This window comes from Stutzerimonas kunmingensis (genome assembly GCF_900114065.1).
Lineage (GTDB): Bacteria > Pseudomonadota > Gammaproteobacteria > Pseudomonadales > Pseudomonadaceae > Stutzerimonas > Stutzerimonas kunmingensis.
In genome coordinates, this window is record NZ_FORS01000001.1 from 223,538 (window position 1) to 672,199 (window position 448,662).

Consider the following 448,662-nt stretch of genomic DNA (forward strand, 5'->3'; position numbering starts at 1 on the left):
CCAGGTGGTGATGATCGTCGATCCGCTGGACTTCGCCGGCTGCTGGAAAGTGCCGGATGCGGTGTTCGACCGCGAGGATGCCGATCACTACGTTTATCAGCAGGCCTCACGCTGGGGTTACTACATGCGCTACTTCTCGCCGCGTTCGCTGTTGCGCAATGCGCAGACGGTCAAGGCGCAGCGGGCCAACGAGATCGAATGGGACCCGTTGGTGTTCACCCGCCACGGCGACGGGCCGCTGGAGCCGCAGGGTGATCGCGGCCTGTTCTACGACAAACCGGACGCGCTGGATGACAGCTGCTTTGTCGCCCTGGGCGAGCTGTCGAAACGCCTGAAGAACGAGCAACGCCAGCTGCTGGTGGTTTCCACCCCCCTGCACCCGCAGTGGAAAGCCAAGGTCGATGCCGATGGCAGCTTTCTCGCCCGCTTCGACGCCAAGCTGAACGCCGCCATCGCCGGGCATGACGGGGCTCAGTATTGGAACGCCGATCGCGAATGGGTTGCTCCACCGGCCGCCTTCGTCGACGCCATTCACCTGCGCTGGTCAGCCGTGCATGACTTTTCCGCAGCACTGGCCGAGCAACTGCAGGAAGCCAGACAGGAGATGGTCAGCAAGGCGGGGCTGGCCAGAAACGGCGCGTACGACGCGCCCTGATCGACAAGCGAACCGCTGGAAGCGGTGATGGTCCGAGAAAGAACATACAAACAAGAACGTAAGCCAGGAGTTGAATCATGCATTCTCGTTCTTTGCCGTGCTTGTGCCTGCTCGCCGCAACCATCACCGCCCCCGCCGTCAGCCATGCGGACATCCTCGCCATCAAGGCGGAGAACGACATCATCGCCTCGGGCAGCGATGGTCACTACACCAACGGCCTGGAAGTCATCTGGGGTTTCGAACCGGACGACCAGAGCTGGACGCGGCGCTTCGCCGATCTGCTGCCCGGCTGGTCGGGCAATGCCGTCGACAACGTCGCCTACCGCTTCGGCCACCAGATCTACACGCCAGAGGAAATCGAAACCCGAAATCTAATCGAAGACGACCGCCCTTACGCCGGCCTGCTGTTCGCCGGAATGTCGATGTTTTCCGACACCCAGTACGACGGCTGGCGCGCCGCGCAAGGGCTGCACCTGGATGTCGGCATAGTTGGCCCGGCGGCGGGCGGCAAGCGTTTGCAGCGTGCCGTGCACAAGGCAACCGACAGCGACGAGCCCAACGGCTGGGATAACCAGCTGGAGAACGAACCCTTCGTCAATCTGGGCTATCAGCATCGCTGGTGGCTGCAGGAGCGCTTCGCCGGGCTGGAGCTGGAATACGGCCCGAGCGTGGGCTTCGCCCTCGGCAACCTGTACAGCTACGGCTCGGCCGGGCTGGGCCTGCGCCTGGGGCAGAACCTGCAGCGCAGCTTCAGCATCCCGGCAGTGACGCCGGCGCAAAGCGGCAGCCAGTTCTTCCGCCCCGGCGGCGACTTCGCCTGGTACGGCTTCGCCAATGTCGAAGGCCGCTATATGGCGCACAACATGCTGCTGGACGGCAACACCTTCGAGGACAGCCATTCGGTCGATCGCCGCGAGTGGGTCGGCGACGCCAAGCTCGGCGTGGCACTGACCTGGAGCCGCTGGCAGCTCGCGTTCGCCAGCGTCTGGCGCACTCGCGAATTCCAAGGCCAGCAGGAACACGACCAGTTCGGTTCGATCACCCTCTCCACCGCGCTCTGACCCACTGACGGCGGGCATCGCGCCCGCCGGTTCAGTTACGCGAGATGCCGTGCTTGCGCAGCTTGCGATAGAGCGTATTGCGACTGATCCCCAGCTGTTCCGCCACCCGACTGACCTGCCAGTGCCGTTCGCGTAGCACCGTGAGCAGGGCCTCGCGCTCGGCCGACTGCAACGGGTCACGAGGTGCCTCGACCTCGCCCATTTCGGCCGGCAGCACGGCAAGCACGTCGTTCAGCCCAATGCGCCCCTGCTCGCTCAGCGCGACCAACGTGCGCAGCAGATTGCGCAGCTGCCGCACGTTGCCCGGCCAGCTGTAGCGCAGCAAGGCTTGCCGCGCGGCCGGCTCGAGACAGATCGATTCGCCTTGCGCTTCTTCCGCCAGCAGGTGATCGAGCAGCGCAGCCTTGTCGCTGCGCTCGCGCAACGGTGGCAACGCAATCATCAGCCCGCCAAGGCGGTAATACAGGTCTTCACGGAACGCGCCGCCGGCAACCAGCGCGCGCAGGTCGTGATGACTGGCGCTGATCAGGCGGATATTCAGTTCGGTCGGCGCTGCAGCCCCCAGCGCGGTGACCTTGCGTTCCTCCAGCACCCGCAACAAGCGCGTCTGCAGCGCCAGCGGCATGTCACCAATCTCGTCGAGAAAGAGAATCCCGCCGTTGGCCTGCTCCAGCTTGCCGACCATGCCCTCGCGCCGCGCGCCGGTGAAACTGCCGCCGCGATAGCCGAACAGTTCGCTTTCGATCAGCGTCTCGGGAATCGCCGCGCAATTGAGTGCCACGAACGGCCGACCGGCGCGGCTGCTGGCGCGATGCAGTGCGCTGGCGAATGCCTCCTTGCCGGTGCCGGTCTCACCTTGCAGCAACACCGGCACGTCCCGCTCGAGCACCTTCAGCGCACGGCTGAAACCGGTGCGAATTGACGGATCGAGCAGACACAGGCCCGGCACATCGGCCGGCTCCTGGCGCGGCGCAGCAACCACGCGCAGCTGCGGCCCGCGCAGCTGGCAGAACAGCCGCTGACCGTCATGGGTATGCAAGGGCCAGCAAGCCCCCGGCTGCGGTCGCGCACGCTCCAGCAACTGATCCAGACGCACATCGAGCACAGTTTCCAAGGGCCGGCCTAATAGCGCCTCGCGGCTACTGGCGAGCAGGTTGAGCGCGGTTTCGTTGATCGCGGTGATCCGTCCCTCGCCATCGAACGCCAGCAGGCCTTCGCTGAGCAGGCCGATGTATTCGGGCTGGGCATGGAAGCGCAGCAGGTAGTTGCCCTCGCGGTGCTGCAGGAAGAAACAGCTTTCGATGAGCTTGGCCGACAGGTTGGTCAGCGCCATTGTGTGAAAGCGCCGCTGGCGCGACAGGTCTTCGCGCGCCGACGACACATTGAGTACGGCAAGCAAACCGCCTTCGGCATCGAACACCGGGCTCGCCGAACAGGTCAGCGCTGCGTGCCGGCCACGGAAGTGCTCGTCACGCCGAATGGTCAGCGCCTGGCGCTCCAGCAGGCACAGGCCGACGCCATTGGTGCCCTCGGTCGCCTCGTTCCACACCGCCCCGAGCCAGAGCCCGGCGCGCTGGAATTCCGCGCGCTCGGCCTGATCCGCCACGCTGTCGATCACCACGCCGCTGGCGTCGGTCAGCAGTACCGCGTGGCCGCTGCTGCCCAGCTGCTGGTGCAGGCTGTTCATTTGCCAGTGGGCGACGGCGATAACTCGGTCCAGCCGCTCGCGATGCTCATTGAGCCGCGGACTCTCGATCACGCAGGGCGCGCGCGGGCTGGTGGGGTCGAGCTGATGCTGCTCCAGGCAGCGACGCCAGGAACGCGCAATGGCGGGATCGGCAGCCGGGCCCTGGCTGGCGGACGTGCCGTCACCGAAGCTCAAGACCTGATGCGCGTGCTGACTGAGGCGAGAGGTCATTCTTGTTGTTCTCCGCGATGTTTCGAGGCGGTTTCGCGCCCAGCATAGGCCAATCGCCCGGCCGCCGCATGCTGTGCCACGACTGGTACAGAGTGTCACCCCCGCCGCGCCAGGGATGGCACAGCGCAGCCTCGACCGGGCAGTCCCGATACGACTCCAAGCCAGATACGACGCGGCGCGCCGCTTGCTGGCCCGCCGCTTGCTCTGCTGCAAGCACGGTATCCCCGTGAATAACAACAATGACCAGGAGAACCACCATGTGTCCCAGCAACGACGTTCCCTTCGATCTGAAAACCGATAACGGCAGCGACCTCGGCGGCGACAGCCAGGCCAGCGTCACCCGCACACCTACCGAACAACTGGCCGCCTGGGTCGAACGCCTAGGCCAGCGCCTGGCGCAACGCGACGTCGATGGCACGCTTGAGCTATTCGCCGACGACTGCCACTGGCGTGACCTGGTGCTGTTCAGCTGGAACCTGATCACCCTCGAAGGCAAGACCGACATTCGCGACATGCTGGAAAGCCGCCTGGAAGCCACCCGGCCGGACAGCTGGAAGCTCGAAGGCGAAGCGAGCCTGACCGACGGCGTACTCGAAGGCTGGATCAGCCTGGAAACCGACGTCGCCCGCGGCAAGGGTTACGTGCGCCTGAAGGACGGCCTGTGCTGGACGCTGCTGACCACCATGCGCGAGCTGAAGGGGCACGAGGAACCGCTCGGGCGCCGTCGCCCACTGGGCGCCGAACATGGCCACGGCCTGGCCGACAAGCGCAACTGGCTGGAAAAGCGCCGCGACGAGGAAGCCGCACTGGGCATCACCGAGCAACCCTATTGCCTGGTGATCGGCGGCGGCCAGGGCGGCCTCGGCCTCGGCGCACGGCTCAAGCGCCTCGGCGTGCCGACGCTGATCGTCGACAAGGCCGAGCGCCCCGGCGATCAATGGCGCGGACGCTACAAGTCGCTGTGCCTGCACGACCCGGTCTGGTACGACCACATGCCCTACCTGCCCTTCCCCGACCATTGGCCAATCTTCACACCCAAAGACCAGATCGGCGACTGGCTGGAGATGTACGCCAAGGTCATGGAGCTGAATTACTGGGCGAAAACCGAATGCGTGAAGGCAAGCTTCGACGAAGTCGAGGGCCGCTGGACGGTCGAGGTCCTGCGCGACGGCAAGCCGATGACGCTTAAGCCCTCGCAGCTGATCCTCGCCACCGGCATGTCCGGCGTGCCCAACGTGCCGGTCTATCCGGGTGCGGAGACCTTTGCCGGTCAGCAACATCATTCCAGCCAGCACCCTGGCGGCGACGCCTGGCGCGGCAAGCGCGCGGTGGTCATCGGTGCCAACAATTCGGCTCATGACATCTGTGCGGACCTGGTGGAGAACGGCGCGGACGTCACCATGGTGCAGCGCTCCAGCACCCATATCGTGCGTTCCGACACGCTGATGGAAGTGGTGTTCGGCCCGCTCTATTCCGAGGATGCAATCGAAAGCGGGCTGACCACCGACAAGGCCGACATGCTGTTCGCCTCGATCCCCTACAAGGTGCTGCCGCAGTTCCATCGCCAGGCCTTCGAGCAGGTCAAGGAGCGCGACAAGTCCTTCTACGATCGCCTGGCCGCGGCGGGCTTCATGCTCGACTTCGGCGATGACGAATCCGGTCTGTTCCTCAAGTACGTGCGCCGCGGGTCGGGGTACTACATCGACGTCGGCGCCTGCGAGCTGATCGCCGACGGCACCATCAAGCTGAAAAGCGGACCCGGCCTCGGCGTCGATCACATCGAGCCGGATGCCGTGGTACTCAACGATGGCAGCCGCCTGCCGGCCGACCTGATCGTCTACGCCACCGGCTACGGCTCCATGAACGGTTGGGCGGCACGACTGATTTCCCAGGATGTTGCCGACAAGGTCGGGCGCTGCTGGGGCCTCGGTTCCGGCACCACCAAGGACCCGGGCCCGTACGAAGGCGAACTGCGCAACATGTGGAAGCCCACCCAGCAGCAAAACCTGTGGTTCCACGGTGGCAACCTGCACCAGTCACGGCACTACTCGCTTTACCTGGCACTGCAACTGAAAGCGCGTTTCGAGGGGCTGGATACTTCGGTCTACAAGCTCGCACCGAGCTATCACCAGGGCTGAAGCCACATCGGCTAGCTCGAATGAAACAGGCCCGCATCAGCGGGCCTGTTTCGTAGTCAGCTCACCATCGCCCAGAGCAACAACCATCATGTTCAGCACAGGCAGAGCCAGGCAAGGCAGCGCCAGTTATCGGCTCCGCCAAGCTGCGCTGGCCGCCACAGCACATGGGGCCCGAGCTGCCGCCCAGATCAGGAAGAACACCCGCACCTCTCATTTGCCACACTGCGATAGTTGTAACGGCAACAGGCGATTGACCCAGAGCAGGCCGCCAGCACTATGTGTATGAGAAGCCACTCGCCGCCGCACGCTGCCTGTATCATTCCTGGCCCTTTGGCTTCCGCTTGCCCTGAAGCCCGACAGCAACCTCCATTGGCGCACGCCAAGCACGCATTCGGAGAATCGCGCTTCATGTCCCGGCTGGATCTACAGAAACTCACGCTGCTGCTGGCACTCGTCGCCGGCCTGCTGACCTTCGGTAACAGCTTCTTCGCCGGCTACAGCTCACAGCGCGATCAGTTGTTCGAGCAGACTCTGGAGGCAAACCGGGCCTATGCGCGCAAGCTCGCCGACACCACCGATCAGTTCTTTCTCAATAGTCGTCGCGAGCTCGCCTACGCGGCAGAGGTGCTGTCGACACGCTTCGCCGACCCAAGCGCGCGGGACAACGAGACCGAACGGCTCAAGCTCAAGAGCGAGCAGTTCAGCCGGGCCGTGATCGTCAGCGCCGCCGGGGAGATCGTCTCGGCCTCACCGGAAAGCACCGGTCTGGTCGGTCTCAAGGTCAACAGCGTAGGCGCGACACGCGCGCTGAAAGAGCGCAAGCCGCTGACCAGCGATCCTTACGTTGCCACCGACGGTACCTACCTGATCGCGGTGACCCACCCCATCTTCGCCCCCGATGGCAGCTACCTCGGCTATATCAGCGCCACGCTGTTCCTGCGCGAGCGCAACGCACTGCACGGCCTGCTGGGGGTGCATTACTACCGCGACGGCTCCTACCTGTACGTGGTCGACACACAGGGCCGACTGATCTTCCACGAAGACGGCAAGCGGGTCGGCCAGAACGTATCGAGCAATGCGGTGGTCCGGCAGGTGCTGTCGGGCCAGGAGGGCAGCCAGCGCGTCATCAATACGCTCGGCGTGGACATGCTCGCCGGCTTCGCGCCCATGCAGAGCACCGGCTGGGGCATCATCGCCCAGCGTCCGACCGCAGCCATCACCGCGAAGCTCGAACAACTGGCGCGGACCACGCTGCTCAACGCGGTACCGTTCACGCTTATCTCGCTCGCGGTGTTCTGGTGGCTGTCCATACTCATCTCCCGGCCCATTCGCGCCCTGGCCGATACCGCCGAACACTGGGGCGCACCGGAGGCAGCCAGTCGTATTTCGATGGTCAACTCCTGGTATTTCGAGGTCTCGCGATTGAAGGTCGCGATGCTCGCAGGCGTCTCCCTGCTACAGCAGAAGATGGGCGCAATGGAAGCGGCGTCCATGACCGACCCGCTGACCGGCCTGCGTAACCGCCGCGGCCTCGAGCTGGCCCTCAAACAGTTCGACCTGCTCGACCAGCGCTACGCGGCAGTGACGCTGGATATCGATCACTTCAAACAGGTCAACGACCAGCACGGCCATGACGTGGGCGACGCGGTGCTGCGCTTTCTCGCCGAAATCATGAAGGAATGCTCGCGCCCCACTGACGTGCTGTGCCGCATGGGTGGCGAAGAATTCCTCATGCTGCTGCCCGAAACGGACGCCAGCGGTGCGGGTATCGCCGCCGAGCGCCTGCTTGCCCGCCTGCGGCAAACCGCAAGCCCGACCGGCGCACCGATAACAGCCTCCATCGGCATCGCCTGCAGTGACCGCTATGCGTCCTCCGACGCGACTTTCAAGGCCGCGGACGAAGCGCTGTACCAGGCGAAGAGAGCCGGCCGCGACCGCGTCGTCCTGGCCTCCGCCTGAGCGCCGAGCAGCCGCCAGAAGTGCCCCCCCGAGCCGCTTGGCAGCCGCCGCTCATCTGCGCTGCGCGCGGCGCTGGGTGCCTGCCGCCGCTCGCTCGATCTCACCTGCGCCCACTGCGCCCTGTCGCAACCAGCGGTAGCGCACAGCAGTTGAGATTACCTTCTATTTGATAATCGTTTTCGTTGAGATTAGGATGCCCGCCCTCGCTACCTTCCCTCAAGGATCATTCGATGCGGCGCCTTCTCCTCCCGATGCTCGCGATTCCCGCCCTCACCTGCCCTGCCATGGCTTCAGCCAACGAGGAACCGCCTGCTGAACCGCTGGCACTGGAGGAGATGCAGGTTACCGCCTCGGCCGAGCGCGCCGACGGGCCTGTGCAGGGCTACCGGGCAACCCGCTCGGCCAGCGCCACCCGCACCGACACCGCGATCCACGAAACCCCGCAGTCGATCAGCGTGGTGCCAGCGCAGGTCGTCGAAGACATCGGCGCAACGCGCCTGGAAGATGCGCTCGATTACGCCGGTGGGGTGGAACGTGGCAACAACTTCGGCGGCCAGGGCCTGACCGAATTCCTGGTGCGCGGCTTCAGCACCCAGGAGTTCTACCGCAACGGCTTCGCGGTGAACCGTGGCTATCCCAACATGCCCGACGCCAACACGCTGGAACGCATCGAAGTGCTGCGCGGCCCGGCCTCGATGCTGTACGGTCGCGGCGATCCGGGCGGCACCTTCAACATCGTCAGCAAGCAGCCGCAGGCGGAGCGGCGCACGGTGCTCGGCAGTCAGGTGAACACCGATGGCCTGCGCCGCGGCACACTGGACACCACCGGCGCACTGGACGAGAGCGCCGCGTTTACCTATCGCCTCAACCTGGTCGCCGAAGGCAGCGACAGCTTCCGCGATCACGTCGAAAGTGAGCGCTACAACATCGCGCCAGTGCTGCGCTGGCAGCTCAGCGACGACACCGCGCTGATCCTCGAAGGCGACTATCTGCACAACCGCCACCCCATGGACCGTGGTCTTACCCGCTACCCCAACCAGGCCGGCGACCTGTCGCGCGATCGCTTCCTCGGGGAGGAAAGTGCCGGCAAGCTGACCAACCAGAACGCCACCACGCAACTGCGCCTGGAGCACCAGCTGGACAGTCAGTGGATGCTGCGCGGCGGCATCCAGTACCTCGACGGCAGCCTGGACGGCGGTGCAGTGGAGAACAACGGTCTGGCCAGCGATGGTCGCACGGTAGGCCGCAACTACAGCGAGCGCTGGCTGAACTGGAATGACCTGGCAGTGCAGGCCAATCTGGAAGGTCACTTCGATGCCGCGGGTCTGGCCCACACACTGCTGCTCGGTGTGGAGTTCGACGACTTCAACTACGACTCCCAGATCGATCGCTCGGGTGGTGCGACCAGCGACTTCCCGCTCGACCTCTATGATCCGGTCTACGGCCAGCCGCTGCCGGCGCTGACCCGCACCACCACCTACGATGACGAAAACCTGAAGTCCTACGCTTTCTTCCTGCAGGACCAGATCGCCCTCACCGAGCGCCTGACAGCGCAGGTCGGCGCGCGCCTGGAGCGCTTCGAGCAACGCTACGAAAACAAGCTGACCCCCACCGGCAGCTGGGACCAGGCGCACAACGCAGTTTCCCCGCGTTTCGGGCTGATCTACGACCTGACCGAGGAGTTGGCCGTCTACGCCAATACCTCGCGCTCGTTCAAGCCCAACCGCGGCGCCGACCGCAGCAGCCAGGCGTTCGACCCGGAAAAAGGCATCGCCCACGAAGTCGGTATCAAGTACGAGCTGCCGGAGCACGACCTCAGCGTCACCGCGGCGCTGTTCCACATCACCAAGGAAAACGTGCTGACTAGCGATCCGCTCGACAGCAACTATCAGGTTGCTGCCGGCGAAGCGCGCAGCCGCGGCTTCGACATCAGCGTGGCCGGCAACATCACCCCGCAATGGCGCGTGATCGGCGGCTACGCCTACGTCGATGCCGAAGTCACCGAAAGCACCAGCGCATCGATGCCGACCGGCACGCGCCTGGCCAACGTGCCGCGGCACAGCTTCAACCTGCTGGATACCTACGAATTCGCCGAAGGTCCGCTGGCCGGGCTCGGCGTTGGCATGGGCGTCAAGTACGTCGGCGACCGCAAGGGCGGCGCCACCAGCACCGCGTTCGACATGGACGCCTACACCACCGTCGACCTGCTCGCCTACTACCCGCTGACCGAACGGGTTCGCCTGAACCTGAACCTCAACAACCTGTTCGACGAAGAGTACGAAGAGCGCGCCTGGGGCAACATCTGGGCCTACCCGGGCGCCCCCCGCACCCTCCAGGCCGGCATAGCGATCACGCTGTAACGAAGAAGGGCGCAGCCTGTATGGCTGCGCCCCTTGGCTCCCCCTACCTCGGCCAACTGCGGCCGGGGCTTACGGATTCAACTCAGCAGGCGCACGCGTCAAGCGACCTTGAACCGACCAACGAGCTGCTGTTGCTGCTCGGCCAGGCGCGCAAGCTCCAGACTGGTCATCGCCGTCTGCTCCGCACCGGCGCTCACCTGAATCGCGACATCGTTGATCTCGACGACGTTGCGAATGATGTCTTCGGCCACCGCGCTCTGCTCCTCCGCCGCCGTGGCAATCTGCAGATTGCGATCACTGATTGCAGAAACGCCGTCGGCAATCTCCGCCAGCAACTCCCCGGCACGGCCGAAGTTGCTCGAGCCGGTCTGAGCCTTGGCGAGCGTCTCCTGCATCGAGCGCGCGGCCCGGTCAGCCCCGCTCTGGAGATTGGCAATCATGTCCTGAATGCTGCCGGTGGATTCCTGCGTCTTCTGGGCAAGTGTACGCACCTCGGACGCAACGACAGCGAAGCCGCGGCCATGCTCCCCTGCTCGCGCCGCCTCGATAGCCGCGTTCAGTGCGAGCAGATTGGTCTGATCGGCAATGCCGCGGATCACATCCAGCACGGACGAGATCGAATCACTCTCACGCTTGAGGTCCGCAATGATGCTTGCGGTCTGATCGGCCTGACTCGACAGCTGGCGAATGAGCTCGATGGTGCTCTCGACTTCGGCCCGGCCTTGCGCAGTGTTGGCGTTGAGCTGCTGCGAGAGTTCGGCGGCATCGCTGGTGCTTCTCGCAACGTCACGCACGGTCGCGCTCATCTCGTTTATCGCGGTAACCACCAGCTCGGTTCCCTGCCGCTGGCGATCGATGCTCTGGCTTGTCTGCACGGTCACCGCGGAGGACTCCTCCGCCGCCGTGGCCACCTACGCGGTAGCGTTACTGATCTCGCCGACGATCTGCTTGAGCTCGACGGCCATGAGATTGAGGTTGCGCGAGATTTCGCCAAACTCGTCCCTGCCTTCGTAATGCGCCGTTGCGGTCAGATCCCGAGCGGAAAGCGACAACAGCGCATGATTCACATCCTGCACCGCCAGTTTGATGTTGCGAATGATCAGGAAGGAAAGGCCAGTCACCACCACCAGCGCAATGATCACCGCGGCGAGCGTCAGCCAAAGCGCGTTGCTCGCCTCATCGCGAGCCCGGGCGGCCAGTGTGCCGACATCCTGCGACAAGGCCTGCTCCAGCTCACCCATCAGGTCGATCCGGCTGGTCGCCGTATCGAACCAGCTCTCGCTGTCGATACCCAGGCTCTGCGCGATCGGCACCTCGAAGGCCAGACGTTGCAGACGTGCGACTTCAACGGCGCTCGGCTGCTGCAGTTTTTCGTCGAGCAAACGGATGAAGTGCTCCGAGGCCGCACGACGGAAGCCGTCCATATAGGCTGAGAATTCACCCAGGTTCCGGCTGAAGGAAGCAAGCAACGCCGCGTCGAACCGATCCTGACCGAACACCACGCCCAACAACACCCGTTCGCGCCCGGCCCGCTCCTTCATCTCGACGAACTGATTGAGCCCGCCTAACGCTCGTGCAAGCGTGACATCCTGCACGCTGCGCTCAACCTCGTGGGTAAAGCCGATCAATGCCTTGATGTAGCCGGTAAAGCGAGCACCGGAGTCGACGTTGCTGATGGCGAACGAGTCGATTTGCGAACGTGTTGCCTGAAGCTCATCGAGCGAGGCCAAGACGCTCCCGATCTGCGAGCCTTCCTGTTTGGCAAGCGCCTGCATGGCACTCAACGCTTCGTCAGTCGCTTGCCGCATCCCTGGCAGGCGCCGGGCCATGGTACGTCCCTGGCTCCCCAGATAGACGCCGCTCGCACCACGTTCACGCTGCAATGCGGTGATCAGCCGGCTTACGTTCTGCGCGGCCACGCTGGCCTCGACGGTGCGCTCCATCTGCCTCAGGGTGGCGTAGCTGTCAGCGACATACAGGCTGGCCAGCCACAGAAAACCGAGCATAGGACACGCGAGGATCAAAGAAGCTTCGCGCTCAAGGGAATGTTTCTAAGCATGTGTACCTCAGTGCTCCAGGTCATGGAGTTACGAGTGGCAGAAGGCAGGGTGCGCGCAACCGCCGCGCACCGTTCGGTACGCGCGAGGAAGCGATTTATCGGTTTATTGGTCGGTCGAACCGTGGCGTTGAATGCTGTAGCACGTCGCAGGACGAACGGTCGTTACAGGGCTTATCAGCGACCAGTTTTGAACTGGCACTCATTCTTTCTGTTGCACAGGCGCATAACCCTGACCAAAGTCAATAAATTAACGTCAAGCTAATGCCGGCTATCGGACACTACGCCGAAAGGCAACCGAACAGGTCCAGAACCGTGAGGTTTACCCGGCTTGGCGAGAAGGGGTTATGGGAGCTCGGCTCATACAACGACGCAGTTCTTCCTTGATTGAAAGCCCGCGGGACGAGAAAGGAGGTAATGCAGCTTGAGGTTGATCACGAGGGGATGGTTCGGCAAAACCACCACAAACAAAAAGGGCTAGCCGAAGCTAACCCTTTGATTTCATTGGTGCCGGAGACAGGAGTCGAACCTGCGACCTTCGCATTACGAATGCGCTGCTCTACCTACTGAGCTACACCGGCGCCAGGCCGCGGATTATCGGGGGTTCTGCGGTTGGACTCAAGTCCGCACGCATCGCCCTCGATACTGCAATCCGCATCAGGCGATCAGTGCGGCCGCGACGCAGGCTGGCCGTGGTCGCGTTCGAGGTCGTGCTTGACCTGGCCGGCCAATTGCTCGCCTTCGACGCTGGCCATCGCATAGCCCTCGCGGGCCTTGTCCTTGAGCTTGCCGGTCAGCTCGTCGCTCTTATGGCCCATCAGTTCGTCTTCACGACGGGTCGGTGGGACCGAGGCCGCCAGCAGCGCGCCGAGGGCGATGCCCATGGCGCCCAATGCCAGCGGTTGCTCGTTGAGCAGCTGAGTGAACCCGCCGCGCGCACGGTCTGCGGTGTGCCGCAGGCTTTCCGCGGCGTGGCGGCTGGAGTCGCCGACGCGATGACGGGCATTGCCCAGTGAGCTGGAGGCGCTATGGCTCATTTGCGCAGCCTTTTCCTTGATGCCGGTGCCCTGCTGCTTGAGACCAGAGGCCTTGGCGGCGAGCTTGTCGGTCATCGACGGACCGGTCGAAGCGCTATCGCTGTAGTCCGGGCGGCGATTCTGCCCGGCCATCAGCCACACCAGGCCGACGGAGGTGAGCAGCGTCGGTACCGGATTGGCCTTGACGGTATCGGTGAGGTTATGCAGGAACTCGCCACCGCCGCCTTTGGCGTAACCGAGCGCGGTATCGATCATCTGCCCCGGGGAGAGCTTGCTTTCCAGCGCGTGGACGATGTTGCCGATTTCGGCGCGTTGCTGGTCGATCTCGCGCTCCAGCGTGTCGGGGTCCTTTTGTGCTTCTACGTCTACCTGGTTATGCGTGCTCATGCGTGCCCCCTTACGACTTCTTTATCCTTCTGCAGCGAATGGATGGTGCGGTCGGGTTTGAACGAAGAGGCTTCGAACTTCTTCTTGCCGGCCGAGACCATGATCATGCCGATGACCACTACGACCACGCCGACGATCAACGCGGCGAGCCAGGGTTCCATCATGGTGCTGAGGAAGTAGACCGCCGACATCAACAGGATGATGAAGCCGGCCAGGAGCACCGCACCGCCGGTTGCTACGCTGGCAGCACCGGCCTTGGTGGCACGCAGCGATTCGTTCAGCTCGGCCTTGGCCAGCGCCAGTTCCTTGGTGAACAGCGACGGCACTTCGCGGGTCAGCTGCCGTAGCAAACCGCCGACCGAATTATCGTGCTCGGGGTTGCCGGGTTCGTAAGGCGTATTGAGGTTGCGTTGTTCGTTCATCGATTAAGCCCTCCGTTCGTGCCTTTGCCAGTGCTGCCAACACCGTTGCTGCCCACGCCATTGGTGCTACCCGTGTTCGGCGCCATGCCGGCATTGCTTACGCTGCCGACGGTACTGCCCGGTGCGCCACTGGAAATGCGCGAGTCCAGTTCGGACTGGCTCGGCAGCGTCTCGGCGGTTACGTCTGCCGGCACGCCGAGCGGCGAAGTCGGATGCGGGCGACTGGCGTCGGAATGGCCGTAATCGGTCGTTGGTTCACGCGTTGTGGATTCAGCGCGATGGCTGGACGCGCGGGCGAAACGAGTCAGGCCGAAGCCAAGTGCAACGCTGCCGGCAATGAACAGGCCGGGATTGTTGCGAGCCAGACGGTTCACCTCGCCCACCAGCTCATCGACGCTCTTGCCGCGCAGGTTGTCGGCCAGGTCGACCATGCTCTGCGCCATGTCGGAGACGTAATGGGAAAGGCCAGTGCGATCCTGGTTTTCAAGTTCTGCCGCTGCTGCCTTGGCACTCTGAGCAACCTTTTCCAGCTCATCGGCGGCCGTACCGCGGTAGCTGTCCAGCTGAGCCTTGCCTTGGTTCTTCACCTGTTCGCCGGCTTCGCGCGCCTTTGCCTTGAGTTCCTCGGCACTTGGAGCGGAAGCGGAGCTGCTTGCCTGCGTGGTGCCAGCCTGGCCTGTCTGGCCGGTGGGCTGAGCGGGAGCGCTCGTTGACTGCGCGTTGGCGTCGGTTCTGGCTTGGCCGCCGTAACCTGTGATCTCTTCATCGGGTGTCGTCATTTTGTCCACCTTTATAGGGTCATAGGGTTTGGCCGGATGACCACGGTCCGTGAAGCACAGCAGTGCGGGGTTCCGCGGCTGTGCGATTTCAGTACGCACATAAATGGTGACCGGACCCGAATTTTCGAGTTCCGTGTTTCTGGCCAAGCGGTACCGGGCTTCGAGGACCGAGTTCGGCTATGCCGCACGGCAGGAAGGGAGGACGTGAAACAGCGAGATCTGGTGGCGATCTGCCCGCGATTAGCGCGCAGCCGGCATGCGACTTGGCTTGGGAGGAATGCGAAGGTCGAACAAGCGGAACGGCTGGAATGGCAGCGATGGTGACCATCGGGTCAGCTCGTTGGCGATCACCCCGTCGCAGCGAGCCGACGAGCTGTAATCAGCCAATACCGTATAGGAACGCAAAAACGGGCCCTTGGGGCCCGTTCTTGTTTGGATCGTTTGTCGTTACAGCGGACCGACGCTGGTGCAGCTGTTTGTGGCTTTGGCGTGCTTCTGCAGAACCGGCAGCTGCGGACGGTACTTGCCGCTGCTCACGTCTAGGGACATGGAGTACTCGCCCCACCAGGGACCGGCAGCCCAGTAGGTGCTCGGGATGCAGTTCTGACGCAGGTAGGCCAGCAGGTTGTCAGTAGCGACGATGGCCGAGGGCGAGAAGTCCGGTACGCCGTGCTCACCGATATAGCCGCGCAGCTTGTTCTGCTTGAGCCAGTCGACGAAGGGCTTGACGCGGTTGACGCCAATCATCGGGTCGTATTGCGCGGTCTTGTCGAAGTAGTTGCCCGAGAAATCCTTGTCCACGTACATGTGCGCTTCGTAGACCAGGTTGTTCTTCGGATCACGCATCCACGGGTTGGTGATCAGCTGGGTGTTGTAGTGCGGCCAGTGGAAGGCGCTCGACCAGCGATCACCTGCTACGTAGATCCAGCGCTGGGAGTCGACGGTGCGGATTGCCTGAGCGGCGGCCAGGGCAGCCTGCGGCCAGAGACCGTTGGTGGAGTGCGGCTCGTTCATCAGGCCGTAGCCTTCGACGGCAGGATGGTTGACCACCTGCTGCACGATCTGCTTCCACACCGCAGCGAAGGAACTGATAGGGACTTCGTTGGAACCGATCAGCTTGCCGTAGTAACGGTAGTAGTTGTGCAGATCGAGAATCACCTTGACGTTGTGCTTCTGCGCGAAGTCCAGCGACTGCTTCAGGCGGGCGAACTCCTCAGCGTTCAGCGGAGAGTTCAGCTTGGGCTGGATACGCTCCCAGAGGAACGGCAGGCGAACCAGCGGCATGCCCAGGTCGGAGTACTTCTTGTAGTACGACTCGGCCGGGTAGGTGTAGTTGGTGCCATGCTTGCCCGGAACAACCGACGGGCCGAAGCCTGCGCCGGACAGGTTGACGCCGACCAGCAGCGGCTTGCCGTTGGTGGTGTCAGGTGCGGTAGGCGCAGGCGCCGGTGCCGCTTCTACCGGCGGAGTAGTCAGAGCCGGAGACGAAGGAGTGCTGGTCGATGTGCTGACCACCGAGATGGTCTTCGGATAGCCCAGGGTGGTGCCGTTGATCACTGCACCGTCGAGGAAAACGCTCATGTTGCTGCCGACCAGCTGAGTGCGCAGCACCTTGCGGGTCTGGCCGTCAGCGAGCTTCACCAAAGCGCCAGCCTTGAATGCCGCCACATTGGTGCTGCTTGCCTGGATCGAGAAGCCGGCAGCAGTGCGGAACATACCATTGAGCCAATGGGTATTGGTGTAGTTGTTCAGGTTGCTGGTGGCGATGACCGAAGTGGTCGGTGCAGTCGGAGCCGGGCTGGTAGTCGAAGTTGTAGCCAGCGACAACTTGTTGGGCGCGCCTACGACACTTCCGTTAACTGCCGCACCCTCGAGATAGACGCTCATATTGGCGCCGACAACTTGCACCTGGGTAACTTTGCGGACCTGGCCATCTGCCAGTTTTGCCGACGCACCAACTTTGAAAGCAGCCTTGTTGGCAGCACTTGCTGGAATGGAGAAGCCCGGCGACTTGCGCCATACACCATTGAGCCAATCGGTATTGGTGAATGCATTGATGCTGGTCGAGTGTGCAGCGACGGTAGTCGGTGAAGTGACCGGAGCGGTGGAAGTTATCGGCGCCGTAACGGCCGTACTACCGATGGTGACCACCTGCGGTGCGCCAACCTTGTTGCCGTCCAGCTTTGCACCTTCCAGAAAGATGCTCATGTTGCTGCCGACGATCTGCGCGCGGCTGATCTTGCGTACCTGACCGTCTGCCAGTCGTACCGAAACGCCGGCCACGAACGCGGTGCGGTTTGCCGAGGTGGCCGGGATCGAGAAGCCGGCGCCGGTGCGCCAGACACCGTTCAGCCAATCGGTGTTGGTGAAAGCGTTGATCTTGGCGGAAACCGATACAGCGGCAACCGTGGATGCAGCGGCATAAGGCGTGGTTACAACAGTGACGCCACCCAGAAGAACAGCGGCGGCGATGGAAGCGACGAGTGCCTTGCGGGCACCGGAAAACAGGTTGGTGGACATTGAGTCTCTCCGGAACTTACTACTTCAAAGGCCGAGCCTTTAAAAAGTGACGGGAGGTCGATAAGTCGTGGGGCGTTGCTCTTAAGGAGGGCCGCGGTGTCACAACAAACGAACCGTTCAACAAGAAATTTCCCGCCGTCCACCCCCTGAACAAACCGGCAAATCGTCTTGCGTGGCGGCTTTATAATAGGTTCCAAAAATTAATGGAAATTTTTTTGTCAGTAATAGATCGCCAGAAAAACGCCATATAGAGCAAATAACATTAAGTTGCCATTACTCATATGGCGATAGCTGTCGAATTGATATTACGTTTAACCGCCATAGTTGGTTTCCTGGCGTCAAAATAAGCGTCGGCTTTTTGAACTTCCGAGGTCTTAAGAGGGATTAACCGCTATCGAGCTTGCCGACGAACGGTATATAGCGGAGAAGCTGATAGCCGTCTGTGAGGGATGAGGAACCAGCGGCCGGAAGTAACCGATCTTCGTCGGCATATGGCTGTCGGATGCCTTACCGAACGACGAAACGGAGGCACCATGAGCCATAAGTACAAAGTGGGCGATCACGTCAGCTGGAACTCGGAAGCGGGACGGGTCAGCGGTCACATCACCCGCGTGCACACAGCGGACACCGAATTCATGGGCCGCACACGGCGCGCCAGCCCGGATGCCCCGCAATACGAGATCAAGAGCGACAAGACCGATCATGTGGCGATGCATAAAGAGTCGGCACTCAGGAAGCTGAGCTGAGCATGGCTCAGCCAGCCACGGTGTGGACCATCGGCCACTCGACGCGCTCTCTGGAGCATCTGATCGAGATACTGCGCCACCATCAGATCGAGGCCATCGCCGACGTCCGTCGCTTTCCCGGCTCACGGCGATTGCCGCAGTTCGGCGAGGCAGCGCTGCGCGAAGGTCTGGAAGCGCACGGGCTGCACTATCAATGGATCGAAGAGCTGGGCGGCAGACGGCGACCTCTGAAGGATTCGCCAAGCCTGGCCTGGCGCAACAGCTCCTTTCGCGGCTATGCCGATCATTTGCGCAGCGATGAATTCAACCGCGGTCTGCAGCGCCTACTGGAAACGGCGGCACACCGACGTACGGCAATGATGTGCGCCGAGGTGCTCTGGTGGCGCTGCCATCGTTCGCTGGTTTCGGACGTGTTGAAAATACGCGGCATCGAAGTCCTGCATATCCAGGACGAGAAGCCGCCGGCCGCCCACCCGTTCACCGCCCCTGCCCGCCTGGTCGACGGGCAGCTGAGCTATGCGGAGGGCAAAGGCGAGTCGCTGAGAAAGGAAGTCGGCAGCGGGCAGATCAATCTGGATCTGTAGCGGCCACCGGGTAGTCATTGTGACCACCCCTATGGGGTTGGCTCAGACGCGTTCGATGCGATCCGGGTGGATGACGATGCGGCCCTGCTTGTAAAGACCACCGATGGCCTTCTTGAAGTTGCCCTTGCTGACGCCGAAGCGACGGGCAATTTCCTCGGCCGGGCTCTTGTCGCTGGCATCCAGCGAGCCCTGGTTTTCGTCAAGCTTCTGCAGGATCAACGCCTGCAGCGCATCGGTCGCTTCGCTGCCCACCGGCTGCAGGCTCAGGCTGATCTTGCCGTCGGGCCGCAGCTCCTTGATGTAGCCGCGCTCGCGCATGCCACCACGGAGAAACTTGAACGCCTCGTTCTTGTGAATCAGGCCCCAGTGCTGGCCGTTGATGATCGCCTTGAAACCGAGATCGGTGGCTTCGACGATCAGCAGGTCCACCGCTTCTCCTACCTTGTAGTTCGCCGGGATCTTGTCCAGATAGCGGTCCAGTCGCGCCGTGGCGGTAATGCGCCGGGTGCGCTTGTCGATGTAGACGTAGACCACGCAGTAATCACCCACCTGCAGCGGCCGCTTCTCTTCCGAGTGCGGCAAGAGCAGGTCCTTGGGTAGTCCCCAGTCGAGAAACAATCCGACGCGGTTGATCTCGGCCACCTTCAGACTGGCGAATTCACCGACCTGCACCTTGGGCTTTTCGGTGGTGGCGATCAGCTTGTCCTCGCTGTCGAGGTAGATGAAGACGTTCAGCCAGTCATCCACCTCGGTCGGCATGTCCTTGGGGATGTAGCGGTTGGGCAGCAGGATTTCGCCGTCCGGGCCGCCGTCCAGATAGAGGCCGAAACCGGTGTGCTTGACGATCTGCAGGCTGTTGTAACGTCCGATTGCGGCCATGTGGGCGGTCCCGAATATAAAGGCGGCGATTCTAGCGCCTGTCAGCGTGGCAGTGCATAGGCGATCACCGAATCACCGGCTTTGGTACCCAGCGAGCCATGCCCGCCGGCAACCACCACGACCATCTGCCGACCCGAGCGGCTCTCGTAGGTCATCGGCGTGGCCTGGCCGCCGGCCGGCAGACGCGCTTTCCATAGCTCGCGGCCGGTGCTGACATCGTAGGCGCGCAGGTAGTAGTCCAGCGTTCCGCTCAGGAAGGCGACGCCACCGGCGGTGAGCATCGGTCCGCCAAGGCTCGGCACGCCCATCTTGAACGGCAGCGGAATCGGCGAACGGTCGCGCACCGTGCCGTTCTTGCGCAGCCAATGCGTCTTGCCGGTACGCAGATCGGCGCCGGCCACGTAGCCCCAAGGCGGCGCGGTGCATGGCAGGCCGATGGGCGAGACGAAAGCCTTCAGCTCAACCGCAAACGGCGAGCCAAAGTTCTCGTTGAGGAACGGCTCCTGCTCGGACACGTAGGTCGTCTCGGCATCCTCCCGGGGAATCAGCTTCGCGGTGAAGGCCAGATAGGCCGGCGTGCTGAACACCATCTGCCGCACCGGGTCCACCGCTACGCCGCCCCAGTTGAACACCCCGAAATTGCCCGGATGGACCAGGGTGCCCTGGGTCGATGGCGGTGTGTACCGTCCTTCGTAGCGCAGCGAGTGGAACTGGATGTGGCACATCATCTGGTCGATCAGCGTGGCACCCCACAGATCCTTGCCCTGCAGCTTCGGCGGCTCGTAGGTCAGTGCCGACGCAGGCTGCGTCCTGGCGACCCAGTCACCCTCGGCCGCGCCCTGCGGTGCAGGCACCTCGCGCACCGGCAGGACCGGCTCACCCGTGCGACGGTCGAGTACATAGATGTCGCCCTGCTTGGTCGGCGCCACCAACGCGGGCACCGGACCCTCCTCGGTCTGGATGTCGATCAGGCTCGGTTGCGCCGGTACGTCCATGTCCCAGAGGTCATGGCGCACGGTCTGGAAGACCCAGCGCAGCTGGCCGCTATCCAGATCGAGGGCGACGATTGAGGAGGAAAAACGCTCGCTGTTCTCGCTACGCTTACCGCCCCACTGATCCGGCACCTGATTACCCAGCGGCACATAGACCATATCCAAGGCCTCGTCGGCACTGGAGATGCTCCAGCTGTTCGGGCTGCTTGCGCTGTAGGTCTGCCCGGCGGCGATCGGGGCCGTTTCATCCGGATTACCCGGGTCCCAGTTCCATTTCAGCTCCCCGGTATAGACGTCATAGGCACGGATGACGCCGGACGGCTCGTTGGCGCGAACGTTGTCATTCACCGCTCCGCCGACGATCACCCGATCACGCGCGACCACCGGCGGCGACGTGGAATAGTAGAAGCCTTCCTTCACGTGGGGCATGTTCGCCCAGAGATCCACCGCGCCGTTGTCGCCGAAGCCGGGGCAAATCTCCCCGGTCTTCGCATCCAGCGCGATCAGCCTGGCATCGGCGGTTGGCATGAACAGGCGCTGCCGACAGGCCTGGCCCTCGGTGGCCGGCGGCGCTGCATGGTAGGAAAGCCCGCGGCAGGTCAGGTGCTGGCGGTTGACCGAATGCGGCACCTCGGGATCGAAGCGCCAGCGCTCCTCGCCGGTTTCGGCATCCAGCGCGATGACCAGATTGTGCGGCGTGCACAGGTACAGGCTGTCATCGACCTTGAGCGGGGTGACTTCGTAGGTGGTTTCATCCGGGTCGTCCGGACCGCGCAGATCTCCGGTCTGGTAATGCCACACCGGCTCCAGCCGCTCGACGTTGTGCGGCGTGATCTGTGCCAGCGGCGAGTAGCGCTGGCCCTGCTGGCTGCGTCCGTAAGCGTGCCAGTCGCCGGCCGGCACGGCTTGGTCCATGGCAGGCGCTTCGGCCAAAGGCGGCGGCAGCATGCCCTTGATGTCGTGACTGTCGTGCCCAACGGCGTAAATCGCTGCTGCGCCCCAGAGCACGACCGCCAGCATCAGCGGCAGCGCGGCGCCGCCCCAGGCGCGAAAGCCGAAGTGCTGCCAGCCCAGCCGCTGCGCGATCCAGGGCGTCAGCAGCCACAACCCGAGCGGCGCGATGATGCTGCCGCGCGGCGCCAGTTGCCACCAGTCCAGTCCCACTTCGTACAGCGCCCAACCGAGCGCCCCGAGCATCAGCAGCGCGTAAACCCAAAGCGCCGCGCGGCGGCGCATCAGCAGCAGGGCCCCGGTCAGCAGAAACCCTGCCGCGACGATGGCGAAATACCAGGTACCGCCAAGGCTGACGACCTTCGCTCCCCCTGCAGCGAGCGCGAGCCCGACGATGACGCAGAACACTCCGCTGATGACCACAGCCACGGCCTGTCTCCCTCGATCTTGTTATTCAAGTCACCACACTGCGACGGCCAGCAGGGCTGGCCATCATGAGAGTGGGACAGGCGACGAGCGGGAATGCTCCGTGCACAGGAGCGATTGGCGCAACGTGACTTGGCAAGACGGGGCCGGCAGCCCCGCCAGGCGAGACTTACTGGGTGTCCAGGCCAACCTGAAGCAACTTGCCATTGCCCGCATCGGTCAGCACATAGAGGTAACCGTCGGGCCCGACGCGAACGTCGCGGATGCGCGCGCCGAGGTCCTTGAGCAGGCGTTCCTCACCAACCACGCGGTCGCCATCGAGCTGCAGACGTATCAGCGATTGATCCACCAGCGCGCCGATGAACAGACTGTGCTGCCAGTCGGGAAAGCGCTCGGCATCGTAGAACGCCATCCCACTGACGCCCGGCGATTTTTTCCAGACGTGGTGCGGCGGCTCGGTGCCCTCGACGGTTTCGCCCTCGGCTTCAGGAATCGGCAGCATGCTGTAGTTGATGCCGTGAGTTGCCAGCGGCCAGCCGTAGTTCTTGCCGGCCTGGGGAATGTTGACCTCGTCACCGCCGCGCGGCCCATGTTCGTGGGTCCAGAGCACGCCGCTCCAGGGGTTGAGTGCGGCGCCCTGCTGGTTGCGATGGCCGTAGGACCAGATTTCCGGTCGCACGCCGTCCTGGCCGACAAAGGGGTTGTCCTCCGGCACACTGCCGTCCAGGCCGATGCGCACCACCTTGCCCTGATGCTTGTCGAGGTCCTGCGAGGTCGGCCGCTGATTGTTTTCGCCGAGCGCGACGAACAGGTGTCCCTTGCCGTCGAACACCAGCCGCGAGCCGAAGTGCACCCCGGTAGAGAGCTTCGGCAGCTGACGGAAGATAACCTCGAAGTTATCCAGCCGTGTGTCATCGTCACTCAGCCGGCCACGACCGACCGCCGTTCCAGCCTTGCCCTGCTCACCGGCCTCGGCATAGGTCAGGTAGACCAGGCGGTCCTTTTCGAAGTCCGGCGACAATCGCACGTCGAGCAAACCACCCTGGGAGCGGGCGAAGACCTCCGGCACGCCAGCAAGCGGCTCGGAGAGGCTGCCGTCCAGGCCGATCACGCGCAGGCGGCCAGGCCGTTCGGTCACCAGCATGCGCTTGCCGTCCGGCAGGAAGGCCAGTGCCCAGGCGTTTTCAAGGCCGCTGGCGATCTCCTTGACCGTTATCGGCCCGGCCTCGCTGGAATGACGTTCAGTTTCGGCGACAGCCTGCAGCGAAGCGGCGATGGCAAAACCGCAGAGCGTGGTGCGAATGGCATGGCGCAGCATGGTCTTCCTCTCAGGTGATGATCCGGCGTCGAGAAACTCGCTTTTGCGGCTAATTGAAGACCAGACGGCTCGCTGAGTGGTTGCAAAAACGCTTCAAGAAATGACGGCCTGCAAAAACCTGAACAAATTTTGATCAAATCTGTATAATGCCCGGTTCGACTGATTAAAGGAAAAGCGATCCATGGCCACTAAAACCACCAGCGCCAAGCGCAAGCCCGAACCCGCCACCGAAACCAGCCAGTCCCTCGCTGCGCAAATGGCCGCTTTCATCAAGGCCGGCGGCGAAGTCCAGACCATCCCCAACGGTGTGAGTGGCCAGACCAACGGTCCTTCCCGCCAGATCACCATCAGCAAGAAGTGATCTGAACCGCCTTCGGCGAGCCGGCTTTATCATGGCTCGCCGCGTTCTACCCCCCCCTTTCTCGTCTCCGAGCGCACCATGACCGACCCCGTACGCCTTGCCAAACGCCTCGCCGAGCAACTCGGCTGTTCCCGGCGCGAGGCCGAGCTGTATATCGAGGGTGGTTGGGTAACGGTCGACGGAGAACTGGTCGAAGCGCCTTTCGTCAAGGTGCGACCTGAACAGCGTGTCGAACTGCAGGCCGGCGCTACCGCGAAGGAAATCACGCCTGTGACGCTGCTGCTGCACAAACCGGCCGGGCAGGTGATCGATGCCGACGTCGACAGCACCCGCCGCGTACTGCAGGCCAGCGAGCACTGGAGCGACGACCCCAGCCGCAACGAAGCCCTGCAGCGCCATCTGCTCCAGCAGAACCTGTTGCTGCCACTGGACGCCGACGCCAGCGGGCTGACCGTCTTCAGCCAGCAACGCGAAGTGATCCGCCTGCTCACCAGCACGCGCGACAAGCTGGAGCAGGAATACGTCGTCGAAGTGAGCGGAGAAGCAGAAGAAAACGGGCTGGCCCTGCTCGCCAAGGGCATTGGCCACCGCGGCAAGATCCTGCCCAAGGCCAAGGTCAGCTGGCAGAGCGAAAACCGTCTGCGCCTGGTGATCAAGGAACCCGCGCCCGGCGAAGTCCGCCTGCTCTGCGAAGCCATCGGGCTGACGGTGCTGGCCTGCAAACGCATTCGCATCGGCCGCCTGTCCATGGCCAAACTACCGGCCGGCCAGTGGCGTTTTGTCGGCGAACACGAGCGCTTCTGACCCCGCACCCGCACGCCATCGCCAGCACCGGCTGGCGGAGCACGCTTGCTTTACCTGCCCTGCTGAATCAGTCTTGAGCGGCAATTCGCCACGATGACGCTCTCACTCAAGACAGGACCGCGATGCAGAAACTGATGCTCCTGCTGCTGACCGTTTTCCCGCTGAGCATCCTGGCTGCCGAGCCTGTCGCCGTATGGGCTTACCAACCCTCGCCGCCCTTTGCCTCGGGGCAGAACCCCGGGCTATCCGAAGCACTGGTGCAGTTGCTCAACGAGCACCCGACCAACCAGGACCGCTACGACTTTCAGTTGACCCAGTTGCCGCGCAAACGTCTCGACGCGCGCCTCAAGGGCAAAGAGCCTGGCATTCTGCTATGGGCCACGCCGGACTTCTTTCCCGAGCACCTCACCGCCAGCGCCAGTTGGACCCGGCCACTGCTGTGCGACATCCAGGATTTCGTTTCCCATAAAGACAAGCCGGTCGACTATCACGGCCCGAAGTCCCTGCATGGCCTGCGTCTGGGCGGCGTGCTCGGGCATCTCTACCGGGCGCTGGAAGGCGACATCGACAAGGGCCTGATCCAGCGCGAAGACGTGCACAACGATCTGCAGAACCTGAACAAGCTGCTGAACCAGCGCATCGATGTCGCGTTGATGCCGCGCTCCTCACGGCTGTTCTTCAGCCTCACAGAGGTGCCGGACGCACCGCTGCATGTTTCGCCACGCCCGCTCTATGTCTTCGACCGGCATGTGCTCATGACCGCCAGCCTGCCAGCCGAAACCACGCAGTTCGTGCATCAGCTTATCGCCGATCTGCCGCACAGCGCGCGCTGGCAGACCCTGCTCAGGCGCTACGGCCTGCAAGAGATGAGTGCGCCCTGCCCCAATTATTGAGCGAACGTAAGCGCCACTGGCGAATCGAAGCTGGCACGGCTCATACTGGCGAAAAGAGAACGGAGTACCAATTCAGCCATGAAAAAGGCACTGCTGGTCAGCCTGCTGTTGACCCTCGGCGGCTGCGCCACTCAATCCTGCGACCGCGACTGGAACGACCAGTGTCGTGCAGAGCGACTGCTTTACCAAAACGATTTGATGCAGGCGAAGATTCTGATTTCGATCGGTGACGAAGACAGCTACGAGCTTGCCCAGGCGCTGCTCGATCGCAGTGCGAAGCTGGATCGGCGCGGCGAGACGGAGTTCTATCAGGCGTTGCTGCTGATCCGCCAGGGTCCAGAGCCATCGGAAGTGCTCGACCTGTTGGAGAAGGCCAAGCGCAAGGGCCACCCCCATGCGGTAGCGCTGCTCTACAAGATCTACCACGAGCCGTACCTGCTCAACGAAGCAGACGAGGATCGCGCAGAACGCTACCGCGACGCCTACGGCGAGCTGGATGTCGCGCGCAGCGGCTATCCATCATTCGACAAATCGCTGGCACTGGTGAATCAGCTGGTCGCACCGCCACCGCCATCGGTCCCGTATCAGGCGCCCTGCCCGCAGCACTGTCTGGAGCAGTCCCGCTAGCTACGGGCCGAGGGCCTGCTGTTACCGCTTCAGGGCGCCGGGGTCTGCGATATCCGCGGCTCCTCGTCGCCATCGGCCACCGCACGCGCTTCCTGTTCGGTGGCATAGGGACCGCCGACGATGGTGCCGTTCAGCTCCACCACCCAGCACACGGCCCAGGTCGGGCGCCAGGCCTTGGGTACGTCTTCGCCGCTGAGGTGCTTGATCTGAGAGGTCATGGCTTTTCTCCACTGCTGCTGGGTAAGTCGGCCGCCCCATATCGTCGGAACGACTCCATGTAGGGAAGACCACAGGCCAGCCGCCTTTGCTCGCCGGTACCGACGAAACGGTCCGCCAGCCGAACCCCCGGCGCTGCCGTGGCTCTACAGAACAGCCGCCGACGCTCGAGGAAAGACGATGCGCCCCATTGCCAGCCTGCTCCTGCTGACCCTGCTCTGCGCCGCGCTGTTGAACGGCTGCAGCCGCGCCACCCTGGTCTATCGCAACCTCGACATGGTCGTGCCCTGGACGCTCAACGACTATCTCGACCTCGATAACCGTCAGAAGGACGAGCTGCGCGAACGCCTGCGCGAGCACCTGGCCTGGCACTGCAGCACGCAATTGCCGGAACTGCTGGCCAACCTCGAACAGCTTGAGCGCGAAACTGCTGGCGGCCAGCTCGATCGCCGCGATCTCGAACCACAGTACCGCGACGTCCGCGACGCCATGCACAGCGTTGCCGTGGAGATCACCCCCACCGCAACGGACCTGCTGCGTGCCCTGAGCGACGAGCAGGTCGCCGAACTGCGCAACGCGCTGGAGGAAAACCGAGAGGAGTACCGGGAGAAATACCTGGCTCCGCCGCTGGAACGGCAGATTCGCGAGCGCGCCGAGCGCATGCAGGAGCGTCTGCAGTACTGGTTCGGCCAGTTGAACGCGGCCCAGCGTCAACGTGTGCTGCTCTGGTCTCACGCCCTGAACGAGCAGAACAGCCGCTGGCTGGGCAACCGCGAGCGCTGGCAAGAGCTGCTGTTGGCCGCGGTCGAGCAGCGCCACCGCGCCGATTTCGATGACCGCATCGCGCAGCTGCTGCAGGAGCGCGAGGCGTTGCTGAGTACGAACGATCAGGCCGCGTTGCAGCGTGCCGAGCAGGCCGGATTGGACCTGGTGGCCGACCTCTACAGCCTCGCCGACGAAGGGCAGCGGACCCACCTCAGCGGGCGCCTGGCGCAGCTGCGCACCGACTTCAGCGACCTGAAATGCCTGGCGCCGACAGCCTGATCCCTGGTGGCTTGGGCGGTGAGTGGGTTGAGGCAGGTTCGGATGAACATGGCTGCAAAACAAGGCGCTGCGACGGGTCCTGGCGGGCCATGGCAAGGAGCAGCAACCCAGCATCGGGGCCATGGGCGCCGAAATTGACCAGCTGCATTTACCAGACGGGCTACTGACCGCTCAGCGTCTGGCTGGCGTCAGCAGACGGCGCGCCTCGCGCTGGGCATCCTCGTCCAGTTCGACCAGCCATTGCGGCTTGCCCGCCGCCAGCACAGCCACCGGCAGCCCGTCGCGAAGCAGGATCCGATTTGCCGCCAGGGCCGGCACCCTGGAGCCCGGTAACAGAGTGCCGAGCTGATTGAACGGATCGACCGCGGACACCGCCAGCATCTCGCCGGTCAGCGGCCGCTTGCGCACCTCGCGCAGCAAGCCAAGCGCCTCCGGCAGAGCGAACTGCTCGCCCGCCACCGCCGCGACAAAGCGCCCGCCGCGAATCTCGCCACGGGCTTCCAGCCGATGGTAGACCCGCAGCAGGTCGCGCCAGGGCGGCAACCAGTCCGCTTCACGCGCCAGCAGGCGCCAGCACACCACGCCGTAACGGCGCAGCAGCACACGGGCAATGTGCTCCAGCGCCTCTGCATCGAACGCCGGTGTTCTTGCCTCCTCTTCGCCCGCTCCAGACTTGCGCACCAGTGCCCAGCGGCCGGCGTCGTCCATCCCGCCGATAAAGGCACCACCACGGCTTCGTCGGGCCGTGCGCGAGCGCTTGCTCGCCGGCGCCAGCAATGCGCGCAGACCGGCGAAGCTGTCGGCGTTCACCAAACCCACCGCCACCAGCTCGCCAAGGGCATCCTCCAGTTCGCTGCGCAGCAGATGCGCGTCGTGCTGCAGCTCATCGAAGAACAGCGCGCCCTGGGCGTTCAGACATTCGAACACCCGCTGTGCCCGTGAAGACAGCTCCGGCGCCGGCGCGTCGCTGGCCAGTGCATACCAGGTCGGTAACTGGCGCCGCGGCAGTAGCACGATCGGCGTACCGCGCACCGGCCCGCCGCTGGCCCTGAGTCGCCCGGCCAGCCGCGTCCAGACAATGCGGCCGGAGCGGCACAGCTCGTCCAGCCAAGTGCCGCCATAATCCTTCAGGCGCGCCGGCAAGAGATCGGCTTCCCACGCTGCGGCGGCGGCCTGAAAGCCCTCCAGCTGTTCGACGACCGTGGCCAGCGCCTCGCGCCCCTGCATGCGCGTGGTCGCGGACAGATGCTGCCAGTCAGCAAGAAAGCGCATGAAATCGACACGTTCGACCGGCTCGATCTCCCGTCGCAGGCGCTTGACCGTGTAGCGATGGATACGCGCCAGCAGATGCCGCTCGCACCACTCCTCCTCCACTGCGCCAGCGCTGAAACGCCCGCGCATCACGTAACCCTGACTTTCCAGACGGACCAGCGCCGCCGCGACGGCAGAGGCCGGTAACGCCAGCGGCCGCGCGATCAGCGCCACCGGCAGCGGGCCGAAGCCGCTCAGCCGCGCACGAATCAGCTCGACCAGTACCGCCTCTTCCTCGATTGACTGATCGTAACCGCCAGGCGCCTGCAGATGCGGCTGGAACGGGGCCTGCGGATAGACCGCGCGCAGCAGCATCAGGCGCTCCAGCGGCAACCAGAGGACACGGTCGTGCGCCACCTGCATGCGTGTCGCGCGGCCGCCACGGGCCAGTTCGGCCAGCCATTCGCTCCATTGTGGCTGTGCGGCGGTCTCGGCTTCGGCAATGCAACCGAGCGCTGTAAGCGCCTCGTGCAACTCGTCGGCACTGCGCGCCTCGGGCCAGGCCTCCTCACGCACGGCGGCGATCGCTTCCGGGTCCAGCGCGCCCAGATCGTCAGCCGACTCCGGATCGCTCCAGCGCCGCGCGAGCACCGCCTGGGTGCGGCGCTCTTCCAGCGGCGCATCGTCGAGAAAGGCGTAAGGCCGCGCGCCGAGAATCTCCATGGCCAGCGGCGACGGCGCGGGCAGATCACGCGCCAGCAGTTCGACCTCGCCGCCCTCCATGCGCCGCAACAGCGCGAGCCAGCCTTCGCTATCCATAGCCTCGTGCAGGCAGTCATCGAGTGTCTGGCGTACAAGCGGATGATCGGGAATCTCGCGCTCGCCGATGATGTTTTCCAGGCAGGCAACCTGGTCGGGAAAGACCGTGGCCAGCAGATCGTCGCTCTTCATTCGCTGTAGCTGCGGCGCGACCTTGCGTCCGCCGGCCATGCGCGGCAACGCCAGTGCCGTGGTGGCGATCCAGCGCCAGCGCACACCGAACAGCGGCGCATCCAGCAGTGCCTGGATCAGCACCTGCTCGGCACTGGCCGAATGCAGGTAGCGCCAGACTTCCCCCAGCGGAAAGCTGTGACTGGTGGACAGCGAAAGAATGATGGCGTCCTCGGTGGCCGCCGCCTGCAGCTCGAAGTTGAAGGTGCGGCAGAAGCGCTTGCGCAGTGCCAGCCCCCAGGCGCGATTGATGCGGCTGCCATAGGGCGAATGAATGACCAGCTGGGTGCCGCCGGACTCGTCGAAGAAGCGCTCCATCACCAGCCGCTGCTGAGTCGGCAAGGCGCCAAGTGCGGAGCGGGCACGCGCCAGGTATTCGACAATCTGTCGCGCGGCGGTTTCCGTCAGGCCAAGGGTGCCGGTAAGCCAATCGATGGCGGGCGACAGGTCCACCCTGCCCACCGCCGCCCCCTCAGCCAACCGTCGATCGATCTCGTCACGCAGCCGCGCCACGGCAAAGGACAGCTCGTCGCTGCGCCCTGGCGCCTCGCCCAGCCAGAAGGGAATGCTCGGCGGCATGCCCTGGGCGTCTTCGACACGCACCCGCCCGGACTCGATCTTGAGGATGCGATACGAGGTGTTACCCAGCTGGAACACATCGCCGGCCAGGCTCTCCACCGCGAAGTCCTCGTTCACCGTGCCGATATTCAGCCCCTGCGGCTCCAGCAGCACGGCATAGTCGGCGTTGTCGGCGATGGTGCCGCCGGAGGTCAGTGCGGTCAGGCGGCCACCGCGCCGGCCACGCAGGCTGCGCGTCGCGAGATCACGGTGCAGATAGGCGCCGCGGGTTCCGTGGCGGGTCGTATAGCCCTCGGCGAGCATTCGCAGCAGTGCCTGGAAGGTCGCATCGTCGAGCGCGGCATAGGGCGTCGCGCGGCGAAACGACTGCAACAGCTCATCCTCGCCCCACTCACGACAGGCCACTTCCGCGACGATCTGTTGCGCCAGCACGTCCAGCGGCGCGTGCGGGATCTTCAGCGTGTCCAGTTCGCCACGACGTACGGCGTCGAGCAGCGCGGCACACTCGATCAGGTCGTCGCGGGAGCTGGGGAACAGCCGGCCCTTGGACACGCCGGCGACCTGGTGCCCGGCCCGCCCAACCCGCTGCAGGAAAGCCGAAATCGAGCGTGGCGAGCCAAGCTGGCAGACCAGTTCGACATCACCGATGTCGATGCCCAGCTCCAGCGAGGCAGTGGCCACCAGCACCCGCAACTCGCCGCGCTTGAGCTTCTGCTCGGCGCTCAGCCGCTGTTCACGGGCCAGACTGCCGTGATGCGCAGCGACCACCTCTGCACCCAACCGCTCGGCCAGGTGGCGGGTGGTGCGCTCGGCCATGCGCCGCGTGTTGACGAACACCAGCGTGGTGCGATGCTCGCCAGCCAGTGCCGCGAGACGGTCGTAGACCAGCGCCCAGGCGTCGTTGCTCATCACCGCTTCCAGCGGCACCAGCGGCACCTCCAGCGCCAGGTCGCGGGCGCGGCCATGGCCGATGTCGACGATCTCGCACGGTCGCTCGACGCCGACCAGGAAGCGCGCCACCGCATCGATCGGTTTCTGCGTCGCCGACAGGCCGACCCGCACCAGCGGCCGATTGCAGAGCGCTTCCAGTCGCTCCAGCGACAGCGCCAGATGGCTGCCACGCTTGTTGCCGGCGATGGCGTGAATCTCGTCGACGATCACGCTCTGCACATCGGCGAGCATTTCGCGCCCAGATGCCGAGCCGAGCAGCACATAGAGCGATTCCGGCGTGGTGACGAGGATATGCGGCACGCGCTTGCGCATGGCGTTGCGCTCGGCCTGCGGCGTGTCGCCGGTACGCACCGCGGTGCGGATTTCCAGCGCGGGTAGCCCCAGACGCGCCAGCTCCGCGGTGATCCCGGCGAGCGGCTCCTCCAGGTTGATATGGATGTCGTTGGACAAGGCCTTCAGTGGCGAGACATAGAGCACGCGCGTCGCGTCGGCCAGGCCGCCCTCGGCCAGCCCCTGCTGCACCAGACCATCGATGGCGGCGAGAAAGGCGGTCAGCGTCTTGCCCGAACCTGTGGGTGCGGCCACCAGGGTCGAACGACCGGCACGGATCAGCGGCCAGGCAGCCGCCTGGGCCGGCGTCGGTGCGGGAAAACTGCGGGAAAACCAGCCCGCCACGGCGGGGTGGAAACGGCCAAGCGGATCGACGGATGACGTGGTCATGCCGATGAATATGGTGGCGCCCCGGCCTTTGCACAAGCGACAGCCGGTCGGCGGTCGGGAAACGGCCATGGGATATGGCGGTCAACTTGAAACATCCGCAACGCAACGGAGATGACCATGACCACCACCCCGCTCAGCCTCGACAACGCCATGCAACTGGCCTCGGAAGCCTTCCTGCCCTGTGGTTGCGTGACCAGCGCCAACCCCGAGGACGACAGCTTCGGCTTCACCGTGATGAACGGCAGCGGCGAGGAAATCACCCGCGTGGCGCAGGTGCGCGACTACGCCGACCCGCTGCGCATGGCACAGGTGATCGAGCAGACCCGTCAGGAGCTGATCGACAAGGGTTGCACCCTCGAACCCTGGAGCATGCCGTTCATCACCGACGACAGCGCCATTCCGGAAACCACGCCGAACTACTGAGGAGCGGCCATGAGCGATCACGTGCTGCTGATCACCGGCGCCTCATCCGGTATCGGCGCGGCAACCGCACGCCTGGCAGCGGCGGCCGGCTACCGGCTGGCGCTCGCCGCGCGCTCCGAGGACAAGCTGCAGCATCTGGTCGATGAAATCGGGCCGCAGCGCGCCCTCGCCATTCGCTGCGACGTGACCGATTACGCTGAGCAGCAAGCCATGGTGCAACGCGTGCTCGATCACTACGGCCAGCTCGATGCGGTCTACGCCAACGCCGGCATCCCCGGCAGCGAGGGCGGTTTCAGCGGCGCCGATCCCGAAGTCTGGAAAACCATGCTGCTGACCAACGTCTACGGCGTCGGCCTGACCCTGCGCTGCACCCTCGCTGCGCTCAAGGCCAGCCGCGGTCATCTGCTGCTCACCGGCTCGGCAGCCGGGCGCTTCGTCATTCCCGGCTCGATGTACAGCGCCAGCAAATGGGCGGTGACCGGGATGGGTCTGAGCGTGCGCGAAGAACTGCGCGGCAGCGGTGTGCGAGTCACTCTGATCGAGCCGGGCATGGTCGACACGCCGCTGTTCGACAAGCCGCCAGCCTATGCCCTGCAACCGGAGGATGTCGGCCGCGCAGTGGTCTATGCCCTGTCGCAGCCGGCCCATGTCGACGCTAACGAAATCCTGATTCGCCCGACGCCGCCGGTCGACGGCGAGTAACCTCAGCGTTCATCGCTGCGCTGTTGCTGTTGTTGCAGGCGTCCCGACTCGATGATTTCCGCCCGTCCGGCCCCATCGTCGTGACGATGCTCGCCGGCCCCCCGCACCCGCTGCAGCTGAATCACTTCACCTTTCTCCCAGGCATTTGCCGCCGGATCGACCGTCGGCTGCGGGATCGACTCGCGACTGCGACGGATCGCCTGGGTATCCACGTCGAGACGGTCGTCACGGGCCTTTTCCAGCGCCGGGTCCAACTGGCCATCCGCGGTAAAGCCCATCATCAGCGCCGGAATTCCATAGGGCAGTTCCTTGTCGCGGTCGGTATGCCAGGTGTGCCAGGTCTTGCCGTAGGTGCTGACCACCTGCTCCATCAACTGCTTCTCCGCCACCTGCGGCAGGCCAGGTGCAACCAGCGAGCCGGACTTCACCTCGTAATCGTGGCTGTGCCAAAGCTTCTTCTCGTCCTCGGGCAGTGTCGCGAACAGGCGCGTGCTGATGATGTATTCGACGCCCATGAGCTTGGCATTGCTGCCATTGCCGTCGTAGATCAGCGCCTGCATCAGGTCCTCGTTCACCCGCGTGACGTAGTGGTGCGCCTCCATCTGCCCATCCATGTCGCCGTTGTAGAAGTGAAAGCCGTTGAGGTACGCGCTCACTGCATCCAAAGGCGCCTTGCCCTGCAGCAGCTTCGCGCCAACCTCGAGGGTGCGCGTTTCGGCGCTTTTCGGCGCGCCCGCAGCGTCGGTATAGGACGCCGTATTGTGCTGCCCGCAGGCAGCCAACAGCAGCGCGGAACTCAGAACGAATAACTGTCGCATGGCTCGATCCCCTGCTTTGCTCATACAGAGTGACCAGAGCGCGGCCGCTTTTTCTTCCTGTTCGCCAAGCCGGCCGGCAGAAACTTTTGCCCGCCGCGCCGGGTCGCTATGGGAGGCCGTTTCGGTCGTCAAACCCGAGGGGGACAGCCATGGGAAACCTGGCAGAGCAGCCACATTCGCACCCGGTACTCGCCGAACTCGACCTGTTGCTGCAGCGTTACCGGCAGGTTCGCGCCACCAGCGAGGCGATCTGCATGCCGCTGCAGGTCGAGGATTACGTCATCCAGAGCACGCCGGAAGTCAGCCCGCCGAAATGGCACCTGGCGCATGTCAGCTGGTTCTTCGAGACCTTTCTGCTGTTGCCTTATCTGCCCGGCTACCGGCGACTTAACGAGGCCTACGACTACCTGTTCAATTCCTACTACCAGACTCATGGCCTGCCCTTTCCGCGGGCGCGGCGCGGTGTGCTATCCCGCCCGGGTGTGGACGAGATCTATCGCTATCGCCGCCACGTCGACCAGGCCATGGGCGAACTGCTGAGCAATCCGCCGCGCGAGCAGGCTGCCGAAATCGTCCGCCGCGTCGGCCTCGGCCTGCAGCACGAGCAGCAGCACCAGGAGCTGCTGCTGATGGACATCAAGCACATCCTCGCGCAGAACCCGCTGCACCCGGTTTATCGCGACGATCTCGCCCAGCCCCGGCCCAGCAGCCCCGAGCGCCCGCGCTGGCATGAATACGCCGGCGGTGTGCAGCACATCGGGCATGCCGGCAGCGATTTCGCCTTCGATTGCGAAACCCCGCGACATCGCCAGTTCGTCGAGGATTTCCAGCTTGCCGAACGATTGGTGAGCAACCGCGAATACCTGTCGTTCATCACTGACGGCGGTTATGCCCGCCCGGAGCTGTGGCTGTCGGACGGCTGGGACCTGATCCATCAGGCCGGCTGGAACGCTCCGCTGTACTGGCTGCGCGAGGACGCCAGCTGGTACGAGATGACCCTTGGTGGTCTACGCCCGCTGGACCTGGAGGCACCGGTCTGTCACATCAGCTATTACGAGGCCGATGCCTTCGCACGCTGGGCCGGTGCGCGGCTGCCGAGCGAAGCGGAATGGGAAGTCGCCGCCGCCGACCAGCCATTGCGCGGCAATTTCCTTGAAAGCGACTACCTGCAACCGGTCGCCGCGCCGCCTGGCCATGACGGCCCGAGGCAGCTGTTCGGCGATGTCTGGGAGTGGACCGCCAGCGCCTACCTGCCCTATCCGGGTTTTCGCCCGCTGGAGGGCAGCCTCGGCGAGTACAACGGCAAGTTCATGTCCGGCCAGATGGTCTTGCGTGGCGGTTGCTGCGCCACGCCGGAATCCCACCTACGGGTCACCTACCGCAACTTCTTCCAGCCGGCCATGCGCTGGCAGTTCGCCGGGCTGCGCCTGGCCAGAGGGCTCTGAACATGGCGCTGGCAATTCACTTTCACGATCAGCTGCAACAGCCACACGACGCCTCGCTGCGCGACGAAACCCTCGCCGGGTTCGCCGCGAGCCCGAAATGGGCCTCGCCGAAGTTCTTCTATGATCGGCGCGGGTCCGAGCTGTTCGAGCAGATCTGCCAGCAGCCCGAGTACTACATCACCCGCACCGAGGAGCAGATTCTCGCCGAGGCGGCCAACGACATCCTCGACATCGCCGGCCCTCACAGCGACCTGATCGAGCTGGGCAGCGGCGCCAGTCGCAAGGTACGCCTGCTGCTGGAGGCACTACACCCGACCAGCTATCTGGGCATCGACATCTCCGAGGACTTCCTGCTCAGCAGCACCCAGCGGCTGGCGGCGGACTACCCGTGGCTGGAGGTGCATGCAGCCTGTACCGACTTTTCCAACGAGCTGAACCTGCCGGATGATTTCTCCAGCGAGCACCCGCTGATGTTCTTCCCCGGTTCCAGCATCGGCAACTTCACCCCGGGCGAGGCCGCGGCCTTTCTGCAGCGTTTGCACGATGTGCTGCCGGCCGGTGGCGGCTTGGTGATCGGCGTCGATCTGGTCAAGGACCGAGCGGTGCTGGAGGCGGCCTACAACGACCGCGCCCATGTCACCGCTGCCTTCAACCTCAACCTGCTGCAGCGCATCCGCAACGAGCTGGACAGCGACATCGACCCGTCACGCTTCGTCCATCGCGCCTTCTTCAACGAGGCCGAATCGCGCATCGAGATGCACCTGATCAGCCCCGATGCGCAGGACGTGACCATCGAAGGCCGGCGCTTCCACTTCGATGCTGGGGAAAGCCTGCATACGGAAAACTCCTACAAGTACACGCTGGAATCCTTCGCTGCCCTGGCCGATGCCGCCGGCTTCGACTGCCGCGGTCAGTGGACCGACCGGCGCGGGCTTTTCAGCGTCAACTACCTCGAGCGACGTTGAACCATGCCAGAACGCGCCTCCACCCTGTTCACCCTCGGCCTCGGGTTATTGAGCGCCCTCGCCGCCTTTCCGGCAGCTGCAGAAGATCCCATCCGCATCACCCAGCTCAAGCGCTGCGGCGACCTCTTCGCCGAGGATTCGCTGAGCTGGTGCCTGAGCGCCAAAGGCCTGCCCCGCGGCGGGGTGCAGCTGTACCTCAACGGCGAGCGAGTGGCTGCCGACACGCTCCAACGCGACGGCAAGCAGCTGCGCCTGACCCTAGCGCCGGACGCGGTGCGCAGCGGCCCGCTGTGGCTGGAACGCGACGGGCAACGCAGCAATCCGGTCTGGCTCTCGGCTGGTCGCAGCCAGGTGCTCGCCGCCAAACCCGATGAAGTGGCGCGCAACATGGATGACCTGACCACCTATGTAGACTTGGTCAGTCTGATCATCGAGGAGGATCACGAAGGCCTGGACAAGGCGCGGCAGCTCGCCGAGAAGTACGGCGCCAAGGTGGTCGGCGCCATACCGCCGCTGAACACCTATCAGCTGCGCCTACCAGTGAAAGATCTGACCGAGCGCGACGCCATGGTGCTGCGCCTGGGCAGCGAGGTAGGCGTGGATGCCGTGGTGATCGAGGAATCGGCCGCCGAGAACGACGAGCAGGAAACCGGCAAGACCGCGGATCAGAAGCGTCCGCAGAACCGCGAGTGGGCCGCCAACCGCTTCCTCGATGCGGTGGACTACTACCGCGAACGCATTCCCGCCGGCCAGCGCGCCGGCGAAAAACAGCCGGTGCGTATCGGCATCATCGAGCGTGCGGTGGACTTCGATGCACCGCATTTTGCCGAGTACCTCGAACCCTGCGATCCACAGCAGCAGCGCACCTGCCTCTACGCCCGCGACACCGACCGGCCGGACAATCACGGCAGCAGCGTCGCCGGCATCCTCGCCGCCCATGCCAGCGATGCCCGCGACCAGGGCTTTCTCAGTGCACTGGACGGTACCGGGCCGGGCTTCGAGGTGATCGTCGAGCGCAACTCTGACGCGGGCATCACGGCCAACGTCGCGGCCTCGGTGAATCTGGTGGAGGACGGCGCGCGCATCCTCAACTGGAGTTGGGGCATCCACCGCATCGGCACGGTGGATGTGGAAGGCGAACCGGTGGATTCGCTGCTGCGTTCGGGCATTGCCATGAGCGGCTACGAGGAATTGCTGGAGGAATTCTTCCTCTGGTTGCGCCGCGAACATCCCGACGTCCTGGTGATCAACTCCGCCGGCAATGGCTCGGCGCACTCCGGGCGTGACGACTATCGACTGCCCTCCTCGTTCATCACCGAGCAGCTGCTGGTGGTCGGCGGCCATGAGCGCAACGACCGGAAAAAGGTCTCGGTGGAGCACCCCGACTACGTACGCAAGCGCAAATCATCCAACGTCGATATGCGCGTGGACATCACCGCCGCCGCCTGCACCCGTGCAGCAACTCTCGATCCCGAGCAGCGCGGCGACGTGCACTGCGGCACTTCCTATGCCACGCCGCTGGTCGCCGGTGCGGTGGGTGCGATGCTTTCGGTCAATCCCGGGCTGGAGCCGGATCAGGTGCGCGAACTGCTACGCCGCAGCGCCATGACCATCGGCCGCGACTCGGATTTCGAACCCGCCGAGGCGGATGACCTTACCGCTCCGATCCTGCCCTCCGAGCGTGGTTACCGGCTGGATGATCGCGATGTCGGTCGCTCAGCACGGCTGGACATGCGCAAGGCGCTGGAGCTGACCGTGGAAAGCCTGAAGAACTCGCGCTAGGGTGTTCACTCCATGTCGCCGCACAGCTCGGCGGCACGCAGCAGCGCGGCGGTCAGCGCATGGCGCTCCCATTGCGGCAAGGCGGCCAAACGCGCGCGGAACTCCGGCGGCAACAGCGCTGGCGCCTGCTGCAACAAGGCGCGGCCGCTATCGCTGAGCAGCAGCCACTGGCGGCGACGGTCCTGGTCGTCGCGCTGGCGCTGCAACAGCCCGCGCTCCTCCAGCCGGTCGATCTGCCCGGAAAGCGTGGCTGCGGTAAGGCTGACGCGCCGGCTCAGGTCACTCGCGGTCAACTGCCCTTCGCTAGCCAGCACCTGCAGGATCATCAGCTGCACAGGGCTCAAGCCTCCGTAGCGCGCCAGACGCTTGGCATGTACTTCGGCGTCCTGCTGCAACCGGCGCATGGCCTGAAACAGCGGCATCTCGAAGGCTTCCAGCCCGGCACTATTGCTTTCGTTTAAAACTGTTTCTTCAGTCATATGCGGCTTTTCTTGCGAAAACTAACTTTGACATCAAAGCATTTTTTTGTTTTGGTGTAAAAAGCTGACTGACCTGTTCCCGGCCGCATCGGCGCCGCTGCGCTGATCCGAAAGGCTGAACTTCGCGGGTGACAGGCCAGTCACACTCCCCAACGGCAAAACCGGTAAGGATCTTATGTGTGGCATAGCTGGAGAACTTCGCTTCGATAACCGCCCGGCCGATCTGGCTGCGGTTGAACGCATCACTCAACACCTGACTGCGCGCGGCCCCGATGCGTGCGGTTTCCATAGCCAGGGCCCACTCGCCCTGGGTCACCGACGCCTGAAGATCATGGATCTGTGCGAGGCGTCCGGCCAGCCGATGATCGACTCGGCCCTCGGCCTGTCGATGGTCTTCAACGGCGCCATCTACAACTACCCCGAATTGCGCGCAGAGCTGGAAGGCCTGGGCTACCGCTTCTTCTCCGAAGGCGATACCGAAGTGCTGCTCAAGGGCTTCCATGCCTGGGGCGAAGCGCTGCTGCCGCGGCTGAACGGCATGTTCGCCTTTGCCATCTGGGAGCGCGACAGCCAGCAGCTGTTCATCGCCCGCGACCGTCTCGGCGTCAAGCCGCTGTACCTATCGCGCACCGACCAGCGCCTGCGCTTCGCCTCGTCGCTGCCGGCACTGCTCAAGGGAGGCGATATAGCGGGTGTTTTGAATCCGGTGGCGCTGAATCACTACATGAGTTTCCACGCCGTGGTTCCGGCACCGGACACGCTGATCGCCGGTATCGAGAAGCTGCCGCCGGCGAGCTGGATGCGCGTCGACGCCAATGGCGCGACCACCACCCGGCGCTGGTGGGAGCTGGAATTCGGCGCCCGAGAAGAGGAGCGCAACTACAGCTTCGAAGACTGGAAACAGCGCACCCTGGACACCATGCGCGAGGCGGTGGCGATCCGTCAGCGCGCCGCGGTGGATGTCGGCGTACTGCTCTCCGGCGGTGTCGACTCCAGCCTGCTGGTCGGCCTGCTGCGCGAAGCCGGTGTGGCCGACAATCTGCTGACCTTTTCCATCGGCTTCGAAGATGCCGGCGGCGAGCGCGGCGACGAGTTCAAGTACTCGGATCTGATCGCCAAGCACTACAACACGCGTCATCACCAGCTGCGTATTCAGGAAAAGGAAATCCTCGAACAGCTGCCGGCCGCCTTCCAGGCGATGAGCGAGCCGATGGTCAGCCATGACTGCATCGCTTTCTACCTGCTCTCGCGGGAAGTGGCCAAGCACTGCAAGGTGGTGCAGAGCGGCCAGGGTGCGGACGAACTGTTCGCCGGCTACCACTGGTATCCGCTGGTGGACGGCGCCGAAGACCCGGTGGCGGCCTACCTCGCCGCGTTCCGTGATCGCACGTACGAGGAATATGCCGAGACTGTGCAGCAGCAGTGGGTCCAGGGCGACTTCTCCGGCGACTTCGTCCGTCAGCACTTCGCCCAGCCCGGCGCCGATGCGGCGGTGGACAAGGCGCTGCGTATCGACAGCACGGTGATGCTGGTCGATGACCCGGTCAAGCGCGTCGACAACATGACCATGGCCTGGGGCCTGGAGGCGCGCACCCCGTTCCTCGACTACCGCGTGGCCGAACTGTCGGCGCGCATCCCGGCCAGGTTCAAGCTGCCCGAGGGCGGCAAGTATGTGCTCAAGGAAGCGGCGCGCCAGGTGATTCCTGCCGAGGTGATCGACCGGCCGAAGGGCTACTTCCCGGTGCCGGGCCTCAAGCACTTGCAGGGAGCGACGCTGAACTGGGTGCGCGAGATGCTGCTCGACCCCAGCCAGGAGCGCGGCCTCTATAACCCGCAGGCGCTGGAGAAGCTGCTCGCCGATCCGGATGGTCAGCTCACGCCGCTGCGCGGTTCCAAACTCTGGCAGCTGGCAGCGGTCAACCTATGGTTGAGCGAACAAGGCCTTTGACGTTGGCCGCTGCAGGCACCAGGCCACGACGGCCCCGATAACCCGCTCACGAACGGCTGCGGTTGCCACGCGCCACGGGGGCAAGCACATCGCCCCGCCGCTGCCGGTTCGTGACTTAGCATCAAGGAACGCACCATGCAGAAGTCCCAAGCCTACGGCCAGCGTCTGTTGCGCGGACAGGCTCCGACCTACCAGCGGCTGCAGGCACGCTTCGCCGAGGACGGTCAGGAGGAGCCCTGCGGCCCGGTGATCCTGCATTGCGGCTGGGGTCGCATTCTGGTCGGCCACACCTACTCCGATCCCGCCCAACTCGCTGCCGAACTGCTCAACGAGCAGGCGGGCGAGCGCGATATCGCGCTGTACGTCGCCGCGCCACACCAGGTGCTGTCCTATGCACCGCAGCAACTCTTTCTCGACCCCTCCGATACCCTGCGCATCTGGTTCACCGACTACCGCCCTGCGCAGAAGCGTTTCCGTGGCTTCTGTGTGCGTCGTGCCCAGAGTGAAGCGGACTGGCAGGCTATCAACGGCCTGTACCAGGCGCGCGGCATGATGCCCGTCGACCCGGAGCGCTGCACCCCTCGCGAACAGGGCGGTCCGGTGTACTGGCTGGCCGAGGACGAAACCTCTGGGCAAATCATCGGCAGCGTGATGGGCATCGACCACCACCGCGCCTTCAACGATCCGGAAAACGGCTCCAGCCTGTGGTGCCTGGCGGTTTCGCCAAGCTGCCCGCGGCCGGGCGTCGGCGAGGCGCTGGTGCGTCACCTGATCGAACACTACATGGGCCGCGGCCTGGCCTATCTCGATCTGTCGGTGCTGCACGACAACCAGCAGGCCAAGGCGCTGTACGCCAAGCTGGGCTTCCGCGATCTGCAGACCTTCACCGTCAAGCGCAAGAACAGCTTCAACCAGCCGCTGTTCCTCGGCCCGGGCCCGGAAGCAAAGCTCAATCCCTACGCCAAGATCATCGTCGACGAGGCCCGGCGGCGCGGTATCGAGATCGAGATCAACGATGCCGAAGCCGGTCTGTTCACCCTGACCCAGGGCGGCCGGCGGGTACGCTGCCGAGAGTCGCTATCCGACCTGACCTCGGCTGTCAGCATGACGCTCTGCCAGGACAAGCGCCTGACCCACCGCACCCTGTCCCAGGCCGGCATCTGTCTTCCGGCGCAACAACTGGCTGCCGGCCCGAAGGAAAATGCCGCGTTCCTCGCCGAGCACGGCAGCGTGGTGGTCAAGCCGGTGGATGGCGAACAGGGCATGGGCGTCGCCGTGGACCTGCGCGATGCGACCGAAATGGAAGACGCCATCCAGCGTGCCCGGCAGTACGACAGTCGCGTATTGCTGGAAAGCTTTCATCCGGGGTTTGACCTGCGCATCGTGGTGATCGGCTTCGAGGTGGTCGCCGCGGCGATACGCCGCCCGGCGGAAGTCATCGGAGATGGCCGCACCAGCATCGGTTCGCTGATCGAGAAGCAGAGCCGCCGGCGCCAGGCCGCTACCGGCGGTGAGAGTTCCATTCCGCTGGATGAGGAAACCCAGCGCTGCCTGCGCGACGCCGGCTTCGACTTCGAAAGTGTATTGCCGGACGGACACCGGCTCGCAGTGCGCCGCACCGCCAACCTGCACACCGGTGGCACGCTGGAAGACGTCACCGCGCAACTGCACCCCGAGCTGGTCGACGCCGCCGTACGCGCCGCCCGCGCGCTGGACATCCCGGTGGTGGGCCTGGACCTGCTGGTGCCGGCACCGGACCAGCCGGAGTACGTCTTCATCGAGGCCAACGAGCGCGTCGGCCTGGCCAATCATCAGCCGCAGCCGACCGCCGAACGCTTCATCGACCTGCTCTTCCCGCTCAGCACCGCAGGTTGAGTCTGGCGCGACCCGGCACCAAGCCGGGTCGCCACAGGTCGCTCGTCACTATGGCGGGTCCCGTTCTCCGACATTCACTCCATCCGGTGGCTAAAAAAGCACCGTCAACAGGAGCTCCCATGACCGCAAAACTCCCCGAACCCGATCTCAACTACATGCAACGCGTGTTGCTGGAGATGCTCGCCATCCCCAGCCCCACCGGATTCACCGACACCATTGTGCGCTATGTTGCCGAGCGCCTGGCCGAGCTGGGCATCCCCTACGAGCTGACCCGCCGCGGGACCATCCGCGCCACACTCAAGGGCCGGCGCTACAGCCCGGACCGCGCGGTCGCGGCACATCTGGACACCATCGGCGCCATCGTCCGCGAGATTCAGGATACCGGGCGCCTCGGCCTGGCCCCAGTGGGCTGCTGGTCGAGCCGTTTCGCCGAGGGCAGCCGCGTCAGCGTCTTCACCGATACCGGAGTCATCCGCGGTAGCGTACTGCCGCTGCTGGCCTCGGGGCATGCCTTCAACACCGCCGTGGATGAAGCACCGGTGAGCTGGGACCACGTCGAACTGCGCCTGGACGCCTATACCTACAGCCGCAACGAAACCTGCGCACTGGGGGTCAACGTCGGTGATTTCGTCGCTTTCGATCCAATGCCGGAATTCACCGAGAACGGCTACATCAGCGCCCGCCACCTGGATGACAAGGCTGGCGTCGCCGCGCTGCTGGCGGCACTGAAGGCCATCGTCGAAAGCGGCCGCGAACCACCCATCGATGTACATCCGCTGTTCACCATCACCGAGGAAACCGGCTCCGGAGCCGCCGGCGCCCTGCCCTGGGATGTCAGCGAGTTCGTCGGAATAGACATCGCGCCGGCGGCCAAGGGCCAGGCCTCCAGTGAGCACGCGGTAACTGTGGCGATGCAGGATTCCGGCGGCCCCTACGACTTTCATCTGTCGCGCCACCTGCTAAAGCTCGCCAGCGAGAACGAGATCCCGGTGCGCCGCGACTTGTTCCGCTACTACCACAGCGACGCCCAGTCGGCGGTCGAAGCGGGGCACGACATCCGCACCGCGCTGCTGGCCTTCGGCTGCGATGCCACCCATGGCTACGAACGCACCCATATCGACAGTCTGGCCGCGATGAGTCGCCTGCTCTGTGGCTATATGCTCAGCCAGCCGGTCTTCGCCAGCGACTCTCAGCACGCGAAGGACTCGCTGGAACGTTTCAGCCATCAACTGGAACACGATGCGCAGATGGAGAACGACACCCGCGTGCCGCCCGTCGACACGCTGATCGGTCGCCAGCACCACACCCAGGACCGCGACAGCTGAGCGATTGGCTTACGTGACCAGGCGCCTGCTTCGCGCAGTAGACGCTTGCCGCTCAGCGCGTAACTCGGCAAAGTTAACCGGACAAGGACGTGCGGCACTCTGAAGGCGCCATGTAGAGCCCAAGGAATCGGTACCGTCACATCGCTCTACTAATATGTGCCGCCCATTCGGGCGCGCCTCTTCCGGAACGAAACATGACGCCGCGTTCATGCCTGGCTTTGCTGCTGTTTTGCCTGTCGCTCCAAGCCTGGGCAATCTCGCCCGTCGTGTTCGATTCACCCGACCTGCGCAAGTCACTCGGAAGCGGCACCCTCTACCTCGAGGACCCGGATGGCACGCTGGATGTCGATGAAGTCATGGCATTCGCGGACGAGCGCATGCGCACCGTCGAGAGCGGCCATGTGAACGAGGGCAAGAACAGCTCGACATGGTGGTTACGCGCCAGACTGGTCAACGAGCTGGACGCACCGCTCGGCGGCTTCGTCGAAATCAACTACCCGCTGCTCGACCACATCGAGCTGTTCCTGCAGTACCCCGACGGCAGCATCAGCAGGCAGCTGACCGGAGATCGCTACCCCTTCGCGGATCGTCCGGTAAAGGTCAGCGACTTCTGGTTTCCCGTCGATCTGCCTCCGGGCGAAACCACCCTTCTGCTGCGCATCAAGACCACCAGCACGCTCTACGTGCCGCTGTACTTCAGCAGCTACAACGCCAGCGCGGCCCAGCAACAGGAGTTGAGCGGCATCAGCGGCGCCTTCTACGGCGTGCTGTTCGCGATGTTCTGCTACAACCTGTTCCTCTTCGCCTCGCTGCGCGAGCCGGCGTACTTCTGGTATCTGGTCTACACCCTCAACGTCGGACTGTTCGCGCTCTCCTTCGACGGCCTGCTGGTCAAATGGCTGGCCGACGACGGCGGGCTGGTGGCCATGGGCATCTACGTTCTGATGTTCAGCCATTGCCTGATCGCCATCCAGTTCAGCCGCCACTTCCTGCACACCCGCGAGCTCTTTCCACGGCTCGACCTGGTGCTGCGCTGCACGCTGCTGATCGCCCTCGGCAGCATGGTTTCCGGGCTGCTGCTGGACGTGCAGACCTGGAGCATCCTGGCCAGCATCACGGTGATCGCCGCCTCGGTCGGCCTGCTTGCCACCGGCGCCTTCGTCTGGCGTCGCGGCGTGCGCTATGGCGTCTACTACACGCTGGCCTGGGGCGTGCTGCTGGCCTCGTTCATCCTGGTCACGGCCGGCTCGCTGGGCTTCGAGCTGTTCGGCCTGTACGGCGCCGCGGTGGTCAAGGCCAGCGTCGCTTTCGAACTGATCACCCTGTCCATCGGCCTGGCCGATCGCATCAACCTGCTCAAGGAAGAGGGCTACCGCTCGCGTGAGGCCGCCGAGCGGGCCGCCAGCGAGAATGAAGCCAAGAGCCGCTTCCTGGCCAAGATGAGTCACGAGATCCGCACTCCGCTCAATGGCGTGCTCGGCATGCTGCAACTGCTGCGTGAAACGCCGCTGGACCGCAGCCAGCAGTTCTATCTGGATACCATCTCCAGCTCCGGCAACTCGCTGATGGCGGTGATCAACGACATCCTCGACTACGCCCGGATCGGCTCCGGCAAGCTCAGCCTGGAAGACATCGACTTCGATCTGGAAATCCTGATTTCCGAAACCATCCGGCTGTTCACCGCGCAGGCGCTGGAGAAACAGCTGAGCCTGCACGTAGGCCTGGAGCCCGGCGTGCCGCGACGGATTCGTGGCGACCCCACGCGACTCAAACAGATTCTGATGAACCTGCTGAGCAATGCGCTGAAATTCACCGAGCACGGCCACGTACTGCTCGAAGTCTCCTGCCGTCAGACTCAGGAAGGCACCCGGCGCCTGGTGTTCTGCGTCAGCGACAGCGGTATCGGCATGCGTCAGGAAGTGCTGGCGCAGTTGTTCGAATCCTTCTCCCAGGGCGATTCGAGCACCACTCGACGTTACGGCGGCAGCGGATTGGGCCTGGCGATCAGCAAGGAGCTGGTGGAAATGATGAACGGCCATATCGAGGTGCAGAGCGCACCGGGCCGCGGCAGCCGCTTCTGCTTCGAAATCCCGCTGCAAAGCGCCAGCGATGTGGAAGACCCGCTGAACCACCTGCTCGGCGGCCGCCCGGCGCTGCTCGCTTCGCAGGATACCGAGGGCCTCGAGGCGTTGAGCCATCTGTTGCGGCGCTGGGGCATGCGCACCGAGCGCTGCCAGACCCCGGAATGCCTGCCGGACTACCTGTCGGACTTCACCGCCCCGCCACTGATGGTTCTGCTGGCGCCCTGGCCGGGCAGTCCGGCGCAGTGGCTGGAGCGTCTTCGCCCGCATCTGGCGGCGAATCAGCGGGTGCTGATGCTCTATTCGCCGGTCCACGAGCCGCCACCGCCATCGCCCGGGTTACGTCTGATCAGCCTGGCGCTACCGCTGCAGAGCACGCCGCTGCGTGAGGCGTTGCAGGCGTTATACACTCCAGCGCCTCAGCAGGCTAGCGAAGCGACCGACGTTGCACCAGCAGAGCAGCCACCCCGCGAACCCTGCATTCTGGTCGCCGAGGACAATCCGGTGAATCAGATGGTGGTGCGCGGCCTGCTGAAAAAGCGCGGTTACGCGGTTCAGCTCGCCGACAACGGACGCCAGGCCGTGGACCTCTATCGTCGCGATCCGGAAGCCGTGCAACTGATCCTGATGGACTGCGAAATGCCGGAGCTTGATGGCTTCGAAGCCAGCCGGCGGATACGCAAGCTGGAAGCGGAGCTTGAATTACAGGCCGTGCCGATCATCGCCGTGACCGCCCACGTACTGGCAGAGCACCGTCAGCGCGGCCTGGAATCGGGTATGGATGAATTCATCGGTAAACCTCTGGAGAGCCGGCAGCTGTATGCTTGCCTGGACAGCTACCTGCAGGGCGGCGCGAGCTAACGTCCGCCGGCCTTGTGGCAAACCGGCTCACCCGAAGAAATCCCATGCTCATACCGCACGACCAGCTCGAACCGGACACCCTGACCCGCCTAATAGAAGATTTCGTCACCCGCGATGGCACCGATAATGGTGACGAAACCCCGCTTGAAACCCGGGTGACACGGGTGCGCCGCGCGCTGGACAAGGGGGAGGCGGTGATCGTCTTCGACCCCGACAGTCAGCAATGCCAGCTGGCCCTCAGGCGCGATGTGCCGCGCGAGTGGCTGGACTGAACGCCGCCGCGCGCTTCAGCCGAACAGACCGCTCTCGCGCTCCCAGGCACAGCGCATGCGCAGGTCGCTCTGCTGCGGACTGTGGCTGCCGGTATCGGTTTCCCAGCGAAAGGTGTGGGTGCCGTTGAGCTCGGTTTCCAGGTGCACCACCGCGCTGGTCCAGTACAACTGCTTGAGCAGCTCCTCGAAACGCTGGACCCAGAGCGCCCACTCGTACTCCACTGCGCGGTAGCTGGCACCGAAGTGGATCACCTGGGTCTGGTACAGGCCCAGTTCCTCGTTACGGCAGAAGGAAAACATCTCGCGACCGATGAAGGGCCAGGCCTCGCCCTGCGGCAACGCCTGCACGGCAGCCAGATTGTTCGCCCGGCGCTGGCGGCACTGCTCGGGGTCGGCGGAAGGCCAATCACGGATGCAGCCATAAACGATGGATTCAGACTCCACTCGAAACTCCGAAACGCAGGGATGAACTGGGACGGCGAGCTTTCTAGCACAGCGCGGCGGGCGGGTCACCCGCGGCTTGGGAAGTGGTGAAACAGGCCACAGCCTCGGGACGGTTCAGCGATCCTGATGCCGTGGCCGCAGGCGCATCGCCAACAACGACATGCATGCCGCCATGCCGGTGAGGACCAGGAACGGCATGCGATAGTCACCCGCCAGATCACGCCCGAGCCCGGCCAGTACCGGCGTCAGGCACGCCAGGCAGTAGCCGGTGCAGAGCATCATCGCGGTCAGCCGGCTGACCGCCAACGGAGTATTGGCTTCGTACATCGGCGCGATCAGCGCCAGGGAGAAGGTGCCGTTGAGCGCGACGCCGAGCAGCATGCAGACCACCAGGGGTTGCCAGCTCGGTGCCAGAGCGATTGCTGCCAGGCAAAGGGTCGCCAACCCGCCGCACGCCGCCATGATTCGATGCCGATTGCCCAGCCGCTGCGCCAGCCAGGGCATGGCAAAGGCGCTCGGCAGGCCGATGAGCATGAAACCACTGAAGAACGCATTGCTTTGCAGCAGGCTGTAGCCAACCTCGTGATAACGAGCCACCAGCCAAGTGGCCAGCGCGTAGAACAGCCCCGCCTGAAGGGCAAAGTAGACACTGAGCAACCAGGCCCGAGGCTCCTTCCAGGGCAAACCGGCACGACTCTCGCTGGCGGCTTCCGGCTGATTGGGCAAGCGCGACCAGATCAGCAGCGCAGCCAGGGCCGGCAGCGCCCAGAGCGCCAGGCCACGCGTCCAGTCCTGCCCCATCACCTCGGTGGCCGGCGCCGTCACCACTACGCCGAGGGTGCCGCCGACCGCCATGCTCAGCGAGTACCAGGCGGCGGTCTGGCCCATGCGTTCGAGGAAGTAGCGCTTGATGAAACCGGACAGCAGCGGCCCGGCGACGGCGATCCCGGCGCCAACCAGCCCGGCGGTGCCGATCAGCAGAACGGCGTTGTGGCCGAACAGCCGCAACAGCAATGCCACGCCGATCAGCCCGAGGCACAGCGCGATGCTGCGCTCCAGCCCGAAACGCACGGCCAGCCGCGGCGCCAGGGGGGCGAGCAAGCCCATCAGCAGAACCGGCAAGGCCGTGGTGAGACTGATCAGACCGCGAGAAAGCGAAAGCTCTTCGGCGATGCGCTCGATCAGCGGAGCGAAGGAGGTAATACCTGGGCGCAGGTTGATGGCGGCCAGCACCAGCGCCAGCATCAGCAGCCCGCGGGATGGAAAATTCACAAGCGATCCATAGGGTTACGGCGAAAAAAGCCGGACAGGCAACCCTACTCCCCGCCCCTCCCCGAGGCAACCGCAGCGGCCGCCGAAGCGGCCGGGCAGTCTCAGAGCGCCTTGCTCTTGGCGCGTTTCTTTTCGGCCAGCAGCGCCATCTCGTCGTAGATCGCCTGAGGGTTCTGCTGCTTGACCTTCCAGGCCATACGGCCCTCGTCGTGCGGCAGGATCATGAACTCGCCCTTGGCGACCTGCTGGTGGATGTAGTCAGCGATGTCCGCCGCAGTAATCGGCGAGGACTCCAGCAGCTTGCCGATCTGCGCCTTCACGTTCGGCGTCGGGCCGCGGAAGGAATCCAGCAGGTTGGTCTGGAAGAACGACGGGCAGACCACATGCACGCCGACCTCGGCCTGGCGCAGCTCGGCCAGCAGGCTTTCCGACAGAGCCACCACGCCGGCCTTCGCCACGTTGTAGTTGCTCATGCCCGGTGCCTGCATCAGCGCCGCCATCGATGCGATGTTGATGATCTTGCCCTTGCTCTTCTGTACTAACGGCAGGAACGCCTTGCAGCCCTTGACCACGCCCATCAGGTTGATCGCGATCTGCCAGTCCCAGTCCTCCAGCGACAGCTCGTCGAAGAAGCCGCCGGAAGCCACACCGGCGTTGTTGACCACGATATCGATGCCGCCAAGCTTCTCCTCGCAGGCCTGGGCGAAGGCGATCAGCTGGCTGTAGTCACGCACGTCGCAGCGCATGGTGAAGCCGTCACCGCCCGCTTCGCGGACCATTTTCAGGGTTTCCGCCAGGCCGCCTTCGTTGACATCGGAAAGCGCCAGCTGCCAGCCCTCACGCGCCCAGCGCAGGGCAATCTCGCGACCGAGCCCGGAGCCGGCACCGGTAATCATCATGCGGTTGTGCATCGTTGTGCTGCCTTTAGTTGTTCGGGTAGTGGCAGCGAGTCTAGCGAATGCCGGGGCACGGACCGGCATCCATCAGACTGCTGAATGCCCTTGGCAAACCCGCGGCTCATGGGGCTGACCGCGCGGTTCCGGGCAGGCAATATGGCGGCAGCATGGGCTCGCTATAGCTGCACGAGCGACCTGCGCCACGAATAAAAAAGGGCAGCCCGAGGGCTGCCCTTGTTTCTGCCAGCATTGCGTCAGTGCGCGACGGCACCGGTGGCACCCAGGCCGGTCTGCGAACGAACGAACTGGGCGAAGAAGCGCTCGCGCTCCTCACCGGCACGCTTGGACTTGTCGGTGACCGAGAAGAACCAGATGCCGATGAACGCGGCGGCCATCGAGAACAGCGCCGGGTATTTGTAGGGGAAGATCGCCTCGGCATAACCGAATACGTCGACCCATACAGTCGGGCTGATGATGGTCAGCAGCAACGCAGTGAACAGCCCCAGCGAGCCACCGAACAGCGCACCGCGGGTGCTCAGGCCCTTCCAGTACATGGAAAGGAACAGCACCGGGAAGTTGCAGCTGGCGGCGATGGAGAATGCCAGGCCGACCATGAAGGCGATGTTCTGCTTTTCGAAGATGATGCCGAGCAGTATCGCCACCACGCCCAGGGTCAGGGTGGTCAGCTTGGTCACGCGCATCTCGTCCTCTTCCCGCGCCTTGCCCTGCTTGATCACGCAGGCATAAAGGTCATGGGAAACCGCCGAGGCACCGGCCAGGGTCAGACCCGCCACGACGGCGAGAATGGTGGCGAAGGCGACCGCGGAGATGAAGCCGAGGAACAGGTTGCCGCCCACCGCGCTGGCCAGGTGGATGGCGACCATGTTGGTGCCGCCGACGATGGCGCCGGTCACGTCCTTGAAGTCCGGGTTGGTGCTGACCAGCAGGATCGCGCCGAAGCCGATGATGAAGGTCAGGATGTAGAAGTAGCCGATGAAGCCGGTGGCGTAGAACACGCTCTTGCGCGCTTCCTTGGCGTCGGACACGGTGAAGAAGCGCATCAGGATGTGCGGCAGGCCGGCGGTACCGAACATCAGCGCCAGGCCGAGGGAGATCGCCGACACCGGATCGGAAACCAGGCCGCCGGGGCTCATGATCTGCGCGCCCTTTTCATGGATCTTCACCGCTTCGGCGAACAGGCTGCCGAAGTCGAAGCCAACGCTCTTCATCACCATGATGGCCATGAAAGAGGCGCCGGACAGCAGCAGGACCGCCTTGATGATCTGCACCCAGGTGGTGGCGAGCATGCCGCCGAAGAGCACGTACATGACCATCAGCACACCGACCAGCACCACGGCTACGTAGTAGTCCAGGCCGAACAGCAGCTGGATCAGCTTGCCGGCGCCGACCATCTGCGCGATCAGGTAGAAGGCCACCACGATCAGCGAGCCGAATGCCGAGAGCAGACGGATCTGAGTCTGGCCCAGGCGATAGGACGCCACGTCGGAGAAGGTGAACTTGCCCAGGTTGCGCAGGCGCTCGGCCATCAGGAAGAGGATGATCGGCCAGCCGACGAGGAAGCCGATGGAGTAGATCAGGCCGTCGTAGCCACTGGTGTAGACCAGCGCGGAAATGCCCAGGAAGGATGCCGCCGACATGAAGTCGCCGGCGATCGCCAGGCCGTTCTGGAAGCCGGTGATGCTACCACCCGCGGTGTAGTAGTCAGCCGTGGAGGTGTTGCGCTTGGCAGCCCACTTGGTGATGCCCATGGTGAACACGATGAACACCACGAACATGATGATGGCGGTGTAGTTGGTGGCCTGTTTCTGGACTTCGCCGGTGATGGCATCAGCGAGAAGCACAGGCGAGACTGCCAACAGCAGGGCAGTCATCAGAAAACGCAGGATCATTATTGCTGTGCCTCGTTGAGGATTTCCTGGTTGATGCGATCGAACTCACCATTGGCACGCTGCACATAGACACCGGTCAGGATGAACGCCATGAAGATCACCCCGACGCCAACCGGGATACCCCAGGTGGTCACGGTATTGGCGGACAGCGGAATGCCGAGGATCTTTGGCTCGAAGGCGATCAGCAGGATGAACGCCAGGTAGGCGCTGAGCATGACCGCCGATAGCAGCCAGGCAAATCGGCCACGCTTGGCAACCAGCTCCTGGAAACGCGGATTGGCATAGATCTGCCGGTAAACATTTTCATTGTGCATTGGAATCTGTCTCCACGGTCGCTACCCCCCGGTGGGAGCAGGGGCGGCTACTTTAGGCTTGGGTCGGATGAACACCACCCGACTTTGGTCTGAATGCGGTTCACAAAAACACCCGCCGTAGAGCCGTTCAGCCGCGGAAAATGGGGCGCCGCAACAAATCCACATACAAATAGTGTGGCGCTATGTCGCACATGAGAAACGTTGATTTCAGACATTGCCCGGGCTCGACCAGACTCTCCAACGCGAGAACGATTCTCGGCTGCACAAGGAGACGGGGCCATGCTGAAGACCGTGACGTTCACCCTGATGCACTTCTGCATCGCCTTTTCGGTGACCTATGCACTGACTGGCAGCATCGCCATTGGCGGCCTGGTCGCCACCGTCGAACCGCTGTGCAACTCGGTAGGCTTCTACTTCCACGAGAAGCTCTGGCAGCGTTTCGAACGCAGTCCGGCAAGCAAGATGCCCATCCCCAAACATGCCTGGCTGCACCATCACGCCTGAGGCCGTCGTCATTTCTCATCCTGCGCAGGGATCGAATCCGCAACCGCGCTGCCATAGTGAAGTTGGCTTGCGTTGTGCAGCCGATGCAGTTCTATTGGGACAGGTAGCGCGGGACGCCGTCGCTGCCTTGCCACAGGCCAACCGGGCCTGTTAACGGAGAAGCACCATGCAGCTGTTGTTGCGCCTGACCGCCCTGCTCGCCCTGGTCGTTGCGCCTGTCCACGCCGCCGATCTGACTGTCGAGGAGTACGGCTTCCCGCTGTCCAACCCCTTCGAAGCCACCATCGCCGGTACGCCCATCGAGCTACGCGCCGAAGTGCCGACCGATGACGATATCGACCAGGCCGACTACAACCTGCGTCTGCGTCCCGAACGCGAGTTCACCCTGCCGGACAACTTCTGGCCGGTCAAAAAGCTGCGTTATCGGCTCGCTCGGCAAAGCGGCCCCGCGCCACTCATGTTCATCATTTCCGGTACCGGCGCGCGCTATTCGGCAGGCAAGACCGAAGCCCTGAAGCGTCTGTTCTACGGCGCCGGCTACCATGTGGTGCAGCTATCGTCACCGACCAGTTATGACTTCATGTCTGCCGCTTCGCGCTATGCAACGCCGGGTATCAGCAGCGACGACGCTAAGGACCTGTACCGGGTCATGCAGGCGGTTCGCGCGCAGCACCACAAGCTGCCCGTGACCGAATACCACCTCACCGGCTACAGCCTCGGCGCCCTGAATGCCGCGTTCGTCAGCCAGCTGGACGAAACCCGCCGCAGCTTCAACTTCAAGCGCGTGCTGCTGCTGAATCCGCCGGTCAACCTCTACACCTCGGTCAGCAACCTGGACAAGCTGGTGCAGACCCGCGTCGAAGGCATTAACGACCACACCACCTTCTACGAAGTGATTCTGGAAAAGCTCACGCGCTATTACCGTCAGAAGGGCTATATCGACCTCGACGAGGCCGTTCTCTACGACTTCCAGCAATCGAACCTGAAGCTCAGCGACGAGCAGATGGCGATGCTCATCGGTTCGGTGTTCCGCTTCTCCGCCGCGGATATCACCTTCACCTCCGACCTGATCAACCGTCGCGGCCTGATCACGCCGCCCGAGTATCCGATCAACGAAGGCACCCGTCTGGAGCCGTTCTTCAAGCGCGCACTGCTGTGCAGCTTCGACTGCTACATCACCGAGCAGGTGATTCCGATGTGGCGCGCCCAGTACGACGGCGGCAGCCTGACCCAGCTGATCCAGCAGGTCAGCCTGTACGCGCTGGAGGATTACCTGCGCCAGAGTCCGAAGATCGCCGTCATGCACAACGCCGACGACCTGATCCTCGGCGAGGGTGACCTCGGCTTCCTGCGTCGTACCTTCGGTGATCGCCTGACCCTTTATCCGCGAGGCGGCCACTGCGGCAACCTCAACTACCGCGTAAACACTCAACACATGCTGGAGTTCTTCCGTGGCTAAAGGAATGCTGCTGCCGTTGCTTCTGGCCAGTGGTCTGGCCTTCGCCGAAACGCCGAAGGTGGATGAGGATGGTTTCACCCATCCGCTGCGCAATCTGGAGTTCAATCCCGGCCTGGATCAGCGCGAGTTCGAGCGCGCCACCTTCCAGGCACTGGACGTCTACGATCCGTTCGAGTCGGTCAACCGGCGCATCTACCACTTCAACTATCGGCTCGATCAGTGGGTGATGCTGCCGGTGGTGCGCGGCTATCGCTACGTCACGCCGCGGCCGGTACGCACTGGCGTGAGCAATTTCTTCAGCAACCTCGGCGAAGTGCCGACGCTGTTCAACAGCCTGGCTCAACTCAAGGGCCAGCGCGCGGCGAACGCCACTGCACGTTTCCTGTTCAACAGCATCCTGGGTGTGGGCGGCCTCTGGGACCCGGCAACGCGCATGGGGCTGCCGCGTCAGAGCGAAGATTTCGGCCAGACCCTCGGTTATTGGGGCGTTCCCCAGGGTCCGTACCTAATTCTTCCGGCGCTGGGCCCGTCCAACCTGCGCGACACCACGGGCCGCGTGGCCGATTTCGCCGTCGAGCGGCAGGTGGAGTTTCTGCAGTATTCCGAAACCACCGGAGGCGAGTTGAGCCTGACGGCGCTGCGGGCCGTCAATGCGCGGCATGTCACCAGCTTCCGCTACGGTCAGCTCAATTCGCCGTTCGAATACGAGAAGGTGCGCTACGTCTACAGCCGGGCGCGGGATTTGCTGATAGAGGAATAATCCGCTTTATCGATCGTTTGTAGCGATATTACGCACCCATTGATCGAAGCCACCCACCTACTCTTGGCGAATTCAACCCGAGAGGCATTCGATCATGTCCCAGCGTGAAATTCTTTCCATCACCAGCGGCCGTGCCACGTCCGATGGCGCCGGCGTCAGCCTGACCCGCGTCTTCGGCGGCGCTGCCCCGGAGCGCTTCGATCCGTTCCTGATGCTCGACGAGTTCGGTTCCAACGACCCTGACGAGTACATTGCCGGCTTCCCGCCCCACCCACATCGCGGCTTCGAAACCATCACCTACATGCTCGAAGGACGCATGCGCCACGAGGATCACATGGGCAATGTGGGGTTGCTGGAGAGCGGTGGCGTGCAGTGGATGACCGCCGCGCGCGGCGTCATCCATAGCGAGATGCCGCAGCAGCAGGAAGGCACCATGCGCGGCTTCCAGCTATGGTTGAACCTGCCCTCCCACGCCAAGCTCGGCGATCCGGACTATCGGGATTTCGCCCCGGCCGAAATACCGCAACTCGCCCTGCCGGGCGGCGTGCAGGCCAAGGTCATCGCCGGCGTGTTCAAAGCCGGCGATATCGAACAGCACGGGATCGTGCAGCGGCCCGATACCGAACCTCTGCTATTCGACCTGCAGCTTTCAGCCGAGAGTGCCGTCTCGCCGCAAGTGCCGGATGGCCATCGGTTGCTGCTCTACGTCTATGAAGGGACGCTGCGGGTGGGTGAGCAGGCGGCGAGCAAAGGCCAGTTGGTTCAGATGTCCCAGGACGGCGAACTCAATCTGTCCAGCGAACGTGGCGCCCGGCTGATGCTGCTGGCAGGCCGCCCACTTGGTGAGCCGATCGTGCAGTACGGGCCATTCGTGATGAACAGCCGCGAGGAGATCGAGCAGGCGCTGCGAGACTTCCGGGACGGTACGTTGGCCTGACCTGCACGATCTGCCCGGGAAGACGCCAGGCCTGGCGCAAATGGCAGTCCACTAGACGGCCGAACGCGTCTTCCTCTTTTTATACAAGCTGGGCTCGCCTACCGGGCGGGTCTTGAAGCGGCGATGCGCCCAGAGGTACTGCTCGGGTACCGCACTGACCGCCTCTTCTATCCACTGGTTGATCCGCAGACAGTCCGCCTCTTCACTTTCACCCGGGAAGTCCTGCAGCGGCGGATGGATCACCAGTCGATACCCCGAACCGTCCGCCAGGCGTTCCTGGGTGAAGGGTATGACCCGCGCCCTGCCCAGCCGGGCGAACTTGGTCGTGGCGGTGACGGTCGCCGCCTGGACGCCAAACAGCGGTACGAACAGGCTCTGTTTGCGCCCATAGTCCTGGTCCGGCGCGTACCAAATGGCGCGCCCCGCGCGCAATACCTTGAGCATCGCCCGCACATCCTCGCGCTCGATGGCACTCGCATCACGGTTGTGCCGTTCGCGCCCGCGACGCTGGACGAAGTCGAAAAGCGGATTCTTGTGCTCGCGATACATGCCATCGATGGTGTGCCGCTGGCCGAGCAGCGCGGCGCCGATCTCCAGCGTAGTGAAATGCAGCGCCATCAGGATCACACCCTGCCCTGCAGCCTGAGCCTGCTGCAGATGCTCGAGCCCATCGATCCTGGCCAGACGCTGCAGGCGTGCCTGCGGCCACCACCAGCTCATGGCCATCTCGAAGAAGGCAATGCCGTTGGAGGCAAAGTTCTCCCGCAACAGACGCTCGCGTTGCGCCTGACTCAGTTCGGGGAAACACAGCTCCAGATTGCGCCGGGCGATGTAGCGACGCGAACCGGCGAAGCGAAACATCAGTGCGCCAAGCCCGCGCCCCAGTTTCAACAGAACCGAATATGGCAACTGGACCAGCAGCCACAGCACGCCCAGGCCCAGCCACAGCGGCCAGAAGCGCGGGTGCAGGAAGTACGCACGAAACTGAGGACGGTCCATGAATAGCTCGACAGCCTATGAAGCGGCGCATTCTACCGGCAAATGCCCGCATTGACCGAACCTCAACGCACCAGTGATCGTTCCGCAGGCCCTTGCCGGGTTGCAGGCGGCGGCGCTCCCCGCTATAAGTCCTCGCCATTTACCGCAGCAGACAGACCATGAGCCAAGCCGACCTCACCGATCAGTCCCCAGCCTTCCAGCTCAAGGGCAGCATGCTCGCCATCACCGTGCTGGAACTCGCCAGCAACGACATCGAGCGTCTCGACGAGCAACTCGCGGCCAAGGTCGAGCAGGCGCCGGACTTCTTCAATAACACCCCGCTGGTCCTGGCCTTGGACAAGCTGCCGGAGGCGGCTCGCGAGATCGATATCGCTGCGCTGGTCAGCCTGTGCCGCAAGCATCGTCTGCGTACCCTGGCCCTGCGCACCAGCGAACCGTCCCACCTCGAGGCGGCCGCGGTGCTCGATCTGCCGGTGCTGCCGCCTTCCGGTGCTCGTGAGCGGCAGGTCGACCTGAGCTCGAAAACCCCGGCCAAACCAGCCGAGCCGGTCTATCGCCCGACCCGCGTCGTGACCACCCCCATCCGCGGCGGCCAGCAGGTCTACGCGCAAGGCGGCGACCTCATCGTTCTCGCTCCCGTGAGCCCCGGTGCGGAACTTCTCGCCGATGGCAACATCCATGTCTACGGTCCGCTTCGAGGTCGCGCCTTGGCGGGTATCAAAGGCGACACTTCGGCGCGGATCTTCTGTCAGCAACTCACCGCTGAAATGGTCTCCATCGCCGGCCAGTACAAGGTAGCCGAGGACCTGCGACGCGATCCTCTCTGGGCTGAAGCGGTACAGATCAGCCTCTCTGGCGACGTGTTGAACATCACCCGCCTTTAACGGATACTGCCGCGAATTTTCAAGGACCAAACGGGCAATCCTGACGCTGAAATCGGCGAAAGGTCCCGATTTTTTAAATATTTAGGGTGAATCACCTTGGCCAAGATCATCGTAGTCACTTCCGGCAAAGGTGGCGTTGGTAAAACCACCACCAGCGCCGCCATCGGTACCGGCCTCGCTCTGCGCGGCCACAAGACTGTCATCGTCGACTTCGACGTCGGTCTGCGGAACCTCGACTTGATCATGGGCTGCGAACGCCGGGTGGTTTACGACTTCGTCAACGTAATCAATGGCGACGCAACCCTGACCCAGGCCCTGATCAAGGACAAGCGTCTCGAGAACCTCTACGTGCTGGCCGCCAGCCAGACACGCGACAAAGACGCGCTGACCCAGGAAGGCGTTGGCAAGGTCATCGACGAGCTGGGCAAGAATTTCGAATACGTCATCTGCGACTCCCCGGCCGGTATCGAGAAGGGCGCGCACCTGGCGATGTACTTCGCCGACGAAGCCATCGTCGTCACCAACCCGGAAGTCTCTTCGGTTCGCGACTCCGACCGCATGCTCGGTCTGCTGGCGAGCAAATCGCGTCGCGCCGAGAACGGTGAAGAGCCGATTCGGGAACATCTTCTGCTGACCCGCTACAACCCCGAGCGTGTCACCAAGGGCGAAATGCTCGGCGTCGAAGACGTCGAGGAAATCCTCTCCATCCGCCTGCTGGGCGTGATTCCCGAGTCGCAGGCCGTACTCAAGGCTTCCAACCAGGGTATCCCGGTGATTCTCGACGACCAGAGCGATGCCGGCCAGGCGTACAGCGACGCCGTGGACCGTCTGCTCGGCAAGGAAGTCGCGCACCGCTTCCTCGACGTCAAGAAGCCTGGCTTCCTGCAACGACTTTTCGGAGGCCGCGAATGAACCTTTTCGACTTCTTCCGTGAACGCAAGAAGAAGGAAACCCCAGCCGCGATCGCCAAGGAGCGTCTGCAGATCATCGTCGCCCACGAGCGTGGCCAGCGCACCGAGCCGGACTACCTGCCGGCCCTGCAAAAAGAGCTGGTCGAGGTGATCCGCAAGTACGTCAACATCGACAGCGATCAGGTCCAGGTTGCACTCGAGGACCAGGGCAGCTGCTCGATTCTCGAACTCAATATCACCCTGCCGGATCGCTGAGCGAAACCGGCGTACAGAAACGGCGGCCCACGGGTCGCCGTCTTCGTTTGTGGAAAAGCGAATGCCTCTAAGCGCTATCGAGATCGTCCATCAGGACGCCGCCCTGCTGGTCATCAACAAGCCGACCCTGCTGCTTTCCGTACCGGGCCGCGCCGAAGACAACCGTGACTGCCTGGTGACCCGCCTGCAGGAAAACGGCTATCCCGAAGCGCGCATCGTGCATCGCCTTGATTGGGAAACCTCCGGACTAATCGTGCTCGCCCGCGATGCCGATACGCACCGTGAGCTGTCCCGTCAGTTCCATGATCGTGAAACGGAAAAGGCCTATACCGCGCTGTGCTGGGGCCAGCCCGAACAGGACAGCGGCAGCATTGACCTGCCGCTGCGCTACGATCCGCCGACCAAGCCGCGCCACGTTGTCGACCACGAGCTGGGCAAGCACGCACTGACCTTCTGGCGCGTGCTTGAACGCTACGGCGACTACAGCCGCGTCGAGCTGACCCCCATCACCGGCCGCTCCCACCAGCTGCGAGTCCATATGCTGTCGATCGGGCATCCGCTGCTCGGCGATCGCCTGTATGCCCACGAGCAAGCCCTGCAAGCCCATGAGCGCCTGTGTCTGCACGCCAGTATGCTCACCCTGACCCACCCGCAAACCGGCGAGCGCCTGCGCTTCGAGTGCCCGGCACCGTTCTGATGACGACAAGCGCGCACTTACTAAATGCAGGCGGTGCCGGTGCGCTTATTACCAGGTGTCGAATGCTATAGACTTCGTGACCTTGCAGTCCGGAGTCCGAAATGCGCAAAGCTCTCAACCAAGGCCTGATCGAATATCTGCAGGCGTCCCCTACCCCGTTCCATGCCACCCAGAATCTCACCCAGGGGCTACAGGCCGCCGGCTACCGTGCGCTGGACGAGCGCGAGGTCTGGCATACCGAGGCGGGCGGGCGTTATTACGTCACCCGCAACGACTCGGCCATCATCGCCTTCCAGCTGGGCAGCAAGGCGCTCGTCGAACACGGGCTGCGCTTGGTTGGCGCCCATACCGACAGCCCGTGCCTACGGGTCAAGCCGCAGCCCGAGCTGCAGCGCCAGGGCTTCTGGCAGCTGGGGGTCGAGGTGTATGGCGGCGCCCTGCTCGCTCCTTGGTTCGACCGCGATCTGTCGCTGGCCGGCCGTGTCACCTACAGCCGTGATGGCCGCATCGAAAGCCAGCTGATCGACTTCAAGGTTCCGATCGCGACGATTCCGAACCTGGCGATTCACCTCAATCGGGAAGCCAATCAGGGCTGGGCCATCAACGCGCAGAACGAGCTACCGCCGATTCTGGCCCAGATCGCCAGCCAGGAAAGCCCAGACTTCCGCGCACTCCTCGCCGATCAGCTCGGCCGTGAACATGGGCTGGTCGCCGACGTGGTGCTGGACTTCGAACTGAGCTTCTACGACACCCAGAGCGCCGCGGTCATCGGCCTGCACGGTGACTTCATCGCTGGCGCCCGTCTGGACAATCTGCTCTCGTGCTTTGCGGGCTTGCAGGCCTTGCTGAACGCCGAACCCGAGCACACCTGCGTGCTGGTCTGCACCGATCACGAGGAAGTCGGCTCGACCTCGCTGTGCGGCGCGGATGGCCCGTTCCTGGAGCAGGTCTTGCGTCGCGTGCTGCCGGATGAGGATGACTTCCAGCGCGCCATAAGCCATTCCCTGCTGATTTCCGCCGACAATGCCCACGCGGTGCACCCGAACTACGCCGACAAGCACGACGGCAATCACGGGCCGAAGCTCAACGCTGGTCCAGTGATCAAGGTGAACAACAACCAGCGCTACGCCACCAGCAGCGAAACTGCCGGCTTTTTCCGCCATCTCTGCCTGGAAAACGAAGTGCCGGTGCAGAGTTTCGTCACCCGCAGCGACATGGGTTGCGGCTCCACGATCGGCCCGATCACGGCCAGTCAGCTAGGTGTGCGTACCGTCGACATCGGCCTGCCGACCTTCGCCATGCACTCGATCCGCGAGCTTGCCGGTAGTCAGGACCTGGCGCATCTGGTCAAGGTACTGACCGCGTTCTACGCCAGCAGCCAGTTGCCTTGAACCGCACCGGGCAGGTCTGCAGCACTGCAAACCTGCTCGATCCATCAAGGCAAAGCGAAATCTGGCTCCGTCCACATCAGGCCGATGCGGATCAGGAAAGCGCGCTATCGATCACCAGGGCCACCTTGCCGGACACGGTGTTGCTGGCCAGCGTTTCGAATGCAGCCTCCACATCACCGATGGCAAAGGTTCGCTCCAGACGCGGCGAAAGCTTGCCCTGGGCGAACAGCGGCCAGACCTTCTCTTCCATTTCCGCCAGCAGCCCGGCCTTGTAATCGGCGTCGCGGCTGCGCAGGGTCGAGCCGATCAACTGGATGCGCTTGGCCAGCAAACCAGCCAGATCCATCTCGGCCTTGCGTCCGCCCATCAAGCCGATCATCACCCAACGCCCATCCATCGCCAGCAGCTGCATATTCAATGCGGCGTACTTGGCACCGACCGGGTCGAGGATCATGTCGAACGGACCAAAATCGCGTAGCGCTTCGAGCGAGTCACCACGCAGCACACCACCCTGAGCACCGAGCGATTCGCAATAGGCCAGCCGCTCGGCCGAGCCGACGCTGACCCAGCAGGGATTGCCAAACGCCTTGCACAGCTGGATCGCCGCCGAGCCGACACCACTGGCGCCAGCGTGCAGCAGCACCTTGTCGCCGGCCAGTAAAGCGCCCAGGCGATAGAGGTTGAGCCAGGCCGTGGCATATACCTCCGGGATCACCGCAGCTTCATGCAGCGACATGCCCTCGGGAACCGGCAGCGCATGACGGGCATCGACCACCACCTCCTCGGCCATACCACCGCCAGCCAGCAGCGTGCACACGCGATCACCCACCTTCCAGCGGCTGCGCCCACCGACCTCGGCGACCACCCCTGCGCATTCCAGCCCCAGGATGTCGGTGACACCTGCCGGCGGCGGATAGTGTCCGCCTCGCTGCAGCAGGTCCGCACGGTTGAGCCCGGCAGCAGCCACACGGATACGGATTTCGCCATCGCCGCACGCCGGAGCCGGTCGCTCGGCCCACTCCAGATGCCCCTCGATACCTTGCAATGCCTTCATGCTGCCTCCATAGTGGTTCCTATCTATGCCCACCCAACTGATCGCTCGCTGGCCTTCTTTGACCACCTCAACCATCGGGCTTGTGCTTTCCACCGCCGGACGGAAAACCGAACCGGCGCCTACTTTAGATGGCCTAATATGCGTTATTCCCTAGCCTTACGTCGCCCCCCAGCCATGAAACGTACGCTGACCTGCACCGTTCTCGCCGTCCTTTTCGGCCTTCACGCTTCCCTGGCGATGGCCAAAGCCGTCAGCACGCCGGAGAACTGGGACTACCTGCAACCCGATCGTGACCAGGTCATAGCCAGCCTGAATGTCGTCGAACTGCTCAAGCGCCATCACTACAACAAGCCGCCGCTTAACGACGCGCGTTCGGCAAAGATCTTCGACAGCTACATCCAGATGCTCGATCCCTCGCGCAGCTATTTCCTGGCATCCGACCTCGAAGAGTTCGGCAAGTGGCGCAACCAGTTCGACGACTTCCTCAAGGGCGGCAATCTCGAACCCGGTTTCATCATCTACTCCCGTCATCTCGAGCGCTTGCAGAACCGGTTGAACTACGCCCTGAGCCTGCTCGACAAGGGCGTCGACAGCTTCGACTTCAGCGTCGACGAGGAGCTGCTGGTCGACCGTGAGAAGGCCGCCTGGGCCAAGGACAGCGCAGAGCTCGATGACCTGTGGCGCAAGCGGGTAAAGGACGAGGTATTGCGTCTGAAGATCGCCGGCAAGGAGCCGAAGGCCATCGAGGAACTGCTGACCAAACGCTACAAGAATCAGCTATCGCGCCTGAACCAGACCCGTGGCGAGGACGTTTTCCAGACCTATATCAACGCCTTCGCGCAGACCTACGATCCGCACACCCAATACCTGTCGCCGGACAGCGCGGAGAATTTCGACATCAACATGAGCCTGTCGCTCGAGGGCATCGGCGCGGTGCTGCAGAGTGACAACGAGCACGTGAAGATCGTACGCCTGGTGCCGGCAGGCCCGGCGGAGAAGAGCAAGCAGCTGGCGCCAGCGGACAAGATTGTCGGCGTCGGCCAGGCCAACGATGAGATGGTCGACGTCATCGGCTGGCGCCTGGATGAGGTGGTCAAGCTCATCCGCGGCCCGAAGGGTTCGGTCGTACGCCTTGAAGTCATCCCGGCGAGCAATGCGCCGAATGACCAAAGCAGCAAGGTCGTCGCCATTACCCGCGAAGCGGTGAAGCTCGAGGAGCAGGCAGCGAAGAAGTCGGTGTTGAACCTGGAACACCAGGGGCAGAACTTCAAGCTCGGTGTGATCGAGATTCCAGCGTTCTATCTGGACTTCAAGGCACTGCGCGCCGGGGACCAGAACTACAAGAGCACCACGCGTGACGTCAAAAAGCTGCTCTCCGAACTGGAAGCAGAGAAAGTCGACGGCGTGGTCATCGACCTGCGCAACAACGGCGGCGGCTCACTGCAAGAGGCCACCGAGCTCACCGGCCTGTTCATCGATCAGGGGCCGACTGTGCTGGTACGCAACAGCGATGGCCGCGTAGACGTGCTTGCCGATGAACAGACCGGCGCGCTGTACAAGGGGCCGCTGGCCGTCCTCGTCAACCGTCTTTCTGCATCGGCCTCGGAGATCTTCGCCGGCGCGATGCAGGACTATCACCGGGCCTTAATCCTCGGTGGCCAGACCTTCGGCAAGGGCACCGTGCAGACAATCCAGCCTCTCAACCATGGTGAGCTGAAACTGACCCTGGCCAAGTTTTACCGCGTATCCGGGCAGAGCACTCAACATCAGGGTGTGATTCCCGACATCAGCTACCCTGCCGATGTCGACACCAAGGAAATCGGTGAGAGTGCGCTGCCGGAAGCGCTGCCTTGGGACAGCATCCGCGCGGCGATCAATCCGGACATGAACCCGTTCAAGCCGTTCCTCGCCGAGCTGAAGGCACGCCACGAAGCACGCACCGGCGAGAACCCGGACTTCGTCTTCACCCGCGATCGTCTGGCGCTTGCCCAGGAGCTGATGCACGAAACCACCGTCAGCCTCAATGAAGAAAAGCGGCGTGCACAACAGGCCGATATCGAGAAGCGTCAGCTGGCCTTGGAGAATGCATTGCGCCTGGCCAAAGGTGAGGAGCCACTGGCAAAGCTGGAGAAGGAAGACGAAAACACGCCTCACGCGGAAGCGGACAAACCAAAGCCGGAGGATGATGCCTACCTCTCCGAGAGCGGGCGCATTCTGCTCGATTACCTCGGTCTCAGCTCGGCGATGGCCAAGCACTGAATCGAGTGGAACGCCGCGATGTCATCAAATTGACATCACGACATCGTGAAATGAAAGGGCTGCGTTGCGGCCCTTTTCTTTTCACACCCAGAGACCTCCATGACAGTCACCGAGCAGTTGAGCACGCTGGGACATATCCTTGCTCACGGCGACATCACCACCCTGTTCCAACCCATCGTCTCGCTTTCGGAGCGACGCATTCTCGGTTATGAAGCACTCAGCCGTGGACCATCCAACGGCCCGCTGCACTCCCCGATCAATTTGCTCGCCACAGCACGCCACGCCGGCCGGCTTAACGAACTGGAGATGACCTGCCGCGAAACAGCGTGCCGGCGTTACAGCCAGGGGGCGCTACGCGGCAAGCTCTTTCTCAACGCCTCACCGGAAACGCTACTTGACGCGACCCACAAGCCCGGGCGCACACTCGAGCTGCTGCACACCTATGGGATTTCCGCGGACAACGTGGTCATCGAGCTGACCGAGCAGGCACCGGCCGACGATCTCGAGCTGCTGGACAAGGCGCTTCATCACTATCGCTCGATGGGCTTCAGCATAGCGCTCGACGACCTTGGTGCCGGATATTCGAGTTTGCGCCTGTGGTCCGAGCTGCGACCGGACTATGTGAAGATCGACCGCTATTTCATCGACGGCATCCATCTCGACCCCGTGAAGCGCGAGTTCGTAGAATCCATCCTGAAGATCGCCCGCGCATCGCGTGCCCACGTCATCGCCGAAGGTATCGAACTGCACGAGGAACTGGCGGTGCTGGCCGGCATGGGTATCGATCTGGTGCAGGGCTATCTGCTTGGACGTCCGCTGGAGTTGCCTGCCCAGGACATCGACGAGGTCCTGCCACCCCCGGAGGCCCAGCAGGCGGTCCTGGGCGAGGAGTCCGGCAACCTGTCCGGACTGCTTATCAGACAACCCGCCATGGCCGCAGAACGTCCGGTCGCTGAAATGCTCGAGGCGTTTCGACTGCAGCCGGCCCTGAACTCGATCGCCGTTTTGGACGTTGACGCCAGGCCGGTCGGCATACTTCACCGTAATCTCATTTCCGACGCGCTGCTCAAGCCCTACGCCACCGATCTGCTGGCACGCAAACCGCTTAGCCGCCTGATGAGCACGGATTTCCTCGCCGTCGAGCTCGACCAGTCGTTGCAACAGGTTAGCCGCTTGCTCACCAGCCGGGCGCGCCAAAGAATCGAGGAAGACTTCGTCATCACACAGGCAGGTCAATACCTCGGTCTGGGCCGCGTCATCGATGTTCTGAGGTTGATAACCGAACTGAAGATTCAGCAGGCGCGCCACGCCAATCCCCTGACACTGTTGCCGGGCAACGTACCTATCCAGCAGTGCCTGACCCGCCTGCTGCTACAGCGACGTAGGGCGATGGTCTGTTACGTCGACATCGACAACTTCAAACCTTTCAACGATCTGTATGGCTACGCCAAAGGCGATGAAGTGCTGCTGTGCCTAGCCCAATGTCTGAACGACCGCGTCGACCCACAGATGGATTTCGTCGGCCATATTGGCGGGGATGATTTCATGCTGGTGCTGAGCGGTCACGACTGGGAGCAGCGCATTGCCGACTTGCACAGCGCCTTCGCGCTTCGCAGCAGCGCCTTCTACCAGCCAGAACACCTCGCGGCCGGCTGCTTTATTTCCACCAGCCGTGACGGGCGTAAACAGCGCTATGCCCTGCTGTCACTCTCGATCGGGATCGTCAGCGTGCACCCGGAGCACACTGACCGCCTGGATGCAGGCAGGCTCGCCGCCCTTGCTTCGGAGGCCAAGCGCTTTGCCAAACAGGTGAACGGCCCGAGCTTCCACCTGATCGATGCAGGGCAGCCAACGCAGGATGCCTACAACCCCAGTTGCTCCGCCTTCGCCTTGTAACGATCTGCCTGCTGGGGGTCTGCGGCCAGGCCGTGGCCGCCGGCACGATACAGTTGCTCGAGGCGAACCGCCGCCAGTGGATGCCCTGCCTCGGCCGCCTGGGACCACCAGCGCGCCGCCTCACTGCCATCCGGGCCGTGGGAGGCATCTTCGCTGAGGCTGATGACGCCCATCTGATATGCCGCTTTCACATCTCCCGCCTTGGCCGCCAGCCTTAGAAGGCGAACGCCTTCCAGCTTGGCACCATAGCCGCGCCCGCGGAAATACAGGATATGACCGTAGAAACTCTGCGCCGACACGTCGCCCAGCGCCGCCATCCGCGCGAATTGCCCTTCCATCCAACGCCAGATCTTCGGCTGCTGAACCGCGTAGTGCGACGTCATCAATTTGCGGGCAGTTAAATAACCGAGCCTTGCACGCAGCCTGCCCAGCATCAGAGCTCCTCCGAATAAACGAACTCGAAAACGCGCGCCACTTCTCCCGCATGCCAGGATGCAGCGGCGGCACCGTCCGCCGGCCCCGAGAAGCGTCCCAACCGCGCAGCACACTCGAAAAAGCCCGTTCGGGGCAAACGGCTAGCACCCTGACTGATGACCAGTGCGCTGCGCAACGGGCGCTCCGAGCGGGCGTCCAGCGCAGCGAGGTGCTCCAGCGCGGCGGTAAGGGTTCGCATGGCGGGTGTGGGCAACTGGAGCCGCTCGACCAGCGCACGGTAGGTCACCAGATGTCTCTGCCGGCGAGCGGCATCCAGTTCGGCAAGCAGCGCCTGCCAGTGGTGCCGGCTGATGGATACTGACGTCAAGCGTCGCCCTCCCAGCCGGCAATTTCCAACGCACGTGCCAGTGCTCGACGAATCGCAGCATCGGGTTCGCGCTCTCCCGCCTCGATCAGCCCCAGGTAGGCTGGACTGATCCCCACAGCGCGCGCCAACGCCTCTTGTGAAAGCCCCTTGGCCTCACGCAGAGCGCTCAGCTCGACCAGGGACGGACGTGACTGAGCGCCACTGGGTGCGACATCAGTGTCAACGGCCGATTTGACACCGACCGCATTCAAAAGCGCCTGGTACTCGTCCCACGGCAGTACGGCGTATTCCGGCGAGCCGTCACGCATGATGACCTGTACATTCATCCGTATTTTCCCCAGGCGTCTTCGATCAGATGCGGAATCTTAACAGCCCTTGCCGCTCCTTGAAGCTACCAACCTGCCGCATGCGTTAGTGAATCGGGATAGAGACCGCAAATGCTCATCCGGCACCGACAAACGGCGGCGCTACACACGCCGCTGCTATCAGCTCGGCTGGCCGCCGGCCTTCGGTTCGTCCAACGCAGGCAAGCGTTGAAGCGATGCCTGCCGATCCGCAGTCTGGGCCTGCCTCCAGACCTTGAACGCCTCCAACTCACCAGACCACTTGCGCATTACCCAGCCCAGCACAGCCAGATCGTCGACGAACCCAAGACCAGGCAGCCAATCCGGGATGGCGTCGATTGGCGACAGGAAGTAGAGGAAGCCGGCCACCACAGCAATCAATGCATTAGGACTGATGGCCCGGTACTCGCCACGCCACCAAGCTACGCAAAGCGCCTGTAAAAGTGCCAGATCTTCTCGCAATCCTTTGAACAGCCCTCTTTTCGAAGAGGATTTGCGAGCCACCGCAAAGAGTAACGTGGGGATCTTTCCGCGTTTGATCAGACGCTGCGCGAGCGGAAAATATCGGATGAAATTCCAGGGAGCCTTCATCTGGGTTGCCTCCAGCCTGCGTCATCCCTGACCTCGAGAATGTTATCCACCGAAGCTGTGGATAACCTTGTGAACAGTTTATGGATGGTTGCCGCTAAGGCCCTGTTTACAGGGCCGCCCAACAGATCGGTGTTTTTTTATCCAGCCGCTTAAGGCCTTAAGAATCAATAGGTTACGATCACGCTGAAATTGTATTGAAACATGCCTGTAGGACACGCCGCGATCTATTCCGAATGTGCATAACCGCGGATTGTCAATGCCTTTACAAGCACTTTGACTGACGACGACACAGGGCGTTCGAACTACCGGGGGCTAGGCGTTGAGGGAAGAACGTCCCACGTGAAAATCAAAAAAGAGGTCGATCATTGCGATCGACCTCTCAATACCTTACTGAATGCTGAGCTGCCCACGAATCTTGTCGAGGGTCGCCGAGCCGATGCCGTTTACCTCGAGCAGCTCATCTACCGAGCTGAACGGGCCATGCTCTTCCCGATAAGCGATGATCGCTTTTGCCTTGGTTTCACCGATGCCTCTCAGCTCACGGGAAAGCGTCTCAGCATCGGCAGCATTGAGGTTCACTGGGGCCGGGGCGACAGCCACAGGTGTCGGCGCAGGTTGTGCCTGAGTGGCGGCATAGCCACCGACAGAAAAGCCGGAGAGTACGGCGAATGCCGCAGCGGCAAGAATAGCTTTACGCATAATCACGTCCTTATGAAAACCAAAGTATTCGTTCGCGGGACTTCCTGCTCCGCGTCAGCCAATCTAGTCGCCTGCCAGCTGATGTCAAAAACGAGGTTGCATATTTGCGAACCTCGTCAAGCTCAGCGCATGGCGTTGAACAGATTCAGGCCGCTGATCTTTACATAGCTCTGCTGCGTAGCCTCAAGGATGACGGTCTGGAACGACAGCCGGGACAGCGCCTCTGCGTAGTCCAGCTCACGCAGCTCGGCCTGGACCGATTTGTTAACCAGAGCCACGTCCTCGTTGTCGATCTGCGTTGTTTCGATCACGTTCAGACGCGCGCCGATGTTGCCGCGAGCGGCGTCGACGCTGATCATGCCGTGGTCGATATTGGTCAATGCCACAGCGACTGCATCGCGAACACCACTATTGCTCGTGGTTGGATCTTCCAGAGATGATCGAAGGCTTGCGATAGTATTGAGGATTCCCTGCTTCTCCTTGATTTCACCAGAGCTGGCGTCCGGAATGACCCTGATGGTTTCACCGCCAACCGGAGCCCCGTCCAGATGCACCGTAACGCCTCGGAATACCAACTTGTCGCTCTTGTCCGGATCGCTGTCCATCTTCATATCAGTGGCCAGAGCAGTTTCCGTGGCAGGCGCTACTGCCCTGGGTAGTTGATAGATCGCGTAAGTCCCGTCCGACTGGAACTCAAGTTCGATCCCTTCCTCCGGAAAGCCTTGAATGCCGCTGGAGAACGCCACCTCGTCACTTACCAGCGGTGCCGAAACCGAAAGCGTGCTTGTGCCTGTCGCATCAACCACTGGACCAGCCGACAAGCGGCCTGCATTGGTGACGCTCTCGAAAATGGACTTGCCACTGTCACTTATCGGGATATTCAGCGAACTGGCTATCTGCAACTTGCGCTGCCCCTCGTCCCCTTGATAACTGTAGCTGCCATCTCCAGTGCGCACGAAAGGCTGAGTCTTACCCTGAAAGCCAGAGAACAAGTACTCGCCGCGGGCATTGCGGGTGTTCATCAATGACAGCAGCTCGTCCTCGCGTTCAGTCAGCTCGGCTGCAATCGACTTCCGATCTTCCGCACTCAGGCCGCCATTACCCGCCTGTACAGCAAGCTCTCGCACTCGCTGCAGAACGGTATTAACCGAGTTGAGCGTCACCTCCTCCTGAGTAAGGCTGTTCTTCGCCGCAGTCAGGTTGGCGTTGTACTGACTCAGCACGTTCTGCTGCTGGTCCAGCTGGAGCAAACGCACCGACGCAACCGGGTCGTCAGCTGGCGTAAGAATGCGATTGCCGGTACTGATCTGCTCCTGAGTGCGAGTCGCATTGGCGTAGTTGCGCTGCAGTCCGGCGACGCCGTTATTGAATGCTTGCAGGGTGGAAATGCGCATAAGGCGACCTATTACCTGAAGGAGCTGATCAATGTATCGAACAAGGAGCGGGCAACTTGAATGATCTGGGCCGAAGCGTTGTAGTACTGCTCGAACTTGATCAGGTTGGCGGCTTCCTCGTCCAGGTTCACGGCCGAGAGTGAATCGCGGTTGTCCGTAGCCTGCTTGAGAATCGAGCCCGTTGCTTCGCTATCCATCCGTGCCTGTGCCGTCAGCGTACCGACGCGCTCGACCAGTTCGCCGTAGCCATCGGTAAAACTGAAGCCGGAGCCATTCACAGCCGCATCCACGCCTACTGTCTGCTTCATTTGCAGATCGACCAGCTTCAGCGCATTGCGGTTATCCGAGACGCCGCTCTGGTTGAACGCCATCGCGAAGCTGTCGTTATCCTTCGGCGTACCGCTCAGAGAAAACTCGAACTGGTAATTGGCATCACCCACCACCAGCGAATTGCTTTGTCCAGGCTGGATGGTTGCGGTCGCCGAGTAACTGACCGTCGGCGGCGTAGTGCTGTCGTCCACACTCCGAAATTGCGCAGTGCCACCCGTAATCGTTACGGTGTCCGGCTCGGTGAAAGTAAGCGTCGCTCCATTGCTGCCGAACAACCCCTGCAGTGCCGAAATACTGATCGGCGAAGGCCCGGACGTCATGTCGGGCTGGCCAATCGCACCGGTACCAGCGTTCTGCAAATTGCTTTCCGCGCGTACCGGGGCGGCAAAGGCCAGTTGATCGGCCTGATCCAGCGTCGCCTTGATGTCAGCCGCACCACGTCGCGTAGGCTGCAGGCTGAACTTGTCACCCGCAACGGGCGCCGGGCTGCCAAGAACGACCTGGAAGCCCTGGTCGACTCCAGCTTTGTCGGTGATCGTGAGCACACCGGTCGGCGGAGTGGTGTCCGTTACGTTCATCAGCTGGTTGTCGCTCAGCCGTCTGACTTTGGGGCCGCTCGGGTCGTACTCCATCAGATAGTCACTGGTGGTGAGCACGCTGGGGTCGGTGATGTTCAACACTGGTTGCGCATTGCTGTTTCCGGCAAACGCATTGACGCGCAACTTGGCCAACGCGGGCTCGTTGTAATTGCCAAACAGTGCCTCCCCCACGTCACCTTTCAGATCCAGCCCCTGCCGCAGCTGAGTATTGACCTGATCACTAACGGCCAGCGAAAGGCGCCCCAGGGAGTTCATGGTCGAATCCAGCACTTCCTCTCGATAACGAATCAGCCCGCCGAGTTCGCCACCGGTGATCTGTGAGGTGATGCCCTGCCGCGAGCCACCACTGATGAACTGCACTTCATGACGGTTCGGGTCGCCCTGCCCTGGCACGACCTCAAGCTTGGCTACCGTACTGCCCACGACCAGCGGCTGGCCGCTGCCGATGAATACGTTGAAGCTACTGTCATCCTGAGGTACAACCGTCACGCCGATATAGCCCGATAACTGCCGAACAGCCTCGTCACGGGCGTCGAGCAGATCGTTCGGCTGCTTGCCGTTGGCCGCGGCGATGGCAATAGCCTCATTGAGGCTACCGATGCTGCCTGCCAGACGATTAACCTGATCGGTGATAGCGGACATCTGCTTGTTGGTAAAACTGTTCTGCTCGGAAAGTCGGTCGTATACGGTATTGAAACGCCGCGCCAATCCCTCAGCCTCCGCCAGCACCAGCTGACGCGCCGGGATATTCGCCGGGTCCTCGGCAGCTGTCTGCAAGGCCGAGAAGAACTTTTGCAGCGAAGGCGTGATACCGGTGGTGGTGCCAGCCAGCAATGAATCGAGCTGATCGATCTGGCTTTTGTAAGCCTCGACATCACTGTTCAGCGATGTACTGCTACGCAGCTGGCTGGTCAGAAATTCGCTGTAGGAGCGACGCACGTCTACCAGCGAGGTACCCGATCCAATGTAACCGGCACCGCTGAACTGCGGCGAGCGTGTCGCCTGGCTTGCATCCTGGCGGCTATAGCCAGGCGTGTTGACGTTCGTGATGTTATGTCCGGTGATGGAAAGTTGGGTTTTGCTGGCAGACAGGCCGGAAAGGCCAATGCTCAATAGGTCAGCCATGATTTAGCCTCTGGTCCGCATGGCGGGCACCGAATTCGCGTCGGCAACGGTCTGGTAAGTCTGCATCTTGCGGGCGATCTGGCTGATCTTGCGCGCGTATTGTGGGTCGGTGGCGTAGCCGGCTTTCTGCAGCTCCTTGACGAAGCGTTCCGAATCGCCGGTATTGCTCGCCACCTGAATGGCGGTCCGATAACGGTCGTTGTTTTCCAGCAGGCTGACGAAGTCGTCGAAGCTCTGCTCGAACGAATCATAGGCGCGGAAGCCCGCTCTCTCGCGGGTTGCCGTACCGTTGACGTACTCGGTGGTCATCACGGTAGCCGACTCCCCTTTCCACCCGGTCGCCTTGATTCCGAACAGGTTGTGGCTGTTGCTGCCGTCCTTCTGACGGATCATGGATTTACCCCAGCCGGTCTCCAGCGCCGCTTGTGCGACCAGGAAACGCGGCTCGATGCCCAAGCGTTCGGCAGCCTTCTCTGCCATGGGCAGCATGGTGGCGATGAACTCCTCGGACGAATTGAACCGCGTCTTGCTCGGCGCGTTGGGCGCACTTTTCTCGACACCATTGACGACCAACGGCTTGTCCTTGGGGGGCACGAACGCCGTGGCGGGCTTCCAATCGAGGTCGACCAGAGGCTGCGCACCTTCTGCGGCAGGTTTCTGCGCAGTCGCCGATACATCTGCCACTTGCCGCTCGATCGCCCGGCCTGGTAACGCAAGACGACGCTGATTCAGCAACCGGGAATCATCTCGTGCGGACTCGACGGCAGCGGCCGGCTTGCTCGGCCATGCGGCCCCTTCGGTTTGCGCAACCTGGGCAAACGGATTGTTGCGTGTCGCGGTTTCGGTCTGCTTGCTCAACTGGCGCACCAGTACGTCCGCCAGCCCGATGCCACCGCCTTCCTTCGAAAGACTGACAGACAGCTGCTGGTCATACATATCCTGGTACTGCTTGCTGGCCTGACTGTTCAGCGGGTTGTCTTTGGCCAGCACTTCGGTTGCCGAACGCATCGACTTGAGCATTTCGTTGAGAAACAACGACTCGAACTCCTGCGCAACCTTGCGCACGTTCTCCTCACCGTCCCGATCCTTGCCAACCTTGAGCTGGCTGAGACGATTGAGGTCGTTGTAGCTGCCGCTGTCGAGGGCGCGCGCCCCGCTGCCGAGTCGGTTTTCCATGTCGCTTTCCTTAGATCACGATCAGATCAGCTTGCAGCGCGCCAGCCTGCTTTAACGCTTCGAGAATGGCCATCAGGTCGCTGGGTGCAGCACCCACCTGGTTCACCGCCCGGACGATCTCATCCAGCGTGGTACCTGGGCCGAACTTGAACATCGGCTTGGCTTCCTGATCGGCTTTTACCTTGCTGTTGGGCACGACGACGGTCTGACCATCCGAGAAGGGCTCCGGCTGGCTCACCTGTGGATCTTCGCTGATGGTGACGGTCAGGCTGCCGTGGGTAACGGCGGCAGGCTGCACCCGTACGTTCTGGCCGATCACGATCGTCCCGGTACGCGAATTGATGATGACCTTGGCCACGGCCTGGCCAACCTCTACTTCGAGATTTTCCAGAATCGACAGATAGTCCACGCGCTGACTCGGATCCAGCGGCGCGGTCACGCTGATCGAGCCCCCGTCGAGCGCCTGCGCTACACCCGGGCCCAGCAGGTCGTTGATCTGATCGACGATGTTCTTGGCCGTGGTGAAGTCCGGACGATTGAGGTTCAGCGTCAGTGTGTTGCCCTGATTGAAGCCACTCGGCACCGGACGTTCGACCGTCGCGCCACCCGGGATCCGGCCAGCCGACGGCGAATTGACGGTGATCCGAGAGCCATCTGCGCCACCGGCATCGAAGCCCCCTACCACCAGGTTGCCCTGGGCGATGGCGTAGACGTTGCCGTCGATACCCTTCAGCGGCGCCATCAACAGGCTGCCGCCACGCAGGCTCTTGGCGTTACCGATAGACGAGACGGTGATGTCGATGGTCTGCCCCGGCTTGGCGAACGGCGGCAGTTCGGCATGAATCGACACCGCCGCGACGTTCTTCAGCTGAATGTTGCCACCGGCCGGCACCTTGATACCGAACTGGGCCAGCATGTTGTTGAAGGTCTGCACGGTGAACGGCGTCTGGGTGGTCTGGTCACCGCTACCGTTCAAGCCGACAACCAGGCCGTAGCCGATCAGCTGGTTGCTACGAACACCATGGATGGTCGCGACATCCTTCAGACGCTCGGCATAGGCAGAAGTACCAACGGCGAGCAATCCGAGAAAGACGATGGCTTTTCTAATCATCATCATGTCCTTCAGAACGGCCAAAGCGGGCTAACGAAGAAACGACTCAGCCATCCCGGCTGGCTCGCATCAGCGAAAGCGCCTGTGCCGGAGTAAGTAATGCGTGCATCAGCCACGCGCGTGGAAGAAACGGTGTTATCAGTGGAGATATCGTCCGATCGCACAAGACCGGCAATACGTACAAGCTCATCGCCCGTGTTGAGCGTTAGCCACTTCTCACCTCGCACAGCCAGGATGCCGTTGGGCAACACGTCGGAAACGGTGACGGTGATGGAGCCGGAAAGACTGTTGCTCTGGCCTGCCTGGCCGGAGCCATTAGTCGAGCTGGAACCACCGAATTGCGTATCCAACGAAAGCGGACCGCCATTACGAAGAAGCCCCGCAGCGGGGTTATTCACGCTTACAGCGTTGCCCAAGAGCGAGGTAAGCCCCATCTCCACATCGCTGGCTTTGGAAATCTTCGAGCTGGCATTCTTGCTCGCTTGGGTTCGCTCATTGAGCGTAATAGTAATGATGTCCCCGACGCGAAATGCCTTGCGGTCATCGTAGAGATTGGTCTCGAAGCCTGCCTGATAAATTGCGCCGTTGTTCTGCGCCGCTGGCAGCGGCGTGCGAGGCAGCACCGGTGCATAGTACGGGTCATTCGGTTTCGGCGCAGGAGCAACACATCCGGCCAGCGCCAGGGCGGACGACATCGACACAACGATCAGCAAACGGCTCATAAACACCTCAAGCCATGACAGGCCATCGAAACTACTGCGAGCAGGCACAAGGCGTGCGTGCCCGTATACAACGGCGAACGCACGATCAGAGCTGCTGGGTGACGAACGACAGCATCTGGTCGGCGGTGGATATGACCTTGGAGTTCATCTCGTAGGCGCGTTGCGTGGTGATCATGTTCACCAGTTCCTCAACGACGCTGACGTTGGAGTTTTCCAGGGTGTTCTGCAGCACCGTGCCCAAACCGTTGAGGCCCGGCGTACTCACCTGCGGTGCACCACTGGCGGCAGTTTCCAGGAACAGGTTGCTGCCCATCGCCTGAAGACCTGCCGGGTTGATGAAGTCGGCCGTCTGCAGGTTGCCGATGATCTGCGGCTGCGGATTGCCCACGGTGGTCACCGAGACAGTGCCGTCCTCGCCCACGGTGAAAGTCTGAGTTTCCGGCGGTACCACGATGGCCGGCTCCAGCGCATAACCGTTGGAAGTCACCAGCTGGCCGTCCGAACTAAGGTGGAAGCTACCGTCACGGGTGTAGGAAACCGTGCCATCGGGCAGCAGTACTTGGAAAAAACCGCGTCCGTTGATGGCCATGTCCAGCGGCTGCTCAGTGGTTTGCAGGCTGCCGGTGGTAAAGATTTTTTGCGTGCCGGTGACGCGCACACCGGTACCCAGCTGCAGGCCGGAGGGCAATTCGCTGTCCTGGCTGGACTGACCGCCTGGTTGCCGACGAATCTGATAGAGCAGATCCTGAAACTCGGCGCGGTCCTTCTTGAAGCCGGTGGTGGACACGTTGGCCAGGTTGTTGGAAATGGTGGTCAGGTTCATGTCCTGGGCGGACAGTCCGGTCTTGCTGACCCAAAGTGCTGGAAGCATGAGCTTTCTCCTCGTGCGCCGCCGGCGCCACGCTATTAGCTGAGTTGCAGTACGCGCGCCATGGCAGCCGCGTCATCTTCGGCGGTGCGCATCATCTTTACGTGCAGTTCGAACTGGCGAGACAGCGCCAGGATGGAAGTCATTTCGGATACCGCATTCACATTGCTCGCCTCGAGAAAACCCGAGACGACCCGTACGTTCGCGTCAGGCTCGATAGGCTGGCCATCCTTCAGCCGAATCAGGCCATCAGTGCCCTTTTCCAGCTGCTGCGGATCAGGGTTGACCAGCTTGATGCGATCCACGGTGACCACAACGTTCGGGTCCTCGCCCAGCGCGCGAATACTGATGGTGCCGTCATTGCCGACGTCCACCTTCTCTTCCGGCGGAATCGCGATCGGCCCACCATTGCCCAGCACCGGCATACCGTCTGCGGTACGCAACATGCCAAGCACGTCAATATTCAGGCTGCCGGTGCGGACGTAGGCCTCACTGCCATCTGGCGCCTGCACCGCAATCCAGCCCTCGCCTTCGACGGCGACATCAAGATCACGACCGGTTTCCTGCAAGGTGCCCGGCGTGAAGTCGGTGCCCGGACGCTCGGACATCGCATACACCCGCGCAGGATGACTGTCGCCAAAGACCTGCATCGAACGGGCTTGCTCGAAATCCCGGCGAAAGCCGGTGGTGGAAATATTCGCCAGATTGTTGGCATGGGCCTGCTGGGCCCGCGCATTCTGGCTGGCACCGGTCATGGCCACGTAGAGCATCTTGTCCATCGACATCTCCGAGACGCGAGTTTGACACTTACGATTCTGTTGCAGATGAAAAATGCAAGGCGCGTGCCATCACCGAAAGGAGAACTTAAGAAGCTGATTTATATAGCTTTTACAGAAACGAAGAAGGCCCTTACGGGCCTTCTTCGAAAGGAGCGGCGGAATAATGCCGTCAGCGGCAACCGTTCTTTGCCGCGGGCTATCACCGCAGATTGATGATGGTCTGCGTGATCGCGCTTTCGGTTTCGATGGTCTTGGCGTTCGCCTGATAGTTGCGCTGGGCGACGATCAGATTGACCAGCTGATCTGACAACTCGACGTTGGAGTCCTCTAAAGCACCGGACTGCAGAGCCCCCATAGTTCCAACTCCTGGAGGGTTTCGAACTGGCTCACCGGACTCGAAAGATTGTACCCATTGAGTTTTACCAATTGGTGTTAACCCTTGTTCATTGGCGAAGGTGGCTAACACTATGCGGCCCTGCACTTTTGACTGACCGTTAGTATAACGAGCAAAGATCTGACCATCTTCATCAATTTCAAGACCAGCTAGCTCCCCAGTCGTATAGCCGTCTTGGCTAACCTTGTTTACAGCAAACGCACTGGAAAACTGGGTGGCATTACGGAAATCCATAGTGACGCCACCATCTTGATTTGCAAGCGCGCCATTCCAAGCCCACGCCCCCGTTTCACTATCTATCTTTGCAGGAACCCAACCCCCTGCCGGCGGAACACCAGTGGCACTTATAAGATTAACTTTACCGTCTACTATATTAAATAGAGGCGGAGTAGGAGGCGTCGTAGCAGGGGTGTCCAGATCAGTTATAGCAGACAACTTACCCGCCGTATCAAAAGTCAAGCCCATTGAATAAGGTGAGGTACCACTGGGATCTGACGGATTTCTCCCATCAATCAACACCTCCATTCTCCATGAATTTGCCGCCGGCGCGGGCTGTTTTATGAAGTACTGAGTCAGCACATGGGCATTGCCTTGCGAGTCATAAATATTTGTGGAAGTCGATGAGTTATAACTAGTCGGATCGGAAGGATCAAACGCATTTACTGGCGTCGAGCTTGTAGAGTTCAGGTTGAATACCTGCTCAATATTCGACGTCGGCTTCGGATCTTGACTGCCAGACTGGATGCGCAAGTCACCAATAGTATCTTGCAATACTCCATCAGCATTTACTGTATAGCCTTGAAGCTTATAGCCAAAATTATCAACTATAGAACCTTCACGATCAGTTCCGAAATAACCAGCCCTCGTGTAACTCAAGGCTCCGTTGTTGCTAACTTGAAAGAAGCCCTTCCCATTTATAGCAAGATCAAGTGCATTTTGAGTATAGTTGACATTTCCCTGAGTGAATTGCTGCGCCACACTAGCTAGTTGCACACCGCTACCAACAGCATTTTTACTGACCCCCATCGAAGCCGCATACACATCGGAGAATTCTGCACGCGATTGCTTGAAGCCCACGGTGCCGGCGTTGGCAATGTTGTTGCCGGTGACATTGAGATCTTTACTCGCCGCACGCAGGCCGCTAAGACCGATATTGAAGGACATTGAATCGCTCCTTTGCCGAAGTGCCGGCGGTTATTGTCCGATGACCTGGACTTGAGAAAGCCCGATGCTGCCAACACCGGCAAGGTTGAGCATCAGCTCCCCGCCGTTCTGCCCGAGGGTTACGCTGTCGACGTTAGCCGGCAGCAAGGTATACAACCCCTTGGTTTCGCCCTGATACGTAGCCTGCGCCTCGAATCGATAGGTCCCGGGCGGCAAGACCTTGCCGCTGGAATCCTTGCCATCCCACATGAAGGAGATGTTCCCGGCCTCTTGCGCACCCATGTTCACGCGACCAACCGAGGCTCCGGTGCTGTCGTACACATTCACGAACACGTTGCTGCTCGAGGTCGGCAGCACCAGGCTGGCCTTGAAGGTTTCACTGGTATCGACCACGGCCTTGTCGGCCGGCACGATCACCTTGCGCCCGACCAGGGACGAGGCCTGGAGCGCCTGCGAAGACTGATAGCCGGAAAGGATGGTTTCCATGCTGGAATTCAGTTTCTCGACACCCTCGACGGTGCTGAACTGCGCCAGCTGACCGATGAACTCGCCGTTTTCCTGGGGTTCCAGTGGATTCTGGTTGTTCATCTGGGCAACCAGCAGTTCAAGGAACTCGTTCTTGCCAAGGTCGTTCCCCTTGACCTCGCGATCCTCTCCGAACTGGTACTGCTCGAGTATCGAACTGGTACCGCCAACGCCGCTTGTAGTGCTCATGAATGCGCTCTCGTAACGATCACTGACCCAGCGTCAGCACTTTCTGCAACATGGTCTTGGCCGTATTCATCAGTTCGGCGTTGGTCTGAAACGCGCGACTGGCTGAAATCATGTCGGCCATCTCTTCCACCACATTGACGTTCGGGTAATACACGTAGCCTGCATCATCAGCGGCCGGATGATTGGGTTCGTAGCGCGCCTGCAGCTCGCCCTGATCCTCGACCACACCCAACACCTGAACACCTACGCCCGCCTGATCCTGCTCCGCGAATAGCGACTGGTCGGGCAGGCCGCCGGCCTGCTGAAACACGGTCGCAAACACGGGATGCCGAGCGCGGTAAGTCTGATCGACGCTGGATGAAACGGTTTCGGCGTTCGCGATGTTGCTGGATATAGTGTTCAGACGGGTGCTCTGGGCACTCATGCCACTACCGGCAATGTTGAAGACGCTGCTTAGAGACATGGGAAACTCCTTTACTCGCCGCGCAGGGCACTGATCAGCCCTTTGAACTTGCTATTGAGCAGGGTGAAGCTCGCCTGAAAGTCAACGGCGTTCTTCGCGTAGTTGGATTGCTCGATCTGCAGATCGACAGTGTTCTGATCAAGCGAGGGATGCGCGGGAGTGCGGAAGCGCAAGGAGGCATCGGCAATCTCCAACCCCTCGGCGGCAATATGCTTGTCACTGGTCCGCGTTACCCCGAACCCACCCTGGCTGCGAGCGGACTGCTCGGCAAGCACGCTGCTGAAGTCCAGATCGCGGGCCTTATAGTTAGGCGTGTCGGCGTTGGCGATATTGTTCGCCAGCACTTCGGCGCGCTGCGAGCGAAAACCGAGCGCCTTCTCGTGTAAACCCAGTGCCTTATCGAAACTGATGCTCATGATCTGGCCCTCTGCCGGATACAAGTCTGCTTACGCAAACACCAGCAAAGCTCATGCCACTGAACGCAAACCATTGATTTTATTAGCCTAACCAGAGAACTCTTGGTTAGAGGGCGTCAAAAGCGGCAAGGCTTTACCGCTTTTTTGCCGCACCCGCCATGTTGCATGACGGTTTTCTGCCGCCGGCGTCATGCCGGCTATTTCGCCTTGTAGATGATTCCCGGACTGCACTGGACCATCTGATACAGCTCAGGCAGGCCGTTGAGCGCTTCTGAGGCGCCAAGAAACAGATAGCCGCCTGGGCGCAACGTCGCATGAATGCGCTTGAGAATGTCCTTCTTCACATCGGCGGAAAAGTAGATCAGTACGTTACGGCAGAACACGATGTCGAACTTGCCCAGCGCGGCATAGCTGTCGAGCAGATTCTGCACCCTGAACTCGACCCGCGAACGGATCGCGGGCTTGACCGCCCACCGCCCTGGTGCCTTGACATCGAAGTAGCGCTGCAGGCGGTCACTGGACAGACCGCGAGCAATTGCCAGACTGTCGTATTCTGCCGCCTTGCACGCCGCAAGCATCGCGCCGGACAGTTCGGTAGCCACGATCTGCACCCCGGTTTTCGCCTGACTGGGATTGCTGCGCTCGTACTCATCGATGGACATCGACAGAGAGTACGGTTCCTGCCCGGACGAGCATGCCGCCGACCAGATCCGCAGACGCTGCCCCGCACCAGTCTTGAGCATCTCTGGCAGTACACGACTCTTGAGCACTTCGAAAGGGTAGGTGTCACGAAACCAGAGCGTTTCGTTGGTCGTCATAGCATCGACGACCAATTCCCGAAGCCCGCTACGTGGCTGAGCCTGAATCTTCCGGACCAGATCGCCCAGCGTCTTGATGCCCTGTTGTTCCATCAGCTTGTTCAGCCGACTGGACACCAGATACTGCTTGTTACTGCCCAGCAGAATGCCGCACGTCTTTTCAAGAAACACCCGGAACTGCTCAAAATCCAGATCGACTGACACCAATCAAAGCCTCACCATCATGAGAGAGGAACTAGCCTCAGTTTGCATCCGCCTGCCTGATCCGCTCAGCCACTCGGGCAGCGAGATCATCAGGCTGGAACTTGGCGAGGAAGTCATCCGCCCCCGCCCGTTTCACCATGTTCTGGTTGAACACGCCGGAAAGGGAAGTATGCAGGAGTATATGCATACCTTGCATGCGCGGATCGTGCCGCACCTCGGTAGTCAGGGTATAGCCATCCATTTCCGGCATTTCAATATCGGAAATCATCATCAGAAATTCTTCAGCCGGTTTCTTGCCCTCGTCAGCCATTCGCTTCAGATAATTGAGAGCCTCCCGTCCATCATTCAGCTTGACGACCTCGATACCGATATTTTCCAGGCAACGAGCGATCTGCTTACGCGCCACAGACGAGTCGTCGACGATGAGCACGCGACACGAAAGCGCCCTGGCACGGGTATCGTCATCGACAACATCAGCTGACACCTCTTCGGAGGTCGGCGCAACTTCTGCCAGCACCTTTTCCACATCGATGATCTCCACCAGCTTGTTGTCGATGTGAGTTACGGCCGTCAGGTAATGATCGCGTCCTGCACCCTTTGGCGGAGGCAGGATCGCTTCCCAGTTCAGATTGACGATCCTTTCAACCGAGCTCACCAGGAAACCCAGCGTTCTGTTGTTGTACTCGGTGATGACAGCGAAAGAATTCTGCAAATCCATCAGCGCCGACTTGCCCGTGGCGAGCGACAGATCGAGGATAGGCAGGGTGCTGCCGCGAATGCTCGCAACGCCCCGTACCACCCGGCCGCATTTGGGCATCACGGTCAGGCGCGGGCACTGCAACACTTCGCGCACCTTGAACACGTTGATGCCATATAGCTGCTCGCCTTCGAGACGAAAAAGCAGCAGCTCCAAACGGTTTTGCCCCACCAACTGGGTACGCTGGTTAACCGAATCCAATACACCGGCCATGCCAGTCTTCCTCTCTGCTTGCAGATTATTGGGGCCGAGGACGCGGCACGCCCCTTGCTTTGGTTGGGATATGAACGTCCAAATGACCATTTTCCGGCGCGGCCGGCTACCGTACAGAAACGTGCTGCTATCAATGCTGTGCGTGTTTTCTCAGTTCACCCATGCGTCAACCTTGTCACATCCTCAGCAGCTTATCGACGTGACCGAGCAGTTTCTTGAGCAGACAGTAAGCGAGTATTTAAGCCGCAGCGCTATCGATGCACGCTACGAGGTCGAAGTAGCCAGGCTGGACCCTCGTTTGCGCTTGAATCAATGCGATCAAACTCTCACGACCAGCCTTGGCAGCACCGCTATCCCTGTAGGACGTGTGAGCGTACGGGTAAGTTGCGAAGGCAGCAGCCCATGGTCGGTATTCATCCCTAGCCACGTCCGCCTTTATCGTCAGGTCCTTGTCGCCAGCAGATCACTTCTGCGCGGCACAGTATTGACCGATGCCGACGTGAGCCTTGCCGAGCGGGACGTGTCCATCCTTACTCAGGGATACCTGACAAGACACGACCAGGCGCTGGGTAACAAGCTGACACGGCCGGCTCAGCCAGATCAGGTCATCACGCCTAATCAGCTGGAAATGGCGAAGGTAGTACGCAAAGGCGATCAGGTGGTGATCACGGCCAGGTCGGGCTCGATAAGCGTACGCATGCCCGGCGAGGCGATGGCCGATGGCGTTACGGGCAAACAGATCCAGGTCAAGAACCAACGCTCCGGTCGCACGATCAAGGCCCGAGTGACTGGCCCAGGCCAGGTTGAAGTGGCAATGTAGCATGTCCGCATGCCGCAGTTTTCCAGTGTGTTCGCTGGAAAAAAAGGCTAAAGTTTCCTCCATTGTTGCCGAACACATGGCAAGCGTCCTGATTCCTTCGAGGTTTGCATCATGGTCATCGACTTCAATCGGCCCAACAGTCCACTGAACGCCCCTAACGGGCGCAGCGGCGTACAAGGCAACGAGCGTACTGCCGGCACCCAGCAAGGGCCTGCTAGCGAAGCGCCTAAAACCGACAGCGTCAACTCCAACACTAGCGACACCGTTCAACTGAGCCCTGAAGCCCAGCGCCTGCAGCACGCGGCTGACAAATTGAACGAGCAGCCCGCAGTGGACCAGGAGCGCGTTGAGAAGCTGAAACAGGCGATCGCTGATGGCTCCTACCAGGTTGATAGCCAACGCGTCGCATCCAAGCTGCTCGCGTTCGAGACCCAGCGCTGAACCTGAGCCGACACATACACGCGAGCAAGCCTAGAGCACGAAATGCAAGATACAGCCCTGCTTGAGCAGCTAACCGATGATATCGGCATCGCACGCCAGCTCCTTGAACTCATCGATCAAGAGTTCACCGCACTGGGTGAACGCAATCTGGCGGAGCTAGAGGCGATATTAGCGAAGAAGCAGCCGTTACTGGCACTGCTTGGACAGCATGGCACTCAGCGTAGCCAGTGGCTTGCGGGATTACAGCTGACGCCTGATCGCGCCGGACTTGAAGCGGCCGCAAATAGATCGAAGGACGGTGCGCTTATCCTTGAGCGAGCGCTATCGCTGGAGACAGAGCTTGAGCGCTGCCGTAGCGCCAATGAAAGAAATGGCCGTCTCATCCGAGCCAATCAAAGCGCCCTCGGCGGAATGCTGCACATTCTCCAAGGCAAGGACGATACACCCGGCCTGTATGACAATCGTGGCAGTTCCGCCAAGAACAAGCCGCAACGACCTCTGAGCCAAGCCTGAACGATAGACCGCCACAAGGACGCAACGCGATGGTGACAACAATGCGCCGGAGAGCATCGACCCGTGTCTAGCTTATTCCTCGGCGATGAAGGCCCGCAGCCTCCCAAGGTACTGACGGCGCCACTCGAGATTTACGCCAATCTGCGTCCCCTTCTGGACAACAACACCCCCCTCACGCTTCGCTTCCATGAGCGCAACCAGCGCTACCAGAGTTTTCTGGTTGAAATGAACCGTGAAACCGGCTGGATAGCGCTCGACGAATTGATCCCCAATGACGGCGAGAGACTGCTATTGCAAGGCGAGCCGATTCATATAGAAGGATTCTACGAAGGCGCACGACTCTCCTGGACGAGCGACCAACAGGTTCATACCGGCGAGATTGATGGCGCTCGCTGCTATTGGATCCCAACCCCGACAACGCTCACTTACCATCAGCGCCGCAATGCTTATCGCGCACAGCTGAAAGAGATCACCGTCGCTGCGCAACTCGGCGGCTCAACAATAAGAAAAGCCTTGGAAGGCAGGCTGCTCGATATATCGGCTACTGGCTGCAAGCTGAGCGTAAAGGGCGACCAACAGGCCATCCTTCAAACGGGACAAGTCTACGAGATGATCGCGAAGCTGCCCATTGGCGCGATCCAGACGGAAGTCGAGCTTCGTCACGTGGCCATTGATGAAAAGTCTGGAACTTCGATCTGCGGGCTGCGCTTTCATCGCCTCAGCGGACTGACGCAACGGCAGATTGAAAAGCTCGTGTACCAGCTTCAACGCGACGCACGCCGCGACAATTCCGCCTCACCGTTCGGCTAACGCGCCGCGCAGCGCGCCTTGCCAGACCACCGCTCAGCTCAAGGCTTGTCGCGGAAAAGCGGCACAGCCGAGTCACAAGCCTTGCTATCTGAACGTGATCGCTGTGCGAAATCTTATGGCGTCCCAGGCGAGGTTCGAACTCACAACCTTCCCCTTAGGAGGGGCAAACAAGCCCCTTCCAAATCAAGCACTTACCTTGAAAATCAAGCACTTAGCGTCCCGTTGCATCCGGCTTTGCCAGACCTTCGCGCCCTCGCCTTCGCCGATCACCTGAAGCCGATGGTTCTGCTCTCGCTCAATACCGGTATGAGGCGAGGCGAGCTGTTCAACCTGCGCTGGCATCACGCCAACCTGCAGGCCAAAACCCTGACGGTAGCCGGCGAAGGCGCAAAGACCAGCGAGACACGGCATATCCCGCTTAACGCCGAGGCGCTGGCCACACTTCAGGGATGGAAAGACCAGGCGAGCGGTACCGGCTACATCTTCCCGGGTGAAGACGATAAGCCCATGACGGACGTGAAAACCGCCTGGCTGGAGTTGCTGAAGAACGCCGGCATCGTCGGCTTCCGCTGGCACGATATGCGCCACGACTTCGCATCGCGGCTGGTGATGGCTGGCGTACCGCTGAACACGGTGCGGGATCTGCTGGGGCACGCGGATATCAAGATGACGCTCCGCTATGCCCACCTTGCACCGGATAGCAAGGCGGCAGCGGTTGAGCTCCTCTAGTTGAGGAGAAGTGTCTCGTCTTCGCCTTGGCCCAAGGCCCGCCGCTGGAATCGAGAGAAATCGAACGTAACTCCGAACTCAGGCCCCACCTCTTCGATGTGACCTCCGTAGAGCTTCTCGATCTCTTGCAGAGTCGGCGCCGGTGCGGGCAAACCCTCCGCCATCAATTCGCTGCGCTCTACGATCAAAGGCCAACCAATTTCGGCCGCTCTCGGGATCAGCGAAATCTGTGTGACGGTCCCGGCGTTGTCCCGCGAGACACCAATGCATATAGCGGAAGATTGCAGCAGCAGCTCAAGTTTGCAGCTTTCATCGTACGAGAGCAGATGCGGCGCCAGGCCAGCTAGCCAAACGATACGTTTCCACTCCTGCGGGCACCACAGTACCCCAATCAGATCCGCCACCTTGATCTCGGGGCGCCCCCGAATATTCATCGACGCTTGCTTAGCGGCTTCCTGAACCGCTGACTCCAACGTCTTGGCGATCGACTTGCCTGAAGCGCGAGCCAATAGCTCTAGCAGGTACTTCTCCCTAGGCTCCATGCGGGTCGTAAACGTTTCCGTCTTCTTCACTGTGCCGGTTTTCTTTGCCATGAGACGCCTCCTATCAATGGACGCATCGTAGCCTATCCATGTGTCACGCACCTATTTGACAACATTTGTTGTCACTTATGAAAAGGAGCGCTATAGTTCTGTTGCGGCCGGTACTGGCCGTGACTGTCCAGAGGAAAAACCATGAGCCAACTCGCAACGCTGCAACCGCTCGCAGTCAGCCCTGAAGAGGCTGCTCACGCATCGGGTACAACCAGAACCGCCGTATACGAAGCCATCGCCCGGGGCGACCTGATGTCGTTTAAGGCAGGCAGGCGCCGCCTAATCCTGATTGAGGAACTGCGCGCCTGGCTGAACCGTATGGCGAAGGACAACGCACGATGAGCGCCCGTTTTGAGGCCCTGGAACGGGCCTTCCATCTAATCGACCGCAGCGGCAAAGTCATTGGGTGGCTGGCACTGCCAACCAATACCCGACTGATTGACCTCGAACACCTGCGCCACCTTGGCGCCTCTCGACTGGAGCTAGCGAAATGAATACTGCAACGACCGAAACAGTGGATGAAATCGACGCGTACGACCTGGCGACCTATGCGCGCGAACACGGCAAGTGGCTTGGCTCGATAGCCCGAGCGATCCAGCTCAACTGCAAGCACAAGAACGGCCGCGATGCGCTGGACCTCGCCAACCTGGCGCAGTACCTCGCCGACGATCTGAGCAACTACATGGATTGCGAAGCGGAGCGCATCAAGCGCGTGGAGGGGCTGCAATGAGCCGCATCACTGATCGCGAGGCGTTCGAGATGATCCAGCGCAACACCGCCGTGCTGACGAACGCCGGCAAAGGGTTGGAAGGTATCGGCCGGCTATTGGGCGCCGATGAATCTGAGCATCACCTAAGCGACGACGACCGGAGCAGCCTTGCGTATGCGGTGGCCGCCCTGGGCTCGATGATCTACGCGGCCGCCAACGAAGCATGGGGCTACGCCGCACCGGACAGGGACGAATGGACATGAGAAAGGAAGCAGAGAGGAAACCCGAAGCGGTGCTGCAACACCGCCAGGGGCAAACACATTGGACTGCACCAAGTGAGGACTGAACTATGCCATCACACTCCGCAACCGAGCAAGACCGGCGCCTTCTGGAAGCACTGAGAATTCATCCAGTGACAACCATCGAGGCAGCCAACGACCTGGATATCGTCCACCCGCCATCAACGGTTCGCCGTCTGCGTCGGCGTGGCTTCGATATCCGCACGCAATGGGCCTACCAGGCCACTGAGGCAGGACGGCCACCGCACCGCGTGGGTCAATACGTCCTGATGCAAGAAACAGCGGCCTAGCGGCCATAACGCTGGCGGGGCGCCCTGCCCTGCCGGCTCTAGCACGGGTTCGTTATGGCCAAGAAAAAGCCAAGAGTTAATTGGGGGCCGATGGGCGCGCTATCGCTGCCCAAAGCGCTAATGGCTCAAGCCGATTTCCGCGACCTTTCACCGTCTGCCCTGAAGGTACTCATGGTGCTCGGCTATCAGTACAACGGGCGCAATAACGGCGATCTGGCAGCTACTCACACGATGATGGAGAGCTGGGGCGGGATGGCAAAAGCTACGCTTGCCGGCGCGCTGAAGGAGCTTCAGGAGCGCAACCTGATCACGCGCACTCGGCAGCACAACCGGAGCAGAGACGGAGCGCGCCCGACCCTATTCGCTTTGTCGTGGGAAGGCATCGACGAATGCCCTGGAAAGGATCTTGAGGTGCCCCCCTCACCGGTGCCGAGACGAAAACTGGCCGTGTAATTCGTTTTTTCTAGTTCAATTTTTAGCCCTGACTAGTTCAAAAATTGAACCGCTGTTTTCCTGTTTCGTCCGGTTGTTTTTTCGATGCGCCGTTAGTAGTTCAAAAACTGAACCGTAATCGCACTTTTTGGTGGTTTTGTAGGTTCAAAAACTGAACACCCTTATACATATACCACCCTATACCCAGCTTTCAGCGGGGATTGGGGCGAGGAATCAGAATGACCAACATCGTACCAATCGACCCCGACACCGGGATCATCACCGACCAGGGCGCGCACATCGACGCATTCGGCCAGGCGATGCTGCTCGGCATTTTCTCCGACCTCTGCCAGCTCCGTGATGGTGAGATGGACCAGATCCGGACCATTACCCTGGATGGGATCGCGAAGCGCCTTGGCAAGCTGCTGGAGCGCTACGAACCATGAAGCAGGGAGAGCTCGCACTGTTCGCCAAGATCGCGCCCATGGTTGCCCACTGTGACGGAGCGGTCGCCGCACTGGCGATGTACCAGGCCGATGCCGACCGCGGCGAGCTGGATACCAAGATGCTATCGGGATTCTTGCAAGGCCTGTTCGCTGCCGGCGTGCTCAGTGACGAGGATCTGGCGACACTCGACACCAGGCGCATTCACTGACCCACCAGCCCCCGCCACCGAGCGGGGCTTTAATGCGTCCAGAATTGGACGCATCCCCTGCCGAGCACGTTTCGTGCACCACCCGTGCTCAGCGCGTTGCGATTGGCGAGGCTATCGAGCAGGAGTTGCAAGGTCGGAATCATCGTCCTGCAGAAAGTCCGGAAAATTTTCCGGAGTTACCGAAAGGCGATACCCGCGACCTGGCTGCAAAAGCTGCCGGCTTCGGTAACACCCGCTCAACACCTGTTCAACGTCCGTTGAAACCCAACCCTAACCGGCCGGGTTACTGCTGGGTTTCCACTGTGTAGAAATCAACACACTGTGTCGTTTTCAACACGCGAGACAGACCAACCTGTCCGACTCGGACCAGATCGGCGGTTTCCCAAGATCAAGACCGGGGGTTTCCCACTATCAAGGCAGCGGGTTTTCCCCAGAACTAGGGATATCTCACCGAGACCAAACCGTCTCAGTGAGACCAAAACGGCTCACTCGCCGGGGGTAGGCGCCTCGATACTTCGGGGCTAATAAGCCGGACACCGCGCCCTCAGGTTTTTTCTTATCTCCGCAAAATAATGGTTTTCAGCGACCGTTCGTCAGAAAGTTTCAGAGCTAAATTCTAAACCGTACGGCCCCGGACAAAACCGGAAATTAGCCGAGTTAGGGCTGCAGAGCAGCGATTTACAGGCCTCAAATAAAGCCTAATATGTGTGACATAGCAGTCTACATGACGCTTTGCTTTACATATTGAGGCCGCAGCTATGACCCGCACCATTCCACCGAGAGGCCGCCAGCGTCGCCCGACGAAGGCCGAGATAAATAAGGCGATGGACTTCGTACGGTCGCAGGCAGACCGGGGAAATCTTGACGCCGCAGCGCTACTGATCGGCCTCGATGCATCGCGTAAGGCTCACGAGGATCTGCTGGAGAAAGTATTGGCTCCTGTAATCAAGGGGCTCGACAAATGAAGCTGACGCTCGACCTGCCTATGCAACTGAAGGGGCTCGGCGAATCCGGAGAGTTCTCCGCAGTCGCCTGGGACTACGCGAGGGTAGACCGTCACGGTGACATGATCCTGCCTGGCGCCTTCGATAAGTCGCTGACTGATCACGCCAATCTTGGCTCGATGCCCGCGATGCTGTGGCAGCACAAAGGCGACGAGCCTATCGGTGCGTGGCTGGGCCTTGAAGATACCGGCCAGGGTCTAGAGGCCCACGGGAAGCTCGAACTCTCTATCCCGCGAGCTGCTGAGGCATACGCCCTGCTGAAATCGAGAGCTTTGAGCCTGTCGATCGGATTCCAGGCGAAGGCCTCAGACGTCTACAGCAAGGACGGGATTCGCTACTTCAGAGGCGTCGACCTCACCGAGATATCGCTAGTCAGCGTTCCGGCCAACCCGGGCGCTGTAGTGCGCTCCGTGAAGTGCCTGTCCGACTGCGAATCACCCCGAGACTTTGAAGGCCTGGTGCGCGATGCGCTGGGTCTCTCACGCCGCCAAGCCAAAACGCTCACCGGCCTGGCGTGGCCCGCTCTCTCTGGCCGTGATGGCGAGGAAGCGGAAGAACAAGAGCAAGACTTTGCCGCGGTCGCGGCCCAGATCAAAAACATCACCGCGCTCATTCAAAAGCGCTGAGGAATACGCATGACCACTGAAATCATCACCAAAGCCCTGGAAGAGCACGGCGCCGCAGTTGCAACCATGAAAGACGAACTAACCAAGGGGGTCAAAGGCGTTACGGCACGCATTGAAGATCTCGAGCAGAAGATGGCGCGCCGCGGCGGCGACATTGAGCCAGGTTCTTTCGGCCGCAAGTCCAGTCCGGTCGACTCGTTCATTGAATCGAAGCAGCTGGAAAGCCTCCTAGGTGGAGCCAACAGCACCGGCCGCGTTGTGCTGAGCAATGGTGACCTACCGTCGCTGCGCAAGGCCCTGACCAGTGCAAACGTAGATGTTCAGCCGCAACGCGCGCCCGGGCTGTTCAATAACCCGCAGATTCGTCTCTCCCTTCTGGACTTGCTGCCGGTCGTACCGGTTAACAGCTCATCGTTCGAGTTTATGAGCCTGGTAACGGCTGCAAACGGGGCTGCAGTGCAAGCCACCGAAGGCAGCCTGAAGGCAGAGTCCGCACCAGCCTTTGAGGTGAAGACCGCCAACATCATCACCATCGCGCATTGGGTACGCGCTTCCAATCAGATTCTCTCGGACGCGCCGGCACTCCAGAACCAACTCGATAACCTTCTGCGCTATGGCGTACAAGCAAAGCTAGAAGCGGAGCTGATGAAGGGTGACGGCACTACTGGTCACATTCTCGGTCTTGAGCTGCAGGCCACCGCCTACACCCCGACCGCGACCCACGCTTCTGATCGTGTCGGCCAAGCCCAGACCGCTCTGCAGGCCGCTGGCTGGAACCCGTCCGTCATTGTGATGCACCCCACCGACTGGTTCGCCATCGCTTCCGAGCGCGCCGAAACAGGCAACGGCCAGTACGTGCTCGGATCCCCGCGCGATCCGTCCGGCCAGAACCTTTGGGGCCTGCCTGTCGTGACCTCCCCGGGCATCACTGTCGGCACCGCCCTCGTCATGGACACATCGCAGGTTGCGCTCCTCGACCGCGAGCAGGTCACTGTCATGGCAAGCCGTGAAGACCGGGACAACTTCGTCACGAACCAGACCACCATCCTGGCCGAGGGCCGTTTTGGCCTGGCTGTGTTCGCCCCCGGCGCCGTGCTTAGCGTAGCCCTGAACCCTACCCCGTGAGTTGACGGGTTGGTACCGCTGCCGGAGCGGCCCGCAAGGGAATTCCGGCCCTGGGTAAAGTCGTGAGTCACCAGGCGGACAAAGAACCGCGACAGCCTGCGCAGCACATGCAAGCCGAATGCGAACGGCGCTGGTGGCAGGCAACCAATTCACTTGAGGCAGCTATGAAAGACCTGATTGATTTCCTCGGTATTTACCGCGCCAGGACGCTGCCCAAGGCACTCAAGCACGGCGGCAAGGCATACCACTATGCCCCATCCACAAAGGCCGTCAGCGAGCTCAAGCGATGGCCTGCCAAGTGGTAGAGGGCGGCCCGAAAGCTCAGAGACTTGGCGCTCTGGAAACCGCGCCCTCTCCCATTCGCAGACTTTTGCCTGTTAACGAAGACGTTAACCAACCCGTTAACAGACTAAACACCATCGGTGGCCCAAATGAGTAAATCGTTAGGAACCCTGACGCTCGATCTCGTAGCCCGAACCGGCTCGTTTGTCAGTGGTATGGACAAGGCCGAACGCAGCTCCGAGAAGTGGCGCAAGGAAGTAGAGAAGAACGCGAAGGCAGTCGGCACAGCGTTTGGCGCTGGATCTGCCGCGGCGATCGCAAGCCTCACCGCCATCACCGTATCGACGGTGAACGCAGCGGCTGAGATCAGCAAGCTATCGACCATCGCTGGCTCGTCGTCGACTGAGTTCCAGAAGTTCGCAGCCGGCGCTCAGCTCGTCGGCATCGAGCAGGACAAGCTCGCCGATATCCTGAAGGACGTAACCGACAAGGCCGGCGAGTTCGCGGCAACTGGCGGCGGCGGCATGAAAGACTTTTTCGAGCAGATCGCCCCGCAGGTTGGCGTCACAGCTGACCAGTTCGCCGCCCTATCCGGCCCGCAGGCGCTTGGCCTGTACGTCGACACGCTGGAGAAGGCCGGCGTTAGTCAGCAGCAGATGACCTTCTATATGGAAAGCCTGGCATCTGATGCCACTGCGCTGATTCCGCTACTGAAGGACAACGGCGCAGCCATGAAGGGTTTCGCCGATGAGGCCGAGCGCGCCGGCGCCATCTTGAGTGAACAGACCATCGCGGAAGCCAACAAGCTCCGGGCTGCGATGTTTCTGATGGACCAAGCAACGACAGGCCTAAAGAACCAGATCGGCAGCGCACTGATACCCGTACTGGGCGACTTCGCAGACGGGCTTTCCGGCGTCACTGTGGATGGCAGCCTTGCCGCTACCGTTTCGGAAGACCTGGCCGGATCGCTTCGAGCGGTTGGCAAGGCAGCGGTCGGCGCAGTTGCTGCAATCCACATTGCTGGCAGCGCACTAAAGGACCTGTACGACCTGAACGAGGCGTCGAAGGGTGGCGGTTCCTGGTGGGAGACTTACCTGCCACCGGTACGGATCTACCGCGCCTTCGAGAGTATGGACGAGATCAAGGAGACCTTTAGCGATAGCGTCTCTGGCCTCGACCAGCTTGCGCAGGGTTACGGCGAGTTCCTGAATAAGCTCGACGGCCAGGGCAACGGCGGTGGCGGATCAACCCGGCTGGAAACACTCACCGAGCTATTTAACGAGCTGCAAACCACTATGGCCCCCGGCGCTCTGCCGGCTGCTATCACGAGCACAACCAAGGCCATCGAGAGCCAGGACGAAGCGGTCAAGGAGCAGAACAAGGCGCTTGAGGCCTATCAGCGCCTGATAGCTGACCTGCGAACAGACGAGGAACAGCTAACCGACCAGATGCGCGAGCGCCTGGCTGTGCTCGACGCGATGCAGGGCATCGAGCCTGATGAGCGAATGAAGGTTGCCGGCCGGATCGCGGGCGCAGCTACTGAAGAGGCACCGGAGTTTGGCGGACTAGACGCCACAGTTGGAGGGGCGTTCGGAGAGCTGGCAAAGATCGATGATGCAGAAGAGCAGTTGGCCGAATGGTACGAGCGGCAGCTAGAGATGCTGGAGGGCTTTCGAGCGGATCGCGCGGACCTTGCCGCCACATGGGACGCCGAAGAGCTTTCTTTAAAGGAGGAGCACGAAGCCAAGCTCGCACAGTTGGAGACCGCACGATATACAGCGCAGCTCTCGGCGGCTGAAAGTGTGTTCGGAGATATAGCATCAATCACCAAGCAATTCGCTGGCGAGCAGTCTGGAATTTACAAGGCGATGTTCGTCGCGTCGAAGGCCTTCGCTATTGCGGATGGCATGATTCAAATCGCTAACGGCGTTGCCAAGGCCGCGAACAACCCCTGGCCCGTCAACCTTGGCGCGATGGCCAGCGTTGCGGCGGCTGGTGTAGGTGTGATCTCGAGCATTCAAGCGGTCGGGATGTCTGGTATGGCGCACGATGGTATCGATTCCATTCCCGAAACTGGTACATGGCTGCTGGAGAAAGGCGAGCGCGTCACCACTGCCGAGACCAGCGCCAAGCTGGACAAGACGTTGAGCGACATTCAATCAGGGGGAACTGGAGGACCTACAAGCGTCCAGATAATCAACAACGGCGAGCCAATGACAGCCAGAACCGAACTGGATGGAAAAACGCTGAAGATCATCATGGATCGAGTAAACAGCGAGATCGCCAACGATGGCTCTGTGCATAACACAATCAGCCGCAAGTACGGGCTAGAGACAATGGGGAGATAGGAATGGATCTGGAATGTTTCGATATCGGTGAGCTCGAGCAGAAGCTGCTCCAAGTTGCGACCGAAATTTACGGCTATGACAGGTTTAGACCTGACACGCCTATGCATGAAATCCGCGCGACCGCTGAACAGGCCGGCATGATGTTCGGCCGTATGATTGCCGCCGCACTTCATTCAGGACCGGTCACAGCTGACATCGCGCTCGATATCAGGATCAACGAGCAGCAAGGTAAGGAACGTTTTGTGGCGTCGATTGAGCGACTGCTAGGCCCTGGTGGAGAGCTGCGGTAGATGACGCTCGCATACGGTCGACCAGAGCAAGAAACCATCAAGATTCCGACCGAACTCGCGGTTTTAATCGTGAAGAAGGCGTGTCGATTGGCAGAGAAGCTAGAAAACGAGGCGATCGACCAGATGACCAGGGACGTTCGGCGCGCGCTGCAGCGTGGCACCGACCCGGCCGTTATCGTGAGTCAGATGGGGTTGTGAAAGGCCTACGCCTGCACCCACATTGCACCCATGACGGAGAACCGAGGCAGGCTCTAAATCGCTGAAGACCGCATAGAATCTGGCGTCCCAGGCGAGGTTCGAACTCACAACCTTCCCCTTAGGAGGGGGATGCTCTATCCAATTGAGCTACTGGGACATCACGCGGCGGGCATGGTAACGAGCCAAGCATGATTTGTCATGCGCATCGTAGACCTGATGCCATGCAGCCTCCTACAGCCGAATACACCTCTCACACATAGCAATGCAAATTGCATGACCGCTATTAGCCATCCGTGCAAAGCGCAAGCAATACTCGCCCCACAACAACGCCAACTTATTGATTTATAACAGTTTTTATCCAGATAAACTTTGGCACAGCTACTGCAATAGCTAGGCAAAGTTAACGTGACGCGAAGGATAACGCTCATGATCAAGTCGGCTTTTCTTCTTACTACAGGCTTTACATTTGCCGCCCTGACAGCCTCGCAGCTGCCATCCACCGAACCGCAGCAACAGCGATACGAGCCCTCTTCCCAGTTCTCAATTCAGCGCACGAGCAATTCGGAACGCGCACAGATCACCACCCTCAACTCAGGCGAGGCGAGCGTGCTCACTCAACCGCAACGCTGGGTGTTCTAAGGGATTCAGTTGAGCGCGGATGGTTCCGCAAAAGGAGTTACTCATGTCCAGATTTGCATTGACTTGCTTGCTTCTTACCGCAGCGTGCGGCTACGGTGCCTTCTTGGCCCCCCAAAGCCTGGCGACCTTGGATACCTTGTGCAAAGCAGGACTTGGCATATTCGGAAGCTTATCCCTGATCGCACTCATGATCGGACGCAGGATCAAGTTCGATCCAGTGCTTCGCTAAGACCCCACAGTCGGACGATAATTAGACTGGTTCACAGTAAAGGCATTTTGATAGCACGAGCACTTTACTAATCAGAATATCGACGTACAATTGGCGTCATGAAGCCGTCTCCTAATTTTTAACCTGGCTGACGGAACAGCGAGTACTGGTGGTTGTCAGACCGGTGACTACCCCGGCAATACGCCAGCACGCCCACCTGACTAACCGGTTAATTATGCGCCCTATGAAACAGGCAGTTTATTCCAGCCGTACGGCTGACAAATTCGTTGTTCGGCTTCCCGACGGCATGCGTGAACGCATCGCCGAGGTAGCGCGGAATCATCACCGCAGCATGAACTCAGAAATCATCGCCAGATTGGAGCAGAGCCTGTTGCAGGAAGGCGCACTGGATGAAGATCTGAGCATGCGTCTCGACAGCCCAGAGCTGTCTCTTCACGAGCGAGAGCTTCTGCAGCGCTTTCGCCAGCTCGCTCACCGCCAGCAGAACGCGCTCATTGCATTGATCGCTCAGGACACCGAGCTCGCCAAAGAAGATTGACTCCGGACCAGCCACCAGCTGGAGACAGGTGACTGGCTCCAGCTAACGCTGTCTCTGATTACCCCCTGCTTCCGGCTGCCACTCTCAGGCGGCCAACAAGTCAGCCAGCCGCATCAGTTCACCCCTTCATCATCGTCTTAGCCAATCAAGACAGGCGCGAATGTGCTTCGGACACACGGGTTGCGCCGAATCTATGGTCGACCCAAGATCCGCGCTCGATAAGAAGTTAGAACTTGGATGCAGCAAGGCGCCCCCGTTGCAGAGGCGCCTATACAACTAGCCTACAAAGTTGAGCAGCACCCCGGCCGCAACCGCAGAGCCGATGACACCTGCCACGTTGGGCCCCATGGCATGCATCAGCAGGAAGTTCTGAGGATTGGCCTCCAGCCCCACCTTGTTCGATACACGTGCAGCCATCGGCACAGCAGAGACTCCTGCGGAACCGATCAACGGATTGATCTTGTTCTCACTGAAACGGTTCATCACTTTGGCCATGAAAATACCCGCTGCGGTACCACCGCAAAAGGCAACCATACCCAGCACGAGAATCCCCAAGGTTTTCATCTGCAGGAAGGCCTCGGCCGATAGCTTCGAACCGACTGTCAGACCAAGAGCAATGGTGACGATGTTGATCAGGGCATTTCGTGAAGTATCCGCCAGGCGGTCTACCACACCACATTCGCGCAACAGATTACCGAAGGCGAACATACCCACCAGCGGTGCGGCATCCGGCAGCAGCAAGCCGACCAGCAAACAGAGCACCAGCGGGAATACTATCTTCTCGACCTGCCCGACATGACGCAGTTGCGTCATGACGATTGCACGCTCCTCTTTTGTGGTCATCGCACGCATGATCGGCGGCTGAATCAGCGGCACGAGGGCCATGTAGGAATACGCGGCAACCGCAATCGGACCGAGCAGCTCTGGGGCAAGCTTGGATGTCACGAAGATCGACGTTGGACCGTCTGCGCCCCCAATGATAGCGATCGACGCTGCCTCGCGCAGCGTGAACTCCATACCCGGAATCCCGGCAGCGGTCAGAGCAAGAGCGCCTAGCAGGGTCGCAAAGATTCCGAACTGCGCGGCTGCACCAAGCAGCAGGGTCTTTGGGTTGGCAAGCATGGGGCCAAAGTCGGTCATCGCGCCAACGCCCATGAAGATCAACAGTGGAAAGACGCTGGTCGGTAACCCTACTTCATAAAACAGATGCAGAATTCCGGCACCCTCGCCCATGTTGGCAACCGGGATGTTTGCCAGGATGCCACCGAACCCTATAGGGATCAGCAACAAAGGTTCGAATCCCTTCCGAATCGCCAGATAGATCAGCCCCAGACAGACGAAGATCATCAGCGCCTGCCCTGGCTCCAGATGGTACAGGCCGGTTCCGTGCCACAGCTTGAGCAACTTTTCCATGGGACTCCCCTTAGCCGATGCTCAGCAGACTGTCACCGACCGAAACCGCGTCGCCCACCTTGACGCTGACGGAGGCGACGGTGCCGGCCTTGAACGCACGGATCTCGGTTTCCATTTTCATGGCTTCGAGAATCATCACCAGATCGCCCTCCTGGACCAACTGTCCGGGCTGCACCAGCACTTTGAATATGTTGCCCGCCAGCGGCGCCGCCTGGGTTTCACCAGTGGCAGGCACGGCGGCAGAACCAGCAACCGCGCTGGTAGCGCCGCCACCAGCGCCGAGAGGCTTGATGCCCTCGATATCGCCGCCATCGCTCACTTGTACGACGAAAGATTTGCCGTTGACTTCAACGGTGTAGACCTCCGGCTTGCCCGCCTCTCGCGTTGGTAGATCGCCCCCGGTTGGCGCCGGCTCGAACGCGGATGGGTTTCCACGGTTCTCCAAAAACTTCAATCCGATCTGGGGGAATAGCGCATAGGTCAGCACGTCATCGATCGAATCCGTAGCGAGCTGGATGCCCTTCTCTTTTGCGATCCCTTTCAGTTCGGCAGTAAGTCGATCCATTTCCGGCTGCAGCAGGTCTGCGGGACGACAGGTGATCACCTCGGCCCCCTCCAGCACACGAGCCTGCAGCTCGGAATTGAAAGGCGCAGGGGCCGCACCATATTCACCTTTGAGCACGCCTGCCGTCTCTTTGGTGATCGACTTGTAGCGCTCTCCCATCAGCACATTGATCACCGCCTGGGTACCGACGATTTGCGACGTGGGCGTCACCAGCGGGATGAAGCCGAGGTCTTCACGAACGCGAGGGATTTCAGCAAGCACGTCGTCGAACTTGTCCAGAGCACCCTGCTCCTTCAGCTGACCTTCCATATTGGTCAACATGCCGCCGGGCACCTGAGCCACGAGGATTCGCGAGTCGACACCGCGCAGGGTGCCCTCGAATTTCGCGTACTTCTTGCGAACCTCGCGGAAGTACGCCGCGATTTCCTCGAGCAGCTCCAGGTTCAAGCCGGTATCGCGCTCCGTGCCCTGGAAAATAGCCACCACCGATTCCGTCGGAGAATGTCCGTAGGTCATCGATAGCGACGAAATGGCTGTATCGACATTGTCGATACCCGCTTCTACTGCCTTGAGGATGGCGGCCGTCGACAGGCCGGCTGTAGCGTGGCACTGCATATGGATCGGAATCGCAAGGCTGGACTTCAAGCGCGACACCAGCTCGAACGCCATGTACGGCGTAAGGATGCCTGCCATATCCTTGATCGCCACCGAGTCGGCGCCCATATCCTCGATCTGCTTTGCCAGATCGACCCACATCTCCAGCGTATGCACCGGACTGGTGGTATAGGAAATGGTGCCTTGTGCATGCTTGCCCTGTTGTTTGACGGCACGCAGGGCAGTTTCGAGATTGCGCGGATCGTTCATAGCGTCGAATACGCGAAAGACATCGACGCCATTTACAGCGGCGCGCTCGACGAATTTTTCCACGACATCATCGGCGTAGTGCCGATAGCCCAGCAGGTTCTGGCCTCGCAGCAGCATCTGCTGACGCGTGTTGGGCATGGCCTTCTTGAGTTCGCGAATGCGCTCCCAAGGGTCTTCTCCCAAGTAGCGGATACAGGCATCGAAGGTCGCGCCGCCCCAACTTTCCACCGACCAGAAGCCAACCTGATCGAGCTTGGCAGCGATCGGCAACATGTCTTCCAAGCGAACACGGGTGGCTAGAATGGATTGGTGCGCATCACGCAGCACCACATCGGTTATGCCGAGCGGCTGTTTAGCAATGGTCATGGAAGGAACTCCCTTTCCAGAGTCAACCGCGTCGCGCGCGGTGTTGATGAATCGCGGCCTGGATGGCTGCAAGAATATCCGCATCTGTTTCAGCGCTCGCAAACTGAGCGGCCGCTACTCGAGGCGCCGGCTCAGTGACGAAGCGGCCGGCGAGGTAGGACATCAAGCGAATGCAGAGGATCAACAGAACGAGAAAGGCGAAGACGAAACCGATGCCGAACAGCATGAGTTCGACGCCTTCGAGCAGGAGTTGGCTGGGGGTCATCGGGAGTTCCCTTGTCAGCAGCTCAAGCTGCTTGTTATTCGCTGCGTGGGTTCGGACACGTTTCGCGACACACGAAACGGCCGAACCTTAGCCCGAAACAGCGAAATAAGGCAAACCCCAATAAAGCGCGAAAAGTACCGCTACAGCAGAAAAATGGTCGCCAATCCAAGGAAAATGAAGAACCCGCCGCTGTCTGTCATGGCAGTGATCATGACGCTTGCCCCCATTGCCGGATCGCGCCCCAGGCGCGCCAGCGTCATAGGAATCAGCACGCCCATAAGCGCAGCGAGCAGCAGGTTCAGTGTCATAGCCGCCGTCATGACTACCCCCAGAGACCAGCTGCCATACAGCCACCAGGCCACCGCACCGATCACACCACCCCAGACCAGCCCGTTGACCAGGCCAACCCCGACCTCCTTACGCAACAGTCGGGTCGTATTACCGGTACCCACCTGATCCAACGCCATTGCGCGCACGATCATGGTGATTGTCTGATTACCCGAATTTCCGCCAATGCCTGCGACAATTGGCATCAGGGCCGCGAGGGCCACCAGCTTCTCGATCGAGCCATCGAACAGGCCGATTACCCGGGAGGCGATAAATGCAGTAACCAGGTTGACCGCGAGCCAGGCCCAACGGTTACGGACGGATTTCCAGACGGAGGCGAAGATGTCTTCCTCCTCGCGCAGACCGGCCATGTTGAGAACTTCGCTTTCACTCTCCTCACGGATCAGGTCGACCATCTCATCGATGGTCAGACGCCCGATCAGCTTGCCACCCTTGTCGACGACCGGCGTCGATACCAAGTCATAACGTTCGAAGGCCTGCGCCGCGTCATAGGCGTCTTCATCCGGGTGAAAGGTGACGGGGTCGCTGGCCATCACCTCCGCGACCTGCTTGTCCGGATCGTTAACCAGTAAACGCTTGATCGGGAGCACGCCCTTGAGCACGCCGTCGTAGTCGACCACGAACAGCTTGTCGGTGTGGCCCGGCAACTCCTTGAGACGGCGCAGATAACGCAACACCACTTCGAGACTGACATCCTCACGGATGGTCACCATCTCGAAGTCCATCAGTGCCCCGACCTGATCCTCTTCGTAGGACAGTGCTGATCGCACGCGCTCGCGCTGTTGCGCATCGAGGCTTTCCATCAACTCATGAACGACGTCGCGCGGCAACTCCGGCGCCAGGTCTGCCAGCTCGTCGGCGTCCATTTCCTTCGCCGCGGCAAGCAGTTCGTGATCGTCCATATCGGCGATCAGCGTTTCCCGAACTGCGTCGGACACCTCGAGCAGGATATCGCCGTCTCGCTCGGCCTTGACCAGTTGCCAGACGGTCAGTCGCTCTTCGAGCGGTAGCGCTTCGAGAATGTGAGCGACGTCAGCAGGATGCAATTCGTCGAGCTTGCGCTGCAGCTCGGCGAGAATCTGACTCTCGTCGTAGATCTCACCCTGCTCGCCGTCCTGCCGGTACTCCCCGTCCTCACCGAGCCGACGGCGCTGCAGCAGATCGACCACCTGCGCCAGGCGATCCTGCAGGGTCTCTTGGGGCTTTTTTGCTTCTACTTCTGTCATGGCGCACTCCACCCTGGCCGGGAGCACGCCAGGGAAAATCAATCAATCAGTACGTGATTGGCAAATTGGAAACGTGAACGACTACTGGGTAAGTCCATAAAGAAAGGTTGTTCCACAAACCCTGAGGGGCAGATGCGGGCATCATAACATCGCAATCAGCGGCCCGACGCGCTCAAACACGGCCATCACAATTGCTGCGTCAAAGATGCAGAAAAGCTTGCGACGGAGAAGCCGACATTCTGTCGACGCCTTCACGCTGCGAAGAGACACGAATGTACGAGCAGCTTTTATTGAGTAGCCTGAATGGACAGTTGTTCAGTCATGGAGGACGAGAATGAGAGCACTGTCCATAGGTGTGAGCCTGCTATTGCTATCCACCCCCGCATTTTCAGCAAGCGTATTTCGCTGCATCGACCAATCCGGGCATGTCACCTTCAGCCAGCAAGGTTGCCCGGAAAACCAAAGACAGCAACGGCAGCGTGCAACCAATCCAACACCCAGCTCAGGGAAAGCCGTGCCAATGGCGACCCTCAAGACCAGGAAAAGCCCCGCCGGCGTTGAAGGCGAAAGCCTGGCGATAGTCGCCGAGCGAGATGACGGTTGCGGCAACAGAGTAACCGGCAGCGAACGGCGCAGCGCAATCATCAACAAACAGGTCCGCACCGGCATGACTCGCAGTGACGTCGAAAGCGCATTCGGACGACCGGAGAGCATCACAAGTAGCAACGGGCGGGAACGCCTGCGCTTTCGCAGCAGCAGCGGCCAGGTACGCACCGTCAGCTTCGACGAGTTCGGCTGCGTTCTTGGTAGACGCTAACGCTCGAAAACGAAAAAGGGCCTGCATCGCTGCAGGCCCTTCTCTTGGTTGGCGCACTCAGGAGGATTCGAACCTCCGACCGCTCGGTTCGTAGCCGAGTACTCTATCCAGCTGAGCTATGAGTGCGTAAGTGCTTGTTAGACCAGATCACCGCTGGTGGCTTGAGTGATCCGCATTTCTGCCGATCATTCGAAGTGTGGCGCACTCAGGAGGATTCGAACCTCCGACCGCTCGGTTCGTAGCCGAGTACTCTATCCAGCTGAGCTATGAGTGCGCTGAGCGTGCGCATTATAGGGAGTAAACATTGACGGTCAAGCACTTTGCCGTGGCGCTTTCTTGTATGAAAGCAGGCTGCCGCGAGAACCCTGAACCCTAGAATGCAAAATGGCGGAGAAGGGGGGATTCGAACCCCCGACACCCTTTTGAGGTGTACTCCCTTAGCAGGGGAGCGCCTTCGGCCACTCGGCCACCTCTCCGCAACACGGGGCGCATAATACCCATCTTTGCCCCGTTTGCAAAGCCGAAAATTACAGAAAAATTAGTGGCTTGGTTCCTGATCCTTCTCTTTCTGGATCCGTTGGTAAATCTCCTCGCGATGCACCGCCACCTCCTTGGGCGCATTGACGCCGATACGTACTTGGTTTCCTTTCACACCCAACACGGTGACAGTCACATCGTCACCCACCATCAGGGTTTCTCCAACCCGGCGAGTCAGAATCAGCATTCCTTTCTCCTTAAACGGATTCAGTTCAGTAAACAGTCTGCAAAGATAAATACGGAAAATGTCCGTAAAACATGAAGCTAGAGCCTTTCAACAGGTATTGACCCGCGCGCAGGAGCCTAAAGTTCCTTTTCGCATGACCCAATACGACAGAAGGCGCGGACTAGCGCGCCTTCTGCGAATCATTCCGCAGTATTGCCGGCGGGCGCATCAAGTTCGAACGCAGTATGCAAAGCACGCACGGCAAGCTCGAGGTACTTCTCCTCGATCACTACCGACACTTTGATTTCCGACGTCGAAATCATCTGGATGTTGATATTTTCCTTGGCCAGGGCCTCGAACATGCGGCTGGCTACGCCGGCATGCGAACGCATGCCTACGCCGACGATGGACACCTTGGCGATATCCGTATCGCCGATGACCTCACGAGCGCCCATCTCGGATGCAATGCCCTGCAATACCTGCAACGCATTGTTGTAGTCGTTGCGATGCACAGTGAACGTGAAGTCGGTGGTGTTATCGTGCGCGACGTTCTGCACGATCATATCCACTTCAACGTTCGCGGCGCTGATCGGCCCGAGGATCTTGAACGCCACACCGGGCGTATCCGGGACCCCACGGATGGTCAGCTTGGCCTCGTCGCGGTTGAAGGCGATGCCGGAAATGATGGGCTGTTCCATGGATTCCTCTTCATCAAGGGTAATGAGGGTACCCGGACCCTCCTGAAAACTGTGCAGTACGCGCAGCGGGACGCTGTACTTACCGGCGAACTCAACCGCCCGAATCTGTAGCACCTTGGAGCCGAGGCTGGCCATTTCCAGCATCTCCTCGAAGGTAATCTTGTCCAGTCGCTGAGCCTTGGCCACGACCCGAGGATCGGTGGTATAGACGCCATCCACATCGGTATAGATCTGGCATTCGTCGGCCTTCAGCGCAGCGGCCAGCGCCACACCTGTGGTATCCGAGCCGCCACGACCCAAGGTAGTGATATTGCCCTTCTCGTCCACGCCCTGGAAGCCAGCCACCACAACAACGCGCCCAGCCTTGATGTCGCGCTGGATCCGCTGGCCATCGATCTGCAGGATGCGCGCCTTGGTATGGGCGCTGTCGGTGAGGATACGAACCTGATTGCCAGTGTAGGACACCGCCGGTACGCCGCGCTTGATAAGCGCCATCGCCAACAGCGCAATGGTCACCTGCTCACCGGTGGAAACCATCACATCCAACTCTCGGGCGACCGGCTGATCACTGATCTGCTTGGCGAGATCGATCAGGCGGTTAGTTTCGCCACTCATTGCCGAGACAACCACGACGATATCGTCTCCACCGTCGCGGAACTTCTTGACCTTCTCGGCCACCTGCTCGATCCGCTCGACAGTGCCGACCGAGGTGCCTCCAAACTTCTGTACGATCAAAGCCATTGTTAGCCGCCTAGAGCCCCTGAAGGGCGATCATTAATCAAACAACCCCGAAACCTGCCAAGCACCGACTCAACCAGACCCGCTCGACGGGTGCCGGCGGGACGCAGCACGGTAACTGAATCAAAGCCCCTGCTCGGTAAATGGCACCGCCAGTGCCAGCGCATCATCCAGCTTGGCCGGCTCGCTACCGCCGCCTTGCGCCATATCCGGACGACCACCGCCCTTGCCGCCAACCGCGGCAGCGGCCTGCTTCATCAGGTCGCCGGCCTTCAAACGAGCGGTCAGGTCCTGGGTTACACCCGCGACCAGCACCACCTTGTCGTCATGAACACCGCCCAGAAGAATGACCGCACTGCCCAGCTTGTTCTTCAGCTGGTCGACCAGCGCCAGCAACGCCTTGCCGTCCAGCCCGTCCTGGCGCGCAGCAAGCACGCGCACGCCCTTCACGTCCAGGGCGGAGGTCGCCAGGTCGTTGCCTGCTGCGCTGGCCGCCTTCGCCTTGAGCTGCTCGAGTTCCTTCTCCAGCTGACGGTTGCGCTCAAGAATGCCACCGAGCTTGTCGAGCAGATTTTCACGGCTGCCCTTGACCAGGTTCGCCGCCTCTTTCAGCTGTTCCTCGGCTGCGTTGAGGTAGGCCAATGCAGGTGCGCCAGTGACCGCCTCGATCCGCCGAACACCAGCCGCCACGCCGCCTTCGCTGGTGATCTTGAACAGCCCGATGTCGCCAGTGCGGTTTACGTGAGTACCGCCGCACAACTCGACCGAGAAGCCACCGCCCATGGTCAGCACCCGCACGGAGTCACCGTACTTTTCACCGAACAACGCCATCGCGCCCTTGGCCTTGGCGGTATCGATATCGGTTTCCTCGATCTCCACCGCGGAGTTGCGACGAATCTCGGCGTTGACCCGATCCTCCAGCGCGCGCAGCTGCTCTGGCTTGATCGCCTCGAAGTGGCTGAAGTCGAAGCGCAGGCGCTGACTGTCCACCAGCGAGCCCTTCTGGCTGACGTGTTCACCGAGAATTTCGCGCAGCGCGGCATGCAGCAGGTGGGTTGCCGAATGGTTGAGCGCAGTCGCCTGGCGCACAGATGCGTCGACAGTCGCCTCGACATCCGCACCTACGCGTAGCGTGCCGCCGTCGACGATGCCGTGATGCAGGAAGGCGCTGCCGGCCTTGCTGGTATCGCGGACATCGAAGCGCAAGCCCTCTGCCGCCAGATAGCCACAGTCACCAATCTGGCCGCCGGACTCTGCATAGAACGGCGTCTGATCGAGCACCACGACGCCTTCCTCGCCAGCGCTCAGGCTGTCGACCACCATGCCTTCCTTGAACAGCGCAAGCACCTTACCGGCACCGGATGTGCCCTGGTAACCGAGGAAGCGCGTTTCGCCTTCCACTTTTACCAAGCTGTTGTAGTCCATGCCGAATGCGCTGGCCGAACGCGCACGCTCGCGCTGGGCCTGCATTTCACGCTCGAAGCCTTCTTCGTCGAGGGTCAGATCGCGCTCGCGGGCGATGTCGCCGGTCAGGTCGACCGGGAAGCCGTAGGTGTCGTACAGCTTGAACACCACATCGCCGGGTATGACGCTGCCGGTCAGGCCAGCCAGATCCTGCTCGAGGATTTTCAGGCCCTGCTCCAGGGTCTTGGCGAACTGTTCTTCCTCGTTCTTCAGCACACGCTCGATATGCGCCTGCTGCTGCTTGAGCTCAGGGAACGCATCGCCCATTTCCGCAACGAGTGCGGCGACGATACGGTGGAAGAAGCTGCCTTTGGCGCCCAGCTTGTTGCCGTGACGGCAGGCACGGCGAACGATGCGGCGCAGGACGTAACCGCGGCCTTCGTTGGACGGGGTCACGCCGTCGGCGATGAGGAAGCCGCAGGAGCGGATATGGTCGGCGACGACCTTCAGTGAAGCCTGACCTTCGTTGGCGCAGCCGATGGCATCCGCCGCTGCGTTGAGTAGGCTCTGGAACAGGTCGATTTCATAGTTCGAGTTGACGTGCTGCAGGACCGCACTGATGCGCTCGAGGCCCATCCCGGTGTCGACACTCGGCGCCGGCAGCGGATGCATGACGCCATCGGCCGTGCGGTTGAACTGCATGAAGACGTTGTTCCATATCTCGATATAGCGATCGCCATCTTCCTCCGGCGAGCCGGGCGGGCCGCCCCAGATGTGCTCGCCATGGTCGAAGAAAATCTCGGTGCAGGGTCCGCATGGGCCGGTGTCGCCCATCGCCCAGAAGTTGTCCGACGCGTAAGGGGCGCCCTTGTTGTCACCGATTCGCACCATGCGCTCGGCCGGCACGCCGACTTCCTTGGTCCAGATGTCGTAGGCCTCATCGTCGCTGGCATAGACGGTGACCCAGAGCTTCTCCTTGGGCAGGTTCAGCCACTTCTCGGACGTGAGGAACTCCCAGGCGTAAGTGATGGCGTCGCGCTTGAAATAGTCGCCGAAGCTGAAGTTGCCGAGCATCTCGAAGAAGGTGTGGTGACGCGCGGTGTAGCCGACGTTCTCCAGGTCATTGTGCTTGCCGCCCGCCCGCACGCACTTCTGGCTGGTGGTGGCGCGGGTGTAGGCGCGCTTTTCCAGGCCGAGGAAGCAGTCCTTGAACTGGTTCATGCCGGCGTTGGTGAACAACAGGGTCGGGTCGTTCGCCGGAATCAGCGAACTTGAGGCCACGCGTGTGTGGCCCTTCTCTTCGAAGAAGCGGAGGAAGGCTTCACGGATTTCTGCGCTTTTCATAGATTTCTTCCAGAGGACTGCGGCCGAACGGCTGCAAAACGACACGGCGAGGCGGGACCACCGAAAGCCGGTTCGCAACTACCCAACGGATAGCCGGCAAAGGGCCGCATTATATCGGGCCTGCGCGCCGGGTATAGGGGATAAAGGCGATTGAATCAAGCAATTCGACGTCAGCAACGGCCCATGTTTTCGGCAAATTCGGTGAATGCATTCACCACTACCGGAAGATGCTCGTCATGCAGGTCCATATGGGTAACCAGCCGCAGCCGAGTCGCAGACGTCAGGCGAATGTCACGCTGCGCGCAGAAGGCCGTCAGCGCCGCTGCCTTTTCCCCCATCTCGACATAGATCATGTTGGTCTGCACCGGCTCCACAGCGAAGCCGAGGGCTGCCAACTCATCGCCGAGCTGTAGTGCACGACGATGGTCATCGGCCAATCGCCCGATGTTGTGCTCCAGCGCGTACAAGCCGGCGGCGGCGAGAATGCCGGCCTGGCGCATGCCGCCGCCGACCATCTTGCGCAGACGCCGGGCCTTGGCGATGAACGCCTCGCTGCCGCACAGCACCGAGCCGACTGGCGCGCCGAGGCCCTTGGACAGGCAGACCGACACCGTATCGAAATGCCGGGTGATCTCGCACGCATCGCAGCCGAGCTTCACCGCAGCGTTGTACAGCCGCGCGCCATCGAGGTGCAGCGCCAGCCCGTGACGATGGCTGAAGTCGCGAGCCGCGGCCAAGTAGTCCAGCGGCAGAACCTTGCCATGCATGGTGTTTTCCAGCACGAGCAGGCGACTGCGGGCGAAGTGGAAATTGTCCGGCTTGATCGCGGCCTCGACACGCGCCAGATCCAGCGTTCCGTCGGCTTCCATTTCGATCGGCTGGGGCTGGATCGAGCCGAGCACGGCCGCTCCGCCGCCCTCGTATTTGTAGGTATGGGCCTGCTGCCCGACGATGTATTCATCGCCACGCTCGCAGTGCGCCATCAGCGCCAGCAGATTGCTCATGGTGCCGGACGGCACGAACATCCCCGCAGAAAAGCCCAGGTCGGCTGCGAGGCGCCGTTCGAGCAGAATGACCGTTGGATCTTCGCCATAGACATCGTCACCGGTTTCGGCGGCAAGCATCGCTTCGCGCATTGCTGCGCTGGGCTGGGTAACGGTGTCGCTTCGTAGATCAATCACGGACATGAGATCTCCTCGGGCTCAGGACAAGGCCAACGACGCTACCGCGGCCGCCGTCAGCGCAGCAGGCGCGTATCGAGCACCTTCGAGCCACCACCCAGCAGCGTCTCAGTCATTTCGATGAAGGCGTCGGTGCTGACCGTATCCATGCGCATCAAGCCACGACTGACGTCGTCGAGCGAATGGCGGCCCTTGCTGCGCTGACGGATCTCCTTGTCCAGCTCCTGCAACAGCAGCACGGCACGGGCGGTGGTCGGCCCTGTCGAGCGCTCGGTGCGCAAGCTGTCGACCTTGCGACTCCACTTGGTCAGATGCTCACGTAACGCCTGGTAGCGGTCTTCGCTCATGCCACCGGCGCGACGCACCAGCTCAATGGCGTAGTACTCGGCCAGCCCCTCAGTGATCCAGTCACTGCGGTCGCTGTCCTTGATGCGGCTAAAGACGTGAACAAGCTCATGCACCAGCGAGCTTGTACCGTTCTCGCTGACAATCGGCCGGTCGGCGTGCATGTACAGGGAGTTCGGACCGGACAACCCGCCACGCCACATGGGGTCGCCGGCACCGACGATGAGCAGCTTCGCCGGGTCGCGGGGAAATACATTCTGTACCTGCGGCCAGACGAAGGTCAGCATCGTCAGAATATCCATCCGCCGGACGCCCTCGCCAACCGGCGCCGCGATGGTGACGTCCGTTTCGCCGAGCTTGGCGCGACGGGTACCGAGCTTGCCGGCGAGCATCCAACCGGTCGGCCGGTCGAACAGCCGCTCACGGTTATCCACGCGGAAGCGATTCTTGCCGACACGCGGCCAGCCGGTTTCGATGCTCTTCCAACCCTCGGGCAGCTCGAAGGTGATGCGCGAAACCAGTTTCACACCGTCGACCTGATCGAGCCGGGCCGGCGGCACCAGATCATCGCCACGGAACAGCGCCCAATCACTGGTCATCCGTGCGTCGTAGCGTCCGTTGTCGCGCGGATGGCTGATACGCACGCGGTAGCTGAGACGCGCCTTGCCTTCGGCGGGTCGCCAGGCACCACGCTCCGGCGACGCCTGCAACCACTCGCCATCCGCTACGAAATCGCTGTAGTAGCCGTCATCGCCCAGATTGAACTCCAGGCTACGAACCGCTTCGCCTTTCTCCAGGATCAGTTGCACCTCGGCCTGATCCTCGTCGGGCAGAAAACGCACGTGATAGTCCAGGTCGACCCGCTTGGCCGCGTGGGCCTCGGCGCTGACGAAAAGAACAAGAGCGAACAGCGACAGCAGTCGAACAAGCATCGAAGAGAACTCCATCGGAAACGCGCGGGGTGTGCTGATCTTGAGACGATGCAAACGAGGCTTAGATTCAACCGGCACGGAAAATCAGGTGGTCTTCCCAGTGCTCCTCGGCAACGCTGCCTTCGGCGAGCATCCGGCCCGACTGGGAAATCCGCTCGACGTGCACCGCTTCAGGGTCGCCACAGACCAGGTGATGCCAGAGCGGCAGGTCCTTGCGCTCGGCCACCAGGCGGTAGGCGCAGGTGGGCGGTAGCCATTTGAACTGAGCAGCATCGGAAGCGTTCAGCTGTATGCAGTCCGGCACACTGGCGCGCCGGTTGGGATAATCGCTGCAGCGACAGGTCTTCAGGTCGAGCAGCTTGCAGGCGATACGTGTGTAGTAAACGGCGCCGTCTTCCTCGTCCTCGAGCTTCTGCAGGCAGCAGAGGCCGCATCCGTCGCACAGCGACTCCCATTCCGCCGCATCGAGTTCGGCAAGGGTTTTGCGCATCCAGAAGGGTTCGACCTTGGCCGCCATGACTGTCACTACCGGTAAAAACCGGCAAGTCTAGCCACTGTCAGATATCCGGCCAAGAGCCGCCAGGCGGATGCCGCCGGTAGGAGCCGGCGGCTACATCGAGCGCTACTGCTTGTCGAGCATCTGCCGGTGACTACGCATCTGCTCGAGCATCTGCTCCATGTGCTGGATACGCATGTCGAGCATCTCCTTGGACGGCGCGCCCATCATGCCGCCACCCATGGCGCCCTGCATCGGTTTGCCACCCTGCTTGCCCATTCCGCCGCCGGGCCCGCCCATCGGGCACCCGGCCATGCCACCCATACCGGACTGCATGCTCTGCCAATGCTCTTCGCGAAGTTTCTGTCGCTCCTGCGGGGTCTTCGCAGACTGCCAGGCCTGCCGGTACTCCTGCATCTTCTGCCAATGCTGCTGCCATGCTTCGTTATCGCTGGAGGGCGTCTGCGCGCCGGCCGACATCGCCAGAGCCGCCATTACCGAACCGATCACCAAAGAACGCGTTTTCATCGTCGTCTCCTTATGCATGTACGGTCAGAAGAGCGTAGTTCCGATCCGGCCGACGCATCTTGTCCAGCGTCAGGATCGAGCAGGTATTTACATCGGATCGTTCATGCGCAGCAGCTCTTCGGGCAGATGCTCGATGTAATCATCCTCGGCGGGCGGCATCTGCAGGTGATAACCCTGTGCCTGGAGATTGGCGAGCACCTTGGTGATGTCTTCGCGTGCCAGCTGGCGCTCGGGCGTCAGCACCATTTCGAAGGCCAGCTGCGGCGGCCCGAACGCCGCGATCAGACCTTCGGGGACACGCTTGAGCGCATCGCGCTTTTCGACGTAAAGGTACATTCCGTCCTTGCGTGGGCTTTTGTAGATGGAACAGATGACTTTCATGGTCGTTTTTCCAGAGCATCGAGCAGGGCTTGCCCCATCCGCTCACGGCGCCAGCCGCGCAGCGATTCGGGCAGTTCATAGGGTCCATCGGGGTAGCCGCTCTTGAGCAGCGCCTCGAGCGTTTTCTTGCGCAACATCAGCTCCGGTGCGATATCCAGCGCCTGCGCTTCGCGCTGGCCGACCGCGCGCAGCTTTTTCAGCACGGACGACACCTCCAGGGGCAATGGTTCCGGTAGCGGTGCCGGCCAATCCTGTTCGGGCGTCGCCGCGGCCTCACGGATCATCTCCAGCAGCAATTCACCATCCTGGCGCACGGTACGCGGATGCATGTCCTCGATCCGGGCCAGCGTCACCAGATCGCGCGGCTGGGTGCGCGCCAGCGGCCAGAGACTGGCTTCGCGCAGCACGCGATTGCGCGGTTGGTTGCGCGCACGGGCCTGACGCTCGCGCCAGGCCGTCAGCACCTTGAGCACGGCGAGCTGCTGCGGCTTGAGCCGCCAGGCCTGCTTCACATCACGGTAGGCTTCATCGGGATCGGATTCGCGCTGCAGGTTGGCCACCAGCTCGGCACCATCCTCCAGTACCCAGGCACGCTTGTCCTCGGACAGCTTCGGCAGCAGTGCTTCGTACAATTCGGCCAGATGCTGGGCATCCTCGGCGGCATATTGCACCTGCATGTGGCTCAGAGGCCGCTGCAACCAGTCCGAGCGCGTTTCGCCCTTGGGCAACTCGATGCCGAGTACCGCCTGGACCAGCCGCGAGTAGCCCATGGAAAAACCGATATTCAGGTAACCGGCCGCCAGCTGGGTGTCGAACAGCGGCTGCGGCAGGCTACCGGTCAGACGCAGCAGTACTTCGAGGTCTTCGCTGCAGGCGTGCAGCACTTTCACCACCGCCGGGTCTTGCAGCAACGCGGCAAACGCGGACCAGTCACGTACGCTCAGCGGGTCGATCAGATAGGCACGCCGCCCGTCACCGACCTGTATCAGCCCGGCGATGGGGTAGAAGGTATCGACCCTCATGAATTCGGTATCCACTGCCACATAGGGCAGCTGGCGCCATTCGGCGCACAGGCGGGTCAGATGTTCATCATCCAGAACCCATTGAGTTTCGATGGCCACACGGCCCTCCTTTTCGGCTGACGACCGGCGCACGGCCGAACGAGGCGCGCAGTATATATCGAGCATCCGAGCGGCCGGGGCATTCATGACCGCCACGCGCGCTGGTAGTGTTGACCGATCAATCCGCGTGGAACCGCACCGATGCCACTGGCCCAACTCATTACCGCCGCTGAGCTTGCCCAGCGCCTGCACACCCCCGACCTGCTGATTCTGGATTGCCGGTTCGCCCTGGAAGATCCGGCCTATGGCGAGCGTAGTTACAGGAAGGCGCATATTCCCGGCGCGCAGTTCGCCGATCTGGAAAAAGACCTGTCCGGCCCGGTGATCCCCGGCACCACCGGGCGCCACCCACTGCCGGATCCTGAGCAGTTGCTGACTCGCCTGCGCCAATGGGGCCTCAATGGCGGCAGCGAAGTGGTGCTCTATGACGACGGCCCCGGCGCGTTTGCCGCTCGGGCGTGGTGGCTGTTGCTGTGGCTGGGCAAGCGTGAGGGCGTCTACCTGCTGGACGGGGGCGTAAACGCTTGGCGAGAAGCGGGGTTGCCCATGGAAAGCACCACGCCCGCGGTGCAGCCGGGCCATTTCGACGGCAACGCAGACGACAGCATGGTCGTCAATGCAGCGCGACTGCAAGAACGCCTGCATAGCCCCGAGCTGGCACTGCTCGACGCACGCGCCCTGCCGCGTTTCCTCGGCGAGGTCGAGCCCATAGACCCGATCGGCGGGCATATTCCCGGTGCCGTTTGCGTGCCCTTCAGCGAAAACCTGGGCAGTGATGGTCGCTTTCTCGATGCCGAGCAGCTACGCGGCCGATTCGATCAGCTGCTAGACGGCAAGTCACCGCAAGTTGCAGTGGCCTATTGCGGCTCCGGTGTCACCGCCTGTCACAACCTGTTCGCGCTCTGTCTCGCGGGTTACCCACTGGCCAAGCTGTATCCGGGCTCATGGAGCGAGTGGATCACCGACCCAAGCCGGCCGCGGGCATGATGCCGAGACAAGCCGCTGCGCCCAGCGCGCAGCGTGGCTCGCCAGTCAGAATACGTCCAAGGGGTTTTCACCGAAGTTACATTTGTTTTCACGACCGTTAGTCGTCATCTTTACGAAAAATTGCAATTCATTGTCTTGCTACCTGTCGGAGAAAGTTGCTAGGTTCCGACCCGCTTTCATCCCGGAGTAGTAGAACAATGAAAACAACATGGTTGAAGACCGCGCTCGCGGTAGCCGTAGGCGCCCTGTCCACCCAGGCCATGGCCGCCGGTTTTGCCCTCAACGAACAAAGCATCAGCGGCATGGGCACCTCCTTCGCAGGTCGCTCCTCTTCCGCCGACGACGCCACCACCCTGTTCGGCAACCCTGCCGGCATGTCCCGCCTGAAGCGTGAGGAAGTCAGCTTCGGTATGGCGGCGATTCATGCGAAGACGAAGATCAAGAACGCTTCCGCTGCGACTCCGCAAATAGACGCTCTCGGCGGTGCGCGCCTGCCGCTGAATGGCAGCAACGACGGCGATATGGTCCCGGTTACTGCCGTGCCGATGGGTTACTACGTCAAACCAATCGATGAAAAGTGGGCCGTCGGTGTCGGCCTTTATGTACCGTTCGGCATGATCACTGACTACGAAAACGGCTTCCAAGGCCGCTATCACGGCGACTACAGCGAAGTGCGGGTGATTACCGTACAACCAACAGTCAGCTATCGCTTCAATGAGCAGCTATCGATTGGCTTTGGCCCAACGATCAACCGCATCGACGGCCAACTGGAGAGCGCAGCGCTTAACCGAGCCTCGCCAGGCGTAGGCGACGGCCGCGTCAAAGTGAAAGGCGACGACACCGCGCTCGGCTTCAACGCGGGCCTGCTCTACGAGTTTTCCCCGCAGACACGCGCCGGAATCACCTATCACTCGAAAGTCAAATACACCCTTGAAGGTGATACCAAGCTATCCGGAGCCGGATTTGCAGGTGCTACCGGCAAGTACGACGCCTCTCTTGACTTGGATACCCCGGAGTCTGTGGACGTCTCCTTGACGCACGAACTCAATGATCAGTGGACGCTTTATGCAGGCGCCATGTGGACTCGCTGGAGCCGTTTCGAGGCCATCATCATCGAAAATGACGGTATCCCGGGGCCGCTACAAGGCAGCCTCTCTCCTATCATCGAAGACCAAGAGTGGCATGACACCTGGTCCTATGCGCTCGGCGCCGCGTACAAGCTGAACCGCGAATGGACCCTGCGTACTGGGCTGGCGTTCGACCAGAGCCCTACCAACAATGTTGATCGTTCGCCGCGCATTCCGACCGGAGACCGTACCGCGGTAAGCTTCGGTTTGGGCTGGAACCCGACCGACGACATCACCGTCGATCTGGCTTACTCCTACCTTTGGGAAGAAGACACCAAGGTGCGTCGCGAACACCCGACCAAGGGTGTTTACAGCGCGGACTACGAAAACAGCGCCCACGGTTTCGGCGCTGCGCTCAGCTACCGCTTCTGATGTAAGCGACACAAAAAAGCCCCGGTTCTCCGGGGCTTTTTCTTTTCTACCTTGCCAGCGCTTTTTCCACCGCAGCGATAACCCGCGGGTCATCCGGCTTCACCTTGCTGGAAAAATGCGCGACGACGCGCCCTTCCCTATCGACCACGTACTTGTAAAAGTTCCAGCGCGGCGCTGTTCCGGCCTGCTCTGCCAGCTGGCGAAACAACGGCGTCGCATCGCCACCTCGTACTGGCTGCGTCTGGGTCATGGTGAAGGTTACACCGTAATTCACGTAGCAGACCTCGGCCGTCTCGGCCTCGTCATCGGCCTCCTGGAAGAAGTCATCCGAGGGCACGCCGAGCACCTCCAGGCCGTCGTCCTTGTAGCGTTGATAGAGCGCTTCGAGTCCCTTGAACTGCCCGGTAAAGCCGCAATGGCTGGCGGTATTGACCACCACCAGGGCCTTGCCCTGGAACTGGCTGCACAGATCGACGGTTTCCTTGGAGCGCAGCTTGGGCAACTCGTGCTGCAGCAGTGCCGGGCATTCGGCGGCAATCACCGAGGCGCTGGCAAAGACCAGCGACAGTGCCGCCAGGGGACGAGTGATATTCATGGCCAGTTCTCCGGTCGCGGGCTCACAACGCTACTCCGCCGCCGTGCCCGCGACAATGCCCGCGCAGGCCGAAGCGCGTCCGGTCAATCACAGCTCGGCCAAACTGCAATATGATGTGCCCCAGCCGCTCTTCACCGAACGAGGCCGCATGCATCCATCTCGAGCACTCCGCTACGCACTGACTCTCCTCCTGCTGCCGTTCGGCAATGCCCTCGCAGCACAGGTGCAGGTGGCGGTCGCTTCCAACTTCACGGCACCGATGCGGGAAATCGCCGGCCGCTTCGAGCGTGACACCGGCCACCAGGCCAGACTTGCCTTCGGCGCTACCGGCAAGTTCTATGCGCAGATTCGCAATGGCGCACCGTTCGAGGTCCTGCTGTCAGCGGATGACACCACGCCAGGGCGGCTCGAGCAGGAAGGCGCGGCTATACCCGGTAGCCGCTTCACCTATGCCGTTGGCCGCCTGGTGTTGTGGTCGCCGACTGCGGGCTTGGTGCAGGACGGCCCTGACCTGCTGCGCAAGGGCGATTTCCGCCACCTCGCCATGGCCAACCCGAAAACTGCGCCCTATGGTGCTGCCGCCCTGGCCACACTGGAACATCTCGGGCTCAACGACACCCTGAGCGGCCGCCTGGTGCAGGGCGAAAATATCGCGCAGACCCACCAGTTCGTCGCCAGCGGCAATGCGCAGCTGGGCTTCATCGCGCTGTCCCAAGTGGCGAAGGATGGCCGGATCGCTACCGGCTCGGGCTGGGTTGTGCCCACCGACATCCACCCGGCCATCCGCCAGGAAGCCGTGCTGCTGACCAAAGGGCAAGACAACCCTGCAGCCAAAGCGCTGCTGGATTACCTGGCGCAGCCGCAGATCCGCGCGCTGATCCAGTCCTATGGCTACGGGCTGGAGTAGCAGCATGCCGCTGGACAGCGTGGCCCTGGCAGCAATCTGGCTGACCTTCAAACTCGCCAGCGTGACCACGCTGGTCCTGCTGCTGATCGGCACACCCATCGCCTGGTGGCTGGCGCGCACCACCTCGCGCATGAAGGGCCCGATTGGGGCCGTGGTCGCGCTGCCGCTGGTGCTGCCGCCGACGGTGCTCGGCTTCTACCTGCTGGTGGCCATGGGCCCCAACGGTTTCATCGGCCAGTTCACCCAGAGTCTTGGGCTCGGCACCCTGCCGTTCACCTTTGCCGGATTGGTGGTCGGCTCGGTGTTCTACTCGCTGCCGTTCGTGGTGCAGCCCTTGCAGAATGCGTTCGAAGCCATTGGCGAGCGGCCCCTGGAAGCCGCCGCCACACTACGCGCCGGCCCCTGGGACACCTTCTTCAGTGTGGTGCTGCCACTCGCCCGTCCCGGTTTCATCACCGCCAGCATCCTCGGTTTCGCGCATACCGTCGGCGAGTTCGGCGTGGTGCTGATGATCGGCGGCAACATTCCGGGGCAGACCCGCGTGGTGTCAGTGCAAATCTACGACCATGTCGAGGCCATGGAGTACGCACAAGCGCACTGGCTGGCCGGCGGCATGCTGCTGTTCTCCTTCCTGGTGTTGCTGGTGCTGTATGGCAGCCGGCTGAAGCAAGGGTGGCGCGGATGAACGACGCTACAACCCACAGCGGAATCCAGGCACGTTTTCGCCTCGACTATGCCGACTTCAGCCTGGATGTCGATCTGCAGTTGCCCGGCCGCGGGGTGACCGCGCTGTTCGGTCACTCCGGCTCGGGCAAGACCACCCTGCTGCGCTGCGTGGCGGGCCTGGAGCGCTCAGGCCTGGGCCAGCTGACCGTCAATGGCGAGCGTTGGCAGAACAACGCGCAGAACCTGTTCGTGCCACCGCATCGCCGCTCAATCGGTTATGTGTTTCAGGAGGCCAATCTGTTCACGCACCTGTCGGTGCGACGCAATCTGGAATTCGGCATGCGCCGCGTGGCGGCAGCGGAGCGCCGTGTTGTCTTGGATCATGCGGTGGAACTGCTGGGCATCGATCACCTGCTCGAGCGCATGCCGGATCGGCTTTCCGGCGGCGAGCGCCAGCGTGTCGGTATCGCCCGCGCGCTGCTGACCAGCCCGCGCCTGCTGCTGATGGACGAACCGCTGGCCGCGCTCGACCTCAAGCGCAAGAGTGAGATCCTGCCTTATCTGGAACGCCTGCATGACGAGCTGGATATCCCCGTGCTCTACGTCAGCCACTCGCCGGACGAAGTTGCGCGGCTGGCCGACCACGTGGTGCTGCTGGAACAGGGACGGGCCATCGCTCAGGGCGAGTTGCGCGAGACGCTGGCACGGCTGGACCTGCCAACCGCCTTCAGTGATGACGCCGGTGTGGTGATCGAAGGCGAGATTGCCGGGCACGACACCAGGTATCACCTGACCCAACTGAGCTTTCCCGGCGGTGAAGTGCTGGTCTCGCAACGACCGGAAGCCCTGGGCCAACGCCTGCGCTTTCGTGTGCACGCGCGGGACGTGAGCCTGGCGCTGCAGCGCGCCGAAGGCAGCAGCATCACCAATCTCCTGCCGGCGCGGGTCGAGGCCATGGTCGCGGCCGATACGCCGGCGCATGTGCTGGTCCGCCTCGATGCCGGTGGCACGCCGCTGCTGGCACGCATCACCCGGCGCTCGGCCGATCAGCTGGCCATTACGCCCGGTCAGGCGCTTTGGGCGCAGATCAAGACGGTGGCGCTGCTGGGCTGAGGCGAGTCAAGCCTCGGTCGGTTCCGGCAGCTTGGCAATGACCTTGATCTCGAACTGGAAGCCGTAAAGCCAGGTAACCCCGACCGCGGTCAGCGTCGGATGCGGCGCAGCGCCCCAGTATTCGGGCACGACGCTCCAGACCCGCTCGAAGATCGCCTGCGGATCGACCATGAACACAGTGACGTCGATGACGTCGTCGAAGGTGCAGCCTGCAGCCCCGAGAATCGCGTTCAGGTTATCGAAGGCGCGCCGCACCTGTGCCTCCAGCTCCGGTTCGGGTGAGCCGTCCTCACGGCTGCCGACCTGGCCGGAGACGAACAGCAAGCCATTGGCACGGATGGCCGGGGAATAGCGATTGCGCTCGTAGAGCGCCTGGCGGCCAGGCGGAAAAACAACGTCACGCGGTGTCATGTGCAACCTCCAGCAAGGGTCGGAGCGACCCGATGAATGAAGGCCTCACTGTAGAAGTCGCAAAGCGCTGGATAAACGCGCCAGGTCGCTCAACACTATTTGCATAATCCAAACAATCCGCGGGAGTTCAGATGGACCGTTTCGATGCGATGCAGGCCTTCGTTCGCGTGGTGGAGACCGGCAGCTTCACCAAGGCCGCCGAGACCCTGCGCATCAGCAAGACCAGCGTCACCCAGCAGGTCCAGCAACTCGAGGCGCGGCTTCGCGTCAGGCTGCTCAACCGCACCACGCGCCGGGTCAACGTGACCGCCGACGGTGCCGCCTATTACGAGCGCGCCCTGCGGCTGCTGGCCGATCTGGACGACGCCGAAACCAGCCTGTCCGCCGCCGCGGCAGTGCCCCGAGGGCGCTTGCGCGTGGACGTCCCCAGCCCACTGGCGCGGATGATCCTGATTCCGGCATTGCCGGCCTTTTATACGAAGTATCCGGACATCCAGCTGGACATGGGCGTCAGTGATCGGCGGGTGGATCTGATCGGGGAGTATGTGGACTGCGTGGTACGCGGTGGCGAAATCACCGACCAGTCACTGATCGCCCGCCACGTCGGCGACCTGCGCCTGGGCGTCTATGCGGCACCCGGCTACCTCGAACGCGCCGGCGTGCCGGCACATCCAAGCGAGCTGGAAAACAGCCACCACCGCGTTGTCGGCTTTCTCTGGGCGCGCACCGGCAAACCGACGGCGTACGTCATGCAGCGACAGGACGAGCAGGTTCAGGTGCACGGCCGCTATGCGCTTGCCGTGGACGATGGCAACGCCTGCCTAGCTGCGGGGCTGGCTGGGCTGGGCATCATCTGGCTGCCGGAGTACATGGTCAGAACGCACCTGGCCAACGGCGAGCTGTTGCCACTGCTGCAAGACTGGCGGCTCGATGAAATGCCGCTTTACCTGGCGTTCCCGCCGAATCGACATGTCAGTGCCAAGCTGCGCGTGTTCATCGATTGGGTGATCGAACTGATGGCGCAACATGCGCCCGTGCTCGACCGTCGACCGCTGGCCGACCGCTAGAGCTGCAGCGCCAGCCCTACCAATACCGTGCACTCCACCAGCTCCAGCAGCGCGCCGGCGGTATCGCCGGTGGTGCCGCCGAGTCGGCGCAACATGGCGCGACGCGCCAGCATAAACGTCACCGCAGCCAACGACAGGGCGATCAGCCCGCTGCTGCCGAACAGCAAACAACCCACCGCGACCAGCGCCAGTACGCCCCTCGCCTCGCCATGCGGCAGATTCGCTGCTAGCGCATGACCAAGTCCGTTGGGCCGCACATACGGCGTCAAGAGAAACAGCGCTGGCAGCGCGGCCCGCCCCAGCACCGGCGCCAGCAACAGTGCGGAGTACTGTTGCGCCTGGAGCAACGCCAACAGCGCGCTGAACTTGAGCAATAGCAGAAGCACCAGGACCACCACGGCGACCGGCCCGCTGCGCGGGTCCTTCATGATCTGCAGCGTTCGCTCGCGGTCGCCGAAGCCCCCCAGCCAGGCGTCGGCGCTGTCGGCCAGGCCATCGAGGTGCAGGCCGCCGGTCAGCGCAACCCAGAGGGTGAGGAGCAAGGCCGCCTGTAACAGCGGTGCAGCCCCATCCAGCACAAACGCGGCCAGACAGAGCAACGCGCCGAGCAACAGACCAACCACCGGGTAATACAGCAATGAACGCCCCTGCTGCTCGGGCTCCGGCATTGCCGGCAAGCGGATCGGCAGGCTGGTGAGAAATTGCAGGGCGATCAATAGCGGCAGCATCGGCAGGTCCTATACCTCGACGGCGGCCGGTTCGCCCGCCGGAGAAGCGTTGAGCGGCAGCAACTCACCGTGGGCCACAACCACATCCAGCAACCGCTCCCTTGGCAAGCCGCGCGCACGCGCCAGCAGCAGGCGCATCACGCCGGCATGACAGATGACCAACAGCCGCTGGCCGGCAAAGCGCTGCCCAAGGCAGTCGATGGCAGCCAGCACGCGCGCCTCGAACTGCGCCAGCGGCTCACCGCCAGGCGGCGTAAAACCATAGGGATCGGCCCAGAACAGGCCGAGCGCCTCGGCGCTGTGCTGCATCAGATCGGCGGCGCTACGGCCTTCCCAGTCGCCAAAATGCAGCTCGCGCAAGTCCGGCTCCAGTTGCAGCGGCAGGCCGTGCTGTGCGGCCAGCTCCCGCGCGAAGGCGGCACAGCGTTGCAGCGGCGAGCTGACCAGCACGTCCCAGGGACCGGCGCCAGCAACCGCATCGCGCATCTGCTGCCAGCCACGCTCAGTCAGCGCATCGTCGAGGCTGCCGCGAAAGCCACCGCCCCCCTCGGTCTCGCCATGGCGCAGCAGATCGATGCTCGTGATCATGCAGTTCGGTCCGAAATTTCGGCTTCGACGAACGTCGCCATTTCGTTGTGCAGCGCGCAGGCCTGCTGCAACAGCGGCACGGCCAGCGCCGCACCACTGCCTTCCCCCAGACGCAAGCCGAGATCGAGCAGCGGCACGGCGCCAAGTGCTTCCAGCACCGCCAGATGGCCGGGCTCGGCAGAACGATGGGCGAAGATCAACCAAGGCCGACAGGCCGGATTCAGCCGCACCGCACAGAGCGCGGCAGCGCTGCAGATAAAGCCGTCGACCAGTACCGCGATGCCCAGCTGCGCGCAGCGCAGATAGGCACCCGCCAGCGCCGCGATCTCGAAACCACCCAGTCGGCGCAAGGCTTCAAGCGGCGCGACACAATGCTCGGCGTGCAGCCGAACCGCGTCCTGGATCACCTGAACCTTGTGTCGAACACCGGCCAGATCGAGCCCGGCGCCCGGCCCGACCAGGGTCAACGGCGAGCGCGGCAGCAGCACGGCAGCCAAGGCACTGGCGCTGGTGGTGTTGCCGATGCCCATTTCGCCACCGATGAACAGCTGGGCAGAGCCTTGCGCGGCACGCTGCGCGCTGTCGCGTCCGGCTGCCAGGGCCAGACGCATTTGCTCGTCACTCATCGCCGCTTCGCGAGCCAGGTTGGCCGTGCCGGGGCCGAGTCGCAGATGGCTCACGCCATCCAGTTCAAGCGGTTCCACCGTGCCCAGGTCGATCACCTCCAGCGGCGCGTCCAGGCGCTTCGACAACACGCTCAGTGCAGCCCCGCCGCCGACGAAATTGCGCAGCATCTGCCCGGTCACTGACTGCGGATAAGCCGAAACACCCTCTTCCACCACGCCGTGATCGCCGGCGAACACGCTGACATGCAGGCGCTCGACCTGCGGCCGCTCGCTGCCCTGCATGGCTGCCAGCGACACCGCCAGGGCCTCGAGCTGGCCGAGCGCACCACGTGGCTTGGTCAACTGGTCCTGGCGCGCCAATGCCTGGGCGCGCACGGATTCATCCAGCATGTGGCATGGCTCGTTCCACCACTCGTGCATCAATGCGCTTCCTTCAATGTGCGTTCTTCAATGTGCGTTCTTCAATGTCATGGGCAGCCCGGCGACCATAAAGGTCACCCGCTGCGCCCGTTCCGCCACGGCCTGGTGCAGCCAGCCGGCCTCGTCCACATAGCGACGGGTCAGCTCGCCCAGCGGCACCACGCCGAGGCCGGTCTCGTTGCTGACCAGCAGGATCCGCCCCGGCAGCCCGTCCAGACATTCGAGCAGGGCATCACGCTCCTCGGCGAGCCGCGCCGCGTCGTCCAGCATCAGCAGGTTGGTTAGCCAGAGGGTCAGGCAGTCGACCAGCAGGCAGCGATTCGCGGCAGCCTGCTCGCGCAGCACCCGCACCAGTTGCAGGGGTTCTTCGACCAGTGTCCAGTGCGCCGGGCGCCGCTCACGGTGATGGGCGATGCGCTCGGTCATCTCGCCGTCCAGCGGCTGGCTGGTGGCGATATAGGTAACCGCCAGGCCGCTATCGCCAGCCAGACGCTCGGCAAAGCGGCTCTTGCCCGAGCGGGCGCCGCCAAGAATCAGTTCCAGCATGCTCAGTCTTCCAGCCCGCAGAGCGCGCGTAACCGCGCGGTATCCAGATGTGTCTCGACCAGGTCGGCGAGGCGCTCGATGTCGCGCTCGCGCAGCGCGTGGTAGTCGACAGTTTCCACCGCATCGAGGCCTGCCCAGCGCAGCAGCGCAGCACAGGCCTCGGGGCCTTCGAACAGGCCGTGCAGATAGGTGCCGAGCACCTGCTCGTCGGCGCTGATGGCGCCATCGAAGCGGCCATCGTCGAGCTGCACCGCTGGCTGTTCCAGGGCCGGGCCGCTGCTGACGCCGGCATGAATCTCGTAGCCGCTGACCGGCACGCCGCCCGGTAGCAACCGGCCGGTGACGTTGCGCAACTGCTTGTCCGTCTCAAGAACCGTGTCGAAATCCAGCAGCCCAAGCGCCTCGCTCTCCCCCGCCGGACCTTCCAGCCCGAGCGGATCAGCAATGCGCGTGCCGAGCATCTGCAGGCCGCCACAGATGCCCAGCAATTTGCCGCCGTAGCGCAGGTGCTTCTGGATTGCTGCTTCCCAGCCGTTGGCGCGCAGCCAGGTGAGGTCGGCGCGTACGCTTTTCGAGCCGGGCAGGATGATCAGATCGGCAGGCGGCACCGGCTGCCCGGGACCGACGAACTGCAGGTCGACCTGCGGGTGCAGGCGCAACGGGTCGAAGTCGGTGTGATTGCTGATGCGTGGCAGCACCGGCACCACCACCTTCAGCGCGTCGCCGGCCTTGCCGGACTGGCGCACGTCGATGGCATCCTCCGCTTCCAGATGGAAATCCATCAGGTACGGCAGCACGCCCAGTACCGGCTTGCCGGTGCGTTGCTCCAGCCAGTCGAGACCCGGCTGCAAGAGCGCGATGTCGCCACGAAAACGGTTGATGACGAAGCCCTGAACCCGCGCCTGCTCGCTTTCCGAGAGCAACGCTAGGGTGCCGACCAGATGGGCGAACACCCCACCCTTGTCGATATCGGCGATCAGGATCACCGGGCAATCCACCGCCTCGGCGAAGCCCATGTTGGCGATATCGCCGGCGCGCAGATTGATCTCCGCGGGCGAACCGGCGCCCTCGACCATCACCACGCGATAAGCCGCGGACAGCCGCTGGTGCGAGTCGAGCACCGCCTGCATCGCCACGCGCTTGTAGTCATGGTAGGCGGCGGCATCCATGCTGGTCACCGCGCGGCCATGGATGATCACCTGGGCGCCGATGTCGCTGTTGGGCTTCAAGAGCACCGGATTCATGTCGGTGTGCGGCGCAAGGTTCGCCGCCTGCGCCTGTACGGCCTGAGCCCTGCCGATTTCGCCGCCATCTGCAGTCACCGCGCTGTTGAGCGCCATGTTCTGCGGCTTGAACGGCACGACGGCAACCCCCTGGCGTGCCAACCAGCGGCACAGCGCCGTCACCAGCGTGCTCTTGCCGGCGTCGGAGGTGGTGCCCTGCACCATCAGCGTCGTCATGGATGTTGCTCCCTGAAAAATTGCAGAGCCTGCTCCAGCCGCGCCCAACCAATATCGGTCGGCACGCCGAAGCGCACGCTGGAAGGCTGAGCGAAAAGCCGCGTGAGAATGCCGCGACGGGCGAGAAAGTCATGCAGCAGCGCAGCGTCGTCGCTGACCCACCACTGGAACAGTGCGCAGCCGCCCAGCGGCGCAAGGCCATGGCGGCGTAGCAGGTCGGTCAGACGCTGGCCGTCGCAGTGCAGGCATTCGCGCTGGCGCTGCTGAGCAGACTGATCAGCCAGCAGCACTGCGCCCAGCTGCCGCGTCGGGCCATTCACCGTCCAGGGGCCGAGCAGCCTGGCGAGGGAACGCAACAGGCCGGCATGAGCCAGCACGAAGCCCAGTCGCGCGCCAGCCAGGCCGAAGAACTTGCCGAACGAGCGCAGCACGACCAGTCCCGGCAGGTGGCTATGCGCGGCCAGGCTGTGCTCGGGCGTGCAATCCATGAACGCCTCATCCACCACCAGCCAACCGCCGTAGGCCGCCAGATCGCTGCGCCATTCCAGCAGACGCTGCGGCGCGATCATCTGGCCGGTGGGATTGTTCGGGTTGACCACCACCAGCACGTCGAGCTGATCCAGTGCACGCGGCACGCTGGCCTCGCAGAGTTCGACGACCCGATGGCCGAGGCGGCGCCAGGCCTCGGCGTGCTCGGCGTAACAGGGCGAAACGATGCCGACCCGCGCCAGCCCGCGCAGACGCGGCAAGGCCTGAATGGCACTCTGCGAACCGGCCACTGGCAACACCGCGCGCGCACCGTAGTACTGCCGGGCCGCTACTTCCAGGCCATCTTCAGGCTCTGGCAGACGTGTCCAGGCGCAGCTGGAAATGCTCGGCAACGGCGGGTGATAAGGGGCGATGCCAGTGGACAGGTCGAGCCAATCCGAAAGCGGAATGCCGTAGCGCTGTGCGGCTGCGCGCAAACGTCCACCGTGCTCAAGCATAGAGCCAGCCACCAAACAGCAGTGTCAGCAGCCAGACGCCGACGCCACCCCAGACCAGGTCCAGCGCATGCTCGATATGCCGCGCCTGTGGGGCCTTGCCCCGGCCCAGCTCTGGCCGCGCATGCACTTCACCGTGATAAATGGCGGCGCCACCCAACACCACACCCAGCGCACCAGCCCCGGACGCCATCACCGGACCGGCGTTGGGGCTGTCCCACAGCGGCGCCTGGGTGCGCCAGCAACGCAGCGCGCGGCGGGTTCGCCCGAGCAATGCATAGGTCAGCGCGACCAGCCGTGCCGGCAGGTAGTTGAGCACGTCGTCGATGCGCGCCGCGGCCCAGCCGAAGCGCTCGAAGCGCGCGTTGCGATAGCCCCACATGGCGTCCAGCGTATTGCTCAGGCGGTACAGCACCACACCCGGCGCACCGGCGACGATAAACCAGAACAGCGCGGCGAACACCGCATCGCTGCCGTTCTCCAGCACCGACTCGGTGGCCGCACGGGCCACGCCCTCCTCGTCCAGCTGCGTGGTGTCGCGGCTGACGATCCAACCGACGCGGCGGCGTGCCTCTGGCAGATCATGCCGCCACAGCGCCTGCGCCACCGGCAGTGCATGCTCGCCCAGACTTCGCAGGCCCAGGGCCAGATAGAGCATTACGACCTCCACCAGCCAGCCGACGGTCGGTAACAGGCTGAGCAGCCAGGCCAGCAAGGTCAGCGGTAGCACCGCCAGGCACCAGGCGGTCACCCCGTGGCTGCGCCAGCCGCGCGCCGCAGATCCGTTGAAATGCTGCTCCAGGCGATCGGCCAGGCGACCGAAGGCTACCAGTGGATGTGCCCGCTTCGGCTCGCCGAGCAACGCATCCAGCAGCAGCGCCGCGCTGACGGTGAGGAACAGACTCACTCGGCACCCTGCGCGCAGGCACTGATCAGCGCATGCAGCTGGCGTACGCCGTCGGTCAGCACCGCCGGGCCGGGGTTGAGGATGTCCGGCGACTTGATCTCGTGCAGCTGGCCCGTGCGCACCGCCGGAATAGCCTGCCAGCCTGGCCGAGCGGCAACCTGTTCCGGGCGAAAACGGCGGCCGCACCAGGAGCCGACGATCAGCTCCGGCGCGCGGCGCACCACTTCCTGCGGGTCCTCGATGATGCGTTGCTTGGCGCGCTTGAACGATGCCAGCTCGGCGAAGCAGTCCTCGCCACCGGCCAGTTCGATCAGTTCGCTGACCCAGGCGATGCCCGAAATCAGCGGCTCGTTCCATTCCTCGAAATACACCCGCGGCCGGCGCGGCAAGCCGGCCGCGCTGGCGCGGATGGCATCCAGCCCCGCCTGCAGCTCGGCGATCAGCGCTCGCGCGCGCTCGCCAGCGTGCACCAGCGCACCGAGGGTCTCGATCATGCGCAGGATGCCGGCGATATCGCGCTGGTTGAACAGGTGCACCTCCAGTCCTTCGCGTGCCAGCTCGGCGAGCATGTCGCCCTGGAGGTCGCTGTAGCCGAGCACCAGGTCCGGCTCGAGGGCGAGAATCTGCTCATGCTTGACGCTGGTGAAGCCGCTGACTTTGGGCTTCTCCTTGCGCGCCTGCGGCGGGCGCACGGTGAAGCCGGAGATGCCGACGATGCGCGCCTGCTCGCCCAGCAGGTAAAGCGTTTCGCAGGTCTCTGTGGACAGGCAGACGATGCGCTGCGGCCCCTTGCTCATTTCGCCTCCCAGGCATTCTCGAAAACCAGTTCGTGCAGCGGTCGCGGCGTGGTCCAGCCTTCCAGTGCCAGCATCGGTGCAGGGTAGAACTCATGCACCGGCCCGAGGCAGAGGATCGCCACCGGCTTGGCACCGTCCGGCATGCCGAGCAAGGCGGCCAGCGCGTCGGGATCGAACAGTGACACCCAGCCCATGCCCAGACCTTCCGCCCGCGCCGTGAGCCAGAGGTTCTGGATCGCGCAGGCCAGCGAGGCGAGGTCCATCTCCGGCAGCGTGCGGCGGCCGAAGATATGTTGCTCGCGGCCATCCATCAACGCGGCAACCAGCAGCTCGGCACAATCCTCGATGCCTTCCACCTTGAGCCGCATGAACTCGGCGGAACGTTCGCCGAGCGCCTGAGCGGTGCGCTGGCGCTCCTCACCGACCAGATCGGCGATGGCCGTGCGCAACTCGGCGCGGGTGATGCGGACAAAGCGCCACGGCTGCATCAGGCCAACGCTGGGTGCCTGGTGTGCCGCGTTGAGCAGCCTCGACAGCAGCTCCGGTGCCACCTCGCCGCCGGCGAAATGACGCATGTCGCGACGCTCGCTGATGGCACGATAGACCGCCGCGCGCTCCTGCTGGCTGAAGGCATGCGCGCTCATGGCCGGAACAGCGCCGCGGCGGCTGCCGGATCGGACGGCAGGTACAGGTGGATGTAGGATGCCGTCAGCCGCCCCCGGCGATAGACCGCTTCGGCGGTGCGCTTGTAGTTCGGGCATTCGCCGCGAGCCAGCGGCTCGAGTGGCGACTCCAGCGCTGAATGATGGAAGGTGTGCCCGCGCAGCCGCCCTTCCGGCAGCTCCACTTCCTGCAGCGCCAGGGCGGTCAGACGCTTGTGCATGCGCGCCTCGCCGGGCAGCAGGCCGAGCATCTGCGCGCGCTCGTCGCCGCGATCGGTCAGCCCGTCGAGCAGGTAGAGCATGCCGCCGCACTCGGCGAGGATCGGCTTGCCCGCTTCATGATGCGCACGGATCGCCTCGGCCATGGCGCGGTTGCGCGACAGACCGCGCAGGTGCAGCTCGGGATAACCGCCCGGTAGATAGAGACTGTCCACGGCCGGCAAGCGAGCAAAGCGCAGCGGCGAGAAAAACAGCAACTCGGCACCCAACGCCTGCAGCAGGTCGAGATTGGCCTGATAGAGAAAGGCAAAGGCCGCATCGCGTGCGACGCCGATGCGTACACCCGCCAGCAGCGGTTCGAGCGGCGCACTGGCCGGCGCGGCGAAAGTGACCGGGGCAGGCAACTCGGTGTCCGCACTGAGTGCCAGAGCATCGGCGGCGGCATCCAGACGGGCGTCCAGATCAGCCAGCTCCTCGGCTTGTACCAGCCCCAGGTGCCGACTGGGCAGCTCCACCTCGACACTGCGCGGCAGGGCGCCGTACCAGCGGATCGACTCCGGCAGGCTGTCACGCAGAATCTCGCCATGCCGGGCGCTGCCGACCCGATTGGCCAGCACGCCGTCGAACGGCAGGTCCGGCTGGAAGCTGCTCAGCCCGTGCGCCATGGCGCCGAAGGTCTGCGCCATGGCCGAGCCGTCGATGACCGCCAGCACCGGCACGCCGAAGCGCCGCGCCAGATCGGCCGCCGAGGGCGCGCCATCGAACAGGCCCATCACCCCTTCGATCAGGATCAGGTCGGCCTCGCCCGCCGCTTCCCAGAGCAGGCGTCGCGACTCCTCTTCGCCGACCATCCACAGGTCGAGCTGATAGACCGGCTTGCCGCTGGCACGCGCGAGGATCATCGGATCGAGGAAGTCCGGCCCGCATTTGAACACCCGCACGCGCTTGCCCTGCCGCGCATGCAGCCGCGCCAGAGCGGCAGTGACGGTGGTCTTGCCCTGGCCGGAAGCAGGTGCGGCGATCAACAGTGCCGGGCAGTTTCTACTAGTCATCGCGGCCTCTCATCAGCATCGCAGGGTGGATGACGCTTCACCCATCCACCGACCACGCCGATGGTGGAGGAAACAGACGTCATCCACCCTATGCAACGGTCCGTGAATGCTTTGAGCGCCGGCATCAAAATTCGACGCCTTTTTGCGCCTTAACGCCGGCCTTGAACGCATGCTTGACCAACGCCATCTCGGTGACGGTGTCCGCCGCCTCGACCAGACCCGGCGGGGCGCCGCGGCCGGTGACCACCACGTGCTGCAGCAGCGGCCGCGACTCGATGTCGGCAAGCACCGGCGCCAGCTCCAGGTAGCCGTACTTCAGCGCGATGTTCAGTTCGTCGAGCACCACCAGGCCGATCTCGGGATCGGCCAGCAGCTCGGCTGCGACCGCCCAGGCTTCGCGGGCCTTGGCGATGTCACGTTGGCGATCCTGGGTTTCCCAGGTGAAGCCCTCACCCATCACGTGGTAGCGCACCTCGTCCGGGAAGCGCCGGAAGAACGCCTCCTCGCCGGTGCTGGCCGCGCCCTTGATGAACTGCACCACGCCGACCTTGATGCCATGGCCGAGCGCACGCGCCACCATGCCGAAAGCCGAACTGCTCTTGCCCTTGCCATTACCGGTGTGCACCAGCAGCAGGCCGTACTCGTCCTGCGCCTCGGCGATCTTCTCGTCGATCAGCGCCTTCTTGCGCTGCATGCGCGCCCTGTGGCGATCGTCGCGTTCGCTGGACTCACTCATGCGCGGGCCTCGTCACGCTGCCCGGCCCAGGCGCGCAGGCCGACGAACAGCAGCGCGGCGACGCCGACATACAGCGCCAGGGTCGACAGGTAGCGCGGGTAATAGGTGGCGATGCGGTCGGCCAGCAGCGCCAGCGTCGGCTCCGGGTAGCGTCCGGAGAAATAGAGGAAGCCGCCGCCGGAGAACAGGTAGCAAACGAAGGCGCTCGCCATCACGCACAGCGCCAAGGTCGCCAGGCTGCTGAACTGGTCACGGTGCCAGCGGGCATAGAGGCGACCGCCCAGCCACAGCGAACCGTAGGCCGGCACCAGCATCCAGTAGGCCGGCGACATGCACCAGTCGCTTACACCGGCCCACTGGATGGCGGCGAAATCCAGCAGCGAAGCCTCGAGAAACAGTGCCGGAAACACCCACTTCGGCCGCACCAGCACGCCAGCGAGGAAGAACACCGCCCACGACGCGCTCGGCAGGTTGACGCTGGCGAAATGCTGTCCGCGGGTCATGGCCAACAGCGCAGCAAGCGCAAGGCCGACCAGCAGCTGATATCTCGGGGCAAGCTTGATCATTGCAATCTCCTTCTGTGGGCGCGGGCGACATGCCCGCGTCGCGGTCTTACAGCGCCTGGTAGCGCACGGTCAGGTAAGCGGCCTGTCCGGGCTGGTTGTAGCCCTCGGCGGTTTCGTAGTCGGCGTCCAGCAGGTTGGCGACGCGCGCCTGCAGGCGCCACTCCGGGGTGATGCGGTATTCGCCGCGCAGGTCGAGAGTGGCGTAGCCGGACAGCTCGCGGGTGTTGGCCAGGTCGTCGTAGCGCTGTCCCTCGGCGTGCAGGCTGGCACCGACGCTGAAGGCACCGAGCCGACGGTCGACATTGAGGTTGAATAGCTGCTTGGCCCGGCGCGCCAGCTCGTTGCCGCGGTTGGCCCCGGCGGAGCGGTTCTCCGGCTCCAGCAGGCTGTAGTTGGCGTTCCAGTCCCAACCGAACAATTGGCTGCCGAGCACCAGCTCGACCCCGCGGATACGCGCTTCCTGCACGTTGGCCGGCGCGGAAATGCTGGCGTCATAGGCGATGAGGTCATCGACCACGGTGCGATAGGCATTCACCGCCCAGTGGCCCCAGCCATGCTGCCCGGCAAGGCCGACTTCGAGGCTCTCGGAGGTTTCCGCATCCAGCTCGGGATTGCCGTAGTCGGGGAAATACAGCTCGTTGAAGGTCGGCGCCTTGAATGCCGTGCCATAGCTGATGGTGCCGCGCAACCAGTCGGTCAGCGCATAGCCGTAGCCGATGTTGCCGGTGTCGTGCTGGCCGAACTGCTCGTTGTCGTCACGTCGCAGCGACAACTGCCAGTCATGGCGGCCGAGCTCGCCCAGGTACTGAGCGAAGTAGCCGTCGTTGTCCCGGGAATCCTCGGCATACGGCGTAGTGCCGTTGACCTCGTCGCGCTGGTGATCGGCACCCAGAATCAGCGTATGCCCCGCAGTCAGCTCAATATCGTTCTGCCAGCTGAGCGTGTCGCGACGGCTGTCGAAGCGTGAATAGAACTGCCCGTCCTGATAGGCATCGGATTTGTCTTCGCTGCGCCCGGCCTGCAGCGTCACCAGCCAGGGTTCCAGCGGACTGAAGCGCGCACGGGTGCCGAAGACCCTCGACTCACCATCGGCATTGGCGCCGAAACCGGACGTGCGGGCCCGGTTTACGCTGTCGTAATCGTTATGGGATTTGGCCTGCAGCAGGTTGGCGTCCAGCTCCAGGCAGTTGTCGAAGCGGTAGCCGGCGCTCAGCGTCGCGGACAGGTTGCGATAGCCATCGGCATCCCGTTCGTGGCCACTGGTGTCCGCCGACTTGACGTTGATGCCGTCGGTGTCCGAGCCACTGACGCTCAGGCTGTACCAGCCACGACCGTCACCACCGGAAACGCCGACGCTGCCCGTGTAGGTGTCATGGGTGCCGTAACCGGCCGAGAAGAACGGCTTGACGCCCTGCCCCTGGCCCTTGCGGGTGAATATTTGGATCACCCCGCCGATGGCTTCCGAGCCATACAGGCTGGAACGTGGGCCGCGTACGACTTCGATGCGCTCGATCAGCTCCAGCGGCAGATCCTGCAGGGCCGCGCCGCCGCCCGAGACCGAGCCGATCTTGATGCCGTCGATCATCACCAGCACGTGATCGGATTCGGTGCCGCGCATGAACAGCGAGGTGGACTTGCCGGGCCCGCCGTTGTTGGCCAGCGAAACGCCAGGCACCTGCTTGAGCAGCTCGGGCAGCGAACTGGCCTGGCTGCGTTCGATCCGCTCGCGGTCGATCACGGTCACCGCGGCCAGGCTCTGCTGAGCCGTCTGCGCGGTGCGGGTGGCGGTCACCACCTGTTGCTGGAGATCCAGCGGGGCTGCGGCCAGCTGGCCAATGGAAAGGGGAAAACTGCCGAGCAGCACATAGGCCGCTGGCTTGAAACGGGGCTTGCAAGTCAAGGTACAGGTCTCCGTCGTGCCCACCCGCACGACTGAAAGTCGACGAAGACAGACGGAGGAACCGCAAAAGGAAGTGAATACCGCGAGGGATATGCACCCGCCCAGCGCCCGCCGCACTGTCAGTGAAATGCGACAGGCCGGTCTCCGGGCTTGCGAGCGTACGCCTTGCGGCGTCCCGAAACCGCGCCTTCCCATGCGTTGAGCACAGTGGCTATTAGGGTTTCTCGACTCGCCTACCGTTGCGGGGGCAGCGCCGGAATCTTCGTGAGAATGGACCGGCTTCCCTGTTTCACCCCCTCGCTGAAGAGGGGGCACCTGAGGCGACGCGGAGGTTAGTCCAAGGCCGGGCTTGGCGCAACCGCGGGGTTGTCGCAGCGCCCTGCAATTTCCGCTTGCATCTCGGCGCTCGGAACGGCGGACGGCAAAAGGCTTCGAATGCAACAATGCCAGCAATCAGCCAGGACCCATATCCGACGCCCATGACCAGCATCGTGCAGATTTCAGACACCCATTTCGGTACCGAACAACCTTCCGTGGTCCAGGCCCTGGAGGACCATGTACGCGAACACCAGGCCGACCTGCTGGTGTTCTCCGGCGACATCACCCAGCGTGCCCGTCGCGGGCAGTTCGCCAGTGCCGCCGCCTTCGTGCGCCGCGTGCAGGCCGATGGCGTCGGCGAGACGCTGGTGATTCCGGGCAATCACGACATCCCGCTGTACAACCTCTTCGCCCGCCTGTTCACGCCGTACAGCAACTACCGGCGACACTTCGGCGATGAGCTGGAACCGGTATTCGAGAACGACGACATGCTGGTGATCGGGCTCAATACCACCCATCCGCGCCGGCACAAGGACGGCGTGGTGACGGGGCGACAAGTGGAGCGGGTGGCGCAGCGGCTGGCCGATGGCAACCCGCACAAGATTCGCATCGTGGTGGCCCACCAGCCATTCGGCGCGATGGTGCCGAGCGATCTGAGCAACCTGCAGCACGGCGCCGAATTCGCGCTGCAGCGCTGGGCCGAGCACGGGCTGGACCTGGTCATGGGCGGGCACATCCACCTGCCCTACGTGCTGCCGTTGTCCAAGCAGTACAGCGGTCTCGCGCGGGAGATCTGGATGGTGCAGGCCGGCACCACGCTCTCGACCCGCCTGCGTGGCACCTCACCGAACTCCTTCAACCGGCTGAAGCTGCATCCCGGCGAACAGAAGAAGGTCTGCGTCGAGCGCTGGGACCTGCTCGACGGTCGCTTCGTGCTGGGTTCGCACTTCAACCTGAGCTGGTAACCCGCGCTCGCACGCGAAGCGCGGTCAGCCCACCGACAGGCCGACCAGATAGACACCGGCGAAGCCGATGTTGAAGGCGATGAACAGGTAGAGCATGTAGCGCAGGTAGCTGCCGAAGGTCAGCCCCGGCACCTTGCTCATGGCGACGATGCCCGACGCCGAACCAATCACCAGCAGCGAGCCGCCGACACCGACCGCATAGGTCAGCACCATCCATTCGGCGACACCCATTTCCAGCCCGGATTTCAGCAGCGCTGCGGTCAGCGGCACGTTGTCGATGGCCGCCGACATCACGCCCATCAGGTAGTTGGCCATCACTGCCGGTACCTGGTCATAGATATGCACCAGCCCGTCGAGCACGCGAATCTCCTTGAGCATGCCGACCAGCAGGAGGATGCCGAGGAAGAAGAACAGCGTCTCGAACTCCACCTGGCGCACGTATTCGAGAATCGGATCGGAGTCGTTGTCGTCGCTGAAGAAGCGCGCAACCAGGAACATCACCGAGAGGCCGGCGAGGAAGGTCAGCACCGGCGGGATCTGGAACAGGAAGTTGCCGACAATGGTGCTGAGGATGGTGCACAGGAAGATCAGTGCAATCGCCACGTCGACACCGCGCACATCGTTGCGCTGGCCCTGTACCACCACCTCGCCCTTCATGCCGATCGACAGCATGGCGGCCAGCACCATCACCGCGACGAATGCCGGCACGGCCAGTGCCAGCAGCTGGAGGATCGCTACCTTGCCAGCGAGGAAGATCATCAGCGTGGTGACGTCGCCGGTAATCAGCGCGACCCCACCGGAGTTGACGGAGAAAACCACCAAGGTAGCGAACTTGATGGTCTTCGCCCGATCCAGCTGCAGCGAGAGAATCAGGGTGATGGAGACCAGCGTCGCGGTGATGTTGTCGGCCAGCGACGAGAACACGAAGCAGAAGGTCGCTGTGAGAAACAGCAAGGCCCGCTCGCTGATCCGCTTGGGCAACACCAGATAGATCAGGTTCTCGATCATGCCCTTCTTGTTCAGGTAGGCAACGAAGGTCATGGCCGCCACCAGGAAGATCCACAGCCCGGCGATCTCGGCGATGTTCTCGTTGAGGCTTTCCAGCACGGTTTCGCGCGCCTCGCCCACCGGTGTGAAGATGAACAAGAGCAGCCAGGCCAGGGTGCCGAAGAACAGCGTCACCTTGGCCTTGTTCACGTGGGTAATTTCTTCGAGCACGACGCCAAGCAGCGCCGCGACCGCCAGCGCAATCAGCACGTACGTCAGCAATTCAGGCATATCTCACCTAATGGGAAGTGGGGAAAAAGGGGCTGTGCGCGACCGAACGACGCACGGGGAGGAATTGGGGATGCGCATGGTAGCCAAAGCGCCAGGCGAGCGAAATCACCGCATGTCAAACGGGGAATGTTTCAGCATGTGAGTACGACTAAAGACAGGACGTCTACGACGGGGGTTCTATGCGGATGACGCTCAGGGGTTGCGGGCCAGTTGCTCCTGGTCGAGCACGCGCTTAGCGCCCAGATAACTCTTATGCCAGTAGCCGGCGGTAAGACTGTCCAGGCGTACCGTGCCGCCAGAAGATGGCGCGTGAACGAAGCGGTCTTCGCCAACGTAGATGCCCGCGTGGCTGACCCGGCGCCCACCGCTGGTAGCGAAGAACACCAGATCACCGGGCTGCAATGCGTCGCGCCGTACGGAGGGGCCGCGCAGATTGCTCATGGCCTGAGTGGTGCGAGGGAGCTGGATGCCGGCTGCGCCGCGGTAGACGTAGCCGATCAGGCCACTGCAGTCGAAACCGCTATCCGGCGTATTGCCACCCCAGCGATAAGGGGTGCCGACCAGACCAATCGCACTGAACAGCACGTCTTCAGCGGCGCCAGGTACGGGCTGTTGGTGGACCCTGGGTGTCTGCACGACCGGCGGCGTGGGTGCCTGTCCGGCACAGGCGGTCAGTAGCACAGTCAGAACAACGAGCGTGAGACGAGCCGGATAGTGCATGGCAGAGCGGTCCAGGCAAATGAGCCATCACTCTGCCGGCATGTGCGGGAAGACGCAACCCCCGCAGGTCGCGGGATCAGTGCTGGGCTGTGTGCGGAACCAGATCGGACGCCAGGGCCAGCACGCGTTTTGCTTCCATGTAGCTGGCGCGCCAGTAACGGTCATCCAGGCTGTCGACGCGCACTCCACCGCTGCGGCTGCTGGAGGCGTGGATGAACTGGTCATCGCCGATGTAGATGCCGGCGTGGCTGACCCGGCCACGGCCACGGTTGTTGAAGAACACCACGTCACCGGGTTCCAGCTCGTTGCGCTTGACCACCGGTGCGTCGAGGTTGATCAGCTCGCGAGTGGAGCGCGGCAGCTCGAGACCTGCCTCCTTGCGGAACAGGAAGCCGACGAAGCCGCTGCAGTCGAAACCGCTCTTCACGGAGCTGCCACCGTAGCGATACGGAGTACCGACCAGGGTGAAGCCGCGCTCGAGAATGCTGTCAGCCAGCTGCGGCAGCTGGTAGTCGTGCTCATCGGTAAGCTCTGCCAGCGACTGCTCTTCGCTCTTTTCGAGCGCGTCGAAGTCGAATCCGGCCAGGGGATGGTGTTGCGACAGACGAGGCGCGTCGGCTTGCTGCTCGGTCTGTACAGGCTGGCCGGCGCAGGCGGTCAGCAGGGCGATAAGTGCGAGAGGCACGAGGGGTGCGAAGCGTTGGCGCATGGGCACAGCCGTGTCGGTGATTTCAAAGTGCCGGCGACTATGCCCTCTATCGCTTCGATGATCAAATTCAATCGGACGAAATGTGACGAACCAGCTGCGACAAAACGTCCGCGGCCCTTCCCTGCAGAAGCACGTCCGCCAGCGGGCTGATCTCGGTGGGTTGCAGATTCACCTCGACGACGGAGCCGCCGGCCTGACGCACCCGCCATACCGGCTCGAGGATGTAGCCGAAGCTGGCGGTGGTTCCAACCACCAGCACGGCGTCGAAGCCGACCTGCACCTGTTGCTGCAACGCTGTGAGGGCCGATTCCGGCAGCATCTCCTCGAACAGCACCACGGCAGGACGCAACACCCCGTCGCAAGTCAGGCAACGCGGCGGCAATGGCTGATCCAGCAGCGAAGGCAGTGGACGTCCGTCGACCTTGCCGCAGCCCATGCACGACAGCGGCGCCAGCTGACCGTGAATCTCGATCAAGCGATCGGGCGGACTGCCGGCTCGGCGGTGGAAGCCATCGATGTTCTGCGTGAGCACCCAGGCGCCGGATTTGCGCCGCTGCAGCTCGGCGATGGCGACGTGGCCGGCATTGGGTTCGGCCTGCAGGCAGGCCCGGCCGATTTCGGCCAGGTACTTCCAGCACAACGCCGGATCACGCCGCAGCGTCGGCCCGGATAGCGCCACCTCGATCGGCAGGCCGTCTTCGGTTTCGCCGTTATAGAGGCCGCCGAGGCCACGGTAGGTGGGCAACCCGGAGTCGGCCGACAGCCCGGCCCCGGTGATGATCAGAATGCGTTCGGCGCCGCTCAGCGCCTGGGCGGCCTTGATGATATCCATGAATGTCGCGAACCCGTTTCGGTGGCACTCCCCCGATCGTGCGGGGAGCCGATGGCCGCGTCGCGACCACGGCCATTAGCCTACGAATCGCCGCGCCTGACTGCAAAGGCATTCGCCCCCGCTCAGCCCAGCAGGGCCTGAAAAAGCACCGCGTAGCCCAAAGCACACAACAGCCAGGCCGGCAGCGGGCCGAGCAGCCAGCGCCAGCCCCACCATTGCGGCACGAAGCCGACGCCATGCACGAAGCCGGCGGAAATACCCCACATCACCAGCATCAGCTGCGGGTGACTGTAGCCTCCCTGCCCGTCCAGCATCGCCGCCGGATGGATCAGCAGGACCAGCGCCAGCGGCGCGGCCAGCACTAAAGAAAGTACGCGACCGAACGCGCCGTAGCAGCGCCCCTGCGCGCGACTGCTCACGGCTCGGCGTCCAGGTCCTGAGTGGCTTCCAGCCACAGCGCATTGATGATGCCGAAGCTGCTGGCCAGCAGCACGCCGAGAATCCAGGTGAAGTACCACATAGTCGTCTCTCCTTGGCGGGCGGGCGCGGCGGCCCGCCCGCGCGGTCAGTACAGCCCGTGGGGGTTGGCTTCGATGGTTTTCTGGGTGAGCCGGCCCCACATGCGCCCGTAGCTCCACAGCGTGTAGCAGAGGATCAGCGGCACGAAGATGCAGGCCACAACGAACATGATGCCCAGCGTCTTCTGACTTGAGACCGCATCCCAGATGGTCAGGCTCGAGGCCGGATCGAGGCTCGACGGGAAGACGAAGGGAAACAGCGCAAAGCCCGCGGTACAGATGCTGCCGACGATCATCAGACTGGTTCCGACGAAGCTCACCCCGCCGCTGTTGCGACTGGAACCGAGCAGCGCCAGCAACGCCCCGAGGATGCCCGCGGCCGGCGCGATCAAGGTGACCGGATAGAGGCCGTAGTTGGCCAACCAGCCGACATTGTCCTGGGCCACCTGCTTGTCCAGCAGCGGATTGAGCGCGGCGCCCGGATCGCTGACCGACAGCTGACTGAAGCCCTGAATGCCCAGCGCCAGCCAGACACCCGCCGCGACGAAGCCGAACAGGAACACCAGCACGCACAGGCGCGTGGCCTGCCGCGAGCGCTCAGCCAGCGCGCCGTCGGTGCGCAGCATCAGCCAGGCGCCACCGTGGGCGCTGAGCATGCTCAGGCTGACGATGCCGCAGAGCAGCGCGAACGGGTTGAGCAGCGCGAAGAACGAGCCCTGGTAGGTCGAGCGCATCAGCTCGTCCAGCTGGAACGGCAGGCCGAGGAACAGGTTGCCGAAGGCCACGCCGAACACCAGCGCCGGCACCGCGCCGCCAACGAACAGCGCCCAGTCCCAGGCGCTGCGCCAGCGCGGGTCTTCCACCTTGCTGCGATAGTCGAAGCCCACCGGGCGGCAGAACAGCGCGAACAGGACCAGCAGCATCGCCCAGTACAGGCCGGAAAATGCCACCGCATAGACCATCGGCCAGGCAGCGAACAGCGCACCACCGGCGGTGATGAACCACACCTGGTTGCCATCCCAGTGTGGCGCGATGGTGTTGATCGCCACGCGTCGCTCGTTGTCGGTCTTGCCGACGAAGGGCATCAGTGCCATGGCGCCCATGTCGAAGCCATCGGTCAGGGCGAAGCCGATCAGCAACACGCCGATCAGCACCCACCAGATGAGCTTGAGCACTTCGTAATCGAACATCTCGTATCTCCCTCAGACGCTGCCAGGTTGGGAAGACAGGCCGCTCGGCTGCGCCGACGCCACCAGTGCTTCACGTACGTCCCGTTCGAAGTGATAACGACCGGTGTGCAGACTGCTCGGCCCAAGGCGGGCGAAGCGGATCATCAGGAACATCTCGATCACCAGCAGGAGGCTGTAGAAGGCCACCAGGGCGATCAGCGAGCCCCAGATATCGCCCGCCGCCAGCGTCGAGGTGGACAGATGGGTCGGCAGTACCTCGGCGATCGACCAGGGCTGACGGCCATGCTCGGCGACGTACCAACCGGTCTGCGCGGCGATCCACGGCAACGGCAGGCTGAACAGTGCGAACTTGAGCAACCAGGGCTTTGTCTCGGCATTGCGCTTGATCGATGCCCAGCTCGCCAGGGCAAACAGCAGCAACATCAGAAAGCCGGCGGCGACCATCACGCGAAAGGTCCAGAACAGGCTGAACACATTGGGGATAGTGTCCAGCGCGGCGAGCTTGATCTGCTCCTCGCTGGCATCAACCACATCGGCGGTGTACTTCTTCAGCAGCAGCCCGTAGCCCAAGTCCTGCTTGACCTCATTGAACGCGGCGATGGCCTCGGCCGACTTGTCGCCGCTACGCAGCACCTGCAGTCGCTCGTAGGCGAGCATGCCGTTGCGGATGCGCAGCTCATGCTCGGCGACCAGCTGCTTGATGCCCTTGATCTCCTCATCCAGCGAGCGCGTGGCGATCAGTCCCAGTGCGTAGGGGATCTTCACTTCGTAATCGGTGCGCATCTCCTGCTGATTGGGCAGGCCGAACAGGGTGAAGCCGGCCGGCGCCGGATGGGTGTCCCACTCGGCCTCGATGGCCGCCAGCTTGACTTTCTGCACGTCACCAATCTCGTAGCCGGATTCGTCGCCAAGAATGATCACCGAGATCGTCGACGCCAGGCCGAACACCGCGGCGATGGCGAACGAACGGCGGGCAAAGCCCAGGTCGCGCTTCTTCAGTAGATAGAAGGAAGAAATCGCCAGCACGAAGATCGCCCCGGTGACATAACCCGCGGACACGGTGTGGACGAACTTGACCTGCGCCACCGGGTTGAACAGCAGCGCTCCGAAGTCCACCAGCTCCATGCGCATGGTCTCAAAGTTGAACTCAGAGCCCACCGGGTTTTGCATCCAGCCGTTGGCGATGAGGATCCAAAGCGCCGAGAGATTCGAGCCCAGCGCCACCAGCCAGGTCACCGCCAGGTGCTGCACCTTGGAGAGCCGGTCCCAGCCGAAGAAGAACAGGCCGATGAAGGTGGATTCGAGGAAGAACGCCATCAACCCCTCGATGGCCAGCGGCGCGCCGAAGATGTCTCCGACGTAGTGGCTGTAGTAGGCCCAGTTGGTACCGAACTGGAATTCCATGGTCAGTCCGGTGGTGACCCCCAGAGCGAAGTTGATGCCGAACAGCTTGCCCCAGAACTTGGTCATGTCCTGATAGACCTGCTTGCCGGTCATCACGTAGACCGACTCCATGATCGCCAGCAGGAACGCCAGCCCCAGGGTCAACGGCACGAAGAGAAAGTGATACATCGCCGTCATGGCGAACTGCAGGCGTGATAGATCGACAACGCTTTCCGAGATCATCTCGGCCCTCCCTCGGGGATCAAACCCCGCGAATCAAGCAAATGGTCGGCAACGCGCACCGAACCGTTCTCGGGAATGCTGGGGGCATCGAACCAGACGTTTTTTATGATCATGAGGATCGCGACCTTGGCCAGCACTACCAGCACGACGTCTCGCCTGAGCGATGACTTGAACATGCCTACCTCCTTGCGTGACCGCCCGAGCGCCAGGCGCTCCGACAGCATGTTGCGATTGAAGGCCCCCTTGGGGTGAGGGCCGACATCCGGGCGCGACGCCTGGACTCAATCGCGGCGCCCCGAACCACCCGTGGAAGCTGCTCTGGTTCGAGGCAGACAAAGTGTCCGGCGCACCCTGCAAGCGGGCAACTGCGACAGCCTGCCCCACCCACTCGCGGCAATCTGTGCCAGAGCGGCGCTGCGCTCCAAACAAGCAGTGACACCGGCGAGCGACGCCGGGTCAGGCGCGACGCGATCGCCACACTGCGGCGCCCTGTCGCAGTCATGGCACACGCAGCCAGCGGCGAAACCCGTTGCCGGCCGTGCTCGAGAGCGGGCTCCAGGCGAAGTCCCAGGGCGCCGGCGGCAGCTCCTCCGCCTCGGCGGCGAGCGGGCGGCCGCCCTGGCGCACCCGTGGCTTCCAGTCGAATACATGCTCGCTGTCGCCTCGCCAGCCGAGCACGATGCCGATTGCCGGGCTGTCATCGCTGGCGACCCAACGCGCTGCGGCGGCGAGCATCATGGCCTCGATATGCTCCGGCTCGACCAGCTCGCGGTAGTCGGAGGCCAGCAACCAGCGGCAGACGCCGAGGTGGAAGGTCCAGTCCAGCGCCAGCTGGCAGCCGTAGGCCCAGGTCATGAACTGACGAAAGATCTCCAGTCCCTCTGGCGGGTCAAGCTTGAGCAGCCGCGGGCAGACATCGAACAGCGCATGCCAGTACGGCAGCAACTTGGCATCCAGATGCACGAAGCTGCGGGCGTTGCTGGGGTAGTCGGGAAAAGGCAGCCGATAGCTCACGCGGCTATCGGCGCGGGTGAATCGTTCCATCATGGTCATGGTGAAATCCCCTGAATCGACTGGGCCGTCGGAAGGCTCCGACAGGTAGCCGTCTCGTCCGCTGCTACGGGCGGAAGGACGGCGAATCACGTCAATCAGGAAATTTCAGGGCGCGCGCGGATTCAGTGCCGGCCAGTGGTGGCGCGGGCCATGACGCTCAATCAGCGGTAGCGGAGTCGCCCCTGTCGTGCGCCGCCCCAGCCAGGCCAAGGCGAACAGTGCGACGATGGCGAGGAAAACCGAACTGCACAGTGGGCAGTCGAGGGCATGCTGCGACAGGTCATGTAAATCGGAGGGGAGCGCGTCGAGGCCTACGCCGCCATCATTGCCGGTGACGCAGAATGCGTCCTGCCCCATGGCCAGACCGAAGCCCACATGGGTGGCGTGGTTCAGACTGCAGACAAAGGCATTGAGCAGGATGCAGGTGAAGAGCACCCATACGATCTGCGCACGCTTGTCTTTGACGATGGTCATGTTTGGACTTTACACCGCACGCCTCTGGACGGCGCTGCGCCAAACCGTCGCAGCGGCCTCAGTGGTTAACGGTGAACGCCAGCATCGCCGAGAGCTGACACAGCGGACGGCCACTCTCGCTCTGCCACTGATTGAACGCAGCCTGCACCGCAGCCTGGTCACGCTGGCTGCTGGGAACCTTGTCGACGATTTCCTGCGCCTTGAGCGCGGCTACTACGTCATTGCTGGGGACGAAGGTGTCCTTGCCGGCCATGCGCAACAGGCGCGGCGCCGACAATCCGCCGAGCTGGCTGCCGTGCCTGGTCAGGTAGCGCCACAGGCCGACGATGTCGCCGCTCGGCCAATCGGCCAGCAGGTTGCCGAAGCTGCCCTTCTCTTTCGCCACATCGAGCACGAACTGCGCGTTACGCGGCACGCTCTTGAGCTTGCCGAGATGGCGGATCAGCCGGGTGTCCTGCATCAATCGTTCGATGTGCTCACCGCCCATCAGCACGACCTTTTCCGGGTCGAAGCCGAAGAACGCCTGCTCGAACGCCGGCCACTTTGCATCCACTAGGCTGTGCTTGAGGCCAGCGCGGAAAATGCGCAGGCTGATCAGCGAGAGGTAGCGGTCACCCGAAACGCTGCGCAGTTGGTCGGCGCTGTGGGGCTGCGGCAGGCGGGCCTCCAGCGCCGCGGCCGAGCCGAAGCGGTTGAGGCAGTATTCGTGCAGCCATTTGTAGTCTTGCATGGTTCAGATCCGATGGTGACGGCAGCGGCACAGGGTGCCGGTGACGAGCCGGCCTCGCAAGTCCGCCGCCATCGACGCAGCTGGGCGGCAGCGGTCGGGTGGCGTTCGCGCAGGCTGGTCTGGACGAATATTCGCGGGCAAGCCCGCTGCCGCTGTGAAGCCGGCGCAGGCCGGGTGGCACCGCTTGGTACGCGTCCCATTGCCCTGACGCCAGGCGCAGACGGTGGACAAGCTTCACGTTGTCCACCCTACGAGCAGAACGTCGTTTGCGTGCGAGCCGGCTCAGACGTGCAGCGGGCTCTCGGTATCAGCCGCGCAGCCGCTGCGCCGCCTGACGCAGCATCTGCTCGGTCGCCGTCCAACCCAGGCAGCCGTCGGTGATCGACACGCCGTAGCGCAGCTCGCCGGACAGCGGCTGGCAACCATCGAACAGATGGCTCTCCAGCATGACGCCACGCAGACTCATGTCGCCAGCCAGGCGCTGCTCGATCACCGACTCCAGCACCGCGGGCTGGCGCAGTGGGTCCTTGCCACTGTTGGCGTGGCTGCAATCGACCATGATGCGCGGAGCGATCCCCTGCTTTTCCAGCGCACGACGGGCAGCAGCGACACTGGCCGCGTCGTAGTTGGGTGCGCCGTGGCCGCCACGCAGGACCAGATGGGTATCCGGATTACCGCGCGTCTGCAGCAGTGCCGGATGGCCGAGATCGTCGATGCCGAAGTGCTGGTGTGGATGTTCCGCTGAACGCATGGCGTCGCAAGCGATGCCCAGGCCGCCATCGGTGCCATTCTTGAAGCCCACCGGCAGGTCCAGCCCGCTGACCAGCTCGCGATGGATCTGCGACTCGCTGGTGCGCGCGCCAATCGCGGCCCAGCCCAGCAGATCGTCGAAGTACCCGGCAGCCAGCGGCTGCAGTAGTTCGGTGGCAATCGGCAGACCGGTTTCGAGAATATCCAGCATCAGGCGGCGCGACAGGTGCAGCCCCTCAGCCATGTTGCCACTGCCGTCCAGATGCGGGTCGTAGACCAGGCCTTTCCAGCCGACGGTGGTACGCGGTTTTTCCACATAGGCGCGCATCACCAGCAGCAGCTGATCGCTGACGTCAGGCGCAAGCGCGGCGAGACGCTCGGCGTACTCGAGCGCGGCGACAGGATCGTGCAGGGAACAGGGCCCAACGACGACCAGCAGGCGCGGATCACGACTGTCGAGCACGGCGCGGATGGCGTTGCGGTCGTTATGGATGCGTGCGGCAAGGGCGTCGTTCAAAGGCAGACGCTGGCGCAATACCGCGGGGCTGGGCAGCGGCTGCGCGCTGCGGCGGGCGACGCTGGCCTCGGCGGTGGCGACGGGTTGTTGGGCAAGTACGGTGGCGGATGCATTCATGATCTGGCGGTTCCTTCTGCCGGCGCGGGTGGTCCACGGCGGCGCTAGTCGGGTGTTCGTTCGCGTGCTTTGTGTTCGGCGTCGAAGCGGCTAAATCGCCAGTCGTAGCGGTAATAACGGTCGGTGCGGTAAGTGGTCATTGCGTGTTCCTCGTTGCGTTGGGCCATCGCGTGGCCGAAAAAACAAAACCCCCGGTCGGGTGGCCGACCGGGGGTTCGAAAACTGCTCTGGTGGCGACCCTGCTTGCTAGGGCGCCTGTGGGGTATCAGGCGCGCCTGTGGCTAAACCAATACCCAAAGTAATAACCAGCGGCTGCAACCTGCTGCCCACGAGCGACCACGGCGCGAATGGCACCGGCATCGACAACGTTCAGGGCTACAGGGTTCAGGGACATGCTGATCTCCAGAAGATGACCGAACCATACTCTGCCGGGACTGTGGCTTTCAACCGGCACGGCAAAAGAAAGTGGCTGGCTCGGCCGGGTGCGCCCGATTACAGGCTCATCACATCGACGAAGCGCGGCGTGGCGCTGTCATCGATACGCAGGCTCTTGAAATCAAACAGGTTGCGGTCGGCCAGCTGCGAAGGCACCACATTCTGCAGCGCGCGGAACATGATCTCGGTGCGCCCTGGCGACTTGCGCTCCCATTCCTGCAGCATTTCCTTGACCACCTGACGCTGCAGATTTTCCTGCGAACCACAGAGGTTGCAAGGGATGATCGGAAACCCCTTCATCTGCGAGTACGCCTCGATGTCCGCCTCGTTGCAGTAGGCCAGCGGGCGAATCACCACGTTGCGTCCATCGTCGGAGAGCAGCTTGGGCGGCATGGCCTTCAGCGTGCCGCCGTAGAACATGTTGAGGAAGAACGTTTCCAGGATGTCGTCGCGATGATGCCCGAGCGCCATCTTGGTCGCGCCGATCTCGTCGGCGAAGGTGTACAGCGTGCCGCGGCGCAGACGTGAGCACAGCGAGCAGGTGGTCTTGCCTTCCGGAATCTTCTCCTTCACCACCGAGTAGGTGTCCTTCTCGATGATGTGGTACTCGACGCCGATGGACTTCAGGTACTCGGGCAGCACGTGCTCGGGGAAGCCTGGCTGCTTCTGGTCCATGTTGACGGCGACCACCTCGAACTTGATCGGCGCGACCTTCTGCAGATAGAGCAGCACATCGAGCATGGTGTAGCTGTCTTTGCCTTATAGCTCAAGGAAACCATAGGATTCAGTAAATCCATAATCGCAACCAATTGATTTTAAATAATTTAAGTGAGAAACGCGGTTTACAGAAAAATGAAAAAATGTAAATTTAGTACCTTCTTGATCTCCAAAAACCCTAATCCCCCCCAAAAAACCACTTTCAACCTTTACAAAATCCGAACGACATCAATCCGGCCTTCCACACTGGATGATGAAACCGAGGCTGCTTCGAATTCGTAGGGCGGCCGAGCATCCGATCTATCAATGGATAGATCTATAAAGTCGAAGAGACTGCGATCAGCTAACTGGGAAGGACTTACGTTTTGTAAGCTGTGAAAAATATTTTCTACGCAGCCAGGATTTACTGAATCCCACTCCGCAATCATCGACTTGATTTTTTTCCTCTGCAAATTCTCCTGCGAGCCGCAGAGATTACACGGGATAATTGGATATGCGCTATCGGCAGCGACCTTTGCTATATCTTTCTCGCGACAGTAGGCGAGCGGCCGGATAACTATATTTCTCTTGTCGTCGCTAAGAAGCTTAGGAGGCATCCCTTTCATTTGCGCCTGGAAGAACATGTTAAGAAACAAAGTTTCAACCATGTCATCCATATGGTGACCAAGTGCTAATTTAGTAGCCCCAATTTCCTCGGCAAAACTATAAAGCGTGCCTCTTCTGAGCCTAGAGCAAAGAGAACAAGTAGTCTTACCTTCTGGAATCTTACTCTTGACAACAGAATAAGTATCCTTGTCAATTATATAATAATCAATCCCTTTAGCCTCAAAAAACTCAGGCAATATATGCTCCGGAAAGCCAGGTTGCTTCTGATCCAGATTTACCGCGATAACACTGAATTTTATTTGTGCAACTCTTTGCAAGTGCAGCAAAGCGTCAAGCATTACGAATGAATCTTTGCCACCACTTACGCAGGCCATAACTTTGTCGCCATCTTCGATCATTTTGTAATCTACAACAGCCTTGCCCACATTGCCGCGCAGTTTTTTGCGACGAAGTTCCGCAGCCTTGTTAATCTGAGATGCTTGTTCACCCATCATCATAGATACCATCTTCCGATCAAAATATTTAAAAAATCAACCCACTTTAAAGACACGACCTACCTTGCAATATCCCGCACTACTTGCAAAGGAATGAGATAGCTAGACACTACCAAAATCGGATGCAGAAATAATCCAAGGCAAAGCACAAGATTGAGGCCAGGCACTTAATATACGACATACACCCTTAATTAAATCTATACAGCAGTAACATCTGCCGATGTTTGATCCCACCTATATCATAACAAGATCATGCTTGCGTTTTATAGAAGCGGCTGACCAACGATTGCATTCAGCTTGACTGAGGCGCAACAGAGGAGGATGACAGCACGGAACTCTGCAAGTCACGCGGAGGGGCCGCAGCAGCCTCAGAAACGCGTATGGCGACAGGCAGGCATCATTCATTTGGGCTGGATTCAGGCGGTAGAGATCAAGCCTTCAACGCAGCCTCGATCGCGGCAATGTCAATCTTCGTCATGCCATACCCACCATAGCTAAATGGGAAACTAGCCTGACGTATCAGGCTGGAGACGGCCAGAAGCAGTCAGTCAATCATGCGTTACAGTGATTTTTTGCAGCTCTTTATAGAGCCGTTAGCTGCTGCCACCAATAATCCATAGGGCTGCCAGTCGTCAGACAGTCTTATTCTCGATCAGGCGATTGCCCCGTCGATGACCAGTAGCTCACCGGTGATGGAGCCAGAGTCCGGTCTTCGGATGCAGGACTCCTGGCTTTGCTCACTCAGCGCCGATCCCGGCCATCGGTTCAGTTTGGCCCCAGCCACCGCCCAGAGACCTGAACAGGTCAACCAGCGCAATCTGCCGTTCCGTGCTGATTTGAATTAGTGTGGTCTGGTTGCTAAAGGTGCTGCGCTGGGCGTCAAGATAACGCAGGTAGTCGTCCACACCGCCTTCATAACGGGCCTGGGCCAGCTTGAGCGCCTGTTCGCTGCTGTCGGCGAGCGCCCGCCGAGCCCCCTCTTCGCGGCGCAGGGTGTCAGTGGCGGCCAGGGCATCGGCGACTTCGCGGAAGGCGGTCTGGATGGTGCCTTCGTAGTCGACCACCGCCGCGTCCTGGCGCACTTCAGCGAGGTCCAGGTTGGCGCGGTTGCGGCCACCGGCGAAGATCGGCAGCGACAGCGTCGGGGCAAAGCTCCAGGCCCGCGAGCCGCCATCGAACAACCCGGACAACTCGGCACTGGAGCTGCCCACCGAACCGGTCAGGCTGATCCGGGGAAAGAACGCGGCGCGAGCTGCACCGATATCGGCATTGCGCGCCTTGAGGCGGTGCTCGCTGGCGAGAATGTCCGGGCGCCGTTCGATCAGTTCCGAGCTGGTGCCGGGGGCGATGTCCTGCAGCACCATCAGGTCGTCGCGGGGCGTCGCGGGCAGCAGGCGAGTGGCATCTGGCGTGCCGAGCAACAGGACCAGGGCGTTGTCCGCCTGGCGTAGCTGGCGTTCGGTGCTCTCGCGCTCGGCCCTCGCCTGTTCGGCAAGGCCGACCGCTTCCTGGTAATCCAGGGCGGTGGCGGCCCCCGCTGCACGGCGCTGGCTGACCAGCTCCAGCGAGGCCAGGCGGCTGTCCAGGGTTTGTTCGACCAGGGCCATGCGGCGTAGCGCACCATCGCGGGTCAGGTAGGCCTGGATGACCTCGGCAACCAGGCTGATCTGCGTGGCACGGGTCGCCTCCTCGGTCGCCAGGTAGGTCTCCAGCGCGGCCTCGGAGAGGCTGCGCACGCGGCCGAACAGGTCGACTTCGTACTCCGCGAGGCCGAGGCCGACCTGATAGTTGCTGGTCACTTCCGAGCGCCCGGTCTGCGACAGATCGGCAGGCAGGCGCTGGCGGTTGCCGCTGGCATTGGCGTTGATCGAAGGCAGGCGATCAGCACGCTGGATGCGGTACTGGGCACGCGCAGCTTCGATATCCAGCAGCGCCTGGCGCAGGCTGCGGTTGTTGCTCAGCGCCGTATCCACCGCGCGGCGCAGGTCGGCATCGACGATGAAGGTCTGCCAGTCCAGCGCCTGGGCACGGGTGCCCTCCGCGTCGGCGGCTTGCCAGTGCGACGCGACCGGTGCCTGCGGGCGCTCGTAGGTCGGGGCCAGCGAACAACCCGCCAGGGCGGCGATGGCCAGGGGCAGCAGAGCGCGACGGAGCATGAAGTGAGAGGTCATCGCATTACTCCGCTTTATGCAGGGGATGGTTGTCGGTTTGCTGAGGTTTGGTGCGCAGCAGCGACAGCACCCAGACGAAGAAGATCGGCACGAAGATCACCCCGAGCATGGTCGCGCTGAGCATCCCGCCCAGCACCCCGGTGCCCAGTGCGCGCTGGCTCGCAGCGCCGGCGCCAGTGGCGATGGCCAGCGGCACCACGCCGAGCATGAACGCCATGGAGGTCATGATGATCGGGCGGAAACGCAGGCGCGCGGCTTCGACAGCAGCATCGCGCAGCGAGTAGCCGTCTTCCCACAGGTCCTTGGCGAACTCGACGATGAGAATGGCGTTCTTCGCCGCCAGGCCGATCACGGTGATCAGGCCGACCTTGAAGTACACGTCGTTGGGCAGGCCGATAGCAGTCACCGCCAGTACCGCGCCGAGTGCGCCGACCGGCACGATCAGCATCACCGTCAGCGGGATCGCCCAGCTCTCGTAGAGCGCCACCAGCAGCAGGAACACCACGGTGATGGCCAGGGCGAACAGCATCGTCGCCTGCCCGCTGGCGACCCGCTCCTGATACGACAGCCCGGTCCACTCGTAACCGATACCTTCGGGCAGCTCGGCAGCGATGCGCTCCAGTTCGAGCATCGCCTCGCCAGTGCTCACGCCGGGCGCGGCGTCACCGGCAATGCGGATCGACGGGTAACCGTTGTAACGCGCGACCTGCACCGGGCCTTCTTCCCAGCTCGTGGTGACGAAAGCACTCAGCGGTACCAGGCTGCCGCTGTCGTTGGGCACATGCAGGCGCAGGACGCTTTCCGGTGTCATGCGCTCGGCCTGTTCGGCCTGTACCACCACGCGCTGCTGGCGGCCGGCGTTGGCGAAGTCGTTGATCACCGACGAGCCGAACGCAGTGGACAGCGCGCTGCTGATCGCTTCGAAGCTGACTCCCAGCGTGCGCGCCTGCTCACGGTCGATCACCAGGCGCAGCTGCGGCGCCTCGGCCAGACCTTCCATCATGGCGTAGAGGAACTTCGGATTGCCGTTGACCTTGCCCAGCACTTCATCGCGCGCTGCCAACAGGGCATCGCGGCCAAGGCCGGCGCGGTCCTGCAGGCGCAGGGCGAAACCACCCGAGTTGCCCAGGCCTTCGACCGGCGGTGGCGGCACCGCCATGATCGCGCCGTCATCGAGGTTGGCGAAGTGCTGGTTGACCGCAGCCGACTCGGCTTCCGGCGACTGCGAAGAATCTCGCTCGGACCAGTCCTTGAGCAGCGGGAAGGCAATGGCCGCGTTCTCACCCATGCCGGAGAAGCTGAAGCCGAGGACCAGGAAGGACGTCTGCACGGCCTCGCGGGCCATCAGAAACTCTTCCAGCTCCTCACCCGTGGCCGAGGTGCGCTCACGGGTGGCGCCTGGCGGCAACTGGATGTCGACGATCATGTAGCCCTGGTCTTCCACCGGCACGAAGGATTCCGGCAGGCGCAGGTAGAAGAAACCCATCAGCACCACCACGCCCAGGTAGATGAACATCACCCGCCCGGCGCGCGGCACCAGCTTGCCGTTGAGTTTGGTGTAGCGGCCGGTCAGGGCGGTGAACTTGCGGTTGAACCAGCCGAAGAAACCGGTCTTCTCGTGATGGCCTTCGGGGATCGGTTTGAGCAGCGTGGCGCACAGCGCCGGGGTGAAGGTCAGCGCGAGGAAGCCCGAGAACAGGATCGACACCGCCAGCGACAGCGAGAACTGCTGGTAGATCACCCCCACCGAGCCGGCCATGAAGGCCAGCGGCAGGAACACCGCCGACAGCACCAGGGTGATACCGATGATCGCCCCGGACACCTGCCCCATCGCCTTGATGGTCGCCGGCACCGGCGCCAGGCCTTCCTCGGCCATGATCCGCTCGACGTTCTCCACCACCACGATGGCGTCGTCCACCAGGATGCCGATGGCCAGCACCATGCCGAACATGGTCATCATGTTCACCGAGAAGCCAAGCAGGTACATGAAGGTCAGCGTACCGAGCAGACACACCGGCACGACGATGGACGGGATCAGGGTGTAGCGCACGTTCTGCAGGAACAGGAACATCACCAGGAACACCAGCACCATGGCCTCGATGAGGGTCATGATGACCTTGTCGATCGCCACGTCGACGAAGCGCGAGGTGTCGTACGGCACGGAGAACTCGACGTTGTCCGGGAAGTTGGCCGACAGCTCGGTCAGACGCTGCTTGACCGCCTCGGCGGTCTGGATCGCGTTGGCACCGGGCGACAGCTGCACGGCGGCGGCAACGGCGGGCTTGCCGTCCTGGCGCGAGCCGAAGTTGTAGTCCTGGCTGCCGACCTCGATGCGCGCCACGTCGCCCAGGGTCAGGCGCGAGCCGTCCTGGTTGGCACGCAGCACGATGGCGGCGAATTCCTGCGGGTTGTCCAGGGTACCCTTGACCGCCAGGGTCGCCGTCAGCTCCTGCTCGCTGGAACCCGGCGTGCTGCCGAAGGCACCGGCCGGCACCTGCACGTTCTGCGCGCGGATGGCGTTGTTCACGTCATCGATGGATAGGCCGTAGCCGACCAGCTTCTGCGGATCGATCCACACGCGCATGGCCGCCTCGGAGGCGAAGAACTGCAGCTTGCCGACGCCGTTCACGCGACGGATTTCGTTGTTGATGTTGCGCGCGGCGTAATCGGCCAGCGCCGTGACGTTGGCGTCCTTGTCGCCATCGGTGTAGCTCAGCGTATAGATCAGCAGGAAGCCGGCGGTGGCCTGCTCGGTCTGGATGCCGAGCGTCAGCACGGCCTGCGGCATGCGTGCCTCGGCCTTCTTCAGACGGTTCTGCACGTCAACCTGGGCCAGTTCGGGGTCGGTCCCTGGCTGGAAGGTGACGGTGATCTCGGCGATGCCGTTGGCGTTGCTGGTGGACTCGAAGTACAGCAGGTTCTTGGCGCCGTTGAGTTCTTCCTCGATGACGCTGGTCACCGAGTCGGTGAGCACCTGCGCCGAAGCGCCGGGATAGGTGGCGGTCACGGTGATCTGCGGCGGCGCCACGTTGGGGTACTGCGCCACCGGCAGGAACGGGATGGCCAGCAGGCCACCCAGCGAGATGAACAGGGCGACTACCCAGGCGAAATTGGGGCGCCGGATGAAAAACAGGGACATGAGAGGTTCTCCGGCTTACTGCGCCTGGGACTGTGGAGCGGCTTCGGCGGCATCTTGCTCGCGGGGGATGACCTTGGCGCCCGGACGGATAGCCGCCAGCGAGCTGGTGATCACCTTGTCGCCGACCTGCAGGCCCTCGCTGATTTGCCAGCGCGAGCCCTGCATGGCACCGGTGGTGACCTGGCGCGCCTCGACGGTATCGCCCTCCCCCAGCAGCATCACGCTGGCCTGGCCGTCAGCCGAACGCTGCACGGCACGTTGCGGCACCAGGATGGCGTTCTGGTCGAGCCCTTGCGGTGTGCGCACACGCACGTACATACCCGGCAGCAGCACGCCCTCGGGGTTGTCGAACTGGCCTCGCAGGGCGATCTGCCCGGTGCTGCGATCCACCGAGATATCGGTGAACAGCAGCGTGCCCTTGCGCTCGATATCGGTACCGTCGACACGCAGCGACAGCGGCTGGTCGCTCGCACCGGCAACCTTGCCCTCGGCGATTGCCGCGCGCAGGCGCAGGGCATCGGCAGCAGGCTGGGTGAAGTCGGCGTACACCGGATCGAGTTGCTGGATACGTGCCAGCAGCGTGGCTTCGCCCTGGCCTACCAGAGCCCCTTCGGTGACCTGGGCGCGACCGATACGCCCGGCGATGGGGGCGCGAACCTCGGCATAACCCAGGTCCAGGCGGGCAGTTTCGACATTGGCCTGGGCCGAGCGCTTGTCGGCCTGGGCGCTCTGCAGAGCGGCCTTGGCGTTGTCGAAATCCTGCTGGCTGACGGCGTCGATCTTCACCAGTGGTTCGTAACGGCGAACCATCGCCTGAGCCTGGAACAGCTGCGCCTCGGCGCGAGCCAGTTCACCTTGCGCCCGCGACAGGGCCGCCTTGAACGGCGCAGGGTCGATCTGGAACAGCACGTCACCGGCCTTCACGTCGGCCCCTTCCTCGAAGGTGCGCTTGAGCACGATCCCCGCCACCCGCGCGCGCACCTCGGCGACACGCACCGGCTCGATGCGCCCTGGTAGCTCGGCGAACACTGTGAAGGGCTCGGTCTTCACGCTGAGCACATCGACTTCACGCGCTGGCGCCTCTTCCCGTTGCTCTTCGGGCTTGTCGCAGCCAACCAGGGTCACGGCGATCAAATAGGAGATCACGGAAAAAGTGATCCATTCGCGGAATTTGTTCATATCTCACCCAAGCGCGAAGCCAGTACGTAGTCGAAGCCGCGCATGATCCACGCAAAAATTAAATGAGTCAATATTGACTCATTTGATTTTGGTGTGAACAAAGCTAGTATCCTCTTTGAGAAAAATGAGTGTTCTAGGCAAAATACCCGCATCTGCCCGCGATAGATAAAGAGTGACCGATGGATTTAACTGCTGCCGATGAGAAATTGCTGAAGGCCCTGGCGATCGCCATCGTTGACCACCCGCGAGCCACGTTCAAAGAAATAGCCCAGGCAGCGGGGGTCAGCAAGGCGACGCTCAACAGGTTTTGCGGCACCCGCGACAACCTGATCGAGATGCTTCTGAATCATGGTTCGGTGGTTATTTATAGGGTCATTGCCGATGCCGATCTTGAGGCGGCGCCCTTGGACGCATTGCATCGTCTGATCGAAGGCCATTTGATTCACAGGGAGTTGTTGGTATTCCTCTCATTCCAGTGGCGCCCGGACACGTTTGATTTAGATGCAGGCGGCTGCCGATGGCTGCCTTACTCGGAAACGCTGGACGAGTTCTTTCTCCGCGGGCAAAAACTGGGCGTATTCCGTATCGATATCGGTGCCCCGGCGCTTACCGAAATCTTCTCCTCCTTGATCTTCGGCCTGGTAGACGCCGAGCGCCGCGGCCGTATCGCACGCGCAGGTATGGCGGCGTTGATCGAGCAATTCTTCCTGAACGGGGCTTGCAACTACCAAACTTAACGGAAAGCAACGCTCAGTTTTTTTCCAACGGGTTGGCGGTGTCCGTTTTTGGCCGGTCGCAGCCGAACAGCCCAGGCTCTACCTCCGTAAAATATCTACCGAATGCGCGCACTCTAGTGGGCGCGTGAAGCACAACCGCCTACGATTTTTGGCAGTAGCCGTGTCAGCACTCAACAAAAAGGCTGCTACTGGAATCGCCGGTGTAAATCCGGGAAGAGCAGTTGAGCGAACCATACTGGGAAGCCAGGATAAAGGTCGCGAGATTTGGGTGACGGTGCTTCTACCACCCCAAGCAGTAGCAGTTCCCTGAGTTGATTGGCCGCCGTCTTGTCGTGCAGGTTGAAGTACGCTTTGAAGTCGGCACGCGGCACCTCCCCCTGAATAATCAGTAGGTATAAGGCACGTGCGCCCTCAGGCTTGATGCCTGCATGGATGAAGCGAGGTTCGAATTGGATAATTCGTGCCAGCCGTTCGCGCAGGACTGGCATTGCCATAGCCTCACGCGTGAACTGAATCTGGTCCTTACATACCGAAAGCATGAAGCGTACAAACTCAACCAACCCGGCTTGGGTCAGCTGCCCACGCCCATCCAAGTCGCCCCGGCGGCCCTGATCGGCTGCACTGAGGCGCGCGTAATACTCGCCCCGCTTACGGGCCAGGCCCCGTGAGATGGACCACAGAGATGAGCCCAAACCGACTCTCGTCAGTTGCAGGTGCGTTGCCATCCGGACAACACGACCATTGCCGTCCTCGAATGGGTGCACGAACGCCAGCCGATGGTGATAAGCCATGCTCGCCAGCAACTGTGAGCGCGGGTCATTTGCACTGCCGTAAACCTGCTGCAGTCGGTTCAGCATCGGCGTCACAGACTCCCAGACTGGTGCGTAATGCCCACCAACAACCACATCTTTTTGCGACTCATCACGAAGTCGGCCGGGTGTCATCAGACGGCCCTCATTTACTCTGAGGTGAGCGTCCTTCGCTCCCTCAAAAAACCTGCGATGGAGGGACTTCAAGAGATTCACTCCGAACATATCGCTCCACGTGATTTCACTGCTGCGACGATCAAGTACTCGTTCAAAGGCTTCCTGCGCCTGGATATGCGTAATTGCCAGAAGGCCGAGCTCTTTGGCCTCCCTACGCTTGATACGTTGAGAAAGCTCTGCAGGCTCGGTGTAGTGACCTTCAATCAGGTTGCTGTAGTAGCTGTTGGTCAGGCGCATCAGCTTGCCAAGACGCTTGGCAGTCTCGGGCGCTACCGAGCCTGCAAGCTGTCCAGCCAGAAAAGGCAGTGAGTCAGCCAGCTCCAACACATCAGTCGGGTACCCGGGATAGGCGGGAACAATGGGCTCAAGCCAATGGATGCCTCTGATGAGCTGATCGTTCATGGCTTTCAATTTTCTGATTTATTTTCTGATTTATCAGGACTGCTAAACCCTTTCTATGCTTTGCTTACAGGCTACTCACGCACCAATCACAAGGGAATATTTTTCTCATTTTATTTCGAATAAAGCGACGATTTAGTTCTCCACTCAACTGCCCGATGTGAAGCCTTGCAGACTTGGGGAATTCGCCTGGTAGGGATGACCTGCTCTTTACACACAGCAATGGCCGGCGGAACTCGGAAGAAATCACTCGACGCTGGAGCTGAACACATTCGACCAGCATGTAGTGCTTGCTAGGAACTCTTCGCCTTTCCCGGCCAGAAGAACTTCACCAGCGCTCGGGTAGTGGCGCAACAGATGCTTTGCACTGGATCTGACATCCTCCGGCAATTCAGCATTACGAGACAGTTCGATCAAAAAAGCTCCGGTATGGATTACAGCCCTAGTGCGCTCATGTGGCATAGTCATACCAAGTCCTCCAAATACTGATCTAAACCCAAGCTGATTGGGGCCAGCAGGCGCCTGGTCGAACCGCTCAGCCTTCTCAACTTATAAAACCCCGCCGTATTCGATGCTGAGCAACAACCGACGCACTTGGAGCGCGCCAAGAATGGTGGTGCATAAAGAATGGGGTGTCCTCCCATCCAAGGCAAAATTGGGGGATGCTAGCCATGCCAAAGCGGTAGCACGGCTTCCGAATACCTCAATAGCAAGCGCTTCGACCTGCTCAAGGCGCTCAGCAACCCCTGATTCAGACATCAGCTCTTTTCCCAGTAGTTACCCTTGCTGACCAAGCCAAAATCCTCAGAGGAAAACGGCTGATCATCATCGAACATGCCATTGACCATGCGCTCCCGACGCAATCCACTCAGCACTCTGAAAAAACAGGGCTCGCAGAGATGCACCCGGTAGTGCTCGCCGTCATGCTGCGAGCCATATCCCCATTGGACTTCAAGCTTGCCGTGTTGGAGGCCATAGCCGGGAACTCGCGTTCCAGAACTGCACACGTCGCAGATAACATCTTCAACGACATCGACCAATGCCTGCGACTTAATCTCCATACGCACCTCTCGATTACGTTCCAGGCAGCACCGGCCGGTTGTGGATTCATGCACACCGATATCGTTTGATGAGCTTCGACTGGGTGAGCATCAAAAACAAGCCAGTAGTTGCTGCCGGTAATGCTGGGAAAAGCTGACCTGGTAAGCGGGCTCAATTGCAAAGCCACCCAGCGAAATAATGTTCGTAGCCTGCGACCCAGTACCAGGTTCTACACTACCCAACCCTGCATCTCCGATACTTTCTGCATGCTCCAAAGCCACCACCGGTTCTGGCCGGGAGCCTGGGGTTAAACCAGGCATATGGGCATCGCTTAAAACAGCCAGATCATCCGGTAAGTCATCCGCAATTCGCTTCGCAAAGCCCTGAAGCGTTGGCTCCGCCAGCATAAAAAGCCAGGCCTGATCGTCGGTCTCACCTTTGCGCCGTAATACCCGTCCCAGCACTTGCCGGTAGTGCAGTTCGGTGCGAATACGGCTGAGATAGCAGCACACTTGCAGGCGGGGAATGTCGGTGCCTTCGCTGATCATTCCGACGGCGACAATCCAGCGGCAGGTGTGGCTGCGGAATGTATTGATCACTTGCTGCGCATCCGGGGTTTTGTTGGTCACGATGCGGCACTCTTCACCCATTTCATCCAGAGCCAGTGCAATTTGCTGGGCGTGTTCGATATCGGTGGCCACCACCAAACCGGCGGCATCAGGCTTGATCTGGCGTAACTCGTTCAGCTTGCTGCAGCCAAGGTCGAGGATTGGGTTGATCACCTCATCATGGCGCAGTAGTTCCTCATAGGTGACAGGTGACTCGCCCAACAGTTTGGCGATGCTGGGAAACAGCCTAACAGAGCTATCAGCACCCAATTCTTCCGTAAGTTTCACCTTCTGATTGTCGAGCAACACAATGCGAGGAGATCGGCACACGCCGTCGGCAATGGCGTCTTTCAAGCCATAACGGTAATCGCAGATCAGATGCCCTTCGGGCGATGAATAGCGCGCCAGGGCGATGGCCTTATCGTCTGAACGCCAGGGCGTGCCAGAAAGGGCCAATGTGAAGGCAGCCCGATCCTGTATCCGATGCAGTATCTGCTGCCCCCAGACATTGCTGAGCAGCGGATCGTGGCCGGCGCAATGGTGGATCTCATCGAAGACCACGAACACCCGATAGTCATCAAGAAGCTGCCAGAATCCCTCATCACGGTATTCCATGGCCTGATAGGTATAAGCCGCGCCCACGGCACCTATCTGGCCGTCGAGACGCCTGCCTAGCACAGCCGCAAAGGTCGAACGAAAACCCTCCACGACCTGGCAGGACGGCGCAAAGCACAGCACCAAATCAATTCTGTCCTGCTCAAGCAGTCGGCTGGCCAATTCTGCAGCCATGCGCGTCTTTCCGGCTCCCGGTGTTGCCTGGCAAAAGAAGTGCGGCGTGACGTTGAAGTGCTCCAACGCTTTGGTGATGCAGCTGTTCTGCCAGCTCCGTAGCGAGCTGCTCATCGTGGTGCAGCGAGCGTTTTGAGGGTCTTTTCGATGGCGCGCAAATGCCCCAGGAGGCGAGAACTGCGATCCCTTGCTTCCAGGTAATCACCTTCAACCTTGTCCCGTAAATGCGGCATCTCGTCTAGCAGCAGTTTGAATCGCTCTGCCTCGCCCATTGAAGTGAGAAAGTCCAAGCGGATTTCCTTGTGGAGCGCCTCCAACTGCAAATCCGTATTGGCTGACGACTTAAGCGGCAAAGTTTCCACGTCGCGTACTGTCGTATCTGGTTCGGGCACTCCGGCAGCCATAAGGCTGTTCTCAAAAGCGTTGTCTATCAGTTCTAGTTGCAGATGTACCGGAATCGGCTGCAGGTGGTAGACCTGTCCTCGAACACGACGATCCTCATCCAGCACAACCCAGCCCGCGCGCACTAATCGCCGAATCTGCTCGTACACGTAGCGGCGCACATCGGCGATACGGAAATGTGTGCCCTTCAGACGAGCAGCATAGGCATCACGCAGTTCACGCGTCGTAAACCTTGCACGCCCCTCCTCCTGAAGCAGCTCGTACAGACGCCTGTCGAAGGTAAACGAGGCCGATTTCATTGAGGCACCAGAAGAGTCAACGCAGCAGAAATGCGGATTATAATCCGTGGCCCCTATATCCGTAAACACACGATAGTGCCGCCTCAAGTGGAATTGAGACGGTCATGGATAAGTTGGCGAAGGCGTTAGGGGAACGCATCCGGACGCAGAGAAAGGCTTGCCGGATTTCTCAGGATGCTCTAGCGCTGGCCTGCAGTATGGACCGTAGCTATATGGGGCGAATCGAGCGTGGCGAAGTAAACATCACCGTCGAGAAGCTGTATCGGATCGCAAGCGAGCTCGCTTGCGATCCATCCTGCCTTCTGCCTCAGTTGTCAGAGCTGTAGCTCCGCGCCTGATCGAGAGCGGTGTTCAAGAAGGCCTGACAAGTCTGGGCCGAACTTCGCTCTCGGATGGCCCCTGCAACTGCAGACAACACTTGGAAGTCTGCGGCTTTTTCGCATTACAGAAGCGCCTTCCTTTATCATCACCCGGCATCGTGTAGTGGTTGATTTCCCGGTCACTGGGTCAGGGCACTCGGCTGTCGCTGCGGATGGCATTAGGCATACGCCAGTTCTGCTGAACAGAGCTGAGTTGCCGATGCTGACGCCAAGCCAACAGAGCAGCATGTGCCGGCAGGGGGATGTAGCTATTACCAAAATTTTAGCGGCTAAAATCGCCACCTTCGCGCACCAGCGATCTGGACAGTGGTAAATCATGAATGCAGTAGAAATTGAGTCCGCCATTTCGGACCTGGCACTAGAGCCCTTTGACGCGGCGGAGTTTCCGTTCACCTTCCTGGCCGCATTTGGCAACAAGGAAACCGCGCTCAAGCGCCTGCGCGCCGGCAACAACAACACCTCAGACGTGTCCGGTGGCGTGCTACTGCGCAGCAACATTCATATCGCCGCATGCGAGCCTGGCACCGTGGGCGAAACGCTCAAGGCCTTGCGCGCCAGCCCGGCCACCACAAAAGCTAAAGCCAAGTTTATCCTTGCCACCGACGGGCAAACGCTGGAGGCCGAAGAGCTGATCACAGGTGAAACCATCACCTGCGACTACCCAGACTTCCCCAACCACTTCGGCTTCCTGCTGCCGTTGGCTGGTATCTCCACCATCAAGGAGATCAAGGACAACCCCATCGACGTGCGCGCCACAAGCCGCCTGAACAAGCTGTACGTCGAACTGCTGAACGAGAACCCGGACTGGGCCAAGGCCGAACGCCGCCACGACATGAATCATTTTATGTCTCGGTTAGTGTTCTGCTTTTTTGCTGAAGACACCGACATCTTTGCTGGCGATGGACTGTTTACTACGACGGTTGAGCATTACAGCGAGCGTGATGGTTCCAACACTGACCAGGTGCTGTCGGAAATCTTCCGCGCCATGAATATCAAACTGGCCGAGCGCTCCAGGGCAGAACCGCGCTTGCCTGGCTGGGCCAACAAATTCCCGTATGTGAATGGCGGTTTGTTCTCTGGCAGCACAGAAGTGCCGAGCTTCACTCGCATGGCAAGGACTTACCTACTGCACGCTGGCAACCTGAATTGGCAGAAAATCAACCCGGACATCTTCGGCAGCATGATCCAGGCGGTGGCCGATGATGAAGAGCGTGGCGCACTGGGCATGCACTACACCAGCGTGCCCAACATCCTCAAGGTGCTGAATCCGCTGTTTTTGGATGACCTGCGTGCGCAACTGGAGGCGGCCGGCGACAACAAGGCCAAGCTGCTGAACCTGCGCAAACGCATGGCGCGTATCCGCGTGTTCGATCCGGCCTGCGGCTCCGGCAACTTTCTGGTCATCGCCTACAAGCAGATGCGCGAGATTGAGGCTGAGATCAATCGTCGCCGGGGCGAGGCTCACAATAAGTCTGAAATACCGCTGACCAATTTCCGCGGCATCGAGCTGCGAGACTTTCCGGCAGAGATTGCCCGGTTGGCGCTGATTATTGCCGAGTTTCAGTGTGACGTGCTGTATCGCGGGCAACAGGATGCGCTGGCTGAATTTTTGCCGCTGGATGCGCAGAACTGGATTGTGTGCGGCAACGCGCTTCGGCTTGACTGGCTAAGTATCTGCCCGTCTACGGGCACCGAGGTGAAGTTAGTAGCAGATGACTTATTTAGCTCTCCGCTCGACCAAGCCGAGATTGAGTTTGACAACGCAGGCGGTGAGACCTACATCTGTGGTAATCCACCATATTTGGGGGGTAAAGGGCAGTCGCCATCACAGAAGGCAGAGCTTGCGAGTGTTTTTGGCTCTCACGAGAAAAATGGCGAACTAGATTACGTATCGGCCTGGCTATTGAAAGGCGCGGAGTATTCAGCTTTAAACTCTGCCGAAGTCGCTTTTGTAGTCACAAACTCGGTGAACCAAGGCGCACAGGTTCATCAGCTTTGGCCACGAGTCTTCAAACTTGGAATCGAGATCTCTTTTGCCCACAAGGATTTCAAGTGGTCAAATAATGCAACTAAGAACGCCGCTGTAATTTGCTCCATAATCGGGCTAAGACAGCGTGGGCGAAAGCAGAAGATCCTTACTGAAAACGGCCTTGCAAGGGAAGTATCTTGCATTGGGCCTTACTTGGTTTCTGGAAATGAAATAGTCGTATCTCAGTCCCTCTCACCCATTTCAGAATTAATGCCAATAATTACAGGGAACAGCCCCTACGATGGAGGCAACTTGATTCTGACAAGCGATCAAAAAGAGGAATTGATAAATGGTTACCCAGAGGCCATCAATCTAATTAAAAGGCTATATGGTTCGAAGAATTATTTGAATGGCGAGCAGCGTTATTGCCTCTGGATAGATAATACGAGCAGCCCCATAGCAGAATCTATTCCAGACATTAAACTTAGAATCGACAATGTTCGTAAGTTTCGCCTGGATGGTGGAGATGTCGCGCGAGGCATTGCATCAAGACCACATCAATTCCGCTATACACATCAAGCCAAGTCACATTTAATAATTGTTCCGCGTGTCTCATCTGAAAGACGAACGTATATTCCCTTTGGCCTTCTTTCGAGCGATTGTATAGTCGGGGATTCTGCGCAGGCCATATATGACGCTGAAGTGTGGCATCTGTCCATTCTCCTTAGCCTGCTGCATATGTCGTGGGTTAGGGCGCTTGCAGGACGGCTAAAAACTGACCTGCGCTATTCGTCAGCGCTTTGCTACAACACTTTCCCGCTACCTCTGCTCACCGAGCAAAACAAGGCAGATCTTACTGTCTGCGCAGAGAACATTCTGCTGGCCCGTGAAGCCCACTTCCCCACCACCATCGCTGACCTGTACGACCCGGACACCATGCCGGAAAACCTGCGCCGCGCCCATGAGCGCAACGATGAAGTGCTGGAGCGTATCTATATCGGTCGCCGCTTTAGAAATGACACCGAACGACTGGAAAAGCTGTTTGACCTCTACACCAAGATGACAGCAGAAACAGCAAAGGCCGCGCCGAAGAAACCACGGGAAAAAAAGGGATGAGCAATACCCCTGCTAGCCTGACTACACAACTCGAAGGCTATAGCGAGTGGTTGGCTGACCTCAAAGGCCGCATCAACAATATCCAGGCGACGGCACCCTCATGGAGGAAGAATCACAGTGACTAACACTACCAACCCGACCAACAGCTACACGGTGCCGTCGGTATCCATCGCTACAGCGCACACTGGAGCATCCAGCAAGGCCAATGAGCTGGGCATGCGTACCATGCAGGAACGCGCCTATGCAAAGCGTGGCGAACAGTACTTGCTGATCAAGTCGCCGCCCGCATCTGGCAAGTCACGAGCCCTGATGTTTATCGCCCTGGACAAACTCCATAATCAGGGACTGCAGCAGGCCATCGTCGTAGTGCCGGAACGTTCAATTGGCGGCAGCTTTGCCGATGAGGCGCTGAGCCAACATGGCTTCTACTGGGACTGGCAGGTGGTCCCACAGTGGAACCTGTGCAATGCCCCAGGCATCGACGAACCGCGCGTGGCCAAGTCTAAGGTGGAAGCCGTGCGCGCCTTCCTGGACAGCGGCGACAAGGCGCTGGTCTGCACCCATGCCACCTTCCGCTTTGCCGTGGAAGAGTTAGGTATCGACGCATTCGACAACCGCCTGATTGCCATCGATGAGTTCCACCACGTTTCCGCCAACCCGGACAACAAGCTCGGCAGCCAACTGAGCGCGTTTATCAACCGCGACAAGGTGCACCTGGTTGCCATGACCGGTTCCTACTTCCGTGGTGACAGCGAGGCCGTGCTGGCCCCGTCGGAAGAGAATAAATTTGAGACAGTGACGTACACCTACTACGAGCAGCTCAACGGCTATCGATGGCTCAAGTCGCTGGATATTGGCTACTTCTTCTACACTGGGAGGTACGTGGATGCGGTCGCCAAGGTGCTGGACCCGGCGCTGAAAACCATCGTCCACATCCCAAATGTAAATGCCCGTGAGAGCCTCAAAGACAAGGAGCGCGAGGTCAACGAGATCATGAGTTCGCTGGGCGATTGGCAAGGTGTCGACCCAGCGACCGGCTTCCACCTGATCAAAGCCAAGGACGGCCGCACGCTGAGAGTGGCCGACCTGGTGGATGACAGCGACGCAGCCAGACGCTCCAAAGTGCTCGGCGCGCTGAAAGATCCCGCGCAGAAGAACAACCGTGACAACGTGGATGTGATCATCGCGCTGGGCATGGCGAAAGAAGGCTTTGACTGGATCTGGTGCGAACATGCTCTGACCATAGGCTACCGTTCGAGTCTGACCGAAATCGTGCAAATTATTGGCCGCGCCACCCGCGATGCCAAGGGTAAGGAGCGGTCGCGCTTCACCAACCTGATCGCCGAACCCATGGCAGATCAAGCAGCCGTTGCTGAGGCAGTGAACGATATGCTCAAGGCCATTTCCGCCAGCCTACTGATGGAACAGGTGCTGGCCCCGCGCTATGAGTTCACACCGAAAGATACCGGACCGAAAGAAGGCTTCAATTACGGACCGGAGGGGTATCAAAAGGGTGGCACCAACCTGGGTGTGAATGAAACCACGGGCCAGTTCCATGTCGAGATCAATGGCCTGACCACACCGCAAAGCACAGAAGCCACGCGCATTTGCAAAGAAGACTTGAACGAAGTGGTGACCAGCTTCCTGCAGGATAAAACCGTGCTGGAGCGTGGCCTCTTTGACAAGGAAAACACCCTGCCGGAAGAGCTGACCCAACTGCGCATGGGCAAGATCGTGCGCGAGCGTTACCCAGACTTGAGCGACATCGACCAGGAAGCTATTCGCCAGCACGCCATCGCAGCCATGAACATTACTCAGCAGGCCAAACTGGCCCTGGCGCAGACCGATGCAAACGGTGGCGACAACGTGCAGGGCAGCACGGCACTACTGGATGGTGTGCGCAAGTTCGTAAACGTGCGCGAGCTGGACATTGACCTGATCGACCGCATCAACCCCTTCGATGCCGCTTATGCCGTACTGGCGAAGGCGATGGATGAGAAATCCCTACGCCAGGTGCAGGCCAGCATTGCAGCCAAGAAGGTGAGCATCCCCGAAGATGAGGCGCGAGAGCTGGCCAAGCGTGCCCTGCAGTTCAAAAACGAGCGCGGCCGCCTGCCCGACATCAACTCCGCCGATGCCTGGGAAAAACGCCTGGCTGAAGGCGTAGCAGCATTGGCACGCTACCGCGCACAAGCCAAAGCGGCGCAGGGAGAATCCGCCAATGGCTGATATGAACGATGACGACCTGCTGGATGCGCTGGGGGTAGAAGTCCCCACGCTCAAGACAGCCACTCGAACTCCTCGCGAAGAGCGCTTCATCGCTGGCTTCGAGGACATTCAGCGTTTCTATCAGACCCACGGCCGTGCGCCCTTGCATGGTGAAGACAGCGACATCTTCGAGCGTCTGTATGCCGTGCGCCTGGATCAGCTGCGCAAGTTGCCGGAGGCGCAAACGCTTCTGGCTGGGATGGATAGCTACGGCTTACTGTCTGGTACTGCAGCAGTATCGGTAGATGTGGATGATATGGATGAAGATGCTTTGCTCGCTGAGCTGGGCATCGGCAGTGAGCCCGTCGACCAGGACGACATCACCGTGCTGCGGCATGTGCGCTCCAGCGCGGCAATAAAAGCGGCAGAAGAGATGGCCGCTCGGAACCCGTGTGAAGACTTCGAGAAGTTCAAGCCGCTGTTTGATGAAGTGGAAGTTGGCCTCAAGCAAAAACGCTGGGTGACCAAGCCTTTTGGCAAGAACGCCAGTATTGAGGCCGGAGATTTCTTCATTCTGAGCGGGCTCATTGCCTATGTCGCCGAGGTAGGCGACACCTACAAAACGCCGAATGCAGAGACCAATGGGCGCTTGCGCGTCATCTACTCCAATGAGACGGAAAGCGATCTGTTGCTACGATCCCTACAGCGGGCGCTTTACAAGGACAGTGAGGGGCGTGCCGGATCTCGGCTGATCAAGGTCGATTCAGGCCCACTGTTCAGCGACATAGCAGAGCCGGACGACATAGAAAGCGGCACTATCTATGTGCTGCGCAGCCAGTCTAGCCACCCCTTCGTAGCCGAGCACCGAGAGCTGATTCACAAGATCGGCGTAACCGGAGGCCGAGTGGAAACCCGCATCGCAGGCGCAGACAAAGACGCCACCTACCTGCTGGCTGATGTGGAGGTGGTCGCGACTTACAAACTGCACAACCTGAACCGCACCAGGCTGGAAAACATCTTCCACCGCCTGTTCGGCGCAGCGCAGCTGGAATTGACCATCGAAGACCGCTTCGGCCATCCGGTTAAGCCTAGGGAATGGTTTCTGGTGCCGTTGCATGTGATTGATGAGGCGGTTGAGCGCATTCGTGATGGGTCGATTACCGATTTTGCGTATGACCCGCATACTGCTCGCCTAGTCAGCTAAGGCGCAGCTAAATCGTGATGATCAAATCCGAGCGAAAACCAGTCTATTTGCCCGGATGCCCCGGGTTACAGAGTATACGTGTGCTTGCCACTTCATAGTCTACGGCGGTGCGCAATAGTTTTAGCCATTATTTATCTCTTCCGGCCTTTTCTTAACCAAGGCATAGAGATCTAAATTGGGAATTGCACTGGCGTTCAAAAGCATCCTCTCAATCATACGGAGTTGCTCTGCATTATTCTTTCTAAGTACCGCAACCTCAGCCTTCAAGTGCTCTATTTGCTCCACCAGCTTTACTTCATAAGCAGTTATCTTTGTGTAAAGGGAAGGCGTTGCGCCACGAAGTTGAGCTTTTTTGTTCTTATATGATGTGTTGATACCCACATAAGTGCAGAGGGTTTGCCTAGTCGTTTTTATGCCGATCTCAAGTTCGACCTTAGCCACCAGAGCATCCCACGTCAGTTTACCTACCCACTTGACCAACATAACCTCTATTTTACGCTGCTGCTGAGCGGATATTTTTGGCACTACCACGTCACACCTCCCCTTCAGACAGGCCAAAAGAAGATAAAAGAGAACTCAACTGAGGATTTGAGTCAGAACCCACATTCGTAGCCTGATCTTCCATGATGCCTTTCAGACGGCCTTCAGAATCTGGAAGGCCACAAGAAACTTTTGTGATAACCATTGTATTTAAATCGGTTAAATTAAAATCAGAACTATTATTCGAGTAACGAATTATCGTACCGACAGGGCTACTCTTCATCAAGTCAATCAATAGCGATAAAATGTGGGTGTTTCGAGAGTGAATGAAATACCACTGCTTCATTGCCTGGGAAGTAGGTAAGCGTGGATCGCAAGCAACCGATTCTAATCTCACGGTTTGAAACGACAAATCTTTTTCTAAAAAATCGATGGCCTTCTCATCACCGGCAACATGACAAGTCTCCGGGCACATAAAGCACTGCGAGACGAAATCGTTCAAATAATTACATGGGGTCACATTAAGGTTTTGAGTACAAAGGCCAGTCGAGGTGACAGATGCAGGTAGATTCGTGGCCTGCGTAAGTTGCTCTTGAGAAACGACTCGAATAACCCGCCTGTCGATATCTGGTGGGTTCATTATCACACTCACTCGACTTACTTTCTCATCATGACTTGTGTGAATGTAAGTATGAGTTTGCTCAGAACTCTTTCTGCCCGACCAAGCTGTGATTATTTCTACTGGAATGCTACTTAGATCCGCAATGGTGTTCGATAAGTGGCGAAGACTATGCAGCCTGAGACTTAACTCTGACGAAAATCCGTAACTCTGAAAAATCGATAATTTGGTGCAGGAATGCCCAGTTAATCGAGGGATAACTGAGGCGCCTAGCGAGGCTAATGGCACCACCATATAGTTTGTCTTTTGAAATGTATTCCCCCCACTCCCGAACCCCTTGGACGCCCCATAAAACCAACGCCCCAAGAAACAGAACATCGCATCTTTCAGATTAATACTTGATTCTCCGCTTGAAAATGAGAGCGGAAATTCCGGCAGCAGCACATTCCTATAAAAGGACACCCACCACTCTTGTACATCTCCGACGGTGATGGTGAGCTTATCGGTAAATATTTCCGGCATATTAGAGTAGCCGAATAAGTAGGGTAGACTTGCAAAAGACGTACGCCCAGTTCGCGATACGGATAATTTATCTTGATGCTGTAACGAATAAATTTTTTTACCCTCAAAGAATCGGCCTCTATGAGCATGGTAGGTGCAAGCCAGATCAGCACTCTCTTTGAGAACAGGAACGCAATCATCGACTCCATAAAAACCTAACGCATACCCCAACGTAAAAAGATTGGGTTGCTGTGTTAAGGACAAATTCCGAGCTCGTACTGGTGCAATCTCGAACTCCCCAAGTAATGCCTTTAAACTCTGATTCGGGTTTTCATAGAAACGACACAGCACCCTTGCCGGCTCGGATGCTTTATAAAAAAAGTTCAGAGCTTTCTTGAGTGGCTCAACTAGGGCAGCCAGCATGTGATTCTTGTTGTTCCCGTATCCCTTGCTGCCAATCCAGTCTAGGTAATAGACCGGTTCTCCATTGCTTTCAGAGTAAGAATGTAGTCGCTGTTTAGGCAGAAGAGGTATTTCCGCAGTTGTCCGATTGGGTGATGCCAGTGACAGCAGCACAAAAGTTACAACTAAGGCATCATGCATATTTATCTCTTCACCAGGACTCAACGAGCCCTGTTCATCCACATGCTCAAATACACTTGAGAAAATGGCGCCTAGGGCAAGCACAGTTTTGATATCCGGAAGCTTCTCTAGCGTATTATCAAAGAGGGCATGCCCTGTCCTGTCTCTATTATCACTTCCATTTAGGTCGATTTTTTTCATAACCCCCTTGTCAGAGCAGAACGCGAGAAACGATCGCAAGCGGTCAGATGACTTAGCCCCCAAATTAAGGCTGCGGATTGTAGAATCTGTTTGGGCATAGAGATCGCCATCCATAAGCGTTAACAACTTCCTAACTACTGACATACGAGCTTTTTTCTCGCCGGCAGATAAAGGTGTATTTGTTGTTTCTATAATCCATACCTTTATCAGGTGGTTATAGGGGTAAGGAAGGCTGTCTGTCGGCCGATTGCCGGCGTTTCCTCTTCCCTTACGCCCATGTACTCCGCATAAGTATCTAATTCGGCGACCTGTATTAGGGTCCACGTGGTACCAAACCAGATCATCAAACTCCGCTTTCTTGCCGCCTGGCCCTTCAAATTGCCCTAGTTCGGCCTTGCGATACTCGCCAGTGAGTCGCTCCAATCGGTCAATGTATTTGTTAAGCATCGAGCGCACGCTGCCTTGCGAGTTCTTCATCGCAAACCGCAATAGTCAGCTTCACCCACACGATCTGCCTCTCCATTTTTTCGATGCTGCGGGTGTAAAGAGGATTGATTAAGGAGCTGCGGTTTGCCGCCAGTTTGTCTTCCACGCCTCTCAAAACTGACCTATGATCGGCCTCGAGTATCGGGCGAAAATTTGGGCATCCATAGCACCCAAGCGGCCTCCCCAATAATGTAGAGCAGGTAGCGCATGTACGCTTGTTACGTGCCCCACCAACAGCGTTGAAATTTTTGTCGACTATGACTTCATCGGTTTCCGGAGCAATAGTTACCGTACCGCTAAATGCCTTCTTCAGAAACTCATTACCGGTATATTTTAAGTCAATCTCTCGCCTCGACTTGTAGTCCAAGTCTATGTAGTGCCTTGCAGCGGGAACGGTAACACCGGTAATCCTGGCCACTTGAACGGCGGGTAGTCCATCTTGAGCTCCTCGAGTTAGTACGGTATGACGAATCCGGTTGGAAGTGGCTATGCAGTCGGCGACACGATCAGAGGTAACCCGAGTATGTCTTAAGGCATTTGTAATTGAACTCTCCGATATGTGGTAAGCAGTAGAGATTGGCGTAAACAGTTTTTTGAAAAAATCTAAAGAATCAAATCTCAAGTTAAAAAGACCGACATCGGGAAACATGGGCAAATTACGCATTAGGCTCAAGAGCTCAGATTGATCAACTTCGATCTTTGCTGACTCCATCAGTAGCGTGAGCCCTTGAAAGATCAGCTTCTTATAGTCGCCGAGAGTCTTTGAGATGTCTTCGGAAAGATATATCGGATAACGCTCTGGACATTCTCGCGGAAAGAGCATTCCGCTTGACTTAGCGATAAAAACTCTAAGCTGTAATGTTTGCCCCCCCACTGTGCCAATTTCGTCCATAGCGTGAATTCTCGCGTCGTGAAAGCTTGCACCGGTGGGAATCAGATCCGACCATTTCTGGATAGAAATTTGAATCGGCCGCCTCACAATGGAGAGCAACAGTTTGCTAGTAACACGATTCTTTATATCACCATAGAGGGTTGATGACTGATAGAAAGAAAGGTCTCTATCAGCGGCCCAATCGAACTCCTGTAGATCTTCATTGAGTTGCTTTGCTAACGAGTCAAACTCAATATCGCTTAATGCCCCCTTGGAAGAATCAAGAGTATTGATTTTCCTCTTATCTAAATGAGAACTTGTATATTTGTGATATTCTTCAAACCGTTCATTACCTTGCTTTGACAGAGTCCCAAAGAACTGATTGAGACCCTTCTTACTATTTGTTTTCAAACCACTCCAAAACGCTTTAACACTAGCTAACGAGGGAATACCATTCATCACAAACGGCTTCACGTTACAAACTATACCTGATGCTGTACTCGCAGCCTTGGTTCGAACGTAATGCACAAACACATTCAGAATTAATTCTCGATCATCATCAGATATATTCGATGAGTGGACCCAGCCAACGCATACCACGTTCCCCTTTCCATTGTGCGGAAGTATCACCCATACATCATCCGAGGTATTAACCATCAAGCCAGACTTAGCCGTAACCAATGAATTTACTTTCTTTTGAGGCTTACGTGCTTTCTGTTTTTTCTCTCGAATCATTTTTTTTGATCCACAAGACGCTGATGTGCTTTTGATATTTCTCTAGCCTTCAGCGCAATTCGTTTTTCATTATAATTTTCGTTCTGCCTCGAATTGTGCGACCATCCCATCGCATATTTTCTACTATCCTCAAGCAAAGCTGGATTGACCCCGAGCAACTCTCCCTTTTTATCAAATACTTCATTCCATTTGTGACGCAACAAATGAGGATGCACATGAAAGCCCAGCGCCCTAGAAAGCTTCCGAAAAACTGCATTTATTGCTTTCAACGAAAGGGGCTGCCCCGCAGTACCTTTAGAGTCATTTTCACTGACAAACACGAAATCATGAAATTTTGCATGAGGAAAAACAGCACGAATGTTGTCAACATAAAACTTAACACTCTTCAGCAAACTTGTATCAACCGTAGCGTAGTGTGCTTTTGTCTTTTGATCAGGTTTTTCAGCGCGCGGATCTGTAGGGTCGTTTCCGGACCGATAGATAGATATCTGATCGTACCCCCCCCAAAAATGGCAGTCTGAAACCTTCAACTTTGCTAGCGCACCTCTTCTGATGCCACTTTGGACTAGCAAATTGACAATCAGATAATTTCTCACCCTGGATGCTTTAAAGGGATTATTATGAGATGATGGCATCACCATCTCCAAGAACTTTAAGAAAACGTCATCCGGAATCACCGACTCCTCAGGATTGCCGACTTGTTGAGTAGCGTTCTTGCCAAGGGAATCTTCATCCAACTTAATCTTTGAAATCAGATAGTTAAATTTTTTGTTTGTTTTATCGTCAACATCCTGCACTTCGTGAAACTGATCGTACAGCCATAAAAGAAACTTCCGAAGTCTCCTGACGCGACCTTTTAAGGTTTCGCCAGATACTGTTGCCATACCTTTCTGATTGGCAACAATGATGTTCCTGAGATGTTTATCATTTATATCTATAAACTTAACATTTAAACTCTCTTCACAAAAACCCTTACTTAAGCAACATCTGTCATAAAACTGCATATACTCTTTATGCGTGATAAACCTACCCGATGCAACTCGCGCGGGCAGGTCAATATTTTTTTCCGAAAAGTAATGCAGCATAAACAACAGTTCATTTGCGTACCTAAAACGCGTATTTGCCGACTTAGCAGACAAAGCGCCATTGAGATAGCAGGACACATACGGATCAATAGGGCAATCCGCTTCGTCCACTATCGATACGAAGGGCAACGAATTGAATTGATATCGCCTGAGCTTCATGATTGACAAAATAGCTAGTCCAATAACCAATTTAGTTAAAAACTAGCCCCCAAACGAGTTCTGTCAAGCGAGAGGGAGGGAAGAGCGACGGATGGTGGGGCTTACAGACAATGCCTACGGGTTTATAGGCTTTACAAAAAGTTTGTTGTTTATACCTTGCCGCCGGACAGGCAGACCATGACCTTGTCTCCATCCTCGATCATATTGAAGTCGGTGACGGCCTCGCCGGCCAGGCGGCGCAGGCGCTTCTGCAGTTTGTTCTGGTTGACCGAGAGGTTGCCCATGTCAGGTGTCCGGGTGAGATGCGAAAGGCGCGCATTTTACGCGCAAAGCACGCCTGACCGCAGCCCGTTCGCCGCCTGCTCCGATGTGAACCAGCACCGAATGAACACCCGCAGTGCTGTGCTAGTCTCGCCCAATGGACGACCTCTCCCCCGCACTGGATCTGCCAGACCACCTGCTCATGCTGCTGCAGGAAAAACCCGAAGGCTGCAGCGAGTACGAGCTGATTCAACAGCTCAAGCGCCGGCACAGCACGCATGTGCCCAACCTGCCGCTGACCGACAAGCTGGTGCTGTTCCGCACGCATTTTCTGGTGTTCAACGCGCTTTATCTGCTGCGCGACCGACTCTCGGCCGAGGGCAGCGGCCATCTGCAGATCAGCCCCTTGCACGTTCAGTTGCTGCCATATGCCGGCGCCAACGCCGGTCTCGCCGAGCAGGATGCCCTGCGCGCGTATTATCTGGATCTCTCCAACCTGCGGGATACCGACGAAGACGATGTCGAACGCCTGCTGGCGAGCTTCTGGACGCGCATGCAGGGCAGCGACGAGAAACGCGCGGCACTCGAACTGTTCGAACTGGACCGCGCCTCACAGCCCCTCACCCTGGAGCTGATCAAGCGCCGCTACCGTCAGCTGGTCGGCCTGCACCATCCGGATCGAGGTGGCAGTACGCAGCGCCTGCAGTCAATCAATCTGGCGATGGAAATACTCGAGCGCTATTACCGCTGACGGCATAGCTTCGAAACGCTCTAACCCCGCTGATGCATTGCCGATTGGCATTTCTATACTGCGACGTAAGGTCGCACGCGCCGTCCTCGATGACGACCGCCAGGCGAGGCGACCTCCATAAACTGAGGAGACGCTGGCATGATCAATCACGTTTGGGGTTTGTTCACCCACCCCGGTCAGGAGTGGAATGAAATCCGCGGCGAGGAAGAAACCGTCAGCCACATGTACCTCACGCATGTGCTGCTGCTCGCCGCGATACCGGCGGTATCGGCCTACATCGGCGCGACCCAGGTGGGCTGGAGCATCGGCGGTGGAGAGCCGGTCAAGCTGACCCAGGCCAGTTGCATGCAGCTGGCGATACTTTCCTACTTCGCCATGCTGGCCGGCGTGGCCGTGATGGGCGGCTTCATTCACTGGATGGCACGTACCTACGACGCTACCCCAACCCTTACCCAATGCATCGTTTTCGCCGCCTATACCGCAACGCCGCTGTTCATCGGCGGGCTGGCGGGTCTCTATCCGCACCTCTGGCTCGGCATGCTGGTGGGGACCGCGGCAGTCTGCTACACGGCCTATCTGCTCTACGTGGGGCTGCCCAAGTTCATGAACATCCACGAAGACGAGGGATTCATGTTCTCCAGCTCGGTACTTGCGGTCGGCCTGGTGGTGCTGGTGGCGATCATTGCGCTGTCGGTCATTACATGGGGCATGGGCGTCGGCCCGGTCTACGTCCGTTAACCCATCCGCGCCTCACAAGGCCGCCTTCGGGCGGCCTTTTCGTATGCCCGCGCATCATCCCACGACGAATCGTCTGGACCGATAAGGGAAACCCTCACCGCATCTGCCGTTCTAAAGCGATAACGCCGCTGCAACAGCATTCCTGAGCGGCCCTCAAGGCAGACGGAGACTCGGTATGATCCCGCACTTTGTAACATTGCTCACCCGCCCGGATCGGGCGTGGGCGGACATTCGCCGCGACGAAGAAAAGAACAGCTCCAACTACCTTGTCCATCTGCTGCTGTGGGCATTGCTGCCGGCGGTTTGCATGTTCATCGGCACACGTTATGTAGGCTGGAGCCTGGTCGAAGCCGAACGGATCTGGCTCGATACCCGCAGTGCCTTCCAGCTCAGCGCGCTGATCTACATCACCATCGTCGCCGGCACCTTCATCATGGGGTTCTTCCTGCGCTGGATGTCGCGCTCCTTCGATGCACGCCCGACTTTCAATCAATGCGTGGGCTTCATAGCCTATGTCATTACACCGTTCTTCCTAGCCGGACTTGGTGCGCTCTACCCGTCGCGCTGGCTGGCCATCCTAGTTCTGGTGGCGGCCGGGGCATACTCGACCTATCTGCTATTCGTCGGCCTGCCGACGTTCATGCGCATCAGTAACCGCAACACCTTTCTTTACGGCGCCTGCACCTGGGGCGTCGGCCTGCTGGTGCTGGTGAACCTGAAGGTGCCGATGATCCTGTTCTGGATGCTCGCACTCGACCCAACCTACGAGCGCGATACCCCACAGAACCAGAGCTATGGCTTCGAGGAGAACCGCCCGCAGGAAGAACCGGGCGGCATCGACAACGAACGGCGCTTCAACGAACGCCCGAACGAGTGACCAACGAAGCTGTTTGGCCAGAAACGGTTTGGCATAATGCGGCGCTTGCAGGAGTACCCCAATGCCCGAGCGCCTCAATGCCTGCGTCGAAGCCTGTTACGAGCTGGCCGAGCAGTTTTTCAAGCGACGCTTCACCCGCCCCCAGATAAGCCTCAAGCTGCGCGGGCAGAAAGCTGGTGTAGCGCATTTGCAGGAAAATCTCCTGCGCTTCAATGAGCAGCTATATAGGGAAAACACCGAGCACTTTCTGCGCCAGACCGTCGCCCATGAGGTCGCGCACCTGATCGCCCATCAGATGTTTGGCTCACGGATTCAGCCTCACGGCGAGGAATGGCAGCTGATCATGCGTGGCGTGTACGAGCTGCCGCCGGATCGCTGCCACACCTATGCGATTCGTCGCCGGTCCGTTACCCGTTATGTCTATCGCTGCAGCTGCGTGGATCAGGATTTCGCTTTCACGCCCCAACGCCATGCGCTGGTGGCGAAGGGGCGCCGTTATTACTGCCGTCGCTGCAAGACCACCCTTGCCTTCAGCGGCGAGCAACGCATCGAATGACGCCAGCGCCTGCTAGAGCGCCCTCGCCCGCCAACCGGCAATGACGAACAACGCCGCCAGCAAAGCCATCAACGGCAACCAGCCCGCGTGATCCCAGACATAACCGGCGCCATAGCCAACCACACTCGATCCCAGATAGTAGGCACACAGGTACAGCGCCGATGCCTGCGCTCGAGCACCCTTGGCATGGCTGCCGACCTGCCCGCTGGCCACGGCATGCGCGGCAAAGAAGCCGAGGGTGAACAACCCGAGACCGAGCACGATGCTGACCAGCCACGACGTCGCGCATAGCCCCACACCAATCAGCATCAGAGCGACCCCACCGCGCAGCACCTGCCGCGCACCGAAGCGCGGCACCAGACGCCCGGCCCAGCCGGCGCTGAAAATCCCGCCGAGATAGACGACGAACAGCAGGCCGATGAGCGTCGAGGACAAGCCGAACGGCTCGCCTGCCAGGCGGAAGCCAATGTAGTTGAACAGCGCGACGAAGCCGCCCATCAGCAGAAAGCCCTGCAGGAACAGTCCACGTAGCACCGGATTGCCCAGATGCAGCCGGAAGTTCGTCAGCAGAATGCGCAGCGAGAGCGGTTGCGCCGTGAAATGTCGCGATGGCGGCAACAGCCAGACGAACGCCACCAACGCCAGCAGTCCCAGCGAGGCAATGCCACCGAGCGCCAGCTGCCAGCCACCCAGGTCACTCAGCAGGCCGGAAAGCAGACGCCCGAGCATCCCACCCAGCGCCGTGCCGCCGATATACAGGCCCATTGCGGCAGGCAGCGACTCGGGCTCGAACTCCTCGCCGACGTAAGCCATCGCCAGTGCCGGCAATCCACTGAGTGCCAGCCCGAGTAGCGCGCGCAGCGCCAGCAATAGTTGCCAGGAATCGACCAGTACGCTGGCCAGCCCGAGCAGGCTGGCCAGACCGAGCGCCGCGGCCATCACCGGCTTGCGTCCCCAGCTTTCGGCAAGCGCACCCGAGATCAGCAGACAGACGGCGAGCGACAGCGTCGTCAGCGACAACGCCAGACTGCTGCTGGCAGCCGATACGGAGAAATGCGCGGCGAGCATGGGCAGCAACGGCTGAATGCAATACAGCAATGCGAACGTGGCGAAGCCAGCGCAGAAGAGTGCAAACGTGGCGCGCCGGTAGGCTGGCGTGCCTCTTGATAGGTGTGCGTGTTCGGCGATCATCGGCGCCCTCGTCTCATGCGCTGACCTGAGAAAAAGCCGCGCAGGCTAGCACGGCTGTTCGCTCTGCCGCTTGCCGGACAGAAAAGCGGTCCGCTGATCGGCCTAACCCCAAGCCACCGCAAAGAACCGAAACGAATATTGCCCTATGCTGGTCTGTGACTAGACTCCCTATATGCCAGTCGGAGTAGAACAATGACAGTAACGCCGAATGACACCCGCCCCGCGGATACCTCGATCAAGCGGGACGAAACCCGCCTCTTCATATTCCTGATCGTCTTCCTGTTTCCCATCCTCAGCGTCGCGCTGGTCAGTGGTTACGGTTTCATCGTCTGGATCGTGCAGATGATCTTCGGGCCGCCAGGTCCGGCTTAAGCCGCTCCTGCCGATCTAATCGGGCCTGCGCCCTGCTGCCAACGGAAACGGAATCACTGATGGGACACCCTCTGCATATCGCCAGCCTGCTGGTGCACTGCCGCCCCGAATGGCTGGCCGCGGTAAAAGCCAACCTGCAACTGTTACCCGGCCTGGAAATGCACCAGGAGAATGCCAGCGGCAAGCTGGTGGTGGTGCTGGAAGCCGAGCACGAATCACGCATCCTTGCCTCGATCGACCATATCCAGCAATTGCCCGGCGTGCTCAATGCCGCATTGATCTATCACGAAGAACTCCTCGAAGGAGACGCCTGATGAGCCTTACCCGACGCCAATTCGCCAAAGCCAACGCTGCGGCCATCGCCGCAACCGTGGCCGGCATGCCGATCGCTTCCAGCGCAAGCAACCTGATTACCGAAGCGGACGCCACCAATCTGAAATGGGACAAGGCCCCTTGCCGCTTCTGCGGCACCGGCTGCGGCGTCATGGTGGCGACTCGAGAGGGCCGCGTCGTCGCCACCCATGGCGACGTCAAGGCGGAAGTGAACCGCGGCATCAACTGCGTCAAGGGCTACTTCCTGTCGAAGATCATGTACGGCTCGGATCGCCTGACCCAACCGCTGCTACGCATGAAGGACGGCAAGTTCGACAAGCAGGGCGAGTTCCAGCCCGTCAGCTGGGAACAGGCCTTCGACATCATGGAGGAAAAGTACAAGGCGGCGCTCAAGCAGGGCGGCCCTGAAGCCATCGGCATGTTCGGCTCGGGGCAGTGGACGATCTGGGAAGGCTACGCGGCGAACAAGCTGATGAAGGCCGGTTTCCGCTCGAACAACATCGATCCCAATGCACGTCACTGTATGGCCTCGGCAGCGTTTGGTTTCATGCGCACCTTTGGCATGGACGAACCCATGGGCTGCTACGAGGACATCGAAGCGGCCGACGCGTTCGTGCTCTGGGGCTCGAACATGGCGGAGATGCACCCGGTGCTCTGGACCCGCGTGACGGATCGTCGCCTCAGCGCGCCGCACGTCAAGGTGGCGGTCATGTCGACGTTCGAGCATCGCAGCTTCGAGCTGGCCGACATCCCGATGATCTTCAATCCGCAGACCGATCTGGTGATCCTCAACTACATCGCCAACCACATCATCCAGAGCGGTGCGGTGAACAAGGACTTCGTCGAGAAGCACACCAAGTTCGCCAAGGGCGCGACCAACATCGGCTACGGCCTGCGACCGACCGACCCGCGGGAGCTCAAGGCAGAGAACGCGGCGGTGGCCAATACCTGGAGCGATATCAGCTTCGAGGACTACGCCGAGTTCCTGAAAACCTACACCCTGGAATACGCCACCAAGGAATCCGGCGTTCCGGCCGAGCGACTGCAGGCGCTTGCCGAGCTCTATGCCGACCCGAAGGTCAAGGTGATGTCGTTCTGGACCATGGGCTTCAACCAGCACACCCGCGGTGTCTGGGCGAACAACATGATCTACAACATCCACCTGCTCACCGGAAAGATAAGCGAGCCGGGTAACAGCCCGTTCTCCCTGACCGGACAGCCGTCCGCCTGTGGCACGGCCCGGGAAGTCGGCACCTTCTCCCACCGCCTACCGGCGGACATGGCAGTCGCCAATCCAAAGCATCGGGCCATCACCGAAAAAATCTGGAAGCTGCCCGAAGGCACCATTCAGGAAAAGCCGGGCTTTCATGCCGTCGAGCAGAGCCGCAAGCTCAAGGACGGGGTACTGAAGGTCTACTGGACGCAGGTGACCAACAATATGCAGGCCGGCCCCAACGTCATGCAGGAGATCCTGCCGGGCTGGCGCAATCCGGAAACATTCATCATCGTCTCGGACGTCTACCCCACCGTTTCAGCCCAGGCGGCCGACCTCATCCTGCCCAGCGCAATGTGGGTGGAGAAGGAAGGCGCCTACGGTAACGCCGAGCGACGCACCCAGTTCTGGCACCAGCTGGTCAAGGCACCTGGCGATGCACGCTCGGACCTCTGGCAGCTGGTCGAGTTTTCCAAGCGCTTCAATGTCGACGAGGTATGGCCGGCCGAGCTGCTGAGCAAGTCACCGGAACTCAAGGGCAAGACCCTGTACGACGTACTGTTCAAGAATGGCCAGGTCGATCGCTTCCCCAACGAGGAAATTGCCGAGGGCTATGTAAATCAGGAGGCCGAGGCATTCGGCTTCTATCTGCAGAAGGGCCTGTTCGAGGAATACGCCGAATTCGGTCGCGGTCATGGACATGATCTGGCGCCCTTCGACACCTACCACGAAGCCCGCGGTTTACGCTGGCCGGTGGTGGATGGCAAGGAAACCCAGTGGCGCTACCGCGAGGGCTACGACCCTTATGTCAAAGCCGGCACCGATGTGCAGTTCTACGGCTACGGCGACAAGAAGGCGATCATCTTCGCCCTGCCCTACGACGTGCCTGCCGAAGTCCCGGACGAGGATTACCCCTTCTGGCTCAGTACCGGACGGGTGCTTGAGCACTGGCACACCGGAAGCATGACGCAGCGGGTCGATGAGCTGCACAAGGCCGTGCCCGACGCACTCGTCTACATGCATCCGGAGGACGCCCGCAAGCTCAACGCGCGTCGTGGCAGCGTGGTGAAAGTCATCAGCAGGCGCGGTGAGATGCAGGCACGGGTAGAAACACGGGGGCGCAACAAGCCGCCGATGGGATTGATCTTCGTGCCGTTCTTCGACGCCAACAAGCTGATCAACAAAGTCACCCTCGACGCCACCGACCCGATCTCCAAGCAGACCGATTACAAGAAATGCGCCGTGAAGATCGAAGTGGTCAGCATCGCCTGAGGAGAACCGCCATGAAATTTCGCCTACTGCCGCTGACCCTGCTCGCGGTGTACGGACTGGCCGTCGCCGCCGAAACCAACTACCCGCTGGATGCACCAGCCCCGGACGGTCGCCGTCCGGGAGGGACCATTACCCAGGAATTCACCCCACCGAAACTGCACGACGAGGAAAACAAGGATACCCGGCGCGAGCGCAACTATCCGGAACAGCCGCCGACCATTCCACACAGTATCCGTGGGTATCATGTCGACAAGAATGCCAACAAATGCCTGACCTGCCATAGCCGGGCCAATAGTGCCCGCGCGCAGGCGCCGATGATCAGCATCACCCACTACACCGATCGCGACCAGCAGACCCTGGCGGCAGTCGCGCCGCGGAGGTACTTCTGCACGCAATGTCATGTACCGCAGCACGATGTGAAGCCGCTGGTGGAAAATCGCTTCAAGACCATCGACGAACTGCTGTACCGGGAAACCTCACCATCCACCAACGGAAACTGAGGGGGCCTGGATGAAGTCGATCAAGTCATTTTTCAAACGCTACTGGGCCGTTCTCCGCCGGCCCAGCGTCCACTACAGTCTGGGGGCGCTGACCCTCGGCGGGTTCATCGCCGGGATCATCTTCTGGGGCGGTTTCAACACCGCGCTGGAAGCCACCAACACGGAGGCCTTCTGCATTTCTTGTCACGAGATGGAAGACAACGTGTACATGGAGATCAAGGATACCATTCACTACAGCAACCGCTCGGGCGTACGGGCAACCTGTCCGGACTGCCACGTACCGCACAAGTGGACCGACAAGATCGCGCGCAAGATGCAGGCGTCCAAGGAGGTTTGGGGCACGATCTTCGGCACAATCAACACGCGCGAGAAATTCCTCGACAAGCGTCGTGAGCTAGCCGAGCACGAATGGGCGCGACTCAAAGCCAACGACTCGCTCGAGTGCCGCAACTGTCACGACTTCGGCTACATGGACTTCACCCGCCAAGGCAAACGGGCATCGGAGTTCCATTCCACTGCCCTGGCCAGCGGCGAGGCAACCTGTATCGACTGCCACAAGGGCATCGCACACAAGCTGCCGGACATGAGAGGCGTACCGGGCTGGTAGGGTAACGAGTGCTTGGCAGGTGTACTGGCCAAGCACCCTGCACGCTCCACCGCTGCAAAAAAAAGCCCTGACCATTGGTCAGGGCTTTTTCGTATTGCTCTTTGCCATCAAGCCTTGGGCAGCGTCACGCCGCGCTGGCCCTGGTATTTGCCGCCGCGGTCGCGGTAGGACACTTCGCATTCTTCGTCGGACTCGAGGAACAGCATCTGCGCAACCCCCTCGTTCGCGTAGATCTTGGCCGGCAGGGTCGTGGTGTTGGAGAACTCCAGGGTCACATGCCCTTCCCACTCCGGTTCCAGCGGCGTCACGTTGACGATGATGCCGCAGCGCGCGTAGGTGCTCTTGCCCAGGCAGATGGTCAGCACGTTGCGCGGGATGCGGAAGTACTCGACCGTGCGCGCCAGGGCGAAGGAGTTAGGCGGAATGATGCAGACGTCGCTCTTGATGTCGACGAAGCTCTTCTCGTCGAAATTCTTAGGATCGACCGTCGCCGAATTGATGTTGGTAAACACCTTGAATTCATCGGCGCAGCGCACGTCGTAGCCATAGCTGGAGACGCCATAGGAAATCAGCCGATCGCTACCCTCGGTGCGCACCTGGCGCTCGACGAAGGGTTCGATCATGCCGTGTTCCTGGGCCATGCGGCGAATCCACTTGTCCGATTTGATGCTCATGGCTGGCGTCCTGATTAGATGAAATGGGCGTGCGAAGACGCGCATCTTACCGAGCCTCGTGCGCGTGTAAAAGCATGGCCGCGATGCGCGCCGCAGAGCAGGTCACACCTCGACCGCGCCGCTCGGAGAAGAAATCCAAAATAAAGCTCGCTTTGCTCCAGAAAAAAGGTATTGTTACTGGGCTGCTGCTGCATGTGTCACCGTGAATCGCTACATGTTTAGATTTCGATCCAAATATCGATACGACTCCTATCTCCTTGCACACAGTGATGTTCGGACCTTTTCAGTCCGCACTTTATTTTTCAAAACTTGGTTCAAGGAGACATCAAATGTCCAATCGCCAAACCGGTACCGTTAAGTGGTTCAACGATGAGAAAGGCTTCGGCTTCATCACTCCGCAATCCGGTGACGACCTCTTCGTACACTTCCGCGCCATCCAGGGCGACGGTTTCAAGAGCCTGAAAGAAGGCCAGCAAGTTTCCTTCGTCGCTACCCGCGGCCAGAAGGGCATGCAAGCTGAGGAAGTTCAGGTTATCTAACCTGAGTCTTCTCTGAAAAAGCCTCGCTTCGGCGGGGCTTTTTTGTGCCTGCAATTTATCGCCGGGCGCGGGCGGTGACGCATGGCGTCACCGCCTCTAGGCTCAGTCCTCGGAAATGACGATCTTCGGCATCGACTGCGCGATGATTTGCCCACTCTGAGCGATACGGGCACCGACGGTACGCGCCACCTCTTGGTAAATCATCGCGATCTGGCTTTCCGGATCAGCTATCACGGTCGGCTTGCCCGCATCCGCCTGACTGCGAATCGCCATCGACAAAGGTAGCGATGCCAGCAGATCGACGTTGTACTGCGCCGCCAGCTTCTCGCCACCACCCTCACCGAACAGATGCTCTGCATGGCCGCAGCTCGAGCAGATATGGATGGCCATGTTCTCCACCACACCGAGCACTGGAATGTTCACCTTGCGGAACATCTCAACGCCCTTCTTCGCATCGAGCAACGCCAGATCCTGCGGCGTGGTGACGATGACCGCCCCCGTCACCGGCACTTTCTGCGCCAGGGTCAGCTGGATATCGCCCGTCCCCGGCGGCATATCCACCACCAGATAATCGAGATCGTTCCAGGCGGTCTGAGTGATCAACTGCAACAGCGCACCGGAGACCATCGGCCCGCGCCAGACCATCGGCGTCTTGTCATCGGACAGGAACGCCATCGACATGACCTGCACGCCGTGGGCCTCCAGAGGGATGAACGCCTTGCCATCGCGAATCTCCGGGCGCGTGCCTTCTGCGATACCGAACATGATGCCCTGGCTCGGGCCATAGATGTCGGCATCCAGCACGCCCACCCGTGCACCTTCGCGCGCCAAGGCCAGAGCCAGATTGGCGGCTGTGGTCGACTTGCCGACACCACCCTTGCCGGATGCCACGGCGATGATGTTCTTCACATTGGAAAGCGCCGGCACCTGATCCTGCGCCTTGTGCGGACGGACCACGCAATCGACCTGGACATCGGCGCGACTGACGCCATCCAGATGCTCGATAGCCATCGCCAGCATCTGTGCCCAGCCACTGCGAAACAGCGCAGCGGCGTAGCCCAACTCAAGCTGCACGCTGACCCTATCACCCTGCACCTCGATCGAACGCACGCAGCCGGCGCTCACCGGATCCTGATTCAAATGGGGATCGGTGTACTGGCGCAGGACGGTTTCCACAGCTTCGCGAGTGACGGACATGGTTACTCCTAGAAAGACCGAGCAAATCAGACAGGCATCTTACCCCGCACGAAGCTTCCGAGCCCAACACCAACCGGCACTGTCGACGCCGGGGATGGGCAGCGCGGGTGAAAAATACGCGCCGGGCCTTTATAGTTGCAGACTTTCTTTCGCAATTCCGACTGCAGATTTCCCATGTCCGAAGCTCGCCAGATTCTCGTTACCAGCGCACTGCCCTACGCCAACGGTTCGATCCACCTCGGCCATATGCTCGAGTACATTCAGACGGACATGTGGGTGCGCTTCCAGAAGCTGCGCGGCAATCAGTGCATTTATGTCTGCGCCGACGACGCCCACGGCTCGGCAATCATGCTGCGTGCCGAGAAAGAAGGCGTCACGCCCGAGCAATTGATCGCCAACGTGCAGGCCGAACACGGCAGTGATTTCGCCGACTTCCTGGTGGACTTCGACAACTTCCACTCCACCCATTCGGAAGAGAACCGCAAGCTTGCCGAGCTGATCTACACACGCCTGCGCGACGCCGGCCACATCGCAACCCGCTCGGTGACCCAGTATTTTGACCCCGAGAAGGGCATGTTCCTCGCCGACCGCTTCATCAAGGGCACCTGCCCGAAGTGCGCGGCCGAGGACCAGTACGGCGACAACTGCGAGAAGTGTGGCGCCACCTACGAGCCGACCGAACTGAAAGATCCGCGTTCGGCGATCTCCGGCGCCACGCCAGTGCTGAAGGACTCCAAGCACTTCTTCTTCAAGCTGCCGGACTTCGAGGCCATGCTCAAGCAATGGACCCGCGGCGGTGCGCTGCAGGAGTCGGTTGCCAACAAGATCGCCGAATGGCTCGACGGAGGGTTACAGGAGTGGGACATCTCGCGTGACGCGCCCTACTTCGGCTTCGAAATTCCGGGTGAACCGGGCAAGTATTTCTACGTCTGGCTGGACGCGCCGATCGGCTACATGGCCAGCTTCGAGAACCTGTGCAAGCGCCGCCCGGAGCTGAGCTTCGACACGTTCTGGAGCAAGGATTCGACCGCCGAGCTGTACCACTTCATCGGCAAGGACATCATCAACTTCCACACCCTGTTCTGGCCCGCCATGCTGGAAGGCGCTGGCTTCCGCAAGCCGACCGCGGTCAACGTGCACGGCTACCTGACGGTGAATGGACAGAAGATGTCCAAGTCGCGCGGCACCTTTATCAAGGCACGCACATATCTCGATCACCTGAACCCGGAATACCTGCGTTATTACTACGCGTCGAAGCTGGGCCGCGGCGTGGACGACCTCGATCTGAACCTCGAAGATTTCGTGCAGAAGGTCAACTCCGACTTGGTTGGCAAGGTCGTCAACATCGCCAGCCGCTGCGCCGGCTTCATCCACAAAGGCAACGGCGGCATGATGGTCGACGCCAACCCTGAACCGGAACTGTGGGCAGCCTTCCAAGCCGCCGCCCCGAGCATCGCCGAGGCTTACGAGGCACGCGACTTCGCCCGTGCCATGCGCGAAATCATGGCGCTCGCTGACCGTGCCAACGCCTGGATTGCCGATAAGGCGCCATGGGCGCTGAACAAGGTTGAAGGCAAGCAGGCCGTGGTACAGGAAATCTGTGCACTAGGCATCAACCTGTTCCGCCAGCTGGTGATTTTCCTCAAGCCGGTGCTGCCCAACCTCGCCGCGGCTGCCGAGCAGTTCCTCAATGTTGAGCCGCTCACCTGGAACGACCATGCGACACTGCTGGCCAACCACCAGCTCAATGCTTTCACTCCGCTAATGACCCGCATTGAACCGGCGAAGATCGAAGCCATGATCGAAGCATCCAAAGAAGACCTCGCCTCCAGCGAAGCCGCAGCTGCCCCGGCGGGCAATGGCGAACTGACCAAGCAGCCGATCGCCGCGGAAATCAACTTCGATGCCTTTGCCGCGGTCGACCTGCGCATTGCACTGATCGAGAAGGCCGAGCTCGTCGAAGGCGCCGACAAGCTGCTACGTCTGACCCTGGACATCGGCGATGCCAAGCGCAACGTTTTCTCCGGCATCAAGAGCGCCTACCCGGACCCAAGCAAGCTGGAAGGTCGTCTGACCCTGTATGTCGCTAACCTGGCGCCGCGCAAGATGAAGTTCGGCGTGTCGGAAGGTATGGTCCTCGCGGCTGGCCCCGGCGGTAGCGAAATCTACCTGCTGAGCCCCGACAACGGCGCCAAGCCGGGCCAGCGCGTCATGTAAATCGGCGTTCGCGTGCCGGCCTCTCGAGCGGCACGCGAAACCCGGCGTTAACGGAAACGCTATGAGCGAGCCTGTAGATCCTTCCAACTGCCCGCTCTGCGGTCAGCCCAACCAGTGCGGCGAGTGCGACCCTGCCGCCGCCCAGCCCTGCTGGTGCTTCACAACCCCAATCCCCGATCACGTGCTCGAGCGCATTCCTGCCACGCTCCGAAATCAGGCCTGTATCTGCGCGCGTTGCGCTCGCAGCCAAACCGCTCCTCCAGATGCGCCTTGACCGCTACCTCGCCAATCGCGCACGTCTAAGTCGTCAGGACGTTCGGCGCCTGCTGGCAGAAGACCGAGTGCTGGTGAACGGCGAAACCAGCCGGATAGTGGATCTGGAAGTTCGTGTATTCGACCGAATCGAGCTGGACGGAGAAATGCTGCAAGCGGGGAAAGCGGCGCGCTACCTGATGCTGCATAAGCCGGCAGGCTGCGCCAGCGCTACCCAGGATGCGACACACCGAACCGTGCTCGACCTGATCGACGAGCCGGACAAGCAAGACCTGCACATCGCCGGCCGCCTCGATTTCAATACCACCGGCCTTATGCTGCTCACCAACGACGGCCAATGGTCTCGCCGCCTGACCCAGCCTACCAGCCTGCTGGGCAAGGTCTATTTGATCGAAACCGAAGACGAGATCGACCCGGCCTGCGTTGACGTTTTTGCCCAGGGCATGTATTTCCGCTTCGAAAACCTCACCACCCTACCCGCCGAACTCGTACTGCTCGAACCCCGCCGCGCCCGTCTGACCCTGCACGAGGGCCGCTACCACCAGGTCAAGCGCATGTTCGGTCGCTTCAACAACAAGGTCACCGCCCTGCATCGCGAAAGCATGGGTCCTCTGACGCTGGACCTAGCACTGGAACCCGGCCGGTATCGATCGCTGACCGAGCAGGAGATCGCTCAGATCTGAACCCTTTTCGCCTGCCCGCCAGAAAAACCCAATGCCGCCCTTCATTTCGCCCAAGCCTTCTGGTAAAAAGGCACCCCTGAGCGGGCGTCGTATAATGGCATTACCTGAGCTTCCCAAGCTCATGACGAGGGTTCGATTCCCTTCGCCCGCTCCAGACACCTAACGTTAAGGCCCTGTTTTTACAGGGCTTTTTCGTTTCTGGCTTTTGGTGGTGTCGAAGAAGTGTCGAAAAGGTCCAGCCGTACAGGCCGAGATCAGACCGAAGAAAGCGCCTGGATGACGTGCTTCGGATCGTTATGGATGGCGCGCAGCAGCGCTTTTGCGGGTCCGGTCGGTTCGCGTCGGCCTTGTTCCCAGTTACGCAGCGTACCCAGTTGAACGTCGATCATCGCCGCGAACTTGGCCTGGGTCAGACCGGTTGCTTTGCGGATCTCTTTCACCTGCAGCGAGTCGACGACGAATTCCCGCGAGGGTTGACGTTCGCCACGGTGAATCTCGTCCATCTGCTGGACGCTTTCTAGAAGGTCTTCGAAGAATTTGCTCATGGTGATTACCTCCACCGCTCGATGATTTGCTTGAGCACCTTGCGCTCATCTGCCGTCAGGTCGTCCTTCTCGTTCTTCGGATAGATCAGCAGTAATGCGATCTGCGAAGCCGCCGTGAAGTGGTAGTAGATGACCCTGGATCCGCCTCGCTTGCCGTGACCGCTAGACGCAACGCGAACCTTGCGAATGCCGCTAGTACCTTCAATCACATCGCCCATGTCCGGCCGGTCAGCCAGTTGCCGCTGAAACTCTGCGTAGCTGTCATCGCTAAGCAGATCCCGCAGACGCTTGGTGAAGATCGGTGTCTCGATAAAGATCATAAACGAATAGTACGCCAGTGGCGCACCTCCTTCAATCGATTCGATTACTGGCCGGCGAGCGGTAACGTGATGCCGGCCAACGGTCCTAACCTGATCGCATCGTTCAAATGCTCAGGCGCGAGGTGGGCATACCTCATCGTCATGTTCAACGACGCATGGCCCAGGATCTCTTTCAGCGTCACGATATGCCCACCGCCCATGATGAAATGAGCTGCGAACGTGTGCCGCAGGATGTGGCTTGCTTGTCCGCGTGGTGGCTTGATCGAGGTCGAGAGCAGGACCAGCCGAAACACGCCAATGCAGTTGGTGAACGGCCCGTAGGTTTGCCAGTGCTTCTTGATCGCCGCCACCAGCTCGGGCGTTACCGGGACCATCCGCACCCGCTTCGACTTGGTATTGGCGAAGACCAGGGCATTGCCTCGAATCCGTTCCGGTCGAAGCGCTTGAGCCTCACCCCACCTCGCCCCGGTCGCCAGACAGATCCGCGCCACCATCGCCGGATGTGGAGACGTGGTCCGCGCCTGGAGTGCATCGAGCAGCTCGGATATCTGCGGCTTGGTCAGGTAGGCCAAGGGCCGCTCTTGCAGCCGAACCGGGCGAATACGTGTGAACGGACAGGGATAATCGATCACGTCGAGTTTGTGCAGCTCGTTGTAAACGGCTTTCAGGTAGCCGAGGCGATTGTTCGCCGTCTTACCGGTCACCCCCGCTGCCATCCAGCGCGCGCGCGTAGCAGCGATCTTTGCGCCATCGACCATGCGAGCTACCGGGTCGCCCATCGCCTTTGCGCACGCCCGCAGGATCGCCACACGACGAACGCCATCGGAGAGCGAGACGCCGTGGAGATCGAACCACAGCTCGACCAGCTCTGACAGCCTGCGCTTGTCCTTTGGCCGCGGTGCCCAATCATTCGATTCGTTGCACTTGGCCCGACAGGTAGCTTCGAAGCGCATTGCCTCGGCCTTGGTCTTCAGCGTTTTGCGGAACCGCTTGCCTTTGACCGGCTCAACGTCGACCCGCCAGCGACCGTCAGAGAGCTGCTGGATCGCCATCAGACCGCTCTACCCCATCGAACGTGGCGTTCTTGAAGCAACGTTTTGATGTGCTTGTACAGATCACGCTCGCTCATATCCTTGGCGGCGTAGTGGTCACGAATGACCGGCCAGCATTCCCATTCCTTCAGTCGATCAAATGCGGTTTTAGCGCCCACTCGCTCCCGTGCCAGCAGGCTTACGAAGTTTCCCAGGAATAGCTCCACGTTCTTGCCCGAGAAGCCCCGTGACGTCTTGTAGTAGCGCTTGTATTCCGTTTCATCGACCAGGGAATCGACCGCCACGTCGACCCGCACGTCATCACGCATCAGCGTCCAGATCGGTTCGTATTGCCCTGGGCGGTGCAGCAACTTGAATTGGCAAAGCCCGTAGCGCCACAGGCCGTCCAAGTGGGCGGAGAACGCCGCAAACGAATCCGTTTCGATGGCCTCACCGGTCTTGGCACTGATCGACCCGCTGGCGAACTGCTGGATGACCGAATGGTGATAGCGCAGCTCGACCCGCCACACGTCCGCCTCAGGATCGTAGTTATCAGGATCGGCCGCATCGAATGAATCCCGGCGACGCCAGACGCTTTCCCAGAAGTCGAGCTTATCGGTCGCGCGTGCCTGTTCGGTTTTGTTGTAGATACAGAGCTGGACGCCACCAGCAGAGCCGAACATGGACGTTTCGCCACGACCGTAGACGCTGGACTTGGTCGCCCAGTTGATCTCGTTGATACCCGAGATATCCCGATGCGTCCGCGCGCGACAGTGCAGGCGTGCCACCAGATCCACCGGAGGCTTCCAGCCCTGGAGATCCAACGCCAGATGGACAGCGCACTGATTGCGTTCGCGGTGTGTCATTACGGCTGCGGCGTAGTAGTCCATCCGCTCTTGCAGGCGCTCAGGCGACAGCACGTCGATCGCGTGCGGTGACACTTCGATTTTCAGGTGCGGGCCGATGTTCTCGAGCTTGGCGTTGAAGTTCTTGATGAGCAGGATGAACCCGAGGTCAGCATTCTGGAGCTTGTACTGGTAGCCCGAGTCCCGCCCCACCCGACCGGCATGCCAGAACTCCCCGGCGAACTCGACCATGACGCCCGGTTTCTCGAACAGCGCCATGATTTCCGGGCGGATCAGTCCACGGTACAGCTGGCGAACCGTATCGACGCCGCAGCGGAGCAAGCGAACGCCCGACAGGTCAGTCAGCTTGGCCGAATGGCTATCGAAGAACAGTCGCCCGGCTGGGGTTTCCTGAAAGTTCTGATCAACACGAATTTGATCTTTAACGCTCATCTTCTTCTGCTCCAAATTGCAACGAATTGACACTGTTCAGTTGGGTTTATCTGACGTGTTACAGGGACGTCAGCGCGCGCGTTTGCACGCCGGCTCGTGCCTCGCCGCGCGTGCAAAGAGCGCGGAGCGCACGCGCGCTGACGGTCATCACCACAGGAAACGCCCTTTCTCATAGGGCACCCGCGTGACGGTGGTTCCGGCTTGCTGCTGGCTCGGTTGATAGGCCGGCGAGGTGGAAGGTGGTGGCTGCTGATTGCGCTGGTCTTGTGGCGAGCCACGGTCGGGCTTGGTGTCGTCGAAGTAGCCGTTCTGCACGACTGACATGCAGAAGCCGAACGACACATCCAGGCGGGTGCCCTGCTGGGTGTTGCATCGGCAGCCCGTCAGCCCTTCATCGCTGTCACCGACCTGCATGCGCTTGTAATTGCGGGCGATCAGATCGCGGTCGGTGGTGGCGATACACACGGGCTTCGGAAAGGTTTGCGGGCCAGTCAGGCCGTCATACACCGGCGCCGATGCCGGCAGGTCCTGCACCCTGGGCACTCGCCTGCCCAAGTACTGCTCGACGGTGAGCGGCGCGGCCTGTTCGGAATCCGAGGCGCTTGGCCGGATGAAGGCGCCGACCGTATCGCGCACCTGATCGACCATGCTCCCGGCCGGCGCGCTGCTGGTGGCTTCGAGCGCGACTTTCTCCGCGTTGTAGCGCTCATAGGCGCGATAGACGAGGATGCCCGCCCCGATCAGCACGCAGATGGCCAAGATGAACTTGGTCGGCACCTTGGCCTGGAAGTGGTGCTTGGCGTTGGTGCTGGTGTAGGCGCCGAAGTAGCGCTTATCCAGGCGCAGCGACTTCTTGTCGGCATCCTTGAAGCTGGTCTTCAGCTCGACCTTTTCCACCACCACTTCCGACTCGAAGCGCAGCAGCTGGGCGGACTTAAAGACGCGCCAATAGTGGATGTGCGTGTTGCATAGCCGCCGCAGATGCACATCCAGATAGCGCGGGTCCTGGGTGACGAGGTGCACTTCGTGGCCCTGGTGGCGCATGGTCTCGAAGCGGGTGATGTGCTCCGGTGGCCGCGCCCTGGGATCGCGTGAGCCGAACCAGCCCTGCGCCTCGTCGACGACGATGATCGAATCGTTGGGCAGCTCGAACCACTTCTCGGGGTCTTCGAACTCGAACCACTGCGCTTGCAGCTGATCGGGCTTGAGGCCGTTGATGTTGTGGTAGTAGACGACCCGGCCTTCGGCGTGGGCCTTCTGATCGACCTCGCGGATGGTGTTCAGGGTCTTGCCATGGCCGGGCTTGCCGGTACGGATAACGAGCATGACGGCGCCTCCTTATGCGTCGATAGAGGTGCCGCCCGGCTTGCGCCAGACCTGATTGCGACGGCGGTCAGTGGCCTTGTCGATCCCGGCGAGCATGAAGCGCGTCGAGATGGCGGCGAAATACAGGTTCACCACCACATCGAACTTGGCCAGCCCGAGAATCCCCTGGATCACCGGGCCGACATCACCCATAAGCCCGAACAGGTAGTCCTGGGCCTGGCCAATGATCATGTTGAAGCCGACATAGGTAACGAAGCCGAAGCCGAGGATCTTCAGGACCATCTTCACCAGTGGGCCGAGGATGATGACGAGCATCTGCACGATGAAGAGAAACTGCATTACTGACCTCCTACGGAGCGGCCCACGTACAGGGCAGCCAGCACGGTAGCGACAGCTACGAAGAGGCCGCTCAGGTCACTGGCGGCGCGGCATAGCGGCTCATAGCCGATTTCGAAGGAACGCCCGCCACTGGTGCGCAGGCTGAAGGTTTCCGCAGCGGGACAGCTGGCCGGAAGGAAGCGGGTGCCCTGATTGACGAAGGTCGGCAGTTCGATCTCGCTGCTGCCTTCGTCGAGCTTGAATTTGTCGCCCTGCACAGCGGCTTCGATGGCGGATTCGTGTTTCTCGAAGTCGGCCTGTTCTTCGGCGTGGCAGCGCAGTTCCTTTTGCTGGCGGAGGATCGCGCACTGGACGGCATCGCCCGTGCACTTGATCTCGGCGTTACAGGCTTCACCCTCTACGCTGGGCTTACCGCACTTGTTTGGGTCCTTGGCTGGGTCGCATTCGGCCTCGCCATCGTCTTCACCCGATCCATCGCCGTCTCCGTCACCACTACCATCGCCATCACCCGAGCCGTCTCCAGACCCGTCACCGGAGCCATCACCACTGCCGTCTCCTTCGCCATCCCCATCACCGTCGCTACTACCGTCCCCGTCGCCGTCATCACCATCGCCGGGATCGTCAGGGTCGGGGTTCTCGGTGTCGTCACAGCCACCGACCTCGACTTCGGGATCACATGGTGGCGGTGGTTCCTTGCTGCAGAAGGTGCCGTTCCAGGCGTAGCCGTCCGGGCATTGGTTGTCAGGATCGGGCGTTGGGGTTTCGTCAGGGTCGGTCTGCTGGCCCGGGTTGCCCGGTTGCTTGCGGGTGTCTTCGTTGCACTCGATGCCGTTGCCGGTATAGCTGTAAACGCCAAAGACCCCTGAAGGGTCGCCGCTGCTGTAGACGTAGACGTTGCTGGCCGGCGTGAAGCCGAAGGCGTACTGGCAGCTATTGGCGCAGACCGAGCCGGGTGGATCGATAACCGGCTGGCCAACGGCTTCTTTCATCTTGTGTTCGTGGGTGACGACCTGGCCGATGGTGGCTTCGCATTGGCTAGGCGGTGCCACGCATTCGCCGGTTGAGTCCGTTGTGGACGGAGGCTCGCAAACTCCTGAACGGGTGATGTAGAAAACGTAACCGTTATAGGGGCAGCCAGAAACGACATTAGCTGAGCCGGTCCGGTTGCAGGTCATTTGAGCAAAGTACTGAGAGTTGGACGAGGTGGTGTAGAGCCAGCCCGAATGATTAGCAGCCTTAAGCGACGAATAAGAATCAAACGGGCCCGAACTCACATAGGCCGCCGAGCCCGAGACCGAGAATGAATAACCAGCGCTCGCCGAAGAATGCCAAAGCACCAAAACCAGCACTGCGATTACCAACCTGGCCATATCTACACCCGCCCAAAAAACACGAGATAAAACGCCAGGGTGGTGAGGATCAGGACGTACAGTTCGTAGCTCATGGCGTTTCCCTGGAAGAGAAAACCCCGCCGGAGCGGGGTTTGTTTGCTTCGGCACATACAGTGCGCAAAACCCCGGTTACAGGGCGCGGCGCATGTACTTGAACGCCATCGCGGCGATGATCACGGCGAAGACGGCCCAGCCGATGGTCCCGACATCGGTGCCGGCGGTTTCGAGCGCGGTGGTGGCTTCGGCCGGGACGGCCGCGTAGACGGAGCCGGCAGCAGCCGAGAGAGCAACGGCAGCGCCGAGGCCGATTTTCTTGATGAAGTGCTTGTTCAGTTGCATGGGTGATACCTCACTGTTTCAGGGCTTTTTTCAGGACCAGGAAGCCGAACACGGTGGCGAACAGAACAATCGCTTCGCCTTGCAGCTCGGAGACTTGGTCCCAGGTCAGTGCAGAGCCGTAGAGGCTTTGCATTTCCTCGACCGTGAGGGCGACCAGCGAGCCGGAGCAGATGGGCGAGCCATCGGCGCCTTGCAGCCAGTCACCGTCACAGGCAAGGAAATTCATTCGCCGGCCTGCTCGAGGTCGGCGGGTTGTTCGGAGGGTTCGCAGTCAGGGCAGACGGCGAAATGGGGCGGCAGGCTGAGGTCGGGCAGCAGGTCGCTTTGCGGCGCGGGCAGCGCCATGAGCTTGCCCATGTCGTTGCCGCAGCAGTCGCAGTACACCCGGTCATCGATCAGCATGGCCGCCCCTCCCGGTTAGTTGGCCTTGGCCGGGTCGCCGGCTTTGGCCTGGGGTTGAGCTGGGGTGCGCGGGGTTTCGGCTGCGGCGCGGGTCTGGACGGCTTCGAGCTGGAGCGCCAGATTCTTGCCCTTGTTCTGCCCACCACGGGCAATCTCGAAGTGGATGCGCACCAGTTGCAGCGGCTCGAACTGCGCGCCGGCTGCGAAGATCTCGTCGGCTACTTCGTCCGCTGCTGCCATGCCGATGATCGACAGGCCGTGTTCGGTCTTGCCGTCCGGCTCATCGCCGTAGAAGACCTTGATGTACTTCTGGCCCGCTTCACCGTCGAAGCGTTGAGTGCCGAGAAATGCAACTTCCATAGTCGAACGTGCCATCTTGTGTTTCCTCTCTCTAGTTGCGCTTTATTGCGCTGCTTTGCTTTCTACAGGCCGAGCGATCCCGAACGAGTGAAAAAGCAATTTCACTGCGACCGGCTTGTTACTTGGCTTGCGGGTTATCTATAGCTTTATTTAAACGCTCTTGGAACAACTATTTATCAAGTATTAACAGATTCAATACTTCATTTTTTAATGCGACGAATAGTGCTGAATTGACACTTTCCACTTGAGCAAACATTAATTTAATTAATCATCCGCAACGCTGTTAAACACCAAGGGCTTCGCCCTTGTCATCCCACTCTCGCCGCCGAGGGCTCGGGAGCGCGGGAGGGAAAAGCGCTCCCGCACTCACGAGCGGAGGCTGTTTCTGTTCGTGCAGGGTCAAGGTTGCGCTCCGCCCGTGCTTCCGTTCGCCGGATCGGTGAAGCGTGATCCGACGAGCCGGGAGCGCGGCCCTGGACCTGTTCGGCATCTGCGGGGTCGGTTTCGTCTTGAAGTGCTCGGCGCCGGACCTGCTGCAATACCTCGACGATGTGCAGGGCAACGAGGACGACCAGATAGGGGCTGTCAGAAATCCTCATGCCATCACCCCACCAGCTCGAACGGTTCGTGAATCGGCACGTAGGGCGTTGGCTTGCCCGAGTCGTAGATAACGCTCCACCACTTCGCGGGGCGGGCGGGTGGCGTGTGCTTCTCGCAGATAAAGGCCGGTTCCACTGTCCACTCCGAGAGCAGAGGCTTCCAGATTCCACCGACGCAGCCCATTTGTACCGTGCGAATCGGCCGCGCGTATGCGGGGCGGCATAGGGCGCATGGTGTGAACCGGGAGGGACCGGGTTTCGCCATTTCGCGTCTGGACCAGCAGACAGAGCAGTCGCAGTCCTGGGCGTGCGGAAGGCGTTGATAGTTGGCCGGCTTCTGCATAGGTCATCCCCTCCCCTGGCTTTCCGTAGACGGTGCGGATCATGCGGTCCACTCCTGTTCCAGCAGCCAGCTACGCAGCAGCGCGCTGTTAATCATGCGGCGCTTGCCGAGCTTTACGGTGGGGAGCACGCCCCGGTAGACCCAGGCGCGGGCCATGGAGCATGTCAGGCCGTTACGTTCCGCCCAGGCTTCGACGGTTTCCACGTCCTGCTGTGGGGCGATCAGCTTTGAAGGTTCTAGCTCTTCCAGTTCCATGCTCGTTCCGGCACTATTCGTGGCATTGCATACGGATTGACCCTATCCGTTTTGACTAGAGTCGAAACGAATCATATTTAGATAGAGTCAAATTGGATAGCGCTTATTTAGATCGATTCGTAATGATAAAAGAAAGAGTTATTACCGTTTTGAGGCATAGCGGGCTAAAGCTGCCGCAACTCGAGCAGCTGACAGGAATCAGCCGCTATACCTGGAGCAATTTGAAAAACCCGGCTAAAGCACGAGAGATCAAAGCTGACGAAATTGAGGCGGTGGTGAAGCTATATCCACAATTTGCGCTTTGGATAGTCAGCGGCAACGTCCAACCAGAATGTGGACAAACCAGCCCTGAATACGAGGCAGCCCATTCAAACTTGCCCAATCAAAACGCGGGATAGCGATTACAGCGGAAGTAGCTAGGCGTTGGTACGCGCAAAGGACAGGGAAATAGTATGAATTCAGGCAAACTCAATAAATACATACTGACAATAGTCGTACTAGTTCTAATCTTGCCTTTGGCCTTTATTGGCGGCATAGTTTTGGGCGGATCAGTCCAAGGCAATATCAAATTAACAGCTGACTCTCTATCCTCATGGATATCTGCCTTGGCAACAGCAGCCATTGCTGTACTTACGTTTATCCTAGCCAAAGAAACTTGGTATTTAAGAGAAGCACAGACCAGGCAGTTAGCTCAATTGCAGCAGGATGCCATAAAGCCTTTTATAGATTTTTCTTTGGTGCATTGCAAAGCCAGCTTCCACTTAATAGAGGTTAAAATCGCTAACTACGGGCAAGGCATTGCTAAAAACGTCAAGTTCAAACTGGTGAATGTTAGCGAAGGGATTGACGGTGCAGAGAAAAACCCAATAGTTAAGGCGCTATTCTCTTTGGGAGCCGTATCGAACGGAATCTCCAATCTTGGCATTGGCCAGGTTTATAAAAGTTTTGTATTTGGCTTTCTGGATGTCATAAGAGAAATTGGCGAGCAGGAGACGTTTAGCACCAAGTTTGCAATTGAAATCTCATACTTCGATATTCGCAACAATGAGTACAAAAACATTGTACTGCTGGACATGTCTTCATTTGAAGGAACTATCGAGATTGGGGGCGGAGACCCGCTTTATAAAATCTCCAACAATCTTGAAAAAATTGTTGACTGGATGAATGCCTTGACAAGAGGCTCCAGCCGCCGTATCAGCGTGAATTCTTATAATAATGCTGATCGTATGCGCGAAAGAAAATCTATTGAGGTGAATCGCCCCGGCTTTCCTAGACACTTTCCAAGCTCTGGAAATAGCGCTTTTCAAAATCCACTGGCGATAGCTGCATAGCGCTGCTGTGCCGGCGTTTAGGGTTATAAAACATCTCGATGTAATCGAACACATCAGCGCGTGCTTCTTCCCGAGTGCCGTAGGTTTTCTGTCTGATGCGTTCGCGCTTCAGCAGTTGGAAAAAGCTTTCTGCCACGGCATTGTCGTGACAGTTACCGCGCCGGCTCATGCTACTGATCAGGTTGTTGGCCTTAAGGAAACTTTGCCAGTCCAAGCTACTGAACTGACTGCCCTGGTCTGAGTGGATCATCACTTCCTGCTTGGGTTTGCGCCGCCACACCGCCATCAGTAAGGCATCAATCGCGAGATCGCTGCACATCCGTGGTTTCATCGACCAGCCGACCACTTGGCGTGAAAACAGATCCAGCACCACTGCCAAGTAAAGCCAGCCTTCATAGGTGCGGATGTAGGTGATGTCAGTAACCCAGACTTTATTGGGCTCAGCGACCTTGAACTGCCTCTCCAGACGGTTGGGCGAGGCCACTTTCGGCTTGCCACCGTAATAGCCAGGGCGCCGACGATAGCCGGTCTGCGAACGCAGCTTCTCCAACCTCATCAGGCGGGCCACGCGGTGACGGCCACAGGACTCACCCAACTCACGCAGATCGTCGTGGATCTTTCGATAGCCGTAAACACCACCACTTTCCAGCCACGCATGCTTGATCAACCCGAGCAGACGCTGATCTTCCTTGGCGCGTACGGAGCTAGGCTCGGATAGCCAAGCGTAGTAACCGCTGGGATGCACTTTGAGGGCTTGGCAGAGACGCCGAACCGGATACTCCACCGACAGCTTGCTGATGAAGGCGTACTTCAGCCGGACTCCTTGGCAAAGTACGCGGCGGCCTTTTTTAGGATGTCTCGCTCTTCGGTCACTCGCTTGAGTTCAGCACGCAGACGACGCAGTTCGGCCTGCTGATCATCCTCTTGCTGCCGCTTTTCCTGGGGCTTGCTGTAGCGTTTGATCCAGGCATACAGGCTGTGCACCGACATACCTAACCGCGCTGCCACCTCGGCTACAGGAAGGCCACGCTCGGTCACTTGCTTGACCGCTTCGATTTTGAATTCTTCGGGGTAACGCTGGTTGCTCATGGCACCTCCTAATGGGCCTCATTATGAGGCTTGGAGGTGTCTACGAAACTAGGGGCGATTCACGGCCAGACACGCAGAACTTCTCAAGCAAAAAAATATAGATCTAGAAAAAACAAAATAAGGGGCAGATTTATTTAGCAGCCCGATCCCAGAGCAAGGAGGCATGATGAGATCAGATTGGGATGATGCACCGGAATACCTGCGCAACAGAAAGACGCCTAGCCCCTGGCGGTTCCTGGCGATCCTGGGCATCGGTTCAGCGGTGCTTTCGGCACTTGCATTTACATTCGGCAAGCCGGTGGTGCTGGACGTAAACCAGATTAAGCAAGGCATTCATGTCGGCGGCAAGGCTTGGTTTAACCAAGAGCCTGAGCAGCCCACACAGCCGGTTACCCAGCCTTCCGTTGCAAGCTACGAAGCCCCGGCAGCAGAACCGACACCAGCGCCCCAGCAGCGACAGCTGAGCCAGGAAGAAATCGAATGGTTCGAAGAGCGCACAGCGGAAGCAGTACAGTCCCGGCAAACATCATTTAACGATAGCAATTACACGCCCAAGCAGCCGGCCAGCACCTACACCCCACCCGCCGTCCATCGTGTTGCTGCAGCCACGCCCAACACCAGCGCGCCCAGATCGCGGTCGGTAAGCCGAGAACGCACGTCGAAATGGATCGAAGGCTGGAACGGCGGCATCGACTATCTAGCGGAGTGGGTTTCCGTCAATAACTACATCGACGGAACCAGCGTATGCGCCAACCACCGTCGAGGCTCAATCGACTACCGCGAATGCCGCAAAGCCGCTAAACAGCACTTCCACGAGCAATGCCGTGCATGGCGAGCACGCTTCGACAGCGACCGAAAAGACCATAGCGACCGGATGAAGACGCGCTATTGCGGAGCGGCTAGCAACTTTAATCCGATGGGTTAGGGCTGGAGGTCATTCCCCGCCCATCAGAGCCGCGTATAAATAGATTGCGCTATAGGTCAACTATCAGAGACCGACTTCGCTGCTTTGGTACACTTATATATTCCGCCCCCAGACTCGCTATCCACGACCAGCTCAGTTTCCGTCAGTCTTAGAATCTCTGATGACTCACTAATCTTAGTAGGGAAAATATCCTGCAGCTTCATAACCTCATCAAACTCGGGATGGGTTAAGTTAACGATTTTTAGGTCTGTCGCCATCTGTATAAGATATTTGTCTTCAATTTTCCATGTGAAAGTGCCAGCCACTGAATAAGTAATTTCTGGAAAATCGGGGGCAAACTTCACTGTCATGATGCCAAAAGAATGAGAGGCGCCGTTTCTCAGAAACGTATCTTTCGATTCGATTTTCAGGGAAATATCGTCTTCTTCGAAAGCAGTAGCGCAGTCCCATACCCCAAGAATATTTTGCCTGTGAGCATAGGTTGGATAGGGTTCACTTGCGCAACCGCTGACTGTAGCCGCTAGTAACAATGACAGGCTAAATCCTTTTACATTCATATAAACTCCAATCGTCCTTCCGATTCGTCCGCCGCGCCATGACGAGCTGTTTTAAGAGCGCACCAAATCATGGCGATTTAATCGCGGGAAATCTACCAGAACATTGAGAAAGGGGACAGATTTATTTAGCGCCACTGCGCTTAGAGGTCTTAGCCATTGGGTACTACCCTTAACCAATCGGCAGCGACAGCGCTCCACACCACATGACCGTATTGCATACAACTAGCTGATTAAGGAAGAAGCCGACCAGCGTTCCAGTGAAACCAAGCGCCAAGACTGAAATCGGTCTGCTCAGACGCCGTGATAAGAAAGCACCAATTAGCGTACCCGCCGCTGCACCCGGCAACGAGAAAAGGTGACCGAGAGCAAGCAACCCCTCAGGTCTGGCTAGCGATAGATTGATTGCGGCATATACCAAAAGCGTTACAGAGGCAGCTAAGGATGTGCCCAGCAAAAACAGCGGTTTTGCACGTGCCATGACGCCGATGGCAATAGCCGCTATCGGTACCACAAAGTAGTACCAACTCCCCATGTAAAGTGGATCGCCAGATAAAAGCCGGGCAACGCCAACTATAAAGGCAACCAATAATGCTACCGTCGCATCTGTATTTCGTGAAATTTCCATTTAAATTTATCGCTTACTGCGAAATACAAAACGAGCAGCTTTAAATCGACCGAGTGGGTAGTTGAAACTACCAAAACAGGCATGACAACCAATCCTCGCTGCCTATTCGATCTGTGCTTGCTGCCAATACGCTTTTGCTTGTGCTATAAACTCATCAAAAGCCAGTGATGACTCGAAGCTTCGTCTAGGCATAATATGATACAAGCAGCTGCCTATCTGAACCAGCAAGCAAGACCCCATTGATCGCACACTAACCACCCCACTCCACCTAGTTAGACCCTCGTTAGTGGCTGTACTTTCATGCAACCCTTCTGGGGTTAACGTATAAATATGCTCACCTAAAACCCCATTTTTAACACTAGACAGCGATAGAACCGCTATTACGTTAAAAACGAAGCCGAAGACGAGCCCTGTTAACCCGCCAATAACTGAACTAGCAAGATGAACAATTAGTTTATGTGAGCTTTCTGGCTGGCCTTTACTCCACAGCAAAAACCCAAAAGTAAGACACGCAAGGATGAAGAAGGTTATGTATGTCGACTTCATTCGCGGCACGGCTGAGACGTTTAGTCGAATAAGGTCGCTTTTTCGAATATCTGTTTTTACTTGCATGCTAATCCTTGCATCTGACGTGAAGGGTGACGGAACAGAGAACCGAGGTCAGATATCCTAGGCACCTCCACTGCGCCGAGTAGTCGACACTCTCACAAAGTTAGCGCTGCACATCATCTTGGAGCCAAGACGGAATATCGCTCATTCCGTGCAGTACACGCCAAACTTCAATGTGGTTCGGGCGCTCCACGTAGAACACCACGTAGGGGTAACGCTTGAGCGGCCAGGATTGTAGCCCTGGAAGATCCAGCTCATGTGCGTAGCGGTTGGAGCCTGACTCAGGATGGCGACTGAGCTGTTTATAGGCATGCTCTAGCGCATCAATCAGTCCCAGCGCAGCCTTATCGGCCTCTTGCTCCAGATAGTAGGCAATCGCTCGCTCAACGTCCTCGCGCGCTAGCGCTCTTGGGATGACTGGCTTTTGCTTCATCCGCGAGCATTCCGAACCCGATCACGCAGAGAATCGAAGTAGTCTGCATCAACGGGAGCAGTCGGCGCCGAGGCAGCACCCGCTAACAGCAACCCTCGAAGATGCTGGCGGTCCTGGTCCTTGCGGATCAGTTCGCGGACGTATTCACTACTGGTGCCGTAGCCACGCTGATTGACTTGTTCGTCCACGAAGCTCTTCAGCGTCTCGGGAAGGGAGATGTTCATGGTGCTCATGCTAGCGGCCCGTTTGGCAAAAATTGGCAAGAGCACTTTAGCGCGTTGCTAAACGCGGTGTCGATAAAGTGTCGAAATCACTGTGCCGAATAGCGACGAATCGAGCAGGCGGTTCGGTCTGGAAACCGCATAAAGACACGCATTGAGCCGGAACGACACACTAAGCAAAAGGGTTCGATTCCCTTCGCCCGCTCCAGTCTTCAAGGCCCTGCTTACGCGGGGCCTTTTCATTTGCGGCTGAGCAACCTGCAGATGGTTCGGCTTCCGCCAGAGGTTTCATGCGTCGTCGGCCCAACCACTGACTGCTCTCAGCCGCGCAGGAACGCCAGCACTCGCTGTGTGAACGCGCCGCCCGCTTCTACGTTCGACAGATGCGCAGCCTCGAATGCGACCAGTTCGGCGGCGGGGATATTGGACTGAATGAACTGGCCATGCTCGACGGTTGTCACTGGGTCCTTGGAGCCGCAAACGACCAGTGTCGGTGCCTTGATCGCGCCCAGCTGTGCGCGATAGTCGGCATCGCGCACAGCCGCGCAGTTGGCGGCGTAGCCGTCTGGCGAGGTGCTGGCGATCATCTCGGTGATGCGTGCCACAGCCTCTGGGTTCGCCTCGGCGAAGCCCGCTGTGAACCAGCGAGCAATGGATGCATCGCGCATGTCGCGCATGGCTTGCTCGCGGCCGGCCAGGACGCTATCGATGCGGGCGTTCCATACTTCGTCGGTGCCGATCTTAGCTCCGGTATTGCACAGCACCAGTCGTTGCAGCCGATAGCCGGCATGGATTCCGAGCCACTGTCCGATCAGCCCGCCCATGGAAAGGCCGCAGAAGGAAAAGCGCTCGATGCCCAGTGTGTCGAGCAGGGCCAGCACATCCCTTCCCAGCTGCTCGATACTGTAGGGGCCAGTGGTGACGCTCGACTCGCCGTGGCCGCGCGTATCGTAGCGCAGCACTCGAAAATGCTCTGAAAATGCGGGAATCTGCTCGTTCCACATGCCCAGGCTGGTACCCAGAGAGTTGGAAAGCACCAGCACCGGCGCGTTATCCGCACCGTCGAATCGATAGTTCAGACTTGCATCAGCCAGTTTTACGCTCGGCATTGTTCTACTCACTCGCGTTATGTTCGGTCGGTGTGCTCGATCAAGCACAGCCTGATTCGGAGATTCTGGCGATCACGGGCGGCTTCGCCGACGCTCTGCGCGTGCCTTGGCAGGATGCACGACGCACGCACGACGTAGAGGTCTAGCCCAAATCGATACCGCGCAAGCGCTTTCCGCTGCATGCTCGCAATGCGTCGCGGGCGAGATCGCTGCCACGGCAGTCTGCGCCCGATCCAGGTCAGACCCGCTCCACTACCAGCGCCAGCCCCTGCCCTACACCGACACACATGGTCGCGAGACCGAGACGGCCACCGGTTTTCTCCAGCTGATGGACTGCAGTCAGCACCAGGCGAGCGCCGCTCATGCCAAGCGGATGGCCCAGGGCGATGGCGCCGCCGTTGGGGTTCACCTTCGGGCTGCCATCTGGCAGGCCGAGATCGCGAGTCACGGCCAGACCCTGCGCGGCGAAGGCTTCGTTCAGCTCGACCACATCGAAGTCGCTTACCGCGATATTCAGGCGCTCACACAGCTTGCGCACCGCTGGCACCGGGCCATACCCCATGACGCGCGGAGCGACGCCGGCGCTGGCCATGCCGAGCACCTTGGCGCGGGGTTTGAGGCCATACTTCTGCACCGCTTCGGCACTGGCGAGGATCATCGCTGCGGCACCATCGTTGACGCCTGAGGCGTTGCCGGCGGTGACAGTCTTGTCCGGGCCATTGACCGGTTTGAGCTTGGCCAGCGCCTCGGCGCTGGTATCGCCGCGCGGATGCTCGTCAGTATCGACCACCGTTTCGCCCTTCTTGCCCCTGATCACCACCGGGACGATTTCTTCGGCAAAGAAGCCGGCCTGCTGAGCCGCAGCAGCACGCTGCTGGCTGCGCAGCGCGAAGGCGTCCTGATCGGCGCGACTTATCTGCCACTCATCGGCGACGTTGTCGGCGGTCTGCGGCATGGCATCCACGCCACACATTTCCTTCATCTTCGGATTGATGAAGCGCCAGCCAATGGTGGTGTCCTCAATCTTCTGGGTGCGACCGAACGCCGTGTCGGCCTTGCCCATCACGTAGGGCGCGCGGGACATGGACTCGACGCCGCCGGCCATCGCCAGCTCCATTTCACCGCAGGCGATGGCACGAAACGCAGTGCCCACGGCATCCATGCCCGAGGCGCACAGACGGTTGAGGGTCACGCCCGGCACCGTATGCGGGAGGCCGGCGAGCAGAGCGGCCATGCGCGCTACGTTGCGATTGTCCTCCCCAGCCTGGTTGGCGCTGCCCATGAAGACTTCCTCGATCGCCGCAGGATCAAGCTGCGGGTTGCGCTCCAGCAGCGCCCGCAATGGGATCGCAGCCAGGTCGTCAGCGCGTACGGCTGCCAGCGCACCGCCGAAGCGGCCAATCGGCGTTCGTACGGCATCACAGATGAATACCTCGCGGCTCATTCCTCACCTCCCAGCTGACCATGGGCGGCAGCCGTGCGCGCTTCCAGGGCGCGCAGCGCTTCCAGCTCCTCGGCACGCGGCGCCTCGGTGACGACCACGTTGTCGGCGAAGCGGATCTGCCAACCGGTGTTCTCGATCACCTGCTCGCGGGCCACACCCGGATGCAGAGCGGTGACCACAAATTCGTTAGTACCCTCTTCCGGCTCCATGATGCACAGATCGGTGATGATCGCCACCGGACCTGCACCCGGCAGGCCCAACTGCTTGCGGTGATCGCCGCCCTCACCGAAGCCGACCGAGGTGATGAAAGCCAACTTGTCGACGAAGGTGCGATGCGACTGTTTGAGGATGATGAGCACTTGCTTGGCGCTGCCAGCGATCTCCGGCGCGCCGCCGGCACCTGGCAGGCGCACCTTGGGCTGGTGGTAGTCACCGATCACCGTGGTGTTGATGTTGCCGTACTTGTCCACCTGCGCGGCGCCGAGAAAGCCGACGTCGATGCGCCCGCCCTGCAGCCAGTAGCGGAAGATTTCGCCAGTCGGCACCACCGTGTCGGCGCTTTCGGCCAGCTCGCCGTCACCGATGGACAGCGGCAGCACCGAAGGCTTGGCGCCGATTGGGCCGGATTCGTAGATCAGCACCACTTCCGGGGCGTGGGTCAGGCGGGCCAGGTTGGCAGCCTTGGACGGCAAGCCGATGCCGACGAAGCAGACACTGCCATTGCCCAGCCGACGGGCCGCGGCGACGGTCATCATTTCGTTTGTGTTGTAGGAACTCATCAATTGGCCTCCTGCTGGGCGATCTTCGCTCGATAGGCGGCGAAATCGGCGGTGCCGCGAATGTAGGTGTCGATCCAGGCGCTGAACGCCTCGCGGTCACGGGCGATCGGGTCCCAGGCCTGGTAGAAACGGTTGTCTCGCTCGTAGTAGCCATGCGCGTAGGACGGGTGCGCGCCACCCGGCACCAGGCACACCGCGCTCAGGGCCCAGGTCGGCAGCACGCAGGCGTTCATCGGCGCCTGGAGGTCATCGACGATCTCTTCGACGGTGACGATGCAGCGCTTGGCTGCCAAGGCGGCTTCCTTCTGCACACCAAGAATGCCCTGGATCAGCACGTTGCCCTTGCGATCGGCCTTCTGCGCGTGGATCACGGTGACGTCCGGGCGCACGCTGGGCACGGCCGCCAGCACTTCCCCGGTGAACGGGCAGGTGACCGACTTGATAAGCGTGTTGACTTTGGGCAGGTCGGAGCCGGCATACGCGCGCAGCACCGCAAACGGCAGGCCGGAGGCACCGGCGACATAGGCATTGGCGAGGTCGGCGTGGCTGTGCTCCTCGATCTCCAGCGGCTGCGGCCAGCCCTTCTCCACCGCATCACGCAGACGATGCAGCGAGCCGACGCCGGGATTGCCGCCCCAGGAGAAGATCAGCTTCTTCGCGCAACCGGCACCGATCAGCAGGTCGTAGACCAGGTCCGGTGTCATGCGCACCAGGGTCAGGTCCTTGCGCCCCTGGCGCACAATTTCATGGGCGGCTGCGGTGGGAATCAGGTGGGTAAAGCCTTCCAGGGCGACGGTGTCGCCATCCTGGACGAAGCGCTCGACCGCTTCGCGGAGCGAGAGGAATTCAGCCATGAGTCGGATCTCGTGTTGTTTTCTGTACGCCGATTGCGTTGTGAAAACGTTAACGGTCCATCCCCAGCCAAACAATCCGATAATCGACATAACGTTCGATTATCGAACAACTTAAGCACCGTTCCATTGTGATGAACAACGCCGACTCAGCGCGCGAATCCACCTAGAGCACCGTAGTCGCCGATGGTCGCCGATGGTCGCCGATGGTCGCCGATGGTCGCCGATGGTCGCGAGAGCTTCGATCAATGGAACAGCCGCGTGCCCAATTCGCGGCTGGCCTCCAGCAGCACGGGCAGGAATCGGGTCTCCAGCTCCTGACGCGAAACGCGCCCGGCATGGGTGCCGACGTTCAGCGCGGCCAGCACCTGGCCGGCGGAATCCTTGAGTGGAACGGCCAACGAACGCAGGCCCATTTCCAGTTCCTGATCAATGATGACCCAACCCTGCTGGCGAATCTCGGCGATGTTTTCGCGCAGCGCCTCCGGGCTGTGCAAGGTGCGGCTGGTCTTTACTTGCAGGTCGGCTCGCCCCAGGTAGTCGTCGAGCGCCGCGTCATCCAGCGCCGCCAGCAAGATGCGGCCCATCGACGTGCAATAGGCAGGCAGCCGACTGCCCACCGACAGATCTACCGAGATGAGCCGCTGAGGGGTGGCCGAACGCGCCACATAGAGCACCTCATCACCCTCCAGCGTCGCCATCGAACAGGCTTCGTGAAGCTGCTCGCTGAGGCGGTCGAGAATCGGCTGCGCGGTAACTGCCAGCGGCGTGGACGACAGATAGGCGTGACCGAGGGTCAGCACCTTGGGCAGCAGCGAATAGGTGCGCCCGTCGGTGGTGACGTAGCCAAGTTTCATCAGGGTATGCAGGCAGCGGCGCACCGCGGCGCGGGGGATCTCTGTGCGGTGGCTGATCTGCGCGATGGTCAGGTGGCGCTTCCGCTCCTGGAACGCATGAATCACAGCCAACCCGCGCGCCAGCGAAGTCATGAAGTTGGGATCGCCGGTTAGCGCCTCGATGCGTTTGGCGGGGGACGCGACGATGGGCGGCGCCATCGGTGGCTGGAGAACTCGTGAATCATCGGTCATGCAGGACACCCCGGACGCTGACATCGGGGCGATTATCGGTGCATCGACCGATAATCGCCAGCGCTGCACCTGGCCGGCGACGGAGAAGATGCCAGCCCGCCGCAAGGTCATTTGGCGGGCGTTTACCTAAGCGGCAATGCCACAGCGTAAAGGGGAAGTCAGAGCCGAGTCAGGCCACGGCTCACTGTCGGCGGCAGCGCCGGCCCGCTACCACTGGCGGCGGCGATCGTGATGCTGCTGGGACTTAGCCGGCCGGTAGCTCCTGTGTTGAACCGGGTGGCGCACGGCGTTCTTGTAGTGACGGTCACCGCCCTGACTGTAGTGCCGGGAAGGCTGGTCGTGACGATGACTCCGATGCTGCTCGTAGCGCTCGTGCCGAACCACCGGTGGCGGAGCGTGGCGTGGGTAATCGGAACGGTCGTATCGGTAATGGCGGGCTGGATAGCCGTCGTAGCGATACTCGCGGTATTCGCCGTGGTAATAGGGGCGGTGATAACCGTGGCCGGCGTACTCATGCACGGTACAGCCGCTCAGCGTGATCAGCCCGAGAAACAACACGAGAAGACGTGACATAGATGACTCCAGAGACAGGCAAGGCCTAGTCGGCCTTGCCTGAGCGTGACCAGCCGGCGCCTGGCGCCTCAGCAGTTACCCTTCTTGGCCTGACCTGGTGGGCAATGCGGAGGCCCGCCGCCGCCATCACCGATATCGATGCCGATGCCCGGTAGACGCAGGCTGCATCCGGACATCAGGAGGGCTGCCAGTACGACTACAAGAAGACGAGCGCTCATCAGCAGTTTCCTTTCATCCGATGTCCCGGCGGACAGAACCCGCCACCATGACCGTGACCACCGATGTCCAGCCGTACCGCATCGGCATCGCCGACCCGCGCATGTACACCTGGGGCATTGATGCTGCATCCGGCCAAGCCGAGCGCCATGCCGAGCAATACCACCTTCCAGTAATTCATCGAGATACTCCTTGATCCTCCGTAGTCGCAAGGCCGTCCCGCCCCAGGACGCCCGAACGCTACTGGGCGAGGAATCAGACCTTCGCCGTTTCGTCCCGTTCCTTCGTCGGTATTAATTCTTTTCGCCGCCCAAAGGCAGGTGTACGCGACGAGTTCGAGCGAACCGAACGGGCTGCAACCGCGTCCCAACTATGACGACACTGTCTCGGATGATCTCAATTTCGGAGCGAAAGCGAATATGAACGTGACACGTGGAGTGGTCTGGCTGGCACGCAGCGGCTACGCGGCGCGGGGCGTGGTGTACGTCATCGTCGGCTTTTTTGCGATCATGGCGGCACTCGGTTCCGGCGAAACGGTCGACACTCGCGGCGCAGTTCAGCAACTGCTCGGCCAGCCATTCGGGGCAATACTGCTCTGGCTGGTGGTAATCGACCTGCTCGCGCACGTGGCGTGGCGGCTGACGCAGGGCATCGGTGATACCGATCGGCACGGCCATGACGCCAAGGGTCTGCTGATCCGCACGGGGTTGGTGAGCAGTGGCGTGGTCAACTTGCTGCTTGCACTGTTCACGCTGAGCATGCTGGTGAGCGGGCTGGACCGCTTCTCCGAAGGCGGCGGCGGTTCCGGAGGCGAAAGCACCGACAGCCTCATGCGTTTTCTTGGCCTGAAGCACTCTCACTGGCTGATATGGGCGATTGCGCTGATTCCACTTGGAGTCGCCATTGCGCATCTGATCAAGGCATGGCGTGCGCATTTCGAGCGCTACTTCCAGTGCGATGAACGCACCATGCATCTGGTGCGCCCCGTTTCCCGTGTTGGGCTGGCTGCACGTGGCTGTTCCTTTCTGATAATCGCCGGGCTGTTGTTCATGGGCGGTAGCCGCTACGAGCCCACCGATCCACCGGGCCTCAAGGAAGCGCTCGAAGCGCTTCAGGGCATGCCTGCGGGTGGCGCGCTGCTGTTGGCAATCGGGGTCGGCCTGCTGGCCTTCGCTGTGTACAGCTTCGCCGAAGCACGCTGGCGGCGGATCGACTTGTCGGAAGTGACGAATTGAAGCCCGGACAGCCTCGACGGAGAGGCCGGGCAGTGGCAAATATCGATATGGGGCGGAACGGTTAGAACCGGGATACTGGATCCAACCGCAGGTCGAGCCGCCATGCTCGACCTGCGCTGTGCAGATCAGCCGGCGTGGTAGTCCGCGTCGGCTTCTTCGAAGCGCTTGACGATACTCGGGGCGGGTTCGGCGCCCATCTTGCTCACGACATAGATGGCGATGCTGGCGAGGATGAAACCGGGGATGATTTCGTACAGGCCCAGACCGATGAACTCCTTCCACACCACCACAGTGACCGCACCGACCAGCATGCCAACCAAGGCACCGTTACGGGTCATGCGCTTCCACAGCAGCGAGATCAGCACCACCGGCCCGAACGCCGCGCCGAAGCCCGCCCAGGCGTAGGACACCAGGCCCAGCACCTTGCTGTCGGGGTTGGAGGCGATGCCGATGGCGATCAGTGCGATCAACAGCACCATGCCGCGGCCGACCCAGACCAGTTCGGTCTGCGAGGCATTTTTGCGCAGCATCGCCTTGTAGAAGTCCTGGGTCAGCGCGCTGGAGCTGACCAGCAGCTGGGCACTGAGGGTGCTCATCACCGCCGCCAGCACGCCGGAGAGGATGATGCCCGCAACCCAGGGGTTGAACAGGATCTTCACCAGCTCCATGAATACCCGCTCGCCGTTCTGGCTGACCGCACCGGCCTGCTCCGGATGATCAGCGAAGTAGGCGATGCCGAGGAAGCCCACCGCGACCGCGCCGGCCAGGGTCAGGATCATCCAGGTCATGCCGATGCGGCGGGCGTTGGGGATGGTCTTGATCGAGTCGGCGGCCATAAAGCGCACCAGAATGTGTGGTTGGCCGAAATAGCCCAGGCCCCACGCCAGCAGCGAAATGATGGCGACGAAGGACAGCCCGCGGAACATGTCGAAGTTGGCCGGGTTCTGCGCTTCGATAGTGGCCATCGCGGTGCCCATGTCGCCGAGGGCGAGAATGACGAACACCGGGGTGATCAGCAGCGCGAAGATCATCAGCGTGGCCTGTACGGTGTCGGTCCAGCTCACCGCCAGGAAGCCGCCGATGAACACGTAGAGAATGGTCGCCGCTGCACCGACCCACAGCGCGTACTCGTAGGGCATGCCGAAGGTGGACTCGAACAGTCGCGCACCGGCCACCACGCCCGAGGCGCAGTAGATGGTGAAGAACACCAGAATCACCAGCGCGGAGAAGATCCGCAGCATGCGGCTCTCGTCTTCGAAGCGATGCGAGAAATAATCCGGCAAGGTCAGGGCGTTGTGGTTGTGCTCGGTGTGTACCCGCAGCCGGCCGGCGACGAACAGCCAGTTCAGCCAGGCGCCGACGATCAGGCCAATGGCGATCCAGCTTTCCGAGAGACCGGCGACGAAGATCGCACCGGGCAAGCCCATCAGCAGCCAGCCGCTCATGTCCGAGGCGCCGGCCGACAGCGCCGTGACGAAGCTGCCGAGGCTGCGACCGCCGAGGATGTAGTCGGAAAAGTTCTTGGTGGCGCGGTAGGCGATGAAACCGATCAGGATCATCGCCGCGATGTAGACCACGAAAGTGATCAGAGTGGGTGTGCTGACGTTCATGGGACTTGTTTTCCTTGTTGGTCCTGACGTTCCATCGCCAGCGCGGACAACGACCGGCACCCGCAACGGAACAATCGAGGGGCGCAAGGATAGCGCGTCATCCGTGTACTTGCGCGTGACCGCGAGGTTTTGCCTGCCGGAATGAACGAGGGCCGGCAGTAGCTGCCGGCCCTCGTCAGTGCTGCAAGGCAACTGTCCGCCTCAGAACGCCAGGCGCACGCCTACCGTCAGATTGCGCCCGGGCAGCAGCACCTCATCCTTGATGAAGGAAGTGTGCTGACGGGCCTTTTCGTCCAGCAGGTTGTTGGCCTTGAGGTAGAGCAGGTAATCGGTCTGGTTCAGCGAGCCGCTATAACCGAGGCTGGCGCCCAGCATGTTGTAGCCACCTGTTTCGCTTTCGTAGTCGGCCAGCTCGTCCTGGCGCTGCACGCGATAGAACTCCAGCTGGCCGTTGAGTGCCGGGGTGAAGCTCTGATCAACCCGCACACCCAGGCGATCGGCGGGGATACGCGGCAGGTCGCCGCCGCCGTCGCGCAGCTTGCCACGCACGTGGTCGCCGAAGAGGGTGAAGGCGGTGGCGTCGGTGACCTGGAAGCGCACCTCCCCTTCCGCCCCGGTGAGCACGGCGTCCTGCTGGCGGTACTCGATCTCGCGGTAGCCACCACCGATGTCGTTGCCGGTGTCGGCGGCATAGATGAAGTCATCCACCTCGTTGCGGAAAACGCTGAGGCTGAAGGTCATGCGGCCGGCGAACTTGCGCAGGGTGATTTCGGCGTTGTGCGAGGTTTCTTCTTCCAGATCGACATTGCCAAGCTCAACGGTGCGGGTCGCCGCATGTGGGCCGCTGGCGTAGAGCTCCTCGGCACTGGGCAGGCGCTGCGAGCGCGTCAGCGAGAAGCCCAACGAGTACTGCGGTGCGAAGGTCCAGACCGCACCAGCGGACATCGAGGTGCCGCTGTGATCGGTATCCGGACGGCCATCGGCGTCGATGTCCTGCCATTCGTGGCGCAGGCCGAGTTCGTAGCGCCAGGCGCCGGCGGTGTATTCCTCGAGCAGGAACAGACCGTGGTTGCGGGTCAGCGTCTGCGGCACGTAGGCCTCCTCGCCGAGGGCTTCGAAGTCGCGACGCAGCGTCTGCGCGCCGACCACACCGCGCCAGCCGAACAGTGGCTGATGGGTCAGCTCCAGGCGTGCGTCGGTGGCATCGTTGTTGAAGCGGGTGCCCACTTCCCCGCCTTCGATTTCCTTGTGCTGATAGTCGCTGTGGCCGATGCGCAGCCGCGCAAGCTCGAATCCCGGCAGCGGATCGCTCAGCTCGCCGCGCAGATCCCAGCGCTTCTGGCGCATGTCGACATAAGGCACGCTTCCATGTTCGTCATGATCATGGTCGTCGTCATCGTCGTGATCATCATGGCCACCGCAATGCCAGTCGCTGCCGTGGGTGTGGCAATCGGCGTGCTCATGGGCCAGCAGCCCGTAGCGGTTGTTCTGCTCACCGTAGGCGGCGCCGATGTAACCGCGCTCGCCGATGAAGCTGGCGCCGAGATTGAAGCTGTCGGTGTCGTTGTAGGAACCTTCCTGCTTGTCCGGCGAACCGGGGGTTTCATAAGGGTCGGCCTGGCGCTTGGTGCCTTCGGCGCGCACGGCGAAGTTGCCGCTGCCAGCGGTAATGCCGAACACCCCTGCCCCTTCGTTGGCAACGCTGTTGGCGCGCAGCTCCAGCTCGCCTTCGTAGCCCTTCTCCGGCACGCGGGTGGGGATCTTCTTGTCGATCACGTTGACCACGCCGCCGATTGCGCCGCCGCCGTAGAGCAGGGTTGCCGGACCCTTGAGGACCTCGATGCGCTCGGCCAGTAGCGGCTCGCTGGTCACCGCGTGGTCGGGGCTGATGGTCGAGGCATCGAGCAGTTCCACGCCATCGCTCAGCACCTTGACCCGTGCGCCATCCAGCCCGCGAATCACCGGGCGCGCCGCACCAGCGCCAAAGCTGCTGGAGCGTACGCCGGGCAGGCTTTCCAGTGTTTCACCCAGCGTTGCCTCGCGACGCAGCACCAGTTCATCTCCCTCCATCACGGCAGCCGGCGTGGTCATCTCATGGCTCTGCTTGGCCAGGCCGCTGGCGCTGACCACGACGGATTGCAGTTCGACCGGCTCGGCGGCCCAGGCAGCCGGAACCAGGGCCAGGCTGATCGCCCAGGCCAGGGGATGACGCTTCAGTTTCATGTGACTCTCCAGACAGTGGCGGTTGCCTTCCGAGGCAACCGAAGACGGCTGTGCGCCGGCATCCGGTAGCGGAGCCAGCTTCGCGGGGCGAGAATCTAACATGTTATATCGTAACGTTTAACCCTGTTTTTCCAGTAACAGGTACAACGGATGCACCCTGTTCGTGGTCGACATGGAAACGCCGGGCGAACCTCGCGCGGCTTTTGCACCGCTTCGGGAGATAGATCATGACCGTAGACATCGACACCACCACCGGCACCTGCGCCGTGGTCATCAACGGCAACACGCACCGCAGCGCCCTGATGGACGTGCGCATCACCACCGATCCCCAGGCACGCATGTCGGTGATGAACATCGACGGCACCAGCATCCATGTGCCGGAAGACGAAGCCGAGCATCTGATCGCGGCGGGCGCGGTGGATGACCGATCCAATCTGGTCGCGGACGACTGAATCTGCGGCAGAAACGCAAAACCCCGGCTAGCCGGGGTTTTTTTGCAGGTTATTTAAAGCGAGATCCGCTGCAGCAACTGACTGTGGGAGCGCGCCCCCGCTTCGAACTCAGCTTCGCGCCGCGGCGACACTCCGACAGTAGCCTTAGCCGGCGTGGTAATCCGCGTCAGCTTCCTCGAAGCGCTTGATGATGGTCGGGGCCGGCTCGGCGCCCATCTTGCTCACTACATAGATGGCGATGCTGGCGAGGATGAAACCGGGGATGATTTCGTACAGGCCCAGACCGATGAATTCCTTCCACACCACCACGGTGACCGCACCGACCAGCATGCCGGCCAGCGCACCGTTGCGGGTCATGCGCTTCCACAGCAGCGAGATTAACACCACCGGACCGAACGCCGCGCCGAAACCGGCCCAAGCGTAGGACACCAGACCCAGTACCTTGCTGTCAGGGTTGGAGGCGATGCCGATGGCGATCAGCGCGATCAGCAGCACCATCGCCCGGCCGACCCAGACCAGCTCGGTCTGCGAGGCATTCTTGCGCAGCATGGCCTTGTAGAAGTCCTGGGTCAGGGCGCTGGAGCTGACCAGCAACTGCGCACTGAGGGTGCTCATCACCGCCGCCAGTACGCCGGAGAGAATGATGCCGGCGACCCACGGGTTGAACAGGATCTTCACCAGTTCCAGGAAAACACGCTCACCATTCTGGGTGACCGGCCCGGCCAGTTCCGGATGTCCGGCGAAGTAGGCGATACCGAAGAAGCCCACCGCCACGGCACCGGCCAGCGTCAGGATCATCCAGGCCATGCCGATGCGGCGGGCGTTGGGGATGGTCTTGATCGAGTCGGCCGCCATGAAGCGCACCAGGATATGCGGCTGGCCAAAGTAGCCCAGGCCCCACGCCAGCAGCGAGATGATCGCAACGAAAGAGAGCCCGCTGAACATGTCGAACGCGGCCGGATTCTGCGTGGCAATGGTGTCCATCGCGGCGCCCATGTCGCCCAGGGCCAGGATGACGAACACCGGGGTGATCAGCAGCGCGAAGATCATCAGCGTCGCCTGCACGGTGTCGGTCCAACTGACGGCCAGGAAGCCACCGATAAACACATAGAGGATGGTCGCCGCGGCGCCGATCCACAGTGCGTACTCGTACGGCACGCCGAAGCTACTCTCGAACAGCCGTGCGCCGGCGACCACGCCCGAGGCGCAGTAGATGGTGAAGAACACCAGGATCACCAGCGCGGAGAAGATCCGCAGCATGCGGCTCTCGTCCTCGAAGCGATGGGAGAAGTAATCCGGCAACGTCAGCGCGTTGTGGTTGTGCTCGGTGTGCACGCGCAGGCGCCCGGCGACGAACAGCCAGTTCAGCCAGGCGCCGACAATCAGGCCGATGGCGATCCAGCTTTCCGACAGACCGGCGACGAAGATCGCACCGGGCAGGCCCATCAGCAGCCAGCCGCTCATATCCGAGGCACCGGCCGACAGCGCAGTGACGAAGCTGCCGAGGCTGCGACCGCCGAGGATGTAGTCGTCGAAGTTCTTGGTGGCGCGGTAAGCGACGAAACCGATCAGGATCATCGCCGCGATGTAGATCAGAAAGGTGATCAGCGTGGGTGTACTGATGCTCATGTGTGTCCCTCGTTAGTTGTTGTTCGGCGCAACGCGAGCGGACCCACGCTGCACCTTGGCAGAGGGCGATAGCGAAAAGGCCATCACCTGTGACAGACCCAACCCGGGCCCGTCAGTGGCGGAAGAGCGTCCGCCAACTGTCCAATTGTTGTTGTGTTCCGGCCGCCTGAGCGGCCGGGAGGTTTAGCGTGATGCGCCAGGTAAATGACCAAGGCCATTCACTCGGTGGTACAGCGTGAATGCGTTCAGTCGTCTCCGAGCGACAGCAGCGAGGCGTTGCCGCCCACCGCTGTGGTGTTGGTGGAGGTGGTCCGCTCGTTGGCGAAGCGCAGCACATAGCTGGGCCCGCCCGCCTTCGGACCTGTGCCGGACAGGCCACAGCCGCCGAACGGCTGCACGCCGACCACGGCACCAATCTGGTTGCGATTGACGTAGAGGTTGCCGACCCGCGCCAGTTGCTCGATGCGTTCGGCGGTTTCCTCGTTGCGGCTGTGCACGCCGAGGGTCAGGCCGTAGCCGGTGCCGTTGATCGCCGCCACGACCTTTTCCAGATCCGCCGCGTCGTAGCGCACCACGTGCAGCACGGGCCCGAACTGCTCCTTCTTGAGCTGGTGAATGCCGTCGATCTCGAAGGCGACCGGCGCCACGAAATGACCGTTCAGACCAGCCGGCAATGTCGCCTCGGCGATCAGGCGCCCTTCGCTCTTGAGCTGCTGGATATGCGCCAGCAGGCCTTCACGAGCTTCCTGGTCGATCACCGGGCCGATGTCGTTCTCGCGCAGATGGGTCGGGCCGACGTTCAGCTCGGCCATCGCGCCCTTGAGCAGCTCGATCACCCGGTCAGCGATATCACGCTGCACGTAGAGCACGCGCAACGCAGAGCAACGCTGACCGGCGCTGGTGAAGGCGGAGCCGACGGCGTCCTTGATCACCTGCTCGGGCAGCGCGGTGGAATCGACGATCATCGCGTTTTGCCCGCCGGTTTCGGCGATCAGCGTGGCGATCGGGCCTTCCTTCTCGGCCAGCTGGCGGTTGATGATGCGCGCCGTGTCGGTCGAGCCGGTGAAGCACACGCCGACCACCCGCGGATCGCGACAGAACACGCCGCCCAGGGTAGCGCCATCGCCTGGCAGGAAGGCGATTGCCTCTTTCGGCAGGCCGGCTTCGAACATCAGTTCAAGCGCACGCGCAGCGATGAGGCTGGTCTGCTCGGCCGGCTTGGCCAGCACGGTGTTGCCGGCCACCAGTGCCGCGGTGATCTGGCCGAGGTAGATTGCCAGCGGGAAGTTCCACGGGCTGACGCAGACGAACACGCCGCGGCCTTCATGGAACAGCTCGTTACGCTCTCCGGTCGGGCCTTTCAACTCTTCGCGACCGAGCTTCTGCCGCGCCTGCTGAGCGTAGTAACGGCAGAAATCCACCGCCTCGCGTACTTCGTCGATGCCGTCCTGCAGCGACTTGCCGGCTTCCACGGTGCACAGCGCCATCAGCTCGGCGCGGTGCTGCTCCAGCAGATCGCCCAGGCGTTCCAGCACAGCGGCACGGGCTTCCACCGGCGTGGCATTCCAAGTCGGCCAGTAGGCTGCCAGGCGATCGATGGCCTGGCGCGCCTGGTCGGCGCTGGCGAACTGCGCCTGGCCGACAACCTTGTTCAGGTCATAGGGGCAGCGCACGTCGGACGGCGTTCCGGCGAGCCTTTGCCCGCTGATGACCGGCGCAGCCTGCCACTGGCGCTCGAGGAAAGGTTGGTAGGCGCTGGCCAGGTCGTTCCATTGGTTCTGGATATTCATGTTGATCCCTTGGGAGTTCTTGCGATTGCCGAACAGCGCCGGCGGCAGCGGAATGCGGGGGTTGCCCGGTGCGGCGAATCTGCGCAGCTGGCTCACCGGGTGATCGATCAGCGATTCGACCGGCACGCGCGGGTCGACCAGCTGATGAACGAAGGACGAGTTGGCACCGTTCTCCAGCAGGCGGCGCACCAGATAGGGCAGCAGGTCCTTGTGCGCGCCGACCGGGGCGTAGATGCGTACGTTGCGGGCGTACTTCTCGATCACCGTGTCGTACAGGGCATCGCCCATGCCGTGCAGGCGCTGGAACTCGAACTCGCGCGGCTGCGAGATTTCCTCGGCCATGGCCAGGATGCAGCTGACGGTGTGCGCGTTGTGGCTGGCGAACTGCGGGTAGATCACCCCACGGGTGTGCTCGGACAACAGGTAGCGCGCGCAGGCGAGGTAGGAGGTGTCAGTGCCTTCCTTGCGCGTGTAAACGGGGTAGCCGTCCAGGCCCTGGACCTGGCACTGCTTGATCTCACTGTCCCAGTAGGCGCCCTTTACCAGCCGCAGCGGAATGCGTTCGCCAAGCTCACGACCGAGCAGCGTCAACCAGACCAGCACCGGCAGGCAGCGTTTGGAATAAGCCTGGATGACCAGGCCGAACTCACCCCAGCCGGCGATAGCCGGGTCGCGCAGGAGCTTTTCGTACAGTTCCAGCGACAGCTCGAGGCGGTCGGCCTCCTCGGCATCGATGGTGATCCCGACATTGCGCTGACGCGCCAGCACGGCCAGTTCGCGCACACTGGCGAACAGCTCGGTGAGCACGCGCTCGCGCTGGGCGACTTCGTAACGTGGATGCAGCGCCGACAACTTGATCGACACCGACGGACGCGGGCCCTTGCCGACCTGCGGCTCGGCACCGACGGTCTCCACAGCCTGACGATAGTCAGCCATGTACTTGGCGGCGTCCTCGGCAGTCAGCGCCGCTTCACCGAGCATGTCGAAGGAATAGGTGTAGCCCTTCTCGCGCTCGGGACGGCCGTTCTTCAGCGCTTCGGCGATGGTGCGGCCAAGCACGAACTGCTTGCCCATCAGCTTCATCGCCTGGTTCATCGCGCTGCGGATCACCGGCTCGCCGGAGCGCTTGAGCAGACGACCGATGACGTTCTTCGGACGGCCATCGGCAGTTTCCGGATCGACCACCTTGCCGGTCATCACCAGCCCCCAGGCGGCGAAGTTGACCAGCACGTTGTCGCTCTGGCCGAGGTGGCGCTCCCATTCGGCGGCGTTGAGCTTGTCGCGAATCAGCGCGTCAGCCGTGGCGGCATCCGGCACCCGCAGCAGCGCTTCGGCCAGGCACATCAGCATCAGCCCTTCCTGGGTGTCCAGACTGTACTGGCGCAGCAGCGCATCGAGGGTATCGACGGCATTGTCACGCCCACGCACCGCCTCGATCAGGCTGCGCGCGCGCTCGCGAATGGCGGCAATGCCCGCCTCGCCGGGATCGGCAAGCTGCAGCAGTTCGGTGAGATATTGCGCCTCGTCAACGGCGTAGTTGGCGCTGATGACGGGAAAGAATTCCGCGGCTTTCTGGTTGGCGAAGGCGCCTTCCAGCACGTGACCGGCCTTGAACATGCGCCGCTCCTCTTGTGATTGTGTCTGCTTATAGGTCTAGTCCACGGCCAGGCTGATGGTGCAGCACAAGACGAAGAGCCAGGTCGGGAGACGGAATGTAGGGTCTGCAAGACGAGCCGTTCTTGCGCAAAACTACGGAAGTTTTACGAAAAACTACGAAAGCCGGACGCGGAAACGCGACCGTAATGAAAGCGCACCAGGATGGCGCAGGAATATACCCCTGGTAGCTGAAGAGCCCGAAAACAGGGCAATCAGGAGAAAGCTCAGGAGTCCGGCTTGCGCAATCCGCGAGGGGTCAGACCCAGATAGCGACGGGTCGCCGTGGTCAATGCGCTCTGGCTGGAGAAGCCGCACTCCTCAGCAATCCGCACCAGCGGCAGCGGCGTTTCGCGCAGCAGGCGGGCAGCACGGTCGAGGCGGGTCTTGAGCAGGTACTGGTGTGGCGTGAGGCCGACGCAATCCTTGAACTGGGCGTGGAAGTGGCTGGGGCTGAGGCAGGCGACCTGGGCCAGCTCGGCGACGGTGATGCGTCGCGCCAGGTTGTCCTGAATATAGCTGTCCAGCCGCTGCAGATCGAGCGGTCCGGCCGGCCGCTGCTGGGACTCGCCGAACAGACGCAGGTGCAGTGCGCGCAACAGCACACCGCCCAGCGCCCGGGCCAGCAGCGGATCGCTGCCGTAGCGCGCCAGCTCGGCACCGGCGTAGGCCAGCAGGTTCTGGAAATCGGCATCCAGCGCCGGATAGCGTGGCGCTTCGAACAGCCGGGCCAGCAGCTCGGGGTCCTCGGTGACGACATCCTGCTCGTCGAGATCGATGATCAGCATGCGGTTGTCGCCCATGCCGGCGAAGCCGTGGTCGGCATCGCCCGGCACCAGACAGGCGCGCATCCGGCAGACTTCGCCACCGGAGCCATTGACCTCGAATTCCGCGCGCCCAGAAAGCGACATCACCAACTGGTGATAGTCGTGGGCGTGCTGGTGAGTCTGGTCATCCAGGCGAAGCAGACGGGCGTTGAGCATGATGGGCACCTGTGCGTGCAAGCACTGTACCGAAGCCTGCATGAAGTGCCCACCCCTATGCGACGGGATTGAAATCATCCGGGCCACCACCCATCTAAGGTGCACGTATTCGCAACGGGTGCCGCATGAACGACGACGTCAATCAGGATCATATCGAGCAGGAAATCATCTCCTCCAACGGTCTCGTACTGCCCGATCAACAGCAGCCGGACAAGCTCTACATCATCCCGGTGCACAACCGACCTTTCTTCCCGGCGCAGGTGTTGCCGGTGATCGTCAACGAAGATCCCTGGGCCGAGACCCTGGATCGCGTGGCGAAGACGCCGCACCAGCGCGTGGCACTATTTTTCGTCGACTCGCCGGTGCTGGACATGGCCACCTTCGACCCGGACAGCCTGCCGGAGCACGGCACCATGGTCCGCGTGCATCACGCCTCGCAGGAGGGCGGCAAGCTGCAGTTCGTCGCCCAGGGCCTGGCGCGGGTGCGCATCCGCGGCTGGCTGCGGCGCAAACCACCGTATCTGGTGGAAGTCGATTACCCGAAAAGCGATGACGACCCGCGCGACGAGGTGAAGGCCTACGGCATGGCGCTGATCAACGCGATCAAGGAACTGCTGCCGCTCAACCCGCTGTATAGCGAGGAGTTGAAGAACTACCTGAACCGCTTCAGCCCCAACGACCCGTCGCCGCTGTCGGACTTCGCCGCCGCGCTGACCACCGCGCCTGGCGTGGAGCTGCAGGAAGTGCTGGATACCGTGCCGGTCTTGAAGCGCATGGAGAAGGTGTTGCCGCTGCTGCGCAAGGAAGTGGAAGTCGCCAGGCTGCAGAAGGAACTGACCGGCGAGGTCAACCGCAAGATCGGCGAGCGCCAGCGCGAGTTCTTCCTCAAGGAACAGCTGAAGATCATCCAGCGCGAGCTGGGCATCACCAAGGATGACAAGAGCGCCGACGCCGACGAGTTCCGCGCCCGCCTTGACGGTAAGGTGGTGCCGCCCGCCGCGCAGAAGCGAATCGACGAGGAACTGAACAAGCTGTCGATACTCGAAACCGGCTCGCCGGAATATGCCGTCACCCGCAACTATCTCGACTGGGCCACCGCCCTGCCCTGGGGCGTATTCGGCCAGGACAAGCTCGACCTCAAGCGTGCGCGCAAGGTGCTGGACAAGCACCACGCTGGCCTCGATGACATCAAGAACCGCATCCTCGAATTTCTTGCCGTCGGCGCCTTCAAGGGCGAGATCGCCGGCTCCATCGTGCTGCTGGTCGGCCCGCCCGGCGTGGGCAAGACCAGCATCGGCAAGTCCATCGCCGAGTCTCTTGGGCGGCCCTTCTATCGCTTTAGCGTCGGCGGCATGCGCGATGAGGCGGAGATCAAGGGCCACCGCCGCACCTACATCGGCGCCCTGCCCGGCAAGCTGGTGCAGGCGCTCAAGGATGTCGAGGTGATGAACCCGGTGATCATGCTCGACGAGATCGACAAGCTCAGCACCAGCTATCAGGGCGATCCGGCTTCAGCGCTGCTGGAAACGCTCGACCCGGAGCAGAACGTCGAATTCCTCGATCATTACCTGGACCTGCGCCTGGACCTGTCCAAGGTGCTGTTCGTCTGCACGGCAAACACCCTGGACTCGATTCCCGGCCCGCTGCTCGACCGCATGGAGGTAATCCGCCTGTCCGGCTACATCGCCGAGGAGAAGCTGGCCATCGCCAAACGTCACCTGTGGCCCAAGCTGCTGGACAAGACCGGCGTGCCCAAGCAGCGCCTCGCCATCAGCGACAGCGCCATGAAAGCGGTGATCGAAGGCTATGCCCGTGAAGCTGGTGTGCGTCAGCTGGAGAAGCAACTGGGCAAGCTGGTCCGCAAGGCAGTGGTGCAGTTGCTGGAAGACCCCCAAGCGGTACTGAAGATCACGCCGAAGGATCTGGAAAGCTACCTCGGCAAACCGGTGTTTCGCAGCGAACAGGTGCTCTCCGGCGTCGGCGTGATCACAGGCCTCGCCTGGACCAGCATGGGCGGCGCCACCCTGCCGATCGAGGCCACGCGCATCCACACGCTGAACCGCGGCTTCAAGCTCACCGGCAAGCTCGGTGACGTGATGAAGGAATCGGCGGAGATCGCCTACAGCTACGTCAGCTCGAACCTGAAAACCTTCAAGGGCGATCCGGAGTTCTTCGACCAGGCCTTCGTGCACCTGCACGTGCCGGAAGGCGCGACGCCGAAGGACGGCCCCAGCGCCGGCATCACCATGGCCAGCGCGCTGCTCTCCCTTGCGCGCAACCAGCCGCCGAAGAAAGGCGTGGCCATGACCGGAGAGCTGACGCTGACCGGTCACGTATTGCCGATCGGCGGAGTGCGCGAGAAGGTGATCGCGGCGCGGCGACAGAAGATATTCGAGCTGATCCTGCCGGAAGCCAATCGCGGCGACTTCGAAGAGTTGCCTGACTACCTCAAGGAAGGTCTGACCGTGCATTTCGCCAAGCGCTTCGCTGATGTGGCCAAGGTGCTGTTCTGACGCGGGACGAGCTGCAGACCAGCTGAAGTCGAAGGGTGGAAGTCGCGCTGCACTTCCACCTCCGGACCGGCGCAGACGGAGTACCCGCCTGCGACCAGGCTCTTTTGGGCTATCCTTCCCAACTCAATTCCGACCGGTGCCGATCATGCCTTTCGACATCCCCCGTCTGTTACTGCCCGCCAGCGTCGCCCTGCTCGCTGCCTGCGCAAGCAACGACAAGACGCCCTCCAGCGTCGTGCTCAGCGACGACAACCGCTGCCCGCAAACACTGCAGAGCGGCCAGCAACTCATCGTCAGCCTGCCGAGCAACCCTGCGACGGGCTATCGCTGGATTCTGCACGAAGCCGCCGCGGAGCAATTGCACAGCCTCGGCCCCGAAGTGTTCAGCAATCCGAAAGGCGACATGATCGGTGGGGATGGCCTGTCCACCTGGCGCTTCGAGGCACAGGAGCCAGGCAGCGGCAGGCTGTACCTCACCTATCAACGCCCGTGGGAGGTCGACGCCGAGCCTGCGGGCATGTTCGATTGCCGGATCGAGGTGCGCTGAGTCGGGCAGAGCCCGCGGCGAGCGTGGTTTCGGCTACAATGCCGCCCCGTTTTCACACACGCCGCCCGACACCGTGAGCCACGATCTCGACCGTCTGTTCGCCCAGCCCCTGCCCCGCATTCAGGACTTCGTCTTCAACGAGGACGTGGTGCGGGTGTTTCCCGACATGATCAAGCGCTCTGTGCCCGGTTACCCGACCATCGTCGAGAACATCGGCGTGATCGCCGCTCAGTTCGCACAGCCGCATACTCATCTGTATGACCTAGGCTGCTCGCTGGGCGCGGTGACCCAGGCCCTGCGTCGTCACGTGACTGCCGACAACTGCCAGGTCGTCGCCGTGGATAACTCCGCGGCAATGGTCGAGCGCTGCCGCGAATACCTCCACGGGCAGGACTCGATGTTTCAGGAACTGCTGCCGGTCGACGTCATCGAGGGCGACATCCTGGCTCTGCAGTTCCAGCCCAGCTCGCTGGTGGCGCTGAACTTCACCCTGCAGTTCATCGCACCGGAACAGCGCCCGGCCCTGCTCAGCCGCATTCGCCAGGCGCTGGTGCCCGGTGGCGCGCTGATCCTGTCGGAAAAGCTGCGCTTCGAGGATGAAGACGAGCAACAATTGCTGACCGACCTGCACATCGCCTTCAAGCGCGCCAATGGCTACAGCGAACTGGAAATCGCCCAGAAGCGCAGCGCCATCGAGAACGTGATGAAGCCCGACAGCCTGGAAACCCATCGCCAACGGCTACTGGATGCCGGCTTTTCCAAGGTCGTGCCCTGGTTCCAGTGCCTGAACTTCGCCTCGCTGATCGCCCTGCCATGAACCTCGACCTGACTCCCCTCGCCTGGCGCCTGGCCGGCACCCCGCTCGCCGCCTGGGCCAACGGCGTTCAGCAGCAGCTGGACGCCAAACTCGCGGTTGGTCACGGTGATCTGCCGCGCTGGCGGCGTGCCGTCGATGCGCTGCCTGCGCTGGCGCCAGTGCAGGTCGAACTGCGTGACGGCTTCCGCCTCGACGCGACCTGTGACGACGCCGCGCGCCAGGCCACCCACGATGCGCTGATGGGGCTCTCGCCATGGCGCAAGGGTCCGTTCGACGTGTTCGGCGTGCATGTCGATACCGAGTGGCGCTCGGACTGGAAGTGGGACCGGGTCGCGCCGCACCTGAATCTGGCCGGCAAACGCATCCTCGACGTCGGTTGCGGCAACGGCTACTACATGTGGCGCATGCTCGGTGCCGGCGCCGACAGCGTGATCGGGGTCGACCCGAACTGGCTGTTCTTCTGCCAGTTCCATGCGATGAAGCGCTACCTGCAGGAGCTGCCGGTCTGGCATCTGCCGTTCGCACTGGAAGAACTGCCGGCCAGGCTCGAAGGCTTCGAGACGGTGTTCTCCATGGGCGTGCTCTACCATCGCCGCTCGCCGGTCGACCATCTGCTCGACCTCAAGGACTGCCTGGTACGCGGCGGCGAACTGGTGCTAGAGACCCTGGTGGTGGAAGGCGACGAAAATACCGCACTGGTGCCGGAAGACCGCTATGCGCAGATGCGCAACGTCTGGTTCTTGCCCTCGGTGAAGGCGCTGGAATGCTGGTTGCGCCGCGCCGGCTTTGTCGACGTGCGCTGCGTGGATGTCAGCGTGACCAGCATTGAGGAACAGCGCAGCACCGAGTGGATGCGCTACCAGTCGTTGCCCGACTTCCTCGACCCGCAAGACCACGGCAAAACGGTCGAAGGCTTGCCGGCCCCAATGCGCGCCGTGCTCCTCGCCCGCAAGCCCTGACAGTAGGTTGGCCGCTCAACGAGCGGCCCGGGCAGCGCTGGGGCGCTTGCGTCGCTGCGCTACCAATTGACGCAACGGTGTATTAGCCATCTCCCCGAGACAGCGCCGATCCAGATCGCGCGACGCCAGCTGCCGATCATCCAGCTTCAACAACTGCCGATACAGGCGTCGCTGCCGCCAGGCGCGAAACCAGTCATGCAGGCTGCGCTGCAGATCCAGCGGCCACATGGCCGGCATGTAGAAGTCCGGTAGCTGCGGATCGGACTGTTGTCGTACATGGGTATCGCGTCGTTCACCAGACATGCTCACCTCCGCTTGGCTCTCGGTGGCCACGGGCTTGTGGCGCCACCGGTTGCCAACAGGATGAGCGGGCATCAGTCGTTCAAAAAAACGACTAATATGAAAGCCTGTGTTCAGAAAAACTGAAGCCTTTCCTATGCCCGAGCCGCTTGAGCAATCCACGACCCCTTCGACGCCCCTACTGGAAAGCGATGTCCTGCGCACCTTTGTCGCCATTGCCGAGAGCGGCAGCTTCACCCGCGCCGCCGGACAGATCTATCGCAGCACCTCGGCGGTCAGCATGCAGATCAAGCGGCTGGAAGAAACCCTCGGGCGCTCCCTGTTCGTCCGTGAGGCGCGGCAGGTGCGCCTGACACCGGCCGGCGAGACGCTGCTCGGCTATGCCCGGCGCCTGCTCAAGCTCAACGAAGAAGCCATTGCGCACTTCCTCCAGCCAGCGCTGCAGGGTCGCGTGCGCTTCGGAACGCCGGCGGATGTCGGGACGCGCATTCTGCCCGGTCTGCTGGCGTTGTTCGCCCGCAGCCATCCCGGAGTCGAAGTGGACGTATCGGTCGCGCGCAGCATCGATATGATCGAGCGCATTGACGCAGGCGAACTGGACCTCGCCCTGGTCACCGTCGGCAATCTTGGCCAGGACGATTCGCGGGGCGAGCCGATTCATAGCGAACCGCTGGTCTGGGCCGGTCGCAGCGGTGGTGTCGCCGCGCTGCGCACGCCGCTGCCGCTGGCGCTGGCCAGCCCCGATTGCGCCTGGCGACGACAGGCACTGGATGCCCTCGACCGCATCGGCCGCAGCTACCGAGTGGCCTACTCCAGCGAACAGACTTCGGGACAGGAGGCCGCGATGATTGCCGATCTCGCCATCGCGCCCTATCCATCAAGCCTGATTCGCCCGCCCCTGCAGCGTCTCGATGGGCAGTATGGGTTGCCACAACTGGGCGAGTATCAGATCAAGCTGCTCCGTGGCAGCAATCGCAGCGAAGCCGTTGAGGTGCTGGCCGCACAGGTGATCGCCGCCTTTGTCGAATACCGCACACGACCGGCCAAGCGATTGGAGCGAAACGAGGAGATCAAATGGCACGCTGGTTGATCGTGGCGGGCGCTGCGCTGCTACTGCTCGGCATCGCCTGGCACTACTTCCCCTGGCTGCTGAACTGGTTCGGTCGCCTACCGGGCGACATCCGCATCCAGTCCGGACGCAGCCGGGTGTTCATCCCGATCACCTCGATGGTGATTCTCAGCATGGTGCTGACCGTACTGATCAACCTGTTGCGCCGCTGAGGGCTCTGCAGGTGGAACACGGCGCCCCGCACTAGCGTGGGAGCGGGCTTGCCAGCAGATGACACCCGGCGCTACCTCACCAATCGGAGCCTGCCCGCCGCGTTTCATCGCGGCTGAAACACACCCGGTTCTTTCAGCCCCGCGCCGCCGCACTCAGGATCAGATGCTTCATTTCCTTGACCGCCTGCTTGAAGCCGACGAACAGCGCATGGGCAACGATGGCATGGCCGATATTCAGCTCGTTGACGCCACGGATCGCCGCGATCGCTTCGGCGTTGTGGTAATGCAGGCCATGGCCGGCGTTGACGATCAGGCCGTGACTCAGACCGGCCTCGACACCGTCGCGAATGCGCGCAAGCTCGCAGGCCCGCTCGGCAACGCTGTGGGCATCGGCGTAGCGCCCGGTGTGCAACTCGATAGCCGGTGCGCCGACACGTGCGGCCGCCTCGATCTGCCGCGGGTCGGCATCGATGAACAGTGAGACTTCCGCACCGCAGCCTCGTAGACGCTCGACGGCCTCACGAATGCGTGCTTCCTGCCCGAGCACGTCCAGCCCACCCTCGGTAGTCAGCTCCTGACGCGTTTCCGGGACCAGACAGACGTGCTCCGGACGCAGCTGCTCGGCGAATGCGAGCATCGCCTCGGTGACACCCATCTCGAAGTTCATCCGCGTCTGTAGCGCGTCCTTCATCATCAGCACATCGCGTTCCTGGATATGCCGGCGATCCTCGCGCAGGTGCACGGTGATGCCATCGGCGCCGGCCTCTTCCGCATCCAGCGCAGCCTTGACCGGGTCCGGATAGCGAGTGCCGCGGGCCTGACGCAGTGTGGCGACGTGGTCGACATTGACGCCGAGCAGAATTCGATTGGCTTCAGTCACGCGGAGCCTCCTTCAGATTCATGAACAATTCGCGGCTGACCAGCGGTCGACCGCCCAGATGGGGAGCCAGGGCCTGGCGCATCAGCCGCTTGGCCGCGGCCAGCGCCCCCGGAACCTGCCAATCGGCCTGGGCCATGGCCAATAGTTCCGCGCCGTTGAACAGCCCCGGCTGAAATCCCGCGACCGGCTCCAGGCCGGCATCGGGCAGCAGGTGATAGAGCCGCTGCGGGTCAATCGGCTGACCGGCGATGTCCACATCGAGGGCAAAACCATAGCCCAACTCGCTGAGTAGCCGCCATTCGAAGGCACGCAGCAGCGGCTCCAGCGGCCGATGTGCGGCAAGGGCCGGCAGTGTCGCGACGTAATGATCGAACAGCACGGGATGTGCATCTTCGGCAGGCAGCAAGCGAATCAGCAATTCGTTGAGGTACATGCCGCTGAACAGCGCCTGGCCATCGAGCCAGTGCGCAGGGCCGGCGCTTTCGAGCCGGGCAACGGTCTTCAGCTCGGACTTGCCGCGCAGCTCGACTTCCAGCGATACGAAGGGGCGGATCAGACTGCCGGCCTTACCACGCGCGGCACGCATGACGGCACGCAGCCGGCCCTGCGGGGTGAACAGGTCGACCAGCGCGCTGCTTTCCTTGTACGGGCGACTGTGCAGAACGAACGCAGGTTGGTGCATGGCAGCCCAGAAGGTGCGCGATGCGCACCATTGATTGCGGGTCGGCGCTTACTGGTAACCCAGCGAATGCAGCGCACGCTCATCGTCGGACCAGCCACCCTTCACCTTGACCCACAGGTGCAGCATGACCTTGGAATCGAACAGCACTTCCATATCCTTGCGCGCTTCCTGGCCGATACGTTTGATGCGCTCGCCCTTGTCGCCGATGATGATCTTCTTCTGCCCGTCACGCTCGACCAGAATCAGCGCATGGATGTGCAACACGCGGCCTTCCTGCTTGAAGTCCTCGATCTCCACGGTGATCTGGTAAGGCACCTCGGCGCCAAGCTGTCGCATGATCTTCTCGCGCACCAGCTCGGCGGCGAGGAAACGACTGCTGCGATCGGTGATCTGGTCCTCCGGGAAGAAGTGCTCACTCTCGGGCAGATGATCGGCGACCAGTTTTTCCAGCGTTTCCAGGTTCTGTCCGTGCTGCGCCGAAATCGGCACGATCTCCGCGTTCGGCAGCTGCTCGGCCAGCCAGCGCAGATGCGGCAACAGCTCGGCCTTGTCCTCGACACGGTCGGTCTTGTTGACCGCAACGATCAACGGTCCGGTAACGTACTGCACCCGCTCGAGCACGGCCTGGTCTTCGTCGGTCCAGCGGGTGCGGTCGACGACGAAGATCACCACGTCGACATCCTTCAATGCCGAGGCAGCAGTGCGGTTCATGTAGCGGTTGAGCGCCGTCTCGCCATCTTTGTGCAGCCCCGGCGTGTCCACATAGACGGCCTGAACGCCGCCCTCGGTCTTGATGCCGAGCATGTTATGCCGCGTCGTCTGCGGCTTGCGCGAGGTGATCGCCAGCTTCTGGCCAAGGATGTGGTTGAGCAGCGTCGACTTGCCGACGTTCGGCCGGCCGACGATCGCCACGTAACCGCAACGGCTGACGTCTTCGGATTGCAGCTGTTCGTCAGTCATGTCCGTTCTCCACGCCCAAGGCGATCAATGCGGCTGCCGCGGCAACCTGTTCGGCAATTCGGCGGCTAGCGCCCTGCCCGTGGGTTTTCTCGTTCAGCAAAGCGACCTGACATTCGACGAAGAAGGTGCGGCAATGCGGTTCGCCCTGGATATCCACCACCTCGTAACGCGGCAGCTCACAGGCACGCGATTGCAGAAATTCCTGCAGCCGGGTCTTCGGGTCCTTGTTGGTATCGACCAGGGTCAGGCCTTGCAGCTCGTTGGCCAACCAGGCGACGACCCGCTCGCGAGCAACGTCCATGCCCGCGTCCAGATAAATGGCACCGATCAGCGCTTCGAGGGTGTCGGCCAGGATAGATTCGCGGCGGTAACCGCCGCTCTTGAGCTCACCGGAGCCCAGGCGCAAATATTCGCCGAGCTCGAATCCACGCGCCAGTACCGCCAGCGTCTCGCCCTTGACCAGACGGGCGCGCAGACGCGACAGCTGCCCCTCACGGGCTTGCGGAAAATGATTGAACAGCGCCTCACCGGCAACGAAATTGAGAATGGCGTCGCCGAGAAACTCCAGACGCTCGTTGTTGCGTCCGGCATAGCTACGATGGGTCAGGGCCAGGAGCATCAGCTCCTGATCCTTGAATTGATAACCGAGCCTGCGCTCGAGACGGGCTAACGAAGTGCTCACGGCATCCTTAGGCGATATTCTTTATCGAAGTTCGCCACCAGATCGAGATTGCGGATCAGCGGCTCGCGTTTTTCGTATTTCAGGTGCGCCCTGAATTCGTTGTTCTGGATCTCGACCTTCAGCGCTTCCTTCAGGTCGATGTTCTGGATGCCGTTTACCTGCATCCCCTTGCTGACATGACTATAGAACTCCCCGACGCTCTGAATCTCAAGCGCTTCGTCGGTTTCCACGGACTGGATGATCTTGTCCATGGACATGTAATCGAAGTAATGCGGGAACATTTTAAATCCCGTGCTGGCCACAAACGCCACGATTGCCAGGACCATGATCCAGCTCAGCATGGACAGCCCTTTTTGCGAACGCGCAAAACTCATGTCGACCTCTATGTCGTTACGATACCCACCGATCGGGGCAGGACAAATATAGCGAGCCCGGTTCGCTCAGCGACGGCCGCAATTCACAGCTTTCAGTGAATCAGGCCCACGCGGGAGAAATTCGGCAGATTGCTGAGCTTCGGATCAGGCCAGCTCATCCAGACGGCGAACGCCTTGCCGACGATGTTACGGTCCGGGACCATGCCAGCCAGCTCCGCGGGAATCGACTCGTCCTGCCAATAGCGGCTGTCATTCGAGTTATCGCGATTATCGCCCATCATGAAGTAGTGCTCAGCCGGCACGGTCCACTGGCGGCTCGGCTCGATGCGATAGCGGCCCATTTCCTTGCGAATCAGGTGCTCCATCTCGCCCAGCTTTTCCCGATACAGCACGGCGCTGCCCAAGCTGCCCGGCTCCTCGCCGACCAGTGTCTCGGCAACCGGCTGATCGTTGATGAACAGCCGACGATCGCTGCTGTAACGCACGGTGTCGCCAGGCAGGCCGACGACCCGTTTGATGTAGTTGATGCTCGGTTGATTCGGATAGCGGAACACCATGACGTCGCCACGCTTCGGGTCGCTGACTTCGATCACCTTGGTATCCACTACCGGCAGGCGGATGCCATAGGCGAACTTGTTCACCAGAATGAAATCGCCAATTTCCAACGTGGGGATCATCGAGCCGGAGGGAATCTGGAACGGCTCGACCAGGAACGAGCGCAGCACCAGCACGATGGCCAGCACCGGGAAGAACGACTTGCCGTACTCGATCAGCACCGGCTCCTTGTTCAACGCCTCAAGGGTCGATGGATCGATTTCCCCGGTGCGCCCTTCGTAGTTGGCGATCGCAGCCCGGCGGCGGGGGGCGAAGAACAACAGGTCGCTCAGCGCCAACAGGCCGCAGACAGCCACGGCGATGACAAGCAACAACGGGAAATTGATCGACATATCAGCTGTCCACCTTCAGCACGGCGAGGAACGCCTCCTGCGGGATTTCGACGTTGCCTACCTGCTTCATGCGCTTCTTACCGGCTTTCTGCTTTTCCAGCAGCTTGCGCTTACGGCTCACATCGCCGCCGTAGCATTTGGCCAGAACGTTCTTGCGCAACGCCTTGACCGTACTGCGGGCAACGATCTGGCCGCCGATGGCCGCCTGAATCGCCACATCGAACATCTGACGCGGGATAAGCTCCTTCATCTTCTCGACTAGGATGCGGCCCTTGTAGTGGGCATTGTCGCGGTGGACGATCAGTGCCAACGCGTCGACCTTGTCGCCGTTGATGAGGATATCCAGGCGCGTCAGGTTGGCCGACTGGAAACATTCGAAGCTGTAGTCCAGCGAGGCGTAACCGCGGCTGCACGATTTCAAGCGATCGAAGAAGTCCAGCACCACCTCGCTCATCGGCAGGTCGTAACGCACCTGCACCTGACTGCCGAGGAACTGCAGGTCGCGCTGCACGCCGCGCTTCTCGATGCATAGCGTGATGACGTTGCCCAGGTGTTCCTGGGGCACGAGGATGTTGGCGCGCACGATCGGCTCGCGCATGTCCTCGACGGAGGACATGTCGGGCAGCTTCGAAGGGCTGTCGACGTAGATGGTGTCGCCGTTCTTCAACAGCAACTCGTAAACAACCGTCGGCGCGGTGGTGATCAGATCCAGGTCGTACTCGCGCTCGAGGCGTTCCTGAATGATCTCCATATGCAGCATGCCGAGGAAGCCGATACGGAAGCCGAAGCCCAACGCGTCGGAGCTTTCCGGTTCGTATTGCAACGCGGCATCGTTGAGGGTCAGCTTCTGCAGCGCTTCGCGAAAATCCTCGAAGTCGTCCGAACTGACCGGGAACAGACCGGCATAGACCTGCGGCTTAACGCGTTTGAAACCGGGCAACATTTCCACGTCCGGCGTGCTCGACAGTGTCAGCGTGTCGCCCACTGGAGCGCCGAGAATGTCCTTGATGCCGGCGATGATGAAGCCCACCTCGCCAGCCTTGAGGTCTGCCGTGGCGGTGTGCTTGGGGTTGAACACGCCGACACTGTCCACCTGGTGGACCTTGCCGGTGGATTTCACCAGCACCTTGTCGCCCTTCTTGATACGACCGTGGCGAACCCGTACCAGCGATACGACGCCCAGATAGTTGTCGAACCATGAGTCGATGATCAACGCCTGCAACGGCGCCTCGACATCGCCGGTCGGCGGCGGGATCACCGCGACCAGGCGCTCGAGCACCTCGTCCACGCCCATGCCGCTCTTGGCGCTGCAGGCCACCGCGTCGGTCGCATCGATGCCGATGATGTGCTCGATCTCTTCCTTGACCTTGTCCGGATCGGCCTGTGGCAGGTCCATCTTGTTCAGCACCGGCATCACTTCCAGGCCCTGTTCGATCGCCGTGTAGCAGTTGGCTACCGATTGCGCCTCGACGCCCTGGCCAGCATCGACTACCAGCAGTGCACCCTCGCACGCGGCCAGCGAGCGACTGACTTCATAGGTGAAGTCGACGTGGCCGGGCGTATCGATGAAATTCAACTGGTAGGTCTTGCCGTCGCGCGCGGTGTAATAAAGCGTGACGCTGTGGGCTTTGATGGTGATGCCGCGCTCGCGCTCGAGATCCATCGAATCCAGCACCTGGGCTTCCATTTCACGCTCGGTCAGACCACCACACATCTGGATAAAACGGTCTGCCAGGGTCGACTTGCCGTGATCGATATGGGCGATGATGGAAAAATTGCGGATATGACTCAGGTCACTCACAGCTCAACACTCGGAATAGTCGCGGGCCGATTGCCCGCCGAAAATAGCCGCGAAGTGTAACTGATCAACCCTTGCAGTGCCACGCACAAGCCATCCGCAGCTGATGAGCAACGCAACGGACGTACTGTTACGTCTTGAAAATGAAAAAGGGCGGTAATAACCGCCCTTCCAGATTCACCAGCCAGCGTCTTATTCAGCGAGCTTGAAAGTAATGAAACTCGCACGCCCCTGACGCAGAACTCGCATCGAAACGGATCGATTCTTCGGCAATTGCTCAGCCACTCGAGCAAATGTTGCCGCCGAATTGATGGCCTGATTATTCAGATGGGTGATGACATCGCCCGGGCGCAGCCCAATCATCGCAGCCGGCCCGTTGAGAATCTCAGTGATCACCACGCCGCCCGGTAAATCCAGGCTCTTCTTCTGCTCATCGGTCAGCTCAGTGACTTTTACACCCAGGCGGTTATCGCTGCGTTCCTGGCCGCCACCAGAGGCTGCCACGGATTCGCCCTCTTCCGGCATGGCGCCGATCTTGACGTCGAGCATCTTGCGATCACCGTCGCGAACCACTTCCATTCGTGCGGAGCTGCCAGGCTTGAGTGCTCCGACCAAATGAGGCAGATCAGCAGACATGACAATCGGCTTGTCGTTGAGGCTCAGAATCACATCACCGACACGCAGGCCACCGCGCGCTGCCGGACCGCCATCCATAACCTGAGCCACCAGGGCACCCGCTGGACGCTCAAGACCAAAAGACTCAGCCAGATCCTTGTTGACTTCCTGGATGACCACGCCAAGCCAGCCCCGACTCACCTTGCCTTCGGTTCGCAGCTGATTGGCAACATCCATTGCCACATCGATCGGAATGGCGAAGGACAGCCCCATGAAGCCACCGGAGCGCGTGAATATCTGCGAGTTGATGCCAATCACCTCACCGTCGAGGTTAAACAGCGGACCACCGGAATTACCCGGGTTGATTGCCACGTCGGTCTGAATGAACGGCACGTAGCTCTCATTGGGCAAGCTGCGGCCAGTCGCACTGACAATGCCGGCGGTCACCGTATGATCGAAACCAAACGGCGAGCCAATGGCGAGCACCCACTCCCCTGCTTTCAGCTCATCAGAACGGCCAATCTTGACGGTCGGCAGTCCCTTGCCCTCGACCTTCAGCACCGCCACGTCGGAGCGCGGATCGGCACCGATTAGCTTGGCTTCCAGCTCGCTTCGATCCGGCAGACGAACGATGATTTCGTCGGCATCGGCAACCACGTGATTGTTGGTCAGGACATAACCGTCTTCGGAAATGATGAAACCCGAACCGAGCGACTGCGCTTCACGCTGCTGGCCGCGACCCGGGGCGCCCGGCATCTGTGGGATGCTGTGTTCGAAGAACTCGCGAAAAATCGGCGGCAGCCCTTCGAGTTCCGGCATCTGCGCAGTCGCACCGCGGCTCTGCACCTTCTGCTTGGTGCTGATATTGACTACCGCTGGCGAGGCACTTTCGACCAGCGGCGTGAAATCAGGCAATTCCGCCTGGGCAACGACAGCATGGCCCAGCAATGCCAGGCCCGCCACGAAGGCGAAGCAGCTGTTTCGATTGAACATGACTACAAGTCTCCCCACTGACAAAACAAGGAAGCTCAGGGACTCGCAGGCCCCGCGAGCATGGCGCGCAAAACCACCGGCTGCAGATTCGGGTCAGCTGCGGTACGGCGGCTTCGCATACGCACGAATAGCCAGGAAATGAAGAAGCCCCCGAGACCTGCCAGAATAACGATCGGCTCACGCGTCGACAGCTGAGCGGCCAGCGAAGCGGCCGCCATCAGCACGATAAGAGGGAGAAGATAGACAAGGACGGCACCGCGCAGCAACACGTCCTCGCGGATGCCCACAACGACACCGTCACCGACCTGCAGGTGGAGATCGCAGAGCGCTCTGATGAGGCCGCGCTGTTCGCGAACACCGAGGGTATCCATCAAGCCTTGGCCACAGCCACTCTTCGCGGAACAGCCAGAGCAGGTAGTCTTGCGCCGAGTCTCGACCCATACAGCGCCGACATCCAGCGCGACTACCCGCCCAGGCTCTTCGATCATCGTTGTGCCTGTTCCGAACTGGCTCGCATGGACAGGGCAACCCGCTCAGCCGTACCAAGTGGAATCTCGCCCACCACGGTCACCATGACATCGCCATCCGCAGTACTGATGCGCTTAGAGACCGCGACGGTAGGCCCCATCTGGCTTCGCGCATCCTCAACCAAGGCGCCGCGCAGCGGCTCCAGAAACACGGAAAACTTCGCTAGACCATCACCGTAGGACAACCAGGAAACAGTTTCGGAAGAGGCGGGACTAGGTCGTTCGTTGGCATCCAGTAGCGTGAAGCCGGAAGGCAACCAGTCGGAGCGCCAGGGCGATGTAGGATTCGCCTCGCGCCGGTTCACGGTCACTGGATTGCAATCGGCGCCGGGCTTCAGTTGCTCGGCAGATACACTGCCAGCCGTGAACTGGGTGAATTGGAAACGCTCGAGCAGCTGCCCTTTCTCGTTCAGCATCAGCGACTTGAGGGGCAATGCGGTATCTTGGTCGAGATGCAGTTCGAAGCCGTAACGGTGCTGATCCTTCGGCACGACAGCCAGCGCCACGGCAGGGCGGCCAGCAACTCTTGAATCCCCGATCTCACGGAATTCGTACCACTCGGAGAGTGCTTTCGGATCGAGACGCTGCCCGTGCCAGGCTTGCGCTTCACGCACTTGCGCCGCGAGGTCATCGGTAGCGCATTGCATCTGACCATTTACAAGCAGAACTTCAGCCGGAGCTCCGTCAAGCTGAAGCAATCGCTCCTGCACTTGACCTTCTTCGACCTGCTGCCACACGGCATGACTGGAAAAGCTACCATTGCGTTCGTAGACGAACGTACCGGTATAACTCTGTTTCTGCTCTGCCGCCGCAAGTCGCTCCATCCAGGACTCGGCATCAGCAGCAAGGGCCGGCATCGATAGCCAGCCCCCCATCACCACATACAGCGGTAATACGCGCATGTTTCTCCCTAACGTTCTTCCATGCTGGCCGCGCGAGCGTAAGGCAGCGCGCTCTCCGATCCATTACCAAAGGCAGCTTGCTGGGCATGCTGACGAACATATGAAGGCAGACGCTCTTCGTGCCAGCGCTCTACCGGAGCGCCATCTGCCGCTGCCTGTGCAGGCGCTTCGGTTTGCTCACTGTAACCAGCCAGAACCGCCGGCCCTTGACTGGTCTGCGGAACCGAAATACTTGGTTGCGGAGCCTGCTGCGCTAGCTGCGGACCAGCAACCTCATTCTGATTGTACAGACGTACACCGGCCAGAACAGCGACTGTAACCGAAGCAGCCACTGCCAGCCGGCCGAGGCCTTTCCATCCGTTACGTTGCGCCTTGACCGGCGCGGCTTCATCAGCCAACGCAGCCGATACCGCAGAAGCGATATCCAGGCGCGGCTCAATCAACTCCTTGTGCATGGCGGCACGGGCAAGTTGATAACGCGACCAAGTAGCACGTAGCTCCGGGTTGTCGCCTGCGAGCATGCGACGTAATTCCAACTCGTCCGCTTCGTTATCCATCACCGCGGACAGCGATTCATGCAGGGCTTCACGACTCATGGCGGTTCCTCTCTTGGCTGTCGCCGCTGTCTCAGGATTCATGCAACAAGGGTTGCAATGCTTTATCTATGGCTTCACGTGCCCGGAAGATCCGGGAACGCACTGTGCCCACCGGACACTGCATGACGCTCGCAATGTCTTCATAACTAAGACCATCAAATTCACGCAGTGTTAGAGCCGTACGCAAATCTTCTGGCAAAAGTTGAATGGTTCGATGAACGGTATCTTCAATCTCATCCCTGAGCAGCGAGCGTTCCGGTGACTCGATGTCCTTGAGAGCGTGATCGCCCTCATAAAACTCGGCGTCCTCGGAACTCACATCACTATCCGGCGGGCGTCTGCCGCGTGCCACCAGATGATTCTTCGCCGTATTGATGGCGATGCGGTACAGCCAAGTGTAGAAAGCGCTGTCACCGCGAAAATTGGCTAGTGCGCGGTAGGCTTTGATAAAAGCCTCTTGGGCAACATCCTGAGCTTCATGAGAGTCATGCACGAACCGCACGATCAACCCAAGGATCTTGTGCTGGTATTTCATTACCAGCAGATCAAACGCCCGCTTGTCACCACGCTGCACTCGTTCAACCAGCTGCTGGTCCTGCTCCTGAGTCAACATGAACGCTCCTTCTCGGTAGCGGAGTAGCGTCGCTCACACCAGCGAACCGACCTGCCAGAATAGACCCGGGCTTTACGCAAAAGTTCTCCCCCCTCCTAGCAAGCTATCCTGCAATACCTGACGGCGATTGCACCACAGCGTTGCGCCATTGCTGACGACGCCGTCCTGGTGTCCATAGCAAACTCTCACCGCCCATTCACGATGGCCAGCTGGTTTGCATTCATAACTGCCTATTGAGCCACCCCGCGAAGAAAAAGTTCCCTTCGTTAGAAGACAAACACACAGTCGCCTATTTTGGCGCTACATCCCGTCTATATACTAGGGCTCGTTTTTCCCGCCGGAATTGGACATGAACCAGGTTCTACGATACGACGTGCTGGTCATCGGCAGCGGTGCCGCCGGCTTGACCTTGGCGCTCAACCTGCCGACCGATCTTCGCATCGCCGTTCTCAGCAAGGGCGATCTCTCCAACGGCTCCACCTACTGGGCCCAAGGTGGCGTCGCCGCAGTACTGGATACGACCGACACCGTAGAGTCACATGTCGCCGACACCCTCATCGCCGGAGGAGGCCTGTGCCGCGAAGATGCCGTCCGTTTCACGGTCGAGCACAGCAATGAGGCCATCCAGTGGCTGATCGAGCAAGGGGTGCCCTTCACGCGGGACAATGCCCCGGATCGCGAAGACGGCAGTTTCGAATTTCACCTGACTCGCGAGGGCGGCCATAGCCATCGGCGCATCATTCACGCAGCCGACGCCACTGGCGCAGCCATTTTCAACACACTGCTTGGCCAGGCCAGAAAGCAGAACAATATCGAGCTTCTACAGCAGCGCGTTGCAGTCGACCTGATCAGCGAACACAAACTCGGGCTGCCGGGCAGGCGCTGCCTGGGCGCCTATGTGCTCAATCGCAGCACCGGCGAGGTCGAAACCTTCCAGTCACGATTCGTCGTACTGGCTACCGGCGGCGCGGCCAAGGTTTACCTGTACACCAGCAACCCGGACAGCGCGTGCGGCGACGGCATTGCGATGGCCTGGCGAGCGGGCTGCCGCGTCGGCAATCTGGAATTCAACCAGTTCCACCCTACCTGCCTCTATCACCCGCAAGCGAAGAGCTTTCTGGTGACCGAAGCCCTGCGCGGGGAAGGTGCCTTGCTCAAGCTGCCTAACGGCGAGCGTTTCATGCCGCGTTTCGATGCCAGGGAGGAACTCGCCCCGCGCGATATCGTCGCACGCGCAATCGACCACGAAATGAAGCGACTGGGCATCGACTGCGTCTACCTCGATATCAGCCACAAGCCTGCCGAGTTCATCAAAAGCCACTTCCCCACCGTCTACGAGCGCTGCCTGGAATACGGCATCGACATCACCAGCCAGCCGATTCCGGTGGTACCCGCAGCGCACTACACCTGCGGCGGCGTAGTCGTGGACCAGGCTGGCCGCACCGACATCCCGGGCCTCTACGCCATCGGCGAGACCAGTTTCACGGGCCTGCACGGCGCGAACCGCATGGCCAGCAACTCGCTGCTCGAATGCTTCGTCTACGGCCGGGCGGCCGCTCAGGACATCCTTCGCGAACTGCCCCAAGTCACCAACGCAGCAACGTTACCTGCATGGGACGCCAGCCAAGTGACCGACTCCGACGAAGACGTGATCATCGCGCACAACTGGGACGAGCTGCGGCGCTTCATGTGGGACTACGTCGGCATCGTTCGCACCAACAAACGGCTGATGCGCGCGCAGCACCGAGTGCGCCTGCTGCTGAGCGAGATCGACGAGTTCTACAGCAACTACAAGGTCAGTCGTGACTTGCTCGAACTACGCAATCTGGCGCTGGTTGCAGACCTGATGATTCGCTCGGCCATGCTGCGCAAGGAGAGCCGAGGACTGCACTACACCCTCGACTACCCGGAGCTGCTGCCGCAGGCGGTCGACACTATTCTGGCGCCGCCCACCTACGTCGACTGAACTTGAGCCGCACCCGAAGTCGACGATGCTGCTCTCGCGGTAGTGCGTCGCGGGGCACGCAGATGCTGCCAACTAAACGCCGGCCCGGCACGCGAAAACGCAGCACGACTATCAGTGGCAGCGCCAGGCTGTCAGGCAGCAACTGAACTGCCTGCCAACCTTGCCGCTCGCTCCACAGATGCCAGCCCGCAGCATCGTGGCGCAGGCCAGACCAGGCATCCCGACTGGACAGTAGAATCCCGCGCGGCAACACCCACAGCGCGTGGGCCAGACAAAACAGAAGCGCTATCAGCTGCAACCATAGCGGCGCAGCCGACAGCACGATGGCGGCCAAGGCGAGCGCCTGAACCCCGAGATAGAGTGTCAACAACCAGCTGGACGGCTGCCAGAGACACTCGAATGATTGATTACTTGGGCTGGACACGATCGAGGATCATGCGAACCATGCGCCGCAGGTCCTCATCCTCGGGCTCACCGCGCTGCATGAACCAGCCGAACATGTCCTGATCCTCGCAACTCAGCAGCTTGCGATAGCGGTGCTGATCTTCCTCATCGAGACCTGGATAGACCTCCTTGACGAAAGGCACCAGCAACACATCCAGCTCCAACATGCCGCGACGGCTTTGCCAAAACAGACGATTGAGTTCGGATTGCTCAGCCATACATCGGCTCCTTTTGAGAAGGCGCGCATTATAGCGGCTGCACCGAACTCATCAGTCGCTTTTTTCGTCGAGCTGCAAACCCTTCATCACGCAACCGTTTCCGCCGGGCTGCTATGATGCCCACCCGGATTCTGACGACGACCAATCATGACCGACACTGCTTATTTTTGCGTTCTGTCGCATGAAGGCGTCCTTGCCGTACGCGGCCCGGATGCCAGCAAGTTTCTCCAGGGTCAGCTGACCTGCAACCTCAACTACCTCAACGCCGAGACATCCACTCTGGGCGCACGCTGCACGCCCAAGGGGCGCATGCAGTCGAGTTTCCGCATCGTGCTGGATGGCGACGGTTACCTGCTGGCAATGGCCAGTGAGCTGCTGCAACTGCAACAAGCCGATCTGAACAAATACGCCGTATTTTCCAAGTCCCGCCTGAACGACGAGAGCGCCGACTGGTGCCGATTCGGTCTTGCGGGCGGAGACGGCTCGCTGGTCAGCCTGGGCCTGGATCTGCCGCTTACCGCCGACAGTGTGGTGCGGAGCCACGGCATGATCGCGATCCGTCTGCAGGATGGCCGCGTCGAGCTCTGGACCCCAGGCGCCGACGCCGAGCAGGTCCGCACGCGCCTGGCCGCGCAGCTTCAGGAAGCGCCAGTCAATCGCTGGCTGCTGGACCAGGTTCGCGCCGGCATCGGCCAGGTATTCGGCAGCACTCGCGAGCTGTTCATCCCGCAGATGATCAATTTGCAGGCACTGGGCGGCGTGAGTTTCAAAAAGGGCTGCTATACCGGCCAGGAAATCGTCGCGCGCATGCAGTATCTGGGCAAACTCAAGCGCCGCCTGCAGCGCCTGTTGATCGACGGCAGACAGGACGAGCTGCCAGCTCCGGGCGTTGAGATTTTCTCGCCGGTGCATGGCTCCAGCGTCGGCGAGGTCGTGCTAGCCGCCAGTGACACCGACCGAATCGAGCTACTGGCCGTACTGCAGGAGGATGCCGCCGCTGACGGCCGCCTGTATCTGGGCTCCCCGGACGGATTGCCGATGAGTCTGCTCGAGCTTCCCTACAGCCTGAATGCGGATCTGGAAATTCAGCGCTAGTGCGAACCGGAGCCAGAAAGCAAATACCTGAGAGGCGCACTATGGACCACGGGCAAAGCACCCTGACCTGAAGCGCCCTAGCGACACTGACCGACACATAAAGGAATGACATGAGCACCCTTGCCGAGAAAGTCCAGCGCGATCTGACGCTCGCGATCGAGAACGATGAATTGGTTCTGCCTACCCTGCCGGAGGTGGCATTGCGCGTCCGCGAGGCGGCCGAGGACCCGGACATCAGCATTCCGGCACTGAGCAAGGTGATAGGCGCCGACGCAGCCCTCGCCGCACGCATCATCAAGGTGGTCAACAGCCCGCTGCTGCGTACCAGTCGCGAGATCGACGATCTGCAGATGGCGGTCAGCCGTCTCGGCATCAATTACACCTGCAACCTGGCCACAGGCCTGGCGATGGAGCAGATGTTCCAGGCGACCACCGATGTCGTCGATCGCAAGATGCGCGAGGTCTGGAACAAGAGCACCGAAGTCGCCGCCATCAGTCATGTGCTCTGCCGTCACTACACACGATTGATGCCTGATCAGGCGACCCTGGCCGGACTGGTCCATCAGATCGGCATATTGCCGATCCTGACCTACGCAGAAGAGCACAGCGCCCTGCTATCGGACTCGTTCAGCCTCAATCACGTCATCGACAAGATTCACCCGATGGTGGGTGAGAAAATCCTGCGCACCTGGGATTTCCCGGAGGCAATCGTGTCGGTGGCTGGTCAGTACACCGATTTCCAGCGCAATACGGCCGCAGTCGATTATGTAGACGTGGTGCAAGTCGCCACCCTGCAGAGCTATATGGGCACCCAGCACCCTTACGCGCAGCTGGACTGGAGCGAGGTTCCCGCCTTCGCCAAGCTGGGGCTCGATCCGAGCGAACTGATGCAGGAGGACGAGGACCTGTCTGCCGCCATGGACGCAGCCATGAGCATGCTTCAGTAAGCACCGAACACCGTTCGCCCGAAAGCGAGGAACCGTCCCTATGGCACCTAGTCACAAAAAGGGACGGCAATCTCGCCGCATCGCGCCTTGTGTCTGCCTCCCGGCCAACACAAGTCAGGTGAAGAAAGGAGAACGCAATGACCAGAGCAACCAAAACAATTTTCTCGGGCGCATTCGCCTTGCTGTTCGGAGTAGCGGCTAACCTGGCGCTTGCCGCCGAAGGCGAAAACTTCGTCGACGAGGCTTCGGCCAAAGGTATTGCAGAAATCGAAACGGCAAAGATGGCCCTGGACAAGGGTACGTCGGAGGATGTGAAGCAGTTCGCCCAGATGATGATCGACGACCACACCAAGGCCAATCAGGAGCTTGCGCAACTGGCCCAGGCCAAAGACCTGGAAATGTCCGACGAGGCCACGCTGATGGACAAGGCCAAAGCCATGATCCTGAAGCTGCGTGATGGCGAGAATTTCGACGAAGCCTACGCCAACAATCAGGTCGTCGCTCACGAGCAGACCATCGAGATGTATCAGGACTACGTGGAGGGTGGCGAGAACGCCGACCTGAAGCAGTTCGCTCAAAAAACGCTGCCGAAGCTGGAAGAGCATCTCAAGCAGGCCAAGGACCTTCAGGCCAAGCACGGCGCCAAAGACTGACCAAAAACTAGCCCGATACCGCCTGGGGGTCGGGCTAAACCTCAGCTGGAAGCTGCCAGTCGATCACCTGCATTCCCTGCTGCTTGAGAAACTGGTTGGCGCGACTGAAGTGACCGTTACCGATGAATCCGCGGTGCGCCGAGAGCGGCGAAGGATGCACCGACTTCAGCATCAGATGCCGCGTGGCGTCTATCAGTTTCGATTTGGATTGCGCATGGGCGCCCCAAAGCATGAATACCAGGTGCGGACGCCGCTCGCTGACCACCTCAATGATTCGATCGGTGAACAGCTGCCACCCCGCTTTGGCATGCGAACCGGCGACACCCTGTTCCACGGTGAGCGAAGTATTGAGCAATAGCACGCCCTGTTCTGCCCAGTGCTGCAGATAGCCATGCCGAGGGATATCAAGATTCAAGTCGCGCTTGAGTTCCTTGAAGATGTTCTGCAGTGACGGCGGTGGTGCCACGCCCGGCTGTACCGAAAAGCAAAGCCCATGGGCCTGACCGGCACCGTGGTAGGGGTCCTGCCCAAGGATCACTACCTTGACCTGATCGAGCGGCGTGGAATTGAGCGCGTTGAAGATCATCGGCCCCGGCGGAAATATCACCTTGCCCGCAGCCTTCTCTCGCCGAAGGAAAGCGCCAAGCTCAAGCATGTATGGCTTGTCGAACTCCTCGCGCAGCGCTTCTTTCCAGCCAGCCTCCAGCCTGATGCGATCGTCTTGAGTCATGAGCTGCTTCCGGATGGCGTAGCCGCCGAACCCTAAAAAACGCCGTCATGGTTGTCAACCGCAAACCGGCGAAATCACGGCGTCACCGCAAGATTCACCCTCCCTCCTTTAGTCATAATCGCACCTGGCTCACGTACTGACGCCGGCGCCGCCTTCGAGCCGCACATAAAGAGTGACGCACGCACCGGCGGCAGGGTAAAAAAGCTAACTGCCAATAAACCAATAACAAAAGCTATAATAAGGAACATGCTATGAACCGGATCACCCTTCTGGCGCTAGGGCTGGGGTTCTGTCTTACGGCTCAGGCTGCTGACCCCATCACGCTCGGCCTCAATTACCCCCGTACCGGCAGCTACAAGGAAGAAGGCCTTGCACAAATGCGCGGAGCCTTGTTGGCAATCGACGAGATCAACGAGGCGGGCGGTGTTCTGGGCCGCCCGCTACGCCTGATCAGCCGCAATACCGCATCCCGCCCCGAAAAGGCCGTTGCCAACGTCGACAAGATGGCGGATGAAGGCGTCGCCATGCTGTTCGGCGGCGTATCCAGCGCGGTGGCCATTGCCGCGAGCAAGCGCGCCAAGGAGCGGGGGCTGCTCTACTTCGGCACCCTGACCTACTCCAACGACACAACTGGCAAGGATGGCCACCGTTACATGTTCCGCGAGTGCAATAACGCATGGATGAGCGCGCGGGTGCTGGGGCAGCATCTGAACGACAAAATGCCCGGCAAGACCTACTTCTACATCACCTCCGACTATACCTGGGGCCACACCAGCGAGAGCTCGCTGCGCCAGGCGACCGGCACCGTCGACCAGAACAAGCACCAGGGGGTCAGGACGGCCTTCCCCGGCGCGCGCCTGTCCGACTACCGCGCGGCACTGGAAAAGGCGGCCAACAGCGGTGCCGAGGTCCTGGTACTGGTCCTGTTTGGCGAAGACATGGTGCGAGCCATGCGTATCGCCGACGAACTCGACTTGAACAAGAAGATGCAGATTGCGGTTCCCAACCTGACGCAGTCCATGGTCGAACTCGCCGGCCCGGACATCATGCGCGGCGTGCTCGGCACCGAGCCCTGGACCTGGCGCGTACCCGAACTCGAAGGTTCCGAACGCGGCAAGGCATTCGTGCGCGACTTCGGTGAGCGTTACCAGACGCACCCATCAAGCTCCGCGGCTTCGGCCTACAGCATCGTCTATCAGTGGGCAGATGCCGCCACTCGCGCCAAGAGCATCGGCAGTGAGCAAGTCATCGCGGCCCTGGAAAACCACAGCTACAGCCTGCTCAAGGATCAGCAGCAGTGGCGCGAGTTCGACCACCAGAACGTGCAGACCGTCTACGCCATTCGGGTAAAGCCACGCGAAGAAGTGCTAAAGGATCGCTTCAAGCAGGACTATTTCGAGATCGTCCACCGTTTATCCGGCGAGCAGGCTGCGCCGACGCTGGCCGAATGGCAGGAAGAGCGTCGCGCGGGCGGGCAGCCGGCTAGGCTACAGTGAAAGAACGATGGAGCATCTGGGACAGCACCCGGGCGCTCCATCGGGTCGTCTGACCGACCGGAACGCTGCAACCTCGCTGCATTGAAGGACTCTCAAGAGGAGCGACGTTACCGGTCGCTCGTCAGCGGAGCCCTGAAACGCACGAGGATTTCGACCATGAGCACTGCAGTAGAGCCCTACCAAGCCGGTGTCTTCGACCTGACCCACAAGCTGACCGTGGAGAAGCATGGTCACACCGCCCTCATCACGATCAACCATCCGCCTGCCAACACCTGGGACCGCGAGTCACTCATCGGGCTCAAGCAGATCATCGACCATCTGAACCACGATGACGAAATCTACGCACTGGTGATCTGCGGTCAGGGCGAGAAGTTCTTCAGCGCGGGGGCGGACCTGAAACTCTTCGCTGACGGCGATCGCATCCGAGCCCGGGAAATGGCCCGCCGCTTTGGCGAAGCCTTTGAGGCGCTGCGCGATTTCCGCGGTGTCTCCATCGCTGCAATCAACGGATTCGCCCTTGGCGGGGGCCTGGAATGCGCACTGGCCTGCGACCTGCGCATCGCCGAGCAGCAGGCGCAAATGGGCTTGCCGGAGGCATCGGTGGGCCTGCTGCCCTGTGCGGGCGGCACCCAGGCACTGGCCTGGCTGGTGGGCGAAGGCTGGGCCAAACGCATGATCCTCTGTGGCGAGCGCATCACGGCAGAAACTGCGCTGCGCATCGGACTGGTGGAGCAGGTGGTCGACCCCGGCCAGTCGCGTGGCCACGCATTGATGCTCGCATCCCGGGTCGCGCGGCAAAGCCCTGTTGCGGTGCGTGCCATCAAGCCGTTGATCGACGCGGCCCGTAAACGGGTGCCCAATACGCTTGCCGCCGCCGAGCGCGAGGCCTTCGTCGAGCTGTTCGAGGCCGACGACACTCTGGAGGGTGTCAATGCGTTCCTCGAGAAGCGCGACCCTCGCTGGCGCAACCGATGACCGCCGTACCAAACGCAGCCTTACAGGACCTGCCCACCCATCCGGCGCCGAGGATTACATGCACGTCACCTTCGAAGAACGCCCCGCCCTGCATGGCATGCGAATAGCCATTGTCACCCTGGACGCCGCGCAGCAACTCAACGCCCTGAGCCTGCCGATGATCGACGCACTGCTTGACCAGCTTGGCCGCTGGGCCAACGAGCCGGCAGTCGCCTGCGTGCTGTTACGCGGGAACGGTGCCAAGGCGTTCTGCGCCGGTGGCGACGTACGCCGCCTTGCAGAGACCTGCCGAGGCGAGCCCGGAATGGTGCCGGCCTTGGCCGAGCGTTTCTTTGCCGACGAGTACCGCCTCGTCCACCTGCTGCACCATTACCCGAAGCCGCTTATCTGCTGGGGCCATGGCTACGTGATGGGCGGCGGTATGGGGCTCCTGCAGAGCGCGACGATCCGCATCGTTACACCGGATAGTTGGCTGGCGATGCCGGAAGTCGCCATCGGCCTGCATACGGATGTCGGCGCGAGCTGGTTCCTTCCTCGCCTGGCTGGCAAGCTGGGTCTGTTTCTGGGCCTCACCGGCACGCGGGTGAATGCCCGCGATGCACTGGACATCGGTCTTGCCGACCGCTGCCTGATGGACGAGCAACAGACCGAACTCATCGAGGGACTGGTCCAGATCAACTGGCAGGACCAGGCGCACAGCCAGCTGCACAGTCTGTTGCGGGCCTTGTCCAGGCACGCCACTGCACTACTGCCCGCACCCAGGTTGCTGCCACGACTAGAGCGGATCGATGAACTGCTGGACGTGGCTGAGCTCGCGCATGCATGGCAGGCCTTGGCCGCGTTGCAGGATGATTCTGACGAGGTAATCGCGCATGCCGCTCGCGGCCTGCGCGACGGATGCCCACTGAGCGCCCATCTCGCCTGGCGACAGCAGGAGAAAGGCCGGAAGCTGTCGCTGGGCCAGGCATTGCAGATGGAGTACGCACTAAGCCTGAATTGCTGTCGCCACCCGGAGTTCGCCGAAGGCGTCCGTGCCCGCCTGATCGACAAGGACAATAGGCCAGGCTGGCATTGGCCAGACGCCCACCACGTTCCGCCAGCGGTGGTCGAGGCTCACTTCGAGCCGACCTGGGAAGGGGATCATCCACTGACCGGGCTGGCCTGAATGCCCTCTCATCACCGATAGTAGTGCTGACGGCCGCCCCCATCGTAATGCCGCCGTAGCCGATGATCGCGCCCATCCCTGATCAGCGGCGGACGCTGCTGGCGATGTTCCTGACGCCAGTAGCCACGTCGCTCGAAGCCGCGATGGCGGTCGTAGTATTGCGGCGGAAGCTGACTCTGATAACGCGGCGGCAGGTTGCGCGGGTACTGCGGATAGTGGGAATAAGGGCTTCGCGGGTCGTATTGATGCGGACGGTTGTGCTGACGATAGTCCCGGTCATAGTGTCGCGGCCCCGGGTGGTAGTAGCGCGGACTCTCCGCCTGGAAGACCCAGACGCCGTCTCGCCGCTCCGCATGGGCCTGCAGGCTCATGCCCAGGCCTACACAGAGCAGAATAAGCAGTGAAGAACGAATGCTCATGGAAACCACCTCCGATGGCTCACAGGCTTCGATTCATCAGACCACAACCGTAAGACAGCTGCAGAAACAGCGGACAACCGGCAGCTCTGACACGACGTCATGCGTCGCGCGAGGACCGCGACGGGCCGCCGCACCTTGTATGGCTGCCGCTGCTTCCCGATAATAGCGGCCCTTTAGCCCCACGGCTCTCGCAGAGCGGACGGAACGGGAATAGACCCTAGATGACCGAACTCGCCCTGATCATGGTTAGCGCCATCCTGGTCAACAATTTCGTACTGGTGCAGTTCCTCGGTCTGTGCCCGTTCATGGGCGTCTCGAAGAAGATCGAGACCGCCATCGGCCTGTCGCTGGCCACCACCTTCGTGCTGACGCTTGCCGCCATGTGCAGCTACCTCGTCCAGCAGTATGTGCTCAAGCCGCTGGACCTCGAGTTTCTACGCACCATCAGTTTCATTCTGGTGATCGCGGTGACCGTTCAGTTCACCGAGATGGTGGTGAACAAGACCAGTCCGCTGCTGTACCGCGTACTCGGCATCTTTCTGCCACTGATCACCACCAACTGCATCGTGCTCGGCGTGGCGCTGCTCAATGCCAACAAGGCCGAATTCACCTTTCTCACCGCCACCGTCAACGGCTTCGCCGCGGGGCTGGGCTTTTCCCTGGTGCTCGTACTGTTCGCCGCCATGCGCGAGCGCATCGCCATTGCCGACGTGCCGAAGTCGTTCCAGGGCGCGGCGATCGGCATGGTCACCGCCGGCCTGATGTCGCTGGCATTCATGGGCTTCACCGGGCTGATCAAGCTATGAGCGCAGTCGTCATCGCGATCCTCGCCCTGCTCGCCCTGTGCCTGCTCGGCGGCGCCATCCTCGGTTTCGCCGCGGTGCGTTTTCGTGTCGAAGGCGATCCGATCGCCGAGCAGATCAATGCCCTGCTACCCCAGACCCAATGTGGCCAGTGCGGCTATCCGGGCTGCAAACCCTACGCTGAAGCCATTGCCGGCGGCGACAAGATCAACAAGTGCCCACCGGGCGGCGAAGCGACCATCCAGGCCCTGGCCGATCTGCTCGATGTCGAGGCGGAGCCGCTGGATGCCGAGGGTGGCGAAAAGCCGCAGATGGTCGCCTACATCCGTGAAGCCGAGTGCATCGGCTGCACCAAGTGCATCCAGGCCTGCCCGGTTGACGCCATCGTCGGTGCCGCGCGGCAGATGCACACCGTGATCATTTCCGAGTGCACCGGCTGCGACCTGTGTGTCGAACCCTGCCCGGTGGACTGCATCGACATGATCGAAGTCGGCAGCAACCTGCAGAGCTGGAAATGGAACCGGCCGCTGGCGCCCGGCCAGCTGATCGCAACTGATCGGGAGCAGGCCGCATGACCGCACTGAAGATCTGGGACATCCACGGCGGCATTCATCCGCCGGAACACAAGGATCTGTCCAACCGCACCCCGATCCAGCCGGCCCCGCTGCCCAAGCGCCTGGTCCTGCCACTGACGCAGCACCTCGGAGCGCCGGCCGAGCCCTGCGTCACTCTTGGCGAACGGGTACTCAAAGGTCAGCAGATCGCTGTCGCCAGCGGGTTTGTCAGCGCGCCGCTGCATGCTCCTACCTCCGGAGTGGTCAGCTTCATCGGCCCGCAGCCCTACCCGCATGTATCAGGCATGCTCGCCAACGCGATCGTCATCGACAGCGATGGCGAAGACAAATGGATCGACCTGCATCCGCAGCCGGATTACCGTGAACTCGAGCGCCCTGCCCTGCTCGAGCTGATTCGCCAGGCCGGCATCAGCGGCCTCGGCGGCGCCGGCTTCCCCACCGCCGTGAAGCTCAGCCCCCCGCCGACCCAGACGATCCGCACGCTGATCATCAATGGCACCGAGTGCGAGCCCTACATCACCGCCGATGACCTGCTGATGCGTGAAAACGCGGCCGAGCTGGTCGCGGGGATCGAGATACTCGCGCACCTGATTCAGCCGCAAGAGGTACTGATCGGCATCGAGGACAACAAGCCCGAAGCGATCGCCGCAGTGCGGGCTGCCATCGGCGAGCGCCCCTTCACGTTGAAGGTCTTCCCGACCAAGTATCCGTCCGGCGGCGAAAAGCAGCTGATCCAGATTCTCACCGGAGAAGAGGTTCCCAGTGGCGGCTTGCCGGCGGATATCGGCATGCTCTGCCAGAACGTCGGAACCTGCGTCGCCATCCACGACGCCGTGCTCCTCGGCAAGCCGTTGATCTCGCGCATCACCACCCTGACCGGCGAGGCGCTGGCGCGGCCGATGAACGTCGAGGTGCTGATCGGCACCCCCGTGGATGAACTGCTGGCCTTCGCCGGTCTCGATCAGCACAGGCTGAACCGTCTGATCATGGGCGGCCCGATGATGGGCTTCAGCCTGTCGTCCCTTGAGGTGCCGGTGGTCAAGACCACCAACTGCCTGCTGGCGAGCACGCTGGAAGAGCTGCCGCCACCGCCGCCCGCTCTGCCGTGCATCCGTTGCGGAGAGTGCGCCGAGGCCTGCCCGGTCAGCCTGCTACCGCAGCAGCTGCATTTCTTTGCCCTCGGCCAGGAGCATGAGCAACTCAAGGCCCACAACCTGTTCGACTGCATCGAGTGCGGCGCCTGCGCCTACGTCTGCCCCTCCAACATCCCCCTGGTGCAGTATTACCGCGCTGCCAAGGGTGAGATCCGCGAGCTGGAGCAGAAGCAGCAGAAGGCCGAGCACTCCAAACAGCGCTTCGAGCTTCGCCAGGAACGTCTACGGCGCGCCGAAGAACAGAAGGAAGCCGAACGCAAGGCCCGTGCCGAACGTGCGGCACGCGCCAAGGCGGCGCAAAGCGAGAGCGGCTCGACCGCGACCACAGCCGAGACGGCGGCCCCGGCACAGAAGACCAGCCTTTCCGAAACGCAGAAGAAACTTAAGATCGAGGCCAGCATGGCCCAGGTCGCCCTGAAGAAAGCCGAGAAGCAGCTGGCCACCCATGCCACTGCCGAGCTGGAAGCCCAGGTTGCCGATCTGCGCAACGCCGCCGAGGCCGCGCAGCGTGCGTTGGATGCCGCCATGCAGGCGGACTCCGCTCCGCCCGCCACTGCGCCAGGGCCAGACGATGCCGTTGCGAAAAAAGCCAAGATCGAAGCCGCCATGCTCAAGGCACAGATTCGCAAGCTGGAGAAGATCGAAGCACCGGATGACGATCAGCAGACCGAGCTCGCCCGCCTGCGCCAGCAGCTGAACGACGCCGAACAGGCGCTGACCGCCGCGCAGAGTGCAGCGCCCGCTCCCGCCGCCAAGCCAGCCGATGACGAAGCACTGAAGAAGGCGAAGATCGAAGCCGCCATGCTCAAGGCGCAGATTCGCAAGCTGGAGAAGATCGAAGCGCCGGACGACGACCAGCAGGCCGAACTTGCCCGCCTGCGCCAGCAGCTGCACGAAGCCGAGCAGGCGCTCGCCGCCGCGCAGAGTGCTGCACCCGCCCCCGCCGCCAAGCCGGCCGATGACGAGGCGCTGAAGAAGGCCAAGATCGAAGCGGCCATGCTCAAGGCGCAGATCCGCAAGCTGGAGAAGATCGAAGCACCGGACGACGACCAGCAGGCCGAACTCGCCCGCCTGCGCCAGCAGCTGCACGAAGCCGAGCAGGCGCTCGCCGCCGCGCAGAGTGCAGCGCCCGCTCCCGCCGCCAAGCCAGCCGACGACGAGGCCCTGAAGAAGGCCAAGATCGAAGCTGCCATGCTCAAGGCGCAGATTCGCAAGCTGGAGAAGATCGAAGCACCGGATGACGACCAGCAGGCCGAACTCGCCCGCCTGCGCCAGCAGCTGCACGAAGCCGAGCAGGCGCTGGCCGCCGCGCAGAGTGCAGCGCCCGCGCCAGCCGCTAAACCAGTCAATGACGAAGCACTGAAAAAGGCCAAGATCGAGCTGGCGATGAAGCGCGCCGAACTCAAGAAAGCCGAGAAAGCCGGTGCCGAAGAAGCGGAGCTCAACCGTCTGCGTGATTCGCTGAGCGCTGCGGAGCAGGCGCTGCACGCTGCCGAAGATGCGTCGCAAAAAGCTGCGCCCGATCTGGTACGGACCAGCAAGCCAGGAGTCGATGATCGCCAGCGGGCGCTCAAGACCGAGCTCGCCTTTGCCCGCGCCGATCTGCGCAAGCTTGAGCGCGACGAGCACGCGGAGCCCGCCGCCATGGACGCTGCACGAGCGCGCTTGAGCGAAGCGGAACGCCAGATGGCGGACTATCAGAACTCATGAAGTCACGGCTCGACACGGCAGCCACCGTGGTCGTCCGGGTGACGCAACCACACAAACAGCGGATACAAGGCGCAGGCACACCAGCCTGCCCACAGTCAACGCGCTAAAACCGGAGAGCCAATGGCCCTGCCCCGCATCACTTCGCCCCATGCCAAGGGCCCCAGCCGGACCCAGCGCGTCATGCTGCTGGTGCTCGCGGCAACCCTGCCCGGCGTGGTCGTGCTGACCTGGCTTTATGGCGCCGGCACCTTGATCAACATGGCCTGGGCCTGCGCGGCCGCGCTTGGCTTCGAGGCAGCGATTCTGAAGCTGCGCCAGCGCCCGGTCGGCTTCTTTCTGCGCGACGGCAGCGTGTTGGTTACCGCGGTGCTGCTGGCCCTCGCGCTGCCACCCTACTCCCCCTGGTGGCTGACGCTGATCGCCACCGGCTGCGCGGTGGTGTTCGGCAAGCAGCTGTATGGTGGCCTCGGCCAGAATCCCTTCAATCCGGCCATGATCGGTTATGTGGTGGTGCTCATCTCCTTCCCGGTGGAAATGACCACCTGGCCGGTGCCGCACAGCGTCGGGCTAAGCGCCGGCCTGCAACACATTCTCGGCATCGCCTCGCTACCGGATGGCTGGACCCAGGCCACGGCCCTCGACGCCCTGAAGGTGAACAAGAGCCTGACCATCGACGAGCTCTGGCGCAATCCGGCGTTCGGCCACTTCGGCGGCATCGGCTCGGAAGTCGTGAACCTGGCCTTCCTCGCTGGCGGCCTGTTCCTGCTGCACAAAAGGCTGTTCAGCTGGCACGCGCCGGCTGGCATGCTCGCCGCTCTGGCGCTGATGAGCCTGGTGTTCTGGAACGGCTCGGGCTCCGATAGCAACGGCTCGCCGCTGTTCCACTTGCTCAGCGGCGCCACCATGCTCGGCGCCTTCTTCATCGTCACCGACCCGGTTAGCAGCGCGACCAGCCCGCACGGTCGACTGATCTTCGGTGCTGGCGTCGGCGTACTGGTCTACGTCATCCGCGCCTGGGGCGGCTATCCGGACGGCGTGGCCTTCGGCGTGCTACTGATGAACCTGGCAGCACCCACCATCGATTACTACACCCGCCCGCGCACCTACGGCCACCGCAAGGCCGAGCGCGGCTTCAAGCTGGGCGAATGACATGATGCTTCCGGAAATCAGCCGTTCGATGCTGAAGAACGCCACCGTGCTGGGCCTGTTCGCCGTCGTCACCGTAGGCGCGGTGACGCTGCTCCAGCAGGGCACCGCCGAGCGCATCCAGGCCGCCGAACGCGCCGCACAGGTTCGCGCACTGGGCGAAATCCTGCCCGCAGGCAGTTATGACAATCACCTGCTCGACGACAGCGTGCTGATCCAGGACCGCCTGCTCGGCAACAAGAGCCCTCTGCCGGCTTATGTCGCGATCAAGGATGGCCGGCCAAGCGCGGTGATCCTCCAGGCCATCGCACCGGACGGCTACAGCGGCGCGATTCATCTGCTGGTGGGCATCCACGCCGACGGCCGGGTCGCCGGTGTTCGGGTCATTGGCCATCGGGAAACGCCCGGCCTGGGCGACAAGATCGAGCTCGCAAAGAGCCCTTGGATTCGAAGCTTCGAAGACAAGTCGCTAACGAACCCGGAGGCCGATGGCTGGGCGGTGAAGAAGGATCGCGGTGAGTTCGACCAGTTCGCCGGCGCCACCATCACCCCCCGAGCCGTGGTCGGCGCCGTGCACCGCGCCTTGCAGTACTTCGATGCGCACAAGGCCGAGCTGCTGGCAACCAGCGGCGAGACGACCGGGGCCGTCGGCGACGCCTTGGAAAGCCGCACCGAGCCCGCCGGAGCCACCGTCCACTCACGCGCCGGAAGTGCCGCCACCCGCGACGAGCTGCAAACCAACGAGCCTGAAGCCGAGCCGCAAGGGGATCAGCCATGAGCGCACCCAGCTATCGCGAACTGACCGTCAACGGACTGTGGAAGAACAACCCGGCGCTGGTCCAGCTGCTCGGGCTCTGTCCGCTGCTCGGCGTCAGCAACTCGGCGGTCAACGCACTCGGACTCGGCCTGGCGACGATGCTGGTGCTGACCTGTTCGAACATCGGGGTATCGCTGGTGCGCGGCGTGGTCAACACCGCGGTGCGTCTGCCGGCATTCGTGATGATCATCGCCGCGCTGACCACCTGCATTGAGCTACTGATGCAAGCCTTCACCTACGAGCTGTACCAGATCCTCGGCATCTTCATCCCGCTGATCACCACCAACTGCGTCATCCTTGGACGCGCCGACGGGTTCGCCGCCAAACACAATCCACTGATCGCAGGCTTCGACGGTCTGGTCATGGGCATCGGCTTCTGTCTGGTTCTGGTGGTGCTCGGCGGCCTGCGCGAACTGTTCGGCACCGGTGCGCTGTTCGCCAACATGCACCTGCTGTTCGGCCCGATCGCCGCTGACTGGCAGATCACTCTGTTCAGCGACTACAAGGGCTTCCTGTTGGCGATTCTGCCGCCTGGTGCCTTCATCGTGCTCGGCCTGCTGATTGCGCTGAAGAACCGGATCGACCAGCAGCTTGCCGAACGTGCCCGCGCCACCCAGCCCGCTGCGCCGGCCACCAGCCGCCGCGTACGCGTAACCGGTGTGATCGAGTGAGCCCGTTCCGATGAATGCCGAAAAACGTCGGGAAATCTTCCGGCGCTTGCATGAAGACAACCCCGAGCCGAAGACCGAGCTGGCCTACAGCACGCCCTTCGAGCTGCTGATCGCCGTGATCCTCTCGGCCCAGGCCACCGATGTCGGCGTGAACAAGGCAACTGCCAGGCTCTACCCCGTGGCCAACACCCCGGAGGCGATCTACGCTCTCGGCTACGACGGCCTGTGCGAATACATCCGCACCATCGGGTTGTATCCGAGCAAGGCGAAGAACGTCATCGAGACCTGTCGCATGCTGATCGAGAAGCATGGCGGCCAGGTGCCGGACAATCGCGAGGATCTGGAAGCCCTCCCCGGGGTGGGCCGCAAGACCGCCAACGTGGTACTGAACACGGCATTCCGCCAATTCACCATGGCGGTGGACACGCACATCTTCCGGGTCAGCAACCGCACCGGCATCGCCCCAGGCAAGAACGTTCTGGAGGTCGAACGCAAGCTGATTCGTTTCGTACCGAAGGATTATCTGCTCGACGCACACCACTGGCTGATCCTACACGGACGCTATGTCTGCAAGGCGCGCAAACCGCTATGCGGCAGCTGTCGGATCGAGGATCTCTGCGAATACAGGCACAAGACTTCGGACGATTGAGCGCGCTAGCGAAAAGCTTGCATCGCGATTGAAAAAAACTTTTTTACCGGCTCCCGATTTGCGGCTATAAGGTGCGCCAAGAGCGCCCCGTAGCCTTGGAGTGAACAAGTGGCCGAGAAAGAAGACATTCAGATCGAAGACGATTTCATCGCCGAAGATGACGATGAGAGCAGCGAAGCGCCCGTCGAGGTCGCCAAGACCAATCTGACCAAGCGCCGTATCATCGACAACCTGCTCGAGGAACGCCGCCTGCAGAAGCAGTTGAACGACTTCGACTTCGATCTGTAAAGAAAAAGCCCCGAAAGGGGCTTTTTCACATCCGCTTGTTCCATGCCGCCGATCAGTCGGCGCGCTTGGGCGAAAGCAACTCAATCTTGTAACCGTCCGGGTCCTCGACGAACGCCAGGATGCTGGAACCATGCATCATCGGCCCCGGCTCCCGGGTGATCTTGCCGCCACGGGCACGGATGTCCTCGCAGGCCTTGTAGACATCTTCCACTTCCAGGGCGATGTGGCCGTAGCCATTACCCAGCTCGTAGGTCTCGACACCCCAGTTGTGGGTTAGCTCGATGACGCTGTTGTGCGCCTCGTCGCCGTAACCGACGAAGGCGAGCGTGAATTTGCCGTCCGGATAGTCTTTGCGGCGCAGCAGGGTCATGCCCAGCACTTCGGTGTAGAAGGCGATGGACTTTTCCATATCGCCGACACGCAGCATGGTATGCAGCAGTCTCATGATTCAGGTCTCCTCGTTCGGCAGCGCTTGTGGCAGTGCAGAAAGTACAACCCCGGCACATGGCCGGGGTCGGTTTGCTCAGGCGCGCCAGCTTATCAGAACTGGGTGCGGCCCTTGCCGGCAGCGATGCGCATGCGCAGGGCGTTGAGCTTGATGAAGCCGCCGGCGTCCGCCTGGTTGTAGGCGCCGCCATCCTCTTCGAAGGTCGCAATGTTGGCGTCGAACAGCGAATCGTCGGACTTGCGGCCGACGACGATGACGTTGCCCTTGTACAGCTTCAGGCGCACGACGCCGTTCACGTTGACCTGGGAAGCGTCGATCATCTGCTGCAGCATGCTGCGCTCGGGACTCCACCAGTAGCCGTTGTAGATCAGGCTGGCGTACTTGGGCATCAGCTCGTCTTTCAGGTGCGCGACCTCGCGGTCGAGGGTGATCGACTCGATTGCGCGGTGGGCCTTGAGCATGATGGTGCCGCCGGGCGTCTCATAGCAGCCGCGGGACTTCATGCCGACATAGCGGTTCTCGACGATGTCGAGGCGGCCGATGCCATTTTCGCCGCCGATGCGGTTCAGCTCGGCCAGGACCTGAGCTGGAGTCATGTCCTTGCCATCGATGGCGACGATGTCGCCCTTGCGGTAGCTCAGTTCGATGTAGGTGGGGGTGTCCGGCGCCGCTTCCGGCGACTTGGTCCAGCGCCACATGTCTTCTTCGTGCTCGGTCCAGGTGTCTTCCAGCACACCGCCCTCGTAGGAGATGTGTAGCAGGTTGGCATCCATGGAGTAAGGCGACTTCTTCTTGCCGTGGCGCTCGATCGGGATGGCATGCTTCTCGGCGTAGTCCATCAGCTTCTCGCGCGACAGCAGATCCCACTCGCGCCACGGGGCGATGACCTTGACGCCTGGCTTGAGCGCGTAAGCGCCCAGCTCGAAGCGCACCTGGTCGTTACCCTTGCCGGTGGCACCGTGGGAGATGGCATCGGCACCAGTCTCGTTGGCGATCTCGATCAGGCGCTTGGCGATCAGCGGACGGGCGATGGAGGTACCCAGCAGGTACTCGCCTTCGTAAACAGTGTTGGCACGGAACATGGGGAAGACGAAGTCGCGCACGAACTCTTCGCGCAGGTCGTCGATGTAGATTTCCTTGACGCCCAGAGCCTGCGCCTTGGTGCGCGCTGGCTCGACTTCTTCGCCCTGGCCGAGGTCGGCGGTGAAGGTCACCACTTCACAGTTATAGGTGTCTTGCAGCCACTTCAGAATCACCGAGGTGTCCAGGCCACCGGAATAGGCCAGAACTACCTTCTTAACGTCCGCCATGCCATCAGCTCCACGGGTTGTACGGAAAGCCTGCGATTCTACCGGTCATGGGCTGGCTTTTACAGGGGCGCGCCGCTGCGGCGGCAATCAAGACGACGGGGCGGCGGGAGCCGAGGGCGCAGGAGGCGCCGCTTCTCGCGCCAGGCGCAAGGTGACACGCCGATTCTTCGCGCGATTGGCCTCGCTGCTGTTGGCCACCAGCGGATAGCGCTCGCCATGGAAGCGCAGGGTGATCTGCTCCAGCGCTATGCCGTTGGCGACCAGGTACTCCTGAACCGCCAGTGCGCGACGGCGCGACAGATCCCGATTGAGCAGGCGATTGCCGCTGTTGTCCGAGTGGCCATCAAGTTCGATGCGATTCACACTGGGATCGGCGCGCATGTACTGCAGAACGACATCGAGCCTGGCGCGCCCCTGAGCGTCCAGCACCACATCGCTGCTCGGGAAACCGATCTGCGACTGGCGCACCTGATCGAAATTGACTGGCAGCAGCTTGGCCGTACAGGCGCGGTAGTCCTCGTAAGCCTTGCCGAAGCGCGCCGGCAACAGGCGAATCTCCAGGGTATCGCCGCCGTGCATGGTGCGATGCCGAACCACCGGGCTACGCCCTTCGAGCAGGCCGCTGAGCAGGCGCCCGGCCTGTAGCTGGGTGCTGTTGAACGGAATATCGCCACCACTCACGGTGACCACGCCGAGATTGATATCACTGCGCGACGGTTGCCAAGGCGCCGCTGCGGCAAGCAGTGTCGCCGAGCCGGCGCCAAGCCAGCGCTCCGGCGAGTGCAAACGAAAGACCGCCTGTTCGCCGGCACGCCTGACGAACTCGCCGCTGCCGAAACCGGCGATGGGCTGGGTCAGTCGGCACTCGAACTGATCGCCCTCCACCTGCCATTGCACCCGTTCCAGCCGCGTCTGGAATGTCAGGGCGTTGGCCGGTGAAGCGAGCAGGCACAACAGTACGAGGGGGCGCAGGCGCACGATGAACTCCGAGAGGATGCGTATTCCTTCTAGGTATCGGTGCCCGACCGGCAAACTTGAGCGTGTCACGGTCAGCGCCCAAGCCTGGCAGACGAAGGCAAGATGCCGTCTCCGGGCTTTTCCGGTAGCATTCGCGCACGTTTCACCCGCCTGGAAACCCCTGCATGTCCGACCGACTCACCCTGCTGCGCCCCGACGACTGGCACATCCACCTGCGCGACGGCGCCGCCCTGCCTCACACCGTCGCGGATGCTGCTCGTCAGTTCGCCCGCGCCATCATCATGCCGAACCTGGTGCCACCGGTACGCAATGCCGACGAGGCCGAAGCCTATCGCCAGCGCATCCTGGCGGCTCGGCCGGCCGGCAGTGATTTCACGCCATTGATGGTGCTCTATCTCACCGACAGCACCAGTTCCGACGATATCCGCCAGGCCAAGGCCAGCGGCTTCGTGCATGCCGCCAAGCTATATCCGGCAGGCGCGACCACCAACTCCGCTTCCGGCGTAACCGCGATCGACAACATCTTCGGTGTGCTGGAAACCATGGCCGAGGTCGGCCTGCCTTTGCTGGTCCACGGCGAAGTCACGCGCAGCGAGATCGATATATTCGATCGCGAGAAACACTTCATCGACGAGCAGTTGAGCCGCGTCACCGCGCGCTTCCCAACCCTCAAAGTGGTGTTCGAGCACATCACCACCCGTGACGCCGTGCAGTTCGTCCAGGCGGCAGGCGCCAACGTCGGCGCCACCATCACCACGCACCACCTGCTGTACAACCGCAACCACATGCTGGTCGGCGGCATTCGTCCGCATCTGTTCTGCCTGCCAGTGCTCAAGCGCAACGTTCACCAGGAAGCCCTGCTGGATGCCGCCACCAGCGGCAACCCGAAGTTCTTCCTCGGCACCGACTCGGCCCCCCACGCACAGCACGCCAAGGAAGCTGCCTGCGGTTGTGCTGGGTGCTATACCGCGCATGCGGCCATCGAGCTGTACGCCGAAGCCTTCGAGCAGCGGCAGGCGCTGGACAAACTGGAACCCTTTGCCAGTCACTTCGGTCCGGATTTCTACGGTCTGCCGCGCAACACCACGCAGATAACCCTGGTGCGCGAGGAGTGGAACGTGCCGGCCAATCTGCCATTCGGTGAGCAGGTCGTCGTGCCGCTGCGTGCCGGGGAACGACTGCACTGGCGTCTGGAGACGAACGCATGAGCGAAGAGCACTTCGAAGACGAGCTCGAAGAGCACCTGCCGGGCAAACCCCGCTCGCCGATGGCGCGGCGTTTCCGTGGTTTCCTGCCAGTGGTGATCGATGTCGAGTGCGGCGGCTTCAACAGCGCAACGGATGCGCTGCTGGAAATTGCGGCCGTGACCATCGGCATGGACGAGCAAGGCCTGCTGTACCCGCAGGACACCTTGTTCTACCGCGTGGAGCCTTTCGCTGGCGCCAACATCGAGGCAGCCGCGCTGGAGTTCACCGGCATCAAGCTCGACCATCCGCTGCGCATGGCCGTGCCCGAATCGCAGGCCCTGACCGATATCTTTCGCAGCGTGCGCAAAGCGGTGAAATCCGCCGGCTGCAAGCGCGCGATTCTGGTCGGTCATAACAGCAGCTTCGACCTGGGATTTCTCAACGCAGCGATCGCTCGTTGCGAGATCAAGCGCAACCCGTTCCACCCCTTCTCCAGCTTCGACACCGCCACCCTCGCTGGCCTTGCCTACGGTCAGACCGTGCTGGCCAAGGCCTGCCAGGCCGCCGGGATCGACTTCGACGGCCGCGAGGCGCACTCGGCCCGGTACGACACCGAGAAGACTGCCGAGCTGTTCTGCGGCATCGTCAATCGTTGGCGGGAAATGGGCGGTTGGGAAGAGTTCGACGAGTAACGTCCGGGATACGGAGCATCGGGGCGAAGGCCCGCTTCGGAATGCCATCAGTCGAGATCGACGCTGTAAACGAAAAAAGGCCAGTCATGCGACTGGCCTTTTTTGTATTACCGCAGCGTTACAGCGGCTTGCCCCGGTTGCCGTGCTGGCCAACGAAGGCCTGAACGGCCTTCAGTTCGTTCGGCAGCACCGTGCAACGCTCGCTGCGTTCGAACAGATCAGCCAGGTGCGCCGGCAAGGCAAGTGCCTGGCCAATACCCGCCTTCTCCACCGCATCCGGGAATTTCACCGGGTGCGCGGTGCCCAGTGTCACCATCGGGATGCTCAGGCTGCGACGGCATTCGCGTGCGGCATGCACGCCGATGGCCGTATGCGGATCGAGCACCTCGCCGGTTTCCTTGAAGACCTGAGCGATGGTGGCGCAGGTCTGCTCGTCATCCACGGCCAGCGAATCGAACAGCTTGCGCGCTTCGGCCCAGCGTTCCTCTTCCACCGACAGCTTGCCGCTGGCACGGAAACCATCCAGCAATTCGGCCACGGCCTTGCCATTGCGACCATGCAGGTCGAACAGCAGACGCTCGAAGTTCGACGACACCATGATGTCCATCGACGGCGACAGCGACGCGTGCAGGGTGTCCTTGTCGTAGCGGTTGCCGGACATGAAGCGATGCAGGATATCGTTGCGGTTGGTGGCAACGATCAGCTGGTTGATCGGCAGGCCCATGTTGCGCGCCAGATAGCCGGCAAAGATGTCGCCGAAATTGCCGGTCGGCACCGAGAACGCCACGGAGCGCGCCGGACCGCCAAGCTGCAGCGCAGCGTGGAAGTAGTAGACGATCTGGGCCATGATCCGCGCCCAGTTGATCGAGTTGACTGCCACCAGACGGGTGCCCTTGAGGAAACCCTGGTCGGCAAAGCTGGCCTTGACCATCTCCTGGCAGTCGTCGAAGTTGCCTTCGATGGCGATGTTGTGAATGTTGTCGCCGAGGATGGTGGTCATCTGCCGGCGCTGCACCTCGGATACGCGGTTGTGCGGGTGCATGATGAAGATGTCGACGTTATCGCAGGCCTTGCAGCCTTCGATGGCCGCCGAACCGGTATCACCGGAGGTGGCGCCCATGATCACCACGCGCTCGCCACGCTTGGCCAGCACGTGATCGAGCAGGCGACCGAGCAGCTGCAAGGCGAAATCCTTGAACGCCAAGGTTGGGCCGTGAAACAGCTCCAGCACCCACTCGTTGCCGTTCAGCTGACTCAGCGGGGCGATGGCGCTATGGGCGAAGACGCCATAGGTTTCTTCGAGGATTCGCTTGAAGTCGGCGTCCGGAATGCTGCCGGCAACGAACGGGCGCATGACCCGAAAGGCCAGCTCGTGATACGGCAGGCCGGCCCAGGAGGCAATTTCTTCCACGGTGAACCGCGGCAGGTTCTCCGGCACGTACAGGCCACCATCGCTGGCCAGGCCGGCCAGCAGGACGTCTTCGAAGTTCAGGGCCGGCGCCTGGCCGCGAGTGCTGATGTAGCGCATTTGTTCAAACCTTCGGTTCGAGCGGCAGGCTGGCGCTGCAGGTATCAGGCTGTTCCGTGCCTGCAGCTGCGGCCTGCGGCTTGGTTAGTTGAGCTGTTCGACGCGAATGCGCACGACCTTGTCCGCCACATCATCGAGGGCTTCCAACGCAGCGATAGCATCGTCGATACGCTGCTCGACCACTCGATGGGTCACCAGAATCACAGGAACCAGACCGTCCTGGACTTCGGCCTCCTTCTGCATGATCGACTCGATGTTGATGCCACACTCGGAGAGAATGGTTGCCACCTGAGCCAGCACGCCCGGATGGTCCTTGGCCTGGATGCGCAGGTAGTAGGCGCTCTCGCAGGCACTGATCGGCAGAATTGGATGATCGGACAGCGAGTCGGGCTGGAACGCCAGATGCGGCACGCGATTGTTCGGATCGGTGGTCAGAGCCCGGGTCACATCCACGAGGTCGGCCACGACTGCCGAAGCGGTCGGCTCCATGCCTGCACCGGCGCCGTAGTAGAGCGTGCTGCCGACGGCATCGCCATTGACCATGACCGCATTCATCACGCCATTGACGTTGGCGATCAGGCGGTCGGCCGGAATCAGTGTCGGATGAACGCGCAGTTCGATGCCAGCATCGGTGCGGCGGGCGACGCCCAGGTGCTTGATGCGATAGCCCAGCGCTTCGGCGTAATTCACATCAGCCGTGGTCAGGCGCGCGATGCCCTCGGTGTAAGCCTTGTCGAACTGCAGCGGGATCCCGAAAGCGATGGACGCCAGGATCGTTAGTTTGTGCGCGGCATCGATGCCCTCGACGTCGAAGGTCGGGTCGGCCTCGGCGTAGCCGAGTTCCTGGGCTTCCTTGAGAACGTCCTCGAAGGTGCGCCCCTTTTCACGCATCTCGGTGAGGATGAAGTTGCCGGTGCCGTTGATGATTCCCGCCAGCCAGTTGATGCGGTTACCGGCCAACCCTTCACGAATCGCCTTGATGACCGGAATACCACCCGCGACCGAAGCTTCGAAGGCGACGATTACGCCCTTCTCGCACGCCTTGGCGAAAATTTCGTTGCCATGCACGGCGATCAGCGCCTTGTTGGCGGTGACCACATGCTTGCCATTCTCGATGGCCTTGAGGACGAGTTCCTTGGCCAGGGTATAACCGCCGATCAGCTCGACAACGATGTCGATTTCGGGGTTGTTCACGACATCGAAGATGTCCGCCGTGATGGCTGTCGTACCGGTATCGCACTTGGGATTCGGGTGCCGGGTGGCAATCTGCGCAACCTCGATTCCGCGCCCGGCACGGCGGGCAATCTCCTCGGCGTTGCGTTTGAGCACATTGAAGGTACCGCCACCGACGGTTCCCAGCCCACAGATGCCAACTTTCACCGGTTTCAAGCTGAACTCCCCATTCACAGCGAGACGACCGGACCTGCCGGTCGACAAAAGAGTCGCACATTACGAAGGGAGCAGCTTTTAGTCAATCAGCCTCGCCTTGCGGCGGGCGCGCCCGATCGTCAAGTTTCAACCGCTGATGCCATTGCGCGAGCGACTCATCCGGGTATTCGGCAAAACAGCGATCATGCCCCTGTACTTGCGGCTCTACCCAACTGGCCTTGGAGTCGAGCATCAAATGCGTGTGCTCCGGCGGGATGGGCAGATCGGTGTCGATCGCCGATGCGAAGGGATGCACCAGCTCGGGCCAGTTCGGATCCCACAACCACAACGCACTGGCGCAGTGTCGACAGAAGTGGCGGCGACCATCACTGATCTTTACCTCGCCAGTCTCGGCATCGGTGATATGCGCCTGGTAGACGCCAAGCTGCTCCCGCCCCTCGACCTGCAGGCTTCGATAGTCACCACCAAGATTGATCGCGTAGCCGCCGCCACCCGCTGTCTTGCGACAGATCGAGCAGTAGCAGCGCATGAAAGGATACGGCTGCGCGGATTCTAGGCTGAACCGCACAGCCTGACAGTGACAGGAACCTTCGAGCTTCATCACGACCCTCCTCATTCAGACCCTTAGGGTTTTGAACGCATCAGGCCAGCCAGTTCCACTATCGGCAATCAGCCCGAATGAATCGGACCAATGGCCTCAACGCATTACTCGGCAGCGAGCGCAACTTCTGCTAATTGGGCGGCCGGCTGATAGCCGGGAATCATCTGACCGTTGGCGAGAATGATGGCAGGCGTGCCCTGTACGCCGATCATCTGGCCAAGCTGATACTGCTTTTCGATAGGCGTCTCGCAGCTGGCTGTGGGCAGATCTTCACGCGCCTTGGCCTTGTTCATGGCGTCCTGGCGATCCTTGGCGCACCACACGCTGGTCAGGGTATTGGCCCCATGACTACCCATGCCCTGCCGCGGAAACGCGACATAGCGAACCTCAACGCCGAGGCGGTTCAACTGCGAAACCTCGCTGTGCAGCTTCTGGCAGTAGCCACAGTCAGTATCGGTAAATACGGTGATATGGGTCTTGGGTTCCTTGGGCGCGAACACCACCATCTCGCTGGCCGGGATCGAGTTGATCTGCTTGGCCACCGACTTGCTTTGAGCTTGCTCGGTCAGGTTGACGGCCTGACCATCCTTGAACTGGTAGAGATAGCCCTGGATGACGAACTGCCCATCAGCGCTGGCATACAGCTGCCGCCCGCCCTCCAGCTGAACCTGATAAACCCCGGGCATCGGACTCTCGGCAATAGCCTCGATGGGCATGTCCGGCTGGATCTTCTGCAAAGACTGGCGAATCGCCTGATCCGGATCGGCGGCCATTACAACAACGCTGGCCAGACCTGCAACGGCGGCAGCGAACATACGAATCACGCCCATGGAAACTCCTGGCAGCGACAATCGGGAAAGGCGCAAAGCCTATCATAGCCATGCCGTACAAACTGCTAGCTGCTTCTCTGGGCCGCCGCCGAGACCACGGCCTACCAGCGCCGGCGCTCTGCCCTAGCCGCGCGGATGGTGCGCCGCATGCAACTCCTGCAACCGCGCTCGCGCAATGTGGGTGTAGATCTGAGTGGTCGACAGGTCGCTGTGACCAAGCAACATCTGCACGGTGCGCAGATCCGCGCCATGGTTGAGCAAGTGCGTGGCGAAAGCGTGGCGCAAGGTATGCGGTGAAATCGATGCGGCGACACCGGCGACCTTCGCGTGCAGCTTGATCCGGTGCCAGAAGGTCTGGCGTGTCATCTGGCCACCGCGCTGACTGGGAAACAGCACATCACTGGCCTTGCCCGAGAGCAAGAGTTCACGACCATCGCGCTGATAACGCTCCAGCCAGTGCAAAGCTTCATCGCCAAGCGGCACAAGACGCTCTTTATTGCCTTTGCCGAACGTTCGCACGACGCCCTGGCGCATGCTGACCTGCTCGAGCGTCAGGCTGATCAACTCGGTAACCCGCAACCCGCAGGCATAAAGCACCTCGAGCATGGCGCGATCACGCAGACCTAACGGCTCTCCAATATCTGGCGCCGTCAGCAATGCCTCTACATCGGCTTCGGACAGCGCTTTCGGCAAGGGACGTCCAAGCCGTGGCAGATCCACGCGCAAGGTCGGATCGACGGCGATCTCGCCCTCGCGTAACAGGTAGCGATAAAAGCCCCGTAAGCCTGACAGAAAGCGCGCCGTGGAGCGCGCCTTGTAACCATTGTTCAGACGCCATGCGAGGTGATCGAGAATGATCTCGCGCCCGGCGGTGGCAAGTCGAACGCCTCGCTCCTCCAGCCAGCCGTTGAACAATGCGAGGTCGCTGCGGTAGGCCTCGCGGCTATTGTCCGCCAGCCCTTTTTCCAGCCAGAGCGCATCGAGGTAACGGTCGATGACGGGGTCGTCGAGTGCAGGCATGACAGCTTCAATCAGAAGGGGTACAACAGTTTTCCACAGGCGTCCCGATGCGGCCAGAGCGCAAACGAATCGGAATCTCTTCATCCGATCGCCGCCCCAATCGCAGGCACCAGTCTCGCTCCGCCGGAATCAGCAGGCCCTAGAAACGAAAAAAGCAGCCCGAGGGCTGCTTTTTTGCGGAACCGCGGTCTTAGACCAGCTTTTCCTTGATGCGGGCGGCCTTGCCGGACAGCGCGCGGAGGTAGTACAGCTTGGCCTTGCGCACGTCACCGCGACGCTTGACGCTGATGCTGTCGACCATCGGGCTGTAGCTCTGGAAAGTACGCTCGACGCCTACACCGTTGGAGATCTTGCGAACGGTGAAAGCACTGTTCAGACCGCGGTTGCGCTTGCCAATCACGACGCCTTCGAAGGCCTGCAGACGCTGACGCTCGCCTTCCTTCACCTTCACCTGAACGATAACGGTGTCGCCCGGTGCGAACGGCGGGATTTCTTTGTTCATCTGCTCGGCTTCGAGCTGCTGAATGATCTTGTTGGTCATGCTGTGCTCCTAAGGTCAACCCTGTGGGTTGCCATCGATACGTTAACTATCGTCCCGCTGGCGGATGTATTCCGCCAGCAGCTTCTGTTCTTCTCCAGAAAGCGAGCGGCTATCCAGAAGATCGGCGCGTCGCTCCCAGGTCCTTCCAAGGGACTGCTGCAAGCGCCAGCGTCGGATGTGTTCGTGGTTGCCGCTGAGCAGCACATCAGGAACACATTTACCCGCATACACCTCAGGACGCGTGTAGTGCGGACAGTCGAGCAGGCCGTCGGTGAACGAATCCTCCTCGGCGGAACCAGCATGACCAAGGGCGCCCGGAAGCAGCCTCGTCACGGCGTCGATCAGCACCATTGCCGGCAACTCGCCACCGGACAACACGTAATCACCAATCGACCATTCCTCATCGACATGCGCTTCGATGAAGCGCTCATCAATACCTTCGTAGCGACCGGCAATCAGGATAAGCGCATCCTCTTTTGCCATCTCGCGGACATCAGCCTGTTTCAGCTGGCGCCCCTGCGGCGAGAGGTAGATCACCTTCGCCGCCTCACCCGCAGCCTGTTTGGCGTCAGCCAAGGCAAGCTCGAGCGGCTTGATCTTCATCACCATGCCGGGGCCACCGCCGAATGGGCGGTCGTCCACTGTTTGGTGGCGGTCTTCGGTGTAGCTTCTGGGGTTCCAGCAGCTCAACTGCAACAACCCCTGCTTCACGGCACGACTGGTAATCCCGTAGTCACATATCGCTGCGAACATATCCGGGAAAAGGCTGATGACCTCGACGCGCAAAGCGGACATGCCGTTCAGAAATCCGCGTCCCAATCGACCTGCATCTCGCCCGCTACCAGATCGATCTTCAACACGCATTGATCGGTGTAAGGCAGCAGACGCTCGCGATCGTCCAGGCTTTCAGCACAAGGCTTCACGACCATCACGTCGTTGGCTCCGGTTTCAAGCAGGTGATCGATCTGACCAAGCAACTGCCCAGCCTGATTGATGACCTTCAAGCCCTGAAGCTGATACCAGTAGTACTCACCGTCGTCCAAGGCGGGCAGTTCGCTACGCGGGATGCATATCTCGAAATCGGCGTAGGTACGCGCAACTTCGCGATCATCCAACCCACTCAGCGTTGCCACCAGGATCTTCCCCTGGAGGCGCCCCTTGACCAACTCGACCTGCTTCACCTCGTCGCCTCGCCTCAGCGTCCAGCGTCGATAGCCCAGCAGGTTGTCGATCGGATCAGTAAAGGAATAGACCTTTACGTCACCGCGTACGCCATGCACCGAAACGATCTTGCCGATGACAACCACGTCATCGACCGGAGCAGACGTTGCGTTCATGAGATTCAGGCAGCGGCCTTGGCAGCTTCCTTCAGCAGCTGAGCAACGCGCTCAGACGGCTGTGCGCCCTGGCTCAGCCAGTAAGTAGCGCGCTCCTGGTTTACAGAAAGCTTCACTTCCGCACCAGTGGCGATCGGGTTGAAGAAACCGATGCGCTCGACGAAGCGACCATCACGCGGGTTGCGGCTGTTGGTCACGGTCAGGTGGTAGAAAGGGCGCTTCTTGGAGCCGCCACGGGCGAGACGAATAGTTACCATGTGAACATCGTTCCTGTAGTCGGTGCTAACTTACTTAAGGCACACACTTAAAATGGGCCTAGGCCCGAAAGGCCGCACATTTTAAGGAATGCCGGGGATTTTGCAAACTCTTTTACTAAAGGTCTCAGCCGGAGCTAGGCGATACCCGGCATCAGGCTGCAGACCGCATTAAGTCGCGGCTCAGCGCCGCGACAAGACACTCTCTAGAACTTCGGCATGCCGCCGCCTGGGAACATGCCGCCCATGCCGCGCATCATCTTGGTCATGCCACCCTTGCCGGTGACCTTTTTCATCATCTTCTGCATCTGCTTGTGCTGCTTGATCAGCCGGCCGATATCCTGCACCTGAGTACCAGACCCCATGGCGATACGGCGCTTGCGCGATCCACTGATGATGTCAGGATTGCGTCGCTCGGCAGGCGTCATCGAGTTGATGATCGCCTCCATCTGCATGAACTGCTTCTCCGCTGCGCCCTGAGCATGCCCCATCTGCGACAGGTTGACGCCACCGATCGATGGCAGCTTGTCCATCAAGCCACCGAGGCCGCCCATGTTCTTCATCTGCTGCAGCTGATCGCGGAAGTCCTCGAGATCGAACCCTTTGCCCTTCTTGAGCTTCTTGGTGAGCTTCTCGGCCTTCTCGCGATCAAGGGTCTGCTCGGCCTGCTCGATAAGGCTGAGCACATCGCCCATGCCGAGGATGCGCGAGGCGATACGATCCGGATGGAAAGGCTCAAGGGCGTCACTCTTCTCGCCCATGCCGAGGAACTTGATCGGCTTCCCGGTCACGTGCCGCACCGAAAGCGCGGCACCACCACGCGCATCGCCATCCACCTTGGTCAACACCACACCGGTCAGCGGCAGTGCTTCGCCGAACGCCTTGGCGGTGTTTGCCGCGTCCTGGCCCGTCATGGCATCGACCACGAACAGCGTTTCGGCAGGATTGATCGCGGCGTGTACAGCCTGGATCTCGGCCATCATCTCGGCATCAACGGCCAGACGACCGGCAGTATCCACCAGCACCACGTCAATGAACTTGAGCTTGGCTTCACGGATGGCCGCCTGGGCGATCTCCACCGGCTTCTGGCTGATATCGGAAGGGAAGAAGGTCACACCCACTTCGCCGGCCAGGGTTTCGAGCTGCTTGATCGCAGCCGGACGATAGACGTCAGCCGAAACCACCAGCACGCTCTTCTTCTTGCGCTCCTTGAGGAAGCGCGCCAGCTTCCCCACGGTGGTGGTCTTGCCCGCCCCCTGCAGGCCGGCCATCAGCACCACGGCCGGCGGAGTGACCTGAAGCGCCAGGTCCTCGTTGGCCGCGCCCATCAACTCTTCCAGCTCTGCGCGAACGATCTTCACGAACGCCTGACCCGGAGTCAGGCTCTTCGAGACCTCGGTGCCAACAGCGCGCTCCTTGACCCGATTGACGAACTCCTTGACCACCGGCAGTGCGACGTCGGCCTCGAGCAGCGCCATCCGCACTTCACGCAGCGTGTCCTTGATGTTGTCCTCGGTCAGCTTCGCCTTGCCGGTGACGTGGCGAAGCGTTTGTGAGAGGCGGTCGGTTAGGTTTTCGAACATGAGCCATTCCACGCTGGGGTGCTGAAGGGCGAGATTATAGAAGGTGCGGGCGTCCGGCCGGTACCCCGACTGCACGGCTTTTCGTATTTACCTGGCCGCGCCAGCCGCCGCGCGACCCAAAGCCAGGGATGGATGGCGCAGCATGCGGCGCATCGCACGCCGTGACGATCCGTAACCCGGCCACCGCTTTTGCGCCTCGGGTCTTTGTGCCACACTCACGACCTTTCGAGCCCGTTACCGGAACTTATGCACCCTCTGCTACCCAGCCTTGCCGCCGCGGCTCTGTATGCCGGCGCCACGGGTTATCAAAGTTTGCGTCTGGCACAACGCGCCGTGCCGGACAGACGTCTGCTGCTGACAGTCGGACTGCTCGCTCTGCTTGCCCATGGGATCAGCCTTTTCATCCAACTGATATCACCAAGCGGCCTGCACTTGGACTTCTTCACCGCCTCAAGCCTGATTGCCGCTGCTGTCATCCTGCTGATACTACTGGCGCTGCATCGGATGCCAGTGGAAAACCTGCTGCTGCTGCTCTTTCCACTGGGCTGCCTGACGGTACTCTTCGCCCAGTTCGCCCCATCCGGCACTGCACCTGCGATTGCTGAGGAGCCGGGCATACTCGCGCATATCCTGCTGTCGATCCTGGCCTACGGCATGTTGACCATTGCGGTCTTCCAGGCCTTGTTGCTGCTGCTGCAGGATCACCACCTCAAGCACAAGCATCCCTCGGGCCTGATCCGCAACTTCCCGCCTCTGCAGACGATGGAAAGCCTGTTGTTCGGCTTTCTCTGGGCAGGTTGGCTGCTTCTGTCCGCCTCACTGCTTTCCGGCTGGCTGTTTCTTGATGACCTTTTTGCGCAGCACCTGGTCCACAAGACACTCCTTTCGGTGGTTGCCTGGATCGTCTTCGGCCTGCTGCTGTGGGGGCGCCACCAGCTTGGCTGGCGCGGCTACAAGGCCATCCGCTGGACACTGGTCGGTTTCTGCCTGCTGATGCTGGCGTATTTCGGCAGCAAGCTCGTCCGCGAATTCATCCTGCACATCTGACGCAAACAGGCTAACCCGTGGAAAATCTACACCCCGGCTTTCTGGTCGGACTGCTGGTCTTTCTGCTGCTGTGCTCGGCATTCTTCTCCAGCTCCGAAACCGGCATGCTCAGCCTCAACCGCTACCGCCTCAGGCATCAGGCCAAGGAAGGGCATCGAGGCGCGCAGCGCGCCAGCGAACTGCTGGCCCATCCTGACCGCCTGCTGGGCACCATTCTGGTTGGCAACAACTTCGTCAACATCCTGGCCTCATCCATCGCCACCGTGCTCGCGATGCAGCTATGGGGCGAAGCAGGGATCGCGATTGCCACCATCGGCCTGACCATCATCTTGCTGATCTTCGGCGAAATCACGCCGAAAACCCTGGCCGCACTACGCCCAGAGATTGTCGCCTACCCGGTCAGCCTGCCGCTGAAACTGCTGCAGAAGGTGCTTTATCCTCTGGTTGCCATGCTCGGCTGGGTAAGCAACGGACTGCTCAAGCTGCTTGGCGTCGACCTGTCCAACAAGGGCAACGACAGCCTGTCCACCGAGGAGCTACGCAGCGTCGTACGCGAATCCGGCACCGACCTGCCGCTGAATCGCCAGAGCATGCTGCTCGGCATTCTCGACCTGGAGCGGGTCACTGTCGACGACATCATGATTCCGCGCAACGAGGTTACCGGGATCAATCTCGATGACGATCTGGAATCGATCATCGGTCAGCTGCGCACCACGCCACATACTCGCCTGCCGGTGTTTCGCAACGACATCAACCAGATCGTGGGCATCGTCCATATGCGACAGATTGCCCGCCTGCTCAGTCATGACCAGCTAACTAAGGAAAGCCTGCTCGAAGCCTGCAACGAACCCTATTTCGTACCGGAAAATACTCCGCTTTCCACCCAGCTGCTGAACTTCCAGAAGCAAAAGCGACGAATCGGCATCGTGGTCGACGAATACGGCGACGTCCGCGGCATCGTCACGCTCGAGGACATCCTCGAAGAGATCGTCGGCGAGTTCAGCAATCAGGACGTACTGCGCAGCCCGGATATTCACCCGCAGGACGACGGCACGCTGGTGATCGATGGCGCCGCCTACATTCGTGAGGTAAACCGGGCCCTCGGGTGGAAGTTGCCTTGCGACGGCCCCAAGACGCTCAACGGCCTCATCACCGAGGCCCTTGAGCACATGCCGGATAGCGGCATCTGCTTGCAGATCGGCAACTACCGGCTGGAAATCCTGCAAGCGGCCGATAACCGCGTGAAAAGCGTACGCGCCTGGACCATCGACGACACATCCTCGGACGAGCAGCAACCCGAGTAATCGGGGCGGCAGCAAGCCGGCCCGCCAGCCTCACAGCTCCACTTTCACCGCAGCAGCTGCACGCAACGCCTTTTCTCTCGCCGCATCGATGGATACGTCCCGAGCCAGCGCGACCCCCATGCGCCGTTGGCCGCTTACACCGGGCTTGCCGAACAGACGCAGCGCGGTATCCGGTTCCGCAAGCACAGCAGCGAGATTGCCGAAGCTCACTTCGGTGGATTCACCTTCTACCAGAATCACCGCTGAAGCCGCCGAGCCCATCTGGCGGATGCTCGGAATCGGCAGACCGAGAATGGCCCGCGCATGCAGCGCGAACTCGGACAGGTCCTGCGAAACCAGTGTCACAAGGCCGGTATCGTGAGGACGCGGGGAGATTTCGCAGAACCAGACCTGATCGCCTTTGACGAACAACTCGACGCCAAAGATGCCTCGCCCACCAAGCGCCTCAGTGACCGCCAGTGCGATGCGCTTCGCCTCGGCCATCGCCGCCGGCGCCATCGGCTGCGGCTGCCACGACTCCTGATAGTCGCCCCTCTCCTGGCGATGGCCGACCGGCTCACAGAAGCTCGTGCCACCCGTGTGGCGCACCGTCAGCAAGGTGATTTCGTAATCGAAGTCGATAAAGCCTTCGACGATGACTCGCCCTCGACCTGCGCGACCACCGGCCTGCGCATAATCCCAGGCGGCATCGATATCGGCTTCGCTACGCAACACCGACTGCCCCTTGCCGGACGAGCTCATCACTGGCTTTACCAGACAGGGAAAGCCCAGCGCCATCGCCGCCGAGCGACACTCCTCCAGCGAATCCGCGAAGCGATAGGGTGAAGTCGGCAAGCCCAACTCCTCTGCGGCCAGTCGGCGAATGCCTTCGCGATTCATCGTCAGCTGCGCGGCCCGGGCCGTGGGTATCACGGTGTAGCCTTCGCCCTCCAGCTCGACCAGGGTAGCGGTGGCGATGGCCTCAATCTCCGGCACGATGTAATGCGGTCGCTCCTGCTCGATCACCGCTCGCAGCGCAGCACCGTCGAGCATGTCGACCACGTGGCTGCGGTGCGCAACCTGCATGGCTGGTGCATTGGCGTAGCGGTCGACCGCTATGACTTCCACGCCAAGCCGCTGCAGCTCAATAACCAGCTCCTTGCCAAGCTCGCCGCAGCCACAGAGCAGGACGCGCGTAGCGCTGGAAGACAATGGTGTACCTATTCTTGGCATGGAATCCTCGCGACTCTGGAAATACAAACGAACCCGGCACGCGCCTACATCAGCTGGCCACTGAGGCGAAGTCGCTCGCTGCAGTGTTGAAGCACCTCGCGCCGCTCCTCGTTGCTCATCAACCCCCAGCGCCGGATCTCATCCGCGCTTCGCTGGCAACCGACGCACAGGTCATCCTCATCCAGAGCGCAGAGACTGACGCAAGGCGAGGCGACCGGCTTTTCCTGCGTGTTCACTCATCGCGCTCCAGCTCACGCGCGTAGCGCTGAGCGTTATGCACGTAGTGAGCGGCGCTGGCTTCGAGCATCTTCTTCTGCTCATCGCTCAGCTCACGCACCACTTTGCCCGGCGAGCCGACCACCAGTGAGCCATCGGGAATTTCCTTGCCCTCGGCAATCAGGGTGTTGGCGCCAATGATGCAGTGCTTGCCGATTTTCGCGCCGTTGAGCACCACCGCATTGATGCCGATCAGGCTGTAATCACCGACCGTGCAACCGTGCAACATGGCGTTGTGGCCAACCGTGACGCCGGTACCCAGGGTCAACGGATGCCCCATATCAGTGTGCATCACGCTGCCGTCTTGCACGTTGCTGTTCTCACCGATGTGGATCAACTCGTTGTCACCACGCAGAACGGCGCCAAACCAGACGCTTGCACCAGCATCCAGCCTGATCTTGCCGACCAGCGTGGCATTAGGGGCTACCCAGCTTTGCGGATGCGCTTCGACCCGCGACTCTCCCAGACGGTATTTCACGACACACCTCTTCTTGTCAGTTGTACTCAGGCCACAGGAATGCCGCTCGACCCTGCGACGGTGCAGCTCAGGGCTCGCGCCGCCCGGACAGATCGATGAATGCGGCAGGCGCGCGGCGCATTTCGATGCCGGCGTCGTATATGACATTGACCAGCTCGACGATCATGATCGCGGTCAGGCCCCAAATCTGGTATTCGCCATAGCGGTAGGACGGGATGTACCAGCTCTGTCCCTGGTAATCGATGCGGTGCGTGACCTCCCGCGGATCCTCGCAGAAGAATTCCAGCGGCACAGAGAACACGGAGGCGATTTCGGCATCGTTGGCGCGGTACTCGACATAGTCCGGAACCAGACCGACATAAGGCGTGACGTGGATGCCATGCACCGACACCAGGCTGCTGAGCGGGCCGACGACCTCGACCATGCCTGGCGCCAGGCCAACCTCTTCCTCGGCCTCACGCAGCGCGGTGTGCAGTAGATCGCGGTCTTCCGGATCGCGTCGACCGCCGGGGAACGCCACTTCTCCACCATGAGTGGAAAGACCGGCGGCGCGGAGCGTCAGCACCAGCTCCGGCGACTCGCTGCGGGTGATTGGCATCAACACGGCCGCCTCGGGCAGGCGGCCTTCCGGCTCCAGAAGATGCGGGGAATGAGCGCGCACCCGGTGGAGTATTGTGTCCAGCATGTATTTTCTCGTTTCGTCTTTGACCGGCATCATGGCATGAAAGGCGGAGCCGCCCAAGGCCCGGAGAGCGCCAAACGAGAAGCTCCAACGCCTCGATGCGATATCGATGTTACAACTGCGAACCAGGCGGGTCAGAGCCACCCCCGAACGGCGCAGAGGCTGCCTTGCCGAATCCGTGTGAACGGCCCAATATTTTCCGGAGCAATCAGGAAGGCCCCCATGAAATACTGCAACCAGTGCGGCGATCCGGTGCTGGTCCGCGTACCGGACGGCGACAACCGGCCGCGCTTCGTCTGCGACAGCTGCCAAACGGTGCACTATCAGAACCCGAGGATTGTCGCCGGCTGCGTACCCGTCTGGGATGATCGCGTGCTGCTCTGTCGGCGTGCGATCGAACCGCGCCGGGGCTATTGGACCCTGCCGGCCGGCTTCATGGAGAACGGCGAAACCATGCAGCAGGCCGCAGAGCGCGAAACACTCGAAGAGGCCTGCGCCAGAGTGCGTGACCTGCAGCTGTATACCCTGTTCGACCTGCCACATATCAATCAGGTCTACATGTTCTTCCGCGCTGAGCTCGTCGATCTGGACTTCTGTGCCGGAGACGAAAGCCTGGAAGTGAAGCTCTTTCATCAGCAAGACATCCCTTGGTCCGAGCTGGCTTTTCCGACCATCGGCCGTACCCTAGAATGCTTCTTCGCCGACCGGGTGCAGCAGACCTTCCCGGTGCGCAACGAGGCCGTGACAAGCTATCGCAACCGCCAGCAGGGCCACGCCCGCGCAGACTGAAGTGTCTGCCGGACCGGCTGGCACATACAGGTCTGATGAAGTTCGAAGGAAAGCCTCGATGCGCTGGCTGCTCGCCCTGCTCTGCCTCACCTTTACCGCGTTCTCCCACGCCAATGCGACGCCCAGCCTGGGCGGTTCACCCATCGACAAAGTGCTGGTAATCAAGTCGGAACGCAAACTCCATCTGGTCAGCGCTGGCCAGACACTCAAGAGCTATCGCGTTTCGCTGGGCAAACAACCCGACGGCGCAAAGCTGCGCGAAGGCGACAAGCGCACGCCGGAAGGCTTCTACTGGATCGACTGGCGCAAGACCAGCGACAAATACAACCTGTCGATGCACATCTCCTACCCCAACGCGCGTGACCTGGCCCGCGCACAGCAGGAAGGCGTAGCGCCTGGAAGCATGATCATGCTGCACGGCACGCCACTGGATGAGGAGTATCCGGAGTGGTTCTTCCACACCCTGGACTGGACCGAGGGCTGCATCGCGCTGAGCAACAGCGACATGCGCGAGATCTGGGCGCTGGTGAAGGATGGCACGCTGATCGAGATTCGCCCGTAACGGATGTCGGGGCGCCGCTACAGCTAAGCACGCACCCAGTACGGCTGGCTAGAACTGCATGTCGGACAAACGCCAGACGTCGAACGCTGGCGTTTCATACGGATGGGCCTTCTTCATTGCCTTCACGCTATCGTGAATCAGCTCGTCCGCCACAACCAATTCGACCTTCCACTCGGGAACGTGCTGCACCTGCCCGGTTTGCCCGATAAAAGGCTGGCTACCCTCCAACGGGCGGTACTGCCCCTGCCCCAGTACCTGCCAGCAGCAACTGTCATATGCGCCTATGCGGCCAGCGCCGGCGGCGAACACTGCTTTCTTGACCGCTTCCAGATGACTGTCTGGAACATAGAAGCACAGCTTGTACATCGACCTCTCCGTGCAGATGAGCCCGACCTCCACCGGCCGAGCGAACTGGCATTCTGCCATCCGTGTGCGCACCGAATAGTGCGGCGCGTCATAGCTCAGACGACACTTTGCGCTGCCGGTTCATAGACCTTTGTCACAAATGAAAAAGCCCGCCGATATGCTATCGACGGGCTCCTCGGGAATGGCCAGATTGACCCGGTCGGTCAGTCGACCCAGACCCGCGCATTGCGGAACATGCGCATCCAGCCGCCGTCTTCCTGCCACTCGTCAGGGCGCCAGGAGTTGGTCACGGCGCGGAACACCCGCTCCGGGTGCGGCATCATGATGGTCACGCGGCCATCGCGACTGCTGAGACCGGTGATACCGCGCGGCGAGCCGTTCGGGTTGGCCGGGTAACGCTCGGTGACCTTGCCGTGGTTATCCACGAAGCGCAGCGCCACGGTGCCGGAAAGATCTGCCTGCAGCATGGCCTCTTCGCTCTCGAACTCCGCATGGCCTTCGCCGTGGGCGATGGCGATCGGCAGACGGGAGCCGGCCATGCCCTGCAGGAAGATCGATGGCGAATCCTGAATCTGAACCATCGCCACCCGCGCTTCAAACTGCTCCGAGCGGTTACGCACGAAGTGCGGCCAGTTCTCGGTGCCCGGGATCAGCTCGTGCAGGTTGCTCATCATCTGGCAACCATTGCACACGCCGAGAGCGAAGCTGTCCTTGCGCTCGAAGAAGGCCTGGAAGCCATCCCGTGCACGCGCATTGAACAGGATCGACTTGGCCCAGCCTTCACCGGCGCCGAGCACGTCGCCGTAGGAGAAGCCACCGCAGGCCACCAGGCCCTTGAACTCCTCAAGGCTGACACGCCCGGAAAGGATATCGCTCATGTGCACGTCGACCGCAGCGAACCCGGCACGGTCGAACGCCGCCGCCATCTCCACCTGGCCGTTGACGCCCTGCTCGCGCAGCACCGCAATCTGTGGACGAATGCCACGCTTGATGTAGGGCGCCGCGATGTCCTCGTTCACGTCGAAGCTGAGCTTGGCACTAAGACCCAGGTTGTCCTCTTCGAGCAGCGCGTCGAACTCCTGATCGGCGCACTCGGCGTTATCGCGCAGACGCTGGATCTGATAGCTGGTTTCTGCCCACTGGCGCTGCAGCAGGCGGCGCTCACCGGCGAAGACTTCGTTCTCGCCGTGCTTAATCGACACATGGCCATTGTTGACCGGCTGACCGATGACCGCGACACAGTCACCCAGACCGGCGGCGCTGAACTGTGCCAGCACGATCTCGGTGTCGTCCTGACGCACCTGAATCACCGCACCAAGCTCCTCGTTGAAGAGCATCGGTGCGACATCTGCGGCACTCTCCAGCAGGCCATCGAGATTCAGACTCAGGCCACAGTGACCGGCAAACGCCATTTCCAGCACAGCGGTCAGCAGACCACCGTCGGAACGGTCGTGGTAGGCCAGTAGCAGACCATCGGCGTTCAGCCCCTGGACCACGGCGAAGAACGCCTGCAGGTCTTCGGCATCATCGACGTCGGGTGCCTGGCGACCAAGCTGACCGTACACCTGCGCAAGAATCGAAGCACCCATGCGGTTCTGGCCGCGTCCCAGATCGATCAGGATCAGGTCCGTTGCGCCCTTGTCCAGGCGCAGCTGCGGGGTCAGGGTCTGGCGGATATCAGAGACCGGGGCGAAGCCGGAAACGATCAGCGACATCGGCGAGGTCACGCTTTTCTCGGCGCCCTCCTCCGACCAACGGGTCTTCATTGACATCGAGTCCTTGCCCACCGGAATGGTCAGGCCCAGCTGCGGGCACAGCTCCATGCCGACGGCTCGCACGGTGTCGTACAGCCGCGCGTCTTCGCCGGGGTGGCCGGCGGCGGCCATCCAGTTGGCGGACAACTTGATGTCGGAGATCTTCTCGATGCGTGCCGCTGCCAGGTTGGTCAGCGTTTCGCCGATGGCCATGCGGCCCGACGCCGGGGCATCCAGCAGTGCCAGCGGCGTACGCTCGCCCATCGCCATGGCCTCGCCGGTGTAAACGTCGTAGCTGGTAGCCGTGACGGCGCAGTCGGCGACCGGCACCTGCCAAGGGCCGACCATCTGATCGCGCGCTACCTGGCCGGTGATGCTGCGGTCGCCGATGGTGATCAGGAAGCTCTTGCTGGCGACCGCTGGGTGGCGCAGCACCCGGGTGACCGCCTCATTCAGATCGACAGTAGCCGCATCGAAGTCATCGCCCAGCTCCGCTTCGCGGCTGGCGCTGCGGTGCATGCGCGGTGGCTTGCCGAGTAACACTTCGAGCGGCATGTCCACCGGGGTGTTGCCGAAATGGCTGTCGGTGACGGTCAGTTGTGGCTCTGCGGTCGCCTCGCCGACAACCGCGAACGGGCAGCGCTCACGTTCGCAGATAGCCTGGAAACGCTCGAAATCGGCGGCACTGACGGCCAGCACGTAACGCTCCTGGGACTCGTTGCTCCAGATCTCGTGCGGGGCCATGCCCGGCTCGTCGTTGGGCACGTTGCGCAGTTCGAAGCGGCCACCGCGGCCACCGTCGTTGACCAGCTCCGGGAAGGCATTGGAAATGCCACCGGCACCGACGTCATGGATGAAGGCGATGGGGTTCTCGTCGCCCAGCTGCCAGCAGCGGTCGATGACTTCCTGGCAGCGGCGTTCCATTTCCGGGTTCTCGCGCTGTACCGAGGCGAAATCCAGATCGGCCGAGCTGGCACCGGTCGCGACCGAGGAGGCGGCGCCGCCGCCCAGGCCGATCAGCATGGCCGGGCCGCCGAGCACGATCAGCTTGGCGCCAACGGTGATCTCGGCCTTCTGCACGTGATCTTCACGGATATTGCCCATGCCGCCAGCGAGCATGATCGGCTTGTGATAACCACGCACCTCGTCGCCGCGCGGCGTGTTGATCGACTGCTCGAAGGTACGGAAGTAACCGGTCAGCGCCGGGCGGCCGAACTCGTTGTTGAACGCGGCGCCGCCCAGAGGGCCTTCAATCATGATGTCCAGCGGCGTGACGATGCGTTCCGGCTTGCCGTAGGCCTGTTCCCACGGCTGCTCGAAGCCGGGGATGTTCAGGTTGGAGACGGTGAAACCGGTCAGACCGGCCTTTGGCTTGGCGCCGCGGCCGGTGGCGCCCTCGTCGCGGATCTCGCCGCCGGAGCCGGTGGAAGCACCCGAGAACGGCGAGATCGCGGTCGGGTGGTTGTGGGTTTCCACCTTCATCAGGATGTGCACCGGCTCCTGCACCGCGCCGTACTGGCGGGTTTCAGGATTGGGGAAGAAACGCCCTGCGGTGTGGCCGACGATGACCGACGCGTTGTCCTTGTACGCGGACAGCACGTTCTCGCTGTGCATCTGGTAGGTGTTCTTGATCATGCCGAACAACGACTTGTCCTGGCTCTCGCCGTCGATGTCCCAGCTGGCGTTGAAGATCTTGTGGCGGCAGTGCTCGGAGTTGGCCTGCGCGAACATCATCAGTTCGATGTCGTGCGGGTTGCGCTTGAGGCCCTGGAAGGCACTGACCAGATAATCGATTTCGTCTTCGGCCAGGGCCAGGCCCAGGTCGGTGTTGGCCTTTTCCAGCGCGGCGCGACCGCCACCGAGGATGTCCACGGCAGTCAGAGGCTTGGGCTCGGCATGGCTGAACAGGTTGGCGGCTGCTTCGAAACGATCGAGCACCATTTGCGTCATGCGATCGTGAAGCGCTGCGGAAATCAGCTGTGCATCGCTATCGGAAAACTCGCCCTGCACGTAATAGGCGATGCCCCGCTCCAGCCGCTGGACCTTCTCCAGCCCGCAGTTGTGGGCGATATCGCTGGCCTTGCTCGACCACGGCGAAATGGTGCCGAAGCGAGGCACCACGAGAAACAGCCGCCCGGCAGGTTCCTGCACCGGCACACTGGGGCCGTACTTCAGCAGGCGGGTCAGTACGTTCTGCTCATCCGCGCCGAGCGTGCCGGAAACCTCGGCGAAATGGGCGAACTCGGCATACAGCCCGCTGACGGCGGGAACCTTATCGGTCAGTTGTGCCAGGAGCTTGCCATGACGGAAGGCGGAAAGAGCGGGAGCGCCGCGCAGGATCAACATCGTCGGAACAGCCTCGGAGGGGGGAGCAGTCGGGGCGCGTATTCTAGCCCATGACGGCGGCCGAGGCTAAGGCTGAACACTGCCAGGCGCCGCGTGCTCCGACGGCGCGCCTGGCCCGGCCTGGATCAATGCAGGATCTGGCTTAGGAACAGCTTGGTCCTGTCGTTGACCGGGTTGGTGAAGAACACCTCTGGCTCGGCCTGTTCGACGATCTCGCCCTTGTCCATGAAGATCACCCGATCCGCCACGGTACGGGCGAAGCCCATCTCATGGGTCACGCAGAGCATGGTCATGCCGCTTTCGGCGAGGCTGACCATGGTGTCGAGCACCTCCTTCACCATTTCCGGGTCGAGGGCCGAGGTCGGCTCATCGAACAGCATGATCTTCGGCTTCATGCACAGTGCACGGGCGATCGCCACTCGCTGCTGCTGACCGCCGGAGAGCTGGCCGGGAAACTTGTTGGCCTGCTCCGGGATGCGCACGCGCTCCAGATAATGCATGGCGATTTCCTCGGCCTGCCGTCGCGGCAGCTTGCGCACCCACATCGGCGCCAGGGTGCAGTTCTGCAACACGGTCAGGTGCGGGAACAGGTTGAAGTGCTGGAACACCATGCCGACTTCGCTGCGGATCGCCTCGATCTGCTTGAGGTCGCTGGTCAGCTCCACGCCGTTGATGACGATGCGCCCCTGCTGGTGTTCCTCCAGGCGATTGAGGCAGCGAATGGTGGTGGACTTGCCGGAGCCGGAAGGCCCGCACAGCACGATGCGCTCACCTTGGCGCACGGAGAGGTTGATGTCCTTGAGTACATGGAACTGGCCGAACCATTTGTGCACGCCCTGCATGCGGATGACCGGCTCGCTGCTCTGCTCGGCCTGCACGTTTGAATCACTCATATATCACTCCTAATGCTTGTGGCCGGTGTCCAGCTTGCGCTCCAGGCGCATCGAATAGCGGGACATGCCGAAACAGAACATCCAGTACACCAGCGCGGCGAACACGTAGCCCTCGGTGGACATGCCTAGCCAGGCCGGGTCCGCGGTGGCGCGCTTGATGCTGTTGAGGAAGTCGAACAGGCCGATGATGATCACCAGGCTGGTGTCCTTGAACAGGGCAATGAAGGTGTTGACGATGCCTGGGATTACCAGCTTCAGCGCCTGCGGCAGGATCACCAGCAGCGTGCTGCGCCAGTAGCCCAGCCCCATGGCCGCCGCCGCCTCGTACTGCCCCTTCGGGATCGCCTGCAGACCGCCACGTACCACCTCGGCGATGTAGGCGGCCTCGAAGAACACCACCATCAGCATTGCCCGCAGCAGCTTGTCGAGGCTCATGCCTTCGGGCAGGAACAGCGGCAGCATCACCGAGGACATGAACAGCACGGTGATCAACGGCACGCCGCGCCAGAACTCGATGAAGGTCACGCAGAGCACGCGAATAGCCGGCATGTCCGAGCGCCGTCCCAATGCCAGCAGAATGCCCAGCGGCAAAGCACCGGCAATGCCCACGGCAGCGATCACTACGGTCAGCATGAGCCCGCCCCACTGACTGGTAGGCACCGTCTGCAGGCCGAGAAAGCCACCATGCAGCAGCCAGTAGGCCAGCAGCGGGTAAACCAGCAGATAGCCCAGCCCGTAGCGCAACTTGTGTGGCATCTGCCGCAGGAACAGCGGCGCCGCACCGATGATCGCCAGCCAGGCTGCCGCATCGACTCGCCAGCGCAGCTCCGTCGGATAGAAGCCGTACATGAACTGGCCGAACCGGGTCTGAATGAACACCCAGCAGGCGCCTTCGCGGCTGCAGTCGGCGCGGGTTTCACCGGTCCAGTCGGCCTTGAAGATGGCCCATTCGAGTACCGGCGGCACAATCAGCCAGAGCAGGTATAGTCCTACCAGCGTCAGCAGGGTATTGATCCAGCTGGAAAACAGATTGGCCCGTAGCCAGCCGAGCGCACCGATGCTGATCGTCGGTGGCGGCAGGTCGGGCTTGAAGGTATGGATGGTCATGCGCTCACCGCTCGATCAGCGCAATGCGCTTGTTGTACCAGTTCATCAGCAGCGAGATGCTGATGCTGATGGCCAGATAGACACTCATGGTGATGGCCATGGTTTCGATGGCCTGTCCGGTCTGATTGAGCACCGTGCCGGCGAACAGCGACACCATGTCTGGATAACCGATAGCAGCGGCGAGCGACGAGTTCTTTGCCAGGTTCAGGTATTGGCTGGTCAGCGGCGGCACGATCACCCGCAACGCTTGCGGCACGATGACCAGCCGCAATACCTGGCCTGGGCGCAACCCAAGCGAAGCGGCGGCTTCGGTCTGGCCATGGCTGACCGACTGAATGCCTGAACGCACGGTTTCGCCGATGAACGCCGCGGTATACACCGACAACGCCACGACGATCGAAACCAGTTCAGGGATCACCACCCAGCCGCCGCGGATATTGAAGCGCTGCAACTCCGGCACTTCCCAGGTGAAAGGTACGCCTGCAATGAAGGTCATCAGCCAGGGGATGGCAAGAAACAACCCAAGGCTGGTCCAGAGCACCGGAAACATCTGCCCGGTGGCATGCCGCCGCGCCCGAGCCCAGCGGTTGAGCAGGACTACCGCGACCAGCGCTACGAGCAACGCCAGCCAGAATGACCAGAAGCCATCGGCGGCGCTGGGTGCCGGCATCTGCACGCCGCGGTTGTTGACGAACACCGCATCCCATAGGCTCAGGCTGTCACGCGGCCCAGGCAACGGGCTGATCACAGCGAAGTAGACGAAGAAGATCAGCAGCAACGGCGGGATATTGCGAAATATCTCGATGTAGAGCGCCGCCAGCTGGCGGATCAGCCAGTTGCTTGAGAGGCGTCCCACGCCGAGGATGAACCCCATCACCGTTGCGAGAAATATCCCGATGACGCTGACCAACAGCGTATTGAGCAGCCCGACCCAGAAGACGCGACCGTAAGTGTCGCTCTCGCTGTAGTCGATCAGGTGCTGGGATATGCCGAAGCCGGCGGCATTCTCGAGGAAGCCGAAGCCGGAGGTAATGCCGCGATGGGCAAGATTGGTCTGAGTATTGTGAAAAAGGTACCAGCCGAATGCTACGACGGTGATTACAGCCAGAATCTGAAACAGCCAGGCGCGTGCCCGAGGGTCGGTCAATAACGACCCGCCAGCCGGCCTAGGATTGTCGATGGTTCGCATCGAATGTCCTCATACCGCACCGCCGGCGCGTTGTGCGCGCCGGCGGCACTTCTCCCTTTGGAAAACGGGGCCGGTGTAGCCGGCCCCGCTTGGTCAACGTACCGGCGGGGCGTACTGCACGCCGCCGTTGTTCCACAGGGCATTGAGGCCACGTTCGATCTTCAGCTCGCTGCCGGCGCCGACGTTTCGATCGAAGATCTCGCCATAGTTACCGACCTGCTTGACGATCTGCACCGCCCAGTCCTTCGGCAGCTTCAGATCCTTACCATATTCCCCCTCCACACCCAGCAGGCGGGCGACGTCAGGGTTCTTGGTGCTCTTGGCCTTTTCTTCGACGTTTGCCGAAGTGATGCCCAATTCCTCGGCGTTGAGCATGGCGAACAAGGTCCAACGCACGATATCGAACCATTCCTCATCGCCTTGGCGGACCGCCGGGCCGAGGGGCTCCTTGGATATCACTTCGGGTAGCACTACGTAGTCATCAGGCTTTGCCAGCTTGATACGCTGGGCGTAGAGCTGCGACTGGTCGGAAGTGAGCACGTCGCAACGGCCCGACTCCAGTGACTTGGCGCTTTCGTCCGAGGTGTCGTAGGTAATGGGGGTGTACTTCAGGTTGTTGGCGCGGAAATAATCGGAAAGATTGAGTTCGGTAGTCGTGCCTGCCTGAATGCAGACAGTTGCGCCATCCAGCTCCTTGGCACTTTTGACACCCAGCTCCTTGTTCACCAGAAAGCCTTGACCGTCGTAATAGGTCACGCCGGTGAAATTCAGGCCCATCGCCGCATCACGCGAGCTGGTCCAGGTGGTGTTGCGCGACAGCATGTCCACTTCACCGGATTGCAGCGCGGTGAAGCGCTCCTTGGCGGTCAACGGACTGTACTTGACCTTGCTGGCGTCACCGAATACGGCCGCGGCCACCGCGCGACAGACATCCACGTCGATCCCCAGGTATTGCCCCTTTGCATCGGCGTAGGAAAAGCCCGGAAGGCCATCACTGATGCCGCACTGCACGAATCCTTTCTTCTGCACTGCATCGAGGGTCGCCCCCGCTTGCGCCAGCCCGCTGATTCCCAGCAGCGACGCTGCACCCAGCGCAGCCAGTGTGGATTTCACCCTAATCATCGAAACCTCCAGTTTGCTTTCTTATTCTCGGGTTCGGGCCTGTTGCCCCTCGATGCGTAACCGGCAGCAGCGAAGCGGCGCAGCCTGACCTGAGTCTAGTCGTCCGTGGATGATCGGCAATGTTCTTTGTGCCATTACCTCGACTCGCTCATGCGAGCCGTTCCCTTCTGAGTCGAACTGAACTTAGCAAGGCGCGTACCAGCTCATCCGGCAATGAGCTGGATACGCCAGCTTGCGGGTTCTATCGAAGTGCGCGAGCGGGTAACCTCGCGCCACTCCCTCGCCGGTGGCACGTAATGCCCCAAGACGAGGCAACTTGCCCCCAACTGGAGCCGATCTATGAGCGAACCGTTGATCCTCGAACCCAATGGCATTGCCGATGCGTGCATCATCTGGCTGCATGGCCTGGGCGCTGATCGCTATGACTTCCTACCTGTGGCCGAAGCGCTGCAGCAGAAGCTTCATAGCACTCGCTTCGTTCTGCCGCAGGCACCGACGCGTCCGGTAACCATCAACGGTGGCTGGAGCATGCCCAGCTGGTACGACATCCTGGCCATGAGCCCAGCCCGCGCGATCGATCGCGAGCAACTCGAGGCATCGGCGCAACAGGTCATCGGTCTTATCGAAGCACAGCGTGACGCGGGCATCGATCCGGCACGCATCTTTCTCGCCGGCTTCTCCCAAGGCGGCGCGGTGGTGCTGCATACGGCATTTCTGCGCTGGCAGGGCCCGCTGGGCGGCGTCATCGCACTGTCCACCTATGCCCCGACATTTGCCGAGCGCCTCGAGCTTTCCGATGATGTCCGGCGCTATCCGGCGCTATGCCTGCATGGCAGCCGCGATGATGTAGTGCCGCCTGCGATGGGCCGTGCCGCCTATCAGTGCCTGCACGACGCCGGCGTCAATGTCACTTGGCGCGAGTACCCGATGAGCCATGAGGTGCTCCCGGAGGAAATCCGCGACATCGGCAACTGGCTCGCACCTTTGCTTGGCGAAGATGCCGCCTCCTGAGCACCAGCTCCGGTTGCCTGTTCATCAAAGGAAGGATGGGCGGCGCGCTTGACCGTCCGCCACCTGGCAGGCTCAAGCGCGGCCAGCATCCTGCCACGCCTGAACCTGGCATCAGGCACGGCCATGCCCCAAGGCCCTGGCCAGGCCCGCGCGGTATCACACAACAGTATGTAAGGCGCGAGTGCGCCCGCTGGAAGCCAAGCCTTCCCGTGCGCGAGGCTTCGCCATGCATGCGTCTTGCATTACACTGGCGCGCGACACTTTCCTAATAAATGACGAGAAGACCGTGCTCAAAGCACTCAAGAAAATCTTTGGCAAGGCACCGGATGTACGGGCCAGCGCAGCCGATGACGTGCTCGCCGCCGACCACGAGGGCCAACACAGCGCCCCTCAGCAAGCAACGACGCCTGATTCTCAACCCAAGCCGCAGACCGCTGAGCGCGCCGCCGAAAAGCCGCGCCGTCAACGCAGCAGCAAGCCGCCAAAACCCGCCGCTCCGGCGTGGAAGCTGGAGGACTTCGAGGTCGAAGCGGCCGAAGGCAAGACCCGCTTCCACGACTTCAAGCTCGCACCCGAGCTGATGCACGCAATTCATGACCTGGGTTTTCCCTACTGCACGCCGATCCAGGCCCAGGTGCTCGGCTATACCCTCGCCGGCAGAGACGCCATTGGCCGCGCCCAGACCGGCACCGGCAAGACGGCTGCGTTTCTCATATCCACCATCACACAGCTGCTCGACACTCCACCGCCGCGGGACCGCTATATGGGCGAACCGCGCGCACTGATCATCGCGCCGACCCGTGAACTCGTGGTGCAGATCGCCAATGACGCGCTGGACCTGACCAAGTACACCAACCTGAACGTGATGAGCTTCGTCGGCGGCATGGACTTCGACAAGCAGCTCAAGCTGCTTGAATCGAAATTCTGCGACATCCTGGTTGCCACGCCCGGGCGCCTGCTGGATTTCAACCAGCGCGGCGAGGTGCATCTGGACATGGTCGAGGTGATGGTGCTGGATGAAGCCGATCGCATGCTCGACATGGGCTTCATTCCGCAGGTCCGCCAGATCATCCGGCAGACGCCGCCCAAGAGCGAACGCCAGACCCTGCTGTTCTCAGCCACGTTCACCGATGACGTGATGAACCTGGCGCAGCAGTGGACGACCAACCCCGCCGTGGTCGAGATCGAGCCGGAAAACGTTGCCAGCGACACCGTCGAGCAACACGTATTCGCCGTGGCTGGCAGCGACAAGTACAAGCTGCTGTACAACCTGATCACCCAGAATGACTGGACGCGGGTGATGGTCTTCGCCAACCGCAAGGATGAAGTGCGGCGCATCGAGGAACGCCTGACCCGGGACGGCATCAGCGCCGCGCAGATGTCCGGCGACGTGCCGCAGCACAAGCGCATCCGCACGCTGGAAGGTTTCCGCGAGGGCAAGATTCGGGTACTGGTGGCGACCGATGTCGCCGGTCGAGGCATCCATGTCGACGGCATCAGCCACGTGATCAACTTTACGCTGCCGGAAGATCCGGATGACTACGTGCACCGCATCGGCCGCACCGGCCGTGCCGGCACCAGCGGCACGTCGATCAGCTTCGCCGGCGAGGACGACTCCTTCGCCCTGCCGCCGATCGAAGCGCTGATTGGCCGCAAGATTCAGTGCGAGATGCCGCCGGCGGAACTGCTCGCCCCAGTCCCTCACTCGCGCTGAGCCTATTGGGCGCGGCATTCGCCGCGCCCCTGCGACCGTCAATCACCTCCTCCATCAATGACCTGAATCAGGCCTCAACAGAGGTCAAGCGGCTAGAGTGGTAGCTAGATCGGAAATCGAGGAGACATCGATGGACAGCATGCACTGGCTACTGTCGCTAATCGTCACCGGCTTCATCCTGCTCTGCGTAGGTTTCAACTACCGGGACCGGGACTGGGGCGTGGGCCTTCTTGGCCTGGGCGTGCTCACCATGTTCTCGACGCTGGCCTTCAAGATGTACATCACCTTCTATTGACGGCTCAGCCGTTCTCGCTCCAACGCTCAGCCGCGACCTGATCACTCGCGCGGCCCTCCACCCAGCGTGGCCCGGACGGCGTGGTTTCCTTCTTCCAGAACGGCGCCCGCGTCTTCAGGTAGTCCATCACGAAGCGACAGGCGTCGAAGGCAGCGTCGCGATGGGCGCTCGCCGCGCCGACGAAGACGATCGGCTCACCTGGCTCCAGGGGCCCGACGCGATGCAGCACGTCGAGCCGCAATAATGGCCAGCGCTGCTCCGCCTCGATAATGATTTTCTCCAGCGCCTTTTCGGTCATCCCCGGCGCATGTTCGAGGAACATTCCGGCGACATCCTGCCCATCATTGAAATCCCTTACGTAACCGACGAACCCGGCGACCGCGCCAATCCCCAGGTTGGCCGCATGCAGCGCATTGAGTTCGGCCCCCGGATCGAACGCTGCCGTCTGTACACGAACCGCCATGCTCAGCCTCCGGTCACGGTGGGAAAGAAAGCGACTTCATCGTTATCGGTGATCGGCTCATCGAGACCACAGAGTTCCTGATTACGGGCACACATCAGGTTCTGCTCGGCAAGCACCTCCCAGACACCGCCCCGCGCAAGCAGCTGCTGGCGCACGTCATCCACGTTGGCGAGCGAAGCATCCCACTGCAGGCGCTCGCCATCAGTGCCGAGGGTTTCGCGATAACGGGCAAAGAACTGGACGGTAATCATGCCGGCACCTGCCAGTGACCGCTCTTGCCGCCGAGTTTTTCCAGCAGGCGCACGCCTTCGATGACCATGCCGCGATCCACGGCCTTGCACATGTCGTAGATGGTCAGCGCAGCGACGCTGGCAGCGGTCAACGCTTCCATCTCGACACCTGTCTGCCCGGCCAGCTTGCAGGCAGCGCGAATCAGTACGCAGTCTTCACCATCCGCCTGCAGCTCGACCTTGATGCTGGTGAGCAGCAGCGGATGACACAGCGGAATCAGTTCGTAGGTCTTCTTTGCCGCCTGGATGCCGGCGATGCGCGCCACGGCGAAGACATCGCCCTTGGGATGACCGCCCTGCTGGATCATCTGCAGGGTCTGCGGCAGCATGCGCACGCGGGCCTCGGCCACGGCTTCACGCGCGGTCACGGCCTTGTCGGTGACGTCGACCATGCTGGCCCGGCCTTGGGAATCGAGATGGGTGAGCATTCGGCGCTCCTGATCGGAAAATCACGAGTCTACCGCAGCCGCCGGCGATGAACCCGCCCCCGTAAGAGGTACTACCGGGCATCGCCGCACGCGCCTCCGCTACATGTGCGCTTCGGCGTATTCGGCCAGCACCGAACGCGGTACACCCTGCAAGGTGATGTGCACGCCGTGGGAGAAATCCTTGAAGCGCTCGGTCAGGTAGGTAAGCCCCGAACTGGTCGCCGACAGATACGGCGTGTCGATCTGCGCCAGATTGCCCAGACAGACCACCTTCGAGCCGTTGCCCGCGCGGGTGATGATGGTCTTCATCTGGTGCGGCGTGAGGTTCTGGCACTCGTCGATCAGGATCAGGCTCTGCTGGAAGCTGCGCCCGCGGATGTAGTTCAGCGATTTAAACTGCAGCGGCACCTTTTGCAGGATGTAGTCGATGCTGCCGTGGGTGTTCTCGTCCTCCATGTGCAGCGCTTCGAGGTTATCGGTGATTGCACCCAGCCACGGCTCCATCTTCTCGGCCTCGGTGCCGGGCAGAAAGCCGATGTCCTCGTCCAGCCCCTGCACGCTGCGGGTGGCAATGATGCGCCGGTAGCGCTTGCTAACCACGGTCTGCTCGATGGCCGCAGCCAGCGCGAGAATGGTCTTGCCCGAACCGGCGGCGCCGGACAGGTTGACCAGATGGATATCCGGGTCGAGCAAGGCGAACAGCGCCAATGCCTGATGAATGTCCCGCGGGCGCAGGCCCCAGGCCTCCTGATGCAGCAGCGGCTCCTGATGCAGGTCGAGCAGCAGCAGCTCATCGGCCTTGATGCCCTTGATCCAGCCGACAAAGCCCTGTTCGTCGATGATGAACTCGTTGATGTGTACCGCGGGAAGGTTGTCGGTCAGCTGTACGCGGTGCCAGGTGCGCCCATGCCCCTGATGGGTCTCGACCTTGCTCACGCGATCCCAGAACGAGCCGCTGACGCTGTGATAGCCGGGGGAAAGCTGGCCGACGTCATCGACCAGCTGATCGGTATGATAATCCTCCGCCGCTACGCCACAGGCACGCGCCTTCAGGCGCATGTTGATGTCCTTGGTCACCAGCACCACAGGCAAGCCGGGACGCTGTCGGCTCAGCTCGACCACCTGATTGATGATCTTGTTGTCGTTCAGATCCTCCGGCAACGCGTTGGACTCGCCACGCTTGCTCATGAGGATCGAAAGACTGCCGGAAGGCCCGCTCTTGCCGCGCTGGATCGGCACGCCGAGCTCGACCTCTTCCGGCGTGGCGTCACCGAGCAGCTTATCGATCAAGCGGATTGCCTGACGACACTCGGCTGCGACGCTGTGCTTGCCGGCCTTGAGTTGGTCGAGTTCCTCCAGCACGGTCATCGGGATGGCGACCTGATGTTCCTGGAAGTTCAGCAAAGCGTTGGGATCGTGGATCAGTACATTCGTGTCGAGGACGTAGAGCGTGGGCTGGGTCGCGCGAGGTCTGCCGTAGTCATCCATACCGATCACCTTCTTCTGGGGCCAGAAACGAAGAGCCAAAAGCGCTTCGCTGCACAGTAACCGCCATGCGATTCAGGTGAGCGGACGAGGGTAGCCGGTGGATTCGGGGCTGCCCAGGAGCCGCCACCTGTGTCGCAGGGTTCGGCGGTCTGAATTCGGTAATACCGTAAAAGTTATGACAGACAAAAGACTTTTCCGTTGAACTCGACTTTTTTTCACGAATCGACCATACGGCCTTGGCGCGCGTATTTCAGCCGCGCTATTGTCGATGATCAAGGTGCGCGCTTTCGTCGCAGCGATTCACTTCCACGGTGATGTGCACCAGCTGCGGAAAGCCCTGCAACGCAGCCTTGTAGTGGTCGGCGGTGTGCGCCTGATGCGTCACCAGGCTCAGGATGCAGCTGTATTGCGACCGCCCTACCCGCCACAGATGCAGATCGGTGACCTCGGTATCCGGCACCTCCTGCAGCGCTTCCCGAACCCTGTGGACCAGCGGATCATCCATCTCCCGATCGAGCAGCGCCTTGGCGGTATCGCGCAACAGGCCGCGCGCCCATACAAGGATCACCAGCGCGCCGACGATACCCATCACCGGGTCCAGCCAGCTCCAGCCGAAGAACTTGCCGCCCAGCAGCGCGATGATGGCAGCCACCGACGTCAGCGCATCGGTCAGCACATGGATGAAGGCGGCGTGCCGATTCAGGTCCTTGCCACCCGAAGCGTGTTCATGCTCATGCGAATGGTCATGCCCGTGCTCGTCGTGACCGTTACCGTGGTCATGCTGATCCCGCAGCAACCAGGCGGACAGCAGATTCACCAGCAAGCCGATCACGGCGACCATCAACGCTGCATCGAAACCGATCGCGACCGGCGACCAGAGCCGCGACAGCGATTCGCCGATCATGAACAGCGCCACGACGACCAGCAGCAAGGCGCTGGTGAAACCGGCCAGGACCTCGATTTTCCAGGTTCCGAACGCAAAACGCTGGTCCGCCGCGTAGCGCCGAGCCAGCAGATACGCCAACGCCGCCAGGCCGATGGCTACCATGTGCGAGGCCATATGCCAGCCGTCCGCCAGCAACGCCATGGAGTTGAACCAGTAACCGGCAATGATCTCCACCAACATGGTCAAGCCGGTCAGAATGACCACCGCCCAGGTCTGACGCTCGGAGTTGCGCTCCAGCGGACGGTAGTCGTGAGGTGGTTGCCATTGCGCATGATTGCAGCCAGACATACGAACTCCTTGATTGACGCCTTCCAGCTTGTGCCTTGCCACGCGGGGAAGGTCAACCGTTGCCTATGGCCGCCATAGCTGGAGCCGCTCCGCTCGTACCCCTACAATCGCGCCATCAGACAGGAGACCCGTACATGCTGATGGTGATTTCCCCCGCCAAGACGCTCGACTATGAAACACCCTCAATGACCGAACGCTTCACTCAGCCTCAGTACCTGGAGCACTCGCAACTGCTGATCGACCTGTTGCGCGATTACTCGCCAGCGCAGATCAGCGAACTCATGCACCTTTCCGACAAGCTGGCCGCCCTGAATGTCGCGCGCTACGGGAGCTGGTCGGCTGACTTCACGCCGGCGAATGCCAAGCAGGCCCTGCTCGCCTTCAAGGGCGATGTCTACACCGGACTGAGCGTCGAGGATTTCACCGAGAGCGACCTGCTGTTCGCACAGGAACATCTGCGCATGCTGTCGGGGCTCTACGGCCTGTTACGGCCGCTGGACCTGATGCAGCCGTATCGGCTGGAAATGGGCACCAAACTGGCCAATCCGCGAGGCAAGGATCTGTACGCGTTCTGGGGCGAGCGCATCGGCGGCTGGCTGAACGAGGCGCTCGCCGAGCAGGGTGACGATGTCCTGCTGAATCTGGCCTCGAACGAGTACTTCAGCGCGGTCAAACGCAAGGCGCTGAACGCACGGGTCATCAACGTCGACTTCAAGGACATGAAGAACGGCCAGTACAAAATCATCTCGTTCTATGCGAAAAAGGCACGAGGCCTGATGGCCCGCTGGGTGATCAAGGAACGCATCGGCAACCCTGATCAGCTGCCGGAATTCGACTACCAGGGCTACCGCTACAGCGGGGATGATTCGACCAGCGACCGCTTGGTATTCCTGCGCGACGCCGCCGACCAGTAACAACTCAATGCCGGCGGAGGGCCCTGCAAGGGCGCTGCCGCCGCCCTCACCGCCCCCATTAGCGGGTCCGCCCAGCACGCCCCACACCCTCTACCAACACCGCCCGATCAACCCTCCGCATTCCGCCGGGCCGGTGAGCGCACCTTGAATCCGTTCGCAAAAACTGGCCGATCAACGGTTGCCGAGGCGGGAACTATCCAGCGTGGCTCGCAATCATAAGCGCGTACCGACAATTCCAGGTGGAAAGGGAAGTCGCACATGAACGTGCATTGGGTCATCAATTTCGCAGATCGCTCCGTTCGAGATCGTCAGTCGATCTTGGCGGTAGCGCAACTTCAGACGGCGATACGGCTGATTATCCAGCCCACAGCCGCGGCGTCGAGCAGAGCCTACGCGGCATCTGACACGGCAAACGCCGAGCAAGGCACGAACAGAGGGTTACGGCCATGCAAGCGCATCACTCCCGTTCGACCGACAGGTGCCACACACCGCGCGCGACGATGGCGCTCCTCAGTAGCGCGCCAAACGCCGACCACGAGCGCCCGGTGCAGATGACCATGATCGACATCTCGCCCGATACACATGCGGCCTGAACGGCCACGGTGCGACATCCAGGCGATTAACCAGACAGCAGATTTCAATCTCGAGGCATGCCTTGGGACAGAGTGGATTTCGTCCAGCCAACTGGCGATTCCTCCGACAAAGAACAGCAACAACCCAGGCGCGGCCAAGAGGCCGGCGTCACCGGACAAGTAGAACGACCTTCGAAACGATTCAGGAGAAGCAATATGATCCCGGTTATTCTTTCAGGCGGTAGCGGCTCCCGACTGTGGCCCCTTTCCCGCAAGTCGTTCCCCAAGCAGTTTCTTGCCCTGACCGGCGAGCAGACGTTGTTCCAGCAGACCGTCGAACGCCTGGCGTTCGATGGCATGCAGCAACCGCTGCTGGTCTGCAACAAGGACCACCGTTTCATCGTCAAGGAGCAGCTGGCCGCGCGCAAACTCGGCGTTCAAGGCCTTCTGCTCGAGCCTTTCGGTCGTAACACCGCACCGGCCATTGGGATCGCGGCGATGAAGCTGGTTGAAGAGGGCCGCGACGAGCTGCTGCTGGTCCTGCCGGCCGACCACGTCATCGAAGACCAGAAGGCCTTCCAGCGCTCCCTGGCACTGGCGACCAATGCCGCGGAAAACGGCGAGATGGTTCTTTTTGGTGTTCCGCCGACCCGTCCTGAAACCGGTTTCGGTTATATCAAGGCCAGCCAGGACGCCAATCATGGCTTGCCCGATGGCATCAAGCGCGTGGCGCAGTTCGTCGAGAAGCCGGATGAGGCGCGCGCCCAGAGCTATCTGGAGTCAGGTGACTATTTCTGGAACAGCGGCATGTTCCTGTTCCGCGCCAGCGTCTTCCTGGAAGAACTGAAGAAGCACGATCCGGACATCTACGATACCTGCTCGCTCGCCCTGGAGCGCAGCGTGAAGAACGGCGAAGAAGTGCTGATCGACCCCGCCACCTTCGCCTGCTGCCCGGACAACTCCATCGACTATGCAGTGATGGAAAAGACTCAACTGGCTTGCGTAGTGCCCATGTCTGCTGGCTGGAGCGATGTCGGCTCGTGGTCTTCGATCTGGGATGTGCATGAGAAGGACGAGAACGGCAACGTCCTCAAGGGCGACGTGATCGCCGAAGACTCGCGCAACTGCCTGGTACACGGCAACGGCAAACTGGTCACCGTGCTCGGCCTGGAAGACATCGTGGTGGTGGAGACCAAGGACGCCATGATGGTTGCCCACAAGGACAAGGTGCAGGACGTCAAGAAGCTGGTCAGCAAGCTCGACGCTCAGGACCGCAGCGAAACCAAGAATCACTGCGCCGTGTACCGCCCTTGGGGCTGGTATGACTCGGTGGACATGGGTGGCCGCTTCCAGGTCAAGCGTATCTGCGTGAACCCAGGGGCCAGCCTCTCCCTGCAGATGCACCACCATCGTGCCGAGCATTGGATCGTTGTTTCCGGTACCGCTCAGGTCACCTGCAACGACAAGACTTTCCTGCTCACCGAGAATCAGTCGACTTATATCCCGATCACTTCAGTGCATCGCCTGGCCAACCCCGGGAAAATTCCGCTGGAGATCATCGAAGTCCAGTCCGGCAGCTATCTGGGTGAAGACGACATTGAGCGCTTCGAGGACGTTTACGGCCGCGCCGAACAGAGCAACGAAGCCAAAGTTGCCCGTTAATGTTCGCCGAGTAACGAGAGGAAAGCCCGCTTCGGCGGGTTTTTCTTTGCTCGATTTCTGGATCTGTGCGTACCTGAAAGCGCATACTTGCGAAATCCGTGTAGCGCCTTGCCGCAAACGTAGTATCAATGCCGCAGATAACCTGGTTTTTTGAACTACTGCTAGAATCTGCGGCCTGCCAGGTAATTACTTAAACCTTTTCGGTTGACCTCCAGTCTCACGTACATAAGCTCGACTCTGTTGCAACTGAAAACTTCAGTTACAACCAAAGACGCTTCATTTATTTCCAGAAGCGTCTTAATTCAAACTAGAAAAACAGGATCCTTACGTGACGAAAGACGAACTGCGCGCCGAACTTGAGCGCCAGGCGCAGCGCTTTACCAATGTCTATGGTGGTGAAATTACGACCTACGCGGCTGAACGCGAACCCGAGCGCAAGCCGTGGCGGAAGAAACCCACTGTGCTTGATCAAGTGTTTCAGCGGGAACTGCAGAAGCTCGAACAGGAAAAACATGCCGATTGTGAAAGCGCGGCAACTGGGCAAGCCTGATCCTGACCTTCGTGCAGGTCAGGCAGTCAACTAGCGCAGCCAATACAAACAGCAGTAGTGAACTGAAGAGCGCCGATAAGTCAGCGCTTACCGCCGAGTAACGAGCCGAGCAACCCTCTGGCCAACTGACGCCCCAACTGACTGGCAGCCTGGCTCAATGCACTTTTGACGACTCGTCCGGCCAGATCCCCCAGATCGCTGCCTGCACTGCTCTTGCCTCGTGCAGGCTTCTCGACCGGACGCTCAGCCTCCTCGACTGCCTGCATGGCCCGAGCACTCAGTATTTCGTAGGCCGACTCACGGTCGACGGGCTTGTCATAACGGCCACGCAAGCTGGACCTCGCGATAAGCTGCATGCGCTCAGCTTCACTCAGCGCCCCCACTCGCGACTGTGGCGGCGCGATCGAGACTCGCTGCACCATCGCCGGCGTGCCTTTCGCCTCGAGCCCACCGACCAGGGCCTCGCCGATGCCCAACTGGGTCAGCACATCCAGCGTCGCAAAGTCCGGGTTCGCACGAAATCCGTCAGCCACCGAGCGCAGTGCTTTCTGCTCCTTGACGGTGTATGCCCGCAAACCATGCTGGATTCGCAGCCCCAGCTGCGCCAGTACCTGGTCAGGCAGATCGGCTGGGGACTGAGTGACGAAATAGACGCCAACACCTTTCGAACGAATCAGCCGCACCACCTGCACCAGCCGGTCCTGCAACGCCTTGGGCGTATCGCCAAACAGCAGGTGCGCCTCATCGAAAAACAGGACCAGCAAAGGCTTGTCGGCATCGCCCCGCTCCGGAAGCTGCTCGAACAGTTCGGCAAGCAGCCATAGCAGGAAGGTCGCATAAACCTTGGGCGCCTCATGCACCAGTACGCTGGCATCGAGCAGATGGATGGGACCTCGGCCGTCCGCCGCGGGGTGCAACAGATCCTCGAGTTGCAGGGCTGGCTCACCGAACAGCGCCTCGGCGCCCTGCTGTTCGAGCGTTGCCAGGCGTCGCAGCAGGGCCTGTGACGATGCACCGGTGAACAATGCACTGTCCTCGGCGAGCAACTGCGGCTCAGCCTTGAGGTGCGCCAACAGCGCCTTGAGGTCCTTCAGATCAAGTAACAGCAGGCCTTCGCGGTCTGCCACCTTGAACGCCGCGTACAAAGCGGCCTGCTGGCTGTCGGTGAGCTGCAGCAGGCTTCCCAGCAGCAGCGGCCCCATCTCGCTCAACGTAGTACGCAGCGGATGGCCGCTACGACCATGCACGTCCCACAGGGTTACCGGGTACGCCTGCGGTTGATGGTTCAGCCAGGGCATGCTGGCGATCCGCTCGGCGATCTTGCCTTGCGGTGCACCGGCAGCACCCAGGCCACAGAGATCGCCCTTGATGTCGGCAGCGAACACGGCAACTCCGGCATCGCTGAACTGCTCGGCCAGACGTTGCAAGGTCACTGTCTTGCCGGTGCCGGTGGCTCCGGCAATCAACCCGTGCCGATTGGCCAAGCGCAGGGACTGGCTGTTCGGTTCAGCCGTCGCATCAGCGCCGAGTACCAGACGATCAATTGCAGCCTTCATCAACCCGCCTCCTTGTCGTGCTCGCGCGCCCCGGATGGGGCGCTCTCGTCGGCCGTCGATGCACTCGATTGCCGACCTGCATTGCCCTGCTCAGCCTGAAGCTCGGCCCATAGCGCTGCGGCATCGGCGAACTCGGCGCCCTGCTCGGGCGACAGCGCCTCAGGATCGTATCGCTGTGTACAACCACTGCCGATGATGGGCGGCGCCTTGGCCGCGGCACGCTCGAGGGGATCGGTCACAGATGCTCCCGGATGTCAGTTGAACACCATCGTCTTGTTGCTGTGTACCAGCACACGGTCCTCCAAGTGATAGCGCAGGCCGCGAGAAAGCACCATCTTCTCTACGTCCTTGCCGAGCCGGACCATGTCCTCGATGCTGTCGCGATGGCTCACGCGCACCACGTCCTGCTCGATGATCGGGCCGGCGTCGAGCTCCTCGGTGACATAGTGACAGGTGGCGCCGATCAGCTTCACGCCGCGCAGCGAAGCCTGGTGATAGGGCTTGGCGCCGACGAAGGACGGCAAAAAGCTGTGATGGATGTTGATCACGCGCTGGGCGAACTCGTCGCACAGCTCGGACGGCAAGATCTGCATGTACCGCGCGAGCACAATCACATCGGCGCGCTGCTCGCGGACCAGGCGGGTGACTTCGGCGAACGCCTCCTGCTTATTGGCGGGGTCGACCGGCACGTGAATGTAGGGAATGCCATGCCATTCGACCATGCTGCGCAGGTCGTCATGGTTGGAAATCACGCAGGGAATGTCGCAGTCCAGCTCGCCGCTGTGCCAACGGTGCAGCAGATCGGCCAGGCAGTGGGATTCGCGACTGGCCATCAGGACCACGCGTTTGCGTTGCTCGGAGTCGGTGACTCGCCACTCCATTGAAAACTCACGAGCGATCGGAGCGAACGCCTGACGGAAACCGTCCAGATCGAAAGGCAGTGAGTCCGCGCGAATCTCGTGGCGCATGAAGAACCAACCGCTCTGGTGATCCGAATGATGGTTGGCTTCAGTGATCCAGCCGTTGTAAGTGGCAAGAAAGTTACTGACCTTGGCAACAATACCAACGCCATCGGGACAGGCAATGACCAGCCTGAAAGTGCGCATCAACGGTTACTCCGACTCAATGGGAAATGCGGCATTCTAGCCCAGCAGACAAAAGCACAGCCATCGCCATTAAGATCGAGGCGCAGCGCCAACTATGCGCGATGACGCAAACGGCGCGGCTCGCAGTCATCGGTTTGTTATGCAAAGCATAAAAACCAATCGAAAAAACTTGTGCGATAAAACAGGCTTTCCGCTTGATTTAAGCCTGCGCACGGCTGCAATAGCAGCTCTTAGCCTGCGTCACATATCCTTTCAAATAGTAGTGTGGCTTTTTTACAAGGCTATATTTACTTGCGGATTACGCAGGACTATGATTGCTGCCACTTGCGTTCAAACCTATCCCAAGGAAGTCATATGTCACTTATCAATGAGTATCGCGCTACTGAAGAAGCCATCAAGGAACTTCAAGAGCGCCTGAAGTCGCTGTCCGAAGACGACAAGCTGAAAAAGGAACTGGAATTCGAAGGCAAGCTGCGCGAACTCATGGGTGAATACCAGAAGTCCCTGCGCGACATCATTGCCCTGCTTGATCCGGAAGCCTCTCGCAACAGCAAGAGCCCTCGCGCTGCAAAAGCTCCCGCGACCAGCAAGCGCGCCCGCCGCGTGAAGCAATATAAAAACCCACACAGCGGTGAAGTGATTGAAACCAAAGGCGGCAATCACAAGACCCTGAAAGAATGGAAAGCCCAGTGGGGCTCCGACACCGTGGAAAGCTGGGCCACCCTTCTCGGCTAAGCGGCTACGGTTTATAACGAACGCCGTTTCTCGACATTAATCATTGATGTCGGGAAACGGCGTTTTTATTTGTGCTGCACTCTTCCTTCCCCGCTCGATTCAGGCGTGGCGCACAAACATACGCCCTCCCCAAGAGTTAATTGCTCAAGCGGTAACGCTCACGCAACCCCTGACCGTACTCGCGCCATTGCTGCAACAGTTGCCGTTGTGCCGGCGTGGCGCCGATCATGAATTGCTCGATATCCGACTCGAACTGCACGAGGGTGTTGGGCGCGCCACATGCCCCATCACTCAGCCGCTGTTGGCAGAACTGACGCCATTGCGCTTGCTCGTCGACGGATAACGCTTCAGGAAAGTTACGCGCGCGGTAACGAAACAACAGCTCGTCGAGGCGCGCATCATCGAATCGGAATGGCTGTTTCGCCAGCTCCGCAGGTGACAGGCTAAGGACCTGGTCGCACAGCCGCCGGTCGCGGTCCCCGAGAAAACCGTCATACAGCTGCTGCTCCGGATCATCAGTGCCAGCGAAGCGGTCTTCGCGATAGATGTCTTCGAGCTTGGTGCTCCAGATCTGCCGCTGCTCTCGAAGCATCGCTGCACGCTCATGGCAGACCGGCATATCCAGACCAAGGCGCTGGATGTCTTGCGTGCGCAAAACCTTGAGCGGCGCCACCACGGGACACTTGTTGACGTGCACCAGCTTCAAGGGCACCGGCAACTCGCCATCGGCGAGCTGGTCACGTCGGGTATACAGGCGCTGACGCAGCGTTTCAGCCGTTTCCTGCAAGAGCGGCTCCGGCCCGGCCTGCAGATCGCAGACGATCAGCGCATTGCGATTGCGCGGGTGCCAGCCCAGCGGCAGGACCACCGAGAGAAAATGCCGTGCAGCGGAGAAGCGGCCGGACACATGCACCATGGGTTCCAGCAACCGGATCTGCTCAAGTACCGCCTGCTTGCGGCGCAGGTTGTAGAGATAGTCGTACAGCCGCGGCTGCCGATCGCGAACGAGTCTGGCCAGGGCAATGGTCGCGCGCACGTCGGATAGCGCGTCGTGCGCATTCAGATGTTCCAGCCCGTTGGCCACGCTCAGTCGTTCGAGTTTGAGCGTCACCCGCCCCTCCTCTTCAGGCCAGACCAGGCCTTCCGGGCGCAGAGCATAAGCCGTGCGTACCAGATCGATCAGATCCCAGCGGCTGTTGCCGCCCTGCCATTCACGGGCATAGGGATCGTAGAAGTTGCGGTACAGGCTGTAGCGCGTCACCTCGTCGTCGAACCGCAGGCTGTTGTAACCGGCGCCGCAGGTGCCAGGCATCGACAGCTGTTGATGCAGGCGATGAATGAACTCGGCCTCGCACAAGCCCTTCTGTTCGAGGGTCGCGGGGGTGATCCCAGTGACCAGGCAGGCCGCCGGATGCGGAAGGATGTCGTCGGAGGGACGGCAATAGATGTTCAGCGGCTCGCCGATTTCCTCGAGCGCCTCGTTGGTGCGGATACCCGCCACCTGCAACGGACGGTCGCGGCTGGGCGAAATCCCTGTGGTTTCGAAGTCGTACCAGAAGATGCTTGAATTCACGGGAGAGTCCTTCTCGATCAGCGCGGCAGTCTATCAGCCCAGGGCGGCACATCGCCGTGTGCGTCGCCCGATCTGCCCACGCAGCATTGGGTATGCGAACGACATCCTGCAAAGGAGCAGGCACTTCGCCATAATCACACCCCTCCGGCTTGCCCTCCGCTCAGACGACTCAGGCGCATTGCCGCAGCGGCACTTGCCGCATAGCATCGACCTTTGCCTGCCTCAGACGACTTTACCCTTGCCTTCAGCTCTCAACCGACCATCGCTGCTCGACAATAGCCATCGCGTGGAGACGCCCGAAGGCATCGATCTACTCCTGCGTCCGGCCGGGCTCGTACCGCGCGCGCTGGCCTTTGCCATCGACCTGGCGATCCGTGCTGCCATCCTGCTAGCCCTCTTCATCATCCTGGGGATGCTGGGCAATTTTGGTGTCGGTCTTGGGACGCTGCTGCTGTTCCTCGTGCAGTGGTGGTACATGGTGCTCTTCGAAGTACTGAACCAGGGACGTACGCCTGGCAAGTACTGGCTGGGTCTGCGAGTGGTGCATGACGATGGCACGCCGGTCGGCTGGACCTCCTCGCTGACGCGCAACCTGCTGCGCTTCGTCGATATGCTGCCGTTCGGCTATTTTCTCGGCGCACTGAGCTGCCTGGGCCACCCTGCCTTCAAGCGTCTCGGCGATCTCGCCGCAGGGACGCTGGTGGTCTACCGGGAAAGACCACAAGTGCGCCCGACGCTGCCGGAGGTGGAAGCTGCCAAACCGCCTTTTGCGTTAAGTCTCGATGAGCAACGCGCTCTTATTGCCTTCTCCGAGCGTCATGCCAGTCTTTCTGCCGAACGGCGTCTGGAGCTGGCTTCGATCCTTGCCGAACCGCTGGCGGTTACCGGTGAGAACGCCGAGGCAAAGATCCATGGCATCGCCCGCTCACTGGTAGGCGCGCCATGAAGCAGGCCGCCTTCGAACGCCAGCATCACGCCGACTGGCATGACTTCATCAGCCAGCTGGACGCGCTGGAGCGTGGCAAGCCAAGTCCCAGCCAGGCCAGCGACTTCCCCGCCGCCTACCGCCGTCTTTGCCAACACCTGGCGCTGGCCGAATCGCGCGGCTACAGCAGCCAGCTGATCGATCAGTTGCGCCAGCTCGCCCTGCGCGGCCATCAGCAGTTCTATCGGCACCGCAGTCCATTGCTGGGGCGACTGCTCGGGTTCATCACCGGTGGCTTCGCCCGCGCGGTCCGTGAGCAGTGGCGTTACGTACTGGCAGCAAGCCTGCTCTTCTACGGCAGCCTGCTCGGCATGGCCGCTTTGGTCTTCGCCTTCCCGGAGCTGGTGTTCAGCATCCTGCCGCCGGACCAGGTCACACAGATGGAACAGATGTACGACCCGGACGCCAGCCGCCTGGGTCGCTTCGCCGAACGGGGCTCGGGCGACGATTGGCTGATGTTCGGCTATTACGTGATGAACAATATCGGCATCGCATTCCAGACGTTTGCCAGCGGGCTGCTGTTCGGCCTGGGTACGCTCTTCTTCCTGCTGTTCAATGGCCTGACGATCGGCGCCGTCGCGGGCCACCTGAGCGCCATCGGCTACCACCAGCCGTTCTGGTCGTTCGTCATCGGCCATGGCGCGTTCGAGCTGACCGCCATCACCCTTGCCGGCGCCGCGGGGCTGCAGCTCGGCGTAGCGCTGGTGGCGCCGGGGCGCCTGACCCGCGCAGAGGCGCTGCGTCAGGCCGCCAAGCGAGGCATCCAGCTGGTCTGCGGGGCTACCCTGTTCTTGCTGATCGCTGCCTTTGTCGAGGCCTACTGGTCATCCATGACCCTGACCTCGCCCATGATCAAGTACATCGTCGGCGCGCTGCTCTGGCTGATCGTGGCCGCTTACTTCGCGTTTGCCGGGAGGGCGCAGCATGCAGCTGAGTGATGCCAGCGTCTCGATCCGCCCGCGCAGTCCATGGGAGGCGCTGGACCTCGGCACCCTGCTCGCCAGGCGCCACGCGAAGCTGCTGATGACGACCTGGGCGACCGTGACGCTGCCGCTTTTCGGCCTGATCAGTCTGCTGCTGTGGCAGCACCCAAGTCTGGCGCTGCTGCTGTTCTGGTGGCTCAAGCCCCTGTACGAGCGCTTGCCGCTGCATATCCTGTCCAAAGCACTGTTCGGTGAAACACCAGACTTCCGAGAGAGCCTGCGGGCCTTCCCCGGTCTGCTGCGGCCACAGCTGTTGGCCAGTCTCACCTGGCGTCGCCTGAGCACGACGCGCAGCTTCGATCTACCAGTGCAGCAGCTCGAGGGGCTCGACGGCAAAGCACGCAAGCAACGCCTGCTCACGCTCAGTCTGCGCAGCGGCCGCGCGCCCAGCTGGCTGACCGTGGTCGGCGTGCATCTGGAAGGCGCGCTCTGGCTCGGCCTGCTCGGCGTGCTGTATTTCCTGCTGCCGGCGCAGCTGGTACAGCGCTGGAATTGGGAGGATTTGCTCGGGCTGAGCGCCGAATGGCTCTGGCTGGAACACCTGTCCAATCTGCTCTATGCGCTGGTGCTCATCGTCTGGGAGCCTATCTATGTCGCCTGTGGCTTCAGCCTCTATCTCAATCGACGCACTCATCTGGAGGCGTGGGACATAGAGCTGGCCTTCCGTCGACTGCGCCAGAGCCTGCTCAGCGCTGCACCAGCGGTGCTGCTTGCCTGTGGCCTGTTGTTCTGGCCGGCAGCGCACGATGCCTGGGCAGCGGCACCAACGGCCGACACAGCGCAACAGGGCCCGGAAAGCGAGCGACTGCTGAATCAGCCACTGACCAGCGAGACGGCCCGCGAACGAATCGACGCGCTGCTCGACCAACCGCCCTTTCAGCACCGGGAGACGGTCACCCGTTGGCGCTTTGGTGCGCAAGACAGCCCGCAGGAGCCCGGCGCTCTGGCGCGCCTGCTCGAACGCCTGCTGCAGGTTGGCTCGCTGTGGGAAAGCCTGGAAAGTCTGGCGCAGACACTCGAAGTTCTACTCTGGACCGCACTGGCCTTGCTGGTCGCGCTTCTGCTGTGGCGCTACCGCGACTGGCTGCAGACTTTCGGCAGCCGCATACAGCTGCCGGCCAGGCGCCGCCAACCTGCACCCGCGCAGCTGTTCGGCCTCGACGTCGCGCCCGAAAGCCTGCCAAACGACGTTGCCAGCGAGGCCGAACGACTCTGGCAGCACGATCCGCGCGCGGCTCTGGCACTTCTCTATCGCGGTTTGCTCAGCCGCCTGCTGCATGATTTCCAGCTGCCGTTGAAGGCAGCGCATACCGAGGGCGAGGTGCTGGCGCGCGTGCGACAGCTTCAGCGCGAACCGCTGTCGCGCTTTGCCGAGCAACTTACACAGCATTGGCAGCACCAGGCCTACGGGCATCGGAACGCCGAAGACGTGGTCCGCGACGAACTGTGTGCCGGCTGGCGCGCGCTGTTTGCCGAGGAGTCAAAGTCATGAACCGACTCCGCCCTCGCCTGCTCGCCGCGGCCGCGGTCCTGCTGATCGGTCTGCTGGTCATCTGGTTGGCCGGCAAGCTGCAATCCTATGAAGACGTCGTCGAGCACGGCCCGACCCCAGAGGCGCGCAGCAACACCTACCTGGCCGCCGAACTGTTCCTGCGCGACCTCGGCCTGCAGGTCGTGCATCAGGAAGGCATCGCCGGACTTGAGACCCTGCCCACCTCTGGCCAGACGCTGCTCCTGCTCGGTGACCGCGGCAACCTGACCCCGCGGCAGACCGAGCGTCTGCTGGACTGGGCAAACGCCGGCGGCCATCTGGTCGTGGTTGCAGAGCGACTGTGGGATGAAGAGACCGGCAAAAGCGGCGACCTGCTGTTCGACCGGCTCAATCTGCAGCAGTACGCAGCTGACGATCTGGACGATGATGCGCAGACACCGCAGTCATCCACAGCCGAACAGCATCCGCAGCTGACCAAGCTGTATCTGGAGAATGAAAGCGCGCCGGCCTATCTGGCCTTCGATACCGACTTTCACCTCTATGATGCCGACAACCGCGCCCACGCCTGGGCCAACAGCGCAGGCGCCACGCACATGCTGCAACTGCAGCACGGTGACGGGCTGATCACCGCGCTGACCGACAGCTGGATCTGGCAGAACCGCAACGTCGATCAGTACGACCATGCCTGGCTGCTCTGGTATCTGACTCAGGACAGCGCGGTGACTCTGGTGCACCGCAGCGAACACGACGGCTTGCTCGCACAGCTGCGCCGCCACTTCCCCGAACTTCTCACCGTGCTGGGCCTACTTGTGGCGTTCGCGCTCTGGCATGCCGGCCAACGCTTCGGCCCACTGCAGGCTCCGCTCAACCCGGCGCGTCGCCAGCTGCAGGAACACCTGCGTGGGTCGGCGGAGTTCCTGCTGCGCCATGGTCGCCAGCACAGTCTGCTGCAGCCGCTGCAACAGGACATCCAGCGCCGAGCGGGGCAACGCCATCCGGGCTTCGAGCAGCTTCCGCCGAATGCCCAGCTGCCACTGCTCGCTCGTCTCTCCAGCCTGCCGATCGCCAGCATCGAGCTGGCCATGCGCCCACTGCCGCAGCAACGTCTGTCGGCTACCGAATTCACCCGACAGGTCGCCCACCTGCAAACCCTCAGGAACGCGCTATGAGCGAACACATCCCAGAATCCGGCAACCCCGCTCCGGCCTCCAACCCGGGGAGCCAGCGCCTGCGAGCCAGCCAGCTCGCCCAGGCGCTGCGCGACGAGCTGCACAAGGCAGTGATCGGCCAGGATGACGTCATCGATGGCGTCCTTACCGCGCTGATCGCTGGCGGCCACGTGCTCATCGAAGGCGTGCCGGGGCTGGGCAAAACACTGCTGGTAAGGGCGCTGGCGCGCTGCTTCGGCGGCGAGTTCTCGCGCATCCAGTTCACCCCCGACCTGATGCCCAGCGACGTCACCGGCCATGCCGTCTACGACATGCAGAGCGAGCAGTTCAAGCTGCGCAAGGGGCCGGTGTTCACCAACCTTCTACTGGCCGATGAAATCAACCGTGCGCCAGCCAAGACTCAGGCCGCGCTGCTCGAGGTGATGCAGGAACGCCAGGTCACCCTGGAAGGCAAGGCCCTGGCGGTTCCGCAACCTTTTCTGGTCATGGCCACGCAGAACCCCATCGAACAGGAAGGCACCTACCCACTGCCGGAAGCTGAGCTTGACCGCTTCATGCTGATGTTGCGCATGGACTACCCGCAGGCGAACGAAGAGCTGGAGCTGGTACGCCAGGTCACCCGCTCGGCACGCGCCGACATGCTCGACGTCAGCGCCCTGCGCCAGCTGGTACAGGCCCGGGATGTGCTGGCCCTGCAGAAGATCGCCAGCGAACTGCCGCTGGACGATCAGGTACTGGACTATGCCGTGCGCCTTGCCCGCACCACTCGCAGCTGGCCGGGGCTGGCGCTGGGTGCCGGCCCCCGCGCATCGATCGCGCTGGTTCGTGGTGGTCGCGCCAGAGCGCTGCTGCGCGGCGGCGAGTTCGTCACGCCTGATGACATCAAGGGTTGCGCGCTGGCGGTACTGCGTCACCGGGTGCGCCTGTCGGCAGAGCTGGACATCGAGGGACTGTCAGTGGACCAGGTGCTGCAGCAGCTACTCGATCAGGTCGCGGCACCACGCGCATGACGCCATCCCGTCGCCTGCTCGTTGCGCTGGCCGCGCTGGTGCTCGTGGCCATTCCTCTTGGCGTTCTCGCCGCGTTCGGCGTCGAAGCCGGGCACTGGCAGTCCGCCTGGTGGGGCCTGTTGCTGGCGCTGGGTACGGTGACATCGCTCGACGCCTTCGCCCTGAGGCGACTGCCGTCGCCTGCGCTGCAACGCAGCCTGTCGGGAAATCTGCCATTGGGCCACTGGAGCAACGTGCAACTGCTGGTGCGCAACGCACATTCCCGCGCTATCGAGCTGGAGCTGTTCGACCACGTGCCTGAGGGCATGAGCTTCGAACAGCTGCCGCAACGCATGCGCCTGCAGCCCGCCGAACATTGCCAACTCGACTACCGTCTGCGCCCGACCCGCCGCGGCCAGTTCGTCTTCCAGCACTGCGATCTTCGTCTGGCCAGCCCGTTGGGCCTCTGGCGCAGCAGACGCCAGCTTGAGCTTGTCGACGAAACCCGGGTGTATCCCGACTTCGCTCGGTTGCACGGAGCCAGCCTGCAGGCGATCGACGTCTGGTTGAATCGCCTCGGCGTCCGCCAGCAACCGCGCCGCGGGCTGGGGCTGGAATTTCACCAGCTACGCGAGTTCCGCGAGGGCGACACCCTGCGGCAGATCGACTGGAAAGCCACGGCGCGGGCACGCATGCCGATTGCCCGCGAATATCAGGACGAGCGCGACCAGCAGATCGTGCTGATGCTCGACTGCGGTCGGCGTATGCGCAGCCAGGACGCCGAACTCACGCACTTCGACCATGCCCTCAACGCTGCCCTGCTGCTGGCCTATGCCGCGTTGCGCCAGGGCGATGCTGTGGGCGCCTGCACCTTCGCCGGCGAACAGCCGCGTCACGTCACGCCGGCCAAGGGCCAACAGCAACTTCACGTGTTACTGAACGGTCTTTACGACCTGCAGCCCACCCAGCAGCCCGCAGACTACGGCGCAGCGGTCGATCGGTTGCTGGCCCGGCAACAGCGCCAGGCACTGGTTATCGTTCTGAGCAACCTGCGCGATGAGGACGATGCCGAGCTGCACGGGGCGCTGAAGCGGCTCTCACGCAAACATCGGGTGTTGTTGGTGAGCCTGCGCGAAGAAGTACTGGACCAGCTGCGCCTGCGGCCGGTGCAGAGGCTGGACGACGCGCTCGACTACTGCGGCGCCCAGGACTACCTGAACGCCCGCCAGGCGCTGCACAAGCGCCTGGCCGCCCATGGCATGCCGGTACTCGACGTCCAGCCTTGCGATCTGGGGCCGGCACTTATCGGGCGTTATCTGGCGTGGAAGAAAACCGGGACGCTGTGAGCGCGGCTCACAGACCGTGGCAGCAGTCCTTGTCAGTGAATCGATCCGATGCCGGACTGGCATGATGCGCCAGAGGAATGTGCAACATCGGCTGGAAACTGAAGTAGTGATGCAGGGCAGCGATCATCTCGCGGATATCCCCGGGCGGGTCGATCAGGGAAAAGCCGGTATCGTAGCTGCCCGGCGTCACATCCTCGCTTGACCACAGACTGAACGCACTGAAATCCACTTGCCGCAGTTGACCGCTCTGGCCCGGAATCTTCAGGCGCATCTCGAAGCGAACACCAAGCATCATCGGATAGGGGCTGATCAGCATCAGCCCGCCCTCGGACAGGTTGCCGATGAAGCCCAGCGGCTTCTCGGTGAACCGATTGAATACGTTGAGGTAGTACGGCAACTGATGCCGCTGGATACGACGCTGGTTCGCCATGTTCATGTCGTCGGAGCCTTCAGCCTTAACCCTGCAATTCGAGTCCTGTCGGCTCAACTGCATTCCTGGCTGATACGCATCGCCAGGCGCTGTCGAGCCGCCTCTACTTCACTTTCACTGTAGTAGACGCGCTCTCCGGCTGCATCGTTACGAAAAAAACGTCCGCCAAGCTGCAGTCGCGACAACTGGCTGCGCAAGCCCTGGCATTCCTGATCTCGTGCAGCCCGCGCTTTGCTGGCCTGCTCCCTCGCTGCCTGCTGCTCCTGCCGCCGCGCATCGAAGAATCGTTCGCTGCGCGCCTCACGCTCACGGGTCTGGTCGTCGCGTTCGACGACCTGGGGCCGAACCTCGACCTGCTCGGCTCCGGCTGCCGGGCGCTGGCCGAAGTGAACCTGTCCGTTGGCATCGGTCCAGCGATAGATCTGCGCATCTGCCAGTGCAGGCAGCAGCATGGCGGTCATCAGCAAAGCTCGCATGATCCCTCACATGGCTTTCATGAAATCAACGTTTGGCCGGCTGAACCACCGGCGGTGCCTCGACATGATAGTGGCCCAGCTGCCTCAGCGTCTCCAGGCGCGCACGAGCGCGATAGGCGTACTCGCTGGCAGGGTATTGATCGACGATGAAACGATAGGTTTCGCCAGCGTCGACGAACAGGCCCTGGCGCTCCAGGCACTGGCCGCGCAACAGTGAAATCTCCGGCTGGACCTGGCTGCGCGGCTTGCTGCGGCGTTCTGCCTGCGACAGTGATTGCATCACCCGCTCGCAGTTGTCGGCCTCGTAGTACTGGTAAGCCGCATCCAGGTGGCGATCGAAAGCATGCCGACTGCTGCAGCCGACGGTCAGAAGACTCAGGAAAACGATGATCAGGGTGCGCATGGGTTCCTCCGTATGCCCCTGTATCGACCGAGCTGGAAAAAGCTGCAGACAGCCCGTCAGCCGGACGCAAAGAGTAGTGGTCGCCGAGCGATGACTACAACCGGCGAGCATAGTAGCCTCGGGGCCAGCCAGAAAAAGGAGCAATTGAATGATTCCGCGTCGCACCAAGATCGTCGCCACCCTGGGCCCAGCAAGCAGCTCGCCAGAGGTGTTGGAAAAGATGATCGTCGCCGGGCTGGATGTAGCCCGCCTGAATTTCTCCCACGGCAGCCCCGACGAGCATCGTGCCCGGGCCGAGCTGGTGCGTGAAATCGCCGCGCGCCACGGCCGCTTCGTCGCGCTGCTCGGAGACCTGCAGGGACCGAAGATCCGCATTGCCAAGTTCACCGACAAGCGCATTGAGCTGAAAGAAGGAGACCAGTTCCGCTTCTCCGTGACCCATCCGCGCGACGCCGGCAATCAGGAAGTGGTCGGCATCGATTACCCGGACCTGGTCAAGGATTGCGGCATCGGCGATGAGCTTCTGCTCGACGACGGCCGCGTGGTGATGCGCGTCGACAACGCCACCGCGGACGAACTGCACTGCACCGTGCTGATCGGTGGCCCGCTGTCGGACAACAAGGGCATCAACCGCCGTGGCGGCGGCCTGACGGCGCCGGCGCTGACCAACAAGGACAAGGCCGACATCAAGTTGGCCGCCGACCTGCAGCTGGACTACCTGGCAGTTTCCTTCCCTCGTGATGCCGCTGACATGGACCTGGCCCGCCGCCTGCGCGACGAAGCTGGCTCCGACGCCTGGCTGATCGCCAAGATCGAGCGGGCCGAAGCGGTCGCCGACGATGAGGCGCTGGATGGCCTGATCCGCGCCAGCGACGGTGTGATGGTGGCGCGCGGCGATCTCGGCGTGGAAGTTGGCGATGCCGAGCTGGTCGGCATTCAGAAGAAGATCATTCTGCACGCCCGCCGCCACAACAAGGTGGTGATCACCGCGACGCAGATGATGGAGTCGATGATCCACAGCCCGATGCCGACCCGCGCCGAGGTATCCGATGTAGCCAACGCCGTGCTGGACTACACCGATGCGGTGATGCTCTCGGCCGAAAGCGCCGCCGGCGAATACCCGATCGAAGCGATCAAGGCCATGGCCCGTGTGTGCTGCGGCGCGGAGAAGCACCCGACCAGCACCAAGTCCGGACACCGCCTCGGCCAGCAGTTCGAGCGCTGCGACGAGAGTGCCGCGCTCGCTGCGATGTACACCGCCAACCACTTCCCGGGGGTCAAGGCCATCATCGCCCTGACCGAAAGCGGCTATACACCGCTGATCATGTCGCGCATCCGGTCTTCGGTGCCGATCTTCGCCTTCTCGCCGCACCGCGAAACCCAGGCACGGGTCGCGCTGTTCCGCGGCGTGCAGACCATCCCATTCGATCCGGCTGCGCTACCTGCAGAAAAGGTCAGCCAGATGGCAGTCGAGGAGCTGCTCAAGCGCAACATCGTGCAGCCCGGTGACTGGGTGATCCTGACCAAGGGCGACAGCTACCACGACAGCACAGGCGGTACCAACACGATGAAGATCCTGCGCGTCGGCGATCAGTAAGGTTGGCAGGGAATCACACGAGGCCGGCTCTTTAGCCGGCCTCGTGCTGTCTGCGGGATCGAACGGGGAGCCAACTACCGCGGCTGAGTCGCGCTGACGAAAGCGTCGCTGAATATCTGTCCACGCGGCAGGCCCGCGAGAAACAGGCGCCTGGCGCAGGCGTCGACGAACGCCGAACCGCCGCAGAGCAGCGCGATGTCCCGCCGCGACGTTGGTCGTAGCGTCGAAAGCATGCTGTCACGCTGTTGCGCATCGACCCATCGCAGCTCCAGGTTCTCGTGCCTGTCCGCCAACTCCTGCAACGGCCCGCGCAGGTAGTGCTCGTCACGGCAAAAGTGCACCAGCCTGATCGTCCCGGCATGGCCCTGGCGCAGGCTCTCGCGCAACAGGCTGAACAAAGGGGCCAACCCGGTTCCCGAAGCCAGCAGCAATAAAGAGCGCTCGGACCACTCCGGCTCGTAATGCAATGCACCACCGTGCAGGTCGCCCAGCCGCAGCGTGTCGCCCGCGCGCAGCTGCCGCGCGGCATCGCAGAACGCCCCCGGCCTGGAGCAATCGAGATGAAACTCCAGCCAGGGATCGTCGCCGGGAAGGCTGGCCAGCGAATACGGCCTAGCGATGCCAGCACCGGTCCACAGCAACAGGTGCTGACCTGCACGATAGCGCAGCGGCCGCTCCGGCAGCAGACGCAGGCGCAGCACGCTGTCGCACAGCCACTCGGCGCTTTGCACCTGAGCGGGCAGCCCGTCGCGGCGGGGATCGAAGACTTCTACACCGAAATCCTCCTCGACACGGCACTGACAGGCCAGTCGCCAGCCGGCCGCATGCTGCTCGGGCCGCAGCAGGTCGGGTTGCAGATCGCGCGGTGCTCCGTCGACACAGCGCACCAGGCAGGCGTGGCAGCTGCCGGCGCGGCAACTGTAGGGTACGGGCAAGCCGGCAGCGATCAGGGCATCAAGCAGGTTGGTAGCGCGCGCGACCGACCAGCGCTTGCCGGCGCAATGCAACTCAGGCATCGGCGGTGACCCAGGCGGGTTCGCAACGATTGCGACCACCGCGCTTGGCTCGATAAAGCGCTTCGTCGGCACGCTGTAGCGCTGCATCCAGATCATCTCCGGCGTTCAGCAGGGTCAGGCCGATCGACAGGCTGAGATGTCCGGCTTCGATATTGGCGTCTTCCGGCTCGGCGTTGGCAAAAGCCTCTCGCAGGCGCTCACAGCACGCAGTGAACTGCTCGGCGTCGGTATTGGGCAGCAGTAACACGAACTCCTCGCCGCCATAACGGGCCAGCACGTCGTCATCACGCAGACAGGAGCGCGCCACGCTGGCAAAGGCCTGCAGCACGCGGTCTCCGGTGGCATGGCCGTGGATATCGTTGATGCGTTTGAAGTGGTCCAGATCGATGAGCGCCAGCCCCGATTGATGCCCCTTGCGCAGCCGGTTCAGGTCGCCCTCGGCGATGCGCAGGAAGCGCCGCCGGTTGTATAGGCCCGTCAACTCGTCGGTAGAAGCCAGATCCTCCAGTTGACGCATCATTCCGCGCAGGGTGTCCTGATGTGCCTGCAACGCGAAACGCCGCTGGCGCATGCGCTGGCGCAAGCGATACACGTGGCCGGCGAACAGACACATCCAGATCAGCGTTACCAGCAGCACGCTGGCCTGCAGCAGGAACACATCGGTCTCGATCGGCCGCTGCAGATAGTAATCAAGCGCAGCCATGCTGACGAAGCTGACGAAAGCCAGTGCGGCGTAGCGAATGAACACCTTCGGCGGCAGAAAGACGGCAAACATCAGCACCAGCAGATAGAGCACCAGCAGCGAGCCACGAGCGCTGCCGAGGTTGAACAGAAAGGTCGTCAGCCACAGCAGCCCCACCAGGACCTGCGGCTCAGTCAGGCTGGGATCCTTGGAACGCAGGTTGACGCCTCGGTGAAACAGCCAGAAGAACAGCAGCTGACTGACCACAATCAATGCCGACTGCGCCACGGCGCTGGCCACCGAGGCCTGGTAGAAGCCCCCCGCCACCGCCACCCAGGTCAGCACCAGGCCCAGACCGTAGGTCACGGAGGCCAGTGCGAATCGCCGCGTAACCAACTGCTGCAATGCACGCATATCGGTCTCGTCACGCATCGCACTCATAGGGATCCTTCCCGCTGTGGCAATTTGCCGCACTCTACGCTTACCGAAAACAAAATCCTAGCCAGCATTCCCATCGCTCCTGGTCCATCCGTGTACCGCGCAGCCTGACGCGTTATACTGCGCCGCATTTTTTCGCGGCGCGTCGACTGCCATCCCCGACGCGCCTCTTATCGCCCCGTATGAGGACGCGCTGCATGACCGTGATCAAGCAAGACGACCTGATTCAAAGCGTCGCTGACGCTTTGCAGTTCATTTCTTACTACCACCCCGTGGATTTCATCCAGGCGATGCACGAAGCCTACCTGCGTGAAGAATCCCCGGCTGCCCGCGACTCCATGGCGCAGATCCTGATCAACTCGCGCATGTGCGCCACCGGTCATCGCCCGATCTGTCAGGACACCGGTATCGTCACCGTGTTCATCCGCGTCGGTATGGACGTGCGCTGGGACGGCGCGACCATGAGCCTGGACGACATGATCAATGAGGGTGTGCGCCGCGCCTACAACCTGCCGGAAAACGTCCTGCGTGCTTCGATCCTGGCCGACCCGGCAGGTTCCCGCAAGAACACTAAGGACAATACGCCAGCTGTCATTCATTACTCCATCGTCCCAGGTGACAAAGTCGAGGTGGATGTGGCCGCCAAAGGCGGTGGCTCGGAAAACAAGTCGAAGATGGCCATGCTCAACCCCTCCGACTCGATCGTCGACTGGGTACTGAAGACCGTGCCGACCATGGGCGCCGGCTGGTGCCCGCCGGGTATGCTCGGCATCGGCATCGGCGGCACCGCCGAGAAAGCCGCAGTGATGGCCAAGGAAGTCCTGATGGAATCCATCGACATCCATGAGCTGAAGGCCCGTGGCCCGCAGAACCGCATCGAAGAGCTGCGTCTTGAGCTGTTCGAGAAGGTCAACCAGCTGGGCATCGGCGCCCAGGGCCTCGGCGGCCTGACCACCGTGCTCGACGTGAAGATCATGGATTACCCGACCCACGCCGCCTCGCTGCCGGTGTGCATGATCCCCAACTGCGCCGCCACCCGCCACGCACACTTCGTGCTCGACGGCTCCGGCCCGGCCGAACTGACCCCGCCGCCGCTGGATGCCTACCCCGAGATCGTCTGGGAAGCCGGCCCGAGCGCGCGCCGTGTCAACCTCGACACCATCACGCCGGAAGAAGTGCAGAGCTGGAAGCCGGGCGAGACCGTCCTGCTCAACGGCAAGATGCTTACCGGCCGCGACGCCGCGCACAAGCGCATGGTCGACATGCTGAACAAGGGCGAAGAGCTGCCGGTCGACCTCAAGGGCCGTTTCATCTACTACGTCGGCCCGGTCGATCCGGTCGGTGACGAAGTGGTTGGCCCGGCTGGCCCGACCACCGCGACGCGCATGGACAAGTTCACCCGTCAGATTCTCGAGAGCACTGGTCTGCTGGGCATGATCGGCAAGTCCGAGCGTGGCCCGATCGCCATCGAAGCGATCAAGGACAACAAGGCCGTCTACCTGATGGCGGTTGGCGGCGCGGCTTACCTGGTCGCCCAGGCGATCAAGAAGTCCAAGGTGCTGGCCTTCGCCGAGCTGGGCATGGAAGCGATCTACGAGTTCGAAGTGAAGGACATGCCGGTCACCGTCGCCGTCGACACCAACGGCGAGTCGGTGCACATCACCGGCCCGGCGATCTGGCAGCAGAAGATCGCCGACAGCCTGGCGGTCGAGGTGCAATAAGCGACACGCCAATAAAAAGCCCGGCTCGATGCCGGGCTTTTTATTGCCCGGCAATCAGCGGTTGAAGCGTTCGACCAGTGCCCGCAGCCCGTGCGCTGCGCATTCCAGGTCGCGACCGCGCTGCATGGTCAGGTCGGCCTTGCTGACATTGCTGTCAGTCGTGACGGCAATACGGGTGACCTGACGAGCAATGTCTTCGGCCACATGCGCCTGCTCCTCGGCAGCGGCAGCCATCTGCTGGCTCATCCCGGCAATACGCCCGACCGCATCGCGAATGCCCTGCAACGCCTGCTGCGCCTCGACGACCTGGGCCAACCCCTGGGCCGCCTCCTTGTCACCCAGCTGTGCGATTGTCACGGCCTCATCCGCCTTGCTGGTGAGCGACTGGATGATGGCCTGGATCTGCTGCGTCGACTCCCGCGTCTTGCTCGCCAACGCACGCACCTCGTCGGCGACCACGGCAAAGCCCCTGCCCTGCTCGCCAGCACGTGCGGCCTCGATGGCAGCATTCAGCGCCAGCAGGTTGGTCTGGTCGGCGATGCTCTGGATCATGCCGGCAGCGGATACGATCTGCTGGGTTTCGCCAGCCAGCTCGTTGACCACGTTGCCGATGTTGGTGACGGTCGCCGCCAGCATTTCCATCGCCTCGCGGGAACTCGCTGCGACCCGGTCACCGTCGTCTGCCAGCGCGTTCGCCGTCCTCGCCTCCTCTGCCGTGTGCTGCACGTGCCCGGCGACCTCACTGATCGATGCGGTCATCTGCGTCACCGCGGTGGCCGTCATGTCCGTCTCGCCGCGCTGCTGGCGCAGCTCGTTTTCGGTCTGGCTGGCCAGCGAATAGGTTTCCGCCGATGCACCGGCGACCTGCACGGCCAGATCGGACAGACGCGTCAACGCCGTCCGCAACCGCGCGTCTTCACTGACCAGAGCCATCTCCAGCCGCGCCGCATTGCCATGCCGCCGGGTGTAGGTCAGGGCGACCACCGGATCGGTGAAGGCTTCGGGTACGCGCTGCAGGATGCTCAGCAACTGGCGTTCCGCAGCGAAGTGACAGCTGAGCCCGAGCACGAAGAACAGACCGAGCACGACGAGCGCTTCCACTGCCGGCGGCAGCCAGAAGATTCCACCGGCCGCCAGCACCGCGGCGCCCATCGGCATCGCCAGTGCACGCGCCCAACCCTGCGCGCGCCGGCTCAACGAAACCGCCGGCCGACCGGTACGCAGGCGCTCGTACAGCGCCGTCGCCTGGGCGACCTGCTCGGCTGTCGGCTTGACCCGCACCGACGCGAAGCCGGTCAGCTTGCCATCGTCGAAAACAGGCGTGACGTAGGCGCTGACCCAGTAGAAATCGCCGTTCTTGCAGCGGTTCTTGACCACCCCCATCCAGCTTTTGCCGGCCTTCAGGTAGCGCCACATCACCTCGAACACGGCCGGCGGCATGTCCGGGTGGCGGACCAGGTTGTGGTCGCTGCCCATCAGCTCGGCTCGTGAGTAGCCACTGATGGCGACGAATTCGTCGTTGCAATAAAGGATCTTGCCCTGGGTATCCGTCGCCGAAATCAGCCGCTGATGCGCCGGAAAGGTTCGTTCGGTGTTGCTTACCGGCCCGTTGTTTCTCATCGCCTGAACTCCCTGCCAGCGACCTGCTGAAAAAAGCGACTCATCAGTCACGACGAATCAATCGTTACAAGAGTCGGACGGCGCAAAGCGAACTTGAGCGGGGACGGTAAGTATTTGCCGAACGGCATCGCCAGGAGTGCCGCTAGTGAGCGGACTAGCGACCGGCGCTTTGTTCTTCGATGTACAGCGCTTCGACTTTCGCCCTGGCCCAGGGCGTCTTGCGCAGGAATTTCAGGCTGGACTTGATGCTCGGCTCATTGCTGAAACAGCGGACATCGACGCGCTCGGCAAGGCCGTCCCAACCGAAGCGAGCATGCAGCTGGACCAGGATGGCCTCCAGCGTCACGCCATGAAGGGGGTCTTTTGCTTGAGTCATGGGGCACTCACGAACACGAGGGCATAGCCTCACGGATGAAAAAACCCGCCGCGCGGTCTGCGGGGCGGGCTTGGGTGACGGTCTGCATCTTACAGGTTGAAGCGAGTCCCGAGCACCTCGAGGAATGCCGCCAGCCACGCCGGATGTGCGGGCCATGCCGGAGCGCTGACCAGGTTGCCATCGGTATGCGCCTGATCCACGGCTATGTCCACGTACTCGCCACCGGCCAGCTTCACCTCGGGTGCACAGGCCGGATAGGCACTGCAGGCACGCCCCTTGAGCACGCCCGCGGCGGCCAGCAGCTGGGCGCCGTGACAAACGGCGGCGATTGGCTTCCTGGCCTCATCGAACGCACGCACCAGCGCCAGCACCTGCTCGTTCAGGCGCAGATATTCCGGCGCCCGGCCACCGGGAATGACCAGGGCATCGTAGTCTTCGGCCCGCACGTCGGCGAAGTCGAAGTTCAGCGCAAAGTTGTGCCCCGGCTTCTCGCTATAGGTCTGGTCGCCCTCGAAATCGTGAATCGCGGTGCGCACGCTGTCGCCGGCCTTCTTGTCCGGGCACACGGCATGCACGCGATGGCCAACCATCTGCAGGGCCTGGAAAGGCACCATGGTCTCGTAGTCTTCGGCGTAATCACCCACCAGCATCAAAATGTTCTTCGCCGCCATTGGATCGTCCTCTTCGCGCGGGTTTGGAGCATTGCTCCGTGACGCGGCGGCTTCAGCCACCGCGGTTGAAGATGTTTACCAGCAGCCGGTCCAGCCAGCCCCACATGCGCTGGTAGAGGCGCAGGTGCAGCGGTCTGGCGTACCAGCTTTTAATGTCGATTTCGATACTGTCCTGAAAATCGCGCTCGAAGCATGCCTGCACCTGGGCACTCAACGCAGCGTCGATGGCCTCGAGATTGGCTTCCAGATTCCAGCGCAGGTTCCAGTGATCGAAGTTGCAAGAGCCGACGCTGACCCAGTCGTCAACCAGCACCATTTTCAGGTGGGAAAAGTGTGGCTGATATTCATGGATTCGCACGCCGGCACGCAGCAGCCGTGGATAGAAACGCTGCCCAGCGTAGCGCACCGGCGGGTGATCGGTATTGCGACTGGTCAGCAGCAGGCGCACGTCCACCCCGCGACGCGCCGCCCGGATCAGTGCCCGGCGCACCTTGCCGGTAGGCAGGAAATACGGTGTCGCCAGCCAGATGCGCGTCTGCGCGCGCCGCAGGTTGCGCAACAGGCTGTGCAGTATGTCGCGGTGCTGACGCGCCGCCGCATAGGCGACGCGCCCTAGCCCCGAGCCACTGGGCAGCACTGGAATGCGCGGCGCACCGCTGGGCAGGGGCAGCTGCCAGATGCGCCGCTTCAGGCAATGCACCCACTGGGTGTCGAACAGGTCCTGCCAGTCCTGCAGCAGCGGGCCGGTCATCTCGACCATCACCTCATGCCAATGCACGTCGGGCTGATCAGGACGCCAGAATTCGTCGGTGACACCGGTGCCGCCGACGTAACCGATGCAGCCGTCGACCAGCAGCAGCTTGCGGTGGTCACGATGCAGATTGCGCAGCCTCAGGCGGAGCGAAAGCGGGTTATAGAGACGCAGCTCGACGCCGGCGGCGGTCATCCGGTCACGATTGGCCTGGCTCATCTTCAGGCAGCCGAAACCATCGAACAGGCAGCGCACCCGAACGCCGCGTGCCGTCGCACGCAGCAGAGGCTCCAGCAGGCGGTCGAGACAAGCGCCGTCCTCCACCAGATAGAGCTCGAGATCGACCCGGCGCTCGGCGCGCTCGATGGCATCAAGCATGGGCGGAAAGAACCCCGGCCCGTCTATCAGCAGGCGGAACTGATTGTCGCTGCGCCAGGGGAACACCGCTCCAGCCAGCATCACAGGGCGGCACCCCGCGTAGAGCCAGATGACGTCAGGCACAGCGACGAAGCGGATGAGCAACGAAATGACATGAAATCCCTTTTTCCGGACGGCATCCAAGGGCTGCGGCCTCGATACCGCCCCTCTGCACATGGCGGTGCTGAACGAGCAGTTGGCTAGCTTACCCAGGCGTTCGAGCAAGGCAAGGCAGCAGGTCAGACCGCCGCAGCGGAAGTGCCGCCGTGAAATACGATCCTCTATAGGCCCGACTCGCCTGGGCAGAGTTCCCAGCTACTCGCCAGCGCGCGCCCTGCCTTCAACTGCCTACTGAAGATTCGAGCCCGAGCGCGGCAAGCGCCTGTTCCAGACGGCGCGCCTGGGCATCGCGCGCCAAGCCCAGCACTGCGCGATCACGCCGCCACAATGCGCCCCGGGAGCCCTGCGAATCCGCCAGCGCCCTGTCCACCTCAGGTTGCAGCGCAGCGAACTGCTCGAGCAACGCGGCCAGCAGCAGATGAGTGGCAGGCTCATGGGCTGGCCGCTGCGCAACCTCTGCCGCAGCCGCAAGAACGCCAAGCAGACGCAGTGCCAGCGCGCGCGGCCACTGCTCAAGCAGCGCCACACCGTAGAGCCAGGCGGTCAGCGCCGCCAGCACATGAAGATCTTCGTGGCTGCGAAACGGTTTGACGTACTCGCTCCAGCCGTCACCAGGCAAGCGTCTCCCAACAGCCTGCTCGAGGCTCAGTCTGCCATGCGCGATATCCGGCACGATCGGCAGATCCGGCCCGGCCACCAATGACACGCCGGCACCGGACGGCTCCACGACGAACAGTCCGAGGCGAGGCGACTCGCCGGCGCCCTCCTCCCGGGCCGAAACCAGCAGCCATTGCGCCGCGTCGCCCGCCGTCACGAAATCCTTGCTGCCAGTGAGCTGGCCGTTCTCGCAACGCGTCGCCATGTCGGCCGGCCGCAACTTGCGCCGCTCCGTCGTGCATAGCGCGCCAAGCCCGGGCGGCGCATCCGGCCAGAGCGCCCGCAGGGCTGCCTGGTATCCCGCGAGAAAGGCCAGCCCCGGCGTGGTCGCCAGCCGGCCGCCGTAAACCGCCTGACTGAACGAGTCCGCACTCGGAGCACCGTCGCACACGGCCCGATACCAGTAGCGCAGCCCGGAGGGCTCGGCCACTGGCTGCAGCGGCCCGATCAATCGTTTCCAGGGCATCTTCATCTCCAAAGGTTCTGCCATTACCGGCCACTGGCTCGCGCCGTCATCCAACCATCATCCGAACGTCACAGTGGCGACACGCCCTGCTCCTAGCCTGATCACGCCAAACCAGCGAGCCCAACGATAACAACCAGACGCTCGCGCTGCATCGCCAACCCGCCACTACCCCGGCGGACAAGGAGACAGAGCATGAATGCCATCGTCGATCCACGCAGCACGCGTCAACTTCGAGCCGAACGCCTGCAAGGCGAATGCGCACTGCGCGAAGCCCAGGCCCTGCGATATCGGGTGTTCAGCAGCGAGTTCGATGCCCAGCTCAATGGTGCCGAGTTCGGGCTGGACATGGATGACTTTGATATCCACTGCCGGCATATCGGCGTGCGCGATCTCGCGACCGGTGAGCTGGTCGCCACCACCCGCCTGCTCGACCACCTCACCGCCAAGCAGCTCGGGCGCTTCTACAGCGAAGGAGAGTTTGCGCTGCACGGCCTGGCGGACATCAACGAACCGGTGCTGGAGATCGGCCGTACCTGCGTGGCGCCGGCTTATCGCAATGGCGCGACCATCGCGGTGCTGTGGAGCGAACTGGCCGAGGTGCTCAACCAGGGTGGCTATCGCTACCTGATGGGGTGCGCGAGCATCCCGATGCGCGACGGCGGCATCCAGGCCCGCGCGATCATGCAGCGACTGCGCGACAGTCACCTGAGCACCGAACTGCTGCACGCCGAGCCGCGAACGCCACTTCCCGAACTGGAGTTGCCGGACAACGTCACTGCCCAGCTCCCGCCGCTGCTCAAGGCCTATATGCGCCTCGGCGCGAAGATCTGTGGCGAACCCTGCTGGGACCCGGATTTCCAGGTTGCCGATATCTTCATCCTGCTCAAGCGCGAGGAGCTGTGCCCGCGCTACGCTCGCCACTTCAAGGCGGCGGTATAGATGTCGCGGTTGCGCCTGTACTGGCGCCTGCTGCGGGTCTCTGCGGTGATCCTGCTGGGGTTGCTGTTGGCGACCGCGCTGGGTCTCGGCGACCGCCTCGCGCTACGCCTATCGCTGCAACTCAGACAACAGCTGACCCGCTGGTTCATGGTCCGCCTGGCCTCCGCGCTGCCCTATCGCGTACACATCATCGGTCAGCTACCAGCTCAGCCGATGCTGTGGGTCGCCAACCACGTGTCCTGGTGCGATATCCCGTTGCTGGGAATGCTGCGGCCGCTGTCGTTCCTGGCCAAGGCCGAGGTCGCACAATGGCCCGTGCTGGGCTGGCTGGCACGCCAGGCTGGCACGCTGTTCATCCGCCGCGGCGCCGGCGATGCCGCGCAGATCAACCAACAGCTGGCCAGCCACCTCATCCAGGGCCGCCACCTGCTGATTTTCCCTGAGGGCACCTCGACCGACGGCAGCAGCGTGCGCACCTTCCACCCCCGACTGTTAGCCTGTGCGATAGAGGCCGGCTGCGCTGTTCAACCCGTGGCGATCCGCTATCTGCGCAACGACAAGCCCGATACCGTCGCCCCCTTCATTGGCGACGACGAACTGCCCGCGCACCTGCGCAGGCTGTTGGCCAGCGACGTGGCAGAAGTAGAAATCCAGCTGCTGGCGCCGATACCCGTTGCCTCACTCAGTCGCAGGGCTCTTGCCGAGCAAGCACAGCGGGCCATCGAACGGGCACTGTCTGGGGAGGCGCAGGAGCCCGCGCGCGAGGCCGCATAGCGACCTCCTGTCGAGGCTGCGCTAAGCTTCGCCCATGAACTATCTCGCTCATCTTCATCTTGGCGGCCCCGGCCCGGCGGACATGCTCGGCAGCCTTTACGGGGACTTCGTCAAAGGCCCGCTGCAGGGCCGCCTGCCGGCGCAGATCGAAGCAGGCATCCGTCTGCATCGGCAGATCGATGCCTTCACCGACAGCCATCCGCTGGTGCTGCAGGCCAAAGCGCGCTTTCCCAGCGAGCGTCGCCGCTACGCCGGGATACTGCTGGACCTGTTCTTCGATCATTGCCTGGCTGCGAACTGGGCGGACTACTCCGGCGAGCCGCTGGACCAGTTCACCCGGCGCGCCTACCGAGCGCTGGCCAATGAGCCCGCGCTGCCTGGCAAGCTCGCCGTGATCGCACCGCACATGGCGGCACACGACTGGCTCGGTAGTTACCGTGAATTCGAGGTACTGGGCAGGGTGCTGGCGAACATGGGCCGCCGCCTGAGCCGGCCGGAAGGCCTGGCCGGCGGGCTGGAAGAGCTGGAGCAGCTGTACGACCCGCTGCTCGAGGACTTCCGCCACTTCTATCCGCAGCTGCAGCAGTTCGCCAAGGCGGCGATGTAGCGCGAACGCCCCGTATTACTGCGCATAGCCCGGGCTTTGCGCATCCAGCTTGCGCAGCAGCGCGGGCCACGCCAGCGCACCGCCCATGCCCGAGCGAGTGCGGGTCACGCCCGCCGCCATGGCTTTGGCTCCGGCCAGTATCTGCTCCGGAATGGCGATCAGCTCGCTGCCACCGGCCTGCGCCATGACCTGGATTTCACAGGCGCGCTGGAAGATGAACATCATCAGAAAGGTATCAGCGATGCTGCTGCCGCAGGTCAGCAGACCGTGGTTGTGCAGCAGCATGAAAGCGGTTTCGCCGAGATCAGCCTGCAGACGCGCTTTCTCGTCGTGATTCAGCGCCACACCCTCATAGCCGTGCGTCGAAAGGCTGGCCAGCACGAACAGTGACTGCTGGCTGATCGGTAGCACGCCCTGACGCTGGGCCGAGACCGCTACCCCGGCGGCGGTATGTGTGTGCATGACGCAGGCGACGTCGTGGCGAACCTCATGCACGGCGCTGTGAATGGTGTACCCAGCGGGATTGATCTCGTACGGGCTGTCCGTCACTTTGTTGCCGGCCAGATCGACTTTCACCAGGCTGGACGCGGTGATTTCGTGAAACATCAGCCCGTATGGGTTGATCAGAAAGTGATCGGCTTCGGGAATCTTGGCCGAGATGTGCGTGAAGATCAGGTCATCCCAGCCATGCAGCGCGACCAGTCGGTAACAGGCCGCCAGATCGACCCGCGCCTGCCATTCGGCGGGGCTCACTTGGGTTTCCAAAGAAGGCAAAGCGTGCAACGCAGTCATCGAGGGCACCTCTTGTTATTGTCGTGAAGATGCCCTGGATTCTAGCCAGCCGCTATTGGCCCGGCAGTTGCCCTTGCAGCCAGGCCGCTGACCCGGCGAGCCACTCAGGCACGCAAGGCCGCCGCGAAGGTTTCCAGCCACGGTTCGGCGTCGCTTTCCGGCGTCACCGTCTCGCTGGCATCGAGGCGCAGCATCGCCACGACTTCCCGCACGCCGAGCTCGGCATAGAGCTCACGAATCAGCTCGCCGCCACCACAGAAAGTGTCGCCGTAGCTGGCATCGCCAAGGGCGATGACGCCTCCGGGCAAACCGCTCCAGGCGGGAAACTGATCGCGAATTGCCGAGTACAACGGAATGAAGCTGTCCGGCAGCTCACCCATGCCGGTGGTCGAGGTCACGATCAGCAGCGCTTCGGGTGCGAACTCTAGAATCTGCGGCAGCTGGGCGCGGGGATCGTGCCAGGTTTCGAAACCGGCGGCTTTCAGCTGGTGTTCGGCGTGACGGGCGACATCTTCGGCGGTGCCGTAGACGCTCCCGGAAAGAATGGCGACTTTCATGTGCGCTCCGAGGCAATCAAAGCTGCGCATTATGCCGCAATCGCCAAGTCTGGTCGGCACACCCTGCTCAGGCGAAGCCACTCATCCAGAAAATGTGCAGCCTGCGGAACCACTGTCGAGCCCATTTGTCATAGGGCCGATTGCCCCACCGCGACCATACCGGTTGCAGGCGCGTAGCGGCCCCACCGCGCGACGCCAAACGTGGAGGGCACTGTCCCTCCGAGGTATCCGCATGGCGGAAGAGACGATTCTCAGCAAAGACGAACTGACCTTCATCCGCAAGTTGATGCAGCGCAACGGCAGCACCAGCGCTGAGCGCACGACAGGCTTTCGGATCGACGGCGGCGCGCAATCCAACGAATTGCTGCTGCAGCTGGCCGCTCGCGCCAATCTGTCGTTGCAGGCGGAGTTCGAGGATTTCCGCATGTCCTTTCCGCTGCAGCTCAGGGAAGACGAACTACACAGCCTCGACCTGCAGCTGGCACCTCCGGTGATCTACGAGCGCGGGCCAACCACGCGTGCCTGGCGCCTGCACCTGGACCAGCCGCTGCCTCTGCTGGAAAACGATGGTGGTGAAAGTTCGCTCAGCGTGCACGAGCTGTCTCCGCACGGCCTGCTGGTGGATGCCGGCGGACACCGCAAGCCGCCCAAGCACTTCCACCTGCGCCTGGCGCTGCCCGACGACGGCCCGCTGGAAATCGATGCCCATCGCGTTCGCGAGCTGACCGGCGGGCGGGCCGCCTACGAAGTCGAATTCACGCAGGAAAAGGACGCCGAGCGGATCCGCTCCTTCCTCTATCGCCAGCATCAGCGCCTGCACCCAGATTTGCAGCCAGAGCTGCCGGCCGATCTGGTGTAAGCTGCCACGCCTGTAGCGACCGCCTCAACCTGTGGGCGGTCCGCCCATTACAGGCAGTGGATTTTCATGCATCAGGCCCCGATTCTCATCACCGGAGCCAGCCAGCGGATCGGGCTGCATTGTGCCGAGCGACTGCTGGAAGACGGCTTTCCGGTCATCGTTACCTACCGTCGCGAACGCGACAGCATCGACCGGCTTCGCGCCTTGGGCGCACAGGCGTTGCAGGCAGACTTCAGCGACGAAACCGGCATCACCACCTTTATCAGCGCTCTCAAGCAGCAGACCGACTGCCTGCGGGCCATCGTGCACAACGCCTCCGAATGGCGCCCGGATACCCCCGGGCAGGAAGCCGAGGCGTTCCGCCAGCTGTTCCAGGTGCATATGCTCGCGCCCTACCTGATCAACCTGCACTGCGCCGAACTGCTGCGCCACGGCGGGCCGGCGGACATCGTCCACATCGGCGACGACGTGACCCGCAAGGGCAGCAAGAAGCACATCGCCTATGCTGCGAGCAAAGCGGGCCTGGACAACCTGACACTATCTTTCGCCGCCAGCCTGGCGCCGGCGATCAAGGTCAATGGCATCGCCCCGGCGCTGATCCAGTTCAACCCGGACGACGACGCCGAATATCGCCGCAAGGCGCTGGCCAAATCCGCGCTGGGCATCGAACCCGGTGCCGAGGTGATCTACCAGAGTCTGCGCTACCTGCTCGACAACCCTTATGTCACCGGCACCACACTGACCGTGAACGGCGGCCGCCACCTGATCTGAAGACTGCAAGGAGTCCCCATGCCCCGACTGGAACCCGCGATGGCCCGCATCCGCGTCAAGGACCTGCGGCTGCGCACCTACATCGGCATCAAGGAAGAGGAAATCCTCAATCGCCAGGACGTGCTGATCAACCTGACGATGCTCTACCCCGCTGCGGAAGCGGTGCGCGAAAACGACATCGAACAGGCGCTGAACTACCGCACCATCACCAAGGCGATCATCCAGCACGTCGAAGACAACCGCTTCGCCCTGCTCGAGCGGCTGACCCAGGAAATTCTCGACCTGGTCATGCGCTACCCGCAGGTGCGCTACGCCGAAGTGGAAGTCGACAAACCCCACGCGCTGCGCTTCGCCGAGTCCGTATCGATCACCCTGGCTGCGCATCGGGATTGACCCTGCGCAAGGCTGGCCGGCTCACTGACGCAAGGTTATGATCCGGCCGACCTCAGCCAACGCCGAGACCCACGAGATGAACGATCAAGAACGCACCGAACTGGAAGCCGCAGCCTTCCGCCGCCTGGTCCAGCACCTGCGCACCCGTCCCGATGCCCAGAACATCGACCTGATGAACCTCGCCGGTTTCTGTCGCAACTGCCTGTCGAAATGGTACAAGGCCGCCGCAGACGATCTGGACGTCGAACTCAGCATCGACCAGGCCCGCGAAGAGGTGTACGGAATGCCGTACAGCGAGTGGAAAAAACGCTATCAGAAGGAAGCGTCTGCCGAGCAGCAGGTCGCTTTCGACAAGGCCCAGAAAGAATGAACGACCTGAAGGACTTCCGCGCCAGCCTGCGCAATCGCAACCACGCATTCAGCGAAACGCTTGCCTTCATCGAGGGCGCTTACGACTACCAGCCGAGCCGCTTCGTCAACGGCACACTGGAGAACGCTGCCGGCGAGAACGAAGGTTCCTGCAAGACGCTGGGCCTCGCATTGCTTGAAGACTTCACGAGGGAAGAAGCGCTGCTTGCGTTCGGCGAGCACTATCAGGCGGTCCTGGCCGACCCGAACGGCAGCGACCACCGCAACATTCGCGCGCTCATGGAAACCGGCCTGCCGGGCGTGCGTTTCGACACCCAACCGCTCAAGCGCAAGTAACGCGCATCCTTTCGACGGATCGAGCCGGCTATGCCGGCTCAATGGGAATAAAAAGGGTCATCCCAAGCACTTGGGGAAGGCTGAAGGAGCGGATGACCCGAAAACCGTTGAGCGCCACCTTAGCTATCCGCCAAGGCCGTGGATAATTCAGGTTCTGCATACAACCCATAGTCATCGACTATCCCGCTGCGCTACGCCCCTCTCGACGAAACCCTGCCCTTTTTCAGGAGACGCCAATGCCCGTATCCGCCCTCTCCGGCCCGCAATACCTTCGCGAAGGCCTGCGCCTGGTGCTCAGCCCGGGGCTGCGTCTGTTCGTGATCCTGCCGCTGACGGTGAACGTGCTGCTGTTCTTCGGCCTGATCTGGTTCGCGGTCGGCCAGTTCAGCGGCTGGGTCGACACCTTCATGCCCAACCTGCCGACCTGGCTCGCCTTTCTCGAATACATCCTCTGGCCGCTGTTCGTCGTGCTGGTGGTACTGATGGTGTTCTTCAGCTTCACCATGCTGGCCAACATCATCGCCGCACCGTTCAACGGCTTTCTGGCGGAAAAGGTCGAGGTAGTGGTGCGCGGCGAAGACGCAGCGCCGCCTTTCAGCTGGGCCGAGCTGCTGGCCATGCTGCCCCGCACGATTGGCCGCGAGCTGCGCAAGCTGGGCTATTTCGCACCGCGCGCGCTGGCGTTGCTGGTGCTTTCATTCATCCCCGTGCTGAACCTTGTTGCCGCGCCTTTATGGCTGCTGTTCGGCGTGTGGATGATGGCAGTGCAATACATCGACTACCCGGCGGACAACAACAAGCTGAGCTGGGCGGACATGATGGGCTGGTTGCGCCAGCGACGCTGGCAGAGCCTGAGCTTTGGTGCGGTGACTTATGCGGCGTTGCTGGTGCCGGTCCTGAACCTGCTGATCATGCCGGCGGCCGTCGCGGGAGCGACGCTGTTCTGGGTAAGGGAAGGCGGGCCGAATCGGCAGCTGGACCGACCTGCGTAGACGTCAGGCGCGGAACTCGGCGGTCAGGGTCTAGCGCCGCAAAGTGTGAGAGTTCGAGTCTCTCCGTCCGCACCACGTCACATGCTGACAGCTCAGCGTGAAGGCCTGGCGAGATCGGATGCTGCCGGGTAAGGGGAAATCGGCAGCCAGATCACCCTGGCTGCCGCCCTCACTCACGCCAGCGTCTTCAACGCCTCACGACTGAACGGCAGAATCTCTTCCATCCGCCCTTCACGCACCTTAACCGCCCAATCCGGATCGCAGATCAGCGCACGCCCCACCGCCACCAGATCGAACTCCTGCTTGTTGAGACGCTCCAGCAATCCCTCGATGTTGGCCGGCTGCGCCACCTTGTCGGTCTTGACCATGAACTGCAGGAATTCGCCATCCAAGCCGACACTGCCGACGGTGATGGTCGGCTTGCCGGTCAGTTGGCGGGTCCAACCGGCCAGGTTGAGATCGGAGCCTTCGAACTCCGGTTCCCAGAAACGGCGCGTCGAGCAATGGAAGATATCCACGCCGGCCGCCGACAAGGGTGCCAGGAACTCGCCGAGCTCTTCGGGCGACTGCACCAGGCACGCCGTGTAGTCCTGCTGCTTCCACTGCGAGAAGCGGAAGATGATCGGGAAATCAGGGCCGACCACTGCGCGTACGGCCTGCACCAGCTCGATGGCGAAGCGCGAGCGGTTGGCCAGGCTGCCGCCGTACTCATCGGTGCGCTGATTGCTGCCTTCCCAGAAGAACTGGTCAATGAGGTAGCCGTGGGCACCGTGGATTTCCACGCCGTCCATGCCGATCGCCTGAGCATCGCGGGCAGCCTGAGCGAATGCTTCGATCACATCCTGGATGTCTTGCTTGGTCATGCCATGAACGACGACCTGGCCGTCCTTCTGCTTCTCCATCGGGCCGTAACCGACGACCTCCGGCTCCGGCTCGGTGCCCTTGCGGCGCACGTTGCCGACGTGCCAGAGCTGCGGGACGATCTTGCCGCCAGCGGCGTGCACTGCATCGACCACAGCCTTCCAGCCAGCCAGCGCATCTTCACCGTAGAAACGCGGCACATGGGGATAACCGTTCGCCGCGGCGTGACCGACCGTGGTGCCCTCGGTGATGATCAGCCCGACCCCGGAGGCGGCACGACGGCGGTAGTACTCGACCACATCGGCAGTGGGTACGCCGTTAGGTGAGAACGAACGGGTCATCGGCGCCATGACCACACGGGTCGGCAAACGGAGAGCACCCAACTCAAAGGGCTGAAACAAGGCTTGTACGCTGGCGGTCATCGATCGACTCCTGTGGCATTGGTCAAGGCAGCCGGGCGCTCATGCCCCGGCGAAGTTATTGCAGCCGGCGCCAACAGGCGTTCGAGCTGCTGGAAAAACATCTGCAAAGGCGCAACGCTGCCGCTCACTTTCATGCGCAGCAGCGCACCTTCCCAGGCGTTGCTTATGAATTCCGCCAGCACTGCACAATCGCAATCGCAATCGGCCGCGATCTCTCCAGCGTCACGCGCCTGTTCGAGGCAGGCCGTAAGCAACTCGACCGATTGCGTCAGTATCGCGCTGAGCCGTTTGGCGATGGCCGGGCACAGCTCGGCCATCTCGAAGCTGAGGCTGCCGATGAAGCAGTGATATTCGGGCTTTTCCTGGCGGGCGAAGTGCGCAACGAGATCGGCGTAGTAGTCGAGGATGCGCTGCCGGGGCGAGACTGCTGAGTTGCTCAGCGCCGCCTGATAGCGCTCCAGCCGGGGCGCATAGATATAGTCCAGCGCCTGCAGGGCGAAGTCTTCCTTGCTGGCGAAGTAGTGATAGAACGACCCCTTGGGAATACCGGCCGCCTGGACGATTTCCTGGACACCGGTGCCGTGATAGCCGCGGCGGGTCATCACCCGGGCACCCTTGGACAGGATCAGGTCGCGCTTGTCGTTGCGTGCTGGATTGGTCATGCAGCGAGAATATGACCGGTCGTCTCGCCGGCACAGCATCATCCATGACACTTATTCAGCGGCAACCACGGCAAGCATGGCCGGTATATTCAGTACTCAAGAAAGAGAACGCGACCGCGCGTACGGTCGCAGAACTGCAGATCAGGCCAGGGCTGTTTCGATCGCCTGGATCAGGGCGGGGTCGTCGGGCGTGGTGCGCGGTGAGAAACGGGCCAGCACACGGCCGTCCTTGCCCACCAGGAACTTCTCGAAGTTCCAGGTGATGTCCCCCGGAAAATCGGCACCTTCGCCAGCCAGCAAACGATACAGCGGATGGCGCTGCGGACCGTTCACCTCGAGCTTGCCGCTCAGAGGAAAGCTCACACCATAGTTGAGTGTGCAGAACGAGCGGATTTCCTCATCGCTGCCCGGCTCCTGCGCAGCGAACTGATTGCATGGCACGCCCAGCACGCTGAAGCCGCGGGCAGCGTATTGCTGCTGCAGCCGCTCCAGGCCGGCGTACTGCGGGGTCAGCCCGCACTGCGAAGCGACGTTGACCACCAGCGTGATCCGATCGCCGAACTGCGCCAACGGCAGCTCCTCGCTGCCCAGGCCTGGCAACACCAATTGGTGGAATGCGCTCATCTCATCTCTCCTAACGAAAAAACGCCCCGGCAACGACCGGAGCGCTCTTCTTTTCGATCCGCACGACAGCGGTTCCTGCCGCCGTGCCTGCGGACGCCTATGCGGCGACCCGGATCAGTGGTGGTGGCCACCTTCGCCGTGGACGTGGCCATGGGCAACTTCTTCTTCGCTGGCGTCACGCACGCTGACGACCTTGACGTCGAAGTTCAGGCGCTGGCCGGCCAGCGGGTGGTTGCCGTCGACGATCACGTCGTCGCCTTCCACGTCACGAATGGTGACGATCTGCATGCCGCCGTCCGGACCGGAAGCGTGGAACTGCATGCCCACTTCCAGCTCGTCGACGCCTTCGAACATGGCGCGATTGAGGGTAGCGACCAGCTCCGCGCTGTACTCGCCGTAAGCGTCCTGCGGCTCGATGGCGACCTGGATCTGGTCACCGCCCTGCTTGCCCTCGAGGGCCTTCTCCAGGCCCGGAATGATGTTGCCTGCGCCGTGCAGGTAGACCAGCGGCGCGCCGCCGGCCGAGCTGTCGATCACCTCACCGGCGTCGTTGGTGAGTGTGTAGTCGATGGAGACAGCCTTGTTAGCGGCAATCAGCATGGGGCAGAACCTTTGCTTTAGAGAATGGATGTCGAAGTTTAACCATCCACCGCGCCGATTGCGAACCGACCTTGGATGAACGGGCCAATGCCGTTCGTCGCCCTCGCCCCGCGTGTAGTGCCATTGAACATGGGACTACAACCTTTGGATGGCATCGCTTTCATGGCCGATGTGCAAGAATCGGCGGAAAGTATCTTTGGCACCCATATCAATAACATTAGAGAACCAAGGAGCACCGATGTCGGCTCGTAACATCCTGGTGATTAACTGTGGCAGCTCGTCGATCAAGTTCGCCCTGGTCAACGAAGCGCAAGCGACCTTCCCGCTACAAGGCCTGGCCGAATGCATCGGCAGCCCGGAAGCCGTCATCCACTTCGAGAGTGCAGCCGGCAAGGAAAGCGTCAAGGTGCCGAATGCCGATCATCAGGCTGCTCTCGCCCAGATCCTGCCGCGCGTGGAAGACGCCGCTGGCGGCCATCTGGATGGCATCGGCCACCGCGTAGTGCACGGCGGCGAAAAGTTCTTCGCCTCCTCGCTGCTCACCGATGAAACCCTGGCCGGCATCGAAGCCAACATTCAGCTAGCGCCGCTGCACAACCCGGCCAACTTGAGCGGCATCCACGCCGCCATCAATCTGTTCCCCGAGCTGCCGCAGGTTGGCGTGTTCGACACCGCTTTCCACCAGACCATGCCCGAGCATGCTTACCGCTATGCCGTGCCGGATGTGCTGTACAAGGATCATGGTGTACGCCGCTACGGCTTCCATGGCACCAGCCACCGCTACGTCAGCAAGCGCGCAGCCGAACTGGCCGACGTTCCGGTCGAGAACAGCAGCTGGCTGGTCGCTCACCTGGGCAACGGCTGCTCCACCTGCGCGGTAGTAAACGGTGAAAGCCGCGACACCAGCATGGGCCTGACGCCGCTCGAAGGCCTGGTGATGGGCACCCGCAGCGGTGACGTCGATCCGAGCCTGCACAACTTCCTGAGCAAGACGCTGGGCTGGGACCTGGCCAAGATCGACAACATGCTCAACAAGGAAAGCGGCCTGAAGGGCCTCTCCGGCCTGTCCAACGACATGCGCACCCTGGCCGATGCCCGCAACGCCGGTCATCCAGGCGCGGTGCTGGCCTTCGAAGTATTCTGCTACCGCCTGGCCAAGTCGCTGGCCGCCATGTCCTGCGCCCTGCCGCAGCTGGACGGCCTGGTATTCACCGGTGGTATCGGCGAGAACTCCTCGGCAGTGCGCGAGCGGACACTGGAACACCTCAAGCTGTTCGGCTTCAAGCTCGACGCCGAAGCCAACGCCCGCTGCACCCGCGGCGTTGCCGGCGAAATCCAGGCTGAAGGCAGCCCGCGCGTCATGGTCGTCCCGACCAACGAGGAGCGCCAGATTGCCCTCGATACGCTGGCCCTGCTGGACGCCTGAGCGCAGTAGGCATGTAGCGATTCCGAGACCCGACAGCCCCTGGCGGTCGGGTCTTTGCACATCAGCGCCGCGGCAATCCGGCAGTTTCCGTCCCGAGGCAACTGCCCTAGCCTTGCCGGCGCCCAGCACCGTTACCCCGAGCACCCTGCCCTCAAGGAGATGCCATGCACACAATCTTTCTTGCCCCCACCGGTTTCGGCGGCGGCCTCAATTCCATCAGCCTCGGCCTGATTCGTGCCCTGGAAAACGCCGGGCTGAAGGTCGGTTTCTTCAAGCCGATCGCCCAGCCCTTTCCGGTCGATCAGGGCCGTGAGCGCTCCTGTATCCTGGTCGAGCGCACCCTTAACCTGACCTCGCCCGAGCCGCTGCCGCTGGAGCAGGTAGAGCGTCAGCTCGCCGATGGCGAGATCGACCTGCTGCTCGAAGATGTCATCAGCCGCTACCAGGAAGTCGCTGCCGGCAAGGACGTGGTCATCGTCGAAGGCATGGTGCCCACCCGCGAGTCCAACTACACCCAGCGCATCAACACCCAGCTGGCCAAGAGCCTGGACGCCGAGGTTATCCTGATCGGCGCCCAGGGCAGCGACAGCCTCAAGCGCCTGGCCGAACGCATCGAGATCCAGGCGCAGCTGTACGGCGGCGCGAAGGACCCCAAGGTGCTTGGCGTCATCCTCAACAAGGTCAAGACCGAAGAAGGCCTGCCGGCTTTCGTAGACAGCCTCAAACAGCACCTGCCGCTGCTGGGCAGCGCCGACTTCCAGCTGCTGGGCGCGATCCCCTTCTCCGAAGAGCTCAACGCACTGCGCACCCGAGACATCGCCGAGCTGCTCGGCGCTCAGGTACTGAACGCCGGTGAAGCCGACCAGCGTCGCGTCAACAAGATCGTGCTGTGCGCGCGCGCCGTTCCGAACACCGTACAGCTGCTGCGGTCCGGCGTGCTGGTAGTGACGCCAGGCGACCGCGACGACATCATCCTGGCCGCCAGCCTGGCCTCGCTCAACGGCGAAAAACTCGCCGGCCTGTTGCTGTGCAGCGACTTCGCCCCGGACCCGCGCATTCTCGAGCTGTGCAAGGCCGCACTGGACGGCGGCCTGCCGGTGATGACCGTGGAAACCAACTCCTACGACACGGCGAACAACCTGTTCGGCCTGAACAAGGAGACCCCGTCGGACGACATCGAACGTGCCACACGGGTCACCGATTTCATCGCCAAGCACCTGCACCCCGAGTTTCTGCACACCCGCTACAGCGTGCCGCGCGGCGAGCTGCGCATGTCGCCGGCAGCCTTCCGCTACCAGCTGGTCAAGCGCGCGCAGGATGCCAACAAGCGCATCGTGCTGCCCGAAGGTAACGAGCCACGCACCATCCGCGCCGCCGCCATCTGCCAGGAGCGTGGCATCGCCCGCTGCGTGCTGCTGGCCAAGCCGGAAGAAGTCCAGCAGGTCGCTCGCGAGCAAGGCATCACCCTGCCCGCCAGCCTGGAGATTCTCGATCCGGACAACATCGCCAACCGCTACGTCGAGCCGATGTGCGAAATGCGCAAGGCCAAGGGCCTGACCCCGGACGACGCCCGCGAGCAGCTGAAGGACACCGTGGTCCTCGGCACCATGATGCTGGCGCTGGACGAAGTGGACGGCCTGGTTTCCGGCGCCGTGCACACCACCGCCAACACCATCCGCCCTGCCCTGCAGCTGATCAAGACCGCACCGGGCTACAGCCTGGTGTCCTCGGTGTTCTTCATGCTGCTGCCGGATCAGGTTCTGGTCTACGGCGATTGCGCGGTCAACCCGAACCCGAGCGCCACCGAACTGGCGGAGATCGCCCTGCAGAGCGCCGAGTCCGCCGTGGGCCTGGGCGTCAACCCGCGCGTCGCGATGATCAGCTACTCGACCGGCAGCTCCGGCAGCGGTGCAGAAGTCGAGAAGGTCGCTGAAGCCACCCGCATCGCCCAGGGTCGTGCGCCCGAGCTGCCGATCGACGGCCCGCTGCAGTACGACGCCGCCTCCGTGCTCAGCGTCGGCAAGCAGAAGGCCCCTAACAGCAAGGTCGCCGGCCAAGCCACGGTGTTCATCTTCCCCGACCTGAACACCGGCAACACCACCTACAAAGCGGTTCAGCGCAACGCCAACTGCCTCAGCGTCGGCCCGATGCTGCAAGGCCTGGCCAAGCCGGTCAATGACCTGTCCCGCGGCGCCCTGGTGGATGACATCGTCTTCACCATCGCCCTGACCGCTCTGCAGGCTGCCAACCAGAAGGCCTGACGGCCGCTTCTGACTGGCGCCGCCTCGCCCTCCGGCAGGCGGCGCCAGTGCTTCACCCCTCTCGATAGTTGCAGTTCAGCGCGTAATCGCTACTCTTGGCGCCTCGAATCAGCCGTATCGACAAGAACTTCATGCTGAGCTTTCTCCCCGCTCCACTCCGCGGCACGCTCGCCGCCCTGCTGCTTGCGCTCAATACCCTGTTCTGGTGCTGGCCGCTGTTTGCGCTCTCGCTGCTCAAGCTGCTGTTTCCAATCCCTGCGATACAACGCAGCCTGCGCTTCGGCATGCACTGGATCGCCGAGTCATGGATCGCGATGAACAGCTTCTGGATGGATCTGGTTCGCCCGATCCGCTGGGACGTGCAGGGTCTGGATCAGGTTGACATGCATCACTCCTACCTGGTCACCAGCAACCACCAGAGCTGGGCGGACATCCTCGTGCTGCAGTACCAGCTCAACCGGCGCATGCCTTTCCTCAAGTTCTTTCTCAAGCAGGAGCTGATCTGGGTTCCAGTGATCGGCCTGTGCTGGTGGGCGCTGGAGTTTCCCTTCATGAAGCGCTTCAGCAAGGAGTATCTGGCCAAGTACCCGGAGAAGCGTGGCGAGGACCTGGCGACCACACGCAAAGCCTGCGAGCGCTATCGGACCAATCCGGTGTCGGTGTTCAACTTCCTCGAAGGCACACGCTTCACCGAGGACAAGCACACCGAACAAGCCTCACCCTATCGCTATCTGCTCAAGCCAAGGGCTGGCGGCATCGCCTTCGTCATCGACGCCATGGGCGAGCAACTGACGGCGCTGATCAACATCACCATCCATTACCCCGACGGTCGCCCGAGTTTCTGGGACCTTCTCGCCGGCAATATCCATCAGGTAATCGTGCGCCTCCAGGCACAGCCGATACCCGCCGAATTCCTCCGCCACAACTACGACCAGGACGAGTCGTATCGGCTGGCATTTCAGCAGTGGGTCAACGGGCTCTGGAGTGAAAAGGATCTGCAACTGGAGCAACTGCACCAGCAGTTTCCGGTGCAGCCCTGACCAGCTCGCTCAGAGCGCGTCCCAGGCGACCTGAGTGGGAAAGGCCCGTGCCTGCTCGGCGCTCAATGCCGGTGAGACGAGAAAGCCCTGCATGACGTCGCAGCCGTTCTCCACCAGCCAGTCAAGCTGCGCCCGGGTTTCCACGCCCTCGGCCACCACTTCCAGGTTGAGGTTGCGGCCCAGATCAATGATGGTGCTTACCACCGCCGCATCGCGGGGGGAATCCAGCATGTTGGCGATGAAAAGCCGGTCGATCTTCAGCGTATCCAGCTCGAAGTGCCGCAGATAAGCCAGCGATGAATAACCGGTACCGAAATCATCGATGGCCACGCGCACGCCGAGCTTGCGCAATTGCCGTAGTTTCTCGCAGCTCTGCTCGAGATCCTGCATCAGCGTGCCTTCGGTGACCTCCAGCTCGAGTTGCGCAGGGTGGAGCTGATATTCATCCAGCAGACGGCGAAGCGAATCGAACAGCCCAGCCCGGCTGAACTGCACCGGGCTGACGTTCAGGCTGAGAATCAGATCGCTGCCGAATGACGGCAGCCACTGGCAGTACTGGTTCATGCCTTCGCGCAGCACCCAGTCGCCGACGCGCTCGATCAGTCGGGTTTCTTCCAGCAGCGGGATGAAGTTGCCCGGCTGGTTTTCATCCGCATCGCCCTGGGGCCAGCGCAGCAGCCCCTCGAACCCTCTGAGCTTGCCGCTGCCAAGCATCACCTGTGGCTGGTAGAGCAGTTCGAAATCGTTGCGCTCGGTGGCGCTGCGCAGGTTCTCCTCCATCATCAGCCGCGCATGCGCACGCTCGTTCATGTCGCTGGAGAAGAAGCGATACTGTCGGCGCCCGGCACGTTTGGCCTCGTACATCGCCATGTCCGCCGAGCGCAGCAGCTGATCGACGCTGACCCCGCAGTCGGGGAAATGGGCGATGCCGATGCTGGCGCCAAGAGTCACCTCGGTGCCATCGATCTTGTGTCGTACCGAAATCAGCTCGATCAGCTTCTCCGCCACCCGTGCGGCATCCTCCGGGTGATCCAGCGAATCCAGCAACGCGGTGAATTCGTCACCGCCCATGCGCGCGATGATGTCGTAGGGGCGCATGCAGGTCTCCAGCAGGCGCGCCACCTTGCACAGAATTTCGTCGCCGGCATCGTGGCCGAGCGAATCGTTGATGCGCTTGAAGCCGTCCAGATCGATATAGAGGATGGCCATGCGCTTGCCGTTGCGATCGACCCGCGCCAGCGACGATTCCAGCGCCTGATGGAAGCCACGCCGGTTCAGCAGCCCGGTCAGCGAGTCGGTGACCGCCTGGGTCTCCAGCTGAACGTGAAGGTTGCGCACCACCGACATGTCCAACGCGATGACCACCATGGAGCGCTGCTGGCGCGGCAGCGGCGAGCTGGACAACGCGACGGGCAACGGCGTACCGGTGGCGGTGTGCAGCTGCGCCTCGTGCAGACGATAGGTCGAGCCGCTGCGCCAGTAACGGTAGAAGTCCGACTCCTGCCAGTTGGCCGGCATCTCCGGGGCCGCCAGATGCGAGAGCAGCGGCGTGCCCTGCAGGTCCTCGACGCGGGTGTGCAACATGCCGGCGATCGCCGGATTGGCGAAGCTGATATAGCCGTCCTCGGCGACCACCAGAATGCCCTCGGCCGCGTTACTCAGGACCGAGGCATTGAATGCACGGGCGCTGTCCAGTTGCTGTGTGAGCAGTTGCAGATCACGGCGGTTGTGTTCGTGGGCCAGCAAGGTGTTGATCTTGTGCTTGAGCACCTGTGGATCGAACGGTTTGAGGATGAAGTCCACCGCGCCGGTGGCGTAACCGCGCAGCACGGAGTCGCGGGTATGCGCGATGGCCGAAACGAAGATGATCGGCGTGTAGCGGGTATGCGGGCTGCCACGCATCAGCCGGGCGACCTCGAAGCCATCCATGCCGGGCATCTGCACGTCCAGCAACACCAGCTCGACGTCCAGCTCCAGCAGTGCCCGCAGCGCAGCCTCGCCGGAGTTGACCGTGTGCACCTGCCAGTCACCATCGCCCAGCAAGGCTTCCATGGCCACCAGATTCGCTTCCCGGTCGTCCACCACCAGCAGCGTACGACTGCGAGGCTTGGCCTTGAGCTGCGTCTGCGTCATCGCCAACCTCCGAGCAATCCGTTGCCTAACTGCCGACAACAAGCGTCCCACGGGGAATTCGCGCACCAGGTGTCATATCGTTCGATCAACGCATCACCACAGGCATGTTCAACACGCACGACTTGCTTACTCCTCTTCAGCCTCGGCCGCACCGCTCTCCAGACCCAGCCATTGCTGCAACAGTGCCGCCAGCGCCGTGGCCTCGACGGGTTTGAGCAAAACGTCGTCGGCACCAGCCGCTATGCAACGCTCGCGCTCATCCCCACCAGTCGTTGTCACCAGCGCAACGATGGGGGCCTGACAGTCATGCACCTGCTTCAGCCGCTGCGCCAAATCAGGACCTTCCGCCCCAGGCTGGCTCATGTCCAGCAGTACCAGATCGAAGGCATCCTCATCGAAACGCTCGACCGCTTCGTCGGCACTTGTGGCCGGGACCACCAGCAGCCCGAGCTCATCGAGCTGGGCGGTCAGCGAATAGATCAGCCGTACATCCTCATCCACCAGCAGCACGCGCCGGCCCGACGCCGCCACCTGCAGCGAAGCCGCGGCGCTTGGCGACGACACCGTTGGCCCTCGGCGCACCAGTTCTCCCATACGTTTCACATCATCCTCCTTGGACAGTGCTGAAGCCGAATAACGGCGCAAGTGTTGCAGGTCTGTATCCGACAGCTTTTCACGACTGTTCACCAACACCGTGACGCCGCGAAGCGAACGCAGGCGCTCCAGCGCATCCAGCAGATCCAGCCCGCCGCCGTCTGCCAGTACTTGCTCGACCACCACCACGGTGAAATTCTGTTCGGCATACGCCAGCCGGGCCGCTTCGACGCCCCCCGCCAGCGTGACGCTATAGCCGAGCCGCTCAAAGTACTCACGGATCAGTTCGCGGCGACGGGGATCGGTCTCCACCAGCAGCAGGCGCAGCGAATTCTGTTCGTGGCGCGCCAGTTCGATGAAGATGCGCTCGAGTTCGGCCTGCGCTACCGGCTTGACCAGATAGCGCGAACCATCGTCATGCCAGTCGTGAGGCTGCGGCACGCAGGAAATGATCAGCACCGGCATGCCCTGATGACGCTCGTCGCCACGCAACTCCCGATGCACCTGCCAACCACTGATGTCCGGCAGCAGGATGTCAAGGATCACTGCGGCAAAGTGCTCGCGCCGCAGGGCTTCCAGCCCCTGCTGGCCGGTGCTGCAGATCAGGCTGGTAAAGCCGTGGCTCTGCCCGACCTCCGCCACTACCGATGCGAAATCGGCATCGTCCTCGATGATCAGCAGCCCCGGACCACGCCCACGGCGCTGCGGCTGGCGCGGCAACAGCGCCTGCGCTGATGCGCCGGACGTCGACTCCACCGGCAATCGCACAGTGAAGGTGGCGCCGTTGCCGAGTTCGCTATCAACCGTGACGTGCCCCCCGAGCACCTCCACCAGCTGGCGAGTGATCGCCAGGCCCAGACCGGTGCCGCCGTAGTGACGGCTGATCGAACCATCAATCTGCTGGAACGCCTGGAAGATCCGCTCCTGCTGGTCCTTGGCAATACCGATGCCACTGTCACGTACCTGCAGCTGCAGGATTTGTCCGTCAGCGTCCTCCGGCGGGTAGCTCGCCAGCAACTCCACCTGCCCCTGCTCGGTGAACTTCAAGGCGTTGGTCAACAGGTTGCGCAGAATCTGCTGCAGCCGCGCCCGGTCCGAATTCAGCGCAGGCGGTACGTCCGCGTCGACCACCACCTTCAGCGCCAAGCCCTTCTGCTCGGCCATCGGCGTCAGCGAGGTTTCCAGATCGGTCAGCAACTCACGCAGGTTCAGCGGCTCCAGCTTGAGTTGCATATGGCCGGACTCGATCTTGGCGAGATCCAGCACATCGTTGATCAACTGCAGCAGCTCATGACCGGCGCGATGAATGATGTCGGCATGCCGGACCTGCTTGTCGTTGAGGTTGCCCGAGCCGTTCTGACGCAGCTGATCGCTGAGGATGAGAATGCTGTTGAGCGGCGTGCGCAGCTCGTGGGACATATTGGCGAGGAACTCAGATTTGTAGCGATTGGCTACTGCCAGCTGGTCGGCCTGCTCGCGCAAGCGACGCTCGGCCGCCTTGCGGTGACTGATATCGATGATCACCGCCTGCACCAGCTGCTCGTCGCCACTGCGCAAGGGCGACAGGCCGATTTCCACAGGCAACGCGCTGCCGTCGCGGTGGCGGCCGAACAGCTCGCGGTTGCCGCCCATGCGACGTGGTTCCGGATTCTCGGCATAACCCTGGCGCAGACCGCGATGCGCTTCGCGCAAGGCTTCGGGCAACAGCAGTTCCACGGGCTGCCCGACCAGCTCCTGGCGCTCATAGCCGAACAGCAGCTCGGTCTGGCGATTGACCATGACGATGTCGCCGCGGGCATCCACCAGCACGAAGGCATTGGGCGAGGCCTCGACGACATTACGGAAGCGCTCCTCGTCGCGCTTGCGCGCCTGCAGATCGAGCAGATTCAGGACGTAATACAAGACGTCGTCATGTCTGAAGCTGGTCAGGCTGACGGCAACCGGGATCGCCTTGCCGTCCTCGCGCTGCGCCTGCAGTTCGAGCTGACTGGTTTCGCGCAGTTGCCCGAGCACCTGCTCGCCGAGCACGCCAGGTACGTAACGACTCACACGCTCACCGGCCAGCAGCTCCGTCGAGCTGCCGAACAGCTGCCCGGCGCTCTGGTTGGCCAGTTCGATGCGCCCACCGGCGTTGCATAGCAGGGTCGCCACGGGCAATTGTTCGATCAGCTGACGGAAGCGCGTCTCGCGCTCCTGCAATTGCAGGCTCAATACCTGACTGTTGCGCAGCGCACGTTCGCGCAGATACAAATAGCCGCCCACCAGCAACGAGAAAAATGCCGCCGCCATAAGCGCCGCCGCGAGGCTGAAGGCCCGATTGTTGTCACGCAGCACCGCCTCGTATTCCGGCGTGCTGGCCACCTGCAGCTGCCAGCTGCGACCGTACATGTAAATATTCCGAATGCGCTGGAATTTGGCGTCGGCGCTGACCGGCGCACGTCCGGTGAGCAGTGGCGACTCCGGATTGGCGGCATCGAGCAGCTGCAGTTGCAGCATTCGGCTGCGCGAGCCGAGGATGCCTTCCATCAGGTCGGTCAGACGGAAGGCGCCGTGCAGGGTGCCGACAAAGGCGCGCTGACGCTCCTCCTCGGTGGTAACCGGCGCCGTCGCCGCATAAATCGGAAAGAACAACAGAACCCCCACCTGGACGTTCTGCTCGGTTTCCTGCTTGAGGCGCAACGGCCCCGTGAGCACCGGATTGCCACTGTCGCGCGTACTGATGATCGCCTCGCGGCGGGTCGCCTCACTGAACAGATCGAAGCCGAGCACCCGCCGATTGCGCCAGTCGGTCGGATGGATGTAGTCGGTCACCACGTACTCTTCGCGGTCGCCCGGCGGATACATGCGAAAGCGCTCGCGGCCGGAGGCGCGGATCTGGTCTATCAGGGTGGTGAGGGTTTCCGGCGTCGCATGCCGCGCCAGCGCGACAGCCTGGATGCCCGGATAGAAGTCCTGCAGCTGCAACTGATCCACGGCCCGCGCCCAGTCATCGATGCGGACCTCGTCGCTGCCGGCAACGACGCCAGCAAGCCCGCGCAAGACCATCTCGTAGGCGCGCATCCGCTCGCGTAGCGTGTGTTCGATGTCATCCACAGCGAAGGTGAAGCGCTGCTCCTGCTCGACCTTGCTGCGCTGTTCCTGGACATGCCACTGCCAGCCGATCCATCCACCCAGGCCCGCCATCAGGGCCAGAGCGACCAATAATGGCAACCAGGACCTGCGGGAATGGAGAGCGGTACGATCATCCATTCGACCTCCTCTGTGCCACAACTGGCGTGCTATCGGATGTCAGATACGAATAGCGCAGAGAGGTTCAATGAAAGCAGCGACAAACAGAATTATGGCGTCTGAATTTCGACGCCCGCGAGGCCGTTGCAGCCCCGCGGCCTATGAATGCTTACAACGGACGCAGGTTGATCTCGACGCGGCGGTTCTGCGCGCGACCGGCAGCTGTATCGTTGCTGGCGATCGGCTGGCTGGGGCCGGCACCGTAGGAAGAAATCCGCGAAGCGGCCACACCATTGCCGACCAGGTAGGAAGCAACACTCTGGGCGCGACGGTTGGACAGGTCCTGGTTCAGCTGCAGGGAGCCGGTGCTGTCGGTGTGGCCGACGATATCGACGCCGTTCTTGTTGAACTCCTTGAACACCTGCACCAGGGAATTCAGGGTCGGGTAGAAGCTGCTGGAGATATCCGCCGAGTTGCTGGCGAAGGTGATGTTGCCGGGCATGATCAGCGTCAGGTTGTCACCATTGCGCTGAACCTGAACACCGGTGCCCTGCAGCGTCTGGCGCAACTTGGCCTCCTGGGTGTCGACGTAGTAGCCATAGCCACCGGCAGCCGCACCACCGACCGCTGCACCGATCAACGCGCCCTTGGTGCGATCCTTCTTGCTCGAGGTCGCCGCACCGATGACGGCGCCACTGACGGCGCCGATACCACCGTAAACGCCGGCCTTGCCGGCTTGCTGCTCGCCCGTGTAGGGATTGGTGGTGCATCCCACCAGCAGAGCGACGCTCGCTGCGAGGGCGGTCATGTTCAGCATTTTCATAGTTGCTTCCTTCTCTCGTCGGTTACCAGGGCAGTCCCCAGCCCTTGCGAGCGCGGCCCTGAATGCGGCGCTAGAGTACCATCGGTCACCGCCTGGGATAGGAACCGTGCAGCAGAACCCGGCCAACGGCACCCCGGGTCAGGCCCGGACGAAAGGATTCTCGCGCATTTCGTCCCCCAGCCGCGTATCCGGGCCGTGGCCGGTAACCACGGTCGCGTCTTCATCCAGCGAGTAGAGCCGCTGCTTGATGGAGCGCTCGATGGTGGCGTAGTCACCACCCCACAGATCGGTGCGCCCGATGCCGCGGCGAAACAGGGTGTCGCCCGCGATCAGCAATTTGGCGTCGACGAACCAGAAGCTCATGGATCCCGGCGTATGCCCCGGCGTGTGCAATGCCACGCCACAGCCACAGGCCAGCTCCTCATCGTCGCTCAGCCACTGATCGGGCGCTGGCACCGGACGGTAAGGCACGCCGAACATGCGGCACTGCATCTCCAGGTTGTCCCAGAGCACCTGATCGGCCTTGTGCAGATGGAGCGTGGCGCCGGTCTTCTCCTTCATCGAGCCGGATGCGAGGAAGTGGTCCAGGTGCGCATGGGTATGGATGATGCTCACCACCTTCAGGCCATGGGCGTCGAGTCGCGCCATGATCAGTTCAGGATCGCCACCCGGATCGACCACGATGGCTTTCTTGCTGACAGGATCGCCAATGATCGTGCAGTTGCACTGCAAAGGGCCGACGGGGAAGGTTTCGCGAATCAGCATCGGTTGGGTGGCAGCCATGACGTCCTCGGGTGCTTGGCAATCTCTCGCTACGCGGGCGCGCAGGGAGGGAAGCTTGCCGAGTGGGCAGGCTTCAGGCAACTGCCCGGATCGACATCGATGAATGCCCGCCGCGATGGTTCAGGCCGATCACACGGTGATCACCCGGTATCAGGGCGCCCGGCAAATCCGTGGACGGACGCTACCAGGCGTTGAACCGATACGTGACCTCGGTTCAGCTGAGCGAGGTCTGCTCGGCGCTCCCCTCTTTCTGCCAACGCGCGATTTCGCTGCGGATGCGCTTCTTGTCCAGCTTGCCGACGCTGGTCTTTGGAATCTCGCTGACCACCGCGATCTGCTGCGGGATCGCCCACTTGTTGATGTGCCCCTCGGCCACTGCCGGCTCAAGGAAGGTCTGCAAGTCGGCAGCGCTCAGTTCGCAGCCTTCGCCCAGCACCACCAGGGCAAAGGGTCGCTCACCCCAGCGCTCGTCCGGCACACCAACCACGGCGACATCGCGCACCGCCTCATGACGGCTGATCAGCCCTTCAAGGGTGAGGGAGGACAGCCATTCACCACCGGTCTTGATCACATCCTTGATGCGGTCGCGGATCTCGATATTGGCCATCTCGTCGATCACCGCGACGTCGCCAGTGTGCAGCCAGCCGTCAGCCCACAGCTCTTCGCTCTTCTCCGGCTCGTTGTAATAGCCCTGGGTAAGCCAGGGCGCACGCAGTACCAGTTCGCCCTGGGAGCTTCCATCCGCCGGCAGGAAGCTGCCGTCCGCCGCCTGAATCGCCGCATCGACCAGCACCACCGGGACGCCGGCCTTGAGGTGGAAGGTACTGCGGGTGTCTTCGTCCGCCTCGAGCAGCTCGTCGTTGATGTGCGCGCCGGAAATCAGCGGGCAGGTCTCGGACATGCCGTAGGCAGCGATCAGGTTCATGCCACGGGCCTTGGCCTGGTCATACAGGCCGCGGGTCAGCGCACTGCCGCCAATGGTGATCTTCCAGCCCTTGAAATCGGTGCCCTGCGCCGCCTTGGCGTTGAGCAGCATCTGCACGATGGTCGGCACGCAATGGGAGAAAGTCACCTGCTCACGGCGCCACAGGTCGATCAGGTACTCGGGATCGTAACGCCCGGGATAGACCTGCTTGAGGCCGAGCATGGTGGCGACGTAGGGCAAACCCCAGGCATGCACATGGAACATCGGCGTGATCGGCATGTAGACGTCGTCCGAGCCCATCAGCCGAGGATTCTCCCGGCAGCCGACCGTCACTGCCGCAGCCAGGGTGTGCAGCACCAGCTGGCGATGGGTGAAGTAGACGCCCTTGGGGTTGCCGGTGGTGCCGGTGGTGTAGAAGGTCGTGGCGACCGAGTCCTCGTCGAAATCGGGAAAGTCGTAGCTCGGCTCGGCGGCAGCCAGCAGGCTTTCGTACTCGCCGACGCAATCCGGCAGGCCGGCGTCGTGCACGTCGCCATCGGTGAGCAGCAGCGTCTTCTGCACGGTGGTCAGATGCCCGGCAATCGCCTGGTACAGCGGCACGAACTCGCTGTTGACCAGCACGAAGCGGTCATCGGCGTGGTTCATGGTGTAGAGGATCTGGTCCGGCGAGAGGCGCACGTTGATGGTATGCACCACGGCGCCGATCATCGGGATGGCGAACATGCATTCCAGATAGCGGTGGCTGTCCCAGTCCATCACCGCCACGGTGTCACCTGCCTTGACGCCGGCCGCAGTCAGCACGTTGGCCAACCGCGCGACACGTTGATTCAGGGTGCGGTAGTCGTAACGCAGCTGGTCACGGTAGACGATCTCGCGGGTGCGCTCGTAGCGCACGCCGGACAACAGCAGGCGCTTGATCAGCAGAGGGTACTGGTAAGCGTTCGCCGCGGGCTTGATGACACGGGTCTGCAGCATGAGGGCATCCTGTTCTTGTTGGAGTTGTAAACAGCACTCTAGAGCGTCCGCCCCCAGGCAAAATCAGTCCAAAGGATTATTTTCCGCGCACCTCGTTTCAGCGTGTTAACCGATCTCGCTTACCGCCAGGCGTACACCAAGGCCGATCAGCACGGCGCCGGTCAGCCTGTCGAACCAGTGGCCCATTCGCGCAAACCCAGCACGCACGCGACCTCGGCTGAACAGCCAGGCCACCAGCAGAAACCACAGCGCGGTGGCACCGGCGAGGTAGAGGCCGTAACCGGCCTGCACCAGCAGTGGCGTATCGGCGCTGATCACGACCGTGAATAGCGAGAGGAAGAACAGCGTGGCCTTGGGATTCAGGCCATTGGTGACGAAGCCTACGACGAACGCCTGCCAGGGTGAGCGATCCGACGTGGTGCCGACCTCGTCTGCCGTATCCAGGCTCATGGGTCGTGCACGCAGCGCGCGCCAGCCGAGATAGAGCAGATAGCCTGCAGCCAGCCACTTGAAGAGGTTGAACAGCACAATCGACTGCGAGACGATCAGGCCGATACCGAGCAGGGAATAGGCGACGTGGACGAATATCCCGCAGCCGACGCCCAGCGCCGTCCAGCTTCCGACACGGCGACCCTGGGTCACGCTTTCGCGCACCACCACCGCGAAATCCGGCCCCGGGCTGGCCACCGCGAGCAGATGCACCAGCGCCACGGTCATAAATTCCATCCAGTACACAATCCAGTCTCCACGCAATGCCGGGCTTCATTGTCGATCAGCCCCGGCTTCTTCGAAAGGTACAGTTGATGTCCAGTCGCGCCGTTTTCCTCGATCTTTCTCCACTCGAACAAGGCGACCTCGATCTGACCCCGCTGCAGGACGCGTTCGGCGAACTCGTGTGTCATGAGCAAAGCACAGCGGATCAGATTGTCGAGCGTCTGCGCGGCGCGCAGGTGGCCATCGTCAACAAGGTCGCGCTGAGTGCAGACACCCTGGCGGCCTGCCCCGATCTCAAGCTGATCCTGGTCTCTGCCACCGGAGTCAACAACATCGACCTGCAGGCCGCTGGCGAGCGCGGCATCGTGGTCTGCAACTGCCAGGCCTACGGCACCCCAACCGTGGCCCAGCACACCCTGATGTTGCTGCTGGCACTGGCCACGCGCCTGCCCGACTACCAGGCGACCGTCGCCCGCGGCCGCTGGCAGGAAAGCGGTCAGTTCTGCCTGCTGGACTTCCCCATCGTCGAGCTGGAAGGCAAGACCCTCGGCCTGCTCGGCCACGGAGAGCTCGGCAGCGCGGTGTCGCGACTGGCCGAGGCGTTCGGCATGCGCGTGCTGGTCGGCAACCTGCCGGGGCGGCCGAAGCGCCCGGAACGCCTGGATCTGGACGAACTGCTGCCGCAGGTGGACGCATTGACGCTGCACTGCCCGCTGACGGAGCAGACGCGCAATCTGATCGGTGCGCGCGAGCTGCAACTGATGAAGCCGAGCGCGTTCCTGATCAACGCCGCCCGTGGTGGTTTGGTCGATGAACAGGCATTGGCCGATGCCCTGCGCCGCGGTCACCTGGGTGGTGCCGCCACCGACGTTCTGACCAGCGAGCCGCCGAGCGACGACAACCCGCTGCTGGACCCGAGCCTGCCCCGCCTGATCATCACCCCACACAGCGCCTGGGGCAGCCGCGAGGCGCGCCAGCGCATCGTCGGCCAGCTCGCCGAAAACGCAACGGCCTTCTTTGCCGGCGCACCAGTTCGGCAGGTGAATTGAGCACCGGCCCAGGGGCTGGGCGTCCCGGCTTGCGAGAAAACGCCGATAGCCCCTAAGCTCCCCGACTTTTTCCGGGAGACGCCAATGGACCCTCGAAGCGAAGTGCTGCTGCGTCAGGCCGAGCTGTTTCAAGGCCGGCTGCTGCTGGCCGGGCCGCCCGCCGACGACCTGCTGGGTCAGCTTCCCGCCGCGGTTGGCTGGAGCTGGCATGCAGGCGAGCAGCAATTGCTGGACCGTCGCTTCGGCGGGCGTTGCAGCTTTGGCGTCGCACCGGTACCGGGCGAGTTCGACGCCGCCGTGCTGTTCCTGCCGAAATCCCGCGAACTCACCGACTATCTGCTGCAAACGCTGGCGGCGCGCCTCAACGGACGGCCGCTGTATCTGGTCGGCGAGAAACGTGCCGGCGTCGAGCGCGCCGCCAGGCAACTGGCCGGGTTCGGCCGCGCACGCAAGCTCGACAGCGCCCGCCACTGTCAGCTCTGGCAGGTAATGGTCGAGCAGGCACCTGCTGCTCCCGAACTGGACGCCCTGGCACACCATTTCACCCTCGAGCTGGCGGACGGCCCGTTGCAGGTCATCAGCCTGCCCGGCGTGTTCAGCCATGGTCGCCTGGATGTCGGCAGCGCCCTGCTGCTCGAGCATCTCGATGACCTCCCAAGTGGGCGCGTGCTCGACTTCGGCTGTGGGGCCGGCATTCTCGGCGCCACGCTCAAGCGTCGCTATCCGCAAAGCAATCTGCTGCTGCTGGATGTGGACGCCTTCGCCATCGAGAGCAGCCGCAGGACGCTCGCCGCGAACGGGCTCGAAGCTGAAGTGATTGCTGGGGATGGCATCGACGCCGCGCCACGACACCTGGCGGCGATCGTCAGTAACCCGCCGTTCCACCAGGGCGTGCACACCAGCTACCGGGCCAGCGAGGCGCTGATCGAGCGCGCGGCCGAGCACCTGGTCAGCGGTGGCGAGCTGCGCCTGGTAGCCAACGCGTTCCTCAGGTATCCCCCCCTGGTCGAGCAGCATCTTGGCCCCTGTCACACGCTTGCAGAGCGCGACGGCTTCCGTATCTACCGCGCCGTGCACCCCTGACGCCAGCGACCGGCGGTTGCACCGACCGGCCGGTTGCGGCAAACTCGCCGCCGTCCTTGGGGGAGTAGTCTCCGACGAGCGCCCTGCTCGTCCGGCATGCGTCAACATACTTGGTCCGCAGACCATGGCGCATGCGACCGGCCAGCGCGTAACGATACGCCAGGCCAGGTTTGACAAGACCCATGACATGTACACCTGACCCGGGCGGGCAGGCTGCGCATGTCATGGTGAATCTGTAGACCCGCCCTAAAGGAATGCCGCTTGGAATCGTTTTTCGTCCCCACCCTGATCGTTGCGCTCGCCGAAATCGGCGACAAGACGCAGTTGCTCGCGCTGCTGCTGGCGGCGCGTTATCGGCGACCGTGGCCGATCATCTGGGGCATCGTCGTCGCCACACTGGCCAACCATGCCGCCGCCGGCGCGGTCGGCAGCTGGGTATCGAGCCTGCTTTCGCCGGTGGCGCTGAGCTGGATACTGGCGGCAAGCTTCGCCGCGGTCGCGCTGTGGACGCTGGTGCCGGACAAACTGGATGACGACGACGCCAAGCTGGGCCGCGCCTACGGCCCCTTCGTCGCGACAACGATCGCCTTCTTCATTGCCGAGATGGGCGACAAGACCCAGGTCGCGACGGTGATGCTCGCCGCACAGTATCCGGAATTCATTCTGGTCATCCTCGGCACCACGGTCGGCATGCTGCTGGCCAATGTTCCGGTGGTGCTGATCAGCCACTTCGCCGCCGACCGCCTGCCGTTGACGCTGATCCGCCGGGTCGCCGCGGCCGGCTTTGCCGCACTCGCGCTGTACGCCGGCTATCAGGCGCTGTCCATGAGCACGATTGTCTCAGGCTGATACCCAGCGCAAATCTGCGCCACCGGGGAGCTGATAGAGTGCGCTACCGCAGCGCACATCAGCGCCCCGAGGAGATCAGGCTGCATGTCAGCGGATGGACGCAAGAAACGAGTCTGCAACCATATCGATCTGAGCTGGAACAAGGGCCGCCTGGCCCTTTCCGAACAGATGCAGAGCAAGTATTTCGCCTACAAGGGCTCATTCATCGGCCAGCCGCTGAACAGCGCAGGTTTCGCCGAGCTCGTGCGCAATGTGCGTACAGCCATGCCGGATCTGGAAGTGGTGGTGGATGAGTGCATCTGCGAGGGCCACAAGGTGGTCACCTCGAGCACGGTGATGGGAACGCTGGCGACGCCGCTGCTCGGCTACTCGGTCGCCGACAAGATTCTCGCGATCGCCGTGATGAGCGTCTGGACGCTGAACCCGGCTGGCGATATCGAGGAAATCCACACGCTCATCGACCTCGAAGGCGTGCATCAGCAACTGGGTATCGAGACCCCCCTTTCGACGCTGCTGTCGCCGGCCTGAACGGCCGGCGACAGGTCATCGTTCAACGGCCGCTGCGGGCCTGCTCGTAGAGCGGCATCACTTTCGGAATATTCGTCTTCAACGCTGCGGTGCGGGTGGTGGACGACGGGTGCGTGCTCATGAACTCGGGCGGTGCCGAACCACCGGCCGAAGCCATCTTCTCCCACAGCGTGATCGCCGCATTCGGATTGTAGCCCGCGCGCGCCGCGAGCTCCAGGCCGATCAAGTCCGCTTCGTTCTCGTTGCCGCGACTGTTGGGCAGCGTCATCAGATATTCCACACCCATGTTCGCCAGTTGCAGGCCGCCGGTCCCGACGCCCATGGCCGACCCCAGCTGCGTCGCCATCTGCACGCCATAGGCCTTGGACATGGCTTCGCGACCGTGCTCGCGCAATGCGTGGGCGATCTCGTGGCCCATCACGGCCGCGATCTCGTCGTCGGTAAGCTTCAGCTTCTCGATCAGGCCGGTGTAGAAGATGATCTTGCCGCCCGGGCCGCAGTTGGCGTTAAGCTCCGGGCTGTCGATGACGTTGACCTCCCAGTTCCATTGCGCGGCATCGGGGCGGAACACCGGCACCTTGGCGATCAGCCGCTGGGCAATACCGTTGACCCGCTTGGTGATTGCGCTGTTTTTCTCCAGCACACCCTTGCTTGACGCCGCACTGAGCGTCTCTTGATAAGACTGGGCATACATCTGGTTGACCTGCTCGGTCGACAGCATGCTGAACATGTACTGCTTGCGGTCGACGCCTACGGCGCCGCCGCTGGTGGTGTTGACGGCCTGACAGCCCGCCAGCACGGCAGCGGCGACCAACAGCGACAATCTGTGCGGCTTGAACATCGAATCTCTCCGGAAAACCTGCGCCGTATCCTAGGGTCTGTTCCCGTTTCGTCGCAAGCCACGTTGCTGCGCCAAATGGCGCCATGGCCGGGCGGCGTTCCGCAGGCGCGGGACGCAGGTAATGGTGGTTCCCTTGCCAAGTCCCGCAACGCCGCATGGCGCCATTTGCCGCGCAACCCGCAGGGCCGGGCGGCGCGGCCGCGTACGAAACGGGAACAGACCCTATCGCGGACCCACCTGTCAGGCAACCGAACGTACCGCTGCAGTTGTCGCAAAACCTGCCGATAGCCTCCTTATCCGCTGCGCAATTGGAGTTCCGCACATGTTTCAGATCCATCCAGACCGCCTTCGCCGCATTGGCCGGCGCCTGCACCCTGGCCGTGATCGCCGCACTTCTGCTGTATGCGATGGTTTCCGGAATGCGCAGCCAGGCGCTGGTCGAGGAGCGGACCCGTTCGCTGATCGACGGCATGGTCGAGCAGCGCGTCACCGCCCTCGCCCAGACCCAGGTCAGCCGCATCCAGGCACAACTCCAGGCCCCCCTGCAGATCGCCACCGGCCTCGCTCGAGTACACACCCTGACCGGCCTCAGCGATGACGAAGGGATGCCGATGGCCAACCTGACGCGCGAAGAGCTGATCAATCTGGCGCGACAGACCCTGCTCGAGAACTCCAATCTGACCAGCACCTACATCGCCTGGGAGCCCAACGGCGTGGACGTCAACGACGTCATGTACCGCGGCGACGCCCCGGGCATGGTCGACGGCCGCTTCGCCAGCTGGATCTACCGCGACGCCAGCGGCCAGATGGTGGTCGACAAGCTCACCGACATCGAGGACACCCGCCTGCTGGAAACCGGCGTGCGCGCCGGCGAGTACTACCTCTGCCCGCGCGAGCAGCTCAAGCCCTGCGTAGGCGATCCAGCACCCTACGAGATGAATGGCAAGACGTCGCTGCTGTCGTCGTTCAATGCGCCGATCATAATCGAGGGCAAGTTCCACGGTATCGTCGGCGCGGACATCAGCGTCGACTTCATCCAACAGCTGCTGAGCGAGGCCAACGCCCAGCTCTACGGTGGCGTCGGCCAGATCGCGCTGATCTCCAACAACGGTCGCCTTGCCGCCTACAGCCGCGACACCAGCCTTATCGGCAAGCCCGCGGCACAGATACTCGACGCCGAGGAGCAGGCACTGGTCAAGCAGTTGCCGGCCGGTCAGACCCACTATCGAATCGATCAGGCCCGTGGCCGCGTCGCGCTGTTCCTGCCGTTTTCCTTTGCCGGCACCGAGGCCCGCTGGGTGCTGATGCTGGAGCTGCCGACCGCCGAGGTGATGAAGGAGCTGGACCAGTTGATGGTCGCCCTCGCCGACGAAAGCCGCAGCAGCCTTGCCACCATGCTGGTCATCGGTGTGCTGATCGGCCTCGCCGGTCTGCTGGCGATCTGGCTGATCAGCCGCCGCATCACCCGCCCGCTGCGCGAAATGGTGGTCATGCTGGACAACATCGGCCAGGGCGAAGGCGACCTGACCCAGCGCCTGAACATCGACAGTCGCAACGAGCTAGGCCAGATCGCTGCCGGCTTCAACGCCTTCCTCGCGCGCCTGCAGGGCATGATCGGCGAGGTCGTCAGCTCGGTGCAGAAAGTGAGCGATGCCTCCGAGCACACCGCCGACATCGCCATCCGCACCGACAAGGGCGTGCAGACCCAGCTGGCGGAAATCGAGCTGGTGGCCACTGCCGTGCACGAAATGACCGCCACCGCCCAGGACGTGGCGCGCAACGCGACCCAGGCCGCCGAAGCCGCCAACAATGCCGATCGCGCGGCCAATCAGGGCCGGCACATCGTGCAGGACACCGGCTCGACCATCACCGAACTGGCCGACGAGATCGGCCGCGCGGTGGAGGTGGTGCAGACGCTGGCCCGCGACAGCGAGAACATCGACGCCATCCTGGTGACCATTCGCAGCATTGCCGAGCAAACCAACCTGCTCGCCCTCAACGCGGCAATCGAGGCGGCCCGCGCCGGCGAGCAGGGACGCGGCTTCGCCGTCGTGGCCGACGAGGTCCGCAACCTGGCGCAGAAGACGCAGCAGGCGACCGGCGAGATCCAGCAGATGATCCAGCAGCTGCAGAACGGCACGCGGGATGTGGTGCAGGTGATGGAGCAGAGTCAGAGCCGCACCCAGCGCAGCGTCGAGCAGGCGGATGCCGCCGCCGAGGCGCTGCAGGCGATCACCCAGGCGGTCTCGCTGATCAACGACATGAACAACCAGATCGCCAGTGCCGCCGAGGAGCAGAGCGCGGTGGCCGAAGACATCAACCGCAACGTCACCAACATCGGTCAGGTCGCGCAGGAAGTTGCCGGTGGCGCCGAGGAAGCCAGCCAGGCCAGTGCCGGGTTGACGCGCCTGGCCGAACAGCAGCGTCGTCTGATCAACCAGTTCAGGGTGTGACGACGACACAGCCGCGCCGGTTCACGCCGGCGTGAGGCACTCCGGCCCGTCGATACGCGGGTCATTCACCACGGTTGCCAGTGGGCGCTCACGCAAGGCCGGCTGAGGCTGGGCCAGCAGCGCCTGCAATGTCTCGAGCGGCGTTTCGGGATCGAGCCAGGCGGCCTGCCCGGCTTCATCAAGCATCAGTGGCCGACGCAGCGTAGCCGCGGGCAGCGTCACCACGGCGGCGCTCAGATACGTATGTCCCTGTACCGGATAAGCTTCCCAGAGTGCGGCGAAATAGCCGAGCGAGCCTTCGCTGGTCATCCAGTACGGGCGCTTGCGCGCCGCGCCACGCCATTCGTAGAAGCCGTTGGCCGGCAGCAACCCGCGCCGCTGGCGAAACGCCTCGCGGAACATAGGCTGTTCGCTGATGGTTTCTGCCCGGGCCTGGGCAGGGGTGCGCGTCAGATCGGTAAGCCAGGCCGGGGTCAGCCCCCAGCGCACGCGGCTGAGCTGCAACTGCGCATCGACCTGACGCAGCAGCAGCACCGAAGCGCCAGGCGCGAGGCTCCAGTGCGGTTGCTGATCAGAGGGGAAGCCGGGCAAGGCAGCGAAGTCCTGGCTCCAGCGGAAAAGGGCGTAGCGACCGCACATAAAAAGACTCGTCAGCAGATCAGTTCGCCGGGGTAACTCTCCGGTTCATCGCCCGGCAACGGCTCGGCGCCATTGTACGCAGCGATCAGCTGACGTGCCCGCTCGGCATCCGCATCCGCAACCATCAGTCCGAGCAGCCCGGCCGCCGGCAGCTCGCCCATGGCGCCGATCAGATGACTACCCGCCAGGAATGCCTCGATGCCCTCGGCAATCAACATGCCGCTGAGCATCTCCGCCTCCAGCAGATCGCGCGGCTCGTAGATACGCCGCATCATTCGTCCTCCCCGCGGGTTTCCAGCTGCCACTGTTCACCGTCCGTACGCAGATCAAAGACGATCGGCCGGCAGCACACGGCGCAGTCCTCGATGTACTGCTGATCGCCCGCACTGAGATCGAGGACGGCCTCGACCGGCTCGCCACAATAAGGGCAATGAAAGAGCTGTGTTTCCAGCATCGGTCCTCCGCGTGACTTGTCGCTATAATCGCCGTCTTTAAAGGTCGCTGATTCGAACCTTTAAGAAGACCGACTCGGTGTGTCCCGCAATTGGGCACCCTGGGCCGCAAGCAGGATTTCACAGGCATGAGGCGAAACGGCCGTTTACTCGATGAGTATGAGCCAGCCGGCTCCGGTCCGTTCCGCAAATTGCCTGCCCATCCGTTGCAGGCCCGTTCCTCGTTTCCTTTACAGAGAGCATGATGGACGAATTCGAAGCCATCCGACCCTACGCCGACGCCGAAGTACCGCTGGTCATGGCGCGCCTGTTCGCCGATCGCGAGTTTCTCGACATTCTGGCGCACTTCCGCTTCCCGCGACTGGCCGACAGCATGGGCTGGCTGATCAAGCCAGTCATTTCGCGGAGGTTGCGCAAGCAGTTCGCCAGTATCCGCACGGTAGACGCACTGCAGCACAAGATCGAAGCCTACATCGACCGCACGATCGAACGCGCTACCGACGGCGTGACCTTTTCCGGCCTGGAGCAGCTCCAGCAGGGCCGAGCCTATCTGTTTCTGGCCAACCACCGCGACATCGTCATGGACCCGGCGTTCGTCAACTATGCGGTCTATCAGGCCGGCATCCGCACTCCGCGCATCGCCATCGGCGACAACCTGCTGCAGCGCCCCTTCGTCAGTGACCTGATGCGTCTGAACAAGAGCTTCATCGTACGCCGCTCCATCAGCGGGCGGCGCGAGAAGCTGGCGGCTTACCAGGTGCTGTCGGCGTACATCAACCATTCGATCCGCAACGATGGCGAGTCGGTATGGATAGCCCAGGCCGAAGGGCGCGCAAAGGATGGGGACGACCGCACCGATTCGGCGATCCTCAAGATGCTGCACATGAGCCGCAAGGACGAGGCGTTCGCGGACGCACTGGCGGCACTGCGCCCGGTGCCGGTGGCGATCAGCTATGAATACGACCCATGCGACCAGGCCAAGGCCCGCGAGCTATACATCCGCGCCACCACCGGCACCTATACCAAGGCACCGGGCGAGGACGACGCGAGCATTGCCCTGGGCATCACCGGCTACAAGGGACGCGTGCACATCGCCTTCGGCACGCCCATGGAGCGCGCGCCCGAAGATTCCAAGCAGATGGCCCTGGCGCTGGATCGGCAGATTCTAGGCAGCTATCGGCTGTTCCCGGTGCACTACCTCGCGTACCGCCTCTGGGACGACCGTGATCCGGATATCCAGGTGCCCAGTGCCGCCGAGCTGTTCAGTCGCGAGGAAGTGGAGCGCGCCGAAGCCGAATGGAGCAAGCGTCTGGCCGCCTGCCCGAGCGTGCAGCAGCCCTATCTGATTCAGCAGTACGCCATGCCGGTGCGCAATCAGTACCGGCTCAACGCCGGTCTGGAACCCTGAACCCGAAAGGCCCGCAGTACCTGATCCGCGGGCCCTTCAGCGAATCGAAAACACGTTCAGAGCAGCCGTGAGGCCATCGACAGCCCCAGGCCGAGCAGCAGTCCAGCCCCGCCTACCCTGTTGAACAGCTGATTGACCCGCTGAGTCGCGCCATCGCTCGTCGACGCAGTTTCCAGTGCGGAAGCGACCAGCGGCCGCCGCAGGGCGCGTGTCTCTCGCCACTGCGTCGCCAGTAGCAACCAGCCGCCGCACAGCGCGCACAGCAGCGCCAGCCCGTTAAGAAGCAATGCTGGGGCGATCACCAGCCCCGACTGCGCATGTAACACCATCCAGATTTTCCTCTCTTCGAAGTCGCCCAGGCAGCCGCGTAGTGTATCCAGACGCCCGCCAGGATTCCGAATTCCCCGACGGAGCGATGTCAGCCCCGCACCATTATCAGGCCAGCTTATGACGCGCTCTTCACCGGTCGGCCTTGACTAAAGGTCGGGCGCGCCGTCACCCTCGGCATACCTCGAAACGGCGAAATAGAGCCTGTGCGGGGGCGGCAGCCAAATGCGCTAACGGTCGATGGACAAGCATCCCTTTCCATCGAGCGGTTATCCGCAACCCAGGCGCTGCAGGCACAGCTCTTCAGGCCGAATCACATGGCGCAGCAGCAGCGAGCGCCACGGGGAATCAGCTATTCAGAAATGACAGGACGAGATAATGAAAATAACAATGTTCACAACCGGAGCGCTCACGCTTTCACTGCTGGCCAGTAACGTCATGGCTGCGGTGTCCGAAACCGAGGCGGCCCGCCTCGGCAACGAACTGACGCCGATCGGCGCGGAGAAGTCCGGCAACGCTGCAGGTACCATTCCGGCCTGGACCGGAGGACTGGCTCAGGACGCTGCGGCGGTGACGCCAGACGGTTTCGTCGGCGACCCTTACGCCAGCGACAAGCCGAAGTTCACCATCACGGCGCAGAACTACGAGCAGTACAAGGACAACCTGACGCCTGGGCAGATCGCCATGCTCAAGCGCTATCCGGACAGCTACCGCCTGCCGGTCTACGAGACACGCCGCAGCGCGGCCATGCCCCAGCATGTCTATGACGCCGCCACGCGCAATGCCACGCAGACCAACATGGTCCGCGGCGGCAACGGCCTGGAGAACTTCGAGAAGGCCGTCGCCTTCCCGATTCCCAAGGACGGCCTGGAAGTCGCCTGGAACCACATCACCCGCTACCGCGGCGGCTCGGCGCGGCGAGTGATCGCCCAGGCCACGCCACAGGTGAACGGCAGCTTCAGCCTGGTGAAGTTCGTCGACGAGGTGGTCTACACCGACACCCTGACCGACTACAACCCCGAGAAGCATGGCAACGTGCTGTTCTACTTCAAGCAGCAGGTAACCGAGCCGTCCCGCCTGGCCGGCAACGTGCTGCTGGTACACGAGACCCTCGACCAGGTGAAGGAACCGCGCATGGCGTGGATCTACAACGCCGGCCAGCGCCGTGTACGCCGCGCACCGCAGGTCGCCTATGACGGCCCGGGCACTGCAGCCGACGGCCTGCGCACATCCGACAACCTGGACATGTTCAACGGTGCGCCGGACCGCTACGACTGGAAGCTGATCGGCAAGAAAGAGGTGTACATCCCCTACAACTCCTACCGCCTGGATTCGCCCGAGCTGAAGTACGAAGACATCGTCAAGACCGGCCATATCAATCAGGATCTGACCCGCTACGAGCTGCACCGCGTATGGGAAGTGGAAGCCACGCTGAAGTCGGGTGAGCGCCACATCTATGCCAAGCGCCACTTCTTCATCGACGAAGACACCTGGCAAGCTGCGGTGATCGACCATTACGACGGCCGCAACCAGCTGTGGCGCGTAGCCGAGGCGCACAGTCTGTACTTCTACAACGTGCAGGTTCCGCTGTACTCGATGGAGACCCTGTACGACCTCATCTCTGGCCGCTACCTGGTCATGGGCATGAAGAACGAAGAGAAGAACCCCTACACCTACAACTACAAGGCCAACTCCAACCAGTACACCCCGGCTGCCCTGCGCAACTCCGGCGTTCGCTGATTCGACTGGCTGCACTCGACGCCCCGCTGATCGTGGGGCGTTTTCGTTTTCCGCCCCGTGAAAACGAAGAAACCCTGCCAGGCTGGGCCATGGCAGGGTTTCGGATCGGCAGGACCGGCGAGTCGTGCGTATCGCTGGCGACTTACTCGGCTAGCAGGCGACCGATGTTGTCGTCGCGGAAGACGCGGGTCAGCGCATCGCTCAACACATCGGTGACCAGCTTGGTGTTGGTCTGCTCGTTCGGCGCCATGCCGAAACGCTGGTTCAGCGAGGCACCATAGCGGCCGTTGTAGCGTTTACCGGCGTTCTGCACTTCGATCTTCAGCGTCGCGCCAATATTGGCCTCGGTCACGTACAGGCCTTCTTTCGGCGACTGGTACTTCAGCTCCGCGAGGGTCAGGGTCAGCTGCGGCGCGTTGTAGGCGTTGGGCGACGGGGTGAAGCCGAGCAGGCGCACCGCCGCTTCGGTCTGAGCCTGCAGCTTGGGTATGACCTTGGCACTTGGCACGATCACCGCGCTGGTTTCCGGGTAAAGGCCGCCGCGGGTGCCAAGGGTCGGCGAGGGGCGCGCATCGACCACGCGCACGACGACCGGCTGGCCCTGGCCGACAGGATTGATGGTGCCATTGAGTTTGGGGTTCGGATCGAGCTGCTGGGGGCTGTGGGCACAGCCTACGAGACTCATTCCAAGAACGGTGACAAAACCGAACAACAGGCGTTGCAGCATGCTGTTTTCTCCAGGTTAGGGGGCGACGAGTGCGGCGCAGTATACCCAGCGGTACGACGCGCCGACAGTGATGCGATTCAGACCGATGGCAGTGCTGCGCCGTTCATTTCACGCAGCTGTCACAGAGCCCTGCGATAAGGGGTCATCTCTTCGCCAGGAGTGAAAACCATGCGCCAGATCCTTTCGCTGCTGCGCCGCCGCAAGCCCCGTCATTTCGCCCTGCTCGACGAACAGGGTCGCTGCCGCATGCTGCTGAGCAGTGCCGGCCGGCCCGATGGCGCGAACTGGGTGGAGGTCGAGGAAGCGCCTGAGCTGGATTGGCCGGCATCTTCCCACCGACTGCGAACGCGCGGCCTGAGCGGAACAGGCGCTTTGTTCAGGGCACAAAAAAGCCCCGTAGGTTCGTACGGGGCTTTTCGTTCGAGCCGGGACTGGCCTGCTGGTCAGTACTCCAGGCCCAGGCGCTTGTCGGCCATTTCGCTGATTTCGCGGTAGGCTGCTGCGTCGTTCTGCAGCGTGGTTTCGCGAGCCGGGAACATTTCCTGCAGCTTGCTGGACCAGGCCTGCGAACGGTACTGCTCGGGGAAGCAGCGCTCGAGCAGGTCGAGCATGATCGAAACGGTCACCGAAGCGCCCGGCGAAGCGCCGAGCAGCGCGGCGATGGTGCCGTCTTTCGCCGCGACCAGTTCGGTGCCGAACTGCAGGATGCCGCCCTTCTTCGGGTCCTTCTTGATGATCTGCACGCGCTGGCCGGCGATCTCCAGACGCCAGTCCTCGGCCTTGGCCTCGGGATAGAAACCACGCAGGGTTTCCAGGCGGTCCTCCATGGACTGCATCACTTCCTTGATCAGGTAGCGGGTCAGGTCCATGTTGTCGCGTGCCACGGCCATCATCGGGCCGATGTTGCTCGGCCGAATCGACAGCGGCAGGTCCATGAACGAACCGCGCTTGAGGAACTTGGTGGTGAAGCCGGCGTAGGGCCCGAACAGCAGGGACTTCTTGCCGTCGACGACACGGGTGTCCAGGTGCGGTACGGACATCGGCGGCGCGCCGACTGCTGCCAGGCTGTAGACCTTGGCCTGGTGCTGCTTGACGATTTCCGGGTTGTCGCAGCGCAGCCACTGACCGCTGACCGGGAAGCCGCCGAAGCCCTTGCCTTCGTCGATACCGGACATCTGCAGCAGCGGCAGCGCAGCGCCACCGGCGCCGAGGAAGACGAAGCCGGATTGCACCTGGCGCGATTCGCCGGTGCGAGTGTTCTTGATGTCGACTTTCCAGCCGCTGGCCGTACGGTCGAGACCGGTGACCTTCTGGTTGTAGGACACCTTGACGCCAGCGCTACGCGACAGATAGCCGAGAAGCTGGCTGGTCACCGCACCGAAATTGACGTCGGTACCGTTCATGGCGCGAGTTGCAGCGATGGGCTCGTCGGCGGCGCGGCCCGGCATCATCAGCGGCATCCACTCGGCCAGAGTCGCGCGATCCTCGCTGTACTCCATGTCAGCGAAGGCGTGATGGGTCTTCAGCGCATCGAAGCGACGCTTGAGATAGTCGATGTTCTTGCTGCCGCGCACGAAGCTCAGATGCGGAACAGCATTGATGAAATCACGCGGGGAACCGAAACCTTCACGGTCAGCGAGGTAGGCCCAGAACTGCTTGGAGACCTCGAACTGGGTGTTGATCAGCACGGCCTTCTTGATGTCGATCGCGCCATCTTTGCTGTCGGGCGTGTAGTTCAGCTCGCAGAGCCCGGCGTGACCGGTACCGGCATTGTTCCACGGATTGGAGCTTTCGATGGCTCCGGATTCCTGCAGTTCGACGATTTCCAGCTTGATATTGGGATCGAGTTCCTTGAGCAGTACCGCGAGGGTCGCACTCATGATGCCGGCTCCCACCAGCACCATATCCACTGCTTCGCTATCGTGTTGCGTCATCAACGCGTTCTCCAGAATCACAGCATTAAACTGTCGAGACCGCAGTACGCGGCCCCGTAAAACCCACCAGCCAGACGGTCAGGAACGGAGCATGTGCCTGGACCGCTGCTCGGGAACATGTGCCCGAGAACAGGAAGCCAGAGGCTGCCTGCCAGCTGTCGGAAGGGCGGCTTTTGGCCTCCTTCCTCTCGCTGCGATCCATCCGGAGCGGGCCTGGCCCAATGCTCGACGGTGGACGCTGCGAGGAAAACGATTGCGAATCATGTTGCCGAAGCCAGCCGCAGCCTTCGCCGCTGGCAGCGGACTGTGCCGATACGTTCGATACGAAACGGCGGCCCTCAGTTCAGCCGCGCATGGCCTCGATCAGTTCGATATAAGGTCTGGCCTGACGCTGGTTGGCGACCAGATCGATAAAGCTCTGCCCTTTGCTATCCCGGGCATCGAGGTCGTAGCCGGCGGCCACGAAGAAGCCGAGAAAGCGCTCGAAATCATCAATGCGCAGGCCGCGATAGGCCTTGATCAGCTTGTGCAGCGAAGGGGGGGGATCGTCAGCCGGTTCAGGCTGAAGAAACAGCTTGATCGACTCATCCGCGATCTCGTCGCCAATCACCTGCTTCTTGTCTTTACGCATGCCGCCTCCGGTCCACGGGGTCTCACGGGGGCGGCAGTTTACTCCTCGCAGGCGACGCACTCAACGCGCCAGGCCGGCTTGCGACCAAGGTCGTACATCGCCGCCTCGGTATGCCGGGCGATCTTTCAGCACAAAGAACAAGAGCTGCCCGCGCTTATAATGGCGCCTTCGCCTACAAGGAGCGTCCCAGGCATGAAACTTCCCCCACTGTTTGCCGCCTGGCACCAGGTCCTGCGTCTGGGCTACGGTGCCCGCGCGCTGCGCGGCGATATCAGCGCCGGCCTGACGGTCGGCATCATCGCCATCCCGCTGGCCATGGCCCTGGCGATCGCCGTTGGCGTGGCGCCACAGCACGGTCTCTACACCGTATTGATCGCCGCGCCACTGATCGCGCTGACCGGGGGATCGCGCTTCAATGTCTCCGGGCCGACAGCGGCTTTCGTGGTGATCCTGTTGCCGATCACCCAGCAGTTCGGCCTTGGCGGCCTTCTGCTGTGCACCATGCTCGCCGGTCTGATCCTGATCGCACTGGGCCTGCTGCGCGCTGGACGCCTGATCGCATTCATCCCCTACCCTGTCACCCTCGGATTCACCGCGGGCATCGGCATCGTCATCGCCACCCTGCAGATCAAGGACCTGTTCGGCCTGACGCTGAACGAACAACCACAGCACTACGTCGAGCAGGTCAGCCTGCTGCTGCGCTCGCTGCCGGGCGCCCGGCTCGGCGACGCGCTGGTGGCGGCGATCTGTCTCGCGGTGCTGATCATCTGGCCGCGCTGGGTACCGAAAGTACCCGGGCACCTGGTGGCACTGACCGTCGGTGCGCTGGCAGGTTTGCTGCTGGAATCGTCCGGATTGTCCGTGGCGACCCTTGGCGAGCGGTTCAGCTACACCCTGGACGGGATCACCCATCCGGGTATTCCACCGTTTCTCCCAGATTTCGCCTGGCCCTGGCTGCTACCCGGTCCGGATGGCCAGCCGCTGCAGCTGAGTTACGAGCTGTTCCGCGAATTGCTCGCGCCGGCGTTTGCCATCGCCATGCTCGGCGCCATCGAGTCGCTGCTTTGCGCCGTGGTCGCCGACGGCATGACCGGCAGCAACCACGAGCCCAACGGCGAGCTGATCGGCCAGGGGCTGGGCAATCTGGTCGCCCCGCTGTTCGGCGGCATCACGGCGACCGCAGCGATCGCCCGCAGCGCCACGAATGTCCGGGCCGGGGCGTTCTCGCCGCTGGCAGCAATGATTCATGCGGGTGTGGTGCTGGTCGCAGTGCTCTGGCTGGCGCCGCTGTTCAGTTACCTGCCCATGGCGGCACTGGCGGCGTTGCTGGTGATGGTGGCGTGGAACATGAGCGAAGCGCCGCACGTGCTGCACGTATTGCGCATTGCACCGCGCAGCGATGTGCTGGTGCTGCTGACCTGCCTGACACTCACCGTGCTGTTCGACATGGTGCTGGCCGTCGGGGTCGGGCTGCTGCTGGCAGCCGGGCTGTTCATAAAGCGCATGAGCGAGCTGACCGACACCACCGCTCTCTCGCGCGAGCAACGGCGCATCCTCCAGGACATGCCCGAGCACGTGGCGACCTACGCGATCCGTGGGCCGCTGTTCTTCGGCGCGGCGGAAAAGGCGCTGGGCGCGCTGCGGCGCTTCAATCCCGAGGTCAAGGTGGTGATCGTCGACATCAGCGCGGTGCCGATGCTGGACATGACCGCGCTGGCATCGCTGGAAAACGTGCTGGTGGATTACCGCCGACTGGGGGTCACGCTGATCCTGAGCGGCAGCAATGCGCGCGTCCGCCTGAAATTGCGCCGCGCCGGCATTCACCGCCTGCAGGGGCATCTGCTGTACGTGCGCAACCTGAGTCAGGCCCGCGAGAAAGCACTGCGCCTGTTGCGCCCGGAGCCGGGCGAGGCCCCCGCCTGAATGCGCTCCCGGCTTGTCCGGCAGCGCAAGCCATAGGTCAGCCTGCGTATTTTTGCAGGTTGGCCATCATCTCCTTCAACGCTTCCATGTTGTCGGCCGGGTGCGCGGCATTCTCGAAATTGCAGATCTGCTGCCACTGAGCCGCGACGTCCTCGGCATCGAAGCCGGCCTGCGGGTCGAAGCCGACGCCAAGGCTGCGTTCCCAGCGCACCTTGCCCATCCAGCCGCCACCCACCTCGAACAGGCCGGAGGTTTCCTGGCACTGCTCGCTAGCCAGATACACCACCAGCGGACTCACCAGTTCGGGTTTGAGCTGCTCGAACACCTGCGGCGGAATCAGCCCCTCGGTCATCCGCGTGCCGCCGGTGGGCGCGATGGCGTTGACCAGCACGTTGTTCTTGCGCCCTTCCAGCGCCAGCGTACGGGTCAGGCCGTACAGACCGAGCTTGGCCATGCCGTAGTTCGACTGCCCGAAGTTGCCATAGATGCCGGAGGTCGAAGCGGTGAAGATCACCCGCCCGTAGTTCTGTTCGCGCATGTGTGGCCAGGCGGCACGGGTGACCTTGTAGGCGCCCTCGACATGCACCCGATAGACCAGATCCCAGTCGGCGTCTTCCATCTTGTGGAAGGTTTTGTCGCGCAGGATGCCGGCGTTGTTCACCACCACATCTATGTGACCGAAGGAATCGAGGGCCTGCTGCACGATGCGATCGCCATCGGTTACTGAATCATGATTGGCGACAGCGGTGCCCCCCGCCTGGCGAATTTCCTCCACCACACGATCAGCAGCGGAGCTGTTGGCTCCCTCGCCCTGGGTGCTGCCGCCCAGATCATTGACCACGACCTTCGCACCGTGGCGGGCGAACAGCAGCGCGTGCGCCCGCCCGAGCCCGCCGCCGGCTCCGGTCACGATCACTACCTTGTCTTCGAAGCGAATGGCATCAGTCATGGCGTACTCCCTCAGCGGTCTTGGATGAATTCAGGTGCGCCGAGTGTCGATCAGGCGCCGGGGCCCGACAACCAACCGCCCGGAAATGAATGCCAGTGCATAAGGGTCGAGGATGGGCTGCTCCGCCGCCAATGTTCTGGACGTTTTTTATTCATACCGCCGACAGCCGTGCCATCACTGGCCCGGCGGCGTATTTGCCCAAACAACTCACAGCGTTATCCACAGCCATCGTGGATAACCAAAGCGATCACTACCATCGTGAAATGGCACCGCACATATTGCCTATGAACGCGCGAGGCCTTCTGTTATGCGGCCCGTGGTCGCACCAAGCAGGACTGAGCAAAAAACGCACATACTGCTGGAAGTCCCGCGCCGCTTCGCCTAGAGCAGACCTTCCCAAGGTTATCCACAGAACCGCACACAACTATCGGGGATAAATGAAGCGGCAAATAGCGCAAGTGCTATCACGGCAATGTCGAGAATCTAAGAGCGCTGGGAGCGCCCTGTTCTTAGCATGAGCGCATCAACCGACGGAGAGATCGTCCATGTCCAGTCGCAATCTGCTCGAGAGCCTGTTTGCCAATTACGCGTGCGCCAGTGGAGGTGCATTGAACGGCCGCTGACATCGCCGAGCACGCTTGGCCGTTCGTCCATGCCCGCGTACCCTTCCGCCAGCCCTACGAGCGGAGTAAACGATGACCTTGCGTTCCATTTGCGTTTTCTGCGGCGCCAGCCGTGGTTCGAATCCCATCTATGAACAAGCAGCCCAGGATCTCGGCCGCACCCTTGCGGCCAACGGCATCCGGCTGATCTACGGCGGCGGCGCCGTCGGCCTGATGGGGGTGGTGGCAGACGCCACCATGGCTGCCGGCGGCGAGGTGATCGGCATCATTCCGCAGAGCCTGAAAGATGCCGAGGTCGGCCACACCGGCCTCACTCGGCTGGAAGTAGTCGACGGCATGCACGCCCGCAAGGCGCGGATGGCAGAGCTCGCGGATGCCTTCATCGCTTTACCTGGCGGGCTGGGTACGCTGGAGGAGCTTTTCGAGGTCTGGACCTGGGGTCAGCTTGGCTATCACCCCAAACCGCTCGGGTTGCTGGACGTCAACCACTTCTACAGCAAGCTCAGTCATTTCCTCGATCACCTCGTCGAAGAGGGATTCGTCCGCTCCCAGCACCGCGAGATGTTGCAACGTAGTGACGAGTCGCAGGCGCTCATAGAGTTGCTGGATGCCTGGCAACCGCCTACTCATAGTCGCTGGGCCAAAAATTCGCCGCTGTGATCTAGCCGAATCCAGCTGATCAAATTTCACTCTCCGAGCTGTAGCCCACGCATCAAGCGGGCCGCAGCTCTGCCTCCCCATGTTATCCACATGCGCATCCACAGCAAAAGTGGATAAGCGCTCGCATCGACCTGTTGTGTTACGCACGTGCGGGCAATGCGACATTTCAGAAGCCTTAAACCTGCGAACGTACAATTTTCGATCAACAGGCTCGATCGCTAGTGCCGCTAATGCTGTAGCAAGCAGCTAAATGGTTATCCACAACTCAGCCCACAGCTGTAGTGGATAAGGTAGCCGAACGAATCGAACGTGCTGGACTCAACAAAAGCATCGCTCGTCTAATTCCGAGGCTTACACCATGGGTGCATCAACAAGGCTTCAATCGCTGCATCAGGGCAGACGTCCATGAGCTGGCTGGCCCTGACACTGGTGGCGTTCGTCATCTTCGTGCTGGTCTTCTTCGTCAAGAACCGGCAGCTCAACCATCCCGCGCTGCAATATCCCTATCGCCTCAAGGCGCCACTATTCTCGCCAGCGGAACGCGAGCTGCTGGAAATGCTGCAACGCACGGTCGGCGAGCGCTATCTGATCTTCCCCAAGGTAAGCGTCGCCGACGTTGTGGAAGTCACCGCCATCGCCCGACGGGCGTACTGGTACCGCGCCACCAACCGCATCGCGGCCACGCGCTTCGATTTCGTGCTGTGCGACAGGGCCGATCTTCAGCCGGTCTGCGTCATCAACCTGCACGACCCTGACACCGATGAGGAATTCATGGATCGACTGTGCGAGACGGTCGGGTTGCCGCAGGTCCACCTGCCAGCGGATGCAGCGCGCTCCTATAGCGATGTCCGGGAAGCCATCGAGTCGGCGCTGCAGCCCTGATCGACCGCTGGCGGGAATGAGCGCAGCAGCGGACGGTCACACGTCTGCATGACGTATCCATGCTGTGCAGTACCGCTGCGGAGACATCTGCAATCGACCACCGGCTACGAGTGACACTATGAAATACGCTCTCCCCCTGCTGCTTTCCCTCGCCCCGCTGGCTGCGCTGGCGGACGACCCGACCTGTCATGACACCAACGAAGCGCAGGTCGCCGCGCTTTTCGATCGCTGGAACGACGATGTGCAATCAGGCGATCCAAAACGCGTGGTGGAAAACTACGCACCTGACTCGATGCTGCTGCCTACAGTGTCCAACACGCCGCGGCAGACGGCGGAAGCCAAGCTCGACTACTTCGAGCACTTTCTGGCGCTCAAACCGAAGGGCGAAGTTGTCTCGCGAAAGATCATGATCGACTGCAACAGCGCGCTCGATACCGGGCTCTACAGCTTCAAGCTGGGCGACGGCAAGACGGTGCCGGCGCGTTATACCTTTACCTACAGGTGGTCCGCCGACGCCGGACAGTGGCTGATCACCAGTCACCACTCATCGGCGATGCCAGAGCAGCCCGAGGCGGTACAGCAGGTGATTGAAGAGAGCGACTGATCGTCCTGCGAAATACGCCCAAACAGGGGCGCCTGGCCACACCAGCGGGGCGCGCCCGCTGTACCATCCGCCCTCGACAAGCGAAGGGTCTCGACCGCGGGCTTGCACCAGCCCGCCTGTGCTCGATACTTCTGATAAGCACGCCGTATCCGGACCCGAACCATCATGCAACTCAAGCCGCTGTTATCACGCCTGTTCGACCTGGCCAGCCGCCTGATTCGGCGCTATCCAGGTACGGTTGCGCTGTTCGGATTCGTTTCCGGGGTGGCGAGTTTCGTTCTGGTGGAACGCCACGCCGGCCTGGCCAAGGTGGTCGCCCTGGTGATGCTGGTGAGCTGGCTCTGGCTGGTACTGGAATCGAGCCTGCGGCGCAGCCTGCAGAGCTGGTTCGGCTGGCAGGTGCCAAGACCGCTGCTGCGCTATGCCACCCAGATGGTGCATCAGGAAAGCCTGTTCTTCATCATTCCGTTCTTTGCCATCACCACCACCTGGAACAGTGGGCAAGCCCTGTTCACCGGCCTGCTTGGCGCCGCCGCGCTCGTTTCGCTGATCGATCCGCTGTACTACAAATGGCTGGCACCGCGGCGCTGGGTCTACCTGGGGTTTCACGCGCTGACGCTGTTCGCCGTCCTGCTGACCGCGTTGCCGATCATCCTTCATCTGTCCACCCCGCAGAGTTATCAGCTGGCGCTGGGCGTCGCAGTAGTGCTGGCCCTGCCGAGCCTCAGCGGACTGTTCCCCCGCTCGAACTGGCGCACGTGGCCCGGCATCCTGTTGCTGGCGGTGGCGCTGGGTGCCGCAGGTTGGCTGGGACGGACCTGGGTGCCCCCGGCAACCCTGTGGCTGACCGATGTCGCCGTGACCATGAGCCTCGATGATCGGCAACGCAAACCCGGCAAGGGGCTGCGCGAAATCACCAGCGCAGAACTGCACGCAAATGGCCTCTACGCCTATACCGCCATCAACGCACCGCGCGGCCTGAAGGAGCGCATCTTCCACGAGTGGACCCACAACGGCCGGCGCGTCGACCGTATCGCCCTTGAGATCAGCGGCGGCCGCGAAGCCGGTTATCGCGCCTGGACCCACAAGCGCAACTTCCCGAAAAAATCATCGGGCCGCTGGCGAGTACGTGTCGTTACCGAAGCAGGCCAGATGATCGGCATGCTGCGTTTCCAGGTCACCGATTAGCGAACCACCCGCCGCCTCGCGTATCCAAATCAGAACCAGCCTGGCTTGGAGAAGGACATGGAGTGGTGGGCGAGCATCTCCTACACCATCGCGTCGGAGTTCTCCGACATCACCGACCTGGAGGACGCGACCCGCGTCAGTAGCCGACTGCTGATCGCGTCGATTCTCGGCGGCCTGCTCGGCTATGAACGCGAGCGCCGACGCAAGGCCGCCGGCTTGCGCACCCACATGCTGGTTGCGCTTGGTGCAGCGTTGTTCGTACTGGTACCGGTGCAGGCGGGCATGAGCCTCGAGGACATTTCCCGGGTGATTCAGGGCCTGGTTACCGGTATTGGCTTTCTCGGAGCCGGGACTATCCTCAAGGGCGACTCCGCGGAAGACGTCAAGGGCCTGACCACCGCCGCGGGCATCTGGCTTACGGCCGCCATCGGTGTCGCCGTCGGCCTCGGGCATGAAGCAACGGCCGTAATGAGCACGCTGTTGGCGCTGGCGATCTTTGCTTTGATGCCACGGCTGGAGCGACATACTGCCCTGCGTGCCGCGCGCAAGCGTCGCCACCCGGACCAGCCGCGCTAGCGAACGCCACTCCACTGCCCAAGGATTTCGCCATGTCCAACTTCCGTATTCTTCTGACCGGCGCCGTTCTAACTGCTCTGGCAGGTTGCAGCGAAACGGCCAAGCTTCCGGTGGAATCCGGATACGGCCCGACACCGGCGCTGCCAGAGCCGAACAAGACAGTCCTGCCCACGGTACACATCGCCCCCGCCAAAGGCTGGCCGCAAGATGGCAAACCGCAGGCGGCGGCCGGTCTGCGCGTGGCGGCGTTCGCCCGTGACCTGGACCATCCCCGCTGGCTCCATGTGCTGCCCAATGGCGATGTGCTCGTGGCGGAATCGGACGCACCGCCGAAGCAACAGAGCCAGGGACTGCGCGGCTGGATTGCCAGCAAGATCATGGCCCGCGCTGGCTCCGGAGGCCCCAGCGCCAACCGCATCACCCTGCTGCGCGATCGTGACGGCGATGGCGTGGCGGAACAGCACACGGTGTTTCTGGAAAACCTCAACTCCCCGTTCGGTATGGCGTTGGTAGGCAACCACTTCTACGTCGCCAACACGGACGCGCTGCTGCGCTTTCTCTATACGCCCGGCACCACCCGTATCACCGCGAACGGCGAGAAGGTCGTGGACCTACCCGCTGGGCCGATCAATCACCACTGGACCAAGAACGTCATTGCCAGCCAGGACGGCAGCCGCCTCTATGTCACCAGCGGCTCCAACAGCAATGTGGCCGAGAACGGCATGCAGGCCGAAGAGAACCGCGCAGCGATTCTCGAGGTGGATCCGCAAGCCAGGAGCATGCGTCTGTTCGCTTCAGGCCTGCGCAACCCCAATGGCCTTGCCTGGCAGCCGGACAGCGGAGCGCTATGGACCACCGTCAACGAGCGCGACGAGATCGGCAGCGACCTGGTGCCGGACTACATGACCTCGGTGCAGGGCGGCGGATTCTACGGGTGGCCCTACAGCTACTTCGGCCAGCACATCGACGAGCGCGTGCAGCCCCAACGCCCGGATCTGGTCGAGCGTGCCATCGTCCCAGACTATGCACTGGGCGCGCATACCGCCTCGCTCGGCCTGGCCTTCTACGAAGGCACGCTGCTGCCGCAGCACTACCGCCACGGCGCGTTCGTTGGTCAGCACGGCTCCTGGAATCGCAAGCCGCGCAGTGGCTATAAGGTGGTTTTCATCCCCTTCCGCGACGGCATGCCGGCTGGGCAGGCAGAGGATGTGCTGACCGGCTTCGTCAACGAGGCAGGAGAGGCAATGGGTCGCCCGGTAGGGGTCGCCGTGGACAAGACCGGGGCCGTGCTGGTGGCCGACGATGTCGGCAACGTGGTCTGGCGCGTCACCCCTGATGACCGTTGATACCGTCGCCCGCTGATCCGTTGAACCTTGCCGGACGCCGTATGGCCATAAAGGTAACGTCCATACGCAACGAGGCACTCCCATGATCAAGCGCGCCATCTACATCTTCGCCCCTGTCGTGCTGCTCGCCGGCTGTTCCGGCAATGTGCAGAACCCGGTAGACCGCATCACCTTCCGTGACGAGCCACTGGTACGCGATGTGGAGACCGGCATGTCTCAGGAGCAGGTACTGACCATCGGTGGCGAGCCCTCGAAGGCCGCAGCTCGCACTGTAGTGCCTGGCATCTGCCACGATTACATCCTCAATCGCGATGGCCATCAGCAACCTTATTACGTCAGTTTCGATGGCTCCGGCCGCGTGGACGGCCAGGGCTTCCTGACCTGCGATCAGCTTGAGGAAAACCAGCGCAAACTGCACCGCTGACAGCCGGGCACAGGCGCGAGCACGCTTCGGGCCTGTGCATTCAACGCTCCCCTTGAAGGAGACCAGCATGCCTCGTGGAGAAAAAACCAAGTACACCGACAAGCAGCAACGCAAGGCCGAACACATTGAGGAAGGCTACGAGAAGCGTGGCGTCCCCGAGGACGAGGCCGAAGCGCGCGCATGGGCGACGGTCAACAAGCAATCCGGCGGCGGAGAACGCAAAGGGGGCTCGGGCAGGAGCAAGGGCGAGACCGCCAAGCGGGCTGAGCGCAAGGACTCGGCCCACCGCGCAGCCGATGCCCGCCAGGGCAAATCACCAAACAAGGGTTCGGCACGAAGCTCGAAGTCGGCCAGCACGGCGCTTGCCGACATGACCCGCGACCAGCTCATGGAAAAGGCCCGCGAGCGGGACATTCGTGGCCGTTCGAAGATGCGCAAGAACGAACTGCTACGGGCGCTGAGCTGAGGACTGAGGGCATGCCGATGATTGACCAAACCGCTCCGAAAGAGGGCAATCCCAAGCGCGAGGACCCAGGCGACCCTGTGCCGATTGATGAGCCGGGTGAGCCTGAGCCGGCGCCCGCACCGCCGGACGAGCCCCACCGCTAAACTTTTCGTCAGCATCCTGTTCTCAAACTGGGAACCGTGAATCACCGCGTCCGCGGTGAACCAGACCAGGAGATGGCGATGAGCTACGTACAATTGAGCGATAAACAGAGCCTGCGCGAGCGGGCTCGTCAACATGTCGAGAATGGAGCCGTCACCGAGAGTTACTCGGCCGATCGAGAAGTCGTGATCAATCTGCTGAACGAAGCGCTGGCGACAGAACTGGTGTGCTATCTGCGCTACAAGCGCCACTACTACATGGCCACAGGGCTGAAATCCAGCGCCGCCGCGGACGAGTTCCTCGAGCACGCTAATGAGGAGCAGGAACACGCCGATCGGCTGGCCGAGCGCATCGTCCAACTGGGTGGCGCGCCGGACTTCAACCCCGACGGCCTGACGGAGCGCGCCCACGCGCAGTACGCCGAAGGCAACGGCCTGCGCGACATGGTTTTCGAGAACCTGGTGGCCGAACGCATCGCCATCGACAGCTACCGCGAGATCGTGCAGTACATCGGTGACAAGGATCCGACCACCCGCCGCATCTTCGAGGACATCCTCGCTCAGGAAGAAGAGCACGCCGATGATCTGGCTGGCCTGCTGGACGGCATGAACTAGCCCAGGACCTGCCGGCGCCTCGCTGAAGCAGGCGGCACGCCATTCCCGTCAGCTTTTCAGCGAAACATAAAAAAAGGCCACCCTAGGGTGGCCTTAAATTTTAGGAAGAGAGGTACAGCTTAGCCGGCTGCCACCGGACGCATGTAGGAGATCGGTGCGGTCTGCGGGTCATCGAAGGTCACCAGTTCCCACGCATCCTTTTGTTCCATCAGGGTGCGCAGCAAACGGTTGTTCAACGCGTGGCCGGATTTATAGCCGCGGAATTCGCCGATCAGACTGGTGCCCAGCAAGTACAGATCACCAATGGCATCGAGAATCTTGTGCTTCACGAATTCGTCCTCGTAACGCAGGCCGTCTTCGTTGAGCACACTGGTTTCGTCCACCACGATTGCGTTCTCAACGCTGCCGCCAAGCGCCAGGTTGTGCGAGCGCAGGAACTCGATGTCGCGCATGAACCCGAAGGTACGTGCACGGCTGACTTCCTTGACGAAGGAAGTGCTCGAGAAATCCACACTGGCAGTCTGGGTGCGGCCTTTGAAAACCGGATGGTCGAAATCGATCTCGAAACTCACCTTGAAGCCGTCGAAAGGCAGGAAAGTAGCGCGCTTGTCACCTTCCTCGACTGTCACTTCACGCTTGATGCGGATGAACTTCTTGTGGGCGTCCTGCTCCTGCAGGCCGGCGGATTGAATCAGGAATACGAAAGGTCCAGCGCTACCATCCATGATCGGCACTTCCGACGCTGAGAGTTCGACGTAGGCGTTGTCGATCCCCAGGCCAGCCATTGCCGACAGCAAATGCTCCACCGTGTCGACCTTGACGTCACCGTTGACCAATGTCGTGGACATGGTGGTTTCGCCAACGTTCTCGGCCCGCGCAGGAATCTCCACAGGCGGATTGAGGTCGGTGCGACAGAACACGATTCCGGTATCCACCGGTGCCGGTTTCAGGGTGAGATAAACCTTCTCTCCCGAATGCAAGCCGACGCCGGTGGCGCGAATGATGTTCTTCAGGGTGCGTTGTCTGATCATGGCCTTTTGCTTCGCTTTAGCGCTAGTTGCGAATAGTTTTCAACAATTGGCGGCGATAATAGCAGAAGCCAACTTTGCTGAACACCAATCACAACGATACTCCTGATAAATTCAATCAATCGGCCTGACGACGCAGAAACGCGGGAATGTCCAGATAATCCAGATCTTCCTGCGGATTCAGCTTGGCTGCAGTGGCAGCTGCATGCGCCTGATTACGCATCACGGTCGGACGCTCGAGGTCACGATAATTGACCGCGGCCTGCTCATGCTGACGCGGTGCCGGAGCGGCGGAAGCGGCAACAGAGGTCTGCACGGTGTTGTCGACGACCTTGACCGGCTTTTCATTGCGCGGACCGAGCCCGGTAGCGACCACGGTGACATGCAGCTCGTCGGCCATGTCCGGATCGATCACGGCGCCAACCTTGACGGTGGCCTCATCGGACGCGAAGGCCTCGATGATTTCGCCCACGGCAGCGTACTCGCCGAGCGAAAGGTCCAGACCAGCAGTGATGTTGACCAGAATGCCACGTGCGCCCTGCAGGTTGACGTCTTCCAGCAGCGGGTTGCGAATGGCAGCCTCGGTGGCTTCGCGAGCACGGTTCGGGCCGGTGGCGCAACCAGTGCCCATCATCGCCATACCCATCTCGCCCATAACGGTCTTGACGTCGGCGAAGTCGACGTTCATCAGGCCCGGACGCTGCATGATGTCGGAGATGCCACGGACCGCACCGGCCAGTACGTCATCAGCCTTGGCGAAAGCGGCCAGCAGGCTGGCGTCCTTGCCGAGGATGGTCAGCAACTTCTCGTTGGGGATAGTGATCAGCGAATCGACGCAATCGGACAGCGCACGGATACCTTCGTCGGCCACCTGCATGCGACGACGACCCTCGAAGGGGAACGGACGGGTGACCACGGCGACGGTAAGGATGCCCATTTCCTTGGCTACCGAAGCGATGATCGGCGCAGCTCCGGTACCGGTGCCGCCGCCCATGCCGGTGGTGATGAACACCATGTCCGCACCTTCCAGTACTTCGGCGATGCGCTCACGATCTTCCATCGCCGCCTGGCGACCGATGTCCGGATTGGTACCGGCACCCAGACCTTTGGTGATGGCCGAGCCGAGCTGCAACACGGTGCGTGCTTCAACTTTCTTCAGCGCCTGGGCGTCAGTGTTGGCGCAGATGAATTCGACGCCTTCGACGTTATTGCGAACCATGTGGTTCACGGCATTGCCGCCACCGCCACCGACACCGATGACCTTGATGACTGCACTTTGCGGGGTATGATCTACGAGTTCGAACATTTCCCTCTCTCCTTCCAGCTTTCTAGTTTTGGTTGTTACAGCGCACTGCTTAAAAATTGCCCTGGATCCAGCCCTTGAGTCGGTCCAGAACAGACGTCTTTGATTCGTCGGCGAAATTGCCGATGCCAGACACGGGAATGCCGTCGGCCTGCTTTTGCAGTCCGTACAGCAACAGGCCCACGCCCGTTGAATAGATGGGGTTACGTACTACGTCGCTCAGTCCCTTGACGCTGTGCGGCACGCCCAGGCGCACCGGCATGTGAAAGATTTCCTCAGCCAGGTCGACGGCTCCTTCCATCTTCGCTGTACCGCCTGTGAGAACGATCCCGGCCGGGACCAGATCCTCGTATCCGCTACGACGCAGCTCGGCCTGGATAAGGGTGAACAGCTCGTCATAGCGCGGCTCGACCACCTCTGCCAGAGCCTGCCGCGAGAGTTCGCGCGGTGGGCGATCGCCGACGCTGGGAACCTTGATGGTCTCGCCTGCACCGGCCAGCTTGGCCAACGCGCAAGCATAACGAATCTTGATCTCTTCGGCATACTGGGTCGGCGTGCGCAATGCCATGGCGATGTCGTTGGTGACCTGATCGCCGGCGATCGGGATGACCGCGGTATGACGAATCGCGCCTTCGGTGAAAATGCAGATGTCGGTGGTGCCGCCGCCGATGTCCACCAGGCAGACGCCCAGCTCCTTTTCATCGTCGGTCAGTACCGCGTGTGCAGAGGCCAGTTGCTCCAGGATGATGTCATCCACTTCCAGGCCGCAGCGACGCACGCACTTCTCGACATTCTGCGCCGCATTCACCGCGCAAGTGACCACATGGACCTTGGCCTCAAGGCGCACGCCGGACATGCCCAGCGGTTCGCGCACACCTTCCTGGTTGTCGATCACGTAATCCTGCGGCAGCGTGTGCAGCACGCGCTGGTCCGCCGGAATGGCCACAGCCTGGGCGGCGTCAAGTACCCGCTCCAGGTCCGCGGCGCTGACTTCACGGTCGCGGATCGCGACGATGCCATGGGAGTTCAGGCTGCGAATGTGGTTGCCCGCCAGGCCGACGAAGGCCGAATGGATGCGGCAGCCAGCCATCAGCTGAGCTTCTTCGATAGCGCGCTGAACCGACTGCACGGTGGATTCGATATTGACCACCACGCCCTTCTTCAACCCGCGCGAAGGATGGGTACCGATTCCCACGATTTCCAGCTCACCATCGGCAGTCACCTCACCCACCAGCGCCACCACCTTGGAGGTGCCGATGTCCAGGCCGACGATCATCTTGCCGCTTTGCACGCTCGACATGTGTTTCATTCCTCAATTCTTCGCAGCGACGGTCGTATCCGTCACAGTCGGGACCGGCTCATGCCAGGCGACGGCCAGGCCGTTCGCATAGCGCAGATCGATCCGTGCGATCTTCTCGCTTTCCTGCTCCAGCGCCTTTTGATAGATGGCGGTGAAGCGACGCATTTTTTCTACAACCTGGTCCCGCCCCAGCAGCAACTCGACGCCCTGGTTGGTGGTCAGGAACCAGCTTCCACGCTCGCGCAGCTCCAGACGGGAAATGGAGAATCCCAGCGGGCGCAGCATCTGGCTGAGCATCTGGTATTGCTGCATGACACGCTGTTGGGCCCGCTTCGGACCATATAAATGTGGCAAGTGTTCATATCGGGTCAGGTCATCCGGCGAGAAAGCCTGCCCTTTATTGTTAAGCAATGCTTCGCCCCCCCAGCGGGCAATCGGCAATTGCTCATCCAGCCGCACCATCACCTGGTCCGGCCAGACGCGGCGAACTTCGACATGGGCGATCCACGGCATCTGTTCCAGTTGGTGGCGCATGCCGTTCAGATCAACCTTGAAGAAGCTCTGCTCGACGAAAGGCGCTATGCGCTGCTGGACCGCCTCGCGACTCACATAGCCCAATTCGCCCTGCACACTGACCTTGGCGATCGGCCGATCGGCATAGGGCAGCAGCCGCTCGCCCAGCTCGTAAAGCCCGACCGCCAACCCGACCAGTAGCACCGGCCAGACGAAACGCTTCAGCCCGGCGAGGCTCGGCTTCGGCAGGCGCTGCGACAGCGGCTGCGGTTGCACCAGGCGGCTCGCACCCCGTTGCGCGGGCTTGCGCGAGGCGCGGCCGCTTCCGGGTTGCGAATGGCGCAGCGTGGCGATCATGGCTAGCTCCCCGCCTCGAGGCTGTCATCGAGAATGCTCAGGACCAGTTGCTGGAAATCCAGACCGGCAGCACGCGCCGCCATGGGCACCAGGCTGTGATCGGTCATTCCCGGCACGGTGTTCACTTCAAGCAGCCAGAAATTGCCGTTACCGTCCTGCATCACGTCAACCCGGGCCCAGCCGCGGATACCCACCGCTTCGCAGGCACGTGCAGACAGCGTCTTCAGTTCCTGTTCGCGCACCGCGTCGAGGCCACAGGGAATGCGGTACTGGGTATCGGAAGCCAGGTACTTGGCGTCGTAGTCGTAGAAGGTGTGCGGCGTGCCCAGGCCAATCGGTGGCAGTACCTGGCCGTGCAGCACCGCCACGGTGAATTCCGGGCCTTGTATCCACTGCTCGACGAGTACTTGCGAGTCGTAGCTGCTGGCGGCACGCCAGGCTTCGATCAGCTCGGTGAGCCCACCGACCTTGGCCATGCCGATGCTAGAGCCTTCGTGGGCCGGTTTGACGATCAGCGGAAAACCCAGCGTTTCCGCTGCAGCCTTGCAATCGGCCTCCGTAGCCAGCACGGCATGCTGCGGCGTCGGCAAGCCAAGGCTCTGCCACACCTGCTTGGTGCGCAGTTTGTCCATGGCCAGGGCCGAAGCCAGAATGCCGCTGCCGGTGTAGGGGATACCGGCGCATTCCAACAGTCCCTGCATGCTGCCGTCTTCGCCACCACGACCATGCAGGACGATGAAGGCACGATCGATGCGCTCGTTGCTCAGGCGTTGCAGCAGGTCATCGCCGGCATCGATGCCGAACGCATCCACACCGGCCTCCTGCAACGCGGCGAGTACCGCCGCGCCGGATTTCAGAGACACTTCGCGTTCGGCACTCTTGCCACCGAAGAGCACGGCGACACGACCAAACGCCTTGGGGTCGCGAGTCGAATGCAGGGTCGTCATTTGGATTTCCTCGCGGCGCCATCGCCACCGAACAGCGGACTCTTGAGCAGTTGCGGCGCCAGGCCACCGATATCACCGGCTCCCTGGCAAAGCAGAATGTCGCCGGCACGCAGCAGCGGCTTGACCAACGGAGCGAGGTCGACGCCACGCTCGACGTAGATCGGGTCCAGCTGGCCGCGCTGGCGGATGCTGTGGCACAACTGGCGGCTGTCGGCGCCAGGTATCGGCTCTTCGCCGGCCGGATAGACTTCCATCAGCAGCAACACGTTGGACTCGCCGAGCACCTGCACGAAGTCGTCGTAGAGGTCGCGGGTGCGGCTGTAGCGATGGGGCTGATAGACCATGACCAGGCGCCGCTCCGGCCAGCCACCGCGGACTGCCTTGATCACTGCGGCGACTTCGCGCGGGTGATGACCGTAGTCGTCGACCAGCATCACGCTGCCGTCCTCGACCGGTAGATCGCCATAGACCTGAAAGCGGCGGCCGACGCCTGCGAACTCCGCGAGGCCCTGGACGATGGCTTCGTCGTCGATACCTTCATCGGTAGCAATGGCGATGGTGGCCAGGGCGTTCAGCACGTTGTGGTTGCCCGGCATGTTCACTGACACATCCAGCGGCTCACAGCCATCGCGCAGCACCGTGAAGAAGGTACGCATGCCTTCCTGACGGACATTGGTGGCGCGCACGTCGGCGTCTTCGCTGAAACCGTAGGTCGTGATCGGCCGGCCGATCTGCGGAATGATCTCGCGAACGAACGGGTCGTCGACGCAAAGCACTGCCAGGCCGTAGAACGGCAGGTTGTGCAGGAACTCGACGAAGGTTTTCTTCAGCTTGCCGAAGTCGCCGCCATAGGTGCTCATGTGGTCGGCATCGATATTGGTGACCACCGCGACCATCGGCTGCAGGTGCAGGAAGCTGGCATCGCTTTCGTCGGCCTCGGCGATCAGATAACGGCTGCTGCCGAGCTGCGCGTTGGTACCGGCCGCAGTGAGTCGGCCACCGATGACGAAAGTCGGATCGAGCCCGCCGGCGGCAAAAACCGAAGCCAGCAGACTGGTAGTAGTGGTCTTGCCATGGGTGCCGGCGACAGCAATACCGTGCCGGTAGCGCATCAGCTCGGCAAGCATCTCGGCACGTGGAACCACTGGAATACGCTGTTCGAGCGCCAGGGCGACTTCCGGGTTGGCCGAATTGACCGCGCTGGACACCACCAGCACGTCGGCGCCGGCAACATTGCCGGCCTGATGACCGATGAAAATCTGCGCACCGAAGCTCTGCAGCCGATCGGTACTGGCGGATTCCTTGAGGTCCGAGCCCGACACCTCGTAGCCGAGATTGAGCAGCACCTCGGCGATGCCGCACATGCCGACCCCGCCGATACCGACGAAGTGAATGCGACGAATGCGCCGCATACGGCGGACTTCGGCTTTTACCGCGGCGGGAGATTTAGCCACGGGCCACCTCCAGACAGATATCGACCACGCTGCGGGTGGCGTCGGGCCGGGCCAGACGGCGCGCGACGGCGCCCATGGCCTTGAGTTTTTCCGGCTGCATCATTACCTCGGTCAGCTGAGCGGCAAGCACGGCCGCATCAGTCTTGGCTTGCGGCAGAAGGACGGCAGCGCCCTCCTTCGCCAGATATTCGGCATTGCGTGTCTGGTGGTCGTCGATCGCATGGGGCAGCGGCACCAGAAAGGATGGCAACCCAGCGGCGGCAAGCTCGCAAACGGTGAGCGCTCCGGCACGACAGATGACCAGATCGGCCCAGGCGTAGGCCCGCGCCATGTCCTTGATGAAGGGCGCGACTTCCGCCTCGACGCCGACCTCGGCATAACGCTGCGTGGTGATATCGGCGTGCTGCTTGCCGGCCTGATGAAACACCTGCGGCCGCACTTCCGCCGGTACCTGGGCGAGCGCGGCGGGCAGCAGTTTGTTCAGCGGTTCGGCACCGAGACTGCCGCCCAGTACCAGAAGGCGCGGGCGACGATGCGCAAGGGCATCGCGGGGCGTCTCGAGGAACAGCTCCTCACGCACCGGATTGCCGGTGGTGCGACGCTTGACGCTGGCCTTGAAGGTTTCCGGGAAGGCTTCGCAGACGCGGCTGGAAAGCGGCGCGAGGCTACGATTGGCGGTCCCAGCGACGGCGTTCTGTTCGTGAATCACCAGAGGTACCCCGGCCAGCTTGGCAGCCAGTCCGCCCGGACCGGTAACGTAGCCGCCCATCCCCAGCACGCAGACCGGTTGCAGCTCGCGCACGATGCGACGCGCCTGGAACAGCGAGCGAATCAACTGCAGCGGTGCCTTGATCAGCGAAACGATGCCCTTGCCGCGCAATCCGCTGACCTGGATCAGATGCAGCGGCAGGCCAGCGGCGGGTACCAGTTCGTTCTCGATGCCGCGCGGCGTGCCGAGCCAGTGCACGGAGTAGCCGCGGGCCTGGAACTCACGAGCACAGGCGAGCGCCGGAAAAACGTGGCCACCGGTGCCGCCGGCCATGATCAGTACATTAGCGGCCATGGGCGACCTCCTTGGCCGGCGGCTCGGCGAAATCGGCCTCGTCGAACTCGGTGTCCTCGCTGCCCAGCACGGTGCGGCTTTCCCATTCGATGCGCAGCAGCAGCGCCATGCTTGCGCAGGTCACCACCAGCGAGCTGCCGCCATAACTGAGGAACGGCAGCGTCAGGCCCTTGGTTGGCAGCAGACCTACGTTTACTCCCACGTTGATCAGGAACTGTCCCAGCCAGAGGAACGCCATCCCCCAGGCCACATACGCCGCGAAGAACTGCCGGGCCTTCTCTGCCCACAGACCGATATACAGTGCGCGAACGCCGACGAAGGCGAACAGCGCGATGGTCGCCAGTGCGCCGACCATGCCCAGCTCTTCGGCCAGTACGGAGAATACGAAGTCGGTATGCGCCTCGGGCAGGTAGAACTGCTTTTGCACGCTATTACCCAGGCCGACGCCGAACCATTCCCCGCGGCCGAAGGCGATGAGCGCCTGGGTCAGCTGGTAGCCGGCGCCGTACTGATCAGCCCAGGGGTCGGTGAAAGTGATCAGGCGCTGCAGACGGTATTCCTGGGTCTGCACCAACACCACCACGGCACCCACCGCGGCGATCACCAGCAGACTGAAGCGGATCATGCCAACACCACCGAGGAATAACATCGCCACTGCGGCGCCCATCATGACCACGGTCGCACCGAAATCGGGCTCCAGCAGCAACAGGAATGCCATGGGCAGCAGGACCAGGAAGGGTTTGGCAAAGCCCCACATGCTTTCGCGAACTTCCTCTTGCCGGCGCACCAGATAGCCGGCCAGGTAGATCACCACGAAGACTTTCGCCAGCTCGGACGGCTGCACGTTGAAGGCGCCGAAACCGATCCAGCGCATCGAACCGTTCACTTCCCGGCCGATTCCCGGCAGCAGGACCAGGATCAGCAGGCCGAACGCCGCCAGCAGCAGCATCCAGTCCAGGCGTTGCCAGACCGACAGCGGTACCAGCAGCATCGCAATTCCCGCGCCGAGGCCCAGCGCCACATAAACCAGATGGCGACTCATGTGATACAGCGGATTGCCGGCATTGACCGCCGCGACTTCGGACGACGCCGAAGTGATCATCACCAGACCCAGGCCAAGCAAAGCCAGACAGCCGGCGAGCATGGGGAAGTCAAGATCCAGACCGCGGCGGCCGAACAAGGGCGAAGGAGCATGGCGCAGGAAGGCGAGCATCAGTCGAGCGCCTCCACCGCAGCGGCGAACAGGCGACCGCGCTCTTCGAAATTCTTGAACATGTCCAGACTGGCACAGGCCGGCGACAGCAATACCGCATCGCCCGCTTCGGCACACTCGGCGGCGCGCTGCACGGCTTCGCCCAGTGTTGCAACATGAACCAGGGTGGTGGCATCGGCCAGCGCGGCCGCAAGACGTTGCGCATCACGACCGAGCAGCACCACGGCACGGCAATAGCGTGCAATCGGCGCGCGCAGCGCGGAGAAGTCTGCGCCCTTGCCATCGCCACCGGCGATCAGTACCAGCTTGCCGTCGATATCCGCACCCAGGCCTTCGATCGCAGCCAGCGCGGCACCGACATTGGTGGCCTTGGAATCGTCGTAATAGCTGACGTCGCCACGCTGGCCAACCCACTGGCAGCGATGCGGCAAACCTACGAACTGGCGCAACGTCTCCAGCATCGGCTCGAACGGCAGACCCACCGCGTGCCCCAGCGCCAGCGCTGCCAGAGCATTGGACTGATTGTGCGCACCACGCATCTTCAGCTCGCGAACCGGCATCAGCGCATCGAACTGGAACGCCAGGTACTTCTCGCCTTTTTCCTCGAACAGCCCAAAGCCCTTGAAGTCCGGCTTGCCGAGGCCAAAGGTCCAGGTCGGCAGGTCATCCGCGACCAGCGGACGGCTGAGCCGGTCATCGCGATTGACCACCACCTGACGCGCGCCGCGGAAAATTCGGTGTTTGGCCTGATGATAGGCTGGCAGGCCGCTGTAGCGGTCCATATGGTCTTCGCTGATGTTCAGGCAGGTCGCCACTTCGGCATTTAGCTGCTCGGTGGTCTCCAGCTGAAAGCTGGACAGCTCCAACACATAAAGCTCGACGTCGTCTGCCAGCAGATCGAGCGCCGGCGTGCCCAGGTTGCCACCAACCGCCACGGTGCGCCCTGCCGCCACGGCCATCTCGCCGACCAGCGTGGTCACGGTGCTCTTGGCGTTGGAGCCGGTGATCGCAATGATCGGCGCCTTGGCTTCGCGGGCGAACAGCTCGATATCACCGGACAGCTTGACCCCACGCGCCGCCGCTTCCTGCAGCGCCGGCGTACTGATCGCCAGACCCGGGCTTACCAGCAGCTCGCTGGCGGTGCAGAGAAACTCGACGTCCAGCTCGCCACAGCGCACTTGCACGTCTGGATACTCGGCCTTGAGCGTCGCCAACTCCGGCGGGTTCACACGGGTATCAGCGACGGCAAACGGCAGCCCCCGACGCGCCAGATGGCGAACCAGGGACATGCCGCTCTTGCCGAGGCCGACAACGATGCGGAACTGGTCGGAAGCGATGAGCACTCTTGATTACCTCAGTTTCAGGGTGGCAAGGCCGACGAGCACCAGGATCACAGTGATGATCCAGAAGCGCACGATCACCCGGGGTTCGGGCCAGCCCTTGAGTTCGAAATGGTGATGGATCGGCGCCATGCGAAACACGCGCTTGCCAGTCAGCTTGAAGCTCGCCACCTGGATCATCACCGAGAGGGTTTCCATCACGAACACGCCGCCCATGATGAACAGCACCACTTCCTGGCGAACGATCACGGCGATGGTGCCCAGCGCCGCGCCGAGCGCCAGCGCGCCGACATCGCCCATGAAGACCTGAGCCGGATAGGTGTTGAACCAGAGAAAGCCGAGGCCGGCACCGATCAGCGCGCCGCAGAAGACGATCAGCTCGCCCGCACCCGGCACGTAAGGAATGAGCAGGTACTCGGCAAAATTCACGTTACCGGAGAGGTAGCAGAAGATGCCCAGACCGCCGCCGACCATGACCGTTGGCATGATCGCCAGACCGTCGAGGCCGTCGGTCAGGTTGACCGCGTTGCTCGAGCCGACGATGACGAAGTAGCTCAACACGACAAAACCAATCCCGAGTGGGATCTCGATGTGCTTCAGCAGCGGCAGAATCAGCGTGGTTTCGACCGGTGTCTGCGCAGTCATATAAAGGAAGACCGCGGCGCCGAGGCCAAAGACCGATTGCCAGAAATACTTCCAACGGCTTGGCAAGCCGCGGGAGTTCTTCTCGATCACCTTGCGATAGTCATCGACCCAGCCGATCGCGCCGAACAGCAAGGTCACCGCCAGCACCACCCAGACGTAGCGATTGGACAGATCGGCCCAGAGCAAGGTGCTGATGCTGATGGCGCTGAGGATCAGCGCACCACCCATGGTCGGCGTGCCGGATTTGGACAGGTGCGACTGCGGACCGTCGGTACGCACGGACTGGCCAATCTGGCGCATCTGCAACGTACGGATCAGCCAAGGGCCCATCCACAGCGACAGCACCAGAGCGGTGAGGACGCCGAGAATTCCACGCAGCGACAGGTACTGAAAGACCGCGAAGCCTTTGTGGAACTGTTGCAGATACTCGGCGAGCAGCAGCAGCATCAGTGTTTCTCCATGGATGGCCCAGCGAGCGCATCGACGACTTTGTCCATCGCCGCGCTGCGTGAGCCCTTGATCAGAATGGTGGTACCGCTGCCCTGTTCGGCTCGCAGGCTGTCGATAAGGCTGGCCTGGTCGGCGAAGTGCCGAGCGCCTGGACCGAATGCCTGAATTGCATGGGCCATCAGAGGCCCGACGGCATAAAGCGTGTCGATCTTGCCAGCGGCATAGGCGCCGACGTCGCGATGGCCCTGCTCGGCCCACTCGCCCAGCTCGCCCATATCGCCAAGCACAAGGATGGTGCTACCGGCAAAGCTGGCCAGCACGTCGATGGCGGCGCAGATCGATGCCGGATTGGCGTTGTAGCTGTCGTCGATCAGGCGCACGCCGTTGGCCAGCATTTGCGCCACGGCTCGGCCTTTGACCGGTTGCAGGCTTTCCAGCCCCGCCACCACGGCCTCGGCCTCGATACCCAGCGCATAGGCTGCCGCGGCTGCCGCCAAGGCGTTGGCCACGTTATGCCGGCCCAGCAGATTGAGCTGGGTGCGAAGATTGCCCAGCGGGCCAGTCAGCACGAAATTCGGGCAGCCACGCTGGTCGTAGGCGATCGACCCGGCGGAGAAATCCACGAGGGGGTCGTCCAGGCCGAACGATACGATGCGCTTGCCCGCAGCGCGCTCGGCCCAGATCGAATAGGCCTTGTCGTCACGGTTGAGCACGGCGGTGCCGGATGCGTTCAGGCCATCGAGAATCTCGCCCTTGGCCTCGACGATCCTGTCCGGGCCACCGAACTCCCCGACGTGGGCGGTGCCCGCATTGGTAATTACGCTGACATCCGGGCGCACCAGATCGACGGTGTAGGCAATATCGCCGGGCCGCGAAGCGCCGAGTTCGATGACGGCGCTGCGATGACTGGTGCTCAACTCCAACAGCGTCAGTGGCGCACCCAAGTCATTGTTGAGGTTGCCGCGAGTGGCCAGTACGGCGTCCTGGCCATGGGCGCTGCGTAGAATGCTGGCGAGCATTTCCTTCACGCTGGTCTTGCCGCTGGAGCCGGTGATCGCTGCGACCGGACCGTTGAATGCGGCGCGATTGAGCGCGCCGAGCTGCCCAAGCGCCAACCGGGTATCGGCAACGACCAGCTGCGGCAGGCCTGCATCTGCAACTTCACGCTCGACCAGTGCTGCAACGGCGCCTTTGGCGGCGACGTCCGCCAGATAGGCATGACCATCGAAGCGTGGCCCGGTCAGCGCGATGAACAGCTGGCCAGGTTCGATGGCCCGACTGTCTGTGCTGACGGCAGTGAAGCTGGCATCCGCTCCGACCAGGCGGCCAGACAGCGGTAGCTGCAATTCGCTCAGGCGCATCGACTCAAGCATTGGCCTTCTCCCAGACGGACAGCGCCCTGCAGGCTTCCTCGAGATCGGAGAACGGCAAGCGTTCGCCGCGAACTTCCTGATAGTCCTCGTGACCTTTGCCGGCCAGCACGACCACATCTTCCGCGCGCGCGGCCGCGATCAGACTGGCTATTGCCTGCGCGCGGCCATGGCTGAAAGTGACCGCCGCAGGATTGCTGAACCCCGAACGGATACCCTCGAGAATCTGTCCTGGCGCCTCATTGCGCGGATTGTCATCGGTGACCACGACGCCGTCGGCCAGCCGCTCCGCGACTTCAGCCATCAGCGGGCGCTTGCCGGTATCACGATCACCGCCGCAACCGAACAGACAAAGCAGCCTGCCGCGCGCGTGTGGACGCAGCGCGGTGAGGACTTTCTCCAGCGCATCGGGGGTGTGTGCGTAGTCGACCACGATCAGCGGATGGTCGCCGCCACCCAGCCGCTGCATGCGGCCGGCGGGGCCTTGCAGTTCAGGCAGCACGGCCAGGATTTCGTCCAGCGGATAGTCCATGCCAAGCAGGGCGCCGACGGCGGCCAATACATTGCTGACGTTGAAACGCCCGAGCAGCGGACTGCGCAACGAGCGCTCGCCCTGCGGCGTGATCAGCCGAGCATGAATGCCGTCGTCGTCGAGACGCGCTTCAGCGCAGAACAGGTAGGCCGTAGGGTCTTCCAGGCTGTAAGTGATCAGGCGCGACTCGCGCTCCTCGCCGGCCAGCACGCGGCCAAAGGCATCGTCGAGGTTGATTACCCGACAGCTCAGCCCGGGCACCTCGAACAGGCGCGCCTTGGCAGCACCGTAAGCATCCATGCTGCCGTGGTAATCGAGGTGGTCACGTGACAGATTGGTGAACACGGCGACATCGAAATCCAGGGCCGCGACGCGCCCCTGATCGAGACCATGCGAGGACACTTCCATCGCTACCGCGCGAGCACCCTCTTGTTTGAGGTTCGCCAGTGTCGCCTGCACGCCGATGGCGTCTGGCGTGGTATGGCGTCCCAGTTCCAGCTGTCCGTGGAATCCGGTGCCAAGCGTGCCGATGATTCCGCAGGGTTCGCCGAGCCGATCGAGCGCCTGGGCAATCAGCTGGCTGACACTGGTCTTGCCGTTGGTTCCGGTCACACCGACCACACGCAGGCTGCGGCTGGGCTCGCCGTAGAAGCGGCCGGCAATCGCCGACAGCTGTTCTGCCAGATGCAGCACCGGAACCATGACTGCGTTGTCGGTCAGTGACTGGTCGAGGCCTTCTGCCTCATAAGCGACCGCGGCCGCGCCACGGGCGACGGCATCCTGTATGTGATCGCGACCATCGAACTGCAGACCCGGTACAGCGAGGAACAGGTCTCCGCCACGAACCTTGCGACTGTCGAGTGTCAGCTCACGGATCAGCACGTCGCTGCCGGCCTGAGGCAGCAGGTGATTCAATGGCATCGGCATCAGATACGCCCTCCCTTGCCCTTTGCCGTTTCGGCGGTCTGCAGCTCGGCAGGCGGCGGCAGATTGTCCGGTGCGACGTTCATCAGCCGCAGGGCGCGCGCCATGACCTTGCCGAACACCGGCGCCGCGACCAGTCCGCCGTAGTACTGTCCTTTGCTCGGCTCGTCCACGACGATCACCGCAGCGATGCGCGGATTGGAAAGTGGCGCAACCCCGGCGAAGAACGAGCGATAGGCGTCTTTGGTGTAGCCGCCGGTGCCGGAAATCTTCTTCGCGGTACCGCTCTTGCCGCCGACGTGATAGCCCGGCACCTTGGCGCGCGCACCACCACCGCCTTCTTCCTCGACCACCGCGCGCAGCATCTGCAGAACAATTCCGGAAATCTCTTTGTCAATGACCTGCACGCCGTCCTGGGTGCGATCCAGACGCAACAGAGAGAGCGGCACGTTGCTGCCCTGGTTACCCAGCACGGCATACGCATGCGCCAACTGTACGGCGGTCACCGACAGGCCATAGCCGTAGGCAAGCGAAGCCGTCTCAGCGTCTCGCCACTTGCGATGATTGGGCAGATTGCCGACGCGCTCGCCGGGGAAACCCAGTCCGGTATCCTGGCCGAAACCGGCCTGTTGCATCACCGCGTATACCGGCTCGGCGCCGATATCCAGGGCGATCTTGCTGATGCCGACGTTGCTCGACTTCATCAGAATCCCGGTCAGCGTCAGCATGCCACCACGGGAGACATCACGAATCGTGTAGCGGCCGATACGCATCCATCCGGGCAAGGTATTGACGACCGAATCCGGCTGATATTTGCCGGTACCCAGTGCCGCCGCGATGCTGAAAGGTTTGACGGTGGAACCGGGCTCGAAGACGTCGATCATGGCGCGATTGCGCATTGCCGCGGGCTGCAGATTGCGTCGATTGTTCGGGTTATAGGTAGGCTGGTTGGCCATGGCGAGAATCTCGCCGGTCTTGACGTCGACCATCACCAGGCTGGCGGCTTTGGCACCGTATTCCTGCACGACGTTGCGCAGCTCGCTGTGCGCGAGGTACTGCAGGCGCAGATCGATCGACAATGCCATCGCCTTGCCGGCCTTGGCGTTCTTTACGACCTGAACGTCCTTGATCAACCGCCCGCGACGATCCTTGAGAACCTGACGCTTGCCTGGCACACCAGCCAGCCACTCGTCATACGCGAGTTCCATGCCCTCACGGCCACGATCATCGATATCGGTGAAGCCGACCACATGGGCAGCCACTTCGCCAGCCGGATAGAACCGACGGAATTCTTCTTGCGCATAAACGCCGGGGATCTTCAGGTCGAGGACTTCCTGCCCCTGCTCCGGGGTAAGTCCGCGCACCAGATAGATGAACTCGCGGGACGCCTGCGACCTGAGACGCTCGCTCAGCGTGGCAGCATCCTGACCCAGCGCCTTGGCCAAGTCCGGCCAACTCGACTTTGCTGCCTGCAGCTCTTTGGGATTGCCCCACAACGTGGTAACCGGCGTGCTCACCGCGAGCGGTTCACCGTTGCGATCGGTGATCAGACCACGATGCGCAGGAATCGGGATATGCCGAACGCTGCGCGCATCACCCTGCCCCTTGAGGAAGCCCTGATCCATCACCTGAAGATCGACGATACGCCAGACAATCGCACCGACCAGCAGCGCCAGCAGCGTGAGCACGATACGAAACCGCCACGGATACAGCGCACCTTGAAGGGTCATGGCTTCACCAGCCTGACGTCTGCCGCTTCGGGGATATGCATGTGCAATTGCTCGGTCGCCAGCGTCTCGATGCGGCTGTGCGCAGTCCAGGTGCTCTGCTCGAGGATCAACCGCCCCCACTCGGCCTGGGCCTTGTCACGCACGCTAAGCTCACCGTAGAGCTCGTTGAGCAACTGACGATTCCAATGCGCCGAGTAGGCAACTGCGATCGCCGACAGCAGGACACTGACGAACAGCACCAGCATCAACAGGCTGCCGCTGGGCATGGAGCGCATTACCTTGGTCACCGCAGCTTCTCCGCCACGCGCATTACCGCACTGCGCGAACGCGGGTTGCCCTTGACCTCGGCATCGGAAGCGTACTGCGGCTTGCCGAGCAGCTTGAGGCGCGGCTCGAATGCCTTCGGAATGATGGGCAGGTCGCGTGGCAGCTTGTCCGCCTCGCCCTTGGCGTGGCGGCGCATGAACTGCTTGACGATGCGGTCTTCCAGCGAATGAAAGCTGATGACCACCAGCCGGCCGCCCACTTCCAGTGCCTCCAGGGCTGCATCAAGGCCATGCTCCAGGTCGCCAAGCTCATTGTTGATGTAGATGCGCAGTCCCTGAAACGCACGAGTCGCCGGATTCTTGCCCTTCTCCCAAGCGGGGTTGGCCTCAGTCAGGACCTTGGCGAGGTCGGCGGTACGTTCGAAAGGCGCCGCTTCGCGGCGCTGCACCACCGCACGAGCCATGCGCTTGGCGAAGCGCTCTTCGCCATAATCCTTGAACACCCGGGCGATCTCATCTTCGTCGGCGTGCGCTATCCAATCGGCCGCACTGACGCCTCGGCTAGGATCCATGCGCATGTCCAGAGGACCGTCGTTAAGAAAACTGAAGCCGCGCTCGGGGTCGTCCAGCTGCGGTGACGAAACGCCCAGATCCAGCAAAACGCCACTGACGGTTCCGCTCCAGCCGCGCTGCGCCACCTCTTCGCCAAGTTCGGCAAAACTTCTCTGCACAACGACAAAGCGGCCGTCCTCGGCCGCCAGTGCTTGCCCCGTAGCGATGGCTAACGGATCCTTGTCGAATCCTAGCAATAGGCCATCAGGCCCAAGCTGCTGAAGCAGTAGCCGGCTGTGACCACCCCGCCCAAAGGTGCCATCCAGATAGCGTCCGTCCGGGCGCACGTTCAGCGCCGCGACGGCTTCGTCGAGCAACACGGTGATATGTCGCAAGCTGCTGATCTGGTTCACAGGATTAGGTCACGTAGTTCTTCCGGCAGACCGCCGGGTTGCTTGATGGCCGCCAGGTCCGCGTCAGAAACCGCGTTCCAGTCGTCCTCGTTCCATAGTTGAAACTTGTTCAGTTGCCCTACCAACATCGCGCGCTTGTCCAGCCGGGCGTACTCACGAAGACGCGGTGGCACCACGACGCGCCCACTGCCATCCATCTCTAGATCGACAGCATTACCAATCAGCAGGCGTTGCAGGCGACGGGCCTCTTCACGCAAGGAGGGCAATTCGCGGAGCTTGGCTTCGATCAGCTCCCACTCGGGCAAGGGGTAAATGCACAAACAACGGTCCACGGCGTCGATCGTGATGATCAGCTGGCCATCGCCACGGGAATTCAGCTCGTCGCGGTACCGGCTGGGCATGGCTAGCCGGCCTTTGGCGTCGAGACTGATGGCGTTAGCTCCGCGAAACACGGCTGCGCTTCCCCTGAATTAGCTATCCATGCCCATATTTACCCACTTTCTGCCACTTCCTACCACTTGTGCGCACTATAGAAACGCAGCCGCCCCACCGTCAAGGCGAGCCAGACGGGAAAAAGCCTTACGGAGCGGCAATTTAGCGACGTTGAGAGGTAATTCGAGCGGAGAATGCGAAGAGGACTGGAAGCATCTTCAGAGACAACAGCGAGTTGCTCAACAAAGTTAAAGTACTTTGTTAAGAGCAAGAATGTTTCGGAATTAAAAATGGGGTATTGCTAAGGAAGAAAGGAGGAGAGTCGATCTGTAAGCCGGGTTCTGTCGAGGACAGCCATTCCTCTACGACAGCCATCGCTGACTGCCTCTAGCAACCTACCCGGATCCAGCGCGGGCCACGCCGATGGATCCCTATTTGGTCTTGCTCCAAGTGGGGTTTACCTAGCCACGGACTGTTGCCAGCCGCGCGGTGCGCTCTTACCGCACCTTTTCACCCTTACCGGCACCGAAGTGCTTAGGCGGTTATTTTCTGTGGCACTTTCCGTAGGCTCGCGCCTCCCAGGCGTTACCTGGCACTTCGCCCTATGGAGCCCGGACTTTCCTCCCTCCCTTTTTGCGGAACAAAAAGAGACAGCGACTGTCCGATCGACTCTCCAGGCGCCAGAGTATCGCCGCAACGCTCTGCCTGCAAGCTCACCAGGCGGCACGAGGCCCAGGCCCACCTCCTATTTGCGTTCCAGCGCCGCCTGGTACAACAGATTCTTGCGCACACCGGTAATATCGGCTGCGATTGCGGCCGCCCGCTTGAGCGGCATTTCTGCCAACAGCAGATCGAGCACCCGGAGCGCCTCTGCGCTCACCGCGCTCTCGTCTAGCGGAGCATGCCAACCCTCTACAAGCACCACGCACTCGCCGCGCTGCTGATTGCTGTCGGCCTCGACCCACGCGTGCAACTCGCTCAGCGGCAGCCCTTTCAGCGTTTCGAACGTCTTGGTCAACTCTCGGCCGAGCACGGCAATTCGATCGCCACCGAACACATCTCGAAAGTCGCCAAGCGATTCCAGTATGCGGTGCGGAGCTTCGTAGAAGATCAGCGTACGCGGCTCTTCTTTCAGTGCTTCGAGCCGTGCACATCGTGCAGCTGCCTTGGCAGGCAGAAAGCCTTCGAAGATGAATCGATCCGAGGGCAACCCAGCCGCCGACAGTGCGGCGATCAGCGCACAAGCACCCGGCACCGGCACCACTGCAACCCCAGCAGCACGCGCCTGGCGCACCAGGTGATATCCCGGATCGGAAATCAACGGCGTACCCGCATCGGAGATCAGCGCGACATCCTCTCCACCTTGCAACCGCCCGATGAATCGCCCCCCCTCTTCACGCTCGTTATGCTCGTGGCAAGCTGCCAGCGGCGTCTGAATACCGAAGTGCGCGAGCAACCGAGACGAGTGACGGGTATCCTCCGCGGCTATCAGCGACACCTCTCGCAGCACCCGCAGCGCTCGGGCACTGATGTCCTCCAGATTGCCGATCGGCGTTGCGACGACATAAAGCGTCCCCATTCCGGAATTCGCACCACCGCTGGCAGTCACAAGGGCTTACCTCTGTCACGGAAATGCGCATTGTAGCCCGATTCACCGCCGCAACATCGCCGCCACTTCAGCGCTTGGGTACAATCCGCCAACACTCGCCAGTGCTTTCAGGAACGATCAAACAATGGCTTGCTTACGCCCCCTTCTACTCCTGTGCGTCGCAATCATGCTCGCAGCTTGCGCCAGCTCTCCCTCTTCGACATTGGGCGAACTGCCTCGCACACCACAGGCTTCCACCCAGCAACTGCTGGAGAAAGCCGACCAAAGCGACCCCGAACAAGCCGTGCAGCTGCGCCTGGCCGCCGCCGACCAGAGCATCCAACAGGGCAACCATGCCCAGGCTCGCAGCATTCTGGAAAAGGTTCAGCTGGATACACTGAAACCAGCGCAGCAGATCTTCGCATTGACACTGCAGGCCGAAATCGCACTAGCCGATGGCAAACCTGAACAAGCCGAGCAAGCTCTGCAGCACCCTGCGTTCGAACGCCTGGGCGAGCTACCAGTGGCGCAGCAGGTTCGTAGCCAGCTGGCGCGGGCGGAAGCGCTGGAGGCGACCGGCAAGCCCCTCGCTGCTGCGCGCGAACGGGTTTTCACTGCTCCACTCCTGAGTGGCGAGCAAGCCAGAACCAACCACGAAGCCATCTGGAAACTCATATCCGCACTTCCCGAGCAGCAACTGCAAGGCGCGGTAGATGACGATCTCGCCGGCTGGCAGTCGCTGGCGCTGTCACTGAAACGCGCCGGCACCGTTGCCCAGCAACAGCGCGCCATTGACGACTGGATTGCACAAAACCCCCAGCACCCTGCCGCAGAACAGCTCCCTGAGCCACTACAGAAACTTCGTGAGCTGGCCGATCAGCCCCTGAACAACATCGCACTGCTGCTCCCCATGGACGGCCAGCTGGCAAGCGTCGCTCGCGCCCTGCGTGACGGCTTCCTTGCGGCACACCTGCACGCGCAGCAATCCGGCCAGGCGCTGCGCATCGAGCTTTATGACAGCACCCGCATGACCTCCATCGACGAGTTCTACAGACAGGCCCAGGCTGCCGGCGTACAGCTGGTCGTGGGCCCGCTGGAAAAGGATCTGGTGCGCCAACTGGCCGAGAGGGATCAGCTGCCGATCACGACACTCGCCCTGAACTACAGTGACGCCGGCCAGAGCACCCCGCCCCAGCTGTTCCAGTTCGGCCTGGCTGCCGAGGACGAAGCCCGCGAGGTCGCCCGCCGCGCATGGGCGGACGGCCATCGCCGCGCCATCGCACTGGCTCCTCGCGGAGACTGGGGCGGGCGGATTCTGGATGCCTTCCGCCAGAGCTGGGAAGAAGCCGGCGGAACACTGGTTGCAGCCGAGCCATTGGCCGAGCCCGTGCAACTCGCCAACCAGATCGCCGATCTGCTGCAACTGCGCAATAGCGAGAGTCGTGGCGGACGGGTCAGCAGCATCACTGACGCCTCGACGAGCAACCAGCCCACTCGCCGGCAGGACGTCGACTTCCTGTTCCTGGCAGCCACTCCGCAGCAGGCCCAGCAAGTCCGACCCACCCTGATCTTCCAATATGCGGGCGACCTTCCGGTATACGCCACCTCTCACCTGCATGCGGCCAGCCACGATCGCACCCAATACCTCGACCTCGAAGGCATTCGTTTCGCAGAAACCCCTTGGCTATTGAACGACCAACTTCCATTGCGCCAGGAAGTCGAGCAGAAATGGCCGCAGGCGGGCGGCAGTTTGGGTCGACTGTACGCAATGGGTGCGGACGCCTACCTTCTCGCGCCGCGGCTGAATCAACTGCTGGCACTTCCGGATACTCAACTCGACGGCCTCTCCGGCACGCTCAGCCTGAACCCGCAGCAGCGCATCGAGCGTCAGCTTCCATGGGCCGAGTTCCGCGACGGCGAGGTCCAGCGCCTGGACAACATGCAGTAATGAGCGACAGCCAGAGCAGCGGACGCTCTGCCGAAGCACTCGCGTTGCGTCACCTGTGCGATCAGGGCCTGCGCCTGCTGACGCGCAACTGGTCCTGTCGCAGCGGCGAGCTTGATCTGGTCATGCTCGACGGCGATACAGTAGTATTCGTCGAGGTCCGCTACAGGCGCTACGCCGCCTGGGGTGGCGCCCTTGAAAGCATCGATGCGCGCAAGCAGCAGAAGCTGATCAAGGCTGCCCAGCTCTTCCTGCAGAAGGAAAGCCGATGGGCCCGGAGCCCTTGTCGCTTCGACGTCGTTGCGATCACATCAGCCGGGCAGACCGAGAATCTGAACTGGATCCGCAACGCATTTGATAGCTGAACGATTCATTACGCAGCGACTGCTGCACGATGCCGCCCAGCCCTAGCGAACCGCAAGCGCATACCGAAGCGATAGCCAGTGGCGCTTGCAACCTTTAAGGTCGAACACAATGGACATGCAAACCCGAATCCGCCAACTGTTCCAGGCCAGCATCGAAACCAAGCAGCAGGCCATGGAAGTCCTGGCCCCGAGCATCGAGCAGGCCGGCCAGGCGATGGTCAATGCCCTTCTTAGCGAAGGCAAGATTCTTACCTGTGGCAACGGCGGCTCCGCCGGCGACGCGCAGCATTTCTCCTCCGAACTGCTCAACCGGTTTGAGCGTGAGCGGCCGAGCCTTCCCGCCATCGCTCTGACCACAGACAGCTCGACGATCACCTCGATCGCCAACGATTACAGCTACAACGAAGTATTCTCCAAGCAGATCCGCGCCCTGGGTCAGCCAGGCGACGTATTGCTAGCGATCTCTACAAGCGGCAATTCCGCCAACGTGATCCAGGCCATCCAGGCAGCTCATGACCGGGAGATGCTGGTAGTGGCACTGACTGGACGGGACGGCGGCGGCATGGCGTCTCTGCTGCTGCCAGAAGACGTCGAAATCCGCGTACCAGCCAAGGTAACCGCCCGCATCCAGGAAGTGCACCTGCTGGCTATCCACTGCTTGTGCGACCTGATCGACAACCAATTGTTCGGAAGTGAGGAATGAACGTGCCCCGCCTGCCTGTTATCGCCCTAGGCCTGTGTCTGGCCGTCAGCGGCTGTAGTTCGGTACTGACCGCAACCCGCGACGATCCAATTGCCGACAACCGCGGCACCCGCACCATCGGCAGCAAGATCGACGACTCGCTGATCGAAACAAAGGCTGCGGTCAATATCGCCAAGGCCCATCCCGACCTTGATCAGGGCTCACACATAGTCGTAGCGAGCTACAACGGCGTCGTGCTGCTGGCCGGACAGACTCCGCGCGCAGAACTCAAGGAAACGGCCGAACGAGCTGCAGGCAGCGTGCAGCGCGTCAAGCGCGTCCACAATGAACTGCAGATCCTGCAGCCTTCCTCTGCACTGGCACGCAGCAACGACTCTTGGCTGACCACCAAGATCAAGACCCAGATGCTCGCAGATAACAGCGTTCCGGGCTCGCGGATCAAGGTGATCACCGAAAACGGCATTGTCTATCTGCTGGGCTTGGTTACACGCCAGGAAGGCAACCGCGCGACCAACCTCGTGCAGAGCGTCAGTGGCGTGCAGCGTATCGTAAAGCTGTTCGAATACATCGACTGACCGACTTTGGCGCCCGATAGACCCGGGCGCCGCGCTCGTCTACTTGACCACCTTCAAACTCGGACGTCCGCCCGGCCGCGGCGCATCGTCACCACCGCTCTCGCTTGGCGCATCGTCATCCGGCGGCGTCGGCTCGATCTCGAACACCATGCCCTGCCCATTTTCCCTGGCATAGATGGCCATCACCGCAGCGGACGGTACGTTCAACGAGTGAGCAACGCCACCGAAACGCCCCTCGAAGCTGATCGCCTCATTATCCATGTGCAGGTGGCGTATGGCGCTTGGCGCCACGTTCAGCACGATCTGCCCGTCACTGGCGAACCCGGCAGGGACCTGCACGCCGGGATAATCGACGTTGACCAGCAAGTGCGGCGTGCAATCATTGTCCACGATCCACTCGTAGAGCGCCCTGACTAGATAGGGGCGACTTGAATTCATGGGAACCCTCTCTCAGCGCATGTTGCGCTCGACGGCGGAAAGACTGGCCTGAAAGGCCTCGCGGGCGAAACTGCGCTCCATATAGTCAAGCAACGGCTTGGCAGCTCGAGGCAACTCGATACCGAGTCTGGGCAAACGCCAGAGGATAGGCAACAGGCAGCAGTCGACGAGACTGATCTCGTCACTCATGAAGTACGGCTTTTCCGCGAATATCGGCGACACGCCGGTCAAGCTTTCACGAAGCTCTTTGCGCGCCTGCGCGCGTTGCGGCTCAGCGGTACGCTGGTCAAGGATACGGTCGGCCAGCGAACACCAATCTCGCTGAATGCGATGAACCAGCAGGCGAGTATTCGCCCGCGCAACCGGATAGACCGGCAATAAAGGGGGATGGGGGTAACGCTCTTCCAGATATTCCAGAATCACACCCGGCTCATACAGTGCCAGATCGCGATCCACCAGCGTCGGAACACTGGCATACGGGTTCACCTCGGCCAGCTTGGCCGGACACTGCCCCGCCTCGACGTCAAGTATGTCCACACTGACGCCTTTCTCTGCGAGCACGAGACGAACGCGATGGGAATAGTGGTCGGCGGGATCGGAGTAGCAGCCCAACCGATTGGTTGCAGCCATAGGTCCTTCCTCACTCTTTTATCTTGAAGCAGAAAAAACACGCGCGCCCAGAGGGCGCGCGCAGGGTACAGCAGTTGCGGCTTGCAGCTTAGTGAACGTCTTTCCAGTACTCACGCTTGAGCAGGTAAGCGAACACGAAGAACACCGCCAGGAACAGCAACACATAGGTACCGATACGCTGGCTCTCCAGCTTGACCGGGTTTGCCGAATAGGCAAGGAAGGTCACCAGGTTCTTGATCTTCTCGTCGTACTCGGCCTCGGAGAGTGTGCCGGTACCAGGCTCGACGACCATCTGATCGCATGCCTCCTCGGTGATCGGCGTGCCGGTCAGAGGATCGAACTGCTTGCGACCGTCTTCGACCAGCTGTACCTGCTTGCAGCCCACGACGCGACGCCCCTGAAGCGGAGCCAGCACGTGCGGCATACCGACGTTCGGGAAGACCGTGTTGTTGACGCCATAAGGGCGGGCCGGATCTTCGTAGAAACTGCGCATGTACGTGTACAGCCAGTCGTTGCCGCGAACGCGAGCAACCAGGGTCAGGTCCGGCGGAGCAGCACCGAACCAGACTTTGGCGTCATCAGCCTTCATGCCGATCTTCATGTGATCGCCAAACTTGGCATCAGCAAAGACGACGTTGTCCATCATGACCTCTTCGGAAATACCGAGATCAGTGGCAACACGCTCGTAACGCTGGTACTGCGCGCTATGGCAACCCATGCAGTAGTTGGCGAAAGTTTTCAGACCGTCCTGCATGGCCGCTTTGTCAGTCAGGTCAATATCGACCTTGTCCAGATGAACGGCCGGGCCTGCCGCGAAGGAAAAGGCCGGCAGAATTGCAAGAATCAATGCAGCAAATTGCTTTTTCATCAGCCATCCACCCTTTGCGGAACCACTTTGGTCTTCTCGAGCTTGGTGTAGAACGGCATCAGGATGAAGTATCCGAAGTAGATAGCAGTACAGATCCGCGACACCAGAGTACGCTCAGGTGTTGGCGCCAGTACGCCCAGCACACCGAGAATGATGAAGGAGATGCAGAACGCGATCAGTGCGATCTTGCTCATCCAGCCTTTGTACCGCATGGACTTGACCGGGCTCCGGTCCAGCCAGGGCAACACGAAGAGCACTGCGATAGCCGCACCCATGGCGATAACACCAAGCAGCTTGTCAGGCACCGCACGCAGAATCGCGTAGTAAGGCGTGAAGTACCAGACTGGAGCAATGTGCTCCGGCGTCTTGAACGCATTCGCCACTTCAAAGTTGGGCTTCTCGAGGAAATAGCCGCCCATCTCAGGGAAGAAGAACACGACCGCACAGAAGACGAACAGGAACACCACGACACCGACAATGTCTTTCACGGTGTAGTACGGGTGAAACGGGATGCCATCGAGTGGCACGCCATTCTCATCCTTGGTCTTCTTGATATCGACACCCATCGGGTTGTTCGAGCCAACCTCGTGCAGCGCCAGGATGTGCAGAACGACCAGGCCAAGAATGACGATTGGCAGCGCGATCACGTGCAGTGCGAAGAAGCGGTTCAGCGTGATGCCGGAGATGAGGTAGTCACCGCGAATCCACTGGGTCAGGTCACCACCGATGACCGGAATGGCACCAAACAGCGAGATGATTACCTGGGCACCCCAGTAGGACATCTGCCCCCAAGGCAGCAGATAGCCCATGAAGGCCTCAGCCATGAGCGCCAGGTAGATCATCATGCCGAAGATCCACACCAGCTCGCGCGGCTTCTGATAGGAGCCGTAGAGGATCCCACGGAACATATGCAGATAGACCACCACGAAGAACGCGGACGCGCCCGTGGAGTGCAGGTAGCGGATGATCCAGCCATACTCAACGTCGCGCATGATGTATTCGACGGAGGCGAAGGCGCCCTCAGCCGAAGGCTCGAAGCTCATGGTCAGCCAGATACCGGTAAGTATCTGATTGACCAGTACGAGCAGGGCCAGCGAACCGAAGAAATACAGGACGTTGAAGTTCTTGGGGGCGTAGTACTTCGAAAGATGGTCTTCCCACATCTTGGTCGCGGGAAAGCGGGCGTCGACCCATTCCATGAACTTGCTCATCAGGCGTTCTCCTGGTCCACACCGATGATGATTACATTATCGGTCTCGTACGAGTGCGGGGGCACCGGCAGGTTCAAGGGAGCTGGCTGCGACTTATAGACGCGACCGGCCATATCGTATTTGGAACCATGGCAAGGACAGAAATACCCACCAAGCCAATCAGCACCGAGATCGGCCGCAGCCACCTCAGGACGGAAGGACGGCGCACAGCCGAGGTGAGTACACAGACCGACCACCACGAGCAACTCGGGCTTGATCGACCGGTTCTTCGGATCGACATAAGCAGGCTGCTCGGAAGCCTTGGACTCAGGATCGGCTACCTGGCCGGCAACCTTCTCCAGATTTCCGAGGACCTCGTCGGTCCGACGCACGATAAATACCGGCTGACCGCGCCACTCGGCGACCATCTGCTGTCCCGGCTCGATCTTGCTGATATTTACCCTTACCGGCGCACCGGCAGCCTTGGCCTTGGCACTCGGGAACCACGATCCCACAAACGGGACCGCAGCGCCCACCGCTCCTGCAGCGCCCACCACCGAAGTGGCGGCCACAAGGAAGCGACGCCGGCCTGCATTCACGCCGTCATTGCTCATTCAGTCGTCTCCCATCAGCTTCTTATGGCCTGCTTGACGCAGGCATGTACCACGTAAAATTGGGCCGCGAAAAATTCGCCAAATGGTAAAGAAAAGGCCTTCTTCTGACAAGGTAATAGCCTGTCACATAAGCCCTAATGCCCAGCCTTCAGGCTTTCCAGCGCGCGACACACTGTCGCACCGCCATATAAAAACGCACCCCAAAAAAAAACGCCCAGCTCCGAACGAAACTGGGCGTTTCTTTTGAAAGCGCGAATTAGCGCTTGGAGTACTGCGGACGCTTGCGCGCTTTGCGCAGACCGACCTTCTTACGTTCCACTTCACGAGCGTCGCGAGTGACGAAGCCAGCCTTACGCAGCGGACTGCGCAGGGTTTCGTCATACGAGATCAGTGCACGAGTGATACCGTGACGAATGGCACCGGCTTGACCACTGACACCACCACCGAGAACGGTGACGTAGATGTCGAACTTCTCGACAGTCTCAGTCAGCTCCAGCGGCTGACGAACGACCATGCGGGCAGTTTCGCGACCGAAGAAGTTATCCAGCTCACGGTTGTTGATGGAGATCTTGCCAGTGCCCGGGCGCAGAAAGACGCGCGCGGTTGCAGTCTTGCGACGGCCAGTGCCGTAATTTTGAGTCGCCGACATAATGAACTATTCCGTTAAATCTTCAGTTCTTGGGGCTGCTGAGCGGTGTGCGGGTGGTTGGCACCCTTGTACACCTTCAGCTTACGATACATGTCGCGACCCAGCGGGTTCTTCGGCAGCATGCCTTTGACCGCGGTCTCGATCACACGCTCGGGCGCCTTGGCGATCAGCTTCTCGAAGCTGATCGACTTGATGCCACCCGGGAAACCGGAGTGAGAGTAGTACACCTTGTCTGTGGTCTTGGCACCAGTTACACGCACTTGCTCAGCGTTGATCACGACGATGTAATCGCCAGTATCTACGTGAGGGGTGTATTCCGGCTTGTGCTTGCCACGCAGGCGGCTAGCGATTTCGGTTGCCAGACGACCCAGGGTCTGGCCGGCAGCGTCGACGACGAACCAGTCGCGCTTGACGGTTTCCGGTTTAGCAGTAAATGTCTTCATTCGTTATAGCCTCAGGGGCCGCCCTGAAAATAAGACGGCGAATCTTACTGAATGGTGCTCGCCCTGGCAAGGCCAGGACAGCCGGAAACAGACGCTATCGGGGGCTCGGGTCAGCGCGTCCGCCACGGCAGTGGTTCGGTAGGCTAGGCATCTCCTACCTTTAGGTTGCGTCGACAGGCTAGGCATCCCCGGCGACAGGCTGCGGAATTATCCTGATTACCAGCAAAATAGCAACCGACATTTATAGTTATCGAATTCCGCCACACCCGATCTCAAGCAGGCACAGCCCACCAAACAGCGAGCCTCACTCCAGATATCTGCCAGCGTGACATCCAGGGCACTTCGGATACGTCGAACGCTCTCATGAGCACAAGCCGTCCCGTCTTCGTTAAGCTCTTCGGCACTCACTCTCAGATCACGCGAGGTATTGCATGGAATATCGCTCACTCGGCCGCACAAATCTGAAAGTCAGCTCACTGTGCCTCGGCACCATGACATGGGGAGAACAGAACGACCAGGCCCAGGCATTCGCCCAGATCGACCGGGCGAAGACTGCCGGCATCAACTTCATAGATACGGCCGAGATGTATCCGGTGCCGCCGCGCCCGGAAACCTACGCAACCACTGAGCAATACATAGGAAATTACCTCCAGAGCCGGGGCGACAGAGCCGACTGGATCATAGCCACGAAGATCGCGGGACCTGGCAACGGCATTACACACATTCGCGACGGTCAACCCAAATTCAATCGCGAACAGATCCGCACCGCGCTCGATAACAGCCTTCGGCGTCTGCAGACCGACTGGATCGACCTGCACCAGCTGCATTGGCCGGAACGCAGCACCAACTTTTTCGGGCAGCTGGGCTATCGACATCAAGAAGGCGACTTCACTCCGCTGGAAGAAACACTGGAAGCGCTCGACAGCGAAGTCAAAGCGGGCAGAATCCGCCACATCGGGCTGTCCAACGAAACGCCGTGGGGCGTGATGAAGTATCTGCAATTGGCTGAGGTCCGCGGCTGGCCACGCTCGGTTTCGATACAAAACCCTTACAACCTACTCAACCGAAGCTTCGAGGTTGGCCTGGCGGAAATCAGCATCCGCGAACAATGCGGCCTGCTTGCGTACTCGCCCCTGGCGTTCGGCATGCTCAGCGGCAAATACGAAAATGGCGCCCGCCCCTCCAACGCGCGCCTCACGCTCTTTCAACGCTTCGCACGTTATAACAACCCCCAGGCCAAAGCCGCATGCTCTCGGTACGTTAAACTGGCTCGCGAGCATGGACTGGATCCAGCGCAGATGGCGCTTGCCTATGTCACAGCGCAACCCTTCGTCACCAGCAATATCATCGGCGCGACATCACTAGAGCAACTTGAGTCGAATATCCGTAGCGCCGAAATTACGCTCTCAAGTGAAGTGCTAGCCGCAATTGAAGCGATCCACACAGAACAGCCGAATCCAGCCCCCTAAGCCCCTTCGAGAAGCACCGACGGCTGTGCGCCGGCAACAACGAGTACAAAGGAATCACTAGTATGATCGCCGCCCACCTGCTTGCTCCATCCAGCCTGCTGGCAGGCTGGATGATCTATGTGATCGCGCTGTTATGGGCGGCCTGGCGAGCTCCCTGGGTCGAGCTCTTCAGTGATACTCGCCGTCAGCACTTGCTGTTCGGCGCGATGCTTTCGATCTTTCTGCTCTGGCTGGTGCGAAGGGACTTCGATTCGGGCCTTTCATTCCACTTCATCGGGCTGACAGCCGTCACCTTGCTACTGGACTGGCCACTGGCAATCATCGCCGCCCTCATCGCCCAGGTCGGCCTGACACTGACAGGTCATCAACAAGTTGCAGCCCTGGGCATGAACGGCATCCTGCTGGTACTGATCCCAGTGCTGGTCACGGTTGTATGCGCGCGACTCGTAGAACGCGCCCAACCCCGCAACCTGTTCGTCTTCATTTTCTTCGCTGGATTCTTTCCAGCGGCGCTCGCAGCATTGGCGTGCATCCTGGCATCGCTCGGCGTACTGCTACTAGATGGTCGCTACCCGATGCCGCCTTGGCTGGCGGATTTTGCCGGCTACCTATGGCTGGTCATGTTCCCCGAAGCCTTCATCAACGGCACAGCGATTACCGCCCTGGTGGTTTTCTACCCGGACTGGATGGAAAGTTTCAATCAAAGCCGCTATCTGCAGGCGCCATGGAAAGAAGACAAGTAGCGTCAAAGCGCTAGTGCTCGCGCGGAGGCATGTCACCGGAGAACAGATCATCCTCGAGCTCATTGCCAGGAATCGCGTGCGCTTCCGACGCCCAGGCACCAAGATCGATAAGCTTGCAACGATCGGAACAGAACGGCCGGCTTGGGCTTTGCGGCCCCCACTCTACCGGCGCTCCACACGTCGGACACTCAACTATCGCAGCGGTCATACCTGCCCTCCTCGTAACGTCAAATAAAAGCGGTGCAATCGCTCGACCTCCACCCCTAGCCACGACAGATCTCGATCATTTACCAGCACATCATCGGCATGTTGCAAGCGCGCTTCACGACTGGCCTGCGCCTTGAGAATCGCCCGCACCTGCTCCTCACTGACCTGGTCACGTGCCATCGTGCGCGCAACCTGGAGTGACACAGGGACGTCTACAACCAGCACACGATTGACATGACGGTACTGCCCTGACTCGATCAGCAGCGGAGAAGCCATGATGGCGTAAGGCGACTCAGCCAAGGCGAGATGCCTGGCGATCTCAGCTCGAATCAGAGGATGCAGCAGCTGCTCCAACCACTGCCTGTCGGCCGGGTTATCGAATATACGCTCACGCAGCCCTTTTCGATCCAGAGAGCCGTCCGTGAGCAAGATGCCTGAGCCGAAGCGCTCGGCAATCTGCAGCAACGCTGGCCGCCCGGGCTCGACCACCCAGCGCGCTGCCTGATCGGCATCGACGACATGTACACCCAGACTGGCGAAGCGATCCAGCACCGCAGTCTTGCCACTACCAATGCCGCCAGTCAACCCGAGAATCCAGGGTTCCATCGCAACCACACCCAGACTAAAAACAGGACGCGCAGTAGTAACTACTCAGCCTGCGAAGCGCAAGCCCAGAACGTCTTTCGTTAAGAGTACAAGTCGGCGGAACGACTTTCGGCTCAGCAATGGTGTCCGACTTAGAAGCGCGCGAAATGGAGATAGCTCTCGGTAATCCGGTCACCCCAAAGCAACGCGATCCAGCCGGCGATCGCCAAGTAGGGACCGAAAGGGATGGGCGTGCTGCTCTCGGCGCGCTGCACCCGCAACAGGATTGTGCCAAGAACAGCCCCAACCACCGACGACAATAGAATGGTAAGTGGTAACACCTGCCAACCACCCCAAGCTCCTAACATCGCAAGCAGTTTGAAATCGCCATAGCCCATACCTTCTTTGCCGGTGACCAGCTTGAACAGCCAATAAACCGACCACAGGCTCAGATATCCCGCTACCGCTCCCCACAGTGCACTTTCAAGCGATACGAACAAGCCGAAGCTGTTCAGGATGAGACCAAGCCACAACAACGGCAGAACCAGCGAATCGGGCAGCAACTGATGATCGATATCGATCATGCTCATCGCCACCAACCCCCAGGTCAGCACCAGCATTGCTCCTGCCTGCCAGGTGAAACCGAAATGCCAGGCGACATAACCGGAAAGCAGGCCGCACGCCAACTCCACGAGTGGATAGCGACTGCTGATCGGCGCCCGGCATGACGAACACTTGCCACGCAAGGCCAGCCAGCTGACCAAGGGGATATTCTCCCAAGAGCGAATCTGATGATCACAGTGCGGGCACCGCGAGCTTGGCAGCAGCAGATTGAAGCGCTCACGGACCGGCTCCGGCGGGCACTCGAGATACTCAAGCGCCTGCGCGCGCCACTCACGCTGCATCATGATCGGCAGGCGATAAATCAAGACATTGAGAAAGCTGCCGATCAACAAGCCCAGCAAAGCAGCGAACAAAACAAAGGCCAGCACGTGGCTGGCCAGATAATCGATCAACATCATAATCAGACGACGGCACCCAGCTGGAAAATCGGGAGATACATGGCAATGATCAAACCGCCGACCAGCACACCAAGCACCGCCATGATCATTGGCTCCATCAGAGCAGTCAGCCCGTCGACCATATTGTCGACTTCGTCTTCATAGAACGTCGCCACCTTCGCAAGCATCTCATCAAGAGAGCCGGACTCCTCGCCAATCGCCGTCATCTGGATCGCCATACTGGGAAAGGTGCCGGTAGTGCGCATCGAAAAGTTAAGCTGCATACCACTGGATACATCAGCCTTGACCTTCATGGTCGCATTGCGGAACACCACATTGCCGGTCGCCCCGGCCACCGAGTCCAATGCATCGACCAACGGTACACCGGCGGCAAAGGTAGTGGCCAGCGTGCGCGCAAAGCGCGCCACCGCAGACTTATAGAGAATATCGCCGACCACTGGGATCTTGAGCAAAAAACGGTCAAACCCATTGCGGAAACGTTCCGATTTGCCGTGGGCAGTCTTGAAAGCATAAGCCGCCCCAAACATGACGAGCAGCACCACGTGCCACCAGGCCTGCAGCGCTTCGGACAAGCCAATCACCATCAATGTAAACGCCGGGAGCTCCGCGCCGAAGTTTGCGAAGACGTCCTGAAACTGCGGAACCACCTTGATCAGCAAGATCGCCGAAACAATGATTGCAACCAATACGACGGCAATAGGGTAATTCATCGCCTTCTTGATCTTGGCCTTCAGGGCCTCGGTCTTTTCCTTGTAGGTTGCCACCCGATCAAGCAGCGTTTCTAGCGAACCGGACTGCTCGCCCGAGTCGACCAGGTTGCAATAGAGATCATCGAAGTACTGCGGCTTCTTGCGCAACGCCGCAGCAAAGCTGTTACCCGCCGCGACTTCCTGTTTCAGGTCGTCTACAAGCTTGCGCATGTTCGGGTTATCGAAACCCTCGCCGATAATGTCGAACGACTGCAGCAGCGGCACGCCGGCTTTCATCATGGTTGCCATCTGCCGTGTGAACAGGGCGATGTCCATCGGCTTGATCTTCTTGCCGGCGCTGAACAGCGACACCGACTTTTTGCGGACCTTCTGTGGGTTGACACCCTGCTTGCGCAGTTGCGCCTTTACCAACGCAGGGCTGACGCCGCTCAGCTCGCCCTTTATCTTTGCGCCCTGCCTGTTGGTGCCTTCCCAGATGAAAACACTGGTTTTTACCGCTTTCTGCGCCATGTTAGTCCTTGGTCACCCGGTTGACTTCTTCCAGGCTGGTCACGCCCTGCATGGCTTTCACCAAAGCCGAAGTTCGCAGATCGTTGAAGCCGTCTTTACGCATCTGGGTGGAAATATCGATGGAATTACCGTCCTCCATGATAATCCTGGCCAGTGCCGGCGTGTTTTTAACCACTTCATAAATACCGACACGGCCTTTATATCCACCCTTGCAATTATCACAGCCCACCGGGCCGTAGATTTTGAACGTACCGATCTTGGCGGCAGGGAAGCCTTCTTCCAATAGGGCGTCGCGCGGCAGTTCCACTTCTTTCTTGCACGAGTTGCAGAGCTTGCGTGCCAGGCGCTGGGCAATGATCAGGTTCACCGAGGTGGCGATATTGAAGGCCGCCACGCCCATGTTGCGCAGGCGCGTCAGGGTTTCCGCGGCGCTGTTGGTGTGCAGCGTCGACATCACCATATGGCCGGTCTGTGCCGCCTTAATGGCAATTTCGGCGGTCTCCAGGTCGCGGATCTCGCCCACCATGATGATGTCCGGGTCCTGACGCAGAAACGCCCGCAGCGCCTGAGAGAAGTCCATGCCCTGACGCGGGTTGACGTTGACCTGGTTGATACCCTCCAGGTTGATTTCCACAGGGTCTTCGGCGGTGGAAATATTCACATCGACTGTATTCAGAATATTCAGACCGGTATACAGCGATACCGTCTTGCCTGAACCCGTAGGACCGGTGACCAGAATCATGCCCTGCGGCTGCTTGAGCGCATTCATGTACAGCTCTTTCTGGTCCACTTCGTAGCCCAGCGCATCGATGCCCATTTGTGCACTAGATGGATCGAGAATCCGCATCACGATCTTCTCGCCCCAGAGGGTCGGCAATGTGTTGACGCGGAAGTCGATGGCCTTGGTCTTGGACAGCTTCATCTTGATCCGCCCGTCCTGCGGCTTGCGTCGCTCGGAGATATCCAGCCCGGCCATCACCTTCAAGCGTGCAGATATGCGGGGCGCCAGTTGGATCGGTGGGCGCGCGACCTCATGCAGGATGCCATCCGTGCGAAGCCGCACGCGGTAGGCTTTTTCGTAGGGCTCGAAGTGCAAATCGGACGAGCCACCACGAATGGCGTCGAGCAGCATCTTGTTGACGAAGCGCACTACAGGGGCGTCGTCAGCAGCCTCTCCGCCTTCCTCAGCTTTTCCATCTTCGGTGACGGACTCGACATCGACCCCATCCAGATCGACTTCGCCCAGCTCCTCTAGTCCGGTGGCGCCGCTTTCGTACAGTTTGTCGATGGCCTCGCCCAGCTTGTCGTCTTCCACCAGAATCGACTCGATGCTCAGCCCGGTACTGAACTGGATATCGGCAATCGATTGATGATTAGCCGGATCGGAGATGGCGACATAAAGCTTGGTGCCGCGCTTGGAAAGCGGCAGCACCCGATGTTGGCGGGCCAACTTCTCACTGATCAGATCCTTGGGCAGCGACTCCTTGTTCAGCGCAGACAGGTCCAGCAGCGCTACACCGAATTGATCGGAAGCAAGCTCGGCTATGGCGCGGCCTTTGGCCAACTTGTTCTGCACTACATAGGTGACAAAGGGTGTTTTGCCGCGAACGGCTTGAGCCTGCGCCTGCTGGGCCGTTTTTTCGTCCAACACGCCGGCCACGACCATCTGCCGTGCCAGCCCGGATAGGGAAATGTTTTCGCTCATGGCGGCCTCGCTCCAATCTGTGTCCGCCTTATAGCCTAGATGCCGGTGACTGCAAACAAGGTCAGCGGCAAGTGACGTTCTTGGTCACATATCGCCCGCAAAGAGTCGGCCTTGAGTGGCAACACAGACATTTCATATCAGCGCTTGAGGCAATGAGAAGCGGGCTGCGCTTGGGGGAATACCTCTCGGCAGCAACGAGAGGTTGAGGCACTTCACAGTATTGGCCGCTGCGCTCGGCGCGAACGAAAACTGGCATGCCAACTGCTTTAGCTCCTACAGGCTCACAGCCTTAACACTTTAAGGAGATACAAATGAAAGCTCAGATGCAGAAGGGTTTTACCCTTATTGAATTGATGATCGTTGTGGCGATCATTGGTATTTTGGCTGCGATTGCGATTCCGCAGTATCAAAACTATGTTGGACGTTCGAATGTAGCCTCAGCAGTGTCCACTGTGGCCGCTAACAAAACTGGCGTTGAGTCTTTCATCATGAACTACGGCGCGTTTCCTGATGGGACCACCGCTGCGGCAGCGGCATCTGGTAATACCCCTGCGGTTGTCGGGCAGCGCCCAGAAGATCTTGGGATCGTTAATCCCTCTTTCGGTGTAATCACATTGCACCCCGGTGCAGCAGGCGCAGGGAAAATTACGTTGACCTTTTCGTCGGGCAACCCAGGTATCAATACTAAGAAAGTTAGTATGGATCGCACTGCGGAAGGAACCTGGACATGTGTGACAGACGTAGATGCCAAGTTTATTGACAAGGCTTGTACCGCTGGCACCCCGTAACCTAAACGCGGTAAGGCGGATCAATTCGTAGGATGGATTAGCGAAGCGTAATCCGTCGTTCACCGCGAACCTGCTGTATCCGCCGTTGCAAACTAAACGCCTCGCCTTCATGCGGGGCGTTCTGCTGTTTGGGGGCGGTGATGCCGATTTCTTGCGGCGGATCGGTATCGCGGTATGGCGAACCCCCTTCGTATGACGGAATCGCCAAAGGCGCTTCCGTCGTTTACCACGAACCGGCTGCACTCCACCGCCCAACACCGCAACCGAACCCACCCATTCGAACGTCGGATTACGCCTTCGGCTAATCCAACCTACGTTGGCTGAACATCGCGGAGCGGCGAAACGCTTTTCGTATGATGGAATCGCCAAAGGCGCTTCCATCGGTTACCGCGAACCAACTGCATCCACCACCCAACACCGCAACCGCACCCACTCACTCGAACGTCGGATTGCGCCTTCGGCTAATCCAACCTACCTCGACTGAACATCGCGGTACGGCGGATCGGCGTCCGTATGATGGAATCGCCAAAGGCGCTTCCGTCGGTTACCGCGAACCAACTGCATCCACCACTCAACACCGCAACCGCACCTACCCACTCGAACGTCGGATTACGCCTTCGGCTAATCCAACCTACGTTGCCTGGGCATCGCGGGCGGCGAACCGCTTTCCGTAATCGCGGTATGGCGGATCACTTTCCGTATGATGGAATCGCCGAAGGCGCTTCCGTCGGTTACCGCGAATCGGCTGCATCCACCGCCCAACACCGCAACCGCGCCAACCCACTCGAACGTCGGATTACGCCTTCGGCTAATCCAACCTACGTTGACTGGACCTCGCGGATCGGCGAACCGCTTTTCGTATGATGGAATCGTCGAAGGCGCTTCCGTCGGTTACCGCGAATTGCCTGCAACCATCAACTCGACACCGCAACCGTACCCACCCTCGCGAACGTCGGATTACGCCTTCGGCTAATCCAACCTACGTTGCCTGAACATCGCGGAGCGGTGAACCGCTTTTCGTATGATGGAATCGCCAAAGGCGCTTCCATCGGTTACCGCGACTGGGCCACACCTCCGACGGCTGATCCAACTTACACTTTTGGCTCATTAATACGTCGAGGGGGCAAGGATGCCTAACTATCGTCGCGCCCTGGCTCCAGGGGCGAGCTGGTTTTTTACGGTGAATCTTCTTGAGCGGCGCGGCAATGATTTGCTGGTGCGACACATCGATGTTCTGCGGACCGCCGTCCGGAGCGTGCATCGACTCCATCCCTTTACTATCAATGCCTGGGTGGTTTTACCCGAGCATATGCATTGCGTCTGGACACTACCGCCGGGTGATGCGGACTATTCGCTGCGTTGGCGCTTGATCAAAACGTTCTTCAGCCGCGCCTTGCCCCTGGACGAATACCGTTCGGCTGTACGCCTGCATCGCGGCGAGCGGGGTATCTGGCAGCGCCGTTATTGGGAACACCTCATCCGTAACGAAGCCGATTTCCGGCGGCATATGGATTACGTGTATGTAAACCCACTCAAGCATGGCCTGGTTCGGCGCGTTGGGGATTGGCCCTATTCGAGCTTTCACCGCGACGTTCGTGCCGGGCTGTACCCTGCGGGCGGGCGATCCGGAGCTTGTATTGCCAAGAGCCAAGCGTTCTACTCGCGGCCTGATGCATCCTTCTCCGTAGGATGGAATCGCCGAAGGCGCTTCCGTCGTTTACCCCGAACCGGCTGCATCCATCGCCCAACGTCGAAACCGCACCCACCCTCCGAAGGTCGGATTACGACTTCGGCTAATGCAACCTACGTAAGGCATTGACGGGCTATCGCTGGCCCTCACGCAGCCTGCTGGGCTAGCATCGGTCCCTTCTTGCCGCGAGACATGTCGCAGGCGATACCGATTTTTCAGGAGGAACCATGCCCTTTACCGTTTACCTGTCCGGGGAAATCCATACCGACTGGCGCGTTGAAATCGAGCGTGGCGCCAAGGCCGCCGAACTGGATGTAGTCTTCACTTCCGCCGTAACGGATCACGAAGCCAGCGATGCCGCCGGCGATTGCCTGGGCGCCGAGCCTAATGGCTTCTGGCGCGACCATAAGTCGTCCAAGGTAAACGCGATCCGCACCAAGACGCTGATTCAACAAGCCGATCTGGTGGTGGTGCGCTTCGGCGACAAGTACAAGCAATGGAACGCCGCATTCGACGCCGGTTACTGCGCAGCCCTGGGCAAGCCTTATGTGACGCTCCATGGCGACGACATCGTGCATCCCCTGAAGGAAGTCGACGCAGCCGCCATGGCTTGGGCTACCACCACAGAGCAGGTGGTGGAGATTATTAAGTACGTGGTTCGCGACTGATAGCTGGCGATATCGGCAGGCTGATAGCCTACGTTCGCCGCGAGGGCACGCCTCCTACACAAGCAAAGCAACCGCCATAAACAAAACGCCCTGCATCTGCAGGGCGTTTTTGTTACCGCGACTTGTTAGATCGCACCACGCTGACGCAACAGATCAATGACCTGCTTGGCGCCCTCTTCCACCGTCAGCGACTCGGTGTCGATCACCAGATCGGCATTGCCCGGCACATCGTAGGGGAAGGATTCGCCGGGAATGTTGTCGCCGCCCGCCGCATACAGACCTTGCGGGTCACGTTGCTGGCAGGTTTGCGGTGAGGCCTGGACATAGACGGTAATGGCCCGATCAGCACCAATCAGCGCCTTGGCCTGTTCGCGACCTTCGGCATCCGGCGCGACGAATGCCGCTAATGTCAGTAGACCCGCCTCGTTGAACTGGCGTGCCACATGGGCGGCACGGCGCCAGTTCTCGGTGCGACCGGCGCGATCCTGCGGCAGTCCCTTATTCAAGTCGTGACGCAGGTTCTGGCCATCCAGTACGTAAACAGCACGCCCCATGTCGAACAGCTTACGCTCCACGGCGTAGGCCAAGGTGCTCTTGCCGGCACCGGACAGCCCGGTAAACAGCACAGTGGCAGGTTGCTGGCCAAAGCGGATCGCGCGCTCTTCGGTGGTCACGTGAGCCAGCGCACCGTGATGCCCGGTAGAACCATGAGCAAGCGGATCAGCGATGATCATGCCGGCACCAACGGTGCCGTTGGTGAGCCTATCGATGACGATGAATGAGCCAGTGGTGCGGTTCTGTGCGTAGCCATCCAGGGCAATCGGCGCATCCAGGCTGACCTTGACGCGACCGATTTCGTTGAGCTGCAGGCTGCTCGCCGCGCCATGCTCCAGAGTATTGACGTCGACGCTATGGGTGATGCTGGCAATCGAGCCCGGCACATAGCTGGTGGCGCGCTTGATGTCGTATTTCTTGCCCGGCAGCATCGGCTCTTCGCCCATCCATACGAGCATGGCCTCGAAGCCGTCGGCGATGCGTGGCTGGTTGTCGGCGTGAACCAGCATGTCGCCACGGGACACGTCGATCTCATCTTCCAGCGTCAGGGTGATCGCCTCGCCCGGCGTGGCCTGTTCCAGCTCGCCATCGAAGGTGACGATGGACTTGACCTTGCTGCGCTTGCCGGACGGCAGCACCGTCACCTCATCACCCTTGCGCACGATGCCGCTGGCCAGTGTGCCAGCGAAACCACGGAAGTTGAGGTTGGGACGATTGACGTACTGCACCGGGAAGCGCAGGTCCTCGAAGTTGCGGTCGCCCGCGATCTCGACGCTTTCGAGAATTTCCATCAGCGACCGCCCTTCATACCAGGGCGCGCGCTCGGAACGGTTGACCACGTTGTCGCCCTTGAGCGCGGACATCGGCACGAAGTGCAGCGACGACGGTTTGAGCTCGATACGCTCGGCAAAGGCCAGGTAATCGGCCTTGATGCGCTCGAACACCGACTGGTCGAAGTCCATCAGGTCCATTTTGTTGATGGCCACGACGATGTGCTTGATGCCCAGCAGCGAGGTGATGAAGCTGTGGCGCTTGGTCTGGGTCTGCACGCCGTAGCGGGCGTCGACCAGGATGATCGCCAGGTCGCAGGTGGAGGCGCCGGTTGCCATGTTGCGCGTGTACTGCTCATGGCCAGGAGTGTCGGCGATGATGAACTTGCGCTTGGCGGTGGAGAAATAGCGGTAGGCGACATCGATGGTGATGCCCTGCTCGCGCTCAGCCTGCAGGCCGTCGACCAGCAAGGCCAGATCGACATCATCGCCTGTGGTGCCGGATTTCTTCGAATCGCGGGTGATAGCCTCGAGGTGATCTTCATAGATCATCTTCGAGTCATGCAGCAAGCGACCAATTAAGGTGCTTTTGCCGTCGTCGACGTTGCCGCAAGTCAGGAAGCGCAAAAGCTCTTTGCGCTCGTGCTGGGCCAGGTACGCGAGGATGTCCTCGCTGATCAAATCAGACTGATGAGACATAGTGCGGATCCTTAGAAGTAGCCCTGACGTTTCTTTTCTTCCATCGAACCTGCGCCATCGTGATCGATGACGCGGCCCTGACGTTCGGAAGTACGCGTCAGGAGCATTTCCTGGATGATCTCCGGAAGGCTTGAGGCCGTAGATTCCACCGCGCCGGTCAATGGGTAGCAGCCAAGGGTACGGAAGCGGACCATGCGCTTCTCGATGCGCGCCTTCTCCTCGTCAGTGAGGTGCTCGAGGATGCGCTCGTCGTCGATCATGATCAGCGTGCCGTTCTTCTCGATGACTTCCCGCTCGGCAGCGAAGTACAGCGGCACGATCGGGATCTGCTCGAGGTAGATGTATTGCCAGATGTCCAACTCAGTCCAGTTGGAGAGCGGGAACACGCGGATCGACTCGCCCTTCTTGACCTTGCCGTTGTAGAGATTCCACAGCTCAGGGCGCTGGTTCTTAGGATCCCAGCGGTGCTTGCTGTCACGGAAGGAGTAGACACGTTCCTTGGCGCGGGATTTTTCCTCGTCGCGACGGGCACCACCGAAGGCAGCGTCGAAGCCGTACTTGTCCAGCGCCTGCTTGAGTCCTTCGGTCTTCATGACGTCGGTGTGCTTGGCACTGCCATACGTGAAGGGATTCATGTCCTGCGCCACACCCTCGGGGTTGATGTGGGTGATCAGCTCAAGGCCCATCTCCTCGACCATCTTGGTGCGGAAGCTGTACATCTCCTGGAACTTCCAGCGGGTGTCGACATGCAGCACCGGGAACGGCAGCTTGCCAGGGAAGAAGGCCTTGCGCGCCAGGTGCAGCATTACGGCCGAATCTTTGCCGATGGAATACAGCATCACTGGGTTGCCGAACTCTGCAGCGACCTCACGAATGATATGGATGCTTTCCGCCTCCAGCTGTTTCAGATGCGTCAGTTTGTCGACCATAGCTACTCACGATTTGGCAGATGGACGGCCGGCCGGCCGTGGAATGGGCGCAACTCTAACACGACCTCCAATTCTAATCAGGCCGCCTTTTAGACCTAAAAGCTATAGATTTATATCGACTCTCCGCCGTGCCACGGGACCGTGAAATGGGCGCTCCACGACTCACTGCGCCCGTAGAGCAAGCTTTACGCGGGGTTTGGGCAATCAATGAATTGGTGCTCGATGCCGAAGCGGCTTGCCAGGTACTCACCCAGCGCACGGACCCCATAACGCTCTGTCGCGTGATGGCCGGCAGCGAAGAAGCTCAGGCCATTTTCACGCGCGATATGTGCCGTGGGCTCGGAGATTTCGCCGGTGATATAGGCGTCCACTCCGGCCGCCACAGCCTGATCGATATAGCCCTGTGCACCACCAGTGCACCAGGCAACCCGCCGAATCGAGCCGTTGCCGGCAACCATCAGTGGCTCCCGTCCGAGCACCTCATGGATTCGATGCATGAAATCGGCAGGCGTCAGCGGCTTCTCGAGCGAACCAACCAACCCCACCGAACGCGGATTGCCCGGCTCCAGCGGACCTTCGATGCTAAGACCGAGCAGGGCACCCAGTCGGGCGTTGTTGCCGACCTCGGGGTGGACATCGAGTGGCAGGTGGTACGCCAGCAGGCTGATATCGTTGCTTAGCAACGTTTTCAGGCGGCGCTGCTTCATGCCGACGACGCGGGCATCTTCGTTTTTCCAGAAATACCCGTGGTGGACCAGGACCACATCGGCGCCCGCCTCGACTGCCGCATCCAGTAATGCCTGGCTGGCCGTCACACCGCTGACGATCCGCGCCACCTGAGGACGTCCTTCGACCTGCAGACCATTGGGGCAGTAATCGGCAATCCTCGCGGCATCCAGATACCGGTCTGCTTCCTGAACCAGGGCAGTGAGCGCAACAGTCATGGCAACCTCTTGGTAGATGAAACACGGCTCGATAGATTTCTCGTCGAACCGCCGCGGCAAATCATGCACACATGAAGCTGCATTTCAGTTAGAGCTTCGTATAATGCCGCCACCTTAAGGGGCGCTCCACGCGCCCGCAACTCTGTCCGGACCCCTGCGCGATGTTCAATGCCCTACGTTTTCTCGGCTGGCCGTTGCTGGTCGGCCTGCTCGTAGCACTGCTGATCATCCAGCGCTATCCGCAGCTGGTGGGTATAAAGGAGCACGACATCGGGCTACAGCAGGCACCGCTGGTTGCCAGCGCACCGCAGCAGGGCCCTTATTCGTACGCCAACGCGGTGGCCACGGCTGCGCCAGCAGTCGCCAACCTCTACACCACAAAGGTCATTGAAAAGACCGAGCAGCAACCGCTATCCAAAGACCCGCTGTTTCAACGCTTCTTCAGTGACAACCTGCCCAGGCAGCGGCGCATGGAGTCGAGTCTCGGTTCTGCGGTGATCATGAGTTCCGAAGGCTACCTGCTGACCAACAATCATGTGACCGCCAACGCCGAGCAGATCGTCGTGGCCCTCAAGGACGGCCGCGAAACGCTCGCCCGGGTGATTGGCAGCGATCCCGAGACCGACCTTGCCGTGCTGAAGATCGACCTGGCCGACCTGCCGGCCATAACGCTCGGCCATTCCGATCGCATACGTGTCGGCGACGTCACCCTGGCGATCGGCAATCCCTTCGGTGTTGGCCAGACGGTCACCATGGGCATCATCAGCGCCACCGGTCGCAACCAGCTGGGCCTGAATACCTATGAGGATTTCATCCAGACAGACGCTGCAATCAACCGCGGCAACTCGGGCGGCGCGCTGGTGGATGCCGGCGGCAACCTGATCGGCATCAATACCGCCATCATTTCCGAATCCGGCGGTTCGCAGGGCATCGGCTTCGCGATACCGGTGAAGCTGGCACTGGAAGTGATGAAGTCGATCATCGAGCACGGCCAGGTGATCCGTGGCTGGCTGGGCGTGGAGGTGCAGTCGCTGACCCAAGAGCTCGCGGAGTCCTTCGGTCAGGAAGGACGACCGGGAATCGTGGTGGCGGGTGTCTACCGCGACGGCCCGGCGGCACGTGCCGGGCTTCAGCCAGGCGACCTGATCCTGAGCATCGACGGGGTGCAGTCGGCCGACGGACGCAGCTCGATGAATCAGGTCGCCCGCGCGCGCCCAGGCGAGAACATCGACATCGACATCCTGCGCAATGGCAAGCCACTGACCCTTACCGCCGAAGTTGGCATGCGCCCACCGGTGAACGCGGCGCCGAAATAGCGATGACGCTCCTGCCAAACGAGGGAAATGCAGCAACATGCTGCGCCCCCTCCACCACCTGGTCGGCAAGGGCAGGCAGTAAGCCTGCCCAAACCAGACTCAGCGTCAGCCGAGCGCAGCCAACAGCGCGTGATTCTGCTCCGGCGTACCGATGGTGATACGCAAGAACTGCTCGATACGTGGCTGCTTGAAGTGCCGCACGATCACGCCCTGCTCGCGCAGGCTCGCGGCCACCTCGGCCGCATCGCGCTGCGGATGACGTGCGAAAATGAAGTTCGCCGCCGATGGCAGAACCTCGAACCCCAGCCTTTGCATCGCCGTGACTACCGCCTCGCGACTGTCGATGACCTGCTGACAGGTCTGCTGGAAATGGGCGCGATCCTCGAACGCCGCCGCGGCGCCGGCGATGGCGATACGGTCCAGCGGGTAGGAATTGAAGCTGTTCTTGATCCGCTCCAGCGCCTCGATCAGATCCGGATGGCCGACCGCCAGCCCCACACGAAGACCGGCCAGCGAACGCGACTTGGACAGCGTCTGCGTCACCAGCAGATTCGGATAACGGTCCACCAATGCGATGGCAGACTCACCGCCGAAATCCACATAGGCCTCATCGACCAGCACCACGGATTCAGTGTTCGCCTGCAATAGCTGCTCGATCGCCTGAAGTGGAAGCAGGCAGCCAGTCGGCGCATTCGGGTTGGGGAAGATGATGCCGCCGTTCGGCCGGTTGTAATCGGCCACATCGATCTGGAACTGTTCATCGAGCGCGACGGTTTCGTAGGCGATGCCATACAGCCCACAATACACCGGGTAGAAGCTGTAGCTGATATCAGGGAACAGCAGCGGGCGGTCATGCTGGAACAAACCATGAAAGGCATGGGCTAGCACTTCGTCCGAGCCATTGCCGACGAAGACCTGAGCTGGGCACACGCCGTAATATTCGGCCACGGCGTGCTTCAGCCGCTCGCCGTTCGGGTCCGGATACAGCCGCAGACCGTCGTTGAGCTCGGCCTGCATCGCGGCGATCGCACGTGGCGATGGGCCATAGGGGTTCTCGTTGGTGTTGAGCTTGACCAGCTTGCTCAGCTTGGGCTGCTCACCCGGCACATAGGGAACCAGGTCCTTGACGAAGGGGCTCCAGAATTTGCTCATCTGCCCTTCTCTCCTCGAAATTGATCGGTTGGTCGTGAGGCGATAGTTCAAAACGCCTTGCCGAGTGGCGACGGCGAACGGGCATGAGCCAGTCCGTGCCGGCCGCCCAGCGTCAGCTCTTGATGCGGTACTCGGCGCTGCGCGCATGCGCCGTCAGCGATTCGCCTCGAGCCAGCACCGACGCCACCTTGCCCAACGTCGAGGCACCTTCGGCCGAGCAATTGATGATCGACGAGCGCTTCTGGAAGTCATACACACCCAGCGGCGAGGAGAAGCGCGCCGTGCCCGAGGTCGGCAGCACGTGGTTCGGGCCAGCGCAGTAATCGCCCAGCGCCTCGGCGGTGTAACGCCCCATGAAGATCGCGCCGGCATGCCGAATCTGCGGCAGCCATTGCTCCGGCTCGGCGACCGAAAGCTCCAGGTGCTCAGGCGCGATGCGGTTGGCGACATCGATCGCCTGCTGCATGTCGGCCACCTGAATCAGCGCACCACGGCCTTCGATGGAGGTACGGGCGATATCGGCACGCTCCAGTGTCGGCAGCAGGCGGGCGATGCTTTCGGCGACGCGATCAAGGAAGGCGGCATCCGGGCTGACCAGAATCGACTGGGCATCCTCGTCATGCTCGGCCTGGGAGAACAGGTCCATGGCGATCCAGTCCGGGTCGGTCTGGCCGTCGCAGACCACCAGGATTTCCGACGGGCCGGCGATCATGTCGATGCCGACCTTGCCGAACACATGGCGTTTGGCGGTAGCCACATAGATGTTTCCGGGGCCGACGATCTTGTCCACTGGAGGCACGCTCTCGGTGCCGTAGGCCAGCGCCGCGACTGCCTGAGCGCCACCGATGGTGAAGACCCGATCGACGCCGGCAATGCAGGCCGCCGCGAGCACCAACTCATTGAGCTCGCCACGCGGGGTAGGCACGACCATGACCACTTCCGGCACACCAGCAACCTTGGCCGGAATGGCGTTCATCAGCACCGACGATGGATAGGATGCCTTGCCGCCCGGCACGTAGAGACCGGCGCGGTCCAGCGGGGTGACTTTCTGCCCCAGCACCGTGCCGTCGGCTTCGGTATAGGTCCAGGAGTCCTGTTTCTGCCGCTCGTGATAGCTGCGCACCCGCTCGGCAGCAATTTCGAGGGCCTCGCGCTGTTCCGGGGTAATCCGCTCGAGGGCCTGCTCCAGACGTGCGCGTGGCAGGATCAGATCAGCCATGGAGGCGACCTGTAGTCCATCGAAGCGCTGGGTCAGCTCGACCAGCGCAGCATCGCCGCGCTCGCGTACAGCCTTGATGATCTCCAGCACTCGCTCGTTTACGCCATCGTCGGAAACGCTTTCCCAGCTCAACAGATGATCCAGATGACGTGCGAAGTCGGCATCGGCAGCGTTGAGTCGACGGATGGCGGAGGGAGCGGTCATAGCGGGCCTCATGGTTGGCTAGGCATCGGAAGCGGCCTGCTTCATTGCAATGGCACGAAGCGCAGGCCGGGCTCTCAGGCGCCGCTAGAATATCAAGCCCACCGTGCGGGCACCTGAGAATTTCAGCTATGGCACGGATAGGCAGGCGCGGCGGGGACCGCGAAACGCATCAATGCTGATGCTGCTGAACCGCCGTATGCAGGGTATCGATCAGCGCTTGGATGCGCGCGTGCTGCATCTTCATCGAAGCCTTGTTCACCACCAGCCGCGAACTGATGTGTGCGATCAGTTCCTGGGGCTCCAGGCCATTGGCACGCAGGGTGTTGCCGGTGTCGACGACGTCGATGATCTTATCCGCCAGCCCCACCAGCGGCGCCAGCTCCATCGAGCCGTACAGCTTGATGATGTCGACCTGGCGGCCCTGCTCGGCGTAGTAGCGCTTGGCGACATTCACGAACTTGGTCGCCACGCGCAGGCGGCCCTTGGGCTCCGGCGCACCGACCTTGCCGGCGGTCATCAACTTGCAGTTGGCGATGCGCAGATCGAGTGGCTCGTACAGCCCCTGGCCGCCGTACTCCATCAGCACATCCTTGCCGGCGACGCCGAGATCGGCCGCACCATGCTCGACGTAGGTGGGCACGTCGGTAGCGCGGACGATCAGCAGACGCACATCATCCTGAGTGGTCGGGATGATCAGCTTGCGGCTCTTGTCCGGGTTCTCGGTGGGCACGATGCCAGCTGCGGCGAGCAGCGGCAGGGTATCGTCGAGGATGCGGCCTTTGGACAGGGCGATGGTAAGCATGGAGCACATTTCCTTTGGAACCTCGGGTGGGCCCTCGCTAGTCAAGGGCCCGCTAGCCATCCGTCTCGCGAAAACCTAGCCCGGCACGCGGCGAATCTTCGCGCCCAGCAGCTGCAGCTTCTCTTCGATGCACTCGTAGCCACGATCAATGTGGTAGATGCGATCGATCAGCGTATCGCCCTCGGCAACCAGGCCGGCGATGACCAGGCTTGCCGACGCGCGCAGATCGGTCGCCATGACCGGCGCACCTTTGAGACGCTCGACGCCGGTGACAATGGCGGTATTGCCTTCGACCAGAATCTGCGAGCCCATGCGGTTCATCTCGTAGACGTGCATGAAGCGATTCTCGAAAACGGTCTCGATCACCGTGCCGGTGCCTTCGGCAATGGCGTTCAGCGCAATGAACTGCGCCTGCATGTCGGTCGGAAACGCGGGGTATGGTGCAGTCCGCACGTTGACTGCCTTTGGCCGCTTGCCCTTCATGTCCAACTCGATCCAGTCGCTACCGGTATCGATATGCGCGCCAGCCTCAACCAGCTTGTGCAGCACAGCTTCGAGCAGCGTTGCGTCGGTATCCTTCAAGCGAACACGGCCACCAGTGGCAGCCGCCGCGACCAGATAGGTCCCGGTTTCAATACGGTCGGGCATTACGCTGTAGCGACCACCGCCAAGACGTTTGACCCCATCGATGGTGATGGTGTCGGTGCCGGCACCGGAAACCTTAGCACCCATGGAGTTGAGGAAGTTGGCCAGGTCAACCACCTCGGGCTCACGCGCGGCGTTTTCCAGCACGCTGCGGCCGTTGGCCAGCGCGGCGGCCATCATGATGTTTTCGGTACCGGTCACACTTACCGTATCGAAGAAGAAATGCGCACCACGCAATCCACCGGCAGGCGCCTTGGCCTTGATGTAGCCACCTTCGACGTCAATGTGCGCGCCCATGGCTTCGAGACCACGGATGTGCAGATCGACCGGCCGCGAGCCAATGGCGCAACCGCCGGGCAAGGCAACTTCGGCTTCGCCAAAACGCGCGACCATCGGGCCGAGCACCAGGATCGAGGCGCGCATGGTCTTCACCAGCTCATAGGGCGCAACCAGCGTCTTGATGCTGCTGGCGTCCACTTCGACACTGAGCTTTTCGTCGATGACCGGCTGCACGCCCATGCGACCGAACAGCTCGATCATCGTGGTGATGTCGTGCAGGTGCGGCAGGTTGCATACCGTGACAGGGGTGTCGGCCAGCAAGGTGGCGGCCAGAATCGGCAGGGCGGAGTTCTTCGCACCGGAAATGCGAATCTCGCCATCGAGGCGAATACCGCCGGTAATGATCAGTTTGTCCATGAGTATTCCCGTAAGCCGCAGGCTGTAAGCACTGCCGAAGGGGGCGGCGCAGTCAATTCGACGCGCTCTGCCTGGAATGAGTGGAGGTGCTGGCCGCCAGCGATCAGGCGCGCCCGGCCCAGTCGACGCGACTGAAGAACTTCATGGTGACGGCGTGAATGCTGCCATCTGCGATCCAGGGGTTGAGGTGGGCGTAGATCTGCTGCTGGCGTTTGACCGGGCTCAGACCGGCCAGCTCGTCACTGATCACGTTGAGCTGGAAGTTGCAGCCTTCGCCTTCCACTTCTACCTGGACACCTGGAATCTTCTCTTCCAGGAAATTCTTCACTTCTAGGGCCTGCATGTTCAACCTCGATCGGCGCAGGACGCGCGCGGGCCGATCATCATACAAAAAAGCCCGAAGGCTGCGAACCCCGAACCTCGCCGAACCAACGGAGATGTCTCAATCGAGCGTCTCGGCGCCCTGGTCACGGCTACGCGAATGGCGTGGCCGACCGCTATCGCTTTGCACGGCGGGAAAGCGTGAGGAGGCGAAGCGCACCACCAGAATCGCCAACGCCAGAAGCAGGATCGCACCGGATACGTAGACCACGCCCATGTCAGGACGATGGTGGTGGGAAACATCGGAGATCAACAGGCGGGTCAGCGCGGTAATCGCCACGTAGATCAGGAATCGCACCGGCATGTGGTTGGTCTTGACTAACGCAATTGACCAAAAACCACATTTTTGGATCGGTTATTTACACCGGATTGCGGTTCATAGTAGCCGCTAAGCAACAAACTAGACAACCTAGCCGGGCATCAATACCCAAGGTCTCTCGCTGTCTAAAGACCACTCAATCGTAGAGCCGTCCACTGCACTAACCACATAACTAATTTCACCCGACCCCTTTGATTTAAGCTTGCAGAACAAAGCAATCTCAAATCGATGCAAAGTCCCTAAGACAGGAGGCGGAAGAACATTATTTCCTAAAACATTGATAGCACTATCGCTAGGATTCTCTTTAAACCTAACCCACCCCTTTCCTGAGTCGCCCCAATCATCCAGCGTTCTTTCGATACCACTGAACAATATCCCTTCGCAAATTTTACGACCAGCCGGCACAGCATTAACAACCCCACCGATCAAAGAACTATACTTAGTTATCTGATCAGATTCAAAATCGCTGACACTGAAATCTTTTAGAATCAATGAGTCAGAAAATCTAGCCGCTAGAATCCGACAAGATTCCAGCAAGGTTAAAATATAAAAAAGTTGATCTAGAAATTCGGCTTGCTTTTCAATATCCGGGGAATCAAAAACGATAGGACTCCCCTTATAGTAAAACTCAACAACGAGCCGTGCATCAGCATTCCGCTTTAAAAAATCTTTTGCCCTAGACAGCTTTGGAAAATATGACAGCTTATCCAAGCGTCGACCCAGCCACGGTTCCACGGAATAGTTCACATCGAGATTTGTGCCTACCGCCAACTCCGAGACGACACGAACCTTAATAATCCCTCCCAATGCGCTCCCACTTATGGATATCCCTTTTGCCCCAGAGTGCATGATTGATTCGAAACTAGCCAACTCGTAATCACCAGCATCTTCCGACCGAAGCAGTACATAAGTCTCAATCTTTTTCCCAATGCCTGCGATAGTTAGGCTACCACCCTTCCTGATATTTCTTGACAGGTGTTCAAACAGCTCTGACCCTTTAAATTCAACAGCACGCCCATCTATCTCAACTGCCTCACCGAAGTCTTCCAAACGCCGCAAACCGCTCCAAGAACCGCCAACGTCGCACACGGAAAGACTGACTGTTGGACTATGACCATTCTTGGGACTAATACGATGCGAAACGCCAGTAGCAGTAGCACTTTCCACTATCACTTCGAATCTTTCATCCAGCTCTGATAGCCCCTGCTCATATCCCTCTAACACCTTGGCAACCGAGCCAACCTCGACACTACCAGAAGAGTATTCCAAAACCCCCTGACCGTAAGCGACCCTTACAGCCTTTTCCTTCTCTTGCTGAGTTATTGATCTCTGCCCCACAGACCTCAGTGAGCGTTCTTCTGCCTCAGCCTTCCATGCCAATAAAACCTCTGCAGGAAATCTATGCTCATCTACATCAATCAGCCTAGAACAGGTTTGGCACAGCCAGATACCATTTTCATAAGACCTCCGTAGCTCCTCAGACATTCCATCGCTATATCTGGGGCCGCCCGGCGAGGCTGCGTAAATATGTGCAGCCACTCCTATGCTTACTGACTTTCCAGCAAGAAAACCTGAACCGAGAGTATGAACCCGACAAGTAGGGTTAGAGCAGATATCACCAGCCCTACTCTTAAGAAGAAGTATCACTTGTTTTTTGAAATCGTGTCGCTTAGAAGCTTTTGCCAAGGAGCACCATCCATGAACTTCTATCTACCTAAACGCGGTCTCCAACATCATCGCCCATAGCATTCAAAACCTTGCTTGAAGGGAATTTGTAGGAGGCAAATCTGACAGCCAACACTGAAAGCGACAAAAAGAAAATGCCACCACATAGATATAGAAGCCCTACATCCGGTTTTGGATGATGAGAAACATCACCAATCAAATATCTTGTCAATGCAGTTATAGCGATATAGAGCAGAAATCTAATTGGAAGATGATTTGTCTTAAAATAAATTCCTACCATTGCTCCTAATTCCAAATAGATAAAGAGCAACAGAATGTCATCTATGCTTGCGTGGCCTTTGTTAAACATAGCCACGAACGCCGCCACCGAGGCCCAAGCAGTGGCTGCTCCAATCGCAAACAAGCCAAGATAGTGAAACCCTTCAACCAGCAGGTTCCCTAACGAGTTTGCACGCTCATGCATCCGCTTACGACTGCTATCTGCCCACTTCATAGTTAGTCACCTAAGACGCCACTGGTTCTCTAAGAAACCTAACCTTGCCAGCCGCTCGCACGAAAGGGTGTGTTAGAAATGGCCCTGTTCGTCTTGAAATAGATCCCGACCATCGCACCCAGCTCGAGGTAGATGAACAGCAGCAGGATGTCATCGACCGTGATATGGCCCTTCTCGACCATGCCGAGAAAGGCCATGACCGCCGCCCAGGCCGTCACAGCGCCGATCGCAAACAGCGCCAGGTAGTGGAACGTCTCGACCAGCAGATTGCCCAGCGATTCGGCGAGCTCATGCACGCTATCGCGCAGCTCTTCCGCCCAGCGCAGTTTCATACGGATATTCCTTTCAGACCCGGGATGCTTCCAGCGGCAGGATATCCAGCAAGCCGGACACCTTGGCAATCTTTTCCATATCGTCAGGTAACGCAGTGACGCGCAGTTCGACGCCGGCAGCCTTGGCATCGCGCATGAAGGCCAGTAGGAGAGAAAGCCCGACACTGCTGGACCGCTCGACCGCCGAGCAATCCAGCATCAGTGCCGAGCGGCTGTCCGCGATCAGCGCTCGCCCGGCCTCGCGCAGCGCGGGCCCGCTGCTATAGTCGAGCACGCCAATCATGCGCAGTTCGCCTTCGGCACCACGTTCGATACGCGCCTCACTCATCGCCTGCGGCCTGCTGACCGGCCTCGGTGTCCTTGGTTCGCGCCACCACCTCGGCCCAACCATCGATGGTCTTGTCTAGATCGCCGCCGTTACGCTGCATGGAATCGGCGAACTGATCGCGGAACAGCTTGCCAATGTTAATGCCATTGATGATCACGTTGCGCACTCGCCACTCGCCGGCGTTGACCATGGTGTAGGACACCGGATAGATCTCGCCCTGGCGCCCTACCACCTCCATGCCGACGCTGGTGCGCTTGTCATCTGCCTTGCCGCTCGACGGCAGCACGCGGATCTGCTGGTTGTTGTATTCCAAGAGGGCGTTGCCATAGAACTGCATCAGGCTGCGCTTGAAATTCTCTTGGAAGCGCGTCATCTGCTCTGCCGAGGCGTTGCGCGAATATTTGACGGTCATGATGCTGCGCGAGATGCCTTCGGCATCGACGACCGGGCCGAGAATCTCGTTCAGCGAGTCATAGAAAGCCGCCGGATCGTTGCGGTACTGCTCCTTGTTGGCCTTCAGATCGGCCAGCAACTCATCGGTGGTCTGCTGAATGACCTGGTGGGCTGTCAGCGCAGCGTGGGAGAACATGGGCAGAACGGCCAACAGAATCAGCAGGCCGCGGCGCAAGGCAGTCATCATGTGCATCTCCTTCAATCTTTGTTAACCGAGTTGAGCAGGAATTTGCCGATCAGATCCTCGAGCACAAGCGAGGACTGGGTGTCCTGAATGGTGTCGCCATCGGCGAGCAACTCCTCCTCACCGCCGACGCTGATGCCGATGTACTTCTCACCCAGCAGCCCTGCGGTAAGGATCGAAGCCGTCGAGTCGGCCGGCAGGATGTCGACATCCTGCTGGATTTCCAGCGTGACTCGTCCGGTGTAGCTGTCACGATCCAGGTCGATCGCGGTGACCTTGCCGATGGTCACGCCAGCCATGGTCACCTTGGATCGGACAGTCAATCCGGCAATATTGTCGAAATAGGCATACAGCTTGTAAGTGTCGGCATCAGTAACGCTCAGCCCGCTGACACGCAGTGACAGCAGTAGCAAGGCCAGCAGCCCGGCAAGCAGGAACAGCCCGACACCCATTTCCAGTGTGCGGATACGCATCAGAAATCTCCAAACATCAACGCGGTCAAAATGAAATCTAGGCCGAGCACCGCCAGCGAGGCGTAAACCACAGTCCGGGTGGTGGCACGGCTGATACCTTCGGAGGTCGGGTCGCAATCGTAGCCCTGGAACACGGCGATCCAGGTCACTACCAGCGCAAAGACGACGCTCTTGATAACGCCGTTGAGCACATCGGAACTGAAGTCGACACTGTTCTGCATGTTGGCCCAAAACGAGCCTTCGTAGACACCGAGCCACTCCACCGCCACCATCGCTCCGCCCCAGATACCGACCACGTTGAAGATCAGCGTCAGCAGCGGCAGCGAGATGAAACCGGCCCAGAGGCGCGGCGCGATGATGTACTTGAGCGGATCGACTCCGATCATTTCCAGGCTCGAGAGCTGCTCGGTCGACTTCATGTTGCCGATCTCGGCCGCCAGAGCCGAGCCGGCACGCCCGGCGAACAGCAGCGCAGTAACCACCGGACCGAGCTCGCGCAACAGGGTCAGTGCGACCATCTGCCCAACCGCCTGCTCGGAGCCGTAGCTGCTGAGAATGTTGTAGCCCTGCAGCGCCAGCACCATGCCGATGAAGATGCCGGAGACAACTACAATCGCCAGTGACAGCACACCAACCGAATAGAGCTGCTTGACCAGCAGCGAAAAACCGTTACGCAGCCCGCTTCGCCCGAACAGCGCATGCACGAGAAATATCGTCGAGCGCCCCAGGGCTGCCAGCACATCCAGTCCGGCGCGACCGAGCAGGGCAATCCGATCCAACAACGAACGCTTACGCATCGGTGCCTCTCAGTAGATCGTCGGCATAGGCCGGAGCAGGAAAATGGAATGGCACCGGCCCGTCGGCTGCCCCCGTCATGAATTGCCTGATGCGCGGATTGTTCGACTCCATCAGCTCCGCCGGCGTGCCCTGGCCAAGCACCTGGGCATCGCCAACCACGTAGATGTAGTCGGCAATGGACGCGGTTTCGGCCAGATCGTGCGAGACGACAATACTGGTGATGCCCAGCGCGTCGTTGAGCAGACGAATCAGCCGCACGAGGACGCCCATCGCAATCGGATCCTGTCCGGCAAAGGGTTCGTCATACATCAGAATCTGCGGATCCAGAGCAATCGCCCGCGCCAGCGCGACACGCCGCTTCATACCGCCGGACAGCTCGTCGGGCATCAGCTCGATGGCGCCACGCAGCCCTACCGCTTCGAGCTTCATCAGCACGATGTCGCGGATCATCTCGTCTGGGAGCTTGGTATGCACCCGCAGCGGAAACGCAACGTTCTCGAACACGTCGAGATCGGTGAACAGTGCCCCGCTCTGGAACAGCACACCCATCTGCTTGCGCATGTCGAACAGCTCGCTGCGCGAGAGGCTCGGCAGATTATTGCCCGCCACCCAGACTTCACCACGCGACGGCATCAGCTGCGCAGCGATCAGGCGCAGCAGCGTCGTCTTGCCACAACCGGACGGCCCCATGATGGCCGTAACCTTCCCTCGCGGTATGGCGATATCGACATCGTTGAAAATACTGCGCTCGCCTCGCTTGAAGGTCACTCCCTTCAGCTCGACGGCGAAGTCATTGCAGGCGCTCATCTGGTCTCCTTGCATGCAGTCTGCGAAACAGACGGCTCCCGATGACGCTGGGATACTTTCTGCCCTGACCGTTTTCGGCGGCGCACTATAGCATCGCGCCAGAGGCCGCCCAACCGATGAGCGTTTCGGCAGATGACGAGCGACGCCCCGTTCAGCTTCGGTTCAGCTCAGGCTGATCAAATTGATTGTGCCGGCCCACAGTGATGTGCCGACATTTTCCATGAGCCCGCAACGGATTCTCGCTATAATCGCCGCCTTTTAATCGGACGACCTCGCCAGCCATGAGCCAGAGCAGCCAATTGATCGAAACCGCGCAACGCACCATCCGCCTGGAAATAGAAGCGGTTGAGCAGTTGAACGCACGTATCGATGCCGATTTCGTGCAGGCTTGCGAGCTGATCCTTGGCTGCAAGGGCCGAGTGGTCGTGGTTGGCATGGGCAAGTCCGGGCACGTCGGCCGCAAGATCGCCGCCACATTGGCCAGCACCGGCACCGCCGCCTTCTTCGTGCACCCTGCCGAAGCCAGCCATGGCGACATGGGCATGATCACTCAGGACGACGTGGTCCTCGCCCTTTCCAACTCCGGCACCACCAGCGAGATCGTCACCCTGCTACCGCTGATCAAGCGGCTCGGCATCACCCTGATCAGCATGACCGGCAACCCCAACTCGGTGCTGGCCAAGGCCGCTGCGGTGAATCTGGACGCTAGCGTCGCCATCGAAGCCTGCCCGCTGAACCTCGCGCCGACCTCCTCCACCACTGCCAGCCTGGTGCTCGGCGATGCCCTGGCTATCGCGCTGCTCGAGGCTCGTGGGTTCACTGCTGAAGATTTCGCCTTCTCTCACCCGGGCGGCGCGCTGGGCCGCCGCCTGCTGTTGAAAGTCGAGCACGTCATGCATACCGGCGAGCGCCTGCCGAGGGTTCCGCGCGGCACATCGCTGCGCGACGCCCTGCTGGAAATGACCCAGAAGGGCCTGGGCATGACCGTCATCGTCGAAGCGGACGGACGACTCGCCGGCATCTTCACCGACGGCGACCTGCGCCGTGCACTGGACAAGGGAGTCGACGTTCGCCAGACGCGCATCGACGAGATCATGACCGTGCACGGCAAGACCGCCCATGCCGAGATGCTCGCCGCCGAGGCTCTGAAGATCATGGAAGACCACAAGATCAGTTCGCTGGTAGTCGTCGATGACCAGGAGTTGCCGATTGGCGCGCTGAACATGCACGACCTCCTGCGCGCGGGGGTGATGTAATGCACGAACAGCTGCTGCAACGCGCCCGCGACATTCGCCTGGCGATCTTCGACGTCGATGGTGTGCTCACCGATGGCCGCCTTTATTTCCTGACCGACGGCAGCGAGTTCAAGACGTTCAACACACTGGACGGCCACGGCATCAAGATGCTGATCAACTCCGGCGTGCGCACCGCGATCATCAGCGGGCGCAAGACGCCCGTGGTAGAGCGCCGAGCGCAGAACCTCGGTATCCAGCACCTTTATCAGGGGCGCGAAGACAAGCTGGTCGTGCTCGACGAACTGCTGACCGAACTTGGCCTGAGCTACTCTGAAGTAGCCTATCTCGGTGACGACCTGCCTGATCTGCCGGTGATACGCCGCGTAGGCCTCGGCATGGCCGTGGCCAGCGCCGACACCTTTGTTCGTGAACATGCCCATGGCGTTACCCTGGCCCGCGGTGGCGAGGGTGCGGCACGCGAGTTCTGCGAACTGATCATGCGCGCGCAGGGCACCCTGGCCGCCGCGCAAAACGCATATCTGTAGGGGTCTGAATGCTTCGCAAAATGCGCTTCGCTGTCCTGCTGACGCTGATCGCCGCCCTGCTGGTGGCGGTCGGCTACTGGAACATCCGGCCCGAAAGCTTCATGCAGGAGCCGTCAGTCGCCAGTGGCGCAACGCCCGATGTCGACTTCTATGTGATCAATTCCCGCACGGTGCAATATCAGCCCGACGGCAAGCGCAACTACGAACTGACCGCAGACAAGCTCGAGCACATCAAGGCGAGCGACATCAGCCTGCTGACCAAACCGGATCTGCTGTCCTATCGCGGCACCGAACTGCCGTGGCACGTGCGTAGTGAGCGCGGCGAAGTATCGGCCGAAGGCGACGAGGTGCTACTGATCGATCAGGTCAAGGTCGAGCGAACCGACGCCAAGGGGCGCCCGACGATCCTGACCACCAGCCGCCTGACGGTATGGCCGGAGAAGGATTATGCCGAGACAAACCAAGCCGTTAGAATCGAGGCCGCCAATGGCGTGACCACGGCAACCGGCATGAAAGCGTACATGGATGACGGCAGGATGCTCCTGCTGTCCAACGTAAGAGGCCAGCATGAGCTGCGTTAAGACTCTCCCCCTCCTGCTCGGTTTGAGCGCATTCTGGCTTGGCGCCAGCGCCTGGGCGCTTCCCGAGGATCGTGAACAGCCAATCCGCGTTCAAGCCGACACCGCCGAACTGGACGACCGACAGGGCGTGGCGGTCTACCGCGGCGACGTGGTCATCACCCAGGGCACGATGAAGATCACCGGCGACACGGTGACCATTACCCAGGATGACAACGGCGACGTCGAAGTATTCACCTCCATCGGCAAGCCGGCCTACTACGAGCAGAAGCCTGCGGTGGACAAGGAGATCGTCAAAGCCTACGGCCTGACCATCCAGTATTTCGCCGCCAACGAGCGGATCGTGCTCATCGATCAGGCCAAGGTCGTTCAGGAAGGCAACACCTTCGAAGGCGAGAAGATCGTCTATGACACCCGTCGGCAGATCGTCAACGCCGGTCGCGCCACCAATGCCGATGTCACCACGCCGCGCCCGCGCGTGGACATGGTGATCCAGCCGCGCAAAAACGGTCAGGCTGCGGAGCAGCCCGAGTAATGGCCGTTCTCAAAGCCCAGCATCTGGCCAAGAGCTACAAGAGCCGGCAGGTCGTGCGCGATGTCAGCCTGTCCATTGAAAGCGGGCAGATCGTCGGCCTGCTCGGCCCCAACGGCGCAGGCAAGACCACCTGCTTTTACATGATCGTCGGCCTGGTGAATGCCGACCAGGGCCGCGTGCTGATTGATCAGGAAGACGTCACACACCTGCCGATGCACGGCCGCGCACGCGCCGGCATTGGCTACCTGCCACAGGAGGCCTCGATCTTTCGCAAGCTCTCGGTCGCCGATAACATCATGGCCATTCTCGAGACCCGCAAGGATCTGGACCGCAACGGCCGTCAGCAGGCGCTGGAAGGCCTACTGCAGGAATTCCATATAAACCATATCCGCGACAGCCTCGGTATGAGCCTCTCTGGTGGTGAAAGACGCCGCGTGGAGATTGCCCGCGCACTGGCCACCGCACCGAAGTTCATCCTGCTTGATGAACCCTTTGCCGGTGTGGACCCGATTTCGGTGGGCGATATCAAGCAGATCATCCATCACCTCAAGGCCAAGGGCATCGGCGTGCTGATCACCGATCACAACGTCCGCGAGACCCTGGATATCTGCGAGACGGCCTACATCGTCAACGACGGGCAACTGATTGCCGAGGGCGATGCGCAGACCATCCTGAGCAATCAGCTGGTCAAGGAAGTCTATCTGGGCCACGAATTCCGCCTGTAAGGCGGATTTTTTGCTCGGCTCGGCAAATCGGCTCTAGGCAAAGGCTTCATCGGCAGGCATATAATTTGCTTTCTGCCGGCGCCCCGCGCACGGCATGTCGGAATGGGCGCGGTTGCGCCGGCATAAAAGGTTCGAAGTCCTCTGCCATGAAACCATCGCTAGTCCTGAAGATGGGCCAGCAGCTGACGATGACACCGCAGCTGCAACAGGCCATACGGCTCCTCCAGCTATCCACCCTCGATCTGCAACAGGAGATCCAGGAGGCGCTGGACTCCAATCCCATGCTCGAGCGCGAAGAAGACGGAGACGACTTCGACAGCTCCGACCCTATGGCCGAGGCCGCTGAACGGCCAGGCGACACCGTCACCGAGAAGAGCAGCAGCCAGGAAAGCACCTACGAGGAGCCCTCTCATAGCAGTGACAGCCTGGACGACAGCGACGGCGACTGGGGCGAGCGGATTCCCAGCGAGCTTCCGGTCGACACCGCCTGGGAAGACATCTACCAGACCAGCGCCAGCAGCCTGCCCAGCAACGATGACGACGAGTGGGATTTCACCAGCCGGACGTCGAGCGGCATAAGCCTGCAGAGCCATCTGCTGTGGCAGCTGAACCTCGCGCCAATGAGCGACACCGACCGGCTGATCGCGACCACCCTCATCGACTGCATCAATGAACAGGGTTATCTCGAAGAGACGCTGCAGGAAATCGTCGACTCGTTCGATCCCGAGCTGGAAATCGAGCTCGACGAGGTCGAGGTCGTTCTGCGTCGTATCCAGCAATTCGAACCGGCCGGCATCGGCGCACGCGATCTGCGCGAGTGCCTGCTGTTGCAGCTGCGCCAACTACCCGACCGCACACCATGGCTGAGCGAAGCGAAGCGTCTGGTCAGCGACTATCTGGACATCCTCGGCAGCCGGGATTACAGCCTGCTGATGCGGCGAATGAAGATCAAGGAAGATGATCTGCGCCAGGTCATCGAACTGATCCAGAGCCTGAACCCGCGCCCGGGGTCGCAGATCGAGGCGAGCGAACCGGAATACGTGGTGCCCGACGTGATCGTGCGCAAGCACAATGATCGCTGGCTGGTCGAGCTGAATCAGGAAGCCATGCCGCGCCTTCGCGTCAACGCGCAATACGCCGGCTTCGTCAAACGCGCCGACTCCAGCGCGGACAACACCTTCATGCGCAACCAGCTGCAGGAAGCGCGCTGGTTCATCAAGAGCCTGCTCAGCCGCAACGAGACCCTGATGAAGGTGGCGACTCAGATCGTCGAACACCAGCGCGCCTTCCTTGAGCATGGTGACGAGGCGATGAAGCCTCTGGTACTGCACGACATCGCCGAGGCGGTGGGCATGCATGAGTCGACCATCTCCCGCGTGACCACGCAGAAATACATGCACACGCCACGCGGCATCTACGAACTCAAATACTTCTTCTCCAGCCACGTCAGCACGGCGGAAGGCGGCGAATGTTCGTCCACTGCGATCCGCGCGATCATCAAGAAACTGGTCGCCGCGGAAAACCAGAAAAAGCCGTTGAGCGACAGCAAGATCGCTGGTTTACTGGAGGCGCAGGGCATCCAGGTGGCCCGCCGCACAGTTGCGAAGTACCGCGAGTCGCTCGGTATCGCACCATCCAGCGAGCGCAAACGTCTACTGTGATTGGCCCCTGGTCGAACTGTCCCGGCGGCAGGCCCACCAACCTGCTCTTCGTACAAGGCAAAGGAGATAGCAGTATGCAAGTCAACATCAGCGGTGTTCATCTGGAAGTAACCGATGCCCTGCGTGACTACATCGAGGAGAAATTCGATCGGCTTGCTCGCCACTTCGACCGCATCATCAGCGTTCAGGTGATCCTCCAGGTCGAGAAACTCAAGCAGAAAGCCGAAGCAACCTTGCACGTCGCAGGCCGCGAAGTCGTGGCCATCGCCGATCACGAAGACATGTACGCTGCCGTCGACCTGCTGGTCGACAAGCTCGATCGCCAGTTGATCAAGCACAAGGAGAAGCAGCTCGACCACACACAGGGCGCTGTCACCCGCTGACTCCAATATGATCCGACTCGAAAACATCCTCACCCCCGGGCGTTCCTTGGTGAACGTCCCGGGCGGTAGCAAGAAGCGCGTCCTGGAACAGATCGCCAAGGTGATCGCCCAGGACCTTATCGATCTCGACTCCCAGACCATCTTCGAAAGCCTGATCGCGCGCGAGAAGCTCGGCTCGACCGGGTTCGGCAACGGCATCGCCATCCCGCACTGCCGCATGGTTGGCTGCAATGCGCCGCTGAGCGCCGTTCTGCGCCTGCAGACGCCAGTGGATTTCGACGCCATCGACGGCGCGCCGGTGGACCTGCTGTTCGTCCTGCTGGTACCGGAAGCCGCCACTGACGAGCATCTCGAACTGCTGCGCCAGATCGCCAGCATGCTCGACCGCGAAGACGTACGCCAACGACTGCGCCAGGCGCCGAGCAACGAAAGCCTCTACCAGGTAGTGGTCGACGTGCAGAACGGGGCATAGATGCGGCTGATCATCGTCAGTGGACGCTCGGGTTCGGGCAAGAGCACTGCACTGAACGTGCTCGAGGACAACGGCTTCTATTGCATCGACAACCTGCCTGCCGGACTGTTGCCTGAGCTTGCCGAGCGCGCCCTACTGCACACTGAGCTGCTGCATCCGCAGGTCGCCGTGTCGATCGACGCGCGCAACCTGCCCAGCCAGCTCAAGCGCTTCCCCGAGCTACTCGAAGAAGTCCGCGCCAGGCACATCCAGTGCGATGTGCTCTATCTGGATGCCGACGATGAGACCCTGCTCAAGCGCTTCTCGGAAACCCGCCGCCGCCATCCACTGACCAACGAAAATCGCTCTCTGGCCGAAGCGATCCATGATGAGGAGTTGCTGCTCGCAGCGATCATCGATCACGCCGACCTGAAGATCGACACCACCCATCTCAATCTCTATCAGCTGCGCGACGTGCTCAAGTTGCGCTTGCTCAACAAGCCTGAGCCGGGCACCGCTTTTCTGGTCGAGTCATTCGGTTTCAAGCGCGGGATGCCAGTCGATGCCGATCTCGTGTTCGACGTACGTTGCCTGCCCAACCCTTACTGGAAAGCCGAGCTTCGCGACTTTTCCGGGCTAGACCAGCCGGTGATCGACTACCTCAGCGCCCAGGCTGACGTGGAAGAAATGTTCCAAGATATCCACGGCTATCTGAGCAAATGGCTGCCGCGCTTTGCAGCCAGCAACCGCGCATATGTCACCATCGCCATCGGCTGCACCGGCGGCCATCATCGCTCGGTCTACCTAGCCGAACGGCTAGGCCAGGCGTTGAGAGAACCGCTGAAGAACCTGCAGGTCCGTCATCGGGACCTCGCCTAGGAATACCTGCACCATGCCCGCCCGCGAAGTCACCATCATCAACAAACTCGGCCTGCACGCGCGCGCTGCCGCCAAGTTCGTCGCCGTTGCCAATCGCTACCCCTGCAAGATTCGCGTTGGCCGCTGTCCGGCCACGCTGGTCGATGGCAAGAGCATCATGGCGGTCATGATGCTCGCCGCCAGCAAAGGCACCACCGTGCACCTGGACACCGAAGGTGAACAGGAAGAGGACGCACTGAACGCGCTGACCGCGCTGATCGACGACTATTTCGAAGAAGGCGAGTAGACACCTTGCCACAGCGGCGCGAATCGTTGCCGACCGCGCCGCACCTGCCTCACTTGCCAGCGACCATCATTCGCTCGATCAGCACCGAGCCGGTCCGCACGTTGCCGCGCGTTTCCACATCGCAACCGACCGCCACGATCTGGCGGAACATGTCGCGCAGATTTCCGGCAATCGTTACTTCCTGTACCGGGAACTGGATCTCGCCATTCTCGACCCAGTAGCCGCCAGCGCCACGAGAATAGTCGCCGGTCACCAGATTCAGGCCCTGTCCCATCAGCTCCGTCACCAGCAGGCCTCGGCCCATGCGCCGGATCAACGCCGCCTGATCCTCGTCCCCATGGCTGACGAACAGGTTGTGCACACCCCCGGCGTTGGCCGTACTGGGCATACCGAGCTTGCGTCCGGAATAGGTCGAAAGCACATAGGACAGCAGTCGGCCGTTCTCCACGAACGGCTTGGCATAGGTCGCCAGGCCATCGCCATCGTAGCTGGCACTACCGAGGGCTCGCGGGATGTGCGGACGCTCATCAAGGCTCAGCCACTCGGGAAACAGCGACTGGCCCAGGGCATCCTCGAGATAAGAGGCTTTGCGGTAGAGATTTCCGCCGGAAATCGCTGCAATGAAGTGGCCAAACAGACCGGTCGCCAGCTCGGGGGCGAAAAGTACCGGCACTTCGCAGGTAGGAACCGGGCGCGCGCCCAGACGTCGCACGGCACGCTCGGCTGCGCGCCGGCCGATGGTCTGCGGGTCGAGCAGCGCCTCGCCGATGCGGTTGACGTCGTAGAAATAGTCACGCTGCATCTGCCCTTCGCTCTCGGCGATCATCACGCAACTCAGGCTGTGACGGCTGCTGCAATAGCCCCCGATGAAGCCGTTGCTGTTGCCATAGGCGCGGCAGCCCTGATGGGTATTTAGCGTAGTGCCGTCTGCGTTGCGGATACGCTGATCGAAGGCGAACGCGGCGCCTTCACAGCTGAGCGCCTGCTCGATGGCCTGCTCGGGGGTGACCGCCCACGGATGGTAAAGATCGAGATCGGGAAGCTCGCGCGCCATCAGCGTAGCGTCAGCGAGGCCAGCAAATTCGTCCTCCGAGGCATGCCTGGCGATGGCCAGCGCGGCGGCTACGGTTTCACGGATGGCGTCGTCACCACTGCCGGTGGTGCTCGCAGTGCCTTTGCTCTGGCCGACATAGAGCGTGATGCCGAAGCCCTGGTCGCGATTGAACTCGACCGTCTCCACCTCGCGCTGACGCACTGTGGTCGACAGCCCCTGCTCCATGGAGACCGAAACCTCGCTGGCGCTGGCGCCCTGCCGGCGCGCTTCCTCGATGATGCGCTCGACCTTCTCGCGCAAACCGGGCAGCGCGTGCGGGCCGATGCCCTCTACTTCACTCATAAGCACTCCCAAACCACTGCAATCGAATCAAGTTGCAACCTGGCGCCGCTCCTCTGAAGCCTGCTGCCAGGGCTGCTGTTATCATGGCGGCATTTCCTAGTGGACCATCCCCATGTCTGAACACTCCGACGCCGACGATTTCGACGAAAAAAGCAAGTCCCAGGTCAAACGCGAGCTGCTTGCCCTGCAGGAGCTAGGCGAGCGGCTAACTACCCTCAAGCCTGACCTCATCGCTCGCCTGCCGCTGAGCGACGCGTTGCAGAAGGCGCTGGCCGACGCGCCGAAACACAAGGCGCATATCGCGCGCAAACGGCACATCCAGTACATCGGTAAGCTGATGCGCGACCAGGATGTCGATTCCATTCTCGCGCTGGTCGATCAACTGGACGCCTCGACGCGCCAATACAACGAGCGCTTCCATGCGCTGGAGCGCTGGCGCGACCGTCTGATCGGCGGTGACGACGCCACCCTGGAAGCGTTCGTGACCGAATACCCCGAGACCGACCGCCAGCATCTGCGCGGGCTGATCCGCCACGCCCAGCACGAGGCGGCGCGCGACAAGCCGCCGGCCGCCAGCCGCAAGATATTCAAGTACATCCGCGAACTGGACGAAGCCAAACGCGGCTTGCGCTGACGGCGATCTCAACCCGTACCTCAACCTCTACCCTTGAAGCTCGCGGCTGGCACTCGCCGCGGCTTCACGCACCCGTTCCGCCTACGGTTATCTCGTCGATCTTCACGGTCGGCTGGCCGACGCCCACCGGCACCGACTGCCCATCCTTGCCACAGGTGCCGACACCGCTGTCGAGCGCCAGGTCGTTACCGACCATCGATACCCGGTTCATCACCTCGGGGCCATTGCCTATCAGCGTCGCGCCCTTCACCGGCGCGGTGATCTTGCCGTCCTCGATCAGATAGGCCTCACTGGTGGAGAAGACGAACTTGCCGCTGGTGATGTCGACCTGACCGCCGCCGAGGCTGGCGCAGTAGATGCCCTTCTTCACCGAGCGAATGATTTCCTGCGGATCGCTTTCGCCGGCCAGCATGTAGGTGTTGGTCATGCGCGGCATCGGTAGATGCGCGTAAGACTCGCGGCGGCCGTTACCGGTCGGCGTGACGCCCATCAGGCGGGCGTTTAACTTGTCCTGGATATAACCCTTGAGAATGCCGTTCTCGATCAGCGTGGTGCATTGGGTCGGCGTGCCTTCGTCATCGACGCTGAGCGAACCTCGGCGATCCGCCAGGGTACCGTCATCGACGATGGTGCACAGGCTCGATGCCACCTTCTGCCCGATCCGGCCACTGTAGGCCGAGCTGCCCTTGCGATTGAAATCACCCTCCAGGCCATGGCCGACGGCCTCGTGCAACAGCACGCCGGACCAGCCAGGCCCAAGCACAACCGGCAAGGAACCGGCCGGTGCCGGCACCGCTTCGAGGTTGACCAGCGCCTGACGCAGTGCCTCGCGGGCGTAGCCCATGGCGCGATCCTCGCTGAGGAAGTACTGGTAGCCGGTACGCCCGCCGCCACCCTGGCCACCGCGCTCGCGGCGGCCGTTCTGCTCGACGATCACGCTGACGTTGAAACGCACCAGAGGGCGGATGTCGGCCGCCATACCACCGTCCATTCCGGCCACCAGGATATGCTCCCAGACGCCCGCCAGGCTTACAGTCACCTGCTTGATGCGAGGGTCCAGCGCCCTGGTCGCGACGTCGATGCGCTTGAGCAGCTCGACTTTCTCGGCACGGCCGAGCCCGTCGAGCGGATTGTCCTGCGCGTACAACGGCGCGAATGCCTCCCTGGACAGCACCTTGACCTGGCCTTGCTGGCCGCTGCGCGCGATGGAGCGTGCAGCCTGAGCCGCCTGACGCAATGCATCGGCAGTGATCGCGTTGCTGTAGGCGAAACCGGTTTTCTCGCCGGACAGTGCGCGCACGCCGACGCCCTGCTCCAGATGGAAGCCGCCCTCCTTGACGATGCCATCCTCGAGCACCCAGGACTCGGAAACCTGATCCTGAAAGTACAGGTCCGCCGCATCCACGCCGGGCCCGGCGAGTTCACCGAGCAAGCCTGGCAGGTCATCGATACCCAGGCCGCCAGGTGTCAGCAGTCGCTCGGTGACAGGTAACAGCAGTTCACTCATATTCACTCCAAACGGTCCGTGGCCAGGCACGGTACGGAAAATCGGCGGTGGCGCTGCAGCGGCATTCGCTGGCGGATGGCAGCCTGTTCGGACGCATCCCGAGCGACAACCAAAGCCGCCTCGCCAGTCGCCTGCTCGCACAGCAGACGGCCCCATGGGTCCACGATAGACGAATGCCCATGGGTGAGGCGACCACCAGGATGCTCTCCACCCTGTGCGGCAGCCAGGATATAGCACTGAGTCTCGATGGCACGGGCACGAATCAACGTCGCCCAGTGCGCTTCACCGGTCACCGTGGTGAACGCCGACGGCACGCTGATCAACTCGGCACCTGCCGCCCTCAGCGCACCATACAGCTCGGCGAAACGCAGGTCATAACACACGCTCAGCCCCAAGCGTCCAACCGGTGTGTCGGAGATCACCAGCCGTTGCCCCGCCGCATAGTCGTCCGATTCACGGTAGTGACCACGGTTGTCAGCGACCTCCGCATCGAACAGATGCAGCTTGTCGTAGCGCGCCACCCGCTGCCCCTGATCATCGAACAGCAGCGAGCAGGCATTCGGCTTGCCCTGCGGGTCGTCGTCGGGCGGTAACGGCAAGGTGCCAGCCACGATCCACAACCTGAGGTCACGGGCGACCTGTTTCAACCAGGGCAGGATCGGCCCGTCGCCAGCGGCTTCGGCGCGACCCAGTTGCGGTAGATCGCTGCGGCCCATTGCGGCGAAGTTCTCCGGTAGCACCGCCAGCCGCGCGCCCGCTTCGGCCGCCTGCTCGAGCAACTCGCGCGCGCGGGCCAGATTGAGCATTACATCCGCCTGGCTGGCCATCTGAATCACGGCTAAGGACATGCTTTCCCCGATGCTGAAAGACCCGGCCCGATGCGGATCAGTTGGGCTTTTCGAATGGTTTGTCGAAGCTGATCTTAGGCGCCTGCCAAGGCCCCTTGACGTCGTACTGTACGCTGGCGAAACGCGCCACGCGGTCGCCGAGCAGCTTGTCCACCACGAACAGCGCCCCGCCGATCGCCGGTGCGCCGACAATCAGCGCCGCCAGCGGCAGGTTGTTGCTGATCGGCAAGGTGACCAGCAACTTGGCGTCGATCTCGTCACGCGCCATATCCAGCCTGCCATCCAGCTCGAGGTTGGTCGACGGACCGCTGACGGTGATGGGCTCGCGGGTGTTGAACACACCCTCCTTGGCCAGCAACCGCCCATCCAGCCGGTCGTAACTGAGCCCCTTGCTGAACAGATCGGAGAAATCCAGCCGCAGGCGGCGCCCTATCGAATTGAAGTTGAGCACGCCGAACACGCGCAGCGCCTGGGCACTGCCGTCGATCTCGACAAACTGCCCCTTGCGCAGCCGAGGTCGCATGCTGCCGGAATAGCGCGCCATGGCGAACCAGGCCGGCGAACCAGGCCACTGCCCATCCACATCCAGGCGAAAACTGTCACTGGTCACCGAAGGCGCAAAGCCCCACGCAAGCAATACGTCAGCGAGATTGCGACCTTCGAGGCGGCCCTTGTACCAGGTCTGCGCACTGCCCCAGCCGCCGTTCCCGGTAATCTTCAGGCCCTTGAGGTCGAGAGCGATATCGCGGAACTCGGTCCCGCCGCTGACCGGGCGCAGCTTCACCGCCCAGGCGCCGAGCACATCGTCGCCCAGGGAAACCCGTTCGATCGCGACATCCATTGCCGGCAGGCTTTGCGGGTGGACATCAGCCAGCGGATCGGGTCGCTCCTTGACCGCCTCGTCGGATTGCGCGGCAGCCGGCAGACGCAGGCGCTGGAGATCGGCAACGATGATGCCGCCCTCGGCATCTGGCAGGCGAACCGAGCCGCTGATGATCGAACTGCGAAGGCCAAGGTCCCAGGCTTCCCTCATTCGCCGCAGGTCCAGCCCAAGATTGTCGATCCGGGTGCCAAAACCTTCGAAACGAACGATATCGACCTGCGCCCGGCGCAGCAGCGAGCCGGTCGTCTGCTGCGCTTGCGCCTTGCCGTGCTGTTCGAGCACCGCCTGCCAGGCTTTCAAGTCGAGCTGCGGCAGGCGCCCCCTGACATAAAGCCCGGCACTGGCCGGAAGATTGGCCGCCCCAGGCCCGAGACGCAGCTCGCCGCGGCCCTGCGCCCAAGAACCCGGCGGCGCAGCGAACGTCAGCGCGGCGAGTGACCCGTGCCGGACACCGTAGCGACGCTCGGCTCCTTGCAGGGACATCCGCAACGAGGTGTCACGGCGCTCGCGTGCAGGCTTGCCGAACGGCGCTGGCAGATCGATGCGCAGCCCCTGTAGCGAAGAGTCGATCTGCAACTGACTGTCCTCACCTGCCAGATCCAGTCGCAACTGATAGGGCAACTCACCGCTGGCGGGCAGTGACTGCCCGATAGCGAGCCACTCAGCCAGACGCTTCAACCCCACGGCGCCCTGTGCCTCCACGCGAGAGGCAGGCTTGCCAGGCGCTCCTGTCGCTACCGCCTTGCCCTTGACCGGAGCGCCGAACAGACGCGCCTGGATGGCCTCTGCACTCAAGCCTCGCGCGGTGTCGTAGCGGAAACTGCCACTGAGTTGCTCGAAGGCAAGCTCCGGCTCGGGAATCTTCAGTTTCGCATCGTCGCTGGCGAAATCCACGATGACCCGCGGCGTGCCCTTGCCCAGCGGGATCTGCAGATCGAGCGCGCCGCTGAGCGCACCCTGCCCCTGCCAGCCAGCGAAGAGCTCGCCGGTTCCGATCGGCGCCTCCTGAAGCAGCTTCAAGGCATCCGCCAGGCTGCTGGCGACCTGCCCCTTCACGGCCAACTGCGGCACGTTGCCGGCGCCGACGCGAGGAATGTCAGCTGTCGCATCACGCACGTGACTGTCGAGAATCCTCCCTTCCGCGAGCCGGACGCGAACCCCGCTGTCTTCGATCAGCACCTCGCCACGGCCCTGCTGCAGCACGGGCCAGCCGGGCTGAAACGCCAGCTCGGCATCGCGCACCTTGAAGTACAGGCTCAGGCTGCGCGCGCTGTCGGAAGCTCCCTTGCTCAATGCGCCCTGGTACTGGAAATAACCTTGCTCGACCGTACCGCTGCGAATCGCTTCCTTGAGCCAGCTGACCAGCGCCGGGCTTAACGCCGGTGAGCGTGTCGGCAAGTACTTTTCGGTAAAGCGCGCGTCGCCTTCGCTCAAGCCAACCCGCAGGTCCATGTAATCCTCTGCCGCGGGGTCCCTGGCCAGGCGGATCAGGAAGTCACCGGCGATTTTGCCTTCCTCGCCGTCGATACGCAGATAGGGCGCAGCCAGCGTGAAGGCCTGCTCGTCCAGCGCCCAGGTCAGACGCCCGCCGGCGTGTCGGTAGCGCCAGGGCTCGGGGTACAGCGGCGCAAGTTGCAGGCTGAAGTCGTCGCTGTCCAGGCGCAGTTCTCCGCCGCCCATATCACCGCGAATGCTGCCACTCGCGTTGCCCACCGCAGGTATCCAGTTGTGTGCGGCGAAACTGATACGGTCCAGATTGGCAGCGAATTGCAGCCGCTGCGGCGACTCCATCTGGGGGCGGTAGTCGAGCTGCAGGTTGCGCAATGTTCCATTGGGCTGCAGCGCCGTCAGCGTCTCGGCTGCGGCCGGTGGTAGCGGCGCCAGTGCACGGACGAGTGTGGCGATCGGCGCGATACCCAACCGATCAGCCTGCAGCTGCCAATGCTGCTGAGTCTGATCCTGCTGAACCTGGATTCGCGCATCGCCCCAGCGCTCGCCTTCGAGATCGAACGCCAGCCGGTCCAGCAGCAGCCGGTAGCCCTGCTCGTTGCGATCGATATAAGCCTCACCCCCAAGGTCCTCGAGCTGAACAGGCTCACGATCGGCAAAGGACGTGATCAGTTGCGGCGCGTTAATCCGTAGAACAGCACGCTCCAGCGCCTTTTCGCGCCAGGTTGCCCACAGCTCACCTCCCATCTTCAACGTCTGCAGATGCCAGTCGGCAGTCAGTCGGCGCGGCAACCAGGCGGCCCAGTCGCTTTGTGGCAGGCTGAGATAAACCTGCGCCTCGGCGTGCTGCCAGCGCTGCGGCTGCACCCGCCCCTCAATGCTCAAGGCCAGGGGCTGGCCATCCGGAAGGATGCTGCGCCCGTCCAAGCGGAGCCGCACACCGTCGACGAGCAGGCCCAGATCGGTGTAGCTCAGGGTCAGCGGCGGTTCTCCGAATGGCTCCAGCGTGATCTGGCTGTTGCGCACCGCCAGCCCACGCACCCGCTGCAACGACTCGAGAATCTTCTGCGGTTCGGGCGGTTTCTGCTCGGTACGGGCCGGCAAGCCCTCCACTCGCCACTTGCCCTCAGCATCTTCAGCGACAGACAGCTGCACGCCGCTAAACTCCAACCGGCTCAGCCGCCACGCTCGCGCCCAGAGGCTGGCCGCCAAGTCTGGGACGATGGCAATACGGTCCAGGCGCATCGCGCTGTCACCCTCGCCGAGCAGTACATCATGCGCCAGCAAACGGGGAGCGAAGCCCTCCCAGCGGCCTTCGAGCCTGCCCAGCGCGATTGGCATGCCCAGCGCCGCCTGCGCCTTCTCCTGCACCTCGGCCCGGTACTCGGCGATTACAGGCACCAGCTGCCGCCCCAGGCTCACGTAGAGCGCGGCCAGAATCAGCCCGAACGCGATTACCCAGAACAGCTGGCGCGACAGTGTCACGAGGAAGGCAGCGAGGCGGTTCATCTGGATGCGCTCCGGTCATCCTGGCCCTTGCGGCCCGGTCTACCATTGTTCAGAGCAACACCACGTCGTACTGTTCCTGGGAGTACATGCTTTCCACCTGGAACTTGATCGAGCGACCGATAAAGGCCTCCAGGTCGGCGACATTGCCCGACTCCTCGTCGAGCAGACGATCGATCACCTTCTGATTGGCCAGCACCCGGTAGCCTTCCGCCTGGTAGGCCCGCGCCTCACGCAGGATTTCGCGGAATATCTCGTAGCAGACGGTCTCCGGCGTCTTCAGCTTGCCGCGCCCCTGACAGCACATGCAGGGTTCGCACAGCACCTGTTCGAGGCTTTCGCGGGTGCGCTTGCGGGTCATCTGCACCAGGCCGAGTTCGGTGATGCCGATGATGTTGGTCTTGGCGTGATCGCGCTCGAGCTGCTTCTCCAGCGTGCGCAGGACCTGGCGACGATGCTCCTCGTCCTCCATGTCGATGAAGTCGATGATGATGATGCCGCCCAGATTGCGCAGCCTGAGCTGGCGGGCAATGGCAGTGGCCGACTCGAGATTGGTCTTGAAAATGGTTTCTTCCAGCGTGCGATGACCGACGAATGCACCGGTGTTGACGTCGATGGTGGTCATCGCCTCGGCCGGATCGATTATCAGGTAACCGCCGGACTTGAGCATGACCTTGCGCTCCAGCGCCTTCTGGATCTCGTCCTCGACGCCATAGAGATCGAAGATCGGCCGCTCGCCCGGATAGTGTTCGAGGCGGTCGCCCAGCTCGGGCATCAGCTCGCCGACGAACTGGGTGACCTTCTGGAAATTCTCCCGCGAATCGATACGGATCTTCTCGATCCGCGGATTGACCAGATCACGCAGGGTTCGCATGGCCAGAGAGAGGTCTTCGTAGATCACCGTGGGCGCTTCGACGGTCTTGATCTGACTGGCGATCTGCTCCCACAGACGGCGCAGATAGCGGATATCCATGAGTATCTCGTCGCTGCCGGCCCCTTCAGCCGCGGTACGCAGGATGAAGCCGCCGGCTTCCTGGATGCCCTCTGCCTCAACGCATTCGGCAACGACCTGCTTGAGCCGCTCGCGCTCGGCTTCATCTTCGATACGCAGGGAAATGCCGACATGGCTGGTGCGCGGCATGTACACCAGGTAGCGCGATGGGATCGACAGCTGCGTGGTCAGGCGCGCGCCCTTGGTGCCAATGGGGTCCTTGGTGACCTGCACCACCAGACTCTGGCCTTCGTGAACCAGGGCGTTGATCGGCTCGACCGCATTACCCTCGCGGGCGGAAATCTCGGAAGCATGGATGAACGCGGCCCGATCCAGCCCTATGTCGACGAACGCCGCCTGCATACCCGGCAGGACGCGCACCACCTTGCCTTTGTAGATGTTGCCGACGATGCCGCGGCGCTGGGTTCGCTCGACATGCACCTCCTGCAGGACACCGTTCTCCACCACCGCCACCCGCGACTCCATGGGGGTGATGTTCATCAGGATTTCTTCGCTCATTGTTGTTCTCGGCGGTGGCTTGATGTGCAGCGCTAGCTGGTGGTTGAGTCGATTCTAACCGGCCTGCGCGCCGAAGCCACAGGCTCTAGCTTGAGCCTTTGGTCCAACGTGGAAGTCCGAAGGCGTCGATCAGCTGCGCCGTTTCACATAACGGCAGGCCAACCACCGCCGAATAGCTGCCGTGCAACTGGCTGACGAACACCGCGCCCCAGCCCTGGATGGCGTAACCGCCCGCCTTGTCCGCCGGCTCTCCGCTATCCCAATAGCGTTCGGCTTCGGCTTCGTCGATGGTACGGAAGGTCACCTCGCTGATGACCACACGCACCTCGCAGGCACTTCGACTGGCCAGCGCGACGGCGGTCATGACCCGGTGCGTACGCCCGGATAACGCCGCCAGCATGGCGAGCCCGTCGGCACGGTCGGCAGGCTTGCCGAGAATATGCTGATCGAGCACCACGCTGGTATCGGCACCCAGCACGCAGCCGTCGCGATCCCCCAGACTGACGAGCCCGGCGAGCGCCTTGTCGCGCGCAACGCGCTCGACATACGCCTCGGGCGACTCGGTTGGCGAGGGCGCTTCATCGACGGACACGCTGACGAGAGAAAACGGCACGCCGATCTGCGCGAGCAATTCGCGGCGGCGGGGTGATGCCGAGGCAAGAAACAGAGCGCCCATGGCAGTTCCTCAGACGGTAAAGCGACAGCGTCGCATATCCGGGGTACGTCGAGGAAGGCGCAGAGGACCGGCGTAAGGACTACGCCGGGCATGGATCAGAACTTGAAGTTGACCACCTGATCACCCTTGAGCGACAGCGTGCGCTTCTGGGTAATGCCACCGGAGGTGACCTGAATGTCATAGACACCGCTGTCGAGCACCAGCGAAACCGGCGTCGCGCCATGCTCCTGGTCGTTGATGCGGACCCGATCGTCGTACTTGTTGCTACGCACGATCAGCGAGTGGGTCTTGCTGTCGCATTGCTCGTAGGGCACATCGAGGATCGCGCACGGCATCATCTTCTTCGCCGTGATGGTCGCCTCGACGTTCATCTGCGCGTTGACGGTGCCGTCCAGGCTCATGCTTGCCTGGGCGAAATCGGTACGTGTGCGGTAGCGGTACCAGGCGGTATCCAGGTCGACATCGGCAACCTGCTCGCGGATATCCTCGGCCAGCACACGCTGGTAGTTTTCCAGCACCCATTGCGACATCTGACCATCGTTGCGGTGCTCGGCCAGGCAGGCCGCGAGGCTCTTGCTGGCGGAACAGCGGAACGAAACCGACTGCTCGAAGCGAATGGTCTTGTCCAGCTTGCGGGCAATGGCCTGAATCTTCTTGCTGTTGCGCTCGCGAACCTCGGCCGCCAGCTGGGTCTTGAGACGATCGACGTCACGCGCGGCAAGCGAGAACTTCAGGTGCTGGCTGCCGAGATCCTTCTCCAGAGCTTCGACGCGTTCGCCAATGGCTTTCTCGGCTTCGGCACTACGTTTGTGCTCGTCCAGCAGCTCATCGAGACGCTTGCGCTCGGCGCTCTGACCGAGGAAGTCGTCGACCTCCAGGCGAATCAGCTTCTTGCTGTTGGCCAGCTGCAATTGCACGGCAGCGAGCTCGCTCTTCTCGGCCCGCAGCGCATCTTCAAGCTTCTGCTTTTCAAGGAGAATGGCGTCGAGCTCTGCAATCTTGCCGGCCAGCTGCTCGGCGCGAGGCGAATCGGCAGCGGACTCAGAGGGAGCGGCAACGGTGGAGAGCGTATCTGGGGCCGACAGCTTGGCCAACTGAGGGGCCTGCGGGGCGCTATCGGCCTGAGAGTATCCAGTGCTCATGACCAGCGTCATCAGCAGCGACCCTACCGCGCCGGCAGCCAGCACCGCACGGGCGCCACGAGAGCCTTGCGGCCTGGAAAAAATCGAACTGCCAGCTTCCATACTCATCGCCCGTGCTGTTGTGCTTATCGTCTTCTGAAGCAGAAACCAGTAATGGCGGAACGCCATAGCGGCAGCATGATTTCAGAATTGCTTTGGAGCAGCAAGGCGTAAGCCGTGCCCGGCGGCACAAACCCACACAAAAGATCAGATTTTTTCAGCGCAGCGTACGACGGAGGAAATTGACCGGGCGTTGGTCAATACACCGCAAATCGCTGACGCAGCCCCTGCAACGCGACATAAACCCAAGGCCAGAGCAACGCGCTGACCGGCACAGGCACGAGGAACAGCAGCGTCGGCGGCCTATTACCGGTCAGCGTGTTCAGCCAGAGCTGCACCAACTGGGCGAGGCCGAGCACAACCAGCAGCACCATGCTCTGTTGCCACAGCGGAAACATGCGCAGGCGTTGTTGCAGGCTCAGCACCAGAAAAGCGATCAGGATCAGCGGCAAGGCGCTCTGGCCGAACAGCGTGCCGGCCAGCACGTCCTGCGCGAGCCCAAAACAGAACGCGGCGCCCAGCCCACCGCGATGCGGCAGAACCAACGACCAGAAGGCGATGACCAACCCCAGCCATAGCGGCCGTGCGATCTCCGCGCTGCCAGGCATGGGCGCGACGCTGAGCAGCAGCGCGATCGTCAGGCTGAACCAGATGACCCATCCATTATTCGGCCGCCCGCTGATCATTGCGCCTCCTCCGATACCGTTGTCGACGACGAAGCGGCGGGCGCCTGCTCGGAATCGCTCGTTTCAGCCCCCGCCTCAGCAGCGGGTGCAGGTGCGGCTGCCTCCGCGCCTTCGGCAGCGGCTTTCTGATCGGCATCGGCCTGGGCCTCGGCAGCGTCGGCGGCCCGCTCTTCCGGCGTCCGCGAATCGCTGAAGACCAGCATCAGATAGCGGCTGCGATTGAGCATGGCGGTCGGCACCGCACGTACGATGGCGAACGGCTGGCCGGAGCCGTGCACCACCTCGGTCACCTGCGCCACCGGATAGCCGCTAGGGAATCGCTGACCGAGCCCGGAACTGACCAGCAAATCTCCTGCTTTGACATCAGCCGTTTCGGCCACATGGCGCAGCTCGAGATAGTCCGGATTGCCGGTGCCCACGGCGATCGCACGCAGTCCGTTGCGGTTGACCTGCACCGGAATGCTATGGGTGACATCGGTCAGCAGCAGCACGCGCGCGGCATACGGCAGCACCTCGACGACCTGCCCCATCAGGCCGCTGGCATCGAGCACCGGCTGCCCCATGAAGACGCCGTCCTTCTCGCCCTTGTCGATCAGGATGCGATGGGTGAACGGGTTTGGGTCCAGTCCGATCAGTTCGGCGACGATGACCTTGTCATCCACCAGCGCCGCCGAGTTGAGCAACTCGCGCAGGCGCACGTTCTGCTCGGTGAGCATCGCCAGCTTCTGCAGGCGCCGCTGCATCAGCAGCGCCTCGGCCTTGAGCTTCTCGTTCTCGGCCATCAGGCTGCTGCTGCTGGCGATCTGCTCGGTCGCACCTCTCCAGATCCGCACCGGCATGTCGGCGACCCAGTAGAACGGCGTCAGTACCAGCCCCATCTGGCTGCGTACCGTCTTCAGCGCGTCGAAGCGTGCATCCACCACCATCAGCACGACACAAAGCACGACGAACACCAGCAGGCGCACACCGAGCAAAGGTCCCTTGGCAAATAGCGGCTTGATTGCAACTACCTCACGAGTAAAAGCTTGAGACTAAACGCGACAAGCCGAAAGCCGGTGCGACCGGATCTTTCGGCTTGTCATGAGCAAAGCGGCGCAGGCTCACTCCGTGGACAGCAGGTCCATGGCGTGACGATCCATCATCTCCAGCGCGCGACCACCGCCACGGGCGACACAGGTCAGCGGCTCCTCGGCGACGATCACCGGCAGACCGGTTTCCTGGGCGAGCAGCTTGTCCAGATCACGCAGCAGCGCGCCGCCGCCTGTCAACACCAGGCCGCGCTCGGCGATGTCGGAGGCCAGCTCCGGCGGAGATTGCTCCAGCGCGCTCTTGACCGCTTGAACGATGGTTGCCAGCGATTCCTGCAGGGCTTCGAGCACTTCGTTGGAATTCAGGGTGAAGCTGCGCGGCACGCCTTCGGCCAGGTTGCGGCCACGGACGTCCACTTCGCGGACCTCGCCGCCCGGGAAGGCGGTACCGATTTCCTGCTTGATGCGCTCGGCAGTGGATTCGCCGATCAGGCTGCCGTAGTTGCGACGCACGTAGGTCACGATGGATTCGTCGAAACGATCACCGCCGACTCGCACGGATTCGGCGTAGACCACGCCGTTGAGGGAGATCAGCGCGATCTCGGTGGTACCTCCACCGATGTCCACGACCATGGAGCCGCGGGCCTCGTCCACCGGCAGACCGGCACCGATCGCAGCGGCCATCGGTTCCTCGATCAGGAACACTTCGCGAGCACCGGCGCCGAGTGCGGACTCACGAATGGCACGACGCTCGACCTGGGTCGACTTGCAGGGCACGCAGATCAGCACGCGCGGGCTGGGCTGCAGGAAGCTGTTCTCGTGCACCTTGTTGATGAAGTACTGCAGCATCTTCTCGCAGACGCTGAAGTCGGCGATCACACCGTCCTTCATCGGACGGATCGCGTTGATGTTGCCCGGGGTACGGCCCAGCATGCGCTTGGCCTCGGTGCCGACGGCGACAACGCTCTTCTGGTTGCCGTGGCTACGAATGGCGACTACAGAGGGTTCGTCGAGAACAATGCCGCGATCGCGCACATAAATAAGGGTATTGGCAGTGCCCAGGTCGATCGACAGATCACTGGAAAACATGCCACGCAGTTTCTTGAACATGGGAAAAGGGCCCTGGGGCAAACGCGTGGGGAAAAAAGTGCCGCAAACTCTAACAATGGTGCGAAGTTAGGGCAAGGCGAGAGTCCGCCCGCGTGGCGCCAGAAATGAGGCATTGCGTGCCAGGTCGCATGACGGTGGTCGCCACTCATCCTAAGGCCGCGCACCGCGTCCACGCTACCGATAACCGCCTCGGGCATGTAAGATTGACGGCTTTTCCGGGCCAGAAAGCCCATTGCCGCGGCTCGTCCCGTGCTGCCATGCACCCCGTCCAGTCGACGGAAGGTGCAGTCCCGATTCGCTTTCCGCTGGAGATACCCGATGGCGCTTGAACGCACCGAGGTGGAGAAGATCGCTCATCTGGCCCGCCTGGGCCTGTCTGAAGCCGACCTGCCCCGCACCACCGAGACCCTCAACAATATCCTCGGCCTGATCGACCGCATGCAGGCGGTCGACACCACTGGTATCGAGCCGCTGGCCCACCCGCTGGAAACCACACAGCGCCTGCGTGCCGATGCAGTCACCGAGAGCAACCAGCGTGATGCCTACCAGGCCATCGCACCCGCCGTGGAAGAAGGCCTCTATCTGGTTCCGCGAGTGATCGAGTGATGATGAAGGATTCCGACATGCACAACCTGACGCTTGCCGAGATCGCCCGCAACCTCGCCGAGAAGCATTTCTCCGCCGAGGAACTGACGCGCACCCTGCTGGCCCGCATCGAGCAGCTCGGCCCGCAGCTCAACGCGTTTATCAGCGTGACCGACGAGCTTGCCATCGCACAGGCCAAGGCCGCCGACGCGCGTCGCGCCGCCGGCGAGAACGGCGCCCTGCTCGGCGCACCGATCGGCCACAAGGACCTGTTCTGCACCCAGGGCATCCGCACCAGCTGCGGCTCGAAGATTCTCGACAACTTCAATGCGCCCTACGATGCCACCGTGGTGGAACGGCTCGCAGCTGCCGGCACGGTTACCCTCGGCAAGCTGAACATGGACGAATTCGCCATGGGCTCTGCCAACGAGTCGAGCTATTACGGCGCGGTGAAGAACCCCTGGGACCTGACCCGGGTACCCGGCGGCTCCTCCGGCGGTTCCGCCGCGGCCATCGCCGCACGACTGTTGCCTGCCGCGACCGGCACCGACACCGGCGGTTCGATCCGCCAGCCGGCTGCGCTGACCAACCTCACCGGCCTCAAGCCGACCTACGGCCGGGTATCGCGCTGGGGCATGGTCGCCTACGCATCGAGTCTCGATCAGGGCGGCCCGATGGCACGCACGGCCGAAGACTGCGCGCTGCTGCTGTCGGCAATGGCCGGTTTCGACGCCAAGGACTCCACCAGCGTCGACCAGCCGCTGGACGATTACCTCGCCGCGCTGAGCCAGCCGCTCGCCGGTCTGCGCATCGGCCTGCCGAAGGAGTACTTCGGCGCCGGCCTCGATCCGAAGATCGCTGACGCCGTCATGGCATCCGTCGAGGAACTGAAGAAGCTCGGCGCCACGGTCAAGGAAATCAGCCTGCCGAACATGCAGCATGCGATTCCTTCCTACTACGTGATCGCGCCAGCCGAGGCCTCTTCCAACCTCTCGCGTTTCGATGGCGTACGCTTCGGCTATCGCTGCGAAAACCCGGTCGACCTCACCGACCTCTACAAGCGCTCGCGCGCCGAAGGCTTCGGTGACGAGGTCAAGCGGCGCATCATGGTCGGCACCTACGCGCTGTCCGCCGGTTACTACGATGCTTACTACCTCAAGGCGCAGAAAATCCGCCGCCTGATCAAGCAGGACTTCGTCGCTGCCTTCGAGCAGGTCGACGTGATCCTCGGCCCGACCACGCCGAACCTGGCCTGGAAGCTGGGCGAGAAGAACGCCGATCCGGTTTCGGCCTATCTGGAAGACATCTACACCATCACCGCCAACCTGGCGGGCATTCCCGGCCTGTCGATGCCGGCCGGCTTCATTGATGGCCTGCCGGTGGGTGTGCAACTGCTGGCGCCGTACTTCCAGGAAGCGCGCCTGCTCAATGTGGCGCACCAGTATCAACAAGTCACCGATTGGCACATGCGCGCCCCGGCCGGATTCTGAGGAGATTGAAGATGCAATGGGAAACCGTGATCGGGCTTGAGATCCACGCACAGCTCGCGACCCAGTCGAAGATCTTTTCCGGCAGCGCCACCACCTTCGGCGCCGAGCCCAACACCCAGGCCAGCCTGGTCGACCTCGGCATGCCCGGCACACTGCCGGTGCTCAATGCCGAAGCCGTGCGCATGGCCTGCAAGTTCGGCCTGGCGATCGATGCCGAGATTGCGCCGAAGAACGTCTTCGCGCGCAAGAACTACTTCTACCCCGACCTGCCCAAGGGCTACCAGACCAGCCAGATGGACCATCCCATCGTCGGCAAGGGCTATCTGGACATCACCCTGGAAGATGGCAGCACGCGGCGCATCGGCATCACCCGCGCGCACCTGGAAGAAGACGCTGGCAAGAGCCTGCACGAAGACTTCCACGGCATGAGCGGGATCGACCTGAACCGCGCCGGCACACCGCTGCTGGAGATCGTCTCCGAGCCGGACATCCGATCGGCCAAGGAAGCGGTCGCCTACGTCAAGGCGATCCACGCCCTGGTGCGCTACCTCGGCATCTGCGACGGCAACATGGCCGAAGGTTCGCTGCGCTGCGACTGCAACGTCTCGGTGCGGCCGAAAGGCCAGGCCGAGTTCGGCACCCGCGCCGAGATCAAGAACGTCAACTCCTTCCGCTTCATCGAGAAGGCGATCAACCACGAGGTGCAGCGGCAGATCGAGCTGATCGAGGACGGCGGCAAGGTGGTGCAGGAAACCCGCCTGTACGACCCGAACAAGGACGAGACGCGCTCGATGCGCAGCAAGGAAGAAGCCAACGACTACCGCTACTTCCCCTGCCCCGACCTGCTGCCCGTAGTGATCGAGCAGAGCTTCCTCGACGAAGTGCGCGCCAGCCTGCCCGAGTTGCCGGTACAGAAACGCGAACGCTTCGAGCGCGAGTTCGGCCTGTCGGCCTATGACGCCGACGTGCTGGCGGCCAGCCGTGAACTGGCCGACTACTTCGAACAGGTCAATGCCACCTGCAGCGATGCCAAGCTGGCGGCCAACTGGGTGATGGGCGAGCTGTCCAGCTTGCTCAACAAGGAAGCCCTGGAGATCGCGCAGTCACCGGTTAGCGCCGAGCAGCTGGGCGGCATGATCCTTCGCATCAAGGACGACACCATCAGTGGCAAGATCGCCAAGATGGTCTTCGAGTCCATGGCCGCCGGCGAAGGTTCGGCTGACGAGATCATCGAGAAGAAGGGCCTCAAGCAGGTCACTGATTCCGGCGCCATCGAGTCGATGCTGGACGAAGTGCTGGCAGCGAATGCCGAGCAGGTCGAACAGTACCGCTCCAGCGACGAAGCCAAGCGCGGCAAGATGTTCGGCTTCTTCGTCGGCCAGGCGATGAAGGCTTCCAAGGGCAAGGCCAACCCTGGCCAGGTGAACCAACTACTGAAGAAAAAACTCGAAGGCTAAGCTGAGCGATGGCCCTCCGCGGTTGCCCCTGCTGCAACCGCGGACATCGCTGCATCACCGCTCCCGGCATCGCCACAACGTCACGACACCTGCCGCGGGCCATCGCCGACTCAGCGATCGACCCAACGGAAGGATTGTTCATGCGCCTGACACGCTTCACCGCCCTATTGTTGCTGGTCTTGCTGGTCAGCGGCTGCGCAGATCGCCAGCCGGCCCAACCCGCCAAGGCACCACCGACCACGCAAGAGCGCTTCAGCCAGAGCGGCAAGGCCTCTTATTACGCGCGGATGCATCACGGCCAACGCACCGCCAACGGCGAAACCCACGATCAGAACGCGCTGGTGGCGGCCCATCGCAGCCTGCCTTTCGGCACGCGGGTGCGGGTCACCAACGAGCAGAACGGCAAGCAGGTGGTGGTACGTATCAACGACCGCGGACCATTTCGCCGCGGCCGCATCATCGACCTTTCCCGCGCCGCGGCGGCACAACTGGACATGCTCAAGACCGGCGTGATCCGCGTGCGTATCGAAACCCTCCCATGAAGGAACAGGCACCTGCAGTGATGTCACAAAGCACAGACTGCGCTACCCCAGCCAAGGGAGCGCCCGCATGTCGCTGATTACCTTTGGCTACCTCATCAGCGGCCTGGTACTGCTCGTCGTCGGTGCCGAAGCGCTGGTACGCGGCGCGGCCAAACTGGCCAGCCGCTTCGGCATTCCGCCCCTGATCATCGGATTGACGGTGGTGGCCTTCGGCACCAGCGCCCCGGAAACAGCCGTCAGTGTGCAGGCGTCGCTGAATGGCAGCGGTGACATCGCAGTAGGCAACGTGATCGGCAGCAACATCGCGAACATCCTGCTGATTCTCGGCATTTCCGCACTGATCGCACCGCTGGTGGTATCCCGGCAACTGATCCGCCTCGATGTGCCAGTGATGATCGGCGCCGGCCTGCTCTGCTATGGACTGGCCTGGAACGGCAGCATCAGCCGACTGGACGGTATCCTGCTGCTCGTTGCCCTGATTGGTTACACACTGTTTCTGGTCCTCGCCAGCAAGCGGGACAAGCCGGGACCAGGCGTCGACGAATTCGACACCGAGTTCGGCCCGGACGCTGGCGACAAGCCTTATGCCTGGGTGCTCCAGCTGCTGCTGATCCTGCTCGGCCTGGGGCTGCTGGTGGGAGGCTCGAATCTGCTGATCGAAGGTGCCGTTGGCCTTGCGCGCGCGCTCGGTCTTTCCGAGCTGGTCATCGGCCTGACGGTGGTTGCGGTCGGCACCTCGATGCCGGAGCTGGCGACCTCGGTGCTGGCGGTCATCAAGGGGGAGCGCGACATTGCTGTCGGCAATGTGGTGGGCAGCTGCATCTTCAACCTGCTGCTGGTACTCGGAGCCGGCGCCGCGGTGGCCGCGGAAGGCCTGTCCATTTCCCCCAATGCGCAGTCCTTCGACTTCCCGGTAATGCTGGCCGTGTTCGTCGCCTGCCTGCCGATTTTCTTTTCCGGGTATTGCATCCGGCGCTGGGAAGGTCTGATGTTTTTCGCCTATTACCTGGCCTACACCCTGTATCTGGTGATGTTCGCCACCGGCCTGGGTGCCATCGAGCTGCTGCGCGACGCGATGCTCTGGTTCGCGTTCCCCTTGACGGCCGTCACGCTTTTGGTGATCTTCCTGCGCGCCTGGCAACACCAGCACTGAAACACCCACTTTCTGGATTTTTTGCGGAGCGCCCCATCGTGACCCTGATGACCTTTGTCTACCTCATAGCCGGCCTGGTGCTGCTCGTTGCCGGCGCGGAGGTCCTGGTGCGAGGTGCAGCCAAACTCGCCGCCCAGTTCGGCATCTCCCCACTGGTCATTGGCCTCACCGTGGTCGCCTTCGGCACCAGCGCGCCGGAGACGGCCGTCAGCGTGCAGGCCGCACTCAATGGCAGCGGTGACATCGCGATCGGTAACGTCGTGGGCAGCAACATCGCCAACGTACTGCTGATTCTCGGCATGACCGCACTGGTCGCACCACTGGTGGTATCGCGTCAACTGATCCGTCTGGACGTGCCGATCATGATCGGCGCCAGCCTGGTGACCTTCGGCCTGGCGTGGGACGGAGAACTCAGCCGTATCGACGGTGCACTGCTGTTCACCGCGGTAGTGGTCTACACGCTGTTCCTGATCATAAGCAGTCGCCGCGAAAAAGCTGCGGAAGTCGACGACGAGTTTGCCAAGGAGTTCGGGCTGGATGAGCCGGCCAAGCCGCATGCTGGGCTGATCAACGCTGGCCTGGTGATCGCAGGCCTGGTGTTGCTGGTGGTGGGCTCCAATTTCCTCGTCGAGGGCGCCGTGGCCCTGGCCCGGGCGCTCGGCCTATCGGAGTTGGTCATTGGCCTGACCGTGATCGCCATCGGCACCTCACTGCCAGAACTGGCCACCTCGATCATGGCGGCCTTTCGCGGCGAGCGCGATATCGCCGTCGGCAACATCGTTGGCAGCAACATCTTCAATCTGCTCTGCGTACTCGGCCTGGCCTCGCTGGTGTCGCCGCAGGCGATCGGCGTGTCTTCGAACGCGCTAGCCTTTGATTTCCCGGTGATGATCGCGGTAGCGGTAGCCTGCCTGCCGATCTTCTTCGCCGGCTACTGCATCAAGCGCTGGGAAGGCGCCCTGTTCGTCGCCTATTACGTGGCTTACACCCTGTACCTGGTGCTGACCAGTACCGGCCGCCCGTTCGCGGAAACCTTTGGCGACGCCATGCTGGGCTATGCACTGCCGCTGACCGCGATCACGCTGCTGGTCATCGCCGGCCGCGCCTGGAAAACCCAGCGCTGACAACAGGACAAACCACCGGCGGGCCTGGCTGGCCCGCCTTCACTCAGCCCTCACGCACCTGAGGCCGCGGCAACTCGAACACCTGGGCACTCTCCTCTTCGTCACCCATGCGGTTGAGGGTCCCGTCGACCACCGCGCCGTTCTCCATGCTCAACTGGCGATAGCGGATGTTCCCGCGCACGCGCGCGTTGGAATGTAGTTCGAGCAGATGCTCGACCACCAGATCGCCGACGATGGTGCCGTCGATCAACGCATCGTAACTGCTCACGTTGCCCTCAATTCTTCCCTCGGCGCTCAGGGCCAGCAGGCTGTGTGTGCCCGGCTTGTGGCAGACATCGCCGCGCACTTCACCGCTAACCTTCAATCCTTCCTCGAAGGTCACATCCCCGATCAGGGACAGGTTGTCGGAGATCAGGCTGGAAAATTGATCGATGGTGACGCGGGGTACCGGCTTCTTCTTGTTGAACATCATCTACTCCAAAAAAGTTAACGGGCCTTCTTCTGCTGACGGAAGAACGCCAGATCGGTCTGCAGCCGCTCGACCTGCGCTGAGAGAGTGGCTATACGCCTTAGCAATTGCTCTTCGGTGGCCTGGATTTCCTGGCGCTTCAACCGGCTCTGCCCAAGCGCGGCCCTGAGTGCCTGGCTGTCCTGCGTCAGCGCCTCAACCTGCCGTGCATGAGCCACCTGCTCGTGGTTGCGCAGGTACAGCAGCGCGCCGATCACACAGAGCAGTCCAAAGATCAGCCAACGTCCGCTGCGCGCGCTGCGCGCGGCTTGCAGTCGGTGCTCGGCGCGTAGCAACTCGCGCGTGGAAGGGCGTTTAGTCCTCAGCCAGGCCATCGCTGTCACGCTCCAGATCACCCAGGGCCAGGAACCGCTGCGGGTCGACGAAGCGCCCCTTGTGCAGCACCTCGAAATGCAGATGAGGACCAGTGGATCGGCCTGTCGAACCCACCGCACCGATACGCTGTGCCGGCGTGACGACCTCACCCTGGCGAACATCCAGTCGCGACAGGTGGGCATAGCGCGTGACCAGGCGATTGCCATGGTCGATCTCCACCAGTTTGCCGTAGGCACCTCGGTAGCCGGCGAAGCGCACCCGGCCTCCCGCCGCAGCGACCACGTCGGAGCCGCTGCGCAACGCGAAGTCCACCCCGGAATGGAACGCCAGTTTCTTGCGGAAGGGGTCGACGCGATTGCCGAAAGCCGAGCCCAGCCGTGCCTCGCCTACCGGTCGCCGTGACGGAATCGCCATGAGCGCCGCGTTGCGCTCGGCCACTTGTTGCATCAGCCCGTCCAGCATCACCCGCATGCAGCGCGCAGAGGTCTCGCTGTGCTGCAGGTCGGCAAGGCTCAGCCGCTCGGCATCGACCAGCAGCTCCCCCGAACAACCCCGAGGCGGCAACAGCGCGCCGCCCTGCCCTGCGCCGTCCGCGCGTGCCGGCACCAGCACGGGCAGCAGCGTCGGGTCCAACGCCGACAGCTGGCCATGCAAAACACGCTGTTGATCCATCATCTGCTGCAGGGCGAGCAGATCGGATTCGAGAGTTTTCAACCGGCCGACCACCTCGCCGACGCGGGCGATGGCAAAGCGGTCCTCATCCTCGACGGGTACATCACCCTGATGCGTGGCCAGGTTCGGCGTGCGCAGATCGCTGCCAAGCCAGACACCGCCGGCAAAGCTTCCCAGACTCAGCACCAGCAACAGCGCAAAACCCGGAACCGCAAGGCGCCGCGGGTTCACCACGCGTATGTCGTCACGCGTCAGCGAGCGGCTCGAAGGTGTGAAAAATGCCATGAGAGATTCCCTAGAACACGGAGCGGCCGCCTCGCCAGGCAAGCCGTTGAACGTCCAGGGCAATTTGACGCAAACGCACTTTTTTTTCTGAGGCCTGATGACCGATTACGACCATCGCGCCGCGATTCTTAAGCTGAGAGCCGCATTGGCGACGAACGGCGCGGCGAATCGCAGCCAAGGTCTCGACTAGATCCAGCCCAGCCAGCCCAGCAGAAACAGCCCGGCGTTGATGCTCAGCGCTGCCATCAGCGTCGTGATGACAATGATGGTCGCGGCCAGCTGATGATTGGAATTGACCGCGCGCGCCATGACGAAACTCGCTGCCGCCGTTGGGCTGGCAAAGTAGAGAAACAGGATACCCAGCTCCGCATCGCGAAAGCCGTAGGCCCAAGCACCCAGGGTCGCGAGTGCCGGCAGCCAGACCATCTTCATCAGGCTCGAACTGAGCGCACTGCCGCTGCTCTTGCGCAACGCATCCAATGACAGCGTGGCGCCGATGCAGATGAGCGCCAGTGGCAAGGTCATCTGCGCAAAGTACTGGCCCGAGGTCATCAGCCAGCCCGGCAAGTCAATCTGCCAATAGGCAAAGGGCACGGCCGCGACCACACCAATGATCAGCGGATTACGCAGGATGCTGAGCAAAATTTCCTTCGGGCCGACCTGCCCATCCGGGCTGTAGATGGCGAGCACCATCGCCGAGAGGCTGTTGTAGACCAGAATCACCACCCCGGCGAGCACACCGCCAACCGACAGGCCGTAGTCACCGTAGAGGCTGCTGGCCAGCGCCAGACCGACGATGCCGTTGTTGCCACGAAAAGCGCCCTGCACGTACACGCCGCGATCGGGTGCCGGGCAACGCCACAAGGCCCAGACCCAGGCCACGATGAATGTCGCAATTGTGGCGAGCACGAAATAGAGCAGCAGTGCCGGCTGCAGCGCCGCTGTCAGATCGGCCTTGATGATGGAGATGAACAGCAGCGTCGGCATGGTGCCCCTGAACACCAGCGCCGAAGCCGTATACACGAACGCAGCGTCGATCCAGCCGAGGCGCTTGAGCGCGACACCGAGAAACAACATGGCAAACACCGGCGCAGTGACGCTCAGGGTTTGCAGTACGAGGGGGAGCATGGAAGACGCCTGCAACTACAAAGCTCGCAAGCATAAAGCATGCGTTACGCGAGGGCTCGGGCGTCGTGTGATGACAACGCCGCCCCCGCGAGACGATGACGCCGGTTAGCGTCGCACCGGACGTTTCTGTAGCTTGCGCTGCAAGGTCCGTCGATGCATGCCTAGGGCACGGGCGGTAGCGGAGATATTGCCGTCGTGCTCACTGAGCACCCGCTGGATATGCTCCCACTGCAGGCGATCGACCGACATGGGATTTTCCGGCACCAGGCTGTCGAGATCGGCATGCTGCGACAACAATGCCGCCAACACGTCGTCGGCATCGGCAGGCTTGCACAGGTAATTGCAGGCGCCGCGCTTGATCGCTTCCACCGCTGTG

General features: G+C 61.7%; 451 protein-coding genes, 7 tRNA genes, 1 other RNA gene, 8 pseudogenes and 2 riboswitches (2 of these 469 only partly in view). Of the genes and pseudogenes, 188 read left to right on the plus strand and 279 right to left on the minus strand.

The window, feature by feature from the left end; all coding sequences use genetic code 11:
* On the plus strand, window positions 1-655 hold the 3' portion of the coding sequence (locus tag BM275_RS01095; RefSeq protein ID WP_090519024.1) for a hypothetical protein. 410 nt of this gene lie to the left of the window's left edge; the window shows 655 of its 1,065 coding nt (coding positions 411-1,065); the start codon falls outside the window, past its left edge; the stop codon is at window positions 653-655.
* Window positions 656-732: 77 nt separating this feature from the next.
* Window positions 733-1,716, plus strand: coding sequence for a lipid A deacylase LpxR family protein (locus BM275_RS01100; protein WP_090519025.1), 984 nt, complete (start codon window positions 733-735; stop codon window positions 1,714-1,716).
* A gap of 31 nt (window positions 1,717-1,747) precedes the next feature.
* On the opposite strand, the gene BM275_RS01105 is transcribed toward BM275_RS01100, so the two are convergent.
* The gene (locus BM275_RS01105; protein ID WP_090519026.1) at window positions 1,748-3,634 is read right to left on the minus strand and encodes a sigma-54-dependent Fis family transcriptional regulator; all 1,887 of its coding nucleotides are present in this window, start codon (window positions 3,632-3,634) and stop codon (window positions 1,748-1,750) included.
* A gap of 257 nt (window positions 3,635-3,891) precedes the next feature.
* On the opposite strand from BM275_RS01105, the gene BM275_RS01110 reads away from it, so the two are divergent.
* The 3 genes from BM275_RS01110 (at window position 3,892) to BM275_RS01120 (ending at window position 10,091) form a co-directional block, all read left to right on the plus strand.
* On the plus strand, window positions 3,892-5,772 hold the full coding sequence (locus BM275_RS01110; RefSeq protein ID WP_244153830.1) for an NAD(P)/FAD-dependent oxidoreductase: 1,881 nt from the start codon (window positions 3,892-3,894) through the stop codon (window positions 5,770-5,772).
* A 408-nt stretch (window positions 5,773-6,180) separates the two neighbouring features.
* Window positions 6,181-7,731: a sensor domain-containing diguanylate cyclase gene (locus BM275_RS01115; RefSeq protein ID WP_090519501.1), complete on the plus strand. Its 1,551-nt coding sequence runs from the start codon at window positions 6,181-6,183 to the stop codon at window positions 7,729-7,731.
* 230 nt (window positions 7,732-7,961) lie between these two features.
* Window positions 7,962-10,091, plus strand: a complete 2,130-nt coding sequence (locus tag BM275_RS01120) for a TonB-dependent siderophore receptor (RefSeq protein WP_090519027.1) — start codon at window positions 7,962-7,964, stop codon at window positions 10,089-10,091.
* A 98-nt stretch (window positions 10,092-10,189) separates the two neighbouring features.
* Here the strand turns inward: BM275_RS01120 and BM275_RS01125 are convergent.
* The 6 genes and pseudogenes from BM275_RS01125 to BM275_RS01150 all read right to left on the minus strand — a co-directional run bounded on the left by BM275_RS01125 (window position 10,190) and on the right by BM275_RS01150 (window position 17,292).
* Window positions 10,190-12,150: pseudogene (locus tag BM275_RS01125) on the minus strand (methyl-accepting chemotaxis protein).
* Window positions 12,151-12,652: 502 nt separating this feature from the next.
* Window positions 12,653-12,728 (minus strand) — tRNA-Thr (locus BM275_RS01130).
* An 84-nt stretch (window positions 12,729-12,812) separates the two neighbouring features.
* The gene (locus BM275_RS01135) at window positions 12,813-13,571 is read right to left on the minus strand and encodes a DUF3618 domain-containing protein (protein ID WP_090519028.1); all 759 of its coding nucleotides are present in this window, start codon (window positions 13,569-13,571) and stop codon (window positions 12,813-12,815) included.
* Complete coding sequence (locus BM275_RS01140; protein WP_014819822.1) at window positions 13,568-13,993, minus strand: phage holin family protein; 426 nt, start codon at window positions 13,991-13,993, stop codon at window positions 13,568-13,570. Before BM275_RS01140 ends, BM275_RS01135 begins: the two co-directional genes overlap by 4 nt.
* Entirely contained in the window at window positions 13,990-14,772 is a 783-nt protein-coding gene (locus BM275_RS01145) for a hypothetical protein (RefSeq protein ID WP_090519029.1), read from the minus strand. The genes BM275_RS01140 and BM275_RS01145 overlap by 4 nt, the downstream gene beginning before the upstream one ends.
* Before the next feature lie 447 nt (window positions 14,773-15,219).
* A complete protein-coding gene (locus BM275_RS01150) occupies window positions 15,220-17,292 on the minus strand; it encodes a glycoside hydrolase family 5 protein (protein ID WP_090519030.1) in 2,073 nt (690 codons plus the stop codon).
* A gap of 533 nt (window positions 17,293-17,825) precedes the next feature.
* Here BM275_RS01150 and BM275_RS01155 point away from each other — a divergent pair.
* Both BM275_RS01155 and BM275_RS01160 read left to right on the plus strand, forming a co-directional pair.
* Window positions 17,826-18,038, plus strand: coding sequence for a hypervirulence associated TUDOR domain-containing protein (locus BM275_RS01155; protein ID WP_003301215.1), 213 nt, complete (start codon window positions 17,826-17,828; stop codon window positions 18,036-18,038).
* 2 nt (window positions 18,039-18,040) lie between these two features.
* Entirely contained in the window at window positions 18,041-18,622 is a 582-nt protein-coding gene (locus BM275_RS01160) for a DUF488 domain-containing protein (RefSeq protein WP_090519031.1), read from the plus strand.
* A 42-nt stretch (window positions 18,623-18,664) separates the two neighbouring features.
* On the opposite strand, the gene BM275_RS01165 is transcribed toward BM275_RS01160, so the two are convergent.
* The 3 genes from BM275_RS01165 to BM275_RS01175 form a co-directional block, all read right to left on the minus strand.
* Window positions 18,665-19,501: a CvfB family protein gene (locus tag BM275_RS01165; protein ID WP_090519032.1), complete on the minus strand. Its 837-nt coding sequence runs from the start codon at window positions 19,499-19,501 to the stop codon at window positions 18,665-18,667.
* 41 nt (window positions 19,502-19,542) lie between these two features.
* Complete coding sequence (locus BM275_RS01170) at window positions 19,543-21,873, minus strand: glucose/quinate/shikimate family membrane-bound PQQ-dependent dehydrogenase (protein ID WP_090519033.1); 2,331 nt, start codon at window positions 21,871-21,873, stop codon at window positions 19,543-19,545.
* 166 nt (window positions 21,874-22,039) lie between these two features.
* Window positions 22,040-23,188, minus strand: a complete 1,149-nt coding sequence (locus tag BM275_RS01175; protein WP_090519034.1) for a PQQ-dependent sugar dehydrogenase — start codon at window positions 23,186-23,188, stop codon at window positions 22,040-22,042.
* A 181-nt stretch (window positions 23,189-23,369) separates the two neighbouring features.
* On the opposite strand from BM275_RS01175, the gene BM275_RS01180 reads away from it, so the two are divergent.
* From BM275_RS01180 to BM275_RS01195, 4 genes are all read left to right on the plus strand, one after another.
* Entirely contained in the window at window positions 23,370-23,549 is a 180-nt protein-coding gene (locus tag BM275_RS01180; RefSeq protein WP_014819814.1) for a hypothetical protein, read from the plus strand.
* Window positions 23,550-23,627: 78 nt separating this feature from the next.
* Window positions 23,628-24,353, plus strand: coding sequence for an RNA pseudouridine synthase (locus BM275_RS01185; protein ID WP_090519035.1), 726 nt, complete (start codon window positions 23,628-23,630; stop codon window positions 24,351-24,353).
* Between the two features lie 122 nt (window positions 24,354-24,475).
* Window positions 24,476-25,246: an ABC transporter substrate-binding protein gene (locus tag BM275_RS01190; RefSeq protein ID WP_014819812.1), complete on the plus strand. Its 771-nt coding sequence runs from the start codon at window positions 24,476-24,478 to the stop codon at window positions 25,244-25,246.
* Window positions 25,247-25,324: 78 nt separating this feature from the next.
* A complete protein-coding gene (locus BM275_RS01195) occupies window positions 25,325-25,873 on the plus strand; it encodes a hypothetical protein (protein WP_014819811.1) in 549 nt (182 codons plus the stop codon).
* Between the two features lie 29 nt (window positions 25,874-25,902).
* Here the strand turns inward: BM275_RS01195 and BM275_RS01200 are convergent, their stop codons facing one another.
* Window positions 25,903-26,091, minus strand: a complete 189-nt coding sequence (locus BM275_RS01200; protein ID WP_014819810.1) for a hypothetical protein — start codon at window positions 26,089-26,091, stop codon at window positions 25,903-25,905.
* 178 nt (window positions 26,092-26,269) lie between these two features.
* Between BM275_RS01200 and BM275_RS01205 the strand changes: the two genes are divergently transcribed.
* Window positions 26,270-27,133: a DUF6279 family lipoprotein gene (locus BM275_RS01205; protein WP_014819809.1), complete on the plus strand. Its 864-nt coding sequence runs from the start codon at window positions 26,270-26,272 to the stop codon at window positions 27,131-27,133.
* 171 nt (window positions 27,134-27,304) lie between these two features.
* Here the strand turns inward: BM275_RS01205 and BM275_RS01210 are convergent, their stop codons facing one another.
* Entirely contained in the window at window positions 27,305-31,624 is a 4,320-nt protein-coding gene (locus BM275_RS01210) for a DEAD/DEAH box helicase (RefSeq protein WP_090519503.1), read from the minus strand.
* A 117-nt stretch (window positions 31,625-31,741) separates the two neighbouring features.
* On the opposite strand from BM275_RS01210, the gene BM275_RS01215 reads away from it, so the two are divergent.
* Window positions 31,742-32,047, plus strand: coding sequence for a hypothetical protein (locus BM275_RS01215; protein WP_014819807.1), 306 nt, complete (start codon window positions 31,742-31,744; stop codon window positions 32,045-32,047).
* A 9-nt stretch (window positions 32,048-32,056) separates the two neighbouring features.
* Window positions 32,057-32,749, plus strand: a complete 693-nt coding sequence (locus BM275_RS01220; RefSeq protein WP_090519036.1) for an SDR family oxidoreductase — start codon at window positions 32,057-32,059, stop codon at window positions 32,747-32,749.
* 2 nt (window positions 32,750-32,751) lie between these two features.
* Here the strand turns inward: BM275_RS01220 and BM275_RS01225 are convergent, their stop codons facing one another.
* Window positions 32,752-33,567 carry an OBAP family protein gene (locus BM275_RS01225; protein ID WP_090519504.1) on the minus strand — a complete coding sequence of 272 codons (816 nt, stop codon included), beginning with the start codon at window positions 33,565-33,567 and terminating at the stop codon, window positions 32,752-32,754.
* A gap of 149 nt (window positions 33,568-33,716) precedes the next feature.
* On the opposite strand from BM275_RS01225, the gene egtB reads away from it, so the two are divergent.
* From egtB to BM275_RS01240, 3 genes are read left to right on the plus strand one after another with little or no spacing between them, the layout of a single operon-like run.
* A complete protein-coding gene (gene egtB / locus BM275_RS01230) occupies window positions 33,717-35,012 on the plus strand; it encodes an ergothioneine biosynthesis protein EgtB (protein WP_090519037.1) in 1,296 nt (431 codons plus the stop codon).
* A gap of 2 nt (window positions 35,013-35,014) precedes the next feature.
* Window positions 35,015-35,977, plus strand: a complete 963-nt coding sequence (egtD, locus tag BM275_RS01235) for an L-histidine N(alpha)-methyltransferase (protein WP_003285636.1) — start codon at window positions 35,015-35,017, stop codon at window positions 35,975-35,977.
* A gap of 3 nt (window positions 35,978-35,980) precedes the next feature.
* Complete coding sequence (locus BM275_RS01240; protein ID WP_090519038.1) at window positions 35,981-37,759, plus strand: S8/S53 family peptidase; 1,779 nt, start codon at window positions 35,981-35,983, stop codon at window positions 37,757-37,759.
* A gap of 5 nt (window positions 37,760-37,764) precedes the next feature.
* Here the strand turns inward: BM275_RS01240 and BM275_RS01245 are convergent, their stop codons facing one another.
* Window positions 37,765-38,238 carry a MarR family winged helix-turn-helix transcriptional regulator gene (locus BM275_RS01245; protein ID WP_014819802.1) on the minus strand — a complete coding sequence of 158 codons (474 nt, stop codon included), beginning with the start codon at window positions 38,236-38,238 and terminating at the stop codon, window positions 37,765-37,767.
* A complete protein-coding gene (locus BM275_RS22210) occupies window positions 38,231-38,527 on the minus strand; it encodes a hypothetical protein (protein WP_167362139.1) in 297 nt (98 codons plus the stop codon). Before BM275_RS22210 ends, BM275_RS01245 begins: the two co-directional genes overlap by 8 nt.
* On the opposite strand from BM275_RS22210, the gene BM275_RS01250 reads away from it, so the two are divergent.
* From BM275_RS01250 to BM275_RS01270, 5 genes are all read left to right on the plus strand, one after another.
* Window positions 38,414-40,186 (plus strand): N-acetylglutaminylglutamine amidotransferase, encoded by a 1,773-nt coding sequence (locus BM275_RS01250; RefSeq protein ID WP_090519039.1) that lies wholly within the window; start codon window positions 38,414-38,416, stop codon window positions 40,184-40,186. The genes BM275_RS22210 and BM275_RS01250 overlap by 114 nt on opposite strands.
* 135 nt (window positions 40,187-40,321) lie before the next feature.
* The gene (gene ngg, locus BM275_RS01255) at window positions 40,322-42,061 is read left to right on the plus strand and encodes an N-acetylglutaminylglutamine synthetase (RefSeq protein WP_045666273.1); all 1,740 of its coding nucleotides are present in this window, start codon (window positions 40,322-40,324) and stop codon (window positions 42,059-42,061) included.
* Between the two features lie 119 nt (window positions 42,062-42,180).
* On the plus strand, window positions 42,181-43,386 hold the full coding sequence (locus BM275_RS01260) for an osmoprotectant NAGGN system M42 family peptidase (RefSeq protein WP_045666274.1): 1,206 nt from the start codon (window positions 42,181-42,183) through the stop codon (window positions 43,384-43,386).
* 194 nt (window positions 43,387-43,580) lie between these two features.
* Window positions 43,581-46,328: a hybrid sensor histidine kinase/response regulator gene (locus BM275_RS01265; protein WP_090519040.1), complete on the plus strand. Its 2,748-nt coding sequence runs from the start codon at window positions 43,581-43,583 to the stop codon at window positions 46,326-46,328.
* A gap of 44 nt (window positions 46,329-46,372) precedes the next feature.
* Window positions 46,373-46,600, plus strand: a complete 228-nt coding sequence (locus BM275_RS01270; RefSeq protein ID WP_003301246.1) for a YheU family protein — start codon at window positions 46,373-46,375, stop codon at window positions 46,598-46,600.
* 15 nt (window positions 46,601-46,615) lie between these two features.
* Here the strand turns inward: BM275_RS01270 and BM275_RS01275 are convergent, their stop codons facing one another.
* From BM275_RS01275 to BM275_RS01295, 5 genes are all read right to left on the minus strand, one after another.
* Window positions 46,616-47,044, minus strand: a complete 429-nt coding sequence (locus BM275_RS01275; RefSeq protein WP_003301247.1) for a hypothetical protein — start codon at window positions 47,042-47,044, stop codon at window positions 46,616-46,618.
* A gap of 114 nt (window positions 47,045-47,158) precedes the next feature.
* Window positions 47,159-48,289, minus strand: a complete 1,131-nt coding sequence (locus BM275_RS01280) for an MFS transporter (protein WP_090519506.1) — start codon at window positions 48,287-48,289, stop codon at window positions 47,159-47,161.
* Between the two features lie 128 nt (window positions 48,290-48,417).
* Window positions 48,418-49,227: an SDR family oxidoreductase gene (locus tag BM275_RS01285; RefSeq protein WP_042926125.1), complete on the minus strand. Its 810-nt coding sequence runs from the start codon at window positions 49,225-49,227 to the stop codon at window positions 48,418-48,420.
* A gap of 239 nt (window positions 49,228-49,466) precedes the next feature.
* Window positions 49,467-51,122 carry a cation acetate symporter gene (locus tag BM275_RS01290; RefSeq protein ID WP_090519041.1) on the minus strand — a complete coding sequence of 552 codons (1,656 nt, stop codon included), beginning with the start codon at window positions 51,120-51,122 and terminating at the stop codon, window positions 49,467-49,469.
* Window positions 51,122-51,436, minus strand: a complete 315-nt coding sequence (locus tag BM275_RS01295) for a DUF485 domain-containing protein (RefSeq protein ID WP_003301253.1) — start codon at window positions 51,434-51,436, stop codon at window positions 51,122-51,124. Before BM275_RS01295 ends, BM275_RS01290 begins: the two co-directional genes overlap by 1 nt.
* A 279-nt stretch (window positions 51,437-51,715) precedes the next feature.
* Here BM275_RS01295 and BM275_RS01300 point away from each other — a divergent pair, with 279 nt between their 5' ends.
* The 4 genes from BM275_RS01300 (at window position 51,716) to BM275_RS01315 (ending at window position 55,096) form a co-directional block, all read left to right on the plus strand.
* Window positions 51,716-51,940, plus strand: coding sequence for a DUF2061 domain-containing protein (locus tag BM275_RS01300; protein ID WP_014819793.1), 225 nt, complete (start codon window positions 51,716-51,718; stop codon window positions 51,938-51,940).
* Window positions 51,941-52,106: 166 nt separating this feature from the next.
* Window positions 52,107-53,399: an alpha/beta fold hydrolase family protein gene (locus BM275_RS01305; RefSeq protein ID WP_044315883.1), complete on the plus strand. Its 1,293-nt coding sequence runs from the start codon at window positions 52,107-52,109 to the stop codon at window positions 53,397-53,399.
* A 4-nt stretch (window positions 53,400-53,403) separates the two neighbouring features.
* Window positions 53,404-54,159 carry an MlaA family lipoprotein gene (locus BM275_RS01310; RefSeq protein WP_090519042.1) on the plus strand — a complete coding sequence of 252 codons (756 nt, stop codon included), beginning with the start codon at window positions 53,404-53,406 and terminating at the stop codon, window positions 54,157-54,159.
* Between the two features lie 94 nt (window positions 54,160-54,253).
* Window positions 54,254-55,096, plus strand: coding sequence for a pirin family protein (locus BM275_RS01315; RefSeq protein WP_045666931.1), 843 nt, complete (start codon window positions 54,254-54,256; stop codon window positions 55,094-55,096).
* A gap of 51 nt (window positions 55,097-55,147) precedes the next feature.
* Here BM275_RS01315 and BM275_RS01320 read toward each other — a convergent pair whose 3' ends face one another.
* Entirely contained in the window at window positions 55,148-56,095 is a 948-nt protein-coding gene (locus tag BM275_RS01320) for a lipid A biosynthesis lauroyl acyltransferase (protein ID WP_090519043.1), read from the minus strand.
* A 158-nt stretch (window positions 56,096-56,253) separates the two neighbouring features.
* Between BM275_RS01320 and minC the strand changes: the two genes are divergently transcribed.
* From minC to BM275_RS01345, 5 genes are all read left to right on the plus strand, one after another.
* A complete protein-coding gene (gene minC / locus BM275_RS01325; RefSeq protein ID WP_090519044.1) occupies window positions 56,254-56,979 on the plus strand; it encodes a septum site-determining protein MinC in 726 nt (241 codons plus the stop codon).
* A gap of 96 nt (window positions 56,980-57,075) precedes the next feature.
* Window positions 57,076-57,891, plus strand: coding sequence for a septum site-determining protein MinD (gene minD, locus BM275_RS01330; protein ID WP_003301265.1), 816 nt, complete (start codon window positions 57,076-57,078; stop codon window positions 57,889-57,891).
* Entirely contained in the window at window positions 57,888-58,145 is a 258-nt protein-coding gene (minE, locus tag BM275_RS01335) for a cell division topological specificity factor MinE (RefSeq protein ID WP_003301267.1), read from the plus strand. The genes minD and minE overlap by 4 nt, the downstream gene beginning before the upstream one ends.
* A 61-nt stretch (window positions 58,146-58,206) precedes the next feature.
* Window positions 58,207-58,842, plus strand: coding sequence for an RluA family pseudouridine synthase (locus BM275_RS01340; RefSeq protein WP_090519045.1), 636 nt, complete (start codon window positions 58,207-58,209; stop codon window positions 58,840-58,842).
* A gap of 101 nt (window positions 58,843-58,943) precedes the next feature.
* Entirely contained in the window at window positions 58,944-60,233 is a 1,290-nt protein-coding gene (locus tag BM275_RS01345; RefSeq protein WP_090519046.1) for a M18 family aminopeptidase, read from the plus strand.
* A gap of 91 nt (window positions 60,234-60,324) precedes the next feature.
* On the opposite strand, the gene BM275_RS01350 is transcribed toward BM275_RS01345, so the two are convergent.
* Window positions 60,325-61,287: an NAD(P)H-quinone oxidoreductase gene (locus tag BM275_RS01350; protein WP_090519047.1), complete on the minus strand. Its 963-nt coding sequence runs from the start codon at window positions 61,285-61,287 to the stop codon at window positions 60,325-60,327.
* A gap of 174 nt (window positions 61,288-61,461) precedes the next feature.
* Between BM275_RS01350 and BM275_RS01355 the strand changes: the two genes are divergently transcribed.
* On the plus strand, window positions 61,462-63,546 hold the full coding sequence (locus BM275_RS01355) for a carboxy terminal-processing peptidase (protein ID WP_090519048.1): 2,085 nt from the start codon (window positions 61,462-61,464) through the stop codon (window positions 63,544-63,546).
* A 99-nt stretch (window positions 63,547-63,645) separates the two neighbouring features.
* Entirely contained in the window at window positions 63,646-65,442 is a 1,797-nt protein-coding gene (locus BM275_RS01360) for a bifunctional diguanylate cyclase/phosphodiesterase (protein ID WP_090519049.1), read from the plus strand.
* On the opposite strand, the gene BM275_RS01365 is transcribed toward BM275_RS01360, so the two are convergent.
* The 18 genes from BM275_RS01365 to BM275_RS01450 form a co-directional block, all read right to left on the minus strand.
* Window positions 65,409-65,876 carry an SEL1-like repeat protein gene (locus BM275_RS01365; protein ID WP_003301275.1) on the minus strand — a complete coding sequence of 156 codons (468 nt, stop codon included), beginning with the start codon at window positions 65,874-65,876 and terminating at the stop codon, window positions 65,409-65,411. The two genes, BM275_RS01360 and BM275_RS01365, sit on opposite strands and share 34 nt — an antisense overlap.
* Entirely contained in the window at window positions 65,876-66,244 is a 369-nt protein-coding gene (locus BM275_RS01370; RefSeq protein WP_003301276.1) for a hypothetical protein, read from the minus strand. Before BM275_RS01370 ends, BM275_RS01365 begins: the two co-directional genes overlap by 1 nt.
* Window positions 66,241-66,570, minus strand: a complete 330-nt coding sequence (locus BM275_RS01375) for a helix-turn-helix transcriptional regulator (RefSeq protein WP_090519050.1) — start codon at window positions 66,568-66,570, stop codon at window positions 66,241-66,243. Before BM275_RS01375 ends, BM275_RS01370 begins: the two co-directional genes overlap by 4 nt.
* Before the next feature lie 159 nt (window positions 66,571-66,729).
* Window positions 66,730-67,179, minus strand: a complete 450-nt coding sequence (locus tag BM275_RS01380; RefSeq protein ID WP_090519051.1) for a YkvA family protein — start codon at window positions 67,177-67,179, stop codon at window positions 66,730-66,732.
* Window positions 67,180-67,566: 387 nt separating this feature from the next.
* The gene (locus BM275_RS01385) at window positions 67,567-67,878 is read right to left on the minus strand and encodes a ComEA family DNA-binding protein (RefSeq protein WP_090519052.1); all 312 of its coding nucleotides are present in this window, start codon (window positions 67,876-67,878) and stop codon (window positions 67,567-67,569) included.
* Between the two features lie 122 nt (window positions 67,879-68,000).
* Window positions 68,001-69,272, minus strand: a complete 1,272-nt coding sequence (gene flgL, locus BM275_RS01390) for a flagellar hook-associated protein FlgL (RefSeq protein WP_090519053.1) — start codon at window positions 69,270-69,272, stop codon at window positions 68,001-68,003.
* Window positions 69,273-69,283: 11 nt separating this feature from the next.
* Window positions 69,284-71,326 carry a flagellar hook-associated protein FlgK gene (gene flgK, locus BM275_RS01395; protein ID WP_090519054.1) on the minus strand — a complete coding sequence of 681 codons (2,043 nt, stop codon included), beginning with the start codon at window positions 71,324-71,326 and terminating at the stop codon, window positions 69,284-69,286.
* 3 nt (window positions 71,327-71,329) lie between these two features.
* The gene (flgJ, locus tag BM275_RS01400; protein ID WP_090519055.1) at window positions 71,330-72,502 is read right to left on the minus strand and encodes a flagellar assembly peptidoglycan hydrolase FlgJ; all 1,173 of its coding nucleotides are present in this window, start codon (window positions 72,500-72,502) and stop codon (window positions 71,330-71,332) included.
* A 10-nt stretch (window positions 72,503-72,512) separates the two neighbouring features.
* Entirely contained in the window at window positions 72,513-73,613 is a 1,101-nt protein-coding gene (locus BM275_RS01405) for a flagellar basal body P-ring protein FlgI (protein ID WP_167362142.1), read from the minus strand.
* Window positions 73,614-73,624: 11 nt separating this feature from the next.
* A complete protein-coding gene (flgH, locus tag BM275_RS01410) occupies window positions 73,625-74,335 on the minus strand; it encodes a flagellar basal body L-ring protein FlgH (RefSeq protein WP_046619856.1) in 711 nt (236 codons plus the stop codon).
* Window positions 74,336-74,420: 85 nt separating this feature from the next.
* Window positions 74,421-75,206 carry a flagellar basal-body rod protein FlgG gene (gene flgG, locus BM275_RS01415; protein ID WP_090519056.1) on the minus strand — a complete coding sequence of 262 codons (786 nt, stop codon included), beginning with the start codon at window positions 75,204-75,206 and terminating at the stop codon, window positions 74,421-74,423.
* 35 nt (window positions 75,207-75,241) lie between these two features.
* Window positions 75,242-75,982 (minus strand): flagellar basal-body rod protein FlgF, encoded by a 741-nt coding sequence (flgF, locus tag BM275_RS01420; protein WP_014819774.1) that lies wholly within the window; start codon window positions 75,980-75,982, stop codon window positions 75,242-75,244.
* A gap of 199 nt (window positions 75,983-76,181) precedes the next feature.
* The gene (flgE, locus tag BM275_RS01425; RefSeq protein WP_090519057.1) at window positions 76,182-77,540 is read right to left on the minus strand and encodes a flagellar hook protein FlgE; all 1,359 of its coding nucleotides are present in this window, start codon (window positions 77,538-77,540) and stop codon (window positions 76,182-76,184) included.
* Between the two features lie 30 nt (window positions 77,541-77,570).
* On the minus strand, window positions 77,571-78,254 hold the full coding sequence (flgD, locus tag BM275_RS01430) for a flagellar hook assembly protein FlgD (protein ID WP_014819772.1): 684 nt from the start codon (window positions 78,252-78,254) through the stop codon (window positions 77,571-77,573).
* 19 nt (window positions 78,255-78,273) lie between these two features.
* The gene (gene flgC / locus BM275_RS01435) at window positions 78,274-78,717 is read right to left on the minus strand and encodes a flagellar basal body rod protein FlgC (protein WP_090519058.1); all 444 of its coding nucleotides are present in this window, start codon (window positions 78,715-78,717) and stop codon (window positions 78,274-78,276) included.
* A gap of 11 nt (window positions 78,718-78,728) precedes the next feature.
* Window positions 78,729-79,133, minus strand: a complete 405-nt coding sequence (flgB, locus tag BM275_RS01440) for a flagellar basal body rod protein FlgB (protein WP_014819770.1) — start codon at window positions 79,131-79,133, stop codon at window positions 78,729-78,731.
* Between the two features lie 197 nt (window positions 79,134-79,330).
* The gene (cheR, locus tag BM275_RS01445) at window positions 79,331-80,158 is read right to left on the minus strand and encodes a protein-glutamate O-methyltransferase CheR (RefSeq protein ID WP_014819769.1); all 828 of its coding nucleotides are present in this window, start codon (window positions 80,156-80,158) and stop codon (window positions 79,331-79,333) included.
* Between the two features lie 34 nt (window positions 80,159-80,192).
* A complete protein-coding gene (locus BM275_RS01450; RefSeq protein ID WP_014819768.1) occupies window positions 80,193-81,125 on the minus strand; it encodes a chemotaxis protein CheV in 933 nt (310 codons plus the stop codon).
* A gap of 82 nt (window positions 81,126-81,207) precedes the next feature.
* On the opposite strand from BM275_RS01450, the gene flgA reads away from it, so the two are divergent.
* From flgA to BM275_RS01475, 5 genes and pseudogenes are all read left to right on the plus strand, one after another.
* Entirely contained in the window at window positions 81,208-81,945 is a 738-nt protein-coding gene (flgA, locus tag BM275_RS01455; protein WP_046619863.1) for a flagellar basal body P-ring formation chaperone FlgA, read from the plus strand.
* Window positions 81,946-82,056: 111 nt separating this feature from the next.
* Window positions 82,057-82,386, plus strand: a complete 330-nt coding sequence (gene flgM / locus BM275_RS01460; RefSeq protein WP_014819766.1) for a flagellar biosynthesis anti-sigma factor FlgM — start codon at window positions 82,057-82,059, stop codon at window positions 82,384-82,386.
* 42 nt (window positions 82,387-82,428) lie between these two features.
* Entirely contained in the window at window positions 82,429-82,899 is a 471-nt protein-coding gene (locus BM275_RS01465) for a flagella synthesis protein FlgN (RefSeq protein ID WP_090519059.1), read from the plus strand.
* Window positions 82,900-82,962: 63 nt separating this feature from the next.
* On the plus strand, window positions 82,963-83,709 hold the full coding sequence (locus tag BM275_RS01470; protein WP_090519060.1) for a flagellar brake protein: 747 nt from the start codon (window positions 82,963-82,965) through the stop codon (window positions 83,707-83,709).
* 231 nt (window positions 83,710-83,940) lie between these two features.
* Window positions 83,941-84,438: pseudogene (locus tag BM275_RS01475) on the plus strand (tyrosine-type recombinase/integrase); the annotation flags it as partial.
* Here the strand turns inward: BM275_RS01475 and BM275_RS01480 are convergent.
* Window positions 84,435-85,031: a hypothetical protein gene (locus BM275_RS01480; RefSeq protein WP_090519061.1), complete on the minus strand. Its 597-nt coding sequence runs from the start codon at window positions 85,029-85,031 to the stop codon at window positions 84,435-84,437. The pseudogene BM275_RS01475 and the gene BM275_RS01480 sit on opposite strands and share 4 nt — an antisense overlap.
* 141 nt (window positions 85,032-85,172) lie before the next feature.
* Between BM275_RS01480 and BM275_RS01485 the strand changes: the two genes are divergently transcribed.
* From BM275_RS01485 to BM275_RS01545, 15 genes are all read left to right on the plus strand, one after another.
* Complete coding sequence (locus BM275_RS01485; protein ID WP_090519062.1) at window positions 85,173-85,373, plus strand: helix-turn-helix domain-containing protein; 201 nt, start codon at window positions 85,173-85,175, stop codon at window positions 85,371-85,373.
* On the plus strand, window positions 85,370-85,525 hold the full coding sequence (locus BM275_RS22215) for a hypothetical protein (RefSeq protein ID WP_165362553.1): 156 nt from the start codon (window positions 85,370-85,372) through the stop codon (window positions 85,523-85,525). The genes BM275_RS01485 and BM275_RS22215 overlap by 4 nt, the downstream gene beginning before the upstream one ends.
* Complete coding sequence (locus BM275_RS01490) at window positions 85,522-85,761, plus strand: hypothetical protein (RefSeq protein WP_090519063.1); 240 nt, start codon at window positions 85,522-85,524, stop codon at window positions 85,759-85,761. Before BM275_RS22215 ends, BM275_RS01490 begins: the two co-directional genes overlap by 4 nt.
* On the plus strand, window positions 85,758-86,003 hold the full coding sequence (locus BM275_RS01495; RefSeq protein ID WP_045632001.1) for a hypothetical protein: 246 nt from the start codon (window positions 85,758-85,760) through the stop codon (window positions 86,001-86,003). Before BM275_RS01490 ends, BM275_RS01495 begins: the two co-directional genes overlap by 4 nt.
* Window positions 86,004-86,089: 86 nt before the next feature.
* Window positions 86,090-86,329, plus strand: coding sequence for a helix-turn-helix domain-containing protein (locus BM275_RS01500; protein ID WP_090519064.1), 240 nt, complete (start codon window positions 86,090-86,092; stop codon window positions 86,327-86,329).
* Between the two features lie 54 nt (window positions 86,330-86,383).
* A complete protein-coding gene (locus BM275_RS01505; RefSeq protein WP_090519065.1) occupies window positions 86,384-86,782 on the plus strand; it encodes a helix-turn-helix domain-containing protein in 399 nt (132 codons plus the stop codon).
* Window positions 86,783-87,000: 218 nt separating this feature from the next.
* On the plus strand, window positions 87,001-87,207 hold the full coding sequence (locus BM275_RS01510; RefSeq protein WP_090519066.1) for a hypothetical protein: 207 nt from the start codon (window positions 87,001-87,003) through the stop codon (window positions 87,205-87,207).
* Window positions 87,204-87,416 (plus strand): hypothetical protein, encoded by a 213-nt coding sequence (locus tag BM275_RS01515; protein WP_090519067.1) that lies wholly within the window; start codon window positions 87,204-87,206, stop codon window positions 87,414-87,416. The genes BM275_RS01510 and BM275_RS01515 overlap by 4 nt, the downstream gene beginning before the upstream one ends.
* 758 nt (window positions 87,417-88,174) lie before the next feature.
* Window positions 88,175-88,381: a hypothetical protein gene (locus tag BM275_RS01520; RefSeq protein WP_090519068.1), complete on the plus strand. Its 207-nt coding sequence runs from the start codon at window positions 88,175-88,177 to the stop codon at window positions 88,379-88,381.
* On the plus strand, window positions 88,378-89,046 hold the full coding sequence (locus BM275_RS01525) for an HK97 family phage prohead protease (RefSeq protein ID WP_090519069.1): 669 nt from the start codon (window positions 88,378-88,380) through the stop codon (window positions 89,044-89,046). The genes BM275_RS01520 and BM275_RS01525 overlap by 4 nt, the downstream gene beginning before the upstream one ends.
* 9 nt (window positions 89,047-89,055) lie before the next feature.
* Window positions 89,056-90,171 carry a phage major capsid protein gene (locus BM275_RS01530; protein ID WP_090519070.1) on the plus strand — a complete coding sequence of 372 codons (1,116 nt, stop codon included), beginning with the start codon at window positions 89,056-89,058 and terminating at the stop codon, window positions 90,169-90,171.
* A gap of 164 nt (window positions 90,172-90,335) precedes the next feature.
* Window positions 90,336-90,476, plus strand: coding sequence for a hypothetical protein (locus BM275_RS22220; protein ID WP_167362143.1), 141 nt, complete (start codon window positions 90,336-90,338; stop codon window positions 90,474-90,476).
* 126 nt (window positions 90,477-90,602) lie between these two features.
* The gene (locus tag BM275_RS01535; protein WP_090519071.1) at window positions 90,603-92,801 is read left to right on the plus strand and encodes a hypothetical protein; all 2,199 of its coding nucleotides are present in this window, start codon (window positions 90,603-90,605) and stop codon (window positions 92,799-92,801) included.
* Between the two features lie 2 nt (window positions 92,802-92,803).
* Window positions 92,804-93,091 carry a hypothetical protein gene (locus tag BM275_RS01540; protein ID WP_090519072.1) on the plus strand — a complete coding sequence of 96 codons (288 nt, stop codon included), beginning with the start codon at window positions 92,804-92,806 and terminating at the stop codon, window positions 93,089-93,091.
* Entirely contained in the window at window positions 93,092-93,289 is a 198-nt protein-coding gene (locus tag BM275_RS01545; RefSeq protein WP_090519073.1) for a hypothetical protein, read from the plus strand.
* Between the two features lie 80 nt (window positions 93,290-93,369).
* Here BM275_RS01545 and BM275_RS01550 read toward each other — a convergent pair.
* Window positions 93,370-93,446 (minus strand) — tRNA-Arg (locus BM275_RS01550).
* Window positions 93,447-93,715: 269 nt separating this feature from the next.
* Here BM275_RS01550 and BM275_RS01555 point away from each other — a divergent pair.
* The 3 genes from BM275_RS01555 to BM275_RS01565 all read left to right on the plus strand — a co-directional run bounded on the left by BM275_RS01555 (window position 93,716) and on the right by BM275_RS01565 (window position 94,695).
* Window positions 93,716-93,928, plus strand: a complete 213-nt coding sequence (locus BM275_RS01555; protein WP_090519074.1) for a hypothetical protein — start codon at window positions 93,716-93,718, stop codon at window positions 93,926-93,928.
* Window positions 93,929-93,971: 43 nt separating this feature from the next.
* Complete coding sequence (locus BM275_RS22570; RefSeq protein ID WP_014819749.1) at window positions 93,972-94,157, plus strand: PA3371 family protein; 186 nt, start codon at window positions 93,972-93,974, stop codon at window positions 94,155-94,157.
* 214 nt (window positions 94,158-94,371) lie between these two features.
* A complete protein-coding gene (locus BM275_RS01565) occupies window positions 94,372-94,695 on the plus strand; it encodes an Arc family DNA-binding protein (RefSeq protein WP_003301308.1) in 324 nt (107 codons plus the stop codon).
* Window positions 94,696-94,971: 276 nt separating this feature from the next.
* On the opposite strand, the gene BM275_RS01570 is transcribed toward BM275_RS01565, so the two are convergent.
* The 4 genes from BM275_RS01570 to mgtE form a co-directional block, all read right to left on the minus strand.
* Complete coding sequence (locus BM275_RS01570; protein ID WP_014819748.1) at window positions 94,972-96,108, minus strand: sodium ion-translocating decarboxylase subunit beta; 1,137 nt, start codon at window positions 96,106-96,108, stop codon at window positions 94,972-94,974.
* 10 nt (window positions 96,109-96,118) lie between these two features.
* Window positions 96,119-97,903: a sodium-extruding oxaloacetate decarboxylase subunit alpha gene (oadA, locus tag BM275_RS01575; RefSeq protein WP_046619873.1), complete on the minus strand. Its 1,785-nt coding sequence runs from the start codon at window positions 97,901-97,903 to the stop codon at window positions 96,119-96,121.
* A gap of 22 nt (window positions 97,904-97,925) precedes the next feature.
* On the minus strand, window positions 97,926-98,168 hold the full coding sequence (locus BM275_RS01580) for an OadG family protein (RefSeq protein WP_090519075.1): 243 nt from the start codon (window positions 98,166-98,168) through the stop codon (window positions 97,926-97,928).
* A 140-nt stretch (window positions 98,169-98,308) separates the two neighbouring features.
* Window positions 98,309-99,742 carry a magnesium transporter gene (gene mgtE, locus BM275_RS01585; RefSeq protein WP_014819745.1) on the minus strand — a complete coding sequence of 478 codons (1,434 nt, stop codon included), beginning with the start codon at window positions 99,740-99,742 and terminating at the stop codon, window positions 98,309-98,311.
* Window positions 99,743-100,076: 334 nt separating this feature from the next.
* Between mgtE and BM275_RS01590 the strand changes: the two genes are divergently transcribed.
* Complete coding sequence (locus BM275_RS01590) at window positions 100,077-100,559, plus strand: DUF4124 domain-containing protein (protein WP_167362144.1); 483 nt, start codon at window positions 100,077-100,079, stop codon at window positions 100,557-100,559.
* A 49-nt stretch (window positions 100,560-100,608) separates the two neighbouring features.
* On the opposite strand, the gene BM275_RS01595 is transcribed toward BM275_RS01590, so the two are convergent.
* The 12 genes from BM275_RS01595 to rnd form a co-directional block, all read right to left on the minus strand.
* Window positions 100,609-100,685 (minus strand) — tRNA-Arg (locus BM275_RS01595).
* Window positions 100,686-100,756: 71 nt separating this feature from the next.
* Window positions 100,757-100,833 (minus strand) — tRNA-Arg (locus BM275_RS01600).
* A 111-nt stretch (window positions 100,834-100,944) separates the two neighbouring features.
* Window positions 100,945-101,035: transfer RNA gene (locus BM275_RS01605), tRNA-Ser, on the minus strand.
* A gap of 62 nt (window positions 101,036-101,097) precedes the next feature.
* Window positions 101,098-101,283: a carbon storage regulator CsrA gene (csrA, locus tag BM275_RS01610; RefSeq protein ID WP_003283978.1), complete on the minus strand. Its 186-nt coding sequence runs from the start codon at window positions 101,281-101,283 to the stop codon at window positions 101,098-101,100.
* Window positions 101,284-101,462: 179 nt separating this feature from the next.
* Complete coding sequence (locus tag BM275_RS01615; protein WP_003301319.1) at window positions 101,463-102,701, minus strand: aspartate kinase; 1,239 nt, start codon at window positions 102,699-102,701, stop codon at window positions 101,463-101,465.
* Between the two features lie 120 nt (window positions 102,702-102,821).
* A complete protein-coding gene (gene alaS / locus BM275_RS01620) occupies window positions 102,822-105,446 on the minus strand; it encodes an alanine--tRNA ligase (RefSeq protein WP_090519076.1) in 2,625 nt (874 codons plus the stop codon).
* A gap of 170 nt (window positions 105,447-105,616) precedes the next feature.
* The gene (gene ltaE, locus BM275_RS01625; RefSeq protein WP_090519077.1) at window positions 105,617-106,633 is read right to left on the minus strand and encodes a low-specificity L-threonine aldolase; all 1,017 of its coding nucleotides are present in this window, start codon (window positions 106,631-106,633) and stop codon (window positions 105,617-105,619) included.
* A 50-nt stretch (window positions 106,634-106,683) separates the two neighbouring features.
* Complete coding sequence (locus BM275_RS01630) at window positions 106,684-107,904, minus strand: M61 metallopeptidase family protein (RefSeq protein WP_090519078.1); 1,221 nt, start codon at window positions 107,902-107,904, stop codon at window positions 106,684-106,686.
* A 67-nt stretch (window positions 107,905-107,971) separates the two neighbouring features.
* A complete protein-coding gene (locus BM275_RS01635; RefSeq protein ID WP_023444358.1) occupies window positions 107,972-108,421 on the minus strand; it encodes a YcgN family cysteine cluster protein in 450 nt (149 codons plus the stop codon).
* A gap of 105 nt (window positions 108,422-108,526) precedes the next feature.
* Window positions 108,527-108,928 carry a hypothetical protein gene (locus BM275_RS01640; RefSeq protein ID WP_014819738.1) on the minus strand — a complete coding sequence of 134 codons (402 nt, stop codon included), beginning with the start codon at window positions 108,926-108,928 and terminating at the stop codon, window positions 108,527-108,529.
* Window positions 108,929-109,015: 87 nt separating this feature from the next.
* Window positions 109,016-109,309 carry a YcgL domain-containing protein gene (locus BM275_RS01645; protein ID WP_014819737.1) on the minus strand — a complete coding sequence of 98 codons (294 nt, stop codon included), beginning with the start codon at window positions 109,307-109,309 and terminating at the stop codon, window positions 109,016-109,018.
* A complete protein-coding gene (gene rnd, locus BM275_RS01650) occupies window positions 109,306-110,430 on the minus strand; it encodes a ribonuclease D (RefSeq protein ID WP_041013458.1) in 1,125 nt (374 codons plus the stop codon). The genes BM275_RS01645 and rnd overlap by 4 nt, the downstream gene beginning before the upstream one ends.
* 141 nt (window positions 110,431-110,571) lie before the next feature.
* On the opposite strand from rnd, the gene BM275_RS01655 reads away from it, so the two are divergent.
* Entirely contained in the window at window positions 110,572-111,417 is an 846-nt protein-coding gene (locus BM275_RS01655) for a sulfurtransferase (protein ID WP_090519079.1), read from the plus strand.
* Window positions 111,418-111,614: 197 nt separating this feature from the next.
* Window positions 111,615-112,916: an OmpP1/FadL family transporter gene (locus BM275_RS01660; RefSeq protein WP_090519080.1), complete on the plus strand. Its 1,302-nt coding sequence runs from the start codon at window positions 111,615-111,617 to the stop codon at window positions 112,914-112,916.
* Window positions 112,917-112,962: 46 nt separating this feature from the next.
* Here BM275_RS01660 and BM275_RS01665 read toward each other — a convergent pair whose 3' ends face one another.
* Entirely contained in the window at window positions 112,963-113,511 is a 549-nt protein-coding gene (locus tag BM275_RS01665) for a glutathione peroxidase (RefSeq protein WP_090519081.1), read from the minus strand.
* Window positions 113,512-113,659: 148 nt separating this feature from the next.
* On the opposite strand from BM275_RS01665, the gene modA reads away from it, so the two are divergent.
* The 3 genes from modA to modC are packed head-to-tail and all read left to right on the plus strand — an operon-like array spanning window position 113,660 to window position 116,197.
* A complete protein-coding gene (gene modA / locus BM275_RS01670; RefSeq protein ID WP_046620012.1) occupies window positions 113,660-114,418 on the plus strand; it encodes a molybdate ABC transporter substrate-binding protein in 759 nt (252 codons plus the stop codon).
* Window positions 114,399-115,103 carry a molybdate ABC transporter permease subunit gene (gene modB / locus BM275_RS01675; RefSeq protein ID WP_179484568.1) on the plus strand — a complete coding sequence of 235 codons (705 nt, stop codon included), beginning with the start codon at window positions 114,399-114,401 and terminating at the stop codon, window positions 115,101-115,103. Before modA ends, modB begins: the two co-directional genes overlap by 20 nt.
* On the plus strand, window positions 115,100-116,197 hold the full coding sequence (gene modC, locus BM275_RS01680; RefSeq protein WP_090519082.1) for a molybdenum ABC transporter ATP-binding protein: 1,098 nt from the start codon (window positions 115,100-115,102) through the stop codon (window positions 116,195-116,197). The genes modB and modC overlap by 4 nt, the downstream gene beginning before the upstream one ends.
* A gap of 6 nt (window positions 116,198-116,203) precedes the next feature.
* Here the strand turns inward: modC and BM275_RS01685 are convergent, their stop codons facing one another.
* Window positions 116,204-116,608, minus strand: coding sequence for a RidA family protein (locus tag BM275_RS01685; RefSeq protein WP_023444367.1), 405 nt, complete (start codon window positions 116,606-116,608; stop codon window positions 116,204-116,206).
* A gap of 131 nt (window positions 116,609-116,739) precedes the next feature.
* On the opposite strand from BM275_RS01685, the gene BM275_RS01690 reads away from it, so the two are divergent.
* On the plus strand, window positions 116,740-117,675 hold the full coding sequence (locus tag BM275_RS01690) for a LysR family transcriptional regulator (protein WP_090519083.1): 936 nt from the start codon (window positions 116,740-116,742) through the stop codon (window positions 117,673-117,675).
* Here BM275_RS01690 and BM275_RS01695 read toward each other — a convergent pair.
* From BM275_RS01695 to btuB, 13 genes are all read right to left on the minus strand, one after another.
* Window positions 117,672-118,403 (minus strand): adenosylcobinamide-GDP ribazoletransferase, encoded by a 732-nt coding sequence (locus BM275_RS01695; protein ID WP_090519084.1) that lies wholly within the window; start codon window positions 118,401-118,403, stop codon window positions 117,672-117,674. The genes BM275_RS01690 and BM275_RS01695 overlap by 4 nt on opposite strands.
* A 9-nt stretch (window positions 118,404-118,412) precedes the next feature.
* Window positions 118,413-118,991, minus strand: a complete 579-nt coding sequence (gene cobC, locus BM275_RS01700) for an alpha-ribazole phosphatase family protein (RefSeq protein ID WP_090519085.1) — start codon at window positions 118,989-118,991, stop codon at window positions 118,413-118,415.
* Window positions 118,988-120,037, minus strand: a complete 1,050-nt coding sequence (gene cobT / locus BM275_RS01705) for a nicotinate-nucleotide--dimethylbenzimidazole phosphoribosyltransferase (protein WP_090519086.1) — start codon at window positions 120,035-120,037, stop codon at window positions 118,988-118,990. The genes cobC and cobT overlap by 4 nt, the downstream gene beginning before the upstream one ends.
* A gap of 27 nt (window positions 120,038-120,064) precedes the next feature.
* Window positions 120,065-120,583, minus strand: a complete 519-nt coding sequence (cobU, locus tag BM275_RS01710; RefSeq protein WP_090519087.1) for a bifunctional adenosylcobinamide kinase/adenosylcobinamide-phosphate guanylyltransferase — start codon at window positions 120,581-120,583, stop codon at window positions 120,065-120,067.
* A 2-nt stretch (window positions 120,584-120,585) separates the two neighbouring features.
* Entirely contained in the window at window positions 120,586-122,043 is a 1,458-nt protein-coding gene (locus BM275_RS01715; protein WP_090519088.1) for a cobyric acid synthase, read from the minus strand.
* A complete protein-coding gene (gene cobD, locus BM275_RS01720) occupies window positions 122,040-123,029 on the minus strand; it encodes a threonine-phosphate decarboxylase CobD (RefSeq protein ID WP_090519089.1) in 990 nt (329 codons plus the stop codon). The genes BM275_RS01715 and cobD overlap by 4 nt, the downstream gene beginning before the upstream one ends.
* Window positions 123,022-123,933, minus strand: a complete 912-nt coding sequence (cbiB, locus tag BM275_RS01725) for an adenosylcobinamide-phosphate synthase CbiB (RefSeq protein WP_090519090.1) — start codon at window positions 123,931-123,933, stop codon at window positions 123,022-123,024. Before cbiB ends, cobD begins: the two co-directional genes overlap by 8 nt.
* Window positions 123,930-124,730, minus strand: a complete 801-nt coding sequence (locus BM275_RS01730) for a cobalamin-binding protein (RefSeq protein WP_090519091.1) — start codon at window positions 124,728-124,730, stop codon at window positions 123,930-123,932. The genes cbiB and BM275_RS01730 overlap by 4 nt, the downstream gene beginning before the upstream one ends.
* Window positions 124,727-125,374, minus strand: coding sequence for a 5,6-dimethylbenzimidazole synthase (gene bluB, locus BM275_RS01735; RefSeq protein ID WP_090519092.1), 648 nt, complete (start codon window positions 125,372-125,374; stop codon window positions 124,727-124,729). Before bluB ends, BM275_RS01730 begins: the two co-directional genes overlap by 4 nt.
* Window positions 125,371-126,663 (minus strand): cobyrinic acid a,c-diamide synthase CobB, encoded by a 1,293-nt coding sequence (locus BM275_RS01740; RefSeq protein ID WP_090519093.1) that lies wholly within the window; start codon window positions 126,661-126,663, stop codon window positions 125,371-125,373. Before BM275_RS01740 ends, bluB begins: the two co-directional genes overlap by 4 nt.
* 124 nt (window positions 126,664-126,787) lie before the next feature.
* Window positions 126,788-127,399 carry a cob(I)yrinic acid a,c-diamide adenosyltransferase gene (gene cobO, locus BM275_RS01745; protein ID WP_090519094.1) on the minus strand — a complete coding sequence of 204 codons (612 nt, stop codon included), beginning with the start codon at window positions 127,397-127,399 and terminating at the stop codon, window positions 126,788-126,790.
* Window positions 127,396-127,965 (minus strand): hypothetical protein, encoded by a 570-nt coding sequence (locus tag BM275_RS01750; RefSeq protein WP_090519095.1) that lies wholly within the window; start codon window positions 127,963-127,965, stop codon window positions 127,396-127,398. The genes cobO and BM275_RS01750 overlap by 4 nt, the downstream gene beginning before the upstream one ends.
* Window positions 127,966-128,011: 46 nt before the next feature.
* The gene (gene btuB, locus BM275_RS01755) at window positions 128,012-129,865 is read right to left on the minus strand and encodes a TonB-dependent vitamin B12 receptor (protein WP_090519096.1); all 1,854 of its coding nucleotides are present in this window, start codon (window positions 129,863-129,865) and stop codon (window positions 128,012-128,014) included.
* A gap of 118 nt (window positions 129,866-129,983) precedes the next feature.
* A riboswitch (cobalamin riboswitch) is annotated at window positions 129,984-130,199 on the minus strand.
* Between the two features lie 145 nt (window positions 130,200-130,344).
* On the opposite strand from btuB, the gene BM275_RS01760 reads away from it, so the two are divergent.
* Window positions 130,345-131,148, plus strand: coding sequence for a metallophosphoesterase family protein (locus BM275_RS01760; protein ID WP_045666577.1), 804 nt, complete (start codon window positions 130,345-130,347; stop codon window positions 131,146-131,148).
* A gap of 24 nt (window positions 131,149-131,172) precedes the next feature.
* Here the strand turns inward: BM275_RS01760 and nhaD are convergent, their stop codons facing one another.
* The 18 genes and pseudogenes from nhaD to tmexC all read right to left on the minus strand — a co-directional run bounded on the left by nhaD (window position 131,173) and on the right by tmexC (window position 150,403).
* On the minus strand, window positions 131,173-132,426 hold the full coding sequence (gene nhaD, locus BM275_RS01765; RefSeq protein WP_003297950.1) for a sodium:proton antiporter NhaD: 1,254 nt from the start codon (window positions 132,424-132,426) through the stop codon (window positions 131,173-131,175).
* Between the two features lie 192 nt (window positions 132,427-132,618).
* The gene (locus tag BM275_RS01770) at window positions 132,619-133,146 is read right to left on the minus strand and encodes a C40 family peptidase (protein ID WP_090519097.1); all 528 of its coding nucleotides are present in this window, start codon (window positions 133,144-133,146) and stop codon (window positions 132,619-132,621) included.
* Window positions 133,147-133,222: 76 nt separating this feature from the next.
* Window positions 133,223-133,855, minus strand: coding sequence for a C40 family peptidase (locus tag BM275_RS01775; protein WP_003297953.1), 633 nt, complete (start codon window positions 133,853-133,855; stop codon window positions 133,223-133,225).
* A 67-nt stretch (window positions 133,856-133,922) separates the two neighbouring features.
* On the minus strand, window positions 133,923-134,687 hold the full coding sequence (locus BM275_RS01780; RefSeq protein ID WP_090519098.1) for an NAD-dependent deacylase: 765 nt from the start codon (window positions 134,685-134,687) through the stop codon (window positions 133,923-133,925).
* Window positions 134,688-134,809: 122 nt separating this feature from the next.
* Window positions 134,810-135,106: a cyd operon YbgE family protein gene (locus tag BM275_RS01785; RefSeq protein ID WP_090519099.1), complete on the minus strand. Its 297-nt coding sequence runs from the start codon at window positions 135,104-135,106 to the stop codon at window positions 134,810-134,812.
* Window positions 135,103-135,207: a cytochrome bd-I oxidase subunit CydX gene (gene cydX / locus BM275_RS01790; RefSeq protein WP_003297956.1), complete on the minus strand. Its 105-nt coding sequence runs from the start codon at window positions 135,205-135,207 to the stop codon at window positions 135,103-135,105. Before cydX ends, BM275_RS01785 begins: the two co-directional genes overlap by 4 nt.
* A 45-nt stretch (window positions 135,208-135,252) precedes the next feature.
* Window positions 135,253-136,395, minus strand: coding sequence for a cytochrome d ubiquinol oxidase subunit II (gene cydB, locus BM275_RS01795; protein WP_090519100.1), 1,143 nt, complete (start codon window positions 136,393-136,395; stop codon window positions 135,253-135,255).
* Window positions 136,396-136,407: 12 nt separating this feature from the next.
* Complete coding sequence (locus tag BM275_RS01800; RefSeq protein WP_090519101.1) at window positions 136,408-138,021, minus strand: cytochrome ubiquinol oxidase subunit I; 1,614 nt, start codon at window positions 138,019-138,021, stop codon at window positions 136,408-136,410.
* On the minus strand, window positions 138,018-138,197 hold the full coding sequence (cydP, locus tag BM275_RS01805) for a cytochrome oxidase putative small subunit CydP (protein WP_044314967.1): 180 nt from the start codon (window positions 138,195-138,197) through the stop codon (window positions 138,018-138,020). Before cydP ends, BM275_RS01800 begins: the two co-directional genes overlap by 4 nt.
* Before the next feature lie 322 nt (window positions 138,198-138,519).
* Window positions 138,520-139,074, minus strand: a complete 555-nt coding sequence (locus BM275_RS01810; RefSeq protein WP_014819712.1) for a putative natural product biosynthesis protein — start codon at window positions 139,072-139,074, stop codon at window positions 138,520-138,522.
* Between the two features lie 105 nt (window positions 139,075-139,179).
* Window positions 139,180-139,548, minus strand: a complete 369-nt coding sequence (locus tag BM275_RS01815) for a DUF2946 domain-containing protein (RefSeq protein WP_090519102.1) — start codon at window positions 139,546-139,548, stop codon at window positions 139,180-139,182.
* 58 nt (window positions 139,549-139,606) lie between these two features.
* Window positions 139,607-140,278, minus strand: coding sequence for a DNA-3-methyladenine glycosylase I (locus BM275_RS01820; RefSeq protein ID WP_090519103.1), 672 nt, complete (start codon window positions 140,276-140,278; stop codon window positions 139,607-139,609).
* 307 nt (window positions 140,279-140,585) lie between these two features.
* Window positions 140,586-141,662: a 3-deoxy-7-phosphoheptulonate synthase gene (locus tag BM275_RS01825; protein ID WP_090519104.1), complete on the minus strand. Its 1,077-nt coding sequence runs from the start codon at window positions 141,660-141,662 to the stop codon at window positions 140,586-140,588.
* Window positions 141,663-142,154: 492 nt separating this feature from the next.
* Window positions 142,155-142,856, minus strand: a pseudogene (gene ttcA / locus BM275_RS01830) (tRNA 2-thiocytidine(32) synthetase TtcA); the annotation flags it as partial.
* Window positions 142,857-143,023: 167 nt separating this feature from the next.
* Entirely contained in the window at window positions 143,024-143,917 is an 894-nt protein-coding gene (gene ttcA, locus BM275_RS01835) for a tRNA 2-thiocytidine(32) synthetase TtcA (RefSeq protein WP_090519105.1), read from the minus strand.
* Between the two features lie 734 nt (window positions 143,918-144,651).
* A complete protein-coding gene (toprJ, locus tag BM275_RS01840) occupies window positions 144,652-146,085 on the minus strand; it encodes a multidrug efflux transporter outer membrane subunit TOprJ (RefSeq protein ID WP_090519106.1) in 1,434 nt (477 codons plus the stop codon).
* A 4-nt stretch (window positions 146,086-146,089) separates the two neighbouring features.
* Complete coding sequence (gene tmexD, locus BM275_RS01845; RefSeq protein WP_090519107.1) at window positions 146,090-149,224, minus strand: multidrug efflux RND transporter permease subunit TMexD; 3,135 nt, start codon at window positions 149,222-149,224, stop codon at window positions 146,090-146,092.
* A gap of 15 nt (window positions 149,225-149,239) precedes the next feature.
* The gene (gene tmexC / locus BM275_RS01850) at window positions 149,240-150,403 is read right to left on the minus strand and encodes a multidrug efflux RND transporter periplasmic adaptor subunit TMexC (RefSeq protein WP_090519108.1); all 1,164 of its coding nucleotides are present in this window, start codon (window positions 150,401-150,403) and stop codon (window positions 149,240-149,242) included.
* A 179-nt stretch (window positions 150,404-150,582) separates the two neighbouring features.
* Between tmexC and BM275_RS01855 the strand changes: the two genes are divergently transcribed.
* Window positions 150,583-151,140: a TetR/AcrR family transcriptional regulator gene (locus tag BM275_RS01855; protein ID WP_090519109.1), complete on the plus strand. Its 558-nt coding sequence runs from the start codon at window positions 150,583-150,585 to the stop codon at window positions 151,138-151,140.
* Window positions 151,141-151,325: 185 nt separating this feature from the next.
* On the opposite strand, the gene BM275_RS01860 is transcribed toward BM275_RS01855, so the two are convergent.
* The 6 genes from BM275_RS01860 to BM275_RS01885 form a co-directional block, all read right to left on the minus strand.
* Window positions 151,326-152,528 carry a Fic family protein gene (locus BM275_RS01860; RefSeq protein WP_244153833.1) on the minus strand — a complete coding sequence of 401 codons (1,203 nt, stop codon included), beginning with the start codon at window positions 152,526-152,528 and terminating at the stop codon, window positions 151,326-151,328.
* Window positions 152,529-152,771: 243 nt separating this feature from the next.
* Window positions 152,772-152,993, minus strand: coding sequence for a BPSL0761 family protein (locus BM275_RS22370; protein WP_090519110.1), 222 nt, complete (start codon window positions 152,991-152,993; stop codon window positions 152,772-152,774).
* An 81-nt stretch (window positions 152,994-153,074) separates the two neighbouring features.
* A complete protein-coding gene (locus BM275_RS22595) occupies window positions 153,075-153,284 on the minus strand; it encodes an antitoxin Xre/MbcA/ParS toxin-binding domain-containing protein (protein ID WP_090519111.1) in 210 nt (69 codons plus the stop codon).
* Window positions 153,284-153,586 carry a hypothetical protein gene (locus BM275_RS01875; RefSeq protein ID WP_090519112.1) on the minus strand — a complete coding sequence of 101 codons (303 nt, stop codon included), beginning with the start codon at window positions 153,584-153,586 and terminating at the stop codon, window positions 153,284-153,286. The genes BM275_RS22595 and BM275_RS01875 overlap by 1 nt, the downstream gene beginning before the upstream one ends.
* Before the next feature lie 90 nt (window positions 153,587-153,676).
* Window positions 153,677-155,077 carry a DEAD/DEAH box helicase gene (locus tag BM275_RS01880; protein ID WP_090519113.1) on the minus strand — a complete coding sequence of 467 codons (1,401 nt, stop codon included), beginning with the start codon at window positions 155,075-155,077 and terminating at the stop codon, window positions 153,677-153,679.
* On the minus strand, window positions 155,074-155,664 hold the full coding sequence (locus tag BM275_RS01885) for a hypothetical protein (RefSeq protein WP_090519114.1): 591 nt from the start codon (window positions 155,662-155,664) through the stop codon (window positions 155,074-155,076). The genes BM275_RS01880 and BM275_RS01885 overlap by 4 nt, the downstream gene beginning before the upstream one ends.
* Before the next feature lie 104 nt (window positions 155,665-155,768).
* On the opposite strand from BM275_RS01885, the gene BM275_RS01890 reads away from it, so the two are divergent.
* The 4 genes from BM275_RS01890 to BM275_RS01905 all read left to right on the plus strand — a co-directional run bounded on the left by BM275_RS01890 (window position 155,769) and on the right by BM275_RS01905 (window position 162,541).
* A complete protein-coding gene (locus tag BM275_RS01890) occupies window positions 155,769-155,990 on the plus strand; it encodes a helix-turn-helix domain-containing protein (protein ID WP_041106964.1) in 222 nt (73 codons plus the stop codon).
* A gap of 370 nt (window positions 155,991-156,360) precedes the next feature.
* Window positions 156,361-159,129 carry a class I SAM-dependent DNA methyltransferase gene (locus tag BM275_RS01895; RefSeq protein ID WP_090519115.1) on the plus strand — a complete coding sequence of 923 codons (2,769 nt, stop codon included), beginning with the start codon at window positions 156,361-156,363 and terminating at the stop codon, window positions 159,127-159,129.
* Window positions 159,130-159,246: 117 nt separating this feature from the next.
* Entirely contained in the window at window positions 159,247-161,358 is a 2,112-nt protein-coding gene (locus tag BM275_RS01900; protein WP_090519116.1) for a DEAD/DEAH box helicase, read from the plus strand.
* On the plus strand, window positions 161,351-162,541 hold the full coding sequence (locus BM275_RS01905; protein WP_090519117.1) for a GIY-YIG nuclease family protein: 1,191 nt from the start codon (window positions 161,351-161,353) through the stop codon (window positions 162,539-162,541). The genes BM275_RS01900 and BM275_RS01905 overlap by 8 nt, the downstream gene beginning before the upstream one ends.
* A 120-nt stretch (window positions 162,542-162,661) precedes the next feature.
* Here the strand turns inward: BM275_RS01905 and BM275_RS01910 are convergent, their stop codons facing one another.
* The 5 genes and pseudogenes from BM275_RS01910 to BM275_RS22005 all read right to left on the minus strand — a co-directional run.
* Window positions 162,662-163,072: a hypothetical protein gene (locus BM275_RS01910; protein ID WP_090519118.1), complete on the minus strand. Its 411-nt coding sequence runs from the start codon at window positions 163,070-163,072 to the stop codon at window positions 162,662-162,664.
* 1 nt (window position 163,073) lies between these two features.
* A complete protein-coding gene (locus BM275_RS01915) occupies window positions 163,074-165,401 on the minus strand; it encodes a hypothetical protein (RefSeq protein WP_090519119.1) in 2,328 nt (775 codons plus the stop codon).
* Window positions 165,364-167,016 (minus strand): hypothetical protein, encoded by a 1,653-nt coding sequence (locus BM275_RS01920; protein WP_090519120.1) that lies wholly within the window; start codon window positions 167,014-167,016, stop codon window positions 165,364-165,366. The genes BM275_RS01915 and BM275_RS01920 overlap by 38 nt, the downstream gene beginning before the upstream one ends.
* Window positions 167,013-168,179, minus strand: coding sequence for a site-specific integrase (locus BM275_RS01925; protein ID WP_244153835.1), 1,167 nt, complete (start codon window positions 168,177-168,179; stop codon window positions 167,013-167,015). The genes BM275_RS01920 and BM275_RS01925 overlap by 4 nt, the downstream gene beginning before the upstream one ends.
* Before the next feature lie 236 nt (window positions 168,180-168,415).
* Window positions 168,416-168,544 (minus strand): annotated as a pseudogene (locus BM275_RS22005) (tRNA 2-thiocytidine(32) synthetase TtcA); the annotation flags it as partial.
* A 134-nt stretch (window positions 168,545-168,678) separates the two neighbouring features.
* Here BM275_RS22005 and BM275_RS01930 point away from each other — a divergent pair.
* The 4 genes from BM275_RS01930 to BM275_RS01945 all read left to right on the plus strand — a co-directional run bounded on the left by BM275_RS01930 (window position 168,679) and on the right by BM275_RS01945 (window position 171,443).
* Window positions 168,679-169,272, plus strand: coding sequence for a DNA-J related domain-containing protein (locus tag BM275_RS01930; protein ID WP_090519122.1), 594 nt, complete (start codon window positions 168,679-168,681; stop codon window positions 169,270-169,272).
* Between the two features lie 138 nt (window positions 169,273-169,410).
* On the plus strand, window positions 169,411-170,010 hold the full coding sequence (locus BM275_RS01935; protein WP_014819706.1) for a Yip1 family protein: 600 nt from the start codon (window positions 169,411-169,413) through the stop codon (window positions 170,008-170,010).
* A gap of 175 nt (window positions 170,011-170,185) precedes the next feature.
* Window positions 170,186-170,887, plus strand: a complete 702-nt coding sequence (locus BM275_RS01940; RefSeq protein ID WP_023443857.1) for a Yip1 family protein — start codon at window positions 170,186-170,188, stop codon at window positions 170,885-170,887.
* Between the two features lie 61 nt (window positions 170,888-170,948).
* Entirely contained in the window at window positions 170,949-171,443 is a 495-nt protein-coding gene (locus tag BM275_RS01945; protein ID WP_090519123.1) for a SprT family zinc-dependent metalloprotease, read from the plus strand.
* Between the two features lie 12 nt (window positions 171,444-171,455).
* On the opposite strand, the gene BM275_RS01950 is transcribed toward BM275_RS01945, so the two are convergent.
* Window positions 171,456-172,634: an MFS transporter gene (locus tag BM275_RS01950; RefSeq protein ID WP_014819703.1), complete on the minus strand. Its 1,179-nt coding sequence runs from the start codon at window positions 172,632-172,634 to the stop codon at window positions 171,456-171,458.
* A 192-nt stretch (window positions 172,635-172,826) separates the two neighbouring features.
* On the opposite strand from BM275_RS01950, the gene napE reads away from it, so the two are divergent.
* The 5 genes from napE to BM275_RS01975 are packed head-to-tail and all read left to right on the plus strand — an operon-like array spanning window position 172,827 to window position 176,931.
* A complete protein-coding gene (gene napE, locus BM275_RS01955; protein WP_014819702.1) occupies window positions 172,827-173,006 on the plus strand; it encodes a periplasmic nitrate reductase, NapE protein in 180 nt (59 codons plus the stop codon).
* Between the two features lie 59 nt (window positions 173,007-173,065).
* Window positions 173,066-173,320, plus strand: a complete 255-nt coding sequence (locus tag BM275_RS01960) for a chaperone NapD (RefSeq protein WP_014819701.1) — start codon at window positions 173,066-173,068, stop codon at window positions 173,318-173,320.
* The gene (gene napA, locus BM275_RS01965; RefSeq protein WP_090519124.1) at window positions 173,320-175,824 is read left to right on the plus strand and encodes a nitrate reductase catalytic subunit NapA; all 2,505 of its coding nucleotides are present in this window, start codon (window positions 173,320-173,322) and stop codon (window positions 175,822-175,824) included. Before BM275_RS01960 ends, napA begins: the two co-directional genes overlap by 1 nt.
* A gap of 11 nt (window positions 175,825-175,835) precedes the next feature.
* A complete protein-coding gene (locus BM275_RS01970) occupies window positions 175,836-176,324 on the plus strand; it encodes a nitrate reductase cytochrome c-type subunit (protein WP_041013426.1) in 489 nt (162 codons plus the stop codon).
* 10 nt (window positions 176,325-176,334) lie between these two features.
* Window positions 176,335-176,931, plus strand: a complete 597-nt coding sequence (locus tag BM275_RS01975) for a cytochrome c3 family protein (RefSeq protein WP_023443863.1) — start codon at window positions 176,335-176,337, stop codon at window positions 176,929-176,931.
* 107 nt (window positions 176,932-177,038) lie between these two features.
* Here BM275_RS01975 and dcd read toward each other — a convergent pair whose 3' ends face one another.
* Window positions 177,039-177,605 (minus strand): dCTP deaminase, encoded by a 567-nt coding sequence (gene dcd, locus BM275_RS01980; protein ID WP_003292548.1) that lies wholly within the window; start codon window positions 177,603-177,605, stop codon window positions 177,039-177,041.
* A 329-nt stretch (window positions 177,606-177,934) separates the two neighbouring features.
* Here dcd and BM275_RS01985 point away from each other — a divergent pair, with 329 nt between their 5' ends.
* On the plus strand, window positions 177,935-178,144 hold the full coding sequence (locus tag BM275_RS01985) for a cold-shock protein (RefSeq protein WP_003282211.1): 210 nt from the start codon (window positions 177,935-177,937) through the stop codon (window positions 178,142-178,144).
* A 102-nt stretch (window positions 178,145-178,246) separates the two neighbouring features.
* Here BM275_RS01985 and apbC read toward each other — a convergent pair whose 3' ends face one another.
* Entirely contained in the window at window positions 178,247-179,341 is a 1,095-nt protein-coding gene (gene apbC, locus BM275_RS01990) for an iron-sulfur cluster carrier protein ApbC (protein WP_023443864.1), read from the minus strand.
* Window positions 179,342-179,515: 174 nt separating this feature from the next.
* On the opposite strand from apbC, the gene metG reads away from it, so the two are divergent.
* The 4 genes from metG (at window position 179,516) to BM275_RS02010 (ending at window position 182,668) form a co-directional block, all read left to right on the plus strand.
* Window positions 179,516-181,558: a methionine--tRNA ligase gene (metG, locus tag BM275_RS01995; RefSeq protein WP_090519125.1), complete on the plus strand. Its 2,043-nt coding sequence runs from the start codon at window positions 179,516-179,518 to the stop codon at window positions 181,556-181,558.
* A 61-nt stretch (window positions 181,559-181,619) separates the two neighbouring features.
* On the plus strand, window positions 181,620-181,832 hold the full coding sequence (locus tag BM275_RS02000) for a cysteine-rich CWC family protein (protein ID WP_080902091.1): 213 nt from the start codon (window positions 181,620-181,622) through the stop codon (window positions 181,830-181,832).
* Window positions 181,822-182,514 carry a pseudouridine synthase gene (locus BM275_RS02005; protein WP_044314982.1) on the plus strand — a complete coding sequence of 231 codons (693 nt, stop codon included), beginning with the start codon at window positions 181,822-181,824 and terminating at the stop codon, window positions 182,512-182,514. Before BM275_RS02000 ends, BM275_RS02005 begins: the two co-directional genes overlap by 11 nt.
* Window positions 182,515-182,594: 80 nt before the next feature.
* A tRNA-Gly gene (locus BM275_RS02010) sits at window positions 182,595-182,668 on the plus strand.
* Between the two features lie 100 nt (window positions 182,669-182,768).
* On the opposite strand, the gene BM275_RS02015 is transcribed toward BM275_RS02010, so the two are convergent.
* The 13 genes from BM275_RS02015 to BM275_RS02085 all read right to left on the minus strand — a co-directional run bounded on the left by BM275_RS02015 (window position 182,769) and on the right by BM275_RS02085 (window position 191,062).
* Window positions 182,769-183,059, minus strand: a complete 291-nt coding sequence (locus BM275_RS02015; RefSeq protein ID WP_003302338.1) for a helix-turn-helix domain-containing protein — start codon at window positions 183,057-183,059, stop codon at window positions 182,769-182,771.
* A 5-nt stretch (window positions 183,060-183,064) separates the two neighbouring features.
* Window positions 183,065-183,379, minus strand: a complete 315-nt coding sequence (locus BM275_RS02020; protein WP_090519126.1) for a type II toxin-antitoxin system RelE/ParE family toxin — start codon at window positions 183,377-183,379, stop codon at window positions 183,065-183,067.
* Between the two features lie 44 nt (window positions 183,380-183,423).
* A complete protein-coding gene (locus tag BM275_RS02025) occupies window positions 183,424-184,431 on the minus strand; it encodes a phage integrase (protein ID WP_090519127.1) in 1,008 nt (335 codons plus the stop codon).
* Window positions 184,431-185,708, minus strand: a complete 1,278-nt coding sequence (locus tag BM275_RS02030) for a hypothetical protein (protein ID WP_090519128.1) — start codon at window positions 185,706-185,708, stop codon at window positions 184,431-184,433. Before BM275_RS02030 ends, BM275_RS02025 begins: the two co-directional genes overlap by 1 nt.
* A gap of 147 nt (window positions 185,709-185,855) precedes the next feature.
* Window positions 185,856-187,034, minus strand: coding sequence for a zonular occludens toxin domain-containing protein (locus tag BM275_RS02035; RefSeq protein WP_090519129.1), 1,179 nt, complete (start codon window positions 187,032-187,034; stop codon window positions 185,856-185,858).
* A gap of 12 nt (window positions 187,035-187,046) precedes the next feature.
* Complete coding sequence (locus tag BM275_RS02040) at window positions 187,047-187,373, minus strand: DUF2523 domain-containing protein (protein WP_042926027.1); 327 nt, start codon at window positions 187,371-187,373, stop codon at window positions 187,047-187,049.
* Window positions 187,373-188,362 carry a virulence factor TspB C-terminal domain-related protein gene (locus tag BM275_RS22375; protein ID WP_244153837.1) on the minus strand — a complete coding sequence of 330 codons (990 nt, stop codon included), beginning with the start codon at window positions 188,360-188,362 and terminating at the stop codon, window positions 187,373-187,375. The genes BM275_RS02040 and BM275_RS22375 overlap by 1 nt, the downstream gene beginning before the upstream one ends.
* A 531-nt stretch (window positions 188,363-188,893) precedes the next feature.
* On the minus strand, window positions 188,894-189,103 hold the full coding sequence (locus tag BM275_RS02055; protein WP_090519130.1) for a major capsid protein: 210 nt from the start codon (window positions 189,101-189,103) through the stop codon (window positions 188,894-188,896).
* A gap of 10 nt (window positions 189,104-189,113) precedes the next feature.
* The gene (locus BM275_RS02060) at window positions 189,114-189,329 is read right to left on the minus strand and encodes a hypothetical protein (RefSeq protein ID WP_015277797.1); all 216 of its coding nucleotides are present in this window, start codon (window positions 189,327-189,329) and stop codon (window positions 189,114-189,116) included.
* Window positions 189,326-189,505 (minus strand): hypothetical protein, encoded by a 180-nt coding sequence (locus tag BM275_RS02065; RefSeq protein WP_015277798.1) that lies wholly within the window; start codon window positions 189,503-189,505, stop codon window positions 189,326-189,328. The genes BM275_RS02060 and BM275_RS02065 overlap by 4 nt, the downstream gene beginning before the upstream one ends.
* Window positions 189,506-189,520: 15 nt before the next feature.
* Complete coding sequence (locus BM275_RS02070; protein WP_181003917.1) at window positions 189,521-189,880, minus strand: hypothetical protein; 360 nt, start codon at window positions 189,878-189,880, stop codon at window positions 189,521-189,523.
* A 588-nt stretch (window positions 189,881-190,468) separates the two neighbouring features.
* Window positions 190,469-190,807, minus strand: a complete 339-nt coding sequence (locus tag BM275_RS02080) for a DUF5447 family protein (protein WP_090519131.1) — start codon at window positions 190,805-190,807, stop codon at window positions 190,469-190,471.
* A 39-nt stretch (window positions 190,808-190,846) separates the two neighbouring features.
* Window positions 190,847-191,062: a hypothetical protein gene (locus BM275_RS02085; protein WP_014819553.1), complete on the minus strand. Its 216-nt coding sequence runs from the start codon at window positions 191,060-191,062 to the stop codon at window positions 190,847-190,849.
* Window positions 191,063-191,184: 122 nt separating this feature from the next.
* On the opposite strand from BM275_RS02085, the gene BM275_RS02090 reads away from it, so the two are divergent.
* Together BM275_RS02090 and BM275_RS22010 are read left to right on the plus strand one after the other, a co-directional pair.
* Window positions 191,185-191,460, plus strand: coding sequence for a helix-turn-helix domain-containing protein (locus tag BM275_RS02090; RefSeq protein WP_090519132.1), 276 nt, complete (start codon window positions 191,185-191,187; stop codon window positions 191,458-191,460).
* Between the two features lie 54 nt (window positions 191,461-191,514).
* A complete protein-coding gene (locus tag BM275_RS22010; RefSeq protein WP_139229562.1) occupies window positions 191,515-192,393 on the plus strand; it encodes a hypothetical protein in 879 nt (292 codons plus the stop codon).
* On the opposite strand, the gene BM275_RS02095 is transcribed toward BM275_RS22010, so the two are convergent.
* Window positions 192,332-193,482 (minus strand): IS3 family transposase gene (locus tag BM275_RS02095; protein ID WP_090519133.1). Its coding sequence is split into 2 segments (ribosomal slippage): window positions 192,332-193,245 and window positions 193,245-193,482, totalling 1,152 coding nucleotides; the frame shifts between segments, so codons are not numbered across the junction. The two genes, BM275_RS22010 and BM275_RS02095, sit on opposite strands and share 62 nt — an antisense overlap.
* 166 nt (window positions 193,483-193,648) lie before the next feature.
* Here BM275_RS02095 and BM275_RS02100 point away from each other — a divergent pair.
* Complete coding sequence (locus BM275_RS02100; protein WP_090519134.1) at window positions 193,649-194,407, plus strand: hypothetical protein; 759 nt, start codon at window positions 193,649-193,651, stop codon at window positions 194,405-194,407.
* Window positions 194,408-194,463: 56 nt separating this feature from the next.
* Here the strand turns inward: BM275_RS02100 and BM275_RS22015 are convergent, their stop codons facing one another.
* The 13 genes from BM275_RS22015 to BM275_RS02150 all read right to left on the minus strand — a co-directional run bounded on the left by BM275_RS22015 (window position 194,464) and on the right by BM275_RS02150 (window position 203,093).
* Complete coding sequence (locus BM275_RS22015; protein WP_139229563.1) at window positions 194,464-194,964, minus strand: hypothetical protein; 501 nt, start codon at window positions 194,962-194,964, stop codon at window positions 194,464-194,466.
* 169 nt (window positions 194,965-195,133) lie between these two features.
* Complete coding sequence (locus BM275_RS22020; RefSeq protein WP_139229564.1) at window positions 195,134-195,589, minus strand: hypothetical protein; 456 nt, start codon at window positions 195,587-195,589, stop codon at window positions 195,134-195,136.
* A gap of 102 nt (window positions 195,590-195,691) precedes the next feature.
* Window positions 195,692-196,201: a YcxB family protein gene (locus tag BM275_RS22630; protein ID WP_478219194.1), complete on the minus strand. Its 510-nt coding sequence runs from the start codon at window positions 196,199-196,201 to the stop codon at window positions 195,692-195,694.
* Between the two features lie 100 nt (window positions 196,202-196,301).
* Complete coding sequence (locus BM275_RS02110) at window positions 196,302-196,631, minus strand: type II toxin-antitoxin system RelE/ParE family toxin (RefSeq protein WP_090519136.1); 330 nt, start codon at window positions 196,629-196,631, stop codon at window positions 196,302-196,304.
* Window positions 196,628-196,864, minus strand: a complete 237-nt coding sequence (locus BM275_RS02115; protein ID WP_090519518.1) for a type II toxin-antitoxin system ParD family antitoxin — start codon at window positions 196,862-196,864, stop codon at window positions 196,628-196,630. The genes BM275_RS02110 and BM275_RS02115 overlap by 4 nt, the downstream gene beginning before the upstream one ends.
* A 308-nt stretch (window positions 196,865-197,172) precedes the next feature.
* Window positions 197,173-197,961: a 3-oxoadipate enol-lactonase gene (gene pcaD, locus BM275_RS02120; protein ID WP_090519137.1), complete on the minus strand. Its 789-nt coding sequence runs from the start codon at window positions 197,959-197,961 to the stop codon at window positions 197,173-197,175.
* A 238-nt stretch (window positions 197,962-198,199) separates the two neighbouring features.
* Complete coding sequence (gene pcaF / locus BM275_RS02125; RefSeq protein ID WP_090519138.1) at window positions 198,200-199,405, minus strand: 3-oxoadipyl-CoA thiolase; 1,206 nt, start codon at window positions 199,403-199,405, stop codon at window positions 198,200-198,202.
* Window positions 199,402-200,184: a CoA-transferase subunit beta gene (locus BM275_RS02130; protein WP_090519139.1), complete on the minus strand. Its 783-nt coding sequence runs from the start codon at window positions 200,182-200,184 to the stop codon at window positions 199,402-199,404. The genes pcaF and BM275_RS02130 overlap by 4 nt, the downstream gene beginning before the upstream one ends.
* Complete coding sequence (locus tag BM275_RS02135; protein ID WP_090519140.1) at window positions 200,184-201,038, minus strand: CoA transferase subunit A; 855 nt, start codon at window positions 201,036-201,038, stop codon at window positions 200,184-200,186. Before BM275_RS02135 ends, BM275_RS02130 begins: the two co-directional genes overlap by 1 nt.
* A gap of 242 nt (window positions 201,039-201,280) precedes the next feature.
* Window positions 201,281-202,123 carry an IclR family transcriptional regulator domain-containing protein gene (locus tag BM275_RS02140; protein WP_090519141.1) on the minus strand — a complete coding sequence of 281 codons (843 nt, stop codon included), beginning with the start codon at window positions 202,121-202,123 and terminating at the stop codon, window positions 201,281-201,283.
* A gap of 207 nt (window positions 202,124-202,330) precedes the next feature.
* Window positions 202,331-202,696: a hypothetical protein gene (locus BM275_RS22025; protein ID WP_139229565.1), complete on the minus strand. Its 366-nt coding sequence runs from the start codon at window positions 202,694-202,696 to the stop codon at window positions 202,331-202,333.
* Window positions 202,697-202,764: 68 nt separating this feature from the next.
* Complete coding sequence (locus BM275_RS22225; protein ID WP_167362145.1) at window positions 202,765-202,914, minus strand: hypothetical protein; 150 nt, start codon at window positions 202,912-202,914, stop codon at window positions 202,765-202,767.
* The gene (locus tag BM275_RS02150) at window positions 202,914-203,093 is read right to left on the minus strand and encodes a hypothetical protein (protein WP_044315206.1); all 180 of its coding nucleotides are present in this window, start codon (window positions 203,091-203,093) and stop codon (window positions 202,914-202,916) included. Before BM275_RS02150 ends, BM275_RS22225 begins: the two co-directional genes overlap by 1 nt.
* A 238-nt stretch (window positions 203,094-203,331) precedes the next feature.
* Between BM275_RS02150 and BM275_RS02155 the strand changes: the two genes are divergently transcribed.
* Window positions 203,332-204,147, plus strand: a complete 816-nt coding sequence (locus BM275_RS02155; protein WP_090519143.1) for a DUF1206 domain-containing protein — start codon at window positions 203,332-203,334, stop codon at window positions 204,145-204,147.
* A 125-nt stretch (window positions 204,148-204,272) separates the two neighbouring features.
* Here BM275_RS02155 and putP (BM275_RS02160) read toward each other — a convergent pair whose 3' ends face one another.
* On the minus strand, window positions 204,273-205,757 hold the full coding sequence (putP, locus tag BM275_RS02160; protein ID WP_090519144.1) for a sodium/proline symporter PutP: 1,485 nt from the start codon (window positions 205,755-205,757) through the stop codon (window positions 204,273-204,275).
* Between the two features lie 201 nt (window positions 205,758-205,958).
* On the minus strand, window positions 205,959-207,980 hold the full coding sequence (locus tag BM275_RS02165; RefSeq protein ID WP_090519145.1) for a TonB-dependent receptor: 2,022 nt from the start codon (window positions 207,978-207,980) through the stop codon (window positions 205,959-205,961).
* 227 nt (window positions 207,981-208,207) lie between these two features.
* On the opposite strand from BM275_RS02165, the gene BM275_RS02170 reads away from it, so the two are divergent.
* Window positions 208,208-208,432 (plus strand): DUF3203 family protein, encoded by a 225-nt coding sequence (locus BM275_RS02170; RefSeq protein ID WP_014819536.1) that lies wholly within the window; start codon window positions 208,208-208,210, stop codon window positions 208,430-208,432.
* Between the two features lie 144 nt (window positions 208,433-208,576).
* Here the strand turns inward: BM275_RS02170 and putP (BM275_RS02175) are convergent, their stop codons facing one another.
* The 3 genes from putP (BM275_RS02175) to BM275_RS02185 form a co-directional block, all read right to left on the minus strand.
* On the minus strand, window positions 208,577-210,061 hold the full coding sequence (gene putP, locus BM275_RS02175) for a sodium/proline symporter PutP (RefSeq protein ID WP_023443949.1): 1,485 nt from the start codon (window positions 210,059-210,061) through the stop codon (window positions 208,577-208,579).
* Between the two features lie 245 nt (window positions 210,062-210,306).
* Entirely contained in the window at window positions 210,307-213,468 is a 3,162-nt protein-coding gene (gene putA, locus BM275_RS02180) for a bifunctional proline dehydrogenase/L-glutamate gamma-semialdehyde dehydrogenase PutA (protein ID WP_090519146.1), read from the minus strand.
* Window positions 213,469-213,731: 263 nt separating this feature from the next.
* Window positions 213,732-214,487, minus strand: a complete 756-nt coding sequence (locus BM275_RS02185) for a helix-turn-helix domain-containing protein (protein WP_090519520.1) — start codon at window positions 214,485-214,487, stop codon at window positions 213,732-213,734.
* Window positions 214,488-214,612: 125 nt separating this feature from the next.
* Between BM275_RS02185 and lon the strand changes: the two genes are divergently transcribed.
* The 4 genes from lon to cmoB all read left to right on the plus strand — a co-directional run bounded on the left by lon (window position 214,613) and on the right by cmoB (window position 219,323).
* A complete protein-coding gene (gene lon, locus BM275_RS02190) occupies window positions 214,613-217,000 on the plus strand; it encodes an endopeptidase La (protein WP_090519147.1) in 2,388 nt (795 codons plus the stop codon).
* A gap of 145 nt (window positions 217,001-217,145) precedes the next feature.
* Window positions 217,146-217,547 carry a protease inhibitor I42 family protein gene (locus BM275_RS02195; protein ID WP_044315213.1) on the plus strand — a complete coding sequence of 134 codons (402 nt, stop codon included), beginning with the start codon at window positions 217,146-217,148 and terminating at the stop codon, window positions 217,545-217,547.
* Between the two features lie 73 nt (window positions 217,548-217,620).
* The gene (gene cmoA / locus BM275_RS02200) at window positions 217,621-218,364 is read left to right on the plus strand and encodes a carboxy-S-adenosyl-L-methionine synthase CmoA (protein WP_044315214.1); all 744 of its coding nucleotides are present in this window, start codon (window positions 217,621-217,623) and stop codon (window positions 218,362-218,364) included.
* Window positions 218,361-219,323 (plus strand): tRNA 5-methoxyuridine(34)/uridine 5-oxyacetic acid(34) synthase CmoB, encoded by a 963-nt coding sequence (cmoB, locus tag BM275_RS02205; RefSeq protein WP_044315215.1) that lies wholly within the window; start codon window positions 218,361-218,363, stop codon window positions 219,321-219,323. Before cmoA ends, cmoB begins: the two co-directional genes overlap by 4 nt.
* Before the next feature lie 15 nt (window positions 219,324-219,338).
* Here the strand turns inward: cmoB and BM275_RS02210 are convergent, their stop codons facing one another.
* Window positions 219,339-219,626 (minus strand): hypothetical protein, encoded by a 288-nt coding sequence (locus BM275_RS02210; RefSeq protein WP_173425597.1) that lies wholly within the window; start codon window positions 219,624-219,626, stop codon window positions 219,339-219,341.
* Window positions 219,627-219,759: 133 nt separating this feature from the next.
* Between BM275_RS02210 and BM275_RS02215 the strand changes: the two genes are divergently transcribed.
* Both BM275_RS02215 and BM275_RS02220 read left to right on the plus strand, forming a co-directional pair.
* The gene (locus BM275_RS02215; protein ID WP_003282137.1) at window positions 219,760-220,713 is read left to right on the plus strand and encodes a LysR substrate-binding domain-containing protein; all 954 of its coding nucleotides are present in this window, start codon (window positions 219,760-219,762) and stop codon (window positions 220,711-220,713) included.
* Window positions 220,698-220,904 carry a DUF2905 domain-containing protein gene (locus BM275_RS02220; protein ID WP_090519148.1) on the plus strand — a complete coding sequence of 69 codons (207 nt, stop codon included), beginning with the start codon at window positions 220,698-220,700 and terminating at the stop codon, window positions 220,902-220,904. The genes BM275_RS02215 and BM275_RS02220 overlap by 16 nt, the downstream gene beginning before the upstream one ends.
* Before the next feature lie 133 nt (window positions 220,905-221,037).
* Here BM275_RS02220 and pdxJ read toward each other — a convergent pair whose 3' ends face one another.
* The 12 genes from pdxJ to rpoE form a co-directional block, all read right to left on the minus strand.
* Window positions 221,038-221,784 (minus strand): pyridoxine 5'-phosphate synthase, encoded by a 747-nt coding sequence (gene pdxJ, locus BM275_RS02225; protein ID WP_038662436.1) that lies wholly within the window; start codon window positions 221,782-221,784, stop codon window positions 221,038-221,040.
* Entirely contained in the window at window positions 221,777-222,466 is a 690-nt protein-coding gene (gene recO / locus BM275_RS02230; RefSeq protein WP_090519149.1) for a DNA repair protein RecO, read from the minus strand. The genes pdxJ and recO overlap by 8 nt, the downstream gene beginning before the upstream one ends.
* Before the next feature lie 48 nt (window positions 222,467-222,514).
* Window positions 222,515-223,426 (minus strand): GTPase Era, encoded by a 912-nt coding sequence (era, locus tag BM275_RS02235; RefSeq protein WP_090519150.1) that lies wholly within the window; start codon window positions 223,424-223,426, stop codon window positions 222,515-222,517.
* Window positions 223,419-224,108, minus strand: coding sequence for a ribonuclease III (rnc, locus tag BM275_RS02240; protein ID WP_003302298.1), 690 nt, complete (start codon window positions 224,106-224,108; stop codon window positions 223,419-223,421). The genes era and rnc overlap by 8 nt, the downstream gene beginning before the upstream one ends.
* Window positions 224,105-224,482 (minus strand): DUF4845 domain-containing protein, encoded by a 378-nt coding sequence (locus BM275_RS02245; protein WP_041014721.1) that lies wholly within the window; start codon window positions 224,480-224,482, stop codon window positions 224,105-224,107. Before BM275_RS02245 ends, rnc begins: the two co-directional genes overlap by 4 nt.
* A gap of 92 nt (window positions 224,483-224,574) precedes the next feature.
* Window positions 224,575-225,429: a signal peptidase I gene (lepB, locus tag BM275_RS02250; RefSeq protein WP_090519151.1), complete on the minus strand. Its 855-nt coding sequence runs from the start codon at window positions 225,427-225,429 to the stop codon at window positions 224,575-224,577.
* A gap of 1 nt (window position 225,430) precedes the next feature.
* Window positions 225,431-227,230, minus strand: a complete 1,800-nt coding sequence (gene lepA / locus BM275_RS02255) for a translation elongation factor 4 (protein ID WP_003293585.1) — start codon at window positions 227,228-227,230, stop codon at window positions 225,431-225,433.
* 189 nt (window positions 227,231-227,419) lie between these two features.
* The gene (locus BM275_RS02260; protein WP_023443961.1) at window positions 227,420-228,835 is read right to left on the minus strand and encodes a DegQ family serine endoprotease; all 1,416 of its coding nucleotides are present in this window, start codon (window positions 228,833-228,835) and stop codon (window positions 227,420-227,422) included.
* A gap of 35 nt (window positions 228,836-228,870) precedes the next feature.
* Window positions 228,871-229,323, minus strand: a complete 453-nt coding sequence (locus BM275_RS02265; RefSeq protein ID WP_014819519.1) for a SoxR reducing system RseC family protein — start codon at window positions 229,321-229,323, stop codon at window positions 228,871-228,873.
* The gene (locus BM275_RS02270; RefSeq protein ID WP_044315221.1) at window positions 229,320-230,264 is read right to left on the minus strand and encodes a MucB/RseB C-terminal domain-containing protein; all 945 of its coding nucleotides are present in this window, start codon (window positions 230,262-230,264) and stop codon (window positions 229,320-229,322) included. Before BM275_RS02270 ends, BM275_RS02265 begins: the two co-directional genes overlap by 4 nt.
* An 8-nt stretch (window positions 230,265-230,272) precedes the next feature.
* Window positions 230,273-230,860 (minus strand): sigma-E factor negative regulatory protein, encoded by a 588-nt coding sequence (locus BM275_RS02275; RefSeq protein WP_014819517.1) that lies wholly within the window; start codon window positions 230,858-230,860, stop codon window positions 230,273-230,275.
* 31 nt (window positions 230,861-230,891) lie between these two features.
* Window positions 230,892-231,473 (minus strand): RNA polymerase sigma factor RpoE/AlgU, encoded by a 582-nt coding sequence (gene rpoE / locus BM275_RS02280; RefSeq protein ID WP_003282114.1) that lies wholly within the window; start codon window positions 231,471-231,473, stop codon window positions 230,892-230,894.
* A 349-nt stretch (window positions 231,474-231,822) separates the two neighbouring features.
* On the opposite strand from rpoE, the gene nadB reads away from it, so the two are divergent.
* Window positions 231,823-233,439, plus strand: a complete 1,617-nt coding sequence (nadB, locus tag BM275_RS02285; RefSeq protein ID WP_090519152.1) for an L-aspartate oxidase — start codon at window positions 231,823-231,825, stop codon at window positions 233,437-233,439.
* On the opposite strand, the gene BM275_RS02290 is transcribed toward nadB, so the two are convergent.
* On the minus strand, window positions 233,408-233,863 hold the full coding sequence (locus BM275_RS02290) for a protein YgfX (protein WP_080583050.1): 456 nt from the start codon (window positions 233,861-233,863) through the stop codon (window positions 233,408-233,410). The genes nadB and BM275_RS02290 overlap by 32 nt on opposite strands.
* Window positions 233,847-234,101 carry an FAD assembly factor SdhE gene (locus BM275_RS02295; RefSeq protein WP_014819515.1) on the minus strand — a complete coding sequence of 85 codons (255 nt, stop codon included), beginning with the start codon at window positions 234,099-234,101 and terminating at the stop codon, window positions 233,847-233,849. Before BM275_RS02295 ends, BM275_RS02290 begins: the two co-directional genes overlap by 17 nt.
* A 147-nt stretch (window positions 234,102-234,248) precedes the next feature.
* Here BM275_RS02295 and ygfZ point away from each other — a divergent pair, with 147 nt between their 5' ends.
* The 3 genes from ygfZ to BM275_RS02310 all read left to right on the plus strand — a co-directional run bounded on the left by ygfZ (window position 234,249) and on the right by BM275_RS02310 (window position 236,796).
* A complete protein-coding gene (gene ygfZ / locus BM275_RS02300) occupies window positions 234,249-235,196 on the plus strand; it encodes a CAF17-like 4Fe-4S cluster assembly/insertion protein YgfZ (protein WP_090519153.1) in 948 nt (315 codons plus the stop codon).
* 110 nt (window positions 235,197-235,306) lie between these two features.
* Complete coding sequence (locus tag BM275_RS02305; protein WP_090519154.1) at window positions 235,307-236,143, plus strand: HDOD domain-containing protein; 837 nt, start codon at window positions 235,307-235,309, stop codon at window positions 236,141-236,143.
* 137 nt (window positions 236,144-236,280) lie between these two features.
* Window positions 236,281-236,796, plus strand: a complete 516-nt coding sequence (locus BM275_RS02310) for a DUF4142 domain-containing protein (protein ID WP_023443967.1) — start codon at window positions 236,281-236,283, stop codon at window positions 236,794-236,796.
* Between the two features lie 34 nt (window positions 236,797-236,830).
* Here BM275_RS02310 and ung read toward each other — a convergent pair whose 3' ends face one another.
* Window positions 236,831-237,526 carry a uracil-DNA glycosylase gene (gene ung, locus BM275_RS02315; RefSeq protein WP_090519155.1) on the minus strand — a complete coding sequence of 232 codons (696 nt, stop codon included), beginning with the start codon at window positions 237,524-237,526 and terminating at the stop codon, window positions 236,831-236,833.
* Between the two features lie 251 nt (window positions 237,527-237,777).
* Between ung and BM275_RS02320 the strand changes: the two genes are divergently transcribed.
* The 3 genes from BM275_RS02320 to BM275_RS02330 all read left to right on the plus strand — a co-directional run bounded on the left by BM275_RS02320 (window position 237,778) and on the right by BM275_RS02330 (window position 241,162).
* Window positions 237,778-239,022, plus strand: coding sequence for an ABC transporter substrate-binding protein (locus tag BM275_RS02320; RefSeq protein WP_090519156.1), 1,245 nt, complete (start codon window positions 237,778-237,780; stop codon window positions 239,020-239,022).
* A 156-nt stretch (window positions 239,023-239,178) separates the two neighbouring features.
* Entirely contained in the window at window positions 239,179-239,997 is an 819-nt protein-coding gene (locus tag BM275_RS02325; protein ID WP_090519157.1) for an enoyl-CoA hydratase, read from the plus strand.
* A gap of 58 nt (window positions 239,998-240,055) precedes the next feature.
* The gene (locus tag BM275_RS02330) at window positions 240,056-241,162 is read left to right on the plus strand and encodes an enoyl-CoA hydratase/isomerase family protein (RefSeq protein WP_090519158.1); all 1,107 of its coding nucleotides are present in this window, start codon (window positions 240,056-240,058) and stop codon (window positions 241,160-241,162) included.
* An 11-nt stretch (window positions 241,163-241,173) separates the two neighbouring features.
* On the opposite strand, the gene BM275_RS02335 is transcribed toward BM275_RS02330, so the two are convergent.
* The gene (locus BM275_RS02335; RefSeq protein WP_090519159.1) at window positions 241,174-241,581 is read right to left on the minus strand and encodes a hypothetical protein; all 408 of its coding nucleotides are present in this window, start codon (window positions 241,579-241,581) and stop codon (window positions 241,174-241,176) included.
* A gap of 221 nt (window positions 241,582-241,802) precedes the next feature.
* On the opposite strand from BM275_RS02335, the gene rsxA reads away from it, so the two are divergent.
* The 8 genes from rsxA to BM275_RS02375 all read left to right on the plus strand — a co-directional run bounded on the left by rsxA (window position 241,803) and on the right by BM275_RS02375 (window position 249,394).
* Complete coding sequence (gene rsxA / locus BM275_RS02340; protein ID WP_003282096.1) at window positions 241,803-242,387, plus strand: electron transport complex subunit RsxA; 585 nt, start codon at window positions 241,803-241,805, stop codon at window positions 242,385-242,387.
* Window positions 242,384-242,959: an electron transport complex subunit RsxB gene (gene rsxB / locus BM275_RS02345; protein WP_003302265.1), complete on the plus strand. Its 576-nt coding sequence runs from the start codon at window positions 242,384-242,386 to the stop codon at window positions 242,957-242,959. The genes rsxA and rsxB overlap by 4 nt, the downstream gene beginning before the upstream one ends.
* Window positions 242,956-245,823 (plus strand): electron transport complex subunit RsxC, encoded by a 2,868-nt coding sequence (gene rsxC / locus BM275_RS02350; RefSeq protein WP_090519160.1) that lies wholly within the window; start codon window positions 242,956-242,958, stop codon window positions 245,821-245,823. The genes rsxB and rsxC overlap by 4 nt, the downstream gene beginning before the upstream one ends.
* Window positions 245,824-245,943: 120 nt before the next feature.
* Window positions 245,944-246,972, plus strand: coding sequence for an RnfABCDGE type electron transport complex subunit D (locus BM275_RS02355; protein WP_090519161.1), 1,029 nt, complete (start codon window positions 245,944-245,946; stop codon window positions 246,970-246,972).
* 1 nt (window position 246,973) lies between these two features.
* Window positions 246,974-247,747 (plus strand): electron transport complex subunit RsxG, encoded by a 774-nt coding sequence (rsxG, locus tag BM275_RS02360; RefSeq protein WP_090519162.1) that lies wholly within the window; start codon window positions 246,974-246,976, stop codon window positions 247,745-247,747.
* Entirely contained in the window at window positions 247,744-248,457 is a 714-nt protein-coding gene (locus BM275_RS02365) for an electron transport complex subunit E (protein ID WP_014819503.1), read from the plus strand. Before rsxG ends, BM275_RS02365 begins: the two co-directional genes overlap by 4 nt.
* A gap of 10 nt (window positions 248,458-248,467) precedes the next feature.
* A complete protein-coding gene (nth, locus tag BM275_RS02370; protein WP_090519163.1) occupies window positions 248,468-249,106 on the plus strand; it encodes an endonuclease III in 639 nt (212 codons plus the stop codon).
* 108 nt (window positions 249,107-249,214) lie between these two features.
* Window positions 249,215-249,394, plus strand: a complete 180-nt coding sequence (locus BM275_RS02375) for a PA3496 family putative envelope integrity protein (protein WP_003282969.1) — start codon at window positions 249,215-249,217, stop codon at window positions 249,392-249,394.
* A 52-nt stretch (window positions 249,395-249,446) separates the two neighbouring features.
* On the opposite strand, the gene gloA is transcribed toward BM275_RS02375, so the two are convergent.
* The 3 genes from gloA to BM275_RS02390 form a co-directional block, all read right to left on the minus strand.
* The gene (gloA, locus tag BM275_RS02380) at window positions 249,447-249,839 is read right to left on the minus strand and encodes a lactoylglutathione lyase (protein WP_003282968.1); all 393 of its coding nucleotides are present in this window, start codon (window positions 249,837-249,839) and stop codon (window positions 249,447-249,449) included.
* 95 nt (window positions 249,840-249,934) lie between these two features.
* The gene (locus BM275_RS02385; protein WP_090519164.1) at window positions 249,935-251,152 is read right to left on the minus strand and encodes an argininosuccinate synthase; all 1,218 of its coding nucleotides are present in this window, start codon (window positions 251,150-251,152) and stop codon (window positions 249,935-249,937) included.
* A gap of 87 nt (window positions 251,153-251,239) precedes the next feature.
* Window positions 251,240-252,130 carry a flagellar protein MotY gene (locus BM275_RS02390; protein ID WP_042926736.1) on the minus strand — a complete coding sequence of 297 codons (891 nt, stop codon included), beginning with the start codon at window positions 252,128-252,130 and terminating at the stop codon, window positions 251,240-251,242.
* 164 nt (window positions 252,131-252,294) lie between these two features.
* On the opposite strand from BM275_RS02390, the gene pyrC reads away from it, so the two are divergent.
* Complete coding sequence (gene pyrC / locus BM275_RS02395) at window positions 252,295-253,338, plus strand: dihydroorotase (protein ID WP_090519165.1); 1,044 nt, start codon at window positions 252,295-252,297, stop codon at window positions 253,336-253,338.
* Window positions 253,335-254,009 carry a ribonuclease T gene (rnt, locus tag BM275_RS02400; protein WP_023444744.1) on the plus strand — a complete coding sequence of 225 codons (675 nt, stop codon included), beginning with the start codon at window positions 253,335-253,337 and terminating at the stop codon, window positions 254,007-254,009. Before pyrC ends, rnt begins: the two co-directional genes overlap by 4 nt.
* Before the next feature lie 118 nt (window positions 254,010-254,127).
* Here the strand turns inward: rnt and thrC are convergent, their stop codons facing one another.
* The 10 genes from thrC to ffh all read right to left on the minus strand — a co-directional run bounded on the left by thrC (window position 254,128) and on the right by ffh (window position 263,092).
* Entirely contained in the window at window positions 254,128-255,537 is a 1,410-nt protein-coding gene (gene thrC / locus BM275_RS02405; protein ID WP_090519166.1) for a threonine synthase, read from the minus strand.
* Window positions 255,538-255,621: 84 nt separating this feature from the next.
* Complete coding sequence (locus BM275_RS02410) at window positions 255,622-256,926, minus strand: homoserine dehydrogenase (RefSeq protein ID WP_090519167.1); 1,305 nt, start codon at window positions 256,924-256,926, stop codon at window positions 255,622-255,624.
* Window positions 256,927-257,008: 82 nt separating this feature from the next.
* Entirely contained in the window at window positions 257,009-257,527 is a 519-nt protein-coding gene (locus BM275_RS02415; protein WP_090519168.1) for a GFA family protein, read from the minus strand.
* A gap of 104 nt (window positions 257,528-257,631) precedes the next feature.
* The gene (locus BM275_RS02420) at window positions 257,632-258,357 is read right to left on the minus strand and encodes a thioredoxin fold domain-containing protein (protein WP_041014746.1); all 726 of its coding nucleotides are present in this window, start codon (window positions 258,355-258,357) and stop codon (window positions 257,632-257,634) included.
* Between the two features lie 123 nt (window positions 258,358-258,480).
* Window positions 258,481-259,377, minus strand: coding sequence for a site-specific tyrosine recombinase XerD (gene xerD, locus BM275_RS02425; RefSeq protein ID WP_090519169.1), 897 nt, complete (start codon window positions 259,375-259,377; stop codon window positions 258,481-258,483).
* A gap of 190 nt (window positions 259,378-259,567) precedes the next feature.
* Complete coding sequence (gene rplS, locus BM275_RS02430; RefSeq protein ID WP_003303444.1) at window positions 259,568-259,918, minus strand: 50S ribosomal protein L19; 351 nt, start codon at window positions 259,916-259,918, stop codon at window positions 259,568-259,570.
* A 42-nt stretch (window positions 259,919-259,960) separates the two neighbouring features.
* Window positions 259,961-260,713, minus strand: a complete 753-nt coding sequence (gene trmD, locus BM275_RS02435; RefSeq protein ID WP_014821239.1) for a tRNA (guanosine(37)-N1)-methyltransferase TrmD — start codon at window positions 260,711-260,713, stop codon at window positions 259,961-259,963.
* Between the two features lie 5 nt (window positions 260,714-260,718).
* Entirely contained in the window at window positions 260,719-261,255 is a 537-nt protein-coding gene (gene rimM, locus BM275_RS02440) for a ribosome maturation factor RimM (protein WP_090519170.1), read from the minus strand.
* Between the two features lie 5 nt (window positions 261,256-261,260).
* A complete protein-coding gene (gene rpsP, locus BM275_RS02445; RefSeq protein WP_003293628.1) occupies window positions 261,261-261,512 on the minus strand; it encodes a 30S ribosomal protein S16 in 252 nt (83 codons plus the stop codon).
* A gap of 203 nt (window positions 261,513-261,715) precedes the next feature.
* A complete protein-coding gene (ffh, locus tag BM275_RS02450) occupies window positions 261,716-263,092 on the minus strand; it encodes a signal recognition particle protein (protein WP_014821241.1) in 1,377 nt (458 codons plus the stop codon).
* A 246-nt stretch (window positions 263,093-263,338) separates the two neighbouring features.
* On the opposite strand from ffh, the gene BM275_RS02455 reads away from it, so the two are divergent.
* Window positions 263,339-264,139 carry a cytochrome C assembly family protein gene (locus BM275_RS02455; protein WP_023444752.1) on the plus strand — a complete coding sequence of 267 codons (801 nt, stop codon included), beginning with the start codon at window positions 263,339-263,341 and terminating at the stop codon, window positions 264,137-264,139.
* A gap of 17 nt (window positions 264,140-264,156) precedes the next feature.
* Complete coding sequence (locus BM275_RS02460; RefSeq protein WP_090519171.1) at window positions 264,157-265,443, plus strand: HlyC/CorC family transporter; 1,287 nt, start codon at window positions 264,157-264,159, stop codon at window positions 265,441-265,443.
* A gap of 30 nt (window positions 265,444-265,473) precedes the next feature.
* Here BM275_RS02460 and purT read toward each other — a convergent pair whose 3' ends face one another.
* The 4 genes from purT to BM275_RS02480 form a co-directional block, all read right to left on the minus strand.
* Window positions 265,474-266,655 (minus strand): formate-dependent phosphoribosylglycinamide formyltransferase, encoded by a 1,182-nt coding sequence (gene purT, locus BM275_RS02465; protein ID WP_090519172.1) that lies wholly within the window; start codon window positions 266,653-266,655, stop codon window positions 265,474-265,476.
* Window positions 266,656-266,699: 44 nt separating this feature from the next.
* A complete protein-coding gene (locus BM275_RS02470; RefSeq protein WP_090519173.1) occupies window positions 266,700-266,891 on the minus strand; it encodes a DUF1289 domain-containing protein in 192 nt (63 codons plus the stop codon).
* On the minus strand, window positions 266,888-267,409 hold the full coding sequence (locus BM275_RS02475; protein WP_003303456.1) for a gamma carbonic anhydrase family protein: 522 nt from the start codon (window positions 267,407-267,409) through the stop codon (window positions 266,888-266,890). The genes BM275_RS02470 and BM275_RS02475 overlap by 4 nt, the downstream gene beginning before the upstream one ends.
* Window positions 267,410-267,476: 67 nt before the next feature.
* A complete protein-coding gene (locus BM275_RS02480) occupies window positions 267,477-268,094 on the minus strand; it encodes a CoA pyrophosphatase (RefSeq protein WP_014821247.1) in 618 nt (205 codons plus the stop codon).
* A 219-nt stretch (window positions 268,095-268,313) separates the two neighbouring features.
* Here BM275_RS02480 and BM275_RS02485 point away from each other — a divergent pair, with 219 nt between their 5' ends.
* Both BM275_RS02485 and BM275_RS02490 read left to right on the plus strand, forming a co-directional pair.
* Window positions 268,314-268,880 (plus strand): NUDIX hydrolase, encoded by a 567-nt coding sequence (locus BM275_RS02485; RefSeq protein WP_014821248.1) that lies wholly within the window; start codon window positions 268,314-268,316, stop codon window positions 268,878-268,880.
* Between the two features lie 58 nt (window positions 268,881-268,938).
* The gene (locus BM275_RS02490) at window positions 268,939-269,442 is read left to right on the plus strand and encodes a L,D-transpeptidase family protein (protein WP_014821249.1); all 504 of its coding nucleotides are present in this window, start codon (window positions 268,939-268,941) and stop codon (window positions 269,440-269,442) included.
* Between the two features lie 48 nt (window positions 269,443-269,490).
* Here BM275_RS02490 and BM275_RS02495 read toward each other — a convergent pair whose 3' ends face one another.
* The 6 genes from BM275_RS02495 to BM275_RS02520 form a co-directional block, all read right to left on the minus strand.
* On the minus strand, window positions 269,491-269,808 hold the full coding sequence (locus BM275_RS02495) for a YqfO family protein (protein ID WP_041014753.1): 318 nt from the start codon (window positions 269,806-269,808) through the stop codon (window positions 269,491-269,493).
* A 203-nt stretch (window positions 269,809-270,011) separates the two neighbouring features.
* Entirely contained in the window at window positions 270,012-273,908 is a 3,897-nt protein-coding gene (gene purL / locus BM275_RS02500; RefSeq protein WP_090519174.1) for a phosphoribosylformylglycinamidine synthase, read from the minus strand.
* Window positions 273,909-274,033: 125 nt separating this feature from the next.
* Entirely contained in the window at window positions 274,034-274,801 is a 768-nt protein-coding gene (locus BM275_RS02505; RefSeq protein WP_090519175.1) for an amino acid ABC transporter ATP-binding protein, read from the minus strand.
* 9 nt (window positions 274,802-274,810) lie between these two features.
* A complete protein-coding gene (locus BM275_RS02510) occupies window positions 274,811-275,908 on the minus strand; it encodes an amino acid ABC transporter permease (RefSeq protein WP_014821252.1) in 1,098 nt (365 codons plus the stop codon).
* Window positions 275,909-275,912: 4 nt separating this feature from the next.
* The gene (locus BM275_RS02515; protein ID WP_090519176.1) at window positions 275,913-277,097 is read right to left on the minus strand and encodes an amino acid ABC transporter permease; all 1,185 of its coding nucleotides are present in this window, start codon (window positions 277,095-277,097) and stop codon (window positions 275,913-275,915) included.
* 93 nt (window positions 277,098-277,190) lie between these two features.
* On the minus strand, window positions 277,191-278,219 hold the full coding sequence (locus BM275_RS02520; RefSeq protein ID WP_045666765.1) for an amino acid ABC transporter substrate-binding protein: 1,029 nt from the start codon (window positions 278,217-278,219) through the stop codon (window positions 277,191-277,193).
* A 339-nt stretch (window positions 278,220-278,558) separates the two neighbouring features.
* On the opposite strand from BM275_RS02520, the gene BM275_RS02525 reads away from it, so the two are divergent.
* From BM275_RS02525 to BM275_RS22230, 3 genes are all read left to right on the plus strand, one after another.
* On the plus strand, window positions 278,559-279,230 hold the full coding sequence (locus BM275_RS02525; protein ID WP_090519177.1) for an alpha/beta hydrolase: 672 nt from the start codon (window positions 278,559-278,561) through the stop codon (window positions 279,228-279,230).
* 286 nt (window positions 279,231-279,516) lie between these two features.
* Window positions 279,517-280,944, plus strand: coding sequence for an ATP-dependent RNA helicase RhlB (gene rhlB, locus BM275_RS02530; RefSeq protein WP_090519178.1), 1,428 nt, complete (start codon window positions 279,517-279,519; stop codon window positions 280,942-280,944).
* 130 nt (window positions 280,945-281,074) lie between these two features.
* Window positions 281,075-281,239, plus strand: a complete 165-nt coding sequence (locus BM275_RS22230; RefSeq protein ID WP_162836514.1) for a hypothetical protein — start codon at window positions 281,075-281,077, stop codon at window positions 281,237-281,239.
* Window positions 281,240-281,243: 4 nt separating this feature from the next.
* Here the strand turns inward: BM275_RS22230 and moaE are convergent, their stop codons facing one another.
* The 5 genes from moaE to dmeF form a co-directional block, all read right to left on the minus strand.
* Window positions 281,244-281,702, minus strand: a complete 459-nt coding sequence (gene moaE / locus BM275_RS02535; RefSeq protein ID WP_090519179.1) for a molybdopterin synthase catalytic subunit MoaE — start codon at window positions 281,700-281,702, stop codon at window positions 281,244-281,246.
* A gap of 2 nt (window positions 281,703-281,704) precedes the next feature.
* Window positions 281,705-281,953, minus strand: a complete 249-nt coding sequence (locus BM275_RS02540) for a MoaD/ThiS family protein (RefSeq protein WP_090519180.1) — start codon at window positions 281,951-281,953, stop codon at window positions 281,705-281,707.
* On the minus strand, window positions 281,950-282,420 hold the full coding sequence (gene moaC / locus BM275_RS02545) for a cyclic pyranopterin monophosphate synthase MoaC (protein WP_014821260.1): 471 nt from the start codon (window positions 282,418-282,420) through the stop codon (window positions 281,950-281,952). Before moaC ends, BM275_RS02540 begins: the two co-directional genes overlap by 4 nt.
* 99 nt (window positions 282,421-282,519) lie before the next feature.
* Window positions 282,520-283,908, minus strand: coding sequence for a PhoH family protein (locus BM275_RS02550; RefSeq protein ID WP_042928554.1), 1,389 nt, complete (start codon window positions 283,906-283,908; stop codon window positions 282,520-282,522).
* Window positions 283,909-284,167: 259 nt separating this feature from the next.
* Window positions 284,168-285,142, minus strand: coding sequence for a CDF family Co(II)/Ni(II) efflux transporter DmeF (gene dmeF / locus BM275_RS02555; RefSeq protein WP_090519181.1), 975 nt, complete (start codon window positions 285,140-285,142; stop codon window positions 284,168-284,170).
* Window positions 285,143-285,276: 134 nt separating this feature from the next.
* On the opposite strand from dmeF, the gene yaaA reads away from it, so the two are divergent.
* The 3 genes from yaaA to BM275_RS02570 all read left to right on the plus strand — a co-directional run bounded on the left by yaaA (window position 285,277) and on the right by BM275_RS02570 (window position 288,840).
* Window positions 285,277-286,056 (plus strand): peroxide stress protein YaaA, encoded by a 780-nt coding sequence (yaaA, locus tag BM275_RS02560; RefSeq protein ID WP_090519182.1) that lies wholly within the window; start codon window positions 285,277-285,279, stop codon window positions 286,054-286,056.
* 788 nt (window positions 286,057-286,844) lie between these two features.
* Window positions 286,845-288,290, plus strand: a complete 1,446-nt coding sequence (locus BM275_RS02565; protein ID WP_090519183.1) for a mannose-1-phosphate guanylyltransferase/mannose-6-phosphate isomerase — start codon at window positions 286,845-286,847, stop codon at window positions 288,288-288,290.
* A 328-nt stretch (window positions 288,291-288,618) separates the two neighbouring features.
* Window positions 288,619-288,840 (plus strand): hypothetical protein, encoded by a 222-nt coding sequence (locus BM275_RS02570; RefSeq protein ID WP_014821265.1) that lies wholly within the window; start codon window positions 288,619-288,621, stop codon window positions 288,838-288,840.
* 80 nt (window positions 288,841-288,920) lie between these two features.
* Here BM275_RS02570 and BM275_RS02575 read toward each other — a convergent pair whose 3' ends face one another.
* From BM275_RS02575 to purU, 3 genes are read right to left on the minus strand one after another with little or no spacing between them, the layout of a single operon-like run.
* Entirely contained in the window at window positions 288,921-290,396 is a 1,476-nt protein-coding gene (locus BM275_RS02575) for a helicase HerA-like domain-containing protein (RefSeq protein WP_090519184.1), read from the minus strand.
* Window positions 290,396-290,635 (minus strand): hypothetical protein, encoded by a 240-nt coding sequence (locus BM275_RS02580; protein ID WP_044315524.1) that lies wholly within the window; start codon window positions 290,633-290,635, stop codon window positions 290,396-290,398. Before BM275_RS02580 ends, BM275_RS02575 begins: the two co-directional genes overlap by 1 nt.
* Before the next feature lie 15 nt (window positions 290,636-290,650).
* A complete protein-coding gene (purU, locus tag BM275_RS02585) occupies window positions 290,651-291,502 on the minus strand; it encodes a formyltetrahydrofolate deformylase (RefSeq protein WP_023446811.1) in 852 nt (283 codons plus the stop codon).
* A 354-nt stretch (window positions 291,503-291,856) separates the two neighbouring features.
* Here purU and mvaT point away from each other — a divergent pair, with 354 nt between their 5' ends.
* Entirely contained in the window at window positions 291,857-292,237 is a 381-nt protein-coding gene (gene mvaT, locus BM275_RS02590) for a histone-like nucleoid-structuring protein MvaT (RefSeq protein ID WP_003303488.1), read from the plus strand.
* 136 nt (window positions 292,238-292,373) lie between these two features.
* On the opposite strand, the gene sbcB is transcribed toward mvaT, so the two are convergent.
* Window positions 292,374-293,810 (minus strand): exodeoxyribonuclease I, encoded by a 1,437-nt coding sequence (gene sbcB / locus BM275_RS02595; protein WP_090519185.1) that lies wholly within the window; start codon window positions 293,808-293,810, stop codon window positions 292,374-292,376.
* A 238-nt stretch (window positions 293,811-294,048) separates the two neighbouring features.
* Here sbcB and BM275_RS02600 point away from each other — a divergent pair, with 238 nt between their 5' ends.
* The 6 genes from BM275_RS02600 to BM275_RS02625 are packed head-to-tail and all read left to right on the plus strand — an operon-like array spanning window position 294,049 to window position 300,774.
* Window positions 294,049-294,756: an RDD family protein gene (locus tag BM275_RS02600; protein WP_090519186.1), complete on the plus strand. Its 708-nt coding sequence runs from the start codon at window positions 294,049-294,051 to the stop codon at window positions 294,754-294,756.
* A complete protein-coding gene (locus BM275_RS02605) occupies window positions 294,753-295,733 on the plus strand; it encodes a stage II sporulation protein M (protein WP_041014769.1) in 981 nt (326 codons plus the stop codon). The genes BM275_RS02600 and BM275_RS02605 overlap by 4 nt, the downstream gene beginning before the upstream one ends.
* Window positions 295,720-297,270: a DUF4129 domain-containing protein gene (locus BM275_RS02610; RefSeq protein ID WP_090519521.1), complete on the plus strand. Its 1,551-nt coding sequence runs from the start codon at window positions 295,720-295,722 to the stop codon at window positions 297,268-297,270. Before BM275_RS02605 ends, BM275_RS02610 begins: the two co-directional genes overlap by 14 nt.
* A complete protein-coding gene (locus BM275_RS02615; RefSeq protein ID WP_090519187.1) occupies window positions 297,267-298,439 on the plus strand; it encodes a DUF4350 domain-containing protein in 1,173 nt (390 codons plus the stop codon). Before BM275_RS02610 ends, BM275_RS02615 begins: the two co-directional genes overlap by 4 nt.
* On the plus strand, window positions 298,436-299,449 hold the full coding sequence (locus BM275_RS02620; RefSeq protein WP_090519188.1) for an AAA family ATPase: 1,014 nt from the start codon (window positions 298,436-298,438) through the stop codon (window positions 299,447-299,449). The genes BM275_RS02615 and BM275_RS02620 overlap by 4 nt, the downstream gene beginning before the upstream one ends.
* On the plus strand, window positions 299,446-300,774 hold the full coding sequence (locus tag BM275_RS02625) for a DUF58 domain-containing protein (RefSeq protein WP_090519189.1): 1,329 nt from the start codon (window positions 299,446-299,448) through the stop codon (window positions 300,772-300,774). The genes BM275_RS02620 and BM275_RS02625 overlap by 4 nt, the downstream gene beginning before the upstream one ends.
* Window positions 300,775-300,781: 7 nt before the next feature.
* Here the strand turns inward: BM275_RS02625 and BM275_RS02630 are convergent, their stop codons facing one another.
* From BM275_RS02630 to BM275_RS02640, 3 genes are read right to left on the minus strand one after another with little or no spacing between them, the layout of a single operon-like run.
* Window positions 300,782-301,210, minus strand: a complete 429-nt coding sequence (locus tag BM275_RS02630; protein WP_014821276.1) for a PilZ domain-containing protein — start codon at window positions 301,208-301,210, stop codon at window positions 300,782-300,784.
* Window positions 301,211-301,257: 47 nt separating this feature from the next.
* The gene (locus BM275_RS02635) at window positions 301,258-301,680 is read right to left on the minus strand and encodes a DUF4124 domain-containing protein (protein ID WP_014821277.1); all 423 of its coding nucleotides are present in this window, start codon (window positions 301,678-301,680) and stop codon (window positions 301,258-301,260) included.
* 25 nt (window positions 301,681-301,705) lie between these two features.
* Window positions 301,706-302,083, minus strand: a complete 378-nt coding sequence (locus BM275_RS02640; protein WP_090519190.1) for a tetratricopeptide repeat protein — start codon at window positions 302,081-302,083, stop codon at window positions 301,706-301,708.
* Between the two features lie 148 nt (window positions 302,084-302,231).
* Here BM275_RS02640 and pyk point away from each other — a divergent pair, with 148 nt between their 5' ends.
* Window positions 302,232-303,680 (plus strand): pyruvate kinase, encoded by a 1,449-nt coding sequence (gene pyk, locus BM275_RS02645; RefSeq protein WP_014821279.1) that lies wholly within the window; start codon window positions 302,232-302,234, stop codon window positions 303,678-303,680.
* Between the two features lie 74 nt (window positions 303,681-303,754).
* Here the strand turns inward: pyk and BM275_RS02650 are convergent, their stop codons facing one another.
* Window positions 303,755-304,696 (minus strand): iron-sulfur-binding ferredoxin reductase, encoded by a 942-nt coding sequence (locus BM275_RS02650; protein WP_090519191.1) that lies wholly within the window; start codon window positions 304,694-304,696, stop codon window positions 303,755-303,757.
* Window positions 304,689-305,819 (minus strand): GGDEF domain-containing protein, encoded by a 1,131-nt coding sequence (locus BM275_RS02655; RefSeq protein ID WP_090519192.1) that lies wholly within the window; start codon window positions 305,817-305,819, stop codon window positions 304,689-304,691. Before BM275_RS02655 ends, BM275_RS02650 begins: the two co-directional genes overlap by 8 nt.
* 194 nt (window positions 305,820-306,013) lie before the next feature.
* Between BM275_RS02655 and BM275_RS02660 the strand changes: the two genes are divergently transcribed.
* Window positions 306,014-307,537 (plus strand): fumarate hydratase, encoded by a 1,524-nt coding sequence (locus BM275_RS02660; protein WP_044315535.1) that lies wholly within the window; start codon window positions 306,014-306,016, stop codon window positions 307,535-307,537.
* 54 nt (window positions 307,538-307,591) lie between these two features.
* Here BM275_RS02660 and BM275_RS02665 read toward each other — a convergent pair whose 3' ends face one another.
* The 5 genes from BM275_RS02665 to BM275_RS02685 form a co-directional block, all read right to left on the minus strand.
* A complete protein-coding gene (locus BM275_RS02665) occupies window positions 307,592-309,157 on the minus strand; it encodes a methyl-accepting chemotaxis protein (protein WP_090519193.1) in 1,566 nt (521 codons plus the stop codon).
* A 154-nt stretch (window positions 309,158-309,311) separates the two neighbouring features.
* On the minus strand, window positions 309,312-309,533 hold the full coding sequence (locus tag BM275_RS02670) for a VF530 family protein (RefSeq protein ID WP_036992249.1): 222 nt from the start codon (window positions 309,531-309,533) through the stop codon (window positions 309,312-309,314).
* 89 nt (window positions 309,534-309,622) lie between these two features.
* On the minus strand, window positions 309,623-310,204 hold the full coding sequence (locus BM275_RS02675; RefSeq protein WP_090519194.1) for a DJ-1/PfpI family protein: 582 nt from the start codon (window positions 310,202-310,204) through the stop codon (window positions 309,623-309,625).
* 52 nt (window positions 310,205-310,256) lie between these two features.
* Window positions 310,257-311,414 carry a phospholipase D-like domain-containing protein gene (locus tag BM275_RS02680; protein WP_090519522.1) on the minus strand — a complete coding sequence of 386 codons (1,158 nt, stop codon included), beginning with the start codon at window positions 311,412-311,414 and terminating at the stop codon, window positions 310,257-310,259.
* 298 nt (window positions 311,415-311,712) lie between these two features.
* A complete protein-coding gene (locus BM275_RS02685; RefSeq protein ID WP_090519195.1) occupies window positions 311,713-312,621 on the minus strand; it encodes an acyl-CoA dehydrogenase middle domain-containing protein in 909 nt (302 codons plus the stop codon).
* 186 nt (window positions 312,622-312,807) lie between these two features.
* On the opposite strand from BM275_RS02685, the gene olsB reads away from it, so the two are divergent.
* The 3 genes from olsB to BM275_RS02700 are packed head-to-tail and all read left to right on the plus strand — an operon-like array spanning window position 312,808 to window position 314,935.
* Complete coding sequence (gene olsB / locus BM275_RS02690) at window positions 312,808-313,554, plus strand: L-ornithine N(alpha)-acyltransferase (RefSeq protein WP_090519196.1); 747 nt, start codon at window positions 312,808-312,810, stop codon at window positions 313,552-313,554.
* Window positions 313,555-314,328 carry a lysophospholipid acyltransferase family protein gene (locus BM275_RS02695; RefSeq protein ID WP_090519197.1) on the plus strand — a complete coding sequence of 258 codons (774 nt, stop codon included), beginning with the start codon at window positions 313,555-313,557 and terminating at the stop codon, window positions 314,326-314,328. It begins immediately after the preceding gene.
* Window positions 314,329-314,362: 34 nt separating this feature from the next.
* Window positions 314,363-314,935 carry an acyl carrier protein phosphodiesterase gene (locus BM275_RS02700; RefSeq protein ID WP_090519198.1) on the plus strand — a complete coding sequence of 191 codons (573 nt, stop codon included), beginning with the start codon at window positions 314,363-314,365 and terminating at the stop codon, window positions 314,933-314,935.
* Between the two features lie 15 nt (window positions 314,936-314,950).
* Here the strand turns inward: BM275_RS02700 and BM275_RS02705 are convergent, their stop codons facing one another.
* Both BM275_RS02705 and BM275_RS02710 read right to left on the minus strand, forming a co-directional pair.
* Window positions 314,951-315,727, minus strand: coding sequence for a class II aldolase/adducin family protein (locus BM275_RS02705; RefSeq protein WP_090519199.1), 777 nt, complete (start codon window positions 315,725-315,727; stop codon window positions 314,951-314,953).
* A gap of 104 nt (window positions 315,728-315,831) precedes the next feature.
* Complete coding sequence (locus tag BM275_RS02710; RefSeq protein ID WP_090519200.1) at window positions 315,832-316,284, minus strand: flavodoxin; 453 nt, start codon at window positions 316,282-316,284, stop codon at window positions 315,832-315,834.
* Between the two features lie 232 nt (window positions 316,285-316,516).
* On the opposite strand from BM275_RS02710, the gene BM275_RS02715 reads away from it, so the two are divergent.
* The 7 genes from BM275_RS02715 to BM275_RS22235 all read left to right on the plus strand — a co-directional run bounded on the left by BM275_RS02715 (window position 316,517) and on the right by BM275_RS22235 (window position 320,079).
* A complete protein-coding gene (locus tag BM275_RS02715) occupies window positions 316,517-317,143 on the plus strand; it encodes a PilZ domain-containing protein (RefSeq protein WP_023446833.1) in 627 nt (208 codons plus the stop codon).
* A gap of 66 nt (window positions 317,144-317,209) precedes the next feature.
* The gene (gene folM, locus BM275_RS02720) at window positions 317,210-317,914 is read left to right on the plus strand and encodes a dihydromonapterin reductase (protein ID WP_023446834.1); all 705 of its coding nucleotides are present in this window, start codon (window positions 317,210-317,212) and stop codon (window positions 317,912-317,914) included.
* Between the two features lie 18 nt (window positions 317,915-317,932).
* The gene (folX, locus tag BM275_RS02725) at window positions 317,933-318,307 is read left to right on the plus strand and encodes a dihydroneopterin triphosphate 2'-epimerase (protein WP_003285881.1); all 375 of its coding nucleotides are present in this window, start codon (window positions 317,933-317,935) and stop codon (window positions 318,305-318,307) included.
* 76 nt (window positions 318,308-318,383) lie between these two features.
* Window positions 318,384-318,677, plus strand: a complete 294-nt coding sequence (locus BM275_RS02730; RefSeq protein WP_031298361.1) for a DUF1244 domain-containing protein — start codon at window positions 318,384-318,386, stop codon at window positions 318,675-318,677.
* A complete protein-coding gene (locus BM275_RS02735; RefSeq protein ID WP_090519201.1) occupies window positions 318,674-319,012 on the plus strand; it encodes a HopJ type III effector protein in 339 nt (112 codons plus the stop codon). Before BM275_RS02730 ends, BM275_RS02735 begins: the two co-directional genes overlap by 4 nt.
* A gap of 236 nt (window positions 319,013-319,248) precedes the next feature.
* Entirely contained in the window at window positions 319,249-320,004 is a 756-nt protein-coding gene (gene cysZ, locus BM275_RS02740; protein ID WP_023444190.1) for a sulfate transporter CysZ, read from the plus strand.
* Window positions 320,005-320,013: 9 nt separating this feature from the next.
* Window positions 320,014-320,079 (plus strand) — tRNA-OTHER (locus BM275_RS22235).
* Between the two features lie 98 nt (window positions 320,080-320,177).
* On the opposite strand, the gene BM275_RS02745 is transcribed toward BM275_RS22235, so the two are convergent.
* The 4 genes from BM275_RS02745 to BM275_RS02760 all read right to left on the minus strand — a co-directional run bounded on the left by BM275_RS02745 (window position 320,178) and on the right by BM275_RS02760 (window position 323,173).
* Window positions 320,178-321,287: an NADH:flavin oxidoreductase gene (locus tag BM275_RS02745; RefSeq protein ID WP_090519202.1), complete on the minus strand. Its 1,110-nt coding sequence runs from the start codon at window positions 321,285-321,287 to the stop codon at window positions 320,178-320,180.
* On the minus strand, window positions 321,284-321,949 hold the full coding sequence (locus BM275_RS02750; protein WP_090519203.1) for a TetR/AcrR family transcriptional regulator: 666 nt from the start codon (window positions 321,947-321,949) through the stop codon (window positions 321,284-321,286). Before BM275_RS02750 ends, BM275_RS02745 begins: the two co-directional genes overlap by 4 nt.
* Before the next feature lie 141 nt (window positions 321,950-322,090).
* Window positions 322,091-322,573 carry a glutathione peroxidase gene (locus tag BM275_RS02755; RefSeq protein WP_003302715.1) on the minus strand — a complete coding sequence of 161 codons (483 nt, stop codon included), beginning with the start codon at window positions 322,571-322,573 and terminating at the stop codon, window positions 322,091-322,093.
* A 114-nt stretch (window positions 322,574-322,687) separates the two neighbouring features.
* Window positions 322,688-323,173, minus strand: a complete 486-nt coding sequence (locus BM275_RS02760; RefSeq protein ID WP_014821299.1) for an FKBP-type peptidyl-prolyl cis-trans isomerase — start codon at window positions 323,171-323,173, stop codon at window positions 322,688-322,690.
* Between the two features lie 238 nt (window positions 323,174-323,411).
* On the opposite strand from BM275_RS02760, the gene BM275_RS02765 reads away from it, so the two are divergent.
* The 3 genes from BM275_RS02765 to BM275_RS02775 all read left to right on the plus strand — a co-directional run bounded on the left by BM275_RS02765 (window position 323,412) and on the right by BM275_RS02775 (window position 327,900).
* Window positions 323,412-324,599: an acetate kinase gene (locus tag BM275_RS02765; protein ID WP_090519204.1), complete on the plus strand. Its 1,188-nt coding sequence runs from the start codon at window positions 323,412-323,414 to the stop codon at window positions 324,597-324,599.
* 164 nt (window positions 324,600-324,763) lie between these two features.
* The gene (gene pta / locus BM275_RS02770; RefSeq protein ID WP_014821301.1) at window positions 324,764-326,860 is read left to right on the plus strand and encodes a phosphate acetyltransferase; all 2,097 of its coding nucleotides are present in this window, start codon (window positions 324,764-324,766) and stop codon (window positions 326,858-326,860) included.
* Between the two features lie 131 nt (window positions 326,861-326,991).
* Window positions 326,992-327,900: an acyltransferase gene (locus tag BM275_RS02775; RefSeq protein ID WP_090519205.1), complete on the plus strand. Its 909-nt coding sequence runs from the start codon at window positions 326,992-326,994 to the stop codon at window positions 327,898-327,900.
* A gap of 9 nt (window positions 327,901-327,909) precedes the next feature.
* On the opposite strand, the gene BM275_RS02780 is transcribed toward BM275_RS02775, so the two are convergent.
* From BM275_RS02780 to BM275_RS02805, 6 genes are all read right to left on the minus strand, one after another.
* On the minus strand, window positions 327,910-330,033 hold the full coding sequence (locus BM275_RS02780; protein WP_090519206.1) for a putative bifunctional diguanylate cyclase/phosphodiesterase: 2,124 nt from the start codon (window positions 330,031-330,033) through the stop codon (window positions 327,910-327,912).
* A 126-nt stretch (window positions 330,034-330,159) separates the two neighbouring features.
* The gene (locus BM275_RS02785; RefSeq protein WP_090519207.1) at window positions 330,160-333,876 is read right to left on the minus strand and encodes a CHASE domain-containing protein; all 3,717 of its coding nucleotides are present in this window, start codon (window positions 333,874-333,876) and stop codon (window positions 330,160-330,162) included.
* A 148-nt stretch (window positions 333,877-334,024) separates the two neighbouring features.
* Window positions 334,025-334,678, minus strand: a complete 654-nt coding sequence (locus BM275_RS02790; RefSeq protein ID WP_003302724.1) for a YiaD family glycine zipper/OmpA-like lipoprotein — start codon at window positions 334,676-334,678, stop codon at window positions 334,025-334,027.
* Window positions 334,679-334,816: 138 nt separating this feature from the next.
* Window positions 334,817-335,461, minus strand: a complete 645-nt coding sequence (locus tag BM275_RS02795; protein WP_090519208.1) for an MBL fold metallo-hydrolase — start codon at window positions 335,459-335,461, stop codon at window positions 334,817-334,819.
* A gap of 214 nt (window positions 335,462-335,675) precedes the next feature.
* Window positions 335,676-337,361, minus strand: a complete 1,686-nt coding sequence (locus tag BM275_RS02800; RefSeq protein ID WP_090519209.1) for a fatty acid--CoA ligase — start codon at window positions 337,359-337,361, stop codon at window positions 335,676-335,678.
* A gap of 105 nt (window positions 337,362-337,466) precedes the next feature.
* Entirely contained in the window at window positions 337,467-338,096 is a 630-nt protein-coding gene (locus tag BM275_RS02805) for a LysE family translocator (protein WP_090519210.1), read from the minus strand.
* Window positions 338,097-338,164: 68 nt separating this feature from the next.
* Between BM275_RS02805 and BM275_RS02810 the strand changes: the two genes are divergently transcribed.
* The 4 genes from BM275_RS02810 to BM275_RS02825 all read left to right on the plus strand — a co-directional run bounded on the left by BM275_RS02810 (window position 338,165) and on the right by BM275_RS02825 (window position 341,584).
* Window positions 338,165-339,124 carry a 2-hydroxyacid dehydrogenase gene (locus BM275_RS02810; RefSeq protein WP_090519211.1) on the plus strand — a complete coding sequence of 320 codons (960 nt, stop codon included), beginning with the start codon at window positions 338,165-338,167 and terminating at the stop codon, window positions 339,122-339,124.
* Between the two features lie 84 nt (window positions 339,125-339,208).
* Complete coding sequence (locus BM275_RS02815; protein WP_090519212.1) at window positions 339,209-340,207, plus strand: class I SAM-dependent methyltransferase; 999 nt, start codon at window positions 339,209-339,211, stop codon at window positions 340,205-340,207.
* 54 nt (window positions 340,208-340,261) lie between these two features.
* A riboswitch (yybP-ykoY riboswitch) is annotated at window positions 340,262-340,378 on the plus strand.
* Between the two features lie 90 nt (window positions 340,379-340,468).
* Complete coding sequence (locus BM275_RS02820) at window positions 340,469-341,056, plus strand: TMEM165/GDT1 family protein (RefSeq protein WP_014821310.1); 588 nt, start codon at window positions 340,469-340,471, stop codon at window positions 341,054-341,056.
* An 84-nt stretch (window positions 341,057-341,140) separates the two neighbouring features.
* Window positions 341,141-341,584, plus strand: coding sequence for an ester cyclase (locus BM275_RS02825; protein WP_090519213.1), 444 nt, complete (start codon window positions 341,141-341,143; stop codon window positions 341,582-341,584).
* A 22-nt stretch (window positions 341,585-341,606) separates the two neighbouring features.
* On the opposite strand, the gene BM275_RS02830 is transcribed toward BM275_RS02825, so the two are convergent.
* A complete protein-coding gene (locus BM275_RS02830; RefSeq protein WP_014821312.1) occupies window positions 341,607-342,425 on the minus strand; it encodes a M48 family metallopeptidase in 819 nt (272 codons plus the stop codon).
* Between the two features lie 308 nt (window positions 342,426-342,733).
* Between BM275_RS02830 and BM275_RS02835 the strand changes: the two genes are divergently transcribed.
* Entirely contained in the window at window positions 342,734-344,878 is a 2,145-nt protein-coding gene (locus tag BM275_RS02835) for a methyl-accepting chemotaxis protein (protein WP_090519214.1), read from the plus strand.
* Between the two features lie 21 nt (window positions 344,879-344,899).
* Here BM275_RS02835 and BM275_RS02840 read toward each other — a convergent pair whose 3' ends face one another.
* Genes BM275_RS02840 through BM275_RS02850 form a run of 3 tightly spaced genes read right to left on the minus strand, consistent with a single transcriptional unit; the run spans window position 344,900 to window position 345,971 of the window.
* Entirely contained in the window at window positions 344,900-345,517 is a 618-nt protein-coding gene (locus tag BM275_RS02840) for an SOS response-associated peptidase (protein ID WP_090519215.1), read from the minus strand.
* Window positions 345,518-345,528: 11 nt separating this feature from the next.
* On the minus strand, window positions 345,529-345,789 hold the full coding sequence (locus BM275_RS02845) for a putative signal transducing protein (protein WP_014821315.1): 261 nt from the start codon (window positions 345,787-345,789) through the stop codon (window positions 345,529-345,531).
* Window positions 345,789-345,971: a CPXCG motif-containing cysteine-rich protein gene (locus tag BM275_RS02850; protein ID WP_003302744.1), complete on the minus strand. Its 183-nt coding sequence runs from the start codon at window positions 345,969-345,971 to the stop codon at window positions 345,789-345,791. The genes BM275_RS02845 and BM275_RS02850 overlap by 1 nt, the downstream gene beginning before the upstream one ends.
* A 239-nt stretch (window positions 345,972-346,210) precedes the next feature.
* Between BM275_RS02850 and BM275_RS02855 the strand changes: the two genes are divergently transcribed.
* Complete coding sequence (locus BM275_RS02855; protein ID WP_014821316.1) at window positions 346,211-347,377, plus strand: 1-acyl-sn-glycerol-3-phosphate acyltransferase; 1,167 nt, start codon at window positions 346,211-346,213, stop codon at window positions 347,375-347,377.
* Between the two features lie 56 nt (window positions 347,378-347,433).
* Here the strand turns inward: BM275_RS02855 and BM275_RS02860 are convergent, their stop codons facing one another.
* Entirely contained in the window at window positions 347,434-347,706 is a 273-nt protein-coding gene (locus BM275_RS02860) for a hypothetical protein (RefSeq protein ID WP_090519216.1), read from the minus strand.
* A 388-nt stretch (window positions 347,707-348,094) separates the two neighbouring features.
* Between BM275_RS02860 and BM275_RS02865 the strand changes: the two genes are divergently transcribed.
* Window positions 348,095-349,444 carry a DUF1329 domain-containing protein gene (locus BM275_RS02865; protein WP_090519217.1) on the plus strand — a complete coding sequence of 450 codons (1,350 nt, stop codon included), beginning with the start codon at window positions 348,095-348,097 and terminating at the stop codon, window positions 349,442-349,444.
* Between the two features lie 142 nt (window positions 349,445-349,586).
* On the opposite strand, the gene BM275_RS02870 is transcribed toward BM275_RS02865, so the two are convergent.
* On the minus strand, window positions 349,587-350,171 hold the full coding sequence (locus tag BM275_RS02870; protein ID WP_014821319.1) for a YajG family lipoprotein: 585 nt from the start codon (window positions 350,169-350,171) through the stop codon (window positions 349,587-349,589).
* A 168-nt stretch (window positions 350,172-350,339) separates the two neighbouring features.
* Between BM275_RS02870 and BM275_RS22380 the strand changes: the two are divergent.
* Window positions 350,340-350,529, plus strand: a pseudogene (locus BM275_RS22380) (hypothetical protein).
* A gap of 85 nt (window positions 350,530-350,614) precedes the next feature.
* Here BM275_RS22380 and mqo read toward each other — a convergent pair.
* The gene (mqo, locus tag BM275_RS02880) at window positions 350,615-352,126 is read right to left on the minus strand and encodes a malate dehydrogenase (quinone) (protein WP_080950556.1); all 1,512 of its coding nucleotides are present in this window, start codon (window positions 352,124-352,126) and stop codon (window positions 350,615-350,617) included.
* A gap of 322 nt (window positions 352,127-352,448) precedes the next feature.
* A complete protein-coding gene (locus BM275_RS02885) occupies window positions 352,449-352,736 on the minus strand; it encodes a PA4642 family protein (RefSeq protein WP_090519218.1) in 288 nt (95 codons plus the stop codon).
* Between the two features lie 192 nt (window positions 352,737-352,928).
* Here BM275_RS02885 and dauA point away from each other — a divergent pair, with 192 nt between their 5' ends.
* On the plus strand, window positions 352,929-354,659 hold the full coding sequence (gene dauA, locus BM275_RS02890) for a C4-dicarboxylic acid transporter DauA (protein WP_090519219.1): 1,731 nt from the start codon (window positions 352,929-352,931) through the stop codon (window positions 354,657-354,659).
* A 37-nt stretch (window positions 354,660-354,696) separates the two neighbouring features.
* On the opposite strand, the gene BM275_RS02895 is transcribed toward dauA, so the two are convergent.
* A complete protein-coding gene (locus tag BM275_RS02895) occupies window positions 354,697-355,608 on the minus strand; it encodes an SDR family oxidoreductase (protein WP_090519220.1) in 912 nt (303 codons plus the stop codon).
* Window positions 355,609-356,303: 695 nt separating this feature from the next.
* Here BM275_RS02895 and BM275_RS02900 point away from each other — a divergent pair.
* The 9 genes from BM275_RS02900 to BM275_RS02940 all read left to right on the plus strand — a co-directional run bounded on the left by BM275_RS02900 (window position 356,304) and on the right by BM275_RS02940 (window position 363,132).
* On the plus strand, window positions 356,304-356,891 hold the full coding sequence (locus tag BM275_RS02900) for an LOG family protein (protein ID WP_041014805.1): 588 nt from the start codon (window positions 356,304-356,306) through the stop codon (window positions 356,889-356,891).
* A gap of 405 nt (window positions 356,892-357,296) precedes the next feature.
* On the plus strand, window positions 357,297-357,773 hold the full coding sequence (locus tag BM275_RS02905; protein ID WP_090519221.1) for a DUF2726 domain-containing protein: 477 nt from the start codon (window positions 357,297-357,299) through the stop codon (window positions 357,771-357,773).
* A gap of 118 nt (window positions 357,774-357,891) precedes the next feature.
* Window positions 357,892-358,377: an SgcJ/EcaC family oxidoreductase gene (locus BM275_RS02910; protein WP_090519222.1), complete on the plus strand. Its 486-nt coding sequence runs from the start codon at window positions 357,892-357,894 to the stop codon at window positions 358,375-358,377.
* A gap of 165 nt (window positions 358,378-358,542) precedes the next feature.
* Window positions 358,543-359,565 carry a DUF5924 family protein gene (locus BM275_RS02915; protein WP_090519223.1) on the plus strand — a complete coding sequence of 341 codons (1,023 nt, stop codon included), beginning with the start codon at window positions 358,543-358,545 and terminating at the stop codon, window positions 359,563-359,565.
* Window positions 359,566-359,622: 57 nt separating this feature from the next.
* Window positions 359,623-360,141: an MgtC/SapB family protein gene (locus tag BM275_RS02920; RefSeq protein WP_014821328.1), complete on the plus strand. Its 519-nt coding sequence runs from the start codon at window positions 359,623-359,625 to the stop codon at window positions 360,139-360,141.
* 32 nt (window positions 360,142-360,173) lie between these two features.
* Window positions 360,174-361,487 carry a PQQ-dependent sugar dehydrogenase gene (locus tag BM275_RS02925; protein WP_090519224.1) on the plus strand — a complete coding sequence of 438 codons (1,314 nt, stop codon included), beginning with the start codon at window positions 360,174-360,176 and terminating at the stop codon, window positions 361,485-361,487.
* Between the two features lie 82 nt (window positions 361,488-361,569).
* Window positions 361,570-361,911, plus strand: coding sequence for an osmotically-inducible lipoprotein OsmE (osmE, locus tag BM275_RS02930; RefSeq protein ID WP_090519225.1), 342 nt, complete (start codon window positions 361,570-361,572; stop codon window positions 361,909-361,911).
* Window positions 361,912-361,978: 67 nt separating this feature from the next.
* Window positions 361,979-362,377: a Rho termination factor N-terminal domain-containing protein gene (locus BM275_RS02935; protein WP_090519226.1), complete on the plus strand. Its 399-nt coding sequence runs from the start codon at window positions 361,979-361,981 to the stop codon at window positions 362,375-362,377.
* Between the two features lie 221 nt (window positions 362,378-362,598).
* Window positions 362,599-363,132, plus strand: coding sequence for a ferritin-like domain-containing protein (locus BM275_RS02940; protein ID WP_014821332.1), 534 nt, complete (start codon window positions 362,599-362,601; stop codon window positions 363,130-363,132).
* Window positions 363,133-363,251: 119 nt separating this feature from the next.
* On the opposite strand, the gene lpxC is transcribed toward BM275_RS02940, so the two are convergent.
* The 18 genes from lpxC to rsmI form a co-directional block, all read right to left on the minus strand.
* Window positions 363,252-364,163 (minus strand): UDP-3-O-acyl-N-acetylglucosamine deacetylase, encoded by a 912-nt coding sequence (lpxC, locus tag BM275_RS02945; protein WP_003302766.1) that lies wholly within the window; start codon window positions 364,161-364,163, stop codon window positions 363,252-363,254.
* Window positions 364,164-364,278: 115 nt separating this feature from the next.
* A complete protein-coding gene (gene ftsZ / locus BM275_RS02950) occupies window positions 364,279-365,466 on the minus strand; it encodes a cell division protein FtsZ (RefSeq protein ID WP_014821333.1) in 1,188 nt (395 codons plus the stop codon).
* Window positions 365,467-365,515: 49 nt separating this feature from the next.
* Window positions 365,516-366,763 (minus strand): cell division protein FtsA, encoded by a 1,248-nt coding sequence (gene ftsA, locus BM275_RS02955; RefSeq protein ID WP_046617978.1) that lies wholly within the window; start codon window positions 366,761-366,763, stop codon window positions 365,516-365,518.
* Between the two features lie 12 nt (window positions 366,764-366,775).
* Window positions 366,776-367,633: a cell division protein FtsQ/DivIB gene (locus tag BM275_RS02960; protein ID WP_014821335.1), complete on the minus strand. Its 858-nt coding sequence runs from the start codon at window positions 367,631-367,633 to the stop codon at window positions 366,776-366,778.
* A gap of 2 nt (window positions 367,634-367,635) precedes the next feature.
* Entirely contained in the window at window positions 367,636-368,580 is a 945-nt protein-coding gene (locus BM275_RS02965; RefSeq protein ID WP_090519227.1) for a D-alanine--D-alanine ligase, read from the minus strand.
* On the minus strand, window positions 368,577-370,034 hold the full coding sequence (gene murC, locus BM275_RS02970; RefSeq protein ID WP_031297283.1) for a UDP-N-acetylmuramate--L-alanine ligase: 1,458 nt from the start codon (window positions 370,032-370,034) through the stop codon (window positions 368,577-368,579). The genes BM275_RS02965 and murC overlap by 4 nt, the downstream gene beginning before the upstream one ends.
* Complete coding sequence (murG, locus tag BM275_RS02975) at window positions 370,027-371,097, minus strand: undecaprenyldiphospho-muramoylpentapeptide beta-N-acetylglucosaminyltransferase (protein ID WP_090519228.1); 1,071 nt, start codon at window positions 371,095-371,097, stop codon at window positions 370,027-370,029. Before murG ends, murC begins: the two co-directional genes overlap by 8 nt.
* A complete protein-coding gene (gene ftsW / locus BM275_RS02980) occupies window positions 371,087-372,310 on the minus strand; it encodes a putative lipid II flippase FtsW (protein ID WP_014821339.1) in 1,224 nt (407 codons plus the stop codon). Before ftsW ends, murG begins: the two co-directional genes overlap by 11 nt.
* A complete protein-coding gene (murD, locus tag BM275_RS02985; protein ID WP_090519229.1) occupies window positions 372,310-373,653 on the minus strand; it encodes a UDP-N-acetylmuramoyl-L-alanine--D-glutamate ligase in 1,344 nt (447 codons plus the stop codon). The genes ftsW and murD overlap by 1 nt, the downstream gene beginning before the upstream one ends.
* 6 nt (window positions 373,654-373,659) lie before the next feature.
* Window positions 373,660-374,742: a phospho-N-acetylmuramoyl-pentapeptide-transferase gene (mraY, locus tag BM275_RS02990; protein WP_023444292.1), complete on the minus strand. Its 1,083-nt coding sequence runs from the start codon at window positions 374,740-374,742 to the stop codon at window positions 373,660-373,662.
* Window positions 374,742-376,118 (minus strand): UDP-N-acetylmuramoyl-tripeptide--D-alanyl-D-alanine ligase, encoded by a 1,377-nt coding sequence (locus tag BM275_RS02995; RefSeq protein ID WP_090519230.1) that lies wholly within the window; start codon window positions 376,116-376,118, stop codon window positions 374,742-374,744. Before BM275_RS02995 ends, mraY begins: the two co-directional genes overlap by 1 nt.
* The gene (locus BM275_RS03000; protein WP_090519231.1) at window positions 376,111-377,574 is read right to left on the minus strand and encodes a UDP-N-acetylmuramoyl-L-alanyl-D-glutamate--2,6-diaminopimelate ligase; all 1,464 of its coding nucleotides are present in this window, start codon (window positions 377,572-377,574) and stop codon (window positions 376,111-376,113) included. Before BM275_RS03000 ends, BM275_RS02995 begins: the two co-directional genes overlap by 8 nt.
* The gene (locus BM275_RS03005) at window positions 377,574-379,301 is read right to left on the minus strand and encodes a peptidoglycan D,D-transpeptidase FtsI family protein (RefSeq protein WP_090519232.1); all 1,728 of its coding nucleotides are present in this window, start codon (window positions 379,299-379,301) and stop codon (window positions 377,574-377,576) included. The genes BM275_RS03000 and BM275_RS03005 overlap by 1 nt, the downstream gene beginning before the upstream one ends.
* Window positions 379,298-379,576 carry a cell division protein FtsL gene (gene ftsL / locus BM275_RS03010; RefSeq protein WP_218857949.1) on the minus strand — a complete coding sequence of 93 codons (279 nt, stop codon included), beginning with the start codon at window positions 379,574-379,576 and terminating at the stop codon, window positions 379,298-379,300. Before ftsL ends, BM275_RS03005 begins: the two co-directional genes overlap by 4 nt.
* An 8-nt stretch (window positions 379,577-379,584) precedes the next feature.
* Window positions 379,585-380,532, minus strand: a complete 948-nt coding sequence (gene rsmH / locus BM275_RS03015) for a 16S rRNA (cytosine(1402)-N(4))-methyltransferase RsmH (RefSeq protein ID WP_023444854.1) — start codon at window positions 380,530-380,532, stop codon at window positions 379,585-379,587.
* Window positions 380,529-380,984: a division/cell wall cluster transcriptional repressor MraZ gene (gene mraZ / locus BM275_RS03020; protein ID WP_003302783.1), complete on the minus strand. Its 456-nt coding sequence runs from the start codon at window positions 380,982-380,984 to the stop codon at window positions 380,529-380,531. Before mraZ ends, rsmH begins: the two co-directional genes overlap by 4 nt.
* Before the next feature lie 294 nt (window positions 380,985-381,278).
* An RNA gene (rnpB, locus tag BM275_RS03025) (RNase P RNA component class A) lies at window positions 381,279-381,637 on the minus strand.
* 72 nt (window positions 381,638-381,709) lie between these two features.
* A complete protein-coding gene (gene rsmI, locus BM275_RS03030) occupies window positions 381,710-382,573 on the minus strand; it encodes a 16S rRNA (cytidine(1402)-2'-O)-methyltransferase (RefSeq protein WP_041014820.1) in 864 nt (287 codons plus the stop codon).
* 124 nt (window positions 382,574-382,697) lie between these two features.
* On the opposite strand from rsmI, the gene BM275_RS03035 reads away from it, so the two are divergent.
* From BM275_RS03035 to BM275_RS03050, 4 genes are all read left to right on the plus strand, one after another.
* The gene (locus BM275_RS03035) at window positions 382,698-384,500 is read left to right on the plus strand and encodes a penicillin-binding protein activator (RefSeq protein WP_090519233.1); all 1,803 of its coding nucleotides are present in this window, start codon (window positions 382,698-382,700) and stop codon (window positions 384,498-384,500) included.
* On the plus strand, window positions 384,500-384,862 hold the full coding sequence (locus tag BM275_RS03040) for a YraN family protein (protein ID WP_014821349.1): 363 nt from the start codon (window positions 384,500-384,502) through the stop codon (window positions 384,860-384,862). Before BM275_RS03035 ends, BM275_RS03040 begins: the two co-directional genes overlap by 1 nt.
* Before the next feature lie 109 nt (window positions 384,863-384,971).
* The gene (locus BM275_RS03045; RefSeq protein WP_013981954.1) at window positions 384,972-385,565 is read left to right on the plus strand and encodes a phosphoheptose isomerase; all 594 of its coding nucleotides are present in this window, start codon (window positions 384,972-384,974) and stop codon (window positions 385,563-385,565) included.
* Window positions 385,562-386,140 carry a BON domain-containing protein gene (locus tag BM275_RS03050; protein WP_014821351.1) on the plus strand — a complete coding sequence of 193 codons (579 nt, stop codon included), beginning with the start codon at window positions 385,562-385,564 and terminating at the stop codon, window positions 386,138-386,140. Before BM275_RS03045 ends, BM275_RS03050 begins: the two co-directional genes overlap by 4 nt.
* A gap of 39 nt (window positions 386,141-386,179) precedes the next feature.
* On the opposite strand, the gene BM275_RS03055 is transcribed toward BM275_RS03050, so the two are convergent.
* From BM275_RS03055 to rplM, 7 genes are all read right to left on the minus strand, one after another.
* Complete coding sequence (locus tag BM275_RS03055) at window positions 386,180-386,578, minus strand: ClpXP protease specificity-enhancing factor (protein WP_003302790.1); 399 nt, start codon at window positions 386,576-386,578, stop codon at window positions 386,180-386,182.
* A 12-nt stretch (window positions 386,579-386,590) separates the two neighbouring features.
* Complete coding sequence (locus BM275_RS03060) at window positions 386,591-387,208, minus strand: glutathione S-transferase N-terminal domain-containing protein (RefSeq protein ID WP_090519234.1); 618 nt, start codon at window positions 387,206-387,208, stop codon at window positions 386,591-386,593.
* Window positions 387,209-387,296: 88 nt separating this feature from the next.
* On the minus strand, window positions 387,297-388,076 hold the full coding sequence (locus BM275_RS03065) for a cytochrome c1 (protein ID WP_090519235.1): 780 nt from the start codon (window positions 388,074-388,076) through the stop codon (window positions 387,297-387,299).
* Entirely contained in the window at window positions 388,076-389,287 is a 1,212-nt protein-coding gene (locus tag BM275_RS03070; RefSeq protein ID WP_041014823.1) for a cytochrome b, read from the minus strand. Before BM275_RS03070 ends, BM275_RS03065 begins: the two co-directional genes overlap by 1 nt.
* Window positions 389,287-389,880: a ubiquinol-cytochrome c reductase iron-sulfur subunit gene (petA, locus tag BM275_RS03075; RefSeq protein WP_014821354.1), complete on the minus strand. Its 594-nt coding sequence runs from the start codon at window positions 389,878-389,880 to the stop codon at window positions 389,287-389,289. The genes BM275_RS03070 and petA overlap by 1 nt, the downstream gene beginning before the upstream one ends.
* A gap of 256 nt (window positions 389,881-390,136) precedes the next feature.
* Window positions 390,137-390,529 carry a 30S ribosomal protein S9 gene (rpsI, locus tag BM275_RS03080; protein ID WP_003302797.1) on the minus strand — a complete coding sequence of 131 codons (393 nt, stop codon included), beginning with the start codon at window positions 390,527-390,529 and terminating at the stop codon, window positions 390,137-390,139.
* Window positions 390,530-390,543: 14 nt separating this feature from the next.
* Window positions 390,544-390,972 carry a 50S ribosomal protein L13 gene (gene rplM, locus BM275_RS03085; protein ID WP_003302798.1) on the minus strand — a complete coding sequence of 143 codons (429 nt, stop codon included), beginning with the start codon at window positions 390,970-390,972 and terminating at the stop codon, window positions 390,544-390,546.
* 431 nt (window positions 390,973-391,403) lie between these two features.
* Here rplM and BM275_RS03090 point away from each other — a divergent pair, with 431 nt between their 5' ends.
* Window positions 391,404-392,441: an NADP(H)-dependent aldo-keto reductase gene (locus tag BM275_RS03090; protein WP_090519236.1), complete on the plus strand. Its 1,038-nt coding sequence runs from the start codon at window positions 391,404-391,406 to the stop codon at window positions 392,439-392,441.
* Between the two features lie 62 nt (window positions 392,442-392,503).
* Window positions 392,504-393,184 (plus strand): energy-coupling factor ABC transporter permease, encoded by a 681-nt coding sequence (locus tag BM275_RS03095; protein WP_090519237.1) that lies wholly within the window; start codon window positions 392,504-392,506, stop codon window positions 393,182-393,184.
* Between the two features lie 10 nt (window positions 393,185-393,194).
* Here BM275_RS03095 and yacG read toward each other — a convergent pair whose 3' ends face one another.
* The 5 genes from yacG to pilB form a co-directional block, all read right to left on the minus strand.
* Window positions 393,195-393,392 (minus strand): DNA gyrase inhibitor YacG, encoded by a 198-nt coding sequence (yacG, locus tag BM275_RS03100; protein ID WP_003302802.1) that lies wholly within the window; start codon window positions 393,390-393,392, stop codon window positions 393,195-393,197.
* Window positions 393,389-393,997, minus strand: a complete 609-nt coding sequence (gene coaE, locus BM275_RS03105; RefSeq protein ID WP_090519238.1) for a dephospho-CoA kinase — start codon at window positions 393,995-393,997, stop codon at window positions 393,389-393,391. Before coaE ends, yacG begins: the two co-directional genes overlap by 4 nt.
* 131 nt (window positions 393,998-394,128) lie before the next feature.
* Window positions 394,129-394,998, minus strand: a complete 870-nt coding sequence (locus BM275_RS03110; protein ID WP_090519239.1) for a prepilin peptidase — start codon at window positions 394,996-394,998, stop codon at window positions 394,129-394,131.
* Between the two features lie 2 nt (window positions 394,999-395,000).
* Window positions 395,001-396,218, minus strand: coding sequence for a type II secretion system F family protein (locus tag BM275_RS03115; protein ID WP_090519240.1), 1,218 nt, complete (start codon window positions 396,216-396,218; stop codon window positions 395,001-395,003).
* A 1-nt stretch (window position 396,219) separates the two neighbouring features.
* Window positions 396,220-397,923, minus strand: a complete 1,704-nt coding sequence (pilB, locus tag BM275_RS03120; protein ID WP_090519241.1) for a type IV-A pilus assembly ATPase PilB — start codon at window positions 397,921-397,923, stop codon at window positions 396,220-396,222.
* Between the two features lie 311 nt (window positions 397,924-398,234).
* Here pilB and BM275_RS03125 point away from each other — a divergent pair, with 311 nt between their 5' ends.
* The 3 genes and pseudogenes from BM275_RS03125 to BM275_RS03135 all read left to right on the plus strand — a co-directional run bounded on the left by BM275_RS03125 (window position 398,235) and on the right by BM275_RS03135 (window position 401,069).
* A complete protein-coding gene (locus BM275_RS03125; protein WP_090519242.1) occupies window positions 398,235-398,711 on the plus strand; it encodes a pilin in 477 nt (158 codons plus the stop codon).
* A gap of 1,129 nt (window positions 398,712-399,840) precedes the next feature.
* A pseudogene (locus BM275_RS03130) lies at window positions 399,841-400,326 on the plus strand (REP-associated tyrosine transposase); the annotation flags it as partial.
* Between the two features lie 302 nt (window positions 400,327-400,628).
* A complete protein-coding gene (locus BM275_RS03135; RefSeq protein ID WP_090519243.1) occupies window positions 400,629-401,069 on the plus strand; it encodes a YtoQ family protein in 441 nt (146 codons plus the stop codon).
* A gap of 125 nt (window positions 401,070-401,194) precedes the next feature.
* Here the strand turns inward: BM275_RS03135 and cysN are convergent, their stop codons facing one another.
* From cysN to BM275_RS03150, 3 genes are all read right to left on the minus strand, one after another.
* Window positions 401,195-403,093, minus strand: coding sequence for a sulfate adenylyltransferase subunit CysN (gene cysN / locus BM275_RS03140; protein WP_090519244.1), 1,899 nt, complete (start codon window positions 403,091-403,093; stop codon window positions 401,195-401,197).
* Between the two features lie 11 nt (window positions 403,094-403,104).
* The gene (gene cysD, locus BM275_RS03145) at window positions 403,105-404,022 is read right to left on the minus strand and encodes a sulfate adenylyltransferase subunit CysD (RefSeq protein ID WP_090519245.1); all 918 of its coding nucleotides are present in this window, start codon (window positions 404,020-404,022) and stop codon (window positions 403,105-403,107) included.
* A 185-nt stretch (window positions 404,023-404,207) separates the two neighbouring features.
* Window positions 404,208-404,966: a Nif3-like dinuclear metal center hexameric protein gene (locus BM275_RS03150; protein ID WP_090519246.1), complete on the minus strand. Its 759-nt coding sequence runs from the start codon at window positions 404,964-404,966 to the stop codon at window positions 404,208-404,210.
* A 161-nt stretch (window positions 404,967-405,127) separates the two neighbouring features.
* Between BM275_RS03150 and algW the strand changes: the two genes are divergently transcribed.
* Window positions 405,128-406,282: a Do family serine endopeptidase AlgW gene (gene algW / locus BM275_RS03155; RefSeq protein WP_090519247.1), complete on the plus strand. Its 1,155-nt coding sequence runs from the start codon at window positions 405,128-405,130 to the stop codon at window positions 406,280-406,282.
* Window positions 406,283-406,387: 105 nt separating this feature from the next.
* Here algW and hisC read toward each other — a convergent pair whose 3' ends face one another.
* The 14 genes and pseudogenes from hisC to BM275_RS03220 form a co-directional block, all read right to left on the minus strand.
* Complete coding sequence (hisC, locus tag BM275_RS03160) at window positions 406,388-407,434, minus strand: histidinol-phosphate transaminase (RefSeq protein ID WP_090519248.1); 1,047 nt, start codon at window positions 407,432-407,434, stop codon at window positions 406,388-406,390.
* A gap of 112 nt (window positions 407,435-407,546) precedes the next feature.
* The gene (hisD, locus tag BM275_RS03165) at window positions 407,547-408,857 is read right to left on the minus strand and encodes a histidinol dehydrogenase (protein ID WP_023445908.1); all 1,311 of its coding nucleotides are present in this window, start codon (window positions 408,855-408,857) and stop codon (window positions 407,547-407,549) included.
* A gap of 169 nt (window positions 408,858-409,026) precedes the next feature.
* Complete coding sequence (gene hisG / locus BM275_RS03170; RefSeq protein WP_003302822.1) at window positions 409,027-409,659, minus strand: ATP phosphoribosyltransferase; 633 nt, start codon at window positions 409,657-409,659, stop codon at window positions 409,027-409,029.
* Window positions 409,660-409,734: 75 nt separating this feature from the next.
* Window positions 409,735-411,000, minus strand: coding sequence for a UDP-N-acetylglucosamine 1-carboxyvinyltransferase (murA, locus tag BM275_RS03175; RefSeq protein WP_023445909.1), 1,266 nt, complete (start codon window positions 410,998-411,000; stop codon window positions 409,735-409,737).
* Window positions 411,001-411,103: 103 nt separating this feature from the next.
* A complete protein-coding gene (locus tag BM275_RS03180) occupies window positions 411,104-411,343 on the minus strand; it encodes a BolA family protein (RefSeq protein WP_014821376.1) in 240 nt (79 codons plus the stop codon).
* 99 nt (window positions 411,344-411,442) lie between these two features.
* A pseudogene (locus tag BM275_RS03185) lies at window positions 411,443-411,697 on the minus strand (phosphate-starvation-inducible PsiE family protein); the annotation flags it as partial.
* 93 nt (window positions 411,698-411,790) lie between these two features.
* On the minus strand, window positions 411,791-413,386 hold the full coding sequence (locus BM275_RS22030) for a hypothetical protein (protein ID WP_139229566.1): 1,596 nt from the start codon (window positions 413,384-413,386) through the stop codon (window positions 411,791-411,793).
* A gap of 28 nt (window positions 413,387-413,414) precedes the next feature.
* A complete protein-coding gene (locus tag BM275_RS03190) occupies window positions 413,415-413,879 on the minus strand; it encodes a phosphate-starvation-inducible protein PsiE (protein WP_090519249.1) in 465 nt (154 codons plus the stop codon).
* 86 nt (window positions 413,880-413,965) lie between these two features.
* Window positions 413,966-414,211, minus strand: a pseudogene (locus tag BM275_RS03195) (phosphate-starvation-inducible PsiE family protein); the annotation flags it as partial.
* A 13-nt stretch (window positions 414,212-414,224) separates the two neighbouring features.
* The gene (locus BM275_RS03200; RefSeq protein WP_090519252.1) at window positions 414,225-414,539 is read right to left on the minus strand and encodes an STAS domain-containing protein; all 315 of its coding nucleotides are present in this window, start codon (window positions 414,537-414,539) and stop codon (window positions 414,225-414,227) included.
* The gene (locus BM275_RS03205; RefSeq protein ID WP_090519254.1) at window positions 414,532-415,179 is read right to left on the minus strand and encodes an MlaC/ttg2D family ABC transporter substrate-binding protein; all 648 of its coding nucleotides are present in this window, start codon (window positions 415,177-415,179) and stop codon (window positions 414,532-414,534) included. The genes BM275_RS03200 and BM275_RS03205 overlap by 8 nt, the downstream gene beginning before the upstream one ends.
* A gap of 11 nt (window positions 415,180-415,190) precedes the next feature.
* A complete protein-coding gene (mlaD, locus tag BM275_RS03210; RefSeq protein WP_014821378.1) occupies window positions 415,191-415,649 on the minus strand; it encodes an outer membrane lipid asymmetry maintenance protein MlaD in 459 nt (152 codons plus the stop codon).
* Window positions 415,649-416,446 (minus strand): lipid asymmetry maintenance ABC transporter permease subunit MlaE, encoded by a 798-nt coding sequence (mlaE, locus tag BM275_RS03215; RefSeq protein ID WP_003302833.1) that lies wholly within the window; start codon window positions 416,444-416,446, stop codon window positions 415,649-415,651. The genes mlaD and mlaE overlap by 1 nt, the downstream gene beginning before the upstream one ends.
* Window positions 416,439-417,254, minus strand: a complete 816-nt coding sequence (locus BM275_RS03220; RefSeq protein ID WP_014821380.1) for an ATP-binding cassette domain-containing protein — start codon at window positions 417,252-417,254, stop codon at window positions 416,439-416,441. The genes mlaE and BM275_RS03220 overlap by 8 nt, the downstream gene beginning before the upstream one ends.
* Window positions 417,255-417,535: 281 nt before the next feature.
* Between BM275_RS03220 and BM275_RS03225 the strand changes: the two genes are divergently transcribed.
* The 10 genes from BM275_RS03225 to BM275_RS03270 all read left to right on the plus strand — a co-directional run bounded on the left by BM275_RS03225 (window position 417,536) and on the right by BM275_RS03270 (window position 424,532).
* Window positions 417,536-418,510 (plus strand): KpsF/GutQ family sugar-phosphate isomerase, encoded by a 975-nt coding sequence (locus tag BM275_RS03225; protein WP_023445913.1) that lies wholly within the window; start codon window positions 417,536-417,538, stop codon window positions 418,508-418,510.
* Window positions 418,510-419,034, plus strand: a complete 525-nt coding sequence (locus BM275_RS03230) for a KdsC family phosphatase (protein ID WP_041014836.1) — start codon at window positions 418,510-418,512, stop codon at window positions 419,032-419,034. The genes BM275_RS03225 and BM275_RS03230 overlap by 1 nt, the downstream gene beginning before the upstream one ends.
* 8 nt (window positions 419,035-419,042) lie before the next feature.
* A complete protein-coding gene (gene lptC, locus BM275_RS03235) occupies window positions 419,043-419,615 on the plus strand; it encodes an LPS export ABC transporter periplasmic protein LptC (protein WP_003302839.1) in 573 nt (190 codons plus the stop codon).
* A complete protein-coding gene (lptA, locus tag BM275_RS03240; protein WP_003302840.1) occupies window positions 419,602-420,147 on the plus strand; it encodes a lipopolysaccharide transport periplasmic protein LptA in 546 nt (181 codons plus the stop codon). The genes lptC and lptA overlap by 14 nt, the downstream gene beginning before the upstream one ends.
* Window positions 420,147-420,872: an LPS export ABC transporter ATP-binding protein gene (gene lptB / locus BM275_RS03245; RefSeq protein ID WP_090519257.1), complete on the plus strand. Its 726-nt coding sequence runs from the start codon at window positions 420,147-420,149 to the stop codon at window positions 420,870-420,872. The genes lptA and lptB overlap by 1 nt, the downstream gene beginning before the upstream one ends.
* Window positions 420,873-421,018: 146 nt before the next feature.
* On the plus strand, window positions 421,019-422,533 hold the full coding sequence (locus BM275_RS03250; RefSeq protein WP_014821384.1) for an RNA polymerase factor sigma-54: 1,515 nt from the start codon (window positions 421,019-421,021) through the stop codon (window positions 422,531-422,533).
* Between the two features lie 74 nt (window positions 422,534-422,607).
* On the plus strand, window positions 422,608-422,916 hold the full coding sequence (hpf, locus tag BM275_RS03255) for a ribosome hibernation-promoting factor, HPF/YfiA family (RefSeq protein WP_003302844.1): 309 nt from the start codon (window positions 422,608-422,610) through the stop codon (window positions 422,914-422,916).
* A gap of 7 nt (window positions 422,917-422,923) precedes the next feature.
* Window positions 422,924-423,388, plus strand: coding sequence for a PTS IIA-like nitrogen regulatory protein PtsN (gene ptsN / locus BM275_RS03260; RefSeq protein WP_014821385.1), 465 nt, complete (start codon window positions 422,924-422,926; stop codon window positions 423,386-423,388).
* Window positions 423,389-424,246 carry an RNase adapter RapZ gene (gene rapZ / locus BM275_RS03265; protein WP_014821386.1) on the plus strand — a complete coding sequence of 286 codons (858 nt, stop codon included), beginning with the start codon at window positions 423,389-423,391 and terminating at the stop codon, window positions 424,244-424,246.
* A gap of 13 nt (window positions 424,247-424,259) precedes the next feature.
* On the plus strand, window positions 424,260-424,532 hold the full coding sequence (locus BM275_RS03270) for an HPr family phosphocarrier protein (protein WP_014821387.1): 273 nt from the start codon (window positions 424,260-424,262) through the stop codon (window positions 424,530-424,532).
* A gap of 49 nt (window positions 424,533-424,581) precedes the next feature.
* Here the strand turns inward: BM275_RS03270 and pmbA are convergent, their stop codons facing one another.
* Complete coding sequence (gene pmbA / locus BM275_RS03275; RefSeq protein ID WP_090519259.1) at window positions 424,582-425,928, minus strand: metalloprotease PmbA; 1,347 nt, start codon at window positions 425,926-425,928, stop codon at window positions 424,582-424,584.
* 112 nt (window positions 425,929-426,040) lie between these two features.
* Between pmbA and yjgA the strand changes: the two genes are divergently transcribed.
* Complete coding sequence (yjgA, locus tag BM275_RS03280) at window positions 426,041-426,562, plus strand: ribosome biogenesis factor YjgA (protein WP_090519261.1); 522 nt, start codon at window positions 426,041-426,043, stop codon at window positions 426,560-426,562.
* Between the two features lie 64 nt (window positions 426,563-426,626).
* Here yjgA and tldD read toward each other — a convergent pair whose 3' ends face one another.
* From tldD to mreB, 9 genes are all read right to left on the minus strand, one after another.
* Window positions 426,627-428,069: a metalloprotease TldD gene (gene tldD, locus BM275_RS03285; protein ID WP_090519263.1), complete on the minus strand. Its 1,443-nt coding sequence runs from the start codon at window positions 428,067-428,069 to the stop codon at window positions 426,627-426,629.
* A 2-nt stretch (window positions 428,070-428,071) separates the two neighbouring features.
* Window positions 428,072-428,917, minus strand: a complete 846-nt coding sequence (locus BM275_RS03290; protein ID WP_090519265.1) for a carbon-nitrogen hydrolase family protein — start codon at window positions 428,915-428,917, stop codon at window positions 428,072-428,074.
* A 37-nt stretch (window positions 428,918-428,954) separates the two neighbouring features.
* On the minus strand, window positions 428,955-432,758 hold the full coding sequence (locus BM275_RS03295; RefSeq protein ID WP_090519267.1) for a YhdP family protein: 3,804 nt from the start codon (window positions 432,756-432,758) through the stop codon (window positions 428,955-428,957).
* Between the two features lie 49 nt (window positions 432,759-432,807).
* Window positions 432,808-434,265: a ribonuclease G gene (gene rng / locus BM275_RS03300; protein ID WP_003302857.1), complete on the minus strand. Its 1,458-nt coding sequence runs from the start codon at window positions 434,263-434,265 to the stop codon at window positions 432,808-432,810.
* A gap of 85 nt (window positions 434,266-434,350) precedes the next feature.
* A complete protein-coding gene (locus tag BM275_RS03305) occupies window positions 434,351-434,941 on the minus strand; it encodes a Maf family protein (protein WP_090519269.1) in 591 nt (196 codons plus the stop codon).
* Between the two features lie 95 nt (window positions 434,942-435,036).
* Window positions 435,037-436,185: a PEGA domain-containing protein gene (locus tag BM275_RS03310; protein ID WP_090519271.1), complete on the minus strand. Its 1,149-nt coding sequence runs from the start codon at window positions 436,183-436,185 to the stop codon at window positions 435,037-435,039.
* Between the two features lie 194 nt (window positions 436,186-436,379).
* Window positions 436,380-436,868: a rod shape-determining protein MreD gene (mreD, locus tag BM275_RS03315; protein ID WP_014821395.1), complete on the minus strand. Its 489-nt coding sequence runs from the start codon at window positions 436,866-436,868 to the stop codon at window positions 436,380-436,382.
* Entirely contained in the window at window positions 436,865-437,842 is a 978-nt protein-coding gene (mreC, locus tag BM275_RS03320; RefSeq protein ID WP_042922824.1) for a rod shape-determining protein MreC, read from the minus strand. Before mreC ends, mreD begins: the two co-directional genes overlap by 4 nt.
* Window positions 437,843-437,968: 126 nt before the next feature.
* The gene (mreB, locus tag BM275_RS03325) at window positions 437,969-439,006 is read right to left on the minus strand and encodes a rod shape-determining protein MreB (RefSeq protein WP_003302863.1); all 1,038 of its coding nucleotides are present in this window, start codon (window positions 439,004-439,006) and stop codon (window positions 437,969-437,971) included.
* A 318-nt stretch (window positions 439,007-439,324) separates the two neighbouring features.
* Here mreB and gatC point away from each other — a divergent pair, with 318 nt between their 5' ends.
* The 6 genes from gatC to BM275_RS03355 all read left to right on the plus strand — a co-directional run bounded on the left by gatC (window position 439,325) and on the right by BM275_RS03355 (window position 445,357).
* Window positions 439,325-439,612, plus strand: coding sequence for an Asp-tRNA(Asn)/Glu-tRNA(Gln) amidotransferase subunit GatC (gene gatC, locus BM275_RS03330; RefSeq protein ID WP_014821398.1), 288 nt, complete (start codon window positions 439,325-439,327; stop codon window positions 439,610-439,612).
* Between the two features lie 17 nt (window positions 439,613-439,629).
* Entirely contained in the window at window positions 439,630-441,081 is a 1,452-nt protein-coding gene (gatA, locus tag BM275_RS03335) for an Asp-tRNA(Asn)/Glu-tRNA(Gln) amidotransferase subunit GatA (RefSeq protein WP_090519523.1), read from the plus strand.
* Between the two features lie 11 nt (window positions 441,082-441,092).
* Window positions 441,093-442,538: an Asp-tRNA(Asn)/Glu-tRNA(Gln) amidotransferase subunit GatB gene (gene gatB, locus BM275_RS03340; protein WP_014821400.1), complete on the plus strand. Its 1,446-nt coding sequence runs from the start codon at window positions 441,093-441,095 to the stop codon at window positions 442,536-442,538.
* Window positions 442,539-442,678: 140 nt separating this feature from the next.
* The gene (locus tag BM275_RS03345) at window positions 442,679-443,080 is read left to right on the plus strand and encodes a septal ring lytic transglycosylase RlpA family protein (RefSeq protein ID WP_090519272.1); all 402 of its coding nucleotides are present in this window, start codon (window positions 442,679-442,681) and stop codon (window positions 443,078-443,080) included.
* A gap of 67 nt (window positions 443,081-443,147) precedes the next feature.
* A complete protein-coding gene (locus BM275_RS03350) occupies window positions 443,148-444,233 on the plus strand; it encodes a calcium/sodium antiporter (RefSeq protein ID WP_090519274.1) in 1,086 nt (361 codons plus the stop codon).
* A gap of 38 nt (window positions 444,234-444,271) precedes the next feature.
* The gene (locus tag BM275_RS03355) at window positions 444,272-445,357 is read left to right on the plus strand and encodes a calcium/sodium antiporter (RefSeq protein ID WP_014821403.1); all 1,086 of its coding nucleotides are present in this window, start codon (window positions 444,272-444,274) and stop codon (window positions 445,355-445,357) included.
* A gap of 43 nt (window positions 445,358-445,400) precedes the next feature.
* Here BM275_RS03355 and BM275_RS03360 read toward each other — a convergent pair whose 3' ends face one another.
* From BM275_RS03360 to BM275_RS03380, 5 genes are all read right to left on the minus strand, one after another.
* Window positions 445,401-445,826 (minus strand): bactofilin family protein, encoded by a 426-nt coding sequence (locus BM275_RS03360; protein ID WP_023445929.1) that lies wholly within the window; start codon window positions 445,824-445,826, stop codon window positions 445,401-445,403.
* Between the two features lie 17 nt (window positions 445,827-445,843).
* Entirely contained in the window at window positions 445,844-446,200 is a 357-nt protein-coding gene (locus BM275_RS03365; RefSeq protein ID WP_014821405.1) for a hypothetical protein, read from the minus strand.
* A complete protein-coding gene (locus BM275_RS03370; protein WP_090519276.1) occupies window positions 446,181-447,158 on the minus strand; it encodes a M23 family metallopeptidase in 978 nt (325 codons plus the stop codon). Before BM275_RS03370 ends, BM275_RS03365 begins: the two co-directional genes overlap by 20 nt.
* A 186-nt stretch (window positions 447,159-447,344) precedes the next feature.
* A complete protein-coding gene (locus BM275_RS03375; RefSeq protein ID WP_090519278.1) occupies window positions 447,345-448,286 on the minus strand; it encodes an AEC family transporter in 942 nt (313 codons plus the stop codon).
* Between the two features lie 105 nt (window positions 448,287-448,391).
* Window positions 448,392-448,662: the 3' portion of a response regulator transcription factor gene (locus BM275_RS03380; protein WP_014821408.1), read on the minus strand. It continues 290 nt past the right edge of the window; 271 of the gene's 561 nt are visible here — the last part of the coding sequence; the start codon falls outside the window, past its right edge; the stop codon is at window positions 448,392-448,394.

What these genes read in the sequence shown, in the direction of transcription:
- BM275_RS02870 (WP_014821319.1), bottom strand. Translation starts at nt 350,171, where the DNA reads ATGCTGCAACGCCTGTTGTTCGGTTTTGTCACCGTTCTTGGAATGAGT.
- BM275_RS01570 (WP_014819748.1), bottom strand. Translation starts at nt 96,108, where the DNA reads ATGGAAAAGTTGCTCAAGCTGTGGCACGGAACCGGCCTGTACCATCTG.
- BM275_RS01740 (WP_090519093.1), bottom strand. Translation starts at nt 126,663, where the DNA reads ATGACTAGTAGAAACTGCCCGGCACTGTTGATCGCCGCACCTGCTTCC.
- BM275_RS02760 (WP_014821299.1), bottom strand. Translation starts at nt 323,173, where the DNA reads ATGCTGATTGCCGCTAACAAGGCTGTCTCCATCGACTACACACTCACC.
- lpxC (WP_003302766.1), bottom strand. Translation starts at nt 364,163, where the DNA reads ATGATCAGACAACGCACCCTGAAGAACATCATTCGCGCCACCGGCGTC.
- BM275_RS02005 (WP_044314982.1), top strand. Translation starts at nt 181,822, where the DNA reads ATGCGCCTTGACCGCTACCTCGCCAATCGCGCACGTCTAAGTCGTCAG.
- cobD (WP_090519089.1), bottom strand. Translation starts at nt 123,029, where the DNA reads ATGCTTGAGCACGGTGGACGTTTGCGCGCAGCCGCACAGCGCTACGGC.
- BM275_RS01240 (WP_090519038.1), top strand. Translation starts at nt 35,981, where the DNA reads ATGCCAGAACGCGCCTCCACCCTGTTCACCCTCGGCCTCGGGTTATTG.
- BM275_RS02865 (WP_090519217.1), top strand. Translation starts at nt 348,095, where the DNA reads ATGTTCACAACCGGAGCGCTCACGCTTTCACTGCTGGCCAGTAACGTC.
- gatC (WP_014821398.1), top strand. Translation starts at nt 439,325, where the DNA reads ATGGCGCTTGAACGCACCGAGGTGGAGAAGATCGCTCATCTGGCCCGC.
- trmD (WP_014821239.1), bottom strand. Translation starts at nt 260,713, where the DNA reads ATGTCCGCTTTGCGCGTCGAGGTCATCAGCCTTTTCCCGGATATGTTC.
- egtD (WP_003285636.1), top strand. Translation starts at nt 35,015, where the DNA reads ATGGCGCTGGCAATTCACTTTCACGATCAGCTGCAACAGCCACACGAC.
- hisD (WP_023445908.1), bottom strand. Translation starts at nt 408,857, where the DNA reads ATGACCGCTCCCTCCGCCATCCGTCGACTCAACGCTGCCGATGCCGAC.
- BM275_RS02900 (WP_041014805.1), top strand. Translation starts at nt 356,304, where the DNA reads ATGACCTTGCGTTCCATTTGCGTTTTCTGCGGCGCCAGCCGTGGTTCG.
- dcd (WP_003292548.1), bottom strand. Translation starts at nt 177,605, where the DNA reads ATGAGCATCAAATCGGACAAGTGGATTCGCCGCATGGCCCAGGAACAC.
- BM275_RS02630 (WP_014821276.1), bottom strand. Translation starts at nt 301,210, where the DNA reads ATGAACATGGCGAACCAGCGTCGTATCCAGCGGCATCAGTTGCCGTAC.
- BM275_RS01530 (WP_090519070.1), top strand. Translation starts at nt 89,056, where the DNA reads ATGACCACTGAAATCATCACCAAAGCCCTGGAAGAGCACGGCGCCGCA.
- BM275_RS02025 (WP_090519127.1), bottom strand. Translation starts at nt 184,431, where the DNA reads ATGGCGATCCAGCAGCTCTCTGACGGTCGCTGGCGGGTCGACGTTGAG.
- BM275_RS01320 (WP_090519043.1), bottom strand. Translation starts at nt 56,095, where the DNA reads ATGGACCGTCCTCAGTTTCGTGCGTACTTCCTGCACCCGCGCTTCTGG.
- BM275_RS01280 (WP_090519506.1), bottom strand. Translation starts at nt 48,289, where the DNA reads ATGCTGGCGCTGGTGCTGGCCGCCATCAACCTGCGCCCAGGTATTACC.
- BM275_RS01690 (WP_090519083.1), top strand. Translation starts at nt 116,740, where the DNA reads ATGGACCGTTTCGATGCGATGCAGGCCTTCGTTCGCGTGGTGGAGACC.
- BM275_RS22020 (WP_139229564.1), bottom strand. Translation starts at nt 195,589, where the DNA reads ATGGAAATTTCACGAAATACAGATGCGACGGTAGCATTATTGGTTGCC.
- pyk (WP_014821279.1), top strand. Translation starts at nt 302,232, where the DNA reads ATGATTCCGCGTCGCACCAAGATCGTCGCCACCCTGGGCCCAGCAAGC.
- rsxC (WP_090519160.1), top strand. Translation starts at nt 242,956, where the DNA reads ATGACCGCACTGAAGATCTGGGACATCCACGGCGGCATTCATCCGCCG.
- BM275_RS02825 (WP_090519213.1), top strand. Translation starts at nt 341,141, where the DNA reads ATGTCAGCGGATGGACGCAAGAAACGAGTCTGCAACCATATCGATCTG.
- flgK (WP_090519054.1), bottom strand. Translation starts at nt 71,326, where the DNA reads ATGGCTGACCTATTGAGCATTGGCCTTTCCGGCCTGTCTGCCAGCAAA.
- BM275_RS01635 (WP_023444358.1), bottom strand. Translation starts at nt 108,421, where the DNA reads ATGGCGGCCAAGGTCGAACCCTTCTGGATGCGCAAAACCCTTGCCGAA.
- BM275_RS01155 (WP_003301215.1), top strand. Translation starts at nt 17,826, where the DNA reads ATGAGCCATAAGTACAAAGTGGGCGATCACGTCAGCTGGAACTCGGAA.
- BM275_RS01815 (WP_090519102.1), bottom strand. Translation starts at nt 139,548, where the DNA reads ATGACCATCGTCAAAGACAAGCGTGCGCAGATCGTATGGGTGCTCTTC.
- BM275_RS01875 (WP_090519112.1), bottom strand. Translation starts at nt 153,586, where the DNA reads ATGGAGATTAAGTCGCAGGCATTGGTCGATGTCGTTGAAGATGTTATC.
- BM275_RS03065 (WP_090519235.1), bottom strand. Translation starts at nt 388,076, where the DNA reads ATGAAAAAGCAATTTGCTGCATTGATTCTTGCAATTCTGCCGGCCTTT.
- cysD (WP_090519245.1), bottom strand. Translation starts at nt 404,022, where the DNA reads ATGGTCGACAAACTGACGCATCTGAAACAGCTGGAGGCGGAAAGCATC.
- BM275_RS02260 (WP_023443961.1), bottom strand. Translation starts at nt 228,835, where the DNA reads ATGTTCAATCGAAACAGCTGCTTCGCCTTCGTGGCGGGCCTGGCATTG.
- BM275_RS02335 (WP_090519159.1), bottom strand. Translation starts at nt 241,581, where the DNA reads ATGAGCATTCGTTCTTCACTGCTTATTCTGCTCTGTGTAGGCCTGGGC.
- BM275_RS01985 (WP_003282211.1), top strand. Translation starts at nt 177,935, where the DNA reads ATGTCCAATCGCCAAACCGGTACCGTTAAGTGGTTCAACGATGAGAAA.
- BM275_RS01315 (WP_045666931.1), top strand. Translation starts at nt 54,254, where the DNA reads ATGTCCCAGCGTGAAATTCTTTCCATCACCAGCGGCCGTGCCACGTCC.
- pilB (WP_090519241.1), bottom strand. Translation starts at nt 397,923, where the DNA reads ATGAGCGAAAACATTTCCCTATCCGGGCTGGCACGGCAGATGGTCGTG.
- BM275_RS02845 (WP_014821315.1), bottom strand. Translation starts at nt 345,789, where the DNA reads ATGCGGCGTATCTACGAGCCGCGCGATCTGCTGGAGGCGGAGATGCTC.
- BM275_RS02155 (WP_090519143.1), top strand. Translation starts at nt 203,332, where the DNA reads ATGAACGTGACACGTGGAGTGGTCTGGCTGGCACGCAGCGGCTACGCG.
- BM275_RS01380 (WP_090519051.1), bottom strand. Translation starts at nt 67,179, where the DNA reads ATGAAGGCTCCCTGGAATTTCATCCGATATTTTCCGCTCGCGCAGCGT.
- BM275_RS03045 (WP_013981954.1), top strand. Translation starts at nt 384,972, where the DNA reads ATGGACATGCAAACCCGAATCCGCCAACTGTTCCAGGCCAGCATCGAA.
- csrA (WP_003283978.1), bottom strand. Translation starts at nt 101,283, where the DNA reads ATGCTGATTCTGACTCGCCGGGTTGGAGAAACCCTGATGGTGGGTGAC.
- rapZ (WP_014821386.1), top strand. Translation starts at nt 423,389, where the DNA reads ATGCGGCTGATCATCGTCAGTGGACGCTCGGGTTCGGGCAAGAGCACT.
- xerD (WP_090519169.1), bottom strand. Translation starts at nt 259,377, where the DNA reads ATGCCTGCACTCGACGACCCCGTCATCGACCGTTACCTCGATGCGCTC.
- purU (WP_023446811.1), bottom strand. Translation starts at nt 291,502, where the DNA reads ATGCGCACTTTCAGGCTGGTCATTGCCTGTCCCGATGGCGTTGGTATT.
- BM275_RS01480 (WP_090519061.1), bottom strand. Translation starts at nt 85,031, where the DNA reads ATGGCAAAGAAAACCGGCACAGTGAAGAAGACGGAAACGTTTACGACC.
- BM275_RS01630 (WP_090519078.1), bottom strand. Translation starts at nt 107,904, where the DNA reads ATGCTTGTTCGACTGCTGTCGCTGTTCGCTCTTGTTCTTTTCGTCAGC.
- BM275_RS01645 (WP_014819737.1), bottom strand. Translation starts at nt 109,309, where the DNA reads ATGAAAGTCATCTGTTCCATCTACAAAAGCCCACGCAAGGACGGAATG.
- gloA (WP_003282968.1), bottom strand. Translation starts at nt 249,839, where the DNA reads ATGAGACTGCTGCATACCATGCTGCGTGTCGGCGATATGGAAAAGTCC.
- cydX (WP_003297956.1), bottom strand. Translation starts at nt 135,207, where the DNA reads ATGTGGTACTTCACCTGGATTCTCGGCGTGCTGCTGGCCAGCAGCTTC.
- BM275_RS01250 (WP_090519039.1), top strand. Translation starts at nt 38,414, where the DNA reads ATGTGTGGCATAGCTGGAGAACTTCGCTTCGATAACCGCCCGGCCGAT.
- BM275_RS01490 (WP_090519063.1), top strand. Translation starts at nt 85,522, where the DNA reads ATGAATACTGCAACGACCGAAACAGTGGATGAAATCGACGCGTACGAC.
- cysN (WP_090519244.1), bottom strand. Translation starts at nt 403,093, where the DNA reads ATGTCTCATCAGTCTGATTTGATCAGCGAGGACATCCTCGCGTACCTG.
- BM275_RS02130 (WP_090519139.1), bottom strand. Translation starts at nt 200,184, where the DNA reads ATGAGTTCCTACAACACAAACGAAATGATGACCGTCGCCGCGGCCCGT.
- BM275_RS02320 (WP_090519156.1), top strand. Translation starts at nt 237,778, where the DNA reads ATGAACCGGATCACCCTTCTGGCGCTAGGGCTGGGGTTCTGTCTTACG.
- flgG (WP_090519056.1), bottom strand. Translation starts at nt 75,206, where the DNA reads ATGCTTCCAGCACTTTGGGTCAGCAAGACCGGACTGTCCGCCCAGGAC.
- BM275_RS02415 (WP_090519168.1), bottom strand. Translation starts at nt 257,527, where the DNA reads ATGAAGCTCGAAGGTTCCTGTCACTGTCAGGCTGTGCGGTTCAGCCTA.
- BM275_RS02705 (WP_090519199.1), bottom strand. Translation starts at nt 315,727, where the DNA reads ATGACTGCGTTGCACGCTTTGCCTTCTTTGGAAACCCAAGTGAGCCCC.
- BM275_RS01615 (WP_003301319.1), bottom strand. Translation starts at nt 102,701, where the DNA reads ATGGCTTTGATCGTACAGAAGTTTGGAGGCACCTCGGTCGGCACTGTC.
- BM275_RS01505 (WP_090519065.1), top strand. Translation starts at nt 86,384, where the DNA reads ATGGCCAAGAAAAAGCCAAGAGTTAATTGGGGGCCGATGGGCGCGCTA.
- pcaF (WP_090519138.1), bottom strand. Translation starts at nt 199,405, where the DNA reads ATGAGCCGCGAGGTATTCATCTGTGATGCCGTACGAACGCCGATTGGC.
- BM275_RS03190 (WP_090519249.1), bottom strand. Translation starts at nt 413,879, where the DNA reads ATGAAGTGGGCAGATAGCAGTCGTAAGCGGATGCATGAGCGTGCAAAC.
- BM275_RS03370 (WP_090519276.1), bottom strand. Translation starts at nt 447,158, where the DNA reads ATGGCATTTTTCACACCTTCGAGCCGCTCGCTGACGCGTGACGACATA.
- BM275_RS02220 (WP_090519148.1), top strand. Translation starts at nt 220,698, where the DNA reads ATGGCACGCTGGTTGATCGTGGCGGGCGCTGCGCTGCTACTGCTCGGC.
- BM275_RS02920 (WP_014821328.1), top strand. Translation starts at nt 359,623, where the DNA reads ATGGAGTGGTGGGCGAGCATCTCCTACACCATCGCGTCGGAGTTCTCC.
- BM275_RS01160 (WP_090519031.1), top strand. Translation starts at nt 18,041, where the DNA reads ATGGCTCAGCCAGCCACGGTGTGGACCATCGGCCACTCGACGCGCTCT.
- BM275_RS01300 (WP_014819793.1), top strand. Translation starts at nt 51,716, where the DNA reads ATGCTGAAGACCGTGACGTTCACCCTGATGCACTTCTGCATCGCCTTT.
- pyrC (WP_090519165.1), top strand. Translation starts at nt 252,295, where the DNA reads ATGTCCGACCGACTCACCCTGCTGCGCCCCGACGACTGGCACATCCAC.
- minE (WP_003301267.1), top strand. Translation starts at nt 57,888, where the DNA reads ATGAACCTTTTCGACTTCTTCCGTGAACGCAAGAAGAAGGAAACCCCA.
- BM275_RS01580 (WP_090519075.1), bottom strand. Translation starts at nt 98,168, where the DNA reads ATGACCCCCAGCCAACTCCTGCTCGAAGGCGTCGAACTCATGCTGTTC.
- ngg (WP_045666273.1), top strand. Translation starts at nt 40,322, where the DNA reads ATGCAGAAGTCCCAAGCCTACGGCCAGCGTCTGTTGCGCGGACAGGCT.
- recO (WP_090519149.1), bottom strand. Translation starts at nt 222,466, where the DNA reads ATGCACCAACCTGCGTTCGTTCTGCACAGTCGCCCGTACAAGGAAAGC.
- BM275_RS01825 (WP_090519104.1), bottom strand. Translation starts at nt 141,662, where the DNA reads ATGAATGCATCCGCCACCGTACTTGCCCAACAACCCGTCGCCACCGCC.
- BM275_RS02735 (WP_090519201.1), top strand. Translation starts at nt 318,674, where the DNA reads ATGAACGACCTGAAGGACTTCCGCGCCAGCCTGCGCAATCGCAACCAC.
- BM275_RS02860 (WP_090519216.1), bottom strand. Translation starts at nt 347,706, where the DNA reads ATGGTGTTACATGCGCAGTCGGGGCTGGTGATCGCCCCAGCATTGCTT.
- BM275_RS02515 (WP_090519176.1), bottom strand. Translation starts at nt 277,097, where the DNA reads ATGCGAACCATCGACAATCCTAGGCCGGCTGGCGGGTCGTTATTGACC.
- BM275_RS02170 (WP_014819536.1), top strand. Translation starts at nt 208,208, where the DNA reads ATGACCGTAGACATCGACACCACCACCGGCACCTGCGCCGTGGTCATC.
- rplS (WP_003303444.1), bottom strand. Translation starts at nt 259,918, where the DNA reads ATGACCAACAAGATCATTCAGCAGCTCGAAGCCGAGCAGATGAACAAA.
- BM275_RS02925 (WP_090519224.1), top strand. Translation starts at nt 360,174, where the DNA reads ATGTCCAACTTCCGTATTCTTCTGACCGGCGCCGTTCTAACTGCTCTG.
- pcaD (WP_090519137.1), bottom strand. Translation starts at nt 197,961, where the DNA reads ATGCCGAGCGTAAAACTGGCTGATGCAAGTCTGAACTATCGATTCGAC.
- BM275_RS01305 (WP_044315883.1), top strand. Translation starts at nt 52,107, where the DNA reads ATGCAGCTGTTGTTGCGCCTGACCGCCCTGCTCGCCCTGGTCGTTGCG.
- BM275_RS01775 (WP_003297953.1), bottom strand. Translation starts at nt 133,855, where the DNA reads ATGCGCCAACGCTTCGCACCCCTCGTGCCTCTCGCACTTATCGCCCTG.
- BM275_RS02495 (WP_041014753.1), bottom strand. Translation starts at nt 269,808, where the DNA reads ATGTACAAGCTGTGCTTCTATGTTCCAGACAGTCATCTGGAAGCGGTC.
- BM275_RS02800 (WP_090519209.1), bottom strand. Translation starts at nt 337,361, where the DNA reads ATGCTGCAGACCCGTGTCATCAAGCCCGCGGCGAACGCTTACCAGTAC.
- BM275_RS01355 (WP_090519048.1), top strand. Translation starts at nt 61,462, where the DNA reads ATGAAACGTACGCTGACCTGCACCGTTCTCGCCGTCCTTTTCGGCCTT.
- BM275_RS22230 (WP_162836514.1), top strand. Translation starts at nt 281,075, where the DNA reads ATGGACAGCATGCACTGGCTACTGTCGCTAATCGTCACCGGCTTCATC.
- BM275_RS02935 (WP_090519226.1), top strand. Translation starts at nt 361,979, where the DNA reads ATGCCTCGTGGAGAAAAAACCAAGTACACCGACAAGCAGCAACGCAAG.
- BM275_RS01545 (WP_090519073.1), top strand. Translation starts at nt 93,092, where the DNA reads ATGACGCTCGCATACGGTCGACCAGAGCAAGAAACCATCAAGATTCCG.
- BM275_RS02885 (WP_090519218.1), bottom strand. Translation starts at nt 352,736, where the DNA reads ATGCGTAAAGACAAGAAGCAGGTGATTGGCGACGAGATCGCGGATGAG.
- lptC (WP_003302839.1), top strand. Translation starts at nt 419,043, where the DNA reads ATGCTTCGCAAAATGCGCTTCGCTGTCCTGCTGACGCTGATCGCCGCC.
- mlaD (WP_014821378.1), bottom strand. Translation starts at nt 415,649, where the DNA reads ATGCGTATCCGCACACTGGAAATGGGTGTCGGGCTGTTCCTGCTTGCC.
- nadB (WP_090519152.1), top strand. Translation starts at nt 231,823, where the DNA reads ATGAACCAGGTTCTACGATACGACGTGCTGGTCATCGGCAGCGGTGCC.
- BM275_RS03310 (WP_090519271.1), bottom strand. Translation starts at nt 436,185, where the DNA reads ATGGAAGCTGGCAGTTCGATTTTTTCCAGGCCGCAAGGCTCTCGTGGC.
- ftsZ (WP_014821333.1), bottom strand. Translation starts at nt 365,466, where the DNA reads ATGTTCGAACTCGTAGATCATACCCCGCAAAGTGCAGTCATCAAGGTC.
- ftsA (WP_046617978.1), bottom strand. Translation starts at nt 366,763, where the DNA reads ATGTCGAGCGTGCAAAGCGGCAAGATGATCGTCGGCCTGGACATCGGC.
- putA (WP_090519146.1), bottom strand. Translation starts at nt 213,468, where the DNA reads ATGTTCAAGGCCGGTCACGTGCTGGAAGGCGCCTTCGCCAACCAGAAA.
- BM275_RS02030 (WP_090519128.1), bottom strand. Translation starts at nt 185,708, where the DNA reads ATGAGCGTTAAAGATCAAATTCGTGTTGATCAGAACTTTCAGGAAACC.
- tmexD (WP_090519107.1), bottom strand. Translation starts at nt 149,224, where the DNA reads ATGTCCCTGTTTTTCATCCGGCGCCCCAATTTCGCCTGGGTAGTCGCC.
- cobO (WP_090519094.1), bottom strand. Translation starts at nt 127,399, where the DNA reads ATGAGTGAGTCCAGCGAACGCGACGATCGCCACAGGGCGCGCATGCAG.
- ygfZ (WP_090519153.1), top strand. Translation starts at nt 234,249, where the DNA reads ATGACCGACACTGCTTATTTTTGCGTTCTGTCGCATGAAGGCGTCCTT.
- BM275_RS02780 (WP_090519206.1), bottom strand. Translation starts at nt 330,033, where the DNA reads ATGACGCAGACGCAGCTCAAGGCCAAGCCTCGCAGTCGTACGCTGCTG.
- BM275_RS03375 (WP_090519278.1), bottom strand. Translation starts at nt 448,286, where the DNA reads ATGCTCCCCCTCGTACTGCAAACCCTGAGCGTCACTGCGCCGGTGTTT.
- folM (WP_023446834.1), top strand. Translation starts at nt 317,210, where the DNA reads ATGCATCAGGCCCCGATTCTCATCACCGGAGCCAGCCAGCGGATCGGG.
- BM275_RS02790 (WP_003302724.1), bottom strand. Translation starts at nt 334,678, where the DNA reads ATGAAAATGCTGAACATGACCGCCCTCGCAGCGAGCGTCGCTCTGCTG.
- BM275_RS03250 (WP_014821384.1), top strand. Translation starts at nt 421,019, where the DNA reads ATGAAACCATCGCTAGTCCTGAAGATGGGCCAGCAGCTGACGATGACA.
- cobU (WP_090519087.1), bottom strand. Translation starts at nt 120,583, where the DNA reads ATGCTGGAACTGATTCTTGGCGGCGCCCGCTCGGGCAAGAGCCGCTTT.
- BM275_RS02700 (WP_090519198.1), top strand. Translation starts at nt 314,363, where the DNA reads ATGAACTATCTCGCTCATCTTCATCTTGGCGGCCCCGGCCCGGCGGAC.
- BM275_RS03060 (WP_090519234.1), bottom strand. Translation starts at nt 387,208, where the DNA reads ATGGCTGCAACCAATCGGTTGGGCTGCTACTCCGATCCCGCCGACCAC.
- purL (WP_090519174.1), bottom strand. Translation starts at nt 273,908, where the DNA reads ATGTTGATCCTGCGCGGCGCTCCCGCTCTTTCCGCCTTCCGTCATGGC.
- BM275_RS01975 (WP_023443863.1), top strand. Translation starts at nt 176,335, where the DNA reads ATGAAGTCGATCAAGTCATTTTTCAAACGCTACTGGGCCGTTCTCCGC.
- BM275_RS22375 (WP_244153837.1), bottom strand. Translation starts at nt 188,362, where the DNA reads ATGAAAGAAGCCGTTGGCCAGCCGGTTATCGATCCACCCGGCTCGGTC.
- BM275_RS01485 (WP_090519062.1), top strand. Translation starts at nt 85,173, where the DNA reads ATGAGCCAACTCGCAACGCTGCAACCGCTCGCAGTCAGCCCTGAAGAG.
- BM275_RS01385 (WP_090519052.1), bottom strand. Translation starts at nt 67,878, where the DNA reads ATGCGTAAAGCTATTCTTGCCGCTGCGGCATTCGCCGTACTCTCCGGC.
- BM275_RS03150 (WP_090519246.1), bottom strand. Translation starts at nt 404,966, where the DNA reads ATGACTGTTGCGCTCACTGCCCTGGTTCAGGAAGCAGACCGGTATCTG.
- BM275_RS02085 (WP_014819553.1), bottom strand. Translation starts at nt 191,062, where the DNA reads ATGGAACTGGAAGAGCTAGAACCTTCAAAGCTGATCGCCCCACAGCAG.
- BM275_RS22630 (WP_478219194.1), bottom strand. Translation starts at nt 196,201, where the DNA reads ATGCAAGTAAAAACAGATATTCGAAAAAGCGACCTTATTCGACTAAAC.
- BM275_RS01220 (WP_090519036.1), top strand. Translation starts at nt 32,057, where the DNA reads ATGAGCGATCACGTGCTGCTGATCACCGGCGCCTCATCCGGTATCGGC.
- BM275_RS02365 (WP_014819503.1), top strand. Translation starts at nt 247,744, where the DNA reads ATGAGCGCACCCAGCTATCGCGAACTGACCGTCAACGGACTGTGGAAG.
- BM275_RS01640 (WP_014819738.1), bottom strand. Translation starts at nt 108,928, where the DNA reads ATGAAAACGCGTTCTTTGGTGATCGGTTCGGTAATGGCGGCTCTGGCG.
- era (WP_090519150.1), bottom strand. Translation starts at nt 223,426, where the DNA reads ATGACTGACGAACAGCTGCAATCCGAAGACGTCAGCCGTTGCGGTTAC.
- BM275_RS03035 (WP_090519233.1), top strand. Translation starts at nt 382,698, where the DNA reads ATGGCTTGCTTACGCCCCCTTCTACTCCTGTGCGTCGCAATCATGCTC.
- BM275_RS02715 (WP_023446833.1), top strand. Translation starts at nt 316,517, where the DNA reads ATGGCGGAAGAGACGATTCTCAGCAAAGACGAACTGACCTTCATCCGC.
- BM275_RS03000 (WP_090519231.1), bottom strand. Translation starts at nt 377,574, where the DNA reads ATGCCGATGCCATTGAATCACCTGCTGCCTCAGGCCGGCAGCGACGTG.
- BM275_RS01935 (WP_014819706.1), top strand. Translation starts at nt 169,411, where the DNA reads ATGATCAATCACGTTTGGGGTTTGTTCACCCACCCCGGTCAGGAGTGG.
- BM275_RS01970 (WP_041013426.1), top strand. Translation starts at nt 175,836, where the DNA reads ATGAAATTTCGCCTACTGCCGCTGACCCTGCTCGCGGTGTACGGACTG.
- lptA (WP_003302840.1), top strand. Translation starts at nt 419,602, where the DNA reads ATGAGCTGCGTTAAGACTCTCCCCCTCCTGCTCGGTTTGAGCGCATTC.
- BM275_RS01495 (WP_045632001.1), top strand. Translation starts at nt 85,758, where the DNA reads ATGAGCCGCATCACTGATCGCGAGGCGTTCGAGATGATCCAGCGCAAC.
- BM275_RS02850 (WP_003302744.1), bottom strand. Translation starts at nt 345,971, where the DNA reads ATGCTGGAAACACAGCTCTTTCATTGCCCTTATTGTGGCGAGCCGGTC.
- BM275_RS02245 (WP_041014721.1), bottom strand. Translation starts at nt 224,482, where the DNA reads ATGAGTTTTGCGCGTTCGCAAAAAGGGCTGTCCATGCTGAGCTGGATC.
- BM275_RS01555 (WP_090519074.1), top strand. Translation starts at nt 93,716, where the DNA reads ATGATCAAGTCGGCTTTTCTTCTTACTACAGGCTTTACATTTGCCGCC.
- oadA (WP_046619873.1), bottom strand. Translation starts at nt 97,903, where the DNA reads ATGACCATTGCTAAACAGCCGCTCGGCATAACCGATGTGGTGCTGCGT.
- BM275_RS01820 (WP_090519103.1), bottom strand. Translation starts at nt 140,278, where the DNA reads ATGCAAGACTACAAATGGCTGCACGAATACTGCCTCAACCGCTTCGGC.
- BM275_RS01290 (WP_090519041.1), bottom strand. Translation starts at nt 51,122, where the DNA reads ATGATCCTGCGTTTTCTGATGACTGCCCTGCTGTTGGCAGTCTCGCCT.
- BM275_RS01960 (WP_014819701.1), top strand. Translation starts at nt 173,066, where the DNA reads ATGGGACACCCTCTGCATATCGCCAGCCTGCTGGTGCACTGCCGCCCC.
- gatB (WP_014821400.1), top strand. Translation starts at nt 441,093, where the DNA reads ATGCAATGGGAAACCGTGATCGGGCTTGAGATCCACGCACAGCTCGCG.
- BM275_RS01270 (WP_003301246.1), top strand. Translation starts at nt 46,373, where the DNA reads ATGCTCATACCGCACGACCAGCTCGAACCGGACACCCTGACCCGCCTA.
- BM275_RS01660 (WP_090519080.1), top strand. Translation starts at nt 111,615, where the DNA reads ATGAAAACAACATGGTTGAAGACCGCGCTCGCGGTAGCCGTAGGCGCC.
- BM275_RS02795 (WP_090519208.1), bottom strand. Translation starts at nt 335,461, where the DNA reads ATGGCTGCCACCCAACCGATGCTGATTCGCGAAACCTTCCCCGTCGGC.
- BM275_RS02675 (WP_090519194.1), bottom strand. Translation starts at nt 310,204, where the DNA reads ATGGCGGCGAAGAACATTTTGATGCTGGTGGGTGATTACGCCGAAGAC.
- BM275_RS02605 (WP_041014769.1), top strand. Translation starts at nt 294,753, where the DNA reads ATGAAGCAGGCCGCCTTCGAACGCCAGCATCACGCCGACTGGCATGAC.
- BM275_RS03200 (WP_090519252.1), bottom strand. Translation starts at nt 414,539, where the DNA reads ATGAGTGAGGCGCGTATCGAACGTGGTGCCGAAGGCGAACTGCGCATG.
- BM275_RS01180 (WP_014819814.1), top strand. Translation starts at nt 23,370, where the DNA reads ATGGCCACTAAAACCACCAGCGCCAAGCGCAAGCCCGAACCCGCCACC.
- BM275_RS01450 (WP_014819768.1), bottom strand. Translation starts at nt 81,125, where the DNA reads ATGGCCGGTGTATTGGATTCGGTTAACCAGCGTACCCAGTTGGTGGGG.
- egtB (WP_090519037.1), top strand. Translation starts at nt 33,717, where the DNA reads ATGGGAAACCTGGCAGAGCAGCCACATTCGCACCCGGTACTCGCCGAA.
- pmbA (WP_090519259.1), bottom strand. Translation starts at nt 425,928, where the DNA reads ATGAGTGAAGTAGAGGGCATCGGCCCGCACGCGCTGCCCGGTTTGCGC.
- BM275_RS22210 (WP_167362139.1), bottom strand. Translation starts at nt 38,527, where the DNA reads ATGGAAACCGCACGCATCGGGGCCGCGCGCAGTCAGGTGTTGAGTGAT.
- BM275_RS02910 (WP_090519222.1), top strand. Translation starts at nt 357,892, where the DNA reads ATGAAATACGCTCTCCCCCTGCTGCTTTCCCTCGCCCCGCTGGCTGCG.
- BM275_RS02550 (WP_042928554.1), bottom strand. Translation starts at nt 283,908, where the DNA reads ATGGATGACTACGGCAGACCTCGCGCGACCCAGCCCACGCTCTACGTC.
- BM275_RS02110 (WP_090519136.1), bottom strand. Translation starts at nt 196,631, where the DNA reads ATGAAGCAAAAGCCAGTCATCCCAAGAGCGCTAGCGCGCGAGGACGTT.
- BM275_RS02485 (WP_014821248.1), top strand. Translation starts at nt 268,314, where the DNA reads ATGAAATACTGCAACCAGTGCGGCGATCCGGTGCTGGTCCGCGTACCG.
- flgD (WP_014819772.1), bottom strand. Translation starts at nt 78,254, where the DNA reads ATGAGCACTACAAGCGGCGTTGGCGGTACCAGTTCGATACTCGAGCAG.
- BM275_RS03270 (WP_014821387.1), top strand. Translation starts at nt 424,260, where the DNA reads ATGCCCGCCCGCGAAGTCACCATCATCAACAAACTCGGCCTGCACGCG.
- BM275_RS02000 (WP_080902091.1), top strand. Translation starts at nt 181,620, where the DNA reads ATGAGCGAGCCTGTAGATCCTTCCAACTGCCCGCTCTGCGGTCAGCCC.
- BM275_RS01120 (WP_090519027.1), top strand. Translation starts at nt 7,962, where the DNA reads ATGCGGCGCCTTCTCCTCCCGATGCTCGCGATTCCCGCCCTCACCTGC.
- mvaT (WP_003303488.1), top strand. Translation starts at nt 291,857, where the DNA reads ATGTCACTTATCAATGAGTATCGCGCTACTGAAGAAGCCATCAAGGAA.
- pta (WP_014821301.1), top strand. Translation starts at nt 324,764, where the DNA reads ATGCACACAATCTTTCTTGCCCCCACCGGTTTCGGCGGCGGCCTCAAT.
- BM275_RS01950 (WP_014819703.1), bottom strand. Translation starts at nt 172,634, where the DNA reads ATGATCGCCGAACACGCACACCTATCAAGAGGCACGCCAGCCTACCGG.
- BM275_RS02640 (WP_090519190.1), bottom strand. Translation starts at nt 302,083, where the DNA reads ATGCGCACCCTGATCATCGTTTTCCTGAGTCTTCTGACCGTCGGCTGC.
- BM275_RS01350 (WP_090519047.1), bottom strand. Translation starts at nt 61,287, where the DNA reads ATGAAGGCATTGCAAGGTATCGAGGGGCATCTGGAGTGGGCCGAGCGA.
- BM275_RS02765 (WP_090519204.1), top strand. Translation starts at nt 323,412, where the DNA reads ATGTCGGCTCGTAACATCCTGGTGATTAACTGTGGCAGCTCGTCGATC.
- gatA (WP_090519523.1), top strand. Translation starts at nt 439,630, where the DNA reads ATGCACAACCTGACGCTTGCCGAGATCGCCCGCAACCTCGCCGAGAAG.
- flgC (WP_090519058.1), bottom strand. Translation starts at nt 78,717, where the DNA reads ATGTCTCTAAGCAGCGTCTTCAACATTGCCGGTAGTGGCATGAGTGCC.
- BM275_RS02185 (WP_090519520.1), bottom strand. Translation starts at nt 214,487, where the DNA reads ATGCTCAACGCCCGTCTGCTTCGCCTGGATGACCAGACTCACCAGCAC.
- BM275_RS03205 (WP_090519254.1), bottom strand. Translation starts at nt 415,179, where the DNA reads ATGATGACTGCCTTGCGCCGCGGCCTGCTGATTCTGTTGGCCGTTCTG.
- BM275_RS02745 (WP_090519202.1), bottom strand. Translation starts at nt 321,287, where the DNA reads ATGACCGCCAGCGTACAAGCCTTGTTTCAGCCCTTTGAGTTGGGTGCT.
- BM275_RS02710 (WP_090519200.1), bottom strand. Translation starts at nt 316,284, where the DNA reads ATGAAAGTCGCCATTCTTTCCGGGAGCGTCTACGGCACCGCCGAAGAT.
- BM275_RS02905 (WP_090519221.1), top strand. Translation starts at nt 357,297, where the DNA reads ATGAGCTGGCTGGCCCTGACACTGGTGGCGTTCGTCATCTTCGTGCTG.
- BM275_RS02750 (WP_090519203.1), bottom strand. Translation starts at nt 321,949, where the DNA reads ATGACCAATCCAGCACGCAACGACAAGCGCGACCTGATCCTGTCCAAG.
- BM275_RS01295 (WP_003301253.1), bottom strand. Translation starts at nt 51,436, where the DNA reads ATGCACAATGAAAATGTTTACCGGCAGATCTATGCCAATCCGCGTTTC.
- rpsP (WP_003293628.1), bottom strand. Translation starts at nt 261,512, where the DNA reads ATGGTAACTATTCGTCTCGCCCGTGGCGGCTCCAAGAAGCGCCCTTTC.
- BM275_RS02565 (WP_090519183.1), top strand. Translation starts at nt 286,845, where the DNA reads ATGATCCCGGTTATTCTTTCAGGCGGTAGCGGCTCCCGACTGTGGCCC.
- flgF (WP_014819774.1), bottom strand. Translation starts at nt 75,982, where the DNA reads ATGGACAAGATGCTCTACGTGGCCATGACCGGTGCCAGCCAGAATGCG.
- mgtE (WP_014819745.1), bottom strand. Translation starts at nt 99,742, where the DNA reads ATGACAGAAGTAGAAGCAAAAAAGCCCCAAGAGACCCTGCAGGATCGC.
- BM275_RS02265 (WP_014819519.1), bottom strand. Translation starts at nt 229,323, where the DNA reads ATGATCGAAGAGCCTGGGCGGGTAGTCGCGCTGGATGTCGGCGCTGTA.
- BM275_RS01860 (WP_244153833.1), bottom strand. Translation starts at nt 152,528, where the DNA reads ATGAACGATCAGCTCATCAGAGGCATCCATTGGCTTGAGCCCATTGTT.
- tmexC (WP_090519108.1), bottom strand. Translation starts at nt 150,403, where the DNA reads ATGAACAAATTCCGCGAATGGATCACTTTTTCCGTGATCTCCTATTTG.
- BM275_RS02150 (WP_044315206.1), bottom strand. Translation starts at nt 203,093, where the DNA reads ATGAATTACTGGAAGGTGGTATTGCTCGGCATGGCGCTCGGCTTGGCC.
- BM275_RS01205 (WP_014819809.1), top strand. Translation starts at nt 26,270, where the DNA reads ATGCGCCCCATTGCCAGCCTGCTCCTGCTGACCCTGCTCTGCGCCGCG.
- cobC (WP_090519085.1), bottom strand. Translation starts at nt 118,991, where the DNA reads ATGATCACGAGCATCGATCTGCTGCGCCATGGCGAGACCGAGGGGGGC.
- BM275_RS02730 (WP_031298361.1), top strand. Translation starts at nt 318,384, where the DNA reads ATGAACGATCAAGAACGCACCGAACTGGAAGCCGCAGCCTTCCGCCGC.
- BM275_RS03220 (WP_014821380.1), bottom strand. Translation starts at nt 417,254, where the DNA reads ATGAGCGCCTGCAATGACTTCGCCGTCGAGCTGAAGGGAGTGACCTTC.
- BM275_RS01880 (WP_090519113.1), bottom strand. Translation starts at nt 155,077, where the DNA reads ATGAGCAGCTCGCTACGGAGCTGGCAGAACAGCTGCATCACCAAAGCG.
- BM275_RS02615 (WP_090519187.1), top strand. Translation starts at nt 297,267, where the DNA reads ATGAACCGACTCCGCCCTCGCCTGCTCGCCGCGGCCGCGGTCCTGCTG.
- BM275_RS01945 (WP_090519123.1), top strand. Translation starts at nt 170,949, where the DNA reads ATGCCCGAGCGCCTCAATGCCTGCGTCGAAGCCTGTTACGAGCTGGCC.
- BM275_RS03230 (WP_041014836.1), top strand. Translation starts at nt 418,510, where the DNA reads ATGCACGAACAGCTGCTGCAACGCGCCCGCGACATTCGCCTGGCGATC.
- BM275_RS02305 (WP_090519154.1), top strand. Translation starts at nt 235,307, where the DNA reads ATGAGCACCCTTGCCGAGAAAGTCCAGCGCGATCTGACGCTCGCGATC.
- BM275_RS01185 (WP_090519035.1), top strand. Translation starts at nt 23,628, where the DNA reads ATGACCGACCCCGTACGCCTTGCCAAACGCCTCGCCGAGCAACTCGGC.
- BM275_RS22025 (WP_139229565.1), bottom strand. Translation starts at nt 202,696, where the DNA reads ATGTCACGTCTTCTCGTGTTGTTTCTCGGGCTGATCACGCTGAGCGGC.
- rpoE (WP_003282114.1), bottom strand. Translation starts at nt 231,473, where the DNA reads ATGTTGACTCAGGAGCAGGACCAGCAGCTGGTTGAACGAGTGCAGCGT.
- BM275_RS01135 (WP_090519028.1), bottom strand. Translation starts at nt 13,571, where the DNA reads ATGAGCACGCATAACCAGGTAGACGTAGAAGCACAAAAGGACCCCGAC.
- BM275_RS22010 (WP_139229562.1), top strand. Translation starts at nt 191,515, where the DNA reads ATGAATTCAGGCAAACTCAATAAATACATACTGACAATAGTCGTACTA.
- BM275_RS01685 (WP_023444367.1), bottom strand. Translation starts at nt 116,608, where the DNA reads ATGACACCGCGTGACGTTGTTTTTCCGCCTGGCCGCCAGGCGCTCTAC.
- BM275_RS01360 (WP_090519049.1), top strand. Translation starts at nt 63,646, where the DNA reads ATGACAGTCACCGAGCAGTTGAGCACGCTGGGACATATCCTTGCTCAC.
- BM275_RS03225 (WP_023445913.1), top strand. Translation starts at nt 417,536, where the DNA reads ATGAGCCAGAGCAGCCAATTGATCGAAACCGCGCAACGCACCATCCGC.
- BM275_RS02670 (WP_036992249.1), bottom strand. Translation starts at nt 309,533, where the DNA reads ATGACTCAAGCAAAAGACCCCCTTCATGGCGTGACGCTGGAGGCCATC.
- BM275_RS22370 (WP_090519110.1), bottom strand. Translation starts at nt 152,993, where the DNA reads ATGACTATGCCACATGAGCGCACTAGGGCTGTAATCCATACCGGAGCT.
- cobT (WP_090519086.1), bottom strand. Translation starts at nt 120,037, where the DNA reads ATGCACGAGTGGTGGAACGAGCCATGCCACATGCTGGATGAATCCGTG.
- BM275_RS02665 (WP_090519193.1), bottom strand. Translation starts at nt 309,157, where the DNA reads ATGAGAAACAACGGGCCGGTAAGCAACACCGAACGAACCTTTCCGGCG.
- mreB (WP_003302863.1), bottom strand. Translation starts at nt 439,006, where the DNA reads ATGTTCAAGAAACTGCGTGGCATGTTTTCCAGTGATCTGTCGATCGAC.
- purT (WP_090519172.1), bottom strand. Translation starts at nt 266,655, where the DNA reads ATGCCAAGAATAGGTACACCATTGTCTTCCAGCGCTACGCGCGTCCTG.
- cysZ (WP_023444190.1), top strand. Translation starts at nt 319,249, where the DNA reads ATGCCCGTATCCGCCCTCTCCGGCCCGCAATACCTTCGCGAAGGCCTG.
- BM275_RS02610 (WP_090519521.1), top strand. Translation starts at nt 295,720, where the DNA reads ATGCAGCTGAGTGATGCCAGCGTCTCGATCCGCCCGCGCAGTCCATGG.
- moaE (WP_090519179.1), bottom strand. Translation starts at nt 281,702, where the DNA reads ATGGCGGTTCGTGTACAGACGGCAGCGTTCGATCCGGGGGCCGAACTC.
- BM275_RS01195 (WP_014819811.1), top strand. Translation starts at nt 25,325, where the DNA reads ATGAAAAAGGCACTGCTGGTCAGCCTGCTGTTGACCCTCGGCGGCTGC.
- BM275_RS03135 (WP_090519243.1), top strand. Translation starts at nt 400,629, where the DNA reads ATGCCCTTTACCGTTTACCTGTCCGGGGAAATCCATACCGACTGGCGC.
- BM275_RS02775 (WP_090519205.1), top strand. Translation starts at nt 326,992, where the DNA reads ATGCTGAGCTTTCTCCCCGCTCCACTCCGCGGCACGCTCGCCGCCCTG.
- BM275_RS02090 (WP_090519132.1), top strand. Translation starts at nt 191,185, where the DNA reads ATGATAAAAGAAAGAGTTATTACCGTTTTGAGGCATAGCGGGCTAAAG.
- ptsN (WP_014821385.1), top strand. Translation starts at nt 422,924, where the DNA reads ATGATCCGACTCGAAAACATCCTCACCCCCGGGCGTTCCTTGGTGAAC.
- BM275_RS22595 (WP_090519111.1), bottom strand. Translation starts at nt 153,284, where the DNA reads ATGTCTGAATCAGGGGTTGCTGAGCGCCTTGAGCAGGTCGAAGCGCTT.
- BM275_RS02965 (WP_090519227.1), bottom strand. Translation starts at nt 368,580, where the DNA reads ATGACGACCCTGCATTCGACTCGCGACCCCAAGGCGTTTGGTCGTGTC.
- BM275_RS03090 (WP_090519236.1), top strand. Translation starts at nt 391,404, where the DNA reads ATGGAATATCGCTCACTCGGCCGCACAAATCTGAAAGTCAGCTCACTG.
- putP (WP_023443949.1), bottom strand. Translation starts at nt 210,061, where the DNA reads ATGAGCATCAGTACACCCACGCTGATCACCTTTCTGATCTACATCGCG.
- rsxA (WP_003282096.1), top strand. Translation starts at nt 241,803, where the DNA reads ATGACCGAACTCGCCCTGATCATGGTTAGCGCCATCCTGGTCAACAAT.
- ung (WP_090519155.1), bottom strand. Translation starts at nt 237,526, where the DNA reads ATGACTCAAGACGATCGCATCAGGCTGGAGGCTGGCTGGAAAGAAGCG.
- BM275_RS02015 (WP_003302338.1), bottom strand. Translation starts at nt 183,059, where the DNA reads ATGAGCAAATTCTTCGAAGACCTTCTAGAAAGCGTCCAGCAGATGGAC.
- BM275_RS02275 (WP_014819517.1), bottom strand. Translation starts at nt 230,860, where the DNA reads ATGAGTCGTGAAGCCCTGCATGAATCGCTGTCCGCGGTGATGGATAAC.
- alaS (WP_090519076.1), bottom strand. Translation starts at nt 105,446, where the DNA reads ATGAAAAGCGCAGAAATCCGTGAAGCCTTCCTCCGCTTCTTCGAAGAG.
- BM275_RS03365 (WP_014821405.1), bottom strand. Translation starts at nt 446,200, where the DNA reads ATGGCCTGGCTGAGGACTAAACGCCCTTCCACGCGCGAGTTGCTACGC.
- BM275_RS01655 (WP_090519079.1), top strand. Translation starts at nt 110,572, where the DNA reads ATGCCACTGGCCCAACTCATTACCGCCGCTGAGCTTGCCCAGCGCCTG.
- petA (WP_014821354.1), bottom strand. Translation starts at nt 389,880, where the DNA reads ATGAGCAATGACGGCGTGAATGCAGGCCGGCGTCGCTTCCTTGTGGCC.
- BM275_RS02650 (WP_090519191.1), bottom strand. Translation starts at nt 304,696, where the DNA reads ATGCCTGAGTTGCATTGCGCCGGCAAGCGCTGGTCGGTCGCGCGCGCT.
- BM275_RS03095 (WP_090519237.1), top strand. Translation starts at nt 392,504, where the DNA reads ATGATCGCCGCCCACCTGCTTGCTCCATCCAGCCTGCTGGCAGGCTGG.
- BM275_RS02575 (WP_090519184.1), bottom strand. Translation starts at nt 290,396, where the DNA reads ATGAAGGCTGCAATTGATCGTCTGGTACTCGGCGCTGATGCGACGGCT.
- BM275_RS22215 (WP_165362553.1), top strand. Translation starts at nt 85,370, where the DNA reads ATGAGCGCCCGTTTTGAGGCCCTGGAACGGGCCTTCCATCTAATCGAC.
- BM275_RS01150 (WP_090519030.1), bottom strand. Translation starts at nt 17,292, where the DNA reads ATGTCCACCAACCTGTTTTCCGGTGCCCGCAAGGCACTCGTCGCTTCC.
- BM275_RS01885 (WP_090519114.1), bottom strand. Translation starts at nt 155,664, where the DNA reads ATGAAATCGGCCTCGTTTACCTTCGACAGGCGTCTGTACGAGCTGCTT.
- modA (WP_046620012.1), top strand. Translation starts at nt 113,660, where the DNA reads ATGCATCCATCTCGAGCACTCCGCTACGCACTGACTCTCCTCCTGCTG.
- BM275_RS01510 (WP_090519066.1), top strand. Translation starts at nt 87,001, where the DNA reads ATGACCAACATCGTACCAATCGACCCCGACACCGGGATCATCACCGAC.
- mlaE (WP_003302833.1), bottom strand. Translation starts at nt 416,446, where the DNA reads ATGCGTAAGCGTTCGTTGTTGGATCGGATTGCCCTGCTCGGTCGCGCC.
- rnt (WP_023444744.1), top strand. Translation starts at nt 253,335, where the DNA reads ATGAGCGAAGAGCACTTCGAAGACGAGCTCGAAGAGCACCTGCCGGGC.
- BM275_RS02310 (WP_023443967.1), top strand. Translation starts at nt 236,281, where the DNA reads ATGACCAGAGCAACCAAAACAATTTTCTCGGGCGCATTCGCCTTGCTG.
- BM275_RS01800 (WP_090519101.1), bottom strand. Translation starts at nt 138,021, where the DNA reads ATGATCTCGGAAAGCGTTGTCGATCTATCACGCCTGCAGTTCGCCATG.
- flgL (WP_090519053.1), bottom strand. Translation starts at nt 69,272, where the DNA reads ATGCGCATTTCCACCCTGCAAGCATTCAATAACGGCGTCGCCGGACTG.
- BM275_RS02915 (WP_090519223.1), top strand. Translation starts at nt 358,543, where the DNA reads ATGCAACTCAAGCCGCTGTTATCACGCCTGTTCGACCTGGCCAGCCGC.
- BM275_RS02295 (WP_014819515.1), bottom strand. Translation starts at nt 234,101, where the DNA reads ATGGCTGAGCAATCCGAACTCAATCGTCTGTTTTGGCAAAGCCGTCGC.
- BM275_RS02080 (WP_090519131.1), bottom strand. Translation starts at nt 190,807, where the DNA reads ATGCAGAAGCCGGCCAACTATCAACGCCTTCCGCACGCCCAGGACTGC.
- BM275_RS02785 (WP_090519207.1), bottom strand. Translation starts at nt 333,876, where the DNA reads ATGGATGATCGTACCGCTCTCCATTCCCGCAGGTCCTGGTTGCCATTA.
- BM275_RS01565 (WP_003301308.1), top strand. Translation starts at nt 94,372, where the DNA reads ATGCGCCCTATGAAACAGGCAGTTTATTCCAGCCGTACGGCTGACAAA.
- BM275_RS02065 (WP_015277798.1), bottom strand. Translation starts at nt 189,505, where the DNA reads ATGCTGATCGATGACCGGGTGTACTGCGACTGCTGCGGCAACGACATG.
- flgB (WP_014819770.1), bottom strand. Translation starts at nt 79,133, where the DNA reads ATGAGCATCAGTTTCGATAAGGCACTGGGTTTACACGAGAAGGCGCTC.
- BM275_RS03110 (WP_090519239.1), bottom strand. Translation starts at nt 394,998, where the DNA reads ATGATGTTGATCGATTATCTGGCCAGCCACGTGCTGGCCTTTGTTTTG.
- BM275_RS01920 (WP_090519120.1), bottom strand. Translation starts at nt 167,016, where the DNA reads ATGATTCGAGAGAAAAAACAGAAAGCACGTAAGCCTCAAAAGAAAGTA.
- BM275_RS01115 (WP_090519501.1), top strand. Translation starts at nt 6,181, where the DNA reads ATGTCCCGGCTGGATCTACAGAAACTCACGCTGCTGCTGGCACTCGTC.
- BM275_RS03050 (WP_014821351.1), top strand. Translation starts at nt 385,562, where the DNA reads ATGAACGTGCCCCGCCTGCCTGTTATCGCCCTAGGCCTGTGTCTGGCC.
- BM275_RS01535 (WP_090519071.1), top strand. Translation starts at nt 90,603, where the DNA reads ATGAGTAAATCGTTAGGAACCCTGACGCTCGATCTCGTAGCCCGAACC.
- BM275_RS02855 (WP_014821316.1), top strand. Translation starts at nt 346,211, where the DNA reads ATGATGGACGAATTCGAAGCCATCCGACCCTACGCCGACGCCGAAGTA.
- flgE (WP_090519057.1), bottom strand. Translation starts at nt 77,540, where the DNA reads ATGTCCTTCAATATCGGTCTTAGCGGCCTGCGTGCGGCGAGTAAAGAT.
- BM275_RS01855 (WP_090519109.1), top strand. Translation starts at nt 150,583, where the DNA reads ATGGATTTAACTGCTGCCGATGAGAAATTGCTGAAGGCCCTGGCGATC.
- ttcA (WP_090519105.1), bottom strand. Translation starts at nt 143,917, where the DNA reads ATGATGATGGGTGAACAAGCATCTCAGATTAACAAGGCTGCGGAACTT.
- BM275_RS02815 (WP_090519212.1), top strand. Translation starts at nt 339,209, where the DNA reads ATGGACCCTCGAAGCGAAGTGCTGCTGCGTCAGGCCGAGCTGTTTCAA.
- BM275_RS01520 (WP_090519068.1), top strand. Translation starts at nt 88,175, where the DNA reads ATGACCCGCACCATTCCACCGAGAGGCCGCCAGCGTCGCCCGACGAAG.
- lptB (WP_090519257.1), top strand. Translation starts at nt 420,147, where the DNA reads ATGGCCGTTCTCAAAGCCCAGCATCTGGCCAAGAGCTACAAGAGCCGG.
- BM275_RS01215 (WP_014819807.1), top strand. Translation starts at nt 31,742, where the DNA reads ATGACCACCACCCCGCTCAGCCTCGACAACGCCATGCAACTGGCCTCG.
- BM275_RS02040 (WP_042926027.1), bottom strand. Translation starts at nt 187,373, where the DNA reads ATGCAGTTTCTCTTCATCGTGCAGATGCTCGTCATCATCCTCGGCCCA.
- BM275_RS02685 (WP_090519195.1), bottom strand. Translation starts at nt 312,621, where the DNA reads ATGAAGATGCCCTGGAAACGATTGATCGGGCCGCTGCAGCCAGTGGCC.
- BM275_RS01310 (WP_090519042.1), top strand. Translation starts at nt 53,404, where the DNA reads ATGCTGCTGCCGTTGCTTCTGGCCAGTGGTCTGGCCTTCGCCGAAACG.
- cydB (WP_090519100.1), bottom strand. Translation starts at nt 136,395, where the DNA reads ATGTTCGATTACGAAGTGCTCAAGCTCATCTGGTGGGTGCTGATCGGC.
- BM275_RS22015 (WP_139229563.1), bottom strand. Translation starts at nt 194,964, where the DNA reads ATGAATGTAAAAGGATTTAGCCTGTCATTGTTACTAGCGGCTACAGTC.
- napA (WP_090519124.1), top strand. Translation starts at nt 173,320, where the DNA reads ATGAGCCTTACCCGACGCCAATTCGCCAAAGCCAACGCTGCGGCCATC.
- rpsI (WP_003302797.1), bottom strand. Translation starts at nt 390,529, where the DNA reads ATGTCGGCGACTCAAAATTACGGCACTGGCCGTCGCAAGACTGCAACC.
- BM275_RS02940 (WP_014821332.1), top strand. Translation starts at nt 362,599, where the DNA reads ATGAGCTACGTACAATTGAGCGATAAACAGAGCCTGCGCGAGCGGGCT.
- BM275_RS01540 (WP_090519072.1), top strand. Translation starts at nt 92,804, where the DNA reads ATGGATCTGGAATGTTTCGATATCGGTGAGCTCGAGCAGAAGCTGCTC.
- lon (WP_090519147.1), top strand. Translation starts at nt 214,613, where the DNA reads ATGAACGACGACGTCAATCAGGATCATATCGAGCAGGAAATCATCTCC.
- BM275_RS01210 (WP_090519503.1), bottom strand. Translation starts at nt 31,624, where the DNA reads ATGACCACGTCATCCGTCGATCCGCTTGGCCGTTTCCACCCCGCCGTG.
- minC (WP_090519044.1), top strand. Translation starts at nt 56,254, where the DNA reads ATGAGCCAAGCCGACCTCACCGATCAGTCCCCAGCCTTCCAGCTCAAG.
- BM275_RS03070 (WP_041014823.1), bottom strand. Translation starts at nt 389,287, where the DNA reads ATGAGCAAGTTCATGGAATGGGTCGACGCCCGCTTTCCCGCGACCAAG.
- BM275_RS01365 (WP_003301275.1), bottom strand. Translation starts at nt 65,876, where the DNA reads ATGCTGGGCAGGCTGCGTGCAAGGCTCGGTTATTTAACTGCCCGCAAA.
- BM275_RS02055 (WP_090519130.1), bottom strand. Translation starts at nt 189,103, where the DNA reads ATGCAACTGAACAAGCACTTCATCAAGAAAATCGGCCTCGGCGCTGCC.
- BM275_RS02165 (WP_090519145.1), bottom strand. Translation starts at nt 207,980, where the DNA reads ATGAAACTGAAGCGTCATCCCCTGGCCTGGGCGATCAGCCTGGCCCTG.
- BM275_RS01260 (WP_045666274.1), top strand. Translation starts at nt 42,181, where the DNA reads ATGACCGCAAAACTCCCCGAACCCGATCTCAACTACATGCAACGCGTG.
- BM275_RS01810 (WP_014819712.1), bottom strand. Translation starts at nt 139,074, where the DNA reads ATGACCATGATGGAACGATTCACCCGCGCCGATAGCCGCGTGAGCTAT.
- BM275_RS02755 (WP_003302715.1), bottom strand. Translation starts at nt 322,573, where the DNA reads ATGAGCGCATTCCACCAATTGGTGTTGCCAGGCCTGGGCAGCGAGGAG.
- osmE (WP_090519225.1), top strand. Translation starts at nt 361,570, where the DNA reads ATGATCAAGCGCGCCATCTACATCTTCGCCCCTGTCGTGCTGCTCGCC.
- BM275_RS02035 (WP_090519129.1), bottom strand. Translation starts at nt 187,034, where the DNA reads ATGCTCGTTATCCGTACCGGCAAGCCCGGCCATGGCAAGACCCTGAAC.
- BM275_RS02525 (WP_090519177.1), top strand. Translation starts at nt 278,559, where the DNA reads ATGAGCGAACCGTTGATCCTCGAACCCAATGGCATTGCCGATGCGTGC.
- BM275_RS02895 (WP_090519220.1), bottom strand. Translation starts at nt 355,608, where the DNA reads ATGACTGATGCCATTCGCTTCGAAGACAAGGTAGTGATCGTGACCGGA.
- yaaA (WP_090519182.1), top strand. Translation starts at nt 285,277, where the DNA reads ATGCTGATGGTGATTTCCCCCGCCAAGACGCTCGACTATGAAACACCC.
- tldD (WP_090519263.1), bottom strand. Translation starts at nt 428,069, where the DNA reads ATGAGTGAACTGCTGTTACCTGTCACCGAGCGACTGCTGACACCTGGC.
- napE (WP_014819702.1), top strand. Translation starts at nt 172,827, where the DNA reads ATGACAGTAACGCCGAATGACACCCGCCCCGCGGATACCTCGATCAAG.
- BM275_RS02810 (WP_090519211.1), top strand. Translation starts at nt 338,165, where the DNA reads ATGTCCAGTCGCGCCGTTTTCCTCGATCTTTCTCCACTCGAACAAGGC.
- flgA (WP_046619863.1), top strand. Translation starts at nt 81,208, where the DNA reads ATGACCATTTTCCGGCGCGGCCGGCTACCGTACAGAAACGTGCTGCTA.
- yacG (WP_003302802.1), bottom strand. Translation starts at nt 393,392, where the DNA reads ATGACCGCTGCGATAGTTGAGTGTCCGACGTGTGGAGCGCCGGTAGAG.
- hpf (WP_003302844.1), top strand. Translation starts at nt 422,608, where the DNA reads ATGCAAGTCAACATCAGCGGTGTTCATCTGGAAGTAACCGATGCCCTG.
- cmoB (WP_044315215.1), top strand. Translation starts at nt 218,361, where the DNA reads ATGAACCTCGACCTGACTCCCCTCGCCTGGCGCCTGGCCGGCACCCCG.
- BM275_RS03360 (WP_023445929.1), bottom strand. Translation starts at nt 445,826, where the DNA reads ATGTTCAACAAGAAGAAGCCGGTACCCCGCGTCACCATCGATCAATTT.
- BM275_RS01930 (WP_090519122.1), top strand. Translation starts at nt 168,679, where the DNA reads ATGGACGACCTCTCCCCCGCACTGGATCTGCCAGACCACCTGCTCATG.
- BM275_RS02115 (WP_090519518.1), bottom strand. Translation starts at nt 196,864, where the DNA reads ATGAGCACCATGAACATCTCCCTTCCCGAGACGCTGAAGAGCTTCGTG.
- apbC (WP_023443864.1), bottom strand. Translation starts at nt 179,341, where the DNA reads ATGTCCGTCACTCGCGAAGCTGTGGAAACCGTCCTGCGCCAGTACACC.
- BM275_RS01695 (WP_090519084.1), bottom strand. Translation starts at nt 118,403, where the DNA reads ATGCTGCCGCTATTGATCGCCCTGCAATTTCTCACCAGCCTGCCGATC.
- BM275_RS02635 (WP_014821277.1), bottom strand. Translation starts at nt 301,680, where the DNA reads ATGCGAGCTTTGCTGATGACCGCCATGCTGCTGCCTGCACTGGCAGAT.
- BM275_RS03005 (WP_090519232.1), bottom strand. Translation starts at nt 379,301, where the DNA reads ATGACCCTTCAAGGTGCGCTGTATCCGTGGCGGTTTCGTATCGTGCTC.
- BM275_RS01265 (WP_090519040.1), top strand. Translation starts at nt 43,581, where the DNA reads ATGACGCCGCGTTCATGCCTGGCTTTGCTGCTGTTTTGCCTGTCGCTC.
- BM275_RS02680 (WP_090519522.1), bottom strand. Translation starts at nt 311,414, where the DNA reads ATGCTGGCTGGAGCGGTGTTCCCCTGGCGCAGCGACAATCAGTTCCGC.
- BM275_RS03345 (WP_090519272.1), top strand. Translation starts at nt 442,679, where the DNA reads ATGCGCCTGACACGCTTCACCGCCCTATTGTTGCTGGTCTTGCTGGTC.
- rsxB (WP_003302265.1), top strand. Translation starts at nt 242,384, where the DNA reads ATGAGCGCAGTCGTCATCGCGATCCTCGCCCTGCTCGCCCTGTGCCTG.
- BM275_RS01905 (WP_090519117.1), top strand. Translation starts at nt 161,351, where the DNA reads ATGGCTGATATGAACGATGACGACCTGCTGGATGCGCTGGGGGTAGAA.
- BM275_RS22570 (WP_014819749.1), top strand. Translation starts at nt 93,972, where the DNA reads ATGTCCAGATTTGCATTGACTTGCTTGCTTCTTACCGCAGCGTGCGGC.
- BM275_RS01500 (WP_090519064.1), top strand. Translation starts at nt 86,090, where the DNA reads ATGCCATCACACTCCGCAACCGAGCAAGACCGGCGCCTTCTGGAAGCA.
- BM275_RS02505 (WP_090519175.1), bottom strand. Translation starts at nt 274,801, where the DNA reads ATGAGTGATTCAAACGTGCAGGCCGAGCAGAGCAGCGAGCCGGTCATC.
- lepB (WP_090519151.1), bottom strand. Translation starts at nt 225,429, where the DNA reads ATGTCGATCAATTTCCCGTTGTTGCTTGTCATCGCCGTGGCTGTCTGC.
- BM275_RS02330 (WP_090519158.1), top strand. Translation starts at nt 240,056, where the DNA reads ATGCACGTCACCTTCGAAGAACGCCCCGCCCTGCATGGCATGCGAATA.
- BM275_RS02385 (WP_090519164.1), bottom strand. Translation starts at nt 251,152, where the DNA reads ATGGCGGACGTTAAGAAGGTAGTTCTGGCCTATTCCGGTGGCCTGGAC.
- BM275_RS02420 (WP_041014746.1), bottom strand. Translation starts at nt 258,357, where the DNA reads ATGGGCGTGATTCGTATGTTCGCTGCCGCCGTTGCAGGTCTGGCCAGC.
- rsxG (WP_090519162.1), top strand. Translation starts at nt 246,974, where the DNA reads ATGATGCTTCCGGAAATCAGCCGTTCGATGCTGAAGAACGCCACCGTG.
- BM275_RS01940 (WP_023443857.1), top strand. Translation starts at nt 170,186, where the DNA reads ATGATCCCGCACTTTGTAACATTGCTCACCCGCCCGGATCGGGCGTGG.
- BM275_RS02695 (WP_090519197.1), top strand. Translation starts at nt 313,555, where the DNA reads ATGTCGCGGTTGCGCCTGTACTGGCGCCTGCTGCGGGTCTCTGCGGTG.
- BM275_RS01525 (WP_090519069.1), top strand. Translation starts at nt 88,378, where the DNA reads ATGAAGCTGACGCTCGACCTGCCTATGCAACTGAAGGGGCTCGGCGAA.
- modC (WP_090519082.1), top strand. Translation starts at nt 115,100, where the DNA reads ATGAACGACGCTACAACCCACAGCGGAATCCAGGCACGTTTTCGCCTC.
- algW (WP_090519247.1), top strand. Translation starts at nt 405,128, where the DNA reads ATGTTCAATGCCCTACGTTTTCTCGGCTGGCCGTTGCTGGTCGGCCTG.
- BM275_RS01750 (WP_090519095.1), bottom strand. Translation starts at nt 127,965, where the DNA reads ATGATCAAGCTTGCCCCGAGATATCAGCTGCTGGTCGGCCTTGCGCTT.
- BM275_RS01915 (WP_090519119.1), bottom strand. Translation starts at nt 165,401, where the DNA reads ATGAAGAACTCGCAAGGCAGCGTGCGCTCGATGCTTAACAAATACATT.
- BM275_RS01770 (WP_090519097.1), bottom strand. Translation starts at nt 133,146, where the DNA reads ATGCACTATCCGGCTCGTCTCACGCTCGTTGTTCTGACTGTGCTACTG.
- flgJ (WP_090519055.1), bottom strand. Translation starts at nt 72,502, where the DNA reads ATGGAAAACCGACTCGGCAGCGGGGCGCGCGCCCTCGACAGCGGCAGC.
- ftsL (WP_218857949.1), bottom strand. Translation starts at nt 379,576, where the DNA reads ATGCGCTCCATGCCCAGCGGCAGCCTGTTGATGCTGGTGCTGTTCGTC.
- BM275_RS02620 (WP_090519188.1), top strand. Translation starts at nt 298,436, where the DNA reads ATGAGCGAACACATCCCAGAATCCGGCAACCCCGCTCCGGCCTCCAAC.
- BM275_RS01140 (WP_014819822.1), bottom strand. Translation starts at nt 13,993, where the DNA reads ATGAACGAACAACGCAACCTCAATACGCCTTACGAACCCGGCAACCCC.
- BM275_RS03290 (WP_090519265.1), bottom strand. Translation starts at nt 428,917, where the DNA reads ATGTCCTTAGCCGTGATTCAGATGGCCAGCCAGGCGGATGTAATGCTC.
- BM275_RS01890 (WP_041106964.1), top strand. Translation starts at nt 155,769, where the DNA reads ATGGATAAGTTGGCGAAGGCGTTAGGGGAACGCATCCGGACGCAGAGA.
- BM275_RS02070 (WP_181003917.1), bottom strand. Translation starts at nt 189,880, where the DNA reads ATGGCACGTTCGACTATGGAAGTTGCATTTCTCGGCACTCAACGCTTC.
- BM275_RS02960 (WP_014821335.1), bottom strand. Translation starts at nt 367,633, where the DNA reads ATGATCGCCACGCTGCGCCATTCGCAACCCGGAAGCGGCCGCGCCTCG.
- murG (WP_090519228.1), bottom strand. Translation starts at nt 371,097, where the DNA reads ATGGCCGCTAATGTACTGATCATGGCCGGCGGCACCGGTGGCCACGTT.
- BM275_RS02195 (WP_044315213.1), top strand. Translation starts at nt 217,146, where the DNA reads ATGCCTTTCGACATCCCCCGTCTGTTACTGCCCGCCAGCGTCGCCCTG.
- BM275_RS01110 (WP_244153830.1), top strand. Translation starts at nt 3,892, where the DNA reads ATGTGTCCCAGCAACGACGTTCCCTTCGATCTGAAAACCGATAACGGC.
- BM275_RS01245 (WP_014819802.1), bottom strand. Translation starts at nt 38,238, where the DNA reads ATGACTGAAGAAACAGTTTTAAACGAAAGCAATAGTGCCGGGCTGGAA.
- BM275_RS01190 (WP_014819812.1), top strand. Translation starts at nt 24,476, where the DNA reads ATGCAGAAACTGATGCTCCTGCTGCTGACCGTTTTCCCGCTGAGCATC.
- nhaD (WP_003297950.1), bottom strand. Translation starts at nt 132,426, where the DNA reads ATGCCTGAATTGCTGACGTACGTGCTGATTGCGCTGGCGGTCGCGGCG.
- BM275_RS02840 (WP_090519215.1), bottom strand. Translation starts at nt 345,517, where the DNA reads ATGTGCGGTCGCTACGCCCTTTTCCGCTGGAGCCAGGACTTCGCTGCC.
- BM275_RS02020 (WP_090519126.1), bottom strand. Translation starts at nt 183,379, where the DNA reads ATGATCTTTATCGAGACACCGATCTTCACCAAGCGTCTGCGGGATCTG.
- moaC (WP_014821260.1), bottom strand. Translation starts at nt 282,420, where the DNA reads ATGCTCACCCATCTCGATTCCCAAGGCCGGGCCAGCATGGTCGACGTC.
- BM275_RS02060 (WP_015277797.1), bottom strand. Translation starts at nt 189,329, where the DNA reads ATGAATTTCCTTGCCTGTGACGGTGACTGGCTGCAAGGCGCCGATGGC.
- BM275_RS01345 (WP_090519046.1), top strand. Translation starts at nt 58,944, where the DNA reads ATGCGCAAAGCTCTCAACCAAGGCCTGATCGAATATCTGCAGGCGTCC.
- flgH (WP_046619856.1), bottom strand. Translation starts at nt 74,335, where the DNA reads ATGAGCCGTTTGCTGATCGTTGTGTCGATGTCGTCCGCCCTGGCGCTG.
- BM275_RS02660 (WP_044315535.1), top strand. Translation starts at nt 306,014, where the DNA reads ATGACCGTGATCAAGCAAGACGACCTGATTCAAAGCGTCGCTGACGCT.
- olsB (WP_090519196.1), top strand. Translation starts at nt 312,808, where the DNA reads ATGAATGCCATCGTCGATCCACGCAGCACGCGTCAACTTCGAGCCGAA.
- BM275_RS01200 (WP_014819810.1), bottom strand. Translation starts at nt 26,091, where the DNA reads ATGACCTCTCAGATCAAGCACCTCAGCGGCGAAGACGTACCCAAGGCC.
- BM275_RS02215 (WP_003282137.1), top strand. Translation starts at nt 219,760, where the DNA reads ATGCCCGAGCCGCTTGAGCAATCCACGACCCCTTCGACGCCCCTACTG.
- BM275_RS01895 (WP_090519115.1), top strand. Translation starts at nt 156,361, where the DNA reads ATGAATGCAGTAGAAATTGAGTCCGCCATTTCGGACCTGGCACTAGAG.
- putP (WP_090519144.1), bottom strand. Translation starts at nt 205,757, where the DNA reads ATGAACGTCAGCACACCCACTCTGATCACTTTCGTGGTCTACATCGCG.
- BM275_RS02830 (WP_014821312.1), bottom strand. Translation starts at nt 342,425, where the DNA reads ATGTTCAAGCCGCACAGATTGTCGCTGTTGGTCGCCGCTGCCGTGCTG.
- BM275_RS03180 (WP_014821376.1), bottom strand. Translation starts at nt 411,343, where the DNA reads ATGCAGGCCCTAGAAGTGAAGAATTTCCTGGAAGAGAAGATTCCAGGT.
- BM275_RS02625 (WP_090519189.1), top strand. Translation starts at nt 299,446, where the DNA reads ATGACGCCATCCCGTCGCCTGCTCGTTGCGCTGGCCGCGCTGGTGCTC.
- metG (WP_090519125.1), top strand. Translation starts at nt 179,516, where the DNA reads ATGTCCGAAGCTCGCCAGATTCTCGTTACCAGCGCACTGCCCTACGCC.
- BM275_RS03305 (WP_090519269.1), bottom strand. Translation starts at nt 434,941, where the DNA reads ATGGGCGCTCTGTTTCTTGCCTCGGCATCACCCCGCCGCCGCGAATTG.
- hisG (WP_003302822.1), bottom strand. Translation starts at nt 409,659, where the DNA reads ATGCTTACCATCGCCCTGTCCAAAGGCCGCATCCTCGACGATACCCTG.
- mraY (WP_023444292.1), bottom strand. Translation starts at nt 374,742, where the DNA reads ATGCTGCTGCTGCTCGCCGAGTATCTGCAACAGTTCCACAAAGGCTTC.
- BM275_RS03040 (WP_014821349.1), top strand. Translation starts at nt 384,500, where the DNA reads ATGAGCGACAGCCAGAGCAGCGGACGCTCTGCCGAAGCACTCGCGTTG.
- ltaE (WP_090519077.1), bottom strand. Translation starts at nt 106,633, where the DNA reads ATGTCCGTGATTGATCTACGAAGCGACACCGTTACCCAGCCCAGCGCA.
- BM275_RS01175 (WP_090519034.1), bottom strand. Translation starts at nt 23,188, where the DNA reads ATGCTGCGCCATGCCATTCGCACCACGCTCTGCGGTTTTGCCATCGCC.
- BM275_RS01340 (WP_090519045.1), top strand. Translation starts at nt 58,207, where the DNA reads ATGCCTCTAAGCGCTATCGAGATCGTCCATCAGGACGCCGCCCTGCTG.
- rimM (WP_090519170.1), bottom strand. Translation starts at nt 261,255, where the DNA reads ATGAACGCAACGTCTGCTCCGGTCGATGACGTGGTTGTCATCGGCAAG.
- BM275_RS02210 (WP_173425597.1), bottom strand. Translation starts at nt 219,626, where the DNA reads ATGTCTGGTGAACGACGCGATACCCATGTACGACAACAGTCCGATCCG.
- BM275_RS02490 (WP_014821249.1), top strand. Translation starts at nt 268,939, where the DNA reads ATGCGCTGGCTGCTCGCCCTGCTCTGCCTCACCTTTACCGCGTTCTCC.
- BM275_RS01105 (WP_090519026.1), bottom strand. Translation starts at nt 3,634, where the DNA reads ATGACCTCTCGCCTCAGTCAGCACGCGCATCAGGTCTTGAGCTTCGGT.
- bluB (WP_090519092.1), bottom strand. Translation starts at nt 125,374, where the DNA reads ATGAGCGCGCATGCCTTCAGCCAGCAGGAGCGCGCGGCGGTCTATCGT.
- BM275_RS02510 (WP_014821252.1), bottom strand. Translation starts at nt 275,908, where the DNA reads ATGACCATCCATACCTTCAAGCCCGACCTGCCGCCACCGACGATCAGC.
- BM275_RS01225 (WP_090519504.1), bottom strand. Translation starts at nt 33,567, where the DNA reads ATGCGACAGTTATTCGTTCTGAGTTCCGCGCTGCTGTTGGCTGCCTGC.
- BM275_RS01760 (WP_045666577.1), top strand. Translation starts at nt 130,345, where the DNA reads ATGACCAGCATCGTGCAGATTTCAGACACCCATTTCGGTACCGAACAA.
- BM275_RS01165 (WP_090519032.1), bottom strand. Translation starts at nt 19,501, where the DNA reads ATGGCCGCAATCGGACGTTACAACAGCCTGCAGATCGTCAAGCACACC.
- BM275_RS01780 (WP_090519098.1), bottom strand. Translation starts at nt 134,687, where the DNA reads ATGGATATCATCAAGGCCGCCCAGGCGCTGAGCGGCGCCGAACGCATT.
- BM275_RS01285 (WP_042926125.1), bottom strand. Translation starts at nt 49,227, where the DNA reads ATGCACAACCGCATGATGATTACCGGTGCCGGCTCCGGGCTCGGTCGC.
- BM275_RS03295 (WP_090519267.1), bottom strand. Translation starts at nt 432,758, where the DNA reads ATGAACCGCCTCGCTGCCTTCCTCGTGACACTGTCGCGCCAGCTGTTC.
- BM275_RS03055 (WP_003302790.1), bottom strand. Translation starts at nt 386,578, where the DNA reads ATGAATTCAAGTCGCCCCTATCTAGTCAGGGCGCTCTACGAGTGGATC.
- BM275_RS02100 (WP_090519134.1), top strand. Translation starts at nt 193,649, where the DNA reads ATGAGATCAGATTGGGATGATGCACCGGAATACCTGCGCAACAGAAAG.
- BM275_RS01665 (WP_090519081.1), bottom strand. Translation starts at nt 113,511, where the DNA reads ATGAATATCACTCGTCCCCTGGCGGCACTGTCGCTGGTCTTTGCCAGC.
- BM275_RS03350 (WP_090519274.1), top strand. Translation starts at nt 443,148, where the DNA reads ATGTCGCTGATTACCTTTGGCTACCTCATCAGCGGCCTGGTACTGCTC.
- BM275_RS22220 (WP_167362143.1), top strand. Translation starts at nt 90,336, where the DNA reads ATGAAAGACCTGATTGATTTCCTCGGTATTTACCGCGCCAGGACGCTG.
- hisC (WP_090519248.1), bottom strand. Translation starts at nt 407,434, where the DNA reads ATGAGCAAATTCTGGAGCCCCTTCGTCAAGGACCTGGTTCCCTATGTG.
- nth (WP_090519163.1), top strand. Translation starts at nt 248,468, where the DNA reads ATGAATGCCGAAAAACGTCGGGAAATCTTCCGGCGCTTGCATGAAGAC.
- rplM (WP_003302798.1), bottom strand. Translation starts at nt 390,972, where the DNA reads ATGAAGACATTTACTGCTAAACCGGAAACCGTCAAGCGCGACTGGTTC.
- modB (WP_179484568.1), top strand. Translation starts at nt 114,399, where the DNA reads ATGGCTACGGGCTGGAGTAGCAGCATGCCGCTGGACAGCGTGGCCCTG.
- BM275_RS03115 (WP_090519240.1), bottom strand. Translation starts at nt 396,218, where the DNA reads ATGGCGCAGAAAGCGGTAAAAACCAGTGTTTTCATCTGGGAAGGCACC.
- BM275_RS01715 (WP_090519088.1), bottom strand. Translation starts at nt 122,043, where the DNA reads ATGACGACGCTGATGGTGCAGGGCACCACCTCCGACGCCGGCAAGAGC.
- ffh (WP_014821241.1), bottom strand. Translation starts at nt 263,092, where the DNA reads ATGTTCGAAAACCTAACCGACCGCCTCTCACAAACGCTTCGCCACGTC.
- BM275_RS02540 (WP_090519180.1), bottom strand. Translation starts at nt 281,953, where the DNA reads ATGATTACCGTCCAGTTCTTTGCCCGTTATCGCGAAACCCTCGGCACT.
- yjgA (WP_090519261.1), top strand. Translation starts at nt 426,041, where the DNA reads ATGTCTGAACACTCCGACGCCGACGATTTCGACGAAAAAAGCAAGTCC.
- BM275_RS02140 (WP_090519141.1), bottom strand. Translation starts at nt 202,123, where the DNA reads ATGACCGATGATTCACGAGTTCTCCAGCCACCGATGGCGCCGCCCATC.
- BM275_RS02135 (WP_090519140.1), bottom strand. Translation starts at nt 201,038, where the DNA reads ATGGCTGAATTCCTCTCGCTCCGCGAAGCGGTCGAGCGCTTCGTCCAG.
- BM275_RS01100 (WP_090519025.1), top strand. Translation starts at nt 733, where the DNA reads ATGCATTCTCGTTCTTTGCCGTGCTTGTGCCTGCTCGCCGCAACCATC.
- BM275_RS02270 (WP_044315221.1), bottom strand. Translation starts at nt 230,264, where the DNA reads ATGCGCGTATTACCGCTGTATGTGGTGATGGGGGGCTGGCTATCGATG.
- BM275_RS01515 (WP_090519067.1), top strand. Translation starts at nt 87,204, where the DNA reads ATGAAGCAGGGAGAGCTCGCACTGTTCGCCAAGATCGCGCCCATGGTT.
- BM275_RS03125 (WP_090519242.1), top strand. Translation starts at nt 398,235, where the DNA reads ATGAAAGCTCAGATGCAGAAGGGTTTTACCCTTATTGAATTGATGATC.
- ftsW (WP_014821339.1), bottom strand. Translation starts at nt 372,310, where the DNA reads ATGCTCGCCTTCCTGCGCCATGCTCCTTCGCCCTTGTTCGGCCGCCGC.
- BM275_RS22225 (WP_167362145.1), bottom strand. Translation starts at nt 202,914, where the DNA reads ATGAGCGCTCGTCTTCTTGTAGTCGTACTGGCAGCCCTCCTGATGTCC.
- BM275_RS01730 (WP_090519091.1), bottom strand. Translation starts at nt 124,730, where the DNA reads ATGAGCAAGGGGCCGCAGCGCATCGTCTGCCTGTCCACAGAGACCTGC.
- BM275_RS01375 (WP_090519050.1), bottom strand. Translation starts at nt 66,570, where the DNA reads ATGAATGTACAGGTCATCATGCGTGACGGCTCGCCGGAATACGCCGTA.
- BM275_RS01145 (WP_090519029.1), bottom strand. Translation starts at nt 14,772, where the DNA reads ATGACGACACCCGATGAAGAGATCACAGGTTACGGCGGCCAAGCCAGA.
- BM275_RS02455 (WP_023444752.1), top strand. Translation starts at nt 263,339, where the DNA reads ATGCACCCTCTGCTACCCAGCCTTGCCGCCGCGGCTCTGTATGCCGGC.
- coaE (WP_090519238.1), bottom strand. Translation starts at nt 393,997, where the DNA reads ATGGAACCCTGGATTCTCGGGTTGACTGGCGGCATTGGTAGTGGCAAG.
- BM275_RS01465 (WP_090519059.1), top strand. Translation starts at nt 82,429, where the DNA reads ATGCAAGATACAGCCCTGCTTGAGCAGCTAACCGATGATATCGGCATC.
- flgM (WP_014819766.1), top strand. Translation starts at nt 82,057, where the DNA reads ATGGTCATCGACTTCAATCGGCCCAACAGTCCACTGAACGCCCCTAAC.
- BM275_RS01590 (WP_167362144.1), top strand. Translation starts at nt 100,077, where the DNA reads ATGAGAGCACTGTCCATAGGTGTGAGCCTGCTATTGCTATCCACCCCC.
- murA (WP_023445909.1), bottom strand. Translation starts at nt 411,000, where the DNA reads ATGGACAAACTGATCATTACCGGCGGTATTCGCCTCGATGGCGAGATT.
- BM275_RS02355 (WP_090519161.1), top strand. Translation starts at nt 245,944, where the DNA reads ATGGCCCTGCCCCGCATCACTTCGCCCCATGCCAAGGGCCCCAGCCGG.
- toprJ (WP_090519106.1), bottom strand. Translation starts at nt 146,085, where the DNA reads ATGACCTCTCACTTCATGCTCCGTCGCGCTCTGCTGCCCCTGGCCATC.
- dauA (WP_090519219.1), top strand. Translation starts at nt 352,929, where the DNA reads ATGAAACTTCCCCCACTGTTTGCCGCCTGGCACCAGGTCCTGCGTCTG.
- folX (WP_003285881.1), top strand. Translation starts at nt 317,933, where the DNA reads ATGCCCCGACTGGAACCCGCGATGGCCCGCATCCGCGTCAAGGACCTG.
- BM275_RS02325 (WP_090519157.1), top strand. Translation starts at nt 239,179, where the DNA reads ATGAGCACTGCAGTAGAGCCCTACCAAGCCGGTGTCTTCGACCTGACC.
- mreD (WP_014821395.1), bottom strand. Translation starts at nt 436,868, where the DNA reads ATGATCAGCGGGCGGCCGAATAATGGATGGGTCATCTGGTTCAGCCTG.
- rng (WP_003302857.1), bottom strand. Translation starts at nt 434,265, where the DNA reads ATGAGCGAAGAAATCCTGATGAACATCACCCCCATGGAGTCGCGGGTG.
- BM275_RS01405 (WP_167362142.1), bottom strand. Translation starts at nt 73,613, where the DNA reads ATGATTAGAAAAGCCATCGTCTTTCTCGGATTGCTCGCCGTTGGTACT.
- BM275_RS02655 (WP_090519192.1), bottom strand. Translation starts at nt 305,819, where the DNA reads ATGAGTGCGATGCGTGACGAGACCGATATGCGTGCATTGCAGCAGTTG.
- dmeF (WP_090519181.1), bottom strand. Translation starts at nt 285,142, where the DNA reads ATGTCTGGCTGCAATCATGCGCAATGGCAACCACCTCACGACTACCGT.
- thrC (WP_090519166.1), bottom strand. Translation starts at nt 255,537, where the DNA reads ATGCGCTACATCAGCACTCGCGGCCAGGCGCCGGCCCTGAACTTCGAA.
- BM275_RS02480 (WP_014821247.1), bottom strand. Translation starts at nt 268,094, where the DNA reads ATGCTGGACACAATACTCCACCGGGTGCGCGCTCATTCCCCGCATCTT.
- cydP (WP_044314967.1), bottom strand. Translation starts at nt 138,197, where the DNA reads ATGTTCAAGTCATCGCTCAGGCGAGACGTCGTGCTGGTAGTGCTGGCC.
- BM275_RS02520 (WP_045666765.1), bottom strand. Translation starts at nt 278,219, where the DNA reads ATGATTAGGGTGAAATCCACACTGGCTGCGCTGGGTGCAGCGTCGCTG.
- BM275_RS02995 (WP_090519230.1), bottom strand. Translation starts at nt 376,118, where the DNA reads ATGCTTGAGTCGATGCGCCTGAGCGAATTGCAGCTACCGCTGTCTGGC.